General features: G+C 70.7%; 419 protein-coding genes, 4 tRNA genes, 7 pseudogenes and 1 riboswitch. Of the genes and pseudogenes, 242 read left to right on the top strand and 188 right to left on the bottom strand.

Annotated elements, in window-relative coordinates:
* The first annotated feature begins 111 nt into the window (after positions 1-111).
* From ACIO3R_RS15940 to ACIO3R_RS15905, 8 genes are all read left to right on the top strand, one after another.
* A complete protein-coding gene (locus ACIO3R_RS15940; RefSeq protein ID WP_363027415.1) occupies positions 112-756 on the top strand; it encodes an HAD family hydrolase in 645 nt (214 codons plus the stop codon).
* A 42-nt stretch (positions 757-798) separates the two neighbouring features.
* Positions 799-2,001, top strand: coding sequence for an MFS transporter (locus ACIO3R_RS15935; protein ID WP_385035909.1), 1,203 nt, complete (start codon positions 799-801; stop codon positions 1,999-2,001).
* Positions 1,970-3,142 (top strand): acetoin utilization protein AcuC, encoded by a 1,173-nt coding sequence (locus ACIO3R_RS15930; protein WP_385035908.1) that lies wholly within the window; start codon positions 1,970-1,972, stop codon positions 3,140-3,142. Before ACIO3R_RS15935 ends, ACIO3R_RS15930 begins: the two co-directional genes overlap by 32 nt.
* 91 nt (positions 3,143-3,233) lie before the next feature.
* Positions 3,234-4,049, top strand: coding sequence for a phosphatase (locus ACIO3R_RS15925; RefSeq protein ID WP_385035907.1), 816 nt, complete (start codon positions 3,234-3,236; stop codon positions 4,047-4,049).
* A gap of 128 nt (positions 4,050-4,177) precedes the next feature.
* Positions 4,178-4,390: a helix-turn-helix domain-containing protein gene (locus tag ACIO3R_RS15920; RefSeq protein ID WP_158072253.1), complete on the top strand. Its 213-nt coding sequence runs from the start codon at positions 4,178-4,180 to the stop codon at positions 4,388-4,390.
* A gap of 110 nt (positions 4,391-4,500) precedes the next feature.
* Entirely contained in the window at positions 4,501-4,599 is a 99-nt protein-coding gene (locus ACIO3R_RS15915) for a 30S ribosomal protein bS22 (protein WP_003948845.1), read from the top strand.
* Between the two features lie 216 nt (positions 4,600-4,815).
* On the top strand, positions 4,816-5,913 hold the full coding sequence (locus ACIO3R_RS15910) for an NAD-dependent epimerase/dehydratase family protein (RefSeq protein WP_385035906.1): 1,098 nt from the start codon (positions 4,816-4,818) through the stop codon (positions 5,911-5,913).
* A gap of 15 nt (positions 5,914-5,928) precedes the next feature.
* Complete coding sequence (locus tag ACIO3R_RS15905; RefSeq protein ID WP_385035905.1) at positions 5,929-6,966, top strand: lysophospholipid acyltransferase family protein; 1,038 nt, start codon at positions 5,929-5,931, stop codon at positions 6,964-6,966.
* Positions 6,967-7,063: 97 nt separating this feature from the next.
* On the opposite strand, the gene ACIO3R_RS15900 is transcribed toward ACIO3R_RS15905, so the two are convergent.
* The 3 genes from ACIO3R_RS15900 to ACIO3R_RS15890 all read right to left on the bottom strand — a co-directional run bounded on the left by ACIO3R_RS15900 (position 7,064) and on the right by ACIO3R_RS15890 (position 10,490).
* Positions 7,064-8,260 (bottom strand): DUF5667 domain-containing protein, encoded by a 1,197-nt coding sequence (locus ACIO3R_RS15900; RefSeq protein WP_385355236.1) that lies wholly within the window; start codon positions 8,258-8,260, stop codon positions 7,064-7,066.
* A gap of 225 nt (positions 8,261-8,485) precedes the next feature.
* Entirely contained in the window at positions 8,486-9,262 is a 777-nt protein-coding gene (locus ACIO3R_RS15895) for an ECF subfamily RNA polymerase sigma factor, BldN family (RefSeq protein ID WP_123460007.1), read from the bottom strand.
* Between the two features lie 280 nt (positions 9,263-9,542).
* Positions 9,543-10,490, bottom strand: coding sequence for an HAD family hydrolase (locus ACIO3R_RS15890; protein ID WP_385035903.1), 948 nt, complete (start codon positions 10,488-10,490; stop codon positions 9,543-9,545).
* A gap of 160 nt (positions 10,491-10,650) precedes the next feature.
* On the opposite strand from ACIO3R_RS15890, the gene ACIO3R_RS15885 reads away from it, so the two are divergent.
* The 6 genes from ACIO3R_RS15885 to hemB all read left to right on the top strand — a co-directional run bounded on the left by ACIO3R_RS15885 (position 10,651) and on the right by hemB (position 17,240).
* Complete coding sequence (locus ACIO3R_RS15885) at positions 10,651-10,926, top strand: glutaredoxin family protein (RefSeq protein WP_385035902.1); 276 nt, start codon at positions 10,651-10,653, stop codon at positions 10,924-10,926.
* A 272-nt stretch (positions 10,927-11,198) separates the two neighbouring features.
* The gene (locus tag ACIO3R_RS15880; protein WP_385035901.1) at positions 11,199-11,969 is read left to right on the top strand and encodes a redox-sensing transcriptional repressor Rex; all 771 of its coding nucleotides are present in this window, start codon (positions 11,199-11,201) and stop codon (positions 11,967-11,969) included.
* Positions 11,966-13,462: a glutamyl-tRNA reductase gene (locus ACIO3R_RS15875; protein ID WP_385035900.1), complete on the top strand. Its 1,497-nt coding sequence runs from the start codon at positions 11,966-11,968 to the stop codon at positions 13,460-13,462. Before ACIO3R_RS15880 ends, ACIO3R_RS15875 begins: the two co-directional genes overlap by 4 nt.
* Positions 13,459-14,445: a hydroxymethylbilane synthase gene (hemC, locus tag ACIO3R_RS15870; RefSeq protein ID WP_385035898.1), complete on the top strand. Its 987-nt coding sequence runs from the start codon at positions 13,459-13,461 to the stop codon at positions 14,443-14,445. Before ACIO3R_RS15875 ends, hemC begins: the two co-directional genes overlap by 4 nt.
* A complete protein-coding gene (locus ACIO3R_RS15865) occupies positions 14,442-16,109 on the top strand; it encodes a uroporphyrinogen-III synthase (RefSeq protein WP_385035897.1) in 1,668 nt (555 codons plus the stop codon). Before hemC ends, ACIO3R_RS15865 begins: the two co-directional genes overlap by 4 nt.
* A gap of 126 nt (positions 16,110-16,235) precedes the next feature.
* Positions 16,236-17,240 carry a porphobilinogen synthase gene (hemB, locus tag ACIO3R_RS15860; RefSeq protein ID WP_385035896.1) on the top strand — a complete coding sequence of 335 codons (1,005 nt, stop codon included), beginning with the start codon at positions 16,236-16,238 and terminating at the stop codon, positions 17,238-17,240.
* Between the two features lie 61 nt (positions 17,241-17,301).
* On the opposite strand, the gene ACIO3R_RS15855 is transcribed toward hemB, so the two are convergent.
* From ACIO3R_RS15855 to ACIO3R_RS15840, 4 genes are all read right to left on the bottom strand, one after another.
* Positions 17,302-19,278: a transglycosylase domain-containing protein gene (locus ACIO3R_RS15855; protein ID WP_402106025.1), complete on the bottom strand. Its 1,977-nt coding sequence runs from the start codon at positions 19,276-19,278 to the stop codon at positions 17,302-17,304.
* Positions 19,279-19,386: 108 nt separating this feature from the next.
* On the bottom strand, positions 19,387-19,917 hold the full coding sequence (locus tag ACIO3R_RS15850; protein WP_402106023.1) for a HEAT repeat domain-containing protein: 531 nt from the start codon (positions 19,915-19,917) through the stop codon (positions 19,387-19,389).
* 134 nt (positions 19,918-20,051) lie between these two features.
* Positions 20,052-20,879: a DUF4232 domain-containing protein gene (locus ACIO3R_RS15845; RefSeq protein ID WP_402106021.1), complete on the bottom strand. Its 828-nt coding sequence runs from the start codon at positions 20,877-20,879 to the stop codon at positions 20,052-20,054.
* A gap of 129 nt (positions 20,880-21,008) precedes the next feature.
* Complete coding sequence (locus ACIO3R_RS15840) at positions 21,009-21,746, bottom strand: DUF4232 domain-containing protein (RefSeq protein ID WP_402106019.1); 738 nt, start codon at positions 21,744-21,746, stop codon at positions 21,009-21,011.
* A gap of 412 nt (positions 21,747-22,158) precedes the next feature.
* Between ACIO3R_RS15840 and ACIO3R_RS15835 the strand changes: the two genes are divergently transcribed.
* A complete protein-coding gene (locus ACIO3R_RS15835) occupies positions 22,159-24,906 on the top strand; it encodes an ABC transporter substrate-binding protein (protein ID WP_402106017.1) in 2,748 nt (915 codons plus the stop codon).
* An 80-nt stretch (positions 24,907-24,986) separates the two neighbouring features.
* Here the strand turns inward: ACIO3R_RS15835 and ACIO3R_RS15830 are convergent, their stop codons facing one another.
* Positions 24,987-25,787 carry a DUF4232 domain-containing protein gene (locus tag ACIO3R_RS15830; RefSeq protein WP_402106016.1) on the bottom strand — a complete coding sequence of 267 codons (801 nt, stop codon included), beginning with the start codon at positions 25,785-25,787 and terminating at the stop codon, positions 24,987-24,989.
* 209 nt (positions 25,788-25,996) lie between these two features.
* Between ACIO3R_RS15830 and ACIO3R_RS15825 the strand changes: the two genes are divergently transcribed.
* From ACIO3R_RS15825 to ACIO3R_RS15810, 4 genes are all read left to right on the top strand, one after another.
* Positions 25,997-27,406, top strand: coding sequence for a helix-turn-helix domain-containing protein (locus tag ACIO3R_RS15825; protein WP_402106014.1), 1,410 nt, complete (start codon positions 25,997-25,999; stop codon positions 27,404-27,406).
* Between the two features lie 391 nt (positions 27,407-27,797).
* The gene (locus tag ACIO3R_RS15820; protein ID WP_402106012.1) at positions 27,798-28,718 is read left to right on the top strand and encodes a MarR family transcriptional regulator; all 921 of its coding nucleotides are present in this window, start codon (positions 27,798-27,800) and stop codon (positions 28,716-28,718) included.
* Positions 28,719-29,263: 545 nt separating this feature from the next.
* Positions 29,264-30,829 carry a hypothetical protein gene (locus ACIO3R_RS15815; protein ID WP_402106010.1) on the top strand — a complete coding sequence of 522 codons (1,566 nt, stop codon included), beginning with the start codon at positions 29,264-29,266 and terminating at the stop codon, positions 30,827-30,829.
* Complete coding sequence (locus ACIO3R_RS15810; protein WP_402106008.1) at positions 30,826-31,233, top strand: hypothetical protein; 408 nt, start codon at positions 30,826-30,828, stop codon at positions 31,231-31,233. Before ACIO3R_RS15815 ends, ACIO3R_RS15810 begins: the two co-directional genes overlap by 4 nt.
* Positions 31,234-31,504: 271 nt before the next feature.
* Here the strand turns inward: ACIO3R_RS15810 and ACIO3R_RS15805 are convergent, their stop codons facing one another.
* From ACIO3R_RS15805 to ACIO3R_RS15790, 4 genes are all read right to left on the bottom strand, one after another.
* On the bottom strand, positions 31,505-32,302 hold the full coding sequence (locus ACIO3R_RS15805; RefSeq protein ID WP_385038839.1) for a DUF4253 domain-containing protein: 798 nt from the start codon (positions 32,300-32,302) through the stop codon (positions 31,505-31,507).
* 654 nt (positions 32,303-32,956) lie between these two features.
* Entirely contained in the window at positions 32,957-33,196 is a 240-nt protein-coding gene (locus ACIO3R_RS15800; RefSeq protein ID WP_401293812.1) for a DUF397 domain-containing protein, read from the bottom strand.
* A 55-nt stretch (positions 33,197-33,251) separates the two neighbouring features.
* Positions 33,252-33,491, bottom strand: coding sequence for a DUF397 domain-containing protein (locus ACIO3R_RS15795; RefSeq protein ID WP_385038845.1), 240 nt, complete (start codon positions 33,489-33,491; stop codon positions 33,252-33,254).
* Positions 33,488-34,312, bottom strand: coding sequence for a Scr1 family TA system antitoxin-like transcriptional regulator (locus ACIO3R_RS15790; protein ID WP_402106006.1), 825 nt, complete (start codon positions 34,310-34,312; stop codon positions 33,488-33,490). Before ACIO3R_RS15790 ends, ACIO3R_RS15795 begins: the two co-directional genes overlap by 4 nt.
* Positions 34,313-34,425: 113 nt before the next feature.
* On the opposite strand from ACIO3R_RS15790, the gene ACIO3R_RS15785 reads away from it, so the two are divergent.
* The 3 genes from ACIO3R_RS15785 (at position 34,426) to ACIO3R_RS15775 (ending at position 35,935) form a co-directional block, all read left to right on the top strand.
* Entirely contained in the window at positions 34,426-34,830 is a 405-nt protein-coding gene (locus ACIO3R_RS15785) for an ATP-binding protein (protein ID WP_402106004.1), read from the top strand.
* A gap of 179 nt (positions 34,831-35,009) precedes the next feature.
* Positions 35,010-35,591, top strand: coding sequence for a DUF6232 family protein (locus ACIO3R_RS15780; protein ID WP_385038854.1), 582 nt, complete (start codon positions 35,010-35,012; stop codon positions 35,589-35,591).
* Positions 35,588-35,935, top strand: coding sequence for a DUF5955 family protein (locus ACIO3R_RS15775; protein ID WP_385351169.1), 348 nt, complete (start codon positions 35,588-35,590; stop codon positions 35,933-35,935). Before ACIO3R_RS15780 ends, ACIO3R_RS15775 begins: the two co-directional genes overlap by 4 nt.
* 57 nt (positions 35,936-35,992) lie before the next feature.
* Here ACIO3R_RS15775 and ACIO3R_RS15770 read toward each other — a convergent pair whose 3' ends face one another.
* On the bottom strand, positions 35,993-36,367 hold the full coding sequence (locus ACIO3R_RS15770; protein WP_385351405.1) for an ATP-binding protein: 375 nt from the start codon (positions 36,365-36,367) through the stop codon (positions 35,993-35,995).
* A 250-nt stretch (positions 36,368-36,617) separates the two neighbouring features.
* On the opposite strand from ACIO3R_RS15770, the gene ACIO3R_RS15765 reads away from it, so the two are divergent.
* On the top strand, positions 36,618-37,046 hold the full coding sequence (locus ACIO3R_RS15765; protein WP_402106002.1) for a hypothetical protein: 429 nt from the start codon (positions 36,618-36,620) through the stop codon (positions 37,044-37,046).
* 270 nt (positions 37,047-37,316) lie between these two features.
* A complete protein-coding gene (locus ACIO3R_RS15760; RefSeq protein ID WP_385038863.1) occupies positions 37,317-37,637 on the top strand; it encodes a hypothetical protein in 321 nt (106 codons plus the stop codon).
* A gap of 141 nt (positions 37,638-37,778) precedes the next feature.
* Here the strand turns inward: ACIO3R_RS15760 and argS are convergent, their stop codons facing one another.
* The gene (argS, locus tag ACIO3R_RS15755; protein ID WP_402106066.1) at positions 37,779-39,551 is read right to left on the bottom strand and encodes an arginine--tRNA ligase; all 1,773 of its coding nucleotides are present in this window, start codon (positions 39,549-39,551) and stop codon (positions 37,779-37,781) included.
* Between the two features lie 134 nt (positions 39,552-39,685).
* Between argS and lysS the strand changes: the two genes are divergently transcribed.
* Positions 39,686-41,443, top strand: a complete 1,758-nt coding sequence (gene lysS / locus ACIO3R_RS15750; RefSeq protein WP_385038872.1) for a lysine--tRNA ligase — start codon at positions 39,686-39,688, stop codon at positions 41,441-41,443.
* 131 nt (positions 41,444-41,574) lie between these two features.
* On the opposite strand, the gene ACIO3R_RS15745 is transcribed toward lysS, so the two are convergent.
* The 3 genes from ACIO3R_RS15745 to ACIO3R_RS15735 all read right to left on the bottom strand — a co-directional run bounded on the left by ACIO3R_RS15745 (position 41,575) and on the right by ACIO3R_RS15735 (position 45,076).
* Positions 41,575-43,050 carry a DUF2637 domain-containing protein gene (locus tag ACIO3R_RS15745; RefSeq protein ID WP_402105999.1) on the bottom strand — a complete coding sequence of 492 codons (1,476 nt, stop codon included), beginning with the start codon at positions 43,048-43,050 and terminating at the stop codon, positions 41,575-41,577.
* A gap of 194 nt (positions 43,051-43,244) precedes the next feature.
* A complete protein-coding gene (locus ACIO3R_RS15740; RefSeq protein WP_402105997.1) occupies positions 43,245-44,054 on the bottom strand; it encodes a DUF3558 family protein in 810 nt (269 codons plus the stop codon).
* A 191-nt stretch (positions 44,055-44,245) separates the two neighbouring features.
* Entirely contained in the window at positions 44,246-45,076 is an 831-nt protein-coding gene (locus tag ACIO3R_RS15735) for a DUF3558 domain-containing protein (RefSeq protein WP_402105996.1), read from the bottom strand.
* 170 nt (positions 45,077-45,246) lie between these two features.
* On the opposite strand from ACIO3R_RS15735, the gene ACIO3R_RS15730 reads away from it, so the two are divergent.
* A complete protein-coding gene (locus tag ACIO3R_RS15730) occupies positions 45,247-46,440 on the top strand; it encodes an RtcB family protein (protein WP_385033399.1) in 1,194 nt (397 codons plus the stop codon).
* 87 nt (positions 46,441-46,527) lie between these two features.
* Here the strand turns inward: ACIO3R_RS15730 and ACIO3R_RS15725 are convergent, their stop codons facing one another.
* Together ACIO3R_RS15725 and ACIO3R_RS15720 are read right to left on the bottom strand one after the other, a co-directional pair.
* Positions 46,528-47,286 (bottom strand): SDR family NAD(P)-dependent oxidoreductase, encoded by a 759-nt coding sequence (locus ACIO3R_RS15725; RefSeq protein ID WP_385033396.1) that lies wholly within the window; start codon positions 47,284-47,286, stop codon positions 46,528-46,530.
* Between the two features lie 52 nt (positions 47,287-47,338).
* On the bottom strand, positions 47,339-47,674 hold the full coding sequence (locus ACIO3R_RS15720) for a YnfA family protein (protein ID WP_385033393.1): 336 nt from the start codon (positions 47,672-47,674) through the stop codon (positions 47,339-47,341).
* Between the two features lie 126 nt (positions 47,675-47,800).
* On the opposite strand from ACIO3R_RS15720, the gene ACIO3R_RS15715 reads away from it, so the two are divergent.
* Positions 47,801-48,295, top strand: coding sequence for a MarR family winged helix-turn-helix transcriptional regulator (locus ACIO3R_RS15715; protein WP_385033390.1), 495 nt, complete (start codon positions 47,801-47,803; stop codon positions 48,293-48,295).
* Between the two features lie 27 nt (positions 48,296-48,322).
* On the opposite strand, the gene ACIO3R_RS15710 is transcribed toward ACIO3R_RS15715, so the two are convergent.
* The 4 genes from ACIO3R_RS15710 to ACIO3R_RS15695 form a co-directional block, all read right to left on the bottom strand.
* Positions 48,323-49,081 (bottom strand): Mut7-C RNAse domain-containing protein, encoded by a 759-nt coding sequence (locus ACIO3R_RS15710; RefSeq protein WP_385033387.1) that lies wholly within the window; start codon positions 49,079-49,081, stop codon positions 48,323-48,325.
* Between the two features lie 86 nt (positions 49,082-49,167).
* Positions 49,168-50,007 (bottom strand): NAD(P)H-binding protein, encoded by an 840-nt coding sequence (locus tag ACIO3R_RS15705; RefSeq protein WP_402105994.1) that lies wholly within the window; start codon positions 50,005-50,007, stop codon positions 49,168-49,170.
* A 127-nt stretch (positions 50,008-50,134) separates the two neighbouring features.
* A complete protein-coding gene (locus ACIO3R_RS15700; RefSeq protein ID WP_402105992.1) occupies positions 50,135-50,665 on the bottom strand; it encodes a GNAT family N-acetyltransferase in 531 nt (176 codons plus the stop codon).
* 29 nt (positions 50,666-50,694) lie between these two features.
* Complete coding sequence (locus ACIO3R_RS15695; RefSeq protein ID WP_385033377.1) at positions 50,695-51,525, bottom strand: DUF6597 domain-containing transcriptional factor; 831 nt, start codon at positions 51,523-51,525, stop codon at positions 50,695-50,697.
* A 93-nt stretch (positions 51,526-51,618) separates the two neighbouring features.
* Between ACIO3R_RS15695 and ACIO3R_RS15690 the strand changes: the two genes are divergently transcribed.
* Entirely contained in the window at positions 51,619-52,191 is a 573-nt protein-coding gene (locus tag ACIO3R_RS15690; protein WP_385033374.1) for a TIGR03086 family metal-binding protein, read from the top strand.
* Here the strand turns inward: ACIO3R_RS15690 and ACIO3R_RS15685 are convergent.
* A complete protein-coding gene (locus tag ACIO3R_RS15685; protein ID WP_385351204.1) occupies positions 52,124-52,441 on the bottom strand; it encodes a hypothetical protein in 318 nt (105 codons plus the stop codon). The two genes, ACIO3R_RS15690 and ACIO3R_RS15685, sit on opposite strands and share 68 nt — an antisense overlap.
* Positions 52,442-52,767: 326 nt before the next feature.
* Here ACIO3R_RS15685 and ACIO3R_RS15680 point away from each other — a divergent pair, with 326 nt between their 5' ends.
* Positions 52,768-54,288 carry a hypothetical protein gene (locus ACIO3R_RS15680; RefSeq protein ID WP_402105990.1) on the top strand — a complete coding sequence of 507 codons (1,521 nt, stop codon included), beginning with the start codon at positions 52,768-52,770 and terminating at the stop codon, positions 54,286-54,288.
* Between the two features lie 91 nt (positions 54,289-54,379).
* On the opposite strand, the gene ACIO3R_RS15675 is transcribed toward ACIO3R_RS15680, so the two are convergent.
* Positions 54,380-54,973: a hypothetical protein gene (locus ACIO3R_RS15675; RefSeq protein ID WP_363027351.1), complete on the bottom strand. Its 594-nt coding sequence runs from the start codon at positions 54,971-54,973 to the stop codon at positions 54,380-54,382.
* 129 nt (positions 54,974-55,102) lie between these two features.
* Here ACIO3R_RS15675 and hemL point away from each other — a divergent pair, with 129 nt between their 5' ends.
* The 7 genes from hemL to ccsB all read left to right on the top strand — a co-directional run bounded on the left by hemL (position 55,103) and on the right by ccsB (position 62,966).
* Positions 55,103-56,419 carry a glutamate-1-semialdehyde 2,1-aminomutase gene (gene hemL, locus ACIO3R_RS15670; RefSeq protein WP_385033365.1) on the top strand — a complete coding sequence of 439 codons (1,317 nt, stop codon included), beginning with the start codon at positions 55,103-55,105 and terminating at the stop codon, positions 56,417-56,419.
* The gene (locus ACIO3R_RS15665; RefSeq protein ID WP_402105988.1) at positions 56,416-57,144 is read left to right on the top strand and encodes a histidine phosphatase family protein; all 729 of its coding nucleotides are present in this window, start codon (positions 56,416-56,418) and stop codon (positions 57,142-57,144) included. Before hemL ends, ACIO3R_RS15665 begins: the two co-directional genes overlap by 4 nt.
* 268 nt (positions 57,145-57,412) lie before the next feature.
* Entirely contained in the window at positions 57,413-58,666 is a 1,254-nt protein-coding gene (locus ACIO3R_RS15660; protein WP_385033362.1) for a hypothetical protein, read from the top strand.
* Between the two features lie 67 nt (positions 58,667-58,733).
* The gene (locus ACIO3R_RS15655) at positions 58,734-59,342 is read left to right on the top strand and encodes a TlpA family protein disulfide reductase (RefSeq protein WP_402105987.1); all 609 of its coding nucleotides are present in this window, start codon (positions 58,734-58,736) and stop codon (positions 59,340-59,342) included.
* Between the two features lie 4 nt (positions 59,343-59,346).
* Positions 59,347-60,102, top strand: coding sequence for a cytochrome c biogenesis CcdA family protein (locus ACIO3R_RS15650; protein WP_385033356.1), 756 nt, complete (start codon positions 59,347-59,349; stop codon positions 60,100-60,102).
* 6 nt (positions 60,103-60,108) lie between these two features.
* The gene (locus ACIO3R_RS15645; protein ID WP_402105985.1) at positions 60,109-61,890 is read left to right on the top strand and encodes a cytochrome c biogenesis protein ResB; all 1,782 of its coding nucleotides are present in this window, start codon (positions 60,109-60,111) and stop codon (positions 61,888-61,890) included.
* A complete protein-coding gene (gene ccsB / locus ACIO3R_RS15640; RefSeq protein WP_385033350.1) occupies positions 61,887-62,966 on the top strand; it encodes a c-type cytochrome biogenesis protein CcsB in 1,080 nt (359 codons plus the stop codon). The genes ACIO3R_RS15645 and ccsB overlap by 4 nt, the downstream gene beginning before the upstream one ends.
* A 67-nt stretch (positions 62,967-63,033) precedes the next feature.
* Here the strand turns inward: ccsB and ACIO3R_RS15635 are convergent, their stop codons facing one another.
* Both ACIO3R_RS15635 and ACIO3R_RS15630 read right to left on the bottom strand, forming a co-directional pair.
* Positions 63,034-64,359 carry an aldehyde dehydrogenase family protein gene (locus ACIO3R_RS15635; RefSeq protein ID WP_385033415.1) on the bottom strand — a complete coding sequence of 442 codons (1,326 nt, stop codon included), beginning with the start codon at positions 64,357-64,359 and terminating at the stop codon, positions 63,034-63,036.
* Positions 64,345-65,037: pseudogene (locus ACIO3R_RS15630) on the bottom strand (type 1 glutamine amidotransferase domain-containing protein); the annotation flags it as partial. The pseudogene ACIO3R_RS15630 and the gene ACIO3R_RS15635, both read right to left, overlap by 15 nt.
* Positions 65,038-65,195: 158 nt before the next feature.
* Between ACIO3R_RS15630 and ACIO3R_RS15625 the strand changes: the two are divergent.
* Positions 65,196-65,660: a MarR family winged helix-turn-helix transcriptional regulator gene (locus ACIO3R_RS15625; RefSeq protein ID WP_385033348.1), complete on the top strand. Its 465-nt coding sequence runs from the start codon at positions 65,196-65,198 to the stop codon at positions 65,658-65,660.
* A gap of 12 nt (positions 65,661-65,672) precedes the next feature.
* On the opposite strand, the gene ACIO3R_RS15620 is transcribed toward ACIO3R_RS15625, so the two are convergent.
* Both ACIO3R_RS15620 and ACIO3R_RS15615 read right to left on the bottom strand, forming a co-directional pair.
* Positions 65,673-66,086, bottom strand: coding sequence for a PLD nuclease N-terminal domain-containing protein (locus ACIO3R_RS15620; protein WP_385033345.1), 414 nt, complete (start codon positions 66,084-66,086; stop codon positions 65,673-65,675).
* A 73-nt stretch (positions 66,087-66,159) separates the two neighbouring features.
* A complete protein-coding gene (locus tag ACIO3R_RS15615; protein WP_385033342.1) occupies positions 66,160-66,969 on the bottom strand; it encodes a class I SAM-dependent methyltransferase in 810 nt (269 codons plus the stop codon).
* 89 nt (positions 66,970-67,058) lie between these two features.
* Here ACIO3R_RS15615 and ACIO3R_RS15610 point away from each other — a divergent pair, with 89 nt between their 5' ends.
* The 4 genes from ACIO3R_RS15610 to mqnP are packed head-to-tail and all read left to right on the top strand — an operon-like array spanning position 67,059 to position 70,573.
* Positions 67,059-67,793 (top strand): GntR family transcriptional regulator, encoded by a 735-nt coding sequence (locus ACIO3R_RS15610; RefSeq protein ID WP_385033339.1) that lies wholly within the window; start codon positions 67,059-67,061, stop codon positions 67,791-67,793.
* A gap of 37 nt (positions 67,794-67,830) precedes the next feature.
* Positions 67,831-68,166 (top strand): hypothetical protein, encoded by a 336-nt coding sequence (locus ACIO3R_RS15605; protein ID WP_385033336.1) that lies wholly within the window; start codon positions 67,831-67,833, stop codon positions 68,164-68,166.
* 35 nt (positions 68,167-68,201) lie between these two features.
* Positions 68,202-69,659 (top strand): menaquinone biosynthesis decarboxylase, encoded by a 1,458-nt coding sequence (locus tag ACIO3R_RS15600; RefSeq protein ID WP_385033333.1) that lies wholly within the window; start codon positions 68,202-68,204, stop codon positions 69,657-69,659.
* On the top strand, positions 69,656-70,573 hold the full coding sequence (gene mqnP, locus ACIO3R_RS15595; protein ID WP_402105982.1) for a menaquinone biosynthesis prenyltransferase MqnP: 918 nt from the start codon (positions 69,656-69,658) through the stop codon (positions 70,571-70,573). Before ACIO3R_RS15600 ends, mqnP begins: the two co-directional genes overlap by 4 nt.
* On the opposite strand, the gene ACIO3R_RS15590 is transcribed toward mqnP, so the two are convergent.
* On the bottom strand, positions 70,509-71,150 hold the full coding sequence (locus tag ACIO3R_RS15590) for a rhomboid family intramembrane serine protease (RefSeq protein ID WP_385033327.1): 642 nt from the start codon (positions 71,148-71,150) through the stop codon (positions 70,509-70,511). The genes mqnP and ACIO3R_RS15590 overlap by 65 nt on opposite strands.
* A 101-nt stretch (positions 71,151-71,251) precedes the next feature.
* Here ACIO3R_RS15590 and ACIO3R_RS15585 point away from each other — a divergent pair, with 101 nt between their 5' ends.
* The gene (locus ACIO3R_RS15585; protein ID WP_385033324.1) at positions 71,252-71,917 is read left to right on the top strand and encodes a UbiX family flavin prenyltransferase; all 666 of its coding nucleotides are present in this window, start codon (positions 71,252-71,254) and stop codon (positions 71,915-71,917) included.
* A gap of 11 nt (positions 71,918-71,928) precedes the next feature.
* On the opposite strand, the gene ACIO3R_RS15580 is transcribed toward ACIO3R_RS15585, so the two are convergent.
* Positions 71,929-72,063, bottom strand: a complete 135-nt coding sequence (locus ACIO3R_RS15580; protein WP_362963919.1) for a hypothetical protein — start codon at positions 72,061-72,063, stop codon at positions 71,929-71,931.
* Between the two features lie 132 nt (positions 72,064-72,195).
* On the opposite strand from ACIO3R_RS15580, the gene ACIO3R_RS15575 reads away from it, so the two are divergent.
* The 6 genes from ACIO3R_RS15575 (at position 72,196) to ACIO3R_RS15550 (ending at position 77,687) form a co-directional block, all read left to right on the top strand.
* Positions 72,196-72,651 carry an Lrp/AsnC family transcriptional regulator gene (locus tag ACIO3R_RS15575; protein ID WP_385033412.1) on the top strand — a complete coding sequence of 152 codons (456 nt, stop codon included), beginning with the start codon at positions 72,196-72,198 and terminating at the stop codon, positions 72,649-72,651.
* 107 nt (positions 72,652-72,758) lie between these two features.
* On the top strand, positions 72,759-73,922 hold the full coding sequence (gene mqnE, locus ACIO3R_RS15570; RefSeq protein ID WP_363027424.1) for an aminofutalosine synthase MqnE: 1,164 nt from the start codon (positions 72,759-72,761) through the stop codon (positions 73,920-73,922).
* 123 nt (positions 73,923-74,045) lie between these two features.
* Positions 74,046-74,570, top strand: coding sequence for a GNAT family N-acetyltransferase (locus ACIO3R_RS15565; protein WP_402105979.1), 525 nt, complete (start codon positions 74,046-74,048; stop codon positions 74,568-74,570).
* 222 nt (positions 74,571-74,792) lie between these two features.
* Positions 74,793-75,047 carry a DUF4229 domain-containing protein gene (locus ACIO3R_RS15560; protein WP_363027321.1) on the top strand — a complete coding sequence of 85 codons (255 nt, stop codon included), beginning with the start codon at positions 74,793-74,795 and terminating at the stop codon, positions 75,045-75,047.
* 396 nt (positions 75,048-75,443) lie between these two features.
* A complete protein-coding gene (locus tag ACIO3R_RS15555; protein WP_385033318.1) occupies positions 75,444-76,790 on the top strand; it encodes a dicarboxylate/amino acid:cation symporter in 1,347 nt (448 codons plus the stop codon).
* A 255-nt stretch (positions 76,791-77,045) separates the two neighbouring features.
* Positions 77,046-77,687, top strand: a complete 642-nt coding sequence (locus tag ACIO3R_RS15550; RefSeq protein WP_363027423.1) for a TetR/AcrR family transcriptional regulator — start codon at positions 77,046-77,048, stop codon at positions 77,685-77,687.
* Positions 77,688-77,831: 144 nt separating this feature from the next.
* Here ACIO3R_RS15550 and ACIO3R_RS15545 read toward each other — a convergent pair whose 3' ends face one another.
* From ACIO3R_RS15545 to ACIO3R_RS15535, 3 genes are read right to left on the bottom strand one after another with little or no spacing between them, the layout of a single operon-like run.
* On the bottom strand, positions 77,832-78,188 hold the full coding sequence (locus tag ACIO3R_RS15545) for a hypothetical protein (protein ID WP_385033315.1): 357 nt from the start codon (positions 78,186-78,188) through the stop codon (positions 77,832-77,834).
* On the bottom strand, positions 78,185-78,892 hold the full coding sequence (locus ACIO3R_RS15540) for an Asp23/Gls24 family envelope stress response protein (RefSeq protein ID WP_402105977.1): 708 nt from the start codon (positions 78,890-78,892) through the stop codon (positions 78,185-78,187). Before ACIO3R_RS15540 ends, ACIO3R_RS15545 begins: the two co-directional genes overlap by 4 nt.
* Entirely contained in the window at positions 78,889-79,479 is a 591-nt protein-coding gene (locus ACIO3R_RS15535; protein WP_402105976.1) for an RNA polymerase sigma factor, read from the bottom strand. Before ACIO3R_RS15535 ends, ACIO3R_RS15540 begins: the two co-directional genes overlap by 4 nt.
* A 307-nt stretch (positions 79,480-79,786) precedes the next feature.
* On the opposite strand from ACIO3R_RS15535, the gene ACIO3R_RS15530 reads away from it, so the two are divergent.
* The 4 genes from ACIO3R_RS15530 (at position 79,787) to ACIO3R_RS15515 (ending at position 82,282) form a co-directional block, all read left to right on the top strand.
* Entirely contained in the window at positions 79,787-80,287 is a 501-nt protein-coding gene (locus ACIO3R_RS15530) for an Asp23/Gls24 family envelope stress response protein (RefSeq protein WP_385351266.1), read from the top strand.
* 122 nt (positions 80,288-80,409) lie between these two features.
* Positions 80,410-80,595: a hypothetical protein gene (locus tag ACIO3R_RS15525; RefSeq protein ID WP_385033303.1), complete on the top strand. Its 186-nt coding sequence runs from the start codon at positions 80,410-80,412 to the stop codon at positions 80,593-80,595.
* Positions 80,592-81,701, top strand: coding sequence for a DUF6286 domain-containing protein (locus ACIO3R_RS15520; protein ID WP_402105974.1), 1,110 nt, complete (start codon positions 80,592-80,594; stop codon positions 81,699-81,701). Before ACIO3R_RS15525 ends, ACIO3R_RS15520 begins: the two co-directional genes overlap by 4 nt.
* Positions 81,698-82,282, top strand: a complete 585-nt coding sequence (locus ACIO3R_RS15515) for a hypothetical protein (protein ID WP_402105973.1) — start codon at positions 81,698-81,700, stop codon at positions 82,280-82,282. The genes ACIO3R_RS15520 and ACIO3R_RS15515 overlap by 4 nt, the downstream gene beginning before the upstream one ends.
* A 22-nt stretch (positions 82,283-82,304) precedes the next feature.
* Here ACIO3R_RS15515 and ACIO3R_RS15510 read toward each other — a convergent pair whose 3' ends face one another.
* Together ACIO3R_RS15510 and ACIO3R_RS15505 are read right to left on the bottom strand one after the other, a co-directional pair.
* Positions 82,305-83,153 carry a MaoC family dehydratase gene (locus tag ACIO3R_RS15510; protein ID WP_402105971.1) on the bottom strand — a complete coding sequence of 283 codons (849 nt, stop codon included), beginning with the start codon at positions 83,151-83,153 and terminating at the stop codon, positions 82,305-82,307.
* Positions 83,154-83,157: 4 nt separating this feature from the next.
* Positions 83,158-84,477 (bottom strand): 3-oxoacyl-ACP reductase, encoded by a 1,320-nt coding sequence (locus ACIO3R_RS15505; protein WP_402105970.1) that lies wholly within the window; start codon positions 84,475-84,477, stop codon positions 83,158-83,160.
* A 76-nt stretch (positions 84,478-84,553) separates the two neighbouring features.
* On the opposite strand from ACIO3R_RS15505, the gene ACIO3R_RS15500 reads away from it, so the two are divergent.
* The 9 genes from ACIO3R_RS15500 (at position 84,554) to ACIO3R_RS15460 (ending at position 97,932) form a co-directional block, all read left to right on the top strand.
* Positions 84,554-85,831: an acetyl-CoA C-acetyltransferase gene (locus ACIO3R_RS15500; protein WP_402105969.1), complete on the top strand. Its 1,278-nt coding sequence runs from the start codon at positions 84,554-84,556 to the stop codon at positions 85,829-85,831.
* 285 nt (positions 85,832-86,116) lie between these two features.
* Positions 86,117-88,021 carry an AMP-dependent synthetase/ligase gene (locus tag ACIO3R_RS15495; RefSeq protein ID WP_402105968.1) on the top strand — a complete coding sequence of 635 codons (1,905 nt, stop codon included), beginning with the start codon at positions 86,117-86,119 and terminating at the stop codon, positions 88,019-88,021.
* Between the two features lie 632 nt (positions 88,022-88,653).
* The gene (locus ACIO3R_RS15490; protein WP_385351286.1) at positions 88,654-89,598 is read left to right on the top strand and encodes an LLM class F420-dependent oxidoreductase; all 945 of its coding nucleotides are present in this window, start codon (positions 88,654-88,656) and stop codon (positions 89,596-89,598) included.
* Positions 89,599-89,608: 10 nt separating this feature from the next.
* The gene (locus ACIO3R_RS15485; protein ID WP_385032183.1) at positions 89,609-90,394 is read left to right on the top strand and encodes an SDR family NAD(P)-dependent oxidoreductase; all 786 of its coding nucleotides are present in this window, start codon (positions 89,609-89,611) and stop codon (positions 90,392-90,394) included.
* Positions 90,395-90,517: 123 nt separating this feature from the next.
* Positions 90,518-91,639: an LLM class flavin-dependent oxidoreductase gene (locus tag ACIO3R_RS15480; RefSeq protein WP_385032180.1), complete on the top strand. Its 1,122-nt coding sequence runs from the start codon at positions 90,518-90,520 to the stop codon at positions 91,637-91,639.
* Between the two features lie 139 nt (positions 91,640-91,778).
* Positions 91,779-93,518 carry an amidohydrolase family protein gene (locus tag ACIO3R_RS15475; protein WP_402105966.1) on the top strand — a complete coding sequence of 580 codons (1,740 nt, stop codon included), beginning with the start codon at positions 91,779-91,781 and terminating at the stop codon, positions 93,516-93,518.
* Positions 93,515-94,978, top strand: a complete 1,464-nt coding sequence (locus tag ACIO3R_RS15470) for an aldehyde dehydrogenase family protein (RefSeq protein WP_385351292.1) — start codon at positions 93,515-93,517, stop codon at positions 94,976-94,978. The genes ACIO3R_RS15475 and ACIO3R_RS15470 overlap by 4 nt, the downstream gene beginning before the upstream one ends.
* A gap of 326 nt (positions 94,979-95,304) precedes the next feature.
* Positions 95,305-96,576, top strand: coding sequence for an MFS transporter (locus ACIO3R_RS15465; protein WP_402106060.1), 1,272 nt, complete (start codon positions 95,305-95,307; stop codon positions 96,574-96,576).
* Positions 96,577-96,633: 57 nt separating this feature from the next.
* Positions 96,634-97,932, top strand: coding sequence for a DUF4157 domain-containing protein (locus ACIO3R_RS15460; RefSeq protein WP_402105964.1), 1,299 nt, complete (start codon positions 96,634-96,636; stop codon positions 97,930-97,932).
* 23 nt (positions 97,933-97,955) lie between these two features.
* On the opposite strand, the gene ACIO3R_RS15455 is transcribed toward ACIO3R_RS15460, so the two are convergent.
* Complete coding sequence (locus tag ACIO3R_RS15455) at positions 97,956-99,500, bottom strand: CehA/McbA family metallohydrolase (RefSeq protein ID WP_402105962.1); 1,545 nt, start codon at positions 99,498-99,500, stop codon at positions 97,956-97,958.
* Positions 99,501-99,815: 315 nt separating this feature from the next.
* Here ACIO3R_RS15455 and ACIO3R_RS15450 point away from each other — a divergent pair, with 315 nt between their 5' ends.
* The 6 genes from ACIO3R_RS15450 to ACIO3R_RS15425 all read left to right on the top strand — a co-directional run bounded on the left by ACIO3R_RS15450 (position 99,816) and on the right by ACIO3R_RS15425 (position 104,033).
* A complete protein-coding gene (locus ACIO3R_RS15450) occupies positions 99,816-100,661 on the top strand; it encodes an LLM class F420-dependent oxidoreductase (protein ID WP_385032171.1) in 846 nt (281 codons plus the stop codon).
* 75 nt (positions 100,662-100,736) lie between these two features.
* Positions 100,737-101,765, top strand: coding sequence for a phosphotransferase (locus ACIO3R_RS15445; RefSeq protein ID WP_402105960.1), 1,029 nt, complete (start codon positions 100,737-100,739; stop codon positions 101,763-101,765).
* Between the two features lie 144 nt (positions 101,766-101,909).
* Entirely contained in the window at positions 101,910-102,251 is a 342-nt protein-coding gene (locus ACIO3R_RS15440; protein ID WP_385351306.1) for an ArsR/SmtB family transcription factor, read from the top strand.
* Positions 102,252-102,254: 3 nt separating this feature from the next.
* Entirely contained in the window at positions 102,255-102,761 is a 507-nt protein-coding gene (locus ACIO3R_RS15435) for an SRPBCC family protein (protein ID WP_385032162.1), read from the top strand.
* Positions 102,761-103,381 carry a dihydrofolate reductase family protein gene (locus tag ACIO3R_RS15430; protein ID WP_385032159.1) on the top strand — a complete coding sequence of 207 codons (621 nt, stop codon included), beginning with the start codon at positions 102,761-102,763 and terminating at the stop codon, positions 103,379-103,381. Before ACIO3R_RS15435 ends, ACIO3R_RS15430 begins: the two co-directional genes overlap by 1 nt.
* A gap of 85 nt (positions 103,382-103,466) precedes the next feature.
* On the top strand, positions 103,467-104,033 hold the full coding sequence (locus ACIO3R_RS15425; RefSeq protein ID WP_402105958.1) for a GNAT family N-acetyltransferase: 567 nt from the start codon (positions 103,467-103,469) through the stop codon (positions 104,031-104,033).
* 25 nt (positions 104,034-104,058) lie between these two features.
* Here ACIO3R_RS15425 and ACIO3R_RS15420 read toward each other — a convergent pair whose 3' ends face one another.
* Positions 104,059-104,733, bottom strand: a complete 675-nt coding sequence (locus tag ACIO3R_RS15420; RefSeq protein ID WP_402105957.1) for a class I SAM-dependent DNA methyltransferase — start codon at positions 104,731-104,733, stop codon at positions 104,059-104,061.
* Positions 104,734-105,094: 361 nt separating this feature from the next.
* Here ACIO3R_RS15420 and ACIO3R_RS15415 point away from each other — a divergent pair, with 361 nt between their 5' ends.
* Complete coding sequence (locus ACIO3R_RS15415; protein ID WP_385032148.1) at positions 105,095-106,150, top strand: NlpC/P60 family protein; 1,056 nt, start codon at positions 105,095-105,097, stop codon at positions 106,148-106,150.
* Between the two features lie 158 nt (positions 106,151-106,308).
* Positions 106,309-106,932 (top strand): RraA family protein, encoded by a 624-nt coding sequence (locus tag ACIO3R_RS15410; RefSeq protein ID WP_402105956.1) that lies wholly within the window; start codon positions 106,309-106,311, stop codon positions 106,930-106,932.
* 10 nt (positions 106,933-106,942) lie between these two features.
* On the opposite strand, the gene ACIO3R_RS15405 is transcribed toward ACIO3R_RS15410, so the two are convergent.
* The 3 genes from ACIO3R_RS15405 to ACIO3R_RS15395 form a co-directional block, all read right to left on the bottom strand.
* Positions 106,943-107,770, bottom strand: coding sequence for a M55 family metallopeptidase (locus ACIO3R_RS15405; protein WP_402105954.1), 828 nt, complete (start codon positions 107,768-107,770; stop codon positions 106,943-106,945).
* Positions 107,771-107,836: 66 nt separating this feature from the next.
* Complete coding sequence (locus ACIO3R_RS15400; protein WP_385032142.1) at positions 107,837-107,962, bottom strand: hypothetical protein; 126 nt, start codon at positions 107,960-107,962, stop codon at positions 107,837-107,839.
* A gap of 135 nt (positions 107,963-108,097) precedes the next feature.
* Entirely contained in the window at positions 108,098-108,775 is a 678-nt protein-coding gene (locus ACIO3R_RS15395; protein ID WP_385032211.1) for an HAD family hydrolase, read from the bottom strand.
* A gap of 183 nt (positions 108,776-108,958) precedes the next feature.
* Here ACIO3R_RS15395 and ACIO3R_RS15390 point away from each other — a divergent pair, with 183 nt between their 5' ends.
* Positions 108,959-111,538 (top strand): bifunctional FO biosynthesis protein CofGH, encoded by a 2,580-nt coding sequence (locus tag ACIO3R_RS15390; protein WP_385032140.1) that lies wholly within the window; start codon positions 108,959-108,961, stop codon positions 111,536-111,538.
* A gap of 205 nt (positions 111,539-111,743) precedes the next feature.
* On the top strand, positions 111,744-112,103 hold the full coding sequence (locus tag ACIO3R_RS15385; RefSeq protein ID WP_385032137.1) for a hypothetical protein: 360 nt from the start codon (positions 111,744-111,746) through the stop codon (positions 112,101-112,103).
* A gap of 15 nt (positions 112,104-112,118) precedes the next feature.
* On the opposite strand, the gene ACIO3R_RS15380 is transcribed toward ACIO3R_RS15385, so the two are convergent.
* A complete protein-coding gene (locus ACIO3R_RS15380) occupies positions 112,119-112,640 on the bottom strand; it encodes a MerR family transcriptional regulator (protein WP_385032134.1) in 522 nt (173 codons plus the stop codon).
* Positions 112,641-112,717: 77 nt separating this feature from the next.
* Here ACIO3R_RS15380 and ACIO3R_RS15375 point away from each other — a divergent pair, with 77 nt between their 5' ends.
* The 4 genes from ACIO3R_RS15375 (at position 112,718) to ACIO3R_RS15360 (ending at position 117,512) form a co-directional block, all read left to right on the top strand.
* Entirely contained in the window at positions 112,718-113,971 is a 1,254-nt protein-coding gene (locus ACIO3R_RS15375; protein ID WP_402105951.1) for an MFS transporter, read from the top strand.
* 96 nt (positions 113,972-114,067) lie between these two features.
* On the top strand, positions 114,068-116,461 hold the full coding sequence (locus tag ACIO3R_RS15370) for a tetratricopeptide repeat protein (protein ID WP_402105950.1): 2,394 nt from the start codon (positions 114,068-114,070) through the stop codon (positions 116,459-116,461).
* 89 nt (positions 116,462-116,550) lie between these two features.
* Positions 116,551-116,925 (top strand): PadR family transcriptional regulator, encoded by a 375-nt coding sequence (locus ACIO3R_RS15365; protein WP_402105949.1) that lies wholly within the window; start codon positions 116,551-116,553, stop codon positions 116,923-116,925.
* Positions 116,922-117,512 (top strand): HAAS signaling domain-containing protein, encoded by a 591-nt coding sequence (locus ACIO3R_RS15360; protein ID WP_402105948.1) that lies wholly within the window; start codon positions 116,922-116,924, stop codon positions 117,510-117,512. The genes ACIO3R_RS15365 and ACIO3R_RS15360 overlap by 4 nt, the downstream gene beginning before the upstream one ends.
* Before the next feature lie 97 nt (positions 117,513-117,609).
* On the opposite strand, the gene ACIO3R_RS15355 is transcribed toward ACIO3R_RS15360, so the two are convergent.
* Positions 117,610-118,518 carry an aminoglycoside phosphotransferase family protein gene (locus ACIO3R_RS15355; protein WP_402105946.1) on the bottom strand — a complete coding sequence of 303 codons (909 nt, stop codon included), beginning with the start codon at positions 118,516-118,518 and terminating at the stop codon, positions 117,610-117,612.
* A 229-nt stretch (positions 118,519-118,747) separates the two neighbouring features.
* On the opposite strand from ACIO3R_RS15355, the gene ACIO3R_RS15350 reads away from it, so the two are divergent.
* On the top strand, positions 118,748-119,863 hold the full coding sequence (locus tag ACIO3R_RS15350) for an ADP-ribosylglycohydrolase family protein (RefSeq protein WP_385032118.1): 1,116 nt from the start codon (positions 118,748-118,750) through the stop codon (positions 119,861-119,863).
* A gap of 118 nt (positions 119,864-119,981) precedes the next feature.
* Here the strand turns inward: ACIO3R_RS15350 and ACIO3R_RS15345 are convergent, their stop codons facing one another.
* On the bottom strand, positions 119,982-121,562 hold the full coding sequence (locus ACIO3R_RS15345; RefSeq protein ID WP_402105944.1) for a sodium:solute symporter family protein: 1,581 nt from the start codon (positions 121,560-121,562) through the stop codon (positions 119,982-119,984).
* A 444-nt stretch (positions 121,563-122,006) separates the two neighbouring features.
* Complete coding sequence (locus ACIO3R_RS15340; protein WP_402105942.1) at positions 122,007-122,789, bottom strand: SDR family oxidoreductase; 783 nt, start codon at positions 122,787-122,789, stop codon at positions 122,007-122,009.
* 79 nt (positions 122,790-122,868) lie between these two features.
* Between ACIO3R_RS15340 and ACIO3R_RS15335 the strand changes: the two genes are divergently transcribed.
* Entirely contained in the window at positions 122,869-123,738 is an 870-nt protein-coding gene (locus ACIO3R_RS15335; RefSeq protein ID WP_385351354.1) for a hypothetical protein, read from the top strand.
* A gap of 98 nt (positions 123,739-123,836) precedes the next feature.
* Here ACIO3R_RS15335 and ACIO3R_RS15330 read toward each other — a convergent pair whose 3' ends face one another.
* The 3 genes from ACIO3R_RS15330 to ACIO3R_RS15320 form a co-directional block, all read right to left on the bottom strand.
* The gene (locus ACIO3R_RS15330) at positions 123,837-124,043 is read right to left on the bottom strand and encodes a DUF397 domain-containing protein (RefSeq protein ID WP_363070652.1); all 207 of its coding nucleotides are present in this window, start codon (positions 124,041-124,043) and stop codon (positions 123,837-123,839) included.
* 293 nt (positions 124,044-124,336) lie between these two features.
* Positions 124,337-125,206, bottom strand: a complete 870-nt coding sequence (locus ACIO3R_RS15325; protein ID WP_385032105.1) for a helix-turn-helix domain-containing protein — start codon at positions 125,204-125,206, stop codon at positions 124,337-124,339.
* 243 nt (positions 125,207-125,449) lie between these two features.
* Positions 125,450-126,172, bottom strand: a complete 723-nt coding sequence (locus ACIO3R_RS15320; protein WP_024491270.1) for a GPP34 family phosphoprotein — start codon at positions 126,170-126,172, stop codon at positions 125,450-125,452.
* 179 nt (positions 126,173-126,351) lie between these two features.
* Here ACIO3R_RS15320 and ACIO3R_RS15315 point away from each other — a divergent pair, with 179 nt between their 5' ends.
* From ACIO3R_RS15315 to ACIO3R_RS15300, 4 genes are all read left to right on the top strand, one after another.
* On the top strand, positions 126,352-128,940 hold the full coding sequence (locus tag ACIO3R_RS15315) for a serine hydrolase (protein ID WP_402105939.1): 2,589 nt from the start codon (positions 126,352-126,354) through the stop codon (positions 128,938-128,940).
* A gap of 283 nt (positions 128,941-129,223) precedes the next feature.
* Entirely contained in the window at positions 129,224-131,032 is a 1,809-nt protein-coding gene (locus tag ACIO3R_RS15310; protein ID WP_402105938.1) for an MFS transporter, read from the top strand.
* A 152-nt stretch (positions 131,033-131,184) separates the two neighbouring features.
* On the top strand, positions 131,185-131,700 hold the full coding sequence (locus tag ACIO3R_RS15305; RefSeq protein ID WP_402105937.1) for a hypothetical protein: 516 nt from the start codon (positions 131,185-131,187) through the stop codon (positions 131,698-131,700).
* Entirely contained in the window at positions 131,697-132,089 is a 393-nt protein-coding gene (locus ACIO3R_RS15300; RefSeq protein WP_402105936.1) for a winged helix-turn-helix domain-containing protein, read from the top strand. Before ACIO3R_RS15305 ends, ACIO3R_RS15300 begins: the two co-directional genes overlap by 4 nt.
* A gap of 4 nt (positions 132,090-132,093) precedes the next feature.
* Here the strand turns inward: ACIO3R_RS15300 and ACIO3R_RS15295 are convergent, their stop codons facing one another.
* The 3 genes from ACIO3R_RS15295 to ACIO3R_RS15285 form a co-directional block, all read right to left on the bottom strand.
* A complete protein-coding gene (locus ACIO3R_RS15295) occupies positions 132,094-132,279 on the bottom strand; it encodes a hypothetical protein (protein ID WP_402105935.1) in 186 nt (61 codons plus the stop codon).
* A gap of 149 nt (positions 132,280-132,428) precedes the next feature.
* Positions 132,429-133,670: an MFS transporter gene (locus ACIO3R_RS15290; protein WP_402105933.1), complete on the bottom strand. Its 1,242-nt coding sequence runs from the start codon at positions 133,668-133,670 to the stop codon at positions 132,429-132,431.
* 38 nt (positions 133,671-133,708) lie between these two features.
* On the bottom strand, positions 133,709-135,094 hold the full coding sequence (locus ACIO3R_RS15285; RefSeq protein WP_402105931.1) for an NAD(P)-binding domain-containing protein: 1,386 nt from the start codon (positions 135,092-135,094) through the stop codon (positions 133,709-133,711).
* A 105-nt stretch (positions 135,095-135,199) separates the two neighbouring features.
* Here ACIO3R_RS15285 and ACIO3R_RS15280 point away from each other — a divergent pair, with 105 nt between their 5' ends.
* Positions 135,200-135,592 (top strand): ArsR/SmtB family transcription factor, encoded by a 393-nt coding sequence (locus tag ACIO3R_RS15280; RefSeq protein ID WP_402105930.1) that lies wholly within the window; start codon positions 135,200-135,202, stop codon positions 135,590-135,592.
* A gap of 72 nt (positions 135,593-135,664) precedes the next feature.
* Here ACIO3R_RS15280 and ACIO3R_RS15275 read toward each other — a convergent pair.
* The 4 genes and pseudogenes from ACIO3R_RS15275 to ACIO3R_RS15260 form a co-directional block, all read right to left on the bottom strand.
* Positions 135,665-136,727: pseudogene (locus ACIO3R_RS15275) on the bottom strand (ArsO family NAD(P)H-dependent flavin-containing monooxygenase).
* Positions 136,724-136,945, bottom strand: coding sequence for a DUF2180 family protein (locus ACIO3R_RS15270; protein ID WP_385038084.1), 222 nt, complete (start codon positions 136,943-136,945; stop codon positions 136,724-136,726). Before ACIO3R_RS15270 ends, ACIO3R_RS15275 begins: the two are co-directional and overlap by 4 nt.
* Complete coding sequence (gene arsB, locus ACIO3R_RS15265; RefSeq protein WP_402105929.1) at positions 136,945-138,123, bottom strand: ACR3 family arsenite efflux transporter; 1,179 nt, start codon at positions 138,121-138,123, stop codon at positions 136,945-136,947. Before arsB ends, ACIO3R_RS15270 begins: the two co-directional genes overlap by 1 nt.
* Positions 138,120-138,428, bottom strand: coding sequence for an ArsR/SmtB family transcription factor (locus tag ACIO3R_RS15260; protein ID WP_385038079.1), 309 nt, complete (start codon positions 138,426-138,428; stop codon positions 138,120-138,122). Before ACIO3R_RS15260 ends, arsB begins: the two co-directional genes overlap by 4 nt.
* Positions 138,429-138,522: 94 nt before the next feature.
* Here ACIO3R_RS15260 and ACIO3R_RS15255 point away from each other — a divergent pair, with 94 nt between their 5' ends.
* Positions 138,523-139,029, top strand: a complete 507-nt coding sequence (locus ACIO3R_RS15255; protein ID WP_402105928.1) for a PT domain-containing protein — start codon at positions 138,523-138,525, stop codon at positions 139,027-139,029.
* A 67-nt stretch (positions 139,030-139,096) separates the two neighbouring features.
* On the opposite strand, the gene ACIO3R_RS15250 is transcribed toward ACIO3R_RS15255, so the two are convergent.
* Complete coding sequence (locus tag ACIO3R_RS15250; RefSeq protein WP_402105927.1) at positions 139,097-141,184, bottom strand: restriction endonuclease; 2,088 nt, start codon at positions 141,182-141,184, stop codon at positions 139,097-139,099.
* A gap of 397 nt (positions 141,185-141,581) precedes the next feature.
* Here ACIO3R_RS15250 and ACIO3R_RS15245 point away from each other — a divergent pair, with 397 nt between their 5' ends.
* Together ACIO3R_RS15245 and ACIO3R_RS15240 are read left to right on the top strand one after the other, a co-directional pair.
* The gene (locus ACIO3R_RS15245) at positions 141,582-142,202 is read left to right on the top strand and encodes a hypothetical protein (protein WP_402106056.1); all 621 of its coding nucleotides are present in this window, start codon (positions 141,582-141,584) and stop codon (positions 142,200-142,202) included.
* Between the two features lie 964 nt (positions 142,203-143,166).
* Complete coding sequence (locus ACIO3R_RS15240) at positions 143,167-143,505, top strand: MerR family transcriptional regulator (protein WP_385038069.1); 339 nt, start codon at positions 143,167-143,169, stop codon at positions 143,503-143,505.
* A 444-nt stretch (positions 143,506-143,949) separates the two neighbouring features.
* Here the strand turns inward: ACIO3R_RS15240 and ACIO3R_RS15235 are convergent, their stop codons facing one another.
* From ACIO3R_RS15235 to ACIO3R_RS15220, 4 genes are all read right to left on the bottom strand, one after another.
* Positions 143,950-144,372 carry a hypothetical protein gene (locus tag ACIO3R_RS15235; protein ID WP_385038067.1) on the bottom strand — a complete coding sequence of 141 codons (423 nt, stop codon included), beginning with the start codon at positions 144,370-144,372 and terminating at the stop codon, positions 143,950-143,952.
* A 439-nt stretch (positions 144,373-144,811) separates the two neighbouring features.
* Positions 144,812-145,033, bottom strand: a complete 222-nt coding sequence (locus ACIO3R_RS15230; RefSeq protein ID WP_402105926.1) for a hypothetical protein — start codon at positions 145,031-145,033, stop codon at positions 144,812-144,814.
* A gap of 185 nt (positions 145,034-145,218) precedes the next feature.
* Positions 145,219-145,623, bottom strand: a complete 405-nt coding sequence (locus ACIO3R_RS15225) for a hypothetical protein (RefSeq protein WP_402105925.1) — start codon at positions 145,621-145,623, stop codon at positions 145,219-145,221.
* 93 nt (positions 145,624-145,716) lie between these two features.
* Positions 145,717-146,280 carry a peptide deformylase gene (locus tag ACIO3R_RS15220; RefSeq protein WP_402105924.1) on the bottom strand — a complete coding sequence of 188 codons (564 nt, stop codon included), beginning with the start codon at positions 146,278-146,280 and terminating at the stop codon, positions 145,717-145,719.
* Positions 146,281-146,381: 101 nt separating this feature from the next.
* Here ACIO3R_RS15220 and ACIO3R_RS15215 point away from each other — a divergent pair, with 101 nt between their 5' ends.
* On the top strand, positions 146,382-146,633 hold the full coding sequence (locus ACIO3R_RS15215) for a hypothetical protein (RefSeq protein WP_402105923.1): 252 nt from the start codon (positions 146,382-146,384) through the stop codon (positions 146,631-146,633).
* Between the two features lie 230 nt (positions 146,634-146,863).
* Here ACIO3R_RS15215 and ACIO3R_RS15210 read toward each other — a convergent pair whose 3' ends face one another.
* Both ACIO3R_RS15210 and trpS read right to left on the bottom strand, forming a co-directional pair.
* Positions 146,864-147,010, bottom strand: a complete 147-nt coding sequence (locus tag ACIO3R_RS15210) for a hypothetical protein (protein ID WP_402105922.1) — start codon at positions 147,008-147,010, stop codon at positions 146,864-146,866.
* A gap of 77 nt (positions 147,011-147,087) precedes the next feature.
* Entirely contained in the window at positions 147,088-148,053 is a 966-nt protein-coding gene (gene trpS / locus ACIO3R_RS15205; protein WP_402105921.1) for a tryptophan--tRNA ligase, read from the bottom strand.
* 239 nt (positions 148,054-148,292) lie between these two features.
* On the opposite strand from trpS, the gene ACIO3R_RS15200 reads away from it, so the two are divergent.
* Positions 148,293-148,760 (top strand): SRPBCC family protein, encoded by a 468-nt coding sequence (locus ACIO3R_RS15200; RefSeq protein ID WP_402105920.1) that lies wholly within the window; start codon positions 148,293-148,295, stop codon positions 148,758-148,760.
* Here ACIO3R_RS15200 and ACIO3R_RS15195 read toward each other — a convergent pair.
* A pseudogene (locus tag ACIO3R_RS15195) lies at positions 148,755-149,228 on the bottom strand (IS5 family transposase); the annotation flags it as partial. The gene ACIO3R_RS15200 and the pseudogene ACIO3R_RS15195 overlap by 6 nt on opposite strands.
* 551 nt (positions 149,229-149,779) lie before the next feature.
* Positions 149,780-149,852: transfer RNA gene (locus ACIO3R_RS15190), tRNA-Arg, on the bottom strand.
* A 503-nt stretch (positions 149,853-150,355) separates the two neighbouring features.
* On the opposite strand from ACIO3R_RS15190, the gene ACIO3R_RS15185 reads away from it, so the two are divergent.
* Entirely contained in the window at positions 150,356-152,302 is a 1,947-nt protein-coding gene (locus ACIO3R_RS15185) for a class I adenylate-forming enzyme family protein (RefSeq protein ID WP_402105919.1), read from the top strand.
* On the opposite strand, the gene ACIO3R_RS15180 is transcribed toward ACIO3R_RS15185, so the two are convergent.
* The gene (locus ACIO3R_RS15180; RefSeq protein ID WP_402105918.1) at positions 152,289-153,566 is read right to left on the bottom strand and encodes a M6 family metalloprotease domain-containing protein; all 1,278 of its coding nucleotides are present in this window, start codon (positions 153,564-153,566) and stop codon (positions 152,289-152,291) included. The two genes, ACIO3R_RS15185 and ACIO3R_RS15180, sit on opposite strands and share 14 nt — an antisense overlap.
* A 304-nt stretch (positions 153,567-153,870) precedes the next feature.
* Between ACIO3R_RS15180 and ACIO3R_RS15175 the strand changes: the two genes are divergently transcribed.
* Positions 153,871-154,533, top strand: coding sequence for a TetR/AcrR family transcriptional regulator (locus ACIO3R_RS15175; protein ID WP_402105916.1), 663 nt, complete (start codon positions 153,871-153,873; stop codon positions 154,531-154,533).
* 260 nt (positions 154,534-154,793) lie between these two features.
* Positions 154,794-156,326 carry an MFS transporter gene (locus ACIO3R_RS15170; protein WP_385038052.1) on the top strand — a complete coding sequence of 511 codons (1,533 nt, stop codon included), beginning with the start codon at positions 154,794-154,796 and terminating at the stop codon, positions 156,324-156,326.
* 79 nt (positions 156,327-156,405) lie between these two features.
* Here ACIO3R_RS15170 and ACIO3R_RS15165 read toward each other — a convergent pair whose 3' ends face one another.
* Positions 156,406-156,918 (bottom strand): MarR family winged helix-turn-helix transcriptional regulator, encoded by a 513-nt coding sequence (locus tag ACIO3R_RS15165; RefSeq protein WP_385025120.1) that lies wholly within the window; start codon positions 156,916-156,918, stop codon positions 156,406-156,408.
* Between the two features lie 134 nt (positions 156,919-157,052).
* Between ACIO3R_RS15165 and ACIO3R_RS15160 the strand changes: the two genes are divergently transcribed.
* Positions 157,053-157,835 (top strand): dioxygenase, encoded by a 783-nt coding sequence (locus ACIO3R_RS15160; RefSeq protein WP_385025117.1) that lies wholly within the window; start codon positions 157,053-157,055, stop codon positions 157,833-157,835.
* A gap of 103 nt (positions 157,836-157,938) precedes the next feature.
* Here the strand turns inward: ACIO3R_RS15160 and ACIO3R_RS15155 are convergent, their stop codons facing one another.
* Positions 157,939-158,979 (bottom strand): questin oxidase family protein, encoded by a 1,041-nt coding sequence (locus tag ACIO3R_RS15155; RefSeq protein WP_402105914.1) that lies wholly within the window; start codon positions 158,977-158,979, stop codon positions 157,939-157,941.
* Between the two features lie 555 nt (positions 158,980-159,534).
* Between ACIO3R_RS15155 and ACIO3R_RS15150 the strand changes: the two genes are divergently transcribed.
* Positions 159,535-160,533: a sigma-70 family RNA polymerase sigma factor gene (locus tag ACIO3R_RS15150; RefSeq protein WP_363024119.1), complete on the top strand. Its 999-nt coding sequence runs from the start codon at positions 159,535-159,537 to the stop codon at positions 160,531-160,533.
* Between the two features lie 182 nt (positions 160,534-160,715).
* On the opposite strand, the gene ACIO3R_RS15145 is transcribed toward ACIO3R_RS15150, so the two are convergent.
* A complete protein-coding gene (locus ACIO3R_RS15145) occupies positions 160,716-161,693 on the bottom strand; it encodes a helix-turn-helix transcriptional regulator (RefSeq protein WP_385025112.1) in 978 nt (325 codons plus the stop codon).
* 62 nt (positions 161,694-161,755) lie between these two features.
* On the opposite strand from ACIO3R_RS15145, the gene ACIO3R_RS15140 reads away from it, so the two are divergent.
* The gene (locus tag ACIO3R_RS15140; protein WP_402105912.1) at positions 161,756-163,345 is read left to right on the top strand and encodes an MFS transporter; all 1,590 of its coding nucleotides are present in this window, start codon (positions 161,756-161,758) and stop codon (positions 163,343-163,345) included.
* 176 nt (positions 163,346-163,521) lie between these two features.
* Here ACIO3R_RS15140 and ACIO3R_RS15135 read toward each other — a convergent pair whose 3' ends face one another.
* The gene (locus ACIO3R_RS15135; RefSeq protein ID WP_385025106.1) at positions 163,522-164,292 is read right to left on the bottom strand and encodes a DUF6227 family protein; all 771 of its coding nucleotides are present in this window, start codon (positions 164,290-164,292) and stop codon (positions 163,522-163,524) included.
* Between the two features lie 133 nt (positions 164,293-164,425).
* Positions 164,426-165,487, bottom strand: coding sequence for a P1 family peptidase (locus tag ACIO3R_RS15130; RefSeq protein WP_402105910.1), 1,062 nt, complete (start codon positions 165,485-165,487; stop codon positions 164,426-164,428).
* Between ACIO3R_RS15130 and ACIO3R_RS15125 the strand changes: the two genes are divergently transcribed.
* From ACIO3R_RS15125 to ACIO3R_RS15095, 7 genes are all read left to right on the top strand, one after another.
* A complete protein-coding gene (locus ACIO3R_RS15125) occupies positions 165,473-165,628 on the top strand; it encodes a hypothetical protein (RefSeq protein ID WP_402105909.1) in 156 nt (51 codons plus the stop codon). The genes ACIO3R_RS15130 and ACIO3R_RS15125 overlap by 15 nt on opposite strands.
* 248 nt (positions 165,629-165,876) lie before the next feature.
* A complete protein-coding gene (locus ACIO3R_RS15120) occupies positions 165,877-167,025 on the top strand; it encodes an MFS transporter (RefSeq protein ID WP_402105907.1) in 1,149 nt (382 codons plus the stop codon).
* Positions 167,022-169,376, top strand: coding sequence for a molybdopterin oxidoreductase family protein (locus tag ACIO3R_RS15115; RefSeq protein ID WP_402105905.1), 2,355 nt, complete (start codon positions 167,022-167,024; stop codon positions 169,374-169,376). Before ACIO3R_RS15120 ends, ACIO3R_RS15115 begins: the two co-directional genes overlap by 4 nt.
* A gap of 7 nt (positions 169,377-169,383) precedes the next feature.
* Positions 169,384-169,986, top strand: a complete 603-nt coding sequence (locus ACIO3R_RS15110; protein ID WP_385025096.1) for a 4Fe-4S dicluster domain-containing protein — start codon at positions 169,384-169,386, stop codon at positions 169,984-169,986.
* Positions 169,983-170,711 carry a ubiquinol-cytochrome c reductase iron-sulfur subunit gene (locus ACIO3R_RS15105; protein ID WP_385025093.1) on the top strand — a complete coding sequence of 243 codons (729 nt, stop codon included), beginning with the start codon at positions 169,983-169,985 and terminating at the stop codon, positions 170,709-170,711. The genes ACIO3R_RS15110 and ACIO3R_RS15105 overlap by 4 nt, the downstream gene beginning before the upstream one ends.
* On the top strand, positions 170,708-171,088 hold the full coding sequence (locus ACIO3R_RS15100) for a hypothetical protein (protein ID WP_385025090.1): 381 nt from the start codon (positions 170,708-170,710) through the stop codon (positions 171,086-171,088). The genes ACIO3R_RS15105 and ACIO3R_RS15100 overlap by 4 nt, the downstream gene beginning before the upstream one ends.
* 130 nt (positions 171,089-171,218) lie before the next feature.
* Positions 171,219-171,434, top strand: a complete 216-nt coding sequence (locus ACIO3R_RS15095; protein WP_385025087.1) for a hypothetical protein — start codon at positions 171,219-171,221, stop codon at positions 171,432-171,434.
* A gap of 58 nt (positions 171,435-171,492) precedes the next feature.
* On the opposite strand, the gene ACIO3R_RS15090 is transcribed toward ACIO3R_RS15095, so the two are convergent.
* From ACIO3R_RS15090 to ACIO3R_RS15065, 6 genes and pseudogenes are all read right to left on the bottom strand, one after another.
* Positions 171,493-172,020: an MscL family protein gene (locus ACIO3R_RS15090; protein WP_402105903.1), complete on the bottom strand. Its 528-nt coding sequence runs from the start codon at positions 172,018-172,020 to the stop codon at positions 171,493-171,495.
* A gap of 123 nt (positions 172,021-172,143) precedes the next feature.
* Positions 172,144-172,665 carry a hypothetical protein gene (locus tag ACIO3R_RS15085; RefSeq protein WP_402105902.1) on the bottom strand — a complete coding sequence of 174 codons (522 nt, stop codon included), beginning with the start codon at positions 172,663-172,665 and terminating at the stop codon, positions 172,144-172,146.
* A gap of 439 nt (positions 172,666-173,104) precedes the next feature.
* Complete coding sequence (locus tag ACIO3R_RS15080; protein WP_402105900.1) at positions 173,105-173,938, bottom strand: S-methyl-5'-thioadenosine phosphorylase; 834 nt, start codon at positions 173,936-173,938, stop codon at positions 173,105-173,107.
* Positions 173,939-174,022: 84 nt separating this feature from the next.
* The gene (locus tag ACIO3R_RS15075) at positions 174,023-174,388 is read right to left on the bottom strand and encodes an FmdB family zinc ribbon protein (protein ID WP_402105898.1); all 366 of its coding nucleotides are present in this window, start codon (positions 174,386-174,388) and stop codon (positions 174,023-174,025) included.
* Between the two features lie 66 nt (positions 174,389-174,454).
* Complete coding sequence (locus ACIO3R_RS15070) at positions 174,455-175,738, bottom strand: MFS transporter (protein WP_385025076.1); 1,284 nt, start codon at positions 175,736-175,738, stop codon at positions 174,455-174,457.
* Positions 175,739-176,374: 636 nt separating this feature from the next.
* Positions 176,375-177,805 (bottom strand): annotated as a pseudogene (locus tag ACIO3R_RS15065) (potassium/proton antiporter); the annotation flags it as partial.
* Positions 177,806-178,081: 276 nt separating this feature from the next.
* Between ACIO3R_RS15065 and ACIO3R_RS15060 the strand changes: the two are divergent.
* Positions 178,082-180,832: a penicillin acylase family protein gene (locus ACIO3R_RS15060; RefSeq protein WP_402105896.1), complete on the top strand. Its 2,751-nt coding sequence runs from the start codon at positions 178,082-178,084 to the stop codon at positions 180,830-180,832.
* 31 nt (positions 180,833-180,863) lie between these two features.
* Here ACIO3R_RS15060 and ACIO3R_RS15055 read toward each other — a convergent pair whose 3' ends face one another.
* A complete protein-coding gene (locus ACIO3R_RS15055; RefSeq protein ID WP_402105894.1) occupies positions 180,864-181,448 on the bottom strand; it encodes a 5-formyltetrahydrofolate cyclo-ligase in 585 nt (194 codons plus the stop codon).
* 107 nt (positions 181,449-181,555) lie between these two features.
* Here ACIO3R_RS15055 and galU point away from each other — a divergent pair, with 107 nt between their 5' ends.
* The 7 genes from galU to ACIO3R_RS15020 all read left to right on the top strand — a co-directional run bounded on the left by galU (position 181,556) and on the right by ACIO3R_RS15020 (position 187,023).
* A complete protein-coding gene (galU, locus tag ACIO3R_RS15050) occupies positions 181,556-182,458 on the top strand; it encodes a UTP--glucose-1-phosphate uridylyltransferase GalU (RefSeq protein ID WP_385025067.1) in 903 nt (300 codons plus the stop codon).
* Positions 182,459-182,461: 3 nt separating this feature from the next.
* On the top strand, positions 182,462-183,772 hold the full coding sequence (gene glp / locus ACIO3R_RS15045; RefSeq protein ID WP_385347486.1) for a gephyrin-like molybdotransferase Glp: 1,311 nt from the start codon (positions 182,462-182,464) through the stop codon (positions 183,770-183,772).
* Positions 183,773-183,894: 122 nt separating this feature from the next.
* Complete coding sequence (moaC, locus tag ACIO3R_RS15040; RefSeq protein WP_385025061.1) at positions 183,895-184,395, top strand: cyclic pyranopterin monophosphate synthase MoaC; 501 nt, start codon at positions 183,895-183,897, stop codon at positions 184,393-184,395.
* Between the two features lie 8 nt (positions 184,396-184,403).
* Positions 184,404-184,910, top strand: coding sequence for a molybdenum cofactor biosynthesis protein B (locus ACIO3R_RS15035; RefSeq protein ID WP_402105892.1), 507 nt, complete (start codon positions 184,404-184,406; stop codon positions 184,908-184,910).
* Between the two features lie 17 nt (positions 184,911-184,927).
* A complete protein-coding gene (locus tag ACIO3R_RS15030) occupies positions 184,928-185,542 on the top strand; it encodes a GNAT family N-acetyltransferase (protein ID WP_402105890.1) in 615 nt (204 codons plus the stop codon).
* 163 nt (positions 185,543-185,705) lie between these two features.
* Positions 185,706-186,854, top strand: coding sequence for a gephyrin-like molybdotransferase receptor GlpR (gene glpR / locus ACIO3R_RS15025; protein WP_402105888.1), 1,149 nt, complete (start codon positions 185,706-185,708; stop codon positions 186,852-186,854).
* A 95-nt stretch (positions 186,855-186,949) separates the two neighbouring features.
* A tRNA-Ala gene (locus tag ACIO3R_RS15020) sits at positions 186,950-187,023 on the top strand.
* Between the two features lie 231 nt (positions 187,024-187,254).
* Here the strand turns inward: ACIO3R_RS15020 and metF are convergent.
* From metF to ACIO3R_RS14985, 7 genes are all read right to left on the bottom strand, one after another.
* Complete coding sequence (metF, locus tag ACIO3R_RS15015; RefSeq protein WP_385025023.1) at positions 187,255-188,241, bottom strand: methylenetetrahydrofolate reductase [NAD(P)H]; 987 nt, start codon at positions 188,239-188,241, stop codon at positions 187,255-187,257.
* Positions 188,238-189,215, bottom strand: a complete 978-nt coding sequence (locus ACIO3R_RS15010; RefSeq protein WP_402105887.1) for a carbohydrate kinase family protein — start codon at positions 189,213-189,215, stop codon at positions 188,238-188,240. The genes metF and ACIO3R_RS15010 overlap by 4 nt, the downstream gene beginning before the upstream one ends.
* Before the next feature lies 1 nt (position 189,216).
* Positions 189,217-190,410 carry a methionine adenosyltransferase gene (gene metK / locus ACIO3R_RS15005; protein ID WP_385025017.1) on the bottom strand — a complete coding sequence of 398 codons (1,194 nt, stop codon included), beginning with the start codon at positions 190,408-190,410 and terminating at the stop codon, positions 189,217-189,219.
* Positions 190,411-190,675: 265 nt separating this feature from the next.
* The gene (locus tag ACIO3R_RS15000; RefSeq protein WP_385025014.1) at positions 190,676-191,008 is read right to left on the bottom strand and encodes an antibiotic biosynthesis monooxygenase; all 333 of its coding nucleotides are present in this window, start codon (positions 191,006-191,008) and stop codon (positions 190,676-190,678) included.
* 77 nt (positions 191,009-191,085) lie between these two features.
* Positions 191,086-192,345, bottom strand: a complete 1,260-nt coding sequence (locus ACIO3R_RS14995) for a 3-deoxy-7-phosphoheptulonate synthase (protein WP_402106054.1) — start codon at positions 192,343-192,345, stop codon at positions 191,086-191,088.
* Positions 192,346-192,415: 70 nt separating this feature from the next.
* Positions 192,416-193,114 carry an O-methyltransferase gene (locus ACIO3R_RS14990; RefSeq protein ID WP_385025011.1) on the bottom strand — a complete coding sequence of 233 codons (699 nt, stop codon included), beginning with the start codon at positions 193,112-193,114 and terminating at the stop codon, positions 192,416-192,418.
* Between the two features lie 66 nt (positions 193,115-193,180).
* Positions 193,181-193,948, bottom strand: coding sequence for a hypothetical protein (locus ACIO3R_RS14985; RefSeq protein WP_385025008.1), 768 nt, complete (start codon positions 193,946-193,948; stop codon positions 193,181-193,183).
* Between the two features lie 642 nt (positions 193,949-194,590).
* Between ACIO3R_RS14985 and ACIO3R_RS14980 the strand changes: the two genes are divergently transcribed.
* A complete protein-coding gene (locus ACIO3R_RS14980) occupies positions 194,591-196,255 on the top strand; it encodes an AMP-binding protein (RefSeq protein WP_402105884.1) in 1,665 nt (554 codons plus the stop codon).
* 17 nt (positions 196,256-196,272) lie between these two features.
* On the opposite strand, the gene ACIO3R_RS14975 is transcribed toward ACIO3R_RS14980, so the two are convergent.
* Positions 196,273-197,151, bottom strand: a complete 879-nt coding sequence (locus ACIO3R_RS14975) for a LysR family transcriptional regulator (RefSeq protein ID WP_385025002.1) — start codon at positions 197,149-197,151, stop codon at positions 196,273-196,275.
* 169 nt (positions 197,152-197,320) lie between these two features.
* Between ACIO3R_RS14975 and ACIO3R_RS14970 the strand changes: the two genes are divergently transcribed.
* From ACIO3R_RS14970 to ACIO3R_RS14955, 4 genes are all read left to right on the top strand, one after another.
* Positions 197,321-198,742 (top strand): DHA2 family efflux MFS transporter permease subunit, encoded by a 1,422-nt coding sequence (locus ACIO3R_RS14970; protein ID WP_385024999.1) that lies wholly within the window; start codon positions 197,321-197,323, stop codon positions 198,740-198,742.
* 95 nt (positions 198,743-198,837) lie between these two features.
* On the top strand, positions 198,838-199,440 hold the full coding sequence (locus ACIO3R_RS14965; RefSeq protein ID WP_329615748.1) for a VOC family protein: 603 nt from the start codon (positions 198,838-198,840) through the stop codon (positions 199,438-199,440).
* Entirely contained in the window at positions 199,437-199,694 is a 258-nt protein-coding gene (locus ACIO3R_RS14960; RefSeq protein ID WP_385024995.1) for a hypothetical protein, read from the top strand. The genes ACIO3R_RS14965 and ACIO3R_RS14960 overlap by 4 nt, the downstream gene beginning before the upstream one ends.
* Positions 199,691-200,926, top strand: a complete 1,236-nt coding sequence (locus ACIO3R_RS14955) for an FAD-dependent monooxygenase (protein WP_385024992.1) — start codon at positions 199,691-199,693, stop codon at positions 200,924-200,926. Before ACIO3R_RS14960 ends, ACIO3R_RS14955 begins: the two co-directional genes overlap by 4 nt.
* Before the next feature lie 68 nt (positions 200,927-200,994).
* Here ACIO3R_RS14955 and ACIO3R_RS14950 read toward each other — a convergent pair whose 3' ends face one another.
* The 7 genes and pseudogenes from ACIO3R_RS14950 to ACIO3R_RS14920 all read right to left on the bottom strand — a co-directional run bounded on the left by ACIO3R_RS14950 (position 200,995) and on the right by ACIO3R_RS14920 (position 205,480).
* Positions 200,995-201,864, bottom strand: a complete 870-nt coding sequence (locus tag ACIO3R_RS14950) for a LysR family transcriptional regulator (RefSeq protein WP_385347525.1) — start codon at positions 201,862-201,864, stop codon at positions 200,995-200,997.
* A gap of 454 nt (positions 201,865-202,318) precedes the next feature.
* A pseudogene (locus ACIO3R_RS14945) lies at positions 202,319-202,441 on the bottom strand (aldo/keto reductase); the annotation flags it as partial.
* Between the two features lie 94 nt (positions 202,442-202,535).
* Positions 202,536-203,327 carry an ABC transporter permease gene (locus tag ACIO3R_RS14940; protein ID WP_402105881.1) on the bottom strand — a complete coding sequence of 264 codons (792 nt, stop codon included), beginning with the start codon at positions 203,325-203,327 and terminating at the stop codon, positions 202,536-202,538.
* Positions 203,324-204,325 carry an ATP-binding cassette domain-containing protein gene (locus ACIO3R_RS14935; protein WP_402105880.1) on the bottom strand — a complete coding sequence of 334 codons (1,002 nt, stop codon included), beginning with the start codon at positions 204,323-204,325 and terminating at the stop codon, positions 203,324-203,326. Before ACIO3R_RS14935 ends, ACIO3R_RS14940 begins: the two co-directional genes overlap by 4 nt.
* A gap of 80 nt (positions 204,326-204,405) precedes the next feature.
* The gene (locus ACIO3R_RS14930) at positions 204,406-204,840 is read right to left on the bottom strand and encodes an SHOCT-like domain-containing protein (protein WP_402105878.1); all 435 of its coding nucleotides are present in this window, start codon (positions 204,838-204,840) and stop codon (positions 204,406-204,408) included.
* 20 nt (positions 204,841-204,860) lie between these two features.
* The gene (locus ACIO3R_RS14925; RefSeq protein WP_385024981.1) at positions 204,861-205,121 is read right to left on the bottom strand and encodes a hypothetical protein; all 261 of its coding nucleotides are present in this window, start codon (positions 205,119-205,121) and stop codon (positions 204,861-204,863) included.
* Positions 205,118-205,480 (bottom strand): DUF2089 domain-containing protein, encoded by a 363-nt coding sequence (locus tag ACIO3R_RS14920; RefSeq protein WP_363024069.1) that lies wholly within the window; start codon positions 205,478-205,480, stop codon positions 205,118-205,120. The genes ACIO3R_RS14925 and ACIO3R_RS14920 overlap by 4 nt, the downstream gene beginning before the upstream one ends.
* A 179-nt stretch (positions 205,481-205,659) precedes the next feature.
* Between ACIO3R_RS14920 and ACIO3R_RS14915 the strand changes: the two genes are divergently transcribed.
* Positions 205,660-206,445, top strand: a complete 786-nt coding sequence (locus ACIO3R_RS14915; protein ID WP_385024976.1) for an SAM-dependent methyltransferase — start codon at positions 205,660-205,662, stop codon at positions 206,443-206,445.
* A gap of 62 nt (positions 206,446-206,507) precedes the next feature.
* Here ACIO3R_RS14915 and ACIO3R_RS14910 read toward each other — a convergent pair whose 3' ends face one another.
* Positions 206,508-206,999, bottom strand: coding sequence for a GNAT family N-acetyltransferase (locus ACIO3R_RS14910; protein WP_385024973.1), 492 nt, complete (start codon positions 206,997-206,999; stop codon positions 206,508-206,510).
* Positions 207,000-207,049: 50 nt separating this feature from the next.
* Here ACIO3R_RS14910 and ACIO3R_RS14905 point away from each other — a divergent pair, with 50 nt between their 5' ends.
* Positions 207,050-207,865 (top strand): exodeoxyribonuclease III, encoded by an 816-nt coding sequence (locus tag ACIO3R_RS14905; protein WP_385024971.1) that lies wholly within the window; start codon positions 207,050-207,052, stop codon positions 207,863-207,865.
* Positions 207,866-207,874: 9 nt separating this feature from the next.
* Here ACIO3R_RS14905 and ACIO3R_RS14900 read toward each other — a convergent pair whose 3' ends face one another.
* Positions 207,875-208,519, bottom strand: a complete 645-nt coding sequence (locus tag ACIO3R_RS14900) for a MerR family transcriptional regulator (protein WP_402106051.1) — start codon at positions 208,517-208,519, stop codon at positions 207,875-207,877.
* 196 nt (positions 208,520-208,715) lie between these two features.
* On the opposite strand from ACIO3R_RS14900, the gene ACIO3R_RS14895 reads away from it, so the two are divergent.
* From ACIO3R_RS14895 to ACIO3R_RS14875, 5 genes are all read left to right on the top strand, one after another.
* Positions 208,716-210,236: a flavin-containing monooxygenase gene (locus ACIO3R_RS14895; protein WP_385024968.1), complete on the top strand. Its 1,521-nt coding sequence runs from the start codon at positions 208,716-208,718 to the stop codon at positions 210,234-210,236.
* Positions 210,233-211,189, top strand: a complete 957-nt coding sequence (locus ACIO3R_RS14890) for an alpha/beta fold hydrolase (protein ID WP_402105876.1) — start codon at positions 210,233-210,235, stop codon at positions 211,187-211,189. The genes ACIO3R_RS14895 and ACIO3R_RS14890 overlap by 4 nt, the downstream gene beginning before the upstream one ends.
* Positions 211,186-212,079, top strand: a complete 894-nt coding sequence (locus tag ACIO3R_RS14885) for an SDR family oxidoreductase (protein ID WP_402105874.1) — start codon at positions 211,186-211,188, stop codon at positions 212,077-212,079. The genes ACIO3R_RS14890 and ACIO3R_RS14885 overlap by 4 nt, the downstream gene beginning before the upstream one ends.
* Before the next feature lie 88 nt (positions 212,080-212,167).
* Positions 212,168-212,362, top strand: a complete 195-nt coding sequence (locus tag ACIO3R_RS14880) for a hypothetical protein (RefSeq protein WP_385347544.1) — start codon at positions 212,168-212,170, stop codon at positions 212,360-212,362.
* 193 nt (positions 212,363-212,555) lie between these two features.
* A complete protein-coding gene (locus ACIO3R_RS14875; protein ID WP_402105872.1) occupies positions 212,556-212,981 on the top strand; it encodes a hypothetical protein in 426 nt (141 codons plus the stop codon).
* A 35-nt stretch (positions 212,982-213,016) separates the two neighbouring features.
* Here the strand turns inward: ACIO3R_RS14875 and ACIO3R_RS14870 are convergent, their stop codons facing one another.
* The 3 genes from ACIO3R_RS14870 to ACIO3R_RS14860 form a co-directional block, all read right to left on the bottom strand.
* Positions 213,017-213,358, bottom strand: a complete 342-nt coding sequence (locus ACIO3R_RS14870; RefSeq protein ID WP_402105870.1) for a hypothetical protein — start codon at positions 213,356-213,358, stop codon at positions 213,017-213,019.
* A complete protein-coding gene (locus tag ACIO3R_RS14865; RefSeq protein WP_385347553.1) occupies positions 213,355-214,026 on the bottom strand; it encodes a DUF6232 family protein in 672 nt (223 codons plus the stop codon). The genes ACIO3R_RS14870 and ACIO3R_RS14865 overlap by 4 nt, the downstream gene beginning before the upstream one ends.
* Positions 214,027-214,349: 323 nt before the next feature.
* On the bottom strand, positions 214,350-214,850 hold the full coding sequence (locus ACIO3R_RS14860) for a hypothetical protein (RefSeq protein ID WP_402105869.1): 501 nt from the start codon (positions 214,848-214,850) through the stop codon (positions 214,350-214,352).
* Between the two features lie 342 nt (positions 214,851-215,192).
* On the opposite strand from ACIO3R_RS14860, the gene ACIO3R_RS14855 reads away from it, so the two are divergent.
* Positions 215,193-216,185, top strand: coding sequence for an aldo/keto reductase (locus ACIO3R_RS14855; RefSeq protein WP_385347559.1), 993 nt, complete (start codon positions 215,193-215,195; stop codon positions 216,183-216,185).
* A 188-nt stretch (positions 216,186-216,373) separates the two neighbouring features.
* Here ACIO3R_RS14855 and ACIO3R_RS14850 read toward each other — a convergent pair whose 3' ends face one another.
* The 3 genes from ACIO3R_RS14850 to ACIO3R_RS14840 all read right to left on the bottom strand — a co-directional run bounded on the left by ACIO3R_RS14850 (position 216,374) and on the right by ACIO3R_RS14840 (position 218,098).
* The gene (locus ACIO3R_RS14850; RefSeq protein WP_402105867.1) at positions 216,374-216,664 is read right to left on the bottom strand and encodes a DUF397 domain-containing protein; all 291 of its coding nucleotides are present in this window, start codon (positions 216,662-216,664) and stop codon (positions 216,374-216,376) included.
* Positions 216,645-217,496 carry a helix-turn-helix domain-containing protein gene (locus ACIO3R_RS14845; RefSeq protein ID WP_402105866.1) on the bottom strand — a complete coding sequence of 284 codons (852 nt, stop codon included), beginning with the start codon at positions 217,494-217,496 and terminating at the stop codon, positions 216,645-216,647. Before ACIO3R_RS14845 ends, ACIO3R_RS14850 begins: the two co-directional genes overlap by 20 nt.
* Positions 217,497-217,666: 170 nt before the next feature.
* A complete protein-coding gene (locus ACIO3R_RS14840) occupies positions 217,667-218,098 on the bottom strand; it encodes a winged helix-turn-helix transcriptional regulator (protein ID WP_385024943.1) in 432 nt (143 codons plus the stop codon).
* Between the two features lie 149 nt (positions 218,099-218,247).
* On the opposite strand from ACIO3R_RS14840, the gene ACIO3R_RS14835 reads away from it, so the two are divergent.
* The 3 genes from ACIO3R_RS14835 (at position 218,248) to ACIO3R_RS14825 (ending at position 219,808) form a co-directional block, all read left to right on the top strand.
* The gene (locus ACIO3R_RS14835; protein ID WP_385024940.1) at positions 218,248-218,916 is read left to right on the top strand and encodes an SDR family NAD(P)-dependent oxidoreductase; all 669 of its coding nucleotides are present in this window, start codon (positions 218,248-218,250) and stop codon (positions 218,914-218,916) included.
* Between the two features lie 233 nt (positions 218,917-219,149).
* On the top strand, positions 219,150-219,386 hold the full coding sequence (locus ACIO3R_RS14830; protein ID WP_385024937.1) for a hypothetical protein: 237 nt from the start codon (positions 219,150-219,152) through the stop codon (positions 219,384-219,386).
* Positions 219,383-219,808 carry an ATP-binding protein gene (locus tag ACIO3R_RS14825; RefSeq protein WP_402105864.1) on the top strand — a complete coding sequence of 142 codons (426 nt, stop codon included), beginning with the start codon at positions 219,383-219,385 and terminating at the stop codon, positions 219,806-219,808. Before ACIO3R_RS14830 ends, ACIO3R_RS14825 begins: the two co-directional genes overlap by 4 nt.
* Before the next feature lie 350 nt (positions 219,809-220,158).
* Here the strand turns inward: ACIO3R_RS14825 and ACIO3R_RS14820 are convergent, their stop codons facing one another.
* From ACIO3R_RS14820 to ACIO3R_RS14800, 5 genes are all read right to left on the bottom strand, one after another.
* The gene (locus ACIO3R_RS14820; RefSeq protein WP_402105862.1) at positions 220,159-220,617 is read right to left on the bottom strand and encodes a hypothetical protein; all 459 of its coding nucleotides are present in this window, start codon (positions 220,615-220,617) and stop codon (positions 220,159-220,161) included.
* A 56-nt stretch (positions 220,618-220,673) separates the two neighbouring features.
* Positions 220,674-221,606 (bottom strand): hypothetical protein, encoded by a 933-nt coding sequence (locus ACIO3R_RS14815; protein ID WP_402105860.1) that lies wholly within the window; start codon positions 221,604-221,606, stop codon positions 220,674-220,676.
* A 258-nt stretch (positions 221,607-221,864) separates the two neighbouring features.
* Complete coding sequence (locus ACIO3R_RS14810; protein ID WP_385024925.1) at positions 221,865-222,254, bottom strand: hypothetical protein; 390 nt, start codon at positions 222,252-222,254, stop codon at positions 221,865-221,867.
* A 174-nt stretch (positions 222,255-222,428) separates the two neighbouring features.
* Complete coding sequence (locus ACIO3R_RS14805; RefSeq protein ID WP_402105858.1) at positions 222,429-225,749, bottom strand: S41 family peptidase; 3,321 nt, start codon at positions 225,747-225,749, stop codon at positions 222,429-222,431.
* 302 nt (positions 225,750-226,051) lie between these two features.
* Entirely contained in the window at positions 226,052-227,422 is a 1,371-nt protein-coding gene (locus ACIO3R_RS14800; protein ID WP_402105857.1) for a tol-pal system YbgF family protein, read from the bottom strand.
* Positions 227,423-227,622: 200 nt separating this feature from the next.
* Here ACIO3R_RS14800 and ACIO3R_RS14795 point away from each other — a divergent pair, with 200 nt between their 5' ends.
* The 7 genes from ACIO3R_RS14795 to ACIO3R_RS14765 all read left to right on the top strand — a co-directional run bounded on the left by ACIO3R_RS14795 (position 227,623) and on the right by ACIO3R_RS14765 (position 234,760).
* A complete protein-coding gene (locus ACIO3R_RS14795) occupies positions 227,623-227,748 on the top strand; it encodes a lasso RiPP family leader peptide-containing protein (RefSeq protein ID WP_402105855.1) in 126 nt (41 codons plus the stop codon).
* A gap of 160 nt (positions 227,749-227,908) precedes the next feature.
* The gene (locus ACIO3R_RS14790) at positions 227,909-229,744 is read left to right on the top strand and encodes an albusnodin/ikarugamycin family macrolactam cyclase (RefSeq protein WP_402105853.1); all 1,836 of its coding nucleotides are present in this window, start codon (positions 227,909-227,911) and stop codon (positions 229,742-229,744) included.
* On the top strand, positions 229,728-230,018 hold the full coding sequence (locus ACIO3R_RS14785) for a PqqD family peptide modification chaperone (protein ID WP_402105851.1): 291 nt from the start codon (positions 229,728-229,730) through the stop codon (positions 230,016-230,018). Before ACIO3R_RS14790 ends, ACIO3R_RS14785 begins: the two co-directional genes overlap by 17 nt.
* A gap of 5 nt (positions 230,019-230,023) precedes the next feature.
* Positions 230,024-230,437 (top strand): lasso peptide biosynthesis B2 protein, encoded by a 414-nt coding sequence (locus ACIO3R_RS14780; protein WP_402106048.1) that lies wholly within the window; start codon positions 230,024-230,026, stop codon positions 230,435-230,437.
* 84 nt (positions 230,438-230,521) lie between these two features.
* Entirely contained in the window at positions 230,522-231,532 is a 1,011-nt protein-coding gene (locus ACIO3R_RS14775) for a protein-L-isoaspartate O-methyltransferase (RefSeq protein WP_402105849.1), read from the top strand.
* A 314-nt stretch (positions 231,533-231,846) separates the two neighbouring features.
* Complete coding sequence (locus ACIO3R_RS14770; protein WP_385024919.1) at positions 231,847-232,419, top strand: TetR/AcrR family transcriptional regulator; 573 nt, start codon at positions 231,847-231,849, stop codon at positions 232,417-232,419.
* A gap of 115 nt (positions 232,420-232,534) precedes the next feature.
* A complete protein-coding gene (locus ACIO3R_RS14765; RefSeq protein ID WP_402105847.1) occupies positions 232,535-234,760 on the top strand; it encodes an MMPL family transporter in 2,226 nt (741 codons plus the stop codon).
* A gap of 220 nt (positions 234,761-234,980) precedes the next feature.
* Here the strand turns inward: ACIO3R_RS14765 and ACIO3R_RS14760 are convergent, their stop codons facing one another.
* Positions 234,981-235,274, bottom strand: a complete 294-nt coding sequence (locus tag ACIO3R_RS14760) for an SsgA family sporulation/cell division regulator (protein WP_402105846.1) — start codon at positions 235,272-235,274, stop codon at positions 234,981-234,983.
* Between the two features lie 187 nt (positions 235,275-235,461).
* On the opposite strand from ACIO3R_RS14760, the gene ACIO3R_RS14755 reads away from it, so the two are divergent.
* From ACIO3R_RS14755 to ACIO3R_RS14735, 5 genes are all read left to right on the top strand, one after another.
* Positions 235,462-236,526, top strand: coding sequence for an energy-coupling factor ABC transporter permease (locus tag ACIO3R_RS14755; RefSeq protein ID WP_402105845.1), 1,065 nt, complete (start codon positions 235,462-235,464; stop codon positions 236,524-236,526).
* Positions 236,526-237,287: a cobalt ECF transporter T component CbiQ gene (gene cbiQ, locus ACIO3R_RS14750; protein ID WP_385024907.1), complete on the top strand. Its 762-nt coding sequence runs from the start codon at positions 236,526-236,528 to the stop codon at positions 237,285-237,287. Before ACIO3R_RS14755 ends, cbiQ begins: the two co-directional genes overlap by 1 nt.
* Positions 237,284-238,069, top strand: coding sequence for an energy-coupling factor ABC transporter ATP-binding protein (locus ACIO3R_RS14745; RefSeq protein ID WP_385024904.1), 786 nt, complete (start codon positions 237,284-237,286; stop codon positions 238,067-238,069). Before cbiQ ends, ACIO3R_RS14745 begins: the two co-directional genes overlap by 4 nt.
* Positions 238,070-238,135: 66 nt before the next feature.
* On the top strand, positions 238,136-239,296 hold the full coding sequence (locus ACIO3R_RS14740) for a serine hydrolase domain-containing protein (protein ID WP_385025132.1): 1,161 nt from the start codon (positions 238,136-238,138) through the stop codon (positions 239,294-239,296).
* A complete protein-coding gene (locus ACIO3R_RS14735; protein ID WP_385024900.1) occupies positions 239,293-240,087 on the top strand; it encodes an SDR family NAD(P)-dependent oxidoreductase in 795 nt (264 codons plus the stop codon). Before ACIO3R_RS14740 ends, ACIO3R_RS14735 begins: the two co-directional genes overlap by 4 nt.
* A gap of 42 nt (positions 240,088-240,129) precedes the next feature.
* On the opposite strand, the gene ACIO3R_RS14730 is transcribed toward ACIO3R_RS14735, so the two are convergent.
* Positions 240,130-240,618: a MarR family winged helix-turn-helix transcriptional regulator gene (locus ACIO3R_RS14730; protein ID WP_402105843.1), complete on the bottom strand. Its 489-nt coding sequence runs from the start codon at positions 240,616-240,618 to the stop codon at positions 240,130-240,132.
* 59 nt (positions 240,619-240,677) lie between these two features.
* On the opposite strand from ACIO3R_RS14730, the gene ACIO3R_RS14725 reads away from it, so the two are divergent.
* The gene (locus ACIO3R_RS14725; protein ID WP_385024894.1) at positions 240,678-242,171 is read left to right on the top strand and encodes an MFS transporter; all 1,494 of its coding nucleotides are present in this window, start codon (positions 240,678-240,680) and stop codon (positions 242,169-242,171) included.
* 63 nt (positions 242,172-242,234) lie between these two features.
* Here the strand turns inward: ACIO3R_RS14725 and ACIO3R_RS14720 are convergent, their stop codons facing one another.
* The 7 genes from ACIO3R_RS14720 to ACIO3R_RS14690 all read right to left on the bottom strand — a co-directional run bounded on the left by ACIO3R_RS14720 (position 242,235) and on the right by ACIO3R_RS14690 (position 249,824).
* A complete protein-coding gene (locus ACIO3R_RS14720; RefSeq protein WP_385025129.1) occupies positions 242,235-242,681 on the bottom strand; it encodes a DoxX family protein in 447 nt (148 codons plus the stop codon).
* Between the two features lie 19 nt (positions 242,682-242,700).
* The gene (locus tag ACIO3R_RS14715; RefSeq protein ID WP_402105841.1) at positions 242,701-244,458 is read right to left on the bottom strand and encodes a discoidin domain-containing protein; all 1,758 of its coding nucleotides are present in this window, start codon (positions 244,456-244,458) and stop codon (positions 242,701-242,703) included.
* A 205-nt stretch (positions 244,459-244,663) separates the two neighbouring features.
* Positions 244,664-245,776 carry a DUF1996 domain-containing protein gene (locus ACIO3R_RS14710; protein ID WP_385024888.1) on the bottom strand — a complete coding sequence of 371 codons (1,113 nt, stop codon included), beginning with the start codon at positions 245,774-245,776 and terminating at the stop codon, positions 244,664-244,666.
* Positions 245,777-246,131: 355 nt separating this feature from the next.
* Positions 246,132-247,325 carry an ABC transporter permease gene (locus ACIO3R_RS14705; RefSeq protein WP_402105840.1) on the bottom strand — a complete coding sequence of 398 codons (1,194 nt, stop codon included), beginning with the start codon at positions 247,323-247,325 and terminating at the stop codon, positions 246,132-246,134.
* Positions 247,322-248,068, bottom strand: coding sequence for an ABC transporter ATP-binding protein (locus tag ACIO3R_RS14700; protein ID WP_402105839.1), 747 nt, complete (start codon positions 248,066-248,068; stop codon positions 247,322-247,324). The genes ACIO3R_RS14705 and ACIO3R_RS14700 overlap by 4 nt, the downstream gene beginning before the upstream one ends.
* Complete coding sequence (locus ACIO3R_RS14695) at positions 248,065-249,171, bottom strand: peptidoglycan-binding protein (RefSeq protein ID WP_402105838.1); 1,107 nt, start codon at positions 249,169-249,171, stop codon at positions 248,065-248,067. The genes ACIO3R_RS14700 and ACIO3R_RS14695 overlap by 4 nt, the downstream gene beginning before the upstream one ends.
* Positions 249,168-249,824, bottom strand: coding sequence for a hypothetical protein (locus ACIO3R_RS14690; RefSeq protein WP_402105836.1), 657 nt, complete (start codon positions 249,822-249,824; stop codon positions 249,168-249,170). The genes ACIO3R_RS14695 and ACIO3R_RS14690 overlap by 4 nt, the downstream gene beginning before the upstream one ends.
* A gap of 134 nt (positions 249,825-249,958) precedes the next feature.
* Here ACIO3R_RS14690 and ACIO3R_RS14685 point away from each other — a divergent pair, with 134 nt between their 5' ends.
* The 3 genes from ACIO3R_RS14685 to ACIO3R_RS14675 are packed head-to-tail and all read left to right on the top strand — an operon-like array spanning position 249,959 to position 252,716.
* Entirely contained in the window at positions 249,959-250,651 is a 693-nt protein-coding gene (locus ACIO3R_RS14685; RefSeq protein WP_402105835.1) for a response regulator, read from the top strand.
* Positions 250,648-252,207 (top strand): ATP-binding protein, encoded by a 1,560-nt coding sequence (locus ACIO3R_RS14680; protein WP_402105833.1) that lies wholly within the window; start codon positions 250,648-250,650, stop codon positions 252,205-252,207. The genes ACIO3R_RS14685 and ACIO3R_RS14680 overlap by 4 nt, the downstream gene beginning before the upstream one ends.
* 59 nt (positions 252,208-252,266) lie before the next feature.
* Positions 252,267-252,716: a hypothetical protein gene (locus ACIO3R_RS14675; protein ID WP_402106045.1), complete on the top strand. Its 450-nt coding sequence runs from the start codon at positions 252,267-252,269 to the stop codon at positions 252,714-252,716.
* Between the two features lie 64 nt (positions 252,717-252,780).
* Here the strand turns inward: ACIO3R_RS14675 and ACIO3R_RS14670 are convergent, their stop codons facing one another.
* The 10 genes from ACIO3R_RS14670 to ACIO3R_RS14625 all read right to left on the bottom strand — a co-directional run bounded on the left by ACIO3R_RS14670 (position 252,781) and on the right by ACIO3R_RS14625 (position 262,615).
* Positions 252,781-253,692 carry an alcohol dehydrogenase catalytic domain-containing protein gene (locus ACIO3R_RS14670; RefSeq protein ID WP_385024867.1) on the bottom strand — a complete coding sequence of 304 codons (912 nt, stop codon included), beginning with the start codon at positions 253,690-253,692 and terminating at the stop codon, positions 252,781-252,783.
* Positions 253,692-254,594 (bottom strand): N-acetylglucosamine kinase, encoded by a 903-nt coding sequence (locus ACIO3R_RS14665; protein WP_402105832.1) that lies wholly within the window; start codon positions 254,592-254,594, stop codon positions 253,692-253,694. The genes ACIO3R_RS14670 and ACIO3R_RS14665 overlap by 1 nt, the downstream gene beginning before the upstream one ends.
* Entirely contained in the window at positions 254,591-255,625 is a 1,035-nt protein-coding gene (locus tag ACIO3R_RS14660) for an SIS domain-containing protein (protein WP_402105830.1), read from the bottom strand. The genes ACIO3R_RS14665 and ACIO3R_RS14660 overlap by 4 nt, the downstream gene beginning before the upstream one ends.
* A 119-nt stretch (positions 255,626-255,744) precedes the next feature.
* The gene (locus ACIO3R_RS14655; protein ID WP_385024858.1) at positions 255,745-256,506 is read right to left on the bottom strand and encodes a GntR family transcriptional regulator; all 762 of its coding nucleotides are present in this window, start codon (positions 256,504-256,506) and stop codon (positions 255,745-255,747) included.
* 55 nt (positions 256,507-256,561) lie between these two features.
* A complete protein-coding gene (locus ACIO3R_RS14650) occupies positions 256,562-257,542 on the bottom strand; it encodes an NAD-dependent epimerase/dehydratase family protein (RefSeq protein WP_402105828.1) in 981 nt (326 codons plus the stop codon).
* On the bottom strand, positions 257,539-258,306 hold the full coding sequence (locus tag ACIO3R_RS14645) for a sugar phosphate isomerase/epimerase family protein (RefSeq protein WP_402105826.1): 768 nt from the start codon (positions 258,304-258,306) through the stop codon (positions 257,539-257,541). The genes ACIO3R_RS14650 and ACIO3R_RS14645 overlap by 4 nt, the downstream gene beginning before the upstream one ends.
* Positions 258,303-259,040 (bottom strand): ThuA domain-containing protein, encoded by a 738-nt coding sequence (locus ACIO3R_RS14640; protein ID WP_385024848.1) that lies wholly within the window; start codon positions 259,038-259,040, stop codon positions 258,303-258,305. Before ACIO3R_RS14640 ends, ACIO3R_RS14645 begins: the two co-directional genes overlap by 4 nt.
* Positions 259,041-259,053: 13 nt before the next feature.
* The gene (locus ACIO3R_RS14635; protein WP_402105825.1) at positions 259,054-260,697 is read right to left on the bottom strand and encodes an extracellular solute-binding protein; all 1,644 of its coding nucleotides are present in this window, start codon (positions 260,695-260,697) and stop codon (positions 259,054-259,056) included.
* Between the two features lie 14 nt (positions 260,698-260,711).
* Positions 260,712-261,608, bottom strand: coding sequence for a carbohydrate ABC transporter permease (locus ACIO3R_RS14630; RefSeq protein ID WP_402105823.1), 897 nt, complete (start codon positions 261,606-261,608; stop codon positions 260,712-260,714).
* Positions 261,605-262,615: an ABC transporter permease gene (locus tag ACIO3R_RS14625; RefSeq protein WP_385024839.1), complete on the bottom strand. Its 1,011-nt coding sequence runs from the start codon at positions 262,613-262,615 to the stop codon at positions 261,605-261,607. Before ACIO3R_RS14625 ends, ACIO3R_RS14630 begins: the two co-directional genes overlap by 4 nt.
* A gap of 143 nt (positions 262,616-262,758) precedes the next feature.
* Here ACIO3R_RS14625 and ACIO3R_RS14620 point away from each other — a divergent pair, with 143 nt between their 5' ends.
* From ACIO3R_RS14620 to ACIO3R_RS14610, 3 genes are read left to right on the top strand one after another with little or no spacing between them, the layout of a single operon-like run.
* Positions 262,759-264,390 carry a beta-N-acetylhexosaminidase gene (locus tag ACIO3R_RS14620; RefSeq protein WP_402105822.1) on the top strand — a complete coding sequence of 544 codons (1,632 nt, stop codon included), beginning with the start codon at positions 262,759-262,761 and terminating at the stop codon, positions 264,388-264,390.
* A gap of 16 nt (positions 264,391-264,406) precedes the next feature.
* Positions 264,407-266,122 (top strand): glycoside hydrolase family 9 protein, encoded by a 1,716-nt coding sequence (locus tag ACIO3R_RS14615; RefSeq protein WP_402105821.1) that lies wholly within the window; start codon positions 264,407-264,409, stop codon positions 266,120-266,122.
* Positions 266,119-266,736, top strand: a complete 618-nt coding sequence (locus ACIO3R_RS14610) for a GNAT family N-acetyltransferase (protein ID WP_402105820.1) — start codon at positions 266,119-266,121, stop codon at positions 266,734-266,736. Before ACIO3R_RS14615 ends, ACIO3R_RS14610 begins: the two co-directional genes overlap by 4 nt.
* A gap of 14 nt (positions 266,737-266,750) precedes the next feature.
* On the opposite strand, the gene ACIO3R_RS14605 is transcribed toward ACIO3R_RS14610, so the two are convergent.
* The 11 genes from ACIO3R_RS14605 to ACIO3R_RS14555 form a co-directional block, all read right to left on the bottom strand.
* On the bottom strand, positions 266,751-267,404 hold the full coding sequence (locus ACIO3R_RS14605) for a class I SAM-dependent DNA methyltransferase (RefSeq protein WP_402105818.1): 654 nt from the start codon (positions 267,402-267,404) through the stop codon (positions 266,751-266,753).
* Between the two features lie 125 nt (positions 267,405-267,529).
* Positions 267,530-267,670 (bottom strand): hypothetical protein, encoded by a 141-nt coding sequence (locus tag ACIO3R_RS14600; RefSeq protein WP_402105816.1) that lies wholly within the window; start codon positions 267,668-267,670, stop codon positions 267,530-267,532.
* A gap of 128 nt (positions 267,671-267,798) precedes the next feature.
* Positions 267,799-268,305 carry a hypothetical protein gene (locus tag ACIO3R_RS14595; protein WP_402105814.1) on the bottom strand — a complete coding sequence of 169 codons (507 nt, stop codon included), beginning with the start codon at positions 268,303-268,305 and terminating at the stop codon, positions 267,799-267,801.
* A 77-nt stretch (positions 268,306-268,382) separates the two neighbouring features.
* The gene (locus ACIO3R_RS14590; RefSeq protein WP_402105812.1) at positions 268,383-268,619 is read right to left on the bottom strand and encodes a DUF397 domain-containing protein; all 237 of its coding nucleotides are present in this window, start codon (positions 268,617-268,619) and stop codon (positions 268,383-268,385) included.
* Positions 268,620-268,780: 161 nt separating this feature from the next.
* Entirely contained in the window at positions 268,781-268,957 is a 177-nt protein-coding gene (locus tag ACIO3R_RS14585) for a hypothetical protein (RefSeq protein ID WP_402105811.1), read from the bottom strand.
* A 237-nt stretch (positions 268,958-269,194) separates the two neighbouring features.
* On the bottom strand, positions 269,195-270,043 hold the full coding sequence (locus ACIO3R_RS14580; RefSeq protein ID WP_402105809.1) for a helix-turn-helix domain-containing protein: 849 nt from the start codon (positions 270,041-270,043) through the stop codon (positions 269,195-269,197).
* A 28-nt stretch (positions 270,044-270,071) separates the two neighbouring features.
* Positions 270,072-270,620, bottom strand: a complete 549-nt coding sequence (locus ACIO3R_RS14575) for a DUF6879 family protein (protein ID WP_385024814.1) — start codon at positions 270,618-270,620, stop codon at positions 270,072-270,074.
* Positions 270,559-270,834, bottom strand: coding sequence for a hypothetical protein (locus tag ACIO3R_RS14570; RefSeq protein WP_402105807.1), 276 nt, complete (start codon positions 270,832-270,834; stop codon positions 270,559-270,561). The genes ACIO3R_RS14575 and ACIO3R_RS14570 overlap by 62 nt, the downstream gene beginning before the upstream one ends.
* Positions 270,835-271,069: 235 nt before the next feature.
* Positions 271,070-271,921, bottom strand: coding sequence for an EamA family transporter (locus ACIO3R_RS14565; protein ID WP_402105806.1), 852 nt, complete (start codon positions 271,919-271,921; stop codon positions 271,070-271,072).
* Positions 271,918-272,433, bottom strand: a complete 516-nt coding sequence (locus ACIO3R_RS14560) for a YbaK/EbsC family protein (RefSeq protein WP_385024808.1) — start codon at positions 272,431-272,433, stop codon at positions 271,918-271,920. Before ACIO3R_RS14560 ends, ACIO3R_RS14565 begins: the two co-directional genes overlap by 4 nt.
* A gap of 131 nt (positions 272,434-272,564) precedes the next feature.
* A complete protein-coding gene (locus ACIO3R_RS14555; RefSeq protein ID WP_402105804.1) occupies positions 272,565-274,214 on the bottom strand; it encodes a penicillin-binding transpeptidase domain-containing protein in 1,650 nt (549 codons plus the stop codon).
* 288 nt (positions 274,215-274,502) lie between these two features.
* Here ACIO3R_RS14555 and ACIO3R_RS14550 point away from each other — a divergent pair, with 288 nt between their 5' ends.
* Positions 274,503-274,796: a hypothetical protein gene (locus ACIO3R_RS14550; RefSeq protein ID WP_385024802.1), complete on the top strand. Its 294-nt coding sequence runs from the start codon at positions 274,503-274,505 to the stop codon at positions 274,794-274,796.
* Positions 274,797-274,910: 114 nt separating this feature from the next.
* Here ACIO3R_RS14550 and ACIO3R_RS14545 read toward each other — a convergent pair whose 3' ends face one another.
* Entirely contained in the window at positions 274,911-276,689 is a 1,779-nt protein-coding gene (locus tag ACIO3R_RS14545) for a dolichyl-phosphate-mannose--protein mannosyltransferase (RefSeq protein WP_402105802.1), read from the bottom strand.
* Positions 276,690-276,742: 53 nt separating this feature from the next.
* Here ACIO3R_RS14545 and rsmI point away from each other — a divergent pair, with 53 nt between their 5' ends.
* From rsmI to ACIO3R_RS14520, 5 genes are all read left to right on the top strand, one after another.
* The gene (rsmI, locus tag ACIO3R_RS14540) at positions 276,743-277,636 is read left to right on the top strand and encodes a 16S rRNA (cytidine(1402)-2'-O)-methyltransferase (RefSeq protein WP_402105800.1); all 894 of its coding nucleotides are present in this window, start codon (positions 276,743-276,745) and stop codon (positions 277,634-277,636) included.
* A 160-nt stretch (positions 277,637-277,796) separates the two neighbouring features.
* Complete coding sequence (locus ACIO3R_RS14535; RefSeq protein ID WP_385024796.1) at positions 277,797-278,180, top strand: hypothetical protein; 384 nt, start codon at positions 277,797-277,799, stop codon at positions 278,178-278,180.
* A 33-nt stretch (positions 278,181-278,213) separates the two neighbouring features.
* The gene (locus ACIO3R_RS14530; protein ID WP_385024793.1) at positions 278,214-279,080 is read left to right on the top strand and encodes a TatD family hydrolase; all 867 of its coding nucleotides are present in this window, start codon (positions 278,214-278,216) and stop codon (positions 279,078-279,080) included.
* 89 nt (positions 279,081-279,169) lie between these two features.
* Positions 279,170-280,135, top strand: a complete 966-nt coding sequence (rsmA, locus tag ACIO3R_RS14525) for a 16S rRNA (adenine(1518)-N(6)/adenine(1519)-N(6))-dimethyltransferase RsmA (RefSeq protein ID WP_402105797.1) — start codon at positions 279,170-279,172, stop codon at positions 280,133-280,135.
* The gene (locus ACIO3R_RS14520) at positions 280,132-281,025 is read left to right on the top strand and encodes a 4-(cytidine 5'-diphospho)-2-C-methyl-D-erythritol kinase (RefSeq protein ID WP_402105796.1); all 894 of its coding nucleotides are present in this window, start codon (positions 280,132-280,134) and stop codon (positions 281,023-281,025) included. Before rsmA ends, ACIO3R_RS14520 begins: the two co-directional genes overlap by 4 nt.
* Before the next feature lie 56 nt (positions 281,026-281,081).
* Here the strand turns inward: ACIO3R_RS14520 and ACIO3R_RS14515 are convergent, their stop codons facing one another.
* Complete coding sequence (locus ACIO3R_RS14515; protein ID WP_402105794.1) at positions 281,082-281,729, bottom strand: lipoprotein; 648 nt, start codon at positions 281,727-281,729, stop codon at positions 281,082-281,084.
* A 217-nt stretch (positions 281,730-281,946) separates the two neighbouring features.
* Here ACIO3R_RS14515 and ACIO3R_RS14510 point away from each other — a divergent pair, with 217 nt between their 5' ends.
* The 5 genes from ACIO3R_RS14510 to ACIO3R_RS14490 all read left to right on the top strand — a co-directional run bounded on the left by ACIO3R_RS14510 (position 281,947) and on the right by ACIO3R_RS14490 (position 290,756).
* Positions 281,947-283,770 carry an ABC-F family ATP-binding cassette domain-containing protein gene (locus tag ACIO3R_RS14510; RefSeq protein WP_385025123.1) on the top strand — a complete coding sequence of 608 codons (1,824 nt, stop codon included), beginning with the start codon at positions 281,947-281,949 and terminating at the stop codon, positions 283,768-283,770.
* A gap of 165 nt (positions 283,771-283,935) precedes the next feature.
* On the top strand, positions 283,936-285,705 hold the full coding sequence (locus ACIO3R_RS14505; protein WP_402105792.1) for a PQQ-binding-like beta-propeller repeat protein: 1,770 nt from the start codon (positions 283,936-283,938) through the stop codon (positions 285,703-285,705).
* A 271-nt stretch (positions 285,706-285,976) separates the two neighbouring features.
* A complete protein-coding gene (locus ACIO3R_RS14500) occupies positions 285,977-287,854 on the top strand; it encodes a PQQ-binding-like beta-propeller repeat protein (RefSeq protein ID WP_402105791.1) in 1,878 nt (625 codons plus the stop codon).
* A gap of 114 nt (positions 287,855-287,968) precedes the next feature.
* Positions 287,969-289,849, top strand: a complete 1,881-nt coding sequence (locus ACIO3R_RS14495) for a PQQ-binding-like beta-propeller repeat protein (RefSeq protein ID WP_402105789.1) — start codon at positions 287,969-287,971, stop codon at positions 289,847-289,849.
* Positions 289,850-290,060: 211 nt separating this feature from the next.
* On the top strand, positions 290,061-290,756 hold the full coding sequence (locus ACIO3R_RS14490) for a response regulator transcription factor (protein ID WP_402105787.1): 696 nt from the start codon (positions 290,061-290,063) through the stop codon (positions 290,754-290,756).
* 41 nt (positions 290,757-290,797) lie between these two features.
* Here the strand turns inward: ACIO3R_RS14490 and ACIO3R_RS14485 are convergent, their stop codons facing one another.
* Positions 290,798-291,094: a hypothetical protein gene (locus ACIO3R_RS14485; protein WP_385034498.1), complete on the bottom strand. Its 297-nt coding sequence runs from the start codon at positions 291,092-291,094 to the stop codon at positions 290,798-290,800.
* Between the two features lie 15 nt (positions 291,095-291,109).
* Positions 291,110-292,780, bottom strand: a complete 1,671-nt coding sequence (locus ACIO3R_RS14480) for a sodium:solute symporter family protein (RefSeq protein ID WP_385034500.1) — start codon at positions 292,778-292,780, stop codon at positions 291,110-291,112.
* 277 nt (positions 292,781-293,057) lie between these two features.
* On the opposite strand from ACIO3R_RS14480, the gene galT reads away from it, so the two are divergent.
* The 3 genes from galT to galK are packed head-to-tail and all read left to right on the top strand — an operon-like array spanning position 293,058 to position 296,262.
* The gene (galT, locus tag ACIO3R_RS14475; protein ID WP_402105786.1) at positions 293,058-294,101 is read left to right on the top strand and encodes a galactose-1-phosphate uridylyltransferase; all 1,044 of its coding nucleotides are present in this window, start codon (positions 293,058-293,060) and stop codon (positions 294,099-294,101) included.
* Positions 294,098-295,078: a UDP-glucose 4-epimerase GalE gene (gene galE / locus ACIO3R_RS14470; RefSeq protein ID WP_402105784.1), complete on the top strand. Its 981-nt coding sequence runs from the start codon at positions 294,098-294,100 to the stop codon at positions 295,076-295,078. Before galT ends, galE begins: the two co-directional genes overlap by 4 nt.
* Entirely contained in the window at positions 295,075-296,262 is a 1,188-nt protein-coding gene (gene galK / locus ACIO3R_RS14465; protein ID WP_402105782.1) for a galactokinase, read from the top strand. The genes galE and galK overlap by 4 nt, the downstream gene beginning before the upstream one ends.
* A gap of 13 nt (positions 296,263-296,275) precedes the next feature.
* On the opposite strand, the gene ACIO3R_RS14460 is transcribed toward galK, so the two are convergent.
* Positions 296,276-296,719, bottom strand: a complete 444-nt coding sequence (locus ACIO3R_RS14460) for a GNAT family N-acetyltransferase (protein WP_385034508.1) — start codon at positions 296,717-296,719, stop codon at positions 296,276-296,278.
* Positions 296,720-296,989: 270 nt separating this feature from the next.
* Between ACIO3R_RS14460 and ACIO3R_RS14455 the strand changes: the two genes are divergently transcribed.
* Positions 296,990-297,814 (top strand): LuxR C-terminal-related transcriptional regulator, encoded by an 825-nt coding sequence (locus tag ACIO3R_RS14455; protein ID WP_385034510.1) that lies wholly within the window; start codon positions 296,990-296,992, stop codon positions 297,812-297,814.
* On the opposite strand, the gene ACIO3R_RS14450 is transcribed toward ACIO3R_RS14455, so the two are convergent.
* On the bottom strand, positions 297,773-298,270 hold the full coding sequence (locus ACIO3R_RS14450; RefSeq protein ID WP_362955091.1) for a MarR family transcriptional regulator: 498 nt from the start codon (positions 298,268-298,270) through the stop codon (positions 297,773-297,775). The genes ACIO3R_RS14455 and ACIO3R_RS14450 overlap by 42 nt on opposite strands.
* An 89-nt stretch (positions 298,271-298,359) precedes the next feature.
* Here ACIO3R_RS14450 and ACIO3R_RS14445 point away from each other — a divergent pair, with 89 nt between their 5' ends.
* Positions 298,360-299,151 (top strand): trans-aconitate 2-methyltransferase, encoded by a 792-nt coding sequence (locus ACIO3R_RS14445; RefSeq protein ID WP_402105780.1) that lies wholly within the window; start codon positions 298,360-298,362, stop codon positions 299,149-299,151.
* Positions 299,151-299,516 (top strand): VOC family protein, encoded by a 366-nt coding sequence (locus tag ACIO3R_RS14440; protein ID WP_402105778.1) that lies wholly within the window; start codon positions 299,151-299,153, stop codon positions 299,514-299,516. Before ACIO3R_RS14445 ends, ACIO3R_RS14440 begins: the two co-directional genes overlap by 1 nt.
* A gap of 85 nt (positions 299,517-299,601) precedes the next feature.
* Here the strand turns inward: ACIO3R_RS14440 and ACIO3R_RS14435 are convergent, their stop codons facing one another.
* The 3 genes from ACIO3R_RS14435 to ACIO3R_RS14425 all read right to left on the bottom strand — a co-directional run bounded on the left by ACIO3R_RS14435 (position 299,602) and on the right by ACIO3R_RS14425 (position 303,219).
* Positions 299,602-301,362, bottom strand: a complete 1,761-nt coding sequence (locus ACIO3R_RS14435) for an FG-GAP repeat domain-containing protein (RefSeq protein ID WP_402106043.1) — start codon at positions 301,360-301,362, stop codon at positions 299,602-299,604.
* Between the two features lie 199 nt (positions 301,363-301,561).
* The gene (locus ACIO3R_RS14430) at positions 301,562-302,248 is read right to left on the bottom strand and encodes a TetR family transcriptional regulator (protein ID WP_385034516.1); all 687 of its coding nucleotides are present in this window, start codon (positions 302,246-302,248) and stop codon (positions 301,562-301,564) included.
* A complete protein-coding gene (locus tag ACIO3R_RS14425) occupies positions 302,245-303,219 on the bottom strand; it encodes an acyl-CoA desaturase (protein WP_402105776.1) in 975 nt (324 codons plus the stop codon). Before ACIO3R_RS14425 ends, ACIO3R_RS14430 begins: the two co-directional genes overlap by 4 nt.
* A gap of 344 nt (positions 303,220-303,563) precedes the next feature.
* Between ACIO3R_RS14425 and ppc the strand changes: the two genes are divergently transcribed.
* Positions 303,564-306,293 carry a phosphoenolpyruvate carboxylase gene (ppc, locus tag ACIO3R_RS14420; RefSeq protein WP_385347680.1) on the top strand — a complete coding sequence of 910 codons (2,730 nt, stop codon included), beginning with the start codon at positions 303,564-303,566 and terminating at the stop codon, positions 306,291-306,293.
* 26 nt (positions 306,294-306,319) lie between these two features.
* Here the strand turns inward: ppc and ACIO3R_RS14415 are convergent, their stop codons facing one another.
* The 6 genes from ACIO3R_RS14415 to ACIO3R_RS14390 all read right to left on the bottom strand — a co-directional run bounded on the left by ACIO3R_RS14415 (position 306,320) and on the right by ACIO3R_RS14390 (position 311,098).
* The gene (locus ACIO3R_RS14415) at positions 306,320-306,790 is read right to left on the bottom strand and encodes a hypothetical protein (protein ID WP_385034520.1); all 471 of its coding nucleotides are present in this window, start codon (positions 306,788-306,790) and stop codon (positions 306,320-306,322) included.
* 99 nt (positions 306,791-306,889) lie between these two features.
* Positions 306,890-307,483: an aminoacyl-tRNA hydrolase gene (pth, locus tag ACIO3R_RS14410; protein WP_385034522.1), complete on the bottom strand. Its 594-nt coding sequence runs from the start codon at positions 307,481-307,483 to the stop codon at positions 306,890-306,892.
* Positions 307,484-307,591: 108 nt separating this feature from the next.
* Positions 307,592-308,179: a 50S ribosomal protein L25/general stress protein Ctc gene (locus ACIO3R_RS14405; protein ID WP_385034524.1), complete on the bottom strand. Its 588-nt coding sequence runs from the start codon at positions 308,177-308,179 to the stop codon at positions 307,592-307,594.
* 196 nt (positions 308,180-308,375) lie between these two features.
* A complete protein-coding gene (locus ACIO3R_RS14400; protein WP_024490433.1) occupies positions 308,376-309,350 on the bottom strand; it encodes a ribose-phosphate diphosphokinase in 975 nt (324 codons plus the stop codon).
* A 120-nt stretch (positions 309,351-309,470) separates the two neighbouring features.
* Positions 309,471-310,919, bottom strand: coding sequence for a bifunctional UDP-N-acetylglucosamine diphosphorylase/glucosamine-1-phosphate N-acetyltransferase GlmU (glmU, locus tag ACIO3R_RS14395; protein WP_385347688.1), 1,449 nt, complete (start codon positions 310,917-310,919; stop codon positions 309,471-309,473).
* A gap of 107 nt (positions 310,920-311,026) precedes the next feature.
* A tRNA-Gln gene (locus tag ACIO3R_RS14390) sits at positions 311,027-311,098 on the bottom strand.
* Between the two features lie 225 nt (positions 311,099-311,323).
* Here ACIO3R_RS14390 and ACIO3R_RS14385 point away from each other — a divergent pair.
* A complete protein-coding gene (locus ACIO3R_RS14385; RefSeq protein WP_402105774.1) occupies positions 311,324-312,631 on the top strand; it encodes a sensor histidine kinase in 1,308 nt (435 codons plus the stop codon).
* Between the two features lie 125 nt (positions 312,632-312,756).
* Here ACIO3R_RS14385 and ACIO3R_RS14380 read toward each other — a convergent pair whose 3' ends face one another.
* A complete protein-coding gene (locus ACIO3R_RS14380) occupies positions 312,757-313,290 on the bottom strand; it encodes an SUKH-3 domain-containing protein (RefSeq protein ID WP_385034530.1) in 534 nt (177 codons plus the stop codon).
* Between the two features lie 10 nt (positions 313,291-313,300).
* Positions 313,301-313,834, bottom strand: a complete 534-nt coding sequence (locus ACIO3R_RS14375; protein WP_385034532.1) for a YwqJ-related putative deaminase — start codon at positions 313,832-313,834, stop codon at positions 313,301-313,303.
* A gap of 303 nt (positions 313,835-314,137) precedes the next feature.
* Between ACIO3R_RS14375 and ACIO3R_RS14370 the strand changes: the two genes are divergently transcribed.
* From ACIO3R_RS14370 to ACIO3R_RS14360, 3 genes are all read left to right on the top strand, one after another.
* On the top strand, positions 314,138-315,115 hold the full coding sequence (locus ACIO3R_RS14370) for an SMI1/KNR4 family protein (RefSeq protein WP_363023951.1): 978 nt from the start codon (positions 314,138-314,140) through the stop codon (positions 315,113-315,115).
* A gap of 5 nt (positions 315,116-315,120) precedes the next feature.
* Positions 315,121-317,682: an SUKH-4 family immunity protein gene (locus ACIO3R_RS14365; RefSeq protein WP_402105772.1), complete on the top strand. Its 2,562-nt coding sequence runs from the start codon at positions 315,121-315,123 to the stop codon at positions 317,680-317,682.
* A 203-nt stretch (positions 317,683-317,885) separates the two neighbouring features.
* On the top strand, positions 317,886-318,779 hold the full coding sequence (locus ACIO3R_RS14360; protein ID WP_385034536.1) for a cellulose-binding protein: 894 nt from the start codon (positions 317,886-317,888) through the stop codon (positions 318,777-318,779).
* Between the two features lie 19 nt (positions 318,780-318,798).
* Here the strand turns inward: ACIO3R_RS14360 and ACIO3R_RS14355 are convergent, their stop codons facing one another.
* Positions 318,799-319,254, bottom strand: coding sequence for a MarR family winged helix-turn-helix transcriptional regulator (locus ACIO3R_RS14355; protein WP_385034538.1), 456 nt, complete (start codon positions 319,252-319,254; stop codon positions 318,799-318,801).
* 168 nt (positions 319,255-319,422) lie between these two features.
* Here ACIO3R_RS14355 and ACIO3R_RS14350 point away from each other — a divergent pair, with 168 nt between their 5' ends.
* Positions 319,423-320,880 (top strand): MFS transporter, encoded by a 1,458-nt coding sequence (locus ACIO3R_RS14350; protein WP_402105771.1) that lies wholly within the window; start codon positions 319,423-319,425, stop codon positions 320,878-320,880.
* 49 nt (positions 320,881-320,929) lie between these two features.
* On the opposite strand, the gene ACIO3R_RS14345 is transcribed toward ACIO3R_RS14350, so the two are convergent.
* The gene (locus ACIO3R_RS14345; protein WP_402105769.1) at positions 320,930-322,531 is read right to left on the bottom strand and encodes an MDR family MFS transporter; all 1,602 of its coding nucleotides are present in this window, start codon (positions 322,529-322,531) and stop codon (positions 320,930-320,932) included.
* A gap of 401 nt (positions 322,532-322,932) precedes the next feature.
* On the opposite strand from ACIO3R_RS14345, the gene ACIO3R_RS14340 reads away from it, so the two are divergent.
* On the top strand, positions 322,933-323,721 hold the full coding sequence (locus ACIO3R_RS14340; protein WP_385034544.1) for an ABC transporter ATP-binding protein: 789 nt from the start codon (positions 322,933-322,935) through the stop codon (positions 323,719-323,721).
* On the top strand, positions 323,718-326,303 hold the full coding sequence (locus tag ACIO3R_RS14335; RefSeq protein WP_402105767.1) for an ABC transporter permease: 2,586 nt from the start codon (positions 323,718-323,720) through the stop codon (positions 326,301-326,303). Before ACIO3R_RS14340 ends, ACIO3R_RS14335 begins: the two co-directional genes overlap by 4 nt.
* A gap of 106 nt (positions 326,304-326,409) precedes the next feature.
* Here ACIO3R_RS14335 and ACIO3R_RS14330 read toward each other — a convergent pair whose 3' ends face one another.
* Positions 326,410-326,832: a phospholipase A2 gene (locus ACIO3R_RS14330; protein WP_385041385.1), complete on the bottom strand. Its 423-nt coding sequence runs from the start codon at positions 326,830-326,832 to the stop codon at positions 326,410-326,412.
* 314 nt (positions 326,833-327,146) lie between these two features.
* On the opposite strand from ACIO3R_RS14330, the gene ACIO3R_RS14325 reads away from it, so the two are divergent.
* From ACIO3R_RS14325 to ACIO3R_RS14290, 8 genes are all read left to right on the top strand, one after another.
* Positions 327,147-327,575 (top strand): helix-turn-helix domain-containing protein, encoded by a 429-nt coding sequence (locus ACIO3R_RS14325; protein ID WP_402105766.1) that lies wholly within the window; start codon positions 327,147-327,149, stop codon positions 327,573-327,575.
* A gap of 231 nt (positions 327,576-327,806) precedes the next feature.
* A complete protein-coding gene (gene mfd, locus ACIO3R_RS14320; protein ID WP_385041379.1) occupies positions 327,807-331,337 on the top strand; it encodes a transcription-repair coupling factor in 3,531 nt (1,176 codons plus the stop codon).
* 29 nt (positions 331,338-331,366) lie between these two features.
* Positions 331,367-331,927: a GntR family transcriptional regulator gene (locus ACIO3R_RS14315; RefSeq protein WP_402105764.1), complete on the top strand. Its 561-nt coding sequence runs from the start codon at positions 331,367-331,369 to the stop codon at positions 331,925-331,927.
* Positions 331,928-332,062: 135 nt separating this feature from the next.
* Positions 332,063-332,818: an HNH endonuclease family protein gene (locus tag ACIO3R_RS14310; protein ID WP_402106040.1), complete on the top strand. Its 756-nt coding sequence runs from the start codon at positions 332,063-332,065 to the stop codon at positions 332,816-332,818.
* Between the two features lie 165 nt (positions 332,819-332,983).
* Positions 332,984-333,370, top strand: a complete 387-nt coding sequence (locus tag ACIO3R_RS14305; RefSeq protein WP_402105762.1) for a hypothetical protein — start codon at positions 332,984-332,986, stop codon at positions 333,368-333,370.
* A gap of 53 nt (positions 333,371-333,423) precedes the next feature.
* Positions 333,424-333,987, top strand: coding sequence for a BMP family ABC transporter substrate-binding protein (locus ACIO3R_RS14300; protein WP_402106039.1), 564 nt, complete (start codon positions 333,424-333,426; stop codon positions 333,985-333,987).
* A gap of 236 nt (positions 333,988-334,223) precedes the next feature.
* Positions 334,224-344,885: a LamG-like jellyroll fold domain-containing protein gene (locus ACIO3R_RS14295; RefSeq protein WP_402105760.1), complete on the top strand. Its 10,662-nt coding sequence runs from the start codon at positions 334,224-334,226 to the stop codon at positions 344,883-344,885.
* A gap of 6 nt (positions 344,886-344,891) precedes the next feature.
* On the top strand, positions 344,892-345,527 hold the full coding sequence (locus ACIO3R_RS14290) for a hypothetical protein (RefSeq protein WP_385040029.1): 636 nt from the start codon (positions 344,892-344,894) through the stop codon (positions 345,525-345,527).
* A gap of 73 nt (positions 345,528-345,600) precedes the next feature.
* Here the strand turns inward: ACIO3R_RS14290 and ACIO3R_RS14285 are convergent.
* A pseudogene (locus tag ACIO3R_RS14285) lies at positions 345,601-346,528 on the bottom strand (tyrosine-type recombinase/integrase); the annotation flags it as partial.
* A gap of 486 nt (positions 346,529-347,014) precedes the next feature.
* Here ACIO3R_RS14285 and ACIO3R_RS14280 point away from each other — a divergent pair.
* Positions 347,015-348,262, top strand: coding sequence for a helix-turn-helix domain-containing protein (locus tag ACIO3R_RS14280; protein ID WP_402105759.1), 1,248 nt, complete (start codon positions 347,015-347,017; stop codon positions 348,260-348,262).
* A gap of 157 nt (positions 348,263-348,419) precedes the next feature.
* Positions 348,420-348,764, top strand: a pseudogene (locus ACIO3R_RS14275) (hypothetical protein).
* A gap of 45 nt (positions 348,765-348,809) precedes the next feature.
* Here the strand turns inward: ACIO3R_RS14275 and ACIO3R_RS14270 are convergent.
* Both ACIO3R_RS14270 and ACIO3R_RS14265 read right to left on the bottom strand, forming a co-directional pair.
* Complete coding sequence (locus ACIO3R_RS14270; RefSeq protein WP_402105758.1) at positions 348,810-349,262, bottom strand: helix-turn-helix domain-containing protein; 453 nt, start codon at positions 349,260-349,262, stop codon at positions 348,810-348,812.
* A gap of 122 nt (positions 349,263-349,384) precedes the next feature.
* Positions 349,385-349,600, bottom strand: a complete 216-nt coding sequence (locus tag ACIO3R_RS14265; protein WP_385037583.1) for a GntR family transcriptional regulator — start codon at positions 349,598-349,600, stop codon at positions 349,385-349,387.
* Between ACIO3R_RS14265 and ACIO3R_RS14260 the strand changes: the two genes are divergently transcribed.
* Both ACIO3R_RS14260 and ACIO3R_RS14255 read left to right on the top strand, forming a co-directional pair.
* Complete coding sequence (locus ACIO3R_RS14260) at positions 349,500-349,862, top strand: GH-E family nuclease (RefSeq protein WP_402105756.1); 363 nt, start codon at positions 349,500-349,502, stop codon at positions 349,860-349,862. The two genes, ACIO3R_RS14265 and ACIO3R_RS14260, sit on opposite strands and share 101 nt — an antisense overlap.
* Before the next feature lie 8 nt (positions 349,863-349,870).
* Positions 349,871-350,446, top strand: a complete 576-nt coding sequence (locus ACIO3R_RS14255; protein WP_385037589.1) for a suppressor of fused domain protein — start codon at positions 349,871-349,873, stop codon at positions 350,444-350,446.
* 291 nt (positions 350,447-350,737) lie between these two features.
* On the opposite strand, the gene ACIO3R_RS14250 is transcribed toward ACIO3R_RS14255, so the two are convergent.
* Positions 350,738-351,697: a hypothetical protein gene (locus ACIO3R_RS14250; RefSeq protein WP_402105755.1), complete on the bottom strand. Its 960-nt coding sequence runs from the start codon at positions 351,695-351,697 to the stop codon at positions 350,738-350,740.
* A gap of 62 nt (positions 351,698-351,759) precedes the next feature.
* Here ACIO3R_RS14250 and ACIO3R_RS14245 point away from each other — a divergent pair, with 62 nt between their 5' ends.
* From ACIO3R_RS14245 to ACIO3R_RS14160, 18 genes are all read left to right on the top strand, one after another.
* The gene (locus ACIO3R_RS14245; RefSeq protein ID WP_385037594.1) at positions 351,760-352,974 is read left to right on the top strand and encodes a CapA family protein; all 1,215 of its coding nucleotides are present in this window, start codon (positions 351,760-351,762) and stop codon (positions 352,972-352,974) included.
* 431 nt (positions 352,975-353,405) lie between these two features.
* Positions 353,406-355,691 carry a HAMP domain-containing protein gene (locus tag ACIO3R_RS14240; RefSeq protein ID WP_385037597.1) on the top strand — a complete coding sequence of 762 codons (2,286 nt, stop codon included), beginning with the start codon at positions 353,406-353,408 and terminating at the stop codon, positions 355,689-355,691.
* Positions 355,692-355,697: 6 nt separating this feature from the next.
* Positions 355,698-357,371: a poly-gamma-glutamate synthase PgsB gene (gene pgsB, locus ACIO3R_RS14235; RefSeq protein WP_402105754.1), complete on the top strand. Its 1,674-nt coding sequence runs from the start codon at positions 355,698-355,700 to the stop codon at positions 357,369-357,371.
* A complete protein-coding gene (locus ACIO3R_RS14230; RefSeq protein ID WP_073738471.1) occupies positions 357,368-357,850 on the top strand; it encodes a poly-gamma-glutamate biosynthesis protein PgsC/CapC in 483 nt (160 codons plus the stop codon). The genes pgsB and ACIO3R_RS14230 overlap by 4 nt, the downstream gene beginning before the upstream one ends.
* A gap of 9 nt (positions 357,851-357,859) precedes the next feature.
* The gene (locus ACIO3R_RS14225; RefSeq protein ID WP_402105753.1) at positions 357,860-358,939 is read left to right on the top strand and encodes an NlpC/P60 family protein; all 1,080 of its coding nucleotides are present in this window, start codon (positions 357,860-357,862) and stop codon (positions 358,937-358,939) included.
* Between the two features lie 163 nt (positions 358,940-359,102).
* Positions 359,103-360,071 (top strand): glycosyltransferase family 2 protein, encoded by a 969-nt coding sequence (locus tag ACIO3R_RS14220; RefSeq protein ID WP_385037606.1) that lies wholly within the window; start codon positions 359,103-359,105, stop codon positions 360,069-360,071.
* Entirely contained in the window at positions 360,068-360,469 is a 402-nt protein-coding gene (locus tag ACIO3R_RS14215; RefSeq protein ID WP_385037609.1) for a GtrA family protein, read from the top strand. Before ACIO3R_RS14220 ends, ACIO3R_RS14215 begins: the two co-directional genes overlap by 4 nt.
* Positions 360,470-360,573: 104 nt before the next feature.
* Positions 360,574-361,230 carry a SurA N-terminal domain-containing protein gene (locus ACIO3R_RS14210; RefSeq protein ID WP_385037611.1) on the top strand — a complete coding sequence of 219 codons (657 nt, stop codon included), beginning with the start codon at positions 360,574-360,576 and terminating at the stop codon, positions 361,228-361,230.
* Between the two features lie 31 nt (positions 361,231-361,261).
* Positions 361,262-362,224 carry a nucleoside triphosphate pyrophosphohydrolase gene (locus ACIO3R_RS14205; protein WP_402105751.1) on the top strand — a complete coding sequence of 321 codons (963 nt, stop codon included), beginning with the start codon at positions 361,262-361,264 and terminating at the stop codon, positions 362,222-362,224.
* A gap of 31 nt (positions 362,225-362,255) precedes the next feature.
* Positions 362,256-363,581 carry a cytochrome P450 gene (locus ACIO3R_RS14200; RefSeq protein ID WP_385037616.1) on the top strand — a complete coding sequence of 442 codons (1,326 nt, stop codon included), beginning with the start codon at positions 362,256-362,258 and terminating at the stop codon, positions 363,579-363,581.
* Positions 363,582-363,686: 105 nt separating this feature from the next.
* Positions 363,687-364,631 (top strand): transglycosylase family protein, encoded by a 945-nt coding sequence (locus tag ACIO3R_RS14195; protein ID WP_402105750.1) that lies wholly within the window; start codon positions 363,687-363,689, stop codon positions 364,629-364,631.
* Positions 364,632-364,943: 312 nt separating this feature from the next.
* A riboswitch (cyclic di-AMP (ydaO/yuaA leader) is annotated at positions 364,944-365,115 on the top strand.
* A 4-nt stretch (positions 365,116-365,119) separates the two neighbouring features.
* Positions 365,120-365,857 carry a transglycosylase family protein gene (locus ACIO3R_RS14190; protein WP_385037622.1) on the top strand — a complete coding sequence of 246 codons (738 nt, stop codon included), beginning with the start codon at positions 365,120-365,122 and terminating at the stop codon, positions 365,855-365,857.
* A 274-nt stretch (positions 365,858-366,131) separates the two neighbouring features.
* A complete protein-coding gene (gene eno / locus ACIO3R_RS14185; protein WP_385041312.1) occupies positions 366,132-367,418 on the top strand; it encodes a phosphopyruvate hydratase in 1,287 nt (428 codons plus the stop codon).
* Positions 367,419-367,535: 117 nt separating this feature from the next.
* Positions 367,536-368,006, top strand: coding sequence for a septum formation initiator family protein (locus ACIO3R_RS14180; protein ID WP_385041309.1), 471 nt, complete (start codon positions 367,536-367,538; stop codon positions 368,004-368,006).
* A 64-nt stretch (positions 368,007-368,070) separates the two neighbouring features.
* Complete coding sequence (locus ACIO3R_RS14175; protein WP_402105749.1) at positions 368,071-368,610, top strand: DUF501 domain-containing protein; 540 nt, start codon at positions 368,071-368,073, stop codon at positions 368,608-368,610.
* Positions 368,611-368,673: 63 nt separating this feature from the next.
* Complete coding sequence (locus ACIO3R_RS14170; RefSeq protein WP_402105747.1) at positions 368,674-369,615, top strand: exopolyphosphatase; 942 nt, start codon at positions 368,674-368,676, stop codon at positions 369,613-369,615.
* 510 nt (positions 369,616-370,125) lie between these two features.
* Entirely contained in the window at positions 370,126-371,511 is a 1,386-nt protein-coding gene (locus ACIO3R_RS14165; protein ID WP_123459753.1) for an NAD(P)/FAD-dependent oxidoreductase, read from the top strand.
* Between the two features lie 360 nt (positions 371,512-371,871).
* Positions 371,872-373,176 carry a class I SAM-dependent methyltransferase gene (locus tag ACIO3R_RS14160; protein ID WP_385041300.1) on the top strand — a complete coding sequence of 435 codons (1,305 nt, stop codon included), beginning with the start codon at positions 371,872-371,874 and terminating at the stop codon, positions 373,174-373,176.
* A gap of 74 nt (positions 373,177-373,250) precedes the next feature.
* Here the strand turns inward: ACIO3R_RS14160 and ACIO3R_RS14155 are convergent, their stop codons facing one another.
* Complete coding sequence (locus tag ACIO3R_RS14155) at positions 373,251-375,779, bottom strand: ABC transporter permease (protein WP_402105745.1); 2,529 nt, start codon at positions 375,777-375,779, stop codon at positions 373,251-373,253.
* A 112-nt stretch (positions 375,780-375,891) separates the two neighbouring features.
* Positions 375,892-376,662 (bottom strand): ABC transporter ATP-binding protein, encoded by a 771-nt coding sequence (locus ACIO3R_RS14150; RefSeq protein ID WP_385034336.1) that lies wholly within the window; start codon positions 376,660-376,662, stop codon positions 375,892-375,894.
* Positions 376,663-377,004: 342 nt separating this feature from the next.
* Here ACIO3R_RS14150 and ACIO3R_RS14145 point away from each other — a divergent pair, with 342 nt between their 5' ends.
* Both ACIO3R_RS14145 and ACIO3R_RS14140 read left to right on the top strand, forming a co-directional pair.
* On the top strand, positions 377,005-377,220 hold the full coding sequence (locus tag ACIO3R_RS14145) for a hypothetical protein (protein ID WP_402105743.1): 216 nt from the start codon (positions 377,005-377,007) through the stop codon (positions 377,218-377,220).
* 247 nt (positions 377,221-377,467) lie between these two features.
* Positions 377,468-377,553 (top strand) — tRNA-Leu (locus ACIO3R_RS14140).
* A gap of 368 nt (positions 377,554-377,921) precedes the next feature.
* Here the strand turns inward: ACIO3R_RS14140 and ACIO3R_RS14135 are convergent.
* Entirely contained in the window at positions 377,922-378,653 is a 732-nt protein-coding gene (locus ACIO3R_RS14135) for a hypothetical protein (protein WP_402105742.1), read from the bottom strand.
* A 106-nt stretch (positions 378,654-378,759) separates the two neighbouring features.
* On the opposite strand from ACIO3R_RS14135, the gene ACIO3R_RS14130 reads away from it, so the two are divergent.
* From ACIO3R_RS14130 to ACIO3R_RS14105, 6 genes are all read left to right on the top strand, one after another.
* On the top strand, positions 378,760-379,383 hold the full coding sequence (locus tag ACIO3R_RS14130) for a TetR/AcrR family transcriptional regulator (protein WP_402105740.1): 624 nt from the start codon (positions 378,760-378,762) through the stop codon (positions 379,381-379,383).
* Between the two features lie 173 nt (positions 379,384-379,556).
* A complete protein-coding gene (locus tag ACIO3R_RS14125; RefSeq protein ID WP_385034330.1) occupies positions 379,557-379,748 on the top strand; it encodes a superinfection immunity protein in 192 nt (63 codons plus the stop codon).
* A 266-nt stretch (positions 379,749-380,014) separates the two neighbouring features.
* Positions 380,015-381,598, top strand: coding sequence for a hypothetical protein (locus ACIO3R_RS14120; protein ID WP_385034328.1), 1,584 nt, complete (start codon positions 380,015-380,017; stop codon positions 381,596-381,598).
* Between the two features lie 25 nt (positions 381,599-381,623).
* Positions 381,624-382,205: a hypothetical protein gene (locus ACIO3R_RS14115; protein ID WP_385034326.1), complete on the top strand. Its 582-nt coding sequence runs from the start codon at positions 381,624-381,626 to the stop codon at positions 382,203-382,205.
* A 36-nt stretch (positions 382,206-382,241) separates the two neighbouring features.
* Entirely contained in the window at positions 382,242-382,691 is a 450-nt protein-coding gene (locus ACIO3R_RS14110; RefSeq protein WP_385034324.1) for a hypothetical protein, read from the top strand.
* Positions 382,692-382,745: 54 nt separating this feature from the next.
* Positions 382,746-383,159 (top strand): DUF3592 domain-containing protein, encoded by a 414-nt coding sequence (locus tag ACIO3R_RS14105; RefSeq protein WP_385034322.1) that lies wholly within the window; start codon positions 382,746-382,748, stop codon positions 383,157-383,159.
* Between the two features lie 36 nt (positions 383,160-383,195).
* On the opposite strand, the gene ACIO3R_RS14100 is transcribed toward ACIO3R_RS14105, so the two are convergent.
* Positions 383,196-384,650 (bottom strand): PIG-L family deacetylase, encoded by a 1,455-nt coding sequence (locus ACIO3R_RS14100; RefSeq protein WP_385034320.1) that lies wholly within the window; start codon positions 384,648-384,650, stop codon positions 383,196-383,198.
* Between the two features lie 243 nt (positions 384,651-384,893).
* On the opposite strand from ACIO3R_RS14100, the gene ACIO3R_RS14095 reads away from it, so the two are divergent.
* Positions 384,894-385,754: a Bax inhibitor-1/YccA family protein gene (locus tag ACIO3R_RS14095; RefSeq protein ID WP_402105737.1), complete on the top strand. Its 861-nt coding sequence runs from the start codon at positions 384,894-384,896 to the stop codon at positions 385,752-385,754.
* Between the two features lie 183 nt (positions 385,755-385,937).
* On the top strand, positions 385,938-386,255 hold the full coding sequence (locus tag ACIO3R_RS14090) for a hypothetical protein (RefSeq protein WP_385034316.1): 318 nt from the start codon (positions 385,938-385,940) through the stop codon (positions 386,253-386,255).
* A gap of 112 nt (positions 386,256-386,367) precedes the next feature.
* On the opposite strand, the gene ACIO3R_RS14085 is transcribed toward ACIO3R_RS14090, so the two are convergent.
* The 3 genes from ACIO3R_RS14085 to ACIO3R_RS14075 form a co-directional block, all read right to left on the bottom strand.
* Positions 386,368-387,228 carry a hypothetical protein gene (locus ACIO3R_RS14085; protein WP_385034314.1) on the bottom strand — a complete coding sequence of 287 codons (861 nt, stop codon included), beginning with the start codon at positions 387,226-387,228 and terminating at the stop codon, positions 386,368-386,370.
* Positions 387,229-387,546: 318 nt separating this feature from the next.
* The gene (locus ACIO3R_RS14080) at positions 387,547-388,767 is read right to left on the bottom strand and encodes an acetyl-CoA C-acetyltransferase (protein WP_402105735.1); all 1,221 of its coding nucleotides are present in this window, start codon (positions 388,765-388,767) and stop codon (positions 387,547-387,549) included.
* A gap of 132 nt (positions 388,768-388,899) precedes the next feature.
* On the bottom strand, positions 388,900-389,967 hold the full coding sequence (locus ACIO3R_RS14075; RefSeq protein WP_385034346.1) for an SGNH/GDSL hydrolase family protein: 1,068 nt from the start codon (positions 389,965-389,967) through the stop codon (positions 388,900-388,902).
* Between the two features lie 170 nt (positions 389,968-390,137).
* On the opposite strand from ACIO3R_RS14075, the gene ACIO3R_RS14070 reads away from it, so the two are divergent.
* Entirely contained in the window at positions 390,138-391,547 is a 1,410-nt protein-coding gene (locus tag ACIO3R_RS14070; protein ID WP_385034310.1) for a cystathionine beta-synthase, read from the top strand.
* Positions 391,548-391,880: 333 nt separating this feature from the next.
* Here ACIO3R_RS14070 and ACIO3R_RS14065 read toward each other — a convergent pair whose 3' ends face one another.
* Complete coding sequence (locus ACIO3R_RS14065; RefSeq protein ID WP_402105733.1) at positions 391,881-392,306, bottom strand: hypothetical protein; 426 nt, start codon at positions 392,304-392,306, stop codon at positions 391,881-391,883.
* 192 nt (positions 392,307-392,498) lie between these two features.
* On the opposite strand from ACIO3R_RS14065, the gene ACIO3R_RS14060 reads away from it, so the two are divergent.
* Both ACIO3R_RS14060 and ACIO3R_RS14055 read left to right on the top strand, forming a co-directional pair.
* On the top strand, positions 392,499-393,344 hold the full coding sequence (locus tag ACIO3R_RS14060; protein ID WP_363023865.1) for a MurR/RpiR family transcriptional regulator: 846 nt from the start codon (positions 392,499-392,501) through the stop codon (positions 393,342-393,344).
* 159 nt (positions 393,345-393,503) lie between these two features.
* Positions 393,504-394,040 (top strand): hypothetical protein, encoded by a 537-nt coding sequence (locus ACIO3R_RS14055; RefSeq protein ID WP_385034304.1) that lies wholly within the window; start codon positions 393,504-393,506, stop codon positions 394,038-394,040.
* Between the two features lie 8 nt (positions 394,041-394,048).
* On the opposite strand, the gene ACIO3R_RS14050 is transcribed toward ACIO3R_RS14055, so the two are convergent.
* The 4 genes from ACIO3R_RS14050 to ACIO3R_RS14035 form a co-directional block, all read right to left on the bottom strand.
* Positions 394,049-394,423, bottom strand: a complete 375-nt coding sequence (locus ACIO3R_RS14050; protein WP_385034302.1) for a hypothetical protein — start codon at positions 394,421-394,423, stop codon at positions 394,049-394,051.
* A 73-nt stretch (positions 394,424-394,496) separates the two neighbouring features.
* Positions 394,497-394,967 carry a roadblock/LC7 domain-containing protein gene (locus tag ACIO3R_RS14045; RefSeq protein WP_402105730.1) on the bottom strand — a complete coding sequence of 157 codons (471 nt, stop codon included), beginning with the start codon at positions 394,965-394,967 and terminating at the stop codon, positions 394,497-394,499.
* Between the two features lie 38 nt (positions 394,968-395,005).
* Entirely contained in the window at positions 395,006-395,803 is a 798-nt protein-coding gene (locus tag ACIO3R_RS14040; RefSeq protein ID WP_385034298.1) for a transcriptional regulator, read from the bottom strand.
* Complete coding sequence (locus tag ACIO3R_RS14035; RefSeq protein WP_385034296.1) at positions 395,800-396,222, bottom strand: hypothetical protein; 423 nt, start codon at positions 396,220-396,222, stop codon at positions 395,800-395,802. The genes ACIO3R_RS14040 and ACIO3R_RS14035 overlap by 4 nt, the downstream gene beginning before the upstream one ends.
* Before the next feature lie 288 nt (positions 396,223-396,510).
* On the opposite strand from ACIO3R_RS14035, the gene hutU reads away from it, so the two are divergent.
* The 4 genes from hutU (at position 396,511) to hutI (ending at position 402,096) form a co-directional block, all read left to right on the top strand.
* On the top strand, positions 396,511-398,172 hold the full coding sequence (hutU, locus tag ACIO3R_RS14030; RefSeq protein WP_402105728.1) for a urocanate hydratase: 1,662 nt from the start codon (positions 396,511-396,513) through the stop codon (positions 398,170-398,172).
* A gap of 41 nt (positions 398,173-398,213) precedes the next feature.
* A complete protein-coding gene (locus ACIO3R_RS14025) occupies positions 398,214-399,428 on the top strand; it encodes an allantoate amidohydrolase (protein WP_385034344.1) in 1,215 nt (404 codons plus the stop codon).
* A complete protein-coding gene (locus ACIO3R_RS14020) occupies positions 399,425-400,840 on the top strand; it encodes a formimidoylglutamate deiminase (RefSeq protein ID WP_402105727.1) in 1,416 nt (471 codons plus the stop codon). The genes ACIO3R_RS14025 and ACIO3R_RS14020 overlap by 4 nt, the downstream gene beginning before the upstream one ends.
* Positions 400,841-400,908: 68 nt before the next feature.
* Positions 400,909-402,096: an imidazolonepropionase gene (hutI, locus tag ACIO3R_RS14015; protein WP_385034290.1), complete on the top strand. Its 1,188-nt coding sequence runs from the start codon at positions 400,909-400,911 to the stop codon at positions 402,094-402,096.
* 89 nt (positions 402,097-402,185) lie between these two features.
* Here the strand turns inward: hutI and ACIO3R_RS14010 are convergent, their stop codons facing one another.
* On the bottom strand, positions 402,186-403,148 hold the full coding sequence (locus tag ACIO3R_RS14010; protein WP_402106035.1) for an RNA polymerase sigma factor SigF: 963 nt from the start codon (positions 403,146-403,148) through the stop codon (positions 402,186-402,188).
* A gap of 283 nt (positions 403,149-403,431) precedes the next feature.
* Between ACIO3R_RS14010 and ACIO3R_RS14005 the strand changes: the two genes are divergently transcribed.
* The 6 genes from ACIO3R_RS14005 (at position 403,432) to ACIO3R_RS13980 (ending at position 409,009) form a co-directional block, all read left to right on the top strand.
* On the top strand, positions 403,432-403,800 hold the full coding sequence (locus tag ACIO3R_RS14005) for an STAS domain-containing protein (protein WP_385034288.1): 369 nt from the start codon (positions 403,432-403,434) through the stop codon (positions 403,798-403,800).
* 227 nt (positions 403,801-404,027) lie between these two features.
* Positions 404,028-404,567: an ATP-binding protein gene (locus ACIO3R_RS14000; protein ID WP_385034286.1), complete on the top strand. Its 540-nt coding sequence runs from the start codon at positions 404,028-404,030 to the stop codon at positions 404,565-404,567.
* A 203-nt stretch (positions 404,568-404,770) separates the two neighbouring features.
* Entirely contained in the window at positions 404,771-405,442 is a 672-nt protein-coding gene (locus ACIO3R_RS13995) for a peptidase (RefSeq protein WP_385034284.1), read from the top strand.
* Positions 405,443-405,486: 44 nt separating this feature from the next.
* Positions 405,487-406,485 (top strand): hypothetical protein, encoded by a 999-nt coding sequence (locus ACIO3R_RS13990; RefSeq protein ID WP_385034282.1) that lies wholly within the window; start codon positions 405,487-405,489, stop codon positions 406,483-406,485.
* Positions 406,482-407,615, top strand: coding sequence for a hypothetical protein (locus ACIO3R_RS13985; RefSeq protein ID WP_385034280.1), 1,134 nt, complete (start codon positions 406,482-406,484; stop codon positions 407,613-407,615). The genes ACIO3R_RS13990 and ACIO3R_RS13985 overlap by 4 nt, the downstream gene beginning before the upstream one ends.
* A 38-nt stretch (positions 407,616-407,653) precedes the next feature.
* Positions 407,654-409,009: a hypothetical protein gene (locus tag ACIO3R_RS13980; protein ID WP_402106033.1), complete on the top strand. Its 1,356-nt coding sequence runs from the start codon at positions 407,654-407,656 to the stop codon at positions 409,007-409,009.
* Positions 409,010-409,089: 80 nt separating this feature from the next.
* On the opposite strand, the gene ACIO3R_RS13975 is transcribed toward ACIO3R_RS13980, so the two are convergent.
* Entirely contained in the window at positions 409,090-410,586 is a 1,497-nt protein-coding gene (locus ACIO3R_RS13975; RefSeq protein WP_385041737.1) for a peptide MFS transporter, read from the bottom strand.
* A gap of 421 nt (positions 410,587-411,007) precedes the next feature.
* Here ACIO3R_RS13975 and ACIO3R_RS13970 point away from each other — a divergent pair, with 421 nt between their 5' ends.
* On the top strand, positions 411,008-411,685 hold the full coding sequence (locus ACIO3R_RS13970; protein WP_018524728.1) for a response regulator transcription factor: 678 nt from the start codon (positions 411,008-411,010) through the stop codon (positions 411,683-411,685).
* A 15-nt stretch (positions 411,686-411,700) separates the two neighbouring features.
* Complete coding sequence (locus ACIO3R_RS13965) at positions 411,701-412,966, top strand: ATP-binding protein (RefSeq protein ID WP_385041734.1); 1,266 nt, start codon at positions 411,701-411,703, stop codon at positions 412,964-412,966.
* A 71-nt stretch (positions 412,967-413,037) separates the two neighbouring features.
* On the opposite strand, the gene ACIO3R_RS13960 is transcribed toward ACIO3R_RS13965, so the two are convergent.
* Positions 413,038-413,619, bottom strand: a complete 582-nt coding sequence (locus tag ACIO3R_RS13960; RefSeq protein ID WP_385041732.1) for a GtrA family protein — start codon at positions 413,617-413,619, stop codon at positions 413,038-413,040.
* A gap of 203 nt (positions 413,620-413,822) precedes the next feature.
* Between ACIO3R_RS13960 and ACIO3R_RS13955 the strand changes: the two genes are divergently transcribed.
* From ACIO3R_RS13955 to ACIO3R_RS13945, 3 genes are read left to right on the top strand one after another with little or no spacing between them, the layout of a single operon-like run.
* A complete protein-coding gene (locus ACIO3R_RS13955) occupies positions 413,823-414,962 on the top strand; it encodes a 5-(carboxyamino)imidazole ribonucleotide synthase (protein ID WP_402105723.1) in 1,140 nt (379 codons plus the stop codon).
* Positions 414,959-415,495: a 5-(carboxyamino)imidazole ribonucleotide mutase gene (gene purE, locus ACIO3R_RS13950; RefSeq protein ID WP_402105721.1), complete on the top strand. Its 537-nt coding sequence runs from the start codon at positions 414,959-414,961 to the stop codon at positions 415,493-415,495. Before ACIO3R_RS13955 ends, purE begins: the two co-directional genes overlap by 4 nt.
* A 7-nt stretch (positions 415,496-415,502) precedes the next feature.
* Positions 415,503-416,687 carry a dipeptidase gene (locus tag ACIO3R_RS13945; RefSeq protein ID WP_385034208.1) on the top strand — a complete coding sequence of 395 codons (1,185 nt, stop codon included), beginning with the start codon at positions 415,503-415,505 and terminating at the stop codon, positions 416,685-416,687.
* 48 nt (positions 416,688-416,735) lie between these two features.
* Here the strand turns inward: ACIO3R_RS13945 and ACIO3R_RS13940 are convergent, their stop codons facing one another.
* Positions 416,736-417,095, bottom strand: coding sequence for a VOC family protein (locus ACIO3R_RS13940; protein ID WP_402105719.1), 360 nt, complete (start codon positions 417,093-417,095; stop codon positions 416,736-416,738).
* 130 nt (positions 417,096-417,225) lie between these two features.
* Here ACIO3R_RS13940 and ACIO3R_RS13935 point away from each other — a divergent pair, with 130 nt between their 5' ends.
* Positions 417,226-417,735 carry a CGNR zinc finger domain-containing protein gene (locus ACIO3R_RS13935; RefSeq protein WP_402105718.1) on the top strand — a complete coding sequence of 170 codons (510 nt, stop codon included), beginning with the start codon at positions 417,226-417,228 and terminating at the stop codon, positions 417,733-417,735.
* Positions 417,736-417,777: 42 nt separating this feature from the next.
* On the opposite strand, the gene ACIO3R_RS13930 is transcribed toward ACIO3R_RS13935, so the two are convergent.
* Entirely contained in the window at positions 417,778-419,121 is a 1,344-nt protein-coding gene (locus ACIO3R_RS13930) for a UDP-glucose dehydrogenase family protein (RefSeq protein ID WP_402105716.1), read from the bottom strand.
* Positions 419,122-419,295: 174 nt separating this feature from the next.
* On the opposite strand from ACIO3R_RS13930, the gene ACIO3R_RS13925 reads away from it, so the two are divergent.
* Positions 419,296-420,453, top strand: coding sequence for an acyl-CoA dehydrogenase (locus ACIO3R_RS13925; RefSeq protein ID WP_402105714.1), 1,158 nt, complete (start codon positions 419,296-419,298; stop codon positions 420,451-420,453).
* A gap of 723 nt (positions 420,454-421,176) precedes the next feature.
* Here the strand turns inward: ACIO3R_RS13925 and ACIO3R_RS13920 are convergent.
* From ACIO3R_RS13920 to ACIO3R_RS13905, 4 genes are all read right to left on the bottom strand, one after another.
* Positions 421,177-421,839 carry a class I SAM-dependent methyltransferase gene (locus tag ACIO3R_RS13920; protein WP_402105712.1) on the bottom strand — a complete coding sequence of 221 codons (663 nt, stop codon included), beginning with the start codon at positions 421,837-421,839 and terminating at the stop codon, positions 421,177-421,179.
* Between the two features lie 72 nt (positions 421,840-421,911).
* Complete coding sequence (locus tag ACIO3R_RS13915; protein ID WP_385034223.1) at positions 421,912-422,394, bottom strand: hypothetical protein; 483 nt, start codon at positions 422,392-422,394, stop codon at positions 421,912-421,914.
* Positions 422,395-422,725: 331 nt separating this feature from the next.
* On the bottom strand, positions 422,726-423,565 hold the full coding sequence (locus ACIO3R_RS13910; protein ID WP_402105710.1) for a helix-turn-helix domain-containing protein: 840 nt from the start codon (positions 423,563-423,565) through the stop codon (positions 422,726-422,728).
* 18 nt (positions 423,566-423,583) lie between these two features.
* Positions 423,584-424,111: a DUF6879 family protein gene (locus ACIO3R_RS13905; RefSeq protein ID WP_402105709.1), complete on the bottom strand. Its 528-nt coding sequence runs from the start codon at positions 424,109-424,111 to the stop codon at positions 423,584-423,586.
* 476 nt (positions 424,112-424,587) lie between these two features.
* Between ACIO3R_RS13905 and ACIO3R_RS13900 the strand changes: the two genes are divergently transcribed.
* The 4 genes from ACIO3R_RS13900 to ACIO3R_RS13885 all read left to right on the top strand — a co-directional run bounded on the left by ACIO3R_RS13900 (position 424,588) and on the right by ACIO3R_RS13885 (position 430,487).
* Positions 424,588-425,370 carry an isoprenyl transferase gene (locus ACIO3R_RS13900; RefSeq protein ID WP_385034232.1) on the top strand — a complete coding sequence of 261 codons (783 nt, stop codon included), beginning with the start codon at positions 424,588-424,590 and terminating at the stop codon, positions 425,368-425,370.
* 315 nt (positions 425,371-425,685) lie between these two features.
* Positions 425,686-426,675 carry a hypothetical protein gene (locus ACIO3R_RS13895; RefSeq protein ID WP_402105708.1) on the top strand — a complete coding sequence of 330 codons (990 nt, stop codon included), beginning with the start codon at positions 425,686-425,688 and terminating at the stop codon, positions 426,673-426,675.
* 81 nt (positions 426,676-426,756) lie between these two features.
* Positions 426,757-428,856 (top strand): ATP-binding protein, encoded by a 2,100-nt coding sequence (locus ACIO3R_RS13890; RefSeq protein WP_402105706.1) that lies wholly within the window; start codon positions 426,757-426,759, stop codon positions 428,854-428,856.
* Between the two features lie 32 nt (positions 428,857-428,888).
* Positions 428,889-430,487 (top strand): ABC transporter substrate-binding protein, encoded by a 1,599-nt coding sequence (locus ACIO3R_RS13885; RefSeq protein WP_402105704.1) that lies wholly within the window; start codon positions 428,889-428,891, stop codon positions 430,485-430,487.
* Positions 430,488-430,526: 39 nt separating this feature from the next.
* Here ACIO3R_RS13885 and ACIO3R_RS13880 read toward each other — a convergent pair whose 3' ends face one another.
* Positions 430,527-430,652: a hypothetical protein gene (locus tag ACIO3R_RS13880; RefSeq protein WP_385034239.1), complete on the bottom strand. Its 126-nt coding sequence runs from the start codon at positions 430,650-430,652 to the stop codon at positions 430,527-430,529.
* Positions 430,653-430,834: 182 nt separating this feature from the next.
* On the opposite strand from ACIO3R_RS13880, the gene ACIO3R_RS13875 reads away from it, so the two are divergent.
* From ACIO3R_RS13875 to ACIO3R_RS13865, 3 genes are all read left to right on the top strand, one after another.
* Positions 430,835-431,290, top strand: a complete 456-nt coding sequence (locus ACIO3R_RS13875) for a hypothetical protein (RefSeq protein ID WP_402105702.1) — start codon at positions 430,835-430,837, stop codon at positions 431,288-431,290.
* Between the two features lie 102 nt (positions 431,291-431,392).
* Positions 431,393-431,707, top strand: a complete 315-nt coding sequence (locus ACIO3R_RS13870; protein WP_402105700.1) for a hypothetical protein — start codon at positions 431,393-431,395, stop codon at positions 431,705-431,707.
* 32 nt (positions 431,708-431,739) lie between these two features.
* Positions 431,740-432,132, top strand: a complete 393-nt coding sequence (locus ACIO3R_RS13865; protein ID WP_402105699.1) for a tail fiber domain-containing protein — start codon at positions 431,740-431,742, stop codon at positions 432,130-432,132.
* Positions 432,133-432,151: 19 nt separating this feature from the next.
* Here the strand turns inward: ACIO3R_RS13865 and ACIO3R_RS13860 are convergent, their stop codons facing one another.
* Positions 432,152-433,342 carry an MFS transporter gene (locus ACIO3R_RS13860; protein WP_402106030.1) on the bottom strand — a complete coding sequence of 397 codons (1,191 nt, stop codon included), beginning with the start codon at positions 433,340-433,342 and terminating at the stop codon, positions 432,152-432,154.
* A gap of 158 nt (positions 433,343-433,500) precedes the next feature.
* On the opposite strand from ACIO3R_RS13860, the gene ACIO3R_RS13855 reads away from it, so the two are divergent.
* Both ACIO3R_RS13855 and ACIO3R_RS13850 read left to right on the top strand, forming a co-directional pair.
* Positions 433,501-433,995 (top strand): hypothetical protein, encoded by a 495-nt coding sequence (locus tag ACIO3R_RS13855; protein ID WP_385034247.1) that lies wholly within the window; start codon positions 433,501-433,503, stop codon positions 433,993-433,995.
* Positions 433,992-434,798, top strand: coding sequence for a class I SAM-dependent methyltransferase (locus ACIO3R_RS13850; protein WP_402105697.1), 807 nt, complete (start codon positions 433,992-433,994; stop codon positions 434,796-434,798). Before ACIO3R_RS13855 ends, ACIO3R_RS13850 begins: the two co-directional genes overlap by 4 nt.
* 87 nt (positions 434,799-434,885) lie before the next feature.
* On the opposite strand, the gene ACIO3R_RS13845 is transcribed toward ACIO3R_RS13850, so the two are convergent.
* Positions 434,886-436,190 (bottom strand): LCP family protein, encoded by a 1,305-nt coding sequence (locus tag ACIO3R_RS13845; protein WP_402105695.1) that lies wholly within the window; start codon positions 436,188-436,190, stop codon positions 434,886-434,888.
* Positions 436,191-436,309: 119 nt separating this feature from the next.
* On the opposite strand from ACIO3R_RS13845, the gene ACIO3R_RS13840 reads away from it, so the two are divergent.
* Positions 436,310-436,858 carry an acyl-CoA thioesterase gene (locus tag ACIO3R_RS13840; protein WP_124284167.1) on the top strand — a complete coding sequence of 183 codons (549 nt, stop codon included), beginning with the start codon at positions 436,310-436,312 and terminating at the stop codon, positions 436,856-436,858.
* Between the two features lie 61 nt (positions 436,859-436,919).
* Here the strand turns inward: ACIO3R_RS13840 and ACIO3R_RS13835 are convergent, their stop codons facing one another.
* A complete protein-coding gene (locus ACIO3R_RS13835; protein WP_402105693.1) occupies positions 436,920-438,284 on the bottom strand; it encodes an LCP family protein in 1,365 nt (454 codons plus the stop codon).
* A gap of 280 nt (positions 438,285-438,564) precedes the next feature.
* On the opposite strand from ACIO3R_RS13835, the gene ACIO3R_RS13830 reads away from it, so the two are divergent.
* Entirely contained in the window at positions 438,565-439,602 is a 1,038-nt protein-coding gene (locus ACIO3R_RS13830) for a glycosyltransferase family 2 protein (protein ID WP_385034256.1), read from the top strand.
* A gap of 90 nt (positions 439,603-439,692) precedes the next feature.
* Here ACIO3R_RS13830 and ACIO3R_RS13825 read toward each other — a convergent pair whose 3' ends face one another.
* The 4 genes from ACIO3R_RS13825 to ACIO3R_RS13810 all read right to left on the bottom strand — a co-directional run bounded on the left by ACIO3R_RS13825 (position 439,693) and on the right by ACIO3R_RS13810 (position 445,929).
* Positions 439,693-441,387 (bottom strand): LCP family protein, encoded by a 1,695-nt coding sequence (locus tag ACIO3R_RS13825; RefSeq protein ID WP_402105691.1) that lies wholly within the window; start codon positions 441,385-441,387, stop codon positions 439,693-439,695.
* Positions 441,388-441,435: 48 nt separating this feature from the next.
* Positions 441,436-443,214 (bottom strand): LCP family protein, encoded by a 1,779-nt coding sequence (locus ACIO3R_RS13820; protein ID WP_385354230.1) that lies wholly within the window; start codon positions 443,212-443,214, stop codon positions 441,436-441,438.
* A 224-nt stretch (positions 443,215-443,438) separates the two neighbouring features.
* A complete protein-coding gene (locus ACIO3R_RS13815; RefSeq protein ID WP_402105689.1) occupies positions 443,439-444,959 on the bottom strand; it encodes an LCP family protein in 1,521 nt (506 codons plus the stop codon).
* A gap of 220 nt (positions 444,960-445,179) precedes the next feature.
* Positions 445,180-445,929 carry a TIGR03089 family protein gene (locus ACIO3R_RS13810; protein ID WP_402105687.1) on the bottom strand — a complete coding sequence of 250 codons (750 nt, stop codon included), beginning with the start codon at positions 445,927-445,929 and terminating at the stop codon, positions 445,180-445,182.
* Between the two features lie 138 nt (positions 445,930-446,067).
* Here ACIO3R_RS13810 and ACIO3R_RS13805 point away from each other — a divergent pair, with 138 nt between their 5' ends.
* The 3 genes from ACIO3R_RS13805 (at position 446,068) to ACIO3R_RS13795 (ending at position 449,725) form a co-directional block, all read left to right on the top strand.
* Positions 446,068-447,396 (top strand): peptidoglycan recognition protein, encoded by a 1,329-nt coding sequence (locus ACIO3R_RS13805; protein WP_402105686.1) that lies wholly within the window; start codon positions 446,068-446,070, stop codon positions 447,394-447,396.
* Between the two features lie 143 nt (positions 447,397-447,539).
* Positions 447,540-448,631: a sugar phosphate nucleotidyltransferase gene (locus ACIO3R_RS13800; protein ID WP_402105684.1), complete on the top strand. Its 1,092-nt coding sequence runs from the start codon at positions 447,540-447,542 to the stop codon at positions 448,629-448,631.
* Between the two features lie 113 nt (positions 448,632-448,744).
* On the top strand, positions 448,745-449,725 hold the full coding sequence (locus ACIO3R_RS13795) for a DNA-3-methyladenine glycosylase family protein (protein WP_385034272.1): 981 nt from the start codon (positions 448,745-448,747) through the stop codon (positions 449,723-449,725).
* Positions 449,726-449,942: the final 217 nt, after the last annotated feature.

Here is a 449,942-nt window from a genome sequence, read left to right as displayed (position 1 = left end):
CAGGGGGGACCCTGTGGGAGAGTAGGACGCCGCCGAACTCCTTTTATAGTTAAGCCCCGTGCCCTTGTGGCACGGGGCTTTTCTGCGTTCCCGACAGTTTAAGGTCGTGACATGCGCTACGAACTGGTCATCTTCGACAACGACGGTGTGCTCGTGGACAGCGAGCCGATCTCCAACACCATCCTGGCCGACTACCTCACGGAGCTCGGGCACCCCACCTCGTACGAGGAGTCCCTCCGTGACTACATGGGGGCCGCCATGCACCGGGTGCACGACCTCATCGAGGAACGGGGCGGGGAGAAGCTGCCCGCGGACTTCGACGACACGTTCCACTCGCGGGTGTTCGCCGCGTTCCGGCAGGAGCTGCGACCCGTCCCCGGCGTCGAGGAGGTGCTGGGGGATCTCGTCGCCGAGGGGGTCCCGTACTGCGTCGCGTCCTCCGGCAGCCACGAGCGGATCCGGGTCGGGCACCTGAAGACCGGGCTCGACCAGTGGTTCGAGGAGGAGTGGATCTTCAGTGCGGAGGACGTGGGGCGCGGGAAGCCGGCCCCCGACCTGTTCCTGCACGCCGCCGACCGGATGGGGGTGCCGCCGGAGCGGTGCGTCGTCATCGAGGACAGCCCGCTCGGGGTGGAGGCGGCCAGAGCCGCGGGCATGGACGTGTACGGGTTCACGTCGATGATGCCGGCGGACCGGCTGGCCGGGGTGACCGGGCATTTCTCCGACATGGGACAGCTGCGCGAATTGCTTGCCTGACTCATCTACCCATGGGTAGAAACTGGCTCTACGCTCGCGCCCATGACAGATGCACGTTTGCGGCACGGCAGAGCCTCCCTCGCGTTGAGCTTCTTCGTGCAAGGCGTCACCTTCGCTCTTCTCGTGACGCGGATCCCCGCCATCCAGGACCGGTACGGGATATCCGACGGCCTGCTGCCCGTGTTCCTCGCCGCCGTGCCGATCCTGGCCGGTGTGGGCAGCGTGGTCACCGAGAAGGTGGTCGTGCGGGTGCGGCCGCGCGTGGTGCTGCGGTGGGCCCAGCCCGTCGTCCTGCTCGCGCTGCTCGGCGTCGGTGCCGGGAGCGAGCTGTGGCAGGCGGCCCTGGCGATGGCCGCGTTCGGGCTGGCCGTCGGTGCGCTGGACGCGTCCATGAACATGATGGGCGTCAGCCTCCAGCGGGCGTACGGGCGCTCCATCATGCTCGGCTTCCACGCCACGTACAGCCTCGGCGGGATCGCCGGGGCCTCGATGGCGTGGGCCGGGGCGCACTGGGATCTGTCGCTGCTGGTCTCCTACCTTCCGGTCGTGGTGGTGCTGTTGCCCGTCGCGCTCGCCGGGAGCCGGTGGTACGCCGAGGGGAAGCACGAGGCCGAGGGGCAGGCCGCCGAGCCGGGGAAGGCCGCGTCGGTCTCGTTCAAGCTGCTCATGCCGCTCTGCCTGGTGATGAGCTTCGCGTACATCGGGGACTCGACGGTCTCCAACTGGAGCGCCAAGTATCTGCAGGACGTGCTGGGGAGCTCGGAGCAGCTCTCGACCGTTCCGTACAACGTCTACATGGTGACGACGCTGCTGGGGCGGGCGGTCGGGGACTTCGGGGTGCGGCGGTTCGGCGCGGTGGCCGTGGTGCGGTTCGGGAGCGTGGTCGCCGCGGCCGGGTTCGGTGTGGTGGCCGTCGCCGGCGGGGCCTGGGTCGGGATGCTCGGGTTCACCCTGCTGGGGTTCGGGCTCTGCGTGATCGTGCCGCAGACGTTCGCGGCCGCGGGGCGGCTGTTCCCCGGCGCCAGCGACACCGCGATCGCCCGGCTGAACATCTTCAACTACGTGGGATTCCTGGTCGGCTCGCCCCTGGTGGGGGCGCTCGGGGACGCCTGGAGCTACCGGGGCGCGATGCTCGTACCGATGGTGCTGGTGCTCGCGATACTCGTGTACGCCAAATCGTTCGGCGCGGAGCCCGCCCGATACGGTGGCGGGCATGAGCGGCCGCGCACAGCTGATGTGGGATGACGCAGTAACGGGATACGACTTCGGGGACAGTCATCCCATGGACCCGGTCAGACTTGCCCTGACCATGGGCCTGGTGCGGGCGTTCGGTCTCGACCGTGCGGTGGACGTGGTGGCGGCCAAGCCCGCCGGGGACTCCACGCTGCGGCTCGTGCACCGCTCGGACTACGTGGCGGCCGTGCGGGCGGCCTCCGCGGATCCGGACCGCGCCGACCAGGACTACGGGCTCGGGACGACGGACGATCCGGCGTTCGCCGGGATGCACGAGGTGTCGGCGCTGATCGCCGGGCAGTCGGTGGCCGCGGCGGAGGCGGTGTGGCGCGGGCAGACCGGGCACGCGGTGAACTTCTCCGGCGGGCTCCATCACGCCATGCCCGGCAGCGCGTCGGGCTTCTGCATCTACAACGACCCGGCACTCGCCATCGCGCGGCTCCTGGAGCTGGGCGCGGAGCGGGTCGCGTACATCGATGTGGACGTGCACCACGGGGACGGCGTGCAGGCGGCCTTCTGGGAGGACCCCCGGGTGCTGACGGTCTCGCTGCACGAGCACCCGCGGACGCTCTTCCCGCAGACCGGCTGGCCGGAGGAGACCGGTGCGGGGGCGGGCGAGGGCGGTGCGGTGAACGTGGCGCTGCCGGCCGGGACGGGGGACGCGGGGTGGCTGCGGGCGTTCCACGCGGTGGTGCCGGAGCTGCTGGCGGACTTCCGGCCGCAGGTCCTGGTGACGCAGCACGGGGCCGATACGCACTTCGAGGATCCGCTGGCCCATCTCGCGGTGTCGCTGGACGCCCAGCGGGCCGTGATGGCGGCCTGCCACGACCTCGCCCACGCGTACGCGGACGACGGGCGCTGGGTGGCGCTCGGCGGGGGCGGCTACGCGGTGGTCGACGTGGTGCCGCGGTCCTGGACGCATCTGGTGGGGATCGCCGCCCACGCGCCCGTCGACCCGGAGTCGGTGATCCCGTCGTCCTGGCGGGACGAGGTCTACGCCCGGACCCGGCAGCTCGGGCCGGCCCGGATGACGGACGGCCGTACCCCGTCGTGGAAGTCGTGGGAAGAGGGGTACGACCCGGCGGACCGGCTGGACCAGGCGGTGCTGGCGAGCCGCCGTGCGGCCTTCCCGCTGCGGGGGCTGCTTACCTGACGCCCGGCCGCCGCGCCCGGCGGTTACGCCAACTGTGGGGCGTATCCGGGCTTTTGGTCCCCGGGCGGTGCGGGTACGGGAGCATCGCAGGGTGTTGAGCACCGGAGCGCTGCGCGCTCATCTGCTGGCGGCCCGGCTGGCCGGGCCCGTGGCCACCCCGCGGGAAGTGAGTCTGAGGAGTTACCGGCTCTTCGCGGCCAGGGACCCCCGGGTGACGCTCGGGCTCGATCCCGGACGGGGCTGGGGGGAGCGGGAGTTGCTCCGCCTCATGGCCGAGAAGTGCGGGGTCTCCGACGATCCCGCGCATGTCTCGGGTCCGGATGTGATCGATCCGGAGCGGACGGTGGCGGGGCTGGACGCGTTCGCCGCGCGGCTGTCGTACGCGGCTTCGCGGCGGTCGCCGGTGCTGTTCGGAACGGGACATCCGCACCGATTGCTCGGCTTCTACGCAGCGCTGGCAGACGCTTTGTCGTCGGTGGGGTGCGCTGTACTCACCCCCGCGCAGGGGCGATGTATCGACATAACGACCCGGTTCGGCGTACGCACGTACAACCTCGACTACGTACGGGGAGTCGCGCTGGTGCGCGAACCCGGCGTGCGGGTGCCCGGTGGTGGTACCGGCGCACACTCCCACTCACCGCTGCCGGTCAGGGTCGTTCTGGAGGCTGCCGTGGAGGCCCGGGGGCCGTTGCCGGAACTCGTCGTGGGGGACCACGGCTGGGTCTGCGGGGCAGGTCAGCTGGGCATCGAGGCGATCGGGCTGGCGGATACGGACGATCCGGCGCTGTTCGTCGGCGAGGCCGAGGGGAGGGTGTCGGTCGTCGTTCCGCTCGACGACGCCGTGCGGTCCGCCTACTACCTGCCGCTCACGCGCTATGTGCTCAATCGGGCGTGTCTGTCACAGTAGGCGGCCGATCGTCTCTCCTCTTCCCCACTCGCATCACCCGCCCCTAATCTGGGGAGTGAGCGCACATCGACGAAGAGTCACCGGAGGGGAAGCCGGTGCGCGTCGCGTGCGGAAGGTACAGGTGGATCATGGCTGCTGACAGCGAGAGGCCTCTCAACGAGGTCAAGTTTCTGACCGTGGCGGAAGTCGCCTCGGTCATGCGAGTGTCGAAGATGACCGTGTACCGCTTGGTGCACAGCGGTCATCTGCCGGCGATCCGGGTGGGCAGGTCCTTCCGGGTGCCGGAGCAAGCGGTTCACGAGTATCTCCGGGAGTCCTTCGTGGGGGTGGGGTCGGCCTGACATTCCCCTCGGATTACGTCCCTCACCCGGTGGCGGGTAGGCTAGGCCGACGTAGGTCGTGTGGGCCCAGACGCCCCGCACCAGTGAAGAAGAAGTGAGCGAGGGTAGTCGTGGGCTCTGTCATTAAGAAGCGGCGTAAGCGGATGGCCAAGAAGAAGCACCGCAAGCTGCTCAAGCGCACTCGCGTTCAGCGTCGCAACAAGAAGTAGGCGAACGCAGTTCGTGAAATCCGCAGCCCTTCCGCCATTACGGCGGGAGGGCTGCGGTGCTGTGCGGACCGTGCGCGCATTCGGGCCATGACGCGGCACCAGCCTGCCGCGCGGGCGTCACAGGGCAACATCCACCCGCTACGGTGACGACTGGGGCCAACCTCTTCGAGGATCCCTCCGACTCACTTCACGGGAGACCGACGGAAGGCGCTGATCTTGGGGAAGGTCGTGCTCGTCACGGGAGCGGCCCGGCAGCTGGGCGGCCGCTTCGTGCGGCGCATCCAGCGTGATCCGGGCGTGGACCGGGTGATCGCGGTCGACGCGGTCGCGCCCGGCCATCAGCTGGGGGACGCCGTCTTCGTGCGTGCGGACATCCGCCAGCCCGCCATCGCCAGAGTCCTCGCCGAGCACTCGGTCGACACCGTCGTCCATCTGGACGTCAGCGGGAAGGGGCTCGGGGCCCAGAGCCGTACCGCGGTCAAGGAGACCAACGTCATCGGCACCATGCAGTTGCTCGGTGCGTGCCAGAAGGCCCCGGCCGTCCAGCGGCTGGTGATCAAGTCCAGTACGGGTGTGTACGGCTCCGCGCCGCGCGACCCGGCGGTCTTCCACGAGACGACCCCGCCCAAGTCCCTGCCCAGCGGGGGCTTCGCGAAGGACGCGGTGGAGGTCGAGGGGTACGTACGCGGCTTCGCGCGCCGCAGGCCGGACGTGGCCGTGTGCGTGCTCCGGTTCGCGAACATCCTGGGGCCGGACGCGGATTCGCCGCTCGCGGACTATCTGGCGCTGCCGGTGCTGCCGACGGTGTTCGGGTACGACCCGAGGCTCCAGTTCGTGCACGAGGACGATGTCATCGACGTACTCGGCATCGCCGCGAGCGAGCCGCGGCGCGGGACGCTGAACAGCGGCACGTTCAACATCGCCGGGGACGGGGTGCTGCTGCTCTCGCAGTGCTCGCGGCGGCTGGGGCGGCCGACGATGCCGCTGCTGCTGCCCGCGGTCACCTGGGTCGGCCAGGCGCTCCGAGCGGTCGGTATGACGGACTTCTCGCCGGAGCAGATCCGGCTGCTCACCCATGGCAGGGTGGTCTCCACGGTCCAGATGCGCGAGACCCTGGGTTTCCGGCCGCGGTTCACCACGGTGGAGACGTTCGCGGAGTTCGCGCGCAGCCGGGGACCGGGGCTGCTGCCGCCCGAGGCGGTGGGCCGGGCCGTCGGCAGACTGGCGGCGATGCCGTTCGCCGGGGGGACCGGCGGGGCTCCGGGGATCACCGGGGCCGGCGGCGACACACACCCGACTCCGAGCGGCAGGTAGAGGAGCACACCGACGATGGCGGACGCCAAGGTCATTCCGTTCGACGACGACCGTTCGCGGTCGGGGGGCTCACCGCGTGCTGCGCGGCGGCGGTCCCCCGGACGCGGCAACGGGTCCGTGAGCGCCCTGCCGGGGCAGTCGGACGCCGGACTGCCGCCGAGGGAGCCGGAGGAACCGGAGGAGCCCGTGGTGGCGTCCGAGGACGCGGGACGGGGCGGCTGGGACCGGCGGATCGCGGGCGGGCTCGCGTTCCTGCGGCGGCGGGTCACGGGTGAGTACGACGTCGACGAGTTCGGCTACGACAAGGAACTCACCGACCAGGTACTGATGTCGGTGCTGCGGCCCGTGTACGAGAAGTACTTCCGGGTCGAGGTGAAGGGCATCGAGAACATTCCGTCGGACGGCGGGGCGCTCATCGTGTCCAACCACTCCGGGACGCTGCCGCTGGACGGGCTGATGCTCCAGGTCGCGGTGCACGACAACCACCCGGCGGGGCGCCATCTGCGGCTGCTCGCGGCGGACCTGGTCTTCATGCTGCCGGTCGTCAACGAGCTGGCCCGCAAGGCCGGGCACACGCTGGCGTGCGCGGAGGACGCGGAGCGGCTGCTGAGGCAGGGCGAGGTCGTCGGGGTGATGCCGGAGGGCTTCAAGGGCATCGGCAAGCCGTTCGGCGAGCGCTACAAGCTCCAGCGCTTCGGGCGGGGCGGCTTCGTGTCGACGGCGCTGCGGGCCGGGGTGCCGATCGTGCCGTGCTCGATCGTGGGGGCCGAGGAGATCTACCCGATGATCGGCAACTCCAAGACGCTGGCGCGGCTGCTGGGTACGCCGTACTTCCCGATCACGCCGACGTTTCCGTGGCTGGGGCCGCTGGGGGCGGTGCCGTTGCCCACGAAGTGGACGATCCAGTTCGGCGAGCCGATTCCCACGGACGGGTATCCGGTGGAGGCGGCGGAGGATCCGATGCTGATGTTCAATCTGACGGATCAGGTGCGGGAGCAGATCCAGCACACGCTGTACAAGTTGCTGGTGCAGCGGCGGTCGGTGTTCTTCTGAGGGTGCCCGGGTGCGTCCGGGGTGCCGCTCTGTCCTCAATCGCCGGACGGGCTGGACTTTGCCGGACGGGCTTGGGGATGCCCGTCCGGCGGTGGGGTCAGGGTTCGTTCCTGCTGTCGATCCCGAGGCCTCCGATCAGGCCGGGGATCAGCGGGGGCAGGGTGATGTCCGGCGTGGGTGCCGTGCTGGGGATGTCCTTCGACGGTTCTTCGGTGTCCGGCGACGGCGGGTCGAAGAGGTCGTCCGCGCCCCCGAGCAGGCCGCCCTCCGGAGAGCTGTCCGAGCCCGACGGGTGGGGCGAGGAGCTGCTGTCCTTCTTGCCGTCGTGCGTGTCGGCGGGTGCGGAGGACGGCGGGGAGGGCCGGTGCGAGGACGGGGCCGTGCCGGTGCCGGTCCCGGTGGAGCCGGACTGCTGCGATCCGCCGCTCTTCTCCTTGGCGCGGGGGAACAGCGACTGCAACGGCGCGACTTCCTCGTCTATGGCCGCGAAGACCGAGCTCACCTGGTCGCCGAGCTCGGTCAGCTGGACGGGCAGCCGGTCGCGGAGGCTGGTCCAGCTCGCGCGGTGCGAGCGGGAGAAGGAGTCCAGGGTCTGGATCGGCCCGATGGCGCCGTCCCGCTCGTAGGCGGCGTGGAGCAGGCGGTGGCCCTCGGTGGCGTCGTGCGTCATGCCGTTGAGCGTGCGCCTGACCTCGCCGAGCTGTTCGTGGTCCAGGTCGGCCGCGCGGCCGCGCTCCATCAGCCTGCGGGCTTCGCTGAGCCGGTTCGATGCCTGGTCCAGGTAGACCTCGCCGCGGGCGGTGTCGCTGCCGGCCAGATTGAGGTGGAGGTCCTCCATGCCTCTCTTCAGCCCGTAGAGCGAATCACCCGGGAGGGCGTCGGAGCTGGCGGCCGCCACTCCGCCGAAGGCCCCCGCGGCCACACCGACGGTGAGTCCGCCGGCCGCGAGGCCCTTCGTCCAGCGCGATCGGGGGCGCAGTTTGCGGAGCGGGGAGGCCCGGTGGGCCCCCTTGCCCCGTTGTTCGGGAACTGTAGGGGCCGCGGACGCGCCGCCCGCGGCGAACATGGCCTCCATGGCGGCGACGAGCTGGGCTCGCTGCACCACTTTGACCTCGGGATCCAATACCGGCTTCGGTAGCTCACCGAGGCCGTTCGCCAGGGCCAACAGCGGTCCGCGGTCGGCCGGTTCGGCCGGTTCCTCGGGCTGTACGGCCGCCGCACCGCGGAGCGACTGCTCCTCCACGGCCTGGGCGAAGGCGTTCGCCCGCCGGTGTGCCGAAACGTTTGCGATCACTGGCGGCACCTCCTCTCGTCATGACGGTCGACTCCCCTGAGGGTCCGGAAGGTTGCACACCTTGAGCGCATCCACACGATTGAGTGAGTGTCTGCGGACATGGGGTGACGACAGGGGGCCTGCAACCGGCACAACGAGTGGCGCGGCACTTGGGTTACGCACGAAAGATGATCGGACCAGTGCGTGATGAACGTATTGCCGAGAGTGATTCGGCCCGGGTTGGGATCAGCGGGCATCGTCCGGAAGGAGTCGGGCAAGTGTACGGACGGCGCGGTACTGCAGGGTCTTGATCGCGCCCTCGTTCTTGCCCATCACCCGGGCGGTCTCGGCGACCGAGAGGCCTTGCAGGAAGCGCAGGGTCACGCACTCCTGCTGCTGGGGGTTGAGTCGGCGCACGGCTTGCAGCAGTGCGGCATTGGAGAGGGACTCCAGGACGGAGTCCTCGGGACTGCGCTCGACCTCGTTGGCGTCGAGCATTTCGCCGGTGGTCACTTCCAGCCGGAATCGACTGGACTTGAAGTGGTCGGCGACCAGGTTGCGAGCGATGGTGACCAGCCAGGCGCCGAAATCGCGGCCCTGCCAGGTGAACGTGGAGATACGCCGCAGGGCGCGCAGGAAGGTCTCACTGGTGAGGTCCTCCGCTGTCGCCTTGCCGCCCACGCGGTAGTAGATGTAGCGGTACACGGTGTCGCTGTACTGGTCGTAGAGACGGCCGAAGGCGTCAGCCTCACCGGCCTGTGCGCGCTCGACGAGATCCATCATGCGCGCGCTGTCGCTGTCAGCTGTCGGCCGACGAACGGTGGACGTGGTCGTTGCGCCGCGGTTGCTGCGTCTTCCGACCGCCGCACCGCGTTCGGCCAGGGCGTAGCAAGGGCCGGCAGGTGCAGGGGTGGCAAAGGCGGGTACGGCGTACGCGGTGGGGACGAAGCCGCGCAAGCGGTCGGCGACCGTTGCGCGCAGCGTAGCCAGGCCCGAGGCGTCAACCCCGACGTGTGGGTACACGGGACTCCCAGAGGCAGAGCTTCCATCACGTGCAGTGCGAAACCGTCACTCGTCGTAGTGAGTGGTGGGTTCCGAATGCGTCTGAGGAGAATAACGCTTCGTACAGGCAGTGCTACACCCAGTTGCTCAAATCACCGGTTACGTCGTTTCTGTAGCGACTATTCGACACATCAAGTAGCACATCGTGACCGGTTATTGATCGAATAACTTCGAGATCTGTCGATAGCCGCGACAGGTTGTGGTCGAGTCAGGGTGACCCGGTCAACCGGCGCGGCCGGGGTCAGCGGCGGCGGCGGTGCAGGGCGACGGCTGCGGCGGTACCGCCCGCGAGGGCGCCCACTCCCGCGGCGGCCGGGATGCCGACCTTGGCCGCCTTGCGGCCCGTCCGGTAGTCGCGCAGCCGCCAGTCGCGGGCGCGGGCGTACTTGCGGAGCTTGGCGTCCGGGTTGATCGCGTACGGGTGTCCGACCAGGGACAGCATCGGGATGTCGTTGTGCGAGTCGCTGTACGCGGCGCAGCGCGTCAGGTCCAGGCCCTCCGCCGCGGCCAGGGCGCGGACCGCCTCGGCCTTCGCGGGGCCGTGCAGCGGTTCGCCGACGAGGCGCCCGGTGTAGACGCCGTCGACGGACTCCGCGACGGTGCCGAGCGCGCCGGTCAGGCCGAGGCGGCGGGCGATGATCGTGGCGGTCTCCACCGGGGCGGCGGTGACCAGCCAGACCTTCTGGCCGGCGTCGAGGTGGGCCTGGGCGAGGGCGCGGGTGCCGGGCCAGATGCGGTCGGCCATGTACTCGTCGTAGATCTCCTCACCGATGGACATCAGTTCGGAGACGCGGTGGCCCTTCACGATGGACAGGGCGCTGTCGCGCGCGTCCTGCATGTGTTCGGGGTCCTCGACACCCGCCAGCCTGAACCAGGCCTGCTGCCAGGCGAACCGGGTCAGCTCGCGGCGCTCGAAGAACTTCCGCTTGTACAGGCCGCGGCCGAAGTGGAAGATCGCGGCGCCCTGCATCACGGTGTTGTCGAGGTCGAAGAAGGCGGCGGCCCGTTCGTCCCCGACGACGGGGAACTCGGGCTCCCCGGCCTCCGCGTCGGTCTCCGCGTCGGTTTCCGCGGACCGTTCGGCGTCGAGCGACGACTTCCGCGCTGCCTCTGCTGCTGCCTCGCCTGCCAGCACGCTCCGTGCTGTCGCGGAGCGCCTACGGGGTGTGAGCCATCCAAGAGCGGCCATGCCGTGAGCATAGCCAGTCGGTTCGGCCCTTCCCGACCTGCCGGGATGCGGGGGCGTGAACTCTCGGCGACCGCAGGGTTGAACGGGTGATTCCGGGTGTGGGGGACGGCACGGGGGCCGAGGGGCCGGGCGGCTCTCCGCGCGGCGGAGAATAAGGGGTATGAGTGCCCTGCTGCGTCGTACGAAGAAGAAGCCCGCGGACCGGGTGGTGACCCTCGTGGGGAAGCCCGGGTGTCACCTCTGTGACGATGCCAGGGCGGTGGTCCGCGCGGTCTGCGAGGAGACCGGCGCGTCCTGGGAGGAGAAGGACATCACCCGGGACGAGGAGCTGTACCGGGAGTACTGGGAGCAGATCCCCGTGGTCCTCATTGATAACGAACAGCACACGTTCTGGCGGGTGGACCCGGTAAGACTGCGCAGTGCGCTGCTTTCCTGAGTGAAACCCGGTTAACATCATGGGCGTTTTGAGTGGTCTCGGGGGCGTAGTCGTGAGGAGCGTGTACCGCCTTGCCCCCTTCGGGCCTGCAACGGGCTGATGCGATCGGCAGTTCCTGGATCGCGCGACGTATGCGCGTGACCCCGGTCACTTTGACCGGACAAATCGGACACCATCTTTGTGCACGCGTTCACAAAGACATAGCCTGCATTCGACGGGGCGGCCATGGGACATGCGGCCGCCTGCAGCCCCGCTCATCCCGCAGGAGCACCGTGGCAACTGGCCGAAACCACCGACCGGCGACCCGTAGCCGAGGAATTCCCGAGGCCACCGTCGCCCGACTTCCGTTGTACCTCCGTGCGCTGACCGCGCTCTCCGAGCGCTCGGTCCCCACGGTCTCCTCCGAGGAGCTCGCCGCGGCGGCGGGGGTCAACTCCGCCAAGCTGCGCAAGGACTTCAGCTACCTCGGCTCGTACGGGACGCGCGGCGTCGGCTACGACGTCGAGTACCTCGTCTACCAGATCTCCCGTGAACTCGGCCTCACGCAGGACTGGCCGGTCGCCATCGTCGGCATCGGGAACCTCGGCGCCGCGCTCGCCAACTACGGCGGTTTCGCCTCCCGCGGGTTCCGGGTCGCCGCCCTGATCGACGCCGACCCCGCGATGGCCGGGACGCCCGTCGCCGGCATCCCCGTCCAGCACGCGGACGACCTGGACCGGATCATCAGCGAGAACGGCGTGTCGATCGGTGTGATCACCACCCCGCCCGGCGCGGCGCAGCAGGTCTGCGACCGTCTGGTGGCCGCCGGTGTCACCTCCATCCTGAACTTCGCCCCGACCGTGCTCTCGGTGCCCGACGGCGTCGACGTGCGCAAGGTCGACCTCTCCATCGAGCTCCAGATCCTCGCGTTCCACGAGCAGCGCAAGGCGGGCGAGGACGCCGCCGCGGACAACGGCCCCGACCCGGCCGCGCCGCCCGTGCGCGCCGCGACCACCAGCCGGAAGGGACCCGACGGGGACATGCCCGCCGTGATGCCGGCATGAGTCTCCTTGTCGTAGGGCTGAGTCACCGCAGCGCCCCCGTCTCCGTGCTGGAGCGGGCCTCGCTGCCCGCCGGCGCCCAGGCCGAGCTGCTCCGGGACACGCTCGCCGCGGAGCCCGCGGTCGAGGCCGCCGTCCTCGCCACCTGTAACCGCATCGAGCTGTACGCCGACGTGGACAAGTTCCACGCGGGTGTCGCCGAGCTGTCGACGCTGCTCGCCCGGCACAGCGGTGTCGGTCTGGACGAGCTCACTCCGTATCTCTATGTGCACTACGAGGACCGGGCCGTCCACCACCTCTTCTCGGTGGCCTGCGGACTGGACTCGATGGTCGTGGGCGAGGGCCAGATCCTCGGCCAGATCAAGGACGCGCTGGCGCTGGGGCAGGAGCTCCACACCGCGGGCCGGCTGCTGAACGACCTCTTCCAGCAGGCCCTGCGGGTCGGCAAGCGCGCCCACAGCGAGACCGGGATCGACCGGGCCGGGCAGTCGCTCGTCACGTTCGGCCTGGAGCAGCTCGCCGGGGGCCGCGATCCCGGGGTCTGGGCGAAGGGCAAGCGCGCCCTGGTGATCGGCGCGGGCTCGATGTCCTCGCTGGCCGCCGCGACCCTGGCCCGTACGGGCGTCGCCGAGATCGTCGTCGCCAACCGCACCCGGGCCCGCGCCGACCGGCTGGTCGAGATCCTCAACCAGGCCGGCGGCACCGGAGTGGCCGCCCACGCCGTGGAGATGGCCGCGGTCTCCGACGAACTGACACGTGCCGATGTCGTCGTCTCCTGCACCGGTGCGACCGGTCTGGTGCTGAGCGCGGAGGCCGTCGCCGGTGCGCTCGGGCTGGACTTCGCGCCGCACGAGGCGCCTGCCGTGCCCGTCGCCGCGCCGCCCGCCGATCTGGACCAGCACGCCGCGTGGGTGGAGAACGGCTCCGCCACCACGACCGCGCAGGCGCAGGCCGTCCGCCGGGTCACCGTGCCCGCCCAGTCCACCGGGCCGGTCCGCCTCGCCCTGCTGGACCTCGCGATGCCCCGCGACATCGACGGGGACGCCGCCCGCCTCGACGGTGTGTGCCTCGTCGACATCGAGTCGCTCGCCGAGGCGTCCGCCGACGCCCCGATGGCCGCCGATGTGGACCAGGTGCGCACCATCGTCGCCGACGAGGTCGCCGCCTTCGGCGCCGCCCAGCGCGCCGCCCACATCACCCCCACCGTCGTCGCCCTGCGCACGATGGCCGCCGGAGTGGTCGCGGGCGAGATCGCACGGCTGGACGGACGCCTTCCCGACCTGGACGAAAAGCAGCGCGCCGAGATCTCGCAGACCGTGCGCCGCGTCGTCGACAAGCTCCTGCACGCGCCCACCGTGCGGGTCAAGCAGCTCGCCAGCGAGCCCGGCGGCGCCGGGTACGCCGATGCGCTGCGGGAACTCTTCGACCTCGACCCGCAGACGGTCGCCGCCGTCTCCCGGGCAGACCTGAACGACCCGAATCGAGGGCGGTCATGACCGACAACTCACCCCTGGGCGCGGGGGCCACCGAGCCGCTGCGGCTGGGGACCCGGCGCAGCAAGCTCGCGATGGCGCAGTCCGGCCTCGTCGCGGAGGCCGTCACCGAGGTGACCGGGCGGGCCGTCGAGCTCGTCGAGATCACCACGTACGGGGACACCTCCAAGGAGCAGCTCGCGCAGATCGGCGGGACCGGCGTGTTCGTCGCCGCGCTGCGCGAGGCGCTGCTCCGCGGTGACGTGGACTTCGCCGTCCACTCGCTGAAGGACCTGCCGACCACGCCGCACGAGGGCCTCGTGCTGGCCGCCGTGCCGGTGCGCGAGGACCCGCGCGACGCACTGGTGGCGCGCGACGGGCTGACCTTCGAGCAGCTGCCGTCCGGTTCCCGGATCGGCACCGGCTCGCCGCGCCGCATGGCGCAGCTCAACGCGTACGCCCGCGGTCACGGCCTCGACATCGAGACCGTGCCGATCCGCGGCAACGTCGACACGCGTATTGGTTTTGTACGAAGCGGTGAACTGGACGCGGTGGTACTCGCCGCGGCCGGACTCAGCCGTCTCGGCCGGACCGGTGAGGTGACCGATTTCCTGTCGGTCGACACCGTTCTGCCCGCTCCCGGCCAGGGAGCACTGGCGATCGAATGTGCTGCCAGCAGCACGGACCTCGCCGCCGCGCTCGCCGAGCTCGACGACCCGTACACCCGGGCCGCCGTGACCGCCGAGCGTGCCCTGCTCGCCGCCCTGGAGGCCGGCTGCTCCGCACCTGTGGGTGCGCTGGCCGACCTCCTGGCCGACGGTCAGGCTGTCAACGAACTGCGCCTGCGCGGAGTCGTCGGGTCCACCGACGGTTCCTCGCTGGTACAGCTGTCCACCACCGGTCCCGTCCCCACGTCGCACGACGACGCGGCGGCCCTCGGTCGCGAACTCGCGGCCGAGATGCTCGCCAAGGGTGCGGCCGGTCTTATGGGGGAGCGAGCACTTTGAGCCCCACCGGCCCCGTCGCATCCGATTTTCCTGTCCTGTCCGCAGGGCACGTCACCTTCCTCGGCGCCGGTCCCGGCGACCCGGGACTGCTGACTCTGCGCGCCGTCGAGGCGCTTGCGAGCGCGGACGTTCTTGTCGCCGAGCCGGACGTTCTCGGCGTCGTCCGCTGCCATGCGCGGGCAGGCGTAAGCACGCCTGAGCTGACGGTTGTTGACGCGCAGTCAACAGCCGTCGGAGTACCCGTTCTCAGGGACGCGGCCAATCTTGTCATGGAGGCCGCGAAGGGCGGCAGGCGGGTCGTCCGTGCCGTCGCCGGTGACCCCGGCCTGGACGGTTACGCGGGCGGCGAGATGCTCGCCTGCGCGGCCGCCGGCATTCCCTTCGAGGTCGTGCCCGGTGTCGCCAACGTCGTGGGGGTGCCCGCGTACGCCGGGGTGCCGCTGCGTGACGCGCAGGGCGCGGACGTCCGGTTCGTGGACGCCCGTACCGCCTCCGACCGCTGCTGGAGCGAGGTCGGCGCGAGCGATGCCACGTGTGTCATCTCGACGACGCTCGACGCGGTGGCCTCGGCCGCCGGTGAGCTGGTCTCCGCGGGCCGCAAGCCCGACACCCCGCTGACCGTGACGGTCGGCGGCACGACGACCCGGCAGCGCACCTGGACGGCGACGCTGGGCACCATCGCCCAGCTCTTCAAGCAGGCCAAGGTCCTTCCGTCGCCGGAGGGGCACCGGCCCGTCATAGCCGTGGTCGGGGAACGCAGCTCCGCCGCCCAGCGCGACCAGCTCGCGTGGTTCGAGTCCAAGCCGATGTTCGGCTGGAAGGTGCTCGTGCCGCGTACGAAGGAGCAGGCGGCGTCGCTCTCCGACCAGTTGCGTTCGTACGGTGCGGTGCCGCACGAGGTGCCGACGATCGCCGTCGAGCCGCCGCGTACGCCCCAGCAGATGGAGCGCGCGGTCAAGGGCCTGGTCACGGGCCGCTACGAGTGGATCGCGTTCACCAGCGTCAACGCGGTGAAGGCCGTCCGGGAGAAGTTCGAGGAGTACGGGCTCGACGCCCGTGCCTTCGCCGGGATCAAGGTCGCGGCCGTCGGTGAGCAGACCGCCGCCGCGCTCGTCGACTTCGGTGTGAAGCCGGACCTGGTGCCCTCGGGTGAGCAGTCCGCCGCCGGTCTGCTGGAGGACTGGCCGCCGTACGACCCGGTCTTCGACCCGATCGACCGTGTCTTCCTGCCGCGTGCCGACATCGCCACCGAGACGCTGGTGGCCGGTCTCATCGAGCTGGGCTGGGAGGTCGACGACGTCACCGCGTACCGCACGGTCCGCGCCTCGCCGCCGCCCGCGGACACCCGTGAGGCGATCAAGGGCGGCGGGTTCGACGCGGTGCTCTTCACCTCGTCCTCGACGGTGCGCAACCTGGTCGGCATCGCCGGCAAGCCGCACAACGTGACGGTCATCGCGTGCATCGGCCCGGCCACCGCGAAGACCGCGGAGGAGCACGGTCTGCGCGTCGACGTCCTGTCCCCTGAGCCGTCCGTGCACAAGCTCGCCGAGGCGCTCGCCGCCTTCGGCGCGCAGCGCAGGGACGCGGCGAAGGAGGCCGGTGACCCGGTGACGCGGCCGAGCGAGCGCCGTCCCGGCGCGCGGCGGCGGCGTACGACGACCTGATCCGGCGTAACGGATCGCGGGGCCCGGCTGCTTCTCCCCGAAGCGGCCGGGCCCCTTCCGTTCCCCGCCGCTTTCCCGGCACAGGTGTCGGTAAGACGGTGATGTGTACGGGTCTAATCTCGAAGCATGACTGTGTACGGAAACTTCCCCGGCTCTCGCCCCCGACGGCTGCGGACGACCCCCGTCATGCGGCGGATGGTCGCCGAGACACGGCTCGACCCGGCGAATCTGATCCTGCCCGCGTTCGTGCGCGAGGGCATCACCGCCCCCGTCCCGATCTCGGCCATGCCCGGTGTGCAGCAGCACACCCTGGACAGCCTGCGGAAGGCCGCGGTCGACGCGGTCTCGGCGGGTGTCTCCGGGATCATGCTCTTCGGCGTCCCCGCGGACGAGAAGAAGGACGCCCGGGGCACGGCGGGCACCGACCCCGAGGGCATCCTCCAGGTCGGTCTGCGCGCGGTGCGCGAGGAGGTCGGTGACGATCTCGTCGTGATGTCCGACCTCTGTCTGGACGAGACCACCGACCACGGCCACTGCGGTGTGCTGACCGAGGACGGCCGGATCGACAACGACGCGACGCTGGAGCGGTACGCCGAGATGGCCCAGGTCCAGGCCGACGCGGGCGCCCATGTGGTCGGCCCCAGCGGCATGATGGACGGCCAGGTCGGGGTGATCCGCGACGCGCTGGACCAGACCGGGTACGAGGACGTCGCGATCCTCGCCTACACGGCGAAGTACACCTCCGCCTTCTACGGCCCGTTCCGCGAGGCCGTCGGCTCGTCGCTCAAGGGCGACCGCAAGACGTACCAGCAGGACCCGGCCAACGCCCGTGAGTCGCTGCGCGAGCTGGCGCTCGACCTCGAAGAGGGCGCGGACATGGTCATGGTCAAGCCGGCCGGACCGTACCTGGACATCGTGGCGAAGGTCGCGGAGTCGGTGGACGTGCCGGTCGCCGCGTACCAGATCAGTGGCGAGTACGCGATGATCGAGGCCGCCGCCGAGCGCGGCTGGATCGACCGGGACGCGGCGATCATGGAGAGCCTGACCGGCATCCGGCGGGCGGGCGCGCAGATGATCCTGACGTACTGGGCGACGGAGGTCGCGCGGAAGCTGGCGCGCGGCGGCGCCTGAAGCGGGTGTGTGAGCGTCCCGCCCGGCCCGGAGCAGGTCAGGGCCGGGCGGGACGGCGGGGCTACTTCCCGGTGGCGTAGGAGGCCCAGATCCGGAGCGGGAGGACGTTGCCGCGCTCCGAACGCTTTCCGCCCACGCCCTGCATTCCCAGCAGGTGGGGGGTTCCCGGCTTGTTGCGGAACACCGTCACGGCCGTGGTCAGCCCCTGGGTGTGGCCGATGTACCAGGCCGACTTCATCCGGTCGTCCTCACCGGTCGCACCGGCGGAGAGGTCGGCGAGGGAGCCGCCACCGGAGAACCGGTCGAACTTCCTGTCCTGCGCCAGTGTCGTCCAGGCCACCAGTCCCAGGGTGCTCCGCACATCCTTGGCCACCGAGGTGTCCATCGCGCGCTCCGGTACGGGCCGCTCGAAGCCGTCGACCGGCTCGCCGCCGCGTGTCACGCCGGTCACCGAGTACGGGTCGGCCCTCATGCCCCCGTTGTTGAAGGCGGTGTACGCGTCCGCCATCCTGACCGCGCTCGGGGTGGACGTGCCGAGGGGGAACGACGTGTCCAGGGGGGCCAGGCTGTCCTCGCGCAGGCCGGCCGCGACCGCCATCTTCTTCACGTTCTTCAGCCCGATGTGCTTGCCGAGCTGCACGAAGGTGACGTTGGCCGACCTGATCAGGGCGTCGCGCAGGGTCGTCGTCGTCAGCGGGGCCGGCACCGGGACAGGACTGATTCCCGGCCGGGCCCCGGGAACCGCCGCACGCGGGCCGCTCGTGATCAGCCGCCCCGCACTGTCGTAGCCGCTGTTCAGGGTGATTCCGTTGCCGCTCTGAAGAGCGGCGGCCAGCACGAAGGGCTTGAACGCCGAGCCGACGGGGACGCCCGCGGTGTCGGCGTTGTTCGCGAAACGGGTCGTCGCGTCGGCTCCGCCGTACACCGCGACCACGGCCCCGTCCTCGGGCCGCACGGAGGCGGCGCCGACCTCGACGTACTTGTCCTCGGGGCGCTTGTCTGGGTCGAGGTCGCGCTTGCGCGTGCTGCGCACGGCCCGTTCCAGCTGCTGGACCCGGTCCTTCTCGAAGGTGGTGTGCACCCGGTAGCCGCCCCGGGCGAGGTCCTTGGCGGTGAGGCCGGAGCGCTGCTTGATGTACTTGTTGGCGATGTCGACGAGGTAGCCGGTCTGGCCGCCGAGGCTGGTCGGCTTGACGGCCTTCCGCGGCTCGGGGAACTTCGTGTACGAGGCCCGCTCGGTCTTCGTCATCATGCCGATCTCGACCTGCCGGTCCAGGATCCACTTCCAGCGCTCGACGGCGCGTTCGTGGTTGGCCCTGCCGTCCGCGGGGTCGTACTGCTCCGCCCCCTTGAGCAGCGACGCGAGCATCGCGGTCTGGCTGGGGTCGAGCTTCTTCGCGGGGATTCCGTAGTACGTGACCGCCGCCGCCTGGATGCCGTAGGCGCCGCGACCGAACCAGCTGGTGTTCAGATATCCCTGGAGGATGCTCTGCTTGCTCTGCTTGTTGCTCAGCTTGACCGAGATGAAGAACTCTTTGAACTTCCTTGTGGCCGACTGCTCCTGGCTGAGGTAGGTGTTCTTCACGTACTGCTGGGTGATGGTGGAGCCGCCCTGGGTCTCACCGCCCTTGACCATGCTGACGGCCGCGCGGGCGATGCCCGTGAGTGACACCCCCGAGTCGGAGTAGAAGGTCTCGTTCTCGGCGGCGATGACCGCGTTCTCCATCGAGTCGGGTATGTCGGCGAGCGTGACGTTCTGCCGGTTGACCGCGCCCACGCTCACCAACTGGCTGCCGTCCGCCCAGTAGTAGACGGTGCCCTGCATCCGCGCCTCGTCGTTCTCGTCGGGGATGTCGACGGACGAGTAGACCGCGGCGAACAGCCCGGCCACCGCTGTTGCTCCGAGCAGGACCCCGCTCAGCACCTGCCGCCACGAAGGGACCCAGCGGCGCCAACTGACCCTCCCCCGGCGGGGGTAGTCGACTCGGCGGACGCGCGGGCGTTTCGTACGGGGGGTGCGGGTGGGGCGTCGGGGCATGCTTCAGCTCCTCGTTCACCGTCCGCAGCGGGGGCGCGGACTTGTGAGAGGAGATGTTCCGGATCGCGGTCAGGTTGTCTCTGCGTCCCGTCCGGTACCGACGGGTGCTCAGAGCGCCGGTTCGCCGCCCCAGGCGGTGAGGATACGAGCCGCCTCCCGGCCCAGGGCGCGGTCGTCGGCCAGCCGGCGCAGGACCTCGGCCCGGTTCTCGCTCGGGCCCGCGTGGTTGAGCGCGGCCAGGGCGTTGTCCCGGACGAGCTGGTCCTCGTCGGAGAGGACGGCGGCCGCCATCGCGTCGTGGACCTCCGGGTCGTCCGCGTAGGGGCCGAGCGCCATGGCCGCGTACTGCCGCACCAGGTCCTCGTCGGGCCCGCGCATCACGGCCAGCAGCGCGCGGGCGGCCCGCTGGCGGTGGGTGTCCCGGGTGGGCGGCGACAGCCGCAGGGCGGTCGTCGCCTCGATCCTGGCGAGTTCGTACTCCTCGGTGTCCTCGGTCACCGAAGCGAGGAACGTGAGGGCCGCCGGGTGGTCGGGCCGGTCCGCGAGTATGTCGCCTATCCCCGCGACGAGTTCGCGTCTTCTGTCGCTCTCGGGGGGCTCTGCGCGGAACTGGTCGATGAGGCTCTCTGTCCGGTCCATGGGGAGTGGCTTCCCCGTGGGAGGCGGCGCACTCCCCGTACACGCCCGCGCCCCGCCTGCCCCGCCGGTGGGCGGGGTGGACGGGGGACGGGCAGGGCAGGCGCGGCAGAAGGGGCGGACGGGGCGGACGGGGCTCAGTACTGGAGGGCGTCGGCCATCTCGGTCTGCCAGTAGGTGACGAAGCCGTTGTCGTCCCAGTAGGTGTTGGCCGGGAGCTTCAGCTCGGCGGGGGTGCCCGTGGAGCCGACGTTGCTCTTGCCGGCGAAGTTGACCTGGAGGTGGGCGGCCTTGCGCGGGGCCGGGCCGGCGCCGGGCTCGCCGGTCAGGCCGATGGCGGCGTAGGCGGACTCGCCCGGCGCCAGTGTCACGACGGCCTGGGGCTGGCTGTCGTCCAGGATCGGGAAGACGGCCTGGGCGTCGTCGAAGCGGAGCTTGGGTGCGTAGTAGGCGTTGCAGAGCTTGGAGCCGGTGTTGGTCACGGTCAGCAGCAGGTGGTTGATCGGGCGGCTCACCTTGGTGACGGTGACCTTGGTGTTGCTGCCGGTGCACGTGACCGTCTTGGTGCTGGTGGTGGAGCTGGTAGTGCCGGCGGTGTTGCCTGCCTTGTTCGCGCCGGTCTTGACGGGCGGCACGGTGCTCTTCGTCGTGCCGCTGCCGTTGCCGCTGCCGCCGGACTTGGTGCCGGAGTGGGTGACGGGGGCTTCGGTGGCGCCCGCCTTCGGTGCGGCGGTCTGGGGCTGGGAGGTGGCCTGGGACTCGGGCTGGGACGTGGCGTGGGACTCGGGCTGGGCGGTGGCCTGCTGGTCGATGGTGTTCGCCACCGGAGCGGCCGCTCCCGCCTTGCTGCTCTCGCCGCTGCCGCTCTCGCCGCTGCCGCTCTCGCCGCTGCACGCGGTGAGCGAGAGGGCGGCCAGGAGCGCGGTGGCGGCCAGGACGGTGGTGCGGATGCGGTTGCTGCGCATGGTGGTACTCCCCGTGAAGTGGTTTCGCTGGTGGTGGTGCTGATGGTCTGTGCGGTTCTTCGGTGCCAGTTGTCCAGCGCCGGTTGTTCCGTACTGGTTGTTCAGTACTGCCTGTTCCGTACTGGTTGTTCAGTACTGGAGGGCGTCGGCCATCTCGGTCTGCCAGTAGGTGACGAAGCCGTTGTCGTCCCAGGAGGTGTTGGCCGGGAGCGACAGCTCGGCGGCGGTGCCCGAGGTGCTTCCGGGGTTTTTGCCGGCGAAGTTGACCTGGAGGTGGGTGCCCTTGCGCGGGGCCGGGCCGCTGCCGGGCTCGCCGGTCAGGCCGATCGAGGCGTAGGCGGACTGGCCCGGGTCGAGCGTCACGACGGCCTGGGGCTGGCTGTCGTCCAGGATCGGGAAGACGGCCTGGGCGTCGTCGAAGCGGAGCTTGGGTGCGTAGTAGGCGTTGCAGAGCTTGGAGCCCGCGTTCGTCACGGTCAGCAGCAGGTGGTTGACCGGGCGGCTCACCTTGGTGACGGTCACCTTGGTGTTGTCGCCGGTGCAGGTGGCGTCCTTGCCGTTGCTGGTGTTGCCCGGCTTGTTCGTGGAGCCGCCGGTGTTCTTCCCGTCGCTGTCGGCGGGCGGCGCGGTGTTCTTCGTCGTGCCGCTTCCCCCGGTCGTGGCGTCGGCGTCGGTGGCGTCGGTGCCGTCCTTCTCCGGTGCTGCGGACTGGTCCTGCTTGCCTGCGCTGTCCGCAGCGGGAGCGGACGCTCCCGCCTTGCCGTTGTCACTGGTGCTGCCGTCGTCACCGTTGCATGCGGTGAGCGAGAGGGCGGCCAGGAGTGCGGTGGCGGCCAGGACGGTGGTGCGGATGCGGTTGCTGCGCATGGTGGTGCTCCCCGTGAAGTGGTGAGGGTGTGTGAGGTGCGGTGCGGGTCGTTCAGTGCCGGTGGATGAGGATCATGACGACGGTGCCGGTCACGATCACCACCCCGATGGCAAGGACATCGATGAGCTCGATGCGGAAGAGCGTTTTCATTGCTCGTCCCCCGTTGTCGCTGCGGTGTGGTCACAGACTGCGGGGCGATGGATTCCGGCCGCAACGCCTGCCGGGCCATTGGGGATGCTGGAATGCCTGCGCACCCTCTGACCTGCGCAGATCCGATGTCCCTGGAACGGTATTCCGGGACGGACAAGGCGGGGAAACGGCGGCGTTCGACGGACTGAGGGTCGATCTGTCGCGCTTCGAAAACTTCTGTTTCCCAGCAGGAGAGCTCACCGGGGATGGAGGATTGGGAGCATGAGCCCCTTACACACACCAACTGCTGCGGGCAGGGCGATGGACCGCTTCGGCGAGGCGTTGGACGCCGTGGTCGTGGAGCCGCCGGGCCGGCAGAACGCCGCAGCGTTGGTGCTGCTCGCAGGGGAGGGAGAGACGGCTACCACCCATACCGTCCTGAACTCCCTGCTGCATTCCCTGCGGAAGCGGCTCTTGGCGGACAGCGCCGGGCTGGCGCCGCACGCGGTAATCAGGCCGAGCGCGGAGTACCAGGCGGGGCCGGTGACCCTGCTCTACGAGCACATCACGCAGGACCTCATCGAAGCGATGCCTGTCGGCACCGGCAAGCTCAGGTTCCCTTCCTACTGGCTGCTGCGCGACATCGTCGTCGGCGTGGAGCCGACCGAGAGCGGAGCCGGTCGGGCCAGGGAGGTGCGCCGGGCGGCGTACACCGAACATCTGCGGCGAACCGGCCGGGGCCGGCTGCGCGACCAACTGCGTGAGCAGGCGTCGGGGTGGGCGCAGCCGGTCAAGTTCCTGGTCGACCTATGGATGGACTGGCTGGCCGAGCCCTGGTACGGATACCGCATCGGTCGCCGGATGCTCCGGGCCCGCAACCGGAACTGGTACGCGACCTGGGCCCAACAGCTGCACGGGGATCCGGTGAGAAACTTCTTCGCCTCGGTTCAGGACCTCGCGCCGGGCGGCCGGAACGCGGACCCGGAGGTGGTCGAGAACGCACTGTTGCGGGCGCTGCTCTCCGATCTGGACGGCGCGTTGCGGCACCGGATGCTGTCGCCGTGGCGCCGTCGCCGGGTCACCCGCTTCGTCCTGTTCGTCGAGGACGCGGGGCCGGTGGATCGCGGACCGTCCGACGCTCGTCCGGGCGGCCCGGACAGGAATCGGCTGCAGCGGTTCCTGGCCGAGTACCTGGTGGCCGCCGAGAAGCTGGGCAGCAGGTCGACGCTGGTGGTCGGCTGCGTCCAGCCGGAGTTCGCGGTGGAGCTGGCGGTGGAGCCGCAGGCGGACTTCGAGGGCGCGGCGGAGGCACTTCGCTCCGGAATGCGGTCCAGGAACGGTCTGGTGGCCGTGGCGGTGCCGGTCCGGCCCGAGGCGGAGGTGGCGGAGTGGTCGGCCGATCGCCACCCAAAGATCATGACCAGGGTCTTCCGGTGGGGGCCGGTCGCAGGGATCGCGCTGCGTTGTGTGACGGCGGCGGCGATAGGTGCGGGGCTGATCGGAGGGTGGTACTTCGCGGGATTTTCTCTCTTCGACGAGAAATGTCCGTCCAATCAGTTCGAAAACGACTACGGCCCTGGGTGCCTTGGGCTGAGTGACGGAACAGAAGCCCAGCGATTCGATGGAATGGCGAAGGGTTTCGGAGATCTCTTTGCAAAGATTGCAGACGGCAATGGAACGGCCGAAGAGTTGGCGAAAGAGAAGGGGCGAGAGGTGCGCACGGTCGTCTACTTCGGCCCGATGAGTGGTAATGCCGCGGACCTGGGTGGCTCACTGGCTGAGCTGCATGGGGTGGCCCTTGCCCAGCACGAAAATAATGTTCTCGCGGATCGCGACATCAGGTCGGTGGGGTTGAGAGTGCTGCTGGCCAATGCCGGGCCGGGATTCAAGGCGGCTCGGAGAGTGGCCAATAAAGTCGTCGAGCGGACCGATGAAGAACGGATCGCAGGAGTGGTCGGATTCGGACAGAGCCGACCGGAGACGCACGATGCCATGCAAGCATTCGCCGAGAAGCATATTTCGATGATCGGTACTTCTGCGACGGCAGACACCATGGTGGAGAACAACGCGGCGTCCGATCTGTACTACCAACTGGCGCCGAACAATCGCCGTCAGGCGCACATCATGAAAGCGTTCCTCAAGGGGCAGCCCGGTGTCCTGCCGAAGCGCACCGCGGGTTCAAATAGCATGGCGATCGTCGTGAGTAATCCGAAGGATGAATACAGTAGGAATCTTTCCGATGACTTTATCAAGGTATTCGCGGACGGAGAACCTTTGCCCATGAGGTACGTGCCTTCGCGTATCGGTAGCCTGGGTGGCCTGGCGAAGGACGTCTGCGACAAAATCAGGTCCAGGAACATGCCGATCGTCTGGACTGCGCGCGCCCAAGAGCTGGTGGTATTCCTCGGCAAGTTCAAGGACACGCCCTGCAATGAGCAGGCGACCCCCTTGACCGTGCTGGGAGGGGACGACGTGACCAACGCGATGCTTGACGAGGACAGGCCGACCCTCAATCAGGGTCTCTCGCTTTACCATGTCATGCTTGCGGCTCCCCGGGGAGCCGATACTTATAGATCAGGCGATTTCGTCGCTAGTTACAAGAAATTTTATAAAGGAGAAAAGAGTAACGACAAGATGCTTCAGGACAGTCATGCCGCACTTGGTTATGACGGGGTCAAGGTTCTGGCGCATGCGATCGAAAGGGCGTACATCGCAGGTGAAGGCTTCGACAAGTCCGCGGTGTCGGTGTCGTTGCATGACGACTTCAAAGGGGATTTTTCGGGAGTCACCGGTGTAATCGATTTCAGTGATGACTCGCGCGTGCCCGTCAATAAGGCCATATACGTTGTTCGTGATTCTGATCCGTCTTCGTCCGGTAGTGCCGGCGGATCCGAGAGCAGCTATTCCGTTGTCCTGAAGTGTGGGAATTTCGGTGACGGTAAAGATAATCTGACCCGCTGGGGGCCAGAGGGGGATACGAGCAAATACCCGTGCCCCGACGACCGCCACCCGTCGGATCCGGCCACCTGACGGCCGGTGCGCGCTCCTGGACGCCATGCAGGAACCGGGTGATGCCCGCAAGGGCATCACCCGGTTCCTTTGGCGGCCGTTCAGTACTGGAGGGCGTCGGCCATCTCGGTCTGCCAGTAGGTGACGAAGCCGTTGTCGTCCCAGTAGGTGTTGGCCGGGAGCTTCAGCTCGGCGGGGGTGCCCGTGGAGCCGACGTTGCTCTTGCCGGCGAAGTTGACCTGGAGGTGGGCGGCCTTGCGCGGGGCCGGGCCGGCGCCGGGCTCGCCGGTCAGGCCGATGGCGGCGTAGGCGGACTCGCCCGGCGCCAGTGTCACGACGGCCTGGGGCTGGCTGTCGTCCAGGATCGGGAAGACGGCCTGGGCGTCGTCGAAGCGGAGCTTGGGTGCGTAGTAGGCGTTGCAGAGCTTGGAGCCGGTGTTGGTCACGGTCAGCAGCAGGTGGTTGATCGGGCGGCTCACCTTGCTCACGGCCGTCTTGGTGTTGTCGCCGGTGCAGGTGACGGGCTTGCTGTAGGTGGTCTTGCTCGCCTGCTCCACGGAGCCGGCGGTGCCCTTGTCGCCGTTCGTGGCGGGCGGCGCGTTATTCGTCGTCGTGCCGCTTCCACTGTTCTGCGTGCCGGCGTTCCGCGTGCCGCTGTTCTGCGTGCCGACGTTCCGCGTGCCGCTGTTCGGCGTGCCGCTGTCGGCACCGGTGGCGTCCTTCTCCGGTGCGGCGGCCGGGGGCTGGGACTGCGTGGCGGCGCTGTTCGCTGCCGGGGCGGACGCTCCCGCCTTGCCGTTGTCGCTGGTGCTGCCGTTGTCACCGCTGCATGCGGTGAGCGAGAGGGCGGCCAGGAGTGCGGTGGCGGCGATGACGGTGGTGCGGATGCGGTTGCTGCGCATGGTGGTACTCCCCGTGAAGGTGGTGGTTGTTGTGCGGTTCGGCGCTGGTTGTTCTGCGGTGTGGTCACAGACTGCGGGGCGGCGGATTCCGGCCGCAACGCCTGCCGAGCCATTGGGGATGCTGGAACGTCTGCGCGTACTGTGACCTGGGCAGATTCCACGTCCCTGGAATGGTGTTCCGGGACGAATCAGGAGGGGGAACGCTGCAAGTGGCGACGCCGGAGGCCGAAGATTTCGCGGCCCTGCTCAAGGAACTGAAGGACCGTTCGGGACGCAGTTACGGGGTGCTCGCCACGAAGCTGCACGTCAGCACGTCGACGCTCCATCGATACTGCAACGGGGACGCCGTCCCCAACGAGTACGGGTCCGTCGAACGGTTGGCCCGGCTGTGCGGGGCCACGTCCGACGAACTCGTGGAGTTGCACCGGCGGTGGATCGTCGCCGAGGCCGCGCGGCGACGCGGGAAGCCGGAATCCGGGGCGGCGGCCGCCGGGCCCGGGGCCGATGCCCGTGCGGTGTCCGCCGTGGGCAGAGCACCGGCTCCCGAGCCCGAGGACAAGCCCGAGGACAAGCGCGAGCCGACGGCCGCAGCCGTACCCGCGCCCGCGCCTGAACGCGCCCCCGAGCCCGCGCCCGCTTCCGAACTGGAGCGTGAGCACCTGGCCGGGTCCGCCCCCTCGGGCAACCGCTGGCGGCGCGCGTCCGCCCGTACGCGCGTCCTGCTCGCGGCGGCGGCCGTCGTCGCGCTCACCGTGCCGACCGCCGTCGTCGCCAACCAGCTCGCCGGGGCGAGCGAGGACACCGCAGCGAACGCCTCGGGCGCCAAGCACCCCGGGGACGACCGGAAGGCGGGCGCCGTGGCCGACGCCTCGGAGAGCCCCTCCACGTCGCCCAGCCCGTCGCGGAAGCCGAGCGCCTCCGCGACCACCGGGTCGGCCAAACCGACCGCGGACACCTCCGAGACCGCCTCGCAGCAGGCGGGGGCCGAGCCGAAGGCCGCCCCCGGCCGGCCGCCGACCGTCACCATCAGCTCGTACAACTGGGAAGAGCCCTGCGGGCAGTTCTACCTGCTGGAGCAGGACGCCGAGGTCGTGCCTCCGCCGCCCGTGCCGCAGGACACCCGTGGCTGGGCCCGCGCGCTGGGCGGGGTGGACGGCGGCCAGATGAGGATCGAACTCACCGTTCAGGGCACCTCGGAGCAGGCGGTCGTCCTGAAGGACCTCAACGTGCGGGTGCTGAACCGCAGCGCGCCCCTGAAGCGGTCCGCGTTCTCGATGGGCGACGGCTGCGGTAGCGGAATCGAGCCCCAGTCCTTCGACATCGCCCTGGACAACAGCCGTCCCACGCTCACTCCCGTGGCGGGGCAACAGGGGGACAAGAAGGTCCCGGCGAAGGACTTCCCGTTCCGTGTCTCTTCCAACGACGTGGAGGTCTTCGACCTCGACGCGCACGTGGAGGGCCACGACGTGCAGTGGTACCTGGAGCTGGAGTGGAGCAGCGGCGGCCAGACGGGCACGATGCGCGTCGACGACGGCGGAAAGCCGTTCCGTACGAGCAGCATCGCGGGCCGGCCGGAGTACCGCTACAACAGGAACAACTCCAAGTGGGAGACCGACTGACGCCCCCGAATCTCGTGGCTCGGGTCTCGGGTCCCGGGCTTCGAGATCCGAGCCCCGAGAGGGGCGGTTCACTCGTTCGAGCGTACGGAGGGGCAGGTCGGCCCGGGTCTTGGGGCTTGGGATTCGAGCGTCGAGATTCGAGCTGCGAGGTTCGAGCGTCTTCTTTTAACCGGTGGGGAAAGAAGGGTGGTTGGGAAAACCTTCCTGACCTCCCTGACCCGTCACGGCCAGCAAGTATGACTAATGGTGACAGCTTGCGACGGAGCGTCGCGACTGTCTACGGTGCGAGAACTGAACGACCCCGACCGGTGTAATCAGCACCGAGCCGGGGTCTGACCTCCAAGATCGAAAGAGACCCGATCTCGTGGTTGTTGAGCACTTTAGTCCCGCCGTGTCCGCGTCCGCAGTGTCGCCCCCGTACCCGATGGCCCGTCCCGGTTACGGCAAGCGATCCGTTCCGGAGCAACCCTCGCCCAGCGCAGCTGACTTCGACCCGCTGCCCTTGCGGGAGCGGTATGTCGCCGCGTTCATCGAGCGGCTGCCCGAGGGCGCCACGATGAGCGTGAAGGCCCTCGCCAAGCAGATCCCGCTGTACGGGCAGCAGGCCGTCAGCTCCGCCCTGACCGCGCTGTCGGTGGCCGGACACCTGCGGCGCGTACGGTGCGCGGTCGGCGCCGGAGACCAGGTGCGGTGGGTGTTCCGGACCTACTGGTCACGGACCGCCCACGACAACGAATGGTGGACGAACCACCTGACCCCCGAACCCGCGCCCGCACCCGAACCCGCTCCCGAGCCGGCGCCCGTGCCCGTACGGGAGCCGGCGCACCAGCCCGCGCGGGACACGGTCCCCGCCCACACCCCCGCGTACCTCGCGCTGGCCGGGATCGGGCGGGCCGACGCGCGCCTCGCGCTCTCCGCCGCCGACTGCACGGCCCTGGAAGCCCTGGCCGAGCGCTGGTTCGCACGCGGCGTGGACGCCGACTACCTCACCCGCGCCCTCACCGCCGGACTCCCCGCCCGCGTCGACTCACCCGTCGGCTTCGTCCGCCGCCGCCTCCACGACAAAATCCCGCCCGCACTCCCCACCACCCCCACACCGCCGCCCGCCGGAATCTCCGTCCGGCGCGTGATGATGGAGTGCACCGAATGCGGCACCCCCGGCCACCCCGAAGCGCTCCCCGACGGCCTCTGCCACCCCTGCCGACACCCCGAACCCGACACCACCGACACCCAGGTCACCCCGCCCGCCGAAGCCGAACGCGACGTCACCCAACGCGTCGCCGGACTCCGCGACCTCCTCAAAGCCCCCTGAGGACACATGCGTTATGCAGCGGAGGTGCGGTAGCGCGACGTGTCAGGGCGGCTGTTCTCGCCCAACCTGGCCGCCCGTCAGGAAGCGGGCATCACCCGACTGCGCCGAAGCCCTGCAACGGGTCCTGCTCGGGGTCGCAAGAGAACGCGCCACGAAGGATGTGGAATGCGGTTTTCCGAGGAGGTTCCGGGCGGGATTCCATAGAAAAGATCATGGCGTGAAATCAACTGGAGAGATCAGCCTTTCGGGGACTGTCGTCCTTTCCGTTTGGACCCCTGACAGGGACCGGCTACCGTGAATTGCCCACCTGAGTGAATTCCTTACGGGAACGTTGAATGGGAAACATGAACGGATCGCCACCACCACCTCATGCCGGTAGTGAGGCCACCAGGCTGCTCTGTGCGGGAAGTTATCTGAGCCCTGTCTTCCGCCGGCAGGTCGTCGACGAACTCGTCAGTCACGAAGACCGAACCGTCGCACCTTCACTGGGTGTTGACGTCCTCTCCGTCCTTGCACACGCACTGCACGCCCGGCGCCAGGAGGTCATGGCCGCAGTCGCGCTGCTGGTCGTCTGGATCGGCTTCTTCGCGGCGGGAAGCAAAACGTTCGACCAGTTCCATCTCCAGCTCCCAGGCTTTGTTCTCGATCACCTCTGGGCGCTGTGGTACGCCCTGGTGTGCCTGGGAATGCTGCTGGCCAGATACGTCTCCGGTCTCCCGGTCGACCGTTACGTGGGGGCGCCGCTGCTCGACGGGTTCCGGAAGCTGCGGTTCGTCCGCAAGGTGTCGGCCGTCGTCCTCACACTTGTGTTCTGGGCGCTCAACGCCGGCTACTGGGTCGCGGCGCTGTTCGCATGGAGGGGCACTCCCGCCGTCGTGCTGATTCCGTTGCTGATGGCGTGCGTCGTATGGGTGCATCGGGCTTGTGTGATCCAGACCCTCCGCAGTTCTCTCGCCGCGGAGACGTTCCGTCTGCAACAGGTGGGAGGCCGTGGCATTCAGCTGCCGGACTCGGAGCGATACTTTCGGCTACAGCGGCTCATCGCGAGTGAACAGCATGCATCAGGGGCGGTCTACAACCCTCAGCTCCCCTTCGTCGGTGCGGGGATCCCGCACCAGCCCTGGTCGCTGGCACTGGAGTTGCAGCGCAAGCGTGACGAGGGCACTGGCAAAGCGACCATTCCGGTTCAGGGGGCCGCCGGTGACACCGTCCTCACGTCGCGGAACATCATCGATCTGATCACGCCACGTCTGGAGTCGCTCCGCGAGTCGGCGTCCCGCACCGGGAGGGACAGGCTCAAGGACCTGGAGATCGAGGAGTTCGTCTATCTGCCTCCCGGTGCCGGCCGAGGCGATGAAGCCATCTTCGGACGCGAGCAGATTCGGCAGCACATCGATGCGTCGGTGAACGAGGGGGCCGAGGGGCGCCGCCACTTCCTGCGCGTCAGGGTCGGTGCGTGGGACGAACAGGTCGTGGTCACCATTTTCGTACGGGTGCACACGCAAGGGCGGATGCTCGTCCTGGAAGTCGCTCCGCATGTGCTCGGTCCGATCAAGGAGGAGTTCATGGAGGTCGATGCGGTAGCCGCCCGTTCCGGCCGGGTGCGGGACCTGCCGCGCACGGTGTTGCGGGCACTCCTCCTCGGACCGAGCACGTCCGTCGCCGCCAGGGACTGGCCGAGCGATGTCGTCAGGGCCTTGTTCGCGGCACCGAGTGTCTCGGCGGCTACCGGGATCTCGGCCCTGCGCACCGGTCTCATGGTGTTCCGGACATGGTTGTTGGAGCCGGAGAGCGCGATGCCGAGCGCACCCGTCAAGTCCATCCGGGAGATGGGCAGCGCACCGATGTCCTCCCTGTTCCAGGAGATGGACGTGAGTCGGTACGTCAAGACGGTTCAGGACCGGATCGCCTCGGGTGTCCGGGACGCCCTGGAGCAGAGCGGCTATCAGACGGACCGTTTCGAGCAGCAGATCATCAACGTCGGAGACGGCGGGCTCTTCATCAGGCACATGACTGGCGGGGCGGCACTCGGCCAGGTCACCGGGGGCGCGGTTGCCGTGGGCGAGCGAGGCCGGGCCGACAACACCACTATCAGGGCGGGGATGCGATGAACGAGGACGGACAGCCGGACGCCACCCGGAACGAACCGGGTAGGGGCGGCGGAGACGTGCGCATCGGGAGGATGTTCGGGGGAGCCGTCGCGACGGGCTCCCATGGGCACGCCGTCCACCAGGCAGCACCCGCCGGGAGCGCTGTCACCGACGAGGCGACGCGCGAACTGCTGGAGGCGATGAACGCGCTCCGTGAGCATCTGCAACTGCTGACGCCGACGGACGAGACGGACGGGGTCCGCTCCGAAATCACCTCCATCACCGCTGACATCGCACAGTCGAGAAGCCCGTCCCCGGGTCGCCTGGAGCGGCTTCGCGGCTACCTGGAAGTGGGAACGACGGGGGTCTCGGCACTTGCCTCTGCCCTGCCGGTGGTCCAGGCCATCGGGCGCGTGCTGGGCTGAGGGGCGACATGTCTGCGCGGGCGGGGCGCCCACTACATCGTGATCGTTGAGCGCATCACGAAGAGGCTCCGCAAGCAGGTGGAATCCCTTCCCTGGAACCAGATACCGCTCGGGGAAGATCAGCCTCAAGGCCGTCCGCGCGGTCACCACCCTCGCCGCGTCACAGGTCGGCCCCGCCCGCAGCTCGACTGCACCGAAGTCCTGGGCCCGGTGGCAGCTCGCGCGTCGACCTTGCGCTAGCTGGCCGGACCCCACTCACGCCACGCGGTCTTCAGTCCCACCAGAACGCCCACGTCTCCTGGTTCAGCACCGCCTTCTCCGCGTACGTCAGGAGGGTGTTGAGCGTCGACTGCTGGATGTTGTCCGGGCAGAACGCGAAGTGCTCGGCGGCCAGCGCCTCGGCCTCGGCCGCCGTGGTCGGCGGGCGGCTCACGGAGACGACCATCGTGTCGAAGCCGAGCACCACGACACGGGCACCGAACCGGTCCTCCCAGGAACGCAGCACCGCGCAGAGCCGCGCCACGTCGTTCTCGTGGTTGAGCGGCCCCGACCAGCCGATCGCCGCCGGTATGTCCGCACTGCGCCGCGCGGGCACCAGCGCCGCCCGCATCCCGCCCGGCGAGAAGTCCATCTGGGTCATCTGGTCCGCGATCTCGGCCGCCAGACCGTCCGGGGTGTCCGGCCCCGCCTCGGCCGGCACGGGAGCCAGGCCCGGCCAGTCGGCCCCGGAGTCGCCGAGGTCGAGCTCGTCCTCGGCGTACGCCTCCCACACCTCGCTCAGGACATCCTCGGCGTCATGGTCCCCGGGGTACGTCATCCGGGCCGGCATGAGGTCCCATCGCTCGGGCCACTGGGTGCGCATCCCGCCGTCGATCAGCACCGGAAGCAGCCCGACGGGCCGCCCCAACGCGCGCAGCAAGGCCCATGAGCCGGGGGACGCGGACTCGTCCCCGTACCAGAGCAGTGGTTCGTCCCACACGCCGTCGGCCGTGTCGACCACGCGTGTGCCGGGCGGGAGTTCCAGCCCGGTGTCGGCCGGAGAGCGGAGAGGGTTCGGGAGCATCGCCATGCCGAAACCCTAGGGCGTGTCCGGCGGATCAGGTCAGTCGCAGGCCGATCCGGTGCACGGTGTTGCCCTCGCACAGGAGACAGCGTTCGAGCTCGGCGAAGCCGTTTTGTTCAGTGAAGCGCGGTCCATCAGGCGCCTGAAGGACCGGCGTAGTCCCGGTTTCGGCGGAGCGGCCGCAGTTGGCTGAGAGAGATGAGGAGGAGCCCAGCGAACAGGAAGGCGATTCCGCCGAAGAAACGGAGATTCCAGGAAACGCTCGGCAAGATTCCAAAGTAGAAGAGGCTCTGCATAAGTACGGACGCGCCCGTGAGCAGGCCACCGAGGCCGTGGAGCGTCGGCCTGGCGACGTGGCGACGCGCGGTGGGCAGGATCCACCCCGTCCGCAGTGTCACGATTCCCAGGGCGATCGCCAGCAGCCCCAAGAACCCGCCTGTTCCTACTAGCCATGCCATGGTGTCGCTCCGCTCCGACTGCTCACAGGCCAGAAACGCGAGTTACGCCCGGCCCGAAGATGCTCACATAGTTGCAGCACCTGGTGGTGCCTGACCATGCCGGTACCAGGCAGTCTCCGCGCTTCAGCACTGCCGTACGTGCGCGCCGACTGTTCAAGATCCGCCGGACAGCCCTTATGCGCCCCCACTGACACTCGTCCCGTCAGCGTCCTACGTGCCCGGTGAACGCGGCCCAGGTGGCGGGGGCGAGGGTGAGCGCGGGGCCTTCGGGGTTCTTGGAGTCACGGACGTGCACGGCGCGGGGATGAGCGGCGACCTCGACGCACTCGCCACCCTCGTCGCTGCTGTAGCTGGACTTCCGCCAGTCGTAGGCGACTTCGAGGCATTCGCCGCCCTCGCTGCCGCTGTAGCTGGACTTGAACCACGTATGTGCGGTGCTCATCACTCTCCTAGCCGCCGGTCCAGCAGTCCCCTTGCAGCCACTGACGCTCGTTCCGTCAGCGTCCCACGTGCCCGGTGAACGCGGCCCAGGTGGCGGGGGCGAGGGTGAGCGCGGGGCCTTCGGGGTTCTTGGAGTCACGGACGTGCACGGCGCGGGGATGAGCGGCGACCTCGACGCAGGCGCCGCCTTGCTCGCTGCTGTAGCTGGACTTCCGCCAGTCGTAGGCGACTTCGAGGCATTCGCCGCCGTCGCTGCCGCTGTAGCTGGACTTGAACCACGTATGTACGGTGCTCATAACTCTCCTAGCAGCCGGTCCAGCAGGCGCTTCGTGTCCTCGACGTTGAGGGCCTGCGTCCGCAGCATCGCATATCTCTGGGCAAGGATGCTGATGTCGTCCGGGTCGGCGATGAGCTGGCTGCCACGCTGGGTTTCGGTGTAGGCGATGTGTTGGTAGTCCGGTGTTTCCAGCAGGATGAACGGGCCGTCGAGGGCTGCGTGCGTGGCCCGGTCCAGGGGCATGATCTGGAGCGCGAATCCGGGGAGATCGGCACATGCGCGCAGGTGGCGCAGGGTCTCCTCATGCACCACGGGGCCGCCCAGGGGTGCCCGCACGATCGCCTCGGAGAGGATGAAGCTCGTGGTGGGCGGCAGTGTGCGCCGCATGATCTCCTGACGCTCCAGCCGGTTGCTGACGTGGGTGTCGATCTCCTCCGGGCTGAACGCGGGAACGCGGCTGCCGAAGACGGCCCGCGCGTATGTCTCCGTCTGCAACAGGCCGGGCAGAACCTGATTGGCGAAGAACGACAACGCCAGCGCCGACCGCTCCAGGTCCATGTACTGCTCCGCCCACGCCGGGATCAGGTCCACCTCCGGCATGTTGTCCACCGCCGTCTCCAGCGTGCCCTTCGTGTCCAGGAGGCTGTCCAGGACACGGGCCAGGGGAGGGAGCAGGGTGCGGCGGCCCTGTTCGATGGAGGCGATGGTCTCCGGCTGGGCGCAGGCCTGTTCGGCCAGTTGGCGCTGGGTCAGTCCTGCGGCGATGCGGAACCGCGCCACGAGCGCGCCCACGAGCTTCATTGCCGACGCGTTCTTGCGCTGCCGATTCCTGGGGTGCATACGGTCCCCACTCCCCACTCTTGTCCGTACTTCACGCGTGATCGGGACGTACAAGAAATCTGTACGGGCACACGTAGTGCATCAGCGTAGTCACAGAGTGTGACTCTCGTCCCATGAACGAGACGATGCAACTCGTGCTGATGCGCGAGCGGTTCTGTCGGCGTGAGCGCCGATCGGTGCGGTTCGTGCGGGAGTTCGTGCGGACGGCCGCCCAGGACTGGGGGTACGGGGCGCGGGCCGACGACGTACTCCTCTGCGTGAGCGAGCTGGCGACCAACGCCCTGGTGCACGGGGTGCCGCCGGGGCGCGGGTACCGGGTGCGGCTGATGCTCAGCGAGGCGGGGCAGTTGCTGCGGGTCGAGGTGCACGACAGCGGGGACGGGACGCCCGCGGTGCGGGAGCCGGACGGGGAGTCGGGGCGGGGGCTGCTGATCGTGGCGGCGTACTCCGACGGATGGGGGGTGGGGGAGCGCAGCCCCGGCAAGGTGGTCTGGTGCCAGTTCCGCAGGGAGCGGTGACGGCAGGGGGCTCCGGGGGCGGTCCGGGTGGTGAGATTCCGCCAACCCCATGGAGGAGAAGCGTCGTTGAGGGATTTTCGGTTGCGCTGACGAAGAGCGCGGCGCTTAATGGTTCCTTCGCGGCGAGCGGATCATTCATAGGGGGAACAGTGGAACCACCGGCCGTACCGCCGCGTCCGATGGGCGCGCCCGCGCCGTCGCCGTTCGCGCGCGCGGTGGACCTCAGGATCAGCAAGCGGCTGCTGTGGGTCGGGCCCGCCGCGTATCCGCTGGAGAACATCGTCCGCGTGTTCACGTTCGTGCTGCGTCCGCGTCGCAAGGAGGCCATCGCGCTCTTCTGCAAGCGTGTGGCGTTGATGCTCGTGATGGCGGTGGGCCTGACCGTGCTCATCCTGCTGGTGGACGGGGTGGCGACCCTGAGCCGGGGAGAGAGCGGCGGTGGCCCGTTCATCTTCTTCGTGTGGCTCGGGGCGGCGGGTGCGCTGGCCTACTTCCTGCTGGAGATGACGAAGGTCCTGGCGGCCCGCGAGCACTTCGTGCTCGCCGTGGAGACGTCGGGGCTGTCGACGGCGATGGTGACCAGCCACGACCCGAACCATCTGATCGAACTCGTCGGCCGCATCACGCACGCGATCGACAATCCGGAAGCGGAGTTCACCGTGCGGGTGGAGGGAATCAGCGCGAGTCCCCAGATCTACCACTACGGGGACAACGTCAATATGTACGGCGGATCCGGGAACGTGGGGATTGCGAATTCATGACCGGCGACAACGTGAACATGTACGGCGGCTCGGGGAACACGGGCATTCAGAACAACCATTACGCGCAGCCCGCCGCCGAGCCCGTCTCCCCGGAGCTGCGGGAGGCGGTACGGGAACTGCTGTGGCTGGTCGGTGAGCTGCGGGGGCAGCTCCCGCCCGCCAGTGCCCGGGTCCTCGACGACAATCTTCCGGCCCTCACCGGAGAGGCCGGCGCGCCGCCGGCACCCGAGGAGCGGCACCGCGCGCTGCTGGCGGTCGCCGGGATTGCCGCCACGGTGTCGACGGTCGGGGAACCGGTGATCGAGGCGGTCCGGAAGGTGCTCGGCCTCCTGGGCGCTGTCTGAGCCGGACGCCCAACAGCCCTACGTGCAAACGCCGTACGCGGCGCAAGGGGGGATCCCTCAGCGGGCCAGCGTCGCGAGGATGGTCTTTCCGCGGCTGCCGTGACGGCGGACGGTGACGCTGCTGGCCAGCCGGAGGACCATCGGCCAGCCGAAGCCGCCCGTCCGGCCGGTCAGGTCCGGGACGCGGCACTGCGGCTGGGTGGGGCTGGGGTCGACGACCCGTACGTGCAGGGCGCCTTGGTCGGCTCCGAACGACAGGGCGGTGACGCCTCCGGCGTACCGGATCGCGTTCGTCACCAGCTCCGACGAGAGCAGCACCAGATTCTGGACCGCACGGGCGGACGGCGCCGGATTCAGCTTGGCGACGAAGGCGGCGGCGGCCTCGCGGGCCTCCGCCGCCCGGAGCGGTGGGGGTGCGGACTCCGAGGACATTTCCGCAGCGGCGAAGTCGGGTGTGGAGCATTGGTCTGTCATGTGGAATCACCCCAGAGGGAATGGCTCGGCGGCCGGTCTTCGCTGCGTGTACCCGAGCCCTTGCCGGATATCCGAAATTGGCCCGAACGAGTGACCGTCCGTTCCGAGGCGTGCGGCGGCCTCCTCGGGGAAGGTGGGCGGGACGAGACAGTGTGCGGTTCGCCCGGAATCCGTTCCGGGACGGCCGCCGCGGCGAAGGGAACAGCCCATGAACGAGTCCGTCGACCGTGCACCGGACTCGAACGCGGTGATCATCGAGCCGGTGCCCGATCTCCAGCTCCAGCTGCTGATCCAGCTCCTCGACCGTGAGATGCGCTCCGGGCTGCCGCTCACCCTGACCATCCCGGCCGGTGTGCTGCACGGTGACGTCATCGGGCACGAGGCCTGGAAGGCGGACTGGGCGAGGAGCCTGCGCCAGGTCGAGGGCGAGGGCGCCAACCTCATCGCGGAGTTCCCCGAGACAGTGGATCAGGGCATCAAGGAACTCAGGGCCGACGAGGACGCGCAGCAGCTTCCCCGCTGGATTCATCTGCGCGACGCCACCCTCGTGATCGGCGGCCTGGCCCCGCTGCGGCTGCCGCTGTGGCGCGGGCGGCTGGCCGACGTCTCCGGGTGGGCGCTGGGGCGTCCGGAGTAGCTCCCACCCGGCAGGGGAGCCGACAGGTGTGACTACATACCGCGTTCGACGAATGACTGTGCGTAGTCGATTTTCGGCTGACTGTCCGTCTCTCACCTCGCGCGTGTCGCCCGCTTCGGCCCTTGTGCGCCCTTGCCGGTGCTCGTTTCATCCCTCCTGAGGCGGTATGACGCTTTCGGCCAGTCGGTTCGGGCGGTCTAGTGGATCAGTCCGGGCTCGATCAGGCTGAATCCGACCGATCGCTTCTGTCCGACCTCAGAGGAGACGAACGTGCGTAGTCATCACCGTGTCGCGGCTGTCGCCGCATCCTTCGCGCTGGCCGGCGCGGGCCTGCTGGGAGTGGCCTCGCCTGCGGCGGCGTCCGCGGCGGGGCTCTCCTGCGGCACTCCCAAACTCCTGGTCGGGAGCGCCGGACACCACGGCGCCTCCATCAGCTGTACGGGCGGAGCGTTCACCGAGTTCATCGACTGCAACAAGCCCGGCTACGGCACCTACCGGCACTTCGGCAACCGCGCGGCGTCCGGTGGGACCTCCACCACCTGGTGCGACATCGGCGCGGACGTCACAGCCGTGGGGGTCACGCCCTCCTGAGCCCTCAGGGGGCCTCACCCCCCTGAGGCACCACCCGCGCGGGCCGCGTGCTCCCGGCCCGACGCGCGAGGGGCCGCCGGCGGCGCTCCGGGTCAGGAGCGTGCCGGCGGCCCTCCGCCGCAGGTCAGGACCGTGTGGTGATCAGAGCCGCTCGGGCGTCCGGATGCCGAGGAGCTTCATGCCCTGGTGGAGCGTGCGGGCGGTGATGTCGCAGAGGAACAGCCGGTTCTCCACGACCTCCGCCGAGTTGTCCTCGCTGAGGACGTGGCACTGGTCGTAGAACGTCGTGAAGTGCGAGGCGAGCTGGTAGAGGTACGAGGCCAGCTTGTGCGGCTCGTACCCAGCCGCCACCTCGGACAGCACCTCGCCGAACTGGTCCAGGTGCAGACCCAGTGCCCGCTCGGCCGGGGCCAGCTCCAGCTCCGGGTGCGCGACCGGCTTCGCGTCGCCGGCCTTGCGCAGGATCGACCGGATCCGCGCGTACGCGTACTGGAGGTACACGGACGTGTCGCCGTGCAGCGACACCATCTGGTCCAGGTCGAACTTGTAGTCCCGCACGGCGGAGGTCGACAGGTCCGCGTACTTCACGGCGCCGATGCCGACGTACCGGCCGTTCTCGACGATCTCGTCCTCGGTCAGGCCGATCTTCTCGGCCTTCTCCCGGACCACGGCCGTCGCCCGCTCGACCGCCTCGTCGAGGAGGTCCTCCAGCTTGACCGTGACACCCTCACGGGTCTTGAACGGCTTGCCGTCCTTGCCGAGGACGGTGCCGAACGCCAGCTGGTGCGCCTTGACGCCGTCGTTCAGCCAGCCGGCCCGCCGGGCTGTCTCGAAGACCATCTTGAAGTGCAGGGACTGCCGCACGTCCACCACGTACAGCAGGGTGTCCGCCTTCAGGTTCTGCACCCGGTCGCGGATCGCGGAGAGGTCGGTCGCCGCGTAGCCGTAGCCGCCGTTCGTCTTCTTGACGATGAGCGGGACCTTGTTGCCGTCCGGACCCAGCACGTCGTCGAAGAAGACGCAGAGCGCACCCTCGGAGCGGACGGCGACGCCCGTCTCCTCCAGGATCCGGCAGGTCTCCTCCAGCATGTCGTTGTAGCCGGACTCACCGACGATGTCGGGGTCGCTGATCTCCATGTCGAGCTTGTCGAAGACCGAGTAGAAGTAGATCTTCGACTCGTCGACGAACCGCTGCCACATGGCGAGCGTCTCCGCCTCGCCGGCCTGGAGGGCGACCACCCGGTCCCGCGAGCGGGCCTTGAACTCCTCGTCGGAGTCGAAGAGTGCCCGCGAGGCCTTGTAGAGCCGGTTCAGCGAGGACATCGCGGCCTCGCCGTCGGCCTTGTCGCCCTCGTGGTCCAGCTCGTCGGGGTGCTCGATCAGGTACTGGATGAGCATGCCGAACTGGGTGCCCCAGTCGCCGATGTGGTGCCGCCGGACGACGGACTCGCCGGTGAACTCCAGGATCCGCACCATCGCGTCACCGATCACGGCGGACCGCAGGTGACCGACGTGCATCTCCTTGGCCACGTTCGGCTGGGCGTAGTCGATGACGGTGGTGCCCGCGGTGCTGTCGAACGGCACGCCGAGCCGGCTCTCGTCGTCCGCGGCACGGGCCGCGAGCGTCTCGATGATCGACTTGTCCGAGAGCGTGATGTTCAGGAAGCCGGGGCCGGAGACCTCGATGTCCTTGATCAGATCGCTCGCCGGGAGGGCGGCCGTGACCTGGGCGGCCAGCTCGCGCGGGTTGCCCTTGAGCTTCTTGGCGAGGGCCAGGATTCCGTTGGCCTGGAAGTCGGCCCGGTCGCTTCGGCGCAGCAGCGGGTCCGCGGTGCCGGCATCCGGCAGGGCTGCCGTCAGGGCGTCCGCCAGCTGCTGCTGGAGCGTGGAAGCGAGGGAATTGACCGAGGCCATCAGCTGGCTGCCGTTTCCGTAGGAGTACAAGGGATGACCCCAAGTATCCCACGGTGTGTAAAGCCGTTTTCGCGCTGTGGGCGGTACCTGGGAGAATGGCACCCGCCCCTATGAGTCCTACAAGAGAGAAGGACGTGCCGACCGTGGCTCAGAGTCAGAGCAGCACCGAGACCGACTGGGTCTCCCGCTTCGCGGACGAGGTCATCGCCGAATCGGAGCGTCGTGCGCCTGGCAAACCGGTCGTCGTCGCCTCCGGCCTCTCCCCGTCCGGCCCGATCCACCTGGGCAACCTCCGCGAGGTCATGACCCCGCACCTGGTCGCCGACGAGGTCCGCCGCCGCGGCCACACCGTCCGGCACCTGATCTCCTGGGACGACTACGACCGCTACCGCAAGGTGCCGAACGGCGTCCCGGGCGTCGACGAGTCCTGGGCCGAGCACATCGGCAAGCCGCTGACCTCGGTGCCCGCCCCGGCCGGCTCCCCGTACCCGAACTGGGCCGAGCACTTCAGGGCCGCCATGCTGGCGTCGCTGGACGAGCTGGGCGTCGAGTACGACGGGATCAGCCAGACGGAGCAGTACCTCGCGGGTACGTACCGCGAGCAGATCCTGCACGCGATGCGGCACCGCGCCGACATCGACGCCGTCCTGGACCGCTACCGGACCAAGAAGGACGGGGCGGCCGGGGCCAAGGGCAAGAAGCCGCAGCAGAAGAAGGCCGACGAGGCGGAGCTGGAGGCCGAGGCGGGCTCCGGCGCCGCGAGCGAGGACGACGGCAGCGGCGGCTCGGCCGGCTACTTCCCGTACAAGCCCTACTGCGGCAACTGCGAGAAGGACCTGACCACGGTCACGTCGTACGACGACGAGAGCACCGAGCTGAACTACACCTGCTCGGCCTGCGGCTTCGCGGAAACGGTTCGGCTGAAGGAGTTCAACCGCGGCAAGCTGGTCTGGAAGGTCGACTGGCCGATGCGCTGGGCGTTCGAGGGCGTGATCTTCGAGCCGAGCGGGGTGGACCACTCCTCGCCCGGTTCCTCGTTCGTCGTCGGCGGCCAGATCGTCCGCGAGATCTTCGACGGTGTGCAGCCGATCGGACCGATGTACGCCTTCGTCGGCATCTCCGGCATGGCGAAGATGTCCTCCTCCAAGGGCGGCGTGCCGACCCCGGCCGACGCGCTGAAGATCATGGAGGCCCCGCTGCTGCGCTGGCTGTACGCGCGCCGCAGGCCCAACCAGTCCTTCAAGATCGCCTTCGATCAGGAGATCCAGCGGCTCTACGACGAGTGGGACTCGCTGGAGCGCAAGGTCGCCGACGGCACCGTGCTGCCGGCCGACGCAGCCGCGTACGCCCGCGCGATCGGGACGGCCGCCGGTGAGCTGCCGCGCACCCCGCGCCCGCTGCCGTACCGCACCCTCGCCTCGGTCGCGGACATCACCGCCGGGGCGGAGGACCAGACGCTGCGCATCCTCAGCGAGCTGGACCCGGACAACCCGCTGACCTCGCTGGACGAGGCCAGGCCCCGGCTGGACCGGGCCGAGAACTGGATCACCACCCAGGTCCCGGCCGAGGCCCGCACCGTCGTCCGCGACGAGCCGGACAAGGAACTCCTCGGCTCGCTCGACGACGAGGGCCGCGCGTCGCTCCGGCTGCTGCTGGAGGGTCTCGACTCGCACTGGTCGCTGGACGGGCTGACCACGCTCGTCTACGGCGTGCCGAAGACGCTGGCCGGGCTGGAGCCGGACGCCAAGCCGACGCCCGAGCTGAAGACCGCGCAGCGGTCGTTCTTCGCGCTGCTGTACCGGCTGCTCGTCAGCCGGGACACCGGGCCGCGGCTGCCCACGCTGCTGCTCGCGGTCGGGGCGGACCGGGTGCGCACGCTGCTCGGCGCGTAACGACGGACGGCCGAAGGGCCGCCACCCCGCGTTTCCGTTTCCGGGGTGGCGGCCCTTCGGCGTCGCTGGGAGCGGTGCGCCCGCGTGCCCGCGTGCCCGCGTGCCCGCGTGCCTGCGTGCCCGCGTGCGGCTTACGCGATGTGGTCGGCTTCGAGCTCGGCGTGGTAGCGGTTCTTGAAGCCCTGGATCAGCTGGCGGAGCAGGGCCGCGCTGCGCGGGTGCCGCACGTTGTGCCCGTCCGACAGGTGTATGTCGAGGACCTCGATGCTGGGGTACGTGCTGTGCTGGGTCACGAACGCGGCGAAGACCTCGTAGGCGATCTCGCTGAACTCCGCGTCCTCCTGCGCCCACTCCTCGGCCCACTCCTCGGCCGCCTCCGCGACGGGCTTCGGCTCCTCGGGGGCCACCTCGTCGGACGCGGGGACCTCGTGCGCCTCGGGGACCGGCACCTGCTGCTCGCCGCGCGGGGCCGGCATGGCGCCGATCGTGCCGACGCTGCCCAGCGGGCGGGTGCGGCCGGGGCCGGTCGGGATCATGACCGGCCCGGGTTCCTGGGCGTCCACGTACGTCGGGTTGTACGAACCCTCGTACGCGCCGTCCGGCGCCTGTGCCGCGAACCACGGGTTCTCGTACGAGGCGGGGTCGGGGGCGGGGGCCTGGTTCTGCGCCTGGGCCCGGGAGTGCGGCTGGAAGGCGCTCTGCTGCTGGGGCTGCTGCGGGTTCTGTCGCTGGTGCTGCTGCTGGTTCTGTTGGTGGTTCTGTTGGTGGTGCTGCTGTTCGTCCTGTTGCTCGTTCCGCGGCTGCCGGTCCGGCTCGGCGTACTGCTCCTGCTGTGGGGCGCCGACGAGTTCGGGCTGCGGGAACTGGGCCTTCTCGACGGCGGTGACCGCTTCCGCGGCGGGGGCCGGGGCCGGGGGCAGCAGGGCCGGTTCGATGCCCGCGGCGGCGAGTCCGGCCGGGCCGGTCTCGGCCAGCGGGATGCCGTACTTCGCGAGGCGGAGCGGCATCAGGGCCTCGACGGGGGCCTTGCGGCGCCAGGCGCGCCCGAAGCGGGCCTGGAGGCGGGCCTGGTAGATCAGCCGGTCCTGTTCGAGCTTGATGACCTGCTCGTACGACCGCAGCTCCCACAGCTTCATCCGCCGCCACAGCCGGAACGTCGGAATGGGGGAGAGCAGCCAGCGGGTGAGGCGGACCCCCTCCATGTGCTTGTCGGCCGTGATGTCGGCGATCCGCCCCACGGCGTGCCGGGCGGCCTCGACGGAGACCACGAACAGCACCGGGATCACGGCGTGCATGCCGACACCGAGCGGGTCCGGCCACGCGGCCGCGCCGTTGAACGCGATCGTCGCGGCGGTCAGCATCCACGCCGTCTGGCGCAGCAGCGGGAACGGGATGCGCAGCCAGGTCAGCAGCAGGTCCAGCGAGAGCAGGACGCAGATGCCGGCGTCGATGCCGATCGGGAAGACCAGCGAGAAGTTCCCGAAGCCCTTCTCCAGGGCGAGTTCACGCACGGCCGAGTACGAGCCCGCGAAGCCGATCGCTGCGATGAGCACCGCACCGGCGACCACGAGCCCGATGAGTATGCGGTGCGTGCGTGTGAGCTGCATCGCGGCCACCCGCGATCCCCTTCCCGTTTCTTCGTCTCCGACGTCCGGTCCGAAGGGACGATTTCCAGTTCTGGCGGGCACAGCCTGGCACATGCGTGCGAGAGGCGTTGCGCGGGGAGGGGCGAAGCCCGGTTCTCGCAGGAGGACCGGGCTTCGTGAATCTGCTTCTGTGCCGGGGCGTTGGCCCTGTCCGGCTAGCCCGCGACCTTGTCGGTCGCCTTGTCCGTCGCCTTGTCGCTCGTCTTGGCCGCGGGCTTGGTGGAGGCCTTGGGCGAGGTGCTCGCCTCCGGGCTCTCGTTCGCGGTGGCGACCGCGGCGACCGCGTTCCTGGCGGCCATCTCGGCGCCCGTGGTGATCTTCTCGGTCGCCGGGGTCTTCGATCCCGCGTAACCCGCGCCGTTGTAGGTGAGGGTGACGACGACGTTCCCCGTACGGGCGACGATCGTCGCGTACTTGAAGTCCTCGCCCGTCTTGTCGAGGTCGTAGGTGATCAGCGTCGCCTGGTCGCCGATCGCGCTGACGGGAGTCGTGACGACCTTCTTCGCGCCCTCGACCGCCTTGACCTTGGCGAGCTGCTTCGTGAGGTCGTTCCCGGCGCGGTCGGCGCCGCTGCCCAGGGCCTGGTCCGAGGCGAAGCGGGTGAAGCCGACGTCGAGCCAGCGGTACTGGGAACCCTTGACGCCGTTGTCGTCCAGACCGTTCCAGGAGCAGCTGCCGCGGGCGGCGGTGTCGCTGGACTTGCCCTGGGTGCCCTTCTTGTGATTGGCCGCGGGGACCAGGGACTTGACCGTCTTCTCGGTGATCGACTTGCACGGGTCGGGCAGCTCGGCGAACTTCGCCGCGGCGACCGCGGGTTCCGACTTCGTCGCGTCCGGCGCGGGGGACGAGGAGGAGGCCTTGTCCTTCTCGCCGTCGGAGTCCGACGAGCAGCCGGCGACGACGAGCATCACCGGAACGGCGGCGCAGGCGAGTATGCGGGTGAGTCGCGGGGCTGATCGGTGCATGGTTCCTTCACTCGGGTGGCGCGGCGCTCTGGCGGCCGGACGGTCGGTGGGCGGGGGCGCCGGCGTGGTGCGGGCGGTCGGCGGGCGGTGGTTCCGGAGGGCCACGTTACGACGGACGGCAGCCGGATGCCGCCTCGGCCGGACGGTTCGCGGGGTGGCCGGGGGCCGTCCCGGACCGGCCCGGGGCGGGGTTACTCGCTGAACCTGTCGACCAGTTTCCGGCCCAGTGCCTGGGCCTTCTCCTGTAGTTCCTTGCTGTCGGGCACCTCGGTGGAGAGGGCCGGCTGCGCGGTGTACTGGATGGTCACGATGGCGTTCGATGTGCGGAATACCACGCTCACCGTGCGGTGCTGTGCGGTGGAACCTGCCCGGGTGAGCGAATCGTCCAGAAACGCGCTGTCGCCGAGCGAATCGAGGACGCGGGGCTGGAGGTTTTCCGCGGTGCTGCCGTCCGTGCTGCCGCCCGTGGCGGTGCCGGTGTCCCCGCCGGTCCTGGAGCCCGTGTCCGCGCTCTTGCCCGGCTCGCCGCTCGCGGTCCCGGACGAGGAGGAGTCCGGCGTGCCGCTCCCCGTACTGCCGGACGGGACGGAGGTCGAGGGCAGGTCGGCGGCCTCCTCCTTCTTCGCGTACACCTCGCGGGCGCGGTCGTCGTCGCTCACGGCCGGGTCGTACGAGACGACCCGCTCGAAGTCGACGGAGAGGCTGCGGGCGCCGTCGGGTGCCTCGGTCTTCCAGCGGCAGCCGGCCCGCCGGTCGGTGTCGTACGTGACGGTGGGCGAGCCGTCGAACACCTTCTCCTGCTGGGCCTCCGGCAGCTCGGCGGAGCCGGGCAGCAGGTCCTTCAGCGTGGCGGGGGCGATGGCGCGGCAGGCCTCGGGGAGGGTGCGGTACTTGCCCGGGGGCGCGGCCGAAGTGGTCGGGGCCCCGGGCTTGCTGTCGGTGTCGGAATCACCGGTTCCGGTGCCGCTGCTACAGCCGGCGGCGAGCGCTGCAATGAGCACGGCGCCGGTTGCGTACGCCATTCGTCGCACGGTCCTGGGCTCCCTTCGTGCGAAAAACGGTTGCCGCTCGTCGGCGGCCGGTGGACACAATGTGTATCGCACGCGCCGCTGTGAATGCCGGTCGGCCGATACTTTTGCCGACCTTGGCACCGGTTTTGCGCTTTCAGGCTTTTCGGGGGAATCGAGGAACTATGTCGTACGTAGAGGTGCCGGGCGCGAAGGTCCCCATCCGTATGTGGACCGATCCGGCCCAGGTCGAGGACGTCGCGATGCAGCAGCTGCACAACGTCGCGACACTGCCCTGGATCAAGGGCCTGGCCGTCATGCCGGACGTCCACTTCGGCAAGGGTGCCACGGTCGGCTCGGTCATCGCGATGCACGGTGCGGTCTGCCCGGCGGCGGTGGGCGTCGACATCGGCTGCGGCATGTCCGCGGTGAAGACCTCGCTGACCGCCAACGATCTGCCCGGGGACCTGACCCGTCTCCGGTCGAAGATCGAGCAGGCCATTCCGGTGGGCCGCGGGATGCACGACGAGCCGGTGGACCCGGGCCGGCTGCACGGGCTGGCGGCGACCGACTGGGACGACTTCTGGAAGCGGTTCGACGGGGTGGCCGATGCGGTCAAGTTCCGTCAGGAACGGGCCACGAAGCAGATGGGAACGCTCGGCGCGGGAAACCACTTCGTCGAGTTCTGCCTCGATGAGTCGGGTTCGGTCTGGCTGATGCTGCACTCCGGCTCCCGGAACGTCGGCAACGAACTGGCCGCCTTCCACATCGGAGAGGCCCAGAAGCTGCCGCACAACCAGGACCTGATCGACCGCGACCTCGCGGTCTTCATCGCGGACACCCCGCAGATGGCGGCCTACCGCAACGACCTGTTCTGGGCGCAGGAGTACGCGAAGCACAATCGCGCGATCATGATGGCGCTCTTCCAGGACGTGGTCCGCAAGGAGTTCAAGAAGGCCGGGGTGACCTTCGAACCGGTCATCTCCTGCCACCACAACTACGTGGCGGAGGAGCGGTACGACGGCATGGATCTGCTGGTCACCCGTAAGGGTGCCATCCGGGCCGGCTCCGGTGACTTCGGGATCATTCCGGGCTCGATGGGCACCGGCTCGTACATCGTGAAGGGCCTCGGCAACGAGAAGTCCTTCAACTCGGCCTCGCACGGAGCGGGCCGGAAGATGAGCCGGAACGCCGCCAGGCGCCGCTTCTCCACGAAGGACCTGGAGGAGCAGACGCGGGGTGTGGAGTGCCGCAAGGACTCCGGCGTCGTGGACGAGATCCCGGGCGCGTACAAGCCGATCGAGAAGGTCATCGATCAGCAGCGGGACCTGGTGGAGGTCGTCGCGAAGCTGAAGCAGGTCATCTGTGTGAAGGGCTGAGCGCACTGGGCGGGGGAAGAGGGCGGGCCCGGGGGGAGCGGGGCCGGGGTGAGACCCACGGGGGTGGACTCACCCCGGCCCGTCCCGTCAGGCGGTGCGGTGGACCTTGGAGTTGGAGGCCTGGGCGCGGGGGCGGACCACCAGGAGGTCGATGTTGACGTGGCTGGGGCGGGTGACGGCCCAGGTGATCGTGTCAGCCACGTCGTCGGCGCTGAGGGGGGCGTCGACGCCGGCGTAGACCTTGGCCGCCTTCTCGGTGTCGCCGCGGAAGCGGGTGGTGGCGAACTCCTCCGTCTTGACCATGCCGGGGGCGACCTCGATGACGCGGACCGGGGTGCCGACGATCTCCAGGCGGAGGGTCTCGGCCAGGACGTGCTCGCCGTGCTTGGCGGCCACGTAGCCGCCGCCGCCCTCGTAGGAGGAGAAGCCCGCGGTCGAGGAGAGGATGACCACCGTGCCGTCGCCGCTCGCGGTGAGGGCGGGGAGCAGGGCCTGGGTGACGTTGAGGGTGCCGATGACGTTGGTCTCGTACATCTGGCGCCAGTCGGCCGGGTCGCCGGTGGCGACCGGGTCCGCGCCGAGCGCGCCGCCCGCGTTGTTGACCAGCACGGCGAGGCCGCGGAACGCGGTGGCGAACTCGTCGACCGCGGCGCGGTCGGTGACGTCCAGGGCGTACGCCGTGGCCTCGTGGCCCGCGGCGGTGATCTCGGCGGCGAGCGCCTCGATGCGGTCCTTGCGGCGTGCGGTGACCACGACGCGGTAACCGGCGGCCGCCAGTTGCCGGGCGGTCGCGGCACCGATGCCGCTGCTCGCTCCGGTGATGACGGCGATGGGGGATGCGGCCATGGCGGGCTCCTCGGACAGCTGATCGATACGGGGCCAGGATAGGCAGGCGCGGTCAGTGGTTGCGCGGGGCGTACATGATCAGGGCCATGCCGGCCAGGCAGACCAGGGCGCCCGTCACGTCCCAGCGGTCGGGCCGGTAGCCGTCGGCGACCATGCCCCAGACGATCGACCCCGCGACGAAGACCCCGCCGTACGCGGCGAGCACCCGCCCGAACTCGCCGTCCGGCTGGAGCGTGGCGACGAAGCCGTACGTGGCCAGCGCGACGACCCCCGCACCGATCCAGGCCCAGCCGCGGTGCTCCCGGACACCTTGCCAGACGAGCCAGGCGCCGCCGATCTCGAAGAGTGCGGCGACGACGAACAGGGCGATGGAGCGGACCACGGACATGTGATCAGCGTGTCATGCGCGGCGAGGTGCCACGCAGGCGCGCCCCGGCGTCCGGCCGGTCAGCCGGGACAGCGGGCCCTGCGGCCTCGCGGGGACGACCGGACCTCCGCTTCGTACACTCTCCGCATGCCGCAGCAGCCCGCCGACCCCCGCCGCACCGCGATGCTCGCCGAGCTCTCGGTCGTGTCGCGCCGCTACATGGCCGCGTACGCCCTGTTCAACCAGGCCGTCGCCGACCGGCTGGGCCTCCACCCCACCGATCTCCAGTGCCTCAACCTGCTCGGCCTGGAGGCGGCTCCCGTCACCACGGGGCGGATCGCGGAGCTGACCGGGCTCACCACGGGGTCCGCGACCCGGCTGGTCGACCGGCTGGAGCGGGCCGGTTACGTCACGCGCGCCCGGGACACGGTGGACCGGCGGCGGGTGCTCGTCGCGACGGTGCCCGCGCGGATGGCGGAGTTCGGGGCGGTCTGGGAGCGGCTGAACGGCGGCTGGTCGGCCATGTTCGACGCCTACGACGACGGTGAGGTCGCGCTGCTCATCGCCCATATGCGGCGGACGGTGGAGCTGAGCGCGGCGCAGATCGCGGGGCTGCGGGAGGGCGACAGCGGACCGGAGTGAGAAACCGGACCGGGTGCCGCGCCGCGCTCAGCCGGCGGACTGGTCCGGTGGTCCGGCGGGGGAGCCGCCGAACGCGCGGACCGCTTCGGTGACGATCGCCTCCAGCCGGGCGTGGTGGGCGCCGCGCCAGTACACCCGGTCGCACTCCGTGCACTGGGCGAAGACGTCGTACGAGCGCTGCGTGCCGTCCTCAAGGCGTGCGCCCACGGTGGACTTGTCGGCCGCCGTCAGCCGTCCGTTGCAGGCGGTGCACCGGCTCCACGGGGTGAGCACGGGCGCGAACCGCTCCAGCACGTCGCGCAGTTGCTCCTCTGGCCGGTCGCTGTAGACGTACGCCCCCGCCCAGATCTCCCGCCGGTGGAGCAGACCCCGGTCCCGGGAGAGCAGGACACGCCGCTCCTCCGCCGAGCGTGTGGCCAGTGCGGGGTCGCCGATGTCCTCGTACTCGTAGGCGGCGTCGACGCCGAGCAGCCGCAGCCGCCGCGCGAGGGTGCCGAGGTGGACGTCGAGGAGGAAGCGCAGGGGCGCGCCCGGCACCTGCTGCGGGCGCCGCACCGCGCGCACGTCGACCACTTCGCCCGCGGCCGGAATGTGTGACACGGGGACCGGGCGGCCGTCGACGAGGAGCTGTCCGGCCTCGGTGAGGGGCACCCCGAGCGATTCGATGACATGGCCGAGGGTGGACGCGCCGTCGGTGGTCACGGCCGTCCGCCCGCTGCGGCGTCCGTGCGCGACGAAGAGCCTCAGTTCGGGGGCGACTTCGAGGTGGATCTCCGGTCCGTTCACCTGGTCAGGATGCCATTGCGCCGGGTACGCGGGCCACGGGTTTCGTGCGGGGCGGGGACGGGGGTGGCGGTGTGGGCCGGGTGGGCTCAGGCGCGGAAGGCGGCGGCGTGCTCGGCGGCCCAGGCGCCGAACGTGCGCGCCGGGCTGCCGGTGAGCTTCTCGGTGTCGCCGGTGACCTCGGCCGGTGAACCGTCGGTGGCGGCCCAGTAGCCGAGCAGCCCCTCGGCGATCTCCGCCGGTACGAAGGAGGAGACGGACTCCTTCCAGGCCTCCGGGCTCACGGCGTTGACGGTCACGGGGGTGCCGGAGGCCGCGGCCAGCAGCTCGACCTGCTCGGTGGCGGTGAGCGACTCGGGGCCGGTCAGGTGGTACGCCGCGCCCTGGAACCGGGTGTCGGTGAGGACGGCCAGGGCCGCCTCCGCGATGTCGGTCTCGTCGATCGGGCTGGTCTGGCTGAGCGGGTAGGGCAGGGCCACGGGGTGCCCGCCGCGGAAGGCGGCCGACCACTGGTAGGCGTTGCCCGCGAAGGCGCCGGGCCGCAGGAGCGTCGTGGTCAGGGGCGAGGCGGTCAGGGCCTCCTCCACCGCGTGGTGGGAGGCCGCGATCGGGTTGGAGGCGGCATCCGGGGTGAGCACCGCACTGGAGGAGAGCAGCACGATGTGCCGGACCCCGGCGGTCCGTGCGGCGGCGAGGAAGTCGTCGACGTGGGAGGGCTCGGCGTACAGGAAGACGGCGCCGACGCCTTCCAGCGCGGCCGCGAAGGTCGTGGGGTCCCCGAGATCGCAGGCCACGGCCGGGACACCGGCCGGGAGCGAGAGCCCGGCGGGCTTGCGGGACGCGGCCCGGACGGCGTGGCCGCCGCGGTGCAGGAGTGAGACGAGCGTGGAGCCGACGCGGCCGCGGCATCCGGTGACGAGCGTGAGCATGGCGGTGGGTCTCCTCGGTATCCGGCTATGGCGCATAAGCTGCGCGACGCAGCTAAATATCCAGGAGGTGGACCCGGCCGTCAACGCCTTTGCGCACGGGGTGCGGGCGGCGCGGCCGGGGCGCCGGTCATTGATCCGGGTGGAGGTCCAGCCGCCAGTCGTTGGTCAGCAGCGGGTTGCCCGGCGGGTACTCGACCTCGCACTCGCCGAGCAGGACGAAGCCCGCCTTGCGGCACACCCCGTTCGACGCGCCGTTGGCCACGGACGGGTAGGCGTGCAGATAGCGGTGCCGCTGCTCGGCGCGCGCCTGCTCGGCCACCGCCCGGGTCGCGGCCGACGCGATGCCCCGCCCCTGGAAGCCCGCGAGAACGGCCCACCCCGTCTCGTACACCTCCTGGCCCCGCCAGGTGCGCTGCCAGAACCCGATGGTGCCCACGGCCTCGTCCTCGCCGGTCAGCGCGATGCGGAACATCCTGCCCCGGCCCGTCCGGTCCGCGCTCAGCGCCACGTAGCGGCCGTGACGCCCTATGAGCTGCTCCTCCGACTCGGGGCCGCCCAGATGGTCCATCAGCTCCGGTGCGTTGGCACGGCGGAGCAGCTCCAGATCGCTCTGCGACCAGGGCTCGATCCGTACGGATGGTGCTGCGGTGCGCTCCATGCCAGAACTGTAGGACGGCGCACTGACACTCAGCGGGGCCCGTGGGCGGTCAGCGCGGTCGGCGGCACGCCCACCGTCGCCGTGAAGTCCCTGACCAGGTGCGCCTGGTCGCTGTAGCCGAGATCCGCGGCGAGCGCCGCCCAGTCGGTGTCCGGCTCCGATTCGGCGCGTTCCAGCGCCTCGTGGATGCGGTAGCGCAGGATCACCCACTTGGGCCCCACGCCGACGTACGTCGCGAACAGCCGCTGGAGCGAGCGCACCGACACCCCCTCGGCGCGGGCGAGTCCGCTGACGCGGCGGACCGTGCGGTCGGTGCGGATCAGCTCGGCCAGGGCCATCGCCCGGTCGGCCTGCGGATCCGGTTCGGGGCCGAGTGCCAGCAGGTACGCGTCGAGCGCGGCGATCCGCTCGTCCTCCGGGCCGGGGTCCAGGACGGCGGACGGGGCGGCGGGCGGGGTGAACACCTCTGCGGCCGGGACCCGGCGCCCCGTCCACTCCGCCACCGGCCGGTCCGGTGCGAACGGGTGGAAGCCGCCGGGCCGGAACTGCACCCCGCAGACCCGCCCCCGGCCCTCCAGCTTCTGGGTGAACAGCTCCAGGCCGATGCCCGAGACCTCGGCGAACCCGGCCGCGTCGTCGCCGCAGCCCGCGTACCGCTCGAAGACCAGGTTGACGCTGGGGTGGGGGACCAGATGGGAGGCGTACGGCTCGGGCAGGTCCCAGTCGATCAGCCAGTAGTGCTCCAGGTACGGACGCAGCGCGGGGGCGGGCTCGCGCCGCCGGAACCGTACGTGGGTGAACAGTTCGGGAGCGTCGACGATGCCGCGGGTGTCACGCCGGGGACCTCGGTGGCCAGCCATGACGGCCGATCCTATGCCGCGGCCGATCCCGTGTCCGCCGGTCGCGTCGTGTTTCTTCAAGACTCCGGCCGCCGTTGCGTGCAGGGTCGAAGCATGAAGAAGATCAGTGAATTGCTGGACGCGGCGGCCGGTGGCGCGCTGCCCGTGATCCGTGGGATCGACGACAGCCGGCTGGGCGGTCCCACACCCTGTGCGGAGTACGACGTCCGCGCCCTGGTCAGCCACCTCACCCAGGTGGTCGTCAACTTCACGGCCCTGGCGTCCCGGCAGGACGTGGAGTTCGGTGCGGCCCCGGACGCGGTCACCGGGGACTGGCGCAAGCGCTTCGGCGAGCAGACGGCCGCGCTGGTCGAGGCGTGGGCCCGGCCCGGCGCGGAGGACGGGACCGCGGGTTCCATGGGGTTCCCGGCCCGGACCGTCGGCCACATGGTGCTCGGCGACCTGACCGTCCACGTGTGGGACCTGGCCCGCGCGACCGGTCAGGAATTCGTGCCGGACGCCGACGTGGTGGACGAGCTCGCCCCGGCCATGGCGGCGATGGCGCCGAAGGCCAGGGAGGCGAAGATGTTCGGCGAGCCGTTCCCCGTACCGGAGGGGGCTAGCCCCTTCGCGCGGGTGCTGGCGCTGACCGGCCGGGACCCTGACTGGCAGCCGCCCCGGGGGTGACGCCCGTGGCCGGAATGTGTGCGCCCGGCGCACTCGGTCCGTCGTAGAGCGCGCCGACGGTCTCGTACGCGCCGGCCACGATCCTCTCCGCGTCCACCAGCATCGCGCGCTCGGCGAGCCGGGCCGCCTGATGGGTGTACGGGGACGGCGGCGCCGGGTGCCGGCGCCGCCACCAGCTCTCACCTGCGGCGTAGATCCCACTGGCGAGGACCAGCACGGGGATGGACAGGGCCAGCAGAGTGTCGCCCATGGCAGGCCTCCCTCAGTCTCGGTGCCTCCTGCATCGGCAGATTCGGCAGGTCAACTGAAGATCACTCTTCGGCCAATGAATGGCCGAATAGGGCTGGCCGGCGGACGCCCGTCGTGCAGGCGGGCGTCCGTCGGTGAACGGGCCGGGCCGCGTGTTCCGCACGGTCGCTGCGGCGCGTAGGCGAATAATAGTTCCGGTTTGTCCTTTGGAGTCCGATACGCATAGATTCCTGTCGCGCTGCCTGCGAACTGCGAACTGTGAGCCCTCGAAGCACAGTTGAGCGCCGACGCGATCCCTCACCCCATCGGCTGGGAGGACCCGCCCACATGTCCGGAACCGTCAACCGGTGGACCGCCGTGCTGCGCAGAGCCTGGGGGGACGGCACGCTGTGGCCGTGGTGCCTGGCGGCCGTCACGGCGGCCTGCGGATACGCCGTGGCCACCGTCTTCCACCCCGGGTACCTCAGCGCGGACAGCAACACCCAGCTGTGGCAGGCGCTGGGGGACGAGCCGGTGAACGACTGGCATCCACCGGTGATGGCACTGGCGTGGCGGCTGCTCATCGGGATCACGGGGGACTTCTCGGCGATGGCCGCCCTCCAGGCCGCCGTGCTGTGGGGGACGCTCTGGGTCCTGGCCCGGCTGGTGTGGAGGAAGACCGGCAGCCGCGGGCTCTCCCTCGCGGTGCCGGCCGTCGGCTTCGCGCCGCACATCATGAACCTCACGGGAGTGGTGTGGAAGGACGTGCACCTCGCGTACGCGCTCCTCGCGGTCCTCGCCATCGCGCTCACCGTGCGCGACCTGCCGCGCGACCGGACCGGGACCCGCTGGGCCCTGCTGGTGCTGGGCACGCTGTTCCTCGTGTACGCCGCCCTGGTGCGGAAGAACGGCATCCCCGCCGCGATCCCCGTCTTCGCCCTGCTGGTCCTCGCGGCCTGGCCGGCCCCGGGCCGGCGCCGCTGGCTGGCCGCCACCGGTGTCTTCGCCGCGGCCGTGATCGCCGGCAGCGCCGGTGTGTCCGCGGCCACGGCCCCGCTGGCCACCCGGGTGTACGCGGTGATCCCGGTGGACGACCTCGCCCATGTGCTCACCCCGGACCAGATGCGCACCGCCGCCGAACAGGCCGGCGCGAGCACGGACCTGCGCGACCGCCTGGTCACCACCGCCACCACCTGCCAACAGCGGCACATCGCCTCCGACGCGTACCTTCAGTGCTTCCCCCAGGACCGGCCGTTCGACGTGACGTATCTGGACCGGCACGCCGACGTCATCGTCCGGATGTGGACGCGGCAGATGCCGCGGCACTGGAAGGGCTACGCCGAGTACCGGGGCCGGGTCTTCACCAAGCTGCTCTTCCAGAGCAACCAGGTCTTCTGGAACGGCACCCATGTCAACGCCGGTGCCCGGCTCCACCCCGAGGTGCGCAAGGAGCCGCTGAACGACACGCTGAGGTTCGCCCTGCGGAACTACGTGACCGGCTTCGCCCGCGACCTGCCGATGCTGTTCCAGGGCTGGTTCTGGCTGGCCGTCTCGCTGGTCCTGGTGCTGCGCCGCCGGTGGCCCGGCCCCTACGCCCGCGAACTCCGGCTCATCGGGGCCAGCTCACTCCTGTACATCCTCGCCTACCTGCCCACGGCACCCGAGTCCAACTACCGCTACGTGTACTGGCCCGCGCTCTCCGGGACCGTCGCGCTCACCCTCGTCGCGACCGCCTACGCGGCCCGTCGCCGCGCGGCGGCCGGTGGCGCCACCGGCGAGCCGGACAGCCGCCCCGCAGCGCTGCCGGGCGGCCGGGCCCCCGAGGCCGAACCGGCGGGCCCCCGCGAGGACGCGGGCGCCGCCGTGTGACCGCCCACTGATCCGGGCTCCGCCCCAGGGCTCCCCTCCGGGCGTCGGAGGGGGCGAGACCCGGAAGCCCTGCCCGGCGTGAAAGGCCGGGTCAGGGCCACACCAGGCAGTACGCCTGATGTCCCGCGTCGTGCAGCCGGTGGGAGAAGTCCTGCCACTCGTGCAGCAGTTGGTAGACGTTGTACGCGTCGCGCGGGCCGCCGCGGTCCGGGACGGTGGACCAGATGAAGGCAGCGGCACCCACCGACTCCTCGCCGACGCCGCGCAGCGGGTCCACCACCGTCATCGGGAGCCTGACCACCGCGTAGTCGGGGTGCAGGACGACCAGCTCCAGCGGCGGGACCTTGTGCAGAGGTATGCCCTGTATGCCGGTGAGGACCATCGCGGCCACCGTCTCCGGCTTGATCTTGCTGAACATGCCGCCCATGCCCAGCTCGTCACCGCCGAGCTCCTCCGGGCGCATGGAAATGGGCACACGTGCGGCAGTGGCCCCGTCGGGAGCCCCGAAATACTTGTAGGTCACCCCCACCCGGCCACTACTCCTGCTTCCGGCTCCGCCGCCCACCTGCGCACCACCGGCCTGTATACCCTGCCTGCGCTCAGCCTCGCGCCGGTGCCGACCCCGCCGGGCAGGCTCGGGCCCCAGGTCGTCGGTCCCTTCGCCCACTCCGCCACCGCGATGCATATCTCATCCACCCGACTACTAACTAGGAGACACAGCCCCCGCCGCGCAACCCGATCATCGTGTCAGTGACCTCCCCCGCGGGCGTGCGGTGAAACACCCGTCCGCAAGACCGTCCGTGGCTCTGACACCATGGCATGTGTGAGCTTCCCCTATGACGCCCCAGTTTCGCAGACGCTTTTCGACCGCGCGTCCCTCGTGACGCCCGGCGGCGTGAACTCTCCTGTACGTGCCTTCCGGGCGGTGGGCGGTACGCCCCGCTTCATGGTGTCCGGTACCGGTCCGTACCTGACCGATGCCGACGGGCGGGAGTACGTCGACCTCGTGTGCTCGTGGGGGCCGATGATTCTCGGCCATTCCCACCCCGAGGTCATCGCCGCAGTTCAGGAGGCGGTCGCCCGCGGCACCTCGTTCGGTACGCCCGGGGAGGGCGAGGTCGCGCTCGCCGAGGAGATCGTCGCCCGGGTCGAGCCGGTGGAGCAGGTGCGGCTCGTGTCGTCCGGCACCGAGGCGACCATGTCCGCGATCCGCCTCGCCCGCGGTTTCACCGGCCGGGCGAAGATCGTGAAGTTCGCCGGGTGCTACCACGGTCACGTCGACGCGCTGCTCGCCGCCGCCGGGTCCGGGGTCGCGACCTTCGGGCTGCCGGACACGCCCGGGGTGACCGGCGCCCAGGCCGGCGACACGATCGTGGTGCCGTACAACGACCTGGAGGCCGTGCGGGCCGCGTTCGCCGCGCACCCCGGCGAGATCGCCTGTGTGATCACCGAGGCGTCGCCGGGCAACATGGGCGTCGTGCCGCCGCTGGACGGTTTCAACGCCGGGCTCAAGGAGATCTGCGCCGCCGACGGCGCGCTGTACATCTCCGACGAGGTCATGACCGGGTTCCGCACGTCGAAGGCCGGCTGGTTCGGCATCGACGGGGTACGGCCCGACCTGATGACCTTCGGCAAGGTGATGGGCGGCGGCTTCCCGGCCGCGGCCTTCGGCGGGCGCGCCGACGTGATGGCGCACCTGGCCCCGGCCGGCCCGGTCTACCAGGCCGGCACCCTCTCCGGGAACCCGGTCGCCACCGCCGCCGGTCTCGCCCAGCTCCGTCTGCTGGACGACGCCGCGTACGCGAAGGTCGACGCGGTGTCGGCGGAGATCCGGGGGCTGGTGAGCGGGGCCCTGGCCAAGGAGGGCGTCGCGCACACCGTGCAGGCGGCGAGCAACATGTTCTCCGTCTTCTTCACGGACCGGCCGGTCCGCGACTACGAGGACGCCAAGCGGCAGGAAGCCTTCCGCTTCACCTCGTTCTTCCACTCGATGCTGGCGCAGGGCGTCTACCTGCCGCCGTCGGCGTTCGAGTCGTGGTTCGTCTCCACCGCCCATGACACCCGGGCCGTCGAGCGCATCGCCGCCGCGCTGCCCGCCGCAGCCCGCGCCGCATCGGAGGCCACCGCATGAGCGAGAACAGCAGCAGCGAGAACAAAGGCAGCGAGAGCAACGGCACGGGGCGCGAGGACATCACCGTCGTCCACCTGATGCGCCACGGCGAGGTGCACAACCCGGACGGAGTCCTCTACGGGCGCCGCCCCGGCTACCACCTCTCCGAGCTCGGCCGGCAGATGGCCGACCGGGTCGCCGAGCACCTGGAGAAGCGCGACATCACGCATGTCGTCGCCTCCCCGCTGGAGCGCGCCCAGGAGACGGCGACGCCGATCGCCAAGACGCACGGACTGGACCTCGCGACCGACGGGCGGCTCATCGAGGCGGCCAACGTCTTCGAGGGCAAGACCTTCGGCGTCGGTGACGGTGCGCTGCGCAAGCCGGACAACTGGAAGCACCTGACGAACCCGTTCCGGCCGTCGTGGGGTGAGCCGTACATCGAGCAGGTCGTACGGATGATGGGCGCCCTGGACGCGGCGCGCGACGCGGCCCGCGGGCACGAGGCGGTGTGCGTCAGCCATCAGCTGCCGATCTGGATCGTCCGGAGCTTCGTGGAGCGGCGGCGGCTCTGGCACGACCCGCGCAAGCGGCAGTGCACGCTCGCCTCGCTGACCAGCTTCACCTATCAGGGCGACAAGATCGTGTCGGTCGGATACACGGAGCCGGCCCGGGACCTGGTGCCGGCGCACCTGCTCGCGGGGGCGAAGCCGGTGAAGGGCGCGTCGAAGGGGTTCGGCGCGTAGCCGTTCCCCGGGCCGGGGACTCTGGGATCTCCAGGGTTGCCCGGCCGGCTTGATCCGGTGGGACCGACCGGGCGGAATCCGACCGTCCGGGGTTTCGCCATGCCCGTCTGCGGATCGCGGGGATCTAGGACTTGCGTTCGGTCAAGGCTGGGGGCTGGTTCCGTAAAGAATTGTGTGCTATTTCGGGGAACCTCCGTGTTGCTTCGCCCATCTAAGCCTTTGGCAGTTTGTATGGACTTAAGGTAAAACGACCGCAGATGGGAACCGCATGCGTGACATCAGCCGAAGGGGTTTGCTCGGAGCCGGACTTGGGGCGGCGGCCGCCATCGGGGTGGCGGGCTGCAGTTCCTCCGACTCGTCCGACACCGGCCGGGCGGGTCCGGGCAAGGGGGAGAAGGGTGCCGACGGGACCGCCAAGGGGACAGGGCCCGCGAAGAAGGACGTCAGGTCCATCGGGGACGGTTCCACCGCCGACACCGGGAAGCAGCCGCACCAGCCGTCCGCACCGGTCCCGCTCGAACCCGGTCAGAAGCCGCCGCAGTTCGTGATCTTTTCCTGGGACGGCGCCGGCGAGGTCGGCAACGGGCTCTTCCCGCGCTTCCTGGAACTCGCCAAGGAACACAACGCGGGGATGACCTTCTTCCTCTCCGGGCTCTATCTGCTGCCCGAATCGAAGAAGTCGCTCTACCGCCCGCCCAACAATCCCGTCGGCGCCTCCGACATCGGTTACCTCACCGACGAACACCTCAAGGCGACGCTGACGAACGTGCGCCAGGCCTGGTACGACGGGCACGAGATCGGCACCCACTTCAACGGGCATTTCTGCGGCGGCTCCGGATCCGTCGAGAACTGGTCCTCCTCCCAGTGGCAGAGCGAAATCGACCAGGCGATCTCCTTCGTCACCGAATGGCGCACCAACACCGGCTGGACCGACCAGGATCCGCTGCCCTTCGACTACCGCAAGGAACTCATCGGCGGCCGCGCCCCCTGCCTGCTCGGACAGGAGAATCTGCTGCCCACGGCGAAGAAGCTCGGCTGGCGCTACGACGCCAGCTCGCCCGGCGGCACCCAGGTGTGGCCCTCCAAGCGCATGGACGTCTGGGACCTGCCGCTCCAGGGCATGCCGTTCCCCGGGCACAGCTTCGAGGTCCTCTCGATGGACTACAACATCCTGGCCAACCAGTCGAAGAATTCGACCAAGGGAATGCCGTCCCGGTATCCGGGCTGGCGCGAACAGGCCACCCAGTCGTACATCAGCGGTTTCAAGCGCGCCTACGAGACGAACCGTGCCCCGTTCTACATCGGAAACCACTTCGAGGAGTGGAACGGCGGCATCTACATGGACGCGGTCGAGGACGCGCTCAAGCACATCGCGGGGAAGCCGGATGTGCGCCTCGTCTCATTCCGGCAGTTCGTCGACTGGCTCGATGTCCAGGACCCGGCGGTGCTCGAGAAGCTCCGCACGCTGGAGGTCGGACAGGCACCCGCGGGCGGCTGGAACGCGTTCTTTAAACAAGCCTGACAACGGGCTTTACGGGCACCGAGGGGGGTGCCCAAGATCCCCGAAACCGTCATGCGAAACTTTTCACATGAGCCATGGCCGCGCATCCCGACGCCGCTTCACCCTGCTCGCCGCCCCCGCGGCGGCCGCCGCGCTCGCACTGACGCTGAGCGCGTGCGGCAAGGGCGACGAGACCGGCGGCGGCGGCGACACGAACTTCGTCACGGGCACCGGCGGCATCTCCACCGTGGCCAAGGGCGACCGTGCCACCGCTCCGAAGCTCGACGGCGAGAGCCTGGACGGCGAACACCTGGACCTGGCCGACTACAAGGGCAAGGTCGTCGTCCTGAACGCCTGGGGCTCCTGGTGCGGCCCCTGCCGCCTGGAGGCGAAGTACTTCACCAAGGTGGCCAAGGCCACCGCGGACCAGGGCGTCCAGTTCGTCGGCATCAACACCCGCGACCCGCGGCGCGGCCCCGCCGTCAGCTTCGAGAAGGACTACGGGGTCACGTACCCGAGCTTCTTCGACCCGACCGGGAAGCTCCTGCTGCGTTTCCCCAAGGGCATGCTGAACCTCCAGACCATTCCGTCGACCGTCGTCATCGACCGGAACGGGAAGATCGCCGCCCGCTCCCTGGCGGCGCTCGACGACACCAAGCTGCACGAGATGATCGACCCGCTCATCGCGGAGAAGTGATCGGATGATCACCCTCGCGGAAACCAACGAGACCGTCATGAGCGGGGCTCTGCTGGTCGCCCTGCCCATCGCCGTGCTGGGCGGGCTCGTCTCCTTCTTCTCGCCGTGCGTCCTGCCGCTCGTCCCCGGCTACCTCAGTTACGTCACCGGGGTCAGCGGCGCCGATCTGGCCGAGGCCCGACGCGGGCGCATGGTCGCGGGCGCCTCGCTCTTCGTGGTCGGCTTCACCGCCGTGTTCGTCTCCGGCGGTGCGCTCTTCGGCTACTTCGGGCAGAACCTCCAGGCGAACAGCGGGGTCCTCTCCAAGATCCTCGGTGTGCTGATGATCCTCATGGGGATCTTCTTCATGGGCCTGATGCCCTGGATGACACAGCGCGAGTTCCGCATCCACAAGAAGCCGGTGTCCGGCCTGGTGGGCGCCCCGCTGCTCGGCGCCCTCTTCGGGATCGGCTGGACGCCCTGCCTCGGCCCGACACTCAGCTCGGTGACCCTCCTCGCGATGGACCAGGGCACCGCCGGACGCGGAGCGATACTGACCGTCGCCTACTGCCTCGGCCTCGGTGTCCCCTTCGTGCTCGCGGCCGTCGCCTTCCGCAAGGCACTCGGCGCCTTCAGCTGGGTCAAGCGCCACTACGCATGGGTCATGCGCATCGGCGGCGGCATGATGATCGTGACCGGGCTGCTCCTGCTGACCGGCGTATGGGGCAGCATGATGCAGGAATTGCAGGGCTGGTCCAACGGCTTCACGGTGGGGATCTGAGTTCCGATGAGCAACACCAAGTCCAACCCCTCCCAGGAGCGCGGGCACCGCGACGAGCGGGAGGTACGCGCCGAGCGGGACCAGGAGACCGCCCGTGAACTCGGCGCCGCGGGCTCCCAGCTCTCCACCGCCCCGCGCGAGGAGGCCCTGGCGAACCTTCCCACCATGGGGATCATCGGCTGGGCCCGCTGGTTCTGGCGCCAGCTGACCTCCATGCGGGTCGCCCTGATCCTGCTCTTCATGCTCTCGCTCGGTGCCATTCCCGGCTCGCTGATCCCCCAGAACAGTGTCGACGAGCTCAAGGTGCAGACCTTCAAGGGCCTGCACACCACCGTCACGCCGATCTACGAGAAGCTCCAGTTCTTCGACGTCTACAGCTCGGTGTGGTTCTCCGCGATCTACATCCTGCTGTTCGTCTCGCTCATCGGCTGCATCGTGCCGCGCACCGGCACCTTCGTCGGCCAGCTGCGCAGCCGCCCCCCGGGCGCCCCCAAGCGGCTGACCCGGCTGCCCGCGTACACCACCTGGCGCACCGAGGCCGAGCCCGAGCAGGTCCGCGAGGCCGCGCTCGGCATGATGCGCAAGCGCCGCTACCGGGCCCACGTCGACGGGGACGCGGTCGCCGCCGAGAAGGGCTATCTGCGCGAGGCCGGGAACCTGATGTTCCACATCGCGCTCATCGTGATGCTGGTGGCCTTCGCCGTGGGACAGCTCTTCAAGTCCGAGGGCGGCAAGCTGATCGTCGAGGGCGACGGGTTCTCCAACACGATCACCCAGTACGACGACTTCAAGTCCGGCTCGCTCTTCGACAACGACTCGCTGGTCCCCTTCAGCTTCACCCTCGACAAGTTCATCGGCACGTACGAGCGCAGCGGCCCGCAGATCGGCACGCCGCGCACCTACGAGGCCCATGTGACGTACTCCAAGGGCGCCTACGGCAAGTCGGAGAAGACCGTCATCAAGGTCAACGAACCGCTCGTCGTCGACGGCACCAAGGTCTATCTCAACGCCCACGGCTACGCGCCCGTCGTCTCGGTCAAGGACGGCAAGGGCAAGGAGGTCTACCGCAACGCGGTGCCGCTCCTGCCCATCGACAACAACGTCACCTCGACCGGTGCGATCAAGGTCCTGGACGGCTACCGCGACAAGAACGGCAAGAAGGACCAACTGGGCTTCCAGGCGTTCTTCGTGCCGACCTTCGCGGGCAACGGCAAGGGCACGATGTTCTCGCAGTTCCCGGCCGCCGACATGCCGGTTCTCGCGCTCAACGGCTTCCACGGCTACCTCGGGCCGGACTCCGGGCTGGCGCAGAACGTCTACCAGCTGGACAAGACCAAGATGAAGGAGTTCAAGGACTCCAAGGGCAAGCAGCTCAAGCAGCGGCTGCTCGTCGGCGAGACGATGAAGCTGCCCGACGGCGCCGGCTCGATCACCTTCGAGGGCATCGACGAGTGGGCCAGCTTCCAGATCTCGGAGCAGCCCGCCAGTGGCTGGGCGCTCACCGGGGCCATCGGCGCCATCGCCGGTCTCGCCGGCTCCCTCTTCATCCAGCGACGCCGGGTATGGGTCCGGGCCGTACGCGGCAGCGACGGTGTCACCGTCGTCGAAATGGCGGGGCTCGGCCGCAGCGAGTCCGCGAAGCTTCCCGAGGAGCTGGCCGATCTCGCGGTCACGCTCAACGCCGTGGCGCCCACCGCGCCCGGCCCTGACACCGACCCCGATCCCGATCCGGACCCCGACGTCGTCGACGCGTCCTCCGCAGAACCTTCCGAAGGGGCTGAGAAGTGAATCTCGCCGCCGCAACCAACGAGAATCTGGCACACACCAGCAATGTGCTGATCTATTCGTCGATGGCCGTCTACACGCTGGCCTTCTTCGCGCACATCGCGGAGTGGGTGTTCGGCAGCCGCAGCAAGGTCGGCCGCACCGCCGCCGCGCTGACCACAGAGGAAGCCTCCGCCACGGTGAAGGTCGAGGTCGCGCAGAGGGCCGGGGGCACCGCCGTACTGGACCGGCCGAAGATCGTCACCCGCTCCGCGGCCGGATCCCGCGACGTCCCGGACGGGCCCGGCGCGGCCGGCGGCACGTTCAAGGGCGACCTGTACGGGCGGATCGCGGTCTCCATGACCGTGCTCGCCTTCCTGGTCCAGGCCGGCGGGGTCGTCGCCCGCGCCCTGTCCGTGCGGCGTGCCCCCTGGGGCAACATGTACGAGTTCTCCATCACCTTCTCCGTGGTGGCGGTCGGCGCGTACCTGACCCTGATGGCGCTGAAGAAGAACGTCCGCTGGATGGGCCTGATCCTGGTCACCGCCGTCCTGCTGGACCTCGGCCTCGCGACCACGGTGCTCTACACCTCCAGTGACCAGCTGGTGCCCGCGCTGCACTCGTACTGGCTGTGGATCCACGTCTCCACCGCCATCATCTGCGGCGCCGTGTTCTTCATCGGCGGCATCGGCACCCTGATCTACCTCTTCCGCGACAGCTACGAGAACAAGCTCGCCAACGGACAGCAGCCGGGGGCGTTCGCCCAGTCCGTGCTCTCCCGGATGCCGTCCGCGTCGAGCCTCGACAAGTTCTCGTACCGGATCAACGCGGCCGTCTTCCCGCTGTGGACGTTCACGATCATCGCGGGCGCGATCTGGGCGGGCGACGCCTGGGGCCGCTACTGGGGCTGGGACCCCAAGGAGGTCTGGTCCTTCATCACCTGGGTCGCGTACGCCTGTTACCTGCACGCCCGCGCCACCGCCGGCTGGAAGGGCCGCAAGGCCGCCTACCTGGCGCTGATCGCCTTCGGCTGCTGGATCTTCAACTACTACGGTGTGAACATCTTCGTCACCGGCAAGCACTCCTACGCCGGCGTCTGACCGGCAGGCACACGGCGACGGCCCGCACCCCTTTCCGCTCGGGGTGCGGGCCGTCGCGTTCGACGCGTCAGGGCATCGGGGTGACCAGGACCGCCTTGCGGTGGCTGAACGTCTCCAGCGAGTAGCGGCCGTGGTAACTGCCCATGCCGCTCTCGCCGACCCCGCCGAACGGCAGGTCGGAGACGGTCAGATGGGCCAGCGGCAGTCCGATCCCGACGGCCCCCGACGACGTCTCGGCGACCAGCCGTTCGCGTACGGTGTCCGACTCGGTGAACGCGTACAGCGCGAGCGGCTTGTCCCGGTCGTTGATGAACGCGATGGCCTCGTCCAGGCCGTCCACCGTGACGATCGGCAGCACCGGGCCGAAGATCTCCTCCCGCATCACGGGCGCGTCCGGTGCCACATCGGCCAGCACGGTGGGGGCGAGGTACTTGCCGTCCCTGTCGTACGTCCCGCCGGTCACCGTGCGGCCCGAGCCGAGCAGGGCCGTCAGCCGGTCGAAGTGGCGCCGGTTCACGATCCGTCCGTACTCCGGGTGCGTCGAGGCGTCCGCCCCGTACAGCGCCTCGACGGCGGCGGCGAGCGCGTCCGCGAGGGCGGGGGCGGTCTCCGGGTCGGTCAGTACGTAGTCGGGGGCGACGCAGGTCTGGCCCGCGTTCAGGAACTTGCCGGCCGCCAGCCGGCCCGCGACCGCCTTCAGGTCCGTGTCCCGGTCGACGAAGACCGGCGACTTGCCACCCAGTTCGAGCGTCACCGGAGTGAGGTGCTTCGCTGCGGCGGCCATCACGATCCGGCCCACCGCGCCGTTGCCGGTGTAGAAGATGTGGTCGAAGCGCTCGGCGAGCAGCGCGGTGGTCTCGGGGATCGCCCCCTCGACGACGGCGACGGCGTCCTCGTCCAGATAGCGCGGCAGCAGCCGGGCGACGGTGGCGGAGGTCGCGGGTGCCAGCTCGCTCGGCTTGGCCACCACGGCGTTCCCGGCGGCCAGCGCGCCGACGACCGGGGCGAGCAGCAGCTGCACCGGGTAGTTCCAGGGCGCGATGACGAGGACGACGCCGAGCGGGTCCTGCACGGTGTGGGCCTTCGCCCCGCCCAGCCGGGCCGGTACGGGAGCGGGCTCGGGCCGCAGCCAGTCGGCCAGGTGCTCCAGCGTGTGGTCGATCTCGCGGACCGTGAAGTCGATCTCGGTGCGGTACGCCTCCTTGCGGCTCTTGCCGAGGTCGGCGTGGAGCGCGTCGGCGAACTCGTCACCGTGCTCGGTGAGCAGGGCGCGCAACCGCCGGAGCTGGTCCGTGCGCCAGTCGAGGCTCTTGGTGCGGCCGGTGCGGAAGGTGGTGCGGAGGCGGTCGACGGTCTCGGCCGGGGTCTCGACGGGGGCGAGCGCGGCGACGATCTCCCGGGCGAGCCGCTCGGAGGAGGCCGGGTTCTGGCCGGTGTGCAGGGTGCGGTCGGTGACGGTGTGCGGGGCGAAGGGGGCGGCGGCGGTGTAGTCGGCGCCGAGTGCGACGAGCCGGTCCTCCAGCAGCCAGGGCGCCTTGTCGGCGAGCCCGCCGATGGACTCCTCCGCGTTGCTGAACCCGGTCATGCGGTAGCCGGCGAACGGCCAGTCACCGTCCTCGCGCCGGGCGGCGAGCAGTGCGGCGGGCGCGTGGCAGAGGACGCCGAGCCGGGCGCCGGAGTCGAGCGCGGTGGTCAGCAGCCGTCCGGACAGCTCGCTGACGGCCAGGTCCTCCATGGGCCCGTGGCCGCCGGGGTAGAAGACGGCGTCGTAGCGGTCCGGGTGGATGTCCTGGAGCCGGGCCGGGGCCCGGAGCTCGGGGCCGATCGAGTCGAGGTACGCGGCGACGGCGTCGGCCTGCTCCTGTCCGCCGTTGGCGGCGGCCGTCAGGCTGCCCGCGTCGACGGTGGGGGTGACGCCGCCGGGGGTGGCGAGCGTGACGGCGTAACCGGCCTCTGTGAAGACCCGGTGCGGCGCGGCCAGCTCCTCGGCCCAGAACCCGGTGGGGTGGGTGGTGCCGTCGTTGAGGGTCCAGTGGTCGGCGCCGGTGAGAACGAACAGTACGGAGGGCATGGGGGGTACTCCCTGCGACGAACGGGATGCGGTGAGCGGGACACGGTGCCGGCTCAGGACAAGAACTTGATATGCTCAAGCAATTACATTCATGTAACTGCCAACAGTTGAGCATGTCAAATAAAAGTCGGCAGCCGCCGATCGAAGAATGGCCGACCATGACCACCGAACCGACGCCCCGCGCCGTGACCGCTCCGGACGAGCGAGCCGCCCCGGCCCCCGATGACCTGCTGGAGCCCCTGGCCGTCGTCGTCCGGGGCCACCACGACGACCTCACCGCCGTCGCCGCCCGCCACGGCCTGTCCACCTCGCAGGCCCGCGCACTGATCGCGCTCGGCGCGCCCATGCCGATGAGCGCGCTCGCCGCCCACCTGGTCTGCGACGCGTCCAACGCCACCGGCCTCATCGCCCGCATGGAGACCCGCGGGCTGGTCAGCCGCGCCCCCGCCCCGGGCGACCGCCGCTCCAAGGTCGCGAGCCGCACCCCCGAGGGCACCCGGCTCGCCCGCACGATCCGCGCCGAGATGCGCGCCGTGCACGGCGCACTGGAGGCGCTCACCCCGGAGGAGCGCACAGCACTGCTGCCCCTGCTCAACCGGCTGGGGCAGCTGCTGTACGCGTGATCCCGCCGTACGTCACGGAGCGGGCGGCGCCGACTCCTCCGGGCCCGCCCCGCTGTCACGCCGCTTGAGCTCGTCCTCCCGGCGGCGCAGGTCCGCCTCCCAGTCCTTGAGGAGGGACTCGTCCTTCTCGCTCTTCCTGTCCTCGTCCTTCAGCGAGTTGAGGAAGTCGGGATTGTCGTCCGGCGCCACCCACCGGGTGCGCCGGCCGCCGTGCCACTCGCCGGGCGCACGGCCCCCGGCGGGCATCCCGCGCACCTTGCCCGCGGCCAGCCACACGATCGGGCCGACGATCCAGAACAGCAGGATGATGAAGACCCAGGCGATCTTCGGCAGGTGCTTGACCTCGTCCTCCGGGGTGTTCAGGCAGTCGATGAACGCGTAGATCGTCAGCGCCAGCGGCAGGAGGTAGATCAGGGCCCGGAGCATGGTGGAAGAGTCCCCCCGAAGAGAGTTGGCGGGGCATGTGCCCCGACCCGGTGACCGCCCAGCGTAACCGGTGTCAGTTGCGCCCCACGGCGAGCAGGTGGGAACTGGCGGCGAGCAGCTCCGGGTACGGTTCGGCCATGCGGGCGGCCGCCAGCGCGGAGGCGAACATGCGCGATCCGGTGAGGGATTCCCGGGTGTGCCGCTCGGTCGCCTTCAGCAACGCCCAGGTGGGGCCTTCGATGCCGTACACCTGGGTCCCGGTGAAGCCGGCGTCGCGCATCTCCGCGTCCAGCTCGGCACCCGTGTGGAAGTACGCCTCGGTGAAGCCCTTCTCCCCGTCGTGCGAGCCGGTGGCCAGGATCTTGGCGATGCCCTGCTGGAGCGAGGCACGGTCGAGGTGGGCGAGGGCGGTGTGCTCGAAGAGCGAGGCGTAACGGTTGATGCCGGCCGCGGCGACGAGGCCCCCGGGCCGGACCACGCGACGGGCCTCCGCGAGAGCGGTCCTGCGGTCGGCGGCCCCGACGAGGTGGTAGAGCGGTCCGAGGACCAGAACCACGTCGTACGAGTCGTCCGGCGCGCTCAAGTCCCGGGCGTCCCCCAGCTCGACGCTGCACCCGGAGCCCTCGGCCTCGGCGAGGTGCCGCCGCACCGGATCCACGAGGTGCACCCGGTAGCCGTCTTCGCGGAGCCAGCGGGCATGGGCCCCGGGGCCGCCGCCGACGTCGAGCACGGACGCCGGCGCGGGCGGGAGATGGCGGCGCAGGAGCTCCTGGGTCCGGACCATCTCCAGGACGCCGTCGGCCGGAACGGAGAGCCGGTCGGCCTCGTTGAAGGTGGCGGTGTAGAACTCGATGATTCCCGGGGGGACTTGGTAAGCCGTCATGAGACCGTCCTGTTCCAGGCCGAAGCCGCGGAGGGTGAATCCCTCGGCTAACGTAACCGGTTGACCTGTCCAGTCACCAGGAGGCCGCTGTGCCGCTACTCAAGTACGAGCAGATCGCCGAGTCCCTGCGCGTCAGGATCTCGGACGGTGAGTTCGGGCCCGGTGATCTCCTTCCCTCCGGGCGCGATCTGTGCGAGCAGTGGTCGGTGTCGCGCGCCACCGTCATCAAGGCGATGGACGTCCTGCGGGGAGACGGTCTCGTCGTGGCCCGGCAGGGCTCGGGCTTCACGGTCGTCGAGGTTCCCGTGGCCCGCCCGGCGGGACGGCGGACCGCCGGCTCCGCCCGGGTGTCCGGTGGCAGTCCGTTCCGGCGTCTGGGGGCGCCGGAGAAGGAGGAGCCGTCCAGCCGGGTGGCCGATGCGATGGGACTGGCGGCCGGGAAGGCCGCCCTGCGCCGTGACCGGCTGATGCTGCTCGATGACGGGTCGCCCCTGTCGCTGGTCACGGCGTGGTTTCCGGAGGAGGTGGCGGACGCCTGCCCGAAGCTTGCCCAGAAGGGGCCGATCCCGGAGGGGACCACGCACTACGTCGCGCGGACGACCGGCAGGTGCCCGGCTCACGGAACGGACACGATCTCGGCGCGGCTCGCGTCCGCCGGTGAGGCCGAGAGCCTGGGCCTCGGAGTGCCCGCCGCCGTCGTGGTCGTCCTCCACACCGCGAGCGACGCCGACGGCGGTGTCCTGGTGTGCGAGGAGGGGGTGACACCGGCGCACCTCTGGGAGCAGGAGGACAGCTACCCGATGGGTGGAAGAAGCGGCGAATAACTTGACTGGACCGGTCCACCGGCCCAATCTCATTTTCATGAGCCCCCCAGAGCAACACGACGCCCTCCACGCCCGGTTACTGCCCTGGGCCCGGCCGGACGGCGGGCCGTGCTACCTGCGTACCGACGGGCACGGCCACGTGTCGCGGGCGGCGGACGAGATCGAGGCCGTGCAGCTCGCCATGGGGGCGGAGGTTCTCGACTGCGCCCGGCCGATCATCGCCGCCACCGGTGCGACCGGGACGGAGCTGCGCTTCACAGCGATCCGGTTGGCCGAGTGCCTGGCCGACGCGCTACGGATCGCGGAGAGCCGGGGCGGACGGCTTCGGTGTCACGACGACATGGAACCCATGGCCGAGGTGGGGGAGCCCTGACGGCTGACGCCGGGGAGGATGACAAACTTGACCCCATGGCTTACGACGATCTTCGATCCCTCCTCCGGGCTCTCGAGCGCGAGGGCGAGCTCAAGCGCATCAAGGCCGAGGTCGACCCCTACCTGGAGGTCGGTGAGATCGTCGACCGGGTGAACAAGGCCGGCGGGCCCGCGCTGCTCTTCGAGAACGTCAAGGGCTCCTCGATGCCCCTGGCCATGAACGTGTTCGGCACCGACAAACGGCTGCTCAAGGCGCTCGGGCTGAAGTCCTACTCCGACATCAGCGACAAGATCGGCGGGCTGCTCAAGCCGGAGCTGCCGCACGGCTTCGTCGGGGTCCGGGAGGCCTTCGGGAAGCTCGGGACGATGGTGCACGTGCCGCCGAAGAAGGTGAAGCCGGAGAACGCGCCCGTGCAGGAGGTAGTCCTCACCGGCGACGACGTGGACCTGGACCGGCTGCCCGCGCTGTTCACCTGGCCCAAGGACGGCGGCTCGTTCTTCAACCTGGGGCTCACGCACACCAAGCACCCCGAGACCGGCGTACGGAATCTGGGGCTCTACCGGCTCCAGCGCCACGACCGGCGCACCATCGGGATGCACTGGCAGATCCACAAGGACAGCCGCAACCACTACCAGGTCGCCGCCAGGCGCGGCGAGCGGCTGCCGGTCGCCATCGCCTTCGGGGCGCCGCCCGCGGTGACGTACGCCTCCACCGCGCCGCTGCCCGGGGACATCGACGAGTACCTGTTCGCCGGGTTCATCCAGGGCAAGCGCATCGAGATGGTCGACTGCAAGACCGTCCCGCTCCAGGTCCCGGCCAACGCCGAGGTCGTCATCGAGGGCTGGCTGGAGCCCGGGGAGACGCTGCCCGAAGGCCCGTTCGGCGACCACACCGGCTTCTACACGCCGCAGGAACCGTTCCCCGCACTGACGATCGACTGCGTGACGATGCGGAAGCGTCCGCTGCTCCAGTCGATCGTGGTGGGACGGCCGCCGACCGAGGACGGGCCGCTGGGGCGGGCCACCGAGCGGTTCTTCCTGCCGCTGCTCAAGATCATCGTGCCGGACATCGTGGACTACCACCTGCCCGAGTCCGGTGGTTTCCACAACTGCGCGATCGTCTCGATCGACAAGAAGTACCCGAAGCACGCCCAGAAGGTGATGAGTGCCATCTGGGGCGCGCACATGATGTCGCTGACCAAGCTGATCGTCGTGGTGGACTCCGACTGCGACGTCCACGATCTGCACGAGGTGTCCTGGCGGGCGCTCGGCAACACGGACTACGCGCGGGACCTGACCGTCGCCGAGGGCCCCGTCGACCATCTCGACCATGCCTCCTACCAGCAGTTCTGGGGCGGCAAGGCCGGTATCGACGCGACGAAGAAGTGGCCCGAGGAGGGCTACACCCGGGACGGGGGCTGGCCGGACATGGTCGAGTCCGACCCGGACACGGCGGCGAAGGTCGACCGCCGGTGGAAGGAATACGGACTGTGAGCGCCGCCGAAGCGACCCTGGGCTCCGGGCCCGCGCAACCGAACAGCAAGGTCAAGGCGTTCCTGCGGCTCGTGATGATCGAGCACTCGGTCTTCGCGCTGCCCTTCGCGTTCATCGCCGCCCTGACCGCGATGTTCCAGGACGACGAGTCGATCCACTGGGTGACGCTGCTGCTCGTCACCGTCGCCATGGTCGGGCTGCGCACCTTCGCGATGGCCGCGAACCGGATCATCGACCGGGAGATCGACGCCCGTAACCCCCGTACCGCCGGACGCGAGCTGGTGACGGGTGCGGTGTCGGTGCGCTCCGCGTGGACGGGGGCGCTCGTCGCCGTCGTCGTCTTCCTCGGTGCGGCGGCGCTGCTCAACCCGCTCTGTCTGGCGCTCGCGCCGCTCGCGGTGGTCCCGATGGTCGTCTATCCGTACGGGAAGCGGTTCACGCACTACCCGCACGCGATCCTGGGGATCGCCCAGGCCATGGGGCCGGTCGGTGCCTGGCTGGCGGTGACCGGGAGCTGGTCGTGGGACGCGGTGATCCTGGGGCTGGCCGTCGGCATCTGGATCGGGGGCTTCGACCTGATCTTCGCCTGCCAGGACGTGCAGGCGGACCGGGCGCACGGGGTGTTCTCGGTCCCGGCCCGGTTCGGCGTTCCGGCCGCGCTCTGGGGTGCGCGGGTCTGCCACGTGGTGACGACCGGCCTGCTGGTCTGGTTCGGACTGGCCACCGGGGCGGGGCTCTTCTACTGGATCGGCATGGCGATCGTCACCGTGGCCTTCGTGTACGAGCACCGGGTGGTGCGGCCGCACGACCTGTCGCGGCTGAACCGGGCGTTCTTCTCGGTGAACGGGTTCATCGGAATCGCCCTGTTCGCGTGTGCGCTGCTGGATCTGCTGGTGCGGGGCCTGACGGTCTGAGCGACCGGGGGCCGCGGCGCAGGGCGAACGCGGCCACCGCTCCGCCGATCAGGCCGAAGAGGTGGCCCTGCCAGCTGACGCCCGGGTCGGTGGGCAGGACGCCCTGGAGCAGCGAGCCGTAGACCGCGGCGATGACCACGCCGACGACCACGTCCAGCGGGCGGCGGTCCACGAAGCCGCGGACCAGCAGATAGCCGAAGAGGCCGAAGACCACGCCCGACGCGCCGAGCGTGACCGTGTGCGCCGGGGCGGTGAGCCAGACGCCGAGACCGCCGACCACGATCACGGTGAGCACCACGCCGGCGAAACGGCGCAGGCCGCCCAGTGCGGCGATGAAGCCCAGGACCAGCAGCGGGACGCTGTTCGACGCGACGTGCGCCCAGCCGCTGTGCAGAAAGGCGGCGGGCACGATGTCGAGCAGCTCGCCCGGCTCGCGCGGGCTGATCCCGTGGCTGTCCAGGCTGTGGCCGGTCGCGAGGTCGATGCCCTCCAGCACCCAGAGCAGCCCGACCCAGCCCAGCATCACCGCGCCGGCCACGAGGGCACGGGCTCCGGTCGTCGTGCGGATGGCGTTCATGGACCACACCCCCCTTCATCCGTCGGAACGTACGGAGCCCCTGGCTCGGTTCCGGGTGGCGTGTGCCGGATAGGCTCGGTTCTGTGGATTCCGGGATTTCAGTGAGTCAGCAGCAGCGGCAGCCTTGGATTGTCGGGGTTTCGGGCGCTTCGGGCACACCATTCGCCGCCGCGGTGCTGCGCGGTCTGCTGGCAGCGGGGGAGAGCGTCGATCTGGTGGTGAGCCGGGCGTCGCGGCTGACCCTGCTGGACGAGACCGGGATCGCGTTCCGCGACGCGCACTGGCAGGAGGACCTGCGCGGCTGGCTGGCGCGGGGTGCGGACGGGAAGCCGCACACCTTCGAGGTGGACGTGTCCGCTGTACGGCACTGGGCGGCCGGTGATCTGGCCGCCGGGCCGTCCTCGGGGTCGTACCCGGTGAAGGGGATGCTGATCGTCCCGGCCTCGACGGCGTGCGTGGCCGGGGTGGCGCTCGGGCTCTCGAAGGATCTGTTGCAGCGGGCCGCGAGCGTGACGCTCAAGGAGCGGCGGAAGCTGGTCGTCGCGGTGCGCGAGACCCCGCTCAGCGGGCAGACGCTGAAGCATCTGGTGACCCTGGACGAGGCGGGCGCGGTCGTGCTGCCCGCCTCTCCGGCGTTCTACGCGGGTGCGACGCATATCCAGGATCTGGTGGATTTCGTCGCGGGGCGGGTGCTGGACGCGGCAGGGGTGCCGCATCTGCTGTACCGCCGCTGGGAGGGAGAGCTCGGTGGCGGCTCCCGTGGCTGACCCGGGTGGGGTCAGCGCTTCTTGGGTGCGCGCGGGGTACGGGCCCGGTCGATCCGGTGGGCGGCGGCGGGCTGATGGGCACGCGAGCGGTTGGCCAGGTCCTGCAGCTCGCGCATCCGGGCGTAGGCCATCTCGATCGTGTACACGGTGTTTTCACTCCTGAAGATTCGAAAGCATTTTTTGGATATTCGGGAAGATCTACAGGTGCTAGCGCCTGCATGCCTTAGATTCTACACGTAGACTCGCGATACTGCTGAATAATGGAAGGTTCCAGTCACATGGACGCGGTGGACAGGCAGCTCATCCAGGCCCTCAGGGAGAACGGCAGGGCCTCGTACGCGGAGCTGGGCCGGCTCGTGGGGCTCTCCGGGCCCAGCGTCACCGACCGCATCAACCGGCTGGAGACCGCCGGTGTGATCACCGGCTACCGCGCCACCGTCGACGCGGCCTCGCTCGGGCTCGGCGTCACGGCCCTGATCGGCATCTCGCTCTCCGACGCCGCGGACCACGAGGACGTCGCGCACCGGCTGAAGGACCTCGCCGAGATCGAGGACGCCTGGTTCATCGCGGGCGACGACTCCTACATGCTCAAGGTGCGCGTCGGTGACGTGGACGGGCTGGAGAAGACCATCCGCCGGCTCAGCGGCACCCGGGGCGTCTCGCGGACCCGTACCACCATCGTGCTGTCCACCAAGTGGGAGAACCGGGTCGGCGAACTGCCCGAGGAGAGCTGACGGCCCGGGGAGCGCTGACGGGGAGGGCCGAGGGGGTTCCCGGGGCGCTCCGGGCGGGGGAGTACGGTGAGCGAAGTCTGTTACGTAGAGAAATGGGAGGCGCCCTAGTGGACGCGGGACTCAAGCGCGAGCTGGAGCAGAAGGTCCGGGCCGGCGAGCGGCTGACCCGCGAGGACGGGATCGCGCTCTACGAGTCCGACGACCTGGCGTGGCTGGGCGGTCTGGCCCATGAGGTGCGCACGCGCAAGAACGGCGACGTCGTCCACTTCAACGTCAACCGCCACCTCAACATGACCAACGTGTGCACCGCGTCGTGCGCGTACTGCTCGTTCCAGCGCAAGCCGGGCGAGAAGGACGCGTACACGATGCGCATCGAGGAGGCCGTCCGCCTGGCGAAGGCGATGGAGGGCGAGAGCCTCACCGAGCTGCACATCGTCAACGGGCTGCACCCCACCCTGCCGTGGCGCTACTACCCGCGTTCGCTGAGCGCGCTGAAGGAAGCGCTGCCCGAGGTCTCCCTCAAGGCGTTCACCGCCACCGAGATCCACCACTTCGAGACCATCTCCGGGCTCTCCGCCTCCGAGATCCTCGACGAGCTGATCGAAGCCGGTCTGGAGTCGCTGACCGGCGGCGGCGCGGAGATCTTCGACTGGGAGGTCCGTCAGCACATCGTCGACCACGCCACCCACTGGGAGGACTGGTCGCGGATCCACCGGCTCGCCCACGAGAAGGGTCTCAAGACCCCGGCGACGATGCTGTACGGGCACATCGAGGAGCCCCGTCACCGCGTCGACCACGTGCTGCGGCTGCGTGAGCTCCAGGACGAGACCGGCGGTTTCCAGGTCTTCATCCCGCTGCGCTACCAGCACGACTTCGTGGACATGAAGGACGGCAAGATCCGCAACAAGCTCCAGGCGCGGACGACGATGGCGACCGGCGCGGAGGCGCTCAAGACCTTCGCGGTCTCCCGGCTGCTCTTCGACAACGTCCCGCACGTCAAGGTCTTCTGGGTGATGCACGGTGTGCAGACCGCTCAGCTCGCGCTCCAGCACGGCGCGGACGACATGGACGGCTCGGTCGTCGAGTACAAGATCACGCACGACGCGGACAACTACGGCACGCCCAACAAGCTCGGCCGTGAGGATCTGCTCGACCTGATCCGCGACGCGGGCTTCCGGCCCGTCGAGCGCAACACCCGGTACGAGATCATCCGCGAGTACCCGGGCCCGGACGCGGAGCGGCGCGAGTCGCCGCAGCCCATGCGGGTCTGACCCGGCGCGCGCCCCGAGCGCGCGCAGCGCTGTACGAAAGCTCCGGCCGCCGTCCCCGGCCGGGGCTTTCTCGCGTTTCGGACGGGGTTTGAGGGCGGGGCTCGTAATGGTTAATCTGCCTGTATGGCGCTTACTTTTGAGTTGGACCCGACCTTCGACAGGCCCCTGCGGGACGGCATAGCCGCGCTCTGGGCCGATGTGTCCAACGCGGGCGGCGCGGTGGGATTTGTGCCGCCCGTCACGGTCGAGGACGTCCGGCCCGATCTGGTCACGCACCTCATCGCCATGGCCGAGGACCGCACCCGGCTGCTCGTCGGTTACGACGAGGAGGGTGCCGTCGCGGCCACGGCCTTCCTCACCCGCAACACCCACCGGCTGATGGCGCACTGGGTCTGGCTCTACACGGTGATGGTCCACCCCCGCCACCAGGGCCGCGGGTACGGGCGCTCCCTGCTGGCCGCGGCCGCCGACGCCGCGCGCACGATCGAGGGCGTCGAGGCCATCCGGCTCACCTGCCGGGGCGGTACGGGCGCCGACCGGTTCTACGCCTCCTGCGGCTACAAGGAGGTCGGGCGGGTGCCGGGGGCGATCCGGGTGGCCGACGGGGACGACCGCGACGACATCATCATGCTGCTGCCCCTCGGCTGAGAGCCGGGAGTCGGGAGGCGGGAGCCGGGAGCTGAGAGTCGGGAGCCGGGAGCCGAGAACGGCCGGCCGGGGCCCTCGCGGTGAGAAGTCCGGGGCGCTTCACGGAGCCCTCCGAACTGATCGATTGTGGGGCATGCTTCACTGGACGGGCAGGACTGTCACGTAGAGAGAAGGCGAGCTGTGTCCGCTGCAAAGCCGAGCGCAATGATCCGGTACACCGCGATGCGTCTCAGTATCTTCGTCGGCTGCTTCGCGCTCGCCGCCGTGGCCGTCAACTTCGGGCTGCTGCCCTCCGGGGCGGGGGGCTCGAACGTCATCTGGGTCATCCTGCTCGCCCTCGTGCTCTCCGCGCCGCTCAGCTACGTGCTGCTGCGCAAGCAGCGCGACGAGATGTCCGAGCAGATCATCACGACGGTCGACCGGACCAAGGCGCGCCTTGAGGCGAACCGGACCCGCGAGGACAGCGTCACCCAGTGAGTGCCGGGTAAGGGAAATGTAAGCTCCCTCACACCCACCCCTCTTCTTTCCGAAACCCCAGCGCCGGAGCGATCGCTCCTGTACTGGGGTTTTCGCGTTCTCCGGGCCCGGCGGGGGGCTGTTCGCCCCCGATCGCACCCAAAGAAGACCTTTGAGGTTCTCAAAGTTCAAGTGTTAACGTGTTCGACATGACGACAGTTGTGCGCCTTCGACCTGCCGCGAGCATCCCGCTCGTGGCGCGCCTGCATGTCGATCTCTGCCGCTGTATGTCCGCGGTCTGTTGCCGCAACGTCTGAACGGCATCATGCAGCGGCGCCGCTCCTGACGCGGGCGCCGCACCCCCGTCCCCCGCACGCCGTCCCCGTGCGCCCCGATGCGTCACATCTGGAGTGTTTCGTGTCCGCGAATCCCGCGTCCACCACGACCGATGAGCCCTCCGGCTCCGGTTTCCGCATACCCAAGGTCCCGTTCTGGGCGCAGATCGTCGCCGGCCTCGTCCTCGGCGTCCTGCTCGGCTGGCTCGCCCGCAGCCAGGACATCGGCTGGCTCTACACCACGCTCGACAAGGTCGGCCACATCTTCGTCCAGCTGCTGAAGCTGGCCGTCGCGCCCCTCGTCTTCTTCGCGATCCTGGTGTCGATCACCAACCTGCGCAAGGTCAACAACGCCGCCCGGCTGGCCGGCCGCACCGTCCTCTGGTTCATGATCACCTCGCTGATCGCGGTCGCCATCGGCCTCGCGATCGGCCTGATCACCAACCCGGGCTCCGGCACCGGCCTCTCGCCGAAGGACGGCAAGCTCTCCGAGACCAAGGGCTCCTGGCTCGACTTCCTGACCGGCATCATCCCGGACAACGTCATCACGCCGTTCACCGAGCTGAACGTCCTTCAGATCGTCTTCATGGCCGCCGTCGCGGGTATCGCCGCGATCCAGCTCGGAGACAAGGCCAAGCCGATCCTCACCCTCAGCGAGTCGATCCTGGAGCTCCTCCAGAAGGCCCTGTGGTGGGTCATCCGCCTCGCCCCCATCGGCACCATCGGCCTCATCGGCTACGCGATCGCCGACTACGGCTGGGACCTGATCGGCAAGTACGCGACGTTCACCGCCGACGTCTACATCGGCTGCGCCCTGGTGATGTTCGGCGTCTACCCGCTGCTCCTCGCCACCGTCGCCAAGGTCAGCCCGCTCCAGTTCTTCAAGGGCGCCTGGCCCGCGATCCAGCTGGGCTTCGTCTCGCGCTCCTCGGTCGGCACCATGCCGGTCACCCAGCAGGTCACCGAGCGCCTCGGCGTCCCGAAGGAGTACGCCTCCTTCGCCGTCCCGTTCGGTGCGACGACCAAGATGGACGGCTGCGCCGCGATCTACCCGGCGCTGGCCGCGATCTTCATCGCCCAGATCTTCGACGTCCAGCTGGGCGTCGGTGACTACATCCTGATCGCGTTCGTCTCGGTGATCGGCTCCGCGGCCACCGCCGGTCTCACCGGCGCCACGGTCATGCTGACCCTCACCCTGTCGACGCTCGGCCTCCCGCTGGAGGGCGTCGGCCTGCTGATGGCCATCGACCCGATCCTGGACATGATGCGCACGGCGACGAACGTCGCGGGCCAGGCGCTGGTCCCGGTGCTCGTGTCGGCCCGCGAGAAGATCCTCGACCACGACGCGTACAACTCGGCCTCCGGCTCCCCGGTCGACGACGCCGAGGTCCGCGACAGCGAGCCGGCGAAGGTGCCCGTCCCCGCCTGATCCCCCGGAGCCGTGCGGACTCCTTCGCGACCGCTTCCCGGTCCCTCGGAGTCCACCGAATCCCGCGGCTGTGCCCCGTACCCTCACGCCTGGGTACGGGGCACAGCCGTTTTGCGAATGCGTCGTTCACCGGCCACCCGGGCGTCACGGAACCCGGTCCGCACGACGGGGCCGCGCCCCGCGCCGTACTCTTACCGAGGAGTAGTGCAGCGGGGCCGGGAGGGAGTCGACGTGGGTGCTGTGAAGGGCAAACGGATGCCGCGCGCCGTGCGCGAGCAGCAGATGATGGACGCCGCGGTGCGGACCTTCGGGCAGCGCGGCTACCGGGCGGCCTCGATGGACGAGATCGCCGAGTTGGCCGGGGTGTCCAAGCCCTTGGTGTATTTGTACCTGAATTCCAAGGACGAGCTGTTCACCGCGTGCATCCGGCGCGAGGCGCAGGCGCTGCTGGCGGCGGTGCAGGCGGGGGCTGAGCCGGGACTGCCCGCCGACCGGCAACTGTGGTCCGGGCTACGGGCGTTCTTCACGCACACCGCGGAGAACCCGGACGGCTGGGCGGTGTTGTACCGGCAGGCGCGTACGCACGGGGAGCCGTTCGCCACCGAGGTGAGCGTGATGCGCGACGAGATCGTTGCGTTCGTGACGGGTCTGATCGGGGCCGCGGCGCGCGAGGCGCACCACGATCCGGCGCTCCCCGACCGCGATGTGGCGGGTCTCGCACAGGCGTTGGTGGGCGCCGCGGAGTCGCTCGCCGGCTGGGCGAACGAGACTCCGGGCGTCTCGGCCAAGGAGGCCGCCGCCACCTTGATGAACTTCTCCTGGGCCGGCCTGGAGAACCTCATGCACGGCCGTACGTGGCAGCCGCAGGGGCAGGTGGCGGGGCGCGCCGCCCGGTGAACCGGACCGGAGGCCCGATCCGGTGAGCTGAGCTGGTGGTCCGGCCCGGTGAGCTGAGCTGGTGGTCCGGCCCGGTGAGCTGAGCTGGTGGTCCGAATCCGTCGAGTGGCCGTGCGGCGCGGCCCGCGGTCGTGGACGCCGGTGTCAGGCCTGGCCCGTGACGGTCACGACCACCCGCACGGAGTCCTGGTTCCCCGGGAGCAGGGTGGCCAGGCAGGAGTCGACGGCCCTGCGGGTGGCCCGCGCGACCTCCACCGCGCGGGCGTCGCGCCGGGCGACGATCTGGATGTCCAGCTTGGCGGGAGAGGTGGCGCTCCCCCGGCTCATCCGCACCCCGGCATGACGCGTACCGGCCCCGGTCCGCGCGGCGGAGGGCAGGGCCGAGCGCAGCAGTTGGGCCACCCCCGGCTTGAGGAACGCCACGCCCTCGACGCCCTCCACGGCCTTGGCGACCTCCTCCGTGAGCGTGGTCCGCGTGGTCCGCGCGGTGTCGTGAGTCATCGGGTACCCCTTTCCTCGGGGGAGTGGTCGGCGGGCGGATCTCCGTCGAGCGGGCTTTCTTCGGGCGGGCCTCCGTCGGGCATGCCTTCGCCGGGCGGGCTTTCCTCGGGATCGAGCAGATCGGTGATGCGGATGTCGAGCTCCGTGATGTCGAGGCCCAGTCCGCCGTCCACCGCCTCGCGCACCCGCCGCCGCACCTGATCGGCGAGTTCCGGCAGGTCGTGGGTGAGCAGGGCGTGGAGTTCGAGGCGTACGTCGATGCGGGCCCGGCCCTGCGGACGGGGTGCGCCGGGGACGATCCGGCAGGAGCCCGCGCGTACGCCGGTGACCGTCTCGGCGGCGGTGCGGACGGTGCGGGCGGCCACCGCCTCCATGATCCACAGGTCCTCGTCGGGTCCGCCCAGCGGGAGCGGGCGCCCCGGGCGCAGTTCGAGCCGTACGACGTCCATCACGCGCTGGGTCAGCGGAGTGGCGTCGTAGGTCTCCGTCGTGTCGGTCTCCGCCCGCAGGCCCCGGACCGCGGATTCCAGGCCCGCCAGCTCGTCGACGGCGCGCCGGCAGTGCGGGCACCCGTCCAGGTGCGGATCGGCCGCCCCCTGCTCCCAGAGCTCCCAGACGTGCGAGAGCAGACGGCCGCAGGGCAGCCGCTCGTCGTCCGGGTCCTCTGCGGGGGTCAGGTGGGGAGGGTCGGTGTGGGTGGTCATCGCCAGGCCCCCAGTTCCTGTGTCAGACAGCGTCGTGCGCGGAAGACGCGCGCCCGGACAGCCTCCTGGCTGATGCCGACCGCGTCCGCGATGAATTCGTAGGACTGACCGTCCAATTCTCTCAGCACCCAGCAGGTGCGCTGCTCGGGCGAGAGCGAGGACAGGGCCGTCTGGAGGTCCCCGGCGGCGGCCCGCGACTCCGCGAGCCTGGGCGGGGACACCGCGTGGTCGGGGGCCGGGACCTCGCCCGCGGCATCCAGCGGCGCGAGAGGCCGGCGGCGGCGCAGGATGTTGAGGCAGCGGTTGGTGACGATCCGGTACATCCAGGTGCGGAAGGACGACTGGTGCTGGAACCCGGGCAGCTTGCGCCAGGCGCTGATCAGCGCGTCCTGCACCGCGTCCTCCGCCTCCGGCACGCTGCCCAGGAGCCGGGTGGCCAGGCGGATCAGGGGCGGCGCGTGGCGGCGTACGAGTACGGCGAACGCCTCCTCGTCGCCCTCCGCCGCGCGCACGGCGAGCAGGCCGTCATCGGTGTCGGTCCGGTCCTCGTCGGCCGCTGATGCGATCTGTCTGCGGGCCCCCGGCACAGGGCGGCTCCTCTGTTCGGTCGTCGGTACGTCGGTTCGTCGGTTCGTCGAGTCGTCGTGTCGTCGTGGGGTCGTTGTGCCTTCCGGGCGCGGGTCTCTGTAGGGGGGACACGTGGACTCCGGTTCTGTGACGCACCGCATCGGGTGGAAGCCGATGCGGTCGTGTCCCTTTCGTCGGAGGGACCGGCCGGAAAGAAAGTCCGGGATTCCGCGTCACGGACGGCACTCACCGGGGTCGAACGGTGTGAGAGCAGTTCACAGAGCAGTTCACAGAGCAGTTCACAGACCTTGCAGAGAGGACTTCCTCATGACCACGCAGACGGCACCAGTATCCAAGAACGCCTCCGTTCCCCAGGCGGCGAAGGCTCCCCAGGGGACGACGGCCCTCTCGGGCGGCGCCACGGGTGCGGACGAGCCGGCGGCGACGCGCGGCCGGACGTCGATCGCCGATGTGGTCGTCGTGAAGATCGCGGGCATGGCGGCACGGGAGATCCCGGGGGTCTTCGACATGGGCGGCGGACTGTCGCGCACGCTCGGCGCGGTCCGCGACCGGGTGCCCGGCGGGCGCCCCAACGTCGGCCGCGGGGTGAAGGTCGAGGTGGGCGAGCGGCAGACGGCGATCGACGTGGACCTGGTCGTCGACTACGGCGTGGCCATCACCGATGTGGCCCGCGACGTGCGCGAGAACGTCATCGCGGCCGTGGAGCGGATCACCGGTCTGGAGGTCATCGAGGTCAACGTCACCGTCAACGACGTACACCTCCCCGACGACGGCGAGGCGGCTCCGGCCGACTCCCGGGTCGAGTGATCCCGCGGCCGTGACGCGTGATCCCGCTGCCGCGGCGGGAGATCCTGCGGCCGTGGCAGGAGATCCCGTGGCCGTAGCGGGAGTTGAGCATCATCGGGCCATCGTGTGAGGGGTGAAGCAGGATGAGCAGTGCGGCCGTCGGAATGATCGCGGGTATGGCACTGGCGTTCGCCGGCTGGTTCGGCGGCTTCGGGGCGTTTCTGCTCGTGGCCGCCCTCGGCGCGGTCGGCTGGCTGGTGGGCCGCCGGCTCGACGGCGGGGGCCTGCCCGAGGAGTTGCGTGAGCTGTTCGAGCGGAGTCGCCGATGACCGCGCCGGCGCAGTTGGGCACGACGACCGTCTCGGACAGGGCGGTCCGCCGGATCGTCGAGCGCGCCGCGGAGGAGGCCGTGCCCGGCCGCACCGGTCCGGCCGCGCGGGGATCGGTGGCGGTGCGCGGCTCGCGGGCGGATGTGCGGCTCACCGTCGATCTGGGCTATCCGGCGCCGCTGGCCGACACCGTGCGCCGGGTCCAGCGGCACGTCACCGAGCGCACGCGGTATCTCGCGGGGCTCGACGTGACCCGGGCCGCCGTCACGGTGGACACGCTGACGGTCCGGGCCGTACCGGTACCGACGGTCCCGGCCGAGCGGACGGGCGGAACCGAACAGCTTCCCGCACGGGGGCCGTTGCGCCGGCTCCGCCCGCGACGGCCGTCGGGCCGGCTCCGCTCGTCGAGGCGCGGGCCCGTGTCCGTACTCCTGTCGGCCGCCGCCCTCGGCTGCGGCGCCACGGCCCTCGACGTGGTCCGGGTGCACCTCGGCCACCGGCCCGCAGCCTGGCGTACGGCCGCGGTGGACTGGCTGTCGGGGCACGGGCCGGGGGACCTGTCCGTGGTCCTGGGCGGTGCCGTCGCGGCGCTCCTCGGCCTGTGGCTGGTCGCCCTCGCGGTTCTGCCGGGACGGCGGGGCCTGCTGGCCGTCGCCACGCCGGACGCGTACCCGGACACCGCCATCGACCGCTCGGCGCTGGCCGCGCTGGTCCGCGGCGCGGCCGGCGGTGTCGCCGGGGTCGGCCCGGTGCGGGTGCGGGTACGGCGCCGGAGCGTCACGGTCCGGGCCGCGCTCGCCTTCGGCGCGGCGGAGGCCGTGCGGGGAGACGTCACCGCCGCCACCCGGGGGGTGCTGGCCGACTGCCTGCTGCGCCGCCCCCTGCGCCCCCGCGTCCGGATCAGGCCGGAGCCGACATGGCGTCCGCCCGAGCCGGCCCTCCCGGAGCCGCGCGCCGCCGAGACGACGGAGGCACTCAAGAACCTTGAGACCTCCGAGACCTCCGCGACTCCCCAGATCTCCGAGACCTCCGAGACCTCCGAGACCTCCGAGGCTCCCGAGACCCCCGGGGCGGCACCGTTCGTGCGGTCGGGGGGTGGGGCATGAGCGCGCAGCCCCGCCCCGCCGTGAACCGGACCACTCTGGCCGTGGCCGGCCTGGTCCTGCTGGTGGGCGGAGTCTGGCTCGCCGCCACCTGGCCGGAACTGGGCTCCCGGCTGCCCGGCTGGTGGCCGGCTGCCCGGCCGGACAGCGTGCTCCTGGACCGGGACGGGCTGGCGGCCCTGCGCACCCGTGGCTGGTGGACGCCCGTCGTCATCGCCGGTTCGACGGGGCTGACGCTGCTTCTCGTCCTGCGGTTCGCGAGCCGGTTCCGCAGCGGCGGAAGCACTCCGCTGGCCCTTCCCTCCGCAGGCGGTGCGATGCGCGCGGGGGCCCTGGCCGAGGCCCTCGCTCAGCGGACGGCCTCGCTCGCCGGGGTCTCCCGCTGCCGCGTGGACATCACGCCCCGGCGGACGCGACTCCACGTCCGTACGCACGTCTGGCTCGATCCGGACACGCCCCCGGCGGCCGTTCTCGCCCCGCTCGCCGCCCTGCGCGACGAGGTGGAGGAGTCGGCGGCGCCGTACCGGATCGTCGGCAGCGTCCGGATCAGGACCCGGGACCGGCGAACGCCGCACGTCCGCTGAGACCACGGCCCCGGGGCGGCCCTCAGCGGTCGGTCCGGGGCGTGGCCGTTCCGGTGAGGTGGACGCGGCCGCCATCGCCCCCGCCTTCGCGGAGCTGGAAGCCGGTGCCGTCCGATGCGTAGGTGACGGTGCCGGGCAGCAGGACGGGTGCCCTGAAGTCGGCCCGTACGGTGTGGATCAGGTCTGGCCGCGGGGCCTCGGCGAGGCAGCGGGCCACGGTCCACATACCGTGCGCGATGGCCCGCGGAAAGCCGAACAGCCGTGCCGTCAGCGGGTACAGGTGGATGGGGTTGCGGTCGCCCGACGCGGCTCCGTAGCGCCGGCCCAGGTCGGCGGGCAGCCGCCACTCGGCGACGGCCGGCAGCGCCGCGGATTCCCCGGCGGGCACGGCCGCGGTGGGTTCCGGGGTCCCCGGGCGCGTCGCGTGACGGGACAGATAGCCGCTGCGGGACTCCCACACCAGCTCGCCCGACAGCCGCGCCTCGGTGACCACCGTGACCTCGGTGCCACGCCGGTGCGGCGTCAACTCCGCTGCGTACACGCTCAGTTCAAGTGCGTCCACAGGGTGCAGCGTCCGGTGCGCGGTGATCTCGATCCAGGTGTGGACGAGTCCGGTGACCGGCAGCGGGAAGCGGCGCCGGGTCATCAGCCGCATGGCGAGCGGGAAGGCCAGGACGTGGGGGTAGGTGACCGGCAGGGCGCCCGAATCGCTGAAGCCGCAGATTCTGCGGTACGCGGCCAGCGGCCCGGGGGCGACGGCCCCGGCCGGACGGGTCGTCCGGCCGGCCGGCAGTACGGCGTCCGGACGGCCGGGCCGTTTGAACGGGGAGGCGGCGGCTCCGCGCGCCAGCGACAGGATCAGGCTCGGCACCGGGTCACGCCCCCAGCAGGCTCTGGCCGCAGACCCGGACGATCTGGCCGTTGACGGCGCTCGACGCGGGCTGGGCGAACCAGGCGGTCGTCTCGGCGACATCGACCGGGAGCCCGCCCTGCGAGAGGGAGTTCATCCGGCGGCCCGCCTCGCGGATGAAGAGCGGGACGGCCGCGGTCATCTTCGTCTCGATGAAGCCGGGGGCGACCGCGTTGACCGTGACCCCGTGGTCGGCGGCGGCGCGCGGGGCCAGCGAGCGGACCAGACCGATGATCCCGGCCTTGCTGGCCGCGTAGTTGGTCTGGCCGTTGTTGCCCGCGATGCCCGCGATGGAGGCGGTGGCGACGATCCGGCCGCCGCGGTTGACGGTGCCGCTCTTCAGCAGCGCGTCCGTGGTGCGCAGCACGCTGTCGAGGTTGACGTCGATGACCGAGGCCCAGCGGTCGGCGGCCATGTTGGCGAGCCGCCGGTCACGGGTGATGCCGGCGTTGTGGACGAGGATGTCGAGGCCGTCCGGGGCGGCGGCGGAGATCCGGGCCGCCGCGTCGTCCGCGGTGATGTCCAGCGGCAGCGCGGTGGCGCCGAGCCCGTCGGCGGTGCGCACCAGATCCTCGCCGGCCTGCGGAACGTCCAGGCAGATGACGCGGGCCCCGTCCCGGGCGAGCACCTCGGCGACCGAGGCCCCGATGCCGCGGGCCGCGCCGGTGACCAGCGCGGTGCGCCCGGCGAGCGGGGCGGCCCAGTCGGCGACCGGGCCGGGCGCGGCCGAGGTCACCTCGATGACCTGGCCGCTGATGTACGCGGACCGGGGCGACAGCAGGAAGCGCAGGGTGGACTCGGCACCGGCGACCGCGCCGGGCGCGAGGCGCACCAGCTGCACGGTGGCGCCCTTGCCGATCTCCTTGCCCAGTGAGCGCACGAAGCCTTCCAGGGCCTGCTGGGCGGCGGCCTGGTGGTGGTCGTCCGGGGACGGGCGCACTCCGAGGACGACGACGCGGCCGCCCGGTGCGAGGGAACGGACGACGGGGTGCAGCGCGGCGTGCACGTCCCCGAGCCCGGCGGCGGTGTCGACGGCCGTGGCGTCCAGGACGACCGCGGCCGGCCGGTCGGCGCTCGCCGTCACCTCCAGGCCGGTCGTGGCGAGGAGCGCGGCCAGCTCCTCGGTGGCGGTGGAGTCCCCGGCGGTGAGGTGGAGGACGGGGCCGGTCAGCGCCGGGGTCGCGGGCGACCAGCGGCGCAGCGGTGCGGGCTGCGGCAGGCCGATTCTCCGGGTCAGGAATCGGCCGGTTGCTGTGCCGGTGAAGTGCAGATAGCGGTCGGCCATTGTCCAGACTCCCTGCTCGGTCTTAGATTTACTCAAGAGTAAGGTTACTTAAGAGTCAGGAGTTGGTCGAGATGAGTTGGTCGAGTTGATCCCCCTCGCACTCCCGCAGCCCCGCAGGGTCGCGGTCATCGGCGGCAGCCGTATCCCCTTCGCACGCTCGGACGGGCCCTACGCGCAGGCCTCCAACCAGCAGATGCTGACTGCCGCACTGGACGGTCTGGTCGAGCGGTTCGGGCTCCAGGGGCAGCGGGTCGGCGAGTTCGTCGCGGGCGCGGTCCTCAAGCACAGCCGGGACTTCAACCTGGCCAGGGAGACCGTGCTCGGCTCACGGCTCGACCCGCGCACCCCCGCGTACGACATCCAGCAGGCCTGCGGCACCGGCCTCCAGGCCGTCATCGCCGCCGCCGGCAAGATCATGCTCGGTGCGGTCGACTCCGCGGTCGCGGGCGGCGCGGACACCACGAGCGACGCGCCCCTCGGCGTCAACGACGAACTGCGCAGGCTGCTGCTGTCGGCCCGGCGGGCGAAGTCGGCGGGGGGCCGGGTCAAGGCGTTCGCGGGCGTACGTCCCCGGCATCTCGTCCCGGACATCCCGCGCAACGCCGAACCCCGCACCGGCCTCTCGATGGGCGACCACGCGGCGGTCACCGCCCGGCAGTGGGACATCGCCCGCGCGGACCAGGACCTGCTCGCCGCCACCAGCCACCAGCGCCTCGCCGCCGCGTACGACCGGGGGTTCCTGGACGACCTCGTCGTCCCGTACCTCGGCCTGGACCGTGACCAGAACCTGCGCCCCGGCTCCACGGTGGAGAAACTCGCCACGCTGAAGCCGGTGTTCGGCGCGGACCACCCGGACGCGACGATGACCGCGGGCAACTCCACTCCGCTCACGGACGGCGCCGCGACGGTGCTGCTGGCGAGCGAGGAGTGGGCGGAGCGGCACGGGCTGGAACCGCTGGCCTACCTCTCGCTCCACGAGACCGCGGCCGTCGACTACGTGGGCGGTGAGGACGGTCTGCTGATGGCGCCCGCGTACGCCGTGCCGCGGCTGCTGGAGCGGGCCGGGCTGACGATCGAGGACTTCGACCTCTTCGAGGTCCACGAGGCCTTCGCCTCCCAGGTGCTCGCGACGCTGGCCGCCTGGGAGAAGGCGGGGCTCGCCCCGGTCGACCGGGAGAAGCTCAACGTGGCGGGCTCCTCGCTGGCCACCGGGCACCCGTTCGCCGCGACGGGGGCCCGGATCGTCGCGACCCTCGCCAAGCTCCTCGCGGAGCGGGGCACTCCGGGACGCGGGCTGATCTCGATCTGCGCGGCCGGCGGCCAGGGCGTCACGGCCATCCTGGAACGCGCCTGACGCGTACAGGACCGGACGCATACACGGCCTGACGCGTACAGGACCGGACGCTACAGGGCCTGACGCGAACAGGACCGGACGCTACACGGCCTGACGCGAACAGGGCCTGACACGTACAGGGCCTGACACGTACAGGGCCTGACACGTACAGGGCCTGACACGTACACGGCCTGACGCGTACCGCCGGCCCCTGCCACGTCCAGTGCCTGAAACGCACGGAACCCCTCACCCGCGGCGCCCGACCGGATCCGCACCCGCCCGACCCCGATGCCCGAGGAGCCGCACGTGTCCACGCCACCCGCCACACCCACCACGCCCGTCCTGGTCGAGCCCACCAAGGTCAGGGCGGCCGACGGCAGCGTCCAGCAGGTCTCCGTACCGGCGTTCGCCCCGCCCGTCCGCCGCGGCTCGCTCGCGGAGATCCCCTTCGACAACGCCCGCGAGGCACCGGCCGACGCCGTCCTCAGCCGCAAGCAGCCCGACGGCAGCTGGCAGGACGTGACGGCGGCGGAGTTCGCGGGCGAGGTGCTCGCCGTCGCCAAGGGCCTCGTCGCGGAAGGGCTGCGGGGCGGTGACCGCCTCGCGATCATGGCCCGCACGACGTACGAGTGGACGCTCCTCGACTTCGCGGCCTGGGCCGCCGGTCTGGTCACCGTCCCCATCTACCCGACCTCCTCCGCCTTTCAGGCCCGCTGGATACTCCAGGACTCGGGTGCGGTCGCCTGTGCCGTCGAGACGGCCGAACAGAGCCGTGTCATCAGCCAGGAACGCAAGCAGCTCGGGAACCTCGCCCACCTCTGGCAGTTCGACACGGGCGCGCTGGGCCGGCTGAAGAAGAGCGGCCAGGACGTCCCCGACGATGCCGTCGCGGCCCGGCGCGCCACGCTGGAACCGGAGACCCCGGCGACCCTCATCTACACCTCGGGCACCACCGGCCGCCCCAAGGGCTGCGTGCTGACCCACGGCAACTTCTTCGCCGAGGTGGACAACGCCGTCGAGCTGCTGCACCCGGTCTTCAAGTCGGTCAGCAAGTACCCCGCGTCCACCCTGCTGTTCCTGCCGCTGTCGCACGTCTTCGGGCGGATGGTCGCGATCGGCTGCCTGCGCGCCCGGGTCCGCCTGGGCCACGCGCCGTCCATCCGGACCGAGGACCTGCTCGTGGACCTGGCCGGGTTCAGACCGTCGTTCCTGCTGGCCATCCCGTACGTACTGGAGAAGGTGTTCAACACCGGCCGGGCCACCGCCGAGAAGATGGGCCGCGCCTCGTCCTTCGACCGGGCCGCCCGGATCGCCCAGCGGTACGGGCAGGCGGTCGAGGCCGCCGAACACGGCACCGGACCCGGACCGGGACTGGGGCTGCGGGCGGCCCGCGCGCTCTACGACCCGCTGGTCTACCGCCGCATCCGGGCGGCACTCGGCGGCCAGGTCCGGTACGCGATCTGCGGCGGCTCCCCGCTGGGCAGCCGGCTGGCCGCCTTCTACGCGGGCGCCGGCATCGAGATCTTCGAGGGCTACGGCCTGACGGAGACCACCGCGGCCGCCACCGTGACCCCGCCCCTCAGGCCCCGGCTGGGCACGGTCGGCTGGCCGATGCCGGGCACCGCCGTCCGCATCGCGCCGGACGGCGAGGTGCTGCTCAGCGGCGGCCAGGTGTTCCAGGGCTACTGGGACCCCGAACGCGGCCAGGCCGTCCCCGCGCTGGACGGCGGCTGGTTCGCCACCGGAGACCTGGGCGCGCTCGACGAGGACGGCTACCTCACGATCACCGGCCGCAAGAAGGACATCATCATCACGTCCGGCGGCAAGAACGTCACCCCGGCCCCGCTGGAGGACTGGCTGCGCGCCCACCCGCTGGTCAGCCAGTGCATGGTGGTCGGCGACAACCGCTCGTTCATCACCGCCCTGATCACCCTGGAGCCGGACGGGCTGTCGCACTGGCGCCGGATGAAGAAGAAGGAGGACGTCCCGCTGCGCGAACTCGTCCACGACGAGGAGCTGCACACCGCGCTGCAACGCGCGGTCGACGAGGCCAACCGGCTGGTCTCGCGTGCCGAGTCGATCCGCAAGTTCACCGTCCTGACGGTCGACTTCACCGAGGAGGCCGGCCATCTGACGCCGTCGCTGAAGCTGAAACGGGACGCGATCACACGGGACTTCGAGACGGAGATCGAGGAGCTGTACCGCAAGTAGGGGCGCGGGGTTCCGTCCTCAATCGCCGGACGGGCTGGGTGTGCCGGTGCTCCGCGACTCGGGGGCGCCTGCCCGGTGGGTGGGGGCCGGTGCCCCTCCGGGGAGACTCCTCGAACGACGAACGTTTCCCAGTCCCACGCAGAGGGACCCGGGTATCTGTTCGTCGTCCTGCGGGGACTCCCCTGCACGGCCCCGGCCCTGGCCGTCCCGCGTCTGCGACGGTCGTTTCGCCGGTGTTCAGACGCACGTGAGAGTGGGTGGGGTCGTGCAGGGGAGTCCCCGCAGAAAAATGGCGTAATACCCGGCCCCCGCAACGTCTCCGGTCGCCACGCCAGTTTTTGAGGAGTCTCCCCGGAGGGACCCCACCCCCACCCACCGGACAGAGGCGAACCCCCCGGGGAGCACCGGCACACCCAGCCCGTCCGGCGATTGAGGACGGAACCCCGCACCAAGGAACCCCGCACCAAGGAACCCCGCACCAAGGAACCCCGCACCAAGGAACCCCGCACCAAGGAACCCCGCCCCCAAGACCGGACCACCTCTTGCCTGATGGTGCGTCAGGTACGACGATGGCCCCGCGTGCCGTCAAGTGACGGGGCGTCAGATCTGGTCCAGGGGAAGGAGGCCGGACGGTGCCGATACTGCCCGCCGGGCCGCTGTCGTACGGGATGCAGCTCCCGATCCAGTCTCAGAGCGCCATTTACGCGGAGCCGTGGGAAGCCGGGGCCACCCCTGCCGACCTCGCCGAGATCGCCCGCACCGCCGACCGTACCGGGTTCGCGTACCTCGCGAGCTGTGACCACGTCGCCATCCCCCGCCGGCTCGCGGAGGGGATGAGTACCGTCTGGTACGACCCGGTGGCCACGCTGGCGTTCCTCGCCGGGGTCACCGAGCGCGTGCTGCTGATGAGCCATGTCGCCGTCGTCGGGCTGCGGCATCCGCTGGCCACCGCCAAGCAGTACGCGACCCTCGACCACCTCAGCGGCGGCCGGCTGATCCTCGGGGTCGGGGCCGGGCACGTGCGCGAGGAGTTCGACGCGCTCGGGGCCGACTTCGACGGGCGGGGCGCCGTCCTCGACGAGACCGTCGACGCGCTGAAGGCCGCGCTCGGGCCGGAGGAGTACCCGGAGTTCGCGGGGGAGCGGTTCTCCTTCAGCGGGCTCGGGCAGCTGCCCAGGCCCGCCCAGGAACGGGTGCCGATCTGGGTCGGCGGCTCCTCGCCCGCCGCGGTGCGCAGGGCCGCCGTGCGGGGGGACGGCTGGCTGCCGCAGGGCGATCCGCGAGGGAAGCTGCCGGACCAGATCGCCCGGCTGCACGCCCTGCGGGAGGCCGCCGGGGTGGAGGAGCCGATCGTCGTCGGGGCCATCACCGAGCCGCTGTACGTGGGCGAGCCGGACTGGTCCGTGGGGCGGCGCACCCTCAGCGGGAAGCCGGAGGCGCTCGCGGAGTCGCTGCGGGAGTACGCGGCGATGGGCGTGCACCAGATCCAGGTGCGGTTCCGCAGCCGCAGCAGGGCCGAACTGACCGATCAGATGGCGGCGTTCGCCGCCGATGTCGCACCTCACCTCGACAGGTAGGAGTCAGGCCATGGGAAAGCTGGACGGGCGGACCGTACTGATCAGCGGCGCGGCGCGCGGGCAGGGCGAGCAGGAGGCGCGGCTCTTCGCCGCCGAGGGCGCCCGGGTGGTGATCGCCGACGTGCTCGACGAGCAGGGCGAGGCGCTCGCCAAGGAACTGGGGGAGGAGACCGCGCTGTTCGTCCACCTGGACGTGAGCCGGGAGGCGGACTGGCAGGCGGCGGTCGCCGCGGCGAAGGACGCCTTCGGGCAGATCGACGGGCTGGTCAACAACGCGGGGATCCTGCGGTTCAACGAGCTGGTGGCCACGCCGCTGGAGGAGTTCCAGCAGGTGGTCCAGGTCAATCAGGTGGGGGCCTTCCTGGGGATCAAGACCGTCGCGCCGGAGATCGAGGCCGCGGGGGGCGGGACCATCGTCAACACGGCCTCGTACACCGGGCTGACCGGCATGGCGTTCGTGGGCGCGTACGCCGCCACCAAGCACGCGGTGCTCGGTCTGACCAAGGTGGCGGCGGTGGAGCTGGCGGCGAAGGGCATCCGGGTCAACGCCGTCTGCCCCGGTGCCGTGGACACCGCGATGACCAATCCCGCGGCGCTCGACCCGTCCGCGGACCCCGAGGAGTCGAAGGCCGCGGTGGACCAGCTCTACCGCAAGCTCGTCCCGCTCGGCCGGATCGGCCGGCCCGAGGAGGTCGCCGCGCTCGCGCTCTTCCTGACCTCGCAGGACTCCTCGTACATCACCGGGCAGCCGTTCGTCATCGACGGCGGGTGGCTGGCCGGGGTCAGCCTCTTCTGACCGTCCGCCCCACCATCTCACCTGACGAGGCGTCAGGTATTGACGGGTCAGGGTCTCGGTGGAACAGTCGGACGCATCAGAATCTGACGGAGTGTCAGAAACGATTGAGGACGGTGAACCCCCTTGGAATTCGGGCTCTTTGTACAGGGGTATGTGCCCGCCGCGCGGGCCAAGGCGGACCCCGGGGCAGAGCACAAGGCGCTGATCGAGGAGACCGAGTACGTCATCCAGGCGGACAAGTCCGGCTTCAAGTACGCCTGGGCCTCCGAGCACCACTTCCTGGAGGAGTACTCGCACATCTCGGCCAACGACGTGTACCTGGGCTACCTCGCCCACGCCACCGACCGCATCCACCTCGGGTCCGGCATCTTCAACCCGCTCGCCCCGGTCAACCACCCGGTGAAGGTGGCCGAGAAGGTCGCCATGATGGACCACCTCTCCGAGGGGCGCTTCGAGTTCGGCTCCGGACGCGGGGCGGGCAGCCACGAGATCCTCGGGTTCATGCCGGGCATCACCGACATGAACCACACCAAGGACCTCTGGGAGGAGACCATCGCGGAGTTCCCCAAGATGTGGCTCCAGGACGAGTACGTCGGCTTCCAGGGCAAGAGCTGGTCGCTGCCGCCGCGCAAGATCCTGCCCAAGCCGTACGGGAAGTCGCACCCGGCGATGTGGTACGCGGCCGGCTCGCCGTCCTCGTACGCCATGGCGGGCAGGAAGGGGCTCGGCGTGCTGGGCTTCAGCGTCCAGAAGGTCTCCGACATGGAGTGGGTCGTCGAGTCCTACAAGACGGCCGTCAAGGACGCCGAGCCGATCGGTGACTTCGTCAACGACAACGTGATGGTCACCTCGACGGCGATCTGCGCCGAGACCCACAAGAAGGCCGTCGAGATCGCGGTGGGCGGCGGGCTGAACTACCTCCAGTCGCTGCTGTTCCGCTACCACGACACGTTCCCCCGCCCGGAGGGCATCCCGGAGTGGCCGGAGCTGCTGCCGGAGTACTCCGAGGAGATCATCGAACTCCTCATCGCCGAGGAGCTGATGATCTGCGGCGATCCGGACGAGGTGCTGGCGCAGTGCCGGCGGTGGGAGCGGGCGGGCGCCGACCAGCTGAGCTTCGGGATGCCGATCGGGATCAGTCCCGAGGACACCCTGAACTCGATCAAGCTGATCGGCGAGCACGTGATCCCGAAGATCGACACGGACCCGGTCCACCGGACCACCCGGTTCCGCGACGCGGCGTAGGCCGCGGGGCTCTGGGTTTCGCGGGCGGCGTCTTCCCGGACCGCCGCCCTGCGAGCCGGGGTGCGTACCGCGGCCGTACGCACCCCGGCGCACCACCACCGGGAAGGCGCACCACCACCACGGAGAAAGGGACCCCGTCATGCTCGACCACCTCATCCGCGGAGCGACCGTCGTGGACGGCACCGGCGGACCCTCCTACCGCGCGGACATCGGTATCCGCGACGGCCGCATCGCCGTCATCGCGGAACCGGGCACGGCCCCCGGGCCCGCCACGACCACCGAGGACGCCACCGGCCTCGTGCTCGCGCCCGGCTTCGTCGACCCGCACACCCACTACGACGCGCAGCTCTTCTGGGACCCGTACGCCACCCCGTCGATGAACCACGGCGTGACCACCGTCGCCGGGGGCAACTGCGGATTCACCCTCGCCCCGCTCCACCCGGACCGGCCCGAGGACGCCGACTACACCCGGCGCATGATGTCGCGGGTCGAGGGCATGGCCCTCAAGGCCCTGGAGGAGGGCGTCGACTGGAGCTGGTCCAGCTTCCGCGAGTACCTCGACGCGCTCGACGGGCGGATCGCCGTCAACGCCGGCTTCATGGTCGGACACTGCGCGCTTCGCCGGCACGTCATGGGCGCCGACGCGGTCGGCGGACAGCCCACCCCGGCCCAGCTCGACGCGATGCTGGCCCTGTTCCACGACGCGATGGACGCCGGGGCGTGGGGCCTGTCCACCACCCAGTCCTCCACCCACGCCGACGGCGACGGGCAGCCGGTCGCCTCCCGGCACGCGCGCCCCGAGGAACTCCTCGCACTCTCCCGCGCGGTCGGCGAGCACGAGGGCACCCAGATCGAGGCGATCGTCGCGGGCTGCCTCGACCAGTTCTCCGACGAGGAGATCGGCCTCTTCGTCGACATGACCGCGGCCGCCGGCCGCCCGCTCAACTGGAACGTCCTGACCATCGACGCCGCCGTCCCCGAACGCGTACCGCGCCAGCTGATCCCCAGCGAACGCGCCCGCCGCGCGGGTGGCCGGATCGTCGCGCTCACGATGCCGATCCTGACCCCGATGAACATGTCACTCGGCACGTTCTGCGCCCTCAACCTGATCCCCGGCTGGGGCGACATCCTGTCCCTGCCCGTCCCCGAGCGCATCGAGCGGCTCCGCGACGCGGACACCAGGACCGAGATGCTGCGCCGCGCCAACAGCAAGGAGGCCGGCGTCTTCCGCCGCCTCGCGAACTTCGGCCGGTACGTCATCGGGGACACCTACAGCGAGGCCAACGAGGGCCTCAGCGGCCGGGTCGTCAACGACATCGCCGCCGAGCGCGGGCAGGACCCCTTCCACTGCCTCGTCGAGATCTGCGCGGCCGACGCGCTGCGTACGGTCCTGTGGCCGATGCCCACCGACAACGACCCCGACTCCTGGGCGCTGCGGCAGCGGACCTGGGAGCACGAGGACGTCATGCTCGGCGGCTCCGACGCGGGCGCCCACCTGGACCGGATGTGCGGCGCCCCGTACACCACGCGCTTCATCGGCGACTGCCTGCGCGGCCGCAAGCTCGTCCCGCTCGAAGCGGCCGTGAAGATGCTCACGGACGACCCCGCGCGCCTCTTCGGCCTGCGCGACCGCGGCCGCATCGCGGAGGGCTTCCACGCCGACCTCGTCCTCTTCGACCCCGAACGCATCGACGCGGGCCCCGCCACCCTCGTCCACGACCTGCCCGGCGACAGCCCCCGGCTCGACTCCAAGGCCCTCGGCATCGTGTCGGTCCGCGTCAACGGGGTGGAGACGCTGCGCGACGACAAGGTGACCGGCGCGGTCCCCGGCACGGTGCTGCGCTCCGGCCGCGACACCCGGACGGTGAGCACGCAATGACCACCACGCCCCAGCGCCTCTTCATCGGCGGCGAGTGGACCGAGCCCGCGAACGGCCACTACGAGGTGATCAACCCGGCCACCGAGGACGTCGTCGGCCTTGCCCCGGAGGCGAGCCGCGCGCAGGTGTACGAGGCGGCCGCGGCAGCCCAGGAGGCCTTCGCCACCTGGTCCCGGACCCGCCCCGAGGAACGCGCCGCGATCCTCGACCGCGCCGCCGACCTGATGCAACGCGACTTCACGGCCAACGCCGCCCTGGCCCAGGCGGAGAGCGGCGCCACCACCGGCACCGCCCGCGGGATGCAGGTGGCCGTGGGCGCCGCCCGGTTCCGGCGGTACGCGAAGGGCGCGCTGGAACCGGTGGAGGAGGCCGTCCCGCCGCAGATCAACGAGGCCGGGCCGATGGGCCGGGCCGGCGTCTTCGGGGCGCTCGCCGTCCGCCAGCCCGTGGGTGTCGTCACCTGCATCACCTCGTACAACAACCCCTGGGCCAACCCGGCCGGCAAGATCGCCCCCGCGCTCGCGATGGGCAACACGGTCGTCGTGAAACCGGCCCCGCAGGACCCGCTCTCCGTCTACCGGATGGCCGAGGCACTCGCGGAGGCGGGCGTACCGGCGGGCGTCGTCAACGTCGTCAGTGGTTCGGGGGCCGAGGCGGGCGAGGCCGCCGTGGACTCGCCCGACGTCGACATGGTCAGCTTCACCGGCTCGACCTCGGTCGGGCAGCGCATCGGGGAGGTGTGCGGCAGGTCCATGAAACGGCAGCTGATGGAGCTGGGCGGGAAGGGCGCCGCCGTGGTGCTCGACGACGCCGACCTCGACTCGGCGGTGGCCGGCATCGGCACCACGTTCTCCTTCTACAGCGGTCAGATCTGTACGGCTCCGACCCGCGTCCTGGTCCAACGGGCCGCCCACGACGCCCTGATCGAGAAGCTCGCGGGGTACGCCGGGTATCTGACGGTCGGCGATCCGACGGCCAAGGGCACCGTGGTCGGCCCGGTCATCTCCGCCGCCCACCGCGACCGCGTCGAGTCGTACGTCGAACTGGGCCGCAAGGAAGGGGCCCGGATCGTCACGGGCGGCGAACGCCCCGCCCCGACCGGCCGCGGCTTCTACGTCGCGCCCACGCTGCTGGCCGACTGCACCCCGGACATGCGGGTCGTGCGGGAGGAGATCTTCGGCCCGGTCGTGGTGGTCGTCCCCTTCGACGACGAGGAGGAGGGCATCGCGCTCGCCAACGACAGCGACTACGGCCTGATCGACTACGTCTGGTCCGGCGACGTGGCCCGCGCCTTCCGCGTCGCCCGCAGGCTGCGGGCGGGCGGCGTCGGCGTGAACACCATCGGCCGGAACATGGAGGCCCCGTTCGGCGGGTTCAAGCGGAGCGGAGTCGGACGCGACGTCGGCTCGTACGCCCTGCACGCGTACAGCGAACTCCAGGCGATCGTCTGGCCGGGCTGAGGCCGTGTCCACCCTTCCGGCACTCGTCGGGCCGTCGGGTCCGCAGCCGGTTCGTCCCACGGGCCGGAAGGGCATGTGACGAGACACCGGGCAGGTATCTCGCCATCAAGTATCTTGACATCGAGAATAACTCCCGGCAGGCTTCCCCCGGTCTGCACGGCGGCGTGGCTCTGGAGCCGTAGAGCTGCGCAGCCGTTGATGTCGAGGTATGCGGGGGGTGGGCGGTGCGACGCGCCGGGAAGAGCGAGGGCGGGCGGGCATCCGCCCGGGGGCCGGGGCTCCTGGCCCAGTTGCGCCATCCGCCGGGCGGCCGGAACGCCCGGATCATGCTGCTCGCCCTGTCCGTCGACCGCACCGGATCCGGCCTGTGGGCCGCGTCCTCGGTTCTGTACCTGACCTTCGTGACGCATCTGAGCGCCCAGCAGATCGGGGTGCTGCTGGGGGCGGCCGGGGTGGCGGGCATCGCCGGTTCGCCCCTGGCCGGACGGCTGGCGGGCCGCTTCCCGCTGCGGCCGTTGCTGGTCGGCTGCCATCTGCTCCGGCTGGTGACCCTGGCCCTGGTGCTGATGTGCTCGGGCTTCGAGGCGCTGCTGCCCGTCATCGCCGTCACCTACCTGGGGGACCGGGCGGCGAAGACGCTGGAGATGCTGTTCGCCACCCGCGCGGCGGGCGAACGGCGCGCGGCCTACCAGGCGTTGTCCCGCAGTGCGGCCAACGCGGGTTACGGAGTCGGCGCCGGGATCGCCGCCATCGGCCTGGCCGTGGGCACCACGGACGCCTACCGCGCCCTGATCCTCGGCAACGCGCTGTCCTTCGCCGTCGCCGCGGTGCTGGTGTGGCGCACGGGCGAGCCGCGGGAGACGGTGACGGTCGAGGTGGCGCGGGCGGCGGGTGGCGCGGGCGGGTCGGCGACGGCCGTCGCGTCGCGCAACTCCGCACGGCCCAGAAGTCCTTGGCGGGACCGGGGCTATCTCCGGTTCGTCCTGCTCGACATTTCGATGAACCTCGACGACTCCGTACTCGGCGTCGGCCTCCCGCTGTGGCTGGTGAACCGCACGTCCGCGCCGCACGCCCTCGTACCGGCGTTCCTCGTCATCAACACCGTGCTGGTCGTCGTGCTGCAACTGGCCGTGTCGAAGCGGGCCGAGGGCCCGCACCGGACGGTCCGGACGCTGCTGCTGTACGGCGGCCTGATGTTCGTGTGCTGCGCGCTCCTGGCCGGTGCCACCCGGTGCGGGACCTGGACGGCCGCGGCGGTCCTGCTCGCCGCGGCGGTGCTGGTCACGCTGGCGGAGCTGATGCGGTCGGTGAGTTCGTGGGAGCTGGCCGTCCTGCTGGCGCCCCCGGAGGCGCGGGCCGCGTACCTGGGGGTGGCCGGGATGTCCCAGTCCATCCAGAAGTCCGCCGGGCCCCCGCTGCTGACCGGCGTGGTGATGGCCGCCGGGCCTGCGGGGTGGCTGGTGCTCGGCACGGTGATCGCCGGGCTGGCGGTGGCGCAACGACGGTGCTGCGCCGGGCGGTTCCGTACCCTGGCCCGCCGGGGCCGGGATACGCGAGGCCGCGCGGTGTCCGAGGAGTGCAGCAACCCTGCCCCGTAACCGTCCCCGGCGCCCATTGGCGGGCCGGGCGCGACGCGCTATCAATGGGAGGGACCGATGGCTGGAGGCACCGTGTCCGAGCACGAGCAGGAACGCCGCACCACCCGCGCCCACCGTCCACAGGCTCAGGACCACGTGTCGGACCGCCCTCCAGGCCCGGTCGCGGCACCGGGATCCGCGGCGGAGCTGGCGGTGTTGCAGCGGACCGTGGGGAACGCGGCCGTCGCCCGTATGCTCGCCGACCGCCCGGTGCAGAGGTCGGCCGTGCACGACGTGCTGGGCACGGCGGGGCGCCCGCTCGAACAGCCGGTGCGCGAGGACATGGAGGCCAGGTTCGGCACGGACTTCTCCGACGTCCGGCTGCACAACGACGCCACCGCCCAGCGCTCCGCCGCGGAGATCGGGGCCCGCGCGTACACGTCCGGGAACCACATCGTCCTGGGCGGCGCGAAGACCGACGAGCACACGCTCGCCCACGAACTGACCCATGTGGTCCAGCAGCGTTCGGGACCGGTGGCGGGAACGGACGACGGGACCGGGCTGAAGCTCTCCGACCCCTCCGACCGCTTCGAGCGGGCGGCGGAGGCCAACGCGCGCCGGGTCATGGCCGGACCGCACTCCCACGCCACCACCCAGGACGGGGTGCAGCGCAGCACGGGGGGCGCGGCACGGGAGCACGCCGCCGTGCAGCGGGCCCCCGCCGCCGGCGGGCCCGCACCGGCCCTGGCCGCCGCGGTCCAGAGCGGCGAGAACCTGGAAGGGGTCTGCGGCAACTTCTCCCGTGTGCGGGAGTGGGCCGTCAGCAACCCGCAGCAGGGCGTGATCATCCAGAAGGTGACCAGGAACTTCGCCGTGGAGCGTCACACCGGCCAGGGCTGGGCCCCGATCGACGGGCCGGGGCTGGACGCCTACGTCCAGAACGGCGGGACGGTCAACGGGCACGAGCTCCAGTACTGGGAGCTGTGGGTGGTCAACGCGGACGGCACCATCAGTGACGGGGGCGATGACACGTTCGGCATGACCTCGCTGATCCAGACCGACGCCCAGGTGCACGACACCACGCGCGGGTCCTTCGCCATCAGTGGCGAGGCGTACTTCTACGCCACGGCGCAGGCGCCGACGGCCATGGGGTTCCAGCGCAATGGCGCGGTCTGCGCGGGTGGCCTGTTCAGCCGCACCACCGATCCGCAGTCGGAGCTGTCCGCCCTCGGCCTCGCCGCGTCGGGCCAAGCGATCCAGTACACCGCTGAGGCCTCCTGGAACAGTGCGGACCTGCGCACCGCCGCGGTGAAGGCCAAGCCCAGGACCACCGTGTACACGCCGAAGGCGGCGTGGAGCAAGGTGACGGAGAGGTGAACCCGAGGCCCGGGGGCCGGGCCCTATCCCTCCAGGAACACCGGATTGGTCAGCGCCGCCAACGCTCCCGGCAGCCCGGGTACCGTCGCCGGATGCCGGACCTCGGCCCGCACGTACGCGGCGTACGCGGGCGTCGTACGCCACTCCACCGTCCCCGTACCCGACTTCGGGAGCGCCGAGGTGAACAGCGTCCCCTGGTCGGTGACGAAATGCGCGGTGCAGTCCGGGGCCCCGGTGACCTCCAGCCGTACGGTGACGGGGGTGTCGTCCCCCGCGGCCCGCAGCCGCTCACCGATCCCCGCGTGGCGCCCGCGCCCGTCCGACACGCCGAAGGACAGGCTGACGGCGGACGACTCCGCGATGTAGGAGCGACCGGCGCGGATGCCCGCCACGATCGCCCCGCGCGACAGGTCGTCGGCGAGGACGACGGTCTGCGGGAGCCCGATCCGGTCCGGCTCCCGGTGCGCGTCGCTGTTGCCCATGGCCGGAATCCACGACCTCGACGAACGGGCCGCTGAAACAAGCGAGTTGTCCCACTCGGCCAGGGCGATCTCGTCCTCCGGGGTGTACGCCCCGTTCCACACCTCCACCGCGTCCGCCTCGCCGAGGCCGAACTTCCAGTGGCAGCCGACGCAGGTGGCGTGCGGATGGGCGGGCACGACCAGTCCGCCGGCCCGGCGGACTGCCTGCGCGGAGCGCCCGAAGCGGTTGTCCCGGGCCCGGTAGCGCCAGTCGACGAACGTCCCCGGGTCGGTGGCGAGCGCGAGCACGTGCCCGTTGCGGGTGGTGATCTCCTCGCCCGTGAGGACCAGCAGGTCGTCGCCCCACAGCCCGTCCCACGCACCGTGCGCGGACGTGGTGTTGTGCTCGCTGCTGTTGATGAAGTCGAGCCCGGCGGCGCGGGCCGCGGCCGCGATCTCCGCCGGGGTCCGCCCGCCGTCCGAGTGGACGGAGTGCAGGTGGCAGTCCCCGCGGTACCAGGCGCGCCCGCGCCCCTTCGCGCGCTCCGGCGGATAGACGGGCCGCGGGGTGGGCGCGGTGGGCCCGGGGCGCAGGGTGACCGTGACCTCGTACGGCAGCCCCTCCGGGGCGACGGTGTACGGCCCGAGGGCGATGTGCCAGGTCCCGGCCCCGACCGGTCCCGCGAGATAGCCGGGGGTCGCCTCGTCGGCCCGGACGAAGAAGCTGCCGCGCGCGCCGCCGGACCACCCCCGGAACCCCGGCCCGCCCAGCTCCGTACCGCGCTCGTCGAAGATGCCGATGTCCAGGGCGTTGCCCTGCGTCCCGGCCGGGACGGGCGTCCTCTCGTACGTGTACGAGACCGCGATCTCGGCGACCCCGCGCGGGACGTCGACCGGCAGATACACGTAGTCGGGCGACCCGGCGGGCAGGACGCCCCGCACGGTACGGGTCCGGAGGCCGCCCTCTTCGGCGTCGGCGAAGCTCACGGTTCCCCACGTTAGGGCGGTGGTGGCCGCCCCGACGAGAAGGCCACGCCTGGCGATCGGGCGGTGTACGGGACGCGGTGCGGGAACGGGTGCGGGAATCGGTTCGATCGGTGCGGGCATGGGCGCTCCCCGGGGTGTGGTGGACGGAGACGAGGTTCCGTACCGCCACCGTGGCGGGGGGCGGTGAATGCCATGTGAACGCCGGGAGTTGGGGGAGGGGATGGAGGCTGGGGCCGCCGGTCCGGCCGGTCGGGACGGACATCGGTCGCGGCCGACGGCGTCGTCCGGTCGGTACGGTGACTGCCGGCGTGGCCGGTAACCGCGTCGCGAGGGGCCACGACGGTCGGCCCTCTCGGGAGGCGCCGAAGGCTCGGTTTTGCGCACCGGACGGCATACGTTTGGGCGGTCACCCGACAACGACGGAGGTGTCCTCGCATGCGGATCGCCACAACGATCTTCCTCACCGACGAGACGATCACACCGGTACGGCTCGCGCACCAGCTCGAGCAGCGGGGATTCGCCGGGCTCTACCTCCCGGAGCACACCCACATCCCGGTGAGCAGGCGGACCCCCTACCCCGCGGGCGGCGAACTGCCGCCCGAGTACGGCCGCACCCTGGACCCCTTCGTGGCGCTCGGGCAGGCCGCCGCCGTCACCGAACGGCTGGCGCTCGGCACCGGGATCACCCTGATCGCCCAGCACGACCCGATCGACCTGGCCAAGCAGATCGCCACCCTCGACCACCTCTCCGGCGGCCGCTTCACCCTGGGGCTCGGCTTCGGCTGGAACGTCGAGGAGGCCGCCGACCACGGTGTGGACTGGCGCACCCGCCGCGACCTCGGCCGTGACCGCATGGCGCTGATGCGCGCCCTGTGGGCCGCTGAACCGACCGCGTACGAGGGTGAGTTCGGGTCGGTACAGGCCAGTCACGCCCACCCGAAGCCGTTCCAGCAGCCCCGCGGCCCGGTCGTCGGCCCGCGCACCCTGATCGGCGGTGCGGCCGGACCGAAACTGTTCGCGCACATCGCGGAGTACGCGGACGGCTGGCTCCCGATCGGCGGCCGCGGGCTGACGGAGTCGGTGCCGCAGCTCCGTACCGCCTGGGAAGCGGCCGGCCGCGACCCGAAGGACCTCCAGGTGGTCCCGTACGCGGTGCTGCCGGACGCGGGCAAGCTGGCGCACTACGCGGATCTCGGCATCGAGGAGGTCGTGCTCCAACTGCCCCCGGCGGGCGAGGCGGAAGTACTGCGGACGCTGGACGCGTACGCGGAATACCTCTGAGGCGCCGCCGCACAGGGCCGCCGGGCCGGTGGAAACCCGCTGGAGCGCCGCCGGCCGCGGTGATGGAATGACGCGATGCGACATGATGCGTCAGCGGCGGCCGTGGAGCGCGGGCAGTACCCGGACACGGTGACCCCCTGGGAGGACCCGGCCTGGCGGGAGGCCGCCCTCGCCTGGGCGGAGCACGGCCTCGCCGCCCGGGGCCTGCGCACGGCGCGGCGGCTCACGGTCCGGCTGCGACCGTGGTCCGTACTCGTACGGATGACGGCAGAGGGCGAACCCGACGCGTGGTTCAAGGCCGGCCCCGACACCGGCGCAGGCGTCGCCTTCGAGGCGGGACTGGCCGAGGCGCTGGCCCGCTGGGTCCCCGGCCACATACTGGAGCCGCTCGCCGTGGACGCCGCCCGCGGCTGGTCGCTGCTCCCGCACGGCGGCACGCTCTTCCAGGACGCGCTCCGCCAGGACTCCGCCGGCGGACGGGCGTGGGAGGAACCGCTGCGCCAGTACGCGGCCATGCAACGCGCGCTCGGCCCCCGAGCCGGGGAAATGGGCCGACTCGGCGTCCCCGACGCCCGGATGGCGGTACTCCCCGGCACCTTCGACCGGCTCGTCGAGGAGAACGCCACCCTGGACCCCGACACCCGCACGGCACTGCGCGCACTGCGCCCCCGCGTCCAGGGCTGGTGCGACGAACTCGCGGCGACCGGCATCCCCGACTCGCTCGACCACTGCGACCTGCACGACGGACAGTTCTTCGCCCCCGTGCCGGGCCGCTTCACCTTCTTCGACTGGGGCGACGCCACGGTCTCCCACCCCTTCTGCAGCCTGCTCGTCCCGCTGCGCACGGCAGCCGACCGGTTCGGGCCGCAGGTGCTGCCGAGACTGCGTGACGCCTATCTGGACCCGTGGACGGACACCGGCCTCACCCCCGCCGAGCTGCGCCGCGCGGTGAGCCTGGCCTGCCGGCTGGGGGCCGTGGGCCGGGCGAGCTCCTGGGGGCGGCTCTTCCCCGGGGCGGGCGAGGGGCCGACGACGCAGGGGGACGCGGCGAGCGCACGGTGGCTGCGGGAGCTGCTGGCGGAGCCGGTGATCCACCGGCCGTGATGCCCGGGGAGGCCGCTTCCACTGCGGCTTCCACCGTTCTTCCACCGCCGCTTCCACCGTTTCTTCCGCCGGGACGGCGCGCACGCGACCCGTCCGCAGCGCGGCACACTTGAACACATTCCCATATGGGTATACGTTTCTGGTATGGCACGAGCAGCGACGACGTCAGACGTCTTCAACGCCATAGCCGAGCCGCAGCGCCGGGGCATCCTGGTGCTGCTGCGGGCAGGCGAACGGCCGGTGACGGAGGTCGCCGAGGAGCTGGGAATGACGCAGCCCGGGGCGTCCAAGCACCTGCGGGTGCTGCGAGAGGTCGGCCTGGTGCGGGACCGCAGGGCGGGCAAGCAGCGCCTGTACGGCCTGGACGCGCGCGGCCTGCGAGCGGTTCACGAGTGGGCCGGCGGGTTCGAGCAGTTCTGGAACGAGAGCTTCGACCGGCTGGACGCGTACGTGCAGGAACTCAAGCAGGACGGGCAACAGGAGTAGCTGATGAATCCGACTGGACGAGAAGCGCCGGCGCGGTCCGCGACGGCCGACCGCGAGATCGTGATCTCCCGCGACATCGACGCCCCACGCGAGCTGGTGTTCAAGGCGTTCACCGAGGTGCGGCACCTGTCGCGCTGGTGGGGTCCGGAGGGGTTCACCACCACCACCCGGGCCTTCGAGTTCCGCGTCGGCGGGGTGTGGGAATTCGTGCTGCACGGGCCGGACGGCACCGACTACAGCGAGTGGATCACCTGGACCGGGATCGTCCCGCCGGAGCGGATCACGATGCTCCATGGCGAGCACCGCGGCGACCCGAACGCGTTCGAGTCGGTCCTCACGTTCGCGCCCGCCGGGGAGGCGACCCGGATCGAGATGCTCACGGTGTTCCCCACCGAGGAGCTGCGCGACGAGGCGATCAAGAAGCACGGCGCGATCGAGGCCGGGCAGCAGACGCTCGGCCATCTGGCCGCCTACGTAACGGAGTTCGTTCGGAACGGAGTTGAGGACTGATGGCCGGCAAGGTGTTCTTCAGTGTGTCGATGTCGCTGGACGGGTTCATCGCGCCCGAGTCCCCCGAGGAGCTGATGGGGCAGCAGTGGATGGAACTGCAGCAGTGGGTGTTCCCGCAGCGGTTCTTCCGGGAGAACCTGAAGCTCGGGGAGGGCGGCGAGGAGGGGCGCGACAACGACATCGTGCGGGAGACGTTCGAGCGCACCGGCGCAAGCGTGATGGGCAAGCGCATGTTCGAAGCCGGCGAGCATTCGTGGCCCGAGGATCCGCCGTTCCACGCACCCGTGTTCGTCGTGACGCACGAGAAGCGTGACCCCTGGGTGCGGCAGGGCGGGACCACCTTCCACTTCGTCGACGACGGCATCGAGTCCGCGCTCGGTCAGGCCCGCGAGGCCGCCGGCGACCGGGACGTCCGCATCGCGGGCGGCGCCGCGACGATCCTGCAGTACGTGAACGCCGGCCTGATCGACGAGTTCACGATCGCGCTCTCGCCCGTGCTGTTCGGCTCCGGAATCCGCCTGTTCGAGGGCGTCGACGCGAGCCGCGTGGCGCTTGACCTGGTCGGTGCGGAGCCGTCCCCGAGGACGACGCATCTCAGTTACACCGTGCGCCGGCGGTAGGCGCGGAGGGCGGCCATGCGGAATCGTCCCTGGCAGTTTCTCCCGTACGTTGCAACGAGGCCTCCTGCGGACGAGCATGGCCGTCATGGAGCGGCCGAGGCGGATCATCGAGTGCGGGGACTTCGTCCTGAGGTGCTGGCAGGAGAGCGACTTCGCTCCGGCGTGCACGTTGATCGAGGAGTCCCGGGAGCACTTGCGCCCCTGGGAGCCGTGGGTCGCCCGGCACGGCGAGAAGAGCACCCGTGACTTCCTCGCGAAGTCCGGGCCGAACTGGGCGAGCGGTGACGTGTACAACTACGCCATCACCAAGGACGGCACCCTCATCGGCATGTGCCAGAGCTACCGCTGCGGCGAACCCCGGGGCCGGCGCCTGGGGTACTGGCTGCACCCCGCCGCCACCGGCCGGGGCATCGCCACCAGGGCGACGGCGGCCCTGGTCACCGAGATGTTCACCCTGCCGGACGTCGCGTACCTGGAGATCGCGCACGACCTGCACAACACATCGAGCGCCGCCGTCCCGAGCCGGTTGGGCTTCACCGAGGTGCTGCGGGAACAGGCGACGCGGCCCGCGGCGCCCGCGGGCAGCGGGATCGACGTGGTCTGGCGGCTGAACCGGCCCGCGCCGCCTGTTGACGACGCTCCCCGCCCCTAGGCACCCCCCCTGGTGCCCCCCGCCCCTAGGCGCCCCCGGCCCCCTGAAGGGCCACAGGCGGCCGATCGGCGCGCATCAGCAGGTGGCCCCGGCGGAACCGCTCCCCGTCGAGGGGCTCGCGCAGCATCCGGCCGACCTCGACGAACCCGGCCTCGCGGGCCAGTCCGGCGAGTTCGTCGACCGGCCACCGGTAGGCCGTCGTCACCTTGTGGTCGAACGCCTCCACCGGCCCGCCCCCGGACTCGAAGAAGGCGAACAGGAGGACGCCGTCCGGCGGCAGGAGCCGGCGGAACTCGGCGAAATACGGCGGCAGTTCCTTCGGCGGGGTATGGATGACCGAGTACCAGGACACGATGCCGCCCAGCTCGCCGTCGGCCAGGTCCAGCGCGTCCATCGAACCGACCTCGAACCGCAGGTCCGGGAACTCCTCGCGGGCGATGCCGATCATCACCGGTGACAGGTCGATCCCGAAGACGTCCAGTCCCAGGCCCCGCAGGTGCGCCGTGAGGTGACCGGGCCCGCAGCCCAGCTCCGCGACCGGCCCGGCCCCGTTCGCCCGCGCGAGCTCGGCGAAGGCGGCGAGGAACGCGCGGTCCAACGGGACGGCGGCAAGGCTGTCACGGGCGAAGTCGGCGTAGACGACGGCCATGGCGTCATAGGCATCCGCCGTCGCGCGGAGGTATGCGGGGGATTCGGTCATGGAGAACGACCCTAGGACGTTCCCGGCTGCCGTGCCCGTCGAACGGGACAGAGGGAATGCGACGTCAGGCGCCTGGTGAACTATGTCGTGACTTGCCGGAAGTTACGGAACGGGCCGTCAGGTCACCGCTACACGTCGTGTGATGTGACCAAAATAAGTAGCTCGTGTGCAGAGAATATTCCTGCGCAGATTGAACTGATTACGAGATGGTCACTATGGTTGGCTCTCGAACCTTCGCACGGTTGATCACCCATCCGGGGTGGCAGCGAAGGAACCGCCGATTCCGTGACCTGCGCGGAGCCGGGGATTCCCGTCCCCCCACAGCCCGGTAGGCGGCTCGAGGAAGAAGGAGCTCGCCTTCGTGGCGTCCCACCGTCGTCCCAAGAACCCGAGCCGCGCCCGTGTGACCGTGCTCACCGCGACCGCCGCCGCAGCCGTGGCCCTGACCTCCCAGGCCGCTCACGCCGACCCCAAGCCGACCAAGAGCGAGGTCAAGGCGGAGGTCGACAAGCTCTACCACGAGGCAGAGGTGGCCAACGAGCACTACAACGCGGCCAAGGACAAGCAGGAGAAGCTGGAGAAGCAGGTCGGCGCGCTTCAGGACAAGGTGGCCCGCGGTCAGCAGGAGCTCAACACGCTCCGCACCGGGCTCGGTTCGCTCGCCGCCGCGCAGTACCGCTCCGGAGGCATCGACCCCTCCGTGCAGCTCTTCCTCGCCTCCGACCCGGACAGCTTCCTCGACCAGGCCTCCGCCCTGGACCAGCTCACGGCCAGGCAGTCCGATGCGCTGACGAAGATCCAGAGCAAGCAGCGGACCCTCGCGCAGCAGCGCAAGGAGGCCCAGGACAAGCTGGGTGACCTCGCGGACGTCCGCAAGACGCTCGGTGCGAAGAAGAAGCAGCAGCAGGGCAAGCTCGCCGAGGCGCAGAAGGTGCTCAACACCCTGACCGCCGCCGAGCGCCAGAAGATGCGTGACGACGACGCACGCGCCAGCAACGCCGCCAGTGAGAAGGCGCGAGCCAGCCGCAGCACCGGCGACCGGGTCGAACTCGGCAACGAGGCCCCCGCGTCCGCCCTCGGCGCCGCAGCCCTCCAGGCCGCCAACTCGCGTGTGGGCATGCCGTATCAGGCGCGCGCCACCGGCCCCAACGCCTTCGACTGCTCGGGCCTGACCCAGTGGGCCTACGCCCAGGCCGGTGCCCAGATCACCCGCACCACGTACACCCAGATCAACCAGGGCACCCGCATCGGGCAGAGCCAGCTGAAGCCGGGCGACCTGGTCTTCTTCAACGGCAACACGCACGTGGGGCTCTACGCGGGCAACAACACCGTGCTGCACGCCCCGTACCCGGGCGCCTTCGTCCGCTACGAGTCGATGAGCACCATCGGTTCCATCGTGGGCGCGGTGCGCATCTGATCACGTCCTGACGGGCGAACTGCCGCGCCCCGCAAGGAATTGACTGCCCGTCGGTGACCACGGTCCACCGGCGGGCAGTCGACGACGCCGGTTGTGCGGCGGCCGTGCGGACGGACTCTCCGTCCCGGTTCCGGGGCGGCACCGAGCGGAGGATGCGTATGTACGACGTCAGCGGCTTCAGCGACATCTCACCGACCACCCTCGCCGACCTCCTCGGGCGCGGGCAGGTCATGGACATCGGCATCCGCCCGCTGTGGCCGTCGAAGCAGCGGGTCGCCGGACCGGCGTTCACCGTGCGGTGTCCCGCGGGGGACAACCTCATGCTGCACGCGGCCATTCATCGCGCCGAACCCGGATCGGTCATCGTCATCGAGGCCGGGGACGTGGACTACGCGCTGGCCGGCGGGAACGTGTGCGCCGTCGCACGGCGCCGGGGGATCGCGGCGTTCGTGACGGACGGGGTGATCAGGGACCTCGCAGAGGTGCGGGAGCTGGGCTTCCCGGTCTTCGCCCGGGGCGTCATCCCCGTCCCGGGGACCAAGAAGGCCGTGACGCCGCTCAACGAACCCGTGCGGTGCGGCGGGGTGACCGTACACGCCGGGGACATCGTGGTCGCGGACGAGGAGGGCGTCGTCGTCACGCCGGGGGCCCGGCAGGAGAGCGTACTGCTCGACGCCCGCGCGAAGACGGCCGAGGAGGCGGCGGAGACCCTCGACGCGTGGGAAGCTGCGCACCGCGCCCGTATCGACGAGATCCTCGCCGCCAACGGCTACGAGGGCTGACGGGCCGGCCTCAGAGGGGCTTGATGGTGGAGAGCTGGGCCAGCAGCAGGACCAGCCGGTAGGCCTCCGCGAAGTCCGTGGCCGTGAAGGCGACCGTGCGGCCGCCCCCGGCGCGGGAGACGCCCGGAACGAGCAGGGCCAGATCGACCGAGGACCCGCTGTAGAGGTCGACCTCCACCGCGATCGGCCCGTCGAGCGTCAGCGGGGAGACCTGGGCGCGCCCCGTCACCGACGCGGCGGCCGCCCGGCGCAGCCGCTCCCGGGCCTCCGCGGGGTGCAGGGCGATGGCGGCGCCCTGGCCGAGGGCCTGTTTGACCGCGACGGTGGCCGCGGAGGGGATCAGGCCGAGGAGTTCGGCGCAGGCGGCGTCGTCGCCACTGAGCAGCACCACCGGTACGCCGAGGTGCCCGGCCATCGCGGCGTTGAGGCCGGCCTCGCCCATGGACCGCCCGGCCACCCGCACGTCGAGGAGCTCGCCGTTCATGGTGTGCGCCAGCACGGCGGGGCCACCGCCGGACCGCGCGTGGTAGCCGATCAGCAGTACGGCGTCGGTGTCCTCGTCGAGCCCGCCGAGCATGCCCAGCGGACGCGGCTTGCCGCGTACGAGGTGCGCCCGGCGGTCGAGTTCCTCCGGCAGCAGATTGCGGAACGGGCCGTGCGCGTCGGCGACCAGCACCGTCGCGGTGGGCTCGGCGTCCAGGACACCGGCGATGACCGCGTTCGCCTCGGCCGTCATCAACGCCCTGCTGCGTGCGTAGTCGTAACCGTCCGGGCGCGTCTCGGTGGAATGCACGATCCCCGAGACGCCCTCCATGTCGACCGAGATCAGAACCTTCATGGAACAGGGAGTCTAGGGCCTGTACTGGGGTCTCTCGGTTCGGCCGGGCCGCCCGGCGCCCGCCCGCTACCCGTTGTGTTCCAGCTGCCCCAGGACGCCCTGGAGCGGCGCCGCTCCGACCTGGGCGGACTTGCGGGCCGGGACCTGCCGGGTCTCCGCGGCGGACGATTTCGCTCGGTCGTGGGTGTGCAAGGGATCTCACTTCCTGCGCGGGCACATTCCTCTTCTGTATAGGTGCGACCGACCGCGCCGGCCATGTACGCAGGGGCAGAAGCGAGGGCCGCCGGCGGGGGGCGGACCGCTCCGGCGCGATGTGCGCGGCCGGGCCTACAGCGCCCGCAGGGCCCTCGGGCGGGGCGCGTCCGCCACCTTGTCCAGGAGGGCCGGGAGGTCCGTCAGCGCGTTGAGGCGGAAGTCCGCGTTGCCCACGACGTCGGGGTGGTCCGCCCACCAGTACCCGCACGCACCGCGCCGGAGGTGCGCGGCGAGCAGCCCGCACGACTTGGCCGGGAACAGATCGTTCGCCGGGTGGTCGCCCACGTACAGCGTCGAGCCCGGCTCCGCTCCGGACACCTCCAGTACCCGGGTGAAGAACTCGGGGTCCGGCTTGGCCACGCCCCACTCGTCCGAGGAGACGACGAGATCCGCGGGCAGGTCCAGCGCCCGCAGGAGTTCGCCCGCCCGCACCGTCCCGTTGCCCGCGACCACCACCCGTACGCCCAGCGCGCGCAGCTCCGCCAGCGCCGGCCGTACGTCCGGGTAGAGGTCCGACTCGGCCAGGTGCTCGCCGCGCCCGGCCGCCGTCCGGGCGAGCGAGGCCTCGTTGATGTCCATGTCGGGGCGCAGGATGCTCAGCGCGTCGGCGCTGTCCCGTCCCTGGGCGACCGCGGCCCCGACCAGCGCACTCAGGGTGTGCGGCGGGACGCCGAGCCAGTTGGCCCAGGAGGCCCAGTAGCGGTCGTCGCGGATGAGTGTCTCGCCGATGTCGAAGACGATCGTTTCCATCACCGTGCCGACCCTACGGGGCGCGGACCGTTGTGCGGCCGAGGCGCCAGGGGCGGGCACGGCCTGCGGCGGATCCGGCGCAGCGGCGGGCACGGCCTGTGGCGGGCGTGATGCCGGGGGCGGGTGTGACCTGCGGGAGATCCGGCCGGTCACCGGCCGGCTACTCGCTCGTATGCTCGGTTCATGACCGATCCTCAGCGCGGACGCCCCACCACCAATTCCATGCGACGTGCCCTCAGGCGTGCCCGTGACGGTGTCGCCCTCGACGTGACCGAGGCCGCCGTCCTGCTCCAGGCGCGCGGCGACGATCTGACGGATCTCGCCGCCTCCGCCGCCCGGGTGCGGGACGCGGGCCTGGAGGACGCGGGCCGGCCGGGTGTCATCACGTACTCCCGCAAGGTCTTCATCCCGCTCACCCGGCTCTGCCGCGACACGTGCCACTACTGCACCTTCGTCACCGTGCCCGGCAAGCTCCGGCGCGAGGGCCACGGCATGTTCCTGTCGCCGGACGAGGTCCTCGACATCGCCCGCAAGGGTGCCGGGATGGGCTGCAAGGAAGCGCTGTTCACGCTGGGCGACCGCCCGGAGGACCGCTGGCCGGAGGCGCGGGAGTGGCTGGAGGCCGAGGGGTACGACGACACCCTCGCGTACGTCCGCGCCATGGCGATCCGCGTACTGGAGGAGACCGGCCTCCTCCCGCACCTCAACCCCGGTGTGCTGACCTGGACGGACCTCCAGCGGCTGAAGCCCGTCGCCCCGTCCATGGGCATGATGCTGGAGACGACCGCGACCCGGCTGTGGTCCGAGCCGGGCGGCCCGCACCACGGCTCACCGGACAAGGAACCGGCCGTACGGCTGCGCGTCCTGGAGGACGCCGGGCGCTCCAACGTCCCGTTCACCACCGGCATCCTCATCGGCATCGGCGAGTCCTACGAGGAGCGCGCCGACTCCCTCTTCGAGCTGCGCAAGACCGCCCGCGCCTACCACGGCATCCAGGAAGTCATCGTCCAGAACTTCCGCGCCAAGCCCGACACCGCGATGCGCGGGATGCCGGACGCGGAGCTGGAGGAGCTGGCCGCGGCCGTCGCCGTCGCCCGCCACATCCTCGGCCCGTCGGCCCGCATCCAGGCCCCGCCCAACCTCGTCGACGCCGAGTACGCGCTGCTCATCGGCGCGGGGATCGACGACTGGGGCGGGGTCTCGCCGCTCACGCCCGACCACGTGAACCCCGAGCGCCCCTGGCCGCACATCGACGAGCTGGCGGCCAGGACCGCCGAGAGCGGCTTCGCACTGCGCGAACGGCTCACCATCTACCCGGAGTTCATCCAGCGCGGCGAACCCTGGCTCGACCCGCGCCTGCTCCCGCACGTCCGCGCCCTCGCCGACCCGGAGACCGGGCTCGCGAAGGAGGGGGCGACGCCCGTCGGGCTGCCCTGGCAGGAGCCCGACGAGGGCTTCAACGCCTCCGGCCGCACCGATCTGCACCACACCATCGACACCGAGGGCCGCACCACCGACCGCCGCGACGACTTCGACGAGGTGTACGGGGACTGGGAGGCGCTCCGCGAGGCCGCGGCCCCCGGCATGGTCCCGTCCCGCATCGACGGCGATGTGAGGTCCGCCCTGAGCCAGGCCGCCGACGACCCGACGAAGCTCACCGACGACCAGGCCCTCGTCCTGCTGCACGCGGACGGCCCGGCGCTCGACGAGCTGTGCCGGATCGCGGACGCCCTGCGCCGGGACGTGGTCGGCGACGACGTCACGTACATCGTCACGCGCAACATCAACTTCACCAACGTCTGCTACACCGGCTGCCGCTTCTGCGCCTTCGCCCAGCGGCGCACCGACGCCGACGCGTACACCCTCTCCCTGGACCAGGTCGCGGACCGGGCGGCGCAGGCGTGGGACGTCGGCGCGGTCGAGGTCTGCATGCAGGGCGGCATCCACCCGGACCTGCCGGGAACCGCGTACTTCGACATCGCGCGGGCGGTGAAGGAACGCGTCCCGGGCATGCACGTCCACGCGTTCTCACCGATGGAGGTCGTCAACGGCGCGACCCGCACCGGCCTGTCCATCCGCGACTGGCTGGTCGCCGCGAAGGAGGCCGGGCTCGACTCGATCCCCGGCACCGCGGCCGAGATCCTGGACGACGAGGTCCGCTGGGTCCTCACCAAGGGCAAGCTGCCCACGGCGACCTGGCTGGAGGTCATCAGGACCGCCCACGAGGTGGGCCTGCGCTCCTCGTCCACGATGATGTACGGCCATGTCGACCAGCCCCGCCACTGGCTGGGCCACCTGCGGACGCTGGCCGCCCTCCAGCAGGAGACCGGCGGCCTCACCGAGTTCGTGACCCTGCCCTTCATCCACACCAACGCGCCCGTCTACCTGGCCGGCATCGCCCGGCCCGGCCCGACCGACCGCGACAACCGGGCCGTCACCGCGATGGCCCGGCTCCTCCTCCACCCGCACATCACCAACATCCAGACCAGCTGGGTGAAGCTGGGCACGGAGGGCGCGGCCGAGATGCTCCGCTCGGGCGCGAACGACCTGGGCGGCACACTGATGGAGGAGACCATCTCCCGGATGGCGGGATCGAGTTACGGCTCGTACCGGTCCGTCCAGGACCTGGTGGCCATCGCCGAGCTCGCGGGCCGGCCGGCGAAGCCGCGTACGACGCTGTACGGGGAGGTGCCGCAGGAGCGGGTCACGGCGGCCGCCGCCTCGGACGGCCACCTGCCCGAGCTGCTGCCGGTGCTGCCTTAGGGCCTGTATCGGGTTGTCCCGGGAGGGCGGGGCGCGTCCGTCGGCCGAACCGCTCGTGACCGGCCGCTGCGGCGTCGGTCACGGGCGGGCCTTCCCTGGCCGGAAAGTGCTGGTCGAGTCGCTGTGAACGCTCCGCTCCACCCGCGCCGTGCGGCCCCCTCGCACCACGCGGCCGCACGGCCGGAAATCCCGAATCAACAGGCAGGTGGACTTCATGTACGGGGTGCGGGTGGCTCTCTGGAGCGCCGGGATCGTGGCCCTCGGCGTGGCGCTGATTTTCGTCAGCTCCGGCATCGCTCTGTGGCTGTTCGTACTCTGCTTCGTTCTGGCGTTCGTGTTCCCGGTGGCCGCCGAGGTGTACGCGGATCTGCGCGGGCGGCGCGAGAAGCGGGAGAGTTACGTCCGGACGTTCGGGTCGGTCGACGAGCTGCGGCTGGTCATCGACGGGCCGGGGCTCCGGCGGATACGCGACGAGGACGGGCTGATCGTCGCCGTGCGAGAGCTCAGGAGCCGGCATCCGGGGCTCCCGCTCGACATGGCCGTGACCCTGCTCAAGGAGCTGTGAGCCCGCGTCGCCGCCTCAGCCGGATGACGGCCAGAAGTCCGTGGTGTGCGGGGTCCCGTCGAGGGTGGCGTCGACCCGGCCCCGGATGTAGTCGCCGGTCATCGGGCAGTCGAGGGCGTTGTCGGTGCGGCAGCCGAGCATGTGGTCGAGCACCCCGACCGCGTCCCGCATCCTCGTGATCTTCTCGAGCATCGCGTCCCGCTGGGCCGCGATGAGCTCCAGCCGGTCACCGACCCGCTCGCTGTCGACGATCGCGCTCGTCTCCGTGAGCGTGAGCATGCCGTCCTCGTGCCAGAGCTGCGCGTAGGCGAGCCGGGCCAGGTCCTCGCGGCTGTAGTGGCGCACCCGGCCCCGGCGTTCGCTGTGCCGGATCAGCCCGCGGTCCTCGTAGAACCGCAGGGTCGCCACCGTGAGGCCGAACGCCTCGGCGACCTCGCTGATCGAGTACAGCCCGTCGGCCGAACGCGGCTCACTTGACGAACACCGGTCATCGGCCGAACGCGGTTCATCGGCCGAACGCGGCTCGCTCCTGGACACCTTAGGCACCTCCCGGTTGCGCTCAAGTTTACTTGAGCGTGAATCCTGATGGCATCGCCCGCCATCGGAAGGTTCCCGTGTCCGCTCCCACTCCGGCGGTCCGCCCCGCCGGCCCGTCCGCCCCGCGCCCCACCGGTGCGCCCTCCCGCACGACGCTCTCCGCCGCGGTGCTCGTGACCGGGTTCGTACTGCTCAGCCTGAACACACGGGTGGCGTTCGGCCAGCTCGGCCCGCTCGCGCCCGTCGCCGGATTCGGTACGGGAGCGGTGACGCTGCTCGGCCTGATACCGCCGCTCTGCATGGGCGTCTTCGCCCCGCTCGCCTCGGTGGTACGGCGGCGGTTCGGCGAGGAGCGCGGCCTGTTCGGGGCGAGCGTGCTGCTGCTCGCCGGGGCCGTCGTACGGATGCTGGGGCTGCCCGGTCTCTTCACCGGCACGGTGCTCGTCAGCATCGCGACGGCCGTCGTGAACGTGCTGGTCCCGGTGTTCGTGCGCAGCCGGTTCAGCCACCGCAGGGTCGGCGTGATGATGGGCGTCTACGCCCTGTCGATGGGCGCCGGTTCGGCCCTGGTCGCGGCGTTGACGGTGCCGGTGTGGCAGGCGGGCGGGCACTCCTGGGAGCTCGCCATCGGCCTCGCGGTGATCCCGGCGGCCCTGGCGGCGGCCGGCATCGCACCGCAACTGGGCCGGTCGCACGGCCGACGGACGGCCCAGGGACCCGGTACGGGGACGGGCCCGCGCGAGGCGAGGGCGGCGCGGGTGCCGGCGGGCGCCGGAGGGCGCGGGCTCGTGTGGAGTCTGACGGCGTTCTTCGGATTCCAGACCCTGCTCTTCTACACCACGCTCGCCTGGCTGCCCGCGATCCTGGTGGACGCCGGGGTCGCCGAGTCGGCGGCGGGCGGCATGCAGTCGCTGTTCATCCTCGGCGTCGCCGCCGGGGGCTTCCTCCTGCCGGTCCTGGCCGCCGCCCGGACCGATCAGCGCCCCCACCTCCTCGCGGTCGTCCTCGTCTGCGCACTCGGCTACGCCGGTCTGCTGGCCGCCCCGGGAGCCGCCCCCGCGCTCTGGGCGGTCGTCCTGGGCGGCGGGCTGGGCGGCGGCCAGGCGGTGGCCGGAGTCCTCTACGTGAAGCGGGGCCGGGACCACGAACACGTGGCGGCCCTGTCCGCGGTGGCGCAGACCGGGGGCTACCTCCTCGCCGCCACCGGTCCGGCCGCCGTGTCCGTGCTGCACGCCGCGACGGGGGCGTGGACCGTGCCGCTGCTGGCCCTGCTGGGCGCCCTCGCGCTGAGCCTGGTGGCGAGCCTGCGCGCGGGCCACGACAAGCCGTGACCGGCCGGCCGGGGCGCCGACGTCCGCCGGCCCCGCCCCGGGGGCTCCGCGCCCGTCGGCCTCCCGCGCGGTGAACGGCGCTGCCAGACTGGGGAGATGCCCGCCCCGACCGAACCGCGCCACCTGTCGCTCCAGCAGATCGCCGAGGCCCGCCACAGCGCCGCCTTCGTCGGACGCACGGCCGAACTCGACCTGTTCCGAGGCAACTTCGACGTACGGCCGGAGGACCCCCGGCACCGCTTCGTGTTCCACGTGCACGGCCACGCCGGGGTCGGCAAGACCTCGCTCGTACGGCAGTGGGCGCACGCGGCCGACGAGCGGGGGGCGCTGACCGCGTGGATCGACGAGACCGCCGAGTCCGTACCCGAGGTACTGGCCTCCGTGGCCGCGCAGTTCGCCGCACGGCGGCGGCCGCTGAAGGCGCTGGACCGGCTCCTCGGCATCCACCAGCGGGCCCTGCACGCCACCGCGGGGGAGCCCGGGGACGGGGAGCCCTCGCCCGGCGCCCTGGCCGCCGCACAGGCCGGGCTGATCGCGGCGGGCACCGTCCCGGTGGTCGGCGCGCTGGCCGGGGGCATCGACCCGGCCGCGGTGGCGCGGGGCGCGGGCGGGCTGCGGGCGGTGCTCGGGGGCCGGGCGCGGCAGCGGGAGGAAGCCGGACTGCTCGCGGAACCGGTACGGGCCCTCACGCCCGTGTTCGTCACCGAACTGGCCCGGATCGCGGACACCGTGCCCTGGATCGTGCTCCTCTGCGACACGTACGAGCGCACCGCCCCGCTGCTGGACGGCTGGCTGACGGACCTGCTCACCCCGCGGCGACACGGGGAACTCCCCGCCAACCTCGTCCTCGTCCTCGCGGGCCGGCGCCGCCTCGACCCCGCGCACTGGGCGCCCCACACCCGGCTGACCGCGGACATCGCACTGGCCCCCTTCACCGAGCCGGAGTCCCGCCGACTGCTCCACGGCCAGGGCGTGGTGGACGAGACCGTCGTGCGCGAGGTGCTGCGGCTCTCGGGCGGGCTGCCGGTCCTCGTCTCCACGCTCGCGGCCAATCCGGGCGCGGCCGGGGATGCGAGCGCGACGGCCGTGGAGCGGTTCCTCTCCGGGGAGACCGACCCGGAACGCCGCGCCGCGGCCCTCGCCTGCGCCCTGCCCCGGCGCCTCGACAGGGACTTGGTGGCGGTCGCCGTACCGGACGGCGGACCCGGGCTTCACGACTGGCTGATCGCGCTGCCGTTCGTCGCGGGGCGGCACTCCGGCCGGGCCCGGTACCACGAGGTCGTGCGCGCCCCGATGCTCCGGCTCCAGCGCCTGGCGTCCCCGCGGACGTGGTGCGCGGCCCACGACCGCCTCGCCGACGCCTTCGCCGCCCGCCGGGACGCGGCGGCCGAGGGCGGCGACCCGGACCGGCTGTGGACCGAGGAGGCCTGGCGCGACGCCGCCCTCGACGCGCTGTACCACCGGCTCTGCGCGCACCCCCGCGCCGCACTCCCCGAGGCGCTGCGCGCCGGGACCGACGCCTGCCACCAGGACCCGGTCGCCGCCCGGCACTGGGCGCGCACCCTCGCGGAGGCCGGTGAGGACACCGGCAGTGCCGTGCTGCGCGACTGGGGCCGGGACCTGCTGGCCGCGCTCACCGACCACGCGCCCCGCGCCACCGCCGCGTTCGGGCTGCTGCTGACCCGCGCCGGGCTCGACGACACCAGCAGGGCGGCCGTCCTGGTGGCGCGTGGCTGGGACCACTTCCGGGCGGTCGAGTTCGAGGCGGCGCTCGCCGACCACGGACGGGCCCTCGCGCTCGACCCCCGCAGCGCGCGGGCACACCAGGGGCGGGCGGTCGTGCTGCGGGCCACGGGCGCGTACGAAGGGGCGCTGGCCGCACTGGACCTGGCCGACGAGATCGCCCCCGACCGGGCCTGGGCGGTGCGCGAACGCGGGGAGACCTACCGCCGGATGGGCCGCGCGCGGGACGCGCTGGCCGCCCTGGACCGGGCCCACGTCCTGGACCCGGCCGACCCGGTGACCCTCGCCAGCCGAGGGCTCGTACGTCAGCGGCTCGGGAACCCCGAGGACGCCCTCGACGACTTCGACCGGGCCGTCGCCCTGTGGCCCGAGTACCACTGGGCCCTGGTGCGGCGCGCCCATCTGCGCTCCGTGCGCGGCGACCCGGCCGGGGCCCTCGCCGATCTGGACCGGGCCGCGGAACTGGCGCCCCGGGCCGCGGGGATCGCGGGGGAGCGGGGCGATGTGTACCGGACCGCCGGCCGGTTCGAGGAGGCCGTCGCGGCGTACGGGCGGGCGCTGGACCTCGACCCGGAGTACGCCTGGGCGCACGGCAGCCGGGCCCTGGCGTACGAGGCGCTGGGCCGCCGGGACGAGGCCCTGGGAGACCTGGACCGGGCGCTGGAGATCGACCCGGAGTACACGTGGGCCCGGCAGCAGCGGGAACGGCTCGCGGAGGACCGGGGCCACCGCCCTGACACGCCCTGACGCGAGGCCCCGGAAGCCGGTGCCGGGCCGCGGGTCCGCCGAGCCGCCCGCCTTCCCATCCACATGCCCAACAAGGTATCTTGCATCGCATGCAACCAGGTGATTCGGCCAAGCAGGCTCGGGCGGCCGCCCAACTGCGCAAGGGCGTCCTGGAGTACTGCGTACTCGCGCTGATGCGGGACCGCCCCCGCTACGGCGTCGAACTCCTCCACGCCCTGGAGGACTCCGGCGCCCTCGCCACCAGCCAGGGCACGGTCTACCCGCTGCTCTCGCGGCTGCGCCGCGACGACCTGGTCACCACCACCTGGCAGGAATCCGTCTCCGGACCACCCCGCCGCTACTACGCGCTCACCGACAGCGGCCGGGCCGCGCTCGACGAGTTCACTCGTGTCTGGCCCGGCTTCCGCAACGCTGTCGACGCCTTCCTGACCGCCCCCCACACCTCCACCGGAGACCTCGAATGAAGACCTCTGCCGACCCCGTACGCGACTACCTCTCGGCCGTCGAGCGCGAGAGCTCCGCGCTCCCGGCCGACCGTCGTCAGGAACTCGTCGCGGACCTCACCGAGCACATCGAGGTGACGCGCACCGAACGCCCCGGTACCGCGATCGGCGAGATACTCGCGGAGCTGGGGGACCCCCGCACGATCGCCGCGACGGCGCTGGCCGAGGCGGGTCACGGGACCGCCGGGGACCCGGCCCGGAGCGGTGCCGGCGCACCCGCCCGGCGCGGCAAGGTGCACCCCCTGGTCCCGCTCCTGATGCTCACCCTCTCGCTGCCCTTCATGATGGTCTTCCCCGACCTCCCCGGGCCGCTGTTCGGCGTCCTGTTCCGCATCACCGGCGCGGTCCTCCTGTGCACCTCGGTGCACTGGGTCGCCGTCCAGAAGACCACCGGCGTCCTGCTCACCGCCGTCCTGCCGACCGCCGTCATCGCCACCTGGAACCTGACGGACGGCCCGTCCGGCACCCCGGCACTCGTGGCCAACCTGGTGACGCTCGCCCTGCTGGTCTGCACGTCGGTATGGCTCTGGCGGGTCCGCCGCGCCTGAGGAAGCCGTTTCCGGGCCGAGGGCCGAGGGCCGAGGGCCGAGGCCGTGGGGACGCGGGGCCGGCCTCCGTACCCCCACGGCTACGGCAGGAGGTCCCTCAGCCGAAGCGTTCGTGGTCGGCCAGCACCGCGTCGACCACCCGCAGTTCGGCGGCGGCCCGCCCGGGGTCCGCACCGGCGGGTCCCGTCAGGTTCAGCAGCGCCTTCCACAGCGCCCACCCACGGGCCCGCGCCCAGGTCCCGGCGTCCTGGCCGGCCCCGTGCCGGAACGCCTCCCGGCTGTCGCCGGAGAACATCCCCCACGCGATCACCAGATCACAGGCGGGGTCACCGACCCCCGACGTACCGAAGTCGATGACCGCCGTGAGCTCGCCGTCGGCGACGAGCAGGTTGCCGGAGGCGATGTCGCCGTGGAACCACACCGGTTCCCCGTGCCACGGCGCGGCGAGCGCCGCCTCCCAGACGGTGCGGGCCCGGTCCGTGTCCACGCGGCCCTCCAGCGCGGCCAGACAGCGCCGGGTCTCCTCGTCGTAGTGGGCGGGCGAGGCGCCCCGGTACCAGCTGTGCTCCCCGGCGGGCGGCCCGCCGGACGTGTCGCAGCGCTGGAGGGCGAGGAGGAAGTCCGCCACGGAGAGCGCGAACCGGGGAAGGTCGTCGACGCGGCCGGGGCCGGCTGTCTCGCCGCGCAGCCAGCGGCGGACCGACCACGGATACGGATAGCCCTCGCCCGGAGCGCCCAGGGCCAGCACCGGGGGCACGGCGACCGGCAGTGACGGGGCCAGGCGCGGCAGCCAGTGATGCTCCTTCGTCACCGCCGGGACGTAACCGGCGGCCGTGGGCAGGCGCACCGTCATCGCGTCGCCGAGGCGGTACGTCCGGTTGTCCCAGCCGTCGACCTCCACCGGTGTCACCGGCAGACCCCTCCAGTGCGGGAACTGGGCGTCGATCAGGCGCTTCACGAGCGCGGCGTCGATTCCGGCGCGGCCGTCGGGGTGGGGGGATGCCATCAGACGATCATCGCGCCGGTGGCCGGGCCACGCAACGAGATATCGGCGGCGCGGGGGCGCGGCGGATGCGCGGAAATCCCCGGAGAATGCCGCGCAAAACTGAACCGAACCCCCACTTCGTACATACGGTTCCGCCCCCTTGGACGCGTGGTCGTTCGATTACAGTGCTGCGCAGTTACCGCACAGTCACCGCGCGCTCGCGAGGGGCGGACCGAGGGGGAGGGGCACGGTGAGCACAGGGACCACAGCTGTCTGGGGCCGTGCCGAACAGCAGGACTTCCGCAGCCGGGTACGCGGCGCGCTGCTGGGCGGCGCCATCGGCGACGCGCTCGGCGCGGGCGTCAGCGGGCTCTCGCTGGAGGAGATCCGCGAGGCCCATGGCGCCGACGCCGTCACCGACTTCGTCCCCGCCCACGGCGGACGCGGCTGTGTCACCGCCGTCACCCAGCTCAACCTGTTCACCGTGGACGGGCTGATCCGCGCCCAGGTCCGCCGCGACATCGGCGCCTGGCACCCGCCCACCGACGTGCACCGGGCCCATCTGCGGTGGGCCGCCACCCAGCACGACTGGGGGCCCGACGAACGCCGCAAGGACAACGGCTGGCTCGCCGGGCAGGAATGGCTCTACGCCCGCCGCGCCCCCACCCGGGAATGCCTGAACGGCTTCGGCGACACCACCATGGGCACCCTCGACCGGCCCAAGCACCCCACCGCACACGACTCGGCCGCACTCACCCGCTCCGCGCCCTTCGGGCTGCTGGTCGGCTGGGAGCCCCAACTCGTCCTCCAACTGGCCGTCGAGTGCGCCGCCCAGACCCACGGCCACCCCACCGCCCTGCTCTCCTCCGGCGCCCTCGCCGTGATGGTGCACGGGCTGGCGCGCGGCGAGACGCTGGACGGCTCCGTGCAGCACGCCCTCGCCCTGCTCGCCGGGCGGCCGGGCCACGAACCCGTCACCGAGGCGCTCCAGCAGGCCCTCGGCACCGTCCGGCAGGGGATACCCGGGCCCGCCCTCATCGAGTCCCTGGGCGCCACGGACTCCGCCGAGGAGGTGCTCGCGGTGGCCGTGTACTGCGCGCTGGTGGGCGAGGACGTCCGGCACGGCCTGCGGCTGGCCGTGAACCACGGCGGGCCGTCCTCCGCGACCGGGGCCCTGTGCGGGGCGCTGCTCGGCGCGCTGCACGGCGAGACCGCGCTGCCGCCGGCCTGGCTCGCCGAACTGGAGGGCCGGGCGACCCTGCTCGAACTCGCCGACGACTTCGCCATGGAGATGACCCAGGGCCCCGCCCTGCACAGCCCGTCGGCCGTCGCGGCGGGCTGGCTGGCGCGCTACCCGCGCGGCTGAACACCCGGGAGCCCGCCGGAGCCCGGCCGCGTACGCCCGTCGAACGGTGGGGGCGGGTCACAGGACGCCGCCGCGCCCCGTGCCCGCCCCCTTGACACGTTCCGTACAGCCGCGAGCGTCAGTCGCTCACGCCCTTCGCGCCCTTGGTGAACTCCACGTCCCCGGGGCCGCCCTGCGCCGGCACGGTCGCGGCGGTGCCGGGCCCGTCACCGTCCGAGTTGATCTGCTCGATGATCGCGTCGCGCTCCGGGGTGTCCTCCGGCTTGATGAAGCCGATGGCGATGTAGAGCACCAGCGAGATCGCCAGCGGCAGTGCCACCTGGTACTGGAGCGCCACGTCCGTCTTCACCGAACCGTCGAAGTTGTAGTTGGTGAAGTAGAACGCCAGCAGACCGGCCGCCCAGCTGGTGAGCGCCGCGGTCGGTCCCGACTTACGGAAGCGGCGCAGCAGACCCAGCATGAAGGGGATCGCGATCGGGCCCATCAGACCGGCGACCCACTTGATGACGACGGAGATGATGTCCTTGAACGTCGGCGAGTTGATCTGCGTCGCAAGCGCCATCGACAGGCCCAGGAAGCCGAGCGTGGACAGCCGCGCGGCCAGCAGACCGGCCCGGCTGCTCCAGTTGCGGGCCGCCTTGGAGAAGACCGGGGCGATGTCGCGGGTGAAGACCGCCGAGATGGCGTTGGCGTCCGAGGAGCACATGGCCATGGTGTGCGAGAAGAAGCCGACGACGACCAGGCCCAGCAGACCGTGCGGCAGCAGCTGCTCGGTCATCAGCGCGTAGCTGTCGGAGGCGTCCGGCTTCTGCGCGTGGACCAGCAGCGGGGCGCACCACATCGGGAAGAACAGGACCGTCGGCCAGACCAGCCACAGGATGGCGGAGAGCCGGGCCGAGCGCGTCGCGGAGGCGGCGGAGTCCGTGGCCATGTAGCGCTGGGCCTGGTTCCACATGCCGCCGTTGTACTCGAAGGTCTTGATGAACAGGTACGCCAGCAGGAAGGTCACGGTGTACGGACCGGCCGTCGGGTCCGTGTGGCCCTCGGGCAGCTTGTCCCAGACCGTCCACAGCGTGCTGAAGCCGTCCAGCTTGCTCATCGCGGTGACCAGCATCGCCACACCGGCGAACAGCTGGATGATGAACTGCCCCAGCTCGGTGAGCGCGTCGGCCCACAGACCGCCGACCGTGCAGTAGACGGCCGTGATGATGCCGGTGATGAAGATGCCCTGGGTCAGGCTGATCCCGGTGAAGACGGAGAGCAGCGTGGCGATGGCGGCCCACTTGGCGCCGACGTCCACGATCTTCAGCAGCAGACCGGACCAGGCGAGCGCCTGCTGGGTCTGGATGTTGTAGCGGTTCTTCAGGTATTCGAGCGGTGAGGCGACGTGCAGCCGCGAGCGCAGCCGGTTGAGCCGGGGGGCGAAGAGCTTGGCGCCGATCCCGATCCCGATGGCGATCGGCAGTGACCACGTCACGAAGGACGTGACTCCGTACTGGTAGGCGATACCGGCGTAGCCGGTGAACATCACGGCGCTGTAGCCGGACATGTGGTGCGAGATGCCGGACAGCCACCACGGCATCTTGCCGCCGGCCGTGAAGAAGTCGCTGACGTTGTCGACACGCTTGTGGGACCAGAGTCCGATCGCGATCATCACGCCGAAGTAGCCGATGAGCACGACCCAGTCGAGACTGTTCATGTGCCCCCTCCTGGGGTCCGCCTTGTGAACGGGTACGCACTTCGTCAGTACGGCCGCTCAGCGGGGCCCCCGTGCGGGAGTGGGGACATCGGGGATTGAACCGCCTGTCCGGTCCCTCGGTCAAGGTCCCCTGAGGTCAGAAATGTGAACGCGGATCAGCAAGCCGAACGATTTTACGTGTTCTTGACCCATGGAGGCGTTGTCGTGAACGCGACGACGGCCACACCATGAGCAGGCACTTCGTCAGGCTGCGCAGAGAACGTCAGAACGGCAGAACGAGAAGACCGAGGACACGTCCAGAAGCGCCGAAGAGCACAGAAAGACCGCACGGGATGCGGGTCCCGTGCGGCCGAGAAGGAGGAGAAGGAGGAGAACCGGCGTTGCCCGGCTCCCTGTTGAGCTGCGTGTCCGACTCGCTCCGGAGCGGGCCGGCGGCGCGGCGCCTCAGCGCATCAGCTCGCCGGCATTGACCAGCAGGGACTGCCCGGTGATCGCCCGCGCCCGGTCGGAGGCCAGGAACACCACGGACTCCGCCACGTCGCCGTCCGTGGCCAGCTCCGGAAGCGCCATGCGCGCGGAGAGCCTCCCCAGCACCTCGGCCTCCGGCACCCCCTCGGTGTGGGCCGTGAACTGTACGTAGGCCTGCACCGGCGGACCCCACATCCAGCCGGGCAGCACCGTGTTCACCCGGATCCGGTCCGGCCCGAACTCCCGGGCCATGGAGTACATCGCGGAGGTGAGCGCGCCCTTGGAGGCCGCGTACGCCGCCTGCCGCACCTGGGACGGCGCGGCCACCGCGGACTGCGTGCCGATGACGACGACCGATCCGCCCCGCTCCTTCAGGGCGGGCAGGCAGGCGCGCGTCATCCGCAGGGTGCCGAGCAGGTTGACGTCGATGACCGACTTCCAGGTGTCGAGGTCGGCGTCCTCGACACCCCCGAAGTAGCTGTCCCAGGCGGCGACATGGACCACCGCGTCGAGCCGCCCGAACCGCTCGACGGCCAGCGCCGCGAGCGCCTCGCACTGCGCCTCGTCGGTGATGTCGGTGGGCAGGTACGCGGTATGGAGCCCCTCGGGATCGATCTCGGCGGCCGACTTGGCGAGACGGGCCGCGGTGCGCGCCCCGAGGACCGCGTTGCCGCCGTCCCGTACGACGGTCGCCGCGATCCGGTGCCCGAGCCCGGCGCCCACTCCGGAAACGATGACGGTCTTCCCCGTGAGCAACATCGGTGCCTCCCGGCTCTGGCAGTTCTCCTGACGGGGCGTCAGAGTAGGTCCCTCCGGCGGAGTACGGAAGGGGAACGGCATGAGTGAGGAAACACGGGACGAGCCGGCGCGGGAGAGCGCGACGCGGAGCGACACGTACGCCGAACTGGCCGCGCTGGGGCCGTACGGAGTCCGCCCCGGCCACGCGCTGATCACCATGGTGGAACCGCACCCGGGCCATGAGTACGCGTACAACCGCTGGTACGAGGACGACCACTACTACGCGGGCGCGATGGCGATGCCCTGGATGGCGGCCGGGCGGCGCTGGGTGGCGACCCGGGAACTCCAGGAGCTGCGGTACCCGGAGAAGTCCGCGATCGCGACGCCGGTCGCCGCCGGCTGCTACCTGTCCACGTACTGGGTGACGGAAGGGCGCTACGACGACCACATGAAGTGGACCGTCGGGATCAACAAGCGGCTGAACCGGGACGGCCGGGTCTACCAGGACCGCACCCATGTCTTCACGTCGTTCCAGGACCACGAGGCGACGGTCTACCGGGACGGCGCCGCGGGGCCGCGTGACTTCCACGCCCTCGACCATCCGTACCGCGGGCTGGTCCTGGAGGTGATCGACGCCGAAGGGCCCGAGCAACGGGCCGAGTTGCTGGAGTGGCTGCGCTCACGGCACCTGCCGAAGCGGCTGAGCGGGTCGCCCGCGGCGATGGTGACGGTGTTCCGTCCCACCCCGCTGCCGGGCGACCGGATGACGTATGTGAAGCAGGTCGAGGGCGTCGACACCCGGCTGACCCTGCTCTGGTTCCTCCAGGAGGATCCGAGGGAATGCTGGGACGGGCACTTCACCGGGCTCGACGGGGCGGTCGCGGAATCGGGCCTGGGGCGGGTGGAGCTGGTGGCACCGTTCATTCCGACCGTGCCGGGCACGGACCGTTACGTGGATCAGCTGCGCTGACCTCGCGGAGAGCCCCCTCGGCCAGGACGGCGAACCGGGCGAGAGGGCTTCCGGCAGCACCTGGATCGGTGCGGCGACAATGCGTGGGAACTCATCGGTCAGGCGTCGACGGCACCCTTGGCGACATCACGCACGAACGTGTTCCAGGCGCCCGGGACGAAACCGATCGAAGGGCCTTCGGGAACCTTCGAGTCACGTACGGCAATCGCCTGCACGAGAGGGGACCTGACTTCGACGCAGGCGCCGTTGCCCCCGGAATACGACGACTTCGTCCACTTGTCCGTAGCACCCTGACGAATGGCCATGTTCACTCCGGTTCAGAGAGTTGTGTGAGTGGCGCCAACGATGTTCTGTTGGCGTGATCGACGCTACTCGCCAAGCCCCGTGCGTGAAGGGGTCGTTCACTCGACCGGATGGCATATACCAGGTGGGTCTTCCGTTACGAGGTGGCGGCGGTGTACCGTGCCGCCGCCCCACCCGTAACATCGCTTCTTTTCTCTCATTCCGGACTTCACGGGCTGGCTGGTTTAAGTGCCCGTTCAGCCGTGTCCGAGGCCGCGTCTCAGACCGTCTGTCAGGCCGTCTGCCGGACCGTCTGTCAGGCGGGATTCAGCCCGGTGTACTCCTTCGCGATCCCGTCGATGAAATGCCGGGTCTGCTCCACATTCAGGGCCTGCGCCCGCAGATGCTCGTACATGACGCTGTACCGCTGCACGTCATGCGCCTTCTCCAGATAGAGGTCGCTGGTGACTCCCTCGATGTAGACGACGCTGGAATCCGCGGCGTCCGGGAATTCCAGGATGGCGTACTGCCCGTTGATTCCCGGGTGGGCGCCCATCTCGAACGGCAGCACCTGGACCGTCACGTGGGGCAGGTGCGACAGCTCCACCAGGCGCTCCAGCTGCTCGATCATCACCTGCTTGCTGCCGACCGTCCGGCGCAGCGCGGACTCGTCGATCACGGCCCACAGCCGCAGCGGGTGCTCCGGGGCGTTGATCCGGTCCTGGCGGCGCGAACGGACGCTGACGCGCTTGTCGATGTCGGTCTGCGGCGCCTCCGGCAGCGCGCCGTTGATCAGCGCCTCGGCGTACTGCCGGGTCTGCAGCAGGCCCGGGATCACCTGGGGTTCGTACACCCGCAGCGACTCGGCGTCGGTCTCCAGTCCGATGTAGACGCTGTACGGGATGTCGCCGAAGGCATGCCACCAGCCCTGCTGGCGGGAGTCCTTGGCCATCTGCATGAGCGAGTCGACGATCCGGTGGTCCTCGACCTCGTACACCCCGCAGAGATCGCGGACATCGCGTTGGCTGATGGAACGGCGGCCGTTCTCCAGGCGGCTGATCTTCGACTGCGAGACCAGCAGCCGCTCTGCCACCTCCTCGGCCGTCATGCCCTTGATCTCGCGCAGGCGGCGCAATTCCTGACCCAACCGGCGTCGTCTGACGGTGGGATTGACGTTGGACGGCACGGAAACGGCACCTCCGGCTATGTAGCTGTGCGTATCTACTGCTCAGCAGATTGCCACCCCCGCCCCCGGCCGCGCTGGGAAACGGCCACACGCAGCGGCGCGGGGCAGCCGGTGGAACCGGCTGCCCCGCGCTTGGTGCGGCTCCCGAACCGGGTCTTTGGGGACGTCGGTGCGGCGGTATTCGGTTGTTGCCGTGGTGCGTTGGTGCGGTGCTGCTGGTGATGCCTCGGCGTCCGTGCCGCCCTAGTGGGCCGCGGTGTGCGCCATGCTGTCGCGGCGTGACTGCGACTGCGCTTGCGGTTGCAACGGAACGCCGGCCGCCTGGTTGCGGCGCGGTTGTGCGACCGCCCCGTTCTGGACGTCCATCACGGCATGCGCCACGAGACCGCCCATCGGGTCGTGTCTGATCAGGTCCCGGAGCCGGGAGCGCGAAGAGCGCCCCTCGTTCCCGGGGTACAGGTGCTTGCCGAGTCCGACCGCGTGGGCCAGTGCGGCGAGCGCCGCGGTCCGCGGGTCCGGCGGTACGCCGGTGCGGATCGCACTGTCCAGCCGGGCCTTGATGTCCCGGCTGATTGCCGTGTCCGTCGCCTGGTAGCGAGTCGTCGGCAGCACTCCGCACATCTGGCCCGCCACGGCATGCACCATGCCGCACCGCTCCAGATGAGCGAGGTAGATCTGGCGAAGCCCCAGTCGGGGTCCGCCTATCCAGTGGACGGCCCGAACCGGGCTGCCGCGTCTGCGCAGCAGTTCCAGTGCGGAGTCCAGAGTCGGATCTCCTGTCGGCCGTGGCATCACCACGGCGATACGATCCCCGTCAGGGGCTATCCGTCCTGCCAGGGCCAGCTCTACAAGCTGGGCTCCGGCGAGGCCGAGGTCGAGCGACTGCGGCTGCGCTGTGGTACCCGTGGTCGGGTCCAGAGCGAGCAACAGAAGCTCCTCCGGAATTGTTCTGCGGCTCCTGCCCATCCATGCCTCCCCGCGTGGATGAGTGACAGGGTGACCCCTCTCACATCTGTCTGTCGAGGGTGCCTGGGTGCTTTGTACTGGAACCAGTAGGTATGTCGTTCTCGTCTAGCAGTCCAGCCGAGGGTTCACACGGGACACTGGTAGATGGTTCGGACAGCGCGGGGATGTCCCCGTGCCGCATGGAGGAGGCATCGGTGGCGGGCGAGTCCCCCGACAAGTCGGAGCAGCAGAAGTCGTCGGGAACGGCTCGGAGCGAGCACGATCCGCGGCTCGCGGTGTTCCGCGAACCCGACTCCCCGGCGGAGTCCGGCGGCAGGGCGGACACGGCGACGGCGGTTTTCAGCACGCAGCGGTCCGAGTCGGGCTCCGATGCTGGGCCCGCGGCCGTGAAGGGCGCGCCTGGAAGCCCTGAGAGCCCGGTGGAGGCCCCCGGGGCCGAGTCGGGCGCCAGGGAGACGGCCAAGGAGCCCGAGGAGCCTGCGGAGGGCGCCGAGCCCGCTGGGGCGACCGGCACGGCGGAGACCGGTGCGGCGCAAGCCGACGCGACGGATCCGGCGGACGGGCCGGAGGGGCCGGAGAGCGCGGCTGCCGAGCCCGAGAAGGGCGATGCGCGGCTGCGTGCGGCGGTTGCCGCCTGGGTGACGACGGACGGCGACGCGCAGGAGGACGGGGCCGGTGACGGCCGGGCTGCCGACGAGCGGTCCGACGATGCCCCGTCCGGCGACGAGCGGTCCGACGACGAGCCGGAACCTGTGGCGGAAGCCGAGGAGCCGGCCGGGAAGCAGGCCGACGAGCCGGCCGGGCGCTCGGATGCGACCGCGGAGGGCGAGGCCCGCGTGCCCCGTACCCGTGAGGAATCCGGCGCGGAATCCAGTCCGGAATCCCGCCCGAAGCCCAACGAGGACGCCGAGCGGCGGGCAGAAGAGAAGCCCGAAGAGAAGCCCGAAGAGAAGCCCGAAGAGAAGCCTGAAGAGAAGCGCGACGGTAAGTCTGAAGCGAAGTCTGAGCGGCAGCCCGACGCGAAGGCAGACAAGGGATCGGACAAGGAATCCGGCGAAGAGTCTGACGGGAAGGCCGACGGGAAGGCCCCCGTCGGTGAAGGCGCGCAGGTCAGCGGCGCGGAGCGCGGGATCGACCAGGCGACCGCCGTCTTCAAGGCGCCCCGGTTGCCCCGCGTCGACCAGCCGACGACCGCGCTGAAGATCACGCCGCCGTCCACCGGCAAGCCGAAGCCCGGGTCCGAGCCGGATTCCGCCCGGAAGTCCGAGCCCGAGACCCCTGCCGAGCGGACCAGCAAGTTCGTACCGCTGCGCGCCGACGACGTACGGCCGGCCCCCGCGCCGCGCAGTCCCGAGGCCCCCGCGCCGGAGTCCGGCTCCGGTCGGTCCGGTCCGGCGTCCGGTCCCTCGTGGGCCGCCCAGCTGCCGCCCGACGCGTCGCTCAGCGGTGCCGAGCGGACCCGGCAGCAGCCGATGCCGCCCAGGCCGCCGCTCGACCTGCTGGCCGAGCTGACGAACACTCCGCCGCCGCCGGAGACCCCGGTCCGCACGGCCGTGCGGAGGGTCAAGATCTGGACGCCGCTGGTCCTGCTGCTGCTGATCGCGTTTGCGATCGCGCAGATGGTGCGGCCGCTGCCCGAGCCGGCGCTCGTGATGTCGGCGAAGTCGACGTACAGCTTCAAGGGCGCCGACCTGAAGCTCGACTGGCCCGCGCAGGGGCAGTCGGCGGTCAGCGTGGACGGTGTCGGGTCGCTCGGCTCGGCGGGCAAGCAGAAGCCGTCGCCGATCGCCAGTGTCGCCAAGATCATGACGGCGTACGTGATACTCCAGGGCCACCCGCTCGCCGGCAAGGACCAGGGCGAGAAGATCACGGTGGACCAGCAGGCCGAGGACGAGTCCAAGGCCGAGGACGAGTCCAAGGTGCCGATCACCAAGGGGCAGAAGTTCACGGAGAGGCAGATGCTCCAGCTCCTGATGATCCCCTCGGGCAACAACGCCGCCCGTCTCCTGGCCCGCTGGGACGCCTCCTCCGAGGCCGCGTTCGTCTCGAAGATGAATGACGCGGCCAAGAAGCTCGGGATGAGCCACACCACGTACACGGACCCGAGCGGTCTGAAGAAGACGACCGTCTCCACCGCCGACGATCAGCTCAAGCTGGCCGCCGCCGTCATGAAGAACGAGGTGTTCCAGGGGATCGTCGACACGCCGCAGATCAAGATCGACGGCATCGACGCGACGATCTACAACAACAACACCATCCTGCTGGAGCCGGGGGTGAGCGGTATCAAGACCGGTTCCTCCACCCCGGCCGGCGGCAACCTGGTCTGGTCGGCCAACACCGTCGTGGACGGCAAGAAGCTGTGGATCTACGGCGCCGTCATGGGGCAGCAGGCAGGCACGGGCCAGCCGTACGACAGCCTGGTGATGTCGCTCACCAACAGCCTCAAGCTGATCAAGGGCGCACAGGGGGCGGTGACCTCCGCCAAGGTGGTCCGCAAGGGCGATGTCGTCGGGTACGTGGATGACGGATTCGGCGGCCGCACGCCGTTGGTCGCGACCGCCGACCTGAAGGCGAAGGGCTGGCCGGGCCTGGAGGTGGAGCTCTCCGTGGCGGGCAACGGCAAGGAGATCTCGCGGACCATGACGGCAGGCACCGAGGTCGGGGTGGTGACCGTGGGAACGGGCAGCGCCAAGGTCAGTGCTCCCGTTGCCCTGCAACAGGACCTGACGGAACCGGGCCTCGGCCAGAAGCTGACCCGTATCAGCTGACGCGCATCAACTGGCCCGGACGGAAGCCGACCCGCATCACCCGATGCGGGTCGGCTTCCGTCTGAACGTCCAAACGTCCAAACGCCGGAACGTCCGAATTCCCGAATGCCCGAAGGCGGGGCGCATGGTGCCCGCAGGGCCTTTCCGGACAGTGTCAGAAGCTGCGTGCTAGCGTCCCGGAAGCAACGCGTGTATCCCGGAACGCGTTTTCTGGCAATTGACGCCGACGCTGCGAGCGGGTCGGCGGTTTCACCGCGTCCGGGGAGGGACGGGGAGAGTCGCAGTGACCACTGCTGAGCCGACACGGGCGAAGCGCGACGAGGACGGGGTACGGGGCTCGGGCGGAGGATCCGCACCGGACGGTGCCGGCCGGCTCGACGCGTTCAAGCGGGGCTGCGTCCGTCACCCGGTCCTGCTGACGACCGCGGTGGCCGCGGCGGCCCACATCCTCTGGTTCTTCTTCTTCGCGAACAGCGGCGGCGACATCGCGGCCCAGGACGCCTGGGCCGAGTTCGTGGGACGGCACCCCGGCACCGCGTACAACCTGGCCTGGTACGGGGGCATGCACCCCGTCTCGTACAGCGTCGTGTCGCCGTATCTGATGTCGGTGCTCGGTGTCCGTACGACGATGATGATCGTCGGGACGGTCTCGGCGGGGCTGACCGCGCTGATCCTGGTCAGGGTGCGGGCCGTCCGCAATCCGATCGCCTGCTCGATGGCCGGTGTCTTCGCGTACCTGTGCAACGCGATGTCGGGCCGGGTGACGTTCGGTCTCGGCATGATGTTCGCGCTCGGTGCGGTGGCGGCGGTGTTCTGCTGGCCGCACCGCTGGCGGTACAAGCGGTGGGCGAAGGCGGTCGTGGCCGCGCCGCTCGCCGGACTCGCGACGGCCGGCAGTCCGGTGGCGGGACTCTTCCTCGGCGTGGTCGCCGCCGCCCTGTTCCTGAACAAGCGCCGCCCCGGGGCGTACGCGCTGGGGCTCGCTCCGGTCGTGGTGGTGGCGCTGTCGGCGTGGCTGTTCCCGTTCTCCGGTACGCAGCCGATGTCGATCGCGACGCTGTCGCTGCCGTTCGTCTTCGCGGTCCTGGTCTTCTTCCTCGTGCCGCGCGACTGGAAGACGGTACGGACGGCGGCCGCGGTGTACGGCATCGGGACGCTGCTGACGTACGTCGTGGACTCGCAGATCGGCTCGAACGTCTCGCGGATGGCGATGCTGTTCGCCGGCGTGGTGCTGCTGGCCGCACTGCCGTACGCGGAGCCCCGCTCCCGGCGGTGGTACGCGCTGGTCCTCGCGTTCGCCGGGCTCAACTTCTGGATCGGCTACAAGGGCGTCGACGACATAGTCCGGACCGCGCCGGACGCGTCCTGGGCGCGTTCGCTGGCTCCGCTGGTCAACCAGCTCCAGAAGGTCGGTGCCGAACGGGGCCGGGTCGAGGTGGTCCCCCCGAGCAGCCACCGGGAGGCGTCCGCGCTGGCTCCGGTGGTGAACCTGGCCCGCGGCTGGAACCGGCAGGCCGACATGGAGCGCAACCCGCTCTTCTACGACGACACCCTGGACGCGGTCAACTACCGGCAGTGGCTCGACCGCTGGGCCGTGCACTACGTGGTGCTGCCGCAGGGTTCTCCCGACTCCAGCGGCGCGCTTCAGGAGACGGAGCTGGTCAGCAAGGGGCTGCCGTACCTGAAGCCGATCTGGTCCAACTCCAACTGGCGGCTCTACTCCGTGGACAGCCCGGTGCCGCTGGCCGATCCGCCGGCGACGGTGGACGAGGCCGGTGCCGGGGAGCTGACCATCCATGTGAAGAAGGCGGGCCGGGTGCTGATCCGCATCCCGTACTCGCGCTGGCTCGCCCTGGTCGACGAGGAGGGCCGGAGCGTGGAGCGGCCCCAGGAGACCGAGGAGTCCAAGAAGCGTGAGGACAAGGACCTCCCCAAGGACTTCGTCAACACGAACGGCTGCCTGATCAAGCTGGAGGAGGACCAGTACGGCGACGAGTGGACGGAGCTGCTGGCACCGCGCGCGGGCGTGTACCGGCTCGGCGCGCCCTACCACCTTCCGCCGGGGACGCCGTGCCCGGACGAACTGCGCTGACGCCGGAGAGGGACCGGGCATCGGCATCGGGTGTGGCAAGTACTTTCCATACTGGAAAGTCAATGCCATGATGGGTCACGCCGACAGCCGCCGGGCTGCTCGCGTGCCCTCTGCCCTCTGTCCTCTGTCCTCAGGAAGGATTCGGTGTGCTCATGCCGTCGCAGGAGAACAAGTCCGCACCTCTGGAGGGCGTGGACCGGTCGGCGGCGCATGCCGAGGACGCGCTGAAGGGCGTGGAGACGGCCAGGGAGCGGGCCCGGCTCACGTCCGGGCGGGTCCCGGCGTGGTACGGACCGGCCGTGGCGGCGACGCTGGTGCTGCCGAGCGCGGTGCAGGCCGGGAGCCTGGGCAAGGGTGGCTGGGCGACGGCGGCGGCGCTCCTTGTGTCGCTCCTGGGACTCGTCGCCGTGTTCGCGCTCGTCCGGGCCGCGCGGCGGGGAACGGGGGTCCTGACCACGCACTCCTTGTCCACACGCCTGCGCCGGGGCCGGATCGCACTTCCCGCCGTCCTCGCGGCGGGCCTCCTGGCGGGAGGGGCCTGCTGGGTGTCGGGGGCCGGGGAGGCCACGACCCGGATCACGGCGTTCGCCGTAGGGGGGCTCGGGGTGTGGGGCGTCTGCATCGCCCGTAACGCGGCGATCGACCGGGCACTACGGGAACTCGCGTGAGAGGCGACCCGCCGGGGCGGGGGCGGGCCGCCCTGGACGAGACCATCCACCATCCGACCCGGCTGGCCGTGGTCGCCTTTCTCTCCGCGTGCGACGAGGCGGAGTTCGCCACCGTGCGTGAGGGCTGCCAGGTGTCCGACTCGGTTCTCAGCAAGACCGCGTCGACGCTGGAGGCCGCCGGCTACCTGACCGTCCGCAAGGGGCACGTGGGCAAGCGCCCCCGGACCTGGCTGTCGCTGACGCCCGCCGGCCGACAGGCCCTGGCGGGGCACGTCGCGGCGCTCCAGAACATCGTGACCACGGCCCGCAGCGCGGGCGCGGGGACCGGGGCGGCTGCCGCCCCGGCGGCCACCGACACCGCACCGGACCACCCGGCGCCGCTGAAGTGAGCGGCTACGCCTTCACCGCCTGTGACGTTGCCGCCCGGAACGACCCGGTCGACTCGAAGTGCGCACGGAAGAAGCCGTCCCGCGTGTCGGCGATGTCGGCCGAGAAGGCGTAACCGCTGCCGGACCAGTTGGCCTCGGTCGTGACCAGGTCGGCCCACTGCTCGCCGTCGGGCGAGTACTGGATGTGCACCGGGATGTGCCGGGGTTCGCGCCGCGATCCCTCCGTGCTAGTGCGGTGGAGGCCGCGGCTGGAAGGCCTTTCTATCGCACGGCTGTGACATCGGGCCCATGGGTTTTCGCCATGGGCCCGCCCGCCCGGCCGGGCGGCCCGTGGCCGGGTCAGGGGCCGGGTCGTCGAGGCGGAGCGGGGCCGGTTTTGACTGCGGTGTTCAGCGCGATCAGCGCCGCGAGTGCGGAAAGCGCGGCGAGCAGTGCGAAGAGGAGCGGGTAGCCGCCGAGTGGTGAGGCCAGTGCCGCGCCGGCGAAGGGGGCGAGTGCCGAGGCGGTGGTCGCGGGTGCCGCGAGGAGACCGGACAGGCGGCCGTAGTGGGTGGTGCCCCAGCGGTCGGCGATGGCGGTCGCCTGGAGCAGGGTCAGATTGCCGCGGACCATCCCGGCCGCGACCGACAGGGCGACCAGCAGGGCGTAGGGGCCGGGCGTGAAGGCGAGGGCAGCCGTGGTGACGCCACCGAGCCCGATCAGCGTGGTGGTGCGCGCGATGACCCCGGTGCGGCGGGCGAGTGCCGCGTACAGCGTGCGGCCGAGGGTCTGTCCGGCGCCGCCCAGACCGAGCGCCCAGACGGCCTGGTTGGTTGAGTATCCGCGTGCCAGGAGAAGCGGGACCAGGGCGACGACGACGGCGTAGAGCGTGAACGCGGAGAGAGCCAGTGCGGTGGCCAGCGTCCAGAAGGGCCGGCTGCGCGCCACCGCGGTCGCGGAGTCGCCGGCGTGGGCCGGTGCGGGCGGTGCCTTCGGCCAGGGCGCCTTCAGCGCCAGGGCGTGGGCGGGCACGGTCACCGCGGCGAGGACGAGGGCGAGGAGGGCGTACGTGGCGCGCCAGGTCAGATGGTCGGCGAGCAGGGCGGTCAGGGGTGCGAAGACGGTGGAGGCGAGCCCGCCGGCGAGGGTGACGACGGTGAGGGCGCGGACGTGGTCGGGGGCCCACCAGCGGGTGAGCGCGGCGAAGGCGGGCTGGTAGAAGGTGGCCGCCATCGCGAGTCCCGCCAGCGCCCAGCCGGCGAAGAAGACCGGCAGGCCGGGTGCGGTGGCGATGATGAGGAGGCTTGCCGCGCCGAGGACGGAGCCGGCGGTCATGACGGTGCGCGGACCGCGGTGGTCGATGATCCGGCCCACCCGGATCCCGGCGAGGGCGGAGACGAGCAGGCCCGCGGAGAACGCGGCTGTCGTCGCGCCGGTGGACCAGCCGGTGTCGGCGGTGATGGCGGGGTTCAGTACGGGGAAGGCGTAGTAGACGACGCCCCAGCTGGTGATCTGCGTGGCGCACAGGGCGGGGAGCGCGGCGCGGGGCCGCGACCGGTGCCCCGTTCCGGTCGCGGCCCCGCTCGCGTCGAGGTCGGTCATGGGTCAGCGGCTACCGCGCTCGACCGGGCCGGCGCACCTCAGCACCCGCCGGACGCGGTGTCCTCGGCGACCGCCACCGGCAGGGAGAGGCCGGCGCCGACCTGTACGAGTGCGGGGGCCGGAGCGCAGCAGCCGCCTTCGTCGGCCTGACCGGCCGCCGGGTCGTCGAAGAGTCCGGCGCCGCCGCAGACTCCGGTTTCGGGGAGGGCGAGTTCGACGCGGTCGGCGGCTTCGGTGTCGCCCGCGATCGCGGCGGTGACGGAGCGGACCTGTTCGTAGCCGGTCATGGCGAGGAACGTCGGGGCGCGGCCGTAGGACTTCATGCCGACGAGGTAGACGCCCTGTTCGGGGTGGGACAGTTCGCGGTGGCCGTGGGGGTAGACGGTGCCGCAGGAGTGCTGGTTCGGGTCGATGAGCGGGGCGAGCTCCACCGGTGCCTGGAGGCGTTCGTCCAGGGCGAGGCGGAGTTCGGACAGGAAGGAGAGGTCGGGGCGCAGGCCCGTCAGGACGATGACTTCGTCCACCGGGTCGAGGCGCCGCCCGTCCTCCCCGACCAGGACCGGACGGCCGTCGTCGGCGGGCTCGATGACCTCGGTACGGAATCCGGTGACGGCTTCGGCGTATCCGTTGTCGACGGCGGCCTTGGCCGCCAGGCCCAGGGCACCGCGGGCGGGCAGCTGGTCGGCGCTTCCGCCCCCGAAGGTGGAGCCGCTGATGCCGCGGCGCAGGATCCACACCGAGTGCGTACCGGGCTCGTCCCTCGCCACGTCGGCGAGGGCGGCCAGCGCGGTGAAGGCGGAGGCCCCGGAGCCGATCACCGCGGTGCGCTTCCCTGCGTAACGGGCGCGGACGGCCGGGTCCTTGAGGTCGGGGACGCGGTAGGAGATCCGGGCCGACGCGGCGTGCTCGCCCAGGGCGGGCAGTCCGTCGGCGCCGATCGGGCCGGGGGTGGACCAGGTCCCGGACGCGTCGATCACGGCCCGGCCCAGCACCCGCTCCTCGGTGCCGTCGGCGAGGACGACGCGGAGGGTGAAGGGCTGCTGTTCCCGGTCCGCGTCGACGACCCGGTCGCGGCCGAGGCGGGAGACACCGGTGACGGCGGCGCCGTGGCGGACCTTGTCCCCGAGGACATCGGCGAGGGGCTGGAGGTACTGCGCGGCCCAGTCGCCGCCCGTGGGGTAGGTGTCCGCGTCGGGCCTGGCCCAGCCGGTCGGCGCCAGGAGCTTCTCGGCGGCGGGGTCGGTCAGTTCGCCCCAGGTGGAGAACAGCCGCACGTGCGCCCAGCCGCGCACCGAGGTCGCGGCCGTGGGTCCGGCTTCCAGGACCAGTGGTTCGATGCCGCGCCCGACCAGATGGGCGGCGGCCGCCAGCCCGACGGGGCCGGCGCCGATGACGACGACCGGAAGGTCTGCAGGGGTGGTCATGGCGGTGATGTCCTCCGGGATCGGCGACCGCTCCCGGCCGCTGTTTCGATTGCTGTCTATATAAGGAGCTTGCCACTCGGTATCGATGAGTGTCAACATAGACGTATGTCGAAGTTGGAGTTTGTCGAGCCGTCGGTCCTGGACGCGGGCGGCGAGCTGCCGGTCCTGGACGCGGGCGCCGTGGTGCCGTGCTGCCCGCCGATCACCGCGGGGGAACTGTCGCAGGTTGACGCGGAGAAGATGGCCGTGATGTTCAAGGCGCTGTCCGACCCGGTGCGGCTGCGCCTGTTCTCCAAGGTCGCCTCACATCCCGGCGGCGAGGCGTGCGTGTGCGACATCTCCGACGTCGGGGTCTCCCAGCCGACCGTGTCCCACCACCTGAAGAAGCTGCGCGAGGCGGGGCTGCTGACCTCGGAGCGGCGGGGGACCTGGGTCTACTACAAGGTCGCCCCGCCCGTCGTGGCGGCCATGTCCGCGATGCTCGACCTGCGCGGCTGATTCCCGGGCCGCGCCTGCGGGGCGGCCCTTGCCCCCTGGTCCCGGCGGCCGGAGGCGTCGGATCAACCGACCTCAGCGGCCGAGGAGTTCGGCGATCTCGCCGGCGGCGTCGCGGGCCGGGCGCCCCACGCCGATGAGGGTGGCGGAGGCGGGGCCGGTCCAGTCTCCGTAGCCGAGCAGGTGCAGGCGAGGCTCCTCGACCGCCCGCGTGCCGTGCGTCGGGACGTGGCCGCGCGGCCCCCGGGCCCAGCGGGGCGAGGTGGGACAGGGCCGGCCGGAAGCCGGTGCACCAGATGACGGCGTCGGCTCCGGCCCGTGTGCCGTCCGCCCACTCGATGCCCTCGGCGGTGAGCCGGGTGAACATCGGGGACGCCTTGAGCAGTCCCGCATCCCGTGCTTCACGGACGGGCGGGACGGCGACGATGTCGCCCAGGGAGGCGACCCCGCCGGTATCGGTGCGCCCTTCGTCCAGGGCGCGGCGCCGGGCGGTCGCGGCGTCGAAGAGCGCCCGGCCGTCGATGTCGTCGGCGAGGAAGCGTGGCGGGCGCTGGGTGGCCCAGGTCAGGTCGATGTCGTCGTGAGTGGTGAGGTCGGCGGCGATCTGCGCTCCGGAGTTCCCGCCGCCGACCACGACGACCCGCTGCCCGGCGAAGTCGGCCGGTCTCCGGTAGCCGGTGGTGTGCAGTTGGCGGCCGGCGAAAGCGTTCCGGCCGGGGACGGCGGGCAGGAAGGGCCGCCACCAGGTGCCGGTCGCCGAGACGACGGCCCGCGCGGACCAGACGCCCGTGTCCGTCTCCACTCGCAGCCGATCGCCGTCCCGGCGTACCCGCCGGACCCGGACCGGTCGGTGAACGGGCAGGTCGTAGCGCTGCTCGTAGTCGCTCAGGTACTCCACGACGTGCCCGGCCCCCGGGTACTCCGGGCCCGGCCGGGCGGGCATGGGCCGGCCGGGCAGCGAGGAGAAAGCGGCGGGGGAGAACAGGTGCAGCGAGTCCCAGGTGTGCTGCCACGCCCCGCCGGGTGTGCCCTGCGCGTCCAGGATCACGAAGTCCAGCTTCTTGCGGCGCAGGTGGTACCCGGCCGCGAGCCCCGCCTGGCCGCCGCCGATCACCACCACGTCCGTCCGCGTCGTCACGGCGTCAGGGCCGCCGCGCCCGGCGCCTCGGCGGCTGCGCACACCGGGCACAGCACCCTGCGGGCCCCGGCCGCGCCGGGGGCTCCGAGCGGGCTGCCGCGTCGGACGCTCCTGGCGGCGACGCGGGCGTGGGCCGCGCAGACGCCTGCTCCGCAGCCCTGGCAGACACCGACGGCGGGGCTGTCCGTTCCGGTGGTGCGGCAGTCGAGGCAGTGCATCAGGAATTCCCTTCCGGGGTGGTGAGTGCTGCCGGTGCGAACTTCTTGCGCCAGGCCAGCGCCACGTACACCAGCCCGATCAGGACGGGGACCTCGATGAGGGGGCCGACCACGCCGGAGAGCGCCTGGCCGGAGGTGACGCCGAAGGTGGCGATGGCGACGGCGATGGCCAGTTCGAAGTTGTTGCCCGCCGCCGTGAAGGCCAGCGTCGCCGTGCGGTCGTAGGCGAGCCCGAGGGCCTTGCCGAGCAGGAAGGAGCCGAAGAACATGATCGCGAAGTACACCAGCAGCGGCAGGGCGATCCGTACGACGTCCAGCGGCTGCGAGGTGATCGTCTTCCCTTGCAGGGCGAAGAGGATGACGATGGTGAACAGCAGCCCGTACAGCGCCCACGGCCCGATCCTCGGCAGGAACTTCGCCTCGTAGGTGTCGCGGCCCATCCTCTTCTCGCCGATGCGGCGGGTGAGGAAGCCGGCGAGCAGCGGGACGCCGAGGAAGACGATGACGTTGAGGGCGATGTGCCACACGGGGACGTCGAGGCCCTGTCCGTCCCCCAGGCCGAGCCAACGGGGCAGCAGGTCGAGGTAGAACCAGCCCAGCACGCCGAAGACCAGGACCTGGAAGACCGAGTTCAGGGCGACGAGCACGGCGGCGGCTTCGCGGTCGCCGCAGGCGAGGTCGTTCCAGATGATCACCATGGCGATGCAGCGGGCGAGGCCGACGATGATCAGGCCGGTGCGGTACTCGGGCAGGTCCGGCAGGAAGATCCACGCCAGGGCGAACATGACAGCGGGCCCGACGAGCCAGTTGATGACCAGCGACGACACCATCAGCTTGCGGTCGCCGGTGACGCTGTCGAGCTTGTCGTAGCGGACCTTGGCCAGCACCGGATACATCATGACGAGCAGGCCGAGCGCGATCGGCAGGGAGATCCCGCCGACCTCGATCTTCGCCAACGCGTCGTTCATCCCGGGGACCATCCGCCCCAGCCCCAGGCCGACGGCCATGGCGAGCAGGATCCACACCGCGAGGTAGCGGTCGAGGGTGGAGAGCTTCCTGACGATCGAGTCGTCCCCGTTGCCGTTGCCGTTGCCGTTCCCGTTCCCGTTGCCTCCCCCGTCCTGATCGGTGGCGGTGGTGGTGGCGGTGGTGGCCGTGTTCGTGGGCTCGGTGGTCACGGGCAGGCCCGCTTGTTCTCGACCGCGGTACGGGCGGACTCGGCCAGCGCCGCGAACTGCGCCGAGAGGCCGGCGAGGACCTCGGGGCGCAGCTTGTAGTAGGTGAAGCGGCCGCACGGCTCCGTATCCACCACACCTGCCTCGCGCAGGATCTTCAGGTGGTTGGACAGGTTGGTCTGCTTCGCCCCGGTCTCCTCGACCAGGTGCGTCGTACAGAGCGTCTCGCGCGCCAGCAGGGTCACGATCCGGAGGCGGAGCGGATCGCCCAGCGCCCGGATCAGATCAGGATCGACTGAAGTCAGCATGCACTGATATTCTCACATCATTGCCTACTGATGCCAGCGTGGACTGAAGTCATTGATGACTGATGCTGCCGGGCGACGAAAGAGAGCGATCATCATGGCCGAGTCCTCCGACAAGCCTTCCGGTATGCCCTCCGACAAGCCGTCCGACAAGCCTTCCGGTATGCCCTCCGACAAGCCGTCCGTCAGCCCCTCTGACAAGCCGTCCGTCCTGTTCGTCTGTGTGCACAACGCGGGCCGCTCCCAGATGGCCGCCGCCTGGCTGACCCACCTGGCCGGGGACCGTATCGAGGTCCGCTCCGCCGGCTCGGACCCCGGCGACGCCGTCAACCCCGCCGCCGTCGAGGCGATGGCCGAGGCCGGCATCGACATCTCCGCAGAGGCCCCGAAGATCCTCACCGTCGACGCGGTCCGCGAGTCCGATGTGTGCGTCACGATGGGCTGCGGCGACACCTGCCCCGTCTTCCCCGGCAAGCGCTACCTCGACTGGAAGCTGGACGACCCGGCCGGCCAGGGCGTGGCAGCCGTCCGCCCCATCCGCGACGAGATCAAGGCACTGGTCGAGGGCCTGATCAATGAGATCGCCCCGGAGCCCACCGTGTGAGCGGGGTGCGTGACAGGCGGGACAGACGTGCAGGATCGGCGGCGCCCCGCTCGAAGGTCGCACGGCGTCAGGGGTGCTGGTCCACGTCGATGCCGTACTCCTGGATCAGTTCCTCCAGGCCGCCTCGGTATCCCTTGCCTCCGGTGACGAACTCCCAGTCGCCGTTCGCGCGGCGGCGGAAGGACCCCAGTACGAGGGCGGTCTCGCCGGTGCGCCCGTCGGAGACCTCCAACTGGTCCAGTGGGGTTCGCCCGGAGTCCAGCAGCCGAATACCTGCGTCGGCGAACCCGGACAGGTCGGCCGCGGGGTTGGCGACGGGATCGACCGCGGCGATGACGACGAGGCGGTCGGCGCGCGCCGGCAGGGCGTCGAAGGAGACCTGGATGGCGGCTCTGTCCGGCGCGACAGGGACGAGTGTGCGGACCGTGCCGTCGGGTGTCCGGGGGTTGTTGAAGAAGACGAAGTGGTCGTCGTCCAGAACCCGGTTGCCCTGGCAGACGAGCGCGCACACATCCAGGGTGACGTTGCCCGACCAGTACATGCCCAGCACGTTGTGGTCGTCCGCGCCGGTCTCGTTGTTAGGCGCCGGCCGCTGTGCAGGCACAGAGCGTTCGCCGTCGCCCAGTCGCCCGCGCAGCCCGTGGCGGTGCAGCAGGTCGACCAGCTCCGAGCCCGCCACCAGTTCCAAGGGCTTGCCGTTGGCGAAGGTGTGCGAGCCGGGTCCGAATCCGGACGTCGTGACCAGTACACCCTTGTTGGCGCCGGCGTCCTGGACGGTGCCGTACAGGTCGCGGACGGCTGTCGGGGGCACGGTGTTGCGGTAGCGCTTGACCTGGACGACGATCTTGCCGCCGCGAATCGGGGTCGGGTCCAGCGCATCGACGTCCACACCACCGTCGTTCGAGCGCTGTGTGGTCACGGCCTGCATGCCCATGGTCCGGAAGAGATCGGCGACCAGCGCTTCGAAGGCGAGGGGATCCATCGCGTACAGATCCGGCTCCTCGTCGCCCCCATGGGTGACGACACCGTTGCCGACGTCCTCGGGAACCCGGCCGGGCCGCACGGGCGCGTACTGGTCGGGGCGCGACGACAGCTGCCCCCGGAGTCCGTCCACCAGGCAGTTGACCGCGTTCACCTGTTCCAGATGCAGTTCGGCGAAAGCCGACCGCGACGCCATGACCGTGCCGAGGAACATGGGCGCCCGTCTGCCGGTCGTCGGGTCGTGATCGTCCACGAACCCGTTCAACGCGACCGATTCCAGCGCGCCGAACTCATCGGCCGCGAAAAGATCACGCAGAACCAGCAAGAGACACTGCGCGAGTACGTCCCGGTACAGGGCGCGGCGCTGCGTGACCGGTCGGGGCGACTCCTTCTCCTGGTCGGCGTTGATCATGTAGCGCACCGACTTCGCCTCCGGGACGATGTCGTACCTGGGCAGCTCCCAGTTCAGTACCAACTGGCGTGCGCCGGAGTCGTACGCCGCGGACACCTGGCGCGGCAGGTCCTCCGGCCAGCCGGTCGAGGCGTAGAGGGCGGCGGAGAAATACTCCACTGCGGCCTCGGGCTCACCGTTGCGAAGCCCCGTCGTCATCTCCGCGATGCCGGCGTTGTGCCGACGGATCTCGCCCAGCTGGGTGTCGGCCCACTGCTGGTACTGCAACTGGTAGGAGGCCAAATGCTGTTGACGCTGCACTTCCGCAGCCTGCGCGGCCTGCCAGTCGCGCTCGAACCCGGACCGGGCCTCCGCCTGCGCCTGAGCCCGCCGCGCGGCGGTCCAACCGCCCTGCGGCTGGTACTGGTTCGGGTCCGGCATACGGATGGGGTGGGCGAGCTGCCCCGGGGAGAACGCCTCGACGCGCTCCGCCCGGCTCAGCGCGTCGGCCCTGAACGCCGGAGCCCGGCACCCCGCCGCCAACAGCCCCTGCAACGACTCGACCCGCGCGTCGATTTCCTCCGTGCGCCGCCGGGCCTCTGCCTCGCGCTGCTCCCGGTAAGCCACCTTTTGCTCGCGGTGGCTGCGCGCGAGCTCTCGTTGGTAGGCGCGTTGCTGCCTCTCCTGATCCCGTTGGTATCTGGCTTGCGCCTCACGTTGACGTTGCTGTTGGCGCTGCGCTTCCGCCCAGACACCGACCAACCCATTGGAGCGACGGTTCATGCTCTACAGGCCCTCCCCACCAGGGACTCGGCGTGCGTGCACCCAGCCCTGGCCCCATAACCAGCAGTGATGAGGCGACTCTAGTCGGCAACCGGTCGGGCGCCCATGCCCTTGCCGCGGTTGACCTCCACTCCGTCCCGACCTGCGCGTACGCGAGGTGAATTCGCCGAGTTCGGCGGGACGTCAGCCCTCCTCCGGGGCGGAGGGAAGCGCCCGGAACGTTCCGCGGTTCCGAACTGAGGAAAGGCCGGCTACTCGGGCCACGGCACCTCATAGGCTGCGGCACACCGGCACGCCGGGGCACCGGCACGCTGGGACACCGCCGCCATGTGAGGGGTCATCGTTGGAACAGTTGCGAAGAATCGTCGGCATCCATGCCGGGCGCGGACAGGGCCCGGTGCGATTCCGCCCCGAAACCTGGCGTCCATGGCTGGAGCCGCACGGAGCCGGGCACGTCCTCGACGCCGGTAAGGAATGCGTGAGCGGGCCGAGCGGAGACCGCCTGATCAGCCGGGACGACCTGGCGGCGATACGGGAGCGCGCCGGCGACGACCCCGACGGACTGCGCGATCTGTTCGTAGCCGTCATGGTCTGGGGCTCGGGCACGACCGACGGACGCGGTCCGTGGCGCACGGATGCGGCCCTGTCGGACGTCCGCATACGGAGTGTCCTGCGGACCACGTGCGCATCGGTGCGGAGCGGGGACTTGAGCGCGGCCTACAGCCAGTTCGCCCTCAACGGTGTCCGCCGCTCCTTCTTCACCAAATGGTTCGCGGCCGTGGACGACCGGGGCACCGAGTCAGACCGGGCCCTGATCCTCGACGACCGGGTATTCCATTCTCTGAACGCCCTCGGGTGGTCCAGCTGGGAGGCGGCGGGCACTCGCCATTGGCCAACGAGGTACGCCACCTACGTGAGCACCATGCACGGCTGGGCGGGAGCGCTCGGAGTCACAGCCGACTGGCTGGAGTGGCTCCTGTTCGATCTGAACGGTCAGGTAGACGCTGACGAGTCCTGAGCCTGAGTCCTGAGTCCTGAGTCCTGAGTCCGCGTACCGCTGGGACGCAGAACGGACGACCTGTCGCCCCGGGCAGGAAGTCCGGCCGCCGGGGGTGCTCGACATCGCGATGCGGTGCTGGTTTCCCTGTTCAGCGTGGGCGGGCCGGCTGGCTGGGCGGGCTGGCTGGGGTGGGACCACCGCGCACCCGTTCGGTGGCCAAGGCCGACTATCTCTCGACCTGACTCACGGAAATCTATGTCGACCGTAGTAGACATTGGGTGGCGGCGTGGCTATGGTTTCTCTCGTAGCCCAGAGAGACGGCAGGGCCCGGCAGAGACGAACTGCCGGGCAGGAGTAACCGCAGGACGGTGCGGTGGTGGAGTTTCGAAGCCAGGGTTGTTGCACGACGGCGACGGGACTGACGACCGGACCGGGCGGCCCGCAGCGATCAGGGGCTGCCGTGAGCAGGACCGCAGTGCACGCAGTAGCAGTTCGGCAAGTGCAGTACCCAGCAGCGAGCCAGTGAGCAGTACCTCGGTGAAGGCGTCGGCTGCGGGCGCGCGTACCGGGAAGTTCGGCAGTGGGGTTCCAAGCCAGAGCAGACGCAGGACGGGCGACGGGGCTGGCTGCCGAAGAGTGGCGCTGTCGCAGGCCACCGAGCAGTTCGCATCACCAGCAGTACCAAGGAAAGCAGTACCAGCAGCAGGCAAGTGATTGATCCCAGAGGGAAGAAACGGAGGACCAGGCGCCATCAGGATCGCCCGGGCGGAAGCCTTGAGCCCGGGTACCGCAGGACATCGATAGTGAGGTGGTCTCCGGTCAAGCAACCGCGATCCCCGCAACCCCGACGCCTTCCAGGCCGGGCCAGCGGAAACAGAACGCCGGCGCAGTATCAAGGCCGGCAGATGGTGTAGCAGTTCCTTCGGGGCCCGGGTGCCATACGGCACCCGGGCCCCTCCACGCGTTCCACAGAGAGGTGCAAATGACAGCAGACGACTCGTTCGGCCGTCTCGACGACGACGACTACCCCGCCTACACCATGGGCCGGGCAGCCGACATGCTCGGCACCACCCAGGGCTTCCTCCGCGCCATCGGCGAAGCCCGCCTCATCACCCCGCTCCGCTCCGAGGGCGGCCACCGCCGTTACTCCCGCTACCAGCTGCGCATCGCGGCCCGCGCCCGGGAACTCGTCGACCAGGGCACCCCCATCGAAGCCGCCTGCCGCATCGTCATCCTGGAAGACCAGCTCGAAGAGGCACAGCGCATCAACGCCGAATACCGCCACGCCGCCGAATCGGAGAACCAGGCGACCGCGAGTTGAGGTGGCGTGTGCCCGCCGGGTGCCGTGCACACCTGGCGGCGCCCCGGGCCAACACATCAACCCCGCCCGACCTGCCGGCCCCCCGCTCCAACTGGCTCGCATGAACAGTGGGCGTCGACCTTCAGTTGATGGTGCTGGGAGCACAAGTGACAGGGCCGCTCAGCAGCAGCGCTGCGCGGCCCTGATCTGCGTCGGGACCGACTTGCGGGCCGACTGACGAGGGCGTCGCAGGTCGATGCCGCCGCAGTGGTTGCGCCCTTGAGGCCGCAAACAGGGACCGCTCCTGGTCCCAGCGGCGCGTCGGCGATCGCCACGCGGTACATCCCACCCGTCTCCGGTATCCCCACCGTGCCCTGCGGAAGCCGCCCCGTCGGAAGCCGCCCCCGTCCGCTCACGCACCGCTCACGCAAATGGCCCCGGGCCGCGGCCGGACGGGGGCACGTGTCAGGCGTGGACGCCGACGCCGGTCTTGCATTTGCTGAACGTGCCCTTGACGAGGCAGACCTTCAGGGTGCGCGTGGCGCCCTCGTCGAGGTTGCCCGTCGTCGTGTCCGTGTACGGCGACGAGTGCCCGCGCGTCGTGGCCTTTCGGCCGTCGTTCAGCGTCGCTTCGATGCCGTAACCGTCCGCCAGCCCGTCGTAGGCGATCAGGGTGTCCCCGGTCGAGGACCCCAAGGAGCCCGGGTTGGCCGCCCAGGAGCCGTGCCCGGCGAAGCTGCCGTTGTTGAAGACCTCCACGCGACCCGAGCCATCTGTGTACGTGTAGGTGATGAAGTAGATGTCCGGCGCGGCGCTCGCGGAACTCACCGGTCCCGCGAGGGCCAGACCTGTGGCCAGCACCGTCGCCGCGGCGGCGACAGACGCCATTCTCTTACCCCGTGTCTTCACTTGTGACCTCGCCTCACGGAAGTTGATGTTGAACGAGGCACATCATTCAGTGTCGGGCGAGCCAACTGCAGTCGATTTTTGGCCAAGTGGATCACGGGTGCGCCAAATCGGCCAGCTATGTACACATTTCCTTCACCGAAGATCAGGAAGGGGAGGACGCGGAAGACCAGGAGAGGGTGACGCGGTGGCCTGGTCAACTTCGTTTGATCCCCGAGCGCGGCAGAGGGACGACCACGATCAGGCTGTTGACCCTGGCCGGCTTCGGGGTGGCGGGATTTGAACCCACGACCTCTTCGTCCCGAAGCAACGTGGGTGGCGGTGCAGCCATGGACCGTCGTGCCCCTGACCTGCTGAGATAATCTGCGGACGCCTGTGCTTGTCCGTCGTTGTCCGTCGGTGTTGTCGCACGGTTAGACACTCACCCAGGTTCGTTGGTCGGGATCACCAGCTGATCCTTCGACGCCGCGTATGCGCGCTCGACCTCGCCCAGGTACTGCTCCAGGCGAAAGTGAACCTCCTCGATGACCCTCCCGTCGAAGCCCGGGTACATCAGGTCGGACCAGATGACCGTCTCGCCCCGGAGCCGGATCCGGATGGTCAGCCTGCCCGGCCCCGGCTCGGGCTGTTCCTGGGCTGCCACATCAACCGTGCACGGCATATCCGTCGGATAGAGTTCGCGAGGTTTCCCGGCCTCATGTGCGCTGAATCCGTTCCACGCGATCTCCTGCCGCCTCTGCGGGCTACGCGGAGGGGCGCCGTCGGATCAGGGGGCAACCCTCAACACGGCACGGTCACTGCCATGAGATTGCCGTCCCCAAGGTGCAGTCATCCCCGGCCAGGAGTGATCGGGCTGCCGACAACGGAGTCTCCCGTCTTGATGCCGATCCAATCACCGGCATGCCGCTGCTGGGGGGACAGAAGGAGGCCGCGGTGGGCTCTCTTCGCCCCGTCCAACCAGGGGTAGTGCGGTCGGAGCTTGTCCTCATCGCCTGCCAGGACCAGCGCCACACCCTCGTCGAAGCCGTGCTTCAGCAGGTTCCGCAGCACTCGCCTGGCATCGCACTCGTCCAAGAACTGTGCGTCGTCCATCACGACAACGACCGGCTGCTCAGCAGACGCCTCCGACAATGCCTCTTCGAGCTCGTCGTGCCCGATGTCGTCTTGATCGAAGCAGGCCACCACGCCGTCTCGATCAGCCAACGAAGTCGGGGCGGCCCTGGTGGGAGCCACGGCGGTGGTGGCGCTTCTCGCTCAACTCATGGGCCGCGAGTGACTCTGCTGAGGCGGCACCACCGGCGGGCGTCGAGGTCGCTGATTTCGGGCCTACTCGTACGCCCAAGCCCGTCCGGTCTGCCGGTACTCCCTCACGGGGATCGGCTCCACTCCGGTGCGCATGCGGGCGGTGTAGAGGAAGCCTTCGAGGTGGTCGATCTCGTGGTGGATGAGGCGGGCGAGGCCGCGTTCGTACACAGTGGTCGCGGTCTCGCCGGTCAGGGCAGTGGTCTCGACAGCGATCGTCAGGGGGCGGGGGACCAGGCCACGGACGTCGAAGAAGCTCAGGCAGCCCTCGTACTGTTCGTCCATCTCGTCGGAGTGGGTAGTGATCCGCGGGTTGAGCAGGATGATGGCGGGGGCGTCGTCGGGCGGTTGGACAACGGCGGCGGTTCGCGCGATGCCAATCTGCGGGGCGGCGATACCCACGCCCTTGGCGAAGGGGTGGACCTGGCCGATTCGCTCCATTGCGGCGAACAGCTCGTCGGTGATGCGCTCGGCCTCGCCGCGCTCGGCGGGCAGGTCGAAGGCGCGGGCCGGTTCGGTGAGGATGCCGGCGCCGTGTTGGACGACGCCGAGGTCGCGCATCTCCTGGCTGGGCCGCACGTCAATCACCTGAACTCCCCTTGATCTGTGCCGCGTTCGGGCTGGGCCCGAAACCGCCATTCCAGACGGTACCGAGCGTGCAGGGCGGGTGTGGTCGTGATCCACGTGAATTGCCTTTGCACACCGACTCCCTGGCATTGGTGGCCGAGGTCGGCGGCGGTGTTTGGTGCCTGTTCCCGTGGGCGGCGGGCACTCACCTCGGAGGTGTCGACCTCAGCCTGTCCCAGGCCGCTTCCCTGGGGGCGCACCTGGGACGCCTTCACGAGGGGCTGGGCCGGGCCTGTGATCGAGGGTTGCTGCCCGCGGTGCCCGAGACGGTGACCGCCGACGTGACGACGCCGGAACGCGCGGTGGAGAAGTAGAAGCGGCTGTCCGGAGCGGTGGGAGACAACGGCACCGACAGCGCTTTCGACGCGGCCGCGACGGCCGCTCTGGAGCAGAGAGGCATGCTTATCCGCAAGCACGCCGGCTGCCGGCCACGAGACGAGGTCCCTACGGGCCCCCACGGGTGGACACACGGCGATGTCCAGCCGATTCATTGGGCAAGTCGATTATCGGGTTCGAAGCTGTCGGGACTCTTGGCCCAGGGATCTCAGCTGTCGCAGGTGCGGGTGGCTTCGCCGAGACGCGGTAAAGAATGGTTCTGCGCACACGACACGATCTGGCAGCCGTAGTGCCGGCCGACGGCTGCCATCTGCGGGTGATGCATCGAGATCCCGGCCATGTGCTCGACGGTCACCGGCGACATCACACGATCAAGTTCAGTAGCGGCCCGGGGAGCGGGAGCTCGTCCCGTCTCCCCGGGCCGATCAACGCTCAGCCCACTCCGGCGAGTTCGAGCGCGCGATTCAGACGGGATCCGGACCGGTCCCGGGCGCGTTCCGCTCCTGCGGCACGGATCTCCCGCAGTTCGGAGCCGCTCCGGAGAAGATCCAGGGCACGCTCACGGACGGGCGCCAACTCCTTGACGACCACATCGGCCACAGACTCCTTGAGCTCGCGGTACGTCGTCACGCCACTGGCGACAGCAACAGGGGTCGTGTCGGTGCACGCGGCCATGATCTCCAGCAAATTGGCTACGCCGGGCTGCCCCTGCGGGTCGTAGGCGACCTTGCTCAACCCGTCCGTCACGGCACGCCGGAACTTGCGGCGCACGACTTCCGGATCATCCAGGACGTAAACGATACTGTCCGGTTCCGAGGACGACTTCGACATCTTCTTGGCGGGATTCGCCAGATCTCGGACCCGGGCACCCGTTGTGGGCAGGACCGCCTCGGGGACAACGAAGACCTCGCCGTACGTCGAGTTGAACCGACGAGCCAGGGTGCGAGCGAGTTCCACGTGCTGGTTCTGGTCGTTGCCGACCGGGACTTCGGTCGTGCCGTGCAGCAGGATGTCCGCCGCCATGAGCACCGGATAGGTGAGCAGACCCAGGCGTACTGAGCTGTTGCCGTCGGACTTCTCCTTGAACTGCACCATACGCCTGGCCTCTCCGAAGGTGCAGGTGCACTCCAGCAACCAGGACAGCGCCATGTGCTCCTGGATGAGGTCGGACTGCACGAACATGCTCTCGGCCGGGACTCCGGACGCGATGAGGATCGCGAGCTGGTGCTCGGTCAGCTTCCGCAGGCGATCCGGCTCATGAGGGGTCGTCATGGCATGCAGATTGCTGACGAAGTAGAGGTCACCCTCGCCCGGTTCCCTGGCCCAACGCCGAACGGCTCCAAGGTAGTTGCCCAGATGCGCTTCGCCTGAGGGGGTGATTCCCGACAGCTTGATCATCACTGCTCCCTTACGAGGTCTTCGCCAGGGCCCGCGCAGTGGTCAACAGCCATGGCCAGCCACCGTGCGGGGTGTCTGGCCTGTAGAAGGAGGGCACAGGAGTCAGACCCGCTGGAAAGCGGGCCACCACGATTGACTTCTGTTCCACATGGCGTCAGATGCTAGCGGTAAGAGACCATGAGAGTGGTGCTTAGAGCTCGTAACACGATCATGGTGAGGCGCGGTCTACCCTTGTTGGGGTGTCGTCCCTCGCTGTTACTGCTTCTTCGCACTCATCGGCGTCTCCCGCCGTCGTCTACGCGGCGCTCCTGGATGCAGAATCCTGGCCGTTGTGGTCCGCCTACCCCGACGTCGAGTGGGATGTGCCTGCGGGAGTCGACCGGCCGGCACGCGTGGATGACCTGCGCACCATCCGTTCCCTTACTGGGCGTGTGTGCTGCCGCGAGCGCGTCGTCGAGATGGTTCCCGACCAGCGGTTCAGCTACGAACAGGCCGCAGGACTGTTCACCTCTCATCGAGGGTCTGTGGACCTGGCCCGAGCCCCCCATGGCGGCACCGACATCACCTGGTCAGCGACCTACCGACACACCCTCCCTTTCCTGGACATGCTCAGGAGGCAGCGTCTGCAGGTTTGGGTCCAGGATCTTGCGTCATACGCCAACTCGATCGTGAGCCGTAACTCCTGGAACTGCAGCGCAGATTCATGATCCGAACTTCTTCAGGCGTCTCCAGCAGATGAGGCTGCAGCCCACCGAGACCAAGGCGTCGTGGAGTTCGAGGCGTCGTTCCCATCGGATGGCGAGACGTTTGAACTGGTGGAGCAGGGCGAACGTCTGCTCGACGACGTAGCGGAGCTTGCCCAGGCCCTTGATGTTCGGGGCACCCTTGAGGGAGATGACCGGCAGGATCCTGCGGCGCCGCAGTTCCAGGCGTACGTCCTTCGAGTCGTATGCCTTGTCGCCCAGGACAGCCTCGGGGCGCCGTCGCGGTCGGCCGGGCCGGCCAGCGACGGGCGGGATGCCGTCGACCAGATTGAGGGTCTGGGTGATGTCGTTGACGTTCGCCGCGGTGGTGATGGCTTTGAGCGGGGTGCCGCGTCCGTCGCAGATCAGGTGGTGCTTGCTGCCCATCTTCCGCCGGTCGACCGGCGACGGACCGGTATCGGCGCCCCCTTTTTCGCGCGGATGTGAGAACCATCACCGCCCTAGTTGAGCGCATCAACCTCGACCGCGGTCAGATCAAGGGCGCGCCCTGGCCGCCTTCGCCCGGCACCTGCACACGCACTACGGGCGCGGCAACTGGTCGATGAGGTTCGAGTGGGCCACCGACCCCGACTCCACCTACGCGGCTGAGGCGTTTACCGTCTCGACAAGGCGAACGCCGCTCGCTGGCAGGAAGCACGCGCTACAGCGTAGTGCGCGCGACGGGGTTGGACCTGGTTCAGGGCGGCCCACTCTGCCGAGGCGACCGCTGCAGCCCGGCTCGTACCGCGAGCCCGTACTACCTCCGAAAACGCCGCCCCCGAAGCGGTGGTCGAGCCCGACGACACGGAGGATTCCGGCCTGGAGTGCGTGCCGGATGATGCTGATCCGTTGGGCGATATTCGGGAGATCAACTCTCCGTCCGCTCACGCACCGCTCACGCAAACGGCCCCGGACGAGAAGTCCGAGGCCGAGTAAGACCCCTCCCTGGGGAAGAAACCCCAGGTCAGAGCGGTAACGCGTTGTGCCCCCGGCAGGATTCGAACCTGCGACACCCGCTTTAGGAGAGCGGTGCTCTATCCCCTGAGCTACGAAGGCGCGGGCTTGGAGGGAACCTTGCTGAAAGCCCGGTGAACGGGTCATCGGCAAGGGCTACAGGCCCACTGGACGGACGAGGTGTGGCGCCTTCTGCGATCTTGCTGGGCAGGCAGCGGGACATACCAATGAACGGCCAGGGACAGCGTAGCGGATCCGTCCCCGCGAAGGGCTTCCCCATGGTGTTAGCGGCATCGGACGAAGGGTGTCCGCTTCTGACCTGCCGTTTCTGTGGCTCAGTGAGTGTGTGGGGCTGGTGTTCTTCGGGAGCGGCCGCTCCCGGATGGGCGGTGCGGGTGGCGGTCTGTGGCCTCGTCGTCGCCGTCCTCCCCCGCCGGCGGCACACGGCGAGTTGATGACGCGTCACGGGCACTCGGGGTGTGGCTCGGGTCGTTGGGATCTGTGACGGTGGGCGGACGCGGGGCCGGGCCCGGGACCTCTTGACGGGGTTCGGGTGCGGGCATAGCGTCGCGAAGGCCCTGAGCAAGCGCTTAGAAAGGTCGTTCGTGCCGCACACCGACCCGACTCCAGCCACACCCGCTCCCGAGTCCGCTCCCGAGGCCGCGGCCGACTCCACCGCCGTGGCGGCTGCCCGGGTGGAGGCCGCGTTGACCGGGCCAGGGGGGCCGTTCGCCGTCGTGCGGGCCGAGGACGGGCCGCAGGCGGGCTCGCTCGTGTACGCGGACGGGCCCAGGACCCTGCGTGAGTTCGTGGAGACCACCTGGGCGTTCGGTGAGCAGTCGTTCCTGATCGCGGGGGACCGCAGCTATTCGTACGGGGAGTTCTTCGCCGCGGCCTCCGCGCTGGCGTGCCGGCTGAGCGAGGTGTACGGGCTTCGGCCGGGTGACCGGGCCGTGGTGGCGATGCGCAATCACCCGGAGTGGCAGATCGCGTTCTGGGCCGTCCAACTGGCCGGACTGGTCGCCGTCCCACTGAACGCCTGGTGGACCGAGGGCGAGTTCACGTACGCGCTCGACGACTCCGGGCCGCGGGTGCTCCTGGTCGACGGGGAGCGGCTGCCGCGGATTGCCGCCTGGGCGCGTACGTCCGGGGCCCGAGTGATCGTCTTTCACGACGAGGAGCGAGACGAGCGAGACGAGCGAGACGAGCGAGACGAGCGCGAGGAGCGCGAGAAGCCCGAGAAGCCCGAGAAGCTCCGGGTCGGTGGTGCGGGTGAGGCCGAGTCGGCCGGTCGGGTCGAGTGGTACGAGGATCTGCCCGCGCCCGATCCGTTCGCCGCGCCGCCGGACGTCGAGATCCGGCCCGAGGACGACGCGACGATCATCTACACCTCCGGCACCACCGGCAGGCCCAAGGGTGCCGTCGCCACACAACTCGCCCAGGCGGGCGCCGCGCGCAACCCCCGGTTCCACGCGGCGGCCTCCGCGCTCGGCCGGGGTGTCATCCCGGGGCAGGGACCCGCGCCCGTTTCGCTGCTGACGTTCCCGTTCTTCCACGTCGCCGCGTTCACCAGCTTCTACGCCGCGATGTCGGCGGGTGGCGCCCTCGTCCTGATGCGCAAGTGGGACGCGGAGGAAGCGCTGCGGCTGATCCGCGAGCACGGGGTGACGCACTACGCCGGGGTGCCGGCCACCGCGCTCCAACTGCTCGCCGCGGCGGCCAGGGAGGGGGACGGGCTGGAGAGCCTCCAGATGCTCAACACGGGCGGGGCCGCCGCCCCGCCGGATCTGGTCGTGCGGCTCACCGCCCGCTACGGCGAGCGGATCGAGCCGCGCAACGGGTACGGGCTGACCGAGACCAGCGGTGGCGTCCTGGCGAATTTCGGTGCCGACTACCGGCTGCACCCGGGCAGCGTCGGCCGCCCGACCCCCACCACGGAGGTGCGTATCGCCGATCCGGCGGGGGAGGCGCTCCCCGAGGGGGAGGTCGGTGAGCTGTGGCTGCGCGGGCAGGCACTGGTCCGGGGCTACTGGCGGGACGAGGCGGCGACGGCGCAGGCGTTCTCCGGTGGCTGGTTCCGCACCGGAGATCTGGCGGTGGTCCGCGAGGGGCGGATCAGCGTCGTCGACCGGATCAAGGACATGGTGATCCGCGGCGGTGAGAACGTGTACTGCGTCGAGGTCGAGGCCGTGCTGCACGACCACCCGGATGTCGAGGACGCCGCGGTCCTGGGCGTGGCCCACCCGGTGCTGGGCGAGGAGGTCGCCGCCGTCGTGCGGCTCCGGCCGGGTGCCGTTGCCACGGCCGAGGACCTGCGGGCGCATGTGGGGCGGAGCCTGGCCGCGTTCAAGGTCCCGGCCCATGTGGTGGTGTCCGGGGAGCCACTGCCCCGCAACGCCACCGGGAAGATCCTCAAGCGCGAGCTGCGTGGACCGGTGGAGCGGGAGGTCCGGGAGACGAGGGGTGAAGGGGAAGCGAGGGACGAAGGAGAGACGAGGGAGGCAGGGAAGGCGAGGGAGCCAGGGGAGGCGCGGGAGGTCAGGGGCGAGTGATCCTTACCCGGTAGTTCCCCTTGGCGTCCTTGTCGACCACCGATATGCGTATCCCGGTGGCCCGGTCGGTGAAGGTCTGGCCGGGCTGGAACGGGGCGTCGGAGAGTTCGGCGTGCACATTGGGCAGCCGGGTGCAGCCGCTGCTGTCCTTGGTGCTGTCCGCGACGGAGATGGGCCCCTGACCGGTGTCGACGTCCGAGCTGACCTTGTAGATCAGTACGCCGGGCCGGCAGACCGCCTGGTCGTTGCCCGCCTGGGTCCGTACCTCCACCGCGTAGCCGGATTCCGCGGTCAGCGGCACGAACGCCAGCTTCGTGCCGCCGCGGGTGGCCAGCGGTTCGAGGACGTGGTCGCTGGTGCCGGTCCCCGACGCGCAGTTGATCTGGCTGTTGTCCAGCCAGCCGAGCTTCCACTTGTGCCAGCCGAGCATGTCGTTGTTGGCGCCCCAGTCCTCGGACATGATGTCCCAGTGCCCGACGGAGCCGCCGCCCTCCATCGTGTAGAGGTCGGGCAGGCCGAAGACATGGCCGTTCTCGTGCGGCAGGACGCGGTACCCGGTCTGGGCGTACGACCCCGAGCCGTCGTCCTGCCTGCTGTAGACGAAGGACGTGTTGGCGAGCGGCACGCCGTCCGCGTACGGGGCGTCGTCGTTGCCCGAGAAGGTCACGGACAGCACGGTGTCCAGCGCGGAGGGGCCGGCGTTCGGGCTGACGAGGATGTTGACCAGGTCGTACGCGCTGAAGTCCACCTTCGGGTCGGCGGCGGCGACGATGTCCTGGACGAGGTGGCGGTAACCCGGCTCGTACGGTGATCCGCGCTCGATCCCGTATCCCGAGAACGGCAGTGGCATCCGCAGCCAGGACTTCACCGGGGCTTCCGGCACGTAGGTGAGCCGCCCGTACGAGCTGGTGCGGAACCAGTCGGTGGTCTGCGGGAAGAATTCGGCGAGCCGGTCCATGGCCGGCTCCTTCCCCGGCGCGTCCGGGAAGTCGACCATCAGGTTGAGCGCGTGGATCTGGCCGGTGGAGTGGGCGTAGCCCGGCTGCGTCGGCATGCCCTCCGACATCTGTACGCCCATGGTCGGCGATATCCGGCACGGGCCGAGCCCGGCCGATCCGGTGCTGGAGACGGGACCGGCGGAGGCCCGGCTGGGAAGGGGGAGGGTGTTGCTGGCCGAGGCCAGCGCCGCGATGACCAGGGCTGTTGCCGCGCCAAGGGCGACCGGGTGGCGGTGCTTGCGTATCCGGTGGCGGGGCTGCTGCATGGAGGCGCCTTCGGGGCCGCGGCAGCCGGCCGTCCCTGGCTGCGCTCTGCGGATCAGCCTGTGTCGGGTGGTGCGGCGCCGCGCGTTGGGTGCGCCGAAGGGGTGGGATTTTCCCGTTCCCGGGTGACGTGACCCAGGTCACGCCGGGCCGGGAAATAACCGGGGAGCACTTCCCCGTTTGCACCGGTGTCCCTGCGAAACGGGGAGGCGCTCCCCGGTTACGCGGAGGGGTCGCCCCGGTGACGCGGGTATGAACAGCTCAGCACGGACCAGGAAGAGAACCAGGAAGAGAAGGAGCGCCGTCGTGGACACCGCCGCTCGTACCGTCGCCGGAACCGCGCAGCCGCGTACGCCCCGCCCGCGGGCCGACGCGCTGCGCAACCGGGAGCGGATCGTGACGGCCGCGCGCGAGATGTTCGTCGAGTTCGGGCCGGATGTGCCGCTCGACGAGGTCGCCCGCCGCGCAGGCGTCGGCAACGCCACGCTCTACCGGAACTTCCCCGACCGGGCCGCGCTGACCCGCGAGGTCGTCCTCGCGGTCACCTCCCGCACCACTGATCGCGCCGAGGAGGCCGCGAGCAAAGGGGGAGACCCCTTCGTCGCGCTCAGCCGCTTCGTGCACGCGGCGGCCGACGAACGGATCGGGGCGCTGTGCCCGATGCTGTCCGGCGGCTTCGACAAGGATCATCCCGAACTGCTCGCCGAGCTGCGGCGCCTCGAAGAGGCCGTCGAAGGGCTCGTCGGGCGCGCCATGTCCGCGGGGCGCCTGCGTACCGACATCGCCGTCGGTGACGTACTGGTCGCCCTCTCCCAGCTCACCCGGCCGCTGCCAGGCATCGCCTGTATGAACATCGACCGGTTCACCCACCGCCACATCCAGCTGTTCCTGGACGGACTGGAGGCCCCGGCCCGGTCCCGACTGCCCGGAACGGCGGCGACCTTGGAGGACCTGCGGCGCCGGACCTGACCCTCGCGCCGGGCCCCTGAGACGGCTGCCCGGCCGCGCGTCCGCCACGCCTCGACCACGCCTTTCTTCCCGATCCGTGCCCGACCCGTGCCCGACCCTCGCCGACCCACGTCCGACCCTCGCGCTCACCGAGCGTCTCCGAGCTTCTCCGTGTGCGCGGTTCCTGACCGCTTCACGGTTCCTGACCGCTTCACGGTTCACGACCGCTTTCACGGTTCACGACTTCGCGCGCCCGAGCGCGCCCTTAGGTGGCTACTCCCATGTCAAAAACAGCTGATGTCCGACTTCCTGATCCGAGTCGCTGGAAAGCGCTGGCGTTCATCGCGCTCGCTCAGTTGATGGTCGTGCTCGATGCCACGATCGTGAACATCGCCCTGCCGCACGCCCAGACGGACCTGGGCATCACGGATGCCAACAAGCAGTGGGTCATCACGGCCTACGCCCTCGCCTTCGGCGGGCTGCTGCTCTTCGGAGGCCGGATCGCCGACCTCTGGGGCCGTAAGCGCACCTTCGTCGTCGGTCTGATCGGTTTCGCACTGGCGTCCGCGCTCGGCGGAGCGGCCCAGAACCAGGGCATGCTCTTCGGCTCGCGCGCCCTCCAGGGTGTGTTCGGGGCCCTGCTCGCCCCCGCGGCCCTCTCGCTGCTCGCGGTGATGTTCACCGATGCCAAGGAGCGCGCCAAGGCGTTCGGCATCTACGGTGCGATCGCCGGTGGCGGTGGCGCCGTCGGCCTGATCCTCGGCGGCTTCCTCACCCAGACGCTGAACTGGCGCTGGACGTTCTTCGTCAACATCCCGTTCGCGATCGTCGCGGCCCTGGGCGCGTACTTCGTGATCCGCGAGCCGGCCGGCAGCCGTAACCGCTCGTCGCTCGACATCCCGGGCGTCGTCCTGTCCGCGCTGGGTCTGGTCTCGCTGGTGTACGGATTCACCCGCGCCGAGTCCAGCGGCTGGTCGGACCCGATGACCATCGGTACGTTCGTCGCCGCGGGCGTGCTGCTGCTGGCCTTCGTGCTGACCGAGTCCAAGGTCAAGTCGCCGCTGCTCCCGCTGCGTGTCCTGATGGACCGCAACCGCGGTGGCGTCTACCTCTCGCTGGGCCTCGGCGTCATCGCGATGTTCGGCCTGTTCCTCTTCCTCACGTACTACCTGCAGGTCGTCCAGGGCTTCTCGCCGATCAAGACCGGCTTCGCCTTCCTCCCGATGATCGCGGGAATGATCACCGGTTCGACGCAGATCGGTGCCCGGCTGATGACCCGGGTTCCGGCCCGGATGCTGATGGGGCCCGGCTTCCTGACCGCCGCCGTCGGCATGCTGATACTCACGCAGTTGCAGGTCGACTCGTCCTACGCGGCGGTCATCCTGCCGGGGCAGCTCCTGATGGGTCTGGGCATGGGTACGGCGTTCATGCCCGCCATGTCGCTGGCCACGCACGGTATCGAGCCGCGTGACGCGGGTGTCGCCTCCGCGATGATCAACACCTCGCAGCAGGTCGGCGGTGCGATCGGCACGGCGCTGCTCAACACCATCGCCGCCTCGGCCGCCACGGCGTACGCCACCTCGCACGCCGCGCTCGGTGCCACCGACCCGGAGCAGCTGAAGCTCCAGTCGATGGTGCACGGCTTCACCGGCGCCATCTGGTGGGCCGTCGGCATCCTGGTGGTGGCCTCCGCGATCGCGGTGACCTTCATCAACGCCGGCCGTCCCTCGTCGGTCACGACGTCCGGCGGTACCGGTTCGGGTTCCGCCGACGGTGTCGAGGACGAGCTCAAGATCCCGGTCGTCGCTCACTGACCCCGGCGCACAGGCCTCTGCCCCGGTTCCGTCCGACGGAACCGGGGCAGAGGCCTGTGCGGTGGGTGGTGTACGTGGGTCAGCGGAGCCAGGGGAGGTCGGCGTTCGGGCCCTCCGGCTGTAGTCCGGCCGCGATGACCTGCATGATCTCGCCGAGCGAGCGCACCTGCTCGGGGGTGAGCCGGTCGAACATGGCCTGGCGTACGGCGCTGACGTGGCCCGGTGCCGAGCCGCGGAGCATCTCGTGGCCCTCGTCGGTGAGGACCGCGTTCTGGCCGCGCTTGTCGGACGGGCAGTCCTCGCGGCGCACCCAGCCGCTCTTCTCCAGCCGGGCGACGGCGTGCGAGAGCCGGGAGCGGGTGATCTTGGCGTCCTTGGCCAGCTCGGTCATCCGCTTCTGGCGGCGGGGTGCCTGGGAGAGCTGGACGAGCAGTCCGTAATAGATGTGCGGCATACCGGCATCACGCTGCAACTGGCGGTCGAGATGATCCTCCAGCAGCGTGGTGGCGTGGAGGTACGCCCGCCACACGCGCTGTTCTTCGTCGGTGAGCCAGCGCGGCGCACCGGTGGATGCCGTGGTCATGTACTCCACTGTACGACCTTTTCTTGAAAGTTGAACTAGATAGAGCTAAGGTCTCCGAACGTAGGAACTTGAAGGTTAAAGAAGTGTTCCTTCTGAAGGCCCAGTAGAAGACTTACCTTGAGCAGCAGCGGATGGGGAGTGCCATGACAGTCACCGCGGAGCGCATGCCCGCCCTCTACCTCTCCCACGGCGCCCCGCCGCTGGCCGACGACCCGGTCTGGCCCGGCGAACTGGCGGCCTGGTCCGCCGGGCTGCCGCGGCCCACGGCGGTCCTGATGGTCTCGGCCCACTGGGAGGAGGCCCCGCTCGCCCTCGGCGCCACCGAGACGATTCCGCTCGTCTACGACTTCTGGGGCTTCCCCGAGCACTACTACCAGGTGCGGTACGCCGCGCCGGGTGCCCCACGACTGGCCGAGAGCGTCCGCAAACTGCTCCGCGGAGCCGGTACGCCGGTCCAGGACATCCCGGACCGCGGACTCGACCACGGGGCGTACGTCCCGCTGGTGGAGATGTTCCCGGAGGCCGACATCCCGGTGCTGCAGATCTCCATGCCCACGCTGGACCCGCAGAAGCTGATGGACATCGGACGCAAGCTCGCGCCGCTGCGCGACGAGGGCGTCCTGATCGTCGGCAGCGGCTTCTTCACCCACAACCTGGCCGCGCTGCGGCATCCGGGCGGCGGTACCCCGGGCTGGTCGGCGGAGTTCGACGACTGGGGGAGCCGCGCGCTCCAGGCGCGGGACATCGACGCGCTGCTGGACTTCGAGAACAAGTCCCCGGCGGGCCGGCTCGCCCATCCGCGCACCGAGCACTTCGCCCCGCTCTTCGTGACGCTCGGCGCCGCGGAGCAGGAGCTCGACCGGGGACGCAGCGTGATCGACGGGTTCTGGATGGGACTGGCCAAGCGCTCTCTGCAGTACGGCTAGGACGGCGCAGTACGGCCAGGACGGCCCGGGGGCGGTCCTAGCCGGGGCCTGTCCGGGTGGCGGTTCGCTCGCCGGCCGGACAGGCCCCGGTTCGTGGCAGGGGTCAGAGCACCGGAGGGTTCAGTTCGATCGAGCGGAGCGCGGCCGCCAGCGCGGTCGGGTCGCCGACGTCCAGTGCGGTGTCGGTGAACTTGATGGTGTGGTCGTCCCCGTGCGCGGCCGCCCGCGCGAAGATCTCCTCGGAGGCCAGGCCGTCGGGCACGGCCGGGAAGTCGGCCGGCCGCGCCGGGGAGTACGCGGCGGTGACCGCCGCGCCGGCCGCCCACGCGGCGTCCAGGCTCGGCGCCCACAGGTCCCGGGGGAGCGCCGGCAGCGTACGCAGGACGGCGTTGGGTGCGGTGGCGGCGTGCACGAGCATGACCGGCGAGCCGTGCGCGTACGCCGCGTAGCGGTGCGTCGCGGCCCGTACGAGCTCCTCCAGGCGGGCTCGGGCGGCATCCGGGTCCGTCACGGGCCGCTGCGGCCACAGCGGGAACGCGGTGAGCTGTCCCAGCCGTTCCCGGATGCCGCCGCTCTGGTCCGGCACCCGGTCGACCGCGTCCAGCGCGGCAGCGGCGCCGGGCGCGGGGGCGAGTGGCACCAGTGGGGGCAGCGGCTGGTGGCGGGCGGCCCAGTAGCCGAGCCCGTGGGCGAGTTCCGCGACGCGGGGCGCGTTCTCCCCGGAGTCCAGCAGGGTGCGTACGCAGTGGCCGACCCGGATCACCGGGTGCGTGGCCCCGGCCGCGATGCCGGGGAGCAGTCGGGGCCACCACTCGGCGAGGACCTCGCGCCACGGACGGTCGGCCGTCTCCCGTTCGAAGTACGCCGTCCAGTCGGCGATGCGGCGGGGGTCGCCGAGCGCCTCGCGCCAGTTCGCCGGGGTCACCTCGGTGAACCGGTCCGGCATGTCCTCCAGTTTCGCGCGGTAGTGGTCCAGCCATCGGTGCACCCCGGGTGCCTGGCCGTGGTGCACCAGCGCCTCCACGGCCATCGGGGCGTGATTGCTCAGCCAGCCCTCGCGTTCGGGGCCGAAGGAGTGGAGCCGTTCCAGTGCCTCGTCGAGCGTGCCGGAGGTGTCGGGATTCCTGCGTGTCGTGTCGTCCATGCGGCATCACGCTAGGCACCGCGGCGGCTCTCCGTAACGGGCTGTGGACCTAGGGACACAACGGGCTGTGGACCTAGGGAGGTGACGGGCTGTGGTCCTAGGGAGGTGACGGGCTGCGGTCCTAGGGAACGCGGCGATCGGGACTAGGTCCAATGCCGTTCGGCCAGGGTTCGATGTCCGTCGACATTACGGACATCCTGAGCAACCTGGAGCCGGTGCGGGTCGTCTTCAAGGGTGGAGCGGGAGCGCGGCCGGAGAGGGTGCCGTTCCGGGGCGAAGGGAGCCGTGCCGGATGTGAGGGCGGTCTCACGTGCGTAAGGGTTGTAAGGGGTTGCAGATGGCCGTCAAGGCCCGCACATCGCTCTCGATACCTGGTCTGACCTGCGTCTGTGCCCCTCACCGCACCATGTGTCCTGCGCCGGTGGCGCGACAGGGTACTGCATGAGCGCGAAATTCAATGCCAGGCATGGGAATTCTGTCCGGATTCCAGTCGTTGTTTCCATCGGAAGCTGGGCACCCGAAAGGGTGTCGCGACCTACTCAGCAAGGAGCACGCATGGCAACCCGTGCCGTCGCCCGTCGTTCGTCCGCCACCGGCGGGACCAACCGGGCAAGCAGTGTTCGCGCCGTGGGCGGGGAGATCGCCGATCGCGACCTGGTCGGCATGTACCTGGACGAGATCGCGCGCACGCCGCTGCTCGATGCCGCCAAGGAGGTCGAGCTGTCGCAGATCGTCGAGGCGGGCGTCTTCGCGCAGCGGATACTCGACGGCGTGGTGGAGAGCGATGCCGGTGGCGCCTCGCGCGAGGAGCTCGAGGCGCTGGTCGCCGAGGGCGAGCGCGCCAAGGACGTATTCATCCGTTCCAACCTCCGACTCGTGGTGGCCGTCGCCCGCCGGTATCCGCGGGCCGGGCTGCCCCTCCTCGACCTGATCCAGGAGGGCAACGCGGGCCTCGTGCGTGCGGTCGAGAAGTTCGACTACGCCAAGGGCTTCAAGTTCTCCACGTATGCGACGTGGTGGATCCGGCAGGCCATCACCCGCTCCATAGCCGACCAGTCGCGCACGATCCGGCTCCCCGTCCACCTGGTGGAGGAGCTCGGCCGGATCCGCCGGGTGCAGCGCGAGTTCAACCGCGAGCACGGGCGCGACCCGGAGCACGCGGAGATCGCCGCCGAGCTGGACTCCACGACCTCGCGGGTCGGTGACGTGCTGGACTGGGCCCGTGACCCGGTCAGCCTGAACATGTCGGTGGACGACAACGGCGACACCCAGTTCGGCGACCTCCTGGAAGACACCTCCGCGGTGTCTCCCGAGCAGTCGGTGATGACACTGCTGCGCAGCGAGGAGCTGGAGGAGCTGATCGGCAGGCTCGACAACCGCACCGCCTCCATCATCCGGATGCGGTACGGCATCGAGGACGGCCGTGAGCGGACGCTGACCGAGGTGGGCAAGCAGCACGGGCTGACCCGGGAGCGAATCCGCCAGATCGAGAAGCACGCACTGCTCGAACTGAAGCGAATGGCTCACGACACGGGCTTTGACGCTGCGGCGTGAGCCGAAGTCCAGTAACCTCCGAATTAGGCCGCTTCACATCGGCCCCCTGAGCTGAGTCCCGGCGCCCACCCCCCCCTGGCGCCGGGGCTCATCCTTTTTCCGCTCATCCTTTTTTCCGGGATCCGGCCCTGTGCCTGTGCCTGTGCCTGTGCCTGCGCCTGTGCCTGCGCCTGTGCCTGTGCTCAGCCCTCAAGGGCCGCGGAGGACGCCGCACGGGTGAGCCTGCCGCCCAGCTCGTTCAGATGCGCCACCAGCTGCGGTGGCCGGTGCACGGTGAACTCGCACTCCGCCAGCGCCAGCCGCACCGCCACCCACTCCAGTGAGTCCGCCAGCACCGTACGCAGCAGGCAGCTGTGCTCGCCGGTCGGCTCCAGCGGCCCGATCGCGGCGGGCAGCCGCGCTCCGACGAACTCCGCCGAGGCCGCGAAGCTCACCTCGACCGCCACCCGCGGCTGGATGCGCGACATGGAACGGCTCAGGAACTCCGCCGCGTCACCGGTGGGCAGCTCACGGGGTGCGAAGCGGGCCCCGGTCGCGAGCGGATCGCTCACCCGGTCGACGCGGAAGGTGCGCCAGTCCTCCCGCTCCAGGTCGTACGCGACGAGATACCAGCGCCACCCCGTGCTGACCAGGCGATACGGCTCGACCTGCCGCCGCGTCTCGGCGCCGTCCCCCGCGCGGTACGCGAACCGCAGCCGCTCCCGGCCGGTGACCGCCGACGCCATCACGGTCAGCGTCTGCGGGTCGATCGTCGCACCGTCACCGCGGGTCAGCGGCACCGTCGCGTTCTGGAGGACGGAGACCCGGTGGCGCAGCCGCGAGGGCAGCACCTGTTCCAGTTTGGCCAGCGCCCTGACCGAGGCCTCGTCGACGCCCTCGATGGCGTGACCCGCCCCGGCCCGCAGCCCCACCGCGATGGCCACCGCCTCCTCGTCGTCCAGCAGCAGCGGCGGCATGGCCGTGCCGGCGACGAGCCGGTAGCCGCCGACCGCACCGCGCGACGCCTCGACCGGATACCCCAGGTCGCGGAGGCGGTCGATGTCCCGGCGGATGGTGCGCGGACTGACGTCGAGCCGGTCGGCGAGCTCACTGCCCGGCCACTCCCGCGGCGTCTGGAGCAGTGACAGCAGATTCAGCAGTCGTGCCGGGGTGTCGGTCATGTCACCCAGGATGCCCGCCCAATGGGTCACGAGCTGACCTAATAGGCCCTTAACTTCTTCATATGACTTCTTCCGCACCCCAGCCGTCCGGGGCGGCCGCGACCGCGGTTTCCTCGGACTCCTCGGACCGCCGCCGGTGGTTCGCGCTGGCCATCGTGATGACCGCGGCCTTCATGGACCTGGTCGACGTCACGATCGTCAACATCGCCATCCCGAGCATCCAGCGGGACACCGGTGCCACGTTCAGCTCTATCCAGTGGATCACCGCCGGATACGCCCTGGCCTTCGCCGCGGGGCTGATCACAGGTGGCCGGCTCGGCGACATCTACGGCCGCAAGCGGCTGTTCCTCATCGGCATCGCCGGCTTCACCGTGGCCTCCGCGCTCTGCGGCTTCGCCGCCAACCCGGAGATGCTGGTCGCCTCCCGCATCCTCCAGGGCGCCACGGCCGCGCTGATGGTCCCGCAGGTGCTGTCGATCGTGCACGCCACCTTCCCGGCACACGAGCGCGGCAAGGTCTTCGGCCTCTTCGGCGCGATCGTCGGCCTCGGCGCCGTGTCCGGGCCGCTGCTGGGCGCGCTGCTCACCGAGTGGAACATCGCCGGCCTCGAATGGCGTCCGATCTTCCTGATCAACCTGCCCGTCGGCATCGCGGGGCTGATCCTGGGGCGCAAGTTCATCACCGAGTCCAAGGCGCCGAAGGCGCTGCGCCTCGACCTGACCGGCGTGGTGCTGGTGACGGCGGGCATGCTCATGCTGATCTATCCGCTGACCCGCGGCGAGGAGCTGGGCTGGCCGCTCTGGGGTTACCTCTCCATGGCCGGCAGCCTCGTGGTGTTCCTGGTCCTCGTGCTCTTCGAGCGGGCGAAGGCGAGCCGGGACGGTTCGCCGCTGGTCGAGCTGTCGCTGTTCCGGGTCAAGAGCTTCGCCGCGGGCATCGCCGTGCAGCTGACCTTCGGCATCGGCCTCGGCATCTTCTTCCTGGTCTGGACGCTGTACATGCAGGAGGGGCTCGGCTGGAGCGCGCTGCGGGCCGGCACGACGGGGATCCCGTTCTCGGTCGCCGTCTCGTTCGCGGCCGGGATCTCCGTGCAGAAGCTGGTGCCGCGCTTCGGCCGCAAGGTCCTCCAGGCGGGGGCGCTGCTGATGGTCGCCGGGCTGCTGCTCTACATCTGGGAGTCCGACCGCTACGGCATGGGGATCACGTCCTGGCAGATGGCGTTGCCGCTGGTGGTCATGGGCATCGGCATGGGGCTGATCGTGGCCCCGCTGGCCGACGCGGTGCTGTCCGAGGTGCCCAAGGAGCACTCCGGTTCCGCCTCCGGGCTGTTCAACACCGTGCAGCAGATGGGCAACGCGCTGGGACTCGCGCTCGTCTCGGTCGTCTTCTTCGGGGCGATCGGTGACAGGCTCACGCCCGCGCAGGTGGGTCCGGCGTTCGCCGACGCCTTCGAGCAGTCGCTCTGGTGGGTGGCCGGCGTGCTCGCGGCCATCTTCCTGCTGATGTTCGCGCTCCCGGCCCGGCCGAAGCAGCACGTGGAGGGCGGCGAGGCGGCCACCGACGCCACCACGGAGCCAGTGATTGAGCCCGTGAACGAGTCCGCCGACGAGTCCGCCCACGGGCCCGCCGACGAGCCCGTGCTCACGCACTGAGCGGACGGGGCGGACGGGGCGGACGGGGCGACGGAACGGGGAACACGATGGTGCCCGCACTCCCTCGGGGGGTGCGGGCACCGTCATGTCCGGTACGCGGCACGAGGTGGTTGTACGCGGCACGGGGTGGTGGGGCGCGCCGCGCCGTCGTACCCCGTGCGGGCCCTCCGGAGCGGTCAGCAGATGCGCGTACGGCTCTCCATCGCACCGCGTGCGGTCTCCTCGTCGCCGTACACCTCGCACATGTGGCGGCCGTCGGGCGTCGCCGTGTGCTCGACCTCCCACAGGCTCGTCTCGCTGCCGTCCAGGAGTAGGAAGGCGTGCTCGTACAGCGTGAAGCCCGCGTCCCGCCCGTCCACCTGGCACTGCCGGCCGAAGATCTGCGTGATGTGGTGGGCGAAGGCGGCCCGCAGCAGGTGGGCGGTCTCCTCGCCCGGCACGTTCCCGTTCTCCGCGCGGCGCAGCACGCGGCGGGCGTGGTCCGCGGAGTTGTCCGGGGCGTACATCCGGGGGAGCGGTGCCGGGGGCGCGGCCATCAGGGCCGCGAGGACCTCCAGATCGGCCTGCGGCCCGTCGTCCCCGAAGACCGGGGCGTCGCAGAACCCGCCGGTGAGCCTGGCCGCGGCGATGTGCACGTCGCCCTCGTCCTCGTACAGCTCGTGCTGCCGGGCACCGGGCTGCGAGCCGTGGCGGGGGTCCCCGACGTCACGCTGACCGCAGTGCACCAGCTCCCAGAGGACGAACGGGCTGCCGTCGGCCAGCAGATACGTATGCCGGTACGTCTCGCGGTGCAGGGCCGAGCTGTGGTGCGAGGAATGCAGGGAGCTGCTGTGGGCGAGCGCCGTGCCGAGCCGCTCCACCGTGCTGTCGGTCAGGTCGAACGAGTTGAGAGCCCGTCGCAGGAGTCGCTCGAGGTGCTGCTCGGTTGTCTCGTACGGATCGCTCAAGGTGCTTCTCCAGGCCGTCGCCGCGTGTTACCCGATGCGTGCTTAACGTAGTCCCTGGGTCTGACATCGTGACCGGGCTTCCGGAAAACGTACGACGCACGCAGAAGGTTCCCGGCGATTTGCCCGAACTTCCCTACGTAGAGGCCGAGTCGGTTGCGGCGCCGCTGCCCTCCTCCGGCCGCCGCGGACGGTGCCGTGTGCCGTAGAGATCGCTGTACGAGAGATAGGTGGCGCCGCCCTCGCGGCCGCTGACGCCCGCCGCCGCCCGCACGGCCTTCACGATGGCTCGGGTCACGGCCTCCGCACCCGCTGCCAGCAGGTCGTTGAGCGCGATCGGGTTCGCCGGGTCCAGCGTCCGTCCGCCGGTGGCCAGTGCGAAAACGGTGTCCCCGTCGGTCAGCAGATGCACGGGCCGGACGGCGCGCGCCAGCCCGTCGTGTGCCGTGCCCGCGAGCTTCTGTGCCTGCGCCGGGCTGAGGTCGGCGTCCGTGGCGACGACGGCGAGCGTGGTGTTGAGCGGGGGGCGCGCGTTCGCGTCGTGCGCCTGCGCCAGGCGCTGTTGCGCCGCGCGGTGGATCTCCGGCGCGGGGGTGACGGCCGGTTCGGCGGCGCCGTACTCCCCGTACAGCACTCCGGTACGGGGGTCGAGCACCGAGCCCGCCACGTTCACCACGGCCAGCGCGCCCACCGTGATCCCGGACGGCAGCAGGACGCTCGCCGTCCCCACCCCGCCCTTCAGCTGCCCCGCGACCGCGCCGGTGCCCGCGCCGACGCACCCCTCGTCGACCGCCGCCCCCGGCTCCGTGCGCGCGGCGTCCTCCACGGCGGCCCGGCCGGTCGACGCGTCGGGGCGGGCCCGCCAGTCGCCGCCCCGGCCCAGGTCGAAGATGCACGCCGCCGGGACCACCGGAACGACCTGCGCCGGATCCGCGCCGACCCGCACGCCGCGCCCCTGCTCCTCCAGCCAGGCCATCACGCCGGACGCCGCGTCCAGCCCGTACGCGCTGCCACCGGTGAGGACCACGGCGTCGATGCGCTGCACCAGATTGCGCGGGTCGAGCGCGTCAGTCTCCCGGGTGCCGGGGCCGCCGCCGCGCACATCGACGGCGGCGACCGCGCCACCCTCGGGGGCGAGGACCACGGTGGTACCGCTGAGCGCCCCCTTGCCCGCGAGCGGCGCATGACCGACCCGCACTCCGGCGACGTCGGTCAGCGCGTCCAGCCGACCGTGCGCCGACCGACCGTGCTGCGGCTGCGGCTGCGGCTGCTGCGGCGGCTGGGGCGACTGCGACGGATTCGATGGCTGTGGCTGGTGTGGCTGGTGTGGCTGGTGTGACTGCTGTGGCGGCTGCGAAGGGTGATTCAGAGGGCTCGCGTTGTCCTGGCCTGTCATCCGGTACTCCTCGCGCTCGGGGTCGTGCTCGCGGTCGTGCTCGGGGCGTGGTGGTGGTCATTGTGCTGCGGCGGCCGGCTGCTGGGCAGTGGGAGGCGAACGTATCCGCGGCTGCCGTCCCGTCCCGACGCGCTCACCCCGTAGGGTCTTAAAACAGGAGCATTCGTCCCATACGTCTCTACGGTGGCGGAGTGACCGAGCCACCAGAACCCTCTGCCGCCGCGCACCCCGTACCCGGTACCGGCACCGGCTTGCCCGCAGCGGCCGGCAGCCCGCCGTCGCCCGACGTGTCCGTCCGCCCCGGTGCCACGAGCCCCCGGTCCGTCACCGCCCGCGCGACCGCGGCCGGCGTCGTCGTCTCCCTCCTGCTCGTCATCGCGATCGTGCTCGGCAGCGGGCTTCTGGAGAACTTCGACTCGGCCCTCCTGCCCTATGCCGTGGCCACCGTCTTCCTCGCCTTCGGAGTGGCCTACCGCTACACGGTCTGGGTCTCCGCACCCGGAGCCCGCAGGCTGTTCAGGAAGGGCTGGGGGAGCCTCTTCTCGGTAGCCAACTTCCGCAAGGCCCCCACGGCCCTGCCGAAGATGATCGCCACCTACCTCGGCTTCCAGAAGTTCCTCGGCGCCCGCTCCCACGCCCGCTGGGCCGCCCACCAGCTGATCTTCTGGGGCTGCATCCTCGCCTCCCTGATCACTTTCCCGCTGACCTGGGGCTGGTTCACCTTCACCTCCGGCAGCGGCTCCGGACCCGGCTACGAGATGCGTATCTGGGGATTCAAGATCATCGGATTCGACTCCCTGGACATCCTCGGCTGGCTGATGTTCCACGGCCTCGACATCGCCGCCGTTCTCGTGATCCCGGGCGCCTCCTACTTCCTCTGGCGCCGGATGAAGGACCGCGGCGCCATCACGGGCCAGCGGTTCGCCTACGACCTGGTGCCGCTGATCGCGCTCATCGTCATCTCCGTCACCGGCCTGCTGCTCACCTTCTCCTCGATCTTCCTGCACGGCGGCGGATACGAGTTCCTGGCGATCCTCCACATGGTGTCGGTGGTCTTCACCCTCATCTACATCCCCTTCGGGAAGTTCTTCCACATCGTCCAGCGGCCGGCCGCGGTCGGGATGCAGCTGTTCAAGTACACCGGCCGGCAGGACCAGAAGGTCTTCAGCTGCCGCCGCTGCGAGGAGCCCATCGACACCGCCCCGTACGTCGACAACCTCCGCGGCACCATGCGCGACCTCAGCCTCGGCTTCGACGCGTGGGCCGAGTACTGCCCGCGCTGCAAGCGGGTGCTGCGCGGCAGTGCCTATCTCTCCCAGGTGAAGAAGGGCTTCAAGTGACCGCGGACCCCCGAGCTGCCGGCTCCCGAGCGGCCGATCCCCGAGCGGCTGACCCCCGTGCGGTCGTGCCCCTCGACCCCTCGCTCGCGCCGCCGGGCACCCGCGCCTTCCGGGACGCGGGCGGCATCCCCGCCGACCAGTGGCACGCCGACCAGAACGGCGAGACGCTCGTCCCCACCCACTGCTGCTTCTGCGGCGTCCAGTGCGGGATGTATCTCCGCGTCGACCGTGCCGGCAAGGTCTTCGGCGTCGAACCCCGCAACCACGACATCAACCGGATGCGGCTGTGCCCCAAGGGCATCAACGCGTACCAGCAGGTCAACCACCCCGACCGGCTCACCGCCCCGCTGATGCGCCGCTCCCGCGACGAGGACTTCCGGGAGGTCTCCTGGGACGAGGCCCTCGACTTCACCGTCGCCGAGATCAAGCGCATCCAGCAGGCCCATGGGAACGACGCCTTCGGGCTGCTCGGCGGGGCCAGCCTGTTCTCCGAGAAGACCTACCTGGTCGGCAAGTTCGCCCGAGTCGCCCTCAAGTCCCGGCACGTCGACTACAACGGCCGACTCTGCATGGTCAGCGCCGCCGGCGCCAACAAGCTCGCCTTCGGCATCGACCGGGCCGGCAACCCCTTCTCCGACATCCTGCTCACCGACTGCCTGCTGATCGCGGGCTCCAACGTCGGTGAGTGCTTCCCCGTGATGACCCAGTACGTGTGGGGCGCCCGGGACCGCGGGGCCAGCCTGATCGTCATCGACCCGCGCGAGACGGCCATCGCCCGGACCGCCGACATCCACGTCGCCCTCAAACCCGGCACCGACTCGGCGTTCTTCAGCGCCGTACTGAACGTGGTCATCGAGGAAGGGCTCACCGACGAGACCTATCTCGCCGAGCACGCCACCGGCTGGGCCGAGGTGAAGGCCAAGGCCGCCGAGTACCCGCCGTCCAGGTCCGCCGAGATCTGCGGCGTCCCCGCCGAACAGATCGTCCAGGTCGCCCGCACCTTCGCCCGTGCGCCCAAGGCCATGGCCTGGCACGCCCGAGGTATCGAGCACCACTCGCAGGGCGTCGAGAACTGCCTCACCGTGATCAACCTCTGCGCGGCCACCGGGCACATCGGCAAACCCGGTGCCGGATACGGAACCATCACCGGCCAGGGCAACGGGCAGGGCGGCCGGGAGCACGGCCAGAAGTCCGACCTCCTGCCGGGCGGCCGCTCGATCACGAACGAGGAGCACCGCCGGCAGATCTGCGAGATCTGGGGCATCGAGGAGTCCGAACTCCCGCCCGCCGGAACGTCGATGATGGAAATGGTCTGGCAGATGCAGCGCCGCGAGATCCGCGGACTGATCGGCATCTGCAACAACCCGTTCGTCTCCCTCCCCAACTACAAGGTGGTCAAGGAGGGGTACGACGCGACAGAGTTCCACGCTCAATTCGACTTCTTCCTTTCCGAGACCGCTGCCAACGCCCATGTCGTCTTCCCCGTCACCACCTGGGCCGAGGACGAAGGGGTGATGGCCAACGCCGAAGCCCGTGTGGTCAAGCACAACAAGGCCCAGGACCCGCCCCCCGGCGTACGGACCGACACCTGGGTGATGTGCGAACTGGCCAAGCGCCTCGGCGCGGGCGACAAATTCGCCTTCGCCGATTCCCGCGAGGTCTTCGACGAACTACGGATCGCCTCCGCCGGCACCGTCAACGACTACTACGGCATCACCTACGAACGGCTGGAGGAGACGGGCGGAATCGCCTGGCCCTGCCCCTCCACCGACCACCCCGGCACCCCCCGCCTCTTCGAGGACGGCAGGACCTACCACCCTGACGGCAAGATCCATATGCAGGCCGTCGAGTGGCATCCGCCGATGGACCCGTACGACGACGAGCACCCCATGTCCCTCACCACCGGACGCACCGTCGCGCACTTCCTCTCCGGCAACCAGACCCGCCGCCTGGGCGCCCTCGTCGAACAGACCCCGCGCCCCTGGGCCGAGATCCACCCCTCCCACGGCTTCCGTAACGGGGAACCGGTCCGCGTCGTCACCCGGCGCGGCAGTGAGGTCTTCCCCGCCCTGGTCACCGAGGCGATCCGCCCCGACACCGTCTTCATCCCGTACCACTGGCCCGTTCCCACCTCCGCCAACGCACTGACCATCGATGCCCTGGACCCCCGTTCCAAGATCCCCGAGTACAAGGTGTGCGCGTGCCGTATCGAGCACGCAGAGAAGATCGACGAGGTCCCCGCACCCCCTGTCGCGCCGGGCCATGTCGCCTACCCGGAGACCCAGGTCTCCCGTACCGACCCGCTGCCGCCCACGTCCCCCCAGGGCCGTGGCACCTCGGAAAGGAGCTGAGGCCCGCATGATGGGCAGAACGATCTTCATCGACCCGGGGCGCTGCATCGGCTGCCAGGCCTGTGTCTCCGCCTGCCGGGAATGCGACTCGCACCGCGGCAAGTCGATGATCCACCTCGACTACACCGACGAGGGCCGGTCCGTCGCCTCCCTTCCCACGGTCTGCATGCACTGCGAGGACCCCGTTGCCCCGTGCGCCGAGGTCTGTCCCGCCGACGCGATCCTGGTGACCGCGGACGGGGTGGTGCAGCAGGCGGACACCACGCGCTGCATCGGCTGTGCCAACTGCGTCAACGCCTGCCCCTTCGGCGTCCCGAAGATCGACCTCCAGGCCAAGCTCCAGCTGAAGTGCAACCTCTGCTACGACCGCACCGCCTACGGCCTCGCCCCCATGTGCGCGACCGTCTGCCCGACGGGGGCGCTCTTCTACGGAACCGTCGAGGAGCTCCAGGCCGAGCGCCCCGGCGTCCAGGTCGCCGACACCTTCGTCTTCGGCGAGAGCGAGGTCCGTACCGGCGTGGCCATGGTGGTCCCTGCCGACCGGGTCCAGTGGCCGGTGCCCGGGGGCCTGCCCGTCGTGGAGATCAACGGGAAGGACGTCCGCCGATGAGCGTCACCGACCAGCCGCCCTCCCCGCCGCCCGCCGGGGACCCGCGTGAGGCCCTGCACGACCGGATCGCCGCGGACTCCCTCACCACCCGGCGCGACTACCTGCGGATCGTCACCACCGTCTCCGGCGGACTCGCCGTCGGCGGTCTCGGGGTCGCCGCCGGCATCCTCCCGCGCCACGGCGACCCCGACGACGCCAAGGCACCCGCACCGAAGAGGATCAGCGCCCGGCTGCTGCCCGGCGAGTCCCTCGCCTTCCGTTACCCGGACGAGGAAGACCGCGCGGTCGCCGTCCGGCTCAATGACGGGACCCTCGTCGGCTACTCGGCCATCTGCACCCATCTCGCCTGCGCCGTGCTCTGGCGGAAGGACCGGGGCTCCGAGGGCGAGCTGTACTGCCCCTGCCACGAAGGCGTCTTCGACGCCCGTACCGGCGAGGTCACCGCGGGACCGCCGCCCCGCGGACTGCCCAAGGTGGTCCTCACCGAGCAGACCGACGGCAGTATCTGGGCGGTGGGCACCACCCGCTCCGGCGAGAGCATCGAACAGGGGCTCTGCCGCCGGCTGGGCGAGGACCGCCCGGACCTCGCCTCCCGGATCGGCTGCCCCGGAGCCAAGAGGGGCGCCGAGGCTCCTGCCGCGGCCGGTGCCACCGGAGCCGACGAAGCCACCACGGCAACCGGCGCCGAGACCTCCGGCACCGAGACCTCCGGCAGGCGCACATGACCGACTCCCAGCAGCCCGAGCCCGTCCCGCACTACCCGGAGTACCACCCGGGCAGCTCCCGGCCCGAGCTCAACCGGCCCGTCCACGAGCGCTACCCGCAGATCCGGGCCACCAGCGGTTACGGCGATCCTCGCGTCCGCCACACCGGACCGGGGCCGGGAGCCGGCAGCGACCAGGAACCGGAGCGCTCCTCGAAGCTCACGGCCCGGCTGACCCTGGCCATGACCGTGGTCATCGGCCAGCTCTGGGGCCTGACCGTCATCGTCGACGAATGGATGGAGGGCAACTCCGGCACCGCCTGGTGGGGGGCCGGTTTCCTCTGCCTGTCGTTCCTCGTCGTGCTCGGCCTCTGGGCGCTCGACCCGAAGGACCGCTGACCGGCGGCCGCACGGCTGACCGCGGGTGCCCCGTCGGCCGCGGCTGCACCGCCGGCCGCAGCCGCACTGCCGGCCGCGGCTGCACCGCCGGCCGCAGCCGCACTGCCGGCCGCAGCCGTACCCTGGGGGTATGAGTACCGCCCCCGCCCCCGGACCGCGTGATCCGAAGCCGGATCCGTCGGACCGGCCCGAGCCCGAGCCCAGAGCGGCGCTGATCTTCGACGATCCGCTGGACCAGCAGTCCGCGGACGACACGGACCGGGGGTGGGGCGAGCGGGGCCCCTCCGGCGGCAGCGCCGCCGACCTGGCCCGCTTCCTCGACGAGAAGCCGCCGCACCACATCTGACTCCGCGCCCCGGGACCGGGCAGAGGAGCTACCGCACAGGGCCGCCTCGGGCGGTGTCCTACTCCTGCTCCGAACCCGAACCCGAACCCGACCCCGGGGCATCGCCACGGTTCAGCCCGGTCGGGCCGCCGCGCTGGGAGACCAGTGCGTCGCGGATCTCCTTCAGCACCTCCAGCTCGCTGACCTCCAGCGTCTCCTGCACGCCTTCCTTCGCCGCGAGCATCGCCGCGCGCCTGGCGAGGTACTTCGCCATCGGCAGGACCATCAGGAAGTAGACGACAGCAGCGGTGATGACGAAGCTGAGGGTGGAACTGAGCACCGAACCCCACAGGATCCGGATTCCCTCCGTCGCCTCGCCCGTCTTCGGGTCCGTCACGCAGGGGCCCTTGAGGCAGGAGCTGTAGTTCTCCAGGTCCTTGGTTCCGAACGCGCCGACGAGCGGATTGATGACGCCCTTGACGATCGCGTTCACGATGTTGGTGAACGCGGCGCCGATGACGACGGCGACCGCCAGGTCGATCACATTGCCGCGCATCAGGAAGGCCTTGAAGCCCTCCAGCAGATTGACCTTCTTCTTCTCGCTCAAGGGTGAGCCGTCCTTCGTGGGTGCCGTAAGGGGAACGAACTCCTCCGCAACCTACGGCAGTACAAGGAGAAACAACCCAATCCTGTTGTGTTGTCAGGTGACATGATGGTTCGTCAGTACGAATCAGCACAGAATCACCGCAAGTCCGGCTGAAACTCCCGCACCCGCCAGCGTCGCTGCCGTGGCTCTCGGCACGGACAGCACGATGAGTGCCCCGTTCTCCATCGAACCCTCGGTGGACGGCTGCGGTACCTGGGCCACTCGCGCGCTCTTCGCCAGTACCCGGGCGTCGGTCCCGGACCCCGCGGACGCGATCACGTCGACGCGGTCTCCGGGCCGGAGCAGTCGCACGGTCGCCGCATCCGCGATCCGCACCGGCGCCGATACCAGCCGGACCGGCAGCGATGCCCGCTCCCGCGCAGTCCCGGCGGTGTGTGCCGCGCCCGCTGTCGTACCCGCTGTGACACCGGCCGCTTCATGTCCCGCGTCACCGCCCCCGCCTCCACCCCCTCCGGCCCCCGAGGCGGCCAGCGCGGCAGCTGCCAGTGCCAGCCCGGCAGCCATCGCCCGCCGCCGGCGCCACGCGGCCCGCCACAGCCGGTGCCCGCCGCCCCCGCGCACCCGCAGCGGCGGGAACGCGGGCACCCCGCAGGGCGCGGGCGCGGGTGCACACGGCAACGCAGAGCCGGACGGGGCAGCGGACCGCGGAGATACGAGTGAGCCGAGCGAGCCGAGTGAGCTCGGTGAGCCGGTTGAGTCGGGTGAACCGGGTGAGCGCATGCCGAACACCGCCTGGGGTGAGGGAGTTGGGGAACCGAGTGGCCCCGATGAACAGACCTCACGATCCGGCATCCGAGAGATTCCCGCTGAGCCCTGTGGACGGATCGGCCGATGTGGAAAACTCCCTCACCCGCCGCGCCTCACCCGCCGCGCCTCACCCGCCGCGCCTCACCCGCCGCGCCTCACCCGCCGCGCCTCACCCGCCGCGCCTCACCCGCCGCGCCTCACGCCGCCGCCGAGCCCCGACCCGCACAACCCACTCACCCCGTACGCCCCACCCCCGTACGTCCCACCCCCGTACGCCCTACGGCAGCTCGATCCCCGTGTCGATCCCGTCCAGGGCGTGTGCGCACGGGCAGTCGCGGTCCGCCTCCGCGGGCAGCGCGGCCACCGCGTCGAAGAGGACCGAGCGCAGCCGGTCGACGTTGGCCGCGAACACCTTGAGCACCTCGGCGTGGGAGACGCCCTCGCCGGTCTCCGCGCCCGCGTCCAGGTCCGTCACCAGCGTCGTCGTCGTGTAGCAGAGCCCCAGCTCGCGGGCGAGGACGGCCTCCGGGTGCCCGGTCATGCCGACCACCGACCAGCCCATCGCCGCGTGCCAGCGTGATTCCGCCCGGGTCGAGAAGCGCGGCCCCTCGATGACCACCAGCGTCCCGCCGTCCACGGGCTCCCAGTCCCTGCCGCGCGCCGCCGCCAGCGCGACCCTGCGCCCCTCGGGGCAGTAGGGGTCGGCGAAGCCCAGGTGCACCACGTTCGGCACCACCCCGTCCGCACGGGCCTCCCCGTCGTAGAAGGTCTGGGCCCGGGTCTTCGTGCGGTCCACCAGCTGGTCCGGCACGAGCAGCGTTCCCGGCCCGTAGTCCGGCCGGAGCCCGCCGACCGCGCACGGGCCGAGCACCTGGCGTACGCCGACCGAACGCAGTGCCCACAGGTTGGCGCGGTAGTTGATGCGGTGCGGCGGCACATGGTGGCCGCGTCCGTGCCGGGGGAGGAAGGCGACCCGGCGGCCGCCGATCTCGCCGAGGAAGACGGAGTCGCTGGGCTCTCCGTAAGGGGTTTCCACGCGAACCTCGGTGACGTCCTCCAGGAAGGAGTACAGCCCCGAGCCGCCGATCACACCGATCTCTGCGTTCACCATGCGGTCACAGTAGCGGGGCCGGAAACGCCGGTACCCCGCCGAGTGGATCGGCGGGGTACCGGTCGAAGCAGGTGGGCCGGCGGCTCAGGCGGCCGACGTACCGCTCGAAGAGGACGAGGACGAAGAGGACGACGAAGACGCCGAGGAACCCGAGGAGGAGGACGTCGACGAGGACGAAGAGGCCGAGGACTTGGTGTCCGACCCCGTCGAGGACGACGATCCGGAACCGGAGGCCTTCGCGGCGGCCGGTGCGGGCGTGCTGCTCGACGACGAGCCGCGGCTGTCGTTCCGGTAGAAACCGGAGCCCTTGAAGACAATGCCGACCGCCGAGAACACCTTCTTCAGGCGTCCTTCGCAGTTCGGGCACACCGTCAGGGCGTCATCGGTGAACTTCTGCACCGCTTCGAGGCCCTCGCCACACTCGGTGCACTGGTACTGATAGGTCGGCACTTGTTCCTCCTGGCACTCTGACTCAATGAGTGCTAACGACGCTCCATAGTGACGTATTCCGCTGGATCAGTCCACCGTGACCGGCCCGCGGTGACCGATACCACGTGCCACGGTCCGTCCCGAAGTGCTCGGCACGAGCCTGGAACGCAGCGCCAGCAGGGTCGCCAGCGCCAGCACCGTACCCACCAGCGGCACCAGGAATCCGGTGCTCGCGCCATGGGCGTCGGCGAGCTGACCCGCGACCGTGACGGCCGCCGCCTGCCCGAGTGCGACCGCACCCGTCAGCCAGGTGAACGCCTCGGTCCGGGCGGACGCCGGGATGAGCGCCTCGACCAGCGTGTAGCCGCTGATCAGCGCGGGGGCGATGCAGAGGCCGACCAGCAGGCCGAGCCCGGCCAGCAGGGGTGCGGAGTGCACCGCCCACAGGCCCGACGCGGTCAGGGTCAGTGCCGTGTACCCGACGATCAGCCGGCGCCGCGGCCCGGTCTTCCAGGCGATGGCGCCGCAGGCGATCCCGGCCAGCATGTTGCCGGCCGCGAAGATTCCGTACAGCACCCCGTTCGAGCCGGGGCTGCCGATCTCCTCGGCGAAGGCGGTCAGCGAGACCTGCATGCCGCCGAAGACCGCGCCGATCCCCAGGAAGGCGACCGCGAGCACGCGTACGCCGGGCACCGACAGGGCGGAGGCGTGGCGCGGGGAGCCGGCGGGACCGGCGTCGCGCACGGCCGGCTGGGTGGCGCGCTGCGCGGCGAAGAACAGTCCGCCCGTCAGCGTCAGCGCGGCTTCCGCGATGAGCCCCGCCGCCGGATGCACCCCGGTGCACAGGGCGGTGGCGATGACCGGGCCGATGACGAAGGTGAACTCGTCCGTCACCGACTCGAAGGCGGCGGCGGTGGACATCAGGGGGGAGGCCTCACGGCCGGGCGCGGCCCCGAGTACGGCCGCCCAGCGGGCGCGCACCATGGGGCCGATCTGCGGGATGGACGCACCGGTCGGCACGGCCGCCAGGAACAGTGCCCAGAGCGGCGCGTCCGAGAGCGCGAGCACCGTCAGGGCCGACACGGAGGCCGCGTGCACCAGGACACCGGGCAGCAGTACGGCCCGCTGTCCGAAGCGGTCGGCGAGCTTGCCGGTCTGCGGCGCGAACAGGGCCATGGAGACGCCGCTCACGGCCGCGACGGCGCCCGCGCTGCCGTAGGAGCCGGTGGTGTGCTGGACCAGCAGGACGATGCCGATGGTCAGCATGGCGAAGGGCTGCCGTGCGGCGAAGCCCGGCAGGAGGAAGGTCCACGCACCTGGGGTGCGCAGCAACTGCCCGTATCCGGGGCGGTCGGAGACCGTGGACGCCACGGTCCATGCCTTTCTGCCGCCTGGTGGCCGTGCTCCTGCGGGGCGGGCCCGCACCTGGGTGCGGGCCCGGTCAGGAGCTGCCGAGAGCTGTCCTCTTCGCGCGGGACTGCGGTAGATGCCGGGCGCTCGCAGCAGAGGCGGAGGACGCCACGACCGCCATACGGTCGCGCCAGCTCTGCGTCAGGCAGAGTTGGTCGATCAAGATCGTTGAGTATCGGTGAAAGCGAATGCGGGTGGATCGGTCACTGCCCGACACGGGTGGCACGGCGATGCGGCACCGGAGTGCGTCACGGCCGTGCGGAGCCTGGGCGGATTTCCTTCATGGTACAGGCAGGTTTCCGGATGTACCTGTGATTGTGCGCCAGTCACCCTCTGTTACCTGAGAACACAGGCGTGTTCTCACTGGTGCGCCTTCTCTTCGCGGGCTTTCTCTTCACGAGCTTTCTCTTCACCGGCCTTCTCCCCGCGGGTCCTGGCCGCGCGGGTCTTCGCCTCACGGGCTTTCGTCTCGCGGGTCTTCATCTCCCGGGGCGTCGTCTCGTGCGCCTTCGTCTCGTCCGGCGTCCGGCCCAGTTTCTTCACGGCCTTGAGCGCGTTGGAGACGTGCGGTCCGGTGAAGGGCTCCGTGCCGGGATTCCCGTCGGTCCCCAGCCAGCTCGCCAGCTTGCCGCCCTCGCCGACCGCGCGCAGCCGCGCCTCGGTCGCGTCGCGCACCGGATCGGTCGTGATCACCAGCAGTTCGTCGCCGCGGCGCAGCACCGTCGGCGGGGTGGGCACGAAGCTCTTGTCGTCCCGCACGACGAGGGTGACCGCGGCTCCCGAGGGCAGCCGCAGCTCGCCGACCTCGACGCCGTGCATCTTCGACTTGGCGGGGATGGCCACCGACAGCAGATGTCCGCGCAGCCGCTCCAGGGGCGCCGACTCGATGCCCAGGTCGGCCGCCTCCGACGGGTCGTCGGCGATCTTGAGGGCCTTCGCGAGCCAGGGCAGGGTCGGGCCCTGGATGAGGGTGTAGACGATGACGAGTACGAAGACGATGTTGAAGACCCGGGTGGAACCCTCGATACCGGACACCATCGGAATGGTCGCCAGGATGATGGGCACGGCGCCGCGCAGCCCCGCCCAGGACATGAGGGCCTTTTCCTGCCACGGCAATCGGAACGGGGCCAGCGAGAGGAAGACCTCCAGTGGCCGGGCCACCACGGTGAGCACCAGGCCCACGACGACGGCGGGCCAGAAGTCGTCGAGCAGGTCGTGCGGGGTGACCAGCAGGCCGAGCAGGACGAACATGCCGATCTGGGCCAGCCAGCCGAGTCCGTCGGCGAAGCCGCGGGTGGCGGGCCAGTGCGGCAGCTTGGCGTTGCCGAGGATCATCGCCGCGAGGTAGACGGCGAGGAAGCCACTGCCGTGGACCATGGCGCCGGCCGCGTAGGCGGTCACCGCGATGGCCATGACGGCGATCGGGTAGAGGCCGGAGGCGGGCAGTGCCACGTGCCGCAGCCCGAACGAGCCGAGCCAGCCGACCGCGATGCCGATGGCCGCCCCGATCGCCAGCTCCAGTGCTATCTCGCCGACCAGTACGTACCAGTGGTCCACCGGACCGACGGTCGAGAAGGCCACCACGAGGATCACCACGGGCGCGTCGTTGAAGCCGGATTCGGCCTCCAGGACACCGGTGATCCGGGAGGGCAACGGCACCTTGCGCAGGACGGAGAAGACGGCGGCGGCGTCCGTGGAGGAGACCACCGCGCCGATGATCAGCGCCTGCCGCCAGTCCAGGCCGACCAGGTAGTGCGCTCCGGCGGCGGTCACGCCCACGCTCACCGCGACGCCGACCGTGGAGAGCATCGCCGCCGCGGGCAGTGCGGGTCTGACCTCTTTCCACTTCGTGCCGAGGCCGCCCTCGGCGAGGATCACGACCAGGGCCGCGTACCCGATGACCTGCGTCAGTTCCGCGTTGTCGAACTTGACGTCGAAGAGCCCGTCCTGCCCCATCACGACCCCGATGCCGAGGTACAGGAGCAGGCTGGGAAGCCCGCTGCGCGACGAGATCCGGACCGCCGCCACCGCGACGAGCAGGACAAGTGAGCAGACGAGCAGGAGCTCGTTGAGCGCGTGGACAGTCAGTGGCCGGTCCTTCCCTGCGAGCGCCTGCCGGATCGTGTTCCGGTGGCCGGTACTTCGTTACCTTACCTAATCTTTAACGCTTTCTTGATGCGTTCGAGTACTCGTGCGACCGCTACGCAATTCGAACCATCCCCATACCGCGTCAGAGGGGCTCCGGCGCTGCGCCTATGGTTGCTCCTGCACTCCCAGGACCACCCTGCCCCTCGAAGGACAGCGATGCCCGCCAACACAACCGCCTCTTCCGGCTCCACCGGTTCCGCCGGTGGCAGGCCGCGCAAGAAGAAGGGGCGACGCGCCCGCCTGATCGTGATCGTCCTGGTGCTGGCGCTTGTCGCGGGTATCGGATACGGCACGTACTGGTCCGTATCCACCGTGCGGGCCTCGTACCCGCAGACCAACGGGACCGCCCAGCTCGCCGGACTCGACAGCGATGTCGAGGTCAGGCGCGACAGCTACGGCATTCCGCAGATCTACGCGGACTCCGACGCCGACCTGTTCCGCGCCCAGGGATTCGTCCAGGCACAGGACCGCTTCTGGGAGATGGACGTCCGCCGTCACATGACGGCCGGCCGGCTCTCCGAGATGTTCGGGTCCGGCCAGGTCGAGACGGACTCCTTCCTGCGCACGCTGGGCTGGCGCAAGGTCGCCCAGGAGGAGTACGACCACGTCCTGTCCGCGGAGACCAAGAAGAACCTCCAGTCGTACGCGGACGGGGTGAACGCCTACCTCAAGGGCCGCGACGGCAAGGACATCTCCGTCGAGTACGCGGCGCTGGGCCTCACCAACGACTACAAGCCGACGGAGTGGACCCCGGTCGACTCGGTCGCCTGGCTGAAGGCGATGGCCTGGGACCTCCGCGGCAACATGCAGGACGAGATCGACCGCTCGCTGATGACCAGCAGGCTCGACGCGAAGCAGATCGAGGACCTGTACCCGCCGTACCCGTACGACAAGCACAAGCCGATCGTCGCCGAGGGCGCGATCTCCCCGGCCACCGGGAAGTTCGACCCGCAGACGGCGCCGTCCGACGGCCTCGGCTCGTCGACCGTGCAGGGCGCCACCGAGGGTCTCACCACCCAGCTCGGCGCGCTCTCCGACACCCTCGACAAGATCCCCTCGCTGCTGGGCCCGAACGGCACCGGCATCGGGTCGAACTCCTGGGTGGTCTCGGGCAAGTACACGACGACCGACAAGCCGCTGCTCGCCAACGACCCGCACCTGGCGCCGCAGCTGCCCTCGCTCTGGTACCAGATGGGGCTGCACTGCCGCAGCCTCTCCGCCACCTGCAAGTACGACGCCGCCGGCTACACGTTCTCCGGGATGCCGGGCGTGATCATCGGCCACAACCAGAACATCGCCTGGGGCTTCACCAACCTGGGCGCGGACGTCACCGACCTCTTCCTGGAGAAGGTCTCGGCGGACGGCTACCAGTACGACGGCAAGGTGAAGCCCTTCGTCACCCGCGAGGAGACCATCAAGGTCGCCGGCGGCAGGGACCGGCACATCACCGTCCGTGAGACCAACAACGGTCCGCTGGTCTCCGACCGCAGCGGCGAGCTGGAGAAGGTCGGCCAGAAAGCGCCGGTCACCAACGCCGCCCCGGACCGCGCGGACGGCTACGGGGTGGCGCTGAAGTGGACCGCGCTGGAGCCCGGCAAGTCCATGGACGCGGTCTTCGAGCTGAACCGCGCCAAGGACTTCACGACCTTCCGCGCGGCGGCCGAGCACTTCGAGGTTCCCTCGCAGAACCTCATCTACGCCGACACCAAGGGCCACATCGGCTACCAGGCGCCGGGGAAGATCCCGGTCCGCAAGTCCGGCGACGGCACGATGCCCAGCCCCGGCTGGTCCTCGGCGTACGGCTGGAAGAAGGACCCGATCCCGTTCGACGAGCTGCCGTACGAGTACGACCCGAAGCGCGGGTACATCGTCACCGCCAACCAGGCGGTCATCGACGAGGAAAAGTACCCGTACATGCTCACCAAGGACTGGGGCTACGGCACCCGCAGCCAGCGGATCAACGACCTCATCCAGTCGAAGATCAAGGGCGGCGGGAAGATCTCGACCGACGACATGCAGAAGATGCAGATGGACAACACCAGCGAGATCGCCACACTGCTGGTGCCCGAGCTGATGAAGATCAACATCTCGGACAAGGACGTCCGGGAGGCGCAGAAGCTGCTGGAGGGCTGGGACTACACCCAGGAGTCCGACTCGGCGGCGGCCGCGTACTTCAACGCGGTCTGGCGCAACATCCTCAAGCTTGCCTTCGGCGACAAGCTGCCCAAGGAGATGCGCGTCAAGGGCGAATGCCTCAACGTGCCCCCGGCCAAGAGTTCCGGCCCGGTCGACGAGCAGGACAGGCTGGTACGCGAATGCGGCCAGCGTGCCCCCGACTCGGCGCAGCCGGACGGCGGTGACCGCTGGTACCAGGTCGTCGAGAACCTCATGGACAAGCCGGACAGCGACTGGTGGAAGGCCCCGGCGAACCGCAAGGACAAGGCGACCGGGAACCGCGAGGAGCTCTTCGCCCGTGCCATGGAGGACGCCCGCTGGGAGCTGACGGCCAAGCTCGGCAAGGACATCACCACCTGGAACTGGGGCCGGCTGCACCAGCTGACCCTGAAGAACCAGACCCTCGGTACGGAAGGGCCCGGACTGCTCCAGCGGGCGCTCAACCGCGGACCGTGGAACCTCGGCGGCGGCGAGGCCGCGGTGGACGCCACCGGCTGGAACGCGGCCGGCGGCTACGAGGTCGTCTGGGTTCCGTCGATGCGGATGGTCGTCAACGTGGGGGACTGGGACAAGTCCCGCTGGATCAACCTCACCGGCGCCTCCGGGCACGCGTTCAGCGCGCACTACACCGACCAGACGGACAAGTGGGTCAACGGTGAGCTGCTCGACTGGTCCTACGGGACGAACGCGGTGACCGGCTCGACGACGGACACGCTGACCCTGAAGCCGTAGAGGCTTTGGCGGCGGGCGGGCCCGTGGTCCGTCAGCCGTCGCTGAAGCGCCGCGAGCCCGCCGGCGTCACCACCGCGTCCACGGGGTGGTCGTGCGGTTCCTCCGGGACCCGTGCGGCCACCTCGCCGTCGTACAGCAGGACGATCAGCGCCGGGCGCGCCCCGGCCGCAGAGAGCCGGGCCAGCACCCGGTCGTAGCTGCCGCCGCCGCGGCCGAGCCGCATCCCGCGCTCGTCCACCGCGAGGCCCGGCAGCAGTACCGCGTCGGCGTCCAGGACGGCGTCGGGCCCGAGCCGCTCCCCGTCCGGCTCCAGCAGCCCGCGACCGGCCTTCGCCAGGCTCCCGGCGCCCTCGTACGACGCCCAGTCCAGGTCGTTGTCCGGCAGGAGCACCGGCAGCAGCACCCGGACGCCCCGTGCGCGCAGCGCGTCCAGCAGGGCCCGGGTGCCCGGCTCGCGCCCCACCGAGACGTACGCGGCGACGGTACGGGCCCCGGAGAGCTCGGGGAGAGCGAGTGCGCGACGGGCCAGAACCGCGGCGGCCCGTTCGACGTCCTCCCCGGTCAGGAGGCGTCGTGCGGCGAGCAGTTCACGCCGCAGCAGCGCCTTTGCGGACATGTCGTCGTTCAACGGGGCACCCACAGATCTCTCGTACTGGCATATATGAGTACAAAGTTAACCGGAGACTCATCTTCCGCCCATGTACGCCGGTTAAGGTTCTGCGCATGACTCAGTCGAACCCCAGGATCAGCAAGGCTGTCATTCCGGCGGCGGGCCTCGGTACCCGCTTCCTGCCGGCCACCAAAGCCACTCCCAAAGAGATGCTGCCTGTCGTCGACAAGCCTGCCATCCAGTACGTCGTCGAGGAGGCGGTGGCCGCCGGACTCTCCGACGTACTGATGATCACCGGTCGCAACAAGCGTCCCCTGGAGGACCACTTCGACCGCAATTACGAGCTGGAGTCCGCGCTCACCCGTAAGGGCGACGCCGAACGGCTGCGCAAGGTCCAGGAGTCGAGCGACCTCGCCACCATGCACTACGTCCGCCAGGGCGACCCGCGCGGCCTCGGGCACGCGGTCCTGTGCGCGGCGCCGCACGTCGGTGACCAGCCGTTCGCCGTCCTCCTCGGCGACGACCTGATCGACCCGCGCGACCCGCTGCTGGCCCGCATGGTGGAGATCCAGGAGCGCGAGGGCGGCAGCGTCGTCGCGCTCATGGAGGTCCCGCGCGAGATGATCCACCAGTACGGCTGCGTGGCCGTCGAGCCCACCGCCGAGGGTGATGTGATGCGGATCACCGGCCTGGTCGAGAAGCCGGAGCCGGCCGACGCGCCCAGCAACCTCGCCATCATCGGCCGCTACGTCCTGGACCCCGCGGTCTTCGGGATACTGCGCCGGACCGAGCCCGGCCGCGGTGACGAGATCCAGCTGACCGACGCCCTGCAACTGCTGGCCGAGGACGAGAAGACCGGCGGCCCGGTGCACGGCGTCGTCTTCAAGGGCCGCCGCTATGACACCGGTGACCGGAGCGACTACCTCCGTGCCATTGTCAGACTCGCGTGCGAACGTGAAGATCTGGGCCCGGAGTTCCGGACCTGGCTCCGCAGTTACGTCACCGAGGAGATGTAGACCTTGAGCAGCACGATCTGGTCGGTGGACGAGCACCTGGAAGACATTCTCGCCGCGGTGAAGCCGCTCGAACCCATCGAGCTGCAACTGCACGACGCGCAGGGCTGCGTCCTGGTCGAGGACGTCGTGGTGGAGATCGCCCTGCCCCCCTTCGACAACAGCTCGATGGACGGTTACGCGGTCCGCGTCGCCGATGTGGAGGGTGCCACCGAGGAGTTCCCCGCGGTCCTCACCGTCATCGGTGACGTCGCGGCGGGCGACGCCGGACTCCTCGGCGACCAGCGGGTGGGGCCGGGCGAGGCCGCCCGCGTCATGACCGGCGCCCCGCTGCCGGCCGGTGCGGAGGCCGTGATCCCGGTCGAGTGGACCGACGGCGGCACGGGCGAGGGCCCCGCCGCCGAGATGCGCGCCCACAGCGACGCCCCGGAGGGCGCGGGCGGCGAGGTCCGCGTCCACCGCCCGGTGGAGGCCCGCGCCCATGTCAGGGACCGCGGCAGCGACGTCCGGCCGGGCGATCTGGCGCTGCGCGCCGGTTCGGTGGTCGGGCCACCGCAGATCGGGCTGCTCGCGGCGATCGGCCGTTCGACGGTGAAGGTGCGGCCCCGGCCGCGCGTCGTCGTCATCTCCACCGGCAGCGAACTGGTCCAGCCCGGCGAGGAACTGACCGGCGGCCAGATCTACGACTCCAACAGCTTCGCGCTGACGGCCGCCGCGCGCGACGCCGGAGCGATCTCCTACCGGGTCGGTGCCGTCACCGACGACGCGGAGACGCTGCGCGCCACGATCGAGGACCAGCTGATCCGCGCCGACATCGTCGTCACCACCGGTGGCGTCAGCGTCGGCGCGTACGACGTGGTCAAGGAGGCACTGTCCTCGGTGGGCGACGAGGACGAGCCCGGGAGCGGCATCGACTTCCGCAAGCTCGCCATGCAGCCCGGCAAGCCGCAGGGCTTCGGCTCGATCGGCCCCGACCACACCCCGCTGCTGGCGCTGCCGGGCAACCCGGTCTCCAGCTACGTCTCCTTCGAACTGTTCGTACGGCCGGCGATCCGTACCCTGATGGGCCTTCAGGACGTGAACCGCCCGACCGTCAACGCCACCCTGGCCTGCGACAAGGCACTGTCCTCGCCCGCCGGACGGCGGCAGTTCCTGCGCGGGACGTACGACGCGGAGGCGGGCACCGTCACGCCCGTGGGCGGCTCCGGATCGCATCTGATCGCCGCTCTCGCCCAGGCGGACGCGCTGATCGTGCTGCCCGAGGACGTCACCTCCGCCGAGCCCGGCACGGACGTCGAGGCGATCCTGATCCGCTGACGGGCGCCGGGTGGCGGTACGGTATCTGCCGCTGTGCCTTCCGGGGGACACCCCCCGGACCCCGGGCCCGCACCCCGGTGCGGCCCAGGGGCAACCGGCGCCCTACCGCTAGGCGGAGTTAGTTGAGTACGCAGAACAGGCTGACGCATATCGACGAGGCGGGCGCCGCCCGCATGGTCGACGTCTCCGAGAAGGACGTCACCGCGCGCGTCGCCCGTGCCAGCGGCCGGGTCCTCGTCTCGCCGCGTGTCATCGAACTGCTCCGGGGCGAAGGGGTCCCCAAGGGCGACGCCCTCGCCACCGCGCGCATCGCCGGGATCATGGGGGCCAAGCGCACCCCCGACCTGATCCCGCTCTGCCACCCGCTCGCCGTCTCCGGCGTCGAGGTCGACCTGAGCGTGGCCGACGACGCCGTGGAGATCCTCGCGACCGTGAGGACCACGGACCGCACGGGCGTGGAGATGGAGGCCCTGACCGCGGTGTCGGTCGCCGCGCTCACCGTCGTCGACATGATCAAGGCGGTCGACAAGGCCGCGGTCATCACCGACATCCGGGTCGAGGCGAAGTCGGGCGGCAAGTCCGGCGACTACCGCCGCACCGCGCAGGCCGGGGCGGACGCGTGAGCGCCCCGGTGAGGGATTCCACCGGCTACCGCGCCCTCGTGGTGACCGCGTCGAACCGCGCCGCCGCCGGGATCTACGAGGACAAGGGCGGCCCGCTGATCGCCGAGGCGCTGACCGGGCTCGGCTTCACCGTCGACGGTCCGCGCGTCGTCCCGGACGGAGAACCGGTCGAGCGGGCGCTGTGGGACGGGGTGGCCGCCGCGTACGACGTCATCGTCACCACCGGCGGTACGGGCATCTCGCCCACCGACGGCACCGCCGACGTCACCCGCAACGCCCTGGACTACGAGATCCCCGGCATCTCCGAGGCGATCCGCGCGGAGGGCCGGGACAAGGTCCCCACGGCCGCGCTCTCGCGCGGTGTGGCCGGTGTGGCCGAACGTACGCTCATCGTCAATCTGCCCGGCTCCACCGGCGGGGTGCGCGATGGGCTCGCCGTCCTGTCCCGAATCCTGGTGCACGCCGTCGACCAGCTCCGCGGCGGCGATCACCCCCGACCCGGGAGCCCGAGCTGAACGTCCCGACCTGGCCGGTGACCCTGGTGGACGGCGACGTCACCCTCCGGCCGATAAAGCTCCGCGACCAGAACATGTGGCGCGAGGTCAACCGGCGCAACCGGGACTGGCTGCGCCCCTGGGAGGCGACCGTGCCGCCGCCCGCCCCCGGCGGCCCGGTGGCCCAGCGCCCCACGTACCGGCAGATGATCCGTCATCTGCGGTCCGAGGCCCACGCCGGGCGGATGCTGCCGTTCGCCATCGAGTACCGGGGCCGGCTGGTCGGCCAGCTGACCGTCGCCGGGATCACCTGGGGCTCGATGTGCTCGGGCCACGTCGGCTACTGGGTCGACCAGGAGGTGGCGGGCCGCGGGGTGATGCCCACCGCGGTCGCCCTCGCCGTCGACCATTGTTTCCGCTCGGTCGGACTGCACCGGATCGAGGTGTGCATTCGCCCGGAGAACGCGCCCAGCCGGCGGGTGGTGGCGAAACTCGGATTCCGTGAGGAAGGGATCCGGCCCCGCTATCTGCACATCGACGGGGCCTGGCGGGACCACCTGATCTACGCGCTCACCGCGGAGGAGGTGCCCGACGGGCTGCTCCGGAGGTGGCGGCGGGCCCGGCCGGAGCACCCTGAACATCACACTAAATGAAATGTGTGTTCGAAATTGATCGCTGTTTGACTGCTAACAGACAGGCAAACGCCGACTGCTGATCCGAACAATCACAAAAAAAGTCCGTGATATCAGCCGGATCGCGCGACACACCGCGCCAATTGGCGGATGCCTCCAGGCAAACCCCTCTACGGTGTGAGATGTGAGCAGCAGCGGCCTCATCTACGCAGTCATCGTCGGGGCCTGGGCCGCCTACTTGGTGCCGATGTGGCTCCGCAGGCAGGACGAGCTCAACGAAGCCCGTCCGACGGAACGCTTCAGTACCGCCATCCGGCTGCTGTCCGGACGGGCGGCCATGGAGCGGCGGTATGCCAAGGGCCTGGAGCGCACCGACGATGAGGCGGCGCCCGACGCCGAGCCGGACGTGAGCACGGATCGAATGGATTCCGTCGACGTCCGGAACTTCTCCGCGCCTCCGGCGCACACCGAGGCCCGGGTGCACGACCCGGCTCGGATGCCGGAGCGCGCACCGAAGGAGCCCCTGGCCCGGGAACGGCCGGCATCCCCCTCCGACCCCGCACCCGACCGGCGCCCGCGTTCGCGCCCCGGCGGGATCGACGCGGAACGAGCCCGGCGTGCGCAGCGCACGCAGGTCCTCGCACGCCGTCGGCGCACCACCGTCGTCCTCTTCCTCGCCTTCACGCTCGGCGCGGTCGTCGCGGCGGTCGGCGGCCTCGGCTTCCTCTGGGCCCCCGCTGTTCCGGCGGTGCTGCTGAGCACGTACATCGTGCATCTGCGCGCCCAGGAGCGGCGCAGGTTCGCCTTCACCATGGACCGGCGACGGGCCGAGGTGGCGGCGCAGCGGCTCCGCGAGAACCGCCCGCGCAGGCACCAGCCCGCCACGACGGCCCCCGCGGAGTCCGACGAGGACCCCGAGGCGCGCCACCCGGTCCCCGAGCCCACCCCCACGGTCTCCCCGCAGGAGGCCGGCCGCCGCGCCCTGGTCGAGCAGACGGACCACGCGGAGTGGGTGGACCAGCAGCGCGAACGCGGCCGGGTCCAGGGCGACAGCTGGGAGCCCGTACCGGTCCCGCTGCCGACCTACGTCACCGCCCCGGTCGCCCCGCGCGCCACGGGCGGCGTCGAGGTCGGCAACCCGGAGACCTGGAGCGCGGCCCGCTCCAGCACCGCGGAGCCCACCCAGCCTGCCGCCGCACCTCCTGCCGCACCCCCCGTGGACCCGGCACCACGCCAGCGCACCAACCAGTCCCGCCGCTCCCGCGACCGGGGCCGGACCCCCCTCTTCGACCAGTACGACGAGGACGACCGCCCCCGGGCGGCCAACGAGTGAGACCTCCGCCCGCGCCGCGACACCGACTCGGCTGACCAGCGCGGAACGGATTTCCGAGCACCCCGGTGAGGGTGCTAAAGTTTCACTCGTTGCAAGGGCCTGTGGCGCAGTCTGGTAGCGCACCTCGTTCGCATCGAGGGGGTCTGGGGTTCAAATCCCCACAGGTCCACCGCAGCGACTGTTCTTGAGTTAGCTCAAGAAGAGTTCACAAGATCCCGTCCGATCTGATTGATCGGGCGGGATCTTGGCGTTTCCGGGGTCTGTGCGAGGCGATGTCCGAACGGGGCCGGTGCGGGGCAGCGGTGGGCGGTGGGGCCGTGGCCGGGCCGGGACAGCGCGGCAGGGTGGCGTGCACAAGCTGACGGCAGGCTGACCGATCCGCATCGCACTCGCGCACCGCTCACTCGGCCGCGGCGAATCCGGACGGTAGTGGAAGCGCCGCGTCCAGGGCCTCCGGCGGTGCGGGCAGGCTCAGTCGGCGGTGGATGTCCAGGGCGGCCGTGGAGTGGTTGAGGGTGATGTAGTGCAGCCCGGGGGCGTCCGCGTCCAGGAGGCTCTGCGCGAGGGCGGTGGCGTGTTCCACTCCTGCGCGGTGGGCCAGGGCGGGATCGTGGCGGGCCGCGTCCAGTCGGGCGGCGAGGTCGTCGGGGAACGTGGCGTCGCTGAGTTCGGCGAACCGGCGGATCTGCCGTACATCGGTGGCGGGCATGATCGCGGGGATGACCGGGGTGTCGCAGCCCGCGGCCCGGAGGCGGTCGCGCAGGCGGAAGTAGTCCTCGGCGCGGAAGAACATCTGGGTGAGGGCGTAGTCGGCGCCGGCCCGGCACTTCGCGGCGAAGTGGCGGATGTCGTCGTCCCAGCCGACGGAGCGCGGGTGGCGCTCGGGGAAGGCGGCCACTCCGACGGAGAAGTCGCCGCAGGTACGGATCAGCCGCACCAGGTCGGCGGCGTGCCGGAGCCCTCGCGGATGCGCTGTCCAGGTGCCGCGCGGGTCGCCGGGCGGGTCGCCTCGCAGGGCGAGGATGTCCCGGATGCCCGCGTCGGCGTATCCGCCGATGATCCTGCGGAGTTCGGCGACGGAGTGGCCGACGGCGGTGAGGTGGGCGACCGGCCGCAGAGTGGTCTCCTCCGCGATCCGCCGGGTGAGATGGACGGTACGGGCGCGCGAGGAGCCGCCCGCGCCGTAGGTGACCGAGACGAATGCGGGGCGCACCGCCTCGATGCGGCGTACGGCCTCCCACAGGAGGCGCTCGCCCTTCTCCGTGCGGGGTGGGAAGAACTCGAAGGAGTACGAGCGCGCGCCCGCCGCCAGGATCTCGGCCACGGACGGCCGGGCCCCGGGCGAGGCGACCGCGGACGGGCGGGCGACGGCCGGCGCGGTGGTCATCGCGGTGCTCCTGTCATCAGGGCGGCGGCACCGGGGCCGTAGGCCGCGGTCAGCGATTCCTCCAGCAGGGCGGGATCCGGCTCGTACGTCTGCGGGCCGACGTGCCGCAGGGCGAGGGTGGCCAGGGCGGATCCGGCGCGGGCCGCGCCGACCGCGCCGTGGCCGTGGCCGGTCGCGGACAGGTACCCGGCGCGGAACGCGTCACCGACGCCCGTGGGGTCCACGGCCTCGGCGGTGGTCACGGCGTCGACCTCGACGACGGGCTCGCCGCGGCGTTCGATGAGGCTGCCCTTGGCTCCCCGGGTGGTGATCCACGTGCCGACGCGGTCCAGGACGTCCTGCTCGTGCCAGCCGGTCTTGTCGAGCAGGAGCGCCCGTTCGTAGGCGTTGGTGAACAACAGCGCCGCGCCCGCGACGAGTTCGCGGACCGTGGGGCCGTCCAGGCGGGCCAGCTGCTGCGAGGGGTCGGCCGCGAACGGCATGCCGAGCGTGCGGCAGGCCCGCGTGTGGCGGGACATCGCGGCGGGGTCGTCGGCGCCGATGTGTACGAAGTCGATCCCGGCCTCGTCGTCGCGCAGGACGTCGGTGAGGTCGGTGGCCGAGGCCTCGGCCATGGCGCCGGCGTAGAACGAGGCGAGCTGGTTGCCCGAGGCGTCGGTGGTGCAGATGAAGCGTGCGGTGTGGAGGGTGGGGGAGACCCGGACCGCCGTCATGTCGACACCGAGGGAGGCGAGATGGTCGTGGTGTGCGGCGAAGTCCCGTCCCACGGAGCCCACCAGGAGCGGGTGGTGACCCAGGCGAGCGAGGCCGTACGCGATGTTGGCACCCACGCCGCCGTGCCGGATGTCGAGGGTGTCGACGAGGAACGACAGCGAGACGTGGTCGAGTTGGGTGGCCAGGAGCTGCTCCTCGAAATGCCCGGGGAAGACCATCAGATGGTCGGTGGCGATGGAGCCGGTGACGGCGATTCGCATGTCACAGCCCCGCAGCCGTACGCAGCGCGTCGACCCGGTCCGTCCGTTCCCAGGTGAAACCGGGCAGCTCACGGCCGAAGTGCCCGTACGCGGCCGTCTGCGCGTAGAGGGGGCGCAGCAGGTCGAGGTCCCGGATGATCGCGGCCGGGCGCAGGTCGAAGACGTCACCGATGGCGGCGCCGATCCGGTCGTCGTCCAGGGTGGCCGTACCGAAGGTCTCGACGAAGAGCCCTACCGGTTCGGCCCTGCCGATCGCGTAGGCGACCTGCACCTCGCAGCGTGTGGCGAGTCTGGCTGCGACGACGTTCTTGGCGACCCAGCGCATGGCGTAGGCCGCCGAGCGGTCCACCTTCGAGGGGTCCTTGCCGGAGAAGGCGCCGCCGCCGTGGCGGGCCATCCCGCCGTACGTGTCGATGATGATCTTGCGGCCGGTCAGGCCGGCGTCTCCCATCGGGCCGCCGATCTCGAAGCGCCCGGTCGGGTTGACCAGCAGCCGGTAGTCGTCGGTCTCCAGCTTGGTTCCCTGGGCGGCCAGTTCGGCGAGGACCGGTTCGACGACATGGCGCCGTACGTCGGGAGCGAGGAGTCCGCCGAGATCGACCCCGGCCGCGTGCTGGCTGGAGACGACGACGGTGTCGAGCCGGATCGGGCGGTCCGCCCGGTATTCGATGGTGACCTGCGTCTTGCCGTCGGGCCGCAGGTAGGGCACGGTGCCGTCCTTGCGGACCCGGGTCAGTCTGTCCGCCAGCCGGTGGGCGAGCTGGATGGGCAGCGGCATCAGCTGGGGTGTCTCGTCGCACGCGTAGCCGAACATCAGGCCCTGGTCACCCGCGCCCTGGCCGTCCAGGGCGTCGGCGGGTCCGTCCTTCGTGTCGACGCCGAGGGCGATGTCGGGCGACTGCGCTCCGATGGAGACCGAGACCCCGCACGAGGCGCCGTCGAAGCCCTTCGTGGACGAGTCGTAGCCGATTTCCAGGATCGTGTCGCGGACCAGTTGCGCGATCGGCGCGTACGCCGTGGTCGTGACCTCGCCGGCCACGTGGACCTGGCCGGTGGTGATCAGGGTCTCCACGGCGACCCGGGAGGCCGGGTCGCTCCGGAGCAGTGCGTCGAGGATGGTGTCGCTGATCTGGTCGGCGATCTTGTCGGGGTGGCCCTCGGTCACGGACTCGGAGGTGAACAGACGACGGGACACAGTGCTCCCTCGGGTTGCGGCGGCTACCGGCTCGGACGGGGTGGGGCGGGGTGGTGCGGGACGGCACAGGGGCGGCGCCCGGGTGGGGACGCCGGATCCGTGGCGCCGCCGCACACGGGCCGCCGGGCGTGGGCACGGGCGGCGGCCCGCGTGGGAGGGCGGCGGGGACACGGTCGCCGGGGCCACTCGTTCGGATCACGGCAGGGCAGGATCACCCCGGCCGGGACCGGACCGCGTGGGTACCCCGGCTGGGGGCCCTGCCGCCTCAGCTCTCCGGGTGGTGCAGCGCGTACACGGTGTAGGCGTGCGGGTCGGGCTTGGCCAGCTCCGCCGCGCGTTCCCGGGCGGCCTGGATGTCGGGGTCGCCCAGCGCCGCCTTGATGTCGGACTTGCTGCGCCACTGCGCGATGTAGAGGAGCCGCTTGCCGTCGTTGCTGGTGAGGAGGTTCACCGAGAGGCATCCCGTGTGGTGCCGGATGTACTTGTCGGCGCACTCGCTCATGACCTCGGCGAGTTCCTTCTGGTTCTCCGGGGCGACGTCGAAGACATTGATCATGAAGGCCGCGCCGTCCTCGGCGCGGATGACGGTCTCGGTCATGGTGTGTTCCTTTCCTTGGCGGACGGCACGCGTGGGATGTGCGCGGCGGGAGGCCGCGCCTGCCGCGGGTGCCGGGTTCATGCGGGCGGGTTCGCCCACACGCGGGCCACTTCGACGGCCTGCGCCGGGTTGAGGCGCGGGTCGCAGTGGGAGGACGAGGGGCGGGAGGGGCCGCGGGCGCCGCGGACGGCGTCCACCTCGGAGAGGTCGTCGCCCCAGACGCATTCGGTGACGTCGTGCGGGGTCGTCTCCAGGTGCAGGCCGGCGGGGTTGCCGCCGGCCTCGGTGACCGCCTTCAGGAAGCCCCGGACCTCGGCGACGATCGCGTTCATCGGGCGGACCTTCGTACCGCCGGGCGAGGTGGCGGTGTTGCCGTGCATGGGGTCGCTCAGCCACACGACGCGGTGGCCGGCCTCCCGTACGGCGGTGACGAGCGGCGGCAGCGCGGTGGTGACCTTCCCGGCACCCATGCGGGCGATGAGGGTGAGGCGGCCGAGCTCGTGGTCCGGGTCGAGGCGGGCGCACAGGGCGAGCAGGTCGGCCGGCTGTGTCGTGGGTCCGATCTTGCACGCCACGGGGTTGGCCACCTCGGCCAGCATCATCGCGTGCGGGCCGTCGGGCTGCCGGGTCCGCTCACCGATCCACGGCAGATGGGTGGAGGCCAGCAGGGTGTCGCCCGTGACGGTGCGTCGCAGCAGGGGCAGTTCGTAGTCGAAGACGAGTGCCTCGTGGCTGGTCCACACCGGGGCGCCGGTGGGCGGCATCCAGGCGCTGGTGCGCTGGCGCAGGTAGGTGACGGCGCGGAACGCCGCGTGATAGCAGTCCAGCATGCGCGTCGGATCGGCCTGCCGGGCGGTGGGGGTGGGTTCGGGTCCGTTGACCAGGTGGCCCCGGTAGACGGGCAGTTCGACACCGCCGACGGTCTCTGTGGTGGCGCTGCGGGGCTTGGCGAACTGCCCGGCGATGCGTCCGATGCGTACGACCGGCTTGCCGGTGCCGGCCACCATCACCCCGGCCAGCGCGTCGATCAGACCGGCCTTGCGCATGACCGCCCACGGTTCGCACTCCGCCGGGTCCTCGGCGCAGTCGCCCGCCTGGATCACCAGGTACTGGCCGGCCGCGGCCTCGGCGAGCAGGGTCCGCAGCAGGCGGATCTCCTCCCAGGTGACCAGACCGGGCAGCTTGGCCAGCTCGGCGCGCACGGCCGCGGCCTGTACCGGGTCGCCCCAGACCGGCTGCTGCTCGGCCGTGCTCAGGTCCCAGGGACACTCCTCGTCGAGGTCCACGAACGGGCCCTCGGCCCCGAGCGAGGGCAGCGGGTAGCCGACTCCGGTCATGGTGCTCACGTATGGCCTCCTGGCGGGCGGAGCTGAGGGCGGGGGAGTCGTCGGCATGTGCGGCGCGCCCTCAGACCGGTGACTCGCCGGGCGGCAGCCGGCGGGCCATCGTCAGGCCGTCGGCGAGCGGCAGCATGACCAGCTGTACGCGGTCGTCCTGGCGGGCGTGCTCGTTGAACGCCCGGACGGCGGCGGGCTTCGGCGCGGGCCTGTCGTCGATCACCTCGCCGTTGAAGAGCGTGTTGTCGACCAGCAGGAGCGCGCCGGGCCGCAGACGCGGGACCAGCTCTTCCCAGTAGCCGATGTAGCCCGGCTTGTCCGCGTCGATGAACGCGAGGTCCAGGTGCGGTTCGGCGGGCAGGGCGCGCAGGGTCTCCAGCGCGTTGCCCAGCCGGAGTTCGATGCGGTCGGCCACGCCGGCCCGGTCCCAGAAGTCGCGGGCGAGGGCGGTCCATTCGGCGGAGATGTCACAGGTGATCAGCGAGCCGCCGGGCGGCAGACCGCGGGCCAGACAGAGCGAGGAGTACCCGGTGAAGGTGCCCACCTCGACGATGTCGCGAGCGCCGAGCAGCCGTACCAGGAAGGTCAGCAGGGCGCCCTCCTCGGGCGCGACCGTCATGTGCGCCTGGTCGGGTATCGCCTTGTGCGTGTGCTCGATCAGCTCGGCGAGGACCGGGTCGGGTGTCATCCGGCCCTGGTCGAGGAGGTAGGTGTGCAGTTCGGGGGTGAGGGCCAGGTTCCTGGCGGTCAGAGTGTCGTTCCGCAACACGGAGTGCTCCTGAGGACGTGAGGAATGAGGACGCAGAGCTGGACCGGCCGGGCTCTCCGGCAGGTCTCAGAGGTGTGTCGCGTGCTCGGTGCGGTGCCACGCGGTGTAGGCGTGGCGGACTGCTTCGGTGTCCTGCGGAGTGCGGGCGATGAACTCCCTGAGGTCGCCCGCGCTGTGCAGCTCGAACCGGCGGCGCCGGGCGGGCCAGGCGTGGTCGCGTACGAAGTACATGACCGTCGATCCGTGCGGGCCCTCGTGGGGGTTGTAGCCGCCGCCCTCCCACAGCAGTCCGGCCTCGGTGCGCCAGGCGGTGACGAGGGCGTCGAGCACGGGTGCGCTCGGGTTCTCGCACACGAAGGCGGTGTGCTGCTCGAAGTCGTGCGTGACCTCGGACTTCTCGATGACGGGATCGAAGGCCGCTGAGTCGCGGGGAAAGAGGAACACCTCGACCGACGCGTGGCGCCGCCCGTCCGGCAGCTCCGGCCGGATGCGGGTGATGTGGATGCTCGCTTCGGCCGGGTCGAGGCCGTATCGCTCGCTCAGGCGCCGGCGGACCACCGTGCTCGGCACGGTGGGCAGGGGCGCGAGGCCACGCTGGTGCAGGTGGTGCAGGCCTGCGGCGAGGGTGCGCGGGAACAACAGCACGGCACAGTGGTCGAACACGCAGTGCTGTTCGGTCAGAAAGGTGGCATCGCCGCCGGTCTCCACCTGAGCGAGAAGTGACGAAGCCGAGGCCGTCCAGGCGGAACGGGCATCGCGGACGGTGTCGGCCAGACGCCGCAGGTCGTCACCGGAGAAGGCGCTTTCCTCGGAAATCCCCTCGACGGACCGCATGCGTTCATTTGCTTTACCGGAAGGCTGGGCAACGGACATCGATACCTCCTGTGTCAGGGCCGCCGACATTCTTAGGCCGTTCTCTCGGTCTCAGCAAGCCCGCCTGTGGCCGCGCAATCAAGAAATGCCGGACCGGAAATGAGCCCGCCCGGGAAAAAGGCGGATGTGCTGGGGAAACGCGATGTTTCGGTCTTCGCGATTGCATCCATCGGCCCCACCGAACGGGTGTGCGTTGGTCGGATACACCGCCGATCCGAAGCTCATTTCTGGTCCGTCTCCATCAAAATTCCTTACCGGTCCGATCCCGAAGGAGTGCAGGCAGGAGCGCGAGAGTGCAGCAAGGCACCCCTGTGCGGGACGCCGGCGCTTGGTTCGGTCAAGCCGATGCGAAGGATCGGCCGTTCCGAAGGAACACGCGAAAACCGTGGCGAAACCGGGGCTGACACCGGCCATCGATCACGGGATAAGGGTTGCTTATCGCTCTCGCCGGGCGGCCAGGATCATAAATATTTATGAGGGATTCCCTGGACGATTCCTCAGCCCACGGCCCAGAATCCGTGTCGGCCAGCCGGCGCGTGTTCGTTCTGCCGTAGACGGAGGATCCTCGTGAGCACTCCCCGCCCAGAATCGACGACAATGCCCATGACGTTCACCGAAGCCCTGGAGCGTGCCGCGGCCCGTGGCACGGGACCTGCCGTGTGGGACGGAACCCGGTGGCGAACCTGGGGCGACTGCCGGTTCCAGGCCGAGCGCACCGCCGGGGCGCTGGCCCGGCGGGGGCTGCGGGCCGGTGAGGTCCTGGCGGCCCAACTGCCCAACTGCTGGGAGTGGGTGGTGCTGCACGCGGCCACCGCCCGGCTGGGCGTCCTGCTGCTCCCGCTGCACGCGAACTACGGGGCACACGAGGTGCGGTCGCTGGTCGAGCAGTCCGGGGCCGTCGCGCTGGTGGCAAGCGGTGCCCACCGGGGCCGGGACCGGGTGGGCGACATGGTGGAGCTGCGCGCACACTGCCCGTCCCTGCGGCACGTCTGGATCTCCTCCGGGGCCTCCGCGGACACCGGCGGCCCACGGCCCGGGACGGCCGGGCTCCTGGACTCGGCCGAGTTGCTGGACGGGGCACCGGACCCGGTCGAGGCACCGGCGGACCGGCCACAGGACCCGGACGCGCCGCTGATGCTGCTCGCCTCCTCCGGGACCACGTCCCGGAGGCCCAAACTCTGTGTGCACAGCCACACGGGGCTGCTCGGCAACGCCGCGGCCGTGGCGCGGGACGGCGGCCTCGGCGCGACGGACACGATCGTCTCCGCGAGCCCGCTCAGCCACGCCTTCGGGCTGCTCTCCGTGCACCTGGCGCTGGTCACCGGCGGACGCGTCGGCCTCTTCGACGGGTGGGACGCACGGCGGTTCCTGGAGGCGCTGCGCGCCGCTTCGGCGACCGCCGCGTTCGCGGTGCCGGCCCAACTGCGCGACGTACTGGCCGTGCTGAGGGAGGAGAGCCCGGAGACCGGCGCCCCGGCCGGACTGCGGGAGGTACGCACCGGCGGGGCACCCGTGCCCCGCGAGCTGGCCGACGACGTACGGCGCACACTGGGCGCTCGCCTCGTCGTGCAGTGGGGGATGACGGAGATCGGTGCGGGCACCTGCACCCGCCCCGGCGATCCGCCCGAGGCCGCGTCCACCATCGGGCGGCCGGTGTCCGGCGCGGAGGTCAGGGTGGTGGACCGGGACGGCGCCCCCGCAGCGCCGGGCCGGACCGGCGCGTTGCAGTACCGCAGCCCGTACATGTTCCACGGATACCACGGCGCCCCGGAGCTGACCCGGGCCGCGCTCACCGGCGACGGCTGGCTCCGCTCCGGAGACCTGGCGGTACTGAACCCGGACGGCTCGGTCGGCTACCGGGGGCGCGCCGACGAACGGATCAACCGGGGCGGGCTGAAGTTCAGCGCGCTGGAGGTGGAGGAGCTGCTCGACGATCTTCCGCAACTGGCGCAGCACGCGGTGCTCGGGCGGCCGGATCCGCGCCTGGGCCAGCGCTCCTGTCTGGTGGCCGCGCTCCGCGAGGGCGCCGGAGAGCTGACCCTGGGGGAGGTGACCGCCCATCTCTCGGCCAAGGGGCTTGCCACGTACAAGCTGCCCGAGCAGCTGGTGATCGTCGACGCGCTGCCGACCACGGTCACCGGCAAGATCGCCCGCTCCCGGCTGAGGGCGATCCCGCTGCCGCCGCTCGCGGAGCCGCGGCCCACACCGACGCGGACCACGGCCACGCCGGCGGCGCCCGCCCCCGAACCGCAGGCCGCACGGCCGTGACCGGGCGCGGAGCGGTGTCAGCCGCCCAGTTGCTTGCGCAGCACCGCCTGGAAGTTGGCCAGGCTGGGATTGGTGGAATTGCGGTCCAGCCACGTCATGGTCACCGTGGTGCGCAGGTCGGTGTCACCGACCTCCACGACGACCACCTCGCCCCGGTCGGCCTGTCCGCGCACCGAGATCAGCGGGAGCAGCGCGCAGCCCATCCCGGCCGCCACGCACGCCCCCAGTGTGCCGATGCCGGAGACCTCCGCGACCGGTTCCTTCGGCGGCGTGGCCCCGAAGGCGTTGTCGTACATCTCCCGGAACCCGCACCCCCGCTCGGTGGCGAGAAAGGGCTCCGCCGCCAGTTCGTGCAGACCGGCCGCCCGGCCGCGTGCGGCGAGGTGGTGGCCGGGAGGCACGATGACGACCAGTGGCTGTTCGGCCAGGGTCTCGAAGCGCAGACTCGCGTCGTGGGGCGGGTCACCGAAGGTCAGGCAGAGGTCCAGATCGCCCCGGCGCACCGCCTTGTACAGCTCACCGCGGCTGTCCTGCCCCACGCGCACCCGGGACTCCGGGTAGAGCGAGCGGTAGGACGAGAGAACGGTCGGCAGCAGGTGCAGCCCCACGGTCTCCAGCGTGCCGATGGCCAGCTCCGAACCGGGGCGCGAGACCGCCCACCGGGTCTCCTCCAGAAGCTTGAGGATTCGGTCGGTGTACTCCGACAGCACCGCACCCTGCGGGGTGAGCCGGACCTTTCGCTGCGACCTGTCGAGCAGATCGACACCCAATTCACGTTCCAGTGAATGAATTTGGTCGCTCACACTGGACTGCGCGTAGTGCAGTTCGCGAGCGGCCTGCGTCACGCTGAGTGTCCGGGCCACCGTTTCGAACGTCCGGAGATGCCGTAACTCCATGCTTTCGCCCCCCAGTTCCTGATCCATCGGCCGTGCCGATGTCACCCATAGGGTATTCCCTCCGCCATCACCGTCAATCTCACTTATGGGTCAGCTTGAATGAAGAGTCCGCGCCCGACGAACCGGTTCGGGCGGCGGAAAGACCGATTCTGAATCCGAGGAGAAACACATGGCAACGCAGGCGGAACCACAGCGGGCTTCCGTCACCGAGGAGGAACCCACCGGTAAGCCTTCGCGCACTCTGCTGGTAGGACTTTCGCTCGGCTACTTCATGGTCCTGCTGGACATGACCATCGTCTCGGTCGCGCTCCCCGCCATTTCCAGCGATCTGCACATCGGGCTGAGCGGGTTGCAGTGGGTCACCAACGGCTACACCATCACCTTCGCCGCGCTGCTGCTCACGGCCGGCTGGCTGTCGGACCGGTACGGCGGCCGGCGGATCTTCCTCTGGGGACTCGTGGCGTTCGGGGTGCTCTCCGGCGTCTCGGCCGCGGCGACGACGCTCAACGCGCTCGTGGTGCTGCGCCTGGCCCTCGGCGTGGCGGGAGCACTGCTGCTCCCGGCGTCGCTGGCCGTGATCACCAACGCGTACACCGACGCGGCCGAGCGCGCCCGCGCGGTCGGCTCGTGGGCCGCGATCACGGGCGCCGCGCTCGCCGCCGGCCCGCTGGTGGGCGGTGTCCTGACCGACACGGTCGGGTGGCGGGCCATCTTCCTGATCAACGTGCCGTTGGCCGTGATCAGCCTGGTCATCACCCTGCGGCTGGCCCCGGAGACCGCGCGCAAGCAGCGCAGCGGCCTCGACCTGATCGGACAGCTCAGCGGTGTGACCGCCCTGGCGGCGCTGGTGTACGGACTGATCGAGGGCCCCTCCAAGGGCTGGTCGGACGCTGGTGTGCTGATCGCCTTCGCGCTGACGGCGATCGCGGTGGTGACCTTCCTCGTCACCGAGTCGCGCGCCGGTGACGCGGCGATGCTCCCGCTGCGGATGTTCCGCAGCCGCAGCTTCTCGGCCGCGCTGGCGGCCGGCCTGCTGGCCAACTTCGGTCTGTCCGGGCTGCTGTTCGTCCTGTCACTGTTCTTCCAGGACAGTCGCGGCTACTCCTCCTTCGCCGCCGGTCTCGCGTTCCTCCCGCTGACGCTGCCGACCGCGTTCAACCCGATCTACACCGGCCGGCTGGTCGGCCGCATCGGCCCGCGCCGCCCTGCCACGATCGGCTTCGTCCTGATGGGGACCGGTGCGCTGCTCCAGGCGCCGTTCACCGGCAACTCCGGCCTCGATCTCGCCGTCACCGTGGTGGGCCTGCTCGCCTTCGGGTTCGGGATCTCCTTCGCCCTGCCCGCCCTGGTGGCCGGGATGGCGAGCTCGATCCCGGTGGACCTCGCAGGCATCGGTGCGGGATCCCTCAACTCGGCCCGTCAGGTGGGTGCCTCGCTGGGTGTCGCCGCCTTCGGTGTGATCCTCAACCTCGCCCCGACCAACGCCGACGGGACCCGGTGGGCTCTGGTCGCGGGTGGGACGGCCCTGCTGATCGGAGCCCTCATCACCGGCACGGGACTGCGCGGGAAGAGCCCCTCTCCCGCACGCTGATCCGTCTCACCGGCAGCGCGCCGGCTGCCGTCGTCCCGCCCCTGCCCCGTCCCCATGCCCGTCCCCATGCCCGCCCCCATGAACGAGGAGGAACATTGGAGAGCGCACCGCCACCCCCGCAGACCCGTCGGCCGGGCCTGCGTCTGGACGGCGTCGACCATCTGGCCTTCGTCACCTGGAATCCGCGCGCTACCCAGGAGTTCTACACCCGGGCCCTCGGCATGCCCCTGATCCACGCCATCACGGCGACGGGCTGGGTCACCGAGGACTACCCGGACTTCGTGCACTTCTTCTTCGACATGGGCCGGGGGAACCGGATCGCGTTCTTCTACTACTTCGGCCTGCCGGACGAGGAGCCGCCGAGCGACCTGATGCACCGCTCCCGCCATGTCGCCTTCCACGTCGACACCGAGGAGGAGCTCCTGGCGTGGCGGGACCGGCTGAAGGCGCACGGGGTCCGGGTCACCCGGCCGATGGGGCACGAGCTGATCGAATCGATCTACTTCGACGACCCCAACGGGATCCAGTTGGAGATCACCCGGCCGCTTCGCGAGATGTCCGGGATCGACTCCCGCGACGCGGAGCTGACCCTGGCCGCGCTCGCAGACGTCTGCGAGTCGCCCCAGCCCTCGGCGCAGGCGCTGTGGCAGCGCAAGGCGGAGCTCATACGGAAGAACGCGGAGGTGCCGGGCGCATGACGGTGTCGGTGTACGTGCTCGACGTACCGGAGTTCGAACCCGTGGTCCACACCGCGCGGACCGCCGGGATGGACGTCCACCAGGTGGGCGATTACCTGGAGTTGACCACCGAGGACCGCGAAGTGGTCCTGCGTCGCGAGGAGACCGGAATGCGCCCCGCCCTGTGGCACGCCATGCTGACCGGCGGCCTGGACGGCCGCATCGTCTCCTTCACGCCGGATGTCGTCCACCTGGCCGAGGGGGAGGAGGCATGAGCACCGGCACCGGAGCGACCTCCCGTCATCCCGTTCTGGTCGTCGGCGCCGGCCCGGCCGGGCTCACCGCCGCGCTGGCGCTGCGCGCCGCCGGCCTGCCCGCGGTGGTTCTGGACAGGCGTGACCAGGACACGGTGCGGCCCGGCAGCCGCGCCGCGTATCTGCACGGAGTGTCACTGCGCGAGCTGGAGCGGCTCAGTCCCGGGCTGGGCCAGGAGATCGCCGGCCGTGGCCTGATGTGGTCCACCAAGCGGTCGCTCTGGGCCGGGCGGGAGATATACGCGCACACCTATCCGCCGCTGCGCCGCGAGGGGCTGCCGCCGTTCACCAGCCTGCCGCAGGTGCAGACGGAGGACCTGATGGCCACCGCGTGCGAGAAGCAGGGGGTGGAGTTCCACTGGGGCGTGGAGGTCACATCGGCCCGCAGCGGCCCGGACGGCGTACGGCTGGTGGACTCCTCGGGCACCGAGTGGCAGGCGGAGTACGTGATCGCCGCGGACGGGTCGCGCTCGCCGCTGCGGTCCGCCATCGGCAGTCCGCTGGAAGGTCCGCGCTCGCGGAACACCTTCGTGGTGGTGGACCTCGACGACGACCCCGCGCACCCGCTGCCCGTGGAACGGGTCTTCCACTACCACCACCCCGGGGTCGGGGGCCGCAACGTGCTGATCGTCCCGTTCGCCGGCGGCTGGCGGGTCGACCTCAACCTCCTGGTGAACGACGACCCGGCGACGTACATCTCGCCCGAGGGGCTGCGACGGTGGATCCCCCGGGTGATGCCCGAGTCCTACGGGGAACGGGTGAGCTGGGTGTCCACCTACCGCTTCGCCCAGAAGGTGGCCGCGGCCTTCACGGACGACCACCGCCGGGTTCTGCTGACGGGTGAGGCCTCGCACCTGTTCGCGCCGTTCGGCGCGCGGGGCATGAACTCCAGCATCCCCGACGCGGTCCGGGCCGTGCAGGCCGTGGGGGCGGCCCTGTCCGCGGGAAGCGACGCCGTGGCGCGAGCGGAGATCGGCCGGTTCGCCGACGAGCGCAGGGAGGCCGCCGTGTACAACCGGGCCTGCGCCGGCGCGGCTCTCGAACACATGCTGGCGGAGCGCCCGTCGTTCCGCCTGCGACGGCGGGCAGCCGCCGCGGTGGCCTCGGCCGGGCTGAAGGCGGGGGCGTGGCTGGACTCCGCGCCCTACGGCCCCAAGCTGGTACAACGCGGCGCGGCCCGGACCTCGTACTGACCCGGCCGGTGCGGTCCGGTGGGCCCGCGCCCGAGAGGACGTGGACACCGGGCCGGCCGGCCTGCACCTCACAGCGGCAGGACGGGCAGGGCCCTGAGCGTCGCGCGGGCCACGGCGCGCGCCGCCTCGAGGACGGGCTTACGGGCCGTGGAGGAGAAGGCCAGGTGGACGAGGAGGGGTTCGGGCGGGGGCCCGAGCAGACCGGTGGGGGTGGGACGCAGGGAGAGGTGGTTGTGATGGGTGTTCGCGGGTAGGGCCGTGTAGGCCAGGCCCGCCTGCACGGAGGCGCGGATCGACAGCGGGTCGGAGCACCAGGGAACCGAGTGCCAGGCGACCTTGCGCTCGGCCAGCGTGTCCATGATCCGGGTGCTCAGCGTCGAACGCCCGCTGTCGAAAGCCATCGGGAGGCTGCCCCCGGAGTCGAGGGGGGCTTCGCCGAACCAGGCCAGACGCAACCGCCCCAGCACCTCGCTGCGAGGCGTCTCCGTCCCCAGGAGCAGGGCCGCCTCGAACTCCCCGCGGGCGAGTCCGTCGGCGAGCGCGGAGCTGAGGCCGGTCGTCATCGTCCCCCGCAGCTGGGGTCGTTCCAGCGCCAGTTGGCTGATCATGCTCTTCAGCCCGTCGGCAAGGTGCACCGAACATCCCATGCTGAACGACTGATGGCTGTGTATGGCCGACAATTCGCTGAGGACTTCACTGTTCAGCAGGATGACGCGACGGGCATGTGCCACCAACTCCCGGCCGACCGGAGTGAGCTGTACAGGCCGTTTACCACGTTGGAACAGCGGGGCCTGGATTACGGACTCCAGGCGCTGCATTTGCTGACTCACGGTCGGCTGCGTCACGTGCAGTGTCTGAGCCGCGCGGGCAAAGCCGTTCTCGTCGACAATAGCCACGAGGGTGCGGAGAAGCTTCACTTCGATATCACGCTGCACCATTGTTCAGCACCTGATCCCGGTAGGCGTGGGGCAAAGCATGAGCATGCGTGGGCGCCGCGGATCAGCGGTCCCGTCGTCCCGGCCGTTATTGCGGTGCGAACAATCAAGCCCTGAGCACAGGTGAGCTGTGGATGACTCGCCGCCGGAAGGAATCACGCCTGGAACGCGCGTATTCCCCAGAGGTTCTCGGCGGTGGAGGGAAGGAGTGACAGAACACAGCACGGCCCCCGTATGGCTACGTCTCCGGTGTATCGGTCGGCCTCATCTTCACATAATCAGTCGCTTGTGCGGTATTGGGTTTGGTATTCGAGCGTCCTTGGTGCCCGTATTGTCTGTCAAATTTGACTCTTCCTATACCTGGTGGCAGTTCCTCCGTGGCGCTCATATTCGGCCGCTGTGACCGATATTGACGGGGTCGAAAAGGCCCCGCCCCATGCGCCGGCCAGCGGGGGGCCTCCACGGTTTCGCGGAGCGGGACGGTCCGGTCCTCGATGTGGGCGTAGAGCACGCCGAGCCGTTCCCGGCCGCGCCGCCACTTCCCGAGCAGCCGCTCGCTCTGGCCGCCCAGGCCGCCGTCGGCCGGTGGCCGTGGGAGGGAGTGTGGGTGTTGAAGTGCGCTTCAAGGCAAGGAGGTTGGGGAGGGCCCTCCCCGCGTCGGCGTGGTGGTCCCGCTACTTCGGGTCGCGGTTGAACAGTGAGGTGGACCAGCGGTAGCCGAGCACGGTCAGGCCGACGCACCAGGCGACGGCGAGCCATCCGTTGTTGCCGATCCCGGTGCCGAGGAGCAGGCCGCGCAGGGTTTCGATGGCGGGGGTGAAGGGCTGGTACTCGGCGATCGGCTGGAACCAGCCGGGCATCGTGTCGGCCGGGATGAAGGCGCTGGAGATGAGGGGGAGGAGGATCAGCGGCATGGCCATGTTGCCGGCCGCCTCCGGGTTCGGGCCGGCCAGGCCCATCCCGATCGCGATCCAGGTGAGCGCCAGGGAGAACAGGGTGATCAGCCCCAACGCCGCGATCCACTCCAGGACGCCGGCGTCGGTGGAGCGGAAGCCGATGGCGACGGCTACCGCGCCGACGAGGATCACGCTCATCACCGCTTGCAGGACGCTTCCGACGACGTGCCCGATGAGCAGGGAACTCCGGTGGATCGCCATCGTGCGGAAGCGGGCGACGAGGCCCTCGGTCATGTCCATGGAGATGTGCACCGCCGCCCCGATCACGGTGCTCCCGATGGTCATCAGCAGCAGGCCCGGGACGATGTAGGCGATGTACGCGGAGCGGTCCGCGCCGCCGCCTCCGATGCCCGCGCTCATCACGTCGCCGAAGACGTAGACGAACAGGAGCAGCATCATGATCGGCGTGAGCAGCAGGTTCAGGGTTGCGGACGGGTAGCGCCGGGCGTGCAGGAGGTTGCGGCGGAGCATGGTGCCGGAGTCGCGTGCGGCGAGGGACAGGGCGCTCATCGGGCTGTCTCCTTGGGCTGGTCGGGGATGCCTGCGGTGCTGGTCAGGGCGAAGAACACGTCGTCGAGGTCGGGGGTGTGCACGGTCAGTTCGTCGGCCTCGATGCCAGCGGAGTCGAGGCGGTCGAGGATGGCGCGCAGCTCGCGCTGGCTGCCGTCGCTGGGGATCTGGAGGGACAGCGCCTCGTCGTCGCTGGTGGCGTCGTGGAGGGTGGCGGCGGCGCCGCGGTGTGCGGCCGGGTCGGTGAAGCGGAGGCGGATGTGCCCGCCCGGGACGAGCCGCTTGAGTTCGCCGGGGCTTCCCTCGGCGGCGATCCTGCCGTTGTTGAGTACGGCGATGCGGTCGGCGAGTTCGTCGGCTTCTTCGAGGTGCTGGGTGGTGAGGAGGACGGTCACGCCGTCGGCGACCAGCTCGCGGATGATGTTCCACATGTTGTGGCGGCTGCGGGGGTCGAGGCCGGTGGTGGGTTCGTCGAGGAAGATGATGCGCGGGTTGCCGACCAGGGTCATGGCGATGTCGAGCCGGCGCTTCATGCCGCCCGAGTAGGTGGAGGCGGGCTTCTTCGCGGCGTCGGTGAGGTCGAAGCGGGCCAGGAGTTCGGCGGCGACCCGCCGCCCCTCGCCGCGGGGGAGGTGGTGCAGGTCCGCCATGAGGAGCATGTTCTCCTGGCCGGTGATCAGGCCGTCCACGGCGGAGAACTGCCCCGTGACGCCGATCGTGGCCCGCACGGCCTGGGGGTTCGTCGCGATGTCGTGGCCCGCGACCTGGGCCTGCCCCTCGTCGGCGGAGATGAGGGTGGAGAGGATCTTCACGGTGGTCGTCTTGCCGGCGCCGTTGGGCCCGAGCAGTGCGAACACGGACCCGGCCGGGATGCGCAGATCGATGCCGTCGAGGACGAGTCTGTCGTTGTACGACTTGCGCAGGCCGACGGCGGAGATGGCGACCGGTGGCTGCGGGCCACTCGCCGAACTAGACGTGGACATGACAGATAAAGGCATGGAGTTCTCCTGTGCGAGACGTGCGAGACGTACGAGACTTGTGAGACCGACGTGCAGAAGAGAGGAGCGTCGCGGCCGCGCTACTCGCAGAAGATCTGCACCTTGCCGCTGGGGTCGTCGACGTCGACGGTGACCTCGTCGAGGTGTTCGACGAGTTCCTCCAGGTGCTGCGGCTTGAGTTCGGTGAGGTCGATCGGCACCCCTGACTTGCGCAGTTCCGCGTTGGCCTTGGTGAGCGCCTGCGGCGGGAGGAGGCTCGCGATGCGGACCCCCGCGCGCAGCAGTTGCAGCGGGACCTGGATGTTGATGCGGCTCGGCCCGTCGCCGCCGCCGCCGTCGTCCTCCGAATTCACCACCACACGCAGGTACTTGGGCCGGGCCTTCGGCCGGGGCGCGGCTCCCTGCGGGGACTCGGGCTGTTGGCGTTCGAGGGCGTCGATCAGCCGCTCGGCCTCGTCCGCGGTGACCTTGCCCTCGGCCAGCATCTGCAGGATCTGGCGACGCTGCTCGTTCATGGTTGTTCTCCCCTTCGGATTCATCTGACGCTTATCAGCACGGCCGTCGGGCCCTGCTCCAGCTCGAACCGGGTGCCGGGCAGCGCCCACAGCAGGTGTCCGGCGCAGCGCAGCGCGCCCAGCGGACTCACCCGGAACACGCGGCATGTGACCAGCCCGGCCAGTACGGCGAGCAGCAGCAGCGGTGACAGCAGCACGGCCAACGGCAGCAGCGGGACGTACAGCCGCCGCCGGCGGCCGTCGGCGCGGCGGTAGCCCACCGTCACCAACTGCGGGATCACCGGAGCCTCTCCAGCTCGGCCAGCGCCTCCTCGGCGCTGATCTCCCCCCGTTGCAGGCGGTCGACGACGTCGGCACCGGCGGGTGCCGGGTCGGTGTCGACGAAGTCGAGGTGCTCGGCGATCCGCTTCAGCCGGGACTTGACCGTCGGGTAGCTCACCCCGAAGATCCGCTCCATCTCCTTGATCGAACCGTGCGACCGCACGAACGCGGCAACGAACACCTGGTCGTCGACGGCGAGCCGCGCCAGCTGCGGGGGCTCGAACTGCCCCTCGACCGCGACGCCGTTGTCGGCGAGCCGGACCCGCTCGACCACGAACGGCCGCCCCTGCGTCAGGTCCGTCAGTTCCTGCCAGTCCACCCTCGGCTCCTCACACTCGGTGATGCGCTCATGTTCATTTTTACCTTGAGTTTTTTAAGTCGTCAACGCGGAAAACTTAATTTCTATGATTCGAGCTATGAGGATCGATCCGCTCCGGTACGTCGCCTACGCTGAGCCTGCTCAGATGCACCCGTGATTCCCGTACAGAGGAGCGTCCTGTGACGGCCGGCATACCCCACCCGCGGATCGACACCAGCAAGCCGCACCCCGCGCGCGTCTACGACTGGTTGCTGGGCGGCAAGGACAACTACCCGGTCGATCAGCAGGTGGCGGAGAAGCTGCCGGAGGCGGCGCGGGGCAACGCGGCGCGCAACCGGGCGTTCATGCACCGCGCTTCGGCGTGGCTGGCGCGGGGCGGGATCGACCAGTTCCTCGACATCGGCACCGGCATCCCCACGGAACCCAACCTCCACCAGATCGTCCAGGCCATCACGCCGACGGCCCGGATCGTGTACGCGGACAACGACCCGATCGTGCTGCGGCACGCGGAGGCGCTGCTCGTCAGCACCCCCGAAGGGGCCACGGACTACCTGCACGCCGATGTGCGGGAGCCTGAGGTGATCCTCGAACGGGCGCGTGAGCTGCTGGACTTCGACCGGCCCGTCGCCCTGTCGCTCATCGCGCTGATGCACTTCCTGCCGGACGGCCAGGACCCGTACGGCATCACCCGCACCCTGGTCGACGCGCTCGCCCCGGGCAGTTTCCTGGTGCTCTCGCACGGCACCGCCGACCAGCATCCGGAGCTGAGGCAGGAGACCGAGACGGCGTACCGGAAGGGCGCCATCGCGCTGCGGATGCGTACGCGTGCCGAGGTGGAGCGGTTCTTCGAGGGGCTGGAACTCGTCGGACCCGGGCTCGTCCCGGCGACCGAGTGGTACCGCGAGGAGCCGGCGCCGGTCGTGGAGCGCAGCGGGTTCTACGTGGGCGTCGCCCGGGTCCGGTAGCGGCCGGGGCGGTCACGGCAGGCGTCCGGATCGGGTCCGTCGGGTCCGGCCGGCGCCGGGTCTCAGGCGGTCGTGTCCCGCAGCGGCTTGGCGTAGCAGAGGCTGTTCTCGTAGTCCCGGTAGTGGCCGAACTTCTCGCAGGGCGCGTAGCCGCTGGAGGCGTACAGGGCGATCGCCTCGGGCTGCTTGTCGCCGGTCTCCAGGACCATGCGGACGCGGCCGGCCGCGCGGGCGTCGGCCTCCAGTGCGGCCAGGATGCGGCGGGCCAGGCCGTTGCCGCGCCCCTCGGGTATCACGTACATCCGCTTCAGCTCGGCGTCCCCGTCCGAGTACCCCTCGGCGTTCCGCTCCTGCGAGCGCCAGCCGCCGGTGGCGACCGGGCTGTCCGACGCGTCGTAGGCGATCAGGTACAGGCCGCGCGGCGGCTCGAACATCGTGGCGTCCAGCGGTGTGACATCGCCCTCGTCCCCGTAGCGCTCGGCGTATTCGAGCTGCACGCGATCGTTGAGTTTGACGGCATCGGGGTGATCGAAGGCGCGGGTGTGGATATTCATGCGAATCATGGTACATGTATGCGGACCCCGGATGTCGGTATCGTGCCGGGATGCTCACTGTGACCTCCGTGAATGTAAACGGTCTCCGCGCCGCCGCCAAGAAGGGCTTCGTCGAGTGGCTGGCGCGGACCGACGCCGATGTGATCTGCCTCCAGGAGGTGCGCGCCGAGCCGGAGCAGTTGCCCGCGGAGGTGCGTGAGCCCGAGGGGTGGCACACCGTCCACGCGCCGGCTGCCGCCAAGGGCCGGGCCGGGGTCTCGCTCTACTCCCGCAGGGCGCCCGAGCGGGTGCAGATCGGCTTCGGCGCCTTCGGCGGCGCCGGGGGCGAGGAGTTCGACGCGAGCGGCCGGTACGTCGAGATCGACCTGCCGGGCGTCACGGTCGCGAGCCTGTATCTGCCCTCCGGCGAGGTCGGCACGGAGAAGCAGGAGGAGAAGGAGCGCTTCATGGCGCTCTTCCTGCCCTACCTGACCGGGCTGAGGGCGCGGGCCGCCGCCGAGGGCCGCGAGGTGGTGGTCTGCGGTGACTGGAACATCGCCCACCAGGAGGCCGACCTCAAGAACTGGAAGGGCAACAAGAAGAACTCCGGCTTCCTCCCCGAGGAGCGGGAGTGGCTGACCCGGGTCTTCGGGGAGGCCGCGTACGTCGACGTCGTGCGGTCCCTGCACCCGGACGTCGAGGGTCCGTACTCGTGGTGGTCCTACCGCGGGCGCGCCTTCGACAACGACACCGGCTGGCGCATCGACTACCAGGTGGCCACCCCGGGGCTGGCCGCCCGCGCGGCCAAGGCGTGGGTCGAACGGGCCGCCACGCACGCCGAGCGCTGGAGCGACCACGCGCCGGTGACGGTGGTGTACGAGCAGTAGGAGCGGGACCTACGCCGTCGGCGGCCGCGCCGCCTCCGCGTCGCGGCGCAGCCGCCGGTCCAGGGCCATGGAGAGTTCCGCGTCCACCACCGCGCGTGCCAGCGGCCGCAGCTGGGGCGGTTCCTCCTCCTCGCTGTGTGCGCGCAGGGTCGCGACGAAGAGGTCGGCCAGGGCGTCCGCGTGTGCGCGGACCCGGCGGCCGGAGGCGAGGACCGTGGCGAGCGGGACCCCCTCCCGCACCAGTTCGGCCGACACCTCCAGGAGGCGGCGGCTGATGTGCACGATCTCGTCGCCGTCCGTGCCGAGGTAGCCCAGTTCCATGGCGGCCGCCAGGTTCTCCGGGGTGGACTCGCTCTCGAAGTAGTCCGCGAGCTGTTCGGGCGTGAGCCGGACCGGGGTCTCCTCGGTCGGTTCGCCCAGGCCCAGCACCTCGGCGACATCGCGGCCGCTCTCGAAGGTGCGGGCGAGGTCGGCGATGCCGGTGAGGGTGTGGCCGCGCTCCAGCAGGCCGGTGATCGTGCGCAGCCGGGTGAGGTGGTGGTCGTCGTACCAGGCGATGCGGCCCTCGCGGCGCGGCGGTGAGATCAGGCCGCGTTCCCGGTAGAAGCGCAGGGTCCGGACGGGGATGCCGGCCTCCTTGGCCAGTTCCTCCATGCGGTATTCGCGGTGCTCGTGTCCGTCAGCCACCCCCGCACCCTACCGGCCTGCCCCGCTGGGGAACCCGCTTGTTGTACCGCCGGTAACTTTCCCTCGTCGCACCCCTACCCATCGGTACGGGGCTGCTCTAGTCTCCCAACTGTGCCAGTGATTGCTGGCAGAGTCGTGTGACGTACCGCGGGGAGGCGGCAGCATGGCCCAGCACGAACACGTACGAGTGGCGGTGATCGGATCCGGATTCGGGGGCCTCGGGGCCGCTGTCCGGCTCCGCCGTGAAGGCATCACCGATTTCGTGGTCCTGGAACGCGCCGGTTCGGTCGGTGGCACCTGGCGCGACAACAGCTATCCGGGCTGCGCCTGCGACGTACCGTCCCACCTCTACTCGTTCTCGTTCGCCCCCAACCCCGAGTGGCCGCGCACCTTCTCCGGGCAGGAGCACATCCGCGCCTATCTGGAGCACGTCGCGGACACCTTCGGACTGCGTCCGCACCTCAGGCTGAACCACGAGGTGACGAAGATGCGCTGGGACGGGGACGAGCTGCACTGGGTCATCGAGAGCGCGAACGGCACGACGGTCCTCGCCGATGTCGTCGTCTCCGCGACCGGTCCGCTCTCCGACCCGAAGACGCCCGACATCCCCGGGCTCGCGGACTTCCCCGGCAAGGTCTTCCACTCCGCCCGCTGGGACCACGACGCGGACCTGGCCGGCAAGCGCGTCGCGATGATCGGCACCGGCGCCTCCGCGATCCAGATCGTGCCGTCGATCCAGCCGAAGGCCGCGAGGCTCACGCTGTTCCAGCGCACCCCGCCGTGGGTCATGCCCCGGATGGACCGGCAGATCAGCGGCGCGGAGCGCTGGCTGCACCGCACCCTGCCCTTCACCGGCACCGCACGCCGCGGACTGCTCTGGGGCATCAGGGAGTTGCAGGTCAGCGCCTTCACCAAGCACCCGGACCAGCTGGGCCTGGTCGAGCGGATAGCCAAGTCCAACATGGCGCGCTCCATCAAGGACCCGGCGCTGCGGGCCAAGCTGACCCCCTCGTACCGCATCGGCTGCAAGCGCATCCTCCTCTCCAGCGCCTACTACCCGGCGCTCGCCCAGCCCAATGTGGACGTCGTCGCCTCCGGTCTGAGCGAGGTGCGCGGTTCGACGGTCGTCGCCTCCGACGGTACGGAGGCCGAGGTCGACGCGATCGTCTTCGGCACCGGCTTCCACGTCACCGACATGCCGATCGCCGAACGCGTGGTGGGCGCGCAGGGCGACACGCTCGCCGAGTCGTGGAAGGGCGGCATGCAGGCGCTGCGCGGCGCGAGTGCGGCCGGCTTCCCCAACTGGATGACGATCATCGGCCCCAACACGGGCCTGGGCAACTCCTCGATGATCCTCATGATCGAGGCCCAGCTGAACTACATGGCCGACTACCTGCGCCAACTGGACGTGCTGGGCGGCCGCGTCGCACTGGACGCGCGGCCCTCGGCCGTCGGCTCCTGGAACCGCCGCGTCCAGGAGCGGATGAAGCGCACGGTCTGGAACACCGGCGGCTGCACCAGCTGGTACCTGGACGCCAACGGGCGCAACACCACCGTCTGGCCCGGCACCACCGCCGAGTTCCGCAGGGCGACGCGGACGGTCGACATCACGGAGTACCAGGTCGTACGGGTGCCCGCGCAGCGGGACGCGAAGCAGGCCGTCGCCGAGGAGGTCGCCGGATGAGCCGCCCTCTGAGCCGCCGCCTGAGCGGCCGGGGCACCCGGCCCGTGCCCGTACGCGAACTGATGGCCGTCTCCGCCGACGGCTCCCGCATACACATAGAGGTGCACGGACAGGACGGCGCTCCCGCGGTGCTCCTCTCCCACGGCTGGACCTGCAACACCGGATTCTGGGACGCCCAGATCCGGGACCTGGCCGTCGACCACCGCGTCATCGCCTACGACCAGCGCGGCCACGGCACCTCGCCCGCGGCCGGCCCCGGCGGATACACCACCGACGCACTGGCCGACGACCTCGAAGCGGTCCTCGCCGCCACCCTGGAACCGGGCGAGAAAGCAGTGCTCGTGGGGCACTCCATGGGCGGCATGACGATGATGGCCGCCTCCCGCCGGACCGGGCTGCGCGAGCACGCGGCCGCCATACTGCTGTGCAGCACCGGCAGTTCGCGGCTGATCTCCGAATCGCGGGTCCTGCCCCTGCGGGCCGGCACGGTCCGGACCCGGATGACGCGGGCGATCCTCGGCGCACGGGCGCCGCTCGGGCCGGTCACTCCGCTCTCCCGCCGCATCCTCAAGTACGCGACGATGGGCGCGGGTTCGGCCCCGGACCGGGTCGACACCTGCGCCCGGATCGTGCACGCCTGCCCCCGTGGCGCCCGGGTCGCCTGGGGCCACGTCCTCGCGGGCCTCGATCTCGACCAGGATGTACGGGAGTTGCGGGTGCCCACCGCGGTGATCGCGGGTGCGGAGGACCGGCTGACGCCGCCCGTCCACGCCCGCGCCCTCGCGGCGGCACTCCCCGACTGCCTCGGGCTCACCGAGCTGGCGGGGCTGGGCCACATGACTCCGGTGGAGGCGCCGGAGGCGGTCACGGCGAAAATACGGGAACTGGTGACCGCGTGCCTCCAGGTGCGCGGAACGGCCGAAGTCGAGAGCAAGGAAGAGGAGGTCGCATGAGCGGCAGGCACAGTCTCCAAGGACAGGTCGTCGTCGTCACGGGCGCGGCGCGCGGCGTGGGCGAGCTGCTGGCCCGCAAGCTCTCGGCACGCGGCGCGACACTGGCGCTGGTCGGCCTGGAGCCGGACGAGCTGAAGAAGGTCTCGGAACGGCTGCACGGCGAGAGCGACCACTGGTACGCGGACGTCACCGACCACGAGGCGATGGCCCGGGTCGCGCAGGAGGTCAAGGCCAGGTTCGGCAAGATCGACGTGGTCGTCGCCAACGCGGGCGTCGCCTCGGGCGGCCCCTTCGTCGACTCCGACCCCGTGGCCTGGCGACGGGTCATCGAGGTCAACCTGATCGGCGGCGCGGTCACCGGCCGCGCGTTCCTGCCGATCCTCATGGAGAGCCGCGGCTACTTCCTCCAGATCGCCTCCCTCGCCGCGATGACCCCGGCGCCGATGATGACCGCGTACTGCGCGTCCAAGTCGGGCGTCGAGGCGTTCGCCCACAGCCTGCGCGCGGAGGTCGGGTACCGGGGCGTGAAGGTCGGCGTCGGCTACCTCTCCTGGACCGATACGGACATGGTGCGCGGCGCCGACGAGGACGACGTCATGCGCGAGCTGCGGCAGCGGCTGCCCTGGCCGACGAACCGGACGTACCCGCTCGGCCCGGCCGTCGACCGGATAGTGGCCGGCATCGAGCGCCGCTCCGCGCATGTCTACGCACAGTGGTGGCTGCGTGGCATGCAGTCCGTACGGGGCTACCTGCCGACGTTGATCGGTGTCGCCGGGCAGCGCGAGATGCGGCGGTTCGGCCCGCGGCTGGAGGGGGTCGGCACGGGGCTCGTCGGTGCGGGCGGTGCCGCTGACCAGGACGAACGGGCGGCGCGCACCCAGCGTGAATGATCGAAATGCGGTGACTGTCCGGTCGTGTAAGTCTGGTCGGGGCCCTTACGGGGCCGTCCCCCACGCATCCCACCGAGGAGTGAACAGCATGGGCATCGCCGACCAGTTCAAGGACAAGGCGCAGGACCTCGCCGACCAGGCGCAGAAGAAGATGAAGGACGGCAAGGGCGACGGCCGGGACCGTTCCCAGGACGCGTCCGAGCGGGCCTCCGACGCGTCCGAGCAGGGTCGCGACAAGGCCAGGGGTGCGGCGGACGACCTCCGCGAGAAGTTCGACCGCTGACGGCTGCGGCCGCGTGTGAGTGACGTGTATTGAGGGGTGTGCCCGGTTTCGTTCCGGGTGCGCCCCTTTCGCGTGCACCTTGCCGGAATCCGGCAGGCCGCCCCGCCCGCCGACTGCCGTGCTCCGCAGATGACGTGGGACGTCCGGGCGGGCCATCATTCCGTCCGGGACGGCCCTTGACGTCGAGGTCCGCGTGAAGCAGGAGAGCGAGGCGCGGATGGCCGGTATCCAGACCGATGCGCTGGACACGTTCGGAGCGCTGTTCGCGGCGGTCGTGGGGCTGGGCTGCGCGGGGTGGGGAGGGCGGACCCTGCTCCGGCCGCACCGGTCGCCGGAGTCGTTCGACGGACCCGCGTGGGGTGCCCGCGCCTGGGGCGCCGCCTATGTGGTGCTCGGCATCTGCCTGGCGATCCGGATGGTCGCGAAGCTGTACGGCAGGAATCCGGACTGGCCGATGACCGTCACGGTCTTCGTCGCCCTCCCGCTCCTGATCGCCGCGTTCACCGCGGCGTACGTGTCCCGCCGGCGGGCGCGCCGACGCGGCGAGGCCGTACGCCCGGGGCGCCACAAGCGACGCGCCCGTGCACCACGGCCCACCCGGAGGATCAGCCCGCCCTGACCCGGCCCTGCCGCTGACCCTCGCGGGTGAGGTCGTCAGCTCAGCAGCGCGAGCAGCCGCCCCACCGCCTCCGCGGCGGGCCGGCCCACCTCGCCGACCGTGGCCGCGATCTGCGCGACGGATGCCAGGACCATGCCGCGCTCACGCAGTGCGCTCCGGTCGGGAGTGAGCTCGGGCAGCGCGCCCTCGACCGTCCGGGCCTGGGCCGGGGTGAGGTGCGGGCGCAGCTCCCGGAGGAATCGGGTGAGCTCCTCGACAGCGGTACGGAGCTCGTCGTTCCCGGCGGCGCCGCCGGCGGTGCCGTTGTTGATGCCGATGTTCCCGCGACCACCGTTCATGTTGACCACGGGTCCGTAGTAGTTCGACGCGTCACTCATAGCTTGAATCCCGTGTTCCCCCGGCCGTCGTTCATGTTGACGACAGGGCCGTAGTTGTTCGTGCTGTTGTTGAACTGCCGCACGATCGCGGTGAACTCGGCTTCCGGGTGGTCGATCGCGTACACGATCTGTCCGGCGATCTGCTGTAGCTCGTCCATGCTCTTCAGGGTCACGACCACCCTGGCGCCGCTGTTCATCACGACGACCAGCACCGGCTTCGCCGACGCGATCAGATCCTTGATGGCGAGGACCAGGAAGACCGGGACGGCGATGAGCACGAAGCTGCCGCTCAGGCGCTGCCGGAAGGCGCTGTCATTCGGGAAGTTGATCGCGCCGAAGACCGGGACGACGACGATCAGCCATTGCACGAGGGTGCTGAAGACCCTGCTCCAGTCGTGTTTGAGCCTGAACGCGTCGACCCAGGTGATGTTGTGCAGCGGGACAGCCGCCGGCCCCACCCACAGCGTCCGTCGGCTGACCTTGAGGACCAGGGGGTCTCCCTTGCGGTGAGGCTGGTTGCTCTCTCCGGGGTTCTGGAGGTGTCCCGGTACCACCGAACCGGGGTGGACGGGCAGTGCCTGCGGCGGCATCGGGGGAACCGGCGGCCGTGGAGGGGGCAAGGGCGGCGGCTCGGGCAGTGGTGTGTTGACGGGTCCGGTCTCGTCCATGGCTCCCCCTTGTGGTCGTCAGTCCCACCCCCATACCCCGGGAGCACCATTAAGCGTTCGCGGGGAGTCATGAGGCAGCGAGGAAGTCGCCAAATCACCTGAGTTTGGCCGGTAGTTGACCTGCCGGGGCCCCTTGGGAGTGGCGGGGGCCGGCTGCGGTCCACGAGGGCGCTCAGGATGCCTTGACGGAGGCCACGGAGGGCGCCGGGGCCGTCGGGGTGCTTGGAGTTGCGCACGGGGACAGGGCCGGGGAGGCCGGCGGCGACTTCGAGGCGGTTCGCTCAGTACGCGGGTCGGGCCGTTCCGTGAATGGACCTGCGCGATTACGCGGTGAAGGGTTGGTCGCGGTCGCGTCGGACAAGTGAGTCGTATTCTCCAAACTGCGGGATCGCCTCCCAGTTGAGTGTGACGTCAATTTCCCGGCTCTGCGTGGAGGATTCGTCGCCGGACTCGACCGTCCGATGCGCAACGCCGTCGGGGGTGAAGTCGTACGATTCCATATAGGTGGAGTCCGCGTACCCCCCGCGCACTTCCGAATCCCCGTACTCGTACCGCCTTGCCCCGTCAAGGAAGAGCAGGCCGTTAATCACGGAGAATGTGTAGCGCAGCTCGTCGCGTCCGTATGGGTCCATGAAGATGACCCCGACGTATTCGGTCTCCCAGTGGATCTCGATACGCAGATCCGGAGAGCGTTTCCCGTCGGAGGGGGGAACGGCGGTGTACAGCTGGCCGTTCGAGTGCCGCGCTCGGGCCTTCTTGTCGGTAAGTGGTGTGATAGGGCGTTCGAGTAGCTTGTTCCATCGTTCGCTGTAGGTCCATTTCATTGTTCCGGGTCCTATCCCTTCAGGGGTTCAGAGATGGCGTCCATCTGTGCGGTGACCCGGGGGGCCGCCCGGATCAGTGGCTCGGTTTCACGCGGAGGTGAGAGGGTCATCTCGTACAGAGGGTGGCGCAGTCAGATGTAGAGCCCCGAGGGGGCACCCTGCTGATTTCTTACCTGTTCCGCTTGCCTGGAGTGCACTCCAAGGTCATAGCGTTGAGGACATGCCTTTATCGCTGGGGTTTCCCCGGCGCCCCGGTTGGCTGCCTCACCTCGATACCGGCTCCGGCTGAACAAGAAGTAAGCGGGAGCCAGGCGACCGCTATCCCAGGAGCATCTCTCAAAAATGCAACAACGCAAACTAGGGCAACACCTCGAAGTCTCGGCTCTCGGGCTCGGCTGCATGGGCATGAGTTTCTTCTACGGCCAGCCACAGGACACAGCCGAGATGACGAAGCTGCTGCGGGCGGCCGTTGACCACGGCGTGACTTTCTTCGACACTGCCGAGGTCTACGGACCGTTTACCAATGAGGAACTGGTCGGTCAGGCGTTGGCACCGGTCCGTGACCAGGTAGTGATCGCCACCAAGTTTGGAATCAAGCACGGCGAGCACGGGCCGACGCCGACGTCCGGGGTCGACAGCAGGCCCGAGCAGATCCGCCAAGTGACCGAGGCCGCGCTCAAGCGCCTTCAGACCGAAAGCATCGACCTGCTCTACCAACACCGCGTTGACCCCGACGTGCCCATTGAGGACGTGGCCGGCACGGTGAAGGAGCTGATCGCCGAAGGCAAGGTAAAGCACTTCGGCTTGTCCGAGGCCGGTGCCGCGACAATTCGTCGCGCCCACGCCGTGCAGCCAGTAACGGCACTCCAGAGCGAGTACTCGCTCTGGATGCGCGAGCACGAAACCGAAATCATTCCGACCTTGGAGGAACTGGGCATCGGTCTGGTGTCCTACAGCCCGCTCGGCAAAGGATTCTTGACCGGCAAGATCGATTCCAGCACATCGCTGGCCGACAACGACCTCCGCCGAATGCTTCCGCGTTTCAGCCCTGAAGCACGGCAAGCCAATCAGGTGCTGGTCAATCTGTTGCAGCAGATTGCCGATGACAAGGGAGCCACGCCGGCCCAGATCGCTCTCGCCTGGGTGCTGGCGCAGAAGCCGTGGATCGTACCGATCCCCGGCACGACCAAGCTGCACCGCCTGGAAGAGAACCTGGGCGCAGCCGACGTCGAGCTGACAACCGGCGACCTGCACCGGATCGAAGAGGCCGCGGCCAATATCCGGATCCAGGGCGAACGTGTCCCCGAGCAGTTGCAGTCACGGTTCGGCCGCTGAACCCCGCCGGACTTTCTGGGCGTTCAGGGTCGGTCCTCGTCGAAGGTGACGCCGCCGATCATCGGGCGTAAGGAAGCTTCATGATCAACATGAGCCAGCACATGTTGTGGGGCATCCCCATGAACCATGGCTTTCTGGATGCGGGGCCCGGGTGCTCGAAGCGCCGGACCCCGCGCACCTTGAGACGCTCAACGTCCGGGCCCGCGTGCCCCGCTGACGACGGACGCCACGAAAGAAGTCCAGGCGGCCGCGTGCACGATGAGCGCGGGTCCGTCGGGGCGCTTGGAGTCGCGTACGGGGACGAGGCCGGGGAGGCCGGCGGCGACTTCTAGGCAGTTGCCGCCGGAGGTGTTGCTGTAGCTGCTCTTGTGCCAGTGGGCGAAGTCATGGGCCACTTCGAGGCAGTTGCCGCCGTCCCCATTGCTGTGACTGCTCTTGTGCCAGGTGGCAGCGCTGAGATCAAGATCGGTGCTGACCATTCCGGTACTCCTCGGCCGCCCTTTCGATCACGGTGAGGGACGCCTCTGGCGGCGATGCGGCGGCCCTCAGCCGATCGTATGTCTTGCGGTACCGCGTCACGAGTGCCGGATCGTCGATGGTCTGGCCGTGGTAAGGGCCCTCGGTGTAGAGCAGCGGCGGCTCGTTGTCGAAATCCATGAGAAAGAGAGGAAGTTCAGTGAGCGCACGGGTTGGCCCATTCCACGGAAGGATCTGCGCAATGATGCGGCCGCGCTGGACCAGGGCGGCGATGTGGTTCAGCTGCTCGGCCATCTCCGCAGGCGGAAGGATGGGGTGATGCACCAGGGACTCGTGCAGGATCACCCAGTACTCGGGCTTCTTGGGCTCGTCGAACAGCCGGGCCCGCCGCAGTCGACCTTCGACTTTGGCTTCAGCCTCCTCTGTTGTGTCCAGGGAGTGCGCGGACTGGACGACGGCATGGGCGTACGCCCGGGTCTGGAGCAGCCCCGGGATCAGCGTGCCTGACCATTCGCTGATGGATCGGGCTCGAGTCTCGGTCTCCGTGAGCTCGGCGAAGTATGCGGCGTGAGGACCCCGCTTGGCTTTCCGCACGTCCTCGCACCGTCGCTCGAAGAACCCGTCCGTCCCCAGTACCCGGTCCACATGCCGTGCCAGCTCCACCGGCATGCGCCGATGCCCGTGCTCGATCTCGCTCAGGTACGTGATGCCGAAGAAGCTGCCGTCCACCAGCTTCTCCAGGGTCAGGCCCGCCTGCTCCCGTTTGAAGCGCAGCTCGTTCCCGTAGAACTGCGGGACTCCCGCCGAGCCGTCGATCTCCTTGCGTGTGGCCACCGTTGACCGCCTTTCGCGCTGCGCTCCGTGGAGCGGTGATCCCCCCACGGTAGGGGCCCGCATGGCGGCACGTGAGGAATTCGTCACAGTGAGCAACGGACGGGGTACGCCCGAGGCCTGGAGATCGCGCGGACAGGGCTCCAACAGGCCTGGACCTGTGAGCTCTGGGGTCATCGCGTGGCAGGTGTCTCCTGGGCGAGGTCTTCGGTTCGCTGGTCGAATGCTTCGCGGGAGACGTCGATGTCGGCCAGGTTCTTCAGGCTCCAGTCGATGAGGGGCTGGGTAGCTTCCAGCAGGGTGTGGCCCCGGGGCGTGAGCTCGTAGGTCACTTTGGGTGGCATCACGCTGTGGACCGTGCGGGTCAGCAGGCCATCGCGTTCGAGTCCGCGCAGGGTGACGGTAAGCATCCGCTGGCTGATGCCCGCGATCGACCGCTTGACCTCGGTGAACCGTAGCGGGCCGGGCCCCAGGACGGCCACGACCAGCAGTGACCACTTGTCGGCCACGAGGTCGAGTACCTCGCGTGCCCGTGCGCTGGCGGAGTCACAGAACGCCGTGCGGGCCGGCGGCCCTTCCTCAGGCGTGGTGGTCGGGTCCGTCATGGGTTACCTCCGGGGAACCGGGGCACGTCGAAGTGCCTGATTGACGCGAGCCAGTGGTTCCATAAAGTTACGGGAGTACTTATCGTAACCGCCACTTTTCGGGCGGGGCCTCGTCGTATGCACGACAGGCCACCATGGGAGGAACCTGTATGCCCACCATCGCTGTCGTCGGCGCCGGCCCCGGAATGGGCCTCGCGATCGCCCGCACCTTCGGTGCCAGAGGATTCGATGTCGCCCTGATCGCACGCAACGCGGAACACCTGGACGGCTTCGCCGGTCAGCTCGCCACCGAGGGCATCACCGCCAAGGGTTTCCCCGCAGACGTTCTGGACCGCGACTCCCTCACCAGAGCCCTGACCGACGCGGCCGGGCACTTCGGCTCCATCGACGTGCTGGAGTACTCACCGGGCGGCCCGGAACCGAAGTTCCTGAACCCCACCCAGGCCACGCCCGAGGACGTCGACCTGCAGATGCGGTACCTCGTGTACGGCGCGATGACCGCCACCCGTGCAGTGCTGCCCATGATGCGCGCCGCCGGCACGGGCACACTGCTGTTCACCACCGGCGCCGGCTCCGTCGACCCGACCCCCATGCTCGGCGACATCAACACCGCAGGTGCCGCACTGCGCAACTGGGCGATCAACCTGCACAAGGAACTCGAACCCGAGGGCATCCAGGCCGCCCACGTCGCGATCGGTGTGTGGATCGGTGACCGCGCCCCCGAGGGAGCCCCGGCCGCCACCGCTGACCAGATCTCGCCCGTCTACTGGGACCTGCACACCCACCGCGACCAGGCCGAGCGGATCTTCACCGTCTGACCGCCGCCGGAACCGGAACCCGGCAGGACCACACCCCCAACGGGCACCGTCGCGAGAACCGTGTGGCAGGTGCCCGTACACATGGGCGGTGTCGGCCGAGATCCGTCGCCGTGCCGACGCGCGCCCCTTTCGCGCTGCGCTCTGTGGAGCGGTAATCCCTTCCACGGCCGACGTCCGTGCGGCAGCGTGTGGGGTGTTCGTCACAGTCAGCAACGAAAGGTGTGCGCCTCCTCATGGACGAGATCAGGGACGAGATCAGGGACGACTCACCCACGTACGACATCGTCGAGGACATCGACGCGCTGCGCGCCGCGCTCGCCGCGCACGGGGTCACCCTGCCGTCGCTCGGCGTCGATCCGTTGACGTTCGCCGGGTGGACGAAGCATCCGCCGCTGGTCGCGCTCGGCAACTGCACGGTGGTGACCGCGCGTCGGCTGACCGAGGCGCTGCGCCCGGCGGCCGGGGGATGACGCCGCTGCCGCTCACCGTGGACCTGCTCGCCGTGCCGAAGGCCGTACCGGAGATGCGGGCGATACTCCTGGAGCAGTACTGGGGTGCGGATTCGCCTGATCTGGCGCTCTGCGTCAGCGAGTTGCTGACCAACGTCATCGTGCACATCGGCGAGGGGACGCCCGTCACGCTCCGCGTCAGTGGTACGAGCGCCGGCCGTATCCGCGTGGAGCTGAGCGATCCCGCGCCCGGCGTCTGGCCGGCCATACGCATCGCGGGCAGTGGTGACGAGTGCGGGCGGGGGCTGCTGCTCGTGGACGCGTTGGCGCTGCGGTGGGGCGTGGAGCAGGGGCCGTACGGGAAGACGGTGTGGTGCGAGCTGCGGGCACCCGCCCGCTCGGGCCCGCATGTGTACCAACACTCCGCATCTGTGGGGAGTTGAGAGCGAAATGGGCGCGACGGATGCGGCTGGGGCGGCCCCGGGCGTGTGGGGAAGCGCCCAGATCACTCTCAACTCCGGCTCGAGCGGACGGCTTGGCCGGTTTTGAGGCCGTCTGTTTGAGGTCTCTGCCTGTGGTGGCCATGGTGAGCAGCTCCGTGGTGTCTGGGAGAAGCTGGTTCAGGCTCGGCCTTCCATACGTCCTCGCACCGCCGTTGGAAGAACCCGTTCGTCCCCAGCTTTCACCATGTACGTCACCAGGGCCACCGACCCAACCGTCCGTCAGGTTGGGAGGCGCTTGCCGAGCCTCTCCCGGAGCGGGAGGCCGCTCTGCGCCCTGATGAACCTGCGGCCTACTCGCCCGCCTTGTTCACCTTGTCGAGGCGCCACCCGACCATTCCCGTGGCTCCCTTCATCTGGTCGCCGTCGATCTTGATCGTGTCCCCTGACGCCGTGAGGCGCTGTCGCAACGTAACTCCGTCGCATGTGAGGGTTCGGCGAAGGGGATTCTTCAGGGCTACGGAAAGGCTGATCTGCCCCTTCCCGACGCAGACCACCGACAACTCGTACGAATGCCCTCGCGCCAGTTCCGGCACCGAGTGGAACCCGTCGCCGACACGTTCGAGGCCGGCTTCGACGAAGAGCGGATCACTGTCGCTGACCTCGGCCGTGCCGAGAGTCTTCTCGACCTGCTCGCCCAGCCTGCCGTTGTTGCGGTCGGACGTGCTTGAGGGGTTTTGCTGCCTGCTTGGGCTGCTCTCCGGTGCGCTCGGCCCCCCGGAGTCGCCGGTGCATCCAGTTACCAGGGTCACGGTCAATGCAGACGCGCAGAGGATGCACTTACGCGTCAAAGCGCGCAGATTCCTTGTCATGAGTTCGTGGCCCAATACCGCCACCCGACCTCTTTTGTAGGCAGTTTCGCGGTTCCCGAGCCAACCTTGACCTTGCTGCAGCGGTCTGAACTGGTTTTGTACTTTGTCCAGTTCACCTTGTATCCCCAAGAGCCGTATTGCAGGTGGCCATACTTTTTTGCGGGGATCGCGTGAGTGTATGTGTGCCCCACAGTGACCCCTACCTCACCCACCACCTTGGCGCTGTACTCCGCCTTGACCTCGGCGAGAACGACACTGGCAGAGACCCCGGCGGTCCCACTGACCTCGACCCCGATCTTTCCCGCCTTCTCCACGCTCACTCTCATGGAACCGCCAGGACCGTCTTTGTAGCTGGTTCCGTTCCACCAGGAAGGGACGTGGTAGTTGGTCTTGTCGCTCACTTTCACCCACGACGTGGCCGGGTTGTCGCAACGCATGATCCCGGAATCGCCGTCGGTGCTCACCTCAGGAAGTGCAGAAAGGGTTTGGTCGGCCACGACGTCGGCGACTGATTTGGATGATCCGTCCACCACGCTGTCACCTGATTCCTGCGAGGCAACTTGGTCGGAGGTGACATTCTCAGGCGCTGCGTCGGACGGCTCCTCGGCTGCGCCGGCGGTGGTGGTTAACAGCAGGGTGAGAGCCAGAATCGTTGCTGGAGTGAATGCATGCCGAAATGCTGTTTTTTTCATGTAGTTCCCCCTGCGAATGACACCCGGACGACTGCGCTGGTCTCCGATCAATCTACGCTGCTGTTGTGAAGAGATGGGAAAATCACCGCAATCCTGAGGAAGCCTTGAGGATGGAATGAAAGCTTCCGCGTCGCGGCCGGTGACCATGACGCGGTAGCCGCGTGAGTGGAGCAGTTCGGCGGTCGCCCTGCCCGTTCCGCTGGTTCCGCCAGTGATCAATGCTGCGGATGCGGGCATGATGCGCTCCTTTGCGTGTTCCGGGCCGCGGGGTGGAGGCGTGGGCGCGCCGGCCACGCTGTGGGCCGGGAGGTGGCGGCCGGCCTCCCAGGAGATCCTCGAAACGGCTCTGCGTCTGGAGGGCCCGCGCGGTGATCGCGACGGCGTTCGCGTGCCCGGACGCCGCGTCGATGACGTGGGTCGACAGCGGGGGCGAGGGCGAGATCATGGACCTGTACGACGCGTGCCTGGCCGAGGTGCGGGGCTGACCCGCGGGGGTCAGTCGGTCCGGGGGATGGTCCGGCGGCCGGCAGGCGGCCAGACGGTCAGCTGCGCCCCGTCGCAACTGACCGTCCGGCCCGGGTACATGGCCTGGACGGCGGCCCGGTCCAGGCCGTCTATGTCGCCGCGGAGGATGACCGCGCCCGGCTGGTGGGAGACCCACACCGTGCCGACCGGCCACACCACGATCGTGTTCCCGCACTGGGTGACGTGCCGCCAGGGGTACGTCTCGCGCAGGGCTGCCAGCGCACTGTCCCCGCGGCCGTCGGCGTAGTCCCCCTCAAGGCATACGAGCGTGTGGTGGCGGCTCGCCCGGACGGTGCCGTCGGGCCACGGCCGGTCGTAGGAGTGAGGGCCCAGTGCGTCGGCGCCGTTGCGGCCGAACATTAAATGTTCCGGAGAGCGAACGTGTTCATGTGAATCGGACACCGGGCAACCCCCAAATCGCTTCGGACCTCGCAGAGTTGCTGACAACCCGAGGCTTTGCGTGAGGAAATCTATAAGATTGCTTCCGCGAATTGCAAGCGATATTGGTGAGCCGTGCCCTGGAGGGGCGGGCGTTCAGGGGGTCGGTGACGGGCTCTCGGCGGCGGTGCCGGACCCGCGCGGCGGCAGCGGTGGCCGCCTCAGATTCGGGGCGCCCTCGTACGTCGGCGGGGTCGCCGGGGGGTTGGCGGCCAGCAGGTCCAGGGCCATCCAGACCGCGTCGTCCAGCACCGCGTGGCGGCCCTCCGCCCAGTCCAGCGGTGTGCGCAGGGCCTCCACGTCGGGGGAGACGCCGTGGTTCTCCACCGACCAGCCGTAGGCGTCGAACCACGCGGCGTTCATCGGGACCGTGATCACCGTGCCGTCGCCCAACTGGTGGCGGCCGGTCATGCCGACCACGCCGCCCCAGGTGCGCTGGCCCACCACCGGGCCCAGCTTCAGCAGGCGGAAGGCGGCGGTGATCATGTCGCCGTCGGAGGAGGTCGCCTCGTCGGCCAGGGCGACCACCGGGCCGCGGGGGGCGTTGGAGGCGTAACTGACCGGCTGGGCGTTGCGGGTGAGGTCCCAGCCGAGGATCGTGCGGGTGAGTTTCTCGACGACGAGTTCGCTGATGTGGCCGCCCGCGTTGCCGCGTACGTCCACGATCAGGGCCGGGCGGGAGACCTCCAGGCGCAGGTCCCGGTTGAACTGGGCCCAGCCGGAGCCGCCCATGTCGGGGATGTGGAGGTAGCCGCAGCGGCCGCCGCTCATCTCCCGTACGACCTCGCGGCGCTTGGCCACCCAGTCCTGGTAGCGCAGCGGGCGTTCGTCGACCAGCGGGACGATCGCGACCCGGCGGGAGCGGCCCTCGCCCTCGGCCGGCCGGAAGGTCAGCTCGACCGTGGTGCCGCCCGCGGCGGACAGGAGGGGGTAGGGGCCGGTGACCGGGTCCACCGGGCGGCCGTCGACGTGGGTGAGGACCGCGCCCTCCCTGATGCCCGTACCGGCCAGTGGGGAGCGGGCCTTGGAGTCCGAGGAGTCGCCGGGCAGGATGCGCTGTACGGTCCAGTCGCCGTCCCGGCACACCAGGTTCGCGCCGAGCAGGCCCATCGCGCGCTGGTAGTGCGGCGGGCCCTCGTTGCGGCGGGCGGGGGCCACGTAGGCGTGCGAGGTGCCCAGTTCGCCCAGGACCTCGCGCAGGAGATCGGCGAACTCGTCCGGGGTGGCGACCCGTTCGACCAGCGGGCGGTACTGGTCCAGGATCGCGTCCCAGTCGATGCCGCACATGTCCGGCTCCCAGAAGTAGGAGCGGATGATGCGCCCGGCCTCGCCGTACGCGCCCCGCCACTCCGCCGGCGGGTCGACCTCGTGCAGGATGCGGCGCAGGTCCAGGTAGACCGTGGAGTCGATGTCGCCCGGCTCGTTCGCGGGGACGGCGCGCAGCTCGCCGTCGTCCATCACGACCAGCCGGGAGGCGTCGCCGCTGACGGCGAACCAGTCGAGGTGGCTGACGAGTTCGGTCCTCTTCGCCTTGGCGATGCTGAAGTGCTCCAGCGTCGGCCGGCCCGACATGTCCGCCGGGTTGGCGAACGTCTCGCCGAGCGCGCCGGAGATCGGCCAGCGCAGCCAGACCAGTCCGCCGCCGCTGACCGGGTACAGCGCCGAGTACTTGGAGGCGGAGACCGGGAACGGCGTGACCCGGCTCTCCAGGCCCTCGAACTCGACGGTGACCGTGGACCCCTCCGACGTACCCGCCTCCGCGGTGTCCACCGGGTCGAGGCCGCCCGCGGCGGGCCGGCCGTCGGGGGAGAGCGCGAAGGGGGAGGGGGTCGCGGAGGAGAGCGGGACCAGGTACGGGCGGCAGCCGAGCGGGAAGGAGAGGTCGCCGGTGTGCACGTCGTACACCGGGTCGAAGCCGCGCCAGGACAGGAACGCGAGATAGCGGCCGTCGCCGGTGAAGACGGGGTTCTCGTCCTCGAAGCGGCCGTTGGTGACATCGACGATCACGGGGGAGTCGGCACCCATGATCCGGGCGAGTTTGATCTGCCGCAGCGAGCGGCCGATGCCGGGGTGCGACCAGGTCAGCCAGGCCCCGTCCGGGGAGAACGCCAGATCGCGGACCGGGCCGTTGAGGGAGCGGATCAGTTCGACGGGTTCGCCGGTGCCGTCCTCCGCGGTGTCCAGGAGGAGCAGCCGGCCGTCGTGCGAGGCCATCGCGAGCGTCTCGCCGTCGGCGTCCGCGATCAGCTCCTGGACCCGGCCGACCTGGCCGGAGGCGAGCCGGCGCGGGGCGCGGTCGCCGCTGGCACGCGGCAGGTAGGCGATCTCGATCGCGTCCTCGCCCGCCGCGTCCGTCACGTACGCCACCTGGCCGCCGCTGCCGAGCATCTCCGGCAGCCGGACCCGTACGCCCGGGGTGTCGGCGATGGTGCGGGCGGGACCGTCGCGGTGGGTGAGCCAGTACAGGCTGCCGCGTACCGATACGGCGCTGGCCCGGCCGGTCTCGTCCACGGAGAGCGAGTCGACATGGCTGGCGGCCGGCACCTGGTAGGGGCGCCGGCCGGCGCGCTGACCGCCGAGCCGTACCTCCAGCCTGCGGGGGACCGCGCCGGGCGACTCCAGGTCGTCGGCCAGCCACAGCTCGCCCGCGCACTGGTAGACGACCCGCCGCCCGTCGCTGGAGGCGTGCCGGGCGTAGAACGCGTCGTGGTCGCTGTGGCGGCGCAGACCGGTGCCGTCGGGCAGGCAGGAGTAGAGGTTGCCGACGCCCTCGTGGTCGGAGAGGAAGGCGATCCGGCCGGCGACGAACATCGGTGAGCCGAGGTGTCCGCCGATGTCCGGGAGCAGCCGCTCGCCGTGCAGCCACAGGCGTCCCGTCGCCCCGCCCCGGTACCGCTTCCAGGCGGCGGGCTCGTGCGGCGGGGTGCCGGAGAGCAGCAGGGTGCGGCGCTCGCCCGCGATGTCCGCGACGGCGATGTCGGAGACCGGGCCCCAGGGCAGCCGGCCGCCGGGGCTGCCGTCCGTGGGCACGCTGTAGGCCCAGGAGAAGTACGAGAACGGCTGCCGGTGCGAGGAGACGGCGAGGATCTGCGCGGCGTCGCCGTCGTCCGGGGTCCAGCCGCAGACCCGGGCGTCCGTCGAGCCCCAGTGGGTGAGCCGGCGGGCCGGGCCGCCGGTGACGGGCGCGAGATGGATCTCGGGGTCGAGGCTGCGCCAGGTCGTGTACGCGATCCGGGTCCCGTCGGGGGAGAAGCGGGGGTGGCCGACTCTGGTGCGGTCGACGGTCACCCGCCAGGCGCGTCCGGGCCGGTCGCCCTCGGGGACGAGGGGGGCGACCCAGAGATCGTCCTCCGCGGCGAAGCAGAGCAGATCCTCGTGGAGGTGCGGGAACCGGAGATACGAGACGTCGTCACTCACCCCCCAATGCTTTCCGTGCACGAGGGCGGCGGCAACTTGGGGTGCCGTTGACGAGCGGGGAACCAGGTGTCAAGTAACCCGTGAGTAACCTTTTGATCGAAGGGGCGTGTGTGCCGCGCGGTGCGGGCCCGGCGTGCCGTGGGGAACGCCGAGGACGGGGGCGCCCTTGGTGCGGTACTGGGGTCGTGGATCACAAGCGTTCTTCCAGGTCGCGACTGGTCGGGCGGGGCTCGGGCACTGCTGCGGGCGGTCTGGAACCGGGCCGGGTCCGTCACTTCCTGTCCCCGACCCGGAGTGTCGGGTCAGCCGCGGTCGCTGAGGAAGTCGATGGCGCGTTCGTCGAGTTCGGCGGCGCATCGCACGCCGCGGCTGCGGAAGCGGGCGAGGTCGCTGCGCATGCTGGTGACGGCCTTGCGGGTGCGGACGGACCGTACGCCGTCCATGTGGTCCAAGGCCCGGCCCCAGGTGGTGCATGCCTGCTCGATCTGGCCGCCCTTGAGCTGCATCTCGGCGCCGGCCACCAGGTCGAGGGCGACGATCCGGGCGTACGTGCCGGACGGGCGGGAGGTGGCGGCGCGGCCGTACTGCTCGGCTGCGGCACGGTGTTCACCCAATGTCTCGTAGACCTTTGCGGTGCGCGAGTGGACCGATGCCACTGGAGGCCCCCAGGCGAGAGCCCAGAACGGCACCTCGTCCCCGGGGCGGGCGGCCAGCAGGGCACGCGCCCGCTCGGTCTCCGCCAGGGCGGCCTGCCGCCGGCCGGACTTGGCCAGGGTGTGGGCGTGGACGATGCGGAAGAGGGATTCCGTCTGGGTGCCGACCTTGCCCTTGGCCCGGTTCAGGCCGGTCTCGGCGAGGCCCTGGCAGTGTTCGGGGCGGTGCAGTTTGAGCCCTTGCATGGCCATCGTGCGCATCACGAAGCCGTCGTGCCCGGTGATGCCGGATTCCACGGCGAGCGCGTAGGACTGCAAGTAGTACCTTTGCGCGAGTCCCTGCTGGCCTGCGTCGTAGCTCTTCCAGCCGAGCAGGTGAACGCCGCGGGAGGCGGCGGAGAGCATGTGCCGGCGGATCTCCTCGGTGCGGAAGCGGCCGCGGCACAGCGGGGAGACGTCGTCGCGCAGGTACTGCACCAGCGCGCTGCGGCCGTGCTGTCCGCCGTGGCGTTCGTCCATCTCGGAGAAGACCCGCACCATGTCCCGTACAGCGGCGACTTCGGCCATGCCGACGGTGTGGCCGGTGCGTGCGGCTGCCGTGCGGTCGGCGATTTCGCGTACGTAGGAGAGCGGCAGGGCGGCGGCGGCCACCGAGTAGGCGGAGGCGGTCAGGAAGCGGCGCCGGTCCAACTCGAACCTCCACATCGGCAGCAGGGTGTCGATCGGATCGTTGCCGAGGGACAGCCCGATGCCGTCACTGTCCTGCGGCTCTGCCAGGCCGAGGTCGCCCGGGGTGAGCAGGCGGCCGAGGCGGCGGGACAGTGCGGCGGCGAGGTAGCGGCCGGTGTCGCCTGCCGGTGTCACGCCGGCGATCCAGTGCTCCACGGTGGACTTGTTGGTGCGTAAACCGGTGCCGCACTCGGCGGCCACGGCGCGGACCGCCTTGGCCAGGGCCCCGTACGTCCAGCCGGTCTCGGTGACGAGATCGCGGAGCTTGTGGTTCGGCGTGCGCGTGGTCATGAGCACCTGCCCGTATACCCGATATACCGCTTGGCCTGCCCACCACCGTACCGCCGCGCCGGGTGCGCGGGTTGACTGTTCATCAGGTCGGGCGGCAGGGCTCAAGCGGTTTCCCCGGGGTCCTGCCGTACGGCTCGCACCACCCGTCTACCTGCGTCCATTCCCGGGCGTGAGGGACGGCAGTCATGGAGGTACGGATCATGGAGCAGACCATCACCCCCGTGTACGTCGCGCCGGTCGTGCTGGACGCGGGTGACGTCGTTGAGGTGACGCTGGGCACGCAGAACTTCGACACCGCCGACGACACCCAGTACAAGAACGCCTGACCCCTCGGGTCCGCCGGGTCGGACGGGGCGCACGCCGCTCTGTCCGACCCGGCCCAAGGGGCGCCGGGCCCGCCATACACGTGCTGGGGCACAGACGGGCGGGCCCGGCGCTCTTCTCGGTTCCTGACCAGGCACGACGACGGTGGAGGAGAGGGCGGCGATGCGGTGGAGCACAGGGCGGTACGGGTCAACGGAAGAAGCCAGACGGCCCCGGGACGGGCGCCCGGTGCCCGGCGTCGAGGCGGCATGGACGGCGGGCTGGCCCACGGGACGGGTGCGGTCGGTGAGCCAGGGGCCGGTGTCGCTGGCCGTGATCGGGGACTGCGGGGCCGACGACGACCAGCTTGCCGCGCGGCTGCCGGCGGTGCGGGGCGGGCGGTGGCAGGAGCTGACCCGGTGGCCCGGCTCCTACCTGGCCGTCGCCCGCAACGGGGTGTCGCTGGCCGTGGTCGGTGATCTGGCCGGGCAGCACCCGGTGTACTGGCGAAGCCACGGCGGCACAGTGTGGTGGGCGACGTCCGCGCTGGCGCTGGCCGCCCTTGACGGGGCGCCGGTCGACCCGACCGCCCTGGCCGCGCACCTCGCGCTGGCCCAGCCGGACGTCCTGGGGCAGCGCAGCCTCACGCGGTGCGTCGAACGGGTGCCGGGTGGGCACCTGCTGCTGGCCGACCCCTCGGGCGCCCGTACGGTGCGCTTCGAGCCGGCCGAGTACGAACGCGTGGATCTGCCCGTCGCCGCGGCGACGGTACGGGCCGCCCTGGTCGAAGCCGTCGCCACCCGGTGTGATGGGCGCCCGGTCAGCGCCGACCTGGCCGGACTCGACTCCACCACGCTGGCCTGCCTCGCCGCACAGCGGGGCCCGGTCACCGCGGTGACGTTCGCCGACGAACGTCTGCGCGACGACGATCTCCCCTACGCGACCCGCACCGCCGCGGCAGTGCCGAACCTGACCCACCACGCGGTCGCGGGCACCGCGAACACCGTCTACTACGACGGACTTGACGACCTGAGCAGACTGCCGGTGACCGACGCGCCCAACGCATACGCGGTCACCGCGTCGATCAAACGGGCCGTGCTGGACACCGTGGCCGCCCACCACCCGGACGCCGGCCTGCACGTGACCGGTTCGGCCGGGGACGCGGTGCTGTCCGCGCCCTCCTCCTACCTCGCCGACCTGCTGCGCGAGCGGCAGCACCGCCGGGCCTGGTCCCACGCGCTCGGTCATGCCCGGCTGCGGCACACCTCCGCCTGGTCGGTCCTCGGGCGGGCCCGCCCGGCCTCCCGCGCCGGCCTGGCTGGCGCATGGCAGCAGACGGCCGCCGAACTGCGCGGCCCCGTACGGGAGTGGGTGCCACAAGCGTCCCGTCCGGTGTCGTGGACGCCGCTGCTGGCCACGGCCGACTGGATGAGCTCCGACGTCCGCCACCAGCTCGCCGCTGCCCTCGACACCGCCGCCGGCCGACTGGACGACGCACCCGCACGCCTCGCCGCGTGGTCGGACCGGCAGGACCTGGCCCGTCTCGGCGCCGACACCACCGGCTGGCGTCAGATCGCGTCCGCCGAGTACGGCATCGACCTCGTCGCCCCGTATCTCGACAACGAGGTCATCCGGGCCTGCCTGGCCGTCCCCGCCGATCAGCGCGGCGCCCCGGGCCGCTACAAACCGCTGCTGAACACGGCGTTCACCGGTTCCGGGGTGCTGCCCGACTTCGTGCTCGCCCGCACGACGAAGGGCGGCTTCAACGCCCTCGCGTACGCGGGCCTGCGGGAGAACGCGCCCGTCCTGCTCGATCTCCTCGGCCCGTCCTCTCGGCTGGCCGCCGCCGGGCTGGTCACCGAGCAGCCGGTGGCGCGGATGCTCACACGGGCTGCTGCCGGACAGCCCACCGCCCAGGGCGCTCTGCACCTGGCGGTCTCCGCCGAGGTCTGGCTGCGGCAGCTCGACACCGTCGCCCCCACCTGGTGGGAGGTGAACTCCCGTGTGGCAGCTGGCTGAGAGCGCCCATCCAGTTCTCACCGACGAGGGCGGTGCGATCCTCGACGAACGCACCGGCCGCTGGACGCACCTGACCCCGACCGCGTCCGCCGCGCTCCTGCTCCTGCTCGCGGACACCACCGCGGAGGAGGCTGCCGGGCAGTACACGGAGCGCTACGGACTCCCCGCCGGGCAGGCCGGCGCCGACTTCCGTACGGTCGCCGACGCGCTGACCGCGCAGGGTCTCGCCGTCGAGGAGCCCGTGAGCCGTCGCGGTTGGTGGGGGTGGCGGTGACGAGCATGGAGGCGTACTCCACCGTCCGCACCGGGACCTTCCCCGAACGCCTGGCCGCGGCGGCCGGTCTCGCCCTGGCCCTGGTGCTGCTGCGGCTGCCGTTCCGGTACACCGTCCGGATCGTGCGCTGGGCACGGCGGGCTGGACGCCGGCCGCTTGCCCCGGGGCGGGCCGGGGCTCTGGTCGAAGCGGTCCGGCACACCGGCCACCTGTGGCCCGGCCGCGCCGCCTGCATGGAAACCTCCCTCGGCGCGGTACTGGCCGCAGCCCTCATGGGGCGGCGCCTGAACTGGTGCCTGGGGGCGCGGTTCTCCCCGCCGCCGGTCGAGTACCACGCCTGGGCGGAGCTGCCTGGCCACGGCCCGGTCGGTGAATACACCGAAGCGGGCTGGCACCACCACACCGCACTGACCATCTGATCGCGTCACCGGGCGCCGTGTCCTTCACCCGCCCGGAGCAGTTGACCGAATGCGTGTACCCGTACCCCTCGAAGGAGCGAGCTGATGTCCGCCGTCGCCCTGGCCGCCGAGACCGTCCCCGAGCGCCACTACACCCACCACGAAGGCCGCGGCGCCACCCCGCACCGCTCGAACCCGGCCGTCATCCACCGTGAACTGACCACGCTGGGTGTCGAGACGGGGATGAACGTGGTGGAGTTCGGCACCGGCTCCGGCTACTCCGGCGGTCTTCTCGCCGAGCTCGTCGGCCCCACGGGCAGGGTGACCAGCCTCGACATCGACACCTACCTGACCCGCTGGGCGGGCCTCATCCACCACCAGCGGGGCGTGGACCATGTCCGCTGTCACGCCGCCGACGGCACCGGCGGCTTCCCCACGCGGGCCCCGTACGACCGGATGGTGGCCTGGTGCACCCCGCCGCTGCTGCCAGGCGCGTGGGTGGACCAGGTGGTCGACGGCGGCCTCATCGTCGCCCCGTTGCCGATCGCGGCCGTGCCCAACATGACCGTGGTCGCCAAGATCCGCGTCACCAGCGGCGAGCCGGCCGTAGAGGAAGTGTTCACCGGCGGGTACATCGAGGCGACCAGCTCACCGAAGACCGACCTCGACCTGCCCGGCCGGTGGGTGGACTGGGAGAACCGTGTCCCCGACCCGTCCTGGATCTCGATCGCCTGGCGCGGCGAGGACGACCACCTGCACACCGGTGCCCGCATTGCGCTGGACCGGCTGCTGAAGGACGCGCACACCGAGCCGTACGCGGGCGCGGAGATCGATCTGCCGTCCTGGCGGACCTTCGCCGCCACCCGCGGCGACCACCGGCTCACCGCGGCCGGGCTGAGGCCGGACCTGTGGGCGATCGGCCACACCACCACCACGACGGCCGCCGTCATCCAACAGGACGGCACGATCCTCGCCGACGTCCCCGACTCCCCGTCCCTGACCGTCCTGCGCGACTGGCTGAAGCAGTGGGAAGAGGCCGGGCGCCCCGCCCCCGCCACCTACACCCCCGCCCTGGTCCGCAACGGTGACGGCTGGGACCTGCGACTCTCCCGATAGCCCTGTCACTGCCGCTCACCCACGCTGCCCCGGGACACTTCGGCGTCCCGGGGCAGCGTGGTCTTCGTTCCGAAGCCGGTACATGTACCAGGTCCGCCAGCCCGGCCGGGCTGCTTCGCTCGTTAACGGCACCCCGACTTGTGGTGCGGAACACAAGCGAAACGATTCCGTTTCGCTGGGCGCCCGGGGTACCGTCGATGTGTACGAAACAGTTTCGTTCGGTTGACTGACGTTCGGTTGACCGATGTTCGATCGAGCGGTGTTCGATCGAGTGGCGTACACATCGCACGAGCTCGGGAACGGGGGGTCGACACATGGCACGCACACGGCTCACGCCCGAGCGCGAGAGCGAGCTGTACGCCGCCGTGCTCGACCTGCTCCGCGAGGTCGGATACGACGCCCTGACCATGGACGCCGTCGCCGCGCGCACCCGTTCCAGCAAGGCCACCCTCTACCGCCAGTGGGGGAGCAAGCCCAAGCTCGTCGTCACGGCTCTGCGGCACAACAAGCCCGTTTCCCTCGGCGAGGTCGACACCGGCTCGCTGCGCGGTGACTTCCACGCCGTCCTGAGCCGTACCGATGACTGCCAGATGGAGAAGGACGCCGCGCTGATGCGGGGTCTGAGCCATGCCGTCCACGACAACCCCGACCTCCTCCAGGCCCTGCGCGAACTGCTGGTCGAACCGGAAATGACCGGTCTCGAAAAGCTGCTGAGCCGAGCCCTGGACCGCGGTGAGCTGCGCCCGGACAACCCGGCGCTGAAGTACGTACCGCACATGCTGATCGGTGCTTTCACCGCTCGGCAGCTGATCGAGGACCGCGCTGTCGATCACGCGTTCCTCACCGATTACGTCGACTCCGTGATTCTCCCCGCTCTCGGAGTCTGACCCCCGTCCCTCGCACGGCCCTCTCCCCAAGCCCCACCTGACACGCCGCTCTCGTCGTCGGGCTGGTTCCTCACGCCCTTTTTCCACTCAACGACCTGACCGGGAGTACGCCTCCGTGGCCACATTCCTCTACAAAATCGGACGGCTCGCCTTCCGGCGCCGCCGCTATGTCGCCCTGATCTGGGTGGCACTGCTGGCACTCGCCGGATTCGGCGCGGCCTCCGCGTCCACCGCCACCTCCAGCTCCTTCTCGATCCCGGGCACGGAGGCGCAGAAGGCCTTCGACCTGCTGGAACAGCGGTTCCCGGCGGCCAGCGCCGACGGCGCGACCGCGCGCATCGTCTTCAAGGCCCCCGACAACGAGAAGATGACGGACCCGGCCAACAAGGCCGACGTCAAGAAGATCACCGCCCAGCTGAAGTCCGGCTCGGACCAGGTGGCCTCTGTCGTCGACCCGTACGACGGCAAGGCCGTCTCCAAGAACGGCTCGACCGCGTACGTCTCGGTCACCTACAAGGTCAACTCGATGGAGCTGACCGACGCGACCCGGGACGCCCTGGAGGACGCGGGCGAGGCCGCCCAGAAGACCGGGATGACCGTGGAGATCGGCGGTGACGCGCTCCAGGTGATGCCGGAGACCGGAGCCACCGAGATCATCGGTGTCGCCCTGGCCGCGGTGGTCCTCGTCATCACCTTCGGATCGCTCATCGCGGCGGGGCTGCCCCTGCTCACCGCGCTGATCGGCGTCGGCATCGGCGTCTCGTCGATCACGGCGCTGGCCAACGTGCTGGACCTCGGGTCCACCACCTCGACCCTCGCGATGATGATCGGCCTCGCGGTCGGCATCGACTACGCGCTGTTCATCGTCTCCCGCTACCGCGCCGAACTGGCCGAGGGCCGGGAGCGCGAGGAAGCGGCGGGACGCGCGGTCGGCACGGCCGGTTCCGCGGTCGTCTTCGCCGGGCTCACCGTGGTCATCGCCCTGGTCGGCCTGGCCGTCGTCAACATCCCGATGCTGTCGAAGATGGGCTTCGCCGCGGCCGGCACGGTCGCCATCGCCGTCCTCATCGCGCTCACCCTCGTCCCGGCCATGCTGGGCTTCGCGGGCAAGCGGGTCATGGGGCGCAAGGCCCGCAAGGCCGCGGAGGCGGAGAACAAGCCCGAGGCCAAGCCGAACATGGGCACCCGCTGGGCACGGTTCGTGCTGCGCAAGCCCGTGTGGGTGCTGCTCGTCGGCGTCCTCGGCCTGGGTGCGATCGCGATCCCGGCCGCGTCCCTGGAGATGGGTCTGCCGGACGACGGCTCCCAGCCCACCAGCACCACTCAGCGCCGCGCCTACGACCTGCTCTCCGAGGGGTTCGGCCCCGGCTTCAACGGCCCGCTGATGGTCGTCGTCGACACCGAGAACAGCTCCGACGGGAAGACCGCCGCCAAGCGGGTCGGCGACGAGATCTCCGACATGCCCGGCGTCGTCGCCGTCACCCCGGCCAACTTCAACAAGGCCGGCGACGCGGCGATGATCACCGTCGTCCCGAAGGACCGGCCCAGCTCGGTCGAGACCGAGAACGTGGTCCACGCGATCCGCGACGCGGGCCAGGACATCAAGTCCGACACCGGCGCCGAGATCCTGGTCACCGGTTCCACCGCGATGAACATCGACTTCTCGCAGAAGATGAACGACGCGCTGCTGCCGTACCTGGCGCTCGTCGTCGGCCTCGCCTTCCTGCTGCTGATGGTGGTCTTCCGGTCGGTCCTGGTGCCGCTGAAGGCGGCGCTCGGCTTCCTGCTCTCGGTCGTCGCGGCCCTGGGCGCGGTCGTCGCGGTCTTCCAGTGGGGCTGGCTCGGCTCGCTCCTCGGGGTCGAGCAGACCGGTCCGATCATGTCGATGATGCCGATCTTCATGGTGGGTGTGGTCTTCGGTCTCGCGATGGACTACGAGGTCTTCCTCGTCACCCGGATGCGTGAGGCGTACGTCCACGGCGAGCAGCCCGGCCAGGCGATCGTCACCGGCTTCAACCACGGTGCCCGGGTGGTCACGGCCGCGGCCGTGATCATGATGGCGGTCTTCTCCGGCTTCATCGGCTCCAGCGAGTCGATGATCAAGATGATCGGCTTCTCGCTGGCCATCGCCGTCTTCTTCGACGCGTTCGTCGTCCGGATGGCGATCGTGCCCGCGGTCCTCGCCCTGCTCGGCAAGCGGGCCTGGTGGCTGCCGCGCTGGCTGGACCGGGTCCTGCCCAACGTGGACGTGGAGGGCGAGGGGCTCCGCAAGGAGCTCGGCGCCGCCGAGGACGGCGCCGGTCCGGACCACGGCGGCGAGCGCGAGCTGACCCGCGTCTGACCCGCCCGCCGAGAGCCGCAGACCTCCGGAGCCGCGCCTGAGCGGAGCACGGCCCCGGATGCGCCGGTTACCTGTGGGGACGGGGGACCGGAGCGACGAGAGCCCCCGTGCACCTGGTGTGCACGGGGGCTCTCGGCATGACGGGGGACAGCCCTTGGGAGATCTCAGGCGCGGGCGGTCTCGGTCCTGGCCTCGGTGTGGGTGCGCCGCAGGAAGCGGATCAGGGGGCGCTGTCGAACTGCACCACCTCGACACCGGTCGGCGCGTGGAGCTCGACGACGAGCTGAGCCCGGCCGCACGGCCAGATCCGGTAGCTGTCGTGCTCGACCGGGGCGCGCAGCCCCCGTTCCAGCGCCTCGCGCTCGACGGCCCACTCCGCGCCGCCGGGGAAGGCGACCCGGATCGTATGCGGATCGTCGGCGGTGTCGTACCGCAGCTCTACCGGGACCGTGGGCAGGTCGCGGGCGTCGGTGACGAGCCGGGCTCGGGCATGTTCTTTGATCACGGGGGACATGGGCCGGCTCCTCCTGTATGTATATCTTCGTCCTCTAATGTCCCATATTTTAGGCAAAGAGCACGGTGAGAACCCTGGGCAGTTGTGACGGAGGTGCTCTTGCGAATCGTTCGCAACAAGGTTCTATTATTGAGAGGTTCATGACCCCGCGCAGTCAGGCAGTAACGCAGGAAGCGGAGCCTCCCCCATGCATGTACCCGACGGATTCATCAACGCGCCCGTCTCCGCAGTCGCCGGAGTCGTGGCCGCCGGAGCCGTGGCCGTCAGCCTGAAGGGCGCCCGCAGGGAACTGGACGAGAAGACCGCGCCGCTGGCCGGGCTGGTCGCCGCCTTCATCTTCGCCGTGCAGATGCTGAACTTCCCGGTCGCCGCCGGTACCAGCGGCCATCTGCTGGGCGGGGCGCTGGCCGCGATCCTGGTCGGCCCGTACACCGGCATCCTCTGCGTGTCCGTCGTCCTGCTGATGCAGGGCATCCTGTTCGCCGACGGCGGGCTGACCGCGCTCGGCGTGAACATCCTCGACATGGGCATCGTGACGACCGTCGTCGCGTACGCACTCTTCCGCGGACTGGTCGGCCTGCTGCCGCGCACCCGCCGCTCCATGACCGCCGCCGCCTTCGTCGCCGCACTCGTCTCCGTACCGGCCGCGGCCTGCGCCTTCACGCTGATGTACTGGATCGGCGGCACCACCGACATCCCGATCGGCAAGGTCTTCACCGCCATGGTCGGGGTCCACGTCCTGATCGGTATCGGCGAGGCCGTGATCACCGCGCTGACCGTCGGCGCCGTCATCGCCGTACGCCCCGACCTCGTCCACGGCGCCCGCGGGCTCACCGCCCCCCTCAAGCTCCGGATCGACGGCGAACTCGTCGACGCACCCGCCCGCGAGTCCGCCGCCCCGGCCCCGGCCGCCCGCTCCAACCGGGGCCTGTGGGCCACCGGCCTGGTCACCGCGCTGGTGCTCGCCGGCTTCGTCTCCTACTACGCCTCCGCCAACCCCGACGGCCTGGAGAAGGTCGCCACCGACCAGGGCATCGACAAGAAGACCGAGGAGCACGCCTCCAAGGACTCCCCGCTCGCCGACTACGGCGTCAAGGACATCTCCGACGCCCGGATCTCCGGCGGACTGGCCGGAGTGATCGGCGTCGGCGCCACCCTCGTCGTCGGCAGCGGCGCCTTCTACGTCGTCACCCGCCGCCGCACGAAGGACGAGCCCGCGGGCGGCAACACCCGTACCGGCGAGAAGGTCTGATGGGCGCGGGGCACGCCCACAAGCTCTACCGGCACGGGCACTCGCCCGTCCACGACCTGCCGCCGCACTGCAAACTCGCCGCCGTCTTCTGCTTCGTCGTGGTCGTCGTCTCCACCCCGCGCGAGGCGGTGTGGGCCTTCGGGCTGTACGCGCTGCTGATCGCCGGCGCCGCCGCACTCGCCCGCGTCCCGGCCGGCTTCCTCCTCAAACGGCTGCTGATCGAGGTGCCGTTCGTCGCGTTCGCGCTGCTCATGCCGTTCGTGGTGCCCGGCGAGCAGACCCACGTCCTCGGCCTCTCCGTCAGCGTCCCCGGCCTCTGGGGCGCCTGGAACGTCCTGGCCAAGGGCACCCTCGGCGTCGCCGCCTCCGTGCTCCTCGCCTCCACCACCGAACTGCGCTCCCTGCTCCTGGGCCTCCAGCGGCTGAGACTGCCCCCGCTGCTCGTCCAGATCGCCTCCTTCATGATCCGGTACGGCGACGTGATCAGCGACGAGATGCGCCGGATGTCCATCGCCCGCCGCTCGCGCGGCTTCGAGGCGCGCGGGATACGGCAGTGGGGCGTACTGGCGAAGTCGGCCGGCGCGCTCTTCATCAGGTCCTACGAGCGCGGCGAACGCGTCCACCTCGCCATGGTCAGCCGCGGCTACACCGGCACCATGCCGGTCATCGACGAGGTGACCGCCTCGCGCACCCAGTGGGCGTACGCCTCGGCACTCCCCCTGCTCGCCCTCGCCGTGTGTCTGCTGGGATGGACCACATGAGCCAGTCCGCCGTCGCCCCCGTACCGTCCACACCGCCGTCCCTTGAGGTCAGCGGCCTCGCCTACGCCTACCCCGACGGCCACCAGGCGCTCTTCGGCGTCGATCTGACCGTCGCACGCGGCGAGCGCGTCGCGCTGCTCGGCCCGAACGGGGCGGGCAAGACCACCCTCGTCCTGCACCTCAACGGCATCCTCGACGCGGGCGCCGGCACCGTCCGGGTCGCCGGGCTCCCGGTCGGGAAGCGCGACCTCGCCGAGATCCGCCGCCGCGTCGGCATCGTCTTCCAGGACCCCGACGACCAGCTCTTCATGCCGACCGTCCGCGAGGACGTCGCCTTCGGACCCGCGTCGAGCGGACTGCGCGGCGCCGAACTGGAGGAGCGGGTCACCGACGCGCTGAAGCAGGTCGGCATGGAGGAGTACCTCAACCGGCCGCCGCACCACCTCTCCTTCGGCCAGCGCCGCCGCGTCGCCGTCGCCACGGTCCTCGCGATGCGCCCGGAGATCCTCGTCCTGGACGAGCCCTCCTCCAACCTCGACCCGGCCTCCCGCCGCGAACTCGCCGACATCCTGCGGTCCTTGGACGTCACCGTGCTGATGGTCACGCACGACCTGCCGTACGCCCTGGAGCTGTGCGGCCGCGCGGTCATCCTCAGCGACGGGGTCATCGTCGCCGACGACCGCACCCAGGACCTCCTCTGCGACGAGCAACTGATGCGCGCCCACCGCCTGGAGCTCCCCTTCGGGTTCGACCCCGGCTCCGTGAAGGTGAACATGAGGTAACCCGCCCCACGTCCGACCTGCGGCGCAATGCACCATGGGGGGATGAGCGGGAGCGCGGGAACAGGCGTGGACGTACGGGGCACGGCGGCACCCGGATTCGAACCGGTCCGGGATGCCTTCATCCGTAACTTCGAGCAGCGCGGCGACCGCGGGGCAGCGGTCACCGTCTACCGGCACGGGCGCAAGGTCGTCGACCTGTGGGCCGGGACCAGGGACGTCGACGGCGTCGAACCGTGGGCCGTCGACACCGTGCAGGTCGTCCGCTCGGCCGGCAAGGGCATCGCCGCCGCCGTCCCGCTGCTGCTGCACCAGCGCGGCCAGATCGATCTGCACGCGCCGGTCGGCACCTACTGGCCGGAGTTCAAGGCCAACGGCAAGGAGCGCGTACTCGTACGCCACCTCCTCGCCCACCGGGCCGGGGTCCCGGCCCTGGACCGGACACTGACCCCCCAGGAGGCGGCCGACGGGGTGAGCGGGCCGCGGGCCGTCGCCGCCCAGCGCCCCCAGTGGGAGCCCGGTACCGAGCACGGCTACCACGCGCAGACCTACAGCTGGCTCGTCGGTGAACTGGTGCGCCGCGTCACCGGACGCACCGTCGGCCGCTGGGTCGCCGAGGAGATCGCCCGCCCGCTCGGCCTGGACTTCTGGTTCGGCATCCCGGCGGACGAGGCGCACCGGGTGGGCCGGCTCGGCCCGGTCGAGGCACCCGCGGGCGACGGCACGGGCGCGCTGCGGATGCGCCCCAAGCGCTCGGTGGTCGACGCCTACCGCGACCCGGACTCGCTGACCCGCCGGGCGTTCGGCGCGATCGACCCGTTCCCCGACGAGAACGACCCCGGCTACCGGGCCGCCGAACTCCCCGCGTCCAACGGCACCGCCACCGCGCGGGGCCTGGCCCGCTGCTACGCCGCGATGATCGGAGCGGTCGACGGCCACCGGCTGTTCGCCCCCGCCACGCTGACGCTGGCCCGCACAGAGGAGTCCGCGGGCCCCGACCGGGTGCTGGTCGTCAACACCCGTTTCGGGCTGGGCTACATGCTGCACGGCCCGGCCTCCCCGCTGCTCTCCCCGGGCTCCTTCGGGCACCCGGGGCGCGGCGGTTCGCTCGGCTTCGCCGACCCTGAAACGGGCATCGCCTTCGGCTATGTGACGAACGGTCTGCAGAAGGGAGTCACCGCCGACCCCCGTGCCCAGGCACTGGTCCGCGCAGTACGGTCGGCGCTATGACTACTGCTGCGCTCGCGCGATTCGACGGATACGGCGTCCTCATCACCGGTGCGGGCCAGGGCATCGGCGCCGCCACCGCCCGCCGGCTGGCGGACGAGGGCGCCCGGGTCCTGGTCACCGACCTGGACCCGGACCGGGCCGCGCGGGTGGCGGCGCAGATCGTGGCGGCCGGTGGCGTGGCCGAGGCGCTGGGCTGCGACGTGACCGACCGGGCGGCGGTCGAGGCGGCGGTGGCCCACGCCGTCGCGGTGTTCGGGGCGCTCGACGTACTGGTGAACAACGCCTACGCGTGCACCCCGGACACCGCGCTCTTCGAGGACGAGCCGGACGAGGTCTGGGAGCGCGACCTCGACGTCACCCTCAGCGGCGCCTACCGGTGCGCGCGTGCCGCGCTGCCGCATCTCGCGGCGTCCGGCCGGGGCGCGATCGTCAGCATCGGATCGGTCAACGGTGTGCAGGACTTCGGCAACCACGCCTACAGCGCCGCCAAGGCGGGCCTGGGCAGCCTCACCCGTACGCTCGCGGGCCACGCCGGACCGCGCGGGGTGCGGGTCAACCTGGTCACCCCCGGCACGATCCGCACCGACGCCTGGGCCGGCCGCGAGGCCGAACTCTCCCGGATCAGCGGCCTCTACCCGCTCGGCCGGGTCGGCGAGCCGGAGGACATCGCGGCCGCCGTCGCCTTCCTCGCCTCCCGCGACGCGGCCTGGGTCACCGGGACGACGCTGTGCGTGGACGGCGGGCTGACCGCGGTGAACACGGGCTTCCGGCAGGCCTTCGCGAAGGACTGAGCCGTCGGTACGGAACCCCGGACCGGCCCGGGTCGGCCCGGCTCAGCGGTCGGTCGCGTCGTCGTACACGCCCACGATCCGTTCCAGGAAGGCCGCCACCACGGCCTGTTCGTCCCGCGAGAGCTCCGCCGCGGCCTCGGTGACGCCCTCGATGACGGGTGCCACGTGCTCGTACGCCGTCGCGCCCCAGTGCTCGGCCGGGGTGACGATCACCTTGCGGCGGTCGGTGGGGTGCGGCTCGCGGATGGCGTGGCCGCCCGCGACGAGCCGGTCGATCACCAGGGTCGTCGCCGCCGTCGAGGCGTCCAGCCTGCGCGCGAGATCGGTGGGCGTCGTCGGCCCGACGTTGACGAGGTGGTCCATCACGGCGAGACCCGCCGCGTCCACCCGCAACCGCCGTCCCAGAAAGCGTTCGAACCGCTGCTGCCGGAGCGTCAGGTTCCGTAGCTGCTCGCGGATGGCACCACCGGACGTCGCGGAGCCTGCGGGCGCCGGTGCGGCGGGGTCGGTGGCGGGCGGTTTGACATCCATGCCGCTCAGGATACTCTCGATATTGCTAAGAATATTGGTAATCAATGATCTGAGGTAAAATGAGCGCGACGGAGCCGATCGCCGCACCGGGCGCCGACCAGGGCCCGCGTCCGGCCGGGGAAACCCCCTACCGGTGGCGCTGGCTGATCCTGGCGGTGATGCTCGTCGCGGAGATCATGGACCTGCTGGACGCGTCCATCGTCAACGTGGCGGGACCGGAGCTGGAGAAGTCGCTCGGGGCGGGACCCGTCGGCCTCCAGTGGGTGATCGGCGGGTACGCGCTCACCCTGGGCGCGGGCCTGATCCTCGGCGGCAGGCTCGGCGACCGGTACGGGCGGCGCCCGATGTTCCTGCTGGGCCTGGCCGCCTTCACGCTCACGTCGCTGCTCTGCGCGTGCGCACCCACCATCGAGTCGCTGATCGTCTTCCGGCTGCTCCAGGGCACCGCGGGCGCGATGCTCCTGCCGCAGGGCCTCGGGCTGCTGCGGGAGAACTTCTCCGGCGCCGAACTCACCAAGGTCTTCGGCATCTTCGGCCCCGTCCTGGGCCTCGGCGGCATCGTCGGCCCGGTCCTGGGCGGCGGACTGATCCAGGGCGACTTCCTGGGCCTGGGCTGGCGGCTGGTGTTCCTGGTCAACCTGCCCATCGGCATCGTGGCCCTGATCGTCGCCGCGAAGGCCGTACCGAAGAAGCCGGGCGACCGCACGGTGGTCGTCGACGGCGTGGGAGCGGCCCTGGTGGCGCTGTCCTGCGCGCTGCTGGTCCTGCCGCTGAACCAGGGCCAGGACGCCGGCTGGCCGCTGTGGACCTGGCTGTGCATGGCCGCGTCCGCCCTCGGCTTCGCCGCCTTCGCGTTTCAGCAGCGCCGCACGGCCGCCCGGGGGCGTCAGCCGCTGGTGACACCCGCGCTGCTGCGCAAGCCCGCGTTCACCGTGGGGCTCGGCGGGATCGCGCTGTTCTTCGGCGGACTGGTCGGCAGCCAGCTCGTGCTGACCCTCTACCTCCAGATCGGGCAGCACTTCACCGCAGGTGAGGCCGGTCTCGGCAACCTGCCGCTCGCCGTGGGGACCGCGATCGGCGGCGCGGTCAGCGGCGCCTTCCTCGCCGAGCGGATCGGCCGGGCGGTCCTGCAGATCGGCCCGCTCGTGCAGCTCGCGGGCGCCGGACTGCTCTGGTACGAGCTCGGCGCCACCGGCTCGTTCTCGGTGTGGGACATCGCGCCGGGCGTGGCCGTCTCCGGTATCGGGGCGGGCATGGTGATCGCCGCCCTGTTCAGCTTCATCCTCGCGGCCGTGGACGACAGCGAGATCGGCTCCGCCTCCGGGGTGCTCACGGCGGTGCAGTCCATCGGCGGCTCGATCGGGGTGGCCGTCTTCGGCTCGGTGTTCTTCGACCGGGCCGGAGCGGGTGAGTTCACCGCCGGCTACCGCCATGCGCTGATCGCCCAGGCCTGTCTGCTGGTGGCCTTCCTGGCCATCACCCTCCTGCTGCCGAAGCAGGCGCGGCCGGAGGGCGAGGAGTACGCGGGGGCCGGGGAGGGCGCCGGCGTGTGACGCACGCGGCACCGGCCTCCCGGGGGCAGTCCCGGGAGGCCGGTGCGCGGGGTACCCGTCCCCTCAGGCGGGTACCCGCAGGCGCTGCCTCCGCCGGACCTCCGTGTCCTCCCGGGTGGCCCCGCGGGAGGTGAACAGCCGGTCCGCGGCCAGCGCGCCCGGCCCCGAGAAGACGATCAGCAGCAGCGTCCAGCAGAAGAAGACCGCGGCCTCGCCGCCGTTCTCGATCGGGAGCAGGCCCCGCTGCTGGTGCACGTCGAAGTACGCGAACGCCATGGAGCCGGAGCCCACCAGGGCGGCCGTTCTCGTACCGAGGCCGAGGAGCACCAGGGTGCCCCCGGCCAACTGGATGACAGCTGCGTACCAGCCCGGCCAGGTGCCCGCCGGGACCGGTGCACCGCCGAGGACGCCGAACAGCGAGGCGATCCCGTGGCAGGTGAAGAGCAACCCGATGACGATGCGGAACAGGCTGAGCGCGTAGGGCTGTGCCCGCCCCAGACGGTTGATCATCATGAGGGCCGGTCTCCTGTCAGCTGTAGACGCCGAACTCGTAGAGCGAGTAGCCGTAGCCGGAGCCGCGTGCCGTGCCGTTGATCCGCACGTAGCGGCCCGTGCCGTTGACGTCGATGTCGTCGATGTCGCCGTTGCCGTCGGTCACCGACTTCACCGTCGTCCAGCTCTGTCCGTCCTCGGACGTCTGGATGTCGTAGGCCTTGCCGTACGCCGGGTCCCAGGCGAGCTGCACGTGCTTGAAGCTCGTCGAGGTGCCGAGGTCGACCTGGAGCCACTGCGGGTCGCTCCAGTCGCCGGCCCAGCGGGTGTCGAACTTCCCGTCCACCGCGTTGGCCGCGCCGCAAGGGCAGCCGCCGGTCGGGTCGGTCTGGAACGAGGACGCCGTGGCGGTCCTGCCCAGGGACACGTTCGTCCCGTCCACCTTCGGCGGGATCACCTTGAGGGACTTGGTCTCGATGCCCTCGTTGCCCTTGCCGTCCGTGGCCTTCACGTAGACCTTGTAGACACCGGTCCTGGACGGCGCCTTCGCGGTCAGGGTGCCGTCGCCGTTGTCCTTGGTCTCTGCGGGGACGAGCGCCTTGTTCTGGTCGATGTAGTTGCTGCTGAACAGCACCTGGTAGCTGATCGCGTCGCCGTCCGGGTCGGACGTCCTGGTGCTGATCCGCACGTCACCGCCGGTGGGGACGCCGGAGGTGGCGTCGTCCACCGCCATGTCCGTGATCACCGGCGGGGTGTTGTCGCCGGAGGTGCCGGCGCCGTACGCCTTCTTCACGGCGTAGTACGAGAGCCGCTTCTCGCCGCCCGGCAGCAGGTTGAACCAGACGCCGCCGAAGTCGTCCTCGACGCCGTAGTGGAACATCGTGGCGCCGAGCGCGACCCCGGTGTGACCGGTGACGCAGCCCCACGCCTTGGTGTAGCCCTCGGCCTTGGCGACATCGGTCGGCTCGGTCGGGACGCCGTTCGCGTCGTCGTCGACCTCCCACTCACCGGCCGGACCCGTCTCGGTGACGATGTAGGGCTTGTCGTAACCGCCCTGCTCCCAGTCGGACTTGATGCCGCACACCGCGTCGTAGGCGTTGACGGCGTACAGGTCGAGATCCGGGGCGTTCTTCTTGTAGTACGGCCAGGCGCCCGTCCAGGCGTCGGTCGAGGTGACCGGGTGGTTGGGATCGACGTCGTGGATCTTCTTCGCGACGTCGTTGACGAAGGTGGTGTACGCGTTGCGCTGGGCCTCCAGCTCGTCACCGCCGTAACAGTTCTGCAGGCCGAGCGTGGACTCGTTGCCGACGTTCCACATCAGCACGCCGGGGTTGTCCTTGTAGGTGTCGACCCACTTGGGGAACTCGGCGAGCATGTCGTTCTTGTACTGGGTGTCCGTCAGGTAGTTCACGCAGCCACCGCTCCCGGGGCCGCCGCCGGGCTGGAGCCAGAAGCCGGCGATCACCTTGACGCCGTTGGCCGCCGCGGTGTCGAAGAGAGGCTTGCTGCTGGCGTCGGTGCCCCAGGTGCGGATGGTGTTGACGCCCATGGACGCCACGTCCGGCAGGTACTTCCCGGCGTCGGCGACCGAGGGGCCCCAGGTCAGACCCTTGACCGTATACGGCGCACCGTCCACGGTCAGCTGCCAGGCACCCTGCGAACCGGTGACCTTGACGACGCTGCCGGCCGCCTGGGCGGCGGGCGCCTGGAGGGCCACCAGGGCGCCGGCCAGCAGGGCCGCCGCCGCGAAGGGGGCCACGAGACGTTTGGCCGTTCGGGTGGGGGGTTGGTGCATGTCACTCTCCTTGCGGGTGGGGGGAGGCAGGTGGGGAGGAGGGGGGTGGGGAGCCAGGTGGGGGAGGGGTGCCCCCGGGTGATCTTGGAGAGCGCTCTCCAAGATGGGCCGAAAAAAGGCCCGTGACCCGGGGTGCGGATGTGCGGATGTGCGGCTCTACAGGTGTGCGGATGTGCGGGGCTGTACGGGTGTGGGGCCTCGCGGACTACGGGAGTTCGTAGTCCCCGTTGAGGACCGCGCCCGCCGCGGGGTGGTTCTCGTCATAGCCGTGCGGGTCGCACTGGAGCCCGCCCTTGACGCAGTGGGTGACCATCGCGTCGAGCGTGGCGGCGTCCCACCCGTTCATGAAGTCGTAGTGGAAGGAGAAGCCGGCGCCGCTCGCCAGTTTCACCCGCGACATGTCACCGTTGACCGGCCAGGCCATCTTGAACTCGATCATCGGCAGCGCGACGGGGTGGTCGGCCGGGCAGGAGTTGTAGTTGGCGCCCCCCGCCACCGGGTAGGCCATGTGGCTCTTGTGGTCGGGCGTGTCCAGGTGGATGCCGTCCCAGCAACTCGGCGCCTGGAGGCGCAGGTTGAGGTAGGTGTCCCGGCTGGTCGGGCAGGTGGCCGGGAAGTCGTAGTTCTTGAACGACTCGCCGCACTCCCAGCCCTCGACGGTGCCCTTGAGGTTCTTGAACTCGTCCTTGGTCTGCATCGGGCTGCCGACGACGTAGCGCAGTCCCCTCGGGAAGGGGCGGACGCTCCGGTAGTCGGTGACTCCCGACTTGTAGTAGATGGTCTGGACGCCCTCGGGGAGGATCTTCGTGTCCCCGTTGAACAGGCTCGGCATCCAGTACCCGGACTTGTCGCCGGGGGCCAGGCAGGTGGTGTCGCCCGCCTCCAGCGAGGCCGTGGTGGTGTTGGCGTTCGTCGTGGTGTTGCCCATGAACGTGTGGTCGTGGGACTTCCCGGGCTGCCCCGGGTAGACGATCGGGTCGTCCGGAGCGGTGTGCGTCGGGGCGCACTTGGCCTGGAACTCGTGGAAGTACGCCGACGGCGGGACCTCCATCGAGGGTGTGACCCCGGTGACCGGCGGGTCGGCCATGATGTAGCCGTCCCCGTCCGGGTCGTCGCCCGAGGCCTTGGTGGACGCCTCCATGCCGGGCATCCCCGGCATGGAGTACGCGGCGTGCTCGGCGTGGGTGCCCGCCGCGGCAGCGGTCGGCGTTTCGGTGGACGCGTTCGCTGTCGCGGCGATCCCGGCGATCCCGGCCGTGGTCAGGGTCAGCGAGGTGAACAAGAGCAGTCCGGTGAGTGTTCTCGACCTCCGTGGCATGGAGACCTCCTGCTGCGTGGGTGGGGGTGCATGAGGGTGGGAGAGCGCTCTCCCGGTTCGGAGTGTTCCGCTCCTGACAAGAGCGTGTCAATAGTTGGTTAACGACGGCCGCCAGGGGCGGAGTTGCCGGGGTGGGGCGGGTCGGTGGCGGCGGGGCCGGGTGACCTGCGCGGATGCCCGTGGGGCGCTCGACTCGCGTGCGAAGCGCACCTGCTAGCTGTTACCTACAGGCAGGGAGGCCACCCCCGATCAGGGGGCGGAGTACCCATCCGCCCGGCGCCCGCACGTTCGGGTGGCCGATCGCGCGGCGGCTGTCCGCCGAGTGCCCGCCGCCCCGTGCGCGGGCGGTGGCCGATCACGTCGCGTTCAGGGCCACCGTCGGGTGCAGCCGGGACGCCCGGACCGCCGGGTAGAGGCCGGCGACCGCGCCGATCAGCAGGGTCGCGGCCAGGGCGCCCGCCAGGGACCAGGGCGGGACCACAGGGGTCCAGCCCTGCGTCCGTGCGAAGCCGTACGTGGCCGCCGCGCCCAGCAGCGCGCCCGTCGCGCCACCCAGCGCCGACAGGAGCAGTGACTCGGTCAGGAACTGGAGCCGGATCGCCTGGCGCGTCGCACCCAGTGAGCGGCGCAGGCCGATCTCCTGGCGGCGCTCCAGCACGGAGATGACCATCGTGTTGGCGACGCCCACCCCGCCGACCAGGAGGGCCACCGCGCCCAGCCCGAGCATCAGGGTCGTCAGGCCCTTGTCGGCGGCTGCCCGTGCGGCCAGCGCGTCCGAGGGGCGGGAGACCCGGACGCCGGCTTCGTTACCTGGGCTCACCGTGCGGGCCAGGACCGCCCTGACGTCCTCGACCGAGGCGTCCGTGGAGCGCTCGAAGATCGTGGTGGGGCGACCGTCGAAGCCCAAGTAGCGTTCTGCGGCCGGGAACCCGACCAGGGCGACCCGGTCCAGGGTGGGGGCGAGCTCGATGGGTTCGAGGATGCCGACGACGGCCACGCGGGTGTCGTTCATCATGATCGTCTCCCCGGGACGGGTGATGCCGAGGCGGTCCGCCGCCACCGCGCCGAGGACGGTCGTGGGCAGGTGTTCGCCGGCCCGGGTCAGCCAGGTGCCCTGGGCGACCTCGCCGCCGAGCGTGGCGAGCAGGTCGGTGCGGGCCGCCTGGGTGGTGACCCCGGCGGTCCGTTCCTCGGGGACGACGTCGCTGCGGCGGATACGGGCGTCGACGTCGGCGGTGGCCGTGGCCTGCCGCACCGGACCGATCCGCTCGACCATCGCCACCGCGTCCTTCGGCAGCTCGACCGTGCCCCCGAGGGCGTCCTCGCCCGCCTCCGCGGTGAGGAGGCTGGTGCCGAGGCGGTCGAGGCGGGCCATCAGGTCCGCGCGGCTCGACTCGGACAGGCCGACGACCGCGACCATCGTCGCGATACCGATGGCGATACCGAGCGCCGAGAGCACCACCCGGGCCCGCCGGGCGCGCAGGCCGACCGCACCGACGCGCAGGATGTCCCGGGGTGAGAGCCGGGCGGGTGTGAGCTCGTGCCTCATGGCGTGTCCTCCGTACGGCCGGGGGCGCGGCGTTCGTCCGACACGACCCGGCCGTCCCTGAAGCGGACCCGGCGCGGCAGCGAGGCCGCGATCGTGTGGTCGTGGGTGATCACGCAGACGGTGGTGCCGGACGCGTTCAGCTCGTGCAGCAGCTCCATGACGATCTCGCCGGACGCGGTGTCCAGCGCCCCGGTCGGCTCGTCCGCCAGCAGCAGCCGGGGCTTCCCCACCAGGGCGCGGGCGATGGCCACCCGCTGCTTCTCGCCCCCGGACAGCCGGTCGGGGGTGTGCGAGGTCCGGTGGTCCAGGCGTACCCGGGCGAGTGCTTCCCGCGCACGGGCACGCCGTTCCCGGCCGGGAACGCCCGCGTACAGCAGTCCGTCGGCCACGTTGTCCACCGCGTCGCGTCCCGCCGCCAGGTGGAAGTGCTGGAACACGAAGCCGATGTGGCGGGCACGCAGGGCGGAGAGACGGGCGTCGGAGAGCGTGGACACGTCGTACCCGGCGACCCGGACCGTACCCGTGGTGGGCCTGTCCAGGGTCCCCATGACGTGGAGCATCGTGGACTTGCCGGAGCCGGACGGGCCGACGACCGCGAGGAGTTCGCCCTCCCGGACCGTGAGGTTCACCCCGCGCAGGGCATGGACGCCGCCGGGGTACGACTTGCCGGCGTCCCGGAGCTCGACGACCGGAGCCGGGGCAGGGTCTCGTACCGGGGCCGGGAGTGTCGCCGACGGGTTCATGACGTCGCCACCCCGACCTTCAGGCCCTCCCGCAGGTCCGGGCCGCTGACCTCGATCCGCCCGTCCGCGGTCATGCCCGTCTCGACCCGGACCATCGTGGAGGCCGCGCCCCGCACGACCTGGAGGCCGTAGCCGCCGTTCTCGCCGCGCAGGGCGACCACCGCCTCGACGGGGACCGCGAGGACACCCTTGTGGGCCTCGCTGACGAACCGCACGCTCGCCGGCGCGTCGGTGTCCTCGTCGGACGCGGCGCCCGCCCCGCCGTCGAGGACGACCTCGACGGTGATCCCCTCCTCCGCGGACTCCGCACCGTCCCCGGCGGCGGGCGCCCCGGGGCGGACCGTGCCGGTGACCTTGCCGGTGACGGTCCGCCCGCTCGGCAGGGTGACCTCGACCCCGGTGCCCGGGGCGGTGAGTGCTCCGTCGCCCTGGTCCAGGTGGGCCCGGACGACGGGTCTGGTGGACGCGATCGTCAGGACCGGCCCGTCGGGGCCGACCTGGTCGGCGACCGCCGCGTCGGCGGAGACCACCCTGACCCGGCCGGGCTGGAAGACGACGTCACCCCGGCCGACCCGTCCGGTGGTCTCGCGGTTCAGGGACTTCTGCCACCGCTTGACGGCCGACTCGGTGGCCCGGTCGTACTCCGGGTCGATGTACAGCCCGGCCCCGAACCCCAAGTCGCGGAGATTGCGCTCCAGTTGCAGGACATCGCTGCCCCGGTCGCCCGGCTTCATCGTGCGGAACGCCGGGACCGGCCCGTAGAGCAGGGTGACGGGCTTGTCGTCCAGCTCGTACAGCGCCTGCCCCCTGGTCAGCGTCCTCCCCTCGGAGGCGGCCACCGTGACCGTGCCCTCCACGGCCGACCTGACCCGGCGGCGCTGCGCGAAGTCGAGGGTGCCGTCCACCGTCCTGGACCGCACGAGGTCGGTGCGCACGACGGTCGTGGTGGCGGGCGGCAGGCCGGCGCCCCGGCCGGAGGCGTTCGCGTCGCCGCCGCTGCCGTCACCGGTGAACGGGAGCCCTCCGGTGACGGTCACAGCGACGGCGGCCACGACGCCGGCCGTCACCGCGCCGATCGCGAGAACCGAGGTGCGGCGCCTCACTGCATGCCGTCCAGGCCGTCGAGGAGCTTGGACGCGCACGCCTGCCGGGCCTTCTTGTACGCCGGGGAGCCGGAGTCCAGGACCGGGGACGCCGGGTTCGGGTCACCGCCGGGTATCACGTTGCCGCCGGACATCACCGGGTTGGTGAACCGGGAGACCCCGTTGTCCCGCATGCACTGGGCATGCGTGAGCATCGACTCGTAGGCCTTCTGCTGGTCGCGCCTCGGTTCGAGGGTCATGGCCGCCTGGAGTTCGTCCAGGCAGACGTTGTCCTTCCCGGCCTTGATGCCGGCGTTGCGGCCGGGCCGGGACCCGATCTCGTTGACCTTCGTCCAGTCGAGGTAGCCGCTGAGCTTGGGATCGGGGTAGTCCTTGTAGCCGCCCTCGGCGCGCATGCACCGGACGAACCCGACCTGTGCGTCGTAGAAGGCGCTCTTTCCGGCGGGCCGCGTGTGCGTGCCGCCCCCCTTGCCCGGTGGGCTCCCTGCCGTGGTGGGCCGGTCCGTCGCGGACGGTACGTCGGCGATCCCGCCGTGGTCCCTGGTGCCCGTCGCGCCGTCGCTCCCGCCACAGGCGGCGGAGAGGGCGAGTACGGGAACGGCCGCGAGGGCGGCCAGGCGCAGCCGGGCGGTGCTGATGGTGTGGAGGCTCATGGGCCTCACCGTGGCCGCGCCGCATGATGGCCCGCGCATGGCCACATGATGGGAACGTAACAATGCCCCCACCTGCGCGTCCCGCCCCCGGAGGGGGGAGCGCGAACCGTCCCCGCGTACCCATAATCGGCTCCATGCCGCATGTGCTGCTCATCGAGGACGACGCGTCCGTGAGGGACGGGATGGAGCTCGTGCTGCGCCGGCACGGGTACGGCGTGGACACGGCCGCCACCGGCGAGCGTGCCCTCGCCCTGCTGGACGGGGAACAGGGCGCCCGGGTCGACATCGCGGTGCTGGACCTGATGCTGCCCGGCATGGACGGCTTCGAGGTGTGCCGCCGTATCCGGGTCCGTACGGCGACCCTGCCCGTCATCATGCTGACCGCCCGCGGCGACGACCGGGACATCGTGACCGGGCTGGAGGCGGGGGCCGACGACTACGTGGTCAAGCCGGTGACCGCGCCCGTCCTGGAAGCCCGTATCCGGGCCGCGCTGCGCCGCGTGGAACCGTCCGCACGCAGGGGGGCCGACGCCGATCACGCCGGTCTGGTCATCGACCGGGCCGGGCTGACCGTCACCAAGCACGGCACGCTCATCCCCCTCCCGCCCACCGAACTGCGGACCCTGCTGGAGCTGTCGGCCTCGCCCGGCCGGGTCCTCACCCGGGAGCAGCTCCTCGCGTCGGTGTGGGACCACACCTTCCTGGGCGACTCCCGGCTGGTGGACGCGGCGGTGGGCCGGCTGCGGGCCAAGATCGAGGACGTGCCGTCCCGGCCCCGGTACGTGCAGACCGTACGGGGCTTCGGCTACCGCTTCGGGCCGCTGTGAGCGCGATACCGGCGGCGGGGCGGACGGCTCTGAGGGCCGCGAGGCGCTCCCGGCGGCTCGTCGGCGGGCTGCGCGTCCGGCTCGTCGTCACCTTCGTCCTCGTCGCCCTCGTCAGCGCGGTGACCGCGACCGCCCTCGCCTACCGGGACGCCCGCACCGCAGTCCTCCAGCGCACCCAGAACACCGCCGTGAACGACCTCCGGGAGCGGACCGCGGTCGTCGCCGCGGGGTTCGACCTGCCGCCCGACCAGCGTTCGCTGTCCTGGTTCGCGGCGAAGGTCTCCGAGGGCCTGGGCGCGCGCGTCGTGGTCGCCCGCCATCAGGACCTGTCCGCGGTCTCCGACCGGTACGCCGACACGGAGGGCCGGATCACCGCCGGGCTGCGGGCCGCCGTACGGGCGGGGGACGGGGCCCGGTTCCAGCGGGTGGTGTGGCGGGGTGAACCGTACCTGGTCGTCGGCATGCCCGTGGCGTACGCCGACGGGGACCGGCGCGCCTCGGGCCTGGAGGTCTTCTCGATCACGGACCTGCGGGCCGAGCGCGACGACACCGCCGCCCTGCTGGACTCCGTACGGGCGGGGACCCTGCCGGTGGTGGTGCTGGCCGCCGCGCTGGCGCTGCTGGCCGCGGGTACGGTCCTGCGCCCGGTGAGGAAGCTGGGCAGGGCCACTCGTGAGCTGGCCGCCGGCGACCTCGGGAGCCGGGTGGCGGTCCGGGGACATGACGAACTGGCCGATCTGGCGCGGACGTTCAACGAATCGGCCGACGCGCTCCAGTCGTCCGACACCGAGCTGAGGGCCCAGGAGGCCAAGGCGCGGCGATTTGTGGCGGACGTCTCCCACGAACTGCGCACGCCCCTCGCGGCGATGACGATGGTGGCGACCGTCCTGGAGGAGGACGCCGACCAGCTGCCGCCGGACGTCGCCCACGCGGCCCGTACCGTGGGCGCGGAGACGGCACGGCTCTCCCGGCTGGTCGAGGACCTGATGGAGATCTCCCGCTTCGACGCGGGGGCGGCCCGGCTCAACGCGTCCCCGGTGGACCTCGCCGACACCGTACGGGCCTCGCTCGCACTGCGCGGCTGGACGGACCGGCTGACGACTCAACTGCCGCCGGGCATCAGGGTGGTGGTCGACCGGCGGCGCGTCGACGTGATCGTCGCGAACCTGGTGGGCAACGCGCTGCGGCACGGGGCACCGCCCGTCACGGTCACCCTTGCCGCGTCCGGGGACGGCTGGGTGACGCTGGAGGTCGCCGACCGCGGCCCGGGGCTGCCGCCGGAGGCCCGGGAGCGGGTCTTCGACCGGTTCTACAAGGCGGACGCCGCTCGTACGCGGAGCACGGCCGACGACGACGCGGACCGGGCCGTCCCACGGGGCGCCGGGCAGGGGTTCGGCCAGGGCAGCGGCCTCGGCACGGCCATCGCGCTGGAGAACGCGCGGCTGCACGGCGGCACCATCGCGGTGGCGCAACGGGCGCAGGGCGGAGCCGTGTTCACGCTGCGGCTCCCCCTGCGGCACACCGAGGAGGAGGACGAGTGCGGCGCCGATCAGTGAGAGGCGGGCGGGCGGGACCCGGCCGGGGCGCGGTGGTCGCCGTGCTGGCGGCCGCGCTCATGGGGTGCGGGGTCCAGCCGACCGGGGTGATCGGCGCGGGCGGGCCCGCGTCGGGGCTGACCCGCGGGATGCGGCTGTACTTCGCGTCCGACACCGGACTGAGGGCCGTGCCGCTGCTCGACCGGGACATCGAGGACCTCGGGTCGGTGATGAAGCTGCTGGCCCAGGGGCCGTCCGCCGCCGAACAGCGCGAGGGACTGACCACCCTGGTCCTGGCTCCCGGCGGCTACACCGTGACCGGGGACGCGGCGCGCGTCACGGTGGCGCTGGAGGGCCCGTACTGGGCCGAGGCGCGCGACCAGGCGACGGGGCAACTGGTCTGCACCCTGGCCAGTTTCCAGTCCGTCCGTGAGGAGGAGGTCCGGGCGGACGAGGTGGAGGTGACGATCAGTCCCGCGGACGGGCCCGCGCTGGGGCCCTTGCGTTGCGCGGAGTTCCGCGACGGCTGAGGCGCTCCTCGCTCTCCCTGCCGGACGCGCCCGGCTCCGGCACCCCGGACGCCCGGTACGGGTCTCAGGCCGGCCGTACCACGCACTTCACGAAGCCCGGCGGGCGGTTCAGCAGGTGGCCGAAGCCCGTGTCGATGTCGTTCAGCGACACCTCGTGCGTCAGCAGCGGCTCCAGGGTGAGGCGGCGCTCCGCGAGGAGGCGGAGGCCGTCGCGCAGGGCCGCGAGGTGGCGGTGGCGTTGGGGGGTGAAGCCGTTGACGAGCGTGACGCCGCGGTACCAGAGCTCGACGTCCAGCTCGCGCGGGCCGCTGTGGTGGTATCCGGCCACGCACAACGTGCCGTGCTGGCGCACCAGTTGGCCCGCCCGCCGCAGGCCGGCCGCCGTGCCGGTGAACTCGATCACGACATCGTACGAGGCAGGCTCGGCGTCCTCGGGCGCCATGACCTCGTCGGCACCCAGCCGGGCCGCCAGGCTGCGGACGTTCTCGACCGGGTCCACGCCGGCCAGCAGGGACGGGGCGTGGGCGGCCGCGGCCTGGACGGCGATCAGGCCCATGAAGCCGAGGCCGACCACGGCGACCCGCTGTCCGGGCCGCAGCCCGCAGCGGGACAGGGCCTCGACGACGCAGGCCACCGGTTCGCCCAGGACCGTGCCGGCCGGCACGTTGGCCGGGAGCGGCAGCAGGTCCGCGGCGGGGACGTGCACCACGTCGGCGAAGGCTCCGGAGGCGAAGCCGGTGACCTGTTCGCCGGCCCTCCAGCCGTGCACCCCGGGCCCGACCGCGGTGACCTCGCCGGACAGTTCGTGGCCCAGCCGGAGCGGCCGGGTGCCGTCGTGACCGGTCCAGGCGGGCAGTTCGGAGGCACAGACCCCGGAGAGCAGGGTGCGGACGGCGATCTCTCCGGGGCCCGGCGCGGTGCCGTCGGTCTCGACCGTCTCGCTCCGGCGGGCGGCCACGACATGGGAGTGGCGCATCAGCGTCGTCCTTCCTCGGTACGGAGTGCGAGCGCGAGGGCGCCCCGGACGGGCGGGGCGTCCAGCAGCACGGGGTCGGTGCCCGGCAGCCGGTCCGCCAGCGTCCGCGCGAAGGCGGTGAACAGGCGTGGCCGGGCGGTGATCACGCCGCCGGCCACCACGACGGCGTCGGTCCGCGCGCCGCGTGCGGCGAGCCGGCCCACCAGGGCGGCGAGCGCACGGCCGCCCTCCTCGACGACCGCGGCGGCGAGTCCCGATCCCCCGTCGGCGGCGGCGAAGACCACCGGGGCGTGCCGCCCCCAGGTCTCGACGCCGCCGTCCCAGCTCATCACGGCCGCCAGCTCGGGCAGGCCGGGCGCGTCGAACGCCGTGAGCAGCGCCTTCTCCAGCGGGTCGGGGGCGCCGCCCTCGTCGGCGTGGGCGAGGACCGCGCGGGCCGCCTCCCGTACGAGGGCCGAGCCCGAACCCTCGTCGCCGAGCACCCAGCCCCAGCCGCCCGCCGCCAGATACGCGCCCGTGTCGCGGTGGCGCCCCACGGCGATCGAGCCGGTGCCGGCCACGACACCGACGCCGTGCTCGAACCCGGCCGCCGGGACCAGGAGTTCGGCGTCGTTGACGACGCTCACCGCGGTGGAGAGCCGGCCGCGGAGCTCCTCGGCCAGCCGCTCGCACTGCTCGGGGGTCTCGCAGGCGTGCGCGCCGACCGCGATCCGCTCGGGCACGGTGGTCAGCCGCTCCACGAGCCAGCCGGCCGCGTCCGGGAGGGAGCGGGTCTGCCAGCCGGTGGACGGCACGGTGCGGTCCTCGACCACGGTGCCGTCGTGCGCGCGGGCGAGGACGATGCGCGTCTTGGTCCCGCCGATGTCTATTCCGGCGACGTGGCCGGCCGTGATCGTGCTCATGCGACGGGCTCCGCGGTCTTGGTGTCGGCGTTGTGGAAGACGAAGTCCTCGATCTCCACGCCCCGCGCGTCCGCCAGGGCCGCCGCGAGCCGCTGGAGCACCACCGTCTCCAGGACGGTCCGCACCGGCAGTGACACGGTGTCCGGCACCCGGGCGACGTAGAGCTGTCCGCCGCCGGTCAGGGGCGCCGAGGTCACCGCGAGCGTCGGGTGGCCCGCCGCGGCGAGCGTGCGGGCGAGCTCGATCTCGCGGCCGTCGCCGATCACGATGTGCAGGGTGTGTCCGGCCGACTCCATCGCCCCGTGCAGGTAGTTGCGGGTGACGGCGGCGGTGGCGGGCACCCGGCAGACCTCCCGCAGCAGCAGCGCGCCGGCCTCGGACGCCGAGAGCGCGGCACCGGAGGCGACGACGTCGGCGGCGACCGCGGCGGCCGCCCGTCCGGCGACCTCGTCCACCACGGGGCCCACCGCCCGTTCGTGCCGCTCCAGCAGCTCACCGATGCCCGCCCACTCCGCGGAGATCTGCGGCAGCGGACGGCCGGCGAGGGCGCGGGCGGTCATGGTCAGGCCGACGAGGGTGCCGGTGTAGCCCACGGTGGAGGCGTAGCTGTCGGGTTCACTGCCGAGGTCGATGCAGTGCGCGGCCGTCCCGGAGAGCGGCGAGGGCGCGATGTTGACGAGGGCGGCCCGCCGCTCCCGTTCCACCAGCGACAGCGCTTCGAGGGTCTCCGTGCTGCGGCCCGACTGGGAGACCCCGAGCACCAGGTCGGCTCGGGCGAAGGCGGGTCCCGGCCCGAGGTCCCCGGCCAGTTCGCGCCGTGCCGCGATGCCGTCCTGCGCCAGGACGCGCACCGGCAGGGCGAGGGCCGCGTGGCTGGCCCCGATGCCGACGAAGACCGGCTCCCGCACCCCGGACAGCGGTGCGCCGAGGGCCAGTTGCCCGGCGACCCGGGCGGCGATGCGGTCCAGTGCGGCGGGCTGGGCCGCACGTCCCGCACGATACGGAATGGCTCCTTCGGGCACTGCGGACACGGTTGCTTCTGGCACTGCGGACACGGAGGGTCCTTTCACGGGCGCACCTCGCCGCGCCGTGCCGCGTGCGCGGCCCGGCGTGGTGCGTCGGGTCTGGTCGGTGGTGGGGGGTGCCGGGGTCAGGCGGAGCCGCCGCGGACGAACGAGGTCCGCAGCCGGTAGCGGTCGCCCCGGTAGGTGATGGTGGTGACGAGGACGACCCGGCCCTTGACGTCCGTCATCGACTGCTGCATGACGAGCACCGGGTCCCCGGCGGAGAGGTCCAGGTAGGGGGCGAGTTCCGGCGGACAGCCGCGGGACTCGATCATCGACTCGGCGTTGACGGGATCGGCCCCGGACGCCGTCAGCTCCTCCAGGAGCGAGGACGTGGTGAAGTCCGTGTCCACCAGGCCCGGGGCGTGGTGGAGCACCACCCGGGAGGAGTCGACCCCGATCGGCAGCCCGTCGAGCAGCCGTACGCGGTCGAGCCGGAAGAGCTCCGTTCCGGCCGCGACCTCGAACTCGTCGGCCTCGTCGAGCGTGGCCGCCACGACCTCGGCGCGCAGCACCTGCGAGGTGGGCACCAGGCCCTTGCGGCGGGCGGTCTCGGTGAACGACTCCAGGGAGTTCGGCCATACCCGGTCGGTGCGGCCCTCGGCGTACCAGCCGCGGCCGTGCGAGGAGCGCAGCACCCCCTGCTCCACGAGGTGGTGGAGCGCGCGCCGCAGGGTGACCCGGCTGATGCCGAGCTGGGCGCAGAGCTCACGCTCCGCGGGCAGCCGCCGCCCGGCGGGCAGCGAGCCGTCCTTGACGCGCTGCTCGATCACCTCGGCGGCCTGGGCCCAGAGGGGTTCGTGGTGGTCGGCGGCGATGGCTGCTTTGTCCTCGGGCGTCGTGTTCACCGAATGCCTGTCCTTCCCAGCGGCCGCCGCGGTGCGGGCGAATTCCGGTCCATTCTCACACCTCTGCCAGCCGCTCGAAGGCGGCGTCGAGGTCTTCGTCGGTCCGCCGCCGGGACGGGTCGGCGTCGAACCAGCGGAGGATCTCGGCGGCCCCGCGGCGGAACGGGGTGCCGGGGCTGAACCGGGGGAGGAGAGAGGTGAGTTTGCTGTTGTCGAAGAGCAGGGAATGACGGAAATCCTCAGTGAGTACGGGGCCCATCCAGTCGATCTCGCGCCCGATGTCCTCGCTCGAACGGTGTACGAGCAGGGGTTCGGCCCCGGCCGCGCGGGCCAGCGTCTCGTGGATGGTGTCCCAGGTCAGCACCTCGTCCGAGGTGATGTGCAGTGATGTGCCGGTGATCCGGTCGTCGCCGAGCACGCCCGTGAGGGCGCGGGCGAAGTCGCGGGCGTGCATCAGGTTCCAGAGCGAGGTCCCGTCGCCGTGGACGACGGCGGGCCGGGCTCGGCGCCAGCGGTCGATGACCGTCCAGCCGGCGAGCAGCGGCAGCACCTGCTCGTCGTAGACGTGGGCGGGGCGGACCACCGCGGCGGGGAAGCCCTCGCGCCGGTAGGCGTGTTCGAGGGTCTCCTCGCACTCCAGCTTGAGCCGGGGGTAGTCGAAGGCCCCGGCCCGGCGGGCGGCGGACTCGTCGACGGGCAGGCGGGGGGCCGGACGGGCGTAGACGGACGCGGTGGAGATGAAGACGTACTGGCCGGTGCGTCCGTTGAAGCGGGCGATGTCGGCGGTGACGTCGTCGGGGTGGTAGCCGATGAAGTTGACGACGACGTCGAAGGTCTCGTCGCCGAGCGCGGCGCGGACCGCCCGGTCGTCGCGCACGTCGGCGTGCAGGGTGCGGACGGACTCCGGTATCGGGCGACGGGTGTCGCGGCCTCGGGTCAGGACTGTCAACTCACAGTCAGTGGCGGCGAGTTCGCGGGCGCAGGCGGAGCTGAGCACTCCGGTGCCGCCGAGGAAGAGAACGCGTGGTCCGGTCATCGCTGCCCCCTGGACAGTCCGTGGCCGACGAGGTGGTCGTAGCAGCGGCCGAGGAGTTCGTACATGTCGTGGTGGGATCGGTCCATCTCGACGATGTGCCAGCGGACGGCCGGATTGGCGCGGGCGGCCGCCGCCACGTCCACGACGCCCTCGCCGAAGGGCACCATGTGGTCGGCCATGCCGCGCGCCGGGCCGTCCTTGAGGTGGACGGACTCCAGCCGCTGCCCCAGTGAGGCGGCGACGGCGGCGGGGTCGGCGCCGCCGGTGTGCGCCCAGTAGGTGTCGAGCTCGATCAGGACGGCGGGGTCCAGGGCGTCGAGGAGCACCTCGTAGGCGCTCCGGCCCCCGAACACGTTGCGGAACTCGGCGAAGTGGTTGTGGTAAGCGATCCGCATCCCGCGCTCCGCCGCGTTCGCCGCGGCCTCGTTGACGCGGGCCGCGCCGCGCTCGATCGCGCCCGGGGTCTCGAACTCCTCCGGTTCCAGGCTCCACACCAGGGTGTCCGTGCCCAGCTCCTCGTACGCGTCGAGGATCCCGGCGGCCTGTTCGCCCGCCGGGAAGGGGGCGTGCGCGCTGCACAGCACCAGGCCCAGTTCCCGGAGCCGGCGCCGGACGACGGCCGGCCGGTGCCCGTAGAGGCTGATGGTCTCGACGGCGGGGTAGCCGAGCGCGGCGACCTTCTCCAGGACGCCGAGGAGGTCGTGGGAGGCCTCCTGGTGCAGGGACCAGAGCTGGGCGGCGACGGGTGGGGGTGGTGAGGTCATGCGGTGCTGTCTCCGATCGTGCGTCCGTTGCCCAGTGGCCAGCGGGTGGACCACGAGGCGATGCCCTCGTCCCCGACACCGGCGGCCCACAGCGCCGCCTGCCGCAGGAGCTGGCGGAAGCCGGGGTTGCCCCAGGCGCGGGGGTCGTGGCCGAGCGCGGTGTAGCAGACCCGGCCGGCACCGTGCTCGCGTACGTACACCAGGGGTTCGGTGCCGGTGGGGGTCTCGCGTTCGGCGAGGACCCGCACGTCGTCGGCGTACTCCAGGACGTAGTACTCGTCGTCGACGGCGAAGTCCTCCAGGTGGCGGGTGACCGGGTGCCGCTCGCGTATGCGTACCTCGAAGCGGCCCTCGGAGCCCTGGTCGCCGTGGGAGAGGTAGCGGGAGCCGATGAGTTCGTACGCGGTCCGGTCGGCCTCCAACCCTCCCTCGCCGTAGCCGAGGAGGTTGCTCGCGTGCAGGACGACCAGGCCCTTGCCGCCCGCCACCAGGTCGGAGAGCGCCCGCTGCTGGCGCGGGTCGAACGCGGTGGACGAGCGGTACAGGACGTACACGTCGGCCTCGGCCGTGGCGGGCAGTGGGTCGGTGAAGCGGTCGAGGCCCATCGCGCGGGACGTGGGCAGGCCCGCTTCCGTCACGATCTCCTGAAGGGCCAGGGCGGCGCCGATCAGGTCGTGGTGGAGGTCGGTTCCCTCCACCACGACCAGGGCCGAGGCGGGGCCTCGCAGTTTCATCGCTGTCCTTTCCTCAGCCGGACTTCTTGGCGGAGCCGGCGTACTCGCGGGCCATCGCGTCGCCGCCGTTCTGCTTCCACTTGCGCACGGCGTCCTTCAGTGAGGAGGCCGGGGAGCGGCCGAGGAAGACGGCGGTGACGGCGTCGCGCATCTGCTGTTCCAGGGCCGAGCCCTTGGTGTTGTAGGTCTGCGAGTACAGGTGGGCGGCGGGGTTCTGGAGGAGCAGCGGCACGGCCTTGACCTGCCAGTCGTGGTACTGCTTGTCGACGCCGGGCGCGCCCTGCGGATTGCACAGGACCTGCGGCCCGCCGACGATGTACGCGAGTCCGAGGTCCTGTTCGCGCTGGCCCCGGGTGGTGAGGACGGGGACGCCGTTCTTCAGGGTGTAGTCGGAGCCCTCGGCCCCGTAGCTCATGACGAAGGACTCGCGGGAGCCGAAGGGGGCGGCGATGTAGTCGAGGACCCGCAGAAAGCGGTCGATCCTCGCCTTGTCACTGGTCTTCTTGAGCATGGTCATGGCGTATGCGCCGCCGCCCTGCCAGTAGACGGCCTTCCCGCCGTCCTGGGCGAACGGGGGGATCATCCCGAACTCCAGGGCGTGGTCCTCGGCGACGATGCCCATGGCGCGGTTGCCGTCGGCGACGACGCCGAGCTTGCCGGAGCGGAAGAGTGCGTCGCGCTGGACCTTGCTCATGGTGGCGGTGTCGGGGTGGAACCAGCCGCTCCTGCGCAGATCGGCCAGGGCCGCGACGGCGGGGATGAACTGCTCGTGCTCGTAGTGCGGGGCGAAGGTGCCGTCGTCCCTCTTCTCCCACTTGTTGGGGACGCCGAACATCATCAGCAGCGAGTCGGCCATCGCGGTGTCGTTGACCCCGCCGCAGAAGGCGTAGACGCCGGCCCGCTTGTCGGTGACCGCCTTCGCCAGTTCCTTCAGCTCGGACAGGGTCTTCGGCTCGGGGTTCGCGCCGGCCTTCGCGATGAGGTCGGTCTTGGTGTAGAGCTGCGTGGTGAAGACGGGGTCGGACTTGGGGACGCCGTAGATCCGGCCGTTGAGGTACCCGTTGAGCCAGTTCGCCTCCTGGATGCCGGCGAGGTTGGGGTACTTCTTCACCGCGTCGCCGGAGAGGTGGTCGCTGAGGTCGGTGAACTGGGCCTCGGCGAGCTGCGGGAGCCGGGCCACGTTCATGAAGACCGGGACCGAGACGACCTCGGGCAGGTCGTCGCCCGCGACCATGGCGGGGAACTTCGTCGCGAAGTCCGCGGAGGGCACCAGGACCGGCTTGATCCTGAGGTTCAGCTCCTTGTTGAGGAGCTGCCAGTAGGCGTTCTTCTCCAGGGGCGGCGCGGGCTGCCCGTACGTCATCACCAGCACCTCGAAGTCACCGCCGTCGCCGACGGCGCCCTTCACGGTGCGCGGACCGTCGACGGGGAAGCCCGCGTAGACGTCCATGACGCCCTGGGCGTTCCCGGCGAACTGCGGCTTGGGCTTGAGGGGTTCGACGTACGTGGGGACCGGGACGGCCTTGCCCGCGGGGGCGGTGGAGCTCGTGGCCGTCCCGTCGGAACACGCGGTGAGGGAGCCCAGCGCGGTGCCGCTGAGCGCGGTGAAGGCGGCGGTCCTGAAGAGGGTGCGGCGGCTGATCGGGGGAATCGTCATGACGCAGAGTTCTCCTAGCCCTTGATGGCCCCGGTGAGCATCCCCTTGGACATGTGTTTGTTCAGGAAGGGGTACGCGCACAGGATGGGAAGCGTGGCGATGACGACGAGCGCCATCTGTACGGACTGGGCCGGCGGTGCCGACTGGCCGGGTGTCGCGGCGGAGTTCGAGGTGACGTGGTTCTGGAGGACGAAGGACCGCATCACCAGCTGGAGCGGCCACTTGTCCTGGTCGGTCAGGTAGAGCAGCGGGCCGAAGTAGTTGTTCCAGTAGCCGACGGCGATGAAGAGCCCGACGACCGCGATGACGGCCCTGGAGAGCGGCAGGACGACGGAGCGGAAGATCCGCCACTCGCCGGCCCCGTCGATCCTGGCCGCGTCGAAGAGTTCCTGCGGGATGGCCTGGATGAAGCCGCGGATGATCACGATGTTGAAGGCGCTCACCGCCCCGGGGATGATCAGCGCCCAGTAGGTGTTGAGCATCCCGAGCTGCTTGACCATCAGGTAGACCGGGATCATGCCGGGTGCGAAGAGCAGGGTGAGCAGGGTGAAGGAGAGCAGACCTCGCTGGAACAGCGAGCCGTGGCGGCTGAGGCCGTAGGCGGCCAGGACCGTGCAGAAGAGGCTGAAGGCCGTGCCGATGACCGTCACCAGGACGCTCACCACGATGGAACGGGCGACGCCGGTGCCGTCGAAGATCTGCCGGTACGCCTCGAAGGAGGCGCTGGTCGGCCAGATGACGTAGCCGCCGTTGGCGTCGATCTGTTCCTTGGTGGCCAGACTCGTCGAGATGACCGTCAGGAACGGGAAGATCACCACGGCACAGATCAGGAAGAGCGCGAGCCCCTTGAGGGCGAGGGCCACGGGTTTGGGCTTGCCCTGCCAGGCGGGGCGTCCTGCGTAGGAACTCATCGCCGGTAGATCCCTTCCTCGCCGAAGCGGTGCGCGAATTTGTTCGCCGCGAGCACGAGCGCCAGGCTGACCACTCCCTTGAGCAGTCCGGCCGCGGTGGCCACCCCCCAGTTCCCGTCCACGACGCCGTTGAAGTACACGTAGGTGTCGAGGACTTCGGCGGCCCCCGGGCCCACGGCGTCACGCTGGAGCAGGATCTGCTCGAAGCCGACGGTGAGCGCGTCGCCGAGGCGCAGGATGAGCAGCAGGATGATGATGGGGCGCATCCCGGGCAGGGTGATGTGCCAGAACCTGCGCCCGGCGCCCGCGCCGTCCATGGCGGCCGACTCGTAGAGCTGTCCGTCGATCGCGGCGATCGCGGCGAGGAAGATGATCGTTCCCCAGCCGGCGTCCTTCCAGATGGCCTGCGAGGTGAGCAGCAGCTGGAAGGTGCCGGGGTCCGACATGATGTCGATCCCGCTCATGCCGTGGCTCGCGAGGACGCGGTTGACGGTGCCGCCGCCGCCCAGCATCTGCTGGAAGAGGGCCACGATGATGACCCAGGACAGGAAGTGCGGGAGGTAGATCACCGACTGCACGAACTTCTTCACCATCGGCATCGCGACGGAGTTGAAGAGCACGGCGAGCAGGACCGGGACCGGGAAGTACAGCAGCAGCTGGATGAACGTGATCTGGAAGGTGTTGCCCAGCGCGCTCCAGAACAGGTTGTCCCGGAAGAGGCCGGTGAAGTTGTCCCAGCCCACCCACGTCGAGCCGGAGAGGCCGAGGAACGGCACGTAGTCCATGAACGCGACGACGCTGCCGAGCAGCGGTATGTAGGTGAACAGCAGCAGGAGCAGTACGGCCGGGGCCGTCATGAGCAGGAGCGGGGAGTCCTGCCGCAGCCGGGTGAGGAAGGACTTCGGTCCACTCGTGGACCGCGGGGACGTACGCGGTGCGTCCGGGGAGTTCGGGGGACGTCCTCGCAGTGACCTCAGCACCCGGGGCGGGGCTTCGTTGACCGCCATGCGCACCTCTCGTTACGTGAAACCGAGGAGAAACCAGAAGAGTTCGGGGAACGTACCACTTGAACCAAGCCAATACAACAAGTAGCGTCGCGGCCAACGTGGAGAACAACACGAGCCCCGTCGGACCACAGTTGGGACCTGTCATGGATGCCTACTCCGCCCTGCTTCCGGCGCCGGTGAAAGCCGAAGCGAGCACGGGATATTGCCTGTTGAGCGCGGACGCCGCGGTCGAGGCCGACGGATCGCCGCTCACGGGCGCGATGGTGCGGAGCTTCCTCGCGGAGCTGCTTCCGCTGGCAGACAACGAAATACCAGTTAGTACCACTCGGTCTGTGACGGTCGCCGTGGACGACGGCGCCGGTGAGCCCGGTACGTACACCCTGCGCGTCGAACCCCGGCGCGTGGAGATCCGTGCCGGTGGCTCCGAGGGCGTGGCCCAGGCCCTCACCACGCTGCGGCAACTCCTGCCGGACACGATCTGGCGCCGGGCCGCGACCCCGCCCCCCGAGGGGTGGCAGGTGCCGTGCGGGACGGTCGAGGACCGGCCCGCCCACGGCTGGCGCGGCGCGATGCTCGATGTGGCCCGGCACTTCTTCCCCAAGCGCACGGTGCTGCGGTACGTCGATCTGCTCGCCGCCCACCGCTTCAACCGGCTGCACCTGCACCTGTCGGACGACCAGGGCTGGCGCGTGGAGAGCCGGCTCCACCCCGAGCTGCACCGGGTGGGATCCTGGCGGCCCTCCACCCGGCTGGGCCCCGACGGACCCGACGACGGCACCCCGCACGGCGGGTACTACACCCTGGACGACCTCGCGGAGATCGCCGCCCACGCCAGGATGCGCGGCATCACCCTGGTTCCCGAGATCGACGTGCCCGGCCACACCTCCGCCCTGCGCGCGGCCCTCCCCGGGCTCGGCCGCCCCGGCGAGGAGCAGGCCGTGCTCGACACCGTGTGGGCCGGCGGCACCTCGATCGCCCCCCTCGGGCGGACCGAAGCCGTCCTGCGGGACGTGCTCGGGGAGATCATCGACGCGACGGGCGCCCCGTACGTCCACCTCGGCGGCGACGAGTGCGCCATGGACTGGTGGCCGGAGGACCCCGAGGTGGCCGCCGCGATGGCGGAGGCCGGCTGCACGACCCCGCAGCAGATGCACGGCCACTTCCTGCGCTCACTCGGTGAGTTCCTGGCGGGCCGCGGGGTGCGGATGGTGGTGTGGGACGAGGGCTACGTCACCGGCGGGGTGCTGCCCGACACCATCGTGATGGCCTGGCGCGGCGACGAGGCCGCGGGACGGGCGGCCACGACGCACGACATCGTCCGCTCACCGCTCTTCCCGACCTACTTCAACTTCGACCAGTCCGAGCTGGCCGGGGAACGGCGCTCGGAGGGCGGCCCGGTCACCCTCGACGACGTGTCGGCCTTCGCGCCCGCACCGTCGCACTGGTCCCCGCAGCAGCGGGAGCGGGTACTCGGCGGGCAGTTCCAGATCTGGACGGAGTGGGTGCCCGACGAACGGCACCTGGACTACCTGGCCTTCCCGCGCGCCTGCGCCCTCGCGGAGGTGCTGTGGTCGGGACGGGTCGCGGACCCGGACGAGTTCCGCACCCGGCTGGCCCGTCAGCTGCGACGGCTCGACGCGATGGGTGCCGAGTACCGGCCGCTCGACGGCCCGCACCCCTGGCAGACGGGCGGCACGGGGGTGTGGCGGCGGACCTCCCCCGGGCGCATCGCGGAGACCCGCGCCTGGCTCGACTCGATTTCCCACCAGGCCTGAGGAGCAGCGACCGACCATGACGACGATCCTGACCAGCCACATCGGGTACAACACGGCGGGCTCCAAGAAGGCCGTGGTGCTGCTCGACGCCCCGCGGGCCGGCGAACCGCCCGCCCCCGTCGTCCCGGTCGCCTTCCTGACCGCGGACGACGGCACCCGCACCGCACTGCCCGTCGGGCCCGAGGAACAGGTGGACCGCTGGTCGACGGGCACCTTCCGCCGCATCGACTTCTCCGAGGTGCGGGCCGGGGGCACCTACCGCGTCGAGTACGGCTCCACCGTCTCCGCGCCCTTCACCATCAGCGAGTCCGGACTCCAGCAGTCCACCCTCTCCGACGTCCTGTACTACTTCCGGTCGGTGCGCTCCAGCGGCGCCATCGACCGCAAGGACCGCCGCGCGCGCTTCTACGGGGACGACTCAGGGCGCACGGTCGACGCACGCGGCGGCTGGCTGGACGCCTCGGGGGACTTCAGCAAGTTCCTCAGCCACCTCAACTACACCCGCATGATGAACCCCCAGCAACTCCCCTTCTGCGCCTGGGCCTTCATGGAGGCGGCCGACACCCTCGCCGAACGCCGGCCGCGTCTGCACAGGGCACTGGGGGACCGGCTGCGCGACGAGGCGCTGTACGGCGCGGACTTCCTGGTCCGCTTCCAGGCCCCGGAGGGCTACTTCTACACGGCGATCTTCGACGCCCTCACCAAGGACCTCGACGAACGCGTCATCAACGCCCCGCTCCAGGACTCCGTCCGCACCACCCGCTGGCAGGCCGCCTACCGCCAGGGCGGCGGCCTCGCCATCGCCGCGCTCGCCCGCGCCGCCACGCTCGACGACCACGGCGACTTCACCCCGCAGGAGTACCTGGCCGCCGCCCGCCGGGGCTTCGACCACCTGGAGGAGCACAACCGCGCCTACCTGTACGACGGCGAGGAGTCCGTCATCGACGACTACTGCGCCCTCCTCGCCGCCACCGAACTCCTGCGCGCCACCCCCGGCGACCCGGCCGTCGAGGCGGCCGCGGACCGCCGCGCGGCACAACTCACCGCCCGCTACACCGCCCCCGAGCCCGGCAAGGGCTTCGGCCGGCTGCTCGGCGACATCGAGGGGCGCCCGTTCTTCCACGCCGCGGAGTCGGGCCTCCCCGCCGTCGCGCTGCTCCGGTTCGCCGCCGTCCGCCCGGACTCACCCCTGGCCGCCACCGCCCGCACCACCGCCGTCGCCCTCCTGCGGGACGCGGCAACCCTCTCCGACGAGGTGGCCAACCCCTTCGGCTGCGTACGCCAGTACGTGCAGCCGACCGGAGCCGAACCCCGCACCAGCTTCTTCTACCCGCACGACAACGAGACCGGCTACTGGTGGCAGGGGGAGAACGCCAACATCTGCTCGGTCGCGTACGCTGCCGCAATGACCGCCGAACTCCCCTCATGCGAACCGGAGTTGCGCGAACGGCTGCTCCGCCTCGCCGATGACCAGCTGCACTGGGTGGCCGGCCTCAACCCCTTCGACTCCTCGATGATCAAGGGGGTGGGACGCAACAACGTGGAGTACCACCCCGACTACCCCAACGTCCCCGGCGGCATCCTCAACGGAGTCACCGGCGGATTCGAGGACGAACGGGACATCGCCTTCATGCCGGAGCACCACCGGGAGACCGGCAACAGCTGGCGCTGGACCGAGCAGTGGATCCCGCACTCGGCGTGGTTCCTGCTCGCGATGTCGGCGGCCCGGTGAGCATCGACGTACGGCCCTTCGAGCCCTTCGACCTGCCCGGGATGTACCGGGTGTGCCTGCGCACCGGGGACTCCGGCCGGGACGCGACCGCGCTCTACCGCGACCCGGACCTGCTCCCGCACATCTACGCGGGCCCCTATCCGGCGGCCGACCCCGGGCTGACCTTCGTCGCGGCCGACGAGGACGGGGTGATCGGCTACATCGTCGCCACCGCCGACACCCCCGGCTTCGACGCCTGGCTGGAGGACCACTGGTGGCCCCCGCTGCGCCGCCGCCATCCGCTGTCATCGGCGGCCGACCCGGGCGACGGGACGCAGGACTGGCAGCGCGTGGAACACATCCACCGCCCCGGCCCACCGGATCCCGCCGCCCTGTACGACCGCTACCCCGCCCACCTCCACATCGACATCCTCCCGCGCGGCCAGGGCGCCGGAGTGGGCCGCCGCCTGATGGACGCCCTGCTGGCGGCCCTGCGCGAGCGCGGGGTGCGTGGCCTGCACCTGGGCGTGGGCAGCGGCAACCCGGGGGCGCACGCGTTCTACCTCAGGGTCGGCTTCACGGAGCACGAACGGCAGGGGTGGGGCTCGGTCATGGTGAGGGACCTGACGCGGTAGCCGCTGACCCCGGGCTACGGGGCATCAGGGCGGCGGCGCGCGAGGAGGATCGCTCCGAGCGGGCTCTCCGCCGAGCTGAGCGTCGTCCGCGCCTCGACGGTGAAGCCCGCGTCGTCGAGCCGCGCGGCGACCTGGCCGGGCCGACGGCGATGCACGTGCACCCTCATCGCGTGACCGCCGTATCCCCGCGTCTTCAGCCGCGACCCGTCACCGACATGAAAGCCGAGCAACAGCGGCCCGCCGGGCCGCAGTACGCGCCGGAAGTGCGCGAGCACCGGACCGATCCCGTCGTCGGGGACGTGGATCAGCGAGTACCAGGCGACCAGACCGGCCACCGAGGCATCGGCGAGGTCGAGGTCCGTCATGGAGCCCACCTCGAACCGCAGACCCGGGTGATCGCGCCGAGCCACCTCGATCGTCGCGGGCGACAGATCGATCCCGAACGCGTCCGCACCCAGCCCGTGCAGATGGGCCGTGATCCTCCCCGGCCCGCACTCCACATCCGCGACCGGCCCTCCGCCGCCGGTGCGCACCAACTCGGCGAAGTGCGCCAGGGCGGCGCGTTCGTGGGGCGTCTCGTCCAGGAGGTGGCGCACCTGGTCCGCGTAGTCGGCGGCGACGGTGTCGTAGGAGGTTCTGGTGTCGGCCGGCCAGCCTTCGGAGTCCATGGCCGGACAGGCTAGACCCTGGTCCTGCCGGCATGAGTCCCGGTCCCGGTCCCCGGACGGGATCAACTGCGAGGTGATACGGGGTTCGCCCACGAGTTGAAGCAGGTGCTGGACCTGCTCCCGCATCACTTCGCGCCCACTTCCATCTGGCTGGCAGTGGGCAGTACACCCTTGATCACGTCGCGCTTGGACCGCTTCGCGACGGTCGGTGCGGTCGTGTTCCTCAGTCTGGATTCGGGGTGTCCACTGCGGCTTCCCGTCTTCATGCGGCCGCCGTCGCGATGAGAATCGTCCGTCCTGCCACGGGCACAGCTACGTGCCCTCCCAGGCCCCCATCCGTCACCGGTGCACGCGCCGGCACACCGGGAGACGTTCATGCCGGTCACCTCTTGTACTACTGGGGCGGGAGAGGGCAGGGAAGCTCGGGGTGGAACCGGTTCGGGCAGCACACGACAGCGAACGCGATCACGTTCTTCGCCGGCACGTAGTACACCCAGCTCACATCGACACCGCAGGGCAGGACGTCGGTGGCGTACTCCAACTTGCTCTTGAGACTGTTGTACGCCTGGAGACCGTCTGCGCGCTCGAACGGAAGGTTCGCCTCGTACTGCTTGGTCAGCCAGGAGATGGCGATACCCATGTCGGCCCACGTGCGCTCGGCGGAGACGTGGGTCTTCTTCGTCAGCCACCAGCCGGTCATGGTGGGCGGCACATTGCCCGTCTGGAACTCCGCGGCAGCTTCGCGGTACCGATCGAGAACCTGTTGCTGCTTCTTGTCCTCGGGGTTCAGCACCGAAGGCGGCCCGTTGGGATGCGGGGGCCGCCGACCTCCTTCTCGTGCGTACACGGTGGACGGTCCGGTCCACGGTCCGTACCCGTGCCAGTGCCCTGACCAGTTCATCTGTTCCTTCCTGAGACGTGCCGGGCCGCCCCACCGGGGCAGGGCGGCCCGCAATGCGGGGCAGGGGAGGAACCGGACTAGAGCGCCAGCCCCTGCTTCTTGACCCAGCCGACGGCGAAGTCGTTGAGTTCCGCGTCGGTGAACCTGAGTTCGATGCCTGCCCCCTCGGGCTTGTTGTCGCGGACCGCGAACACGGTGGCCGATCCGGGGATGGCCCCGACCTCGACACACGACTCGTGCTCGCCGCCGAGGTTGCCGCCACAGAAGTTCTCGAACGCGGTGCCTTCGGCCGTCAGGCTGTAGAGGTCCTTCATGGGAAACTCCTCCTGGTGCTGGGCTGGGCGGAGATTCGTTCTCCGCGCGTCGTGCGCTTACGACCCACCCCCGGAAGGTCTTGCCGGATTCACCGGGGGTGGGACCTTGCCCGCTCTCACCAGCAGTACGAGGGCTGCCGGTGAGGGGCGGAGTCTTCGGGTCAGGGGCGGCTGTACACGATCTCTCCGAAGGAGACGGCGTACTCCACCTGCCGGAGGACCGTGATCGGGCCCTCGATCAGGAGCGGTTCGCGGTCCTGGAAGTGCAGGATCTTGGTTCCGTTGCGAGCCGAAACCATGTCTGCCACCGCGAAGTACACGTGGTCGTGAAGAACCATGTCGCCAACCCGGACGGTGGCCGGCGTCTCCACGCTGTCGCGGTACCCGACCGGCCCCATGTCAGCCAGGGCTACGGTCCGAGGGCTCGATCCGCGGGGCCCGCATGGGGGCTTCTTCTTCGCAGCCATGGTCATGGACGGCCTCTCATCACTTATCCCTGCGTTCTGTGGGCTTGTGATGACCGTAGGTATCGCGGGAGGCCGGAATCCATCTTGTTGCACGCTGTTGCAGGCGGGTTACCCGAGAGACTGAATCGCCTCGTTGATCAATGCTCTTGCCGGGGCGCCGTGTACGGCCATCGTCGCCATGCGGGTGCACGCCCGCACGTAGAGCTCGACCTCGCTGGGCGTCGTCACGGTGACCTTGGCTGCCAGCAGCTCGACATGGACGCGCTTGTCGTCGAACACGGTGAACGTCTCGATGCCCCACATGCGGCGTGGGGCCGCACGGGGAATGACGCCCAAAGAGAGAGCCGGGAGGGACATGGTGGTGAGTAAGTAGTGAAGCTGGCCCCTCATCACGTCCTCGTCGCCTATGCGGTGGTACAGGGCGTCCTCCTCGATGAGGAGTACGACGCGGTGCCGGCCGTCGCGGATGACCTTCGACCGGTCCACGCGGGCAGCCGCAGCCTGGGCCGAATCGTCAGGCACACCCCGGAAGTCTGCGATCTTGGACAGCAGCGACCTGGCGTAGCCCTCGGTCTGGAGCAGCCCGGGGATGAGCTTCACGCAGTAGATGCGGAAGAGCTTGGTCCGGTCGTACAGGGGGACGCTTGCCTCTTGGCTTCTGCGCAGCCCTGTGCGCTGCGTCCGGCGCCACTCCACGTACATCGAGTCGGCTGACCGTGATGCCTCGATGAGGTCGGCTGCCTGCCCCTCCACGCCGCAGGCATGGCACCAGGCGCGGATATCGGCGTCTGAGGGTGTGGTCCTGACGGCCTCGACACGGGAGGTCTTGGCCTTGTTCCAGTGGCACCGGTCAGCCAGCTCCTGCATCGTCAGGCCGGCGTCACGCCGGAGATCCGCGAGCCGCCGGGCGACTTGGTCCCTGGCTGCCTGGGCGCTGGAGGACGGAGACGATGACATGAGCTGGTTGCTTCGGTACGTGCGCGGATCAGACGTGAAACTCGTCGTGCGGGATGCCGTGTCCCCACAATGTCTCGAAGGAATCGGCGAGGCACTTGAGGAGCCTCGACTCTGTGCTGAACTCGTCCTCCACCAGGGCGCCGTCACCGGCGAAGTGGTGGATACGGGCCAGCCGCTCATCGAACAGCCAGTAGTCGTTGCCCGGCAGGGACAGGTTCGTGGTGAGACGTCGGGGCAGCCAGCGGACCTGCTCGCCGGCCTCGACGTTGGCCCGGGTCACGTAGTGCTCCCAGCGGATGTACTCCGAGACGGGCTCACCGACGACACGGAGGCGGCGGATCACGACGCCACGGTCCACGGCCTGGGCCACCAGATCGTGGAAGCCGCGCCACCACGAGTCGCGGTCCTCCCAGTTGACCCGCTCTCCACCCCGCCAGGCGGCGAAGCGCTCGTTGTCGAAGTACGTGTCACGCGTCTCCAGGTGGACCGCGGAGCGCTCCGTGTCCTGGATGACCTCAGCGAAGCTCGGCGGTGCCGGCTCCTGTCGCTTCTGCTGAGGCTGCGCGTTCTGCGGCATCGCACGCCTTCCTGATCTGCGGCACCATGCGTGCCGGGATGCGGATGATGGTCTCGGTGTCGGGAACGGATCCGTACTCCAGGCACTTGGCCTGGGTGTCCTCGTCGGTGATCCAGCCCTGGAAGAGCAGTTCGGCCTTGGCGGCGTCGACCCAGACCGTAGGGCAGTGGTCCTCGTCGGTGTTGGGGTCCTTGCCGAAGAACTGTAGGGACATGGCGGTCTCCCGTGTCGACTGCGTTGCGACTTGTTGCACGAACCTCACTCCGGAGCATACTTCGGCGTCAAGAGGGCGAATGCGACAAGTTGGCGCGATCGTTTCTGCCCTGAGTGGGCGTGGCTTCAGAGGCCGGGGCCCTTCTGGTGGCCGGCTGTCAACTCGCCGTCGGTTGAGCCGGATTGTCCTGTGTGCCTGGATCAGTTGATTGAGGCCCGGAGCCCCCGCCGCCCCCTCAGCTCGTGTGCAGCATCAGCCCGATCCCCACCACCATCAGCCCGGCCGCCGCCACCCGCGGGGCGCCGAAGCGTTCCTTGAAGAACACCGTGCCGATGGCCGCGCCGACGATGATCGAGGACTCGCGCAGGGCCGCGACCGGGGCCAGGGCCGCCCGGGTCTGGGCCCACAGGACGAGTCCGTACGCCGTGACCGACAGGGCCGCGCCCAGCAGGCCGCGCAGTGCGTACGGGCGGAGCTGGGCGGTCAGGGCGGAGCGGCGGCGGTGCAGGGCGTAGAGGGGGATCGCCACGCCCTCCAGGATCATCAGCCAGGCGATGTACCCGAGCGAACTGCCGGAGGAGCGTACGCCCACGCCGTCGACCGTCGTGTAGCCGGCGATGGCGAGACCGGTCGCCAGCGCGGCCAGGATCGCGGGCCAGTGGGGGCGCTTGCCGGAGCCGCGGATGCCCCACAGGGCCAGGCCGACCAGTCCCGCCGAGGCCACCGCGACACCGGCCGTGGCCCAGCCGTCCGGGCGCTCGCCGACGAAGACGGCGGCGAGGACGGTGACCACGAGCGGGGCGGTGCCGCGGGCGATCGGGTACATCTGGCCGAAGTCGCCCAGGGTGAACGAGCGCATCAGCAGCAGCATGTACGCCACGTGCAGGGCGGCGGAGAAGGCCAGGTACGGCCAGGCCTCCGCCGCCGGGAACGGGACGAAGAAGGCGGCGGCCGCGCCGATCAGCAGCCCGCCGCCGGAGATGAGGGTGAACGAGATCAACTGGTCCTTGATCGCGTGCGCGATGGCGTTCCAGCCGGCGTGCGTGAACGCGGCGATCAGGACGGCGGTCGCCACCAGCGGCGTCATGTGGTCTGCTCGCGTACGTCCACCATCGTGCCGCCCGCGTGCTCGATCAGCGTCCGCGGGTCGAGCGGGAAGACCGTGTACGGGGTGCCGGCGGCCGCCCAGACCACCTCGTGGGCGAGCAGCCCGCGGTCGGCCAGCACCCGGGTCCTGGTGCGGTGCCCGAAGGGCGGCACGCCGCCGATCGCGTAACCGGTGGCCTCCCGGACCACGTCCGCTCCCGGCCGCCGGACCTTCGTCGCGCGCAACTCCCGCCGTACGAGCTCCATATCGACCCGTGAGGAGCCGTCCATCAGAACCAGTACCGGTACGCCGTCGGCCTCGAAGACCAGCGACTTGACGATCTCGCTCAGCTCGCAGCCGACGGCGGCCGCCGCCTCGGCCGCGGTCCGGGTGGCTTCCGGGAAGCGGCGGATCTCGACATCGAGGCCGAGCCGGCGCAGGGCCTCGGCGAAGCGTGGGTGGGCGGCGGCGCTGTCGGGGCCCGTCGGGGCGTTGGTGTCGGAAGTGCTCATGCCCTGCACGCTATCGGCCGTGGTCCGAGGTGTGCGAGCGGGATTCCGGGCCGGTACGGAAGGTGCGACGAAGCCTCCGCGCGTACGCGCGGCAGAGGCCTTCGGATCCCGTGGGAGCGGGCTCGCACCGTTCACGGCCCCGCGCGCAGGACCTCCGCGACGACCGGCCCTGCCGCGGTCCCGCCGTGGCCGCCGGACTGGACGAGGGCCGCTGCCGCCAGGTCGTTGCTGAAGCCGGTGAACCAGCTGTCGGACGTGGCGTGGCCGTCGATCTCCGCCGAACCCGTCTTGCCGCCCTTGTCGCCGCCCACGCTCGCCATGGCGGCGGTCGCAGTGCCCTCCTGGGCCGTCGCGGTGTAGCGCAGCATCTGCTTCAGCTGGGCGGAGACCCCGCTCGGCAGCGGGTTCGCGACGGCGAAGACCCGGTTGTCCAGGCTCTGCGGGACGATGTAGGGCTGCCGGAACCGGCCGGACACGGCGGTGGCGGTGACCGACGCCATGTTCAGCGGGTTCATCTGCACCTTGCCCTGGCCGATGTACGACGCCGCCGTCTCCGCGCCCTCCGACGCCGGCACGCTCCCGTCGACCGTCACCACGCCGGTCCGCCACTCCTGGCCGATCCCGAAGTACTCCCCGGCCTCCTCGCGGAGCGCCGAGTCGGCCTTGTCGCCCAGTGGGCTCACGGGCTTGATGAAGGCGGTGTTGCAGGACCGGGCGAAGGCGGTCTGCAAAGTGGGGTTCGGCATCGAGAAGTTGTCCAGGTTGTGGAAGGGCACGCCCATCCACGTCACCTGGGGCGGGCACTCGACCGGCGAGTTCGCGCCGCCGAGGCCGTTCTGCATGATCATCGCGGCCGTCACGATCTTCATCGTCGAGCCGGGGGCCACCGCGCCCTTCCGCGCGGCGTCGAAGCCGTCCGCGCGGTTGTTGGCGAGGGCCCGGATCGCACCGGTCGACGGTTCGACGGCCACCACGGACGACTCCTCGAACTGCTTCACCGCGTGCTCGGCCGCCGTCTGGACCCTCGCGTCCAGCGTCGTCGTCACCCTGCCCGGCTTCCCCTTCGCCAGGGTCAGCAGTGTCCGGTCCGCGCCGTCCGCGTTCGCGCTGTTGATCCAGGTCTCGATGCCGGCGGTGCCGCCGGCCTTCGCGCCGTACTTCTTGCGCAGCTCGTCCAGGACGCCGCCCAGCGAGGGGTACTTCGCCTTGCTGAGGACCTGGCCGTTGCGGTCGACCGCCTCGATCGACGCGGTCGACGCCTCGCCCGTCTCCAGCGTCTCGTCGGCCCGCAGTTCCGGGTGGACGACGGCGGGTTTCCAGTCGACGAGCGCGTTGCCGGTGGTCAGTCCGCGCACCACGTTCAGGTCGGACTCGTACGACCAGGCCTTGGTCTTCCCCTTGTACGAGACGGTCGCGCTGACCGTGTAGGGGACCTTCGAGCCGGTCGGCGTGCCGGGGGTGATCACGGCTTTCGTCACGTGCGCCGACTCGCTGTACTGCGTCAGAAGTGACTCGGCGTCCCCCGCGTTGTTCGTGAGCCGGGACGCGACGGCCGCGTCGCCCTTCGCCCACGCCGCGAGGAACTTCTTCGACGTCTCGGCTATCTCCTGCTTCGTGACCGGGCCGGTCTTCACCTCGGCGGAGGTGGCCCTGGTGTCCGTGCCGCCCCCGACGCCGCTGTCCCCGAGCCCGTCCAGGACGTTGTACGCCCCGTAGCCCACCCCGCCGACCACGACCGCGAACACCCCGCCGATCACGGCCACCTTCGCTCCACTGCGCATGTGCGCGGGTCCCCCTCCCCAGGAGGCCTCCTTGAACAGGTTCAAGGAGGCTTTTCCGGGGACCCTACGGGACCGCTCCGACAGTGGAGCCGGTTGTTATCGGAACGCGATCCGTCATGGCACGAACAGACCGGTCATATCCGGTTATCCAGCTCTTTCTTTTCCTTCCCGTCAAGAAGGCGCGCGGGCCCACCCGTTGGGATGACCTTCCGGGTGCTCGGTGAAACCGGCGGTGATCATGGTTGGTGAGGGCACACAGAAAGTGCCCCTGACATAGGAGCCCCCCACATGCGCCGAACCCTGATCTCTCTCGGCAGCCTTGCCGCCGCCGGAATGCTCGCCTTTGGCGTGCCCCAGTCGGCATTCGCCGCGAGCGGCACGTTGTTCGTCAACGGAGCGGCTTACGAGAACCCCGGCCCCGGCTGTTACGCCGCCGGCGAGGAGGGTGCCGAGGTCAACAATCAGACGGACGCGAACCTGGAGGTCTTCGCCGATTCGGCATGTCAGGAAGGGCCTGTGGGGATGATCGACGCATTCGACACCGGGTCTGTCGAACCCGGTGGGAGCATCAGGATCTCCTGACCACCTCAGCGGTGGCGGCGGTTTCCGCGAGCGGTGGCAGCCGGTGAACAGGTGGAGGGCGGGGCCGACGGCCCCGCCCTCCACCTGTTCCCGCCAGGAATTGCGGGACAGCCCTCAGATCCAGGTATCCAGCCACATCCGGTCGCGCCAGGAATTCTCCGGAATGGGGGACCCGGTGTACAGCGGCCAGAAATAGATGAAGTTCCAGACGATCAGCAGGACCAGCACGCCCGCCGCGACCGCCCCCACCGTCCGGCGCCGTTCGTTCGTCGGGTCACCGGTCGCCAGGCCCAGTTCGTGTTTCGCCCCGGTACCCGCCGCCGGCCCCAGCATCGCGCCGATCATCATCGCCACCGCGAGGCACAGGAACGGCACGAACACGACCGCGTAGAACAGGAAGATGGTGCGTTCCTGGTACAGGAACCACGGCACCCACCCCGCGGCCACCCCGCAGGCGATCGCGCCCGCCCGCCAGTCGCGGCGGAAGAGCCAGCGCCACAGCACGTACAGCAGCGCGAAGCACGCGGCCCACCACAGCAGCGGTGTGCCGATGGCCAGCACCTCGCGGGCGCACTTGCCGGTCTCCGACGCGGCGCAGCCGTTCTGCTCCTCGTAGAAGTACGAGACCGGCCGGCCCAGCACGATCCAGCTCCACGGATTGGACTGGTAGGTGTGACCGGACGTCAGGTTCACGTGGAACTCGTAGACCTGGTACTCGTAGTGCCACAGGCTGCGCAGCCAGTCCGGGAGCCAGGTCCAGCTGCCGCCCTTGCCGTCGGTCGCCGCCCAGTCGCGGTAGTAGCCGTGCCGGGCGGGGGAGTCGTGGATGATCCAGCCGGTCCACGAGGCGACGTAGGTCAGGATCGCCACCGGCACCGTCGAGACGAACGCCGGGACCAGGTCCCGCTTCAGCACCGCCGCGTACGGCCGCATCGCACCCGCCGTACGCCGCGCGCCCACGTCCCACAGGACCGTCATCAGGCCGAACGCGACCAGGATGTACAGCCCGTTCCACTTGGTGGCGAAGGCCAGGCCGAGCATGAGCCCGGCCGCGATCCGCCACGGCCGCCAGCCGAGCCGCAGCCGCTCCGCGACCGCGACGTCCGGCCGCAGCACCCCCTCCGCGTCGACCGGCAGCGCGGCCGCGAGCCGGCGCCGCGCCCAGTCCCGGTCGATCAGCAGACAGCCGAACGAGGCCAGCACGAAGAACATCAGCACCAGGTCGAGCAGTGCGGTGCGGCTCATCACGAAGTGCAGCCCGTCCACCGCGAGCAGCGCGCCCGCCAGGCAGCCCAGGAACGTCGAGCGGAAGAGCCTGCGGCCGATCCGGCACAGCATCAGCACCGACAGCGTGCCGAGCACCGCGACCATGAACCGCCAGCCGAACGGGGTGAAGCCGAAGATCTGCTCCCCGATCCCGATGATCCACTTGCCGACCGGCGGGTGCACCACATAGCCGGGGTCGATCGGGATGCTCACCTTGGACGGGTCGTCCAGGATCAGCTTGTCGACGTCCTTGGGCCAGGCCCCCTCGTACCCCTGGTTGATCAGCGCCCAGGAGTCCTTGGCGTAGTACGTCTCGTCGAATATCACCGCGTGCGGGCTGCCCAGGTTCCAGAACCGCAGGACCCCGGCGACCAGCGTCACCAGCAGCGGACCGCCCCACGCCGACCAGCGCAGCAGCCGGTCCGCGTACACCGGGGGCACCCCGAGCACCGCCCACAACCGGCTCCCGGGGCGGGTGTACGGCGGAACCAGCCGTTCCCGCAGCCCGATCCCGGGCCGCGGTGAATGACCGAAGCGGCGCAGCCGCTGCTGCCAGGAAGTCGGCTCCGGGCCGTACTGATCCCCGGCGTCTTGGCCCTGCCGGGCATCGGGCGCTGTACTCGTCACCGCGCCATCGTAGGGAACGCATCTGTGCGAGTGCTGTCGCCCGTGCTGGGAGGATGGACGTTGTGACGGACACGACTGGAACGCTGGTACTCGCAGGGACCCCCATCGGCGATGTGGCGGACGCCCCGCCACGCCTCGCCACCGAACTGGAGACGGCGGACGTCGTCGCCGCCGAGGACACCCGCCGGCTGCGCCGGCTGACCCAGGCGCTGGGCATCCACACCACGGGGCGTGTCGTCTCCTATTTCGAGGGCAACGAGTCCGCCCGTACCCCGGAACTCGTCGAGGCGCTGACCGGCGGCGCCCGGGTGCTGCTGGTCACGGACGCCGGGATGCCGTCCGTCTCCGACCCCGGCTACCGGCTCGTCGCCGCCGCCGTGGAGCAGGGCATCAAGGTCACCGCGGTGCCCGGCCCCTCGGCCGTGCTCACCGCGCTCGCCCTGTCCGGGCTGCCGGTGGACCGGTTCTGTTTCGAGGGCTTCCTGCCGCGCAAGGGCGGCGAACGCCTCGGCAAGCTCCGCGAGGTCACCGACGAGCGCCGCACCATGGTCTTCTTCGAGGCCCCGCACCGGCTCGACGACACCCTGGCCGCGATGGCCGAGGTGTTCGGCGCGGAGCGGCGCGCCGCCGTCTGCCGGGAGCTGACCAAGACGTACGAGGAAGTGAAGCGCGGCCCGCTGGGCGAGCTCGCCGTCTGGGCGGCCGAAGGCGTACGCGGTGAGATCACCGTCGTCGTCGAGGGCGCGGCCGACTCCGTGGAGGAACTGGACGCCGGGGAGCTGGTGCGCAGGGTGCAGGTGCGCGAGGAGGCGGGGGAGCGGCGCAAGGAGGCGATCGCCGCCGTCGCCGCCGCGGCCGGGCTGCCCAAGCGCGAGGTGTTCGACGCGGTCGTGGCAGCAAAGAATGCTGCTCGGACCGGCCCGCAGGAGGGCAAAGGACTATCGTGAAAGGCAAAGCGAAAGCCTCGTACCGGCCCCTTTTGCCACGAGAAGGCCAAGACCGCTCCAACACTCGACAGGGCCCGGTGCGTTTCTGCCGGTAAAGGCGTCCACTGGATATCAGGACGCATTCCCCGGAGTGCTTGTCCGGCGGACAAGAGGAGCAGGCATGAGTGAGATCGCAGCAACAACCGTGCACGAGGCGTATGCCTTCGCCTGCATGAGGTGCGGACACGGCTGGGAACAGGCCTACGAAATAGAGCACCACGTCGACGCTTCCCACAACGCTTTCGTGGTCTACAAGGCGGACGGCGAACGAGTGCCCTCCCCCCTTTCCACGCCCACCTGCACCAACTGCGGCGGGCACGTCGTACGGATCATGCGGGCCGGCCGGGTCTCCACGGTCCAGCAACTGCTCCAGAACCGCCGGCCCGCCGACGCCGCGGCCGACGTCCGTGAACGGAAGGCCGAGGCCGTGGCCGCCACCGCCGCTCCGGCGGGCGAGCACCACTGGCACCTCGCCGACCTGCTGCATCCCTTCCACCGCAAGTGAGCCCCGGGCCGCGGTCCTCGTACGATCGTGGCCATGAGCCGTACCGAAGCCCCGCCGCTGCCCGAACCCCTCCGGGTACCGGTCGCCGATTCGCACACCCACCTGGACATGCAGGACGGCACCGTGGAGGAGGGCCTCGCCAGGGCCGCCGCGGTGAACGTGACGACCGTGATCCAGGTGGGCTGCGACGTGAAGGGCTCGCACTGGGCCGCGGAGACCGCCGCCGCGCACCCGAGCGTGTACGCGGCGGTGGCCCTGCACCCCAACGAGGCGCCGCGCATCGTGCACGGGGACCCGGACGGGTGGTCGCGGCAGGGGGCGCGCGAGGCGGGCGGTACGGCGGCTCTCCACGAGGCCCTCGCCGAGATCGACGCACTGGCCGCGCTGGACCACGTACGGGGCGTCGGGGAGACCGGGCTCGACCACTTCCGGACCGGCCCCGAGGGCATGGCGGCCCAGGAGGAGTCCTTCCGGGCCCACATCGAGATCGCCAAGCGGCACGGCAAGGCGCTCGTCATCCACGACCGCGAGGCGCACGCCGATGTGCTGCGCGTCCTGGCCGACGCGGGCGCCCCCGAGCGGACCGTCTTCCACTGCTACTCCGGCGACGCGGACATGGCCCGGATCTGCGCGGACGCCGGGTACTTCATGTCCTTCGCCGGCAACATGACCTTCAAGAACGCCCAGCCGCTGCGCGACGCCCTGGCCGTCGCGCCCACGGAGCTGGTCCTGGTCGAGACGGACGCACCGTTCCTGACCCCCGCCCCGTACCGCGGACGGCCCAACGCGCCGTACCTGATCCCCGTCACGCTGCGTGCCATGGCGGCGGTGAAGGGCCTCGACGAGGACACCCTGGCCTCGGCGATCGCCGAGAACACGGCGCGCGCGTTCGACTACTGACCCGGCCGGCCGCGACGCCGGACGGCCGCGCCGCACGGGCGGTGCCGGGGGCGAGATCCGGTGCCGCCCGGCGGCCGTAGGCTTGACGGGTGAGCACCACAGAGCCCGACGCCCTCCTGGGCCCCGCAGACATCCGCGAGCTGGCCGCTGCGCTGGGCGTACGCCCCACCAAGCAGCGCGGCCAGAACTTCGTCATCGACGCCAACACGGTCCGGCGGATCGTGCGGACCGCGGACGTCCGCCCCGACGACGTCGTGGTCGAGGTCGGCCCCGGTCTCGGTTCGCTGACCCTGGCACTGCTGGAGGCGGCCGACCGGGTCGTCGCCGTCGAGATCGACGACGTGCTCGCGGGCGCCCTGCCGGCCACGGTCACCGCCCGGATGCCGGAGCGCGCGGACCGGTTCACCCTCGTCCACTCGGACGCGATGCAGGTACGGGAACTGCCGGGCCCGCCGCCGACCGCGCTGGTCGCCAACCTTCCGTACAACGTCGCCGTGCCGGTACTGCTCACCATGCTCGACCGCTTCCCGACCATCGAGCGGACCCTCGTCATGGTCCAGGCCGAGGTCGCCGACCGGCTGGCCGCGCGGCCGGGCAACAAGGTCTACGGAGTGCCGTCGGTGAAGGCCAACTGGTACACGGACGTCAAGCGCGCCGGCTCCATCGGCCGCAAGGTCTTCTGGCCCGCCCCGAACGTCGACTCGGGACTGGTGTCCCTGGTGCGCCGGGCCGAGCCGGTCGCGACCACGGCGACCAAGGCCGAGGTCTTCGCGGTCGTCGACGCCGCCTTCGCCCAGCGCCGCAAGACCCTGCGCGCGGCCCTGTCCGGCTGGGCGGGCTCCGCGCCCGCCGCGGAAGCCGCCCTGGTCGCGGCCGGGATCTCGCCGCAGGCCCGCGGCGAGGCACTGACCGTCGAGGAGTTCGCCGCCATCGCCGAGAACAAGCCCGCAGGGGACGAGCCCGCAGGGGACAAGCCCGCCGAGAACCGGCCCGCCGAGAACCAGCCCGCCGGGGACCTTCCGGCCGCCGACGAGCCCGCCGGGAGCGCCGAGTGAGCGTCACCGTCCGGGTACCGGCCAAGGTCAACGTCCAGCTCGCGGTCGGCGCCGCGCGCCCCGACGGCTTCCACGACCTGGCCAACGTCTTCCTCGCCGTCGGCCTCTACGACGAGGTCACCGTCACCCCGGCCGACGAGCTGCGCGTCACCTGCTCAGGGCCGGACGCCGCCCAGGTCCCGCTGGACGCCACCAACCTCGCCGCCCGCGCCGCGCTCGCCCTGGCCGGGCGGCACGGCATCGACCCCCGGGTGCACATCCACATCGACAAGGACATCCCGGTCGCGGGCGGAATGGCGGGCGGCAGCGCCGACGGGGCCGGCGCCCTGCTGGCCTGCGACGCGCTCTGGTCCACCGGCGCCACCCGCGACGAGCTCCTGGCCCTCTGCGCGGAACTGGGCAGCGACGTCCCGTTCAGCCTGGTCGGCGGCGCGGCCCTCGGGGTGGGACGCGGCGAGCAGCTGACTCCGGTCGAGGTCGGCGGCACCTTCCACTGGGTCTTCGCGGTCGCCGACGGCGGCCTGTCCACCCCGGCCGTGTACCGCGAGTTCGACCGGCTCACGGCGGGGACGCCGGTGCCCGAGCCGGCCGCGTCCGGCGCGCTCCTGGCCGCCCTGCGGTCCGGGGACACCGACGCCCTCGCCGCCGCCCTGAGCAACGGCCTCCAGCCCGCGGCGCTGTCCCTGCGGCCCTCGCTGGCCGACACCCTGGCGGCGGGCACCACCGCGGGTGCGGCGGCCGCGCTGGTCTCCGGTTCCGGGCCGACCACGGCGTTCCTGGCCGAGGACGAGGCGTCCGCACGCAAGGTCGCCGACGCGCTGATGGCCTCGGGGACCTGCCGCAACGCCCGGATCGCCACGTCCCCGGCACCGGGCGCCACCCTCCGCTGACCGGGGGCGCCGCGGAGGCCGGCGGGCGGCTCGACGGGGCCGCCGCCCGGCCCGGCTCAGCGGAGCCGCAGGCTCCGCTTCGCCAGCTCGTACGCGGGCAGCATGGCCCGGTGCTCCTGGGAGTCCAGCCCGCCCAGGTGCACCACGACCGGCCCGTCCGGGGTGACGACGGCGAAGGCCCGTGCCTCGCGCGACTCCTCCATGACCTTGCTGTGGACGGTGTAGGCGACCTCGGTGACCGCCGGCTTCCCGACCGTGCTCCGGGTGTACGCCGCCCTCGACGCGTTCTCGTCGGCCGCGACGAAGGCCTCCAGCACCTGGCGCGGTGTGCCGCCCTTGCCGTCGCCCTGCCACACCCGCAGGAACCCGAGGTGCCCGGCGGGCTTCGCGTCGATCTCGCAGACCATCGAGACCGGGCCCTGCGTGCCCAGGGCGGCGTCCACGGGCGAGTCGGGGTCGAGGGCGACGGCCTGCGCCTTCCACCGCTTCGCCACGTCGAAGGTGACACGCAGCTCGCACCCGGAACCGGCGCCCCCGACCGTGCCGCCCCTGGCCGCCGTCTTGCCGGCGTCGGTCCCGGCCGTCGCTCCACCACCCGGTGACGCCCCCGCCCCGGCGCCCGCGTCCGGCTCCGTCGAACATCCGGCCAGCGCTCCCGCGACCAGCAGTACGGGGACGAGCCCTCGAACCGTACGACCCACCATGACGTTCCCCACCCCGGCGACATCCTGGGCCCGACCCCCCGGGCCTTGATCATTTCGGGCAAGGTACCGCACGCACGAGCCCTGCGGAGGCCCGTCCCCGGCCCGTCCCCGGCCCGTCCCCGGCCCGTCCCCGCACGGGTGAGCGGGCGCTCGTACGGAGCTCCGCACCATGGCGACTACGCTGAAGGTCAGTGTTTTCCTTCGAGCTGGAGCGTACGTGGCCGTCAACCTCGTCAATGTCGAGCAGGTCAGCAAGGTGTACGGCACCCGTGCGCTGCTCGACGGTGTGTCCCTCGGTGTGTCCGAGGGGGACCGGATCGGTGTCGTCGGTCGTAACGGAGACGGCAAGACGACCCTCATCCGGATGCTCGCCAAGCTGGAGGACGCGGACACCGGCCGCGTCACCCACAACGGCGGGCTGCGTCTCGGTGTCCTGACCCAGCACGACTCGCTCGACCCGCAGGCCACGGTCCGCCACGAGGTCATCGGCGACCTGGCCGACCACGAGTGGGCGGGCAGCGCCAAGATCCGCGACGTGCTGACCGGGCTCTTCGGCGGCCTCGACCTGCCGGGCTTCGAGCACGGCCTGGACACCGTCATCGCCCCGCTCTCCGGTGGCGAGCGCCGCCGGATCGCGCTCGCGAAGCTGCTCATCGCCGAACAGGACCTGATCGTCCTCGACGAGCCGACCAACCACCTCGACGTCGAGGGGATCTCCTGGCTGGCCGGCCACCTGCGCGCCCGCCGCTCGGCGCTGGTCTGCGTCACCCACGACCGGTGGTTCCTCGACCAGGTCTGCACGCGCATGTGGGACGTCCAGCGCGGCACGGTCCACGAGTACGAGGGCGGTTACAGCGACTACGTCTTCGCCCGCGCCGAACGGGAGCGGATCGCCGCCACCGAAGAGGGCAAGCGGCAGAACCTGATGCGCAAGGAGCTGGCCTGGCTGCGGCGCGGTGCCCCCGCCCGTACGTCCAAGCCGCGCTACCGCATCGAGGCGGCCAACGAGCTGATCGCCGACGTGCCGCCGCCCCGCGACACCAGCGCGCTGATGAAGTTCGCCAACGCCCGGCTCGGCAAGACCGTCTTCGACCTGGAGGACGTGACCGTCCAGGCCGGGCCCAAGACGCTGCTCACCCACCTCACCTGGCAGCTCGGCCCCGGTGACCGGATCGGCCTGGTCGGGGTCAATGGCGCGGGCAAGACCTCGCTGCTGCGGGCACTGGCCGTGGCCGCCCGCACCCAGGGCGAGGAGCAGCCCGCGGCGGGGAAGGTCGTCGTCGGCAAGACGGTCAAGCTCGCCTACCTCTCCCAGGAGGTCGCGGAGCTCAACCCGAACCTGCGGGTGCTCGAAGCGGTGCAGCAGGTGCGCGACCGGGTCGACCTCGGCAAGGGCCGGGAGATGACCGCGGGCCAGCTCTGCGAGCAGTTCGGGTTCACGAAGGAGAAGCAGTGGACCCCGGTCGGTGACCTGTCCGGCGGTGAGCGTCGGCGGCTCCAGATCCTGCGGCTGCTGATGGACGAGCCCAACGTCCTCTTCCTCGACGAGCCCACCAACGACCTCGACATCGAGACCCTGACCCAGCTGGAGGACCTGCTCGACGGCTGGCCCGGGTCGATGATCGTGATCTCCCACGACCGGTTCTTCATCGAGCGGACCACGGACCGGGTGCTGGCGCTCCTCGGTGACCGCTCGCTGCGGATGCTGCCGCGCGGCATCGACGAGTACCTGGAGCGCAGGCGGCAGATGGCCGCGGCGGGCACCCCCGCCGCGGTGGCTCCCACGTCGTCCTCGCAGCCCGCCGCCGCACCGGCCCCGGGCGTTTCGCCGCAGGAGGCACGCGCGGCGAAGAAGGAACTGCAGAAGGTCGAGCGGCAGCTCGACAAGATGTCGACCCGCGAGACGACGCTGCACGCCCAGATCGCCGACAACGCCACGGACTTCGAGAAGGTGGCGAAGCTGGACGCCGAGCTGCGCGAACTGGTGGCGGAGCGCGATGTGCTGGAGATGCGCTGGCTGGAACTGGCCGAGGACGCCTGACACCGCGTCGGCCGCACCGCCCCGCGCAACTGGCGTGGCGGATGCGGCCGACGGGGCTGGTGTGATCTGTGGGGTCTGTGGGGCAGATGGTAGAAAGAGATCTTGCCCGGCGCGGTAGCCGGACCGCGCCACACCGCAGTGACAAACGAACAGGGGGACGGGCCGATGAGCCAGCCGCCCGGACAGCAGCCGCCGCAGGGTGAGTTCGGAGCCCCTTACGGCCCGCCGCCCGAGACGTTCCCGCCCCCGGGCCAGGGCACGGCACAGCCGTCGGGCCCGTACGCGGCGCCCGCGCAGCCCGGCCCGTACGGACCGCCCGCGCCGCCCGCACAGCCCGTACCGCCCGTGCCCGGTTACGGCCAACCGCCGCAGCCCGCACCGGGATACGGGTACCCGCCGCAGCCAGGCCCGTACGGGCAGCCGCCGCAGGGTTACGGCTACCCGGGACAGCAGCCGCCGCCGCAGTCCGGCGGGCCCCGTGGCGCGGGACGTCTCCGCGGCCGGACCGGGGCGCTCGTCGGCGCGGTGCTCGCGGTGGCGCTGCTGGCCGGCGTCGGCGTCTGGTTCGCCCTCGACGGGGACGGCGGCGGCGGGAAGCCCACGGCCGGACCGGAGTTGAGCTCCGGGCCGCCGGACTCCTCCCCCTCGCCGACCAAGCGGAAGAACCGGAACGACGGCCAGCTCAGCCCCGCCGCGGAGACCGAGGCCGTCAACGCCAAGCGCGAGCCCGGCGAGTCGAAGATGCTCTGGCTCCACGAGAGCGGCGTCGACCTGCCCGAGGGCGGCGAGGACGTGTACGGCCCGTGGATCTTCGGCGACACCGTCGTCAAGGCGATGTTCCACACCGTCACGGGCTACGACGTCACGGACGGCAAGCTGAAGTGGAGCCTGCGGCTGCCCGCCAACGCGTGCGGGGCGCCCTCGCAGGCCACCGCCGACGGCAAGATCGTCCTGGCTCTCCGGCGCACCACCTCCGGTGACTCGGAGTGCAATGCCCTCCAGATGGTCGACCTCACGACCGGCAAGGCCGGCTGGCACAAGACGTACGTCCGCCAGGGCGTCTGGGACGGGCTCTCCGATCTCAGGATGGCGACGAACGGCGACACCGTGACCGTCGGGCGCACCTCCAGGACCGACGCCTTCCGGGTGAGCGACGGCAAGGCGCTGTTCGGGAAACTGCCGGGCAACTGCCAGCCGTTCGGGTTCGCCAGCGGCGACGTGGCCATCGCGGCGGCGAGCTGCCAGACCGCCGCGGACGACCACAAGGAACACCAGGTGCAGCGGATCGACCCCGTCACCGGCAAGAGGCTGTGGACGTACAAGGTCAAGAAGGGCTGGCAGGTCGCGCAGATCTACTCCGTCGACCCCCTGGTGATCTCGCTCAAGCAGCCGGACAAGTGGGGCATCCTCGTGCTCAACGCCGACGGCACCTACCGCACCCAGCTCTCCGGCGGACCGGGCGACTACGCGGTCTCGTGCGACACGGACGTGATCGTCCAGGGCCCCAACCTCGACAACTGCCTCGGTGCGGCCGCCGGTGCGGACACCTTCTACATGGCGACCAAGCCCGTGGACATCAAGACCGGTGACGGCAACAAGGTCGCCGCCTTCGATCTGACCACCGGCAAGCACAAGTGGACGGTCTCCTCCCCGGCCGAGCAGTCCCTCACCCCGATGCGGACGGAGGGCGGCAAGCTGCTGATGTACCTCGCGCCGAGCAAGGGCAAGGGCGGCGGCATCGCCTCGATCCCGCCCACCGGCGGGAAGTGGGAGATGGTGGCGCGGCACCCGGCCTCGGGAGCGGCCGTCGAGCGCGAGTTCTTCCAGCCGCGCGTCGTCTACGCGGACGGACGCACCGTCATCGGGAAGTCGAGGATCAGCGGTACGGACGACGAGGAGATCAGGGCGCGGTCGATGGTCGCTTTCGGCAGCTAGCCGGCAGCCGGGACGGTGGCGGCCCGTGGCGTAACGGCGGCATCACGGGCCGGTTCTCCCTTGGGAACAGGGGTGGACCGAACCGGGGCCCGCGCTGGGGTGGGTGGTACAAAGAAGCCCCGCTCGACTGTCGTAACACTGCGGGATCCATGCCCGATTCGCTCCATTTCGCTGGAGATTCAGGGGGTCTTGTCCGACTCCCCGAACCCCCCCGGCGGAATCGCGGGGGAGTCCGGAACGGGCACCGGACCGCACGAAGGGGGACGCGCTGATGACCCAGCCGCCCAGCCAGCAACCGCCGCAGGGAGGCTTCGGCGCTCCGCAGGAGCCGCCGCAGGGGATACCTCAGCCGCCGCAGGGCGCGCCGCAGACGCCGCCGCCCGCGCAGCCGCCCCAGGCACCGGCCACCCCGCCGGGTCCGCCGTCCGCGCAGCCCGGCTACGGCTACCCGCAGCAGCCGGGTCAGCCGCAGCAGCCCCCGTACGGCCAGCAGCAGCCGGGTCCCTACGGCCAGCCGCAGCAGCCGGGTCCGTACGGCCAGCAGCCGGGCCCCTACGCCCAGCAGCCCGGCCCGTACGGCCAGCCGCAGCAGCCGGGCCCGTACGGTCAGCCGCAGCAGCCCGGTTACGGCTATCCGCAGCAGCAGTACCCCGGCGCACCCGTCGGCGGCGGTCCCGCGGGTCCCGGCGGCCGCGGCCCCTTCAAGGGGAAGCCCCTGGTGATCATCTGTGCCGCGGTCGCCGCGCTCCTGGTCGTCGGCGGCGGTGTCTACCTGGCCACGAGCGGGGGCGACGACGACAAGAAGCCCGTCGCGGAGAAGAGCGACGACGTCCAGAAGCCGTCCGCCTCGCCGTCCGTGGACGAGGGCGACGGCGACGGCACCGGACGCCAGGGCGACGACGACCTGAACGCCGGGCGCAAGTCCGGCGAGGCGAAGGTCCTCTGGCTCCAGAAGAACGACGTCGACCTCCCGCGCAACGGCGCCGACGTGTACGGCCCGTGGATCGTCGGCGACACCGTCGTCAAGGGCATGTACCGCACCGTCTCCGGCTTCTCGGTGGCCGACGGCAAGCAGAAGTGGAAGCTGGAGCTGGACACGGACATCTGCTCCGCACCGGCGCAGACCACCACCGACGGCAAGATCGTCATCGCGGTGAAGAACGGCACCACCTCCAAGGCGGACTGCGCGGATCTCCAGCTGATCGACCTCAACACCGGCAAGACCGGCTGGAAGAAGTCGATCAAGGCGAGCGGCCTGTTCGACATGCTGTCGGACCTCTCCCTCGCGATCAGCGGCGACACCCTGACGGTCGGCCGCACCAACGGCTCCAACGCCTTCCGGGTGAGCGACGGCAAGGAGCTGTTCGGCAAGCGGGCCGGCAACTGCCAGCCGTTCTCCTTCGCGGGCGGCACCAAGCTGATAGCCGCCACCAACTGCCGCACCGGCGACGTCGAGAACCCGCAGCACGAGGTCGAGGAGATCGACCCGGTCACCGGGAAGCCCAAGTGGACGTACAAGCCCGCGCGCGGCTGGGAGATCGACCGGTTCTACTCGGTGAGCCCGCTCGTCGTCTCGCTGACCAAGGGCAGCGGCGACAGCAAGAAGTGGAGCATCCTCGCGCTCAAGGAGAACGGCTCGCTCCGCTCCCAGGTGATCAGTGACAAGGGCGACAAGTTCGCGACCGGCTGCGGCAGCGCCTTCGCCATCTTCGGCAAGTCCGTCGACGGCTGCCAGGGTGTCACGGCCGACCCCAACACGCTCTACATGGCGACGCAGGACGACACCAGCGGCTCCGCCCGGACCAACAAGGTCATCGCGTTCAGCCTGAACACCGGCAAGACGAAGTGGAAGGCGGACGCACCGGCCGGCCAGACGATGCAGCCGATGCGGATGGAGGGCGGCAACCTGCTGGTCCATGTGGACGCCAGTTACGGCAAGGGCGGCGGGATCGCCGGCCTGGCGCCGACCGGCGGCACCCCGCAGATGCTGCTCAAGCACCCGGACTCGACGTCGCAGATCGAGAGCACCTTCTACAACGCGAAGGTCCTCTACGCGGACGGCCGTTCGTTCATCGCGAGCGGGCGGGTCAGCGCCACCAACGACAAGGAAGAGCTGGAGACGAAGACCATGATGGCCTTCGGCAAGTAACGGCTCACCACGGCACCCGCAGGAAACCGGCCGGCCCGCGGACGGCGGCAGAACCGCCCGCGGCCGGCTCCGGCCCACCGACTCGCCCCCCCTTCCCCAGAGGTACGCAACGCCATGACGCAGCCGCCCCAGCCGCCACCCAACGAACCGCCCCAGGGCGGGTTCGGCGCACCGCAGGACCCGCCGCCCGGTGGTTTCGGCGCCCCGACGCCGCCGCCCGCCGACCCGTTCGGCAAGCCGCCGGCCACCCCGCAGAGCCCGCCCCCGGGCGGATACGGTGCCCCGCCGCCCGCCGGACCCGCGCAGCAGCCCGGCTACGGCTACCCGCAGACGCCCCCGCAGGGCCAGCCGCCGCAGCCCGGCTACGGACTGCCGCAGGGCCGGCCGCAGCAGCCCGGCTACGGGTTCCCCCCGGGGCAGCCGCCGCAGCCCGGCTACGGCTATCCGCAGCAGGGCCAGCCGCCGCAGCAGGGCTACGGATACCCGACCACCCCGATGCAGCAGCCGTACCAGCCGCCGCAGAACGGGAACGGGCCGAAGAAGTTCTCCACCCAGGCGCAGATCATCGTGGCCGCGGTGGTCGCCGTGGTGCTGATCGTCGGCGCGGGTGTCTGGTACGCCTCCAGCGGCACGGACGGCGACAAGAAGGACGAGGCGTCCACCTCCGCCGGCACCGACGGCGAGAGCAAGGGCGGCGAGGGCAAGGGCCTCGGCGGCAGCGGCAAGGAGAAGGTCCCCTCGAACACCAAGGGCACGGTCGCCTTCCAGCTGCCGCAGCCCAAGGTCACCGACGTCACCACGGTCGACGGCTCCTGGCTGACCGACAAGGCGTACGTGAAGACGGGCGTCTACGAGGTCATCGGCTACGACCCGGCCAAGGGCACCAAGCTCTGGTCGATACCGCTGCCCGGCCAGCTCTGCGCCGCCTCCCGGCACATGACCAAGGACTTCAGGACGGCCATCGTCTTCGAGGAGGCCAAGCGGACCGCCACGAAGAAGTACCAGAGCTGCAACCAGGTGGCCGCCCTCGACCTGAACACCGGCAAGCTCATGTGGAGCAAGTCGGTGACCGCCGCCACCAGCGGCGACGCCCCCGTCCGGTTCGAGGAGGTCACCCTCAGCGGCACCACCGTCGCCGCGGCCGGCACCGACGGCGGCGCCGCCTTCGACCTGAACACCGGCGCCGAGCGCTGGAAGCCGAAGGTCAGCACCGACGGCTGCTACGACACCGGGTACGCCGGCGGCGAGGCACTCGCCGCGGTCCGCAAGTGCGGCAAGTACGACGACCCCCAGCTCATCGTCCAGGCGCTGAACCCGATCACGGGCGCCCCGCTCTCCTCGTACAAGATGCCGCCCGGTGTCGAGTACGCGAGCATCGTCTCCACCAAGCCCCTGGTCGTCGCCGCCGACGTCGGCGACACCGCGGGCGACGGCAGCGGGATCTCCGACTTCTTCTCGATCGACGCCGCCACCGGCAAACTGCTCGTCCGGATCCCGGCCGACGCGGAGAAGTACGCGGCGAACTGCCGGTCCACCGAGGTCGAGAGCTGCCAGCAGCTCGCGGTCGGCAACAACCGCGTCTACCTGCCCACCGAGGAGCACGAGGGCGGTGGGGAGTACGGCGACACCAACGAGATCGTCTCCTTCGACCTGACCACCGGCAAGCAGACCGGTGACCGGGCCGACGCGGGCGACCGCTACACGATGTTCCCGCTCCGCATGGACGGCGGCAACATCATCGCGTACAAGGAGCCCCCGTACGACAAGGGCGGCCAGATCGTCTCCATCGACGGCAGCACCTTCAAGCAGACCGTGCTGCTGGAGAATCCCAGCGACGAGTCGGTCCGGGACGCGGAGACCAGCTTCTCCTCGGACTACGCCGAATTCCTTTACGGCAACGGGCGGCTGTACATCTCCAAGATGACGATCAGCAAGCCGCGGGAGAGCTCGCTGGGCGGCAAGGAGTACCTCGTCGTCGCCTTCGGCACCAGCTGACCGACCGTCAGCACCGCACCCGGCCCTGCCGGTCGATCAGTCGACCGGCAGGGCCGGTCGTTTTCCGACCCCCAAGTGAGCCTGAATGGCACACGATGCGGCATTCCGCGGGCCTTCTGCCGGCTAAGGCGGGCGCGGCGTCGAACATGCGTGTAACTTGCCGGGTCTAGCGGGCCGGGGGCCTGGCGTCGGTGCTCTGGGGGGTTGCTCGATGGCCGTGCGGCTGATGGTGGTCGATGACCACCGACTGCTCGCCGAGGCGCTCGCCTCGGCACTCAAATTACGCGGTCACCGGGTCCTCGCCGCCGCCGCGCCCACCACCGGAGCGGCGGACCTGGTGGTCAGCAGGGCCCCCGAGGTCTGCCTGTTCGGCACCGCGGCGCCCGCGGAACCGGGCACCTTCGACCCGATCGTGCGGATCAGGCGCGAGCGCCCGCAGATCGCCGTGGTGGTGCTCGGGCCGGTGCCGAGCCCGCTGGGGATCGCGGCCGCCTTCGCGGCGGGCGCCGCCGGCTACGTCCGTCACGACGAACGCATCGAGGGTGTCGAGCGGGCGATCACCAAGGCGCGGGCCGGTGAGGCGGCGGTCGCGCCGCAACTGCTCCAGGGCGCCTTCGCCGAGCTGCTCAACCCGGCGGTCCAGCCGGACGACGAGGGGCAGCGGCTGCTCCAGCTGCTCACCCCGCGTGAGGTCGAGGTGCTGGTCAGGGTCGCGGAGGGGGAGGGCACCCGGCTGATCGCGGCCGGTATGCGGATCGCGCCGAGCACCGCCCGTACCCATGTGCAGCGGGTACTGATGAAGCTGGGCGTCGGCTCCCGGCTGGAGGCGGCGGCCCTCGCGGCCCGCACCGGCCTGCTGGACCGGGCCGTCGTGGGCACGCGGCAGGGGCCGGACCCCGTCGGCTGACGGGGTCCGGCCCCTGCCGGTGGTGACGGCGCGGCGGCGGATCAGCTGCCGGGCGCGTCCGTGGTGTCCGGGACGTCGGCCGGCGGCTGGGCCGGGCGCAGCTTCAGCCAGACCAGGAAGAACAGTCCGAGCGCCAGCATGGCGAGACCGGTCCACAGGTTGATGTGGACGCCCTCGGCCTTCTTGAGGTCCGCGTCGGACGGGTTGATCCCGGCGATGGTGACGATGACTCCGTAGACCACGAAGAGACCGCCGATGATCCGCCTGATGTCGAAGAGGCGGGCCGCTGTCGCGGACTTCTTCTCCAGGTCGGAGACTTCCTTGTGCGGTTCGGACATGGTGAGTTACTCCGATCAGAACGAGTAGGGGACGTAGCAGAGGGCGGCGAGCACGATCGCGCCCCAGCCCAGCAGGGCCGGCCTGCGGTACCAGGCGTCGTCGCCCTCCGCGGGCACCTCGTCGGCTTCCGGGGACTCGGTCCCGTAGACGAGACCGGCCAGTTCGGCCTCCGGCCTGGGTGCGGTGAAGAGCGTGACGACGACCATCACGACCGCACCGGCGACGAACCCGACGATCGCGGAGACGAAGTTGGCGCCCTGGTCGCTCGGGATGTCGATGATGCCCTGCTTGTAGATGACGAAGTAGTTGACCATCGCCGCGGTGGTGCCCGCCAGCAGGCCCCAGACCCCGGACTTCATCGAGGCGCGCTTCCAGAACATGCCGATGATGAAGACGACGAACAGCGGGACGTTGAAGAAGGAGAACAGCGTCTGGAGGTAGCTCATGATGTTGGAGAAGCTGGCCGCGATGAACGCCGTGCCGATGGAGGCCAGCACCCCGACCACGGTGATCCCGCGGCCGAAGCGCAGGTAGTACGCGTCCGACCGGTCCTTCTTCACGTACCGCGCCCAGATGTCCGTGGTGAAGACGGTGTTGAACGAGGAGACGTTGGCGGCCATGCCCGCCATGAACGCGGCCAGCAGACCGGTCACCGCGATGCCGAGCACACCGTTGGGCAGCAACTCCCGCATCAGCAGCGGGATCGCGTCGTTGTACGTGGTGCCCGAGCCGGCGGTGCCGATGTTCGGGACGATCACCGCGGCGACCAGGCCCGGGATCATCACGAGGAACACGATGAACATCTTCGGGAACGCGGCGATCAGCGGGGTGCGCCGGGCGGCCGAGAGGTTCTTCGCGGACAGGGCGCGCTGGACCTCGGCGAAGTTGGTCGTCCAGTAGCCGAACGAGAGCACGAAGCCCAGGCCGAGGATGATCGTCAGCCAGTTGGCGCCGAGGGGGTTGGCGTCACCGATGCCGGTGCCGCCCCAGGCAGTCATGAAGTTCGAGCCGTGGCTCGAAGTCAGTGAGTCGCTCAGCCCGTCCCAGCCGCCGACGCGCTTGAGGCCCAGCACGGTCAGCGGGATCAGCGCGGCGAGGATGACGAAGAACTGCAGTACCTCGTTGTAGATGGCGGAGGAGAGACCGCCGATGGTGATGTAGATCAGGACGAAGAGGCCCGCGACCACGATCGCGACCCACTGCGGCCAGCCGAGGAGCGCCTCCACGACGATCGACAGGGCGTACAGGTTGACGCCCGCGATCAGGACCGCCGAGAAGGCGAAGAGTATGGAGCTCAGCAGGTGTGCCGACTTGTCGAAGCGGTGGAGCAGGAACTCCGGTACGGAGCGCACCTTCGACCGGTAGTAGAAGGGCATCATCACGAGGCCCAGGAAGACCATGGCCGGGATGGCGCCGATCCAGTACCAGTGGACGACCGCGACGCCGTACTGGGCGCCGGTCGCCGCCATGCCGAGGATCTCGGTGGCGCCGAGGTTGGCCGCGACGAAGGCCAGGCCGGTCACCCATGCGGGCAGTGACCGTCCGGAGAGGAAGAAGTCGAGGCTCGTCCGCACGCTCGCCCGAGCGGCGAAGCCGATGCCGAGAACGACGGCGAAGTAGATCGCCAGAATCGTGTAATCGAGCCCGTTCGTGGGGAGCCGGAGCCCGGATGCCAGAGAGTGCATGGGGGGAACTCGCTTCGTTGCGTGTACTGAACCCGAAGGAAACTACGCCCTTGTGTTCAGAAAATGAACAGTTCCATTGAGGTTCTTTGTTTGATTGTGATCGTATGGCCCGGAAGTCCGGCCTTAATCCACGTGAACCCCACAAGAGTCACGCGGGAGCCGTAGGAAGGCCGTGCGAGATCCCGCTCACACCCGGCCGAACTCGGTTGACGTGGACTCATTGACGCGCCTGTTGATTTGTGGTTCATTGTGTTGGGTTATGTTTGGGAGGAGTCTGGTGAAGAAGACGGTTACGACGCTCGCCGACGGCCGGGAGCTGCTCTACTACGACAGCCGCGACGACGTGGTCCGGGACGCCGTCGACCGGCGGCCGCTCGACGCCGTGGCGACTTCGTCCGAGATCCGCCGGGACCCCCTGCTGGGGGACAGCGTCGCCATCGCCTCGCACCGCCAGGGCCGTCCGTACCACCCGCCGGCCGACGAGTGCCCGCTCTGCCCCTCCCGGGAGGGCCGGCTCAGCGAGATCCCCGACGACCACTACGACGTCGTCGTCTTCGAGAACCGCTTCCCCTCGCTCGCCGGTGACTCCGGCCGCTGCGAGGTCGTCTGCTTCACCTCCGACCACGACGCGTCGTTCGCGAGCCTCACCGAGGAGCAGGCCGGCCTGGTGCTGGAGGCCTGGACCGACCGCACCGCCGAGTTCGCGGAGCTCCCGCAGGTCAAGCAGGTGTTCTGCTTCGAGAACCGGGGCGCCGAGATCGGCGTCACGCTCGGCCACCCGCACGGGCAGATCTACGGCTACCCGTTCGTCACCCCGCGCACCGAGCTGATGCTCCGCTCGGTGGAGACGCACCGCGCGGAGACCGGCGGCAACCTCTTCGACGACATCGTCGCCCGCGAGCTGTCCGACGGCGACCGCGTCGTGCTCTCCGGCGAGCACTGGGTGGCGTTCGTGCCGTACGCGGCGCACTGGCCGTACGAGGTCCATCTGTACCCGCTCCGGCGCGTCCCCGACCTGCGGGACCTCGATGACGCGGCGCGCACAGAGTTCGCACAGATCTATCTGGAACTGTTGAGGCGGTTCGACCGGATATTCGGACCCGGACAGCCGCCGACGCCGTACATCTCGGCCTGGCACCAGGCGCCGTTCGGTGTCCCCGGGCGGGAGGAGTTCGCGCTCCACCTCGAGCTCTTCACCGTCCGACGGACTCCCAGCAAGCTGAAGTTCCTCGCGGGTTCCGAATCCGGCATGAGTGTGTTCATCAACGATGTGCCGCCGGAGGCAGCGGCCGCGCGACTGCGAGAGGTAGCGAGCGAGTGAGCGAGTCCCCCAAGAAGTACCTGGTGACCGGCGGCGCGGGATACGTGGGCAGCGTGGTCGCCCAGCACCTGCTGGAGGCGGGTCACACCGTCACCGTCCTCGACGACCTCTCCACCGGCTTCCGCGCGGGCGTCCCGGCCGGCGCCGAGTTCATCGAGGGCCGCGTCCAGGACGCGGCGAAGTGGCTGGATGCCTCCTACGACGGGGTGCTGCACTTCGCCGCGTGCTCCCAGGTCGGCGAGTCCGTCACCGACCCGGAGAAGTACTGGGTCAACAACGTCGGCGGCTCCCTCGCCCTGCTCGCCGCCATGCGTGACGCCGGCGTGCGCACCCTGGTCTTCTCCTCCACCGCCGCCACCTACGGCGAGCCGGTCTCCAGCCCCATCACGGAGGCCGACCCCACCGCCCCGACCAGCCCGTACGGCGCGACCAAGCTCGCCGTCGACCACATGATCACCGGCGAGGCGGCCGCCCACGGGCTGGCCGCGGTCTCGCTGCGCTACTTCAACGTGGCCGGTGCGTACGGCAGTTGGGGCGAACGACACAGCCCCGAGTCCCATCTCATCCCGTTGGTCCTCCAGGTCGCCCTGGGGCAGCGCGAGTCGATCTCCGTCTACGGCGACGACTACCCCACCCCCGACGGCACCTGCGTCCGCGACTACATCCATGTCGCGGACCTGGCCGAGGCCCACCTCCTCGCCCTCGACGCCGCCACCGCGGGCGAGCACCTGATCTGCAACCTCGGCAACGGCAACGGCTTCTCGGTCCGCGAGGTCATCGAGACGGTCCGCGAGGTCACCGGCCACCCGGTCCCCGAGACCGCGGCCCCGCGCCGCGGCGGCGACCCGGCCGTCCTCGTCGCCTCCGCCACCACCGCCAGGGAGCGCCTCGGCTGGCAGCCGTCCCGCGCGGACCTGGCCGGAATCGTCTCCGACGCCTGGACGTTCGCCCGCCGAGAGGAACCCACCGCACCATGACCGACACCGCTGAGCCGACCGCCGCCTCCGCCGAGCTCACCGCCTCCTTCACCGAGCTGTACGGGAGCGAGCCCGAGGGAATCTGGGCCGCCCCCGGCCGGGTCAACCTCATCGGCGAGTACACCGACTTCAACGACGGCTTCGTGATGCCGCTCGCCCTCCCGCACACCGCACGGGCCGCCGTCGCCCGCCGCACCGACGGCGAACTGCGGCTGCACTCCACCGATGTGCCCGGCGTTGTCGTCCAGCTCCGCGTCGACGAACTGGCCCCGCACTCCGGACACGGCTGGGCCGCCTACCCGGCCGGGGTCGTCTGGGCGCTGCGCGAGGCCGGCCACCCGGTCACCGGCGCCGACATCCAGCTGACCTCCACCGTCCCCACCGGCGCCGGGCTCTCCTCGTCCGCCGCCCTCGAAGTGGTCACCGGACTGGCTCTGAACGACCTGTTCGGGCTCGGTCTCACCGCCGCCGAACTGGCGGTCCTGGCCCAGCGCGCGGAGAACGCCTTCGTCGGCGTCCCCTGCGGCGTCATGGACCAGATGGCCTCGGCCTGCTGCACCGAGGGCCACGCCCTGCACCTGGACACCCGCGACCTCACCACCCGCCAGGTCCCCTTCGACCTGTCCGCCCACGGGCTCCGGCTCCTGGTCGTCGACACCCGCGTCAAGCACGCGCTCGGCGACGGCGCGTACGCGGAGCGGCGCGCGGCCTGCGAGGAGGGCGCCCGCACCCTCGGCATCCGTACGCTGCGCGAACTTCCGTACGCGGGCCTGGGCGCCGGGCTCGACGAACTGGCCGAGGCCGGTGCGGACGAGGCCGTCGTGCGCTGCGTACGCCATGTGGTCAGCGACAACCAGCGCGTCGAGCAGGTCATCGCGCTCCTCGACGGGGGCGACGTGCGCGCGGCCGGCCCGGTCCTCACGGCGGGCCATGCCTCGCTCCGGGACGATCTGCGGGTCTCCTGCGTGGAGTTGGACCTGGTCGTCGAGACGGCGAACGCGGCCGGGGCACTCGGTGCCCGGATGACCGGTGGCGGCTTCGGCGGCTCCGCGATCGTGCTGGTGGAGGAGGGGTGGGCGGACGCGGTCACCAAGTCCGTGCTGGAGGCGTTCACTTCGGCGGGCTACGCGGCTCCCGGCGTCTTCCCCGCGGTCCCCTCCGCGGGCGCCCGCCGGATCGTCTGACCCGGGGAACGGCTCAGCCGAGCTGCTTGGTGAGGGTGAACTCCGTGACGCCCGGCGGGTAGTTCTCGACCCGACCCGTCACCTCGTAACCCCGCTTCCGGTAGAAGTCCGGGGCCTGGAAGTCCCAGGTCTCCAGCCGGGAGCGGGTGCAGGACCGGTCCGTGCGGGCCACCCGTTCCGCCTCGGCGAGCAGCCGTGAGCCGAGGCCGGAACCGCGGTACCTGACGTCGACCCAGAGCATGTCCACGTGGAGCCAGTGCGCCCAGGTGCGCCCGGCCAGTCCGGCGGCGAGCTGCCCGTGGGCGTCCATCGCCCATACCTCCAGCGGGACTTCGTGCCCGGCGGGGCCCTCGCGCAGCGCACGGATCTCCGGTGAGCCGGTGGTGTTGTCCTCACGGAGCCGCCTGCTCAGCAGATGACGACGTTCTTTGTCCACTTCTGTCTCAAAACGGAACATGAACAACACCCTAGGTCGTGTCCGCGCCCTCAGTTCTGCGAATCGCCTCCCGCCCCGCGCGGCCGCCCGTACCCTGATGCACAGCACCGGTGGGGGCCGGTGCTGATTCAGGGGTACGAGACAGCCGGGTGCGACATCCGGGCGGGGGTGGGCAGTCGGTGCACGGCGGCGGCCGGGGCACCGCGGTCCGACTTCCCGTTCCGGGTGTCGCACCCGTGCCGGTCCGACGCTGCCGGGGGGCGCACGCTACGGGGCGCCCCAGAACACAGCATGGGGGTGTCTGTGGTCCGCATCCGGGTTCTCGTGGTCGACGACCACCGCATTTTCGCCGAGTCGCTCGCCGCGGCGCTCGCCGCCGAGCCGGACGTGGACGTGGCGGCGGCGGGCAGCGGCCCGGCCGCCCTGCGCTGTCTGGAACGCGCGGCCGCGGAGGGGCGCGGTTACGACGTGATGCTGGTCGACGCCGAGCTGGGCGTCCTGGCCCCGGCGGGCGGCCGCAGGGCCGCCGGCCCGGTTCCGGTGCCCGCTCCCGGAGCCGCGGGGAACGGGCAGGCCGACGGCATCTCGCTGGTCGCCGGGGTCCGCGCGGCCCGCCCCTCCGTGCGCACGGTGGTGCTCGCCGAGAAGGACGACCCGCGCCGGGCGGCGCTCGCGCTCCAGGCCGGGGCCTGCGGCTGGGTCGCCAAGGACTGCTCGCTCCAGCGGCTGCTGGCGGTCATCCGGGGGGTGCTGCGCGAGGAGACGCATCTGCCCGCCGCCCTGCTCACCGGGGTGCTGCGGGAGCTGCTGGCGGACCGCAAGCACCGCAGCGAGAGCGAGCAGCTCGTCGAGTCGCTGACCCCGCGCGAGCGCCAGGTGCTGCGCTGCATGGTGGCGGGGCTCGGCCGCAAGGCGGTGGCGGAGCGGCTCTTCCTCTCCCCGCACACGGTGCGTACCCATATGCAGAACGTGCTGGGCAAGCTGGGGGTGCACTCGACGCTGGCGGCGGTCGCGCTGGCCAGACGGGCGGGCGTCGGCCCCGCCGATCCGCCGGCGCCGCAGCGGGAGCCCGGTCTAGCCGGGGATGTTGTCGAACGGGGCAGTCAGCCGGCGTAGCAGCCCTGCCAGTTCACCGCGCTGGTGGCGGGAGAGTTCGCCCAGGATGGCGCGCTCCTGGGCGAGCAGGCCGGCCAGTGACTGGTCGGCCTTGTCGCGGCCCTCCGCCGTGAGCCGGACCAGTACGCCGCGGCGGTCGCTGGGGTCGGGGAGCCGCTCGACGAGGTTCTTCTTGGTCAGCCGGTCGATGCGGTTGGTCATGGTGCCCGAGGTGACCAGGGTCTGGGTGAGCAGCTGGCCGGGGGAGAGCTGGTACGGATCGCCGGCCCGGCGCAGCGACGTGAGGACGTCGAACTCCCACGGTTCGAGGCTGTGCTCGGAGAAGGCGATCCGGCGGGCCCGGTCGAGGTGGCGGGCCAGGCGGGAGACGCGGCTGAGGACCTCGAGTGGTTCCACGTCGAGGTCGGGGCGCTCTCGGCGCCATGCAGCGACCAGTCGGTCGACCTCGTCCTCCATGTGGATCAGTGTAAAGGGTCTGTCGACATGAAGTCTCTTGAATTCGAGTGTCTTGACATCAAGATACTTTCGGGACGATCCTGGATTCCATGACCGCACCCACCTGGGATCCGCAGCAGTACCTGCGCCACGCGGACCACCGCACCCGCCCCTTCCACGATCTGCTGGCCCGCGTCCCCCCGCTCCCGGGCGCCCCCCGGATCGCCGACCTCGGCTGCGGAGCGGGCAACGTCACCGCCCTGCTCGCCGCACGCTGGCCCGGGGCCCGCGTCACCGGCTACGACAACTCCCCGCAGATGCTGGAGCGGGCCCGCGCCCACGCCACCGCCCTGCTGGACTTCGCCGAGGCCGACGCCGCGACCTGGACACCCGCGCAGCCGTACGACCTGATCGTCTCCAACGCCCTGCTCCAGTGGGTGCCCCGGCACGCCGACCGCTTCCCCGACTGGCTGGCCGCCCTCACCCCCGGCGGCACGTTCGCCCTCCAGGTCCCCGGCAACTTCGAGCAGCCCAGCCACGCCCTGATGCGCGAACTCGCCGGGTCCCCGCGCTGGCGCTCCCGGCTGGGCGGCCTGCTCCGCCACTCCGACGCGGTACTGAGCCCCGCCGCCTACCTGGACCGGCTCACCGCCCCCGGCCGCACGGCGGACGTCTGGGAGACCACGTACCTGCACCTGCTGCCCGGCGAGGACGCCGTCCTGGACTGGGTCAAGGGCACCGGCCTGCGCCCCGTCCTCACCGCCCTCGACGACGACGCGGAGGCCCGGAACGCCTTCCTCGCCGAGTACCGCGACCTGCTGCGCGCCGCCTACCCCGCGGGCCCGCACGGCACGGTCTTCCCGTTCCGCCGTATCTTCGCCGTCGCCCACCGGGAGAAGTGATGATCGCCGCCCTCGACCACGTCCAGCTCGCCGCCCCCGAAGGATCGGAGGACGCGCTGCGCGGCTACTACACGCACGTCCTCGGGATGACCGAAATCCCCAAGCCCCCGGTCCTGGCCGTCCGCGGCGGCTGCTGGTTCCAGGCGGGCCCGGTCCAGCTCCATCTGGGCATCGAGGCGGACTTCCGCCCGGCCCGCAAGGCGCACCCCGGCCTGCGCGTGACGGACATCGGGGCGTTCGCGGCCCGGCTGGCGGAGCGCGGCGCCGAGGTGCGGTGGGACGAGGACCTGCCCGGCCACCGACGCTTCTTCAGCCACGACCCGGTGGGCAACCGGCTGGAGTTCCTGGAGCCGGTGACCGGCTGACGGGGACGCGGAAGCGCCCCGCCCCCGGAGATCCGGGGACGGGGCGCTTCGATGCCTCTGGTGCGGTGCGGGCCGGGCGGGACGCTCAGTACATGTTGTTGTAGATGTCCCAGCCGTAGCCGACCTTCGCGCGCTTGTTGATCTTCCCGGTGCCGGTGGACGTGTAGAGGTACACGTCGCCCTTGCCGTCGACGCCGATCAGGTCGGCCTTGCCGTCACCGTTGATGTCGCCCGGCGCCACGAACTTCTTGTAGGTGTTGTAGCCGGTGCCGATCTTGACACGTGCCTTGAAGGGCTTGGTGGCCGAACCCGTCCCCTTGTAGAGGTACAGGGTGCCGTCCGAGGCACGGGCCACCACGTCGCTCAGACCATCGCCGCTGAGGTCACCGGCTCCGACGATCTTGTTGTACGTGTTGTAGCCGTAGCCGACCTTGATCCTGGCGGAGAAGCCGGTGCCCGAGCCGTTGCCCCGGTAGAGGTACAGGTCGCCGGACTTGGTGCGGGCGAGCAGGTCGCCCTTGCCGTCGCCGCTCAGGTCGCCGGGACCGACGAGGGTGTTGTAGGAGCCCCAGCCGCTGCTGACGGCCGAGCCCTCGTTGTAGAGCGTGCCGTTGTACTTCTCCAGCAGGTCCGCGTGGCCGTCGTTGTCGAGCGACGACGGGAAGCTGATGTCGGCGCCGGCCCAGCCGCCGCTGTCACTGGCCTGGACGCGGGCGCTGAGCTTGCCGTTGTTCTTCGCGTAGTACCAGTAGAGCGTGCCGCCCTTGGTACGGGCCATCAGCTCGTTCTTGCCGAAGTCCGGGTTGCCGCCCTGGCCCCCGAACTGCGACGCGACGTTCCAGCCGGTGCCGATCTCGGTCCGCTTGAGGAAGGTGCCGTACCCGGTGGACTCGTACGCGTAGAGCGTGCCGCCCGGCGTACGGGCCATCAGGTCGCCGAGACCGTCACCGGTCGCGTCGTCGGTGGCGATGAGCTGGTTGTACGTGTTGTAGCCGTAGCCGACCTTGACGCGCGCCTTGTACGGCGCCGAGGCCTTCCCGCTGCCCGCGTAGTAGTACAGGTCACCGGCGGGCGTACGGGCGTAGAGGTCGCCGATCCCGTCGCCGTTGACGTCGTTCGCGCCGACGATCTGGTCGTACGAGGCCCAGCCGTAGCCCACCTTGACGCCGGCCTTGAAGGGGGCGCTGGTGACGTTGCCGGTGCCCGCGTACAGGAAGATGTCACCGGACGGGGTGCGGGCGAGCAGGTCGCCCTTGCCGTCGCCGGTCAGGTCGCCCGCGGCGACGACCTTGTTGAACTTCTGCCAGCCGGTGCCGGACCAGTCGGCGTAACCGGCGCCGTCGGCGCTCCACGCCTGGTGGAGCGAGAGCTTGCCGGTCGCCGACAGGGTGAGCAGCTCGGGCCTGCCGTCGCCGTTCAGGTCGCCCGGCGTGATGACGTCCTTGAACCTCTCGTTCGGGTCGTCGGGGTTCAGGGAGAACTCGTAGGAGTCCGCCCCGTTCGTCGGGATGACGTAGTAGTTCCCGTCGATCCCGCGGTACAGGGTGTCGCTGTAGCCGTCGCCGTCCACGTCGAAACGCGGCTTGGCGGGAATGGGCGCGGCCTTGGCGCCAGGTGCGGCGGCGGCCGGCGACTTCTTCTTCGCGGAGTGCTTCGGGAGCGTCAGCGAGGGCTGCGCGTCGGCGGCGGGCACACGGGGCTCGGTGGCGCGGTGCGGCGCGGGCGCCGAGTCATCGGCCGAAGCCGGAGCGGCCAGCAGCATGCCGGCGGAGAGAACGAGTGCGGTGCAGGTCGCGATCCGCCGCGCGCGCTTCGAGCGCGCGGGAACGGAACGGCCGGGTTCCACAGAAGACAAAGCCCCCCCAGGGGTACGTGGTGGAACCGGGAGAAACGCCTTCACAGGTGCATCACATGCAGGGTGAAGTGTTCCCGGGATGGTCACAGACTCTACAACTGTGACCCCGGGGACTGAAGTGGTTTAGCAGTACATCAATGTTTCGGCTTGGACACGTCACCGCCGTGTCTCCGCGCACTGCACCGCCCGTTCAGTTCTTCCGATGGCCGATCAGCCGCGGCTGCGACTCCAGGTTCTCCAGCCCGTGCCACGCCAGATTCACCAGATGCGCCGCCACCTCGGCCTTCTTCGGCTTACGGGCGTTCACCCACCACTGACCCGTCAGCGCCACCATGCCGACCAGCGCCTGCGCGTACAGCGGAGCCAGCTTCGGATCGAAGCCCCGGGCCTTGAACTCCAGCCCGAGGATGTCCTCCACCTGGGTGGCGATATCGCTGATGAGCGAGGCGAACGTGCCCGTCGACTGGGCGACCGGCGAGTCACGCACCAGAATCCGGAACCCGTCCGTGTACGTCTCGATGTAGTCCAGCAGCGCGAACGCCGCCTGCTCCAGCAGCTCCCGCGGATGCCCGGCGGTCAGCGCACTGGTCACCATGTCCAGGAGCTGACGCATCTCCCGGTCCACCACCACCGCGTACAGCCCCTCCTTGCCGCCGAAGTGCTCGTAGACCACCGGCTTGGAGACCCCGGCCCGCGCCGCGATCTCCTCCACCGAAGTGCCCTCGAAACCCTTGTCGGCGAAGAGGGTGCGACCGATGTCCAGCAATTGTTCGCGGCGTTCCTTGCCCGTCATCCGCACCCGCCGGGTCCGCCGGGTAGAGGGTGCACGGGATTTCTCGCTGCTTGTGCTGCCGTCGGTCGCCACATCGTCAATCATGCCGCGTCGGCCTCCGCCGAGTGGCGCCGGGACTCGATACGGGCGGCGTCGGGCCAGCGCACGTCGGTCGCCCAGCCCAGCTTCTCGAACCAGCGGATCAGCCGGGCACTCGAATCGATCTGACCCCGCATCACGCCGTGCCGCGCACTGGTCGGGTCCGCGTGGTGCAGGTTGTGCCAGGACTCACCGCACGAGAGGACCGCGAGCCACCACACGTTCCCCGACTTGTCGCGGGACTTGAACGGACGCTTGCCGACCGCGTGGCAGATCGAGTTGATCGACCACGTCACATGGTGCAGCAGCGCGACCCGGACCAGCGAGCCCCAGAAGAACGCCGTCGCCGCACCCCACCACGACATCGTCACCAGACCGCCGACCAGCGGCGGGATCGACAGCGACAGAATCGTGAAGGACAGGAAGTGACGCGAGATCCCGCGGATCGCCGGATCCCTGATCAGGTCAGGGGCGTACTTCTGCTGCGGCGTCTGCTCCTCGTCGAACATCCAGGCGATGTGAGCCCACCACAGACCCTTCATCAGGGCCGGCAGCGTCTCGCCGAAACGCCACGGGGAGTGCGGATCGCCCTCCGCGTCCGAGAAACGGTGGTGCTTGCGGTGATCGGCCACCCAGCGCACCAGGGGACCCTCCACAGCGAGCGAACCGGCCACGGCCAGGGCGATACGGAGCGGACGCTTCGCCTTGAACGAACCATGGGTGAAGTAGCGGTGGAAGCCGATCGTGATGCCGTGGCAGCCGATGAAGTACATCGCCACCAGCAGACCCAGATCGAGCCAGCTGACACCGCGGCCCCAGGCCAGCGGCACAGCCGCGACCAGGGCCAGGAAGGGGACGATGATGAACAGCAGGAGCGCGAACTGCTCGATCGACCGCTTGTTGTCCCCGCCGAGCGTGGCGGAGGGAGGACCGTCGGCCGCCGGAGCGGCCTCGATCACATCGGGGCTGGTCTTCATGGGGAGTCCCCTGTGGGGTGAGAACGCGACGGAATACCTGGGCTACGCATCCGTAACCTACGGCGTCGTAAGTATGGCAGCGCGGAGCCCCGCCACAAGAGGGAGCGGCTTACCGGGCACAGAGTGGCGTCATCCGGGGTAGGGGACAGAGCGCGTACCCCGGCAGGACCCGTCTTGAAGTGCGGACACCCTTCGGGCCGCGAACAGCACCGAAAGCACGGACACCTATCCTGGAGAGGTCGGACAGCGCGGTCCGCACTCTGCTTTCCCGGGGGTGGCGTGGCACCCGCTGCCAGCCGCGGGCCCCGGACCCCGTGCTCAACCACTGCAAGGAGCCGCACACTGTGAGCAGTGCCGACCAGACCCCCGCCGCCAGCCCCGAGCTGCGCGCCGACATCCGCCGCCTCGGCGACCTGCTGGGCGAGACCCTCGTACGCCAGGAGGGCCAGGAGCTCCTCGACCTCGTCGAACGGGTCCGCGCCCTGACCCGCACCGACGGCGAAGCGGCCGCCCAGCTGCTCGGCGACACGGACCTGGAGACCGCCGCACAGCTCGTGCGCGCCTTCTCCACCTACTTCCACCTTGCCAACGTCACCGAGCAGGTCCACCGCGCCCACGAGATGCGCGACCGGCGCGCCGCCGAGGGCGGGCTCCTCGCCCGCACCGCCGACCGTCTCAAGGACGCCGACCCGGAGCACCTGCGGGCCACCGTCAAGAACCTGAACGTACGGCCCGTCTTCACCGCGCACCCCACCGAGGCCGCGCGGCGCTCCGTACTCAACAAGCTCCGCCGCATCGCCGCACTCCTGGAAACCCCCGTCATCGAGGCCGACCGGCGCCGCCAGGACATCCGGCTCGCCGAGAACATCGACCTCATCTGGCAGACCGACGAACTCCGCGTCGTCCGCCCGGAGCCCGCCGACGAGGCCCGCAACGCCATCTACTACCTCGACGAACTCCACGCCAACGCCGTGGGCGACGTCCTGGAGGACCTGGCCGCCGAACTGGAACGCGTCGGTGTCGAACTCCCCGCCGGCACCCGCCCGCTCACCTTCGGCACCTGGATCGGCGGCGACCGCGACGGCAACCCCAACGTGACGCCCGCCGTCACCTGGGACGTGCTGATCCTCCAGCACGAGCACGGCATCACCGACGCCCTCGAACTCGTCGACCAGCTGCGCGGACTCCTCTCCAACTCCATCCGCTACACCGGAGCCACCGACGAGCTCCTCGCCTCCCTCCAGGCCGACCTGGAACGCCTCCCCGAGATCAGCCCCCGCTACAAGCGGCTGAACGCCGAGGAGCCCTACCGGCTCAAGGCCACCTGCATCCGGCAGAAGCTCGTCAACACCCGCGAGCGCCTCGCCTCCGGCACCCCGCACCGCCCCGGCTGCGACTACCTCGGCACCTCCGAGCTCATCGCCGACCTGGCCCTCATCCAGACCTCGCTGCGCGAACACCGCGGCGGCATCGTCGCCGACGGCCGGATGGACCGCACCATCCGCACCCTCTCCGCGTTCGGCCTCCAGCTCGCCACCATGGACGTACGCGAGCACGCCGACGCCCACCACCACGCCCTCGGCCAGCTCTTCGACCGGCTCGGCGAGGAATCCTGGCGCTACGCGGACATGCCGCGCGACTACCGGCAGAAGCTCCTCGCCAAGGAACTCCGCTCGCGCCGCCCGCTCGCACCCACCCCGGCCCCGCTCGACGCCGCGGGCGAGAAGACCCTCGGCGTCTTCCACACCATCAAGGAAGCCTTCGAACGCTTCGGCCCCGAAGTCATCGAGTCCTACATCATCTCGATGTGCCAGGGCGCCGACGACGTCTTCGCCGCCGCCGTCCTCGCCCGCGAGGCAGGCCTCCTCGACCTCCACGGCGGCTGGGCCAAGATCGGCATCGTGCCGCTCCTGGAGACCACCGACGAGCTCAAGGCAGCCGACGTCATCCTCGACGAGATGCTCGCCGACCCCTCCTACCGCCGCCTCGTCTCACTCCGCGGCGACGTCCAGGAGGTCATGCTCGGATACTCCGACTCCTCCAAGTTCGGCGGCATCACCACCTCCCAGTGGGAGATCCACCGCGCCCAGCGCCGGCTGCGCGACGTCGCCCACCGCTACGGTGTCCGCCTGCGCCTCTTCCACGGCCGCGGCGGCACCGTCGGCCGCGGCGGCGGCCCCTCGCACGACGCGATCCTCGCGCAGCCCTGGGGCACGCTGGAGGGCGAGATCAAGGTGACCGAACAGGGCGAGGTCATCTCCGACAAGTACCTCATCCCCGCACTCGCCCGCGAGAACCTGGAACTGACCGTCGCGGCCACCCTCCAGGCCTCCGCACTGCACACCGCGCCCCGCCAGTCCGACGAGGCCCTGGCCCGCTGGGACGCGGCCATGGACACCGTCTCCGACGCCGCCCACAGCGCCTACCGCAAGCTCGTCGAGGACCCCGACCTGCCGACGTACTTCCTCGCCTCCACCCCCGTGGACCAGCTCGCCGACCTGCACCTGGGCTCCAGGCCCTCCCGCCGCCCCGGCTCCGGCGTCTCGCTCGACGGCCTGCGCGCCATCCCGTGGGTCTTCGGCTGGACCCAGTCACGGCAGATCGTCCCCGGCTGGTACGGCGTCGGATCCGGCCTCAAGGCCCTGCGCGAAGCCGGTCTCGACACCGTCCTCGAAGAGATGCACGAGCACTGGCACTTCTTCCAGAACTTCCTCTCCAACGTCGAGATGACCCTCGCCAAGACCGACCTCCGCATCGCCCGGCACTACGTCGACACCCTCGTCCCCGACGAGCTGAAGCACGTCTTCGACGCCATCGAGGCCGAGCACGCGCTCACCGTCAGCGAAGTCCTCAAGATCACCGGCAACACCGAACTGCTCGGCACCAGCCCGGTGCTCCAGCAGACCTTCGCCATCCGTGACGCCTACCTGGACCCGATCTCCTACCTCCAGGTATCCCTGCTGGCCCGCCAGCGCCAGGCCGTCGAACGCGGCGAGGAACCCGACCCGCTGCTCGCCCGCGCCCTGCTGCTCACCGTCAACGGGGTCGCGGCCGGACTGCGCAACACCGGCTGATCAACGCCGCCGCGGGTGCGGTCCCGTCACAGGGCGAAGAACGTCGCCACCAGCAGGACCGCACCCGCGATCCCGGCGCCCCACGCGATCCGGGGCAGCCGGAGACCGCCGCCGATCAGCAGCGCGGCGAGCACCAGCGCACCGCCCAGCGGCACCCACGCGTGCAGGAAACCCCCCGTCCCCGTCCGCACCACCTCGAAGGTGCCCGGCTTCACGACTACGGGGAAACGATCCCCCTTCTTCGCCGCCACGGACTTCTCGACCGACACCCGGGAACGCCCGGACCCGCCGTCGGCCGGCGCGTAAGGCCCCGTGCAGACCTCGCTGCCGCACCCGGTGACCGTCATTGTTCCGTGCTCGCGGCCCTTGGCCAGCACGATGTGATGCGCCGTGTCCCACGAGGACAGCACACCCGCCACCAGCAGCAACAGGACGACACCGCCGAGCGCGGCGCTTCGGCCGAAATGCAGGGCACGTTGGGAGGAGCTGCGCTTCATGGGGGCCGATCCTTGGCCAGCGCCCCGCACCCGGTCAAGCCGTGGCTGAAAACAGCATGATTACCGGTGGGTATGTCGGGATTCGCGCCCGCGCGGAGCTCAGGAGTTGTACGCGCTCTGCGCGCGCTCCAGACCCTCCGCCAACAGGCACTCCACCGAATCCGCCGCCCGGTCCACCAGGAAACCCAGCTCCTTGCGCTCCGTGGACGAGAAGTCCTTCAGAACGAAATCGGCGACCTGCATCCGGCCCGGCGGACGCCCGATCCCGAACCGGACCCGGTGGTAGTCGGGACCCATCGACTTCGTCATCGACTTCAGCCCGTTGTGACCGTTGTCGCCACCGCCCAGCTTCAGCCGCAGCGCCCCGTAGTCGATGTCCAGCTCGTCGTGGACCGCCACGACATGGTCGAGCGGCACCTTGTAGAAATCGCGCAACGCCGTCACCGGACCGCCCGACAGGTTCATGTACGACATCGGCTTCGCCAGCACCACCCGGCGGCTCAGCGGACCCGGCGGACCCATCCGGCCCTCCAGCACCTGCGCCTGGGCCTTCGGCGCCCGCTTGAACTTCCCGCCGATCCGCCCGGCGAGCAGGTCGGCGACCATGAAGCCCACGTTGTGCCGGTTCGCCGCGTACTCGGGGCCGGGATTGCCCAGGCCCACGATCAGCCAGGGGTCGGTGGCGTCGGACATCGCGCTGGGTCTCCTCGCGTACGGGTGGGTCGCAGACAGGGAAAACGGGGCGGCGGATCCCCCCGGAGGAAGACCGCCGCCCCGTCAGTCAAGCAGGTGGGGCGAGGCTCAGGCCTCGGAGCCCTCGGCGTCGCCCTCGGCGGACGGCTCCTCGGCCTGCGCGGCGACGACCGCGAGGACGACCGCGTCCGGGTCGGCCTCGGCCAGCACGGAACCGGCCGGCAGCGGGATGTCCTTGGCGAGGATCGAGGCGCCGGCGTCCAGGCCCGCGATGGAGACCGTGACGGAGTTCGGGATGTGGGTGGCCTCGGCCTCGACGAGCAGGGTGTTCTGCACGTACTCCAGCAGGTTGCCGCCCGGGGCCAGCTCGCCCTCGACGTGCACCGCGACCTCGACGTTGACCTTCTCGCCGCGCTTCACGGTCAGCAGGTCGACGTGCTCGATGTTGCCCTTGATGGCGTTGCGCTGCACGGCCTTCGGGATGACCAGCGCGTCCTTGCCGTCGATCTCCAGACCGATCAGGACGTTGGCGGTACGCAGCGCGAGCTGAAGCTCGTGAGCCGGCAGCGTGATGTGGACCGCTTCGGCGCCGTGGCCGTAGATGACGGCGGGCACGAGGCTGGCGCGACGGGTACGGCGGGCAGCGCCCTTGCCGAACTCGGTACGGACCTCGGCGTTGAGCTTGATCTCGGCCATGACTGCACTCCTCGTAAGGTGACAAAACTCCGATTGGTCACCCGGCCCACGACAGGCCTGCTACGAAGAGCGCGTCGATAACGGACCGCCGTACCCATGAGTACGGCCTCCCTCGCCGAGCAACTCGCTGAGTCTACCCGGCGGGGAGGCCGCACCCCAAAGTGGATCTTCTGTGACGCTTCTCGCCTGCTGGTGCCTACTGCTCCTCGAAGAGGCTCGTGACCGAACCGTCCTCGAAGACCTCGCGCACCGCGCGGGCGATCGTCGGCGCGATCGAGAGCACCGTGATCTTGTCGAGCTCCAGCTCACCCGGCGTCGGCAGGGTGTCCGTGAACACGAACTCGCTGACCTTCGAGTTCTTCAGCCGGTCGGCTGCCGGACCCGAGAGCACCCCGTGCGTGGCCGTCACTATGACGTCCTCCGCACCGTGCGCGAACAGGGCGTCGGCAGCGGCGCAGATGGTGCCGCCCGTGTCGATCATGTCGTCGACCAGGACACAGACCCGGCCCTCGACGTTGCCCACGACCTCGTGGACGCTGACCTGGTTCGGCACGTCCTTGTCGCGGCGCTTGTGCACGATCGCCAGCGGCGCGTCCAGACGGTCGCACCAGCGGTCGGCGACCCGGACCCGGCCGGCGTCCGGCGAGACGATCGTCAGCTTCGAGCGGTCGACCTTCGCACCGACGTAGTCGGCCAGGATCGGCAGCGCGAAGAGATGGTCGACCGGTCCGTCGAAGAAGCCCTGGATCTGGTCCGTGTGCAGGTCGACGGTGAGAATCCGGTCCGCACCCGCCGTCTTCATGAGGTCCGCGATCAGACGGGCCGAGATCGGCTCACGGCCGCGGTGCTTCTTGTCCTGACGGGCGTAGCCGTAGAACGGCACGATCACCGTGATCGAACGGGCCGACGCGCGCTTCAGCGCGTCCAGCATGATCAGCTGCTCCATGATCCACTTGTTGATCGGAGCCGTGTGGCTCTGGATCAGGAAGCAGTCGGCGCCGCGGGCGGATTCCTGGAATCGGACGTAGATCTCACCGTTGGCGAAATCGAAGGCCTTCGTCGGCACGAGGCCGACACCCAGTTGGTGTGCAACCTCCTCGGCCAGCTCGGGGTGGGCGCGGCCGGAGAAGAACATCAGTTTCTTCTCGCCGGTCGTCTTGATCCCGGTCACAGCACAGTCTCCTCAGACGTGTTCCTGGCGCTGCACGCAGATGTCCCGATGTGCAACGAGCCAGCCGAAATGGGGTGAGCATCTATCACGGTACGCCGTGCGCGACGCGCCTGTTTCCGGTCAGCTTTCGCCGCCGGTCTCCTCCGCCGCGGCCTGGGCCGCCTGCGCGGCCGCGCTGCCCGGACGCTTGCGGGCCACCCAACCCTCGATATTCCTTTGCTGGCCACGGGCCACGGCCAGTGAACCGGACGGCACGTCCTTCGTGATGACCGACCCGGCCGCGGTGTAGACACCGTCCCCGACCGTGACGGGAGCCACAAACATATTGTCCGACCCGGTACGGCAGTGCGAGCCGATCGTCGTGTGGTGCTTGGCCACACCGTCGTAGTTCACGAACACGCTCGCGGCACCGATGTTGGTGTGGTCGCCGATCGTCGCGTCACCGACGTACGACAGGTGGGGGACCTTCGTGCCCTCGCCGATCGTGGCGTTCTTCATCTCCACGTACGTACCGGCCTTGGCCTTCGCGCCCAGCCGTGTGCCCGGCCGCAGATACGCGTACGGACCGACCGTCGCACCGGCGCCGACCTCGGCCCCGTCCGCGACGGTGTTGTCCACCCGCGCGCCCGCACCGACGACGGTGTCCTTCAGCCGCGAGTTCGGGCCGACCTCGGCGTCCTCCGCGAGATGCGTCGTCCCCAGCAGCTGGGTACCCGGGTGCACGATCGCGTCCCGCTCGTACGTCACGGTGACGTCGATCAGCGTCGACGCCGGGTCCACCACGGTCACGCCCGCCGTCATCGCCCGCTCCAGCAGCCGCTGGTTCAGCAGCCGGCGGGCCTCCGCGAGCTGCACCCGGTTGTTGATCCCGAGGATCTCCCGGTGGTCCCCGGCGACCGAGGCGCCGACCCGGTGCCCGGCCTCGCGCAGGATGGACAGCACATCGGTGAGGTACTCCTCGCCCTGGCTGTTGTCCGTACGGACCTTGCCGAGCGCGTCCGTGAGGAGCTGCCCGTCGAACGCGAACACCCCGGAGTTGATCTCCCGGATCGCGCGCTGGGCCTCGGTGGCGTCCTTGTGCTCGACGATCTCGGTGACCGCGCCGGTCGCCGGGTCGCGGACGATCCGGCCGTAGCCGGTCGAGTCGGGGACCTCGGCGCTCAGCACGGTGACGGCGTTGCCGTCGGCGGTGTGGGTGGCGGCGAGCGCGGTGAGCGTCCCGCCGGACAGCAGCGGGGTGTCGCCGCAGACCACGATGACGGTGCCCGCGACGGTCCCGCCCAGCTCGTCGAGCCCGACGCGCACCGCGTTCCCGGTGCCCTTCTGCTCGGCCTGGTAGGCGGTGCGCACCTGGGCGTCCGCGGCGGTGAGGTGGGCGGTGACCTGCTCACTCGCGTGGCCGACGACCACGACGAGGTGCTGGGGCGCCAGCTCGCGGGAGGCCGCGACGACATGTCCGACGAGCGAGCGCCCGGAGATCTCGTGCAGAACCTTGGGGGTCTTCGACTTCATGCGGGTGCCCTCACCCGCTGCGAGGACGACGACGGCTGCCGGGCGTTCGGAGCTCACGGATATGCCCTTCGGCTTCGGGTGGTGGACATCCGCAGGATACCGGGGGGTGTTGGACCGGACATGAGTGCGGGCCCCGACCGGTTGGTCGGGGCCCGCACGCCGAGCTCCCCCACCAGGACTTGAACCCGGACAAATAGCACCAAAAGCTACTGTGCTGCCAATTACACCATGGGGGAATAATCCCGACTTAACCGGACATTGGCCCGGGTCGCCGGATCGGCACGCAACACTATGCCGTACCAAGCCCCTTCTACGCGACGACAGATTTCGGCGCTCCCGCTCACGCGGATGACGAGGCGGGCACGGGAGGCATCGCAGGCGTTCTCGCGAACCGGTCTTCCGTGCGACGTGCTGTCCGGGTCACCCGAAAACGAGGTGCGCCCGCCCGTACGCTGGATGCCATGACCGCAACGGGGGCAGACCGGGAAGCGGCGGGACCGACCACCCGCGGCTACTGGTGGTGGGAACGGCGACGGAGTGTCGCACTGGATGTGGGGCTGGCGCTGTTCTCGGCGCTGGAGTGTGCGTTGGAAGGGGTGGAATTCGCGGGGGACACCGGGCTGCCGGTGCCTCTGGGGGTGGTTTTCGGGTTCTTCGCGGGGGCCGTGCTGCTGGTGCGCCGGCGGTGGCCGATCGCCGTGGTCCTGGTGTCGGTCGCGACGACACCGGCCGAGATGGGCTTTCTGATGGGCCTGGTCGGCCTGTACACGCTGGCCGCGTCCGACGTACCGCGGCGGATCACCGTGGTGCTGATGAGCATGTCGCTGGTGGGCACGTTCATCGTCACGTACGTACGGCTGCGCCAGGGCGTCTCGGCCAGCGCGGACTTCGGGCCGGGCGACTGGTACGTCCCGATGCTCTCCCTCTTCATGGCGGTGGGGCTCACCGCGCCGCCCGTGCTGTTCGGCCTCTACATAGGGGCCCGGCGCCGGCTGATGGAGAGCCTGCGGGAGCGGGCGGACTCGCTGGAGCGGGAGCTGTCGCTGCTCGCGGACCGCGCGGAGGAGCGGGCCGAGTGGGCGCGCACGGAGGAGCGGACCCGGATCGCCCGCGAGATGCACGATGTGGTCGCCCACCGGGTGAGCCTGATGGTGGTCCACGCCGCGGCCCTCCAGGCGGTCGCGCCCAAGGACCCCGCGAAGGCGGTACGCAACGCGGCGCTCGTCGGGGACATGGGGCGCCAGGCGCTGACCGAGTTGCGCGAGATGCTCGGGGTGCTGCGCACGGGGGAGCCGATGGTGGCGCGGGTGACCAAGGTGCCGCTCGCCTCCGTCGGCCGGGTCGCCGCGATCGCGCCGGAGGACGGACCCCGGCTGCACGAGGTCGAGACGCTGGTCGGGGAGTCCCGGGCGGCGGGGATGACGGTGGAGCTCTCGGTGGAGGGCGAGACGCGTCCGTACGCGCCCGAGGTCGAGCAGACGGCGTACCGGGTCGTGCAGGAGGCCCTGACGAACGTGCACAAGCACGCGGCCGGCGCGAAGACGTGGGTGCGGCTGGCGCACCGGGAGGCGGAGGTCGCCATGCAGGTGGAGAACGGCCCCTCGGACTCGGCCACCGCGGATGCCGGGCTGCCCAGTGGGGGCAACGGGCTCGTGGGGATGCGGGAACGGGTGCTGGGCCTGGGCGGGGTCTTCGTCTCCGGCCCGACGGACGCCGGCGGCTTCCGGGTCTCCGCGGTGCTGCCGGACGCCGACGCGGCCGGCGCCTGAGGGCACGACCCAGCCAGACACGACCTAGCCAGACACGGTCCAGCCAGGCCCGGTCCAGCCCGGCCCGTCCGGCGTTCGAGGCGGACGGGCGGACGGGGGTGCGGCGGACGGGCTCTGAGGCGGGCTCAGCCCGAGGTCAGGCGTTCCGGCTGGGTGCCCGTGACCAGGGTGGACAGGGCCTGGTCGATGTCCGGTCCGAGGTACCAGTCGCCGGTGTGGTCGATGCTGTAGACGCGCCCCTCGGTGTCGATCGCGAGCACCGCCTGCCCGTCCCCTTCCTCTCCCAGCGGGGCGACCTCGGTCTCCAGGGCGCGTCCCAGGTCCGCCAGGGTCCGGGCCAGGTGCAGGCCGCGCAGGGGGTCGATCCGTACCGCCGCCGGTGCGATCTGGCGGCCGGGCGCGGTCGCGGTGAGGTGCAGGCCGCCGAATTCGGCCCAGGCCTCGACCGCTGACGGGAAGACGGCGTGCTGGTGGCCGGCCGGCGAGGCGTGCGAGCGCAGCGCGTCGGCCCACTCCTCGGCCTGCCGGATGTCCCAGCGGCCCGGCTGCCAGCCGGCGGTGCGCAGGGCGGCGTCGACGGCGACGGGGAAGCGGGTGGAGACCTGGCGGTCGAGGTGCGCCGGGCCCGCCTGTTCGGGGAAGTCGTTTCTGTCGGCCATGGGGGCGCGGTCAGCCCTTCTCTGCGGTGGTCGCCGCTCCGGTCGTGGTGAGGTCGACGGGGCGTACGCCGAAGTGGGCGAGCATCACCGAACAGGACCGGCAGGGCGGTGCGTAGCTGCCGTGCAGGGGGTCGCCGTCCTCGCGGATGCGGCGTGCGGTGAGCCGGGCGTGCTTGAGCGCGCGGCGGGCCTCGCCGTTGGTGAGGGGCTTGCGCTGGGCCCGCTTGGAACGGCCGGACTCCGCGGCGGTGAGGTGCCGGGAGAGCAGTATCGCTTCGGGGCAGCGGCCGGTGAAGCGTTCCCGCTGGCCGCTGGTGAGGGTGTCGAGGAAGTCCTGGACGAGGTGGTGCAGTACGGGCGCCTGGTCACCCTTGCCCGCGGTGCAGGTGAGCGTCTCACCGCGTACGGACAGCGCTGCGGCCACGGCGGGCAGGATGCCGTCGCGGCGGTGGGTGAGACGGGGTGCGTGGCTGTTCTCGGTGCTGCTCCAGCTGAGTCGTGGGTCCCCGGATGTGACGGTGTGTGCAGAGTGTGCGGTGTGCATGGTGCGTTGTCCCTCCCGTGCCCGCAGCGGCCGCTGCCGAATGTGCACGCCCCCGTGTATGCGGTGACAGCCTGCCAAATGTGTCGGGTCGTGTGAAAGCTGGGTCGGGAAAACGTGTGCGCGTGTCGCCCGGGAGGGGCCTGTCCGTCGCTCATTCGGCACATCGTTGTGACGGTTCGTGACGGAAGTGGCGGGTGGCCGGTGGGGCGGGTGCCCTTCTTGCGGCACCGCATAGGCTGTGCCTGGACCGCCCCCATGGGCAGGTCGGTCCTCATCAGCCAGACGCAGCAGGGGGCAACCGCCATGACGACAGGTCGGCTCGGGCAGCAAGCCGCGCCACCGAACGGGGCCTACGCCGGGCAGCTCGTGCACTTCCCGGATCCTGTCCGGGCGTCCCGCCACCCCAGAGGTGTGCGCATGGACGGGAACGGCTGTCCGGAGTTCGCGCCGTACGCGCGCGCCGTCGCCGAGATCGCCGAGCCCCCGCAGGGCTTCGGTGTCGACGAACTGCGGCTCACGGACTACGTGTCGGCGAACGCGGCGCTGGCGGCCAGTGGCCATGAGCTGTGGGACACCATTCCGGCGGTGGCCACCCCGCACGGCTGGACCTGGCACCACGTGCCGGGCGGCCGGCGGATGGAGCTGGTCCCGGTCGAGGTGAAGGCGCTGCTGCGGCATCACGGCGGTCTCGCGACGACCGCGGTGGACCAGAACAAGCGGGGTACGCGTCCGCTCCAGGAGACCCGGCCCGCGCACTTCCGGCTCCCGAAGGGGGCCGTGGCGGTGAGCGAGCAGCAGGTCCAGGGGGTCGAGGAGGATCTCGGCTACCGGCTGCCCGGTGCCTACCGTTCGTTCCTGAAGGCGGCGGGCGGTTCGGCCCCGGTGGGCGCGGCGCTCGACGCGGAGCTCGGGCTGCTGGTCGACCAGCCGTTCTTCACGGTGCGCGACGAGGCCGCGGTGAACGACCTGGTGTACGTCAACAAGTGCCTGCGGGACCATCTGACCAAGGACTACCTGGGGGTCGGTTTCGTCCAGGGCGGCATCCTCGCGGTGAAGGTCCGGGGCCAGGGCATCGGTTCGGTCTGGTTCTGCGCGTACGACGACGCGCGGGATCAGGACGGCTGGAGCGTCCAGGAGCGGGTGGACCGGCTGCTGCTGCCGTGCGGTGCGGACTTCGATGCCTTTCTGCAGCGTCTCGCGGGTAATCCGCCGGAGCTGGAGACGGTGGCGAACCTGATGGTGGACGGTGGCTTCGCGCGCGCCGTCCCGGTGGAGGGGTGAGCGCGGTGGTGACTTTTGCGCAGGCGCAGGAGCGCGCGGACGAGTGGGTCAACGGTGACGTCGCGGCGTATCAGCACCGCGAGGTGCGGGTGCGTGAGTTCGAACTGGGTTTCGTGGTGTGGTCCGAGGACCGGGTCGACGGCCCGGTCTCGGACGGCGGCCGGCAGCGGCTGGTGATCGCCCGGGACAGCGGTGAGGCGACGTTGTGGCCCGGACTGCCGGTCGGTGAGGTGATCCGGCGGTACGAGGAGGAGTACGGTGCCCCGGATGTGGCGCCGGCCGCCCCGGAGCCGCCGCAGCGCGTCGACCTGAATCAGACGTCGTTCCTGTTGAGCCCGCCCGAGTGGCTCCAGGAGGCGGCGGACAAGCTCGGTATCCCGGACCGGCGGGCGGACCGTGCCGGGGAGCGGGTGCCGCCGCAGGCAGCCGCCCCCGCCCCCGCTGCTCCTTCCCCTCTTCCGCCGCCTTCTCCCCTTCCTTCTCCTCCTCATCCTCCTTCTCCGTCGGACGGGCCGGGTGCGTACGAGCCCACCGCGTACGAGGGGGTTCCGGCGTCCTCGCCGCAGCAGCCGGCCGGGGCCACGCCGTGGGCGGGGACCGATACCAACGCCGGTTCCGACGAGGGTGAGGTGGGGCTGCCCGCCACGGTGTTCGCGCCGCCGCTGTCGGGCGCGGACGACGAGGGCGCGCCGCCCAGGATGGTGCCGGCCGACGCGCCGACCGCGCTGATGTCCGGCGGGAGCCAGCTGCCCCGGACGGCGATCGTGCCCGGTCTCGACTCGCAGGGTCCCGGTTCGGGGGACATCTCGCAGCAGGCGACCAGCAAGGCGCCCGTCTCGCCGCGGGGTGGGCGTGGCGGGGGTTCGACGACTCCGCCGCCGCCCGGTGCCCCCGGCGTTCCGGGTGCGCAGCTGCCGCCGCCGTCGGGGCCGGGTGCGCCCGGTGCCCCCGCGGGCGGGTACATGCCGACGCAGCTCGCCCCGCAGCAGGGCCCGCCCGGCGCGCCCCAGCCGCCCGGTCCTCCCGGTCCGCCTGGTCCTCCTGGTGCGACGCCGCCGCCCGGTGGCAACGTGCACCAGGCGGCCACGATGTTCGCGGCCCCGGGCCAGGCCGGTCCGCCGGTCCCCCAGCCGCCCGGCCCGCCCGGTGTCCCGGGTGCCCCGCAGCCTCTTGGCCCGCCCGGTGCTCCGGGTGCCCCGCGGCCGCCCGGTCCGCCCGGTCCGCCCGGTCCTCCCGGTCCTCCTGGTGCGACGCCGCCTCCCGGTGTCGGTGCGCACCACGCGGCCACGATGCTCGCGGGTCCGGGGCAGGTGGGTCCGCCGGTTCCGCAGCCGCCCGGTCCGCCCGGTGTTCCGGGTGCTCCGCAGCCTCCTGGTCCGCCTGGTCCGCCTGGTCCTCCCGGTGCGACGCCGCCCGGTGTCGGTGTGCACCACGCCGCGACGATGCTCGCGGGTCCGGGGCAGGTGGGTCCGCCGGTTCCGCAGCCTCCGGGGCCGCCCGGTGCGCCGATGGGGGGCGCCCCGGGTCCGGTGCCGCCGCCCGGCCACACCCCGCCGCCCCCGGCGTACGGGTACCCGCAGGCGCCTCTCGGCCAGCCGACGGTCGGCCCCGGCTACCAGGCCGTGCTGCGCTACCGCGGCCCCGACGGCAGTGAGCAGCAGCTGATCCGCCGTTCGGCGCCCGGCACCCCGCACCCCGAGTGGCAGATGCTGCACGAGCTGCGGGCCATGAACGTGCCGCCGCAGCAGGTCATCGAGCTGCACACGGAGCTGGAGTCCTGTGAGCTGCCGGGTGGTTACTGCGCCCGGATGATCCGGGAGACCTGGCCGCAGGTGCGGATCACCAGCGTCGCCCCGTACGGCACCGATCACGCGAGCCGGCAGCAGGGTATGCAGCATCTGCTCACCCACCAGGGTGAGCTGCACCAGGTCGCGGACGGTCCGGCGCGGCCGGCGCCGGTCCGGGCGCCGCTGCCGCAGCTGCCGCCCGCGCTGCCGGTGCCGGCGGAGGCCGTCGCGGAGGAGCTGCTCCAGACGTTCGGTCCGCAGGGCGTGCTGCGTTTCGATCAGCGTGCGGTGTCCCGGCAGGGTGTGCCGGAGGTCGTGGCGCGGACCCTGGTGTGGGCGGGGCTGCCCGCCGACTTCGGGCCGTTCTTCTGGGCGCAGCCGGGGCAGCCGGTGGTGCCGACGCTGGCCGAGCTCGCCGCGCAGCGGCAGGTGCAGCCGGCGTCCGACGCGGGGTCGTACCTCGTGATGGGTTCGGACTTCGGCCGGGCGATCTGTGTGCAGTACGGGACGGCGAACGTCGTGGCCGTGCCGGTGGAGGCGGGGCCCGGCGGGCAGTCGGTGCCGCCGCAGTTCGTGAACACCGGGCTGCCGGAGTTCACCCGTTCGCTGGCCCTGCTGGGCCGGATGTGGCGGCTGCGGTACGGGCTCAACCCGGAACAGGCCGGCCGCTGGACGGTCGACTTCCAGGCGCAGCTCGTCGCGCTGGACCCGGCGGCGCTCGCGTCGCCGGAGAGCTGGTGGTCGGTGCTGCTGGAGCAGATGTGGGACGGCTTGATCTGATCGTCCGGTCCGCGTCGTAGTTCTTCGGGCGTGGTGCCCTGTTCCCTGCTGGGGACGGGGCGCCACGCCTTTGGCGTCTGTGATGCCCGTCGCTTCCGTCCGGAAAGCGTCGAAAGGATTCCGACTTCTCAGCCAATTGCCGCATCCTTGGCGTATCGCTCGATGCTCGGGTCGGGTCGGAGAGTCGGAAAGAGGCGTCAAGGATGAGTTCTGCACCGGTGCCCGCGCACGGCTTCGTGGGTGTGCGCGGACGTGGTTACCGTCCGGAGCAGGTGGACCGCGTGGTGGCCGAGCTGTCCGCCGAGCGGGACGGGGCCCAGGAGCAGGTGGCGCGGCTGACGGCGCTGGTGGAGACGCTGATCGCGGAGTCGGCCCGGCTGGACGAGGCCGTCGCCGCGCTGGCGCCGCAGGACTACGCGTCGCTGGGGGAGCGGGCGCAGCAGATCCTGGCGCTCGCCGAGGGCGAGGCGGAGACCGTGCGGGGTGCCGCGCTGGAGGACGCGCGGTCCTTGCGGGACGCGGTGGACGCGTCGGCGCGGGCCTTGCGCGAGTCGGCCCGTGCGGACGCGGAGGCGATGCGGGCGGCCGCGGTGGCCCATGCGGAGCGTGTGCTGGCCGGGGCGGAGGGTTCGGCCGGTGAGGCGCTGGCCGGGGCGCGGCAGGAAGCGGGGGCGGTGCGCGAGGAGGCGGACGCCGCGATGGAGGCGACACGCAGCCGTACCGCGAGTGTGCTGGCGCATCAGGAGCAGGAGCACGCCGAGCGGTGGAAGGCGGCCGGTCAGGAGCTGGCGGACGCCGAGTCGGCGCAGTCCGCGGAGCACACGGAGCTGACCGGGCGGGCGGAGGCCGCTCTGGCCGAGGCGCGCCGGGCGCTGGCCGAGGCGGAGGAGGCGGCGCGGCACGGCCAGGAGGACGCGGAGGCGCGGGGTGCGGAGCTGGTCGCGGCGGCCCGGGTGCGTGAGGAGCGGGTGGTCCGGGAGACGGATCGGGTGCTGCGGGAGCACGAGGAGGGCCGCGAGGAGGTGCAGGCGCACATGACGCATGTGCGTCATTCGCTGGCCGCGCTCACCGGCCGGGTGACCCCGGCGGAGGACTGAGGGCCCCCGCTCAGGCCCGTCAGGGGCGCGGCCAGGGCTTCTTGGAGAGTTGCTCGATGCCGCTGTTGAAGCGTTTGAGGTAGCCGGCGAAGGTGGCGATGTCCTCCTCCGGCCAGTCGTTCATGACCTGGTCCAGGGCGCGTACGACGCGTTCGCGTTCCTGGTCGAGGAGCGCGGCGCCCCGGTCGGTGATGCGGAATTTGCGGGCCATGCCGCCGTCGGGGTCGGGGATGCGTTCGACCAGTCCGGCGCGGGTCGCCGCGGCGGTCTGCCGGTTGAGGGTGGAGGCGTCGAGGCCGAAGGCCGCGCTGAGTTCGCCGTTGGACATGGGGCCCTGGACCCGGATGCGGCTGAGCAGGATGTAGGCGCTCCGGTCCATGAGCGCGTACTTGTGCCGTCCGCCCCGGTGGTGGGCGAGGTCGTGTCGCCCGAGCAGCATCTGCTCGTACTCCACTTCGTCCGTGGGCCTGGACATGTCCGCGGCCTCCTGCTCCTGCTCCGGGGGCGGTCGTGCGTCGGTTTCCGAACGCCGGCTCATGCTCTCATGCGGCGTGCATCAGCCATGTGGTGTGTATGACACATTAGGCATGTACGATGCACATCGCTATTCGGTGCACGAGACGACCCCAAGGAGTTCCACCTCATGGATGCCCCCCAGCCGACAGCCAGAACGGGCGGTGTGGTCGCGACTCTCGCCTTCGCCGGCACCGTGGCGGCGGTCATGCAGACCCTGGTCACCCCGCTCATCGCGGAGCTGCCGAAGCTCCTCGACACGACGTCCTCCAACGCCACCTGGGTGATCACGGTCACCCTGCTGGTCTCCGCGGTGTGCGTGCCGGTCTCCGGACGGCTGGGTGACCTGCTGGGCAAGCGCCGGATGCTGCTCGTGTGCGCGGTGCCGCTGTTCGTCGGTTCCGTGGTGTGCGCCCTCGCGTCCACCGTCGTCCCCATGATCGTCGGACGCGGTCTGCAGGGCATGGGCATGGGCATGGTGCCGCTCGGCATCGCCCTGCTGCGTGACGTGGTTCCGAAGGAGAAGCTGAGCTCCTCCATCGCCCTGGTCAGCGCCTCCCTCGGTATCGGCGGCGCCCTCGGTCTGCCGATCGCCTCCGCGGTCGCCCAGTACGCGAGCTGGCGGGTGCTGTTCTGGGGCTCCGCCGTGCTGGCCCTCACCATCGCCGCACTGATCTGGTTCCTGATCCCGGACGTTCCGGCCGGCGCCAAGGGGCAGCGCTTCGACGTGCCCGGCGCCCTCGGCCTCGCCGTCGGTCTGGTCTGCCTGCTCCTCGCCGTCTCCAAGGGCGCCGAGTGGGGCTGGGCCTCCTCGACGACGATCGGCCTGTTCGCCGCCTCCGTCGTGGTGCTGATCGGCTGGGGCTTCTGGGAACTGCGCACCAAGGACCCGCTGGTCGACCTGCGCACCACGGCCCGCCCCCGGGTGCTCATCACCAACCTCGCGTCGCTCTTCGTCGGTTTCGGCATGTACGCCGGAATGCTGATCGCGCCGCAGCTGCTCCAGTTCCCCGAGGCCACCGGCTACGGCCTGGGCCAGTCGATGCTCGCGGCGGGCCTGTGGATGGCCCCCGGCGGCATCATGATGATGATCGTCTCCCCGTTCGGCGGAAAGCTCACCGACGCCCGCGGCCCGAAGTTCACGCTGATCTCCGGTGTGCTGGTCATCGCCGCCGCCTACGGCCTCGGCATCCTCCTGATGGGCTCCGCCTGGGGGCTGATGCTGTTCCTCATGGTCAGCAGCAGCGGCGTCGGCCTCGCCTACGGCGCGATGCCCGCCCTGATCATGAGCGCGGTCCCGGCGTCCGAGACGGCCGCCGCCAACGGGTTCAACACCCTCATGCGCGCGCTCGGCACCTCGATCGGCGCCGCCGTGATCGGTGCGGTCCTCTCGCAGATGACCGCGGAGATGGGTGGCTTCACCCTCACCACAGAGGCCGGGTTCCGTACCGGCCTGATGTTCGGCTGCGCCGTCGCCGTCATCGCCGCGGCGATCTCGGCGTTCATCCCGGCCGTGCGCGGGTCCGGCGCCACCGGCGAGAAGACCGACGCGCCCGCCGCACCCGAGGTCGCCGCGGCCAGGAGCTGACCCTCACACGGGTACGCCCGACCGGCCACGGTCTCCCCTCAGCGCCCCCTCAGTCTGCCGGTCCGGCGGCCGAGGGGGCGCTGTCCGGTTCCTCGGCCAGGATCGGGAAGCGGCGCGGGGCCACGAAGACCAGGACCAGCAGGGCGACGACGGCGGCCGCGGCCGCCCCGAGGTAGACCCGGTCGACGGCGGCGTCGACGGCCCGCCGCAGATAGTCCGTCGCCGCCGCGCTCAGCGCCCCCGGGTCGTCCAGGGCGTGCGAGACGGAGTCCAGATCGCCGGGCAGACCCGGGACGGGGGCGTCGGCGAGCCGGGAGGCCAGGACACCGTTGGCGACGGCGCCGAACAGCGCGGCGCCGATGCTCTGGCCCAGCTGGCGGCAGAAGAGCACGGAGGCCGTCGTCGTACCGCGTTCGGCCCAGCCGACGGTCGACTGGACGCCGACGATCAGCGGGAGCTGGAACAGCCCGAGCGCGGCGCCGAGCAGCAGCATGATCAGGGCGGGCTGCCAGGCCCGGCCCGGGTAGGGCAGCAGCGGAAAGGCGAGCAGGACCAGCAGCGCGCCGGACATCCCGATGATCGCGGTACGGCGGAAGCCGATGCGGTTGTAGACCCGGTTGGAGAACGCCGCCGACACCGGCCAGCTCAGCGTCATCACCGACAGCACGAAACCGGCGGCGATCGGCCCGAGGCCCAGCACCGACTGCGCGTACGTCGGCAGGAAGACGGTCGGCGCGACCATCAGCAGACCCATCGCGCCCAGGGCGAGGTTGACGGAGGCGATGGTGCGCCGCCGCCACACCCAGCCGGGGATGACCGGCTCCGCGGCGCGCCGTTCGATGAACACCGTCAGCGCCGCGAGCGCGGCGGTCGCCGCCAGGAGCCCGAGGGAGGGCGCCGACAGCCAGGGCCAGGCGACCCCGCCCTGGACGAGCGCGGTCAGCAGCAGGGCGCCGGTCGCGAAGACGGCGAGGGAGCCCGCCCAGTCGATCCGGGGACGGGGGGCGCCGGCCGCGCGGCGGACGCGGGACGGCTCGTGGAGGTGGCGGGCGACGAGCCAGAGGGCGACCGCCCCGATCGGCAGGTTGATCAGGAAGATCCAGCGCCAGTCCGCGTACACCGCGAACAGCCCGCCGAGCACCGGTCCGGTGACCGCCGACGTGGCCCAGACGGTGGACAGCTTCGCCTGGATCTTCGGGCGCTCCCTGAGCGGGTAGAGGTCCGCCGCGATGGTCTGGACGGTGCCCTGGAGCGCGCCGCCGCCGATCCCCTGCACGACCCGGAAGGCGATCAGCGCGGCCATGTTCCAGGCGGCGGCGCAGAGCACCGAGCCGAACAGGAAGAGGATCACGCCGGCGATCAGGACCGGCTTGCGGCCGAAGGTGTCGGAGAGCTTCCCGTACACCGGCAGGGTGACGGTCACGGCCAGCAGATAGCCGGAGAAGAGCCAGGAGAAGACGGAGAACCCGCCCAGGTCGCCGACGATCTGCGGGATCGCGGTGGAGACGATGGTGCCGTCGATGGCGGCCAGCGCCATGCAGAGCATCAGGGCCGCGACGACGGGACCGCGGCCGCGGGGTTTCGCGGGGGAGGGTGCGGGGCCGAGCCCCGACCCCGATATCGCTTCCGTACCGCCGCTCGCGCCGCTCACCAGGATTCCTTCCCCATGCACGTAATTTCGGACACTGTCTCACCTGCGGCTCTTCCGGGGCAGGGGGCAGTGACGGCGGACGCCGGGGGCGGGGCGCTCCACCCGGTGGGCGCGCCCTGGGGACCAAGCCCCTCAGAGACCCCTCCACCCGGGGGCCGAGCCCCCTAGGGGGAGCTCCTTACTTCTGTCCAGGGGCCGTTCCTCCCGGCGGAGGACGTGGCGGGTCCCGCCCTCTCCGTAGCGTGGTTCACACACTGCGATTGCGGCTGACCGCAGGGGACGGGGTGGGGAAAACCCCACCGGAAGACTGCGCTGGGCACCAGCGCGCCGGACCCCCTCCGGACAACAGACTTCAGAGCAGACAGCGACGACTCGGCGCTGCCCGACATAGGAGAGAAACCGTGACAACGGCTGTGACCATTCCCAGGCACGGGGGCACTGGAAGGCGTACGGCTGTTGCTGCGCGAGCGCGGCAGGTCGTCAAGGCATACGGGGCGGGGGAGACCCGGGTCGTCGCGCTCGACCATGTCGATGTGGACATCGCACGCGGGCAGTTCACGGCCATCATGGGCCCGTCCGGCTCCGGCAAGTCGACGCTGATGCACTGCCTGGCCGGACTGGACACCGTGACGTCCGGTCAGATCCACCTCGCCGAGACCGAGATCACCGGTCTCAAGGACAAGAAGCTGACCCAACTCCGCCGCGACCGCATCGGGTTCATCTTCCAGGCGTTCAACCTCCTGCCGACGCTCAACGCGCTGGAGAACATCACGCTGCCGATGGACATCGCCGGCCGCAAGCCGGACGCCGCCTGGCTGCGGCAGGTCGTGGAGACCGTGGGCCTCTCCGACCGGCTCAAGCACCGGCCGACCGAGCTCTCCGGCGGCCAGCAGCAGCGGGTCGCGGTCGCGCGGGCGCTCGCCGCCCGGCCCGAGATCATCTTCGGCGACGAGCCGACCGGGAACCTGGACTCGCGGGCCGGCGCCGAAGTGCTGGACTTCCTGCGCAAGTCGGTCGACGACCTGGGCCAGACCATCGTCATGGTCACCCACGACCCGGTCGCCGCCTCCTACGCGGACCGGGTGCTGTACCTCGCGGACGGGCGCATCGTCGACGAGATGCTCAACCCGACCGCGGAGCAGGTGCTGGACCGGATGAAGGACTTCGACGCACGCGGGCGGACCTCATGACCGTCTGGAAGACCTCGATGCGCAACTTCTTCGCGCACAAGGGACGCATGGCGCTCTCCGCCGTCGCCGTCCTGCTGTCGGTGGCGTTCGTCTGCGGCACGCTCGTCTTCACCGACACGATGAACACCACGTTCGACAAGCTCTTCGCCGCGACGTCGGCCGATGTCACCGTCAGCCCGAAGTCCGCGACGATCGAGGACAACCCCCAGAACGGCAAGCCCGAGTCGCTGCCCGCCTCCGTCATCGCCCAGGTCGAGAAGGCCGACGGGGTGAAGAGGGCCGAGGGCTCCATCTCCAGCATGGCCGTCACCGTCGTCGACAGCCACAACAAGAACATGGGCTCCGAGACCGGCGCCCCCACGATCGCCGGCAACTGGACGCAGAACGAACTCCGTTCGATGGAGATCACCTCCGGTCACGCACCGCGCGGTCCCACCGAGGTGATGGTCGACGCCGACACCGCGGACAAGCACCACCTGAAGCTCGGTGACGAACTGCGCACCATCGCCGTCACCGGCGACATCCGGGCCAGGATCAGCGGCATCGCCGCCTTCAAGGTCACCAACCCCGGCGCGGCGATCGTCTACCTCGACACCGCCACCGCCCAGCGGAAGCTGCTCGGCGCCCCCGACCTCTTCACCCAGATCTCCGTCACCGCCGAACCAGGCGTGGACGACACACAGTTGAAGCGGAACGTCGCCACCGCGCTCGACGGCTCGTCCGCGTACAAGCTCCAGACCCAGAAGGAGGCCGCGGACGCCAACAAGGACTCCATGGGCTCGTTCCTCGACGTCATGAAGTACGCGATGCTCGGCTTCGCCGGGATCGCCTTCCTCGTCGGCATCTTCCTCATCGTCAACACCTTCTCGATGCTGGTCGCCCAGCGCACCCGCGAGATCGGCCTGATGCGGGCCATCGGCTCCAGCCGCAAGCAGGTCAACCGGTCCGTGCTGCTGGAGGCGGTCCTCCTCGGTATCGTCGGATCGGTCCTCGGCGTCGCCGGCGGGGTCGGACTCGCCGTCGGCCTGATGAAGGTCATGGGCGCCGTGGGCATGGAGCTGTCCACCGAGGACCTCACCATCGCCTGGACGACTCCGGTGCTCGGACTCGCGCTCGGCATCATCGTGACCGTCCTCGCCGCCTACGTCCCGGCCCGCCGGGCCGGCAAGGTCTCCCCGATGGCCGCCCTGCGCGACTCCGGCACCCCGGCCGACGCCAAGTCGGGCTGGATCCGGGCCGGCCTCGGCCTGGTCCTCACCGGCGCCGGCGTGGCCGCGCTGTGGACGACGGCCCAGGCGGACAAGGCGAGCGAGGGCTCGCTCTTCCTCGGCCTGGGCGTGGTCCTCACCCTCCTCGGCTTCATCGTGATCGGCCCGCTGCTCGCCGGTGTCGTCGTGCGGGCGCTCAGCGTCGTCGTCCTGCGCCTGTTCGGCCCGGTCGGCCGGCTGGCGGAGCGCAACGCCCTGCGCAACCCGCGCCGCACCGGGGCGACCGGCGCCGCCCTGATGATCGGCCTCGCCCTGGTGGCCTGCCTCTCGGTGGTGGGCTCCTCGATGGTCGCCTCGGCCACCGACGAGCTGGACAAGTCGGTGGGGGCGGACTTCATCGTGCAGGTGGGCAGCGGCGACAGCGGGAGGCCGGTCAGCCGGCAGGCCTCCGCAGCGGTCGAGGGCGCACCCCACCTGGCCCACGTCACACATCTCAAGGAGGTGCGCGCCAAGCTGACGCTGCCGGGAGGCGGCACCGAGAAGGTGGGCCTGACCGCCGCCGATCCGACGTACGCGCAGGACCTCAGGCGCGACACGCTGTCGGGCGAGCTCTCCGCCGCCTACGGCAAGGACGCGATGTCCGTCGGTTCGAAGTTCGCGAAGCGCCACGGGATCAAGGTCGGGGACCGGCTGAAGGTCGCCTTCGAGCACGGCTCGACAGCGACGCTGAGGATCGCCGCCGTCACCTCCGACGACTCCGCCCTCGACAGCGGGGCGATGTACACGAACATCACCACGGCGGCGCGCCACGTCCCGGCCGACCGCATGCCACTGGACGCGATCGTGTTCGCGAAGGCGGCGCCGGACCAGCAGGACCAGGCGTACAAGTCGCTCAAGGCCGCAGTGGCCACGGACCCGACCATCAAGGTGTTCGACCAGACCGATTTCAAGCAGGATCTGAAGGACCAGATCGGTCAGCTGCTGAAGATTGTCTACGGGCTGCTCGCCCTGGCCATCATCGTCGCGGTGCTCGGCGTGGTGAACACCCTCGCGCTCTCGGTGGTGGAGCGCACCCGGGAGATCGGCCTCATTCGCGCCATCGGCCTTTCCCGCCGGCAACTCCGTCGCATGATCCGGCTGGAATCCGTTGTGATCGCCGTCTTCGGCGCTCTGCTCGGACTCGTCCTCGGAATGGGCTGGGGAGCGGTGGCGCACAAGCTGCTCGCGCTGGAAGGGATGAAGATCCTCGAAATCCCCTGGCCGACCATCATCGCGGTATTCGTCGGTTCGGCCTTCGTCGGACTGTTCGCGGCCCTGGTCCCGGCATTCCGGGCCGGCCGGATGAACGTCCTGAACGCCATCGCGACGGAATAGAGAAGGGCCGGCGCGGGGCCGGAAGGAGATAGAGCGCGGCCGGTGACCCGAAAGGGTCACCGGCCGCGCTCTATCTCCTGGGGAAGAATGGTGCGTCAGCGGTCCGCTACTTGAAGGACCGGACGGTGTCGTAGTAGGTCTTGGCGGTCTTGTTGCAGGCCGCCTTCAGTTTCTTGCGCTGGGACTTGGTGTAGGGGTCGGCCCAGAAAGTCCGCCCGCAGACACGATTCATGTCGTGCAGGAACGCCTTGTCGATGCGCTTCTTGTGCGAGGCCCGGAACGCCTTCGCGCCCACGGTCTTCTTGTAGTTGCGGTAGCCGAAATCATGACGCCAGCACGCGAGGTGGAAGTCGTATCCGCCGGGGATCGAGTCCGATGCCCAGGAGCATCCATCGGTCTTCCAGCTGAATTTGTACTTCGTGATGGAAGCCTTCTTGCGCGCGCCGAGCGCGCTGAACCAGCGGTCCTGGGAAGCGGTCGAGTCCCCCGTGATGGACGACATCTTCTTCAGCTTCTGTGCTTTCGTCACCTTCGCCGCGACCACGTTCCCGGTCTGCGGAGAATATGCGAGTGCGGAGGAGGCTGTCCCGAGAACAAGAGTGCCGGTGACGACTGCGGTGGAAAACGAATGACGCAAGGTGGTCAAGGTTGCGTTCCCTTCCCGTTGTTGGTGGCGGCAACCATGGCACGCGGCCGTCGGAACGGGCAACGAATTTCAAGGTGCGGCGAGCGGCCCGATGAAGTGGAGAGTCGCATTCCGTGGGCCCTGATCAGCCCTTCTCGCGGGTGGGCGAAAAAATATGCCACTTCTGGTATGCGGCGCCCCTTACTGATGACACGCTCATGTTTTGCTCAAGCAAAGAGTCGTGGGTGTGGCGCGTGGATACGCTCCTGCCACGGCCGTGCCGGGGAAGGGCGCCCGGCCGCGCACACGGACAGCAGCGGGGGGCGGGGTTGACGGGGACGGTGGGCAGCGGGCGCCGCGGGCCGGCGTTGGAGGAGCGCTTCGGCCGTGCGGTGCGCGACCGGCGCCAGGAGATCGGGATGACACAGGCCGGGCTCGCCGCACTCGCCGGGATGTCGCAGGCGGCGATATCCCGGCTGGAGCGCGGCCGGTGCCTGCCGACCCTGCACCTGCTGGAACGGGTGGCGGTGGCGCTGGACTCCGTTCTCCTCGTGGCGATCGAACCCGGCCGGGTGGTCGTCGACTTCCGGGCACGGCCCGGGTCCCGCGTGGACGGCATAAGGAGCGTGGCCGCCACGGACGGGTGAGGGGGCGCTCACCGTAGACTGGCGATTCCGGCCCCGGGGCGTTCCTCCAAACGCCCCGGGGCCGGATCGCGTCCCTGCGCCGCCCCGGATGTCCGTTGCGGAAGCGGCTGTCCGACCGGAGTCGTACGCTGGAGAACCCCGGCCCGTACGACGTGTCGGGCCCTTCGCGTTGCCCCCTGGCAGCAGCCGGCTGCCGGACCTCGCCCCTCGTTACCCGGACGGAAGCCCTTCATGAGCCTGCACGGTCTGCTGGATGTCGTCGCACGTGACCCGGCACTGTCCGAAGCGGTGAAGGCCGCCGGAGACGGCCACCGGATGCACATCGACCTGGTCGGCCCGCCCGCCGCCAGGCCCTTCGCCGTCGCGGCGCTGGCCAGGGACGCCGGGCGGACCGTGCTCGCCGTCACCGCGACCGGACGCGAGGCCGAGGACCTGGCGGCGGCGCTGCGCACGCTGCTGCCACCGGACACGGTCGCGGAGTTCCCGTCCTGGGAGACGCTGCCGCACGAGCGGCTCTCGCCCCGCTCCGACACCGTGGGCCGCCGCCTCGCCGTGCTGCGCCGCCTCGCGCACCCGAGGCAGGACGACCCGGAGACCGGGCCGGTCTCCGTCGTCGTCGCGCCGGTCCGCTCCGTGCTCCAGCCGCAGGTCAAGGGGCTCGGCGACCTGGAACCCGTGGCGCTGCGGATCGGGCAGAGCGCCGATCTCGGGGAGACGGTCGAGGCGCTCGCGGCCGCCGCGTACTCCCGGGTGGAGCTGGTCGAGAAGCGCGGCGAGTTCGCGGTGCGCGGCGGCATCCTCGACGTCTTCCCGCCGACCGAGGAGCACCCCCTTCGGGTGGAGTTCTGGGGCGACGACGTCGAGGAGATCCGTTACTTCAAGATCGCGGACCAGCGGTCCCTGGAGATCGCGGATCACGGGCTGTGGGCGCCGCCCTGCCGCGAGCTGCTGCTGACCGACGAGGTCCGCGAGCGGGCCGCCGCCCTCGCGGAGGAACACCCCGAGCTGGGCGAACTCCTCAACAAGATCGCCGAGGGCATCGCGGTGGAGGGCATGGAGTCCCTCGCACCCGTCCTCGTCGACGACATGGAGCTGCTGATCGACGTGCTGCCCCGGGGCTCGATGGCCGTGGTCTGCGACCCCGAGCGGGTCCGCACCCGGGCCGCGGACCTGGTCGCCACCAGCCAGGAGTTCCTGGAGGCGTCGTGGGCGGCCACCGCGGGCGGCGGCGTGGCCCCGATCGATGTCGGCGCGGCCTCGCTGCGGGGCATCGCGGACGTCCGCGACCGGGCCCGCGAGCTGGAGATGATGTGGTGGTCCGTCTCCCCGTTCGCCGCCGACGAGGAGCTCGACAAGGACACCCTCAAGCTCCGGATGCACGCCCCGGAGGCGTACCGCGGCGACACCGCCCGCGCGCTCGCCGACACCAAGGGCTGGCTGGCCGACGGCTGGCGCACGGTGTACGTCACCGAGGGCCAGGGCCTCGCCTCCCGGACCGTCGAGGTGCTGGGCGGCGAGGGCATCCCGGCCCGCCTCGACCAGGACCTGGCGGAGATCTCGCCGTCCCTGGTCCACGTCTCCTGCGGCGCCATCGACCACGGCTTCGTCGACGCGGAACTCAAGCTCGCCGTCCTGACCGAGACGGACCTGACCGGCCAGCGCACCGCCATCAAGGACCTGGGCCGGATGCCGGCCCGCCGCCGCAAGAGCATCGACCCGCTGACGCTGGAGACGGGCGACTACATCGTCCACGAGCAGCACGGCGTGGGCCGCTACATCGAGATGGTTCAGCGCACGGTGCAGGGCGCCACCCGCGAGTACCTCCTCGTCGAGTACGCCCCCGCCAAGCGCGGCCAGCCCGGCGACCGGCTCTACATCCCGACCGACCAGCTGGAGCAGGTCACCAAGTACGTCGGCGGCGAGGCACCCACCCTGCACCGGCTCGGCGGCGCCGACTGGACCAAGACGAAGGCGCGCGCCAAGAAGGCCGTCAAGGAGATCGCCGGCGACCTGATCAAGCTCTACGCCGCCCGGATGGCGGCCCCCGGCCATGTCTTCGGCCCGGACACGCCCTGGCAGCGCGAACTGGAGGACGCCTTCCCGCACGCGGAGACGCCCGACCAGCTCACCACCATCGCCGAGGTAAAGGAGGACATGGAGAAGTCCGTCCCCATGGACCGGCTGATCTGCGGCGACGTCGGCTACGGCAAGACGGAGATCGCGGTGCGCGCGGCCTTCAAGGCGGTCCAGGACGGCAAGCAGGTCGCCGTCCTCGTCCCCACGACCCTCCTGGTCCAGCAGCACTTCGGCACGTTCTCCGAGCGGTACGCCCAGTTCCCCGTCAACGTGCGGGCGCTGAGCCGCTTCCAGTCCGAGTCCGACTCCAAGGCGACCCTCGAAGGGCTCCGCGAGGGCTCCGTCGACCTGGTCATCGGCACCCACCGCCTCTTCTCCTCCGAGACGCGGTTCAAGGACCTGGGCCTGGTCATCGTCGACGAGGAACAGCGCTTCGGCGTCGAGCACAAGGAGCAGCTGAAGAAGCTCCGCGCCAACGTGGACGTCCTCACCATGTCCGCGACGCCCATCCCCCGTACGCTCGAAATGGCCGTCACCGGCATCCGCGAGATGTCGACGATCACCACCCCGCCCGAGGAGCGCCACCCGGTCCTCACCTTCGTCGGCCCGTACGAGGAGAAGCAGATCGGCGCGGCCATCCGCCGTGAACTGCTCCGCGAGGGCCAGGCGTTCTACATCCACAACCGCGTCGAGTCCATCGACCGCGCCGCCGCCCGGCTGCGGGAGATCGTCCCGGAGGCGCGGATCGCCACCGCCCACGGCCAGATGTCCGAACAGGCCCTGGAACAGGTGGTGGTGGACTTCTGGGAGAAGAGGTTCGACGTCCTGGTCTCGACGACGATCGTCGAGTCCGGCATCGACATCTCCAACGCCAACACCCTGATCGTGGAGCGCGGCGACAACTTCGGCCTCTCCCAGCTCCACCAGCTGCGCGGCCGCGTGGGCCGTGGCCGCGACCGCGGTTACGCCTACTTCCTCTATCCGCCGGAGAAGCCGCTCACCGAGACGGCCCACGAGCGCCTCGCCACGATCGCCCAGCACACCGAGATGGGTGCGGGCATGTACGTGGCCATGAAGGACCTGGAGATCCGCGGCGCGGGCAACCTCCTGGGCGGCGAGCAGTCCGGCCACATCGCCGGCGTCGGCTTCGACCTGTACATCCGCATGGTCGGCGAGGCGGTCGCCGGCTACCGGGCGTCCCTCGAGGGCGGCGTGGAGGAGGAACCGCCGCTGGACGTCAAGATCGAGCTCCCGGTCGACGCGCACATCCCGCACGACTACGCCCCCGGCGAGCGGCTCCGCCTCCAGGCGTACCGCTCCATGGCCTCGGCCAACTCGGAGGAGGACATCAGGGCGGTCCGCGAGGAGCTCACCGACCGCTACGGCAAGCTCCCGGAACCGGTCGAGAACCTCCTCCTGGTGGCCGGCCTGCGCATGCTGGCCCGCGCCTGCGGCGTCGGCGACATCGTCCTCCAGGGCTCGAACATCCGCTTCGCCCCGGTGGAGCTGCGCGAGTCCCAGGAACTCCGCCTGAAGCGCCTGTACCCCAAGACGGTCATCAAGCCGGCCCTCCACCAGATCCTGGTCCCGCGCCCCACGGCCGGCCGGATCGGCGGCAAGCCGGTGGTGGGCCGCGAACTCCTGGCGTGGACGGGGGAGTTCCTCACCACGATCCTGGGGTCGTAGGGAGGGGCGAAGGGGGGGAGGAGAAGGTCATGGGTGAAGTCGAGCGGGCGGGCACGTCCGCCCGGTACCTGACGCCGTCTGTCCGGGGCGGGGACGATGCCTGGGGAGCCGAGGCGGCGGCCTCCGGGCGAAGCGGCACGCAGCGGATCGTGCGGGCCGGAGAGGTGGTCGCTCCCGACCGGGTGGCCGATCTGCTCCGGCTGGAGCGGGGGAGCCACGTGGTCGAGCGCCGACGCGTCATGTATCTCGACGGTGAGGCGTGCGAGTTGACCGACACCTACTATCCGGCGGAGATCGCCCGGGGCACGGGCCTGGCCGGCACGGGAAAGATCCGGGGAGGGGCCATCCGGCTGCTGGCCGATCTGGGCTTCGCCGGTGTCCGGGCGCAGGAGCGCGTGGTGGCCCGCATGCCGTCCGGGAGCGAGCGGGCGGCGCTGTCCCTGGCGGCGGGCGAGCCGGTGCTCGAACTGACGCGGCTCACACTGGACGGGGACGACCGGCCCATTCAGGCCGACGTGATGGTGATGCTGCCGCGAGGCCAGGAGCTGCGGTACGAGATCAGGATCGCTGAGCCCGGCCGGGCCGTGTGATCCGGGACGCATCCGCGGCGAACATTGGTCATGGATGCGTCAGGGCGGGGCAGACGTCCGTAGGATTCCCGGGTTGGTTCGGCTTTCTCCCCGTCAGGACGGCTTCGAGTGATATCTCCCCGCGCTTATCGAGTGATGGTGCCCGCCCTCGGCCTGGCCGCCGTGCTGGCCCTGGCCGGCTGCGACCCCGAGCAGATCACGTCCGGTGCCGAGTCCCCGGGCACCGGCTCGAACGGTGGCGGGGGGTCGGTCACCGGATTCGGTGCCAGTCCGCTCGACAACGCCGACGGCACGAAGCCGGGCCTGGCGCCCCTGACCTCCGACGCGGACCGGGCGGCGGCCCGGAAGGTCATCGCGAAGGTGGCCACCAAGGGGCGCGGCCCCAAGACCGGGTACGAGCGGGACAAGTTCGGGTACGCGTGGAAGGACTCCGTCGACGGCATACCGCTCTCCCGCAACGGGTGCGACACCCGCAACGACCTGCTGGCCCGGGACGGGAAGAAGGTCGAGCTGCGGTCGGGGTCCGACTGTGTGGTCGTCGCCATGTCGCTCAAGGACCCGTACACCGGCTCGACCATCGAGTGGCGCAAGAAGCAGGCCACCAAGGTCCAGATCGACCACGTCATGCCGCTGTCGTACGACTGGCAGATGGGCGCCGCCCGCTGGAACGAGGCCAAGCGGCAGCAGATCGCCAACGACCCGCTCAACCTGCTCCCGGTGGACGGCCCGGCCAACAACGCCAAGCGGGACTCGGGCCCCGCGTCCTGGCTGCCGCCGTACAAGCCGGTCCGGTGCTCGTACGCGCTGCGGTTCGCCCAGGTCTCGCTGAAGTACGAACTCCCGGTCACGACAGCGGACAAGAAGGTCATGCTGGAGCTGTGCGGCGGCTGACCGAGCGAGGGATCACCCGGGCGGGGCCGTCCTGCGGGGACGCCTGCTGTGCCGAACCTGTGAAGGAACGGTGTACTGTACGGCGTCCGATTCTGTCGGGCGTCTGTGCGACCGGCCCCGGCCGATCCGAGCCGGGCCGCCCGCTTCCTCCGTAAGGAACAGCGCGTGAAATCAGGTGGGTCCTCGGCCGTCGGGCCGGATCCCTCGACGGGCTCGGCGGGCTCGACGGGCTCGGTGGTGAGGGCGGTGACGCCTCGCGTTCTGCTGGCGGCGGTGCCGGTGGTCACGCTCGGCATGCTGTCCTTCGTGCCGTCCCTCGTCGTCGCCGCGCGGCGACGACGGGCCTTCGACTGGCTGGTGTGCGCCGGGTTCGCGGCGGCCAACGCGGCCTGGGTGACCTGGGCCGTCCTCACCCCGGCGGAGACGCGGGGAGCGGAGTTCGCGGTGGATCTGCTGCTGATGCTGGTCACCACGCTCGGGGCGGCGGCGCACGCCCTGCTCGCCTGGCCGGGGCGACGCGCGGCCGGCGCCCCGGCCGCGGGTGCCGAGTGAAGACCCGGCGCACCTGGCGGGGCGGCCGGCCGGAGCCGCGCCGGCCTTCCAGGGTGCGGCAGTTGCTCGACCGCTCGGCCGGACTGCTGCGCGGGCGCCGGGGCGCATGGGCGGGAGGCGGGCTGCTGCTGGTGGTCTGCGCCGCCGTCGCCGCGTGGCTGTTCGGCGGTGACGGCGAGGCGGCGAGCCCACCGGACGCCAGGGCGCGGCAGTACCGGGACTTCGACGCGTGCCTGCTCACCGGGGAGGACGGCATCACGGCCGGGACCCCCGCCGCCGCTGTCTGGCAGGGCATGGAGCGCGCCTCCGGCGACACCCGGGTCCGGGTCACCCATGTTCCGGTCATGGGCGAGCAGTCGGCGGCGAACGCGCTGCCGCATCTGAACGGCCTCATCCAGCGGGACTGCGAAGTCGTGCTGGCTGTCGGCCCTGCCCAGACGGAGACCGTGCGGAAGGCGGCGAGCGGTCACCCCCGGGTGGAGTTCGTGGTCGTCGGGTCCGCGGCGGACGGCGGGAGCCGGGCGGCGGGCAACCTCACCGTCGTCGCCCCGGGCGACGGGCTGCCGGGCCGGGTCGCGGAAACGGTCCGACGGGCCGTCAAGAACCCTCAGCCGTAGGTGTGTCGGGGAAATGTGAGCAGTGAGATAAACATCGCATAAGTTCCCGCCCGAATAAGTAGATCTTGTGTGCGCCGTTGGGGCAATCTCGCGAGGCCATATGTAGGCCTTGTGAAGAGAAAGCGGTCCCCATGCGTGCTCGATGGCGAAGACCATCATCGTTGTTCCCCCCGGGCCCCGTCGGGCGTCGCAGGGCGAGAGGCACGGCACTCGCCGTACTCGTGTCGTTCTCGTGCATGCTCACCACCGAGACGGCGTCCGCCACGGATCAGACGCTTCCGGCGCTCTCGATGCCCCGGATGTCCCTGTCCGGTCTGTGGAAGTGGCTGGACGACTCGCCCCTGCACACCCCCGATCAGGAGAGCGGAACCGCCCGCGGCAGGAGCCACACCGCCACCGCCGGCCAGACCCGCGGCAACCTCGCGGTGGGCCACCGCGCCGGTAAGGGCAAGGGCGAACTCGACGCCTACTCCCGGACGACGGAGCGCCCCGGCACGGCCGTCACCGACCCCGCCGCGGGCAACGCCAAGAGCTTCGACGCGAAGACCAGCAAGCGGAACGCGAAGAAGTCCACCGCGACCTCCGACTACTTCGTCAACACCGACGGATCGACCACCGTCCGCCACTACGCGAGCCGGTCCAATTTCAAGGCCGACGACGGCACCTGGAAGCCGATCGACACCGATCTGACCCGGGACGGGGACGGCAGGCTCCAGCAGGCCGCCAACTCGCTCGACGTCGAGTTCGCCCCGGACGCGGCCGACCAGCAGCTCGCCTCCGTCGACTTCGGCGCGGGCCGCAGCCTCGCCTACTCGCTCCGCGGTGCGCGCAAGGCCGTCGCCGTGGTCGACGCCGACAACACGGCGACGTACGCCGACGTCCTGCCGGACACCGACCTGCTGCTCTCACCGCTCGCCGAGGGCCTCAAGGAACGACTGGTCCTGCGGTCGCCCGACGCACCCAACTCCTGGCTGTTCCCGCTCGATGCCCAGGGGCTCACCCCGCGCGTCGCGGACAACGGCGACGTCCGGTTCACCGACGGGGACGGGGAGGGGACCGCCACCATCCCCCACGCCTTCATGGAGGACTCCAGGATCGACCCCCGCTCCGGCGACGCGGCGATCTCCCGCGCGTTGAGCTACGAACTGACCACCGCGGACGGCAAGCCCGCCCTGCGCCTGACCGCCGACCGCGCGTGGCTGGACGACCCCGCCCGCGCCTACCCCGTCACCGTGGACCCGACGATCACCGCCGGCAACTCGACGTACGCGCAGAACACGATCGGTGGTGACCACTCCACCGAGAACCAGCTCAAGGTCGGCAGTTACGACTCCGGCACCAACAAGGCGAACTCCTTCCTCCAGTTCTCCTCGCTGGGCACCACGCTCAAGGGCCAGCGGGTCACCGCCGCGACGCTGAACGTGTACGCGGTCTGGTCCGCGACCTGCACCGCCGAACCGTTCTCGGTGAGCCCGGTGACGAAGTCCTGGACGCCGGCCGGTGTCACCTCCTACCCGGGCCCGGCGTACGGCGCCGCGATCGGCACCGCCACGGTCGCGCCCGGAGCCTCCTGCAGCAACAGCGCCAACAGCCTCAGCGTCGGCGTGAAGATGCCGGTCAAGCTGTCCACGGGTTGGTTCGACGGCGTCGCCACCGGCAGCGCCCAGTACGGTCTGGCCCTGACCGCGCCGACCGGCGACGGGCTGCACTGGAAGAAGTTCCACTCCGACAACAGCACCACGGCGGCCTTCCGGCCCGCCCTGGACCTGACGTACACGGCCAACAAGGCCCCCCAGATCAACGCCCAGTACCCGCCGGAGAACCACCAGTCGAACACCCTCCAGCCGGAGCTGCTGGTCTACGCGAGCGACGCCGACAAGTGGCCGATGCCGTCGCTGACGTACGCCTTCGAGGTGTACGACGCGGACAGTGACAGCACCACGCCCGTCGCCACCTCCGGGATCGTCACCAAGAGCAGCTGGAAGATACCCGCCGGCAAGCTCAAGTGGAGCAAGAACTACGCCTGGTACGTCAGCGTCACCGACGGATACGACTCGGTGATGTACTCGGCGAGCCGGTTCGCCACCGCCGTCCCCCAGCCACCGGTCACCTCCGGCCTCGCCCAGAACACCGACGGCCACGAATTCGACCCGAGCGACGCGAACTACACCACCGAGGACACCGACGCGGAGGTCGAGGTCGTCGGCCCGTCGCTGTCCGTCGAGCGCTCGTACAACAGCCGTGACCCGCGCACCGACGGGGCCTTCGGCGCCGGCTGGGCGACGGTCACCGACATGACGGCCGCCGAGGTGAAGGACGGCTCCGGCACGCTCACCAGCGTCGTGATCACCTACCCGGGCGGCGAACAGGTCGCCTTCGGCCGCAACGCCGACGGCACCTACGTACCGCCGATGGGACGGTACGCACGACTCGCGCCCGCCACGTCCGGCGGCGGATACACGCTGACCGACAAGGACTTCACCGCCTACAACTTCCAGCAGGCGGTGACGGGCCGCACCGGTACGTTCGCGATCTCCTCGATCAAGGACTACGCGGGCCGCGCGGAGACCTTCACCTACACGAGCGGCAAGCTCAGCAAGGTCACCAACACCACCTCCAACCGCTCCCTGGCCTTCGCCTGGCAGACACCGGCCGGGGCCACCGCCCCGCACGTGTCGACCGTGACCACGGACCCCGCGGAGGCCGGGAACGCGAGCACCGCCCAGGTCTGGAGCTACGGCTACACCGGTGACCAGCTCACCAAGGTCTGCCCGCCCGCCGACCCCACCAAGTGCACGGTCTACGGCTACGCCACGGGCAACCACTACCGCACCACCGTCCTGGACGCGGACCCGTTCGCGTACTGGCGGCTCGGGGAGACCGGCGGCACGGTCGCGAGTGACACGGTCGACCTCAACCAGGGCAAGTTCAACGGCCTCTACCGCAACGTGACCCTCGGCGGGACGGGCCCGCTGACCGGCTCCACGCAGAAGGCCGCCACCTTCAACGGCACCACGTCGTACGTCGAGATCCCGAGCGCCCCCGGCGCCACGCCCTCGTACACGACGGTGTCGCTGTGGTTCAGGACCACGCAGGCGGGCGGTGTCCTCTTCTACTACGGGGACAAGCCGCTCAGCGACGCCGACCCGGTCGCGAACACGAAGAAGAACACCCCCGCGGTGTACGTCGGCACGGACGGCAAGCTCCGCGGCTGCCTCGCCATGTCACCGGGGTGCATGACCACGACCGCGTCCACGGCCACCGTCACCGACGGCAAGTGGCACAACGTCGCCCTCACCGGCGCGGCCACCACCCAGACGCTCTACCTCGACGGCGCCAAGCAGGGCAGCCTCGCCGGCACCATCAACGACTGGGAGCAGCCCTACATCTCCTTCGGCGCCGGGGTGAACACCGACGGCTGGCCCGCCATGAACACCTCCGACAAGCTGGGGCACTACGCGGGCCAGCTCGCCGAGGTCGCGGTCTACACCGAGGCGCTTGACCCGTCGGTCATCACCGCGCAGTACCGGGCGGCCACCCGGTCCGCGGGACTGCTCGACAGGATCACCACGCCGAACGGCAAGACCCAGTCGGCCGTCACCTACGGCACCACGGACGACCTGGTCGTCCAGGCCACCGACGGCGACGGCGGCACCTGGAAGCTGAACCCGGCCACGGTCACCGGCTCGTCCCAGGTCTACCGCTCGGCGGTGATGGGTTCGGCACCGGCCGGCTACTGGCGCCTGGACGACACCCAGGGCGCGGCGCAGGCCGCCAACGAGCTGCACACCGGCTTCGGCACGTACAACAGCGTCACCCAGGGCGTGGCCGGACCCTTCGGGGCCGGTGACGTCACGGCGGCGCAGTTCGACGGCACCAGCTCGTACGCGGAGATCCCGTACGCGTCCTGGCACGGCAAGGGCGACCGCTCCGTCGAGCTGTGGTTCAAGACCGCCAAGCCCGGTGTGCTGGTCGCCGACCAGGCCAAGGCCGTGACCGACGCGGCCGGTGCGAGTGGTCCCATCAACCCCGTCCTGTACGTCGGTGCCGACGGGAAGCTCCGCGGGCACTGGTACAGCGCGTCCGGATCGGCCGCCACGGACTTCGGGTCCAAGGCCAAGGTCGACAACAACGCCTGGCACCACGCGGTGCTCTCCGCGACCGGCACCAAGCAGACCCTGTACGTGGACGGCGTCAAGCAGGCCGACTTCACCGGGGCGCCCAACGACCAGACGAACACCCGGACCCTCATCGGTGCGGGCTTCGCCAAGGGCTGGAACAACGCCCCGGCCGACGTCAGCTACTTCACCGGCTCCATCGCCGAGGTCGCCGTGCACGCGGGCGGTCTCACCGAGGAGCAGGTCGAGCAGCACTGGTCGGCGTACAAGGCGTCCGCGGGCGTCGCCCCGGTGCGGACGGTGAAGCTCACCGACCCCACCGAGAAGACGCTCACCTACGTGTACGACGCGGAGATGGGCAACCGTCTGCTGACCGCGATCGACACCAACGGCAAGCGGACCACCTACGGCTACGACACGGCGGGCTTCCTGCACACCGTGACCGACGCCAACGGCAACCGCTCGATCACCGGCCACGACATCCGCGGCAACACGGTCTCCCAGACCATGTGCCAGGACACGGCCGCGGGCAAGTGCGCCACCGACTACTACACGTACTACCCGGACTCGACCACGGCGTTCCCGCCGATGGACCCGCGCAACGACCTGGTGCTCACCGAGCGCGACGGCCGTTCCTCGGGCCCCACGGACAACACCTACCTGACCGGCTACGCGTACGACACGGCCGGCAACCTCACCTCGGTGACCACGCCACCGGTGCCGGGCCACCCGGCCGGGCGGACCGCCACCACCGCGTACACGACCGCCACCACCGCGGCGGCGGACGGCGGCACCGCGAAGGCGCCGGCCGGTCTGGTCGCCGAAGTGGTCACTCCGGGCGGCAGGCGGACCGGGTACTCCTACTTCGCCAACGGAGACGTCGCCGAGGTGACCGACGCCAACGGCGCCAAGGAGAGGAGCACCTACGACAACCTGGGGCGGCAGCTCACCAGGACCGAGGTGACCGACGCGCAGCCGGCCGGCCTCACCACGACCCTGACGTACGACAAGGACGACCAGGTCCTCAGCGAGACCGATCCGCCGGTCACCAACCGGGTCACCGGCGCCGTCCACACCGGACGCACGACCACGGTGTACGACCCCGACGGCAACGTCTCCTCGCAGACGGTCGCCGACCTGACCGGCGGTGACGCCTCCCGCGCCACCTCGATCACCTACGACGCGTACAACCGCATGGCGTCGAGAACGGATCCGGGCGGCGACACCACGTCGTTCGAGTACGACGTGTACGGCAACAAGGTCAAGGAGACCGACCCGGCCGGCAACGTCAACACGTACACGTTCGACGGTGAGGGCAGGCCCCTCACCACCAACCTGCTGAACTACACGGGCGACCCGGCGGACCCGTCGTCGCCCACGACCCTCGTGCAGGAGTCCCGGGCCTACGACCCGGCGGGCCGGCTCGCGTCGATCGCCGACGCGATGGGCCACGTCACGGCGTACACGTACACCGACGACGGTCTCGCCGCCTCCGTCGTGCGCAAGGACCCGGCCAACGGCCTCTCCTTCACCGAGGAGGCCAACACCTACGACGCGGCCGGCAACCTGAGCAAGCAGGTCACCAACGACGGCCAGACCGTGTCCGCTTTCACGGTGGACGCCTCCGACCGCACCACGTCGTCGGTCCTGGACCCGGGCGGGCTCGCCCGGACCACGAAGGTGAGCTACGACCCGGACGACAACGTCGTCTCGGAGAGCGACCTCGACCCGGCCAACGGCCGCACCAGCACCGAGGACACGCTCTACGACAACCTCGGCAACGTCACCGGATCCACCCTCCACGACGGCACCACCGCACCGGTGGCCCGCTGGAAGCTCGCCGAGACCGGCGGCACGTCTGCCGCCGACTCCTCCGGCGGGAACCGGACCGTGACCTTCGGCAGCGGGGTCACCCGCTCCACCGAGCACGGCGGCGCCGCGGTCTTCGACGGCACCACGAACGCCTACGGCGAGACGAAGGGCGCGGTGGTCAACACCGGCGGCTCGTTCACCGTCTCGACGTGGGTGAAGCTGAACTCCACGGCGGCCAACAACACCTTCCTGGCCCAGTCCGGGGAGACCGCCAGCGGGTTCCAGCTGTACTACTCCACGGCGTACGGCTGGACGTTCAACCGGCACAGCTCGGACATGGCGAGCCCGGTCATCGTGCGGGCCAGTTCCGGCACCGCGGCGGTGACCACGGGCACCTGGACCCACCTGACCGGTGTGTACGACAAGGAAGCGGCCCAGATCCGGCTGTACGTCAACGGCGTCCAGGCCGGCACCTCGACGGCGTTCACCACCCCCTGGGACGCCACGGGCCCGCTCCAGATCGGCCGCAGGATCCCCGGCAAGGAGAACACCAACGGCTCGCTCAGCGACATCCAGGTCTACGGCGAGGCGCTGACCGCGTCCCAGGTGACCGCGCTCAAGGGCGGCACCCTGCCGGCAGCGGGAAGCTCCGTCCGCACCAACGCCTGGAAGCTGGACCAGCGCGGCCTGCCGCTGTCCATGACCGACGACAACGGGACCACGACCGACTACGGATACGACGAGGCCGGTCAGCAGACCAGCGTCACCGAGCCCGCCGTCAGCAGCGAGACCGGGGGCGGCACTCCGGTGACCGTCCGGCCGGTGTCGATGACCGGCTACAACACGTTCGGCGAGGACACCGAGTCCTCCGACGCGCTGGGCAACGTGGTGACGACGGCGTACGACGCCGAGGGCCAGGAGTCCTCGACGACGATGCCGAACTACACCCCGCCGGGGGCGTCGGCCCCGATCACGGCCGCGACCTGGAACGAGTACAACAGGCTCGGTCAGGTCACCGCCGAGGTCGACCCGCTGGGCAAGCGCACCGAGTACGCCTACACCCAGCTCGGCGACCTGGCCTCGGTCCGGGAGCCCGGCGGCGCGACGACCCGGTACACGTACACCGCCAACGGTGACCAGCTGTCGGCCGTACGGCCCGGCGGCGCCCGCCAGGAGACCACCTGGGACTACCTCGGCCGCCCGGTCACGGACACGGACATCGTGCGCCAGCCGACCGAGCGGGCGTACACCTCCATCAACGAGTACAAGGCCCCGGGAGGTGAACTCTCCCGGACGGTCAGCCCGACCGGGGTGAGCGAGTCCTACAAGTACAACGTCCTCGGCGAGACGACGGAGGTGACCGACGCCGCGGGCGCCACCAGCCGCTTCACGTACGACATGGACGGCCGGCCGCTCACCTCGGTGGACGCGGACGGCACGAGCACCGCCAACACCTACGACGGCTACGGCCAGCTGACCGCCACGAAGGACCTGGACGCGACGGGCAAGGTGCTGCGCACCAGCAGCTCCACCTACGACCGTGCGGGCAACCCGACGTCGGTGACCGACTACCGGGGCCACACCGTCACGCTCACCAGCGACGCGACGGGCCTGATCACCAAGGCGGTCCAGCCGGTCTCGGAGACCGAGTCGATCACCACGACCTTCGGCTACGACGCGGCGGGCAACCGCACGCGCTTCACCGACGGGCGAGGCAACGCCTTCCTCACCACGTACAACGCGTGGGGCATGGCGGAGAAGGAGATCGAGCCGTCCACCCCGGCGCACCCGGACCTCGTGGACCGCACGTTCACGATGGTCTACGACGCCGCGGGCCGTCCCAAGGAGCAGCGCTCCCCGGGCGGGACCGTCGTCAGCAACGAGTACGACGACCGGAGCCGGCTGGTCCGCCAGCACGGCACGGGAGCGGAGGCGGAGACCACCGACCACACCTACACCTATGACCAGGACGACCAGATCACCTCGGTGGCGGGCGCGGGCGAGGAGAAGAACACCTTCTCCTACGACGACCGCGGTCTGCTCCTGACGGCCAACGGCCCCTCCGGCAGCTCCTCGTTCGCCTACGACGGCAACGGGGCGATGACCTCGCGCAAGGACGCGTCGGGCACGTCGACCTTCGGGTACGACACGGCGGGCCGGCTGAGGTCGGCGGTGGACGGGGCGTCGGGTACGTCGATGACGTACGGCTACGACACCGAGTCGAACGTGACGTCGATCGAGTACGGGCAGGGCAAGGGGAGGCGTGACTTCTCCTACGACTCGCTGGGCCAGCTCACCACCGACAGGCTGACCTCGCCGACGGGCAAGTCGCTGGCGTCGTTCATCTACGGCTACGACCTCAACGGCAACGAGACGTCGAAGACGACGGCCGGTGTCGCCGGGGCGGCCACGAATACGTACACCTACGACTGGGCGAACCGCCTGTCGTCCTGGAACAACGGGAGCGCGACCGAGCAGTACGGCTACGACGCGTCCGGCAACCGGACCCGGGTGGGCGGTGACACCTACACCTACGACGCCCGCAACCGGCTCAGCTCGGACGGGCAGAACACGTACACGTACACCGCGCGCGGCACGATGAGTTCGGTGACCGACGAGGGCGGTGTGCAGACGTCGGTGAAGGCGGACGCCTTCAACCGGGTGATCAGCGAGGGCGAGCGGACCTACACCTACGACGGCCTGGACCGGACGCTGAAGGCGAGTGACGGCCAGGGCGGTTCGGTGTACGACTTCGCGTACAGCGGGGCCGGCAACGACGTGGCGTCCGACGGCGGCACGGCCTACAGCCGCAACGTCGACGGTTCGCTCCTCGGCATCAAGTCGGCGACGGGCTCGGTGCTCGCGCTGACGGACATCCACGACGACGTGGTGGGCCAGTTCACCGCGGACGGCGAGGCGCTGTCCGGCTCGACGACGTACTCCCCGTTCGGGAAGGTCGAGCAGTCGACCGGCATGGTGGGCCGGCTCGGCTACCAGTCGGGGTGGACGGACCCGGAGACCGCCAAGGTCAATATGGCGGCGCGCTGGTACTCGCCGGAGACCGGCCAGTTCAACAGCCGCGACACGGTGGGCATGAACCCGCTGCCGACGTCGGTGTCCGCGAACCGTTACGCGTACGCGGACCAGAACCCGATGACGGCGACGGACCCGACCGGTCACTGGCCGAGCTTCGTCGACAAGGCGATCAAGAAGGTCAAGAAGAAGGTCAAGAAGGTCGCGAAGTCGGCCTGGAAGAAGACCAAGAAGGCCGTCAAGAAGGTCGCGAAAAAGGTCAAGGCCGCGGCGAAGAAGGTCAAGAAGGCGGTCAAGAAGGTCGTCAAGAAGGCCAAGCGCGTGGTGCGGAAGGCCGTGCACTATGTGGCCGACAGCGTCAAAAAGGTCAAGAGATATGTCAAACGCACGTACAAGCGCGTAAAGAAATACGTCCACAAGGTCGTCAAGCAGGTCAAGAAGACGGTCCACAAGGTGGCGAAGGCCGCCAAGCACGTGGCGAAGAAGGTGGTGAAGGCCGCCAAGAAGGTCGGCAGGGCCGTCAAGAAGGCGGCCAAGGCCACGGCCAACTTCGTGAAGCAGCACGCGTCGACGATCGCCGCGGTGGCGACCGGTGTGGTGGTCTTCGCGGGTTGTACGGCGGCGACCGGTGGCGTGGGTGTCATCGGCTGCGGAGCCCTGGCGGGCGCTGCGGCGAACGCGGTGGGCTACGCGATGAGTGACGGTCCCAAGTCGCTGGCCGGCTTCGTGACCGCGGTCGGCGTGGGAGCCGTGACCGGCGCCCTCGGCGGCGCGGCCGGCGGTGCGGCCTCCGGCGCGGTGGGCCGTCTGCTCGCCGGAGTCGGCGGCAAGGCGCTGAACGGTGCGGCGATGGGCGCTGCGGGCGGCGCGGCGGAAGGCGCGGTCGGTTACGGCGTCTCCTGCGTGGCCAGCGAGGAGGGGTGCAGCGTCTCCGGTGCGGCGAAGGCCTCGGCGGTGGGCGCGGCAACGGGTGGTGTGTTCGGTGCGGCGGCCGGCAGGTTCGGCCGCAAGTCGACGGCGAAGCAGGAGCCGGACGGCCAGCCGTCCTCTCCGGGTTGCCGGACCGGCGTTCCGCACAGCTTCACCGGTCTGACCGGGGTGCTGATGGCGAACGGCACGACCAAGCCCATCTCCGAGATCAAGGTCGGGGACTACGTCCTGACGGCCGAACCCGGCAAGAAGAAGAAGGAAAAGCACAAGGTCAAGGCGGTCATCGTCACCAAGACGGACCGTGACTACGTAGACGTCGTCGTGTCCACGAAGTCCGGCCCGAAGACGATCCAGACCACCAAGCACCACCAGTTCTACGAGTCCACCAAGGACGCCTGGACCCAGGCCGCCGACCTCAAGGCCGGCCAGAAACTCCAGAACGACACCGGCGGACCCACGGTGGTGATCGACGCCAAGGCCTACACCGCGCAGCGCACCACGTACGACCTCAGCATTGACGGTCTGCACACGTACTATGTGCTGGCGGGCGCTACGCCAGTCCTCGTTCACAACTGCGGTCCTGGCGTTGCAACTGAAGATGATGCAATGCTCGCTCTCGGCCGTGCGGACGAGTTGCAGGCATCCCGCAATGACTACTTCATGGCGGATGTGAAGGGCACCACGGCCGTAATTGGTGTCTTTAACTCAAAAACGAAGGCATTCACCACTCGTATCGGCATCAACGGCGGTGGCGCTATGCCTTCCGGCTGGACACTTCGACCGGGAGAAGAGTTCGTGCAGGCCGCTGGGCATGCAGAACAAGGGATTCTTAGCAGTTTGGGCCCCAATGAGCATGCCGTGTTTGGTGCAGCGTCGAGAAACTTCTGTGTCGCCATCTGTTCACCCATGCTGAATGTTCGTGGGGTGACAGTGGGTGGTGCAGGGCTACGTGGTCACGCTGCACAGAACTCACCATTCACGACCTTCTGGGCCACTGGAGACTAGAGAGACATGACGATTTCGCCAGAACTACAGGCAATTTCGAACGCTTCGGACTCTGAACTGGTGCTGATCTGTGCCGCAGCGGCGGAGCGAGGTGCTGCCTTCTGTCGAGCCCTCGGTGGATCGGAGCAGTCCGAGTGGGTCGATGCCTCGCTCGGGCTTGTCTGGGCTGCTGCTGCTGGAGATTCCACTCAGGACGAGTGTGCTGAGGCGCTGGATGAGCTGGAGATGGAATCTCAGGATGGCGAGGATGATTCCTCTCGACCTGAGTTCTATGTGGCCCAGTCCGTGGCGTTGGTCGGAAACGCTCTCGCGGTTTCATTGAGGCCGTCAGCGGCAAAGACCGAGATGGCTATCAACGCCATCAGATCGTTGCTCTCCATGCTCGACTTCAAGGTGGGAGGAGAGAATCCTGTGATCGTGAGATATGGCGACCCCACCCCGCCGGCGGGACCTCTGTTTCAAATGGAGATCGGTGCAGAGCGTGAAGTAATTGACCTTCTAGCTCGCGAGGCAGCAGCTTCTAGTCAAGGTGCGCCTAGCGGCTCATCTGTGAATCAAATCCAGGCATCATCGACGGAATTCGGCGCGAGGCTGGCACCTTCCATCGAGGAGGTTGCCGCGCTTAGCAACTGGGAATTCTAGTGGTGCGCTGAACCGTCAAAGCCCCGCCAGCAAGGACGCTGGCGGGGCTTTGACGGCAACGGTGACGGCAACGTCAGCGGACGACTCCTGCGGCGGGTGGGTCACCAGGGCCGTCGTTGTCCGTGCGGAGTGCGTCGTTGAGAGTGTCGATGGCTTGGCGTTGGAGACGGAGCCTTACGTGGGCGTAGACGCCGGCGGTAACGCCGATGTGGGCGTGGCCGAGCAGTTCCTTGATCACGACGAGTTCGACGCCTTGCTCCAGGAGCAGAGTGGCGGAGGTCGTGGAAGCGGATGCGGCGAAGGCCGGCCCTGCGGAGGATCGTGGTGAAGGTGCGGGTGAGGTTGGTCGGGTCGATCGGTCTGCCCTGCACTGTGGTGAACACGTGCGCGTCGTGCTGCCACGTGGCGCCCGCGGCCTCTCGCTCGCGCTCCTGCTGTTCGTGGTGGAGCTTCAGCGACTGGACGCAGCGGGTGGGGAGGCCGATGCGGCGCTCGGAGGCGCGCGTTTTGGTGGGTAGCGTGGTGAGCCCGCCGGTGCTGGTGCGCTGGAGTGTGCGGCGGATGGCGGCCGTGCCCGCGTCGAGGTCGAGGTCTTCCCAGTGGAGGCCGAGGAGTTCGCCCTTCCGGAGTCCGGTGTGGAGAGCGAGTTCGAACAGTGCGTGCAGCCGGTGTCCGCGCGTAGTCGAGAGGAACTGGCGGGCTTCGTCGGCGGTGAGTGGTTCGAAGCGGCGGGGCCGCGGGGTGCCGGTGCGGACGTTGCGGGCGACGTTGCGCGGGATCTCCTCCTCACGCACGGCGTGCTCCAGGGCGGACTTGAGCACAGAGTGTACGTAGGCCAGGGTCAGCGGTGAGAGTCGCTTGGAGCAGCACTTCCCGGCGGCGCAGCAGGAGGGCTCATCCCGGGCCCTGTCGAGGCCGCGGACGCAGCATTGGCAGGCGGTTCGGAGCTGGTTGAGCCAGGTGCGGACGTCCTTGGCGGTGAGCTTGGCGAGCTTGTTCCGTATTCGGCGCGGTGGGTGTCCGCGATGCGCCGGGCCGCGTCCAGCAGGGCGGCCGGAAGGGCGGGGCCGGAAGCGGGTCGGCCCGTCGTGGTGACGGCGACCGGCGGAGCGGCGGCCGGAGCCGGAGCGGGTTCCAGCTCCTCGATCAGGGAGGCGGCGATGTCCGGGGCGGGCATCGGGGGTGCCGGTTCGGGTGATGGTGCGAGGTCGGGCACCGGATCGGTGGCGAGGGTGGCGGCGGTGGCCTCCAGGCGCGGGGTGGGACGGGTGTGGGTGTGGAACTGGGCGAGGAAGGCGGGGCCGACGTGGCCCCAGCCGAGGAGCAGGAGCGGGGCGACGGTGAGGGACCCCTCCCGCTCAGGCCCCGATCCTGCCGAAGTCCCGGCACGCCAGGTCGTGGGGTAGCCCCCGTGGGTGGGTGTCTGCCGGATCGCCCCCGGGTGATGTGCTGGCCGGGCGTACCGTGGAGTGGGAGGTGGTGAGTTGATGATTTCGGAGCTGGCCGACAACGTCCGCAGGTACCGGCGTCGCGCGGGGATGAGCCAGGAGGAACTGGCCCACGCCGCAGGCGTCTCGCCGGGCACGGTACGCAAGGCCGAGCAGGGCGGCACTCTCCGCATGGAGACCCTGCACACGCTCGCCCGAGCCTTGGGGGTGACCACAGCCGTGTTGATGGCGTCCGATGCCCCGGAGCCCGTCGGCCGGACCGAAGAGCCGAACCGCGTCAACCTGATCCAGCTCCGCGCCGCCCTCACCCCGGCCGTCGGGCTCGTGGAGCAGGAGGCCGAAGCCGTGGGCGAGGAGCCGAACCTGCGCACCTTCCGGCAGACGCTGCAAGACGCACGGGTGCTGTACTTCTCCGACAGCTACAAGAGCGTCGCGGCTCAACTGCCGGTCCTGCTGCATGATGCCGCACAGGCCGTCGCATACTACGACGCCGGGGACGAGCACCGGCAGGCTCTGCTGGCCCGTGCCGAGGCGCTGCGTCTGGCCGGCACCTACCTCACCCAGGTACGGCAGTACGACATCGCGTACGCCGCCCTGCGCGGCGCCATCATGGACGCCCGTCAGGCCGGAGACATGCTCGCGGCGGGCTCGGGTGTCGGCTGCATGTGCTGGTTGCTGGTGCGGCAGGGCCGCTTGGACGAGGCGGAACAGGTCGCTGCCCAGAGCATGGAAGCGGTGGAGCCGAAGATCACCGGGGCCGAGCCGGACCACTACGCGGTGTGGGGCGGCCTGGCGATGGAGGCCGCCGCCGCAGCCGCGAGGAACAACCGTCCCGACGAGGCGAAGGCGTACCGTCAGGCCGCCCGCGTCGCGGCAACCGCTGTCGGGACGGCACATCGCAACGTCTCCCGGCACTGGTCCGTCTTCGGGCCGGTCACCGTCGCGGTCAAAGCACTCGAAGACTCGCTGGTCATCGGCGACGCCCGCGCCGTGGTGCGCAAGGCAGGCGAGCAGGAGGAGTTGTCGCCCAAGGCGTGGAAACGCCTGGGCAGGCCCAGCACCAACGACGGGAACCGCTTCACCCTCGATGTGGCGCGCGCCCACACCCGGACCGGCGACCTGTCGGCCGCCATGGAGGAGTTGACCCGCGCCAGGGAAGCCGCCCCGCAGTGGCTGCGGCACCAGAACGGGGCCGCCGAGACCATGCAGGAGATCCTGGGCAAGCGCAAGCGCACCCTCACGATGGAGATGCGCGAAATGGCCGACTACCTGGGCGTCGTCGGGTAGCTGCCACACAGCGTGGCAGTTCGTGAACCAAGAGTCGCGAACTGTCATGGCTCCCACCTGGGGTGACAGTCAGTCAGTGCCTACGGTCGGTGTGACCACCATCAGTGACCCAGGCCGGGGGTGCCCAGTGAGCCAGCCCAGGAGCGATGCCGACCGCATGCGTCGCAGAGACCTGTACGACGCCGCGTCGGGTGGGGGAGGCCCCCGCTTACTGCCGTGGACCAGCCCGGAGGGGAAGCCCTGCTACCTGAGCAGCGACGGCCGGGGCTACCTCTCCACCCTCGCCGACAGAATCGAGACGGTACAGCTCGGCATGGGCCAGGAGCTGCTGGAGCACGCCTGAGAAGCCACGGCTCCCGGAGTGCCAACTCTGTCGGCCACCGAATACTGTTGGCTGGCCCGCCGGTTGACCGAGGCCCTGGCAGACGCGCTCCGAGTAGCCGACTCGCGCGGGCAGCGCCTCCCGGACCCGGAAGAGGGAGAGGCGGACGAGGGTGCCTGACTCTGCGGACACCGACGCACAGGTCCGCGATGCCGCACGGGGGCGCTATCGCTTCCGCGAGTACCACGTGACCGCCGTCTCCGACCCCCTGGCACTGCCGGCCTTCACGGCGCTCTGCGTCACCGGCGAGGAGCGCAACTGCGGTGCTACATCCGGGTGGAAGCGCCGTCCGATCACCGTCTTCACACGGCTCAGAGTCCAGCGCTGGTCCTCCCAGCCGTGCGCGGCCGGCCCCTTGGCCAGCTCGGACTCCAGCTGCGCGAACTGCTTCTCACTCAGTCTCGGCAGCGACGCGGGCCCCTGCGACCTCAAGGATCGCGGGCCGCCCTCGGCCCACGTGTGACGCCACCGCTGCACCGATCGGACACTGACCCGCAGATCCCTGGCGATCGCCGTACTGCCCTCGCCCCGAGCGAACCGCTCAGCTGCCTGGAGCCGTAACTCCTGGCGCTTGCACTGCCGTTCAGCAGTCAACCCGCCACCCTGTGGATACCTCATCCTCTCGTGACACCGCAGGCAGACACCCCTCGTCAGCCCCTATGACTTCACGAGTTCAATCTCAGTAGGAGTAGGCGAGGACGACTCTTTCGGGGCGTTTTCAGGGCGCTGGGCAGGGAGTTTCAGTCGCCGGTTGTGGCTTCTCCCGGCGAGCAGTCGGTTGGTCCCGGCACTCCGATGACGTAGGTGCCCTTTGCGGGCAGGGTGGCGACGAGTTCACGCTTTCGTAGTTCCGAGATGGCGCGGCGCACGGTTCCGATGCTCACGCTGTACAGCTCGGTCATGGCTCGCTCGCCGGGCAGCGCGGCGCCTCGTGGCAGTCTGCCGGACGACGCCAAGGTGGGTGTGCTGGCGAGCGGGCGGCCCGGCCGGGTCTGCCCCAGACAGGGGCCGAACTGTGTCGGTGTGGTCGGCGGCGATCCCACCAAGGGACAGGACCGCGGTGGGCAATGGGACGGCGGTCACTATCCCGAGAGTTGGTCGAACCGGAAATTCCCGGCCAACGTGACTCGTGAGCAGGTGCTCGATAATTCCCATACGGATGTACGACTCGAATGCGTTCCGTGCAACCGTGGCGCAGGAAACAGAGAGGACGGGTAGTAAAGAAGATGGCTGTTCTGATCGACCATCTCGAATCACGTCTGGGTCGACTCGTCGGGGCATGGTCGGTCAGGGACGGCGCTCCGGAGGGCGCCGCAGAGGTGGGGTACTTCACCGGCGGCGTCCTCGACGGAGTCCAGGCCTACGCCACCACCACCCTGCACCGGACGCACCTGGTCTCGCCCACCACGGGTGATCCCCAGCATCTGGAACTGCTCGGCTGCAACCGCCCCATCGCCGGGGACGAGTACGGTCCTTTTCCCGGAGTGTTGGAATGGGCGGCGGAGCGTCTGGTGACGTCCGGAACGGCGGTGCTGCGGGGGGACGTCGTGCCCCTGCCGATGCCGCTGTGTCCGGGCGGAACGCTGACGCACCTCTACGCGGCGATGCCGGTCTACTTTGACGACGGCTTCTTCTCCGTCGATCTGGAAAACGGGACGCATGTCTCCGTGGTGTGGCTGGTGCCGATCCACGGCGTCGAGGCGAATTACGTCACGAAGAACGGATGGCCTGCCTTCGAGGAGGAATTGACCAAGCAGGATCCTGACCTGTTCGACCTCGACCGTCCGCCAATGAGTCTGTAGCCCCGGCAGCGGGATGAGCGCGGGCCTCCGGCACACTCCGGGGGCCCGCGTTCGTATCCAAGCAACCACGCGGGGGCCGCCGGGGTCTCCCAGGAGCTGCGTCGATCGTCCTTGAAATCCTGGAAAGCCTCAACGGAAACCAAGGGGAGTCGGCCGGGCAGCTTCCGCCCGTAGCCCGGGGCGCGGTCGCGCCACTGGTGCTGCACCGGGCCCAAGGGGAAGACGCGGACGCCCGGCTGGAGCCCCCAGCCGGGCTTTTCGCGCGGCGGCGTCGGCCCGAGGCCGTGCCCCCTACCCCCCGGCCGGCGCGGTCCGGAGGCTCTGTGCGGTGTGGCCCGCCGCCGCCTCCCTGATCGCCGCTTCCCTGATCGCCGTCACCGCGTCGGCGGTCCGGCGCGGCGAAGCCCGGACCTTGCGGCTGAACTCGACGTGCAGGAAGGGGAGTTCGGCCGCCGCCGCGGCCCGGCCCTGGACGTTCGTGCGGCCCTCCAGGGAGCAGCGGCGTATCCAGACCCGGCAGACCTCGAAGCCCTCCCGCCGCAGTGCCGTCGCCAGCCCCTCGCCCCAGGCGCGGCCGTGGTCGCCCTTCCCGGTGGAGACGATCACGTCGTAGTCCGGTTCGGTGGAGTCGGCGTAGCCGTGGAGCTGGATGCCGGGCAGCCGGCGGGTGACCAGCTCGGCGCAGACCGCGTGGAAGACGGTGTCCCGGCGGTGGGCGACATCCGCCGCGTCACCCTCGCCCGCTCTGCGGTTCGCGCCCGCCAGGACCATGACCCCGCCCGGCGTGGCCCGCCAGGCGCCCACGCCCAGCTTCTCGCTGTCGGCGTCGGCGACCGGGTGCGGGACCTGGACCGACCAGGTCGGGGTGGGGCGGGACAGGTCGATGTACACGCGTCCCCAGCCCCGGGCGGATTCCCGGGCCCGGTCGGAGATCTCGGCGAAGGGCCGGCCGGTGGCCGTGTCCGTGAACGTGGCCACCCCGAAGTCGACCTCGGCGAGGCGCCGTGCGGCGTCCTTGTGGCGGCCCTCCAGGTAGAGGCCGACGCCGTCGGCGACGGTGCGGCGGTCCAGGGCCGTCGGCGGGTGGAAGCCGCTGCGGCTGATCGTGTCCCGGGTGTACGCGTCGATCCGGGCTGCCAGGTCGACGCCGTCACGGGGCCGGGCACGCTGCGGCCGGTCCCCGTCGGAACCCCCTCCACCGGGGGAGGTGACGAGCACCACAACAGCCGCTACGACGGCTGTGACCAGCAATGTTGCAGAGATCGCCGAGTTTTTGGCCCATTTGCTCGTCATATTCAAGTAAAAATACATGGGTGACCCGACGTCCTTATGTTCCCTTCACCTCTCGCGCCGCCCTGGTGGGGCTCCTCGCGCTGGCCCTCACCGGCTGCTCCCTCCTGGGCAGTGACACCGAGTCCGACGGGGGCGGTCCGGCCAAGGGCGGAGGGCCGTCGTTCACCGTCGCCGCGGCCGGCGACATCCTGATCCACCCGCCGCTGATCGAGCAGGCCCGCAAGGACGCGAAGGCCGAGGGGAAGCAGGGACTGGACTTCCACCGGCTCATGGCCGGGGTGCAGCCCGTCATCTCCCGTGCCGATCTGGCGATCTGCCACTTCGAGCCGGTGGTGGGCAAGCCGAACGGACCGTTCCGCAGCTTCCCCGACTTCCTGGTGCCGCCGCAGATCACCACGGCGGTGAAGCAGATCGGCTACGACACCTGCTCGACCGCGTCGAACCACACGCTCGACCACGGCCGGTCCGGAGTGAAGCGCACCCTCGACGCCCTCGACAAGGCCGGGCTGAAGCACACCGGCTCGGCGCGCAGCAAGGCCGAGGCCGACAAGCCGCTGATCATGGACGTCAAGGGCGTCAAGGTGGCGCAGCTCTCGTACGCCTTCGGCTTCAACGGGCGCGAGGTCCCGGCCGGCACGCCCTGGGTCGTCAACCAGAACGACTTCGCCCGGATCAAGGAAGCCGAGAAGGGTGCCCGCGCGGCCGGCGCCGATGTGGTCATCCTGAGCATCCACTGGGGGCGCGAGCACCACCCGGAGCCCAGCTCGGGGCAGATCAAGCTGGCGCGCAGGATCGCCCGGGAGACCGGCATCAACCTGGTCATCGGCCATCACGCCCATGTCGTGCAGCCGATGGAGAAGGTCGACGGGACCTGGATCGCGTACGGGCTGGGCAATCAGGTCGCCCGGCACGAGGTGCCGTCCGGACTGACCGAGGAAGGCATCATCGGCTGGTTCGAGTTCCGCAAGCGCGGCGGGTCGTGGGACGTGCAGGCGCGGTACGTGCCGACGCTCGTCTCCATTCCGCCCGAGGCGGACGCGGCGAACCCGGCGCCGTCCGACGCGGTGCAGGACCACCGGCTCATCGATGTGGCCGCGGCGCTGCGCGACGACAAGAAGCTGACGCCGGAGGAACGCGCCCGCTACCGGCTGGCGTTCGAGCGCACCCAGGGCACGATGCTCAACCGCGGAGCGGCGCAGGACGGCCTGAAACCGCTGGAGGACCTGCCCGGCTGACGGTGAGCCAGTACGGGCCGTCAACGCGGAGCGTCATCGCGGTCGGTGGGGGCGCTCGGGGTGAACACGGTGAGTGGTGGCGGCCGGTGACGGGGTCGGTGATGGCGGTCGGATGAACACGGGATGTCGGCCGGGTTCATCCCACCGCCCCAGTGGCCTGATCCGAGTGGTCTGCGTCACAACTGCTCGTTCGACTACAACCGTTCGGAATGCGAACGAGTCATGATCTTCCGTGTAGGCGTTCGATTCCTTGGGTATGCCGACGCGCCCCGAAGACTCGAAAAGACCTGAAAGAGACAGAAGCCGCAGAAGTTCCGCACTGCGCGAAAGTTCCGCTCGCTCCCGCAGGATCGACCACTCCTGCCGTGCGCCGACCGCTCCCGCAGTGCCGCAGTACCAGAAAACGCAAGAAGTTCCAGAAGGGAAGCACCATGGCCGCCTCGCCTGTGAAGCGGCGACACAAGGTCCGCCGCCGGGCCGATATGTCGCTGCTGGGTGGTATACGACCGCCCATCGCGGTCCTCTCGGCCCTGCTGCTCTCGCTGGCCGCCATCACCGCGCTCGGACTGGGCCGCACGGTGCAGGACCGCGTACCCGAGGCGGTACTGACCTCCCAGCAGGAGTTCGCCGAGGACGGCGCCATCGCCCTGCGCGCCTCCATCGACGAGAGCTTCACCGACCTGGGGCGGACCGCCGGCCTCTTCAACGCCGCGGACCAGGTCTCTCCCGACGCGGTGCTCGACAAGATCAGCAGCGTCTACCAGAAGTGGACCGGCACAGCCGTCGTCGAGATCTCCTCCGGCAAGCTGCTCGCCGCCCGCGGCGAGAACGTCCCCCTCACCGCGATCGACACCTCCAAGCTCAGCGGCAAGGACGCGCTCGGCCCCCGCATGGTGAAGCTGGCCAACGGGGAGACCCGGCTGCTCTCCTTCGCACTGCTCTCCTGGCCCGGCGCACCGCAGCAACTCCTCGTCGCCTCCAGCAACCTGCGCTTCCCCGGCATCAGCCTGGGCCAGTTCCGCTCCATCGCCGTCATCGACGCGGACGCAGCCATCCTCTCCAGCGACGGCATCCCGCAGCCCGAGCAACTGCTCACCGACACCCAGCGCGCCGACGCCAAACGCGCCGACAAGCAGCTGAAGAGCTTCGCGAAGACCGCCTCCGTCAAGGTCCGCCGGCACCCGCTGTCCGCCAAGGAGCCCGGCTCCGGCGGCTTCCCCGGCGTCAGCGGCAGCCTGCTCGGCAGCGTGCACGCGGGCGACCGCAACGTCGCCGGCTACGCCTCCCTCGCCGGCCCCCAGCCCGGCGAACCCACCGTCGCCACCGGACTCGGCCTCAGCGTCGTCGCCATGGTCCCGGTGGCCGAGAATCCCACCGCCGTCGCCGGACCGTTCTTCGGCCTGGTGGCCGCGGGCTGCCTGGTCGTCGTCGGCGCACTCGCCGTCGCACTGCTCCTGGGCACCGTCCAACGGCCGCTGATCCGCCTCTTCCTGGAGAGCCGCCGGCTCACCCGCGGCGACCTCACCCGACCCGTCAGCACCCCCTCGTACGGTGAGGCGGCCCGGATCGGGAACTCCCTGGAACGGCTGCGCCGTCAGCTGCTCGGCGAGCCCCGGTCCGCCGAGCCGCCCCGCCGCGGCCGGTTCGGCACCCGCGGACTCCTCGTCGTCTGCGGAGTCCTCGTCCTCGCCTGGTGCGCCCCGATGCTGCTGCTCCTCAACCGGGCCGACGCCACCGCCGTCGTACCGCAGCAACTCGTCAACGACCAGCGCGAGCGCACCGACACCCTCACCGACCGGGTGCGCCGGGCCCTCAACGAGGGACAGGCCGACCTCCTGTCCGTGGCCACACTGATCGGCGCCGACACCTCACCCACCGACATGCGCACCGTCCTGGACCGCACCCGTCAGGAGCACGACCGCTACCAGTCGCTGTACGTCCTCGACGCCTCCGGGAAGGTCGCCGCACACGCCGGCGACACCCCGCACCAGCCGTCCGGCAAGGCATCCTCCGGCCAGCTGATCCGGGTGCTCAACGACTCCGGCAAGAAGCCGGTCATCGTCGCCCAGGCCCAGATACCCGGCCGCGACGGCGCCACCGTCGTCGGCGAGTTCCGCATCGAGTTCGTCAACGCCCTGCTCAAGCGGCCCGGCCTCGGCCAGGTCAACATCGTCGACGACAAACAGCGGATCATCGGCGGCAACTCCGGCTACCGCGCCTTCCAGGAGCTGTCCGGCGAACGCCTGCGGACCCTCGTGGCCGGCACCAACCAGAAGACCGGTGTGAGCACCCACCCCAGCGGCATCCTGTACCGCGACGGCGGCAAGGTGCAGATCGCCGCGGCCGCGCCCTTCGTCGGCGGCGGGGCGGCGAAGTCCCTCGGCTGGACCGTGGTCAGCCGACAGCCCGCAAGCTCCCTCGCCATCCCCGAATACCGCCGGCAGAACCTCACGGTGCTCGCCGGACTGCTGGGAATGGCCGCGGCCATCGCCTGCCTGGGCTGGCTGCACATCGTCGTCGTACGCCCGCTGCGCGCCCTCGCCGACCAGGCGGAGGCGCTCGCCGGCGGCGACCGGCGCACCGTCCTCTATCCGCGCCACCACGACGAGGTCGGCGCCGTCACCCGCTCCCTGGAACTGCTGCGCCAGCAGCTCCCGGCGCAGCAGAAGCGCGAGACCGCGCCGACGGCGCCCACGACCTACGCCGAAAGGACCTGACCGGCCGTGCTGTTCCTTTACACCGTGCTGGTGGTGTGCTGCGCGATCCTGCTGACAGCGGGCATCGTCGAGCAGCGACGCCACTTCATCAACCTGGAGCGAATACCCGCCCGGGTCCTGGTGAACGGCATCCGCGGTAAGTCCTCCATCACCCGGCTCTGCGCGGGCGCCCTGCGCGGCGGCGATCTGGTGACCGTCGCCAAGACCACCGGCACGGCCGCCCGGTTCATCCACCCGGACGCCACTGAGGAACCCGTCTACCGCAAATTCGGCCTGGCCAACGTCGTCGAACAGATCGGCATCGTGCGCCGCGCCGCCTCGTACGAGCCCCAGGCCCTGGTCATCGAGTGCATGGCGGTGATGCCGGCGCTCCAGGAGATCAACCAGTCCAAGCTGATCCGCTCCACGATCGGCGTGCTCTGCAACGTGCGCGAGGACCATCTGGCCGAGATGGGCCCCACCCTCGACGACGTGGCGCGCTCGCTCTGCCGCTCCATGCCGGAGGGCGGCATCTGCGTGACCGCGGAGGTCGACCGGTTCGCGATCCTCCAGGAGGAGGCCGACGCCCGCGACTGCGAGCTCATCTACGCCGACCCCGAGACCGTGAGCGACGAGGAGCTGCGCGGCTTCAGCTGGTTCACCTTCAAGGAGAACGTGGCGATCGCCCTGAAGGTCGCCGAACTGCTCGGCGTGGAACGGGAGACCGCGCTGAAGGGCATGTACGACGCCCCGCCGGACCCGGGCGTCCTCTCCGTCGAGAGGTACGTGACACCGGACGGCAAGAAGCTCCGGTTCGCCAACGTCTTCGCCGCCAACGACCCCGAGTCGACCCTGATGAACGTCAACCAGCTGCTGGACCTGGGCGCCGTCCACCGCCCGCTGAACGTCGTCATCAACTGCCGCCCCGACCGCGTCGAACGCAACGGCCAGATGGGCGAGATCATCCCCGACCTCCAGCCCGACAAGGTCTTCGTCATCGGCCACCCCGCCAAGAGCGCCATCGACGCGATCCCCGCCGAATGGCGCGACCGCGCGGTGGACCTCGGCGGCGACCGGCGCGATCCGGAGGAGTTCATGCGCGAGCTGCTCGGCGGCCTCGGGCCCGACTCGTCACTGATCGCCATCGGCAACATCCACGGCCAGGGCGAACTCCTGCTGGAGCACCTCAGCGAACTCCCGCCCGACGAGACCCCCGACGAGCTGCTCGACCCGGCCCCGGACGAGCCGGCCCAGGAGACCCCGGACGAGCAGGAAACGGCGGTCCCGGACGAGCAGCCGGCCCCGCACGCCCCGCAGCACATCCGCCACGACGAGACGCTGCCGCTCCAGCAGTACCGGCCGCACCTCGACCCGTACGCGCCCTACCCGGAGGCGTACGAGACCCGCTACCAGCCGCACCCCACGGTCCAGACCCTGGCCCAGGCCCAGGCACCGGTCCAGACCCCGGCACAGACCCCGGCACCGGTGCCGGCCCAGCCCCGGCAGCGCGGCATGTTCGAGCCCGCGCTGCCCCCGGACAGCCGGCCCCCGGACCACCGGCAGGAGCCGGAAGACCCGCACCAGCAGCCGTACCGGCACGGGCAGCAGCCCACGGGACAGCAGGGCCCGCACCCGGACCCGTACCCGCCGCAGGACCCCTACCAGCAGAGCCGGCAGAACAGCGCAGGAGACCCCCGTTGATCCCCACCGTCCTGACGCCCGAGATCGCCGCCATCGGTATCGCGCTCGGCCTGATGTTCTCCCTGGTCTGCTACCTGACGACCAACCTCTCACCCGGCGGCATGATCACCCCCGGCTGGCTCGCACTGACCCTCGTCGAGGACCTCCAGCGCGCCGCCATGGTGGTCGGCGTCACCGTCCTCACCTACGTCTCCGTGCTGCTGCTCCAGAAGGTCGTCATCCTCTACGGGAAGCGGCTGTTCTCCGCGGTGGTGCTGACCGGGGTCATCCTCCAGGCGACGGTGATGATTGTGCTCCAGGTGGAGTTCCCGCTGATGTACGCCAACCAGACTCTCGGCTTCATCGTCCCGGGACTCATCGCCTACCAGCTGGTCCGCCAGCCGAAGGGCGCGACGCTGCTGGCCACCGGCTCGGTCTCGCTCCTCGCCTACGTCGTCCTGACCGCCGGCATCCTGCTCGGCGCCCTTCCGTCTGCCTGAGGTGATCTCATGACCGCTCCCCGTACCAAGCAGTCCAAGCGCCCCCGTCAGATCCTGCACGGCGTCACAGTGGTGGCGCTGCTCGCGGGCAGCGCGTACTTCACCGTCGAGCTCCGCAAGGACGAACAGGCGAAGGCGCCCGCCGTCCAGGCCATCACGGACAAGCCGGCGGGAGCCGAGCTGAAGTCCGGCGAGCAGACCTGGGAACGGCTGAACACACCCGCCCGCACGGTCCTGCGCGACGCCGGCGGCAAGGTGCTCGCCACCTTCACCGACCACGCCCGCACCGCCACACTCACCGGCCCCTCCCGTACCTTCGCGGAACCCACCAGCACCAAGTCCCGGGTCATCACCGAGAACTGGGTGCGGCTGATGCCGGAGAAGTGGAAGAAGGGCGCCGAGAAGCAGCAGTGGTTCAAGGACTGGTTCAAGACCTACTACGGCAGCGAGGAGGACGACCTGTTCGCCTTCGCCTTCCAGTACATCGAGGGAGCGCCGGTCAAGAAGGACGACGAAGGAGTCTCCTACGCCGGGGACGCCCAGTTCGGACCCCTCAACCCGGTCGGCAGCGAGGGCAACGACCTGCGCCTGGAGGAGTCGGACTTCTTCGACTACCTCGGCATCCCGTACACCTTCCGCAACGGCGTCACCCGCCAGCCGGCGAAGGTCCGCTACCGGTCCATGGACTGCTCGGGCTTCATGCGGACGATCTTCGGCTACCGCGCCCGCTACCCCCTCGCCCCCCTCGACGGCCAGGGCGACGGACTGCCCCGCACCGCCAACGGCATCGGCCGCTCCAAGCTCGGCGCGGACGTCATCCCGCTCAAGGGCATCACGCCCGCGGACCGGCCCACCTCGATCGACGTCCTGCAACCGGGCGACCTGGTCTTCTTCAAGCTCGACCAGCGCACCGGACAGCGCCTCGACCACATCGGCATGTACATGGGCCACGACTCCGACGGCCACCTGATCTTCGTCTCCAGCCGGGAGGAAGTGAACGGCCCCACCATCGGCGACAAGGGCGGCACCTCACGCCTCGACGGCAACGGCTACTACGCGGCGACCCTGCGCAGCGCGAAGCGGCTCTGAGGCCTCCACGGCCCGTGCTCATCGTCGAACGGCGCCCTCACGAGCCGCACCACGATGAGCACGAGCCCCGACTACGGGCGCCCAAGGGCCAGTTCACCCAATGGCCGCCCCTCGGCCACACCCGGCATCCACTCCCGACACACGGACCGGCTGAGCTACCCGTGTGCTGATCTCGCTGGTGGTGCCCTGCTTCAACGAGGAAGCGATTCTCGAACGCTTCCATGAACGCGTGACGGACGAGATGACCCGCCTGGGTCACGCGTTCCAGCTCGTGTACGTCGACGACGGCAGCGCGGACCGGACCCTGCCGATCCTGCGGCAGCTCGCCGCCGCCGACCCACGCGCCCGCTACGTCTCCTTCAGCCGCAACTTCGGCAAGGAGGCCGCCATGCTGGCCGGACTCCAGCACGCCGAGGGCGACGCCGTCGTCATCATGGACGCCGACCTCCAGCACCCGCCGGAACTCGTCGGCCGCATGCTGGAGGAACACGCGCACGGCTACGACCAGGTGATCGCCCGACGCACCCGCAAGGGCGACCGCGTCACCCGCACCCTCACCGCCCGCGCCTACTACTGGCTGATCAACCGCCTCGTCGACGTGGAACTCGTCGACGGCGTCGGCGATTTCCGGCTCCTCTCCCGCCGCGCCGCCGACGCCGTACTCGAACTCACCGAATACAACCGGTTCTCCAAGGGCCTCTTCGCCTGGGTCGGATTCCCCACCACGACCTTCAGCTACGAGAACGCCGTCCGCGAAGAGGGCCGGTCCGCCTGGACCTTCGGGAAACTGCTGAACTACGGACTCGACGGGCTCCTCTCCTTCAACAACAAGCCGCTGCGCGCCGCGCTCTACCTCGGCCTGCTGCTGCTGTCCCTCGCCCTCGCCTACTCCGGCTGGATCGTCGGCGTCGCCCTGGTGAAGGGCGTCGACACCCCCGGATACGTCACCCTCCTCGTCGTCGTCACCGCCCTCGCCGGAGTCCAGATGGTGATGGTCGGCGTGGTCGGGGAGTACGTCGGCCGGATCTACTACGAGGTCAAGCGCCGCCCGCACTACCTGGTCCAGGACACCAACACCCGGACCCGCGGACCGGCCCCCCGGCCGGAACCCCTGGAGTCCGTACGCCGATGACGCTCAAGGCACAGCTGGCACGCTTTGCACTCGTGGGCGTCGTGAACACCGGCACGTACTACGGCTGCTACCTCGCCCTGCTGACCCGGCTGCCGTACATAGCGGCGCACGTGGCCGCGTTCGCACTCAGCATGACCGGGTCGTTCTTCCTCAACTCCTGGTTCACCTACCGCACCAGGCCCACCTGGCGGAAGTTCCTGCTCTTCCCGCTCACCAACGCCGCCAACTTCGTCATCACCACCGGCGGGGTCTACCTGCTGGTCGACCTGGCCGGGTTCAGCAACCGGTACGCCCCGCTCGTCGCGGCCGCGGCCGCCATCCCGATCACCTTCGTGGTCTCGCGCACGATCATGCTGCGGCCGGACGTGCCACCGAAGACGTCACTCCCGGTGCGCTGACCGGGGCCTCTGGGGAGACCACATCCCCAACTCCCGCCGGATGCTCTAGCATCGATCACCGCAAGGCCTTGTGCACCGCCGCACAATCTCCTCGGGAGGCTCCTTTGCACCGCCGCCGTCGCACCGCGCTCACCGTCTCCGCCGCCGCTCTCGTCGCAGCGCCACTCCTCTCCGCCTGCGGCAGCCAGGCCCACCCCGGCGCGGCAGCCGTCGTGGGCGGTGACCGGATCGCGGTGTCCACCGTGCAGGCCCAGGTGGCGGACGTGCGCGACGCGCAGGACAGCTCCGCGCAGCCCGCCCAGGGCGCCGACCAGTCCGGCCAGCTCGTCCGCGCCAAGCTGCACGGGATCATCCTGGACCGGGTCCTGGACCGGGCCTCCGCCGACGCCGGGGTCACCGTCAGCCGCGCCGAGATCCAGCAGATGCGCCAGTCGGCCGTCGCCCAGTACAAGGGGGAGAACGGACTGCGGGCCGCGGTGCTCCAGGAGCGCTGGATCTCCCCGGGCCAGATCGATTCCTTCCTGCGCGAGCAGATCCAGCTGACCAAGCTCGCCCAGGCACTCGGCGCCGACCCGTCGACCCCGGCCGGCACGAAGGTCCTCGGCGACGCGCTGACGAAGGCGTCCAAGGCGCTGAAGGTCGACGTCAACCCCCGCTACGGCACCTGGAACAACAAGCAGATCCAGCTCGCGGACTACAAGGCCCCCTGGATCAACCAGGTCACCAAGCCCGCCCAGGCCCCCGCGGAGGCCGGGGCGTAGCAGTGGCCGGGCGGCCGGGTAGATTCGCAGCGTGAACGCTGAAGACCCCGGCCGTATCGTCCTGCTCACCGCCAGCCACCGGGTCGCGCCGGGACTGCTGTCCTGGCCCGCCTGGCAGACGCTGCACGCCGCCGACCGGGTGCTGTGCGCCGAGCCTGACCAGCCACAGCTGCCGTATCTGCGCGAGGCGGGCATCACCGTGGAGCCGGCCGTCCCCGGCGCACCGGAGCTCGTCGGCGCCTGCGCCGGAGGCCGGACCGTGGTGGTGCTCAGCGGCGGCGAGGGAAACCAGCCGCTGACCGACGGGCTGGCGCGACTGGCGGGTTCGGGGCGGGTGCGGATGCCGAACCTGGAGCTGCTGCCCGGCTCGTACGACCTGCCGGGTGCCCGGCTGCTGGACCTGGTCCAGGTCATGGACCGGATCAGGATCGAGTGCCCCTGGACCTCGGGGAAGACCCACGAGGGCCTCGCCAAGTACGCCATCGAGGAGGCGTACGAACTCGTCGAGGCGATCGAGGACGGCAACCGCGAGGAACTGCGCGAGGAGCTCGGCGACGTACTGCTCCAGGTCGTCTTCCACGCGCGCATCGCCGAGGAGGACGAGACGGAGCCGTTCTCGGTGGACGACGTCGCCGCCACGCTCGTCGAGAAGCTGATCCACCGCCATCCGCACGTCTTCGGCGACGAGACCGCCGAGACCCCGGAGGACGTCCACGCGCACTGGCTGCGGACCAAGGCGATCGAGAAGCGGCGCGAGTCGGTCACCGACGGGGTGCCGCTCGGCCAGCCCGCCCTGGCACTCGCGGCGAAACTGGCCGGCCGGGCCCGCACCGCCGGACTCGACGTGGCGCTGCCGCACGGCGAGGGCATCGGCTACCGGCTCCTGGAGCTGGCGGTGCGCGCACAGGAGGACGGCACCGACCCGGAGGCCGCCCTGCGGGCCGCGGGCCGCGCCTACCGGGACGCCATCAGGGCGGCGGAGGGCAACGGATAGCCCGGTACGGGGCAGCGGCTAACGTCGGGGGGTGAACGACCTACCCGCCGACGCCCCCGCCGGCTGCCCCGCCCACGGCTCCACCCCCGCCCCCGAACTCTTCACGTGGGAGTTCGCCACCGATCCGTACCCGGCGTACGCCTGGCTGCGCGAGCACAGCCCCGTGCACCGCACGACGCTGCCCAGCGGGGTCGAGGCCTGGCTCGTCACCCGGTACGCGGACGCCAAGCAGGCCCTCGCCGACGCCCGGCTCTCCAAGAACCCGGCGCACCACGCCGAGCCGGCGCACGCCAAGGGACGGACGGGCATCCCGGGCGAGCGCAAGGCGGAGCTGATGACGCATCTGCTGAACATCGACCCGCCCGACCACACCCGGCTGCGGCGTCTCGTCTCGAAGGCGTTCACGCCCCGGCGCATCGCGGAGTTCGAGCCGCGCGTGCAGGAGCTGACGGACCGCCTCATCGACTCCTTCATCGAGAAGGGGGAGGCGGACCTCATCCACGAGTTCGCCTTCCCCCTCCCCATCTACGCGATCTGCGACCTGCTCGGCGTCCCGCGCGAGGACCAGGACGACTTCCGGGACTGGGCGGGCATGATGATCCGCCACGGCGGCGGCCCCAGGGGCGGGGTGGCCCGTTCGGTGAAGAAGATGCGCGGCTATCTGCTCGAACTCATCCACCGCAAGCGCGAGAACCCAGGGGACGACCTGATCTCGGGACTGATCCGGGCGAGCGACGACGGCGAGCACCTGACCGAGAACGAGGCCGCCGCGATGGCCTTCATCCTCCTGTTCGCCGGCTTCGAGACGACAGTGAATCTGATCGGTAACGGCGTCCACACCCTGCTGGGCCACCCGGAGCAGCGCGAGCGGCTCCAGCGGTCCCTGGCGGCGGGGGAGACGGAGCTGCTCGCCACCGGTGTCGAGGAACTGCTGCGGTACGACGGTCCGGTGGAGCTGGCGACCTGGCGGTTCGCCACCGAGGCGCTGACGGTCGGCGGGCAGCGGGTCGCCGAGGGGGACCCCGTCCTCGTGGTGCTCGCGGCCGCCGACCGTGACCCCGGACGCTTCGGTGACCCGGACACGCTGGACCTCGCGCGGCGTGACAATCAGCACCTCGGCTACGGGCACGGCATCCATTACTGCCTGGGCGCACCGCTCGCCCGGCTGGAGGGCCAGGCAGCCCTCGCCACGCTGCTGAAACGCCTTCCGGACCTGCGACTCGCGGTGGAACCTGCCGATTTGCGCTGGCGTGGCGGGCTCATCATGCGTGGACTGCGGACGCTTCCGGTGGAGTTCACCCCCGGGCCCGCCCGTGGGTCCGCTCCCGGGGAAGGTGACACTCTGTCAACTCTGTGACTTTTACGTGATCTCCGCTGCATCGACTTGTGACACACGTTCGAGTCCCGCTAGGTTCACCGTTCGACTCACCCGTCACTCGTCAGTCACACGGAAGGCATTCCCATGGGCTCCGCGAACGGCAGACACCGTCGCCCTCGGCAGGCACCCGCGATCATCGTCGCCGCAGGCGTGACCGGCTCGGCCATTGCCATCCCGCTGCTCGGCGCGGCCGGTGCGCACGCCGCCGACGCCTCGACCTGGGACCGGGTCGCGGAGTGCGAGAGCGGTGGCATGTGGAGTGCCGACCTCAGCAACGGCTACTACGGCGGCCTGCAGTTCTCGCAGGAGGTCTGGAAGTCCTACGGCGGCGAGTCCTACGCCCCGCGGGCGGACCTCGCCAGCCGCTCGCAGCAGATCGCCGTGGCGGAGAAGGTCCTGGGCGACAAGGGGCCCAAGGCGTGGCCCAGCTGCGCCGTCATCTCCGGCCTCGCCACGGACGGGTCGCTGCCGGGCGTCGACCCGGGTGACGCTCCGTCCGCCGACGCGTCGGAGAGTGCGGATCCGGCCGCGAGTGCCGACCCGTCAGAGAGCGCCGACCCGGCGGACGACGCGTCCGAGGGCGCGACGAGGACCCCGTCGGACGACGCCACGGCCGACACCGCCGACAAGGACCGTACGCCGGACGCCCCCGCCTCCCCGTCCGCCACGCCCTCGGCATCCGGCTCCTCCGGTGCGACCGGCCCCTCGGACGCCCCGGGCGGGTCCTCCTCGGGCGGGGAGACGGGCGGCAGGCACCGCGGCGCGCCGGCCCCGGAGGGGACCGGCGGTGACCGGGACGCGGGGCGGCACGCCTCGCGCGGCGAGGCCGACGCACGGGACAAGGGCGCACCGGCTGCTGACGGTACGTACACCGTCCGGCCGGGCGACAACCTCTGGGCGATTGCTGACGCGCAGAAGCTGCCCGGCGGCTGGACCGGGCTGTACGAGGCCAACAAGGCGGCGGTCGGTTCCGACCCGGACCTCATCCTTCCTGGCCAGAGCCTCGATCTCGGCGTGAAGGCCGGATGAGGGCGGCCGCGGGAGCGGTCTGATCAACAACTGAAATCGCCTCAAATCCGGGGTACTTAAGAGGCCTATGTCCCACTTTTGACTAAGTGAGACATGGGTCTCTTCGTGTGAACTGGCGCATCTTGTCCGGGAGCTCCCTCCGCATCCCTTCCGACCTGCGCAAATGTATGTTTTTCAGATACAAGTAAGGGCTGTTTATCCGGTATGTCCCTCTTTGAATGTCGGGGTGGCGTGTGTTTACGGTCAGAACCGCTCGCACCGCGGGCCCCGTCGATCGTCACGCCGAATCCTGCCGTCGGTCGAAGGGAACAGACGCGTAAAGCGCCGTAGGCAGGAGCGGGGGACCCAGGTAAGTGCCGGGCTGGATCGTCGCGAGACGCATCAGGACCGGCTTGGGGTGAAGTCGTGCGCTAGGACGTGCGGCCGGGCAACTCACTTGGCCCGAACCCGACAGCTCACCTCGTAGGCGTCGGTGAGGAGAAGTCTCGATGCTGCTTAACAGCAAGGGCAACAAGCACCGCCGTCCGTCCAGGGCCGTCCGTATCGCCACGCTCGCCGGTGTGACCGGTGCCGCCATCGCCGTGCCGCTGATGGGTGCCACCGGCGCCTCCGCGGCCTCCGTCTCCACGTGGGACGCGGTCGCCCAGTGCGAGTCCGGCGGCAACTGGTCCATCAACACCGGCAACGGCTACTACGGCGGTCTGCAGTTCTCGCAGTCCAGCTGGGCCGCCGCCGGCGGTACGCAGTACGCGGCCCGCGCCGACCTGGCCAGCAAGTCCCAGCAGATCGCCGTGGCCGAGAAGCTCCTCGCCATGCAGGGACCGGGTGCCTGGGCCTGCGCCGGTGCCGGCAACCTGAGCAACGACGGTGTCGACCCGGGTGTCGACACCGCCTCCAAGACCGAGACCGCTCCGAAGCAGGAGTCGGCTCCGGCCCAGCAGGCCGAGCCGAAGAAGGCCGAGCGCACCGAGGCCCCCGCCACCAACCGCTCGGACCGCTCGACCGCCCCCGAGGCGGAGCAGAAGAAGACCGTCACCACCCCGACCGGCGAGAAGGTCAAGAAGGGTGACGGCGAGTACAAGGTCGTCACCGGCGACTCGCTGAGCCAGATCGCGGCCGACCACAACGTCAAGGGTGGCTGGGAGCAGCTGTTCAAGCTGAACAAGGACATCGTCACGGACGCCGACATGATCTTCCCGGGCCAGCAGCTCCACCTGGTGAAGTAGTTCAGCACTCTCCTCGCTGACCGCCCCGGCCCGGCCGCACCTCCCCCCGTGCGGCCGGGCCGGGGCTCACCGCTTTCCGTGTTGATTGTTCAACTGTTGTAGTTACTGACCAGTAAATTTCTGGCCGTTTGCCCTGCTGTGACCGCTCTTGGGTCCTTTTTCGTCCCAGGGGACGGGCGCGCGGCCGACTGACACGGCCGCGCCGGTTAGGCTCTTGTCGCAAGGCCAAAGTGACCCTGCACAACCAGCGTCATATCCCAGAAGGAGATGCCTCGTGCCGTCCATCGACGTCGTCGTAGCCCGGGAAATCCTCGACTCCCGGGGCAACCCCACGGTCGAGGTCGAGGTTGGCCTCGACGACGGCAGCACCGGCCGTGCTGCTGTTCCGTCCGGAGCCTCCACCGGTGCGTTCGAGGCCATTGAGCTTCGCGACGGTGACCCCAACCGCTACCACGGGAAGGGCGTCGAGAAGGCGGTCCTCGCCGTGATCGAGCAGATCGGCCCGGAGCTCGTCGGCTACGACGCGACCGAGCAGCGGCTGATCGACCAGGCCATGTTCGACCTGGACGCCACCGAGAACAAGGGCTCGCTCGGCGCCAACGCCATCCTCGGCGTCTCGCTCGCCGTCGCGCACGCCGCGTCCGAGGCCTCGGACCTGCCGCTGTTCCGCTACCTCGGTGGCCCGAACGCGCACCTGCTGCCCGTCCCGATGATGAACATCCTCAACGGTGGGTCGCACGCCGACTCCAACGTGGACATCCAGGAGTTCATGATCGCCCCGATCGGCGCGGAGTCCTTCTCCGAGGCCCTGCGCTGGGGCGCCGAGGTCTACCACACGCTGAAGAAGGTCCTGAAGACCAAGGGCCTGTCCACCGGTCTCGGTGACGAGGGCGGCTTCGCGCCGAACCTGGAGTCCAACCGCGCCGCGCTCGACCTCATCCTTGAGGCCATCAAGGAAGCCGGCTACGTCCCCGGCAAGGACATCGCGCTCGCGCTCGACGTCGCCGCGTCCGAGTTCTACAAGGACGGCACGTACGAGTTCGAGGGCAAGTCCCGCTCGGCCGCCGAGATGACCGAGTACTACGAGGAGCTCGTCGACGCGTACCCGCTGGTCTCCATCGAGGACCCGCTGTACGAGGACGACTGGGCCGGCTGGAAGGTCATCACCGACAAGCTCGGCGCCAAGGTGCAGATCGTCGGTGACGACCTCTTCGTCACCAACCCGGAGCGCCTGGCCCGCGGCATCGAGGAGGGCTCGGCCAACGCCCTGCTCGTCAAGGTCAACCAGATCGGTTCGCTGACCGAGACCCTGGACGCCGTCGAGCTGGCCCAGCGCAGCGGCTTCAAGTGCATGATGTCGCACCGTTCCGGCGAGACCGAGGACGTCACCATCGCCGACCTCGCGGTCGCCGTGAACTGCGGTCAGATCAAGACCGGCGCCCCGGCCCGCTCGGACCGTGTCGCCAAGTACAACCAGCTGCTGCGCATCGAGGAGATCCTCGACGACGCCGCGGTGTACGCGGGCCGCTCGGCGTTCCCGCGGTTTCGCTCCGCGAACTGACGAAGACAGCACGGGCTGACAAGCCCGGCCGGGACCGACGCCCCGGCCTCCGTCCGTCCCCGCACTCGGTCCCGTACCGTGTGCGGGGACGGACGTGCGTAATGGGGAGGCGGAGACATGGCCGCGAAGGACCGGGACCGGTTCTCCACCGCGACCCGGCTGAGGCTGCTCGGAGAGCAGACCGCAGCCCGCGTCTACAGGTCCCAGAACCGCCGCCAGGCGCAACGCTCCCGGCTCACCGGCCGGGCGGCCTTCCTGGCGCTGGTCGTCTGCTCCCTGGTCGTCGCCCTCGCGTACCCGATGCGGCAGTACGTGTCGCAGCGCGACGAGATCGCCGACCAGCAGCGGCTCGCGCAGGAGGCCGAGGCACGTACCGAGGAACTGCGCGACGAGAAGTCGCGCCTCCAGGACGACGCCTACGTCAAGCGGCTGGCCCGCGAGCACCTGCACTACCTTCTTCCGGGAGAGACCGGCTACACCGTGGTCGATCCCGACGCGGTCAAGGAGCGCGACGGAAAGCCGGACGAGTCCGGCCGGCCGTGGCACTCCAACCTGTGGGACGGCGTCGACAGCGCCGACCGCGGCTGACCCGCGTCCCCCCGTACATCTGCGGAACCGCAGTTCGAGCAGCCCGATCAGAACCTAGGCAGGCATGGAAACGCCCCCTCCCCAGACCGAGTCCACCGCGCCCACCGACGCGGACATCGCCGCGTTCCAGCAGCAGCTGGGGCGCCCGCCGCGCGGGCTGCGCGCCATCGCGCACCGCTGTCCGTGCGGAAACCCGGACGTGGTCGAGACGCAGCCCCGGCTGGAGGACGGCACGCCGTTCCCGACGACGTACTACCTGACGTGCCCGCGTGCGGCGTCCGCGATCGGCACGCTGGAGGCGAACGGGGTCATGCGGGAGATGACCGAGCGCCTCGGTACGGACCCCGAGCTGGCGGCCGCCTACCGGGCCGCGCACGAGGACTACATCGCGCGGCGTGACGCCATCGAGGTGCTGGAGGGCTTCCCGAGCGCGGGGGGCATGCCGGACCGGGTGAAGTGCCTGCACGTGCTCGTGGGGCACTCGCTGGCCGCGGGGCCGGGGGTGAACCCGCTGGGGGACGAGGCGATCGCGATGCTGCCGGAGTGGTGGCGCAAGGGGCCGTGCGTGTCGCCGTGCGGTGCGCCGGGCGGGGACGAGAGCTGAGGTTCCCCCTCGGGGGCTCCGCCCCGGACCCCCGCTCCTCAATCGCCGGAGAGGCTTGAAGACATGACGCGCGTGGCCGCCATCGACTGCGGTACCAACTCGATCCGCCTGCTGGTGGCGGATGCCGACCCCGGCACCGGGGAGTTCGCCGAGCTCGACCGGCGGATGGAGATCGTCCGGCTCGGGCAGGGCGTCGACCGGACCGGACGGCTCGCCCCCGAAGCGCTGGAGCGGACGTTCGCCGCCTGCCGGCAGTACGCGGCGGTGATCAAGGAGCACGGCGCCGAGAGGGTCCGCTTCGTCGCCACCTCCGCCTCCCGGGACGCGGAGAACAGGGACGACTTCGTCCGCGGTGTGCTGGACATCCTGGGCGTCGAGCCCGAGGTGATCACCGGTGACCAGGAGGCGGAGTTCTCCTTCGACGGCGCCACCAAGGAGCTCACCGGCCGCGACGACCTCGCGAAGCCGTATCTCGTCGTGGACATCGGCGGCGGCTCCACCGAGTTCGTCCTCGGTGACGACCGGGTGCGGGCCGCCCGGTCCGTGGACATCGGCTGCGTCCGGATGACCGAGCGCCATCTCTCGCGGGACGGCGCGGTCGTCGACCCGCCCACGCCGGACGCGGCCGACGCGATCCGCGCGGACGTCGCCGCCGCCCTGGACCTGGCCGGGCGGAGTGTCCCGCTCACCGGGGCGGGCACGCTCGTGGGGCTCGCCGGCACGGTCACCACCGTGGCCGCGATCGCGCTGGGCCTGGAGGAGTACGACTCCGCGGCGATCCACCACTCCCGGGTCTCCCTGGAGCAGGTCCGGGAGATCACCGGGCGGCTCCTCTCCTCGACCCACGCCGAACGTGCCGCGATCGGCGCGATGCATCCGGGGCGGGTCGACGTGATCGCCTCCGGGGCGCTGATCCTGCTGGCCGTCATGGAGCGGACCGGGGCCCACGAGATCGTGGTCAGCGAGCACGACATCCTCGACGGGATCGGCTGGTCCATCGCCTAAGCCAGGCCCTGGCGCGCCCTCTCGGGGGCCGGGGCCGCACAGCGCCCTCCTGGGGCCCCCGCGCGGGGCTCCGGGGGTCCGGTGCGGGGAGGCGCGGGAACGTCGCTCATACGCATTCCTGCCTGCACCTTTGAGTCCCTGAGGGCCACCCGGGGGACCCACTCGGGGACACGTCGCGACGAACTTCGTGAACTTCTTCACAAGGAATTGCGCCCCTGGGGGCGGAGTTCTGCTCCGGACGGGCGCCCGGGAGGGTGCGCGGGGTCACAGACGGCGGGAACGCGCCGGTTCCGGGGGTGTTGCGGGCGTGTGAACCGAGGGGGTGGTCTACCTCGCCCGGCGGCTCAAGGGCCAGCTCACAGGGGGTGAACAACGTTCGCCGCGCTGTCGTGGTTCCCTTCCGGGGCCATGACCTGGGTCACGTGGGCGGCGAAGTGTAGCAGAGGGTGGGGCATACCTTGTGAAGGGGCTCACGAGCCCGCCCCCCGGGTGGGGTGGATACTCGATGGCATGAGCACCACGGAGCGTCCCAGGATCCTCGTAGTAGGCGGTGGGTACGTAGGCCTGTACGCAGCTCGGCGCATTCTGAAGAAGATGCGCTACGGAGAGGCGACCGTCACGGTCGTCGACCCCCGGTCGTACATGACCTACCAGCCCTTCCTCCCCGAAGCTGCTGCCGGCAGCATCTCGCCCCGGCACGTCGTCGTCCCGCTGCGACGCGTGCTGCCGAAGGCCGAGGTCCTCACCGGCCGCGTCACGACCATTGACCAGGACCGCAAGGTCGCCACGGTCGCGCCGCTCGTCGGCGAGGCCTACGAGCTGCCCTTCGACTACCTGGTCATCGCGATGGGCGCCGTCTCGCGCACCTTCCCGATCCCCGGCCTGGCCGAACAGGGCATCGGCATGAAGGGCATCGAGGAGGCCATCGGCCTGCGCAACCACGTTCTGGAGCAGCTGGACAAGGCTGACTCGACGACCGATGAGGATGTCCGCCGCAGGGCGCTCACCTTCGTCTTCGTGGGCGGCGGGTTCGCCGGTGCGGAGACCATCGGCGAGGTCGAGGACATGGCCCGCGACGCGGCGAAGTACTACACGAACGTGAAGCGCGAGGACATGCGCTTCGTGCTCGTCGACGCCGCCGACAAGATCCTTCCCGAGGTCGGCCCGAAGCTGGGCACCTGGGGCCGGGAGCACCTGGAGTCCCGCGGTGTCGAGGTCTTCCTCTCGACCTCCATGGACTCCTGCGTCGACGGTCACGTGGTGCTGAAGAACGGCCTGGAGGTCGACTCCAACACCATCGTGTGGACGGCCGGCGTGAAGCCGAACCCGGCGCTGGCCCGCTTCGGCCTGCCGCTCGGCCCGCGCGGTCACGTGGACACCTCGGAGAAGCTCCAGGTGCAGGGCACCGACTACATCTGGGCCGCGGGCGACAACGCCCAGGTTCCGGACCTGGTCGGCCGCAAGGCCGGCAACCCGAACGCCTGGTGCCCGCCGAACGCCCAGCACGCACTGCGTCAGGCCAAGGTCCTCGGTGACAACGTCATCTCCGGGATGCGCGGCTTCCCGCAGGCCGACTACAGCCACGCCAACAAGGGCGCGGTCGCCGGTCTGGGCCTGCACAAGGGCGTCGCGATGATCGTCGTCGGCAAGATGAAGATCAAGTTCAAGGGCCGCCTCGCCTGGTACATGCACCGTGGCTACCACGGCATGGCGATGCCGACCTGGAACCGCAAGATCCGGATCTTCGCCGACTGGACCCTCGCGATGTTCCTCAAGCGCGAGGTCGTCTCGCTCGGCGCCATGGAGACGCCGCGCGAGGAGTTCTACGAGGCCGCCAAGCCGGCTCCGGCCCCCGCCGCCGCCCAGCCGGTGGGCGAGAAGGCCAAGGCCTCCTAGCGCACCCGGGACCGGAGGCCAGCACCTCCCGGTCCGCGCGCGGATACCCGTGTCCGCGCGGAGCAGTCGCACAACCCCGAAGGGGCCGTCCGCCATCCGTGGTGCGGGCGGCCCCTTCGGCGTATCGGCGGGGCGCGGGGCGGGGCACCGTACAGGGCGACCGGGGCCAGTGACCCGGCGCATGCATGGTCCGTACAGGTATTTTGCCGTTCCATTGCGCGGTAGCGGGATGGCCCGGCCGCCGGAAACTGTTGAGGGGGGTGTACCTCGCCGCGGCGCCACAGGGTGCCGGGGCGTGGTCCGAGACATGTGTGGGCATGTCTGGGCACGTTGGGAAACACCATCACGGAGGTGTGCGCCATGGCAGACGCCGCGTTGCGGCTGACCGCTCTCGCCCAGGAGTTGCTGGGAGAACCCCTACCGGTCCGCATCCGGGCCTGGGACGGCAGCGAATCCGGACCGCCCGATGCTCCCGCCCTCGTCATCAGGAACCGTCGCGCCCTGCGCCGGCTGATGTGGAAACCGGGCGAACTGGGCCTCGCCCGCGCCTGGGTGGCCGGGGAGCTCGACATCGAGGGCGATCTGTACGAGGCCCTGGACCTGGTGGCCGGGCTGATCTGGGACCGCGGTGCGGATGCGAAGGACAGCGTCCACCCGGTCCGCGACCCGAAGGTGCGCGCGGCGGCCAAGGGGCTGCTGCAACTGGCCGGACCCTGGCCGCCGCCCCCTCCTCCACCGGAGGAGGTACGCCGCCGCACCGGTGCCCTGCACACCAAGCGCCGCGACAAGGAGGCCATCAGCCACCACTACGACGTGGGCAATGACTTCTACGAACTGGTCCTCGGCCCGTCCATGGTCTACTCCTGCGCCTACTGGGAGGACGGCGGGAACCTGGAGGACGCCCAGCGCGACAAGCTCGACCTGGTCTGCCGCAAGCTCGCGCTGAAGGAGGGGGACCGCCTCCTGGACGTCGGCTGCGGCTGGGGCTCCATGGCCATCCACGCGGCCCGCGAGTACGGCGCCCGGGTCACCGGCGTGACCCTCTCCACCGAACAGGCCGCCTTCGCCAGGAAGCGCATCGCCGAAGAGGGCCTGACCGACCGGATCGAGATCCGGGTCCAGGACTACCGGGACGTCAGGGACGGCCCGTACGACGCCATCTCCTCCATCGGCATGGCGGAACACGTCGGCTCGGTCCGCTACCGCGAGTACGCCGACGACGTCTACGCACTCCTCAAGCCCGGCGGGCGCCTCCTCAACCACCAGATCGCCCGCCGCCCGGAGAAGGACGAGTCCGCGTACCACGTGGACGAGTTCATCGACGCCTATGTCTTCCCGGACGGTGAGCTGGCCCCGCTGGGCCGGACCGTCGCGACCCTCGAAGAAGCCGGTTTCGAGGCCCGCGACGTCGAGTCGCTCCGCGAGCACTACGCGCTGACCCTGCGCCGCTGGGTCGCCAACCTGGAGAAGGACTGGAACCGCGCGGTCAGGATGACCTCGCCGGGCCGGGCCAGGGTCTGGCGGCTCTACATGGCCGCCTCCGCGCTCTCCTTCGAGCACAACAAGATCGGCGTCAACCAGATCCTGGCCGTGCGGCCGGCGGCGGGCGGAACCGCCCGGATGCCGTTGCGCGCCCGCGACTGGAAGGCCTCCGCGACCGAGTAGCACCGGACGTGACAGAGCAGAGGGCCGGTACCCGCGGTGGCGGGTACCGGCCCTCTGCCGTGTCACGTCCGGTACTACTCGGTCTTGATGGCGGTGAGCATGTTGAGCCTGGCGGCGCTGCGGGCCGGCCACATCGCGGCCAGCACCCCCACCAGCCCGGCCAGCAGCAGGAAGAGCGCGATCCGGCCCCACGGCACGACCAGGGCGTACTCCGGGATCGCGGAGGACGCGGCCTGACCGATCGCCCAGCCGAGGAACAGGCCGAGCCCGATGCCGACCACCGCACCGAACAGTGAGATGACCACGGCCTCCAGCCGGATCATGCGCTTGACCTTGCGCCGGTCCAGGCCGATCGCCCGCAGCATGCCGATCTCCTGCTGGCGCTCGAAGACCGACATGGCCAGCGTGTTGACGACCCCGAGCACCGCGATGATCAGGGCCATCGCCAGGAGCCCGTACATGACGTTCATCATCAGGTTGATGGTGCCGCCGAACATGTCCCGGATGTCCTGGCGGTCCATGACGCGCATGCCGGGGTTGTCGCCCAGCGCGTTCACCACGGACTGCTCGTTGGCCGCGCTCGCGCCGCCGTCCGTCTTCACCCAGATCTCGCGGATGTCCGCACGCTCCTCGTGCGGGGCCACCTTCTCGCGGGGGATCAGCGCCTGCGAGAGGAACTCGTTGTCCTTGTAGAGCGCGCCGACCTTCAGGTTCTCCTTCTTGTCGTCCTCGTAGGTGACCGGGAGGGTGTCCCCGGTCTTCCAGCCGTTCGACTTCGCGGTCTTCTCCGAGACGGCGATCTCGCCGCTGCTCAGGGAGTCCATCGAGCCCGAGAGCGTGTTGACGTTGAGGACCTTCTGCACAGCGTCGGCCGACACGCCGGACGCCGAGAGACCGGCCTTGCCGACCGTCAGCCAGACGTCCTGCTGGGGCGAGACCGCGGTGACGCCGTCGGCCTTCTCCAGGGCGGTGAGCGCCGACTCGTCGAGGGAGTCCCCGCTCGCCATCGACACCATGTAGTCGGCCTTGATGTTGTCCGTCGTCATCCGGTCGACCGCCTGGCCGAGGGTGACGCCGAGGACCGAGATGCCGGTGACGAGGGTGAGGCCGATCGCCAGCGCGGAGGCGGTGGCACCGGTGCGCCGCGGGTTGCGGACGGCGTTCTGTGCGGCGAGCTTGCCGGAGACCCCGAACAGCCGCTGGAGCAGCGGGCGGACCAGTGCGATCACCGGGCGGGACAGCAGCGGGATGAGGATGATGATGCCGATCAGTGCCAGGAAGGCACCGGCCGCGATGACGGCCTGGGCCGTGCTCCCGGACTGCGCAGCGCCGGCCACGATCGCCGCCGCGCCGAGCAGGGTGATGACGGCGCCGATCGAGTTGCGTACCACCAGGGACTTCACGGTGGCCGCGGAGTACACGCTGTTCATCGCCGCGACCGGCGGGATCTTCGCGGCCCGGCGGGCGGGCAGCCAGGCGGCCAGCACGGTGATCAGGACGCCGACACCGAAGGCGGCGACGACGGCGGTCGGGGAGACCACCAGCGGACCGGCCGGGATCTTGCCGCCGATCAGGCTCATCGCGGAGCGCAGCCCGGTGGCGAGACCGAGGCCCAGCGCGAATCCGATGACGGACGCGATCAGGCCGACCACGGCGGCTTCGAGCAGCACCGAGCGCTTGACCTGGCGGCGCGAGGCGCCGACGGCGCGCATCAGCGCCAGTTCCTTGGTGCGCTGGGCGACCAGCATGGTGAAGGTGTTGGCGATCAGGAAGATGCCGACGAAGAGGGCGATGCCCGCGAAGCCGAGCAGCAGCTTGTTGAGACTGCTCAGGCTGTCCTCGATCTGCTTGGCCTGCTCATCGGCGCGCGCCTTGCCGGTCTTGACCTCGGCGTCCTTGGGCAGCAGCGGCTTCACCGCGGCCAGCAGTCGCTGGTCGGAGGTGCCGGCCGCGGCGGTGACGGAGACGTCCTGGAACTCGCCCGGCCTGAGGAACAGCTTCTGGGCGACCCCGGTGTCGAAGAGCACGAGGCTGCCGCCGGCGTTGACCGCGCCGTCCTCCGTGGTGAAGACCCCGGACAGGGTGTACTCCTTCACCGGCCCGTTCGTGGCGACCCGGACCTTGTCGCCGACCTTGTACTCGCCCTTCTTCGCGGTGTCCGCGTCGAGGGCGATCCGGCCGTCCGCGGTCGGCCCGGTGCCGTCGGTGAAGGCGTACTGCGCGTCCTTGCCGCCCTTGCCGGGGGAGAAGTTGGCACCGGCGTTGGACCAGCCGTCGCCGATCAGCTTGCCGTCCGGGTCGGCGACCCCGGCGAAACCGGAGACCCGGCCGGTGGCGCTCTCCACCCCGTCCAGGGCCTGGATCTTCTTCAGGGTGGCGGTGTCGACGCCGTGTGAATCGGGGTCGCGCGGGTCGGCGTAGGTGGTGACCGCGACGGCGACGTCGTCGTAGTTCTTCGCCGACTGGTTGCGGAAGGCGTTTCCGAGAGTGTCGGTGAAGACCAGGGTGCCGGAGACGAAGGCCACGCCGAGCATCACGGCGAGGACGGTCATCAGCAGCCTGGCCTTGTGCGCGAGCACATTGCGCAGGGCGGTACGGAACATGTCTGTCAGTCCTGGGAGGGGAGGGGTTCCGGAAAGGGCAGGGTTCGGCCGCCGCGCGGCACGAGGTGGTGCGGAGCGGTGCGGCGTCGGGGCCCGGGGAGGGGCCAGCGGCTCAGCTGGTGCGGCCCTTGGCGTCGAACGCCTTCATCCGGTCCAGCACCCCGTCCGCGGTGGGGTGCATCATCTGGTCCACGATCGCCCCGTCCGCGAGGAAGATCACCCGGTCCGCGTAGGAGGCGGCCGCCGGGTCGTGGGTCACCATGACCACGGTCTGGCCCAGCTCGCGCACCGAGTTGCGCAGGAAGCCGAGGACCTCGGCGCCGGAGCGCGAGTCCAGGTTCCCGGTCGGCTCGTCACCGAAGATGATCTCCGGCTGCGAGGCCAGGGCGCGGGCCACGGCGACCCGCTGCTGCTGGCCGCCGGAGAGCTCGGTGGGCCGGTGCTTCAGCCGGTCGGAGAGGCCCACCATCCCGATGACCTTGTGCAGCCATTCCTGGTCGGGCTTGCGGCCCGCGATGTCCATCGGCAGCGTGATGTTCTCCAGCGCCGTCAGCGTCGGCAGCAGGTTGAACGCCTGGAAGATGAAACCGATCTTGTCCCGTCGCAACTGGGTGAGCTGCTTGTCCTTGAGGGACCCCAGCTCCGTCTCGCCGATCCGGACCGATCCGCTGCTGAAGCTGTCGAGACCGGCCACGCAGTGCATCAGCGTGGACTTGCCGGAGCCCGACGGGCCCATGATCGCGGTGAACTCGCCCTGCGGGAAGTCCACGGTGACCCGGTCCAGCGCGGTCACCTTGGTCTCGCCCTCCCCGTAGACCTTCGACAGTTCCGTGGCGCGGGCAGCCACCGCGGTGGCGCGGTGAGCGGTGGTCATGGTGGTCACGGGAGGCTCCAGGGTCGGGTTCGTACGGGGACGGAAGGGCCTTCGCTCCGGGGCCGGAGGGAAGGCGCCGCCGGGGCGGCGCCCTTCGCGATGGCACAGCTCCATCGTCTCCGCCGCTTCGCCGCGGATCGTCAGTCCCGGTGCCCGTTCCGGAGGCCGCCTTGAGTCGCACCGCAGGGCCCTCGCGTCCTCCTGCGGTATGACACCGCCCCTGAGAGGAGTGACGCCGTCCGTGGGTCCGGCCCTACCGCGGCGCGGCCGTCGACCCGAGCGGGACCAGCCGGGCCGCCGCGTCCTGCGACTGCCGACGGCGACGGCCGACGCGAACCCCTCTGGGACGCCTTGCGGGCCGTCTACGCGGACCGCCTCATCGCCGTCCGCGACGGCGCCGTCCACCTCGTCAACGACGCCCCGACGCCCTGGACCGGCACCCTGCGGCTGACCCGGCTCCCGGGGGAGAGCACCGTGTTCATGATCACAGGCGCGGCCCTGGAGGACCCGGAGGCCCTGGGCCGGCACCCGGTGTTGCGCTGCGTGAACGACACCGTCACCCGATAGGGGTGGCGCGCCCCTGGCGATCCATGGCGTGCCCCTGGCGAATCGGCTGTGTGGGTGCGGCGAATTCACGTCAATTCGGATTGCCGGTCGCTGCGCCCACAACCCCGCAAAGGGTGCGCCTATGCCTCACGGGTGTGCTGACGCACCCTCAAACGGTCAATAAAATAAGACAACATCGAGCCACTGTTCGGCTGATCGGGGGAGCCCCCCGGATAGGGTCATGTGCCAACGCGGAGCCGCGCGCCAAGCCCGGATGGTGGAATGCAGACACGGCGAGCTTAAACCTCGCTGCCCCTCGGGGGCGTGCCGGTTCGAGTCCGGCTCCGGGCACCACCGCGCGCTTGCGGCCTGACCTTTATGTGCGGCTTGTTCCGCCTGTTCCCCCTTATGTGCCCCCTCTGTGCGCCTCGTCCCCGGACGGCTCCGCTCCCGGTGGTCGCCCGTAACCGGCGCCGTCCCCGGCGTGGCCGCAGTCTGCCGCGATCTCAGCGGTGAGAGACCGGTCGCAACCGCGCGCGATCGGCGAGCGCGAGCCCGTTGTCTCTCCCCGACGTCCAGGTCATGGCTCTGTCGGACACGCGTTTCTGCCAACGGGTGGCCGGCCTCCTTCGCGCCGGGTCCCGCGCATGTGGCGGCGATGGGCTTGCCCCGACCCCGGTGGTCCGATGCGCCCGTCCGTCTCGGCGTTCGTATGCCCCGCATCAGGCTGTCTCGTGCGGGACTTCCCCGGCCGGTGCCGCGCTTCCGGCCTGGGCAGGGCCGCGGCCCGAGGTGCGGCGTGTGACGGCGTGGACCGCGGCGCCCAGGGCGAAGCCGTAGACGGATACGAGGCCGTGGCCGTTCGACTGGGCGAACCAGATCACCAGGCCGAGCGCGGGCACGCCGACCGCGAGCAGGATCTCCTTCAGGCTCTCCCGGCCGCGGCGGCGGCCGGTGCGCAGTGTGCGCAGGAGCAGGGCCGCGGACAGGGTCGCGGCGAGGAAGTACGTGGCGCCGGAGCTGCCGGCGAAGTTGCGGGGGTCGGTGCTGTGGCCGTTCTCGCCGAACAGGGCGTCGACGTACTGGGGCAGGAGAACACCGGCGAGGAACAGGCCCAGCGTGAGCGGTGTGCCCCAGAACCGGTTGGCCAGGGCGGCGATGACCGCGAGGGTGGCGATGTTCCACGCCCCGCCGAGGAAGCCGCCGTTCTGCAGGAAGACCGAGGTGACGGTCCGCCACCAGCCGGACCTGGCAGGGTCGTTGTCGAGGGCGTCCATCGCGCCCGGCCGGCAGAGCTGGGTGGTCACCCCGGCGACGGCGACCGCGGTCAGCCCCACCGCCGCCCACGGGACGGGGCGTCGCCGCAGGGTGTCCTGGCCCACCAGGGCCAGTCCGCCGTTGAGCATCAACATCATCAGTGCCGCCGTGGTCACGTTGAACAGCAGTCCGCCCATCGCCACCACCCCCCTTCAAACGCTGTTTGATTCCCGCCGGTGATGACAGTAGGCGCGTCTCCATCAATTTTCAAACAGTGTTGGAAAGTCGGCTACAGTGGGTTCCATGAAGCTGAGCACGGACCGGATCATCGACGCCGGCATGGCGGTCTTCGCCGAAGCCGGCTACCACGGCTTGTCCATGCGGCAGGTGGCGAAGCGGCTCGACGCGCACGCCGGCAGCATGTACTACCACGTGCCCAACAAGAGCGCCCTGGTCCAGCTGATGGCCGACCGGCTGGCTCAGCAGGCGTACGACGCGGGCAGCGCCGCGCTGGCCGCACTGCCCGACGGGGCCGGCTGGCCGGAGCGGGTCGAGGCCCAGGCCGTCCCGCTCCGGCAGACCCTGCTCAGGCATCCCGGTGGAGCCGTCATGTTCGCGGACAGCCCGAAGGTGCTCAGCACCGGAGCGCTGTCCCTCATGGAGCGGCTGCTGCGGACGCTGAAGGACGCCGGTGTCCCCGACGAGCACCTGGGCGTCGCGGGCGACACGGTGTTCAGTCACATCACCGGATACGTGCTCCAGGAGCAGAGCGAGCCGCCCGCCCTCGACGTCAGCGCCGAGGATGTCGCCGCCCTCCACCGGCGCTTCCCGATGACCGTGGCCGCGGCCGCCGGCCGTGACCAGGACGAGAAGTTCATCCGCAGCGTGCGACTGCTCTGTTCCGGAATCCGGGCGCTCGACGAGTGAGGGTGTGGGTGCCAGCGGCGCCGGGGCTGCGTCCGGAACGGCATCCGGGGCCGGTCACGCTCCGGTGATCGTGATCAACGCGCTGTGGACATCCGGCGGCGGGCATGGAGAATGGGCTTCCTCATCCAGTCGCTGTGGGGGGTCACATGAGTTCGGGTGGAGCTTCGATAGGCGTGTTGGGCCTGTTAGGCCTGGTCATCATCCTGTTCGTCTATTTCGTGCCGACGGTCGTCGCGTTCACCCGAGGAGTGCCGAACAAGGGTTCCGTACTTGTGGTGAATCTGTTCCTGGGCTGGACCCTGGTGGGGTGGATCGTGTCGCTGGCCATGGCGGCGCGCAGCGGTCAGCCGCGCCCGCACGTGTGAGCCGTCCGGCCGGGTCGTTCCGCATGACGGCCCGTCGGACGGCGCGGCGGACAGTGTCGGAGGCCGGGTGCGCCGGCCTCCGGCACCACGTTGCGTGATGCCACCCGCGGTTCCCGTTACGCGTCGCCCGCTTTGTCGCCGGAGCGGGCCCGGTTGGGTCACTGGCGTGTCCGAATTGGGACCGGGATTGGGCCCACGGGCCCGTGCCGCAACAGGTGCACCTCTCATAGCCTCCCTGCCCTAAGGCCATACGGGGAGGACATGTCATGCCGCGAACGAGGTACCGGGAGCCCATACCCAGCAGCAGGCGGGGTGACCGGGGAGCCACCGCGTTCGAGTACCTCGGGACGATCCTCGTCGTCGTCTCCCTCATCGGCGGTATGGCGGTGGCCGGTCTCGGTGGGCAGATCACCCAGCGGATCCAGTGCCTCGTCTCGTCGATCGGCGGCGGCAGCGCCGGGTGCGACTCGGGCAAGGGCGGTGAGGCGGGCGCCGATCCCAACGCGGAGTTCGAGCCCATCACCTGTGCGACGGTCACGAAGTCCGGTACCCAGGGCGGCAAGGTGGGCGTTTCCTTCGAGACGCTCGGTATCGAGTTCGGCGGCGAGTTCGGCTTCGAGGAGACGACGTCCAAGGCCAAGACGGACGTCAACAAAGACGGAAAGATCGACGACAAGGACGAGCAGGTCTCGCTCACCTTCACGGACGCCGCCTCGGTGAAGGGCACGGAGAAGCCCAAGGCCCGCATCAAGATCGGCGACGTGGGCAAGGACAAGGTCGAGATCGGCGCCGGGCTCACGGTCACCACCGGCGACACCTGGGTGTTCGACAGCCAGAAGGAAGCGGACCAGTTCCGCAAGGACCTCCAGGAGTACAAGAAGCTCAACCGGCTGAACAAGCTCTCCAACCTCAGCCCGATCGTGGGCGGCAGCACGGAGATCGCCAGCTGGTTCGGCAAGGGCCCGAAGGCCAAGGAGAGCCGCCTCAAGAAGAACATCGAGGACCGGCTCGGCAACAAGCACATCACCACCCAGAAGCTGAGCCTGGAGGTCGCCGCTCAGGCCGGTTTCCAGTTCGGCGCCGGGATGAACGCCCCTGACACGACCAACCCCGACGGCACGACCAGCCCGGCCCCCAAGCCGGGCGCCACCATCGAGGCGGGCGTCAAGATCTCCGAGTCCCAGGAGGTCACCCTGACGCAGAACCACATCAACAACACCGACGCGTACACCTACCAGGCCAAGGCCACCGGCGGTGCGTACGCGAAGGCGGAGGCCGGACCGGCCAAGGCAGGCGCCGAGGCCAACGGCTCGGCGGCGGGTGCGATCACGGTCACGGTCGACAGCAAGACCGGCAAGGTGAAGAGCATCACGATGACGCGGACCCTTGAGGGGAAGGCGGACGCCAACGCCGGTATCAAGGGCGACGTCAACGGCAACAAGAAGGGCGGCGGGACGACCACCCAGGTCGTCACGACCACCGTGCCGCTGGACGACAAGAACCTCTCCAAGGCGGAGTCCGACCGCATCAAGGCCCAGATGTTCTCCGGCCAGGGCATGAACAGCGCGTTCAATTACCTGTTCACCGGCACTCCGGTCCCGACCAAGGACCCCGGCCCCGGCGACCCGTTCGGCCACTACGCGTTCCAGCACGGGCAGGTCAGCAAGCAGGAGTACGACGGTTCCTCCTCGTCCGACGAGATCGGCCTCGACATCAATCTGGAGGTGGCGGGCATCAACGGCGCCTACACCACGTCCGAGAGCGAGAAGAACCTGCAGAAGGCCGAGTTCCTGGGGGCCCCCACCAACGGGCAGCGCTCCTTCGTCCCGTACAGCTACTGTGCGAACTGATCGACCAGCACTAGGAGACGTGATCATGACCTACCGTTCCCTCCGCCGGACGGTGCAGGCCGTCGCCGTCACGACCGCTGTCGTCACCGCCGGACTGACGCTCGGCGCCTGCGGCTCGGAGAAGCAGGAGGCGCCGGCCGCGCCCAGCGGCTGGAAGGAGCTGTCGGGGCCGACCGTGTCGCTCTCCTACCCGGCCGACCTCACCGAGCAGAGCAAGGCGGAGCTCGGCAAGCTCAACGACGCCGCGGCCCTCCGCAGCGAGGGCGACCGGCCCACGGTCAAGGTGTCGATCCAGAGCGGCTTCGCCAACGCCTCGAACGGCGACGACGCGGCCTCCGTCGGCCGGGCCCTCCTCATGGCGACCACCGAGGTGAAGGACACCAAGGACGCCGGCATCAAGGGTGCGAAGGGCGCCAAGCGCATCGACTTCAGCTACACCGGTACCGGTGTGCCGCAGTCGCCCCCGAAGGGCGCCAAGGTCAACGGCGTGGTCATCACGGGCGTCGACTCCCAGGGCAAGATCTACTCCGTCCGCATCGACGCCCAGGCGGGCAAGCTCAGCGACGCCGACCGGACGAAGATCGTCGACAGCATCGAGGTGAAGTAGTGCCCGAGCGCCGGCCGACGACGAAGAGGCAGTCGAATGTCCCGATTTGACGCACACCGCGGGTACGCACCCGCCCCCGCCGGCGACAGGCGGCGGCTGTTCGACCTGATGCTGCCGTGGGCCGCGGGCATCCTGGTGACCGTGATCGCGGAGCTGTGCGTCGCGGTGGTCGTGTGGGACTGGGTGGCGGGCGACGACCCGTCAAGCGTGGCCACGCCCGCCCGTACCATCCTGTTCCTGCACCTGCCGTCCGCTGTCTGCATCGCGCTCGGCACCTGGGCCGCGGCGGCGGTGCACCGCTCGCCGTCACGGGACTCCCGGGTACGGCACGCCCTCGCCGCGTTCGCGCCCGCCGTCGCCCTGCAACTGGTGATCTACGTGTCCCAGGGGAGCGACCTCACGGTCATCACCTTCCTGGTCCAGCTCGTCGTGCTGCTGGCGGGCTGCGCGGTGGGCTTCCTCGCCGACAGGCTGCGCAACGGCTAGAAGGCGTCGGGGAACCAGGGCAGCGGGGCACGGCATCAACGGACCAAGGAAGCCATGAACACGTCGTACGTACTCATCGGTGTGGTCGCCCTGGCGGCGCTCAGGTCCCTGGGGCGGACCGCCCGGCAACTGCGCGGGGCGCGCTCCGGCGTCACCGCTCCGGCGCGCTGCATCCGGGTGTACGAGCGCGACTCGGCGACCGGCTCGTCGAACGACCGGCGGACCTGGCACGTCTTCGCGTTCACCGCGCGGAACGGCGAGTGGGTCGAGTTCCACGACGGCGGCAACAGGCGCTTCATCGAGGGCGCGCGGGTCACGGTGCGCTACGACCCCGCCGACCCCAAGCGCACCGCCACGCTGGCCGGCAGCCCGCGCGCGGCCCTGACCGAGGGGGCCGTCGGCCTGGCGCTGATGGCGCTCGTGCTGGTGATGTTCTTGACCGACTTCCCGGAGAACCTGTTCTCCTGACCCGGCGGTGGGGGTTCAGCACCCGGCGGTGGGGGTTCAGCCCTGCTGCCAGCGCCAGTAGAGGCCGGGCCGGATCTGCGCGCCACAGCCGAGGAGCCCCAGCCGGGGATGCTGGTGGTCCTTCGCGTCCCACCGGGAGGGGAGCGGGCGGTCGTCCTGGAAGAGACACGCGTCCCCCTCTCCGGCGAGCATCCAGGCGCTGCGTCTCCACGTACGGTCCGGCCAAGGCCGGGCACTCCACCGCCGGCCCTTGTCCGCCGTCTCGCAGCGCGTCAGCCCCGCGCTGTCCGCGGTTCTGGTGAGGCAGTGGTCCGCGTAGCGTCGCGACCGGATCGTGCCGTCCGCCCCGATGTCCCATTTCTGGCCGCGGGAGCCGTCGCAGCTCTCGATCCGGACCGAGCCGTCCTTGCCGTCCGTACCGACCGCCGTGAGGCACTGTTCCGGCTTCCAGCCGGTGAACGCGGTGGTTCTGCCGATGTCCCCCATGATCTCCCCCGGGCGGGGAGCGCGGTGCTCCTGCTCGTACTGCCGGTGAATCCAGTCCGCGGCGTCGCTCGGCAGCCGGCCCCGGCGGTCCTCGGTGACGTCGCACTTCGCGCGCGTGGGTCCGCAGAGGACTTCGGCCAGGTACAGCCGGGCCACCGCCTCCTTCTCGCGCACCTGGTCGCTGGGAAGGTTCGGCTTGAACCTCGACATCGTGTACCCGAGATAGGACCGCACCGGAATCCCGGCGATGTATCCCGCGGTCCTGAAGTACCGTGCGCCGATGCCGTGGTCGGCATGGTCGATACGGCCGGTCAGACCGAAGGCGAAGGAGGCGTTGTCGTCGTCCATGGTGAGGATCTGCTCGGCCCGCTCCTGCCGGGCGAACGCGGACAGGGTCTTCAGCAGCTGCTCCTCCGTATAGCTCCCGCCGCCCTGGAACAGCTGGATCCGCTTCCGGTCGCCCACGAACAGCCGCAGCATGCTCTGTGGCGACTGACCGCCCGGAAGCCCGTCGTGCAGTCCCACGAACGCCAGCCGCACCCTGCTGTTCGCGAGCCGGAGCGACCGGATGCCGCGGCCGTTCACCCGCAGCGTCTCCTCGCTCCAGCGGCCGGGCACCCCCGCGAGCCGCGCGTAGGCCGCCTTCACCCCGTCCTCCCTGCGCCGCACGTAGTCCAGGGCCTCCTGGCGTCTCCGTCCGTCGTCGCCCCCGGTGAGATACACCGTGGTCAGCGGGCAGCCCGCGCGGATCGTCCGGCCGATGTCGGGATCGGTGAAGTAGAGGTCGTCATCGGGATGCGCCACCCCGACCAGCGTGCGCCGGCATCCCTGAGTGCCGTCCGGCGCCTCGCCCGCCAGGTGTGACGCGGCCGCCGAGCCCCGAGCGGCGGGACGCGCAGCCGTGGGGGAGCAGGAGAGGCTCAGCACCGCGCACAGGGCGGACGCGGCGAACGGAAGCAGTCTCGGCACCCGGCGGCCCCGGGTCTCGGAACGCGTGCGGTCCACGGAGCCGTCCTCATGGCCGGGGGCTGGGTCCAGAGAATCTTGCAGTCCGGCGCGGTACGCGCCCGGCATCCGACGCGCGGGCCGCCGCGTCGGCACCGAATGGGCGAAGACCCGGGCCCGCTCCGCCGGGGCCGGCCCCCGGCGGACGATCGGGGAAAGATCCTCCCCTGGCACTAGGGAGTTTGTTTTGCCTACCCATTACTCTTGTCCCAAGGCCACGCTGGGTGGCCATGGAGGAGTGAGATGAGGAGCAGCAACCCGGTCTTCTCGCGACGGGGCTTCAGCCGCGACAACGGTTACGCGAACGTCAACGCGGCACCGCAGGCCGGGGCCCCAGTAGCGGGTGCCAACCCATACGCCACCAACCCGTATGCCCAGCCGGACGCCCAGTTCGGCGCCCCGCAGGCACCGGCGCGTTCCGGTGCGATGACGATCGACGACGTCGTCACCCGTACGGCACTGACGCTGGGCACGGTCGTGGCAGGTGCCGCGGTCGCCTGGGCCCTGCTGCCCGTCGACGAGGCCAACCTCGGCAAGTCGTACGGCATCGCGATCGGCGCCGCGCTGATCGCGTTCGTGCTGTCGCTCGTCCAGTCCTTCAAGCGCACTCCGGTTCCCGCGCTGATCATCGCGTACGCGGCCTTCGAGGGCGTCTTCCTCGGGGTCATCTCCAGCGCGGTCAGCACGTACATCGGACCGGGCGTCGTGATGCAGGCGGTGATGGGCACCATGTGTGTCTTCGCCGGTGTGCTGTTCGCGTACAAGATGCGCTGGATCCGCGTCACCCGCCGCTTCTACGGCTTCGTGATGGCCGCCGCCATGGGCTTCATGCTCCTGATGGTGGTCAACCTGCTGTTCGCCGCCTTCGGTGGCGGTGACGGCCTCGGCTTCCGCAGCGGTGGCCTCGGCATCCTCTTCGGTGTCGTCGGCATCATCCTCGGCGCGTGCTTCCTGGCACTCGACTTCAAGCAGATCGAGGACGGCGTCGCGTACGGCGCCCCGCGCGAGGAGTCCTGGCTGGCGGCCTTCGGCCTCACCATGACCCTGGTGTGGATCTACCTGGAGATGCTGCGCCTGCTCTCCATCCTCAGCGGCGACGACTAGGCCTGGCTTTCCGCCAGGTCCGTTGATCTCGTGTGAACGGCCCGCAGGCTCCTTCGACGGAGCCTGCGGGCCGTTCTGTGTTCCGCGGGGACGGGGCTGCCGAGGGGGGCTGCGCCTTCCCGGCACCGTGCCCGGGTGTCAGCCCGTTGGCAACAGTCCCGGCGGGGCGCGTAGGGTCGCGGGGTGCTCGATACGACGCCCCTGATCATCGCCGTGGACCGATTCGCCGACCGGCTGCGTGCCGCCCCGCAGAGCAGGCTGCAGCGGGGAGCGGCGGCCGAAGGGCTGGCCGTGGCCAGGCGGTTGGCGGTGCGGGCCCAGCGCATCGAGGCGCCGGAGCGGGAGCCGAGGACCATGCCGGACGCCGGGATCTTCGCGATCGGTGACCAACTCGCGGTCGCGGGCCGGGATCTGGCCGTGGCACTGGAAACGGCCCCGTCGGCGGAGCTGGACGAGGCCGTGCGATTCGTCGATGAAGCGACCGCGCGGGCGTTCGCCTGAGCCACAGGGCGACAGGCGGCAGCGCTGGGCGCTCCGGGCGTGCGGGGTGTGCTGGGCAGCGGCCGGCGAGGGCCGCTGTGCCGGGGGAGGTGCCGGGCGACCGGTCCGCGGGCTAGAAGCTCGCGATGACGCGGTCGGCCAGTATGTACACGTTCTCCCTGCCGCAGGAGAACGTGAGCGCGTACGCGCCGGAGACCCCGGAACCGCCCAGCAGCACCGGGTGCTCGCCGGACCGCAGCGACTCGGCCAGACGCTCCGCGGTCTCCCGGTGGCCGGGGGTCATGCAGAGCGTGGTGCCGTCGGCGAAGACGTAGACGTCCAGGGTGCCGAGCGGGCCGGGGCGCACGTCGGCGAGTTCCGTACGGCTGTCGGCGAGCTCTTCCAGGCGGTTCACTGTACGCTCGTGATCGGTGACAACGGGTGTCTGCACCGGCACGAAGTCGGGGTGCGAGGGGTGGCGGCGACGGGCCGCGGCCAGTTCGGGGGAGTCCTCGGCGAACTCCGCGATCTCGGGGAGCTCGGCGATGTCCGCCAGCTCGGCCAGTTCCGTCAGCTCCTCCAGCGCCTCCGCGGCGTCGAGGTCCATCGCCTCCAGACCGGCGAAGTCGGCCTGGCGCGGCATGAAGAACGGGGCGTCCTCGCCGATCCCGGCCAGGCCGCCCAGCAGGGACGGGGCGTCGGCGGCGTCGCGCGCCTCCTGCGAGGCCCAGAAGGCGCGGGCCTCGGCGAGCTCGCGCTCGCGCTCCTCGGCCAGCGCCTCGGCGACCGCCGCGCGTATTTCCGCGGCAGGTGTGGCGTCGTTGCGGCTCTGGGCGGGGACGGCGGCGGCACGGGCGCGGTCGTCGGCCAGCTCCCTCCGGAGGGCGGATACCTGCTTGCGCAGCCCGTGAGCGGCGTGCAGAGCAGCGGCGCCCACGGCCGTGGCAGCGGCGGTGGTCAGCAACAGGGCAAGAGGCATGGCGCTCACTGACATACTCCCGGTTTCAATCGATCCCCCGACTTCCTACATCAGCTTGGCCTGTACCGGCACCATGTGTCAGTGCATTACGTCACGAATTGGACAGGTCTTTGTGCCTGGGGTTTAGCCCTGATGTGGGTGTGACCTGCGGGAATGACTCTCCCCCAGGAGATAGGTCACATCCTGGGGGAGATTCGGTCACGTTCGGGGCTCGGAACCGGCCACGCCGACCGGTCCGGAAGGCCCGAAAGGCCCCGAAGGGCCCGGCGGGCGGGGCCTGTGACGGTCATCGGAAGGCCGCCCGCGCTCGGGCCCGGCGGAACGCGGCCCCGGTCAGCTCAGCCGCTCGATGACCATCGCCATGCCCTGGCCGCCGCCCACGCACATCGTCTCCAGGCCGAACTGCTTGTCGTGGAACTGCAGGCTGTTGATCAGCGTGCCGGTGATCCGCGCGCCGGTCATGCCGAAGGGGTGGCCGACGGCGATGGCGCCACCGTTGACGTTGACCTTGTCCAGCGGCAGGCCGAGGTCCCGGTAGGACGGGATCACCTGGGCGGCGAAGGCCTCGTTGATCTCGGCCAGGTCGATGTCGTCGATGCCCAGTCCGGCCCGCTTCAGCGCCTGCTTGCTCGCCTCGACCGGTCCGTAGCCCATGATCTCGGGGGAGAGGCCGGAGACGCCGGTGGAGACGATCCGGGCCAGCGGGGTCAGGTCCAGCTCGCGCGCCTTGGTGTCGGACATGATCACGAGCGCCGCGGCACCGTCGTTGAGCGGGCAGCAGTTGCCGGCGGTGACCAGGCCGTCGGGGCGGAAGACCGGCTTCAGGCCCTGCACGCCCTCCAGGGTGACGCCCGCACGCGGACCGTCGTCCTTGGCGACCACCGTGCCGTCCGGCGTCGTCACCGGGGTGATCTCGCGCTCCCAGAAGCCGTTCTTGAGGGCTTCCTCGGCGAGGTTCTGCGACCGGACGCCGAACTCGTCCATGTCCTGGCGGGTGACGCCCTTGGTCCGGGCCAGGTTCTCCGCGGTCTGCCCCATCGAGATGTACGCGTCCGGCACCAGGCCGTCCTCGCGCGGGTCGTGCCAGCTCGCGCCGGACTCCTCCGCGCGGGCCGCGGTACGGGCCTCGGCGTCGGCGAACAGCGGGTTGTGGGTGTCCGGCCAGCTGTCGGAGTTGCCCTTGGCGAACCGGGACACCATCTCGACACCGGCCGAGATGAACACGTCGCCCTCGCCGGCCTTGATGGCGTGCAGCGCCATGCGGCTGGTCTGGAGGGAGGACGAGCAGTAGCGCGTGACCGTACAGCCGGGAAGGTGGTCCATCCCCATCTGCACGGCGATGATGCGGCCCAGGTTGTTGCCCTGCTCGCCGCCGGGGAGGCCGCAGCCGAGCATCAGGTCGTCGATGTCCTCGGGGTCCAGCTCGGGGACCTTGGCCAGTGCGGTCTGGATGATCGTGGCGGTCAGGTCGTCCGACCGCAGGTCCTTCAGCGAGCCCTTGAAGGCCCGGCCGATGGGGGAACGGGCAGCAGAGACGATCACGGCTTCGGGCATCACGCGGCTCCATGAGGGCTGGAAGGCTGTCTGGCTGGACTGCTCTGGAAGTTACCCGGACGTACTGCCGAGGTCACCCGGCCGGGCATGTGATGCGGGCCTCTTTTCTAAGCGACCGCTCAGTCCGTCGGCTCAGGCGGTCCGGGACGAGGTGCCCGTGTCGGTGCCAGGACGCCGCTCCACCCGGGTGGAGCCGCCCTGCTCCCCGCGCGCACCCGGGTGCGGATGCGGGTGCGGGTGCGGCTCCGTCGGCGCAGGCAGACGCCGCCGCCTGCGGTGCTTGAGGAGCGCCCAGGGCGCCCGAGCCCCGGTGACCTCCGTACCGGCCTCCCTGGCCGCCTGGGAGGCCGCCTTGGCCACCGGCAGCATGTCCTCACGCCGGGCGCCGTCCAGATGATCGGACTCCGGCCACAGCCCCAGCACCGCGCAGACCGTCGGCAGCAGCGCCATCGCGGCTGTCGCGTAGCCCTCCGCGGAGGGGTGGTAGTTGTCGGGGCCGAACAGCTCCCGCGGGTTCGCCTCGAACTCCGGTCCCAGCAGGTCGCCCAGCGACACCGTGCGCCCGCCCTGCTCCACCGAACCGATCGTCTGCGCCGCCGCCAGCTGCCGGCTCACCCGCCGGGCCAGCCACCGCAGCGGCTGGTAGACCGGCTCGATCGTGCCCAGGTCCGGACAGGTGCCGACCACCACCTCGGCCCCCGCCGTACGGAGCCTGCGCACCGCCGCGGTCAGACAGCGCACCGACTGGGTCGCGGGCATCCGGTGCGTCACGTCGTTCGCCCCGATCATGATCACGCAGATGTCCGGGGTCCCGAACGGATCGGCCAGCAGCAGCGCCACCTGCCGCTCCAGATCGTCCGACCGGGCTCCCGGCTGCGCGACGTTGCGCAGATCCACCGGCCGCTCCGAGACGGCCGCGAGCCCCGAGGCCACCAGCGCCCCCGGTGTCTGCCCGGCCCGCCGCACGCCCTGCCCGGCCGCGGTGGAATCCCCCAGCATCCCCAGCCGCAGCGGGTCCGACGGTCCGGCGAACGCCACCCCGTACCGCCCGTCCGCACTCGGCGGGACCGGTGCGATGCCGCCGCCCACCAGCCGCTTCGCCAGCTGGACCTCCGCCAGCACGACCCCTACCGCCGCGGCGCCCAGCAGCCCGACGCTGCCGCCGCCGTAGGCCGCACCCGCCGCGATCCGCCGTGCCACCCTCGCTCTCGACACAGTCCGGTCCACCTCCTCGTCGCCTTACGGCCCCGCCCGCGGCCGCCGTACACAGAGCTAACTGCCCCCAAGAGGCCGTTGTTCAATCGCTTCGCCCAATCCGGTCCCCGTACGCATACTCTTGCCGCACCATCTCGGAGACCCCGGAGTACACGGTGCAATTCCACGATTCGATGATCAGCCTCGTAGGCAACACCCCGCTGGTGAGGCTGCGCAGTGTGACGGCCGGCATCCAGGCGACGGTCCTGGCCAAGGTCGAGTACTTCAACCCAGGCGGCTCGGTCAAGGACCGGATCGCCCTTCGCATGATCGAGGCCGCGGAGCAGAGCGGCGAGCTGCAGCCCGGAGGCACGATCGTCGAGCCGACGAGCGGCAACACGGGCGTCGGCCTGGCGATCGTCGCGCAGCAGAAGGGCTACAAGTGCATCTTCGTCTGCCCGGACAAGGTGTCCACGGACAAGATCAACGTGCTGCGCGCCTACGGCGCCGAGGTCGTCGTCTGCCCGACGGCGGTCGACCCCGAGCACCCGGACTCCTACTACAACGTCTCCGACCGGCTGGTCCGTGAGACGCCCGGAGCCTGGAAGCCCGATCAGTACTCCAACCCCAACAACCCGCGCTCCCACTACGAGACCACCGGTCCCGAGCTGTGGGAGCAGACGGACGGGAAGATCACCCATTTCGTGGCGGGGGTCGGCACCGGCGGCACGATCAGCGGCACCGGCCGCTACCTGAAGGAAGCCAGCGACGGCGCGGTCAAGGTCATCGGCGCGGACCCGGAGGGCTCGGTCTACTCCGGCGGCTCCGGACGGCCGTACCTGGTCGAGGGCGTCGGTGAGGACTTCTGGCCGACGGCGTACGACCGGACGGTCACCGACGAGATCGTCGCCGTGTCCGACAAGGACTCCTTCCAGATGACCCGTCGGCTCGCCAAGGAGGAGGGCCTGCTGGTCGGCGGCTCCTGCGGGATGGCGGTCGTCGGCGCCCTGGAGGTCGCGAAGCGGCTGGGGCCGGACGACGTGGTCGTCGTCCTCCTGCCGGACAGCGGGCGCGGCTACCTGAGCAAGATCTTCAACGACGAGTGGATGGCGGACTACGGCTTCCTGGAGAACACCGGTCCCTCCGCACGCGTCGCGGCCGTCCTCGACTACAAGGAGGGCCCGATCCCGACCCTCGTCCACATGCACCCGGAGGAGACCGTCGGCGAGGCGATCGAGGTCCTGCGCGAGTACGGCGTCTCGCAGATGCCGATCGTGAAGCCGGGCGCGGGACACCCGGACGTGATGGCCGCGGAGGTCATCGGCTCGGTCGTCGAGCGGGAGCTGCTGAACGCGCTCTTCGCCCAGCGCGCCTCGCTCTCCGACCCGCTGGAGAAGCACATGTCGCCGCCGCTGCCGCAGGTCGGCTCCGGCGAACCGGTCGAGGACCTGATGACGGTGCTCGGCGGTGCGGGCGCGGCGGACGCGGCGATCGTGCTGGTGGAGGGCAAGCCGAAGGGCGTGGTCAGCCGGCAGGACCTGCTGGCGTTCCTCGCCAAGGACGCGGCGGCGGTCCCCAAGCCGTAGCGGAGGGCCGCAGGCGGGTCCGCCGGGAAAGCCGCGGGCGGGTCCGCCGGGGAGGCCCGCGCGCGGGCTTCGCGAAAACGGTACGAGCGCGACACGTACCCGCAGCACCGGCTTAACACGGCTCGGGCAGATTGATGGGTGTCGGCAGGGAGACCCGCCGGCACCGATACGGCGACACGGACTACGGAGCGGCTCCCGGACCTCCACTGTCGCCCGGATGCGAGACCGGCCCTGACCCGGACCGCGTCCCTCGCGGGGACCGCCGTCGTCCCGCCCTCCGGGAAACCGGGGGTGCGGCGGTCCCCGCGATACACCCCCGGCCCTCCCGGCCGCTCATTCCTCCCAGTCGGACTTCTGCCGCTCGTCGTCCCGGCGCCGGAAGAGCCGCCCGCCGCGCGCGGCCTGGAAGGCGTTGACACCGACGATCCCGAGCCAGGCCACGACCAGCCCCCGGATGCCCGCGTTGGCAACGCCGATGGCCGACAGCGGGATGGCCAGGACCAGCGAGACGATCGCGAATCCGTACTGCTCACCGAAGTGCCCCGCGGCGGGCCGCGGCGGCTGTGCTCCCCTGGCGACGACGATCTGCTGCTCCGCGAGATGGCGCCTGACCCGGCGGTCGAGCGTGCCGTCGAGCCGCTGCTCGACCTTTTCGAGAAACGACTCGACGAGCGCGGACTCGTACTCGGCCCCCAGCTCACTACGGGCTTGAAGGGTGGCGTCGAGCTCCTTCTTGAGCTCGGTGTCGGGTGCGTCCATATCCCTACGGTACGAATCCGGGGCGGGCGGGTCAGTGGGGCTAACCCCCCTGTTTGTGCCGGAGCGCGCCCCCGGTGACGCGCCGCCGTCCTCCCTCACCGCGCGGCTGCATATGGACATGCAGACGCCTTGCTGGCTGAATGGATTCGTCGGTGCCGGACCGCGGCGCGACGGATCTACCGAGGGGACAGGATGAGCGGGAGCAGCCCGGCCGCGAGGTTGCAGCAGCTGTTCGAGGGGCGCAGGCTCACCCCCACCCAGCGGCGCATCGCGCACTCGATGGTGCGCAGGGCAGGCGACGCCCCGTTCCTGTCCAGCGTCGAGCTGGCCGAACTGGCCGGGGTGAGCCAGCCCTCCGTCACCCGGTTCGCCGTGGCGCTCGGCTTCGACGGCTACCCCGCGCTGCGCAGGCATCTGCGCGAGGTCACCCCGGCCGGTCCGGCGGCGGGCGCCGGGGAGGACACGTACAACGAGTACCAGCAGGCGGTGCACGCCGAGATCGAGAACCTGCGCCACCTCGCCGAGCTGCTCGCCGATCCGGGACCGGTCGAGCGGGCCGGACGGCTGCTCGCCGCCTCGCGGCCGCTGCCCGTGCTCGGGCTGCGCGCCGCCTCCTCGCAGGCCCGGGGCTTCGGATACTTCGCCGCCAAGGTCCACCCCGACGTCCGGGTGCTCGACGAGGGCGGCAGCATGCTGCACGACCGGATCGACGCCGCCCGGCGGGCCGGGGCCAGCGCGCTGATCTGCTTCGCGCTGCCGCGCCACCCCCGGGAGGTCGTGGACGCGCTCGCGTACGCGCGGGAACAGGGGCTGACCGTGGTGTCGGTCGCGGACTCCGCCTTCGCCCCGGTGGCCGGCCACAGCGATCTGCTGATCCCGGCCGCCGTCGGGACCGGGCTCGCCTTCGACACGGCGTGTGCGCCGATGCTGCTGGGGCGGGTGCTGCTGGAGTCCATGTGCGACGCCCTGCCGGACGCGCAGGCGCGGCTGGAGGAGTTCGACGCGAGGGCGGCGGCGCGGGGCCTGTTCGTCGAGTGAACCGCGCGGCCGCCCGCGCCGGCGCCCCGTCCGTCACGGGCGGGGCGCCGCTTCTCAGACTTCGCTCATGTACGGCCCCTAATCTGCGCCCACGGAATGGGCACAGGGCCGTCGGAGAGGGGTACGGACGTGGGGCGCGGAGCGCAGTCGTTGGCGAGAGTGGCCGTGATCGTACGGGCCGGCGCGGCGCCCATGTGGTGGCCGGGGCTGCTCGCCGCGGCCATCGGGGCACTGGTGCCGGGGCTCACCGGCCGGCGCATCGGACTGCTGACCGGGGCCGCGCTGTTCCTGGTCACGATGGCCGTCGTGGCGACGGCCCGCGGCAAGCGGTACGACGGACTCGCCCGGGGCGCCACCCGGGCCGGCCGCACCGACTTCCTCCAGGACCGGGCCGTGACCGTACGCAACTGGCGCCGCGGGCACCGCTGGTGGCTGCTCGGGGCGTTCCTGGTGGCCGTCGCGAGCGCGTTCGTGGTGCCGGGGGCGGGCGGGCTGCTGCTCGCGGGGGCCGGGGCCGGGCTCTGGGCCAAGGCCGTCCGGATCGGGCAGCGGGAGCGCCGGGACGACGCCCTGTACTGGGTCCGCACGGACTGGGTGGAGCGCGGGCGGCCCACCGGCAAGCCGGTCAAGGCGTTCCGGACGACGGGGCCGGTGGCCGGGGACGCCGCACCCGGTGGGGCGCGGCGCTCCCGCTGACCGGCCGGTCAGACCTCCAGCTCCGCCTCGATCCTCTTGAGCTGGTGGCGGGCCATCGCCAGGTTGGCGCGGCCGGAGTCCAGCACCAGGTAGAGGAACAGGCCGTTGTTGCCACGGGTCCTGAGCAGCCGGATCAGGTGGTACTGGGTGCCCAGGGTGATCAGGATGTCCTCGATCTCGTCCTGGATGCCCAGGTGCTCCATGGTGCGGAGCTTGGCGCGTACGACGTCGGTGTTGCCGGCCGCCGCGACCTCCAGGTTGAATTCCTTGCCGCCGCCGAGGGTGCCCAGCGCCATGCCGCTCGTGTAGTCGACGAGGGCGACACCGACGGTGCCCTCGATGGACGTCATCGCTTCCTTCAGTGACGCTTCGGTGTTCGCCATGAGTACTCGATTCCTTTCCCTGACCGGCCGCGATGACCGGTTCCGTTTCCTGGGTGCGAGAGCTGGGGGCGGTTCATGTCGTGCGGTGGGGCAGGGTGCCCGGCTGCTGCGGGGTGCGGGGCAGCGGCGGGCGTGCGCCGGGTGCGGGCTGCGGGGTGCGTTCCAGTGCGGCGTCGACGAGCTGTCCGATCCTGGCGCCGGCCCGGCGGCCCTCCAGATGGAGCCTGCCGACGTTGATCCGGTCCTCGGCCAGCAGGGTCAGCACGGCCGACGAACCCGCGGCGTACGCCGCGATGTAGCCCGTCTCGCCCCGGACGAGGAGTTCGCGGAAGCCGCCCCGGCCGGTCGCCTCCGTCATCCGGATCGAGACCCCGAGCGCGGCGGCGGTCAGTGCGGCGACCCCTTCGGCCTCCACCCCCGGGGTGTCATGGGCGAGGACGAGTCCGTCGGTGCTGGCCGCCAGGGCGCCGGCGAGGAGCGGCACCCGCGCCCGCAGCCGCTGGAGTTCGGCCAGGACATCCTGGACTTCGGCCTCGGGCACCATCAGCTGTCTCCTCCCGGCACGCTGTCTGAGCGCGCGTATCACAGGGCCTCCAGTGCGTCTCGGAGCCGGCGCAGCAGGGCGACGTCGGGGTCGGCGGTGACCTCGGGCAGCTCGATCCGGGGGGCCGCGGAGGCGGCCCGGCCCGTCGGCGTCCGGACCGCCTCCACCAGCCCGGACGCGGCCAGCCGCCGGAGGTCGACCAGGGTGTGGAACGCCGACCTGCCCAGCTCCTGGGCGATGTCCGTCGCGGTGCGCACCCCGTCCACGCGCTCCAGTACGCGGTGCTGGCGCGGGGGTACGGGGGAGTCGACCGGGTGGCCGGTCCGCACGAGCGGGGCGCTGTCGGTCACCGCCTCGGGCCAGATCCGGTCCAGCAGCTCCCGGCGCCGGAGCGTCTCGCGCTGCACGGCTTCCACGGGCACGGGGCGGACCGGGCCGATCCAGTGGGCGACCCCGTAGCGGAAGCGGGCCGGGGTCCGGGTCGGGGCGAGGGCGAAGAACGCCGCGTCGTACAGCGCCCCCAGGTGGCACAGCTCCAGCGCGCCGCCCGCCACCCGGCCGCTGTCCACGAGGTAGCGGCCGACCCGCTGCCCGGCCCCCGCCCGGGCGACCGCGTCCCACCAGCCGTCGCGGTGCAGGGCGCCGCCCCGGGTGAGCAGGACGTCGATACCGGGCGTGGCCGGGCTCTCGGCGTGCACCACCTCGCCGTCGGCGAGGTAGAGGGTGCCCCGGTCGCGCATCAGGGCGCCGGTGGCCCGTTCCGCGGCGAGGCGCTGGAGCATGGGCGAGAGCACGGGGGCGGGGGAGGGGGCGGGCGCGGGGGTGGTCGTTCTCATGCCAGGACCAGCCGCTCGGCCATCTCGCCCAGCCGTATCCGGGCCAGGGCCAGATTGCCCTCCGCGCGGTCCAGCCAGAGGTGGAGGAAGACGCTGCTGTCGAAGTCCGTCTCGACGAACCGGAGGATGTGGTAGCCGGCCCGGGTGGTGACGATGACGTCCTCGACCGGGGACCCCGTCCCCGTGACGGCCTGGCTGCCGACGGAGGTCGGCGGCCGGGGTAACTCCAGGGCGAAGGCTGGCTGCTCGGCCGCCATCCGTGCGACCTCGGCCGTCTCCGCGGCGGTGGCCTCGTGGTCGCCGTTGGGCGAGTCACCGATGGTGCCGAGAGCGAGACCGCTCGTCCAGTCGACCACGGCGGCACCACGGGCACCGGGCAGTCTCATGGCGTCGAGCAGGCACTCGTCGATTCCGGGCACGCGGACTCCCCTCCGACACTCTGTGCGGCTGTGACCCAGAGGTTACGCAACGTGCTCGGGCCTGGTGGAGGTTCTGGCATTTTCCACAGGTACATGCAGGTGGCCGGTGGAAAATGCCCTCCCGCACACCGGAAGGGAGCCGTCCGGGCGTCTGCCGGGCGCCTGTTGAGCGCCGGTTGAGCGCCGTACGAGCGCTGTCCTGGCCCGGGTCGCGCCGCCCTGTTGACTGGACGTATTCAGTCGATCAGGATGTGAATAGAAAATTCACAGTCGCGAGGAGGCATTGCCATGTCAGGACCCCGCCCCGTACGGGCACCGCGCGGTACCGAACTGAGCGCCCTGGGATGGCAGCAGGAAGCCGCGCTGCGGATGCTGCAGAACAACCTGGACCCCGAGGTCGCCGAGCACCCCGACAAGCTCGTCGTCTACGGCGGCACCGGCAAGGCCGCCCGCGACTGGCGCTCGTTCGACGCGATGGTGCGCACGCTCCGGACGCTCAAGCAGGACGAGACGATGCTCGTCCAGTCCGGGCGTCCGGTCGGCGTCATGCAGACGCACGAGTGGGCCCCGCGGGTCCTGATCGCCAACTCCAACCTCGTCGGCGACTGGGCGAACTGGGAGGAGTTCCGCCGCCTGGAGGCGCTCGGGCTCACCATGTACGGCCAGATGACCGCCGGATCGTGGATCTACATCGGCACCCAGGGCATCCTCCAGGGCACGTACGAGACGTTCGCCGCCGTCGCCGCGAAGAAGTTCGGCGGGACGCTGGCCGGGAAGATCACGCTGACCGCCGGGCTCGGCGGCATGGGCGGCGCCCAGCCCCTCGCCGTGACGATGAACGACGGCGTCGCGATCTGCGTCGACTGCGACCCGCGCGCCATCGAACGCCGCATCGAGCACCGCTTCCTGGACGTGCGGGCCGACTCCCTGGAGCACGCCTTCCAGCTCGCGGTCGAGGCCAGGGACGCCCGCAGGCCGCTCTCCATCGGGCTGCTCGGCAACGCCGCGGAACTGCTGCCCCGGATGCTCGCCGAGGGCGCCCCGGTCGACATCGTCACCGACCAGACCAGCGCGCACGACCCGCTCGCCTACCTGCCGCTCGGGGTCGACTTCGACGACATGGCCGACTACGCCACCGAGAAGCCCGCCGACTTCACCCTGCGCGCCCGGGAGTCGATGGCGAAGCACGTCGAGGCGATGGTCGGCTTCATGGACGCGGGCGCCGAGGTCTTCGACTACGGCAACTCCATCCGCGGCGAGGCACAGCTCGCGGGCTACGGGCGGGCCTTCGACTTCCCGGGCTTCGTGCCCGCGTACATCCGGCCGCTCTTCTGCGAGGGCAAGGGCCCCTTCCGCTGGGCGGCCCTGTCCGGCGAGGCGTCCGACATCCACAAGACCGACAAGGCGATGCTCGAACTCTTCCCGGAGAACGAGTCGCTGCACCGCTGGATCAAGATGGCCGGCGAGCGCGTCCAGTTCCAGGGGCTGCCCGCCCGGATCTGCTGGCTCGGCTACGGCGAGCGGGACCGGGCCGGCGAGCGCTTCAACGACATGGTGGCGAGCGGTGAGCTGGCCGCGCCGCTGGCCATCGGGCGCGACCACCTGGACTGCGGCTCCGTGGCCTCCCCCTACCGGGAGACCGAGGCCATGCTCGACGGGTCCGACGCCATCGCCGACTGGCCGCTGCTCAACGCGATGGTCAACGTGGCGTCGGGGGCGTCCTGGGTCTCCATCCACCACGGCGGCGGTGTGGGCATGGGCCGCTCCATCCACGCGGGCCAGGTGACGGTGGCCGACGGGACGAAGCTGGCCGGCGAGAAGATCCGCCGGGTGCTGACCAACGACCCCGGCATGGGCGTCATCCGGCACGTGGACGCGGGGTACGACATCGCGGAGTCGGTCGCCTCCGACAAGGGCGTGCGGGTGCCGATGCGGGAGGGCGAGGCGTGACGGCGCCGGACCGATCCCGGTCGACCCTGTCCTTCCAGGACATGTGGCGGGAGCTCGCTCCCCTCGGACGGCACCCGGACAGCGGCGGCTACCGCCGCTACGCCTGGACCTCCGCCGACACCGACTGCCGTACGTGGTTCCGGGCGCAGGCCGAGGCGCGCGGGCTCGCCCTGGAGACCGACCGCAACGGCAACCAGTGGGCCTGGCTCGGCGACCCCCTGGCCGGGGACGCCGTCGTCACCGGGTCGCACCTCGACTCGGTGCCGGACGGCGGCGCCTTCGACGGGCCGCTCGGTGTCGTCTCCTCCTTCGCCGCGCTCGACGAACTCCGCGGCAGGGGAGTGGAGTTCACCCGGCCACTGGCGATCACCAACTTCGGCGACGAGGAAGGCGCCCGCTTCGGCCTCGCCTGCGTCGGCTCCCGGCTCGCCGCCGGGCAGCTGACCGCCGAGGCCGCGCACCGGCTGCGGGACGGGGACGGCGTCACGCTCCCGCAGGCCATGGAGGCGGCCGGGTACGACCCCGACGCCATCGGCCCCGACCCCGAACGGCTCGCCCGGATCGGCGCGTTCGTCGAGCTCCACGTCGAGCAGGGCCGCGCCCTCGACCTCACCGGCGACCCCGTCGGCATCGCCTCCGCGATCTGGCCGCACGGACGCTGGCGGTTCGACTTCCGGGGCGAGGCCAACCACGCGGGCACCACCCGGCTCGCCGACCGGCGCGACCCGATGCTCACGTACGCCGAGACGGTACTCGCCGCCCGCCGGGAGGCGGAGCTGGCCGGCGCCCTCGCCACCTTCGGCAAGATCGCCGTCGAGCCGAACGGCGTCAACGCCATCCCCTCCCTGGTGCGCGGCTGGCTCGACTCCCGGGCCGCCGACCAGGACACCCTGGACACCGTCGTCACCGGGATCGAACGGGCCGCCCGGGAACACGCCGAACGGGCCGGTATCGATCTCGACGTCGTACGGGAGTCCTTCACGCCCGTGGTGGAGTTCCAGCACGCCCTGCGCGACGAGCTGGGCGCGATCCTGAAGGGTGCCGCCACCCGTGGGGACGGTCGCGCCGCCCCCGTGCTCGGCACCGGAGCGGGACACGATGCGGGTATTTTGTCCGCTTCGGCCCCTACCGCCATGCTGTTCGTCCGGAACCCCACCGGGATCTCGCACTCGCCGGCCGAGCACGCCGCCGAGGACGACTGCGTGGCCGGGGTGATCGCACTCGCCGATGTACTGGAAGGTCTCGCGTGCCGATGACGACGGAGCCGCAAGCCGGACCGACAACCGAACCGGAAGCCGGGCCGACGGGCAGGCCCGTCCCCGTGACGTACTGGCTCTCCCATGCCTGGCTCGGCACCCATGTCGAACCGGGCGTCCTCCTGGAGGTGGCCGACGGACTGATCGCCGGGGTACGGACCGGGGTCGACTCCCCGCCGCCCGGCGCCACCGTGCTGCGCGGCCTCACCCTGCCCGGTCTCGCCAACACCCACTCGCACGCCTTCCACCGCGCCCTGCGCTCCACCGTCCAGGTCGGCTCCGGCACCTTCTGGACCTGGCGCGAGACCATGTACCAGGTCGCGTCCCGGCTCACCCCCGACACGTACTACGAACTGGCCCGCGCGGTGTACGCCGAGATGGCGCTGGCCGGCATCACCGCGGTCGGTGAATTCCACTACCTGCACCACGCGCCCGGCGGCACCCCGTACAGCGACCCGAACGCGATGGGCACGGCCCTGATCGCGGCCGCCCGCGAGGCCGGCATCCGGATCACCCTGCTCGACACCGCCTACCTCGCCGCCGGGTTCGGCCGCCGGCCCTCCCAGTACCTGAAGCCCGACCGGCACCAGCTGCGCTTCTCCGACACCACCGCCGACGCCTGGGCCGAGCGTGCCTCCCTCCTCAAGGGCGACGAGCACGCCCTGATCGGCGCCGCCGTCCACTCCGTGCGCGCCGTGCCCGCGGCCCAGCTCGCCACCGTCGCGGAGTGGGCGCGGGAGAGGCGGGCGCCGCTCCATGTCCACCTCTCCGAGCAGACCGCGGAGAACGACGCCTGCCTCGCCACCCACGGCTGCACCCCCACCCGGCTCCTCGCCGACCACGGGGTCCTCGGCCCGCGCACCACCGGCGTCCACAACACCCATCTCACCGGGGAGGACATCGCGCTGATCGGCTCCACGGCCACCGGCACCTGCATGTGCCCGACCACCGAACGCGATCTCGCCGACGGCATCGGCCCCGCCGTCGCCCTCCAGCACGCCGGCTCCCCGCTGTCCCTCGGCAGCGACAGCCACGCGGTGATCGACCTCTTCGAGGAGGCCCGCGCGATGGAGCTCAACGAGCGCCTGCGCACCCGGACCCGCGGCCACTGGACCGCCTCCGCGCTGCTGCGTGCCGCCTCCGCCGACGGCCATGCCGCGCTCGGCCGGCCCGAAGCGGGCATCCTCGAACCGGGCGCGCCCGCCGACCTCGCGACCATCGCCCTGGACTCCGTCAGAACAGCGGGGCCGGTCCCCAGGCTGGCTGCCGAAACAGCCGTATTCGCCGCCTCCGCGGCCGATGTGCGCCATACGGTGGTCGCCGGACGGCACATCGTGCGCGACGGGCACCACACGCTGGTCCCCGACGTCCCCGCGGCACTCGCGAAGGCCGTCGCGGCCCTGTACCGCTGAGCGCTCCCCAGGAGCCGCCCGGCCCCGCGCCCCCGCCGAAGCCGACACGCAAGGAGAGCAGTCCCCCGATGACGACGACCGCCATCACCCACATCGCCGCGCTGGTCACCAACGACCCCTCCCTCGGTGACAATTCCCCCCTCGGACTGATCCAGGACGCGGCCGTCGTCATCGAGGGCGACCGGGTCGTCTGGACCGGTGAATCCAGCAAAGCACCCGCCACTGACAACGCCGTCGACGCGGCCGGCCGGGCCGTGATCCCGGGCTTCGTCGACTCCCACTCGCACCTCCTCTTCGCGGGCGACCGCACCCAGGAGTTCAACGCCCGGATGTCCGGCCGGGCCTACACCGCGGGCGGCATCCGCACCACCGTCGCCGCCACCCGCGCCGCCACCGACGAGGAGCTCGACGCCAACGTCGCCCGCTACCTCGCGGAGGCGCTGCGCCAGGGCACCACGACCTTCGAGACCAAGTCCGGCTACGGCCTCACCGTCGAGGACGAGGCCCGCGCCCTGCGCGTCGCCGCCCGCCACACCGACGAGGTCACCTTCCTGGGCGCCCACATCGTCCCCCCGGACTACGCCGACGACCCGGCCGGATACGTCGGCCTGGTCACCGGTCCGATGCTCGACGCCTGCGCCCCGTACGCCCGTTGGATCGACGTCTTCTGCGAGAAGGGCGCCTTCGACGGCGACCAGGCGCGTGCCGTCCTCACCGCGGGCCGGGCCAAGGGCCTGCACCCCCGCGTCCACGCCAACCAGCTCGGCCACGGCCCCGGCGTCCAGCTCGCCGTGGAACTCGACGCGGCGTCCGCCGACCACTGCACCCACCTGACCGACGCCGACATCGACGCCCTGGCCCAGTCCGCCACCGTCGCCACGCTGCTCCCCGGCGCCGAGTTCTCCACCCGCGCCGCCTGGCCCGACGCCCGCCGCATCCTCGACGCGGGCGCCACCGTCGCGCTCTCCACGGACTGCAACCCGGGCTCCTCGTTCACCTCGTCCATGCCGTTCTGCGTCGCACTCGCCGTCCGCGACATGGGCATGACCCCCGACGAGGCCCTCTGGTCCGCCACCGCGGGCGGCGCGGCTGCGCTGCGGCGTACCGACGTCGGGCGCATCGCTCCCGGGGCCCGCGCCGACCTGGTCGTCCTGGACGCGCCCAGCCACGTCCACCTCGCCTACCGGCCCGGCGTACCGCTGGTGCACGAGGTCTGGCGGGGCGGCGAGCGCACCGGTGCCCGGCGGCACGGCTGACGTCACGTCGGCAACGCGGAAGGACCTGCCCCGTGTCGGGGCAGGTCCTTTGTCCGGCAGTCCTCGCGAGCGCGTCGCGAGGTGCCCGCTCATTCCTCCAGCGTCAGGCCCTTGCGGAGCTTGACCAGGGTGCGGGAGAGCAGCCGGGAGACGTGCATCTGCGAGATGCCGAGCTCCTCGCCGATCTCCGACTGCGTCATGTTGGCGACGAAGCGGAGCGAGAGGATGGTCCGGTCGCGGCCGGGCAGCGAGGCGATCAGCGGCTTCAGGGACTCGACGTACTCGATGCCCTCGAGCCCGTGGTCCTCGTAGCCGATCCGGTCGGCCAGCGCGCCGTCGTTCTCGTCCTCCTCGGGCTTGGCGTCCAGCGAGCTCGCGGTGTACGCGTTGCTCGCGGCCATGCCCTCGACGACTTCTTCATTGCTGATGCCCAGGCGGTCGGCGAGCTCGCCCACGGTGGGCGCGCGGTCCAGCTGCTGGGCGAGCTCGTCGCCCGCCTTGGCCAGGTCGAGCCGCAGCTCCTGAAGGCGGCGCGGCACCCGCACGGACCAGCTGGTGTCGCGGAAGAAGCGCTTGATCTCGCCGACGATGGTCGGCATCGCGAAGGTCGGGAACTCGACGCCGCGGCTGAGCTCGAACCGGTCGATCGCCTTGATCAGGCCGATGGTGCCGACCTGGATGATGTCCTCCATCGGTTCGCTGCGGGAGCGGAACCGGGAGGCGGCGAACTTGACCAGGGCCATGTTCAGCTCGACGAGCGTGTTGCGTACGTAGGAGTACTCGTGGGTGCCCTCTTCGAGGGACTCCAGCCGGGCGAAGAGCGTCTTGGAGAGCGCCCTGGCGTCCAGCGGCCCCATCTCGGAGGAGGGCGGGATCTCGGGAAGCTCCACGAGTCCGCCGGTGGTGCCTTCGGTGTCGCTGTGGTCACTGCTGGTGGTGCTGTCGCGCGTACCGTCCAGGACGGCCGCGGCAGGGGAGTCTGATTCGGTCAGTCCCTGAGGACATGCTGACGTCGCGTTGTGGGTACGCGGTTCGTCGAGCCGGGGTGACATGGTCTCCTCCATCGTTCTCGGCATATGGCTGCCGATGCCCATACGTGTTCCTGCGGTAAAGCGGCGCCTCCAAAGCCGGCCATGTTTTGGGTGTCCCCCTACCCTTACCCGGTCCCTGTGGGTCGTTACAAGCTCCAATTACCGCTATATGTCCGGTTTGTTGAGGTCTTCGGCTACCGCGTGGCCCACGGAACGCGTACTGTTTTAACAACGTCAGCGACAGGTGCAACGCATCTGCACGCACAGTGATGCAGACAGTGACGATCGGCGAAGAGGGACGGGCATGGACCGCGGGACGGTCGGCAGTGCGAACCGGGGTCGGCTTCAGGTCGAGGCCCGGACCGTGGGCCGCAGCGAGGTTGTGACGCCGGTGGGCGAGCTCGATCACCACACGGCCGATCTGCTGCGCGAGCCCCTGGAGAGCGCGGTCGAGCAAGGGCGCGTGCGCCTGGTGGTGGACTGCTCGCAACTCGAATTCTGTGATTCCACCGGGCTGAACGTGCTGCTCGGTGCCCGCCTCAAGGCGGAGGCAGCCGGGGGAGGGGTCCATTTGGCCGGAATGCTGCCCGTGGTGGCGCGGGTGTTCGAGATCACCGGGGCCGAGGCGGTTTTCACCGTTCACGGCTCCCTCGACGAGGCCCTGGACGACTGATCGTGGTGTGTTTCACCGCCTCGGCAACCTCATGTGTTGCGTGCGTCACGCGATCCGCGTAGGCGAAGTGGGTGTTGTCACGATTCGGCCGGGCAGGAGACACCCCGGTGAGCCCTCGGCGAGCCGCACGCTCCGTATCCGTCCGGCGCCTGTATCGGTGTCCGTATCTGTATTCGTATCTGTATCTGTTCAATGGCGACATGGTGAATCGGTGAGGTGAAGCGCTGATGAGCACCACCCGGCAGCATCCGCCGGGCGACCTCGGCCGCGAGCCGGAGGGCGCAGGCGTGGGTGCACGTACCGACGCGGGCACGCGCGCGGACGCGGGCGCCGGCGCTTCCTCCGGGGGGTCGGTCGAGCGGCAGTGGCGCACGCTGTCGCTGCGGCAGGTCAGCGGCATCGTGCCGACGGCCCGCGATTTCGCCCGGCAGGCACTCCACGACTGGGGCTGGCTCCCCGCCTCGACCGCCGACCGCCGTGCGGCCGCGGAGGACGTCCTGCTGGTCGTCTCCGAGCTGGTCACCAACGCGTGCCTGCACGCGGAGGGCCCCGACGAGCTCCGTATCGCGTGCACGCCGAAGGCGCTGCGGGTCGAGGTCGTCGACGGCGGCGCGGGACAGCCCGCGCCGCGCACCCCGCACCGGGCCGGCCGGCCCGGCGGGCACGGCATGTTCATCGTGCAGCGGCTCTGCCTGGACTGGGGAGTCGTACGGGTGCCGGACGCACCCGGCAAGACCGTCTGGGCGGAGCTGGCCGCCCCCGTATAGCCGCACGCGGGTCTGTCCGCCCGCCCCGGGGGCCGTGTCCCCCGGGCTCCACGCCCCTCGAAGAGCGCGCCGGATCGGCGCGCTCTTTGTCTTCCCTCCACAAGGCGCCGGGCGTACCTTGAGCGCCCAATCTGATGTGTCGTCAGCTATTTGGGCCGCACGGAAGCGGCGCACGGCGACTCCCGGCATGAGGGGAACTCGAGGTGTCGTACCAGAAGCGAACAGCTCTCGCGCTGGCGTCCGGACTGGCGGGGGCGGTGGTGCTGATGGCCGCGCCCGCCGCTCACGCGACGGTCGTGGACGTCAACTACAAGTGCAAGACCCCGATCGGGGACAAGGCCGCCGTGTCGCCCATCGACATCAAGAGCGTCAAGAGCGGCAGCGGCTACAAGCTCACGATGTCCTTCCAGAAGGGCGTGTCCTCCAGCCCGGTCGAACTGGGCAAGGGCGCGATGAACCCCAGCGCGGTGATCAAGGTCGGCGGTGCGGACCCGGGACAGCTCCAGGTGTCGGGACCGGCCAACTCCGCCGCGATCCCCGCCAACAGCCCCATCAAGATCAGTGATCTGTCGGGGACGTACACCCCGAAGAAGAGCGGGAAGGTCGACTTCACCGCCGGGGTGCTGACCATCAAGGCACTCGGTACGACGACGACCTGCACCCCGTCCAACAACCCGGGCCCCTCGCTCTCCCTCGACGTGAAGGCCGCGGGCGGCGGGGGCGCGCAGAGCGCACCGGACACCGGCGGCTCGCTGCCGAAGACCGGCCCGCTCGACTCGGCGGTGGCGCTCGGCACGCTCGGCGGCACGGTGCTGCTGACCGGCGCGGCCGGCGTGCTGTGGCTGACCAGGCGCGGGCAGCGGGCCACGGGCTGACACCCCGCCAACCGCCGCCGCCGTCACGCACCAGGGAGCCGCCCATGCCGCCGTTGACCGGTCACGCCACCCGACTCGCCCTTGCCGTACCGCTGCTCGCCGCCCTGTGGTGGGCCGTCGCCCCGACCGCGGCGGCCGGTGCCACCGAGCACCCGGCCGCTCCGGAGTGGACGGCGCGGCCCGTGGCGAACGGCGCCGGCCGGGACGGCGGCAGACCGTACTTCTACCTGGAGGGCCTGCCCGGCAGCGTCCTCCAGGACCGCCTCTCGGTCACCAACCCGGGTCCGGAGCCGGTGACCGTACGGCTGCGCGGCGCCGACGCGTACAACACCGCGAAGGGCGGTTTCGCGGTACGCGGCGCGCGGGGCTCCACCGGTACCGGGGCCTGGCTGCGCACGGCCACCGCCAAGGTGACCGTGCCCGGCCGGACCCGTGCGGAGGTGCCCGTCTCCGTCACCGTGCCCGAGGACGCGCTGCCCGGTGACCACCCGGGCGCGATCGTCGTCGAGAGCGACGGCCGCTCGGTGGGCGTCCGGGTCCAGCTGCGGATCGGCGGACCGACGCTGGCCGCGCTCACGGTCGAGGACGTCACGGTGTCCGGGCGGACCATCCACTACACGCTGGTCAACCGGGGCAACGCGGTCCTCGCGCCCCGTCTCGCCGTCAGCGCCGACGGGGTGTTCGGCAGCCTGCTGCGACGCGACGCCCGCACCTTGCCCGTCGAGCTGCTGCCCGGACAGCGGGTACGGCTCACCGAACCGTGGCGGGACACCCCCGCCCTGGACTCCGCCACCGTCCGGCTGCGCGTCACGGCGGCGGGCGGCGCGCACGGCGAGGCCACCGCACCGGCGCTCTTCGTCCCGTGGCTGCCGGTGACCGGGGGCGCGCTGCTGCTCCTGGCCGCGGCCGCCGCGGGCACGTACGCCCACCGGCGCGGGCGAGGAGCACGGCGGGGCGGGCACCAGGACGGGCCCGTCCCGTCCCCTGACCATCAACGGCATTCCGACGAGAGGCACTTGGTGAAGGCGGGAGCGGAATCGTGACTGGACTGACCGGACCGGCGGCACTCCGGAGCTGCGGCCGAGGGCGGGCGGCGGCGCTGTTCGCCGTACTGCTGGCCGCGATACTGCCCGCCCTGCTGCTGACCGCGACCGGGGCCCACGCCACCGGCCGCAGCGCGGCGGACCGGAAACCGGCGGTCACGCTCTCCGAGAAGCAGGCGGGCAAGGGCGGCGAGATCACCGTCAAGGGCAGCGGCTGGCGGGCGGACACCCTGCTGATGATGCTGGTCTGCGGGCAGTCCAGCCCCGCCCGAGGCGTGATCGGCGGCACCAACTCCTGCGCCAACGCGGACGGCCGCGCCGTCACCACCGACTCCAAGGGCGCGTTCGTCAAGAAGCTGCCGGTCGCGGAGCCGCCCGCGCCCTGCCCCTGTGTGGTGCACGTCGCCACGGTCACCGGGGACCAGGCCGTGGCCGACGCCGTGTTCGTCGTCGCCGGGCACCCCGTCGCCGCCCTGCCCAAGGCGGACGGCGACGGGAAGCTCGCCGTCCTGGCCACCACCCGGCTGGAGGGCGACAGCGGGATCCTCACCTGGTTCGGCGCCCCGGCGTCGCGCCGCCTCGTCCTGACCGTCGGCAATCTGGGCTCCGCCGCGGTCAAGAACCCGGTCTTCCAGGTCGGCACGGCACACGGCGTCTACGCCCCGCAGTGGGAGGACCGGGAGTGGCGCGGCACCATCGAGCCCGGCCGCAAGGCGCGGATCGAGCTGCCCGTCGAGCTGACGGCGGGCGCCCACGGCGACTACCAGGTCTCGCTGAGGTACGGCACGAAGGTGCTGGCCGAACAGCCGTGGGGAGTCGGCCGCCCCTGGGGCGTGACGCTCTTCTGGATCCTGCTCTGCCTCGTCGTGCCCGCCGCCGTGTTCCGTATCGGCATGGCGGTCGTCGACAAGGTGCGCCCGCGCTCCGCGCACGCGGCGGCCCGGTCGCGCCGGGGCCCCGACAGGTTCGCCGATGTGACAGCCCGGTTGCCGAGGCTGCGGCGGGCCCCCGCGCCGTCCGAGGGCCCCGCGCCCGCGGCGGCCGCGAGCACCACCACGGCCGCGCTGCCGTGGTTCACCCCTGATTCCGCACCGTCAGAGCACAGACCGACGACGAAGGGACATTCGTGAGTACGCAACGCAGGACGGTCGCGGCAGGAGTCGCGATGATGATCGGCGGGGCGGGCATGCTGCTGTCCGCCGGCCCGGCCCAGGCCGCCGACATCTCCTACAAGACGGAGTGCATACCCCCGGCCATCTCCGGACTGCCGCCCGTCGAGGGCACCACCCAGGTGCAGCTGACCGCGCCCGCGGAGGCGAAGGTCGGGGACACCGTCGAGGTGGTGTGGAAGACGGTCAAGGGCGCCTCCGACAACCCTGATGTTCTCGATCTGGAGAAAGACACCGTCAAGCCGACCGGCATCATCAAGCTGGGCGGCGCCGCGACCGGCGACCTGAAGATGGAGGGGCCGCGGGAGAACCCGGCGATCCCCAGGAAGAGTCCGATGATCATGTCGGACATGAAGGGCTCGCTGAAGCTGGAGAAGGCGGGTGACCTCACGCTGACGCCGGACGCGTACAACCTCAACGTCTCCAAGCCGATCTCCACGGACACCAAGTGCTCCCCGAAGGAGACGGTGAAGCCGGGCGCGACGATCAAGGTCACGGACGGCGGGGGAGGCACGGACGGCGGCACGGACGCCGGGGGCACGACCGCCGGTGGCACCACGGCCGGTGGTACGGCCGACGGCGGTACGGACGCGGGCGGTACGGACGCGGGCGGCACCACGACCGCCGGTGGTACGACGGCCGGCGGCACGACCGCCGGTGGTACGGACGCGGGCGGCTCCACCGGGGGCTCCGGCGGCGCCACGGACTTCCCGGGCAAGGAAGTCGTCGTGAACTACACCTGCCAGTCGCCCGGCCCGTCGAACGGCATCGCCACCAAGGTGACGATCAACGCCAAGAAGAGCGGCGGGAGTTACGCGCTCACGGTGAAGACCGCCAAGGGTGTGATGGACAGCCCCGCCGACCTGCCCGCGGGCGCGCTCAAGCCGTCCATGCAGATCGTCGTAGGGGGCGCCGACAAGGGCTCCGTCAAGGCCACCGGGCCGGCGAACCCCGAGCCCCTGAAGCTGAACAAGCCGGTCAGCCTGACCGACATGACCGGCACGTACAAGCCGGGCGCCTCCGGGAAGTCCACGCTCACCCCCGGCAACCTGACGATCGACGTCACGCTGGGCCCCTCGAAGATCAACATTCCGTGCACGGTCAAGGGCGCCGTGAAGGCGTCGCTCGAACTCGACACCACCGCCCAGGAGGGCGGCGCGTCCGGCGGTGACACCGCGGGCTCCGGCGGAGCGGCGGCGGCGGGCGGCGGCACGGCCTCCGGCGGCCTCGCGGCCACCGGCGCCGAGGACAACGGCTCCCTGCGCGCACTCGGCCTGGTCGCCGGCACGGCGATCCTGCTGGGCGGCGCGGTGTTCACGTTCACCCCGTGGCGCAGGCTGCGGTCCGGCCGGTGAGCTGAGTCCCGCACGGCACAACGGAAGGGGCCTGCGCACCGAACGGTGCGCAGGCCCCTTCCCCGCGTGGAGCCAAGAGGTCAGTGCACGTCGCCCATGAGCTTCGTGACCTTCCTGCGGTACATCCAGATGCCGAAGCCGGCGACGACCGCGAGCACCGCCTCGACCGCGACGGCGGCCGAGGTGTTCAGGTTGACGTCGAGCTGCGGGGACGTGAGCAGACCGGTCAGCGAGTCGCCCGCGGTGACCGCGAGGAACCAGACACCCATCATCTGGGAGCTGTACTTCGCCGGGGCCATCTTCGTGGTGACCGACAGGCCGACCGGCGAGAGGCAGAGCTCCGCGACGGTCTGGATGAAGTAGATCGCCACCAGCCACATCGGGCTGACCCTGCCGCCGTTGGCCGCGGTGTCGATCAGCGGGATCATGAAGACGATGAACGAGATGCCGATCAGCGTGAGGCTGGAGGCGAACTTGACGGCGGTGCTCGGCTCCTTGCCGCGCTTGTTCAGCCACAGCCACGCCGAGGCGACCACGGGAGCCGCCGCCATGATGAAGATCGGGTTCAGCGACTGGTACCAGGACGTGGGGAAGTCGAACCCGAACAGACTGTTCGTGGTCGAGTTCTCACCGAAGATCGACAGGGTCGAGCCGTTCTGGTCGTAGATCATCCAGAACACGGCCGCGACCACGAAGAACCAGATGTAGCCCGAGAGCTTGGACTGCTCGGTCTCCGTCAGCTCCTTGTCGCGCTTCATCCGGACCAGGACCGCGACCGGGATGACCAGACCGGCGATGGTGATCGGCAGCAGCGCCCAGTCGGCGAAGTTGCCGGTGACGGCGAGCAGACCGTAGAAGACCGTCGCGACGATCAGCCAGACCAGGCCCTTGCGCAGGACGGAGCTCTTCTCCTGCGCCGTCGCCGGAGTGGCGACGACATCGCTCTCCCGGCTGAGATGGCGCGAGCCGAGCAGGAACTGGGCGAGACCCAGCGCCATGCCGATCGCGGCGAGCGCGAAGCCGAAGTGCCAGTTGACCTTCTCGCCGATGGTCCCGATGGACAGCGGGGCGAGGAAGGCGCCGAGGTTGATCCCGATGTAGAAGAGCGTGAAGCCACCGTCGCGGCGCGGGTCCTCCGGGCCGTCGTAGAGGTGGCCGACCATCGTGGAGATGTTCGCCTTGAGCAGGCCGGAGCCGAGCGCGACGAGCACGAGGCCCGCGAAGAAGGACGCCGCGTTGGGCAGTGCGAGCGTGATGTGACCGAGGATGACGACACCGGCGCCGATGGCGACCGTCTTGCGCGGCCCCCAGAAGCGGTCGGCCATCCAGCCGCCGGGCATGGCGAGCAGGTAGACCATCGCCATGTAGACGGAGTAGATCGCCGTCGCCGTGGTGGCACTCATGTGCATGCCGCCGGGGGCGATCAGGTACAGCGGGAGCAGTGCCTTCATGCCGTAGAAGCTGTAGCGCTCCCACATCTCGGTCATGAAGAGCGTGGCCAGGCCGCGGGGGTGGCCGAGGAAGGTCTTCTCTGCGCCAGGGGGACTGGCAGGGTCCTTCGTCAGGCTGGACGCCATGGTCGATCCTTGCTTGCTCGGGACGCGGCGCCTCGTGCGGCGGTACGCGCCCGGTGGGGGGAGGCCGGCACCGACGCGGGTACGCCCACCACGTCGGGATCCACGCCCGGTGCCTTCATTGGCATACCGGGCCCGGCCCACAGGTCATTCACTGAAAACTTCCGGACTGGCGGGTACCAGCCCCGCACACAAAAGAGACCCCGGGCGCTAATAGCTGCCCAAAGGTCTTTGAGTAGTGCAACAGGCGTCAAGACACCATACGGCACGACAGAACTCGATATGAAAGGACTTGAGACATGAATCACAGGCCAGAGTGCCATCACGCTCCCACATTCGAAGGTCTGGTCATGAACAGGACGCAGACCCGCAGGGCTTTTGGATCACCTCACTCCTTGTCCGCTCCGCGGACTACCATCACCCCATGACCCGTGTACTGCTCGCCGAGGACGACGCATCCATCTCGGAGCCATTGGCCCGCGCCCTGCGTCGGGAGGGTTACGAGGTCGAGGTCCGCGAAGACGGTCCGACCGCTCTCGACGCCGGCCTCCAGGGCGGCATCGACCTGGTCGTACTCGACCTGGGACTGCCCGGGATGGACGGCCTCGAAGTCGCCCGCAGGCTCCGCGCCGAGGGCCACACCGTGCCGGTCCTGGTGCTGACCGCCCGCGCCGACGAGGTCGACACGGTCGTCGGCCTCGACGCCGGTGCCGACGACTACGTCACCAAGCCCTTCCGGCTGGCCGAACTCCTGGCCCGGGTCCGGGCGCTGCTGCGCCGCGGCGCCACCGAGCCCGCCCCGCAGCCCGCCACCCACGGGGTCAGGATCGACGTCGAGTCGCACCGGGCCTGGATGGGCGACGAGGAACTCCAGCTCACCGCCAAGGAATTCGACCTGCTGCGGGTCCTGGTCCGCGACGCGGGCCGGGTCGTCACCCGCGACCAGCTGATGCGCGAGGTCTGGGACACCACCTGGTGGTCGTCCACCAAGACGCTCGACATGCACATCTCCTGGCTCCGCAAGAAGCTCGGGGACGACGCCGCCAACCCGCGCTACATCGCCACCGTCCGGGGCGTCGGCTTCCGCTTCGAGAAGAGCTGACGTACAGAAACACTCATGCGCCGAAGACTGATCAACTCCACCCTCGCCGTGGTGCTCGTGGTGATCGCCGTCTTCGGCGTCTCCCTCGTCATCGTCGAGGCCCGCACCATCAGCAGCAGCGCCCAGGAGAGCGTGGACTCCGAGGCGCTGCGAGTGATCAGCGTCATCGAGAGCCGGCTCCTGGGCGCCGAGCGGATCAACCCCGACGTGCTGGCCGAACAGGTCGACGACAAGCGCTACGCCCTGGTGAAGATGCCCGGCCGCGCCCCCATCGAAGTGGGCGAGCGCCCCAGCGGCAGCGTGATCAGCGCCACCGAGGTGGGCGAGCACGGCGAGAAGGTCACCATCGAGGAGTCCAGCTCCGCCGTCACCCGCGAGGTTGGCCGCACCCTCATGATCATCGGTGCGGTCGCGCTGCTGGCCATCGTCTCCGCCGTCCTCCTCGCCGTGCGCCAGGCCAACAAGCTGGCCTCGCCGCTCACCGACCTCGCCGAGACCGCGGAACGCCTCGGCTCCGGCGACCCGCGCCCGCGCCACAAGCGGTACGGGGTGCCGGAGCTGGACCGGGTCGCCGACGTCCTGGACTCCTCCGCCGAACGGATCGCCCGGATGCTGACCGCGGAGCGCCGGCTCGCCGCCGATGCCTCCCACCAGCTCCGTACGCCGCTGACCGCGCTCTCCATGCGGATCGAGGAGATCTCCGTCACCGACGACCCGGAGACGGTGAAGGAGGAGGCGAACATCGCCCTCACCCAGGTCGAGCGGCTCACGGACGTGGTGCAGCGGCTGCTCACCAACGCCCGGGACCCGCGGACGGGCTCGGCCGTCGTCTTCGACCTCGACGAGGTCGTCAAGCAGCAGATCGAGGAGTGGCGCCCGGCCTATCGGGGCGAGGGCCGCGCGGTCGTCCGCTCCGGCAAGCAGGGGCTGCGAGCCGTCGGCACGCCGGGCGCGGTCGCACAGGTGCTGGCCGCCTTGATCGAGAACTCGCTGATGCACGGCGGCGGCACGGTGGCCCTGCGCACCCGGGTCACCGGCAACCAGGCGGTCATCGAGGTGACGGACGAGGGCCCCGGAGTCCCCGCCGACCTGGGGGCGCGGATCTTCGAGCGGACCATCAGCGGCCGCAACTCCACGGGCATCGGCCTCGCGGTCGCCCGGGACCTGGCGGAGGCGGACGGCGGCCGGCTGGAGCTGCTCCAGCAGCAGCCCCCGGTCTTCGCCCTGTTCCTCAGCCGGGTTGCCCTGAACAGAAACGAACCGGAACGCCCGGTGAGGTGAGACCGGGCGCCCGCCCGAGTAACCCCGGGCGCCCGCCCGAGTAACCCCGGTCCGTCGATCCGAGCCGCCCGCTACCGCCGCGCCGCGTCCGCCTCGACCCGCGCGGCGGGCGACGGCACAGGCACCGGACCCGCGGCGGCCGGACCCGCGGCCGCCGCCGGACCCGTCGGCACCGGCACGGCCCCCGCTTCCGCCGGCTCACTCAGCACGGCTTCTTTGTCAGGCAGCGCCTTGAACACCCAGCTCCGGTACGACCAGAAGCGGAACAGCGTCGCGACACCGATCCCGACGATCTTGAAGACGTTGCTCTGGACCGGGCTGTTCCAGCCGAACCCGTATGTCGCCGCGTACAGCACCCCGGTCTCGATGACCGCCCCCGCCGCGCTGAACAGCAGGAACAGCGTCAGCTCCCGGGTCCGGCCGCTCTTGTCGCGGTCCCGGTACGTCCAGTAGCGGAAGCCGACGTAGTTGCAGAGGATGGCGACGAACGTGGCCATCAGGCCCGCCCGGACCGTCGGGATGTCCGTGTAGCGCCACAGCAGGTTGGATACCGCGATATTGACGACCAGACCGACCGCACCGACCACGCCGAACTTGGCGATCTCCCGGGCCAGCACATCCAGCCGGGCCCGCAGTGCGCCCCGTTCGCTCATGGTGGTTGCTCAGCCCGTCTGTCGGTTCGTGTCCGTCGGTTCGTCTTCAGGTTCCGTCAACCCGGCCATGCTAACCAGCCCGCCCGCCGGCCGCCCGTGCGTACCGGTACAGGTGTGGCGAGTCTGTGACACCCCGCACGGCCCGGGGCCGCCCGCAGAGGCCGTCGTCGGGCGGCCCCGGGGCGTGCGGATACCCTGGAGGAGTGACGTTCCCGGTAGTCGGCATGGTCGGTGGCGGTCAGCTCGCCCGTATGACCCACGAGGCGGGCATCCCCCTCGGCATCAAATTCAAGCTCCTCAGTGACACCGCGCAGGACTCGGCGGCCCAGGTCGTGAACGAAGTCGTCGTCGGCGACTATCGCGACCTGGAGACGCTGCGTGCCTTCGCGCGCGGCTGTGACGTGATCACCTTCGATCACGAGCACGTGCCGACCGAGCACCTGCGGGCCCTGGAGGCGGACGGCATCCCCGTGCGCCCCGGCCCCGCCGCGCTGGTGCACGCCCAGGACAAGGGGGTGATGCGCGCGAAGCTCACCGAGATCGGCGCGCCCTGCCCCCGCCACCGCATCGTGAAGGACCCGGCCGACGCCGCGGCCTTCGCCCGCGAGGCCGGCGGCTTCCCCGTCATCCTCAAGACCGTGCGCGGCGGCTACGACGGCAAGGGCGTCTGGGTGGTCCGCTCCGAGGCGGACGCGGCCGACCCCTTCCGGGCCGGTGTCCCGGTCCTCGCGGAGGAGAAGGTCGACTTCGTACGGGAGCTGGCGGCCAACATCGTCCGCTCGCCGCACGGCCAGGCCGTCGCCTACCCGGTCGTCGAGTCCATCCAGGTCGACGGCGTCTGCGACACGGTGATCGCCCCCGCCCCCGAGCTGGACGAGGGCCTCGCGGGCGAGGCCCAGCAGCTCGCGCTGCGGATCGCGGCCGAGCTGGGCGTGGTCGGCCACCTCGCGGTCGAGCTGTTCGAGACCCGCGACGGGCACATCCTCGTCAACGAGCTGGCGATGCGCCCCCACAACTCCGGGCACTGGACGCAGGACGGCGCGATCACCTCGCAGTTCGCCAACCACGTCCGGGCCGTCCTCGACCTCCCGCTCGGCGACCCGCGCCCGCGCGCCCCCTGGACGGTCATGAGCAACGTCCTCGGCGGCGACTACCCGGACATGTACCAGGCCTACCTGCACTGCATGGCCCGCGACCCGCAGCTCAAGATCCACATGTACGGAAAGGACGTGAAGCCGGGCCGCAAGGTCGGCCACGTCAACACCTACGGCGACGACCTGGCGGATGTGCGCGAGCGCGCCCGGCACGCGGCCGACTACCTGCGAGGAACGATCACCGAATGACTTCCCCCTCCGCCGCACCGGTCGTCGGCATCGTCATGGGCTCCGACTCCGACTGGCCCGTCATGGAGGCGGCGGCCAAGGCCCTCGACGAGTTCGAGATCCCCTTCGAGGTCGACGTCGTCTCCGCTCACCGGATGCCGCACGAGATGATCGCGTACGGCGAGAACGCCGCGGGCCGCGGCCTCAAGGCGATCATCGCGGGCGCGGGCGGCGCCGCCCACCTGCCCGGCATGCTCGCCTCCGTCACCCCGCTGCCGGTCATCGGCGTGCCGGTCCCGCTGAAGTACCTGGACGGCATGGACAGCCTGCTCTCCATCGTGCAGATGCCCGCCGGTGTCCCCGTCGCCACCGTCTCGGTCGCCGGCGCACGCAACGCGGGCCTGCTGGCGGTCCGTGTCCTCGCCTCCCACGACAGCGAGCTGCAGGCCCGTATGGTCGAGTTCCAGAAGGAGCTGAACGACCAGGCCACGGAGAAGGGCAAGCGGCTGCGCGCCAAGGTGCAGGGCGCCGACTCCTTCGGTTTCGGAAAGTAGGACAGCGATGGAGCAGCTGGAGCGGGCCCGGGAACTCCTCGCGGAGTACCCCGTCGTCGACGGCCACAACGACCTCCCGTGGGCGCTGCGCGAACAGGTCAACTACGACCTGGACGCCCGCGACATCGCCACCGACCAGTCGGCCCATCTGCACACCGACATCCCGCGGCTGCGCGCCGGCGGCGTCGGCGCCCAGTTCTGGTCCGTCTACGTACGGTCCGACATGGCGGGCGAGGACGCCGTCAGCGCCACCCTGGAGCAGATCGACGCGGTCGCCGAACTGCTGGCCCGCCACCCCGCCGACCTGCGCCGCGCGCTGACGGCCGACGACATGGAGACGGCACGCGCCGAGGGCCGTATCGCCTCCCTGATGGGGGCCGAGGGCGGCCACTCCATCAACAACTCGCTGGGCACCCTGCGCGCCCTGCACACCCTCGGCGTCCGCTACATGACGCTGACCCACAACGACAACATCGCCTGGGCGGACTCGGCGACCGACGAACCGGGCGTCGGCGGGCTCTCGCCCTTCGGCCACGAGGTCGTACGGGAGATGAACCGCACCGGGATGCTGGTCGACCTCTCGCACGTCGCGGCCACGACGATGCGCGACGCCCTGCGCACGTCCACCGCGCCGGTGATGTTCTCGCACTCCTCGGCGCGGGCGGTCTGCGACCACCCGCGCAACATCCCCGACGACGTCCTGGCGCAGCTCCCGGCCAACGGAGGCATCGCCATGGCGACCTTCGTACCGAAGTTCGTCCTGCCGGCGGCCGTCGACTGGACCCGGTCCGCGGACGAGAACATGCGCGCCCAGGGCCTGCACCACCTGGACACCACCGAGCGGGGCATGAAGGTCCACGCCGCGTTCGAGGCGGCGAACCCCCGCCCGATGGCGACCGTCGCGACGATCGCGGACCACCTCGACCACATGCGCGAGGTCGCCGGGATCGACCACATCGGCATCGGCGGCGACTACGACGGCACCGCGTTCCTCCCGCAGGGCCTGGAGGACGTCGCGGGCTACCCCAACCTGATCGCGGAACTGCTGGGCCGCCGCTGGTCCGCCGCCGACCTGGCCGGGCTCACCTGGCGGAACGCGGTACGGGTGCTGCGCGACGCGCAGGACGTGTCCCGCGACCTGTCCGCCCGCCGCGGCCCCTCGCACGCCACGATCGAAGAGCTGGACGGCTGAGCGCCCGGCCGGGACCGGGTTCCGCCCGGGGCCCGGCCGGGACAGCCCTCAGCAGGCGCAGAGACAGAACGGGTGACCCGCCGGGTCGGCGTACACCCGGAAGGTCCGCTCCCGGTCCTCCGCGTCGAGCACCGTCGCCCCCAGCGCCAGCACCTCCCGCTCCGCCGCGTCCAGATCCGCCACGGTCAGGTCCAGGTGGAACTGCTGCGAGCCGTCCGGACGCGGCCACCGCGGCGGTACGAAGCCGGGTGCGGCCTGGAAGGCGAGCGGCGTGCCGGTGCCTCCCGTGAGATCCACCCAGTCCTCGTGCTGCTCGACCTCCCCACCGAGCACGCGGGCGTAGAAACCGGCCAGAGCGACGGGATCGGGGCAGTCCAGGACGACGGCACCCAGTACGGCAACAGCCATGACGTTTCCTCCTCGGGCAGACACGGTCAGGCGGTTACCCGTTGAGTCGCTCAACCGGTAACCGTTACCGCATACTCCCGTAGTGGGGGTAACGTCGCAACCGAGAATGACAACTGATGGATGACCACCGATGAATGAGAGGGACTCCGCCCCCGGCGGACTCGCGCTGATCGAGGCACTGGTCAACACCCTGAACGTCGAGACGGGTGCCGACACCCTCGGCACGGCCGACGGGCGCGCCGAATTCGCCCTCGCCGAGCGGGACGCCCCGGCGGCCCGCACCCTCCGCGAGGCCCTGCGCACCGTCTGCCTGGCCCACGCCGGCCACCGCCCGCCCGACGACGCGGCGTCCGTGCTCGACCGGCTGCTCGCCGGCGCGCCCCTGCGCGTCACCGTGGACGCGACGGGCGCCGCGGCGCTGCGCCCCGTCGAGGAACCGCCCGGACTGACCGCCCGGGTCGCGGCGGCCATCGCCACCGCGTCGGCGAACGGGACCTGGGACCGGCTCAAGGCGTGCGAGGCGGCGGACTGCCGCTGCGTGTACTACGACCGCAGCCCGGCGGGACGCCGCCGCTGGTGCTCGATGTCGGTGTGCGGTGCCCGCGCGAAGATGCGCACGTACCGCGCGAAGCGCGGCTGAGGGCAGCCGGTAAGGGGCCCGGACCTCCGGGCCCCCAGGGGATCAGGCCTTCGGCCGTCCCATGGCCCGGAACGTCCACCCGGCCTCGCGCCACACCGCGGGGTCCAGCGCGTTGCGCCCGTCCAGGATGATCCGGCGGCCGGCGGCCTCGCCCAGCACCGCCGGGTCCAGCTCACGGAACTCGCTCCACTCGGTCAGGTGCAGCACCACATCGGCGCCGCGCACCGCGTCCAGGGCCGTCTCCGCGTAACCGAGCGTGGGGAAGAGGCGGCGGGCGTTGTCCATGCCCTTCGGGTCGAAGACCGTCACCTGGCCGCCCTGGAGGTGGATCTGCCCGGCGACGTTCAGGGCCGGTGAGTCACGTACGTCGTCCGAGTCCGGCTTGAAGCTGGCGCCCAGGACGCCCACCCGCTTGCCGAGGAAGGAGTCGCCGCCGACGGCCTCCCTGGCGAGCTCCACCATGTGGCCGCGGCGCCGCATGTTGATGGAGTCGACCTCGCGGAGGAAGGTCAGCGCCTGGTCGGCGCCCAGCTCGCCGGCGCGCGCCATGAAGGCGCGGATGTCCTTGGGCAGGCAGCCGCCGCCGAACCCGATCCCGGCCCGCAGGAACTTCTTCCCGATCCGCTCGTCGTGGCCGATCGCCTCGGCCAGCTTCACGACGTCGCCGTCGGCGGCCTCGCAGACCTCCGCCATGGCGTTGATGAAGGAGATCTTGGTGGCCAGGAAGGAGTTGGCCGAGGTCTTCACCAGCTCGGCGGTCGGGAAGTCCGTCACGACGAACGGGGACCCCTCCGCGACCGGGGTGGCGTACACCTCGCGCAGCACCTTCTCGGCCCGCTCGCTCTCCACCCCGACGACGATCCGGTCCGGGTGCAGCGTGTCGTTGACGGCGAAGCCCTCGCGGAGGAACTCCGGGTTCCACGCCAGCTCGGCCGCGTCGCCCACGGGGGCGAGCTCGGCGATCCGCGCCGCGAGCCTGGCCGCGGAGCCGACGGGCACGGTGGACTTGCCGACCACCAGGGCGGGCCTGGTCAGAAGGGGTGCGAGCGAATCGAAGGCGCTGTCCACGTAGCTCATGTCGCAGGCGTACTCGCCGTGCTTCTGCGGGGTGTTCACGCAGACGAAGTGCACATCACCGAATTCGGCCACCTCTTCCCACGAGGTGGTGAAGCGCAGCCGCCCGGTGGCACCCTCGATGCCCGCGACGTGCTTCTTCAGGATCTCTTCCAGCCCCGGTTCGTACATCGGGACCCGGCCGGCCGACAGCAGCTCGACCTTCTCGGGCACGACGTCCAGTCCCAGCACTTCGAAGCCCAGCTCCGCCATGGCCGCGGCATGGGTGGCGCCGAGGTAGCCGGTGCCGATCACAGTGATCCTGAGGGCCATGTAGTGCTCCTGTGAGATGCGGACAGACGTGCGGTGAACGAGCATAGTCCTGCCTCTGAATCGCTCCATTCCGGCTGTCGCGAAGCTCACGGCTCCCGCTCGTATGCCTTTCCCGGGGCTGGCGCCTAAAATTGTGTTACTTAACGGTAGTTAGCATCCTGGGGAGTGAGAGTCTTGGCGGGTTCGACCGATTTCGACCTGTACCGTCCGGCCGAGGAGCACGACATGCTCCGTGAGACGGTGCGTGCGCTCGCCGAGGCGAAGATCGCCCCGCACGCGGCCGCGGTCGACGAGGAGGCCCGCTTCCCGCAGGAGGCGCTGGACGCCCTGACCGCCGCGGACCTGCACGCCGTCCACGTACCGGAGGAGTACGGCGGCGCCGGCGCCGACGCGCTCGCCACGGTCATCGTGATCGAGGAGGTGGCCCGCGCCTGCGTCTCCTCCTCCCTCATCCCGGCCGTGAACAAGCTCGGCTCGCTCCCGGTGATCCTGTCCGGCTCCGAGGACCTGAAGAAGAAGTACCTGGGCCCGCTCGCCAAGGGCGACGCGATGTTCTCCTACGCACTCTCCGAGCCGGACGCGGGTTCCGACGCCGCCGGCATGAAGACCAAGGCCGTCCGCGACGGCGACTTCTGGGTCCTCAACGGCGTGAAGCGCTGGATCACCAACGCGGGCGTCTCCGAGTACTACACGGTCATGGCGGTCACCGACCCGGCCAAGCGCTCCAAGGGCATCTCGGCTTTCGTCGTCGAGAAGTCGGACGAGGGCGTCTCCTTCGGCGCCCCGGAGAAGAAGCTCGGCATCAAGGGCTCCCCGACCCGCGAGGTCTACTTCGACAACGTCCGCATCCCCGCCGACCGCATGATCGGCGAGGAGGGCACCGGCTTCGCGACCGCGATGAAGACCCTGGACCACACCCGCATCACGATCGCCGCCCAGGCCCTCGGCGTCGCCCAGGGCGCACTGGACTACGCCAAGGGCTACGTCCAGGAGCGCAAGCAGTTCGGCAAGCCGATCGGCGACTTCCAGGGCATCCAGTTCATGCTCGCCGACATGGCCATGAAGCTGGAGGCGGCCCGCCAGCTCACCTACTCGGCCGCCGCCAAGTCCGAGCGCCTCGACAGCGACCTCACCTTCTTCGGCGCCGCGGCCAAGTGCTTCGCCTCCGACGTCGCGATGGAGGTCACCACGGACGCGGTCCAGCTGCTGGGCGGCTACGGCTACACGCGGGACTACCCGGTGGAGCGGATGATGCGGGACGCGAAGATCACCCAGATCTACGAGGGCACGAACCAGGTCCAGCGCATCGTCATGGCGAGGAACCTGCCGTAACTGAGTTTTCGCAGCTCAGCGGCCATTTTCGATGGCTCGCAGGCCGTGATCGGCTTCCGGTCTGGTCGGGACCGTTTCGGGCCGATCATGGGCGTCACGCCGGGGAAATCCTGGGCTGACGCTGGGCGGTGAACTGCCTCCCACCTGCACAAACACAGCGGCCCCCGGCGCTCTGCCGGGGGCCGTTCGCATGGGTTCTGTCAGGCCACTTCCGCCTGTCCTTCGGTGGGGCCCTCCGCGCCGGGCGTCAGCATGCTTGCGATGGCCGCCCGCCCCGTGCTGCTCGGCTCCTTCGAAGATGTAGTGGTAGTGCTCCCTGAGCACGTCCGTGGAGCTGTGACCATCCAGTCGGCGTCGGGGGACAGCAAGCGCTCCGGCCCCCACACGCCGTGGTTCTTGTTGTGCCGCCGATTCTGGAAATCCACTCGCAAGACCTCGGCCTTGAAGTCGATCTGATCCCGAGAGACGGCCATGGCTTCACCGCTACGGAGTCCGCATCCGGCCCTCAGTCCTCAGCCGGCCAAAGCGGAGCGTGACAACGGGGCCACGGTCGTTCAGATGGACGCCTACCGTTCGGCACCCGCGCAGGCTTCTACGCTCGCCCCGAACCGAAGCGCTAGGAATCGCTCGCCGCCAACCCGTTCCGCGCGTTGCTCTGAACCGCTCGAACAAAGCAAGGAACACCCCCGCCAGTTCCAGCGGGGCGTTCGCGTGTCCAGGAGATCAGCGTTTTACGCTGCGTACGATCAGGGTTCCGATGTGTCCCTCGGTGGGAGCGTCCAGGACGGTTGCGTCGATGTCCTGGAAGCCGCTCTTGGCGAGGAGCGTGGACCACTTGCCGGGTGTGTAGCTGTACCGGTAGGTGAACATGGCCTTGCCCGCGAAGCCGCCTTTGTACATGCCCTGGGGGCCGTAGGCCCCTGGGATAGCCGGAGGCTGGGAGAAGACCAACGTGCCACCAGGGTTGAGCCGCTTGGCGATCAGCGGGAAGAGCTTCACCGGGTCGGTGAACCAAACCGCGCCGAAGATTGAGTAGATGGCGTCGTACGTCTCCGTGCTCGCCGCGAGGTGCTCAAGCACTTCTGCACAAATGAACTCCGCCCCCGTAGGCCCCCAGCGTTCGGTCAGGTGCTTGACGGCGACCGGAGACAGGTCCAAGCCCGTGACCTTGACTCCCTGGTTCAGGAGGAACGCCAATGCTCGCCCGGTACCGCAGCCGATTTCCAGTGCCGTTCTTGGCGAACCCAGGAGTTCAGGCCCTGGGCCGTGTCCGGCGTACTGCGTCCAGCAGAGCACCGGTTCAGCCTCCAGGGCCTTGTCCTTTGTGTTCTCGGCGAAGGTGTCCCAGAGTTCGCGTTCAGAGTCGATGTCGTGCTGAGTGGGCAACTGTCGTCCTCAGTTCCACGTTGGTTCGGTGCCCCGCCCCGGGGAGGACGGGGCACCCCGTACAGGGCGCCGCTAGTGGCTGTCGGGCACCTTGTTGTCGCACGGCGAGCACTCCGCCGCGTCCATGTCCCACAGCTCATCGTCTACGGTGAATCCGTTGTCCCGCAGGATGTCGGCCGTCCGCGTCACGGTGCCGTCGCAGCGCCGCTGGATCAGGGGAGCGTGGTGCTTGTACTGGCCGCTGTTGTATTCGTCGCACAGGGCGAAGTACAGCGGAGTGTCCAGGATCAGGGCGTGAACGGCCACGTCCACCGTGTAGCCGACGCCCATGTCCACGCCCTTCCGCTCCATGGCGGTGACCGTGTAGGCGATGGCCTGGCCCAGCAGCCGTTCGGCGGTGTTACGGGTCATGACGCTGTTGTCGCGAAGCAGGAGAGCGATTTCTCGATCCCACAGCGTCGGTTCGGTGTCGGTGATCAGGTGGGGCACTCGATGGGCCAGTGCGTTGAGGATGATCTGTGGCTCACGGGTGCGGGTCTGAACAGCTGTGCTCATTGTGCGTGCCTCCAGGGAGAAGGGTTGCGTGGAGCGTGCGGGCCGGCCAGTTGTGTTCAGACGCTGTCCCGGATGCGGCGTTCGCTCTCGGGAGCGCATGGGTTGTCCGCGTGAACGGGGCAGCGACACAGCGGGAAGCGGTTCGACGCGGAAGGCTCTGAAGCGGGTGCCACCTCATGTTCTGGAACCCGCTCTGTGATGCCGTCCCTCGTCACTCGATAGACCGCGATGGTCATCGCCATGCTTGCCTCCGGCTGTCAACTGGCTGTGCCAAGAACGGTAGGAAGAGGGGCAGCCGGGCAGGGCGGATGTTGCATGGTGTTGTAAGTCTTCATTCCTCGGTAGCGTCGAGGGCCTTCCTGATCAAGGCTTTGGCATTCGAGCCGTACACAGCGGCTCGTGCCATCTGAGCGAACGCGCTCAGGTACACATCGATCTCGGTTCGATTCGTCACCCGGACCATGGCGGTCAGGGTTTCCACCTGAACTTCGCGATCATCGAATGCGTAGAAGGATTCGATGGGCCATACCGGGCGGCGTGACATGTGGGGGATGATTCCGAAAGCCAAGTTGGGGTGCCCGATGACGGACATGAGGTGTCCCAGTTGCTGCGCATGCTGCGGAGGGTCGGTCATCGGCATGTACAGGGCCGATTCTTCGATGAGGACGGACACTTGATTGCCCCGCAGGGTGGCGGCCGAGCGCTCCAGACGCGCCTGTACGGCGTCCTCAACGTCGTCGGGAAGACTCCTGAAGCGGCGGATCTTACGGAGAATGCCCCGCGCGTACGCCTCCGTCTGGAGCATCCCGGGGAGGACCCCGCTGCTATATACCCGGAAGGAACGTGTCTCCTGGTAGATGCCGCTGCGTTGGGCCTTGCCGAGGCCGCCCTTCAGGTACTGGGTCCACTGGACGTACAGGGTCTTGGCCGTGCGCGTGGTCTCTATCAGTGCTTCAGCTTCTTCGGGCCTTCCGCATGCCGTGCACCATGCGCGGATGTCGGCGGGCTTGGGGATCGTCTTCCGGTGCGTGATCCGGTGAGTCTTGGAACGGTCCCAGCCGCACAGAGCGGCCAGCCGGGCCCCCGATAGACCGGCGTCTTCCATCATGCGAGTAAGCCGGTCGGCAACTGACTTATGGGCCTCTTCAGCCGTCGACAGAGGTGAGGTCATGGACTGGCCGCTGTTCTGTTAGACGTTGTACTTGTTGTGTGGGACAGCTCGCTCCCAAACCGCCTCGAACATGTCAGCACACCGTGCCGCTACGCCCGCGTCTTCTGTGAAGTCCGTGTGCATCCAACGGCCGTCACCGTCAAAGACGTTGAACTGGGCCAGCTTGCCGTCGAAGAGCCAGAAGTCGTTGCCGGGCAACAGCAGGTCGGATGCCTGCCGACGCGGCAGCCACCGGACGTCCTCCCCGCAAGCGACGTTGCCATACGTGACGTTGTGCTCCCACTTGATGTAATCCGAGGCTGGCTCACCCACCACCCTCGCGCGGCGCACCGTCACACCTCGGGCGGTGATGTTCTGGATGAGGCCGTGCCAGTCATCGCGCCACCACGATGAACGGTCGTCCCAGTCCCTGCGCTCCCCTGCTAGCCAGGCGTCGAAGGCAGGGTGTTCCCCGGGGACGGCATACGTGTCGCGGGTCTCAAGGTGGACTGCTGAGTGCTCACACTGCCTGAGCAGCTTGGCGAACTCAGCCAGACTCTGCGACACGGATAGCCTCCTTGAGAAGCGGGATCATCCTCGGTTCCAGAACGATCAGCGTCTCATCCTCGGCTCGCGGCGAGTCGGCCACCGTCCGAGCCCTAACGTCTTCCCCGGCTCGCCGCCCCTGTACGAGTAGCCGTCGGTCGTCATCCACCCAAACCGCCGGGCACCCGTAAAGCACCCAGATCTACGAGGGCACGAACCAGGTCCAGCGCATCGTCATGGCGAGGAACCTGCCGTAACGGCCCACCCCGATCAGCGATCACGGCCCCCGGCGCGCTTGCCGGGGGCCGTGTGCGTGACCCCGGCGGCAATCCGGGGCCGTGTGTGACCGGCGCCCGCGGAATGCGGAATGCCCGGCCAAAGCCCCTCCCGGCCCGGTCGCTTGTGCGGCGATGCGGTCAGGGACGCGCTCGCGGAGCGCGCGGGACGCCGCTGGTATGGTCCGCGAAGGCTTTGTGCGACGTGATGGAGTTGGTTCGGTGAAGCTGCTCCCGCTGTTCCTCCGGCGGCCGATAGAAACGGTGTACGAGCGGCGGCTGGCCGCCACCCTCGTGGGGTTGCCGCGCCCGCAGCATGTCGGGATCATGCTCGACGGCAACCGGCGCTGGGCCCGGCAGGCGGGCCACACGGATCTCCGGGAGGGGTACCGGGCGGGCGGCGCGAAGGCGACCGAGTTCCTGGGCTGGTGCGCGGCCGCCGGAATCGAGCGGGTGACCCTCTTCATGCTCTCCGACGACAACCTCGGGCGCCCCGCCGAACAGCTCGGCCCGCTGATCGAGATCATCGAGGAGACCATCCAGGACATCACGGCCGTCGGCCACCCCTGGGAGGTCCAGGTGATCGGATCGCTCGACCTGCTGCCCGGCGCCACTGCCCAGGCACTCAAGGAGGCCACCGCCGCGACGGACGGGCGCGGCGGGCTCAAGGTGGATATAGCGGTCGGCTACGGCGGCCGACGGGAGATCGTCGATGCGGTGAAGAGCGCCTTCGAGGAACACCGGGCGGCCGGTGGCGACCTGGCCGAACTGGTCGAGCGGTTCGATGTCGAGGACATCTCCCGGCATCTGTACTCGCCGACCGCCGCCCACACCGACTTCATCATCCGGACCTCCGGCGAGCAGCGTCTTTCCGGTTTCCTGCTCTGGCAGTCCGCGTACGCCGAGATGCACTGGGTGGACTGCTACTGGCCGGCGTTCCGCCGCGTGGACTTCCTGCGCGCGATCCGCTCGTACGCGCACCGGCAACGGCGATTCGGCAAATGACTGCCGTCGGCGCCCGGCCCCGTGCCCGGCGGTCGACCGGTCGAGGTTCGAAGGAAATCGCAACGGGCACGGCCGGCTCCCGAGCCGGCCGTGCCGCCTGACGGTCCGGCCGCCGCTTCACCCGGGCCGCGAGACATGTCCGGGGCCGTCCGCGTGCGCCGTGCTCCCAGGTGGCGGCGAGGCTGAAGCACCAAATCCGGTTGGCTGTAACGAAGTTGACGCGCATTCTCGTGGGTGGATGCTGATTACGACGACGAAGCTGGGGTAGGTGCGGCAGCTGAGCCGTTGGAGACAAGCATGAACAGGACCCCGTCTGTGTCAGATCCCATACCGGCGTTACCCGGCCACGACGTCGTCCTCGACGCGCACGTCGACAGGTATGGTCCCCGCCTTCTGCTGTGGGTCTGGGACAGGGCGGAGGGCGGGCTGTACCGCCACGTCTCCTGCGCCGGGTTCGGCTCGCTCCAGAGCATCCCCATGAGCGCCGTCCGGCTTCTCGTCGACCACCTGTGCGCCGAGGAGCTGATCGACGCCGTCGGCGGGCCGGGGACGGCGACCGGGGCCCCCGTGGTCACCCTGCGGGCCGCCGGGGCGGAGCGGGCCCGCCGGCTCCAGGCCCTGCGGGCGAACGCCGCCGAGCGGACACGTCACGCGGCACGAGCCGTACTGCACTGGATCCACGACAACGCACACCGGCAGCCCCTGCGGATCAGCGGCTTCCTGGACTCGCCGGACGTCTTCTTCCTCGGCGACGCGCTCTCCCGGAGCGAGGTCGCCCGCGCCCTCACCTACCTGGCCGACGAGGAACTGATCACCTGCGAGGGGCCGCCGTTCCACCACGACGTCGGCTCACACGTGGCGCTCACCTCGCAGGGCGTGTCAGTCGTGCTCGCCGGCGCCACGGACATCGGCGCGTATGTGGCGCAGCAGCGTGAGTACCGCCGGCCCACCCAGCACACGCACATAGAGGCCACGACGATAGAGCACCTCACCCAGGGCGACTCCGACCACAGCGTGCACACCTCGATCGAGATGCACACCGCGCTCCCACCCGCCGGTCTCGCCAGGCTCATCGCGGAACTGGCGCCGGCCCTCGATCTCGATCCGGAGTCACTCGCGGCCCTGATGCGGAGCGCGAACTCGCTGGCGGGCGGCGGTGTCCCCGACGACGAGCCGCCCCCGGACCGGCAGCGCGGCCTGATGGAACGGATTCGGCACAGCCTCGCCTCCGCTCCCGACACGGTCGGCCGGCAGCTCCTCCTGGACGCGGTCGGCCAGGCGCTGGGCCGGATGCTCGGCGGCTGACGCCTCACGGGCCGGGGCAGCGGCGCGGGGGGCCGCACAGGCGGAGAAGGACGGCTGAACGGCTGAACGGGGGGATGGACGATGTGGACGCCTTTGTACGCACGGGATCCGATTCTGCGAGGGCTGGTGCCCCGGCTGGTGGGCATGGCGCCCGACCGGCGGGAACTGGTGCCCCAGGAGCACCGGGACGACCTTCCCGTGACGCTGCTCTCCGGGAGCCACGGAACGGGCAGGACCGCGGTCCTCGATGCCCTGGACGATTTCTACCGGGGGCGGATCCCGCTCGGCAGGGCCGACGCCGCGCGGATCGAACAGGCACACCGGTCGGGCCCCGCGGCGCCCAACACGTCGGCGGTGGTCGAGATCCTGGAGCACCTGGCCTGTGGACTCGCGCCGGTGGTACCGGGAGCGGTACGGCTCCGCTTCTCCCGCCTGCTGCCGGGGCTGTTCGCCGTGTCCAGCTGGCACCGCGGTGACGAGGAGCAGCAGGCACTGGCCCGTGACCGGATCGCCCGCCTGCTCGTCGCCTGCGGCCTGACGAAGGGCGCGGAGGGCACCGAGGGGGACGCCACCGAATGGACGTACGACGTCAGTGAGCGCCTCGCGGACCCGGACCGGCGGCAGCACGATCTGGCCCCGGTCACCGAGGCGGTCGTCCAGCAGTACTTCTCGCGGCACACCCGGACCCGCGCCGCGAGGGCGGTGCAGCAGTGGTACCGGAGCCGTTCCAGCGGCTCGGACGACGCGGAGGCCGCCCTGATCCGGCTGAGTCTGCGCTTCCACCAGGGCGGTGACTTCCAGGACGCCGTCGAGCGCACCCTGACCGCGGCCTTCCTCGAAGACCTCTCCGACGCCTACGGGCGGTGGCAGCGCGTCAACCGGACACCCCGGCCGCTGGTCCTGCTCGACAACGCGCACACCGCGGCCGGGCGGCGCTTCCTCGGCCTGCTGCTCGACCACCGGGCCGTGCCCGGACCAGGCGTCCGGGACCCCCTGGTCGTCGTGGCGACCCGGCTGGGCGACGGCACGGCCCTCTACCCGGACGCGACGCCCCGGGAGCTGCCCGAGCTCACCCAGGCGTCCGGCTGGGAACGCACCGTCGCCTCGTCGCCGTCGGCCGGAATGCTCACGGTCGCACTGCCCCCACTGGGCCGCGGCGACCTGCTGCTGATGCTCGACGCGGCCCAGGGGCCGTTGCCCCGCCATCTTCCGTCCGCCCTGTACTCCCTCACCCGCGGGCATCCGCAGGGCAGCCGGGTGCTGTGCGAGGCGGTCGTCCGCGCCCGGCACGTGGTCGATCCCGAGGCCCTGCTCGACCTGCCCGTCGGGGAGGGCCGGCCGGCCGGCGAGGTCCTGCTGGAGCGGCTCGTGCCCCAGCCCCAGCTGCGCGCCCATCTGGCACCGCTTGCCCTGGCACGTGACCGGGCCGCCGCACAGGTCCTGACCACGGCGGCCGTGCTCGCCGACGGCGGACTCCCCGGCGCGGGGCTTCCCACGGCGGCCCGGTACCTGGTGGAGGAGCACTGGACCGACGGTGCGCGGGCCGCGGCGAGCGGGGAAGGGTCCGGCGAGGAAGCGGGATTCGTGGCGGACCCCTTCCTGCGGGCCCTGCTGGTCCACGAGGCGCGCCGGACCTGCGCCGCGGCCGTGCCGGGACGGCGCTGGGCGGACCTGCACGGCCTCCTGCGGCAGCATCACGAGGAGCGCGGAGCCGGCCACGAGCCGGACGTCCTGCGGCACGGGCTCGCCCTCGGGGACGCGGAACCGGTGGTACGCACGCTGACGGAGTACTTCGGGAGCTGGCCGGCCGACCGCTGGCTCACGGCCCTGCCCCATGTCGCCTCGGCCCCGCACCCGCCCCGGGCGGAGTGGACCGATCACCGTGCCGAGATCGCCCGGGGCGCCCACGACCACCTGTACGAGGAGGCCGACGACATACACCGGTCCGTCAACCGGCTGCTGCACGCTCTCTGGTACCTGTCCGAGACGTACGCGGAACCGATGGACGACCTGTGCGAGGACATCGGCGCGGAGCTGGCTTTTCTGTCGATGCGTCATCCGTCGGGCCGCGTCGTGCTCAACGAGGCGGCCCGCTCCTGGCCGACCGCCGTACGTGAGCGGAGGCCCTGCCCGACGTACGGACCGGACTACGGACGCGGCCCTCTCCGCGGCGAGGAGTGAGAACTGTGCTGAACCGTTTCAGGAACCGGGCGATGGGCCCGGGAGACAAGGCCATCGCCCTGGCCCTGGGCGTCCTCTTACTCGCGGCAGCCGCCTTCGCGGTCGTACGGATGCTGCCGGAGAAATGCGGTGACGGCTTCGAGGAGGCGGCGAAGCAGTGCGTCGGCGTCACCGCGGGCGTCCTGGACGGTGACCCGGAACTGGACGGCCTGATACGTGCGGTGGCGGACGAGAACGCCCGCGTCGAGAAGGGCTGGAACGACCCGGAGAACGGCCAGGCGCGGGCCCCCTACGTGCGCATCGCCCTGATGATGCCGTTCACCACGGACGCCACCAGCTCCATGAGCACGGCGCAGATCGCCCGTGGCCTGGCGGGTGCCCATGTGGCACAGCTCCGGGCGAACGCGCATGCCGGACCCCGGTACCAGCTGCTTCTGGCCAACGACGGGAAGGACCTCGACCAGTGGCGGCCCGTCGTCGACCGGCTTGCGCCGATGGCCGACGACAAGGAAGCACCGCTGGTCGGCGTCTTCGGCATGCCCAACAGCATCCCGGACACGCTCGAAGCGGCGAAGGCCCTGTCCGCGCACCGGATTCCGACGATAGGCCCCATTCTCACGTCGACCACGATGCAGGCCGGCTACTTCTTCAAGACCTCACCGTCGAACGACCTCCTGGTGCGGGCGCTGGACGCGTACCTGGAGAAGAACCCGGGGGGCCGGAACGGCTTCCTGGTGTCCGACCGGCGGGAGCGCGACAGCTACTCCGCCGACCTGAAGAAGGTCTTCCTCAAGCACTTCGGCGAGAAGTACGAACTGGCACATCGCCAGGCGTCCTATCTGGGACTCATCGGTGACGACAAGGGCGTCCCCCAGCGCTTCGCCGACGTGGCCAGGAGCATCTGCCAGACAAAGGCGGACACGGTCTTCTTCGCGGGCCGCGATCACGATCTGCCCCATCTGGTGGACTGGCTGGCGAGCGAGCCCTGCGCCAACCCCAGGCCGATACGCATCCTCAAGGTGGGGATCGGCATGGATCCGGAGTCGACCGGTTCGCAGATCACCGCACATCTGCGTGAATCCCGGATCACCCTCATCGGCGCGGCCTCGGTCGACACCCTGTCCTGGAAGGATCCCGCGCAGCTCCAGGCCGGGCCCCGGGGCTTCCTGGAGTACTTCGAGAAGCTCCGGAAGACCCTGCCGGACGACCCGGCGTGGGGCGCGAAGCCCCTGGACGACGGCTATGCGGTCATGTACCACGACGCCTTCACCGTGCTCGCCCAGGCCACCGACCGGGCGTACGACGACATCAACGGCGAAGGGGGAGAGCAGACGGGAGAGGACCGGCAGGGGAAGCCCGGGACCGTCGACCTGCCGAACCACGACGACGTGTACAACACCGTCGTCAACATGAACATCCTCGGCACCGACAACGGCGCGAGCTGCGTCAACTGCATGCGCGGAGCCAGCGGCACCTTCGGCTTCGACGACTCCCCGGACACCCGCAAGTGGGCCGTCTGCAAGCCCGTGCCCGTCATCGAGTACCCCGCCGCACCCTCCACCGGCAAGGACAAGAAGGCCGACCGCGTCTACCGCACGTACGAGGACAACTTCGACGGCTCCTGCCCCTGAGGGACCGTCGCGCGACACCGGCTGCTGCGGACGGGAGGACTACTCCTCGGTGAGGACTTCTCCGGCGGTGCCGGCGGTGGCGGCGCGTCGGATCCACCGGTGCAGGAGCTGGGGGTCGGTGCAGGTGCTGATCTTTTCGCGGGACTTGCAGACAGAGGTATCCACGGCCACCGGGTTCCTCCATTGTTGTGCGGTGGGGCGGTCAGTACGGCATCGACGTCCGGTATCACCTGGGTGGCGCCCCGACGGCGAGGAGCCCCCTCCGCGCACCACGCCCGCCGGGCGAACCGCCTTCGGCACGTGCATCGTTGCCCGGACCTGGTACCCGCTGCGGCATGATCGACGGCATGGGACATACACATCTGCCGAGCACCGAGGCCGCAGTCGTCGCGGTCCGTGAGGTCGCGCGTGCGTACGGGCTGGAGATGGCCGTCACCGACGACATCGGTGCGGACCAGACATCCCGCCGTACGTCGGCAGGCGCCTTCGCGGTGCTCGACACGGACGGGTCGCTCCCGCACGAGGCGTTCGTCGAGCTGGGCGGCGTTCCTGCCGTCACCGTCCAGGTCTTCCCCGAGGACGACGCGAAGATCACCGTCGACGGGGTGGAGTTCAACGACGTCCCCCGTGACTCCGTGCCCGTGTTCCTCCGCTCCGTGTACGGCGGAACGGCCTACGTGAAGGGGAAGCTCTTCCCGCCCGGCCAGTGGCTCGTCGTACCGCTGCCCGGGGACGAGACGTACAGGGAACTCGTCCCGCGCGGCGTCCTCAGCCCGTGGCTCACCCGGAACATCCGTGGCTAGGGGGGTCCGCGGCGTCGGGTGCTGCCCCTACGTGCCCTTTGAGGCATGGGGCCGTTAGGGCTGTCGCGGACGCGCTCGGCGTCCCGGCCGGAAGGATGCCTGATGTACACGAAGCGCGTTGCCCGCCGGCTGCTGGTGCTGACAGCCACGGTGGCCACCGGCACCGGTGCGTTGAGCGTTCCGGCCGTCGCGAACACGAACATCCTGGCGGCCGGCAACGCCGCTTACGACACCACGATGATCAACAAGGAGCGTGCGGTCGGGGCGGCCGGCGTGACGGCCCACAGCAGTGGGGTGGGCAGCGGTCTGTTCCAAGTGCCGGTGAGCAGCCCGGAGAGCCGCGGTGGTGGCGGCAGCCTGCTCTTCTCGGATCGCGGGCTGAAGACCGAGGTGACCGCGGTGGTCTGGGAGCGATGAACTACCGGCGGTTGAAAGGGGCCTTGGCCGGAGTGAGGACGTCGGTCAAGGCCAGGAGGCGCCCGCGGCAGGGCGCTTCCGCGGCCGGGCTGGCGTCCGGTGCCGTGTCGGGTGCGGTGTGCGGCAGCGGCCCGGTCAACGGGTACCAGGTGCTGGAGCAGGTCGTGCAGCTGCCGGTCAGCACGTGGCGGTACCACTGGGACCCGCCGCACGTACGCCACCTGGGGCCCATGGCGCAGGACTGGTGGAAGGCGTTCGGGGTCGGTGAGAACGACCGGACGATCTGCTGCACCGATGCCAACGGAGTGGCCGTCGTCGCCATCCAGGCACTGCACCGGGAACTGGTCGAGCTGCGCGGCGAAGTCGCTGCCCTGCGGGCCCGGACGGGAGGAGAGGAGCGGCGCCGGGGAGGGGATGACAGCTGACAGACGGCAGGACCCCCGTTCAGACATCCGTGCGGGATGCCCGGCCGTCACGCGCGCCCGGCAGGCCCGGCTGCCCCGCCCGCGGGCCTGACCACTCGGCACCGCCACCGGGCACCAGCCGCTCGCCCAGCAGGACCGCGCAGCCCGCGACGCTCAGCAGGCCGCCCAGCAGGAACGTGCCTCGAACGTCGGACAGCGACAGGACCAGTCCGCCGAGCGCGGCGCCCGCCGCGATACCGGCGTTGTAGGCGCCGGAGTTGGCCGCGAGAGCCATGTCCGTGCGGCCGGGCGCGCAGCGCAGCATCTCGTTCTGGGTGGCCATGAACACCGGGCCGAGCGCGGCGCCGGTCAGGGCCAGGAACACCACCGCCGCGACCGGATCGCCGCCGGCCGCGTACAGGCCGAGCATGCCGACCGCCTGAGTCGCGACGGCGGTGGCCAGTACGGAGTCCGGGAAGCGGTCCAGCAGCGCTCCGGTGAGGGTCACCCCGGCCAGGCACGCGATGCCGAAGGCCACGAGCAGGGCGTTGACCGCGCCCCCGGAGAACCCGCTCACGTCGCCCAGGAACTTCACGACGTACGTGTATCCCGCGAACGCGCCGGTGGCGGAGAGGATCCCGGCCGCCAGTACGGTGCCGAAGCGGCGGGCGTCGGGGCGGGTCCCGTACGCGGCGTGCCCCTCCTCCGGGCGCGAGGTCGGCAGCAGCACGGCGATCGTCACCAGGGAGACGGACCCCAGCGCCGCCACCCCCGCGACCGGCACCGGCCAGCCGCTCTGCCGGCCCAGCCAGGTCCCGGCGGGCACCCCGAGCACGAGGGCGAGCGAACCGGCGACGGACAGCGCCCCGATCACCCGCCCACGGCTCCCGGGCCGGAACAGCCCCACCGCGACCGGCCCCATCACCGCCCAGAACAGCGCCTGGGCGAGCGCCGTCAGCAGCCGGGCCCCGAGCAGCAGCCAGTAGGAGCCGGCCAGTGCCGCGACCAGGCTGGACACGACGAGTGCGGTCAACAGGGCCGTGAGCACGTGGCGTCGGGGCATCGCCCGCGTGAAGTGGGCCAGCGGCAGGGACGCGACGGCGACCGTCACGCCGTAACCGGTGACCAGGTGGCCGACCGATGGCAGGGACACGTGCAGGCCCTCGGCGATGAGCTCCAGGAGGCCGATCGGCAGGTTCTCCGCGGTGTTGAACGTGAAGGCGGCGAGCATCAGGGCGCCGAGTACCGCCGGCCCTCGTTGCCTTCCGGCGAACTCGACGATCACTCGAACAGTCTGGCAGACAGGGCGAACGCCGTCCGGTCCGAACGTAAGACCCGGGGCGGTAGTGGTTCCGCCGTGCCGGGGACGGTGGCGTACCTTCCCTTTCCATGACGGACATCGACGAGCTGCCCGAGCTGCCCGCGCTGACCGGCCTGTTCGAGGCTCTGGGCGCCGACGACGCGGCGGGCTGGGCCGAGTCGGAGGCCGAGGAGAACATTCCTCAGCTGGCCCGGTACCGGTTCCTGCGCATGGTCTGGCAGGACATCGACGCCTGGAGCACGGCGGCGCCCGACTGGGTCGAGGCCTACCGCAAGGGCGGACTGGCGGGCGGAGCCGTGGACCGGGCGCTGCGGCTCGGGCTGACCCCGGGTGAACTGGGCGAGATAGCCCGCGAGATCGCGAAGGAGACCGCGTTCGGCCTGCTCCACGGGCTGGCCGGACCGGCGGACGGCGATCTCCCGCCCGAGACCGAGGCGAGGCTGCCCGGCTGGTGCCTGGCCGAGCTGTCGCCGGAGGGGCGGCCCACGGGGCGGATTCTGGACGCGCTCCACGAGGATCTGGACGAAGCGGAGCCGCAAGGCCCGACCGGAGGTGTCACATGACCGCTTTCGACGTGAGTGAGCGGCGGGTCTGGGACGGGCGGGCCGAGAGCTACGCCCGTACCTTCGCCCGCCTCTGCGCCCGTACGGTGCCCGCCCTGCTGGACGCCGCCGCCGTGGACCGCGGGACCCGGCTGCTCGACGTGGGGTGCGGCAGCGGCAGCGTGACGGTCGCCGCCGTCGGCCGGGGCGCGGTCGTACGGGCCGTGGACGCCGAGCCCGGCATGGCCGCGGCCACCCGGCGGGCGGCGCCCGGCGTCGAGGTCCGTACCGGTTCGCTGCCCCAGCTGCCCTATCCCGACGGGGAGTTCGACGCGGTCGCGGCGAACTTCGTGCTCAACCACGTGGGCCGCCCGCTGGACGCGCTCGTCGAGCTGCGCCGGATCACCCGCCCCGGCGGCCGGGTCGCCGTCACCATCTGGCAGGCACCCGGCGGCTCGGGGCAGGCGCTGGTCGGACGGGCCGCGGAGGCGGCCGGGCTGACCCGTCCCGCCTGGCTGGCCACGGTCGACGAGGAGCACAACTTCCCGCGCACCCCACAGGGGTTGAGTGGCCTGCTGGCCGGGGCCGGGCTCGGGGACGTACGGAGCGAGTCGCTGTCCTGGGACCACCGCGCGGACCCGGAGGACTGGTGGGCCGGGCCCGCGGCCGGCGTCGCCGCGATCGGGCAGCTGGTCAACAGCCGGGGACCGGAGGGCGTGGCGGCGGCGAGGCGCGAGTACGACGCGCTGTGCGAGGAGTTCACCTCGGACGAGGGGGAGTTGGTGCTGCCGCACCGCGCACTGCTGGCGCACGGGCGGGTGTAGCGGCGGCGCCTCCCGGAGCACGGGCGGGCAGGGGGTGTGCGACAGGGCCCGGACGGCGAACCGTCCGGGCCCTGTCGGTGGCTGCCGTCACTTGTCGGAGACGGTGACCTTCTCGTCGTTGTTGAGCTGCTCGACCAGCTGCTTGACCTTGGCCTTGTCCCAGACCAGGTTGCCGCCCGTGGAGCCGGAGATCGGCATGTTCATCGACGTGCCGTCGCCGCCCGTGACGCCCTTCATGGCGAAGAACATCTGGCCCAGGGACCAGAGCGACATGTCCTTGTCGACGACGAGGGTGTCCAGGCCGGCGCCCATCGTCGGGTACAGCTTGAACGGGTTGAGGATCGTCGACGGCGTCGCCGTCTGGCTCGCCAGCGCCGCGAGGAACTTCTGCTGGTTCTTCGTCCGGTCGAGGTCGCTGCCCGCGAAGGCGTACCGGGTCCGGACGAAGGCGAGGGACTGCTCGCCGTTCAGCGTCTGCTTGCCCGCCTTGAAGTCCGCGCCGGAGTTCTTGTCCTTGAACGCCTTGGGGATGTCGAGCTCCACCCCGCCGATCGCGTCCACGATCTTGGCGAAGCCGCCGAAGCCGATCTCGACGTAGTGGTCGATGTGCAGGCCGGTGTTGAATTCGACAGTACGAACGAGGAGTTCGGGGCCGTCCTCGGCGTACGCGGCGTTCAGCTTGGTGAAGCGGCCGCGCGCCGGGTAGAGCTTGCCCGAGTTCGAGCCCTTGTACGAAGGGATCTCGACGTTCGAGTCACGCGGCAGCGAGACCAGCGTCGGGCCGTTGCCGCCGTCGTGCAGGATCATCATCGAGTCGGTCCGCTGGCCCTCGGCGGAACCGGTGTGAAGCTTCTTCTTTGCCTCGTCGGACATGCCCTTGCGGCTGTCGGAGCCGACGATCAGGTAGTTCGTGCCGTCGCCGCCCTTCGGCCGCTCGATGACCTTGGAGAGGTCGACGTCGCGCTTCAGCTTGGAGTCGGCCCAGAAGTACGTGCCGAGGGAGACGGCGAGCACCACGACCACCAGGGCCAGTGCGCCGATCTTGATCCGGCGGCGCCAGTCCGGCGCGGCCGACGGGTGGCCCTGGACGTATCCGCCGTCACCCGGCCCGCCGCCCTGACCGCCACCCCGGCCGCCGCCGTTGCCGCCGCCGTAGACCTGGCCCGTGTTGTAGCCGCTGTCGTACTGCGCGTCGTCGTAGCCGCCGGACTGCTGCGGCACCTGCCGCGACGGTCCGGGGCGCCGCTGCGGCGGGGCCGGCTGCTGGGACGGGACGGGGCGCTGGACGTGCGGCATCGCGCGGGCGCTCTCGGGCCGGTCGCTCGCGCTTCCCTGCCCGTAGCGGTTGCCGCCGCGGTTGTCGTCGTTCCGGCCCTCGGGCCAATCGTTCATACGACCCAGTGTGCAGTCCCCGACCACTGCTATTACAGGGTGTAAGTGAAATCGGACCTGGGCTGTTGCGAAGCTGATGCATTGCGACGGGCCGGAAGCCCCCGCATAAGGTGGAGGGCATGACAGATCAGGCCCCGCGCCCGGAGGGCGACATTCCGGGCAAGCCGACCGCGGCCTCCCGGACCACCCTCAGCCACATCATGACCGGCAGCGACACCAATCTGCTGGGTACGGTGCACGGCGGCGTGATCATGAAGCTGGTCGACGACGCGGCGGGCGCGGTGGCCGGCCGGCACTCCGGCGGTCCCGCGGTGACGGCCTCGATGGACGAGATGGTCTTCCTGGAGCCGGTCCGCGTCGGTGACCTTGTTCACGTCCGTGCCCAGGTGAACTGGACCGGCCGCTCCTCGATGGAGGTCGGCGTCCGGGTCATGGCCGAGCGGTGGAACGAGTCGACCCCGGCCCAGCAGGTGGGCAGCGCGTACCTGGTGTTCGCCGCGGTCGACGCGGACGGCCGCCCGCGCGCCGTACCCCCGGTGATCCCGGAGACCGAACGCGACAACCGGCGCTACCAGGAGGCGCAGATCCGCCGTACGCACCGGCTGGCCCGGCGCCGCGCGATCAGGGAACTGCGCGAGAAGCGCGCCGCCGACGGCATCGAGGACTGAGAGCCGGGAGCTGAGGGCTGAGCACTGAGGGCCGGGGCTGCGGCGCTCCCGGCCCCGCCGCCTACGGGCAGACCACCTCGTCGCCCGTCACCGCGCCGAACTTCCCCGGATCGGACTGCTCGGCCCGGACCCGCTCCACCGCGGTGTAGTCCGCGCCCGCGATCACCTTCATCGTGGCGCCCTGGCCCTTCACCGCCTTCAGCTCCGCCCCCGGCAGCGCCGCCGCCAGTGACTTCGCGGACCTGTCCCAGCGCGGGTCGTACGTGACCAGGGTGTGCTTGAGATCGCGCTGCTCCCCGTTGAGCGGGGCCTTGGTGGTGTCGAAGCCGGTGCCGTGCAGCGCGGTGTCGACCGTGCCGCCGAGGCCGTCCTTCGGGGTCCCGTTGTAGACCTGGACCCGGATCTCCTGCGGCGGCACGTCCACCTGCTTCGCGGGGGGCTCCTCGGGCCCCTTCACCGCGAGCGGCTTGTCCTCGCGCAGCGCCCGGAACAGCTCCTTCGACTTCTTCGGGTCCCATTTCACCGTCGAGCCGATGTCCTTCACCTGGTAGGCGACATCGCCCATCGGCACCGAGGCGAATTCGGACGAGGCGGCGGAGAAGCCCCGCATCGCCTGGCCGAGGTCCAGCATCTGCTGGGTACCGAAGCCCCTGTCCGCCCGTACCGACTTCAGCATCGTCGAGGCGACCTCCCGGAACTTCACCGGGTTCAGCAGCACCCCGCTGCTGGTCGTCTGCTTGATCAGCGAGGCGAGGAACTTCTGCTGGCGCTGCATCCGGCCGAGGTCGGCGGCGCCGTCGATGTGCCGGGAGCGTACGTACTGGAGCGCCTCGCCACCGTTCAGCTCGTGGGTGCCCGCCGCGAGGTCGAGACCGGTGTACGAGTCCTTCATCGGCCGGGCGGTGCAGATCTTCACCCCGCCCAGGGTGTCCACCGTCGTCATGAAGCTGGTGAAGTCGACCTCCAGGTAGTGGTCGACCTTGACGCCCGTCATGTGCTCGACGGTCCGCACGGTCAGACCGGGCCCGCCCTCGGCGTAGGCGGCGTTCAGCTTCACCGGGTGGGCCGCGTGCTCCTCGCCGGTGGTCTGGTCCCGGTGCTCGGGGATCTCGGCGTAGCTGTCGCGCGGCAGGCTGACGATGCTGGCGCGCTCCTTGTCCGCGGACAGGTGCACCAGCATGATCGTGTCGGTGCAGTGGCAGGGCGTACCGCCCAGCCGGTACTTCTCCTTCTCCTCCTTGGTGATCTTGTCGCGGCCGTCGGTGCCGACCAGCAGCAGATTCATGCCGTGACCGCCCGCGGGCCGGTTCTTCATGTCCTTGAAGGGGTCGATCCGGTCGATCCCGGTCTCCAGATCGGTCAGGAGCGCATGACCGATGCCACCGGCACCGAGGACCAGTACGGACAGCCCGGTCGCCATCCGCATGCCCCAGCGCGGCCTCTCGTCCTGCTTTCTGGGCCGTCCGGGCTGCGGGGGAGCAGCGCGGGGCCGTGGCGGACGGGGGGAGCGGTGCGGCGTGGGCACGGGGGGACACCTCCGCGGTGCAAGGGGGACCTGTCGCACGGTAGGCCCATACGATCTGCATCCCGGCCCGCGACCCGGCGGCGCGCACCGGGTTCCCCCATACGCGGTAACGTGGCGGCCGAATGACGCCGCCTGGTGGGGTTCGGACCCCCGGCGCCCCCGAGGACCCCCCGAGGACCACATGTCTGCCGCGCAGCACCCCGCCGTCTCCGTGATCATGCCGGTGCTCAATGAGGAGCGCCATCTCAGGAACTCCGTCCGGCACATCCTGGAGCAGGAGTACTCCGGTGAGATGGAGGTGGTGATCGCGCTCGGCCCGTCCACGGACCGCACCGACGAGATCGCCGCCGAACTGGTCGCGGAGGACCCCCGGGTCCACACCGTGCCGAACCCGACCGGCCGCACCCCCGCCGCGCTCAACGCCGCAATCAAGGCGTCCAGCCACCCCGTCGTGGTGCGCGTCGACGGCCACGGCATGCTCTCGCCGAACTACATCGCGACCGCCGTCCGGCTCCTGGAGGAGACGGGCGCGCAGAACGTCGGCGGCATCATGCAGGCCGAGGGCGAGAACCCCTGGGAGGACGCCGTCGCCGCGGCCATGACGTCGAGGATCGGTGTCGGCAACGCGGCCTTCCACACCGGCGGCCAGGCGGGACCGGCCGAGACCGTGTTTCTGGGCGTCTTCCGCCGCGAGGCCCTGGAGAAGGCCGACGGGTACAACATCGAGTTCATCCGCGCCCAGGACTGGGAGCTGAACTTCCGCATCCGCGAGGCCGGCGGCCTGATCTGGTTCTCGCCCGAGCTGCGGGTGCAGTACCGCCCCCGCCCCTCCGTCCGGGCGCTCGCCAAGCAGTACAAGGACTACGGCCGCTGGCGCCACGTCGTCGCCCGCTACCACTCCGGCTCGATCAACCTGCGCTACCTGGCCCCGCCGACCGCCGTCGTCGCCATCGCGGCGGGCATCGTCGTCGGCGCCGCCGTCACCCCCTGGGCGCTGCTCGTCCCGGCCGGCTACGTCGCGGCCATCGTCGCCGGATCGCTGCCGGCCGGCAGGGGACTGCCGCTGAAGGCGCGGGCGCTGATCCCGGTGGCGCTGGCCACCATGCACATGTCGTGGGGGTACGGCTTCCTGACCAGCCCGCGCTCGCTGGCGAGGAAGGTCATCGCCAGCCGCCGCCCGGCGGTCAGCGAGCCGGGCACGGGCGCCCCGGTGGCCTGACCCGCGCGAAGCGCCGAGCGCGAGGACATGAAGAGGGGGATGCCCGGTCCGCACCGGGCATCCCCCTCTTCACGCGCGTTCAGGACGCGGCTACATCTGGCGGTACGGCCAGTACACGTCCATGCAGCCCGACTTGGCGCCGTTGACGGCCTCGGTGCCCTCCAGCGGGTCGCTGTCGTCCTTCGCGGCCTTCGGGAACGTGGTCCCCGTCCGCCAGTCCGAGCCGACCGTGAGGGTCAGCGTGTCCCCGTCCGGCGCCTCCTTGACGACGCTGGACGGCATCGACATCGCCTTGGCGATGGAGAGCGCGTCCGACCTGCCCTGGGCGCCTGAGCTCTTCGGATAGGTCAGCTCGGTCGTCAGCGCCGATCCGGGATCGGTCGAGGTGGCCGCCTCGGTGAAGCCCTTGGCCCGCAGCAGGTCCCGGACGCCCCCGGCACGGTTGCCGGTGGGCGCTTGGCCGTCGGCCGCCGTCCCGTTGACGACGGTCACGCCGATCGACGCGGGAGCGCCGGCGGCCGGACCGGCCTCCTTCTTCTTCTTGTTCTTGGCCCGGTCCTTCGGGTCCAGCGACTGGTCGTCGCGGATCAGCGCCCAGAGCTTGTCCGCGGCGCCCGGCTTCGGGAGTACGTGGTTCTCGTCCCGGTCGTCGGTGATCCTCGGCATGGTCAGCATGTTCATCTTGTCCATCGGCACGCCCTTGAGCTGCATGCCGAGGTCGAACAGCTTCTTCACCGAACCGATCTCCTCCGAGACCTGGAGCGACTTGGTCGCGGTCTCGGCGAGACCCATCAGCCGTCCCGTGTCCGAGAACGCGTCCTGGTCCTTCAGCTCACGGATGACGGAGTTCATGTACATGTGCTGGGCCTTGGAGCGGCCGAAGTCGCTCTCGAAGGCGTGCCGGGTGCGCAGCCACTGGAGGGCCTGCTTTCCCTTGACCTTGTGCGTGCCGGCCGTCAGCCTCAGGCCGGAGCCACCGGGCACGTTGGGCTTGGGTACGTCGTTGACGTTCTGCTTCACACACACGTCCGCACCGCCCACCGCGTCCGCCATGTCCACCACGCCCGCGAAGTCGACCATCATCCAGTGGTCGATGTAGACCCCGGTGAGCTTCTCCCAGGTGTCCAGTGTGCAGCCGGGGCCGCCGCGGCCGAGCGTCTCGTTGATGAGAGTGTTGGTGGCCGGGTACTTCTTGCCGTTGTCGGGGTCCTCGCAGGCCGGGATGTCCACCCGGGTGTCGCGCGGGATGCTGACGACCGAGGCGTTCTTCCGGTCGGCCGACACATGGAGCAGCATCTGCACATCGGCGAGCGGGGGTGCGCCGACGCTCGACTTCGAGCCGCCGAGCTTGAGGTTCGCCTTGGTGTTGCGGCTGTCGGACCCGATCATCAGGATGTTCAGCGGGGTCTGGCCGGCGGCGTTCGGCGCGGTCTTCTTCGCCGCGCTGTTGCCCGCGCTGCGGTGACCCTTGCGGAGGTTGCCGTTGAGGTGCTCGTACCAGAGATAGCCGGCCGCGGCGGTGCCGAGTATCAGCACCGCGAGCGAGAGGGCTGCCCAGCGCAGTATTCGGCTCTTCTTCCGCTTCCCGGTCCGGCGGGGGCGGCCGCGCCGGCCGCCGCCGTGGCTCGCGCCGCGGCGGGCGGCGTCCCCGTCCCCGTCCCCGCTCCCGTCCGGCGCCGGGGCGTCGGCCTTGTCGTCCTCGTAGAGGCCGTCGTCCCAGCCGAGTTGACCGGCATGCCGGACCCGTGGTCGCGTTCCCTCCCCTGGCGTGCTGCTCCGTCCCACCGGACCCCCCTGCTGCTCAGACTCGCGGTACGGCGCAGTGACCCGGTGTCACTTGGCGCACTCTGCCTTGTCGGCACTGGCTTTCGGAATGTCGATCTTGGCCGGCCCGGTGATCGGGGTGCCCGCACCCTCGAAGTCCGCGCCGAGCGTCAGCACCATCGCCTGCAGGCCCTCGGCATCGGTGGTGCCCTTCTTGAGCGCCGATCCGGGGAGCCCCATCATCGCGGCGAGGGCACGGGCCTGGTCCGCCTGGTTCGGCGCGTACTCCAGCGTCGTCCTGTCGGTCTTCGCCGGGGCGTTCGCCTTGTTCGTGGACTTCAGGACGCCCTTGGTGTTCTGAAGCCAGGTGACGGTCTGCTGAGCCCCGCCGGCGATCTTGCCACCGTTGTAGACATCGACGCGTACGTCGGCGGCGGCGGCCTTGGTGCCCTTGAGGAGAGCGTCCTGCTTGCTCTTCGCGGCCTTCTTCTGCGCGGCCACCTCGGTCAGCGAGGTGTCGTTCTGCATCATCGAGAACAGCTGGGGCGCCTTCACCGGGTCGACCACCACCGTGATCGGTTTCGGCTCGGCCGGGTTGTCGATGACCGGAAGGGTGACGAACGAGATGTTCTTCGTGTCGATCTTGGTGAGTTCCTTGGCGAGCGTGGTCAGCTTCGGCACCGAGCCGATGGCCTTGTCGACCGTCAGGGCCTTCGTGGCCGCGTCCGCCAGCTTGAACAGCTTCGTCGGGCTGGTCAGGGTGTCGTCCGACTTCATCTGCCGGATCATCGAGCCGATGAACTGCTGCTGGACCTTGATCCGGTCCAGGTCGCTCCCGTTGGCGAAGCTGTGCCGGGTCCGTACGAACGCCAGCGCGTCCTCGCCCTCGATCGTGCTCTCGCCCGCCGGCAGGTCCAGGTGGGAGTCCGCGTCCTTGACGGGCTTCGCGAGGCAGACCTTCACGCCGCCGACCGCCGTGGACAGCTCCTTGACCGCGTTGAAGTCGACCATCATGAAGTGGTCGACCTTCAGGCCGGTGATCTCCTTGACGGTGTCCATCGTGCAGCTCGGGTCACGGTCCTCCTGACCGAGGCTGACGTTGAACCGGATGTTCTCGGTGCCCGGGATGACCTTGTCCGAGCCGTCCGGCTGCCTGGACTTGCATTCCGGGATGTCGGTGATGAGGTCGCGGGGGATGCTCAGGGCCGTGGCGTTGGTGCGGTCCTTGGAGACGTGGAACAGGATGTTGGTGTCGGCATGGCCGCTACTGCCCTTGTCGCCGTAGCCCTCGTTGCCCTTGCCGGTCCGCTTGTCCGTGCCGATGACCAATATGTTCAGGGGCGCGTTGGCCGTGGCCACGTCCTTGTTGCCGGCGTCGCCGATGTCCACGGTGTTCAGATTGCCGTTGAAGTGCTGGTACAGCAGGTAACCGCCGACCGAGACACCGACGAGCAGGAACGCCATCACGCCGCCCGTCCAGATCAGCGCCTTCTTGCGGCGGGCCTTCGGAGCCTTGCGCTTGCGGCGGCCGGCGCTCTCGGTCGCGGACGCGCCCGCACCCGGTCCCTCCTGGCCGCGGGCCGAACGGCGACCGCCCTGTCTGGGCACCTCACGGCTGGGGCCGGCTCCACGTCCGGCGCCGTCGCGCGGGGAGCTCCGTCGCCGGGCACCGTCCTCCTGGGCGGCGTCTCTGCGCCGGGAGCCACGCGGGGCCGAAGTGCTCGGGCCGCTGCCCGAATCCCCTCCGGATTGGTTCAGTCGCAGTTCGTAGTCGCCGGTGTCCGGGTTGAGGACCCATTGGTCTGCGGGATCGATATTTTCCGCCCGCCCACGGCCTTGTGCATCCACGGTTGCTTGAGTCCTCCGTCGGTGCCACGCGAGGCGCCTCCCCCGACAAGGCGCTCAATCTTTCACTCCGGAAGCGCTCGGCCCGAGGGCCGGAAGTAACCGGATCGCGTCACACTATCCGTCCGGTTCGGCGCCGAGCGATGAGCGTGACACATTCCACGGCCCTTACAACCGGGCATTCTTCCCATTGCACGCCGAACGTTGATGTCCGCTTGGTAATTGCTTTACTGCTTACACAGGTCGGTGGCCGCGTTGTTACCCGAATAGGTGGGTGTGGGGCTGGGGCCCGGAGCGCCGGTAGCACCCGATTCCCCGTCCGTTGACCCCTCGCCGGACCGGCTGTCGCTGTCTTCATCCTGTGAATGTTCCGAGCCCTCCCCGTGTCCGGTGTTCTTGCCGTCGTCGCCGTTGAGCTGATCTGCCGGAACCACCGCGAGCGGCTTGTCGTCGCGCAGTTGTTTGAAGAGCTTGTCCGCATCGGGTTGTACGAGTTCGTCCCGGTTCCGGTTCGCGGCGTAAGGCTGCCGGGGGACGGTCAGGAACTGAACCTTGTCGGTCGGTACGTTGCGCATGCCGCGCACCAGTTCGTAGAGGTCCTTCAGGGTGTCCAGCCCCGGGTCCGTGGTGAGCGCCTTCGTCGCCGCGTCCAGCACCGGGTAGAGCCGGGTCGGATTGAGCAGGACGCCATTGCTCTGCACCTTGTTGACGAGTGCGCCCAGGAACTGCTGCTGGCGGTCCATCCGTTCGGTGTCGCTGCCGTCGCCGATCGACTTGCGGACCCGTACGTACCCCAGGGCCTGCTCGCCGTCGAGCTTCTGGCGGCCCGCCGGGAGCTCGAGGTGGGCCGCGGTGTCGTTGATCGGCTCCTTGAGGCAGATCTCGACGCCGTTCACCGCGTCGACCATGTCCTTGAAGCCGTTGAAGTCGACGACCATGTAGTGGTCGATGCGGATGCCGGTCATCTTCTCGACGGTGCGGATGGTGCAGGCGGTTCCACCGAGCTCGAAAGCCCAGTTGAACTGGGAGAATTGCGGTTTGCTGGAAGTTTTGTCCGACTTGTGGCAGGTCGGGATGTCCGCCATCAGGTCGCGCGGGATGGACATCGCGGTGGCGCTTTTCCGGTTCGCGGCCAGGTGCAGCAGGATCGTGGTGTCCGAGCGCTGGCTGCCGCCGTCGTCGCGGCCGTACTTGCGGTTGTCCCCGGCCCGGCTGTCGGAGCCGATGAGGAGGATGTTCTCCGCGTCATGGACGACGGACGCGGGGCGCTCCTTCTCGTACGTCTTGAGTTCGGCGGCGGCGGAGGTGTCCGTCTTGATGTTGCCGTCGAGCTTCTTGTACAGCCACCAGCCGGCGCCCGCGGCGACGAGGACGACGAACGAGGCCCCGAGCGCGGTCCAGCGCAGCCAGTGCCGCTTGCGCTTGACGGTGATGTCGAGGGTCGGACCCGGCCCCGAGCCCGGGGGCGGCGCCGCCCCGACCGAAGACCCGCTGCCGGAGCCGCTGCCGCCCCCGGCCCCCGATCCGCTGCGCGTCTCGCCGCCGGGGGTGCCCTCAGGGGCGTCCTTCGAGGCGGCTTCCGGGGTGTCCTTCGGGGTGTCCTTCGGGGTGTTCTCCGAGGCGGTTTCCGGCGCGGGCTGCTCGCCCCGCTCCGCACCGGGCGACCCGTCCGGCGTCTGGTCCTCGCCCGCGGCCGAGTCGTCGGGGTCGGCCGGAGTGCCGGCACTTTCGGTCACGTCTGCGTCCATCCTTCACGTTCGGCGGCGCGATGGGCCGCCGGTTGCAGAAGTAGACGGCTGAACCTCACGCTTGGTTGTGCCTTGAGTGGTCTGTACCGCAGATCATGTACCGGAGTTGACGCATCGCCCGGAGGGCTCGGCCCACGATGGGCCGGACGGGTGGTCCACGGACCGCTTGTCGTACCGCGGCGCCCCGCTGTCACGCGGAGCGCCGCCGCGCGGGCCGCCGTCACACGGTCAGGGTGACCCGCTCGCTCTCGACGCGCTGCGCCAGCCCGTCCGCGCCCAGCTCCCCGAGGTGCCGGCACAGGACCACCGAACCCCCGGTCGCCAGCGGCGCGAAGAGCCCGGCGCTGAGGCCGTCCCAGGTGTCGTACGTACGCCCCGAGAGCAGCCGCGATCCGGCGCCCAGGCCCAGCGCGGCACCGTCCTCGCGGGCCCGCGCGACCAGCTGCGCCGAGGTGAGGGCGACATCGCCCACGGTCAGCGCCGGGGCGTCCGGGTCCACCGGGGCGAACGGCGCGAACCGGTCGCCCTGGCCCGGCACCTCCACCGCGTAGTCCGCGAAGCCCTCGGGCGGCTGCGGGAACCGGCCGCCCAACGGGCGCAGCGCCAGCGCGATCCGCTCACCGCGGCAGGCCCGCGCGGCCTCCAGCGTGTCCGGTCCGGTGACGACGAGGTCGGCGGCCGCCGGGTCGCCCCGCACCTCGGCGACGACGCCGACCGAGGAGCAGGCGAGCAGCCAGACCGCGGACTGCCAGTGCGCGGGGAGCAGCAGTGCGAGGCGGTCGCCGGGCTCCGCGGCGAGATCGCCCTGGAGCAGGTTGGCGGTCTTGGCCACCCAATTGGCGAAGGTGGCCACCGACAGTTCGACGCGTTCTCCGGTGGCGTCGTCGTAGAAAGTGACCATGGGGCGGGCCGGGTCCGCGGCGAGCGCGGAACGCAGCAGGTCGGCAGGGGTGCGGTCGCTGGCGTTCATCCGCGCAAGAGTACGTGGCGGTACCGGGCCGGGGCGGGTACCGCGGGTGCCTCGTACACCGGTTCGGCAGACGGGCCGTCACATGCCGGAAGAAACACCAGTCGCCGGAGTTGTCGGTTTATGTGAAGGATCATCTGTATGCGTGCCTTCATTGCATCCGCCATTGGTGTCACCTGCGCGTCAGCTCTCCTGCTGCCGCTCGCCGCGCCCGCGGGCGCCGCCCCCGACACCCCCGCCCACTCGACTGCCACGGGCTCCGTGCCCGCCGAGGCGTCCGAACCCGCCGCACTGCCCGGTGCGACGCAGTCGCTGCCCCTGTCCCCTCTGTCCACCGCCGCCGCGCGGGCCACCGGTGAACCCGCCGCGGCAGCCGCCGGCCAAGGGCTGAGCGAGCGCGACGTCCACGCGTTCTCCCTGGTCGGCGTCGTCTGGGACGACGTGAACGCCGAACTCCACGGCACCGCCCAGGTCCGTACCCGCTCCGCCGCCACCGGCCGCTGGTCCGGCTGGCAGGACCTGGAGACGCACAACGCCGAGCACTCGGCCGACCCCGGCACCCCCGAACGCGAGTCGGGCGCCGTCCGCGGTTCCACCGCCCCGCTCTGGGTCGGCGCGTCCGACGGGGTCGAGGTCCGGGTGAACCCCGAGGCCACCGGTACCCGGGACGCCTCCGCCGCCCCCGTACCGCTGCCCGCCGGGCTGCACCTCGAACTCGTCGACCCCGGCAAGGACCCGCGGGAGCTCCCCGCCACCGGCGCGGCCGGCGCCGACCGCGCCGCACCGCAGGGCGCCACCGCGCTCCCCGCCCTCAGCCGGTCCGCCACCGACGCGGCCGCCGGCTACGCGCCGGGCGCCAAGCCGTACATCGGACCCCGGCCGCGCATCATCACCCGCAAGGGCTGGGGCGCCGACGAGAAGATCCGCGAACGCGCCTTCGCCTACACCAAGACCGTCAAGGCGGCCTTCGTCCACCACAGCGCCACCGGCAACAACTACAGCTGCTCCCAGTCGGCCTCGGTACTGCGCGGCATCTACCGCTACCACGTCAAGAGCAACGGCTGGCGCGACATCGGCTACAACTTCGCCGTCGACAAGTGCGGAAACATCTACGAGGGCCGGGCCGGCGGCGTGACGAAGGCCGTCATGGGCGCGCACACCCTCGGCTTCAACACCAACACCATGGGCGTCGTGGTGCTCGGGACCTACAGCAGCTCCAACCCGCCCTCCGCGGCGGTCAACGCCGTCGCGAAGCTCACCGCCTGGAAGCTCGGCCTCTTCAAGGCCAACCCGAAGGGCAAGGTCACCCTGGTCTCCGGCGGGAGCAACAAGTACAAGAAGGGCAGGAAGGTCACACTCAACGTCATTTCCGGTCACCGCGACGGTTTCGCAACCGAATGCCCCGGAGCACGTCTCTACAAGAAGCTCGGCACAGCCCGGACCAGTTCGGCCGAACTCCAGGGCCGCTGACACGGAAGGAACCGAAAAGGGCGCCGAGGGCGCCCGGGGCCTGCTGCGGGCTGCTGACCAAGGAGACCCCCTCCGGTCTGCATACACTGGCCAGCCGAAGAAGCTCACCAGGCTCGGCCCCAGCAGGAAGCAGAGACAGTGCTGTGACAGAGGCAAAAGAAGCGATTCTCCTGGTCGGCGGCAAGGGAACCCGGTTGCGCCCGCTCACGGTGCACACTCCGAAACCCATGGTTCCGGCAGCAGGCGTCCCCTTCCTCACGCACCAGCTGGCGCGTGCACGGGCCGCCGGGGTCGAGCACATCGTCCTCGCGACGTCGTACCTGGCGGAGGTCTTCGAGCCGCACTTCGGTGACGGCTCGGAACTCGGCCTCCACATCGAGTACGTCACCGAACGCGAACCGCTCGGCACCGGCGGCGCCATCCGCAACGTCGCGGAACGGCTCCGCTCCGGCCCGGACGAACCGGTCCTCATCTTCAACGGCGACATCCTCACCGGCCTCGACATCCGGGCGCTGGTCACCTCGCACGCGGACTCCGGAGCCGACGTCTCGCTCCACCTCACCCGGGTCGACGACCCGCGCGCCTTCGGCCTCGTACCGACGGACGACACCGGCCGGGTCACCGCGTTCCTGGAGAAGCCGCAGACCCCGGAGGAGATCGTCACCGACCAGGTGAACGCGGGGGCGTACATCTTCCGCCGGTCGGTCATCGACACCATTCCGGCCGGCCGCCCGGTCTCCGTGGAGCGCGAGACCTTCCCCGGACTGCTCGCCTCCGGCGCACACCTCCAGGGCATGGTCGACTCCACGTACTGGCTGGATCTCGGCACCCCGCAGGCCTTCATACGCGGCTCCGCCGACCTGGTGCTGGGCCGCGCCCCCTCCCCGGCCGTCCCCGGCCGGTGCGGCGACCGGCTCGTGCTGCCGACGGCCTCCGTCGCCCCCGACGCCAAACTCACCGGCGGCACGGTCATCGGCGCCGACGCGGTCATCGGCGCGGGCGCCAGGATCGAGGCCTCCACCGTGCTGGCGGGCGCGATCGTCGAACCCGGAGCCGTGATCACGGACTCCCTGGTCGGAGCGGGCGCCAGGATCGGCAGCCGTACGGTGCTGGCCGGCGCGGTCATCGGCGACGGGGCCAGGGTCGGCGCCGACAACGAACTGCGCGACGGCATCCGGATCTGGTGCGGGGCACACCTGCCCGCCGCGTCGGTGCGCTTCTCCTCGGACGAATGACCGGACGAATGACCGGACGAACGACCGGGGCGAGCCGCTCCTCACGCACGCACCCACTGGCCGGAAACAGCCGTACCCTCGACAGGCACCCCCGACTACCGAGGACCTCACCCGTGGCAGGACGATTCGCTCCCCGCAGCGCCCCGCACGCGGCTGTCCCGCGCCAGGTGACGACGCCGGAACCGACCGCGCTGACCCGCGACTGGACCCCGCCGGGCCCGTTCGACCTGCGGCTCGTCCTCGGCCCGCTGCGCCGGGGCCCCGCCGACCCCACCTTCCGGATGTCCGCGGACGGCTCCGTCCGCCGGGCCAGCCGAACCCCCGCCGGTCCCGGCACGCTCCACGTCGTCGCCCGCGAGGGCCGGATCGAGGCGGCCGCCTGGGGGCCCGGCGCGTCCTGGCTGCTGGACCAGCTGCCGACGCTGCTGGGCGCGTCGGACGAACCGGAGGCCTTCACCCCGCGCCACCGGCTGCTCGCGGTGACCCACCACCGCCGGCCGGGACTGCGGCTGCTGCGCACCGGCCTGGTGATGGAGTCCCTGATCCCGTCGGTCCTGGAACAGAAGGTCACCACGGACGAGGCGTACCGCGCCTGGCGCCTCCTGGTCCGCAAGTACGGGGAGCCGGCGCCGGGCCCGCAGGAGTACGGCCTGTACGTCATGCCGGACGCCCGCACCTGGTCGCTGATCCCGTCCTGGGAGTGGCACCGCGCGGGCGTCGACAGCAAGCGCTCGGCGACGATCCTGCGCGCGGTCCGGGTGGCCCGCCGCATGGAGGAGGCCGCCGCCATGGAGCTGGCCGAGGCGATGGCCCGGCTCCAGGCGATCCCGGGCATCGGCCCCTGGACCGCCGCCGAGACCCTGCAACGGGCGAACGGCGCCCCGGACGCGGTGACGGTCGGCGACCTCCACCTGCCCGGCATCGTCGGCCACGCGCTGGCCGGCAACCGCGATGCCGACGACGAGGAGATGCTGTCCCTCCTGTCCCCCTACGAGGGCCAGCGCCACCGGGCCACCCGCCTGATCATGCTCTCCGGCAACACCCCGCCCCGCCACGCCCCCCGGATGACCCGGGGCGACATCGCCAAGCTGTAGAACACGGGCCCGGCCGACTCAAGCCTGTCAGTCCGGCACGTTCCACCGGGCCCGGCCAAATCAAGCCTGTCCGGCGATTGAGGACCGGGGGCCGGGGCAGAGCCCCGAAAACCGCCCCCCCCCCCCCCCCCCCCCCCCCCCCCCCCCCCCCCCCCGCCCCCCCCCCCCCCCCCCCCCCGCGCGGCCCCCCCCCGGCGGGGGCCCCCCCCCCGCCCCG

It is taken from the genome of Streptomyces sp. NPDC087428, from assembly GCF_044744085.1.
GTDB lineage: Bacteria > Actinomycetota > Actinomycetes > Streptomycetales > Streptomycetaceae > Streptomyces.
This window is presented reverse-complemented; position numbering and strand designations above follow the sequence as displayed.

Bases quoted from the DNA above. Each gene is read 5' to 3' on its own strand.
- ACIO3R_RS14755 (WP_402105845.1), top strand. From the start codon at position 235,462: ATGCATGTACCCGACGGATTCATCAACGCGCCCGTCTCCGCAGTCGCC.
- ACIO3R_RS13835 (WP_402105693.1), bottom strand. From the start codon at position 438,284: ATGCGGATGGCGACCGGGCTGTCCGTACTGGTCCTCGGTGCCGGTGGC.
- ACIO3R_RS15530 (WP_385351266.1), top strand. From the start codon at position 79,787: ATGACCACGCAGACGGCACCAGTATCCAAGAACGCCTCCGTTCCCCAG.
- ACIO3R_RS15255 (WP_402105928.1), top strand. From the start codon at position 138,523: ATGGCCGAGTCCTCCGACAAGCCTTCCGGTATGCCCTCCGACAAGCCG.
- ACIO3R_RS14910 (WP_385024973.1), bottom strand. From the start codon at position 206,999: ATGAATATCCACACCCGCGCCTTCGATCACCCCGATGCCGTCAAACTC.
- ACIO3R_RS15395 (WP_385032211.1), bottom strand. From the start codon at position 108,775: ATGGAAACGATCGTCTTCGACATCGGCGAGACACTCATCCGCGACGAC.
- ACIO3R_RS15435 (WP_385032162.1), top strand. From the start codon at position 102,255: ATGAATCCGACTGGACGAGAAGCGCCGGCGCGGTCCGCGACGGCCGAC.
- ACIO3R_RS15055 (WP_402105894.1), bottom strand. From the start codon at position 181,448: ATGTCCGCAAAGGCGCTGCTGCGGCGTGAACTGCTCGCCGCACGACGC.
- ACIO3R_RS14715 (WP_402105841.1), bottom strand. From the start codon at position 244,458: ATGCACCAACCCCCCACCCGAACGGCCAAACGTCTCGTGGCCCCCTTC.
- ACIO3R_RS13915 (WP_385034223.1), bottom strand. From the start codon at position 422,394: ATGAGCACAGCTGTTCAGACCCGCACCCGTGAGCCACAGATCATCCTC.
- ACIO3R_RS14865 (WP_385347553.1), bottom strand. From the start codon at position 214,026: ATGGACGAGACCGGACCCGTCAACACACCACTGCCCGAGCCGCCGCCC.
- ACIO3R_RS15850 (WP_402106023.1), bottom strand. From the start codon at position 19,917: ATGGACCGGACAGAGAGCCTCATCGACCAGTTCCGCGCAGAGCCCCCC.
- ACIO3R_RS15740 (WP_402105997.1), bottom strand. From the start codon at position 44,054: ATGCACCGATCAGCCCCGCGACTCACCCGCATACTCGCCTGCGCCGCC.
- ACIO3R_RS15010 (WP_402105887.1), bottom strand. From the start codon at position 189,215: ATGCGAATCGCCGTCACCGGCTCCATCGCCACCGACCATCTGATGGTC.
- ACIO3R_RS14190 (WP_385037622.1), top strand. From the start codon at position 365,120: ATGCTGCTTAACAGCAAGGGCAACAAGCACCGCCGTCCGTCCAGGGCC.
- ACIO3R_RS15340 (WP_402105942.1), bottom strand. From the start codon at position 122,789: ATGTTGCTCACGGGGAAGACCGTCATCGTTTCCGGAGTGGGCGCCGGG.
- ACIO3R_RS14600 (WP_402105816.1), bottom strand. From the start codon at position 267,670: ATGAAGACGGGAAGCCGCAGTGGACACCCCGAATCCAGACTGAGGAAC.
- ACIO3R_RS14485 (WP_385034498.1), bottom strand. From the start codon at position 291,094: ATGTCCGAACCGCACAAGGAAGTCTCCGACCTGGAGAAGAAGTCCGCG.
- ACIO3R_RS15445 (WP_402105960.1), top strand. From the start codon at position 100,737: ATGCGACATGATGCGTCAGCGGCGGCCGTGGAGCGCGGGCAGTACCCG.
- ACIO3R_RS15575 (WP_385033412.1), top strand. From the start codon at position 72,196: ATGGACGCGGTGGACAGGCAGCTCATCCAGGCCCTCAGGGAGAACGGC.
- ACIO3R_RS15455 (WP_402105962.1), bottom strand. From the start codon at position 99,500: ATGCCCGCACCGATCGAACCGATTCCCGCACCCGTTCCCGCACCGCGT.
- ACIO3R_RS14065 (WP_402105733.1), bottom strand. From the start codon at position 392,306: ATGGACGCACCCGACACCGAGCTCAAGAAGGAGCTCGACGCCACCCTT.
- ACIO3R_RS13855 (WP_385034247.1), top strand. From the start codon at position 433,501: ATGACGGACATCGACGAGCTGCCCGAGCTGCCCGCGCTGACCGGCCTG.
- ACIO3R_RS15290 (WP_402105933.1), bottom strand. From the start codon at position 133,670: ATGACCGACCTCGACGCGAGCGGGGCCGCGACCGGAACGGGGCACCGG.
- ACIO3R_RS13870 (WP_402105700.1), top strand. From the start codon at position 431,393: ATGTACACGAAGCGCGTTGCCCGCCGGCTGCTGGTGCTGACAGCCACG.
- ACIO3R_RS14135 (WP_402105742.1), bottom strand. From the start codon at position 378,653: ATGGGCGGACTGCTGTTCAACGTGACCACGGCGGCACTGATGATGTTG.
- ACIO3R_RS15460 (WP_402105964.1), top strand. From the start codon at position 96,634: ATGGCTGGAGGCACCGTGTCCGAGCACGAGCAGGAACGCCGCACCACC.
- ACIO3R_RS14735 (WP_385024900.1), top strand. From the start codon at position 239,293: ATGACTACTGCTGCGCTCGCGCGATTCGACGGATACGGCGTCCTCATC.
- ACIO3R_RS15935 (WP_385035909.1), top strand. From the start codon at position 799: ATGACAGATGCACGTTTGCGGCACGGCAGAGCCTCCCTCGCGTTGAGC.
- ACIO3R_RS15410 (WP_402105956.1), top strand. From the start codon at position 106,309: ATGTACGACGTCAGCGGCTTCAGCGACATCTCACCGACCACCCTCGCC.
- ACIO3R_RS14580 (WP_402105809.1), bottom strand. From the start codon at position 270,043: ATGTCATCGTCTCCGTCCTCCAGCGCCCAGGCAGCCAGGGACCAAGTC.
- ACIO3R_RS14000 (WP_385034286.1), top strand. From the start codon at position 404,028: ATGAGCACCACCCGGCAGCATCCGCCGGGCGACCTCGGCCGCGAGCCG.
- ACIO3R_RS14505 (WP_402105792.1), top strand. From the start codon at position 283,936: ATGAGCCAGCCGCCCGGACAGCAGCCGCCGCAGGGTGAGTTCGGAGCC.
- ACIO3R_RS14860 (WP_402105869.1), bottom strand. From the start codon at position 214,850: ATGAAATGGACCTACAGCGAACGATGGAACAAGCTACTCGAACGCCCT.
- ACIO3R_RS14050 (WP_385034302.1), bottom strand. From the start codon at position 394,423: ATGGCGAACACCGAAGCGTCACTGAAGGAAGCGATGACGTCCATCGAG.
- ACIO3R_RS15810 (WP_402106008.1), top strand. From the start codon at position 30,826: ATGAACGAGGACGGACAGCCGGACGCCACCCGGAACGAACCGGGTAGG.
- ACIO3R_RS15080 (WP_402105900.1), bottom strand. From the start codon at position 173,938: ATGGTGAACGCAGAGATCGGTGTGATCGGCGGCTCGGGGCTGTACTCC.
- ACIO3R_RS13910 (WP_402105710.1), bottom strand. From the start codon at position 423,565: ATGACCTCACCTCTGTCGACGGCTGAAGAGGCCCATAAGTCAGTTGCC.
- ACIO3R_RS13860 (WP_402106030.1), bottom strand. From the start codon at position 433,342: ATGCTCGCCGCCTTCACGTTCAACACCGCGGAGAACCTGCCGATCGGC.
- ACIO3R_RS15550 (WP_363027423.1), top strand. From the start codon at position 77,046: ATGCCGCGCGCCGTGCGCGAGCAGCAGATGATGGACGCCGCGGTGCGG.
- ACIO3R_RS15600 (WP_385033333.1), top strand. From the start codon at position 68,202: ATGGCTTACGACGATCTTCGATCCCTCCTCCGGGCTCTCGAGCGCGAG.
- ACIO3R_RS14215 (WP_385037609.1), top strand. From the start codon at position 360,068: ATGACGCTCAAGGCACAGCTGGCACGCTTTGCACTCGTGGGCGTCGTG.
- ACIO3R_RS14825 (WP_402105864.1), top strand. From the start codon at position 219,383: ATGACGCCGCTGCCGCTCACCGTGGACCTGCTCGCCGTGCCGAAGGCC.
- ACIO3R_RS15505 (WP_402105970.1), bottom strand. From the start codon at position 84,477: ATGGCCGACCGCTATCTGCACTTCACCGGCACAGCAACCGGCCGATTC.
- ACIO3R_RS14120 (WP_385034328.1), top strand. From the start codon at position 380,015: ATGCCGCGAACGAGGTACCGGGAGCCCATACCCAGCAGCAGGCGGGGT.
- ACIO3R_RS14575 (WP_385024814.1), bottom strand. From the start codon at position 270,620: ATGCCGCAGAACGCGCAGCCTCAGCAGAAGCGACAGGAGCCGGCACCG.
- ACIO3R_RS15645 (WP_402105985.1), top strand. From the start codon at position 60,109: ATGAGCAACACCAAGTCCAACCCCTCCCAGGAGCGCGGGCACCGCGAC.
- metF (WP_385025023.1), bottom strand. From the start codon at position 188,241: ATGACCACCGCGCCGGCCGTCGCCCGCCCGTCCGCGGTCGCCTCGCCC.
- ACIO3R_RS14385 (WP_402105774.1), top strand. From the start codon at position 311,324: ATGACCGCAACGGGGGCAGACCGGGAAGCGGCGGGACCGACCACCCGC.
- ACIO3R_RS14730 (WP_402105843.1), bottom strand. From the start codon at position 240,618: ATGGATGTCAAACCGCCCGCCACCGACCCCGCCGCACCGGCGCCCGCA.
- ACIO3R_RS13970 (WP_018524728.1), top strand. From the start codon at position 411,008: ATGACCCGTGTACTGCTCGCCGAGGACGACGCATCCATCTCGGAGCCA.
- ACIO3R_RS15520 (WP_402105974.1), top strand. From the start codon at position 80,592: ATGACCGCGCCGGCGCAGTTGGGCACGACGACCGTCTCGGACAGGGCG.
- ACIO3R_RS13810 (WP_402105687.1), bottom strand. From the start codon at position 445,929: ATGAACGCCAGCGACCGCACCCCTGCCGACCTGCTGCGTTCCGCGCTC.
- ACIO3R_RS14685 (WP_402105835.1), top strand. From the start codon at position 249,959: ATGCCGCATGTGCTGCTCATCGAGGACGACGCGTCCGTGAGGGACGGG.
- ACIO3R_RS15440 (WP_385351306.1), top strand. From the start codon at position 101,910: ATGGCACGAGCAGCGACGACGTCAGACGTCTTCAACGCCATAGCCGAG.
- ACIO3R_RS14810 (WP_385024925.1), bottom strand. From the start codon at position 222,254: ATGTTCGGCCGCAACGGCGCCGACGCACTGGGCCCTCACTCCTACGAC.
- purE (WP_402105721.1), top strand. From the start codon at position 414,959: ATGACTTCCCCCTCCGCCGCACCGGTCGTCGGCATCGTCATGGGCTCC.
- ACIO3R_RS14350 (WP_402105771.1), top strand. From the start codon at position 319,423: ATGGATGCCCCCCAGCCGACAGCCAGAACGGGCGGTGTGGTCGCGACT.
- ACIO3R_RS14815 (WP_402105860.1), bottom strand. From the start codon at position 221,606: ATGCCCGCATCCGCAGCATTGATCACTGGCGGAACCAGCGGAACGGGC.
- ACIO3R_RS14105 (WP_385034322.1), top strand. From the start codon at position 382,746: ATGAACACGTCGTACGTACTCATCGGTGTGGTCGCCCTGGCGGCGCTC.
- ACIO3R_RS14630 (WP_402105823.1), bottom strand. From the start codon at position 261,608: ATGAGTTCCTACGCAGGACGCCCCGCCTGGCAGGGCAAGCCCAAACCC.
- ACIO3R_RS15365 (WP_402105949.1), top strand. From the start codon at position 116,551: ATGCAACCAGGTGATTCGGCCAAGCAGGCTCGGGCGGCCGCCCAACTG.
- ACIO3R_RS15795 (WP_385038845.1), bottom strand. From the start codon at position 33,491: ATGAGCACCGTACATACGTGGTTCAAGTCCAGCTACAGCGGCAGCGAC.
- ACIO3R_RS14650 (WP_402105828.1), bottom strand. From the start codon at position 257,542: ATGACCGGACCACGCGTTCTCTTCCTCGGCGGCACCGGAGTGCTCAGC.
- ACIO3R_RS14840 (WP_385024943.1), bottom strand. From the start codon at position 218,098: ATGACGGACCCGACCACCACGCCTGAGGAAGGGCCGCCGGCCCGCACG.
- ACIO3R_RS14890 (WP_402105876.1), top strand. From the start codon at position 210,233: ATGAGCCGCCCTCTGAGCCGCCGCCTGAGCGGCCGGGGCACCCGGCCC.
- ACIO3R_RS14870 (WP_402105870.1), bottom strand. From the start codon at position 213,358: ATGAGTGACGCGTCGAACTACTACGGACCCGTGGTCAACATGAACGGT.
- ACIO3R_RS15775 (WP_385351169.1), top strand. From the start codon at position 35,588: ATGACCGGCGACAACGTGAACATGTACGGCGGCTCGGGGAACACGGGC.
- ACIO3R_RS13990 (WP_385034282.1), top strand. From the start codon at position 405,487: ATGCCGCCGTTGACCGGTCACGCCACCCGACTCGCCCTTGCCGTACCG.
- hemL (WP_385033365.1), top strand. From the start codon at position 55,103: ATGGCATGTGTGAGCTTCCCCTATGACGCCCCAGTTTCGCAGACGCTT.
- galU (WP_385025067.1), top strand. From the start codon at position 181,556: ATGACTCAGTCGAACCCCAGGATCAGCAAGGCTGTCATTCCGGCGGCG.
- ACIO3R_RS15270 (WP_385038084.1), bottom strand. From the start codon at position 136,945: ATGCACTGCCTCGACTGCCGCACCACCGGAACGGACAGCCCCGCCGTC.
- ACIO3R_RS15680 (WP_402105990.1), top strand. From the start codon at position 52,768: ATGTCCGGAACCGTCAACCGGTGGACCGCCGTGCTGCGCAGAGCCTGG.
- ACIO3R_RS14095 (WP_402105737.1), top strand. From the start codon at position 384,894: ATGAGGAGCAGCAACCCGGTCTTCTCGCGACGGGGCTTCAGCCGCGAC.
- ACIO3R_RS15360 (WP_402105948.1), top strand. From the start codon at position 116,922: ATGAAGACCTCTGCCGACCCCGTACGCGACTACCTCTCGGCCGTCGAG.
- pth (WP_385034522.1), bottom strand. From the start codon at position 307,483: ATGTCCGACGCCACCGACCCCTGGCTGATCGTGGGCCTGGGCAATCCC.
- ACIO3R_RS15890 (WP_385035903.1), bottom strand. From the start codon at position 10,490: ATGGCCGCTCTTGGATGGCTCACACCCCGTAGGCGCTCCGCGACAGCA.
- ACIO3R_RS14565 (WP_402105806.1), bottom strand. From the start codon at position 271,921: ATGACGCCGCTGGTGGCGACCGCCGTCCTGATCGCCGCGTTCACGCAC.
- ACIO3R_RS15815 (WP_402106010.1), top strand. From the start codon at position 29,264: ATGGCCGCAGTCGCGCTGCTGGTCGTCTGGATCGGCTTCTTCGCGGCG.
- ACIO3R_RS15625 (WP_385033348.1), top strand. From the start codon at position 65,196: ATGACCACCGAACCGACGCCCCGCGCCGTGACCGCTCCGGACGAGCGA.
- ACIO3R_RS15285 (WP_402105931.1), bottom strand. From the start codon at position 135,094: ATGACCACCCCTGCAGACCTTCCGGTCGTCGTCATCGGCGCCGGCCCC.
- ACIO3R_RS14325 (WP_402105766.1), top strand. From the start codon at position 327,147: ATGTTTTGCTCAAGCAAAGAGTCGTGGGTGTGGCGCGTGGATACGCTC.
- ACIO3R_RS15425 (WP_402105958.1), top strand. From the start codon at position 103,467: ATGGAGCGGCCGAGGCGGATCATCGAGTGCGGGGACTTCGTCCTGAGG.
- cbiQ (WP_385024907.1), top strand. From the start codon at position 236,526: ATGGGCGCGGGGCACGCCCACAAGCTCTACCGGCACGGGCACTCGCCC.
- ACIO3R_RS15745 (WP_402105999.1), bottom strand. From the start codon at position 43,050: ATGCAGCTCACACGCACGCACCGCATACTCATCGGGCTCGTGGTCGCC.
- ACIO3R_RS14985 (WP_385025008.1), bottom strand. From the start codon at position 193,948: ATGCGGTCCGTCGAGGGGATTTCCGAGGAAAGCGCCTTCTCCGGTGAC.
- ACIO3R_RS14795 (WP_402105855.1), top strand. From the start codon at position 227,623: ATGGAGCAGACCATCACCCCCGTGTACGTCGCGCCGGTCGTGCTGGAC.
- ACIO3R_RS15660 (WP_385033362.1), top strand. From the start codon at position 57,413: ATGCGTGACATCAGCCGAAGGGGTTTGCTCGGAGCCGGACTTGGGGCG.
- ACIO3R_RS15700 (WP_402105992.1), bottom strand. From the start codon at position 50,665: ATGGAGCGCACCGCAGCACCATCCGTACGGATCGAGCCCTGGTCGCAG.
- ACIO3R_RS14555 (WP_402105804.1), bottom strand. From the start codon at position 274,214: ATGCGCAGTGGAGCGAAGGTGGCCGTGATCGGCGGGGTGTTCGCGGTC.
- ACIO3R_RS14570 (WP_402105807.1), bottom strand. From the start codon at position 270,834: ATGTCCCTACAGTTCTTCGGCAAGGACCCCAACACCGACGAGGACCAC.
- ACIO3R_RS15465 (WP_402106060.1), top strand. From the start codon at position 95,305: ATGCTGCTCGCCCTGTCCGTCGACCGCACCGGATCCGGCCTGTGGGCC.
- ACIO3R_RS15095 (WP_385025087.1), top strand. From the start codon at position 171,219: ATGAGTACCGCCCCCGCCCCCGGACCGCGTGATCCGAAGCCGGATCCG.
- ACIO3R_RS15605 (WP_385033336.1), top strand. From the start codon at position 67,831: ATGAGCCCCCCAGAGCAACACGACGCCCTCCACGCCCGGTTACTGCCC.
- ACIO3R_RS14640 (WP_385024848.1), bottom strand. From the start codon at position 259,040: ATGAAACTGCGAGGCCCCGCCTCGGCCCTGGTCGTGGTGGAGGGAACC.
- ACIO3R_RS14770 (WP_385024919.1), top strand. From the start codon at position 231,847: ATGGCACGCACACGGCTCACGCCCGAGCGCGAGAGCGAGCTGTACGCC.
- ACIO3R_RS15875 (WP_385035900.1), top strand. From the start codon at position 11,966: ATGAGTCTCCTTGTCGTAGGGCTGAGTCACCGCAGCGCCCCCGTCTCC.
- ACIO3R_RS14710 (WP_385024888.1), bottom strand. From the start codon at position 245,776: ATGCCACGGAGGTCGAGAACACTCACCGGACTGCTCTTGTTCACCTCG.
- ACIO3R_RS14705 (WP_402105840.1), bottom strand. From the start codon at position 247,325: ATGAGGCACGAGCTCACACCCGCCCGGCTCTCACCCCGGGACATCCTG.
- ACIO3R_RS15105 (WP_385025093.1), top strand. From the start codon at position 169,983: ATGAGCGTCACCGACCAGCCGCCCTCCCCGCCGCCCGCCGGGGACCCG.
- ACIO3R_RS14905 (WP_385024971.1), top strand. From the start codon at position 207,050: ATGCTCACTGTGACCTCCGTGAATGTAAACGGTCTCCGCGCCGCCGCC.
- ACIO3R_RS14110 (WP_385034324.1), top strand. From the start codon at position 382,242: ATGTCCCGATTTGACGCACACCGCGGGTACGCACCCGCCCCCGCCGGC.
- ACIO3R_RS13840 (WP_124284167.1), top strand. From the start codon at position 436,310: ATGACAGATCAGGCCCCGCGCCCGGAGGGCGACATTCCGGGCAAGCCG.
- ACIO3R_RS15785 (WP_402106004.1), top strand. From the start codon at position 34,426: ATGAACGAGACGATGCAACTCGTGCTGATGCGCGAGCGGTTCTGTCGG.
- ACIO3R_RS13975 (WP_385041737.1), bottom strand. From the start codon at position 410,586: ATGGCGTCCAGCCTGACGAAGGACCCTGCCAGTCCCCCTGGCGCAGAG.
- ACIO3R_RS14360 (WP_385034536.1), top strand. From the start codon at position 317,886: ATGAGTTCTGCACCGGTGCCCGCGCACGGCTTCGTGGGTGTGCGCGGA.
- ACIO3R_RS14130 (WP_402105740.1), top strand. From the start codon at position 378,760: ATGAAGCTGAGCACGGACCGGATCATCGACGCCGGCATGGCGGTCTTC.
- ACIO3R_RS13850 (WP_402105697.1), top strand. From the start codon at position 433,992: ATGACCGCTTTCGACGTGAGTGAGCGGCGGGTCTGGGACGGGCGGGCC.
- ACIO3R_RS14425 (WP_402105776.1), bottom strand. From the start codon at position 303,219: ATGAAGACCAGCCCCGATGTGATCGAGGCCGCTCCGGCGGCCGACGGT.
- ACIO3R_RS14180 (WP_385041309.1), top strand. From the start codon at position 367,536: ATGGCCGCGAAGGACCGGGACCGGTTCTCCACCGCGACCCGGCTGAGG.
- ACIO3R_RS14260 (WP_402105756.1), top strand. From the start codon at position 349,500: ATGGCGCGGCGCACGGTTCCGATGCTCACGCTGTACAGCTCGGTCATG.
- ACIO3R_RS15720 (WP_385033393.1), bottom strand. From the start codon at position 47,674: ATGTCCGTGGTCCGCTCCATCGCCCTGTTCGTCGTCGCCGCACTCTTC.
- ACIO3R_RS15000 (WP_385025014.1), bottom strand. From the start codon at position 191,008: ATGACCGAGACCGTCATCCGCGCCGAGGACGGCGCGGCCTTCATGATC.
- ACIO3R_RS14550 (WP_385024802.1), top strand. From the start codon at position 274,503: ATGCGCCGAACCCTGATCTCTCTCGGCAGCCTTGCCGCCGCCGGAATG.
- ACIO3R_RS14315 (WP_402105764.1), top strand. From the start codon at position 331,367: ATGGGTGAAGTCGAGCGGGCGGGCACGTCCGCCCGGTACCTGACGCCG.
- ACIO3R_RS14225 (WP_402105753.1), top strand. From the start codon at position 357,860: ATGACCGCTCCCCGTACCAAGCAGTCCAAGCGCCCCCGTCAGATCCTG.
- ACIO3R_RS14155 (WP_402105745.1), bottom strand. From the start codon at position 375,779: ATGTTCCGTACCGCCCTGCGCAATGTGCTCGCGCACAAGGCCAGGCTG.
- ACIO3R_RS13885 (WP_402105704.1), top strand. From the start codon at position 428,889: ATGGGCCCGGGAGACAAGGCCATCGCCCTGGCCCTGGGCGTCCTCTTA.
- ACIO3R_RS15525 (WP_385033303.1), top strand. From the start codon at position 80,410: ATGAGCAGTGCGGCCGTCGGAATGATCGCGGGTATGGCACTGGCGTTC.
- ACIO3R_RS15615 (WP_385033342.1), bottom strand. From the start codon at position 66,969: ATGACGGCTTACCAAGTCCCCCCGGGAATCATCGAGTTCTACACCGCC.
- ACIO3R_RS15790 (WP_402106006.1), bottom strand. From the start codon at position 34,312: ATGCACCCCAGGAATCGGCAGCGCAAGAACGCGTCGGCAATGAAGCTC.
- ACIO3R_RS14515 (WP_402105794.1), bottom strand. From the start codon at position 281,729: ATGGTGGGTCGTACGGTTCGAGGGCTCGTCCCCGTACTGCTGGTCGCG.
- ACIO3R_RS15705 (WP_402105994.1), bottom strand. From the start codon at position 50,007: ATGCTCACGCTCGTCACCGGATGCCGCGGCCGCGTCGGCTCCACGCTC.
- ACIO3R_RS15650 (WP_385033356.1), top strand. From the start codon at position 59,347: ATGATCACCCTCGCGGAAACCAACGAGACCGTCATGAGCGGGGCTCTG.
- ACIO3R_RS14590 (WP_402105812.1), bottom strand. From the start codon at position 268,619: ATGAAGGACCTCTACAGCCTGACGGCCGAAGGCACCGCGTTCGAGAAC.
- ACIO3R_RS14855 (WP_385347559.1), top strand. From the start codon at position 215,193: ATGCAACAACGCAAACTAGGGCAACACCTCGAAGTCTCGGCTCTCGGG.
- ACIO3R_RS14745 (WP_385024904.1), top strand. From the start codon at position 237,284: ATGAGCCAGTCCGCCGTCGCCCCCGTACCGTCCACACCGCCGTCCCTT.
- ACIO3R_RS15160 (WP_385025117.1), top strand. From the start codon at position 157,053: ATGACAGTCACCGCGGAGCGCATGCCCGCCCTCTACCTCTCCCACGGC.
- ACIO3R_RS14615 (WP_402105821.1), top strand. From the start codon at position 264,407: ATGACGACGATCCTGACCAGCCACATCGGGTACAACACGGCGGGCTCC.
- ACIO3R_RS13960 (WP_385041732.1), bottom strand. From the start codon at position 413,619: ATGAGCGAACGGGGCGCACTGCGGGCCCGGCTGGATGTGCTGGCCCGG.
- ACIO3R_RS15250 (WP_402105927.1), bottom strand. From the start codon at position 141,184: ATGAACCGTCGCTCCAATGGGTTGGTCGGTGTCTGGGCGGAAGCGCAG.
- ACIO3R_RS15725 (WP_385033396.1), bottom strand. From the start codon at position 47,286: ATGGCCGCATCCCCCATCGCCGTCATCACCGGAGCGAGCAGCGGCATC.
- ACIO3R_RS15320 (WP_024491270.1), bottom strand. From the start codon at position 126,172: ATGGGCAGGAGCCGCAGAACAATTCCGGAGGAGCTTCTGTTGCTCGCT.
- ACIO3R_RS14970 (WP_385024999.1), top strand. From the start codon at position 197,321: ATGGCAACGCAGGCGGAACCACAGCGGGCTTCCGTCACCGAGGAGGAA.
- ACIO3R_RS14500 (WP_402105791.1), top strand. From the start codon at position 285,977: ATGACCCAGCCGCCCAGCCAGCAACCGCCGCAGGGAGGCTTCGGCGCT.
- ACIO3R_RS14160 (WP_385041300.1), top strand. From the start codon at position 371,872: ATGGCAGACGCCGCGTTGCGGCTGACCGCTCTCGCCCAGGAGTTGCTG.
- ACIO3R_RS15905 (WP_385035905.1), top strand. From the start codon at position 5,929: ATGGCGGACGCCAAGGTCATTCCGTTCGACGACGACCGTTCGCGGTCG.
- ACIO3R_RS15430 (WP_385032159.1), top strand. From the start codon at position 102,761: ATGGCCGGCAAGGTGTTCTTCAGTGTGTCGATGTCGCTGGACGGGTTC.
- ACIO3R_RS15315 (WP_402105939.1), top strand. From the start codon at position 126,352: ATGGAGGAGGCATCGGTGGCGGGCGAGTCCCCCGACAAGTCGGAGCAG.
- hemC (WP_385035898.1), top strand. From the start codon at position 13,459: ATGACCGACAACTCACCCCTGGGCGCGGGGGCCACCGAGCCGCTGCGG.
- ACIO3R_RS15675 (WP_363027351.1), bottom strand. From the start codon at position 54,973: ATGCATCGCGGTGGCGGAGTGGGCGAAGGGACCGACGACCTGGGGCCC.
- ACIO3R_RS15655 (WP_402105987.1), top strand. From the start codon at position 58,734: ATGAGCCATGGCCGCGCATCCCGACGCCGCTTCACCCTGCTCGCCGCC.
- ACIO3R_RS14480 (WP_385034500.1), bottom strand. From the start codon at position 292,780: ATGCACTCTCTGGCATCCGGGCTCCGGCTCCCCACGAACGGGCTCGAT.
- ACIO3R_RS14530 (WP_385024793.1), top strand. From the start codon at position 278,214: ATGAGCCGTACCGAAGCCCCGCCGCTGCCCGAACCCCTCCGGGTACCG.
- ACIO3R_RS14835 (WP_385024940.1), top strand. From the start codon at position 218,248: ATGCCCACCATCGCTGTCGTCGGCGCCGGCCCCGGAATGGGCCTCGCG.
- ACIO3R_RS15470 (WP_385351292.1), top strand. From the start codon at position 93,515: ATGACCACCACGCCCCAGCGCCTCTTCATCGGCGGCGAGTGGACCGAG.
- ACIO3R_RS14415 (WP_385034520.1), bottom strand. From the start codon at position 306,790: ATGAAGCGCAGCTCCTCCCAACGTGCCCTGCATTTCGGCCGAAGCGCC.
- hemB (WP_385035896.1), top strand. From the start codon at position 16,236: ATGACTGTGTACGGAAACTTCCCCGGCTCTCGCCCCCGACGGCTGCGG.
- ACIO3R_RS14270 (WP_402105758.1), bottom strand. From the start codon at position 349,262: ATGAGGTATCCACAGGGTGGCGGGTTGACTGCTGAACGGCAGTGCAAG.
- ACIO3R_RS15730 (WP_385033399.1), top strand. From the start codon at position 45,247: ATGTCGTACGTAGAGGTGCCGGGCGCGAAGGTCCCCATCCGTATGTGG.
- ACIO3R_RS14635 (WP_402105825.1), bottom strand. From the start codon at position 260,697: ATGACGATTCCCCCGATCAGCCGCCGCACCCTCTTCAGGACCGCCGCC.
- ACIO3R_RS15845 (WP_402106021.1), bottom strand. From the start codon at position 20,879: ATGCGCAGCAACCGCATCCGCACCACCGTCCTGGCCGCCACCGCGCTC.
- ACIO3R_RS14115 (WP_385034326.1), top strand. From the start codon at position 381,624: ATGACCTACCGTTCCCTCCGCCGGACGGTGCAGGCCGTCGCCGTCACG.
- ACIO3R_RS14295 (WP_402105760.1), top strand. From the start codon at position 334,224: ATGCTCACCACCGAGACGGCGTCCGCCACGGATCAGACGCTTCCGGCG.
- ACIO3R_RS13805 (WP_402105686.1), top strand. From the start codon at position 446,068: ATGCGTGCCTTCATTGCATCCGCCATTGGTGTCACCTGCGCGTCAGCT.
- ACIO3R_RS15260 (WP_385038079.1), bottom strand. From the start codon at position 138,428: ATGCTGACTTCAGTCGATCCTGATCTGATCCGGGCGCTGGGCGATCCG.
- ACIO3R_RS14170 (WP_402105747.1), top strand. From the start codon at position 368,674: ATGACGCGCGTGGCCGCCATCGACTGCGGTACCAACTCGATCCGCCTG.
- ACIO3R_RS13815 (WP_402105689.1), bottom strand. From the start codon at position 444,959: ATGGACGCAGACGTGACCGAAAGTGCCGGCACTCCGGCCGACCCCGAC.
- galK (WP_402105782.1), top strand. From the start codon at position 295,075: ATGACCGACACCGCTGAGCCGACCGCCGCCTCCGCCGAGCTCACCGCC.
- ACIO3R_RS14455 (WP_385034510.1), top strand. From the start codon at position 296,990: ATGGGGGTGTCTGTGGTCCGCATCCGGGTTCTCGTGGTCGACGACCAC.
- ACIO3R_RS14240 (WP_385037597.1), top strand. From the start codon at position 353,406: ATGGCCGCCTCGCCTGTGAAGCGGCGACACAAGGTCCGCCGCCGGGCC.
- ACIO3R_RS15235 (WP_385038067.1), bottom strand. From the start codon at position 144,372: ATGGCGTCTGTCGCCGCCGCGGCGACGGTGCTGGCCACAGGTCTGGCC.
- ACIO3R_RS15920 (WP_158072253.1), top strand. From the start codon at position 4,178: ATGGCTGCTGACAGCGAGAGGCCTCTCAACGAGGTCAAGTTTCTGACC.
- ACIO3R_RS15390 (WP_385032140.1), top strand. From the start codon at position 108,959: ATGACCGATCCTCAGCGCGGACGCCCCACCACCAATTCCATGCGACGT.
- ACIO3R_RS14460 (WP_385034508.1), bottom strand. From the start codon at position 296,719: ATGTTCCGTTTTGAGACAGAAGTGGACAAAGAACGTCGTCATCTGCTG.
- ACIO3R_RS14935 (WP_402105880.1), bottom strand. From the start codon at position 204,325: ATGCCTTTATCTGTCATGTCCACGTCTAGTTCGGCGAGTGGCCCGCAG.
- ACIO3R_RS14725 (WP_385024894.1), top strand. From the start codon at position 240,678: ATGAGCGCGACGGAGCCGATCGCCGCACCGGGCGCCGACCAGGGCCCG.
- mfd (WP_385041379.1), top strand. From the start codon at position 327,807: ATGAGCCTGCACGGTCTGCTGGATGTCGTCGCACGTGACCCGGCACTG.
- ACIO3R_RS15370 (WP_402105950.1), top strand. From the start codon at position 114,068: ATGCCCGCCCCGACCGAACCGCGCCACCTGTCGCTCCAGCAGATCGCC.
- ACIO3R_RS14040 (WP_385034298.1), bottom strand. From the start codon at position 395,803: ATGAGAACGACCACCCCCGCGCCCGCCCCCTCCCCCGCCCCCGTGCTC.
- ACIO3R_RS14885 (WP_402105874.1), top strand. From the start codon at position 211,186: ATGAGCGGCAGGCACAGTCTCCAAGGACAGGTCGTCGTCGTCACGGGC.
- ACIO3R_RS13845 (WP_402105695.1), bottom strand. From the start codon at position 436,190: ATGAACGATTGGCCCGAGGGCCGGAACGACGACAACCGCGGCGGCAAC.
- ACIO3R_RS14080 (WP_402105735.1), bottom strand. From the start codon at position 388,767: ATGCCCGAAGCCGTGATCGTCTCTGCTGCCCGTTCCCCCATCGGCCGG.
- ACIO3R_RS14895 (WP_385024968.1), top strand. From the start codon at position 208,716: ATGGCCCAGCACGAACACGTACGAGTGGCGGTGATCGGATCCGGATTC.
- ACIO3R_RS14720 (WP_385025129.1), bottom strand. From the start codon at position 242,681: ATGATCAACCGTCTGGGGCGGGCACAGCCCTACGCGCTCAGCCTGTTC.
- hutU (WP_402105728.1), top strand. From the start codon at position 396,511: ATGTCAGGACCCCGCCCCGTACGGGCACCGCGCGGTACCGAACTGAGC.
- ACIO3R_RS13945 (WP_385034208.1), top strand. From the start codon at position 415,503: ATGGAGCAGCTGGAGCGGGCCCGGGAACTCCTCGCGGAGTACCCCGTC.
- ACIO3R_RS14335 (WP_402105767.1), top strand. From the start codon at position 323,718: ATGACCGTCTGGAAGACCTCGATGCGCAACTTCTTCGCGCACAAGGGA.
- ACIO3R_RS15355 (WP_402105946.1), bottom strand. From the start codon at position 118,518: ATGGCATCCCCCCACCCCGACGGCCGCGCCGGAATCGACGCCGCGCTC.
- ACIO3R_RS13940 (WP_402105719.1), bottom strand. From the start codon at position 417,095: ATGGCTGTTGCCGTACTGGGTGCCGTCGTCCTGGACTGCCCCGATCCC.
- ACIO3R_RS15180 (WP_402105918.1), bottom strand. From the start codon at position 153,566: ATGCAGCAGCCCCGCCACCGGATACGCAAGCACCGCCACCCGGTCGCC.
- ACIO3R_RS15420 (WP_402105957.1), bottom strand. From the start codon at position 104,733: ATGACCGAATCCCCCGCATACCTCCGCGCGACGGCGGATGCCTATGAC.
- ACIO3R_RS14290 (WP_385040029.1), top strand. From the start codon at position 344,892: ATGACGATTTCGCCAGAACTACAGGCAATTTCGAACGCTTCGGACTCT.
- ACIO3R_RS14605 (WP_402105818.1), bottom strand. From the start codon at position 267,404: ATGGACTCCGAAGGCTGGCCGGCCGACACCAGAACCTCCTACGACACC.
- ACIO3R_RS14020 (WP_402105727.1), top strand. From the start codon at position 399,425: ATGACGACGGAGCCGCAAGCCGGACCGACAACCGAACCGGAAGCCGGG.
- ACIO3R_RS15560 (WP_363027321.1), top strand. From the start codon at position 74,793: ATGCGTCTCAGTATCTTCGTCGGCTGCTTCGCGCTCGCCGCCGTGGCC.
- ACIO3R_RS14450 (WP_362955091.1), bottom strand. From the start codon at position 298,270: ATGGAGGACGAGGTCGACCGACTGGTCGCTGCATGGCGCCGAGAGCGC.
- ACIO3R_RS15405 (WP_402105954.1), bottom strand. From the start codon at position 107,770: ATGAAGGTTCTGATCTCGGTCGACATGGAGGGCGTCTCGGGGATCGTG.
- ACIO3R_RS15450 (WP_385032171.1), top strand. From the start codon at position 99,816: ATGCGGATCGCCACAACGATCTTCCTCACCGACGAGACGATCACACCG.
- ACIO3R_RS14175 (WP_402105749.1), top strand. From the start codon at position 368,071: ATGGAAACGCCCCCTCCCCAGACCGAGTCCACCGCGCCCACCGACGCG.
- ACIO3R_RS14955 (WP_385024992.1), top strand. From the start codon at position 199,691: ATGAGCACCGGCACCGGAGCGACCTCCCGTCATCCCGTTCTGGTCGTC.
- ACIO3R_RS14760 (WP_402105846.1), bottom strand. From the start codon at position 235,274: ATGTCCCCCGTGATCAAAGAACATGCCCGAGCCCGGCTCGTCACCGAC.
- ACIO3R_RS14850 (WP_402105867.1), bottom strand. From the start codon at position 216,664: ATGGTCAGCACCGATCTTGATCTCAGCGCTGCCACCTGGCACAAGAGC.
- ACIO3R_RS15545 (WP_385033315.1), bottom strand. From the start codon at position 78,188: ATGACTCACGACACCGCGCGGACCACGCGGACCACGCTCACGGAGGAG.
- ACIO3R_RS14495 (WP_402105789.1), top strand. From the start codon at position 287,969: ATGACGCAGCCGCCCCAGCCGCCACCCAACGAACCGCCCCAGGGCGGG.
- ACIO3R_RS14880 (WP_385347544.1), top strand. From the start codon at position 212,168: ATGGGCATCGCCGACCAGTTCAAGGACAAGGCGCAGGACCTCGCCGAC.
- ACIO3R_RS15770 (WP_385351405.1), bottom strand. From the start codon at position 36,367: ATGTCCTCGGAGTCCGCACCCCCACCGCTCCGGGCGGCGGAGGCCCGC.
- ACIO3R_RS14280 (WP_402105759.1), top strand. From the start codon at position 347,015: ATGATTTCGGAGCTGGCCGACAACGTCCGCAGGTACCGGCGTCGCGCG.
- ACIO3R_RS15100 (WP_385025090.1), top strand. From the start codon at position 170,708: ATGACCGACTCCCAGCAGCCCGAGCCCGTCCCGCACTACCCGGAGTAC.
- ACIO3R_RS15695 (WP_385033377.1), bottom strand. From the start codon at position 51,525: ATGGCTGGCCACCGAGGTCCCCGGCGTGACACCCGCGGCATCGTCGAC.
- ACIO3R_RS15835 (WP_402106017.1), top strand. From the start codon at position 22,159: ATGAGCCCCTTACACACACCAACTGCTGCGGGCAGGGCGATGGACCGC.
- ACIO3R_RS15840 (WP_402106019.1), bottom strand. From the start codon at position 21,746: ATGCGCAGCAACCGCATCCGCACCACCGTCCTGGCCGCCACCGCACTC.
- ACIO3R_RS15800 (WP_401293812.1), bottom strand. From the start codon at position 33,196: ATGAGCACCGCACATACGTGGTTCAAGTCCAGCTACAGCGGCAGCGAG.
- argS (WP_402106066.1), bottom strand. From the start codon at position 39,551: ATGGCCTCGGTCAATTCCCTCGCTTCCACGCTCCAGCAGCAGCTGGCG.
- ACIO3R_RS15060 (WP_402105896.1), top strand. From the start codon at position 178,082: ATGCCCGCCAACACAACCGCCTCTTCCGGCTCCACCGGTTCCGCCGGT.
- ACIO3R_RS15590 (WP_385033327.1), bottom strand. From the start codon at position 71,150: ATGAACGCCATCCGCACGACGACCGGAGCCCGTGCCCTCGTGGCCGGC.
- ACIO3R_RS14535 (WP_385024796.1), top strand. From the start codon at position 277,797: ATGAGTGAGATCGCAGCAACAACCGTGCACGAGGCGTATGCCTTCGCC.
- ACIO3R_RS14440 (WP_402105778.1), top strand. From the start codon at position 299,151: ATGATCGCCGCCCTCGACCACGTCCAGCTCGCCGCCCCCGAAGGATCG.
- ACIO3R_RS14930 (WP_402105878.1), bottom strand. From the start codon at position 204,840: ATGAACGAGCAGCGTCGCCAGATCCTGCAGATGCTGGCCGAGGGCAAG.
- ACIO3R_RS14670 (WP_385024867.1), bottom strand. From the start codon at position 253,692: ATGCGCCACTCCCATGTCGTGGCCGCCCGCCGGAGCGAGACGGTCGAG.
- ACIO3R_RS13875 (WP_402105702.1), top strand. From the start codon at position 430,835: ATGGGACATACACATCTGCCGAGCACCGAGGCCGCAGTCGTCGCGGTC.
- ACIO3R_RS14595 (WP_402105814.1), bottom strand. From the start codon at position 268,305: ATGAACTGGTCAGGGCACTGGCACGGGTACGGACCGTGGACCGGACCG.
- ACIO3R_RS14980 (WP_402105884.1), top strand. From the start codon at position 194,591: ATGACGTTCACCGAAGCCCTGGAGCGTGCCGCGGCCCGTGGCACGGGA.
- ACIO3R_RS15930 (WP_385035908.1), top strand. From the start codon at position 1,970: ATGAGCGGCCGCGCACAGCTGATGTGGGATGACGCAGTAACGGGATAC.
- ACIO3R_RS13890 (WP_402105706.1), top strand. From the start codon at position 426,757: ATGTGGACGCCTTTGTACGCACGGGATCCGATTCTGCGAGGGCTGGTG.
- ACIO3R_RS15765 (WP_402106002.1), top strand. From the start codon at position 36,618: ATGAACGAGTCCGTCGACCGTGCACCGGACTCGAACGCGGTGATCATC.
- ACIO3R_RS14700 (WP_402105839.1), bottom strand. From the start codon at position 248,068: ATGAACCCGTCGGCGACACTCCCGGCCCCGGTACGAGACCCTGCCCCG.
- ACIO3R_RS14940 (WP_402105881.1), bottom strand. From the start codon at position 203,327: ATGAGCGCCCTGTCCCTCGCCGCACGCGACTCCGGCACCATGCTCCGC.
- ACIO3R_RS15170 (WP_385038052.1), top strand. From the start codon at position 154,794: ATGTCAAAAACAGCTGATGTCCGACTTCCTGATCCGAGTCGCTGGAAA.
- ACIO3R_RS14445 (WP_402105780.1), top strand. From the start codon at position 298,360: ATGACCGCACCCACCTGGGATCCGCAGCAGTACCTGCGCCACGCGGAC.
- ACIO3R_RS14560 (WP_385024808.1), bottom strand. From the start codon at position 272,433: ATGAGCACTTCCGACACCAACGCCCCGACGGGCCCCGACAGCGCCGCC.
- ACIO3R_RS14995 (WP_402106054.1), bottom strand. From the start codon at position 192,345: ATGACCGGAGTCGGCTACCCGCTGCCCTCGCTCGGGGCCGAGGGCCCG.
- ACIO3R_RS14950 (WP_385347525.1), bottom strand. From the start codon at position 201,864: ATGGTGCAGCGTGATATCGAAGTGAAGCTTCTCCGCACCCTCGTGGCT.
- ACIO3R_RS15140 (WP_402105912.1), top strand. From the start codon at position 161,756: ATGACTTCTTCCGCACCCCAGCCGTCCGGGGCGGCCGCGACCGCGGTT.
- ACIO3R_RS14975 (WP_385025002.1), bottom strand. From the start codon at position 197,151: ATGGAGTTACGGCATCTCCGGACGTTCGAAACGGTGGCCCGGACACTC.
- rsmI (WP_402105800.1), top strand. From the start codon at position 276,743: ATGGACGTTGTGACGGACACGACTGGAACGCTGGTACTCGCAGGGACC.
- ACIO3R_RS14085 (WP_385034314.1), bottom strand. From the start codon at position 387,228: ATGTCAGTGAGCGCCATGCCTCTTGCCCTGTTGCTGACCACCGCCGCT.
- ACIO3R_RS15345 (WP_402105944.1), bottom strand. From the start codon at position 121,562: ATGAACAGTCTCGACTGGGTCGTGCTCATCGGCTACTTCGGCGTGATG.
- ACIO3R_RS14060 (WP_363023865.1), top strand. From the start codon at position 392,499: ATGAGCGGGAGCAGCCCGGCCGCGAGGTTGCAGCAGCTGTTCGAGGGG.
- ACIO3R_RS15855 (WP_402106025.1), bottom strand. From the start codon at position 19,278: ATGCCCCGACGCCCCACCCGCACCCCCCGTACGAAACGCCCGCGCGTC.
- ACIO3R_RS15155 (WP_402105914.1), bottom strand. From the start codon at position 158,979: ATGGACGACACGACACGCAGGAATCCCGACACCTCCGGCACGCTCGAC.
- ACIO3R_RS14370 (WP_363023951.1), top strand. From the start codon at position 314,138: ATGACGACAGGTCGGCTCGGGCAGCAAGCCGCGCCACCGAACGGGGCC.
- ACIO3R_RS15305 (WP_402105937.1), top strand. From the start codon at position 131,185: ATGCCGTCGCAGGAGAACAAGTCCGCACCTCTGGAGGGCGTGGACCGG.
- ACIO3R_RS14585 (WP_402105811.1), bottom strand. From the start codon at position 268,957: ATGGTTCTTCACGACCACGTGTACTTCGCGGTGGCAGACATGGTTTCG.
- ACIO3R_RS15540 (WP_402105977.1), bottom strand. From the start codon at position 78,892: ATGACCACCCACACCGACCCTCCCCACCTGACCCCCGCAGAGGACCCG.
- ACIO3R_RS14780 (WP_402106048.1), top strand. From the start codon at position 230,024: ATGGAGGCGTACTCCACCGTCCGCACCGGGACCTTCCCCGAACGCCTG.
- ACIO3R_RS15780 (WP_385038854.1), top strand. From the start codon at position 35,010: ATGGGCGCGCCCGCGCCGTCGCCGTTCGCGCGCGCGGTGGACCTCAGG.
- ACIO3R_RS14645 (WP_402105826.1), bottom strand. From the start codon at position 258,306: ATGACCTCACCACCCCCACCCGTCGCCGCCCAGCTCTGGTCCCTGCAC.
- ACIO3R_RS15125 (WP_402105909.1), top strand. From the start codon at position 165,473: ATGACCGACCCGCACTCCGGCGACGTCGGTCAGCGCGTCCAGCCGACC.
- ACIO3R_RS14310 (WP_402106040.1), top strand. From the start codon at position 332,063: ATGGTGCCCGCCCTCGGCCTGGCCGCCGTGCTGGCCCTGGCCGGCTGC.
- ACIO3R_RS15885 (WP_385035902.1), top strand. From the start codon at position 10,651: ATGAGTGCCCTGCTGCGTCGTACGAAGAAGAAGCCCGCGGACCGGGTG.
- ACIO3R_RS15110 (WP_385025096.1), top strand. From the start codon at position 169,384: ATGATGGGCAGAACGATCTTCATCGACCCGGGGCGCTGCATCGGCTGC.
- ACIO3R_RS14490 (WP_402105787.1), top strand. From the start codon at position 290,061: ATGGCCGTGCGGCTGATGGTGGTCGATGACCACCGACTGCTCGCCGAG.
- ACIO3R_RS14900 (WP_402106051.1), bottom strand. From the start codon at position 208,519: ATGGAGGAACTGGCCAAGGAGGCCGGCATCCCCGTCCGGACCCTGCGC.
- ACIO3R_RS15830 (WP_402106016.1), bottom strand. From the start codon at position 25,787: ATGCGCAGCAACCGCATCCGCACCACCGTCATCGCCGCCACCGCACTC.
- ACIO3R_RS13965 (WP_385041734.1), top strand. From the start codon at position 411,701: ATGCGCCGAAGACTGATCAACTCCACCCTCGCCGTGGTGCTCGTGGTG.
- ACIO3R_RS15330 (WP_363070652.1), bottom strand. From the start codon at position 124,043: ATGGCCATTCGTCAGGGTGCTACGGACAAGTGGACGAAGTCGTCGTAT.
- ACIO3R_RS13830 (WP_385034256.1), top strand. From the start codon at position 438,565: ATGTCTGCCGCGCAGCACCCCGCCGTCTCCGTGATCATGCCGGTGCTC.
- ACIO3R_RS15335 (WP_385351354.1), top strand. From the start codon at position 122,869: ATGAGTGAGGAAACACGGGACGAGCCGGCGCGGGAGAGCGCGACGCGG.
- ACIO3R_RS13935 (WP_402105718.1), top strand. From the start codon at position 417,226: ATGAATGAGAGGGACTCCGCCCCCGGCGGACTCGCGCTGATCGAGGCA.
- ACIO3R_RS15475 (WP_402105966.1), top strand. From the start codon at position 91,779: ATGCTCGACCACCTCATCCGCGGAGCGACCGTCGTGGACGGCACCGGC.
- trpS (WP_402105921.1), bottom strand. From the start codon at position 148,053: ATGATCAAGCTGTCGGGAATCACCCCCTCAGGCGAAGCGCATCTGGGC.
- ACIO3R_RS14165 (WP_123459753.1), top strand. From the start codon at position 370,126: ATGAGCACCACGGAGCGTCCCAGGATCCTCGTAGTAGGCGGTGGGTAC.
- ACIO3R_RS15735 (WP_402105996.1), bottom strand. From the start codon at position 45,076: ATGGCGTACGCAACCGGCGCCGTGCTCATTGCAGCGCTCGCCGCCGGC.
- ACIO3R_RS14430 (WP_385034516.1), bottom strand. From the start codon at position 302,248: ATGATTGACGATGTGGCGACCGACGGCAGCACAAGCAGCGAGAAATCC.
- ACIO3R_RS14025 (WP_385034344.1), top strand. From the start codon at position 398,214: ATGTGGCGGGAGCTCGCTCCCCTCGGACGGCACCCGGACAGCGGCGGC.
- ACIO3R_RS14675 (WP_402106045.1), top strand. From the start codon at position 252,267: ATGGGGTGCGGGGTCCAGCCGACCGGGGTGATCGGCGCGGGCGGGCCC.
- ACIO3R_RS15805 (WP_385038839.1), bottom strand. From the start codon at position 32,302: ATGGCGATGCTCCCGAACCCTCTCCGCTCTCCGGCCGACACCGGGCTG.
- ACIO3R_RS15150 (WP_363024119.1), top strand. From the start codon at position 159,535: ATGGCAACCCGTGCCGTCGCCCGTCGTTCGTCCGCCACCGGCGGGACC.
- hutI (WP_385034290.1), top strand. From the start codon at position 400,909: ATGACGACGACCGCCATCACCCACATCGCCGCGCTGGTCACCAACGAC.
- ACIO3R_RS13980 (WP_402106033.1), top strand. From the start codon at position 407,654: ATGATCGGCGGGGCGGGCATGCTGCTGTCCGCCGGCCCGGCCCAGGCC.
- ACIO3R_RS14625 (WP_385024839.1), bottom strand. From the start codon at position 262,615: ATGGCGGTCAACGAAGCCCCGCCCCGGGTGCTGAGGTCACTGCGAGGA.
- ACIO3R_RS14800 (WP_402105857.1), bottom strand. From the start codon at position 227,422: ATGACCACGCGCACGCCGAACCACAAGCTCCGCGATCTCGTCACCGAG.
- ACIO3R_RS14380 (WP_385034530.1), bottom strand. From the start codon at position 313,290: ATGGCCGACAGAAACGACTTCCCCGAACAGGCGGGCCCGGCGCACCTC.
- ACIO3R_RS15565 (WP_402105979.1), top strand. From the start codon at position 74,046: ATGGCGCTTACTTTTGAGTTGGACCCGACCTTCGACAGGCCCCTGCGG.
- ACIO3R_RS14405 (WP_385034524.1), bottom strand. From the start codon at position 308,179: ATGGCCGAGATCAAGCTCAACGCCGAGGTCCGTACCGAGTTCGGCAAG.
- ACIO3R_RS15715 (WP_385033390.1), top strand. From the start codon at position 47,801: ATGCCGCAGCAGCCCGCCGACCCCCGCCGCACCGCGATGCTCGCCGAG.
- ACIO3R_RS14255 (WP_385037589.1), top strand. From the start codon at position 349,871: ATGGCTGTTCTGATCGACCATCTCGAATCACGTCTGGGTCGACTCGTC.
- ACIO3R_RS15485 (WP_385032183.1), top strand. From the start codon at position 89,609: ATGGGAAAGCTGGACGGGCGGACCGTACTGATCAGCGGCGCGGCGCGC.
- ACIO3R_RS14045 (WP_402105730.1), bottom strand. From the start codon at position 394,967: ATGGTGCCCGAGGCCGAAGTCCAGGATGTCCTGGCCGAACTCCAGCGG.
- ACIO3R_RS14375 (WP_385034532.1), bottom strand. From the start codon at position 313,834: ATGCACACCGCACACTCTGCACACACCGTCACATCCGGGGACCCACGA.
- ACIO3R_RS13930 (WP_402105716.1), bottom strand. From the start codon at position 419,121: ATGGCCCTCAGGATCACTGTGATCGGCACCGGCTACCTCGGCGCCACC.
- ACIO3R_RS15685 (WP_385351204.1), bottom strand. From the start codon at position 52,441: ATGGGCGACACTCTGCTGGCCCTGTCCATCCCCGTGCTGGTCCTCGCC.
- ACIO3R_RS15515 (WP_402105973.1), top strand. From the start codon at position 81,698: ATGAGCGCGCAGCCCCGCCCCGCCGTGAACCGGACCACTCTGGCCGTG.
- ACIO3R_RS15280 (WP_402105930.1), top strand. From the start codon at position 135,200: ATGTCGAAGTTGGAGTTTGTCGAGCCGTCGGTCCTGGACGCGGGCGGC.
- ACIO3R_RS14620 (WP_402105822.1), top strand. From the start codon at position 262,759: ATGGATGCCTACTCCGCCCTGCTTCCGGCGCCGGTGAAAGCCGAAGCG.
- ACIO3R_RS14960 (WP_385024995.1), top strand. From the start codon at position 199,437: ATGACGGTGTCGGTGTACGTGCTCGACGTACCGGAGTTCGAACCCGTG.
- ACIO3R_RS14195 (WP_402105750.1), top strand. From the start codon at position 363,687: ATGGGCTCCGCGAACGGCAGACACCGTCGCCCTCGGCAGGCACCCGCG.
- ACIO3R_RS15690 (WP_385033374.1), top strand. From the start codon at position 51,619: ATGAAGAAGATCAGTGAATTGCTGGACGCGGCGGCCGGTGGCGCGCTG.
- ACIO3R_RS15240 (WP_385038069.1), top strand. From the start codon at position 143,167: ATGACAGCAGACGACTCGTTCGGCCGTCTCGACGACGACGACTACCCC.
- ACIO3R_RS14010 (WP_402106035.1), bottom strand. From the start codon at position 403,148: ATGTCACCCCGGCTCGACGAACCGCGTACCCACAACGCGACGTCAGCA.
- ACIO3R_RS14830 (WP_385024937.1), top strand. From the start codon at position 219,150: ATGGACGAGATCAGGGACGAGATCAGGGACGACTCACCCACGTACGAC.
- ACIO3R_RS14355 (WP_385034538.1), bottom strand. From the start codon at position 319,254: ATGTCCAGGCCCACGGACGAAGTGGAGTACGAGCAGATGCTGCTCGGG.
- ACIO3R_RS14690 (WP_402105836.1), bottom strand. From the start codon at position 249,824: ATGAGCCTCCACACCATCAGCACCGCCCGGCTGCGCCTGGCCGCCCTC.
- ACIO3R_RS14790 (WP_402105853.1), top strand. From the start codon at position 227,909: ATGCGGTGGAGCACAGGGCGGTACGGGTCAACGGAAGAAGCCAGACGG.
- ACIO3R_RS14665 (WP_402105832.1), bottom strand. From the start codon at position 254,594: ATGAGCACGATCACGGCCGGCCACGTCGCCGGAATAGACATCGGCGGG.
- ACIO3R_RS15620 (WP_385033345.1), bottom strand. From the start codon at position 66,086: ATGCTCCGGGCCCTGATCTACCTCCTGCCGCTGGCGCTGACGATCTAC.
- ACIO3R_RS14005 (WP_385034288.1), top strand. From the start codon at position 403,432: ATGGACCGCGGGACGGTCGGCAGTGCGAACCGGGGTCGGCTTCAGGTC.
- ACIO3R_RS15145 (WP_385025112.1), bottom strand. From the start codon at position 161,693: ATGACCGACACCCCGGCACGACTGCTGAATCTGCTGTCACTGCTCCAG.
- ACIO3R_RS15665 (WP_402105988.1), top strand. From the start codon at position 56,416: ATGAGCGAGAACAGCAGCAGCGAGAACAAAGGCAGCGAGAGCAACGGC.
- ACIO3R_RS15940 (WP_363027415.1), top strand. From the start codon at position 112: ATGCGCTACGAACTGGTCATCTTCGACAACGACGGTGTGCTCGTGGAC.
- ACIO3R_RS14775 (WP_402105849.1), top strand. From the start codon at position 230,522: ATGTCCGCCGTCGCCCTGGCCGCCGAGACCGTCCCCGAGCGCCACTAC.